This window comes from Anaerococcus sp. Marseille-P3915 (assembly GCF_900258475.1).
GTDB classification, from domain to species: Bacteria; Bacillota; Clostridia; order Tissierellales; family Peptoniphilaceae; genus Anaerococcus; species Anaerococcus kampingae.
In genome coordinates, this window is sequence record NZ_LT984887.1 from 728,117 (window position 1) to 1,189,489 (window position 461,373).

Consider the following 461,373-nt stretch of genomic DNA (forward strand, 5'->3'; position numbering starts at 1 on the left):
TCTTTTGGTACTAAATGCATATCCTTCCCCCTTTTTCAATTAAATAATCTATTATTTCTTTTTCACATTCTATTAGATCCTGGCCCATCTTGCCCAAAATCCTGATTTGAATATCATTTCTAAAACTTAAACTTGCCCCACCTTTTAGGCCTCTTTTTTGGCTATGCTTTTCAATTATTTTGCGGATTTCGCCAATGTTATCTTCATTGGAAAAATTTATAGCAACCATAGACAAAAAGTGGTCATAGCCTTCCATCAGGCCAAGTTCATTTATCTCTTGTTCTCTTGGCCTTATGAGGTTTTTTTCGGTGTAAATAAGTTTTTCATCAAGATTGATATCTAGATTAGTCTTGTAGCTTTTAAATTCAAAACTTTCACCCCTGCCAACTCTACCAGCTACAAAGCAGTTAGAAAAAATAAGCCTGGCATCTTTTTCTAAATCGACCTTGATAACCTCCCTAAAATCTGCATCCTTGTAGAGAATCATGGGTAAAAGTTTAAAAATAAAGTCAGACTTTTCTTCTCCACGAATTTCGACCCTACGACTTGCGAAAGAATCCTTATTCATCTTATAAACTTTTTCGTATGATTGAGAAGAAAGCAAGACCTTGCTATTCTTTTTTGCATAGAATTTTTCTTCTTGCACATCGCCTTCCAGGATACCTGGGCTTGAGCTCATAATCATAGCCTTGGTAAAGTCTCCATATTTAAATGTATGCATAAGTAGAAATGGTGGCGAATTGTAGATATCTTTTAGGATTGTTGTATCATCCTTATTTTCAAACTCTAAATATAATCTGCTGGCTCTTGCGTATGTTTTTTTCATTATTTTAAATCTTCTAATAAGACTTGCTTTCTTATCCAGTCATAGACCTCATTTAGGCCATCGCCATTTTTGATATTAGTAAAAATAAATGGACGATCTCCTCTTTGGGCTAGGGTATCCTTTCTCATAGCTTCAAGGTCAACGCCAACATAATGAGCTAAATCTTTTTTGTTTATGATAAGAAGATCTGATCTTAAAATTCCTGGGCCTCCTTTTCGTGGTATATCCCCACCTGCAGCTACATCTATTACAAAGATGGTGGCATCTGCAAGGTCAGGACTAAAGGTTGCTGATAGATTGTCTCCACCACTTTCGATAAAGATTATTTCTATATCCTTAAAATTTCTGACTAAATCCTCACAAGCTTCAAGGTTCATAGAAACATCATCTCTTATAGCTGTATGAGGACATCCTCCAGTTTCTACTCCTCTTATCCTATCTCTTTCAAGAATCCCCTGATCTTTTAGGTAGTTTGCATCTTCTTCTGTATATATATCATTAGTAACTACTGCTACCTTGTAATCTTTTTTGAATTCTTCTACTAGTTTTTCTATCAAATGTGTCTTTCCGCAGCCAACAGGGCCTGCGACACCGATTTTTACGTAATCCATAAGCCTCCCTAAGACATATAAAGTCTTGAATATAATACTTCATGTTGCATTGAAGCAACTTCTACACCTGGATATGAAGTAAAATAATACTCCTCATCCAATTTATCTATCTTTGTAACTAAATCTATTATCAAATCATATATTTCATATAAGATTTTCTGCCCATCAAACTGGCTGATAGGAACAGTCTTAACCGCTGTAATAACTAGATTCTGTGCCATATTAAAAGCAAAACTCAAAAGAGATGCGGTCAAATCAATATCAAGACTTGCTGTAATTAGAGCATAGGCGACTGAGTGATGGATGATAATGTCATTTTTCTTATGATAATCTAGGTAGTCATAGTATTGTTCTGGCATAGCTATGTCCATCTTATGAACTGTCGATATAAGTCTTGAGCCTAACTTCTCTGAAGCTTCCCTTAACTCTTTTTGGCTTTTTTGAGCCTGTAATCTCATATTTAAATCTAAAAGCTCATCTTTTTTTCCTTCTATAAAATAATTGTAAGCTAGATATACAGCTAAAAGGTCATTATAATAGAAGCTAGTTTTTAAATAGTTAATTAAATATTTTTTTATATCTTTCGAATCTTTAATCAAATTCTTTAGGATATAATTTTCGAGTCCATAAGAATGAGAATAAGAACCTATAGGAAATTGACTATCATTTAATTGGAGGAGGATGAGCTCTTCTTCATATTTTTTTCTATTCATGGTGATGGTGGTCATGATTGTGGTCGTGATCGTGATGGTGATGGTGATCATGATTGTGGTCGTGATCGTGGTCATGGTCGTGACTATGATGATCTACTACTTGACCTTGAGGTAGAATTGCCATCAAGTTGTTTTTTGGCAATAATTTAGCCATGACCTTATCCATCTTTATCCCTTCTACAGTCTTTAGCATATCTTCTAGGGTCTTCTCATATGGTGTTATTAAAGATTCGCCATCTTCTGACCAGTATAATTTTGCATGACGATTGCCAATAATATATGCCAAGTTAACAAAGAACTTGGTATCATCTATGGAGAGCTTTAAGCATTCTAGCTCTTCGATATTGATAGCATAAATTACATTAGCTTCTCGATAAATTATATCTCCATGCTTTAGACCTCTTTGTCTATCTTCTTCAGAAAGCTTTAGACCCAAATCCAGACCCTCATATTCAAATCTTTGAATTTTCTTGTGGGCATGGTCGTAAGGCATATTAAGCCAGTTGATTATTAAATTTTCTTCATTTATATCAAAAACATTTCCAATAATTTTTTCTATTATCAATTTATTCACCCCTTTTTTACAAACTTAATAGTACCCCTTAAAACAAAAAAAACAATGATTTTGCATTTTATAAAGTGTAATTTTCTTTATTCTACTTTTTGAAAACAATCTTAGCTAAATTTCCCAGACAAAAACCGCATATAGAATACATCCATATACGGTTAATTTTTCATAGGATAATTAACAATACCTCCCAAATTGTAATTATAACAAAGAGACCCCAGGTTTTCATGATGATTATATTAAAAAACTCAAATAGTAAGAAATATAAATCCAAGAACTAGTATCTAAATCAAGAATGTTCTCAATGAATATATCTCCTGTTCTTCCACAAATGATAAGGTCTGGTCTATATATTTCAGCTTGTTTTTTATATATTCTCTGTCTTCTTTTGAAAACTTATCTATTTCAGAATCCTTTGATGTTGTCTTCTCAGGAGTATTTTTTAAGTTTATAACCAAAATAGGGGCAAGATATTTTTACCATTCATATTTATCTAAATCTTCGACCGTATCAAAATCAATATCGTCCCATTGCAATCCTGTGAATTGCATATTATATTTCCTAAATTAAATTGTGTGCCTCAATCATCTGTAAATTCAAATAAATCTTCTACGCTAACATCAAACACTTTTGCAATATCCATAGCTAATTTTAATGACGGATTATATTTTCCATTTTCAAGATGTACAATAGTTTCTCTTCTGACATTTACCATTTCCGCAAGTTCAGATTGTTTATATTTTTCCTTTTCTCTATATTCCTTAACTTTAGTTATTAGTGCCACAATTATATCCCTTTAGAATCCATAATTATAAACATAATCGTACGAAGTATTGTAATTGTAATTACTGTTCCAATAATTAGCCATCCCATCAACGCTGTTGAAATTCCGTTTACATGACCTAAAATCCCTCCTAAATATGCTATAATAACCATTAACACGCAAAAAATTTTTAAGCATATTGAATCACATCTGTGTAGATTTTTTTCCGCAAATTCATCAAAGTATTCTTTCTTATACTTTTTTACTCTAAAATAATGCACTATCAGCATCAAAAATAGAATAAAACCCCAATAGCTTGAAAACTGTTGGTATTCAGGCTGATAGTCGCTTCTGCTCCACAACCAGTAATATCCCGCAATTAAAATTGCAATAATAATTTTTGTTGCAACAACTTCTCGTATAGATACTTTGTTTTTCATGTCAAATTCTCCTTACGTATAATTTCAAGTGATATATTTCTAACTTAATGTTATTAACATATCACACAAAAAACTTGATGTCAATGCTTAAGTTATAAATATTTCACTTTTGTTTTTTATTGGTCTAACTCGTTCTGTTTTACCTGTGATAGTCGTTTTTCTTGTTCCTGTAACGGCTCTATGCAAGTCTTAACTTTTTCTGCTTGTTCAACTTCTTCTCATATCCCTAATATTTGATTGTAAAGGTTATTTTCTCTTTCTTCATAGTGGCAAGTTACGATTTCCATTGGGATATATATAATATCTTGCTTTCTCCTAAGTATTCTTTCAGATATTTCTTAAAAATTTTAAATAAAATAAGTTATGCAGTATGCTAATTGTAAAAATCTTCCTGTTTATTTTTTTTAATTTTCGCTCATTATTTTTAGTGTTTCTTTAAATTCTTTTGTCTTTTTTGCTTTTTCTAGTAGGATTTTTATTTCTTCATATGTTAATTCTTCTGAATTTTCTATCCCTGATTAAGAATTTGGTTGATTTTTATTTACCAACACGATTTGACAAAGAGCCTTTTAATATTTTCTTTTCTTGATTTTTCAGTTGTCTTAATCTTTCTTCTGTATCGTCAATTTTATCTTTTATTTTTTTGACACTTGTCTTATTTGTTCTAATTTTTTCATATAAAACTCCTTTCTTGTATTAAAAAAGAGATAACATTTCTGCTATCTCTTCCTAAGTTTCACTATTAAATTTATATAATACTCTTTTCGATAATATCTGATACTTCCTTTTGTATAGATTCTATCTTTCTATCTATTCCTTTTTGTTGCATGATGTGATTTTGTATCTCTGAAATAATTTTCTTCTGTTCATTTTTACGACATTAGGATGAAATAATAAATATTTGCTAGTAAATTTTATTCAATATTATAGACTTGACTTGTTTTTTATTATTGTATATAATGATAATGATAATTAAAATTATTTGAAAGCGAGGAATAAAATGACAAAATTAAACACATATCTTGCAAATCTTGCAGTACTAAACATTAAAATCCATAATCTACATTGGAATATCGTAGGCTCTCAATTTGTATCTGTACATGAGTATCTTGAATCTGAATATGATAAGGCTGGTGAAAGACTTGATGAAGTTGCTGAGCTTATCAGAATGTCTGGAGAATTTCCAGTTGCTAATCTAAAAGAATATTTAGAAATTTCTACAATCAAAGAGATTAAAACTTCTAAAGAAGTATCTATTAAAGAAGCATTAGAAATAGTCCTATCTGACATAAAACTTCAAAAAGAACTCGCACTAGAGATTAGAAAAGAAGCAGATGAAGCTGATAATTTCCCTGTAGCTAATGTTATGGAAAATCATATAGAGGACTATAACAAACAAATTTGGTTTGTGGAATCAAGTCTTAAATAGGCAAAATAAGCTATTGCAGAACTTTGAATTACTGTCATCCTATAATTAGGGTCTGTAAATGATTTTGTGTATCAACCTAAATCCTGATAAAAGGGCAAAGGTTGATACATTTTTTTGTGTCAGTATTTAGCCATTCCTATAGTAATGGTTCTTGTTTTGTTTTTTAGATATTCTCGCATTCATTAAATTGAAGTTTCTTTCACTTATATTTCCCTCTAACCTATCTTCATATAACTGTTCATGGCTTATATCTATTTCTGATAATTGGTTCTTTTTAAGCTACAGCCCCTTAAAACAAATAGCCAATAAGTTGAATTGAACATTACAAGTTATGTATTTTTAGTTAAACCAAAGCGGTAAGTAAATATGCCAAAATTAGGCTCACGAAAAAGAAGATTATAATTTTTGCAACCTGACTTTTCACATTAAATCCAAAATTATCATACCCCTTAGCACCAACCGTCTCTGGGTAAACTTTAGTCGGCAATTTTAACTTGGTAAGCATGAGATAATCAAAAAAGATAATATCAAAAAGCTTATATCCTTCAAATAGTATTAAAAATCTAACAAAGGCTTGCTGAAAAGTTAAACTAAATTTTACTGTATCAACAATTGCCCAGACTAGGACGGCTGCAATGGTTAGCAATCCAAGTATCATGATAAGTCCGCCTAATATATTGACCCAAATCGGTTTATCTGGCAACTTACTCATCATAGCTTTGATATCATCGGGTGCACCGAAATGCTTCGAGCCAAATTTCGGTATAATAAGTATAAAATTCACCATCATAATTGATGCTGTTAAGCAGATGATTGTTAACATGCCAAGTGTTTTCATCAATTTAGTTTACCTCCTCTTTATCTTATTATTCTAGGTGTTTTTTTAAATTCTTTTGTCTTTGTTGCTTTTCTAGGATTTTTATTTCTTCATCTGTTAAATCTTCTACATTTTCTATAAGGCTTTCTAAGATTGCTCCTCTTGTTATTAGACTATGAGTTCTTTTCAGATTAATATCAAAAACTGATAATTCAGGAATCATCCTACTAAAATCCATATTCCCTCCTTGACAAATACTAATTTATCCAAACCGCTTTAATTTTATCATTTATCAATTCAATAAACGCTATCACATTTACTCCTACTATCGGAAGTCCGTAAGGACTAAATAGGAAACCAATAACCAAGCCAAAAATACCTATTCCGACTTCTCCTTGAATAAAAGAAAATAACGCCCAAAATAAGCAGAACACCATAATGATATACAACAACGCGGTTCCAATACCAAGTAGAAATGTAATAAATGCAGAAAGTCATATGCTGTCATTCTTTTCTATTAAATCATTTTGAAGTGTCTCAAAGCATCCATGATGGCTTCTTCTTTTTCAGGCGTACACTGTGGAATAATTTGTTTCTCCTTTTTAGACTTGTTGTAATGTTCTCGTAATTCTATTCCACATTTCTTTTTTATCTGTGCAATATATAATGTCGAAACTTTTAATTCAAATTTATTCCAAACATATTCTTTGATTTGGGCATATGTTGCCTTACTTTCAGCACTTGTCAAATCCATCTCATCCAGCTCAATTTCAACGTCTATATGTTTATCGACATCGAGTTTGGACAAAAGTGCTACCGTCTCCACATGGCTTGAGTGGTCAGTATGGATAAATTTTAATTTTTTAAGAAAGCCACGTATGTGGGAACATATTTATTCTGCACTATTTCTAAATTCTTCTAACATTTTATTGAGAACTATTGCATTTTCATATTCTTCAACAAATGCCCCCTCTTTGTATTGAGGGAAATTCGGAATATATGGAATATTTACATTATTTAAATATCCATCTCTTTTGTACCAATTTTTCTTAACATATTCTTTAAATATCATTCTCTCATTTTCCGATTCAAATAATAGAAGAACACCAAATAGTCTGGTTCTTGCATACTCACTACTGATTTCTTGCTGATAAAAAAACTCATTTAACTTATATAAAAAACTTCCTTTTGTAAAATAACAATAGGATACGTCTTCACTTTCATTATCATTTATTTGTATAAAATCAACTTTTGGACTAGGCGTAACATAACGTCCACCGTCTAAAGAGTTTCCTACAATACTAGTTAACAATGTTTGATGGTAATAAAAATTAATATCTATCCAGCTTGGTGTTTGATCATATTGTGAAAACAAATAGTACTCAATTCCATCCTTCATATCGTTAAAATCATAATTGATTGTAAACTCAGGAAAATATTTATAATATTTTTGCATCTCTCCATAAGGTCCATCAACCCAGTTTTCATAATCTTCTAAATATATCTCCAATCTACTTATAGCAGATTGTGTTAGTCCAAATCGTTTTTCCCACAAATATTCAACTTTATCTAAATCTGCTGATCTATCTATAGGCGTGTTAGTATCTTGAATTCTCGTGTAAATATGATTTGCTCTAATTCCCTGAAAGTTATCTGTCAAATAATATGGTGTATTATTGTCATTCAATATCACAATTACATCAATTGTTTTACCTGATATTTGATAGCTTTTTACATATACCGTTGGTCTTAAACCACCCGCAAATTTTTTGTCTTTTAGAAAATCAACTATGTTTTGAGTGTTTTTTCTTCCATCGTCTTCACTTATATCTCTAACAGTATAATTATCCTCTTCGTTGACACCTATTATTATAAAAGCGTCTCTACTATCTAAATTATTAGACATGCAAATAATATCATGAAGTAAGTCTTGCTTTCCTTTATTATCAGATTTATACCATTCTTTCTTAAAATCCCAGTACCCACCTTCTTGCCTAAGATTCATCAATTCCAATATTTCTTCTAGTTCAACCATATACCTTCTCCACCAATATTTATTATTTATATTATACCATTTGTAAGCAAATCAAAAACAGCCCAATAAAATGCGCTGTTTACCAATTAATCTATACCTCAAGTCCAGATTTAAATATTACTTTTAGTTTTTCATCATAAACCACTATCTTATCCACTAGTTTCCTTACCAATTCTTCATCATAACTTTCTATTTCTAATTCTAATTCTTGTTTTTCTAAAAACTCTTCTAATTCTATTAATCTACTTTGTATATTTTTCTCTTCCGCCACATTTAGAAGTATCTTTTCTTTTTCATTCCTTAATTCTTCTACCTTATTTGAAAGGTCTGTGTAGTATTTCTTGGCATTAGCTACTTTTAAAAGCTCTTCTTGAACTTTCAACATTTCTTTGTCTATTTCATCTATCTGGCTAATTCCATCACCTGTGATGGCTTTTTCAATATTCCCTTTAGTTGATTTTATATAGTTTAATTAATCTAAGACATAATAAAATGAATTCATAATTTAAATTTTAATATTGTTAGCTCCATAAATTATTATGAGCATAAAAATAGTCTCTTAGATTTTAAAATCAAAACCTAAAAGACTATAATTTCACTATATCTTCTTTCTATTTATATAAAAATCATCTATTCTCTATCCATACTACCCATGCTTTTAAACAACTTAGGTAAACCATCGAATCTAATTAATAAGGCCATCTTTTATTCTATTCTATAGAACAATAAAATTTTCACTTGCCTACATATGTGGGAGATTAATGAGATTTCTTCACATTATTTCTTCTTATAACGAAAAGACCCGACTTGGCTCGCATTATACTAAGAGACGTGTCGGGTACTATTGAGTATTATAATACATATTTATATCTATTTTCAAATCTTCTATTCCTCATATAAGTTTTCCAAACTAATTATATATAATTAGTTATCTATTTCGACCACCTCAAAAATTAATAGCTAGACAAAGAGGAGGCACTATTTAATGATAATTACCCAGATCCCAATTAAAATAAGGATAATGCCAATGATAAGTTCTATCAATCCTACCTTTTTAGCATAGGATTCTGTCTTTCTTCCAGATTTATAATCTACCTCAAAACCGTTAATCAAATTATATTTTTCTTTAAAATAAATCAAATATCCAAATGTAGTAAAAATTACTCCCACTATTATAAGTATTATCTTTAGTAAATTCATTAAGCACCTCTTAAAACTTCCTATGTTAACAAATCTTCTTATCATTTCTCAAAAATTAAATTGTAATTTACTTATATTTTGAATATCCTTATTTTTCCCTATATATATCCATAAAAATTTTACTGATGATTAGTTATATCCTAAAAACTAACTATTCTATCACTTTAATCAACACTTATACTATTTTCTTGACAACAATACTATACACTAACAATGGTTCGCATTGATAAGGGTCGTATCGGGTAATGTTAAATATATTGTATATTTACTTTTAATTCTTGTCAATTTTCTATCTCAACCTCAAGTCCAGATTTAAAAACTTCTTTTAAATTTTCTTCATAAATTACTATCTTTTCCACTAATTTCCTTACTAATTCTTCATCATAGCTTTCTATTTCTAATTTTTGATTGTCTAAAAACTCTTATAATTCCATTAGTCTGCTTTGTTCATTCTTTTCCTTCGCCACATTTAGAAGTATCTTTTCTTTTTCATTTCTTAAATCTTCCACCCTGTTTGTAAGGTCTGTGTAGTCTTTCTTGGCATTAGCTACTTTTAAAAAATCTTCTTGAACCTTCAGCATTCTTTGTCTATTTCTTCTATCTGACCACTTCTATAACCTGTGATGGCTTTTTCTATATTCTCTTTTATTATTTCTTTTAATTCGCCGTTATAGAATATCGGTTGATTGATTACTATTACAAATACTTATTACAAATGTCTTTCATTTATTTTATTATTACATTAGCATTACTTAAAATTAAGTTGTACATATGCTTGAAATCGAATGTTTAAATAAAATATACATAAATCTTAAAGAATTTAATTTCATAGTTTCCATGTCACAATTTAATATAATAGTATTGATGATAAAAAAATAATTGCTTCCATCCACAAACATTTCCTAAACCTTTATATTAATAAATGCTCATATATATTTTTAGTCTTCCTCAAAATCAATAATAAATTCAGATATCACTGGTTGCAATTTATATAATGATCTTATTACGTATGACATTTGATTATATAAGATCTCATAACTATTTTTTTCTGAAAAAAATTTATTTTTTAATTCATTTTCAATTTTTTCATTCATATATTTTATTCTGTCATCATCAGTAGTTAATGGATTTTTCTCTAGCTTGTTTGTTTCTAAAATTATATTTTGGCAAATTTTAGTATCACGCATTATATAATCTATTAATTCTTCAAATTTTGGAAGTTCAATTGATATCTTAACTTTGTTGAACTCAATAGTATTTTCTAACAATTTAAATCTATGTTTCTTTATATTTATTTTTTTAATAAGGTAGTTGTATTTATTTATAGTATTTAATCTATAATCAGCGATAAATTCACGAAATAAATCATACCTTTTAATCTTAGTTGAAATTTTTGAAATGTCTTCTAATAAATAAAAGAGTTTATTTGACAACTTTAACTTCTCAATTTCATTTAAATAATCAATTATTTCAAAAGAAATTTCTATCATGTTATCTATTTGTCTTATTACTAATGTGTTTTTATAATTTCTTACTTGTTGTAAAATTTCAGCATTTTTCAATTCAAGTTCTAATTTTCTATTTTCTTTCAATTCTTTTTTTAGTATATTTTTAGCAACAACTGCTGAAACAATTATAGCTAGCACTGATATACATGTAGAAATAACAAATTCAATATTATTTATGACATATTTAATAGGAATCACCTCAATAATGTTATACTCACTAACTACCTATGTAATTATTAATTAATAATCTATTTTTCAATATCTACTATTTTTAATAACTTAAATTATTCAGGCTACAAAAAACAGTATTGCCCTTCTTTTTAAGATATTTCCCTTCGATTCTTGACATCAACACTACAGTCTCAACCCCTATGGTTATGGGGAACATATCCACGCTCGTAGATGGAAACATATCAAAGATTGGCTCTCGTTTGTAGGAACATATCGACTGTAATTATTTCATTTTCAAGCCTTTATCGATAGCTTCCTGAATAATCTTATGACAACAAACTCCCAACGGATTGTTTTCTTTACAATTAGAATTTTTCATTGCCCCAGTGATGGCATTTACTTCTTTTACGGATTTCGCGCCATGCTTTACAACTGCTTCAATTACCTGATTTTCTGTGACTTCGCTACAATAACAAGCATACTTAGGATCTGCATCTTTCTTAAACCAGATAGGAACTCTAACTTGGTCTTTCAAGAATTTTATTTCATTATCTAAGTTATAGTAAACAACGTCGCAGTCCTCGTTCATGCAAATCTTATATTGATCTCCGTTAACAGCATTACGATAATCATCTACCACTAGATGTTCAACAGTTACTTTACTAACGGAAATCCCTTCATTATTACATACAGGACAATTGTCTTTAATTTGATCCGGCTTTTCTGTTTTGCATCCACAACAACATTCATTATTAATCTTCATATTCTTAGCCTCCATATTTTCATTATAATTTCTTTTTTAAACTAGGTAAAACCAATTTCATATACTTGTCATTTATTAATAGCGTCAAACATTTTAGCTGGTGTTAATTTACTTAGCTCCCTGTTGTCAGCCAACGCACGTGTAGCTTTTTTGTGTATAAACACATCAGCGTCATGTTACCCATTGTCGGCATTCTTCTAATGAACCCAAATACATGGAATGGCAACCCTTTTTTAGACAATTTATAACCGAACATTATCAAGCTTGAAAGTTTCTTTAGATTATAAAATATATTCTCAGACAATCAAGGGTAAAGGCTTCGCCCAAATTTCGTTGAAATTTGCCCTTGACAGTCTGTTCATATATTTTATTTAATTTATGAAACTTCCAGAGCTTTTTATTCTGCTTTTCTATATTCTACTGGTGTTTTATATCCTAAAGATCCATGAATTCTTAGGTTATTATACCAATATACGTATTCTGCTAATTTTAGATTAAGTTCTTGGAAATTAGTAAAGTTCTCCTGATATATGAATTCTGTCTTCATTACTTTATTGACTGCTTCGCTTACTGCGTTATCATATGGGCTTCCTTTTTTATTTAGCGATCTTTTTATCCCAAATACCTTTAATATTTCTTCTATTTTTATATTTTTAAATTCTCTTCCTCTGTCTGTGTGAAATATTTTTATACGATTTAGTGGCTGCCTTATTGAGTAAAATGCTTCTGCTTCTAGATTTGCATCTTTGTTTTTACCTGATGAGTATCCTATTATTTCACGACTGTTTAAGTCTATTATTAAACATATATAATTCCATGTTTTTCCTACTCTTACATATGTTAGATCGCTTACTATTGCTTCTAAATAGTCTCTATTGTCAAATTATCTATTTAAAAGGTTAGGGATGTCTTCTTCGTTGCATTTGGATCTTATTACTTTATATTGTGCTACTGTATAGTTTGAGACTAGGCCATTTTTTTTCATTGTTCGGCCTATTTTTCTTCTCGATATTTTATATCCAATTTTCCCTAGTTCTTTTTTTATTTTGCGTGTTCCATAGTTGTTTCTACTTCTTCTGAATATTTCTTTTATTTCTTCTATTAGTTTTTCATCTTCATCTAATTTCACATCTTTTTCTTTGTTCAAATGATAATAGACTAAACTTCTTGTGACCCCAAGTAGTCTACACATTGCACTAATGCTATATTTATCTCGGTTCGAGATAATGAGGTCTATTTTTTGCCTAACAGTAGTGCAGCTTGCTTTAAAATATCATTCTCCATTTCAACCTGTTTCAATTTTTTACGAAGTCTGATTATCTCTTTTTGTTTCGCATCCACATTATCAAAATGGTTACTCTAAGCAGAACACCAACTATTTATTTTTTGAGTTTTAAACTTTGGTAGAAGTCTTGAACTCTTTATATTTACATAACTATTTGCCTCTATCACTATTATGACACGAAACCCTGCACAATGATCTAAAATTTTCAATTCTAACAAGTCTTTTTCAGTGTTTTTAACTTCATAAAAACCTCTTTGGCAATAATGCCTAATTCTTCTTTAGTTGTTAAAATTTTTTATTTTACCATCATCGTTCCCCTGATTTTCAATTAATCTTCTTAGGTTATATAAGAAGTACATATCTTTTTAATCTTAAAGTTTTTAAGTCTTAATTTTAAAATTTTCAATCTTAGATATTATTTAAATCATTCCAAAATGCTCTAAAGCATCTTCGATTGCTTTTTCTTTTTCTTCTGGGCAATTTGACACTCTTTGATTTTCTTTCTTACTAAAATTATAATTTTCTCTCTCTATTAGACCATGTTTCCTTTTTATTTGTGCAATATATAGGCTTGAAACTTTTAGTCCGTATTTATCTAACACATACTTTTTAATTTTTCCATAAGTTGCGTCTTTTGAAAAGTCAATTTCAGATAATTCATCTTCCCCTATTTCTATATCTAAATGATGTTCTGTATTTAGTTTGGACAACAGAGCTACCGTCTCCACATGCGTTGTCTTTTGCTTGGGAACATAATTTATTCTCCTCGTCATTCTTGTAGGAGCACAATTTATTAATATCATTATCTTTAGCATTTTTTCTTTTATCTTTAAAGTTATTAGAATCTTGACTATCTTTAACTCCTGTTTTGAAATAGAATGTCAGGTCATATGGATGAACTGTTCCGTCTTTGTCAATTCTACCCACTACGACTTTATCAACAATGCTTTCAAATACTGTTCTGTTAAATTCCTCTATAATTTCTTTGTTTTCTAAGACCTTTTTAAATTGCTTTAGTCTTTCTTTAATAGAGTTTTCATCTTTGATAGTTAGCTCTAGGGTTTTCTTTTCATCAAGTAATTCTTCTTTTTGTTTTGTAAGTTTTTTATACTTTTTAGCATAAACTTCTTCGTCTATACTATCTTCCAAATGAAGATCAACTAACTTTCTTTCTTGACTAATGATTCTGTTTAATTGGTTTTCTAACTTTTTCAAATCTTTGACTAAAGTATTATCATTTATTTCTTCTTCTACAATTTTTAAAAAATCATCTATTACTGTTGAATCTGCATGGCATAATTGCCTATAGCTTTCAACAAATGCTTTTTCTATTGCTGCTTCTTGTATTCCTTTTGAATGAGGGCAATATTTTTTACCTTTTTTTGTTGACTTTACACATTGCCAGTTAATTTTTTTATAAATTGAACTTGTGTGCCAAGTTCTTCTTGAAAGTATTTCTCCACAAAATCCACATTCCAGCATACTAGAAAAAGCGTATTGTCTTGATAGTTTTTCTCTTTTTCTATCCTTGTTAGCAATAGTGTTTCTGTTTTGTGCTCTCCTGAGTCTAATCTCTTGTGCCTTTTCAAAATCTTCTTTTGATATAATTGGCTCATGATGATTTTCAATATGATATTTATCAGATTCTCCAAAATTCGCTAGTCTTCTTTTTGTTATGGGATCAACTGTAAAGGTCTTTCCCATTAGTATATCTCCAATATACTTTTCATTTTTAATTATTCCTAACACTGTAGTATCAGACCATTTTGTTTTACCTCTAGGGGTGAGATATCCTTGTTCTTCTAGTTCCCTACCAATGACCGAACCACCATTGCCTTCTAAATATCTTTTAAAGATATATCTGACAATTTTAGCTTCTTCTTCATTTATAGATATACTTTTTGTTGTAGGGTCATAATCATATCCAAGACAACCTTGAAAACCAATAAGTTCCCCTTTTTCCATTTTCATTTTCAGTCCTTTTTTTACATGGGCTGAGGTATTTTCTACTTCTTGTTGAGCTACTGAACTTAATATTGTTAATAGTAACTCTCCATCCATTGTCAAAGTATCTATATTTTCTTCTTCAAATACTACACCAACATTGTTTTCCTTTAATAGTCTTACATACTTTAAAGTATCTAATGTATTTCTGGCAAATCTTGATATAGATTTAGTAATTATCATGTCTATATCTCCATTTTGGCAATCACTTATTAGTCTCATGAAATCTGCTCTTTTAGTTGCAGTTGTTCCTGTTGTTGCTTCATCTGCATATATACCAGCCAAAGTCCAGTTCTTATTATTTTTTATTAGATTTGTGTAATAATCAACTTGCGATTTATATGATTCAAGTTGGTCTTTACTATCTGTACTTACTCGACAATATGCTGCAACACGTTTTAAATCTAAATCTAGTGCATTTCTATTTCTTGCTCCAGTATTTGAAGCTTTTATTACTTTTACTTTAGTATTCATTTTACCTCCTTCCCATTTTGTATCTTTCTACAGTGTTATTATATCACAAGATTAACTACTTTCTATTCATCTTCTTATAATCATTTTCTAACCTGTTCATAATTTTTGTATATTCCTTATCATTAATTAATTTAAGATCATAAAGTCTACATAACATAGCAACTCTCATGCTATAAACTTTTATTGCTTCATAATAACCTCCTCGTATATTATAGTTGTAGTAATAAATACTACATTTTGTTCTCTATCCCACTTTCTTATGGGATAATAATTGTATAGATAGAGGTCGTAGTTAACCTCCTTGAAGCTAGTCTTCCTAAATTAGGGTTACGCCTCTTCTTTACGTCTTTATCAGTATGAGCTGGATAGCGCATTTCGTTGCTGTATGTCTAACGAGGTTTGATTGTCGTAAAGTTCTTGAGGGTCCTTTCTCTATCTAAATTTATATTAAAGCTAGGTGATTTTATGTTTTACATTGGTGTTGATATTGCAAAGAAAAACCACGAAGCCTCAATAATTGATTCTGATGGGAAAATTGTTTCTGAGTCCTTTTCTTTTTCTAATTCTATTAGGGGTTTAGAGAAGTTTCAGAAATTTATTTCCTCTTTTTCGATTGATTCTAACAACTGTATTATTGGTATGGAAGCTACTGGCCATTATTGGCTTTCGCTTTATTCTTTCTTAATTGATTTAGGTTTTTCTTGTGTTGTTATTAACCCTATTCAATCTGATGCTTTTAGAAAGATGTATATTAGACAGACTAAGAATGATTCTGTTGATTCTTTTGTTATTGCTCAAATTCTTAGGTTCGGTGAGTTTTCTGTTTCTCATTTTTCTGATGAGGATACTTTTGCTTTAAGAAATCTTTCTAGGTTCAGGTTTGCTCTTGTTGATGAAGCTTCTGATTGGAAGAGAAAGCTTGTTTGTATTTTAGATCAGGTTTTCCCTGAGTATTCTTCGCTTTTTTCTAATATTTATGGTGTGGCTTCTAAGGAGCTTTTGAGTAAGTATCCTTTGCCTGAGGATATGATTTCTATTCCTGCTGATGAGCTTGCTAAGATGTTGTCTAAGTGTAGTAAGGGTCGCTTTGGTATTGATAAGGCTAAAGAAATTAAAGAGAAGGCTTCTAATTCTTTTGGTGTTAAGTTTGCTTTAAAGTCTTTTTCTTTTCAAATTAAACAGATTATTGCTCAAATTTCTTTTCTTGAAGATCAGATAGCTGATATTGAAGATGAAATTTCTTCTATGATTAATTCTTTATGCCCTGTTATTACTTCTATCACCGGTATTGGTGATGTCTTAGGTGCTGCTATTTTCTCAGAAATTGGTGATATTTCTCGTTTTGAGAGAGCTAATCAGTTGGTTGCTTATGCTGGTTTAGATGTTGCTGTTAAGCAATCTGGCAATTTTAATGCTACTGATACTAAGATTTCTAAACGTGGTTCTCCTTATCTTAGACGTGCTATTTGGCTTGCTGCTAGTGTTGCTGCTTTTAAAGATCCTGCTTTGTCTGTTTATTATCAAAAGCTTAGACAAAGGGGTAAGGCGCATGGTACAGCTATTGGTGCAGTTGCTAGAAAACTTACTAACATAATTTTTGCTGTTTTAAGAGATAACAAAACTTACATACCGAATATTTAGTTGTTATTTAGTTTTTCTAAGCCTAATTTTTAGGCTTATTTGATGTGCCATAAATTACAAGATTAATTATTTTTTATTTTCTCTTGACATTTGATAGCTGGTCTTGTTTNTAACAAAACTTACATACCGAATATTTAGTTGTTATTTAGTTTTTCTAAGCCTAATTTTTAGGCTTATTTGATGTGCCATAAATTACAAGATTAATTATTTTTTATTTTCTCTTGACATTTGATAGCTGGTCTTGTTTAATTGTGCATGTGACTATCACAATTATACTTTAAGGAGGTTTTCTTGGTGCTTGAAGCTAAAGCTTAATCCCTCCACCTGCATAGCAGGTGGTTTATTGTTTCGCTCTCTTTCGTTCGCTCAACTCACTTAAGTGGACAATAAAAATGCTCCCAAGACTTAAGCTCAGAAGCATTATTAATTTATCTGTATTTGTAGAAGCCTTCTCCTGTCTCAATTCCCTTAAGTCCCTTGGCTTCCCTTTCTTTAAGTTTCTTTAGAGCCTTGCCCATAGGAGATGATGGATCTTTAGCATCTTCCCTAGTGCTTGTAACATTAATTACGGTAGTAATTCCTATGATATCGATCATCTCGAAAGGCCCCTTTGGTGAACCTGATCCAATCTTCCAGTCCATATCTATATCTTTTGGCTCTGCAATATCATCTCCGTAAAGAGCAAGAGCTGCATCTAAAAGAGGAACGAGTATTGAGTTTAAGATATAGCCAGGATTCTCTTTTTTTATAATAGCAGGATACATTCCTATATCTCTTGCAAATTGAGCTACAGTATCTATCACTTCCTTACTTGTAGTGTCATGACCCATAACTTCTGCTAGATTTTGTCTATGAATACTGTTTGCGAAGTGTAAGTGAAGGAATCTTTCTTCTCTTCCAGTGAAGTCTTTAAGCATTGATGGCATAAAGGTTGAAGAGTTTGAAGCAAGTATTGCGTCATCCTTTAAGATATCCTTAATCTTCTCATAAAAGTCCCTTTTCTCGTCAACTTTCTCTGCTATAGCCTCTATAACTAAATCAGCATCAGCAAAGGCCTCTTCTAAGTCGACTGTATATTTTAAATCTTTGTAGGCTTTTTCGTTATTTTTCTTTAACTCTTCGATCTTTTCTAAATTTATATCCTTAACATCATCAAAAAATGACCTAGGATAGTTTGGGAATTCTGCTCCGATGTATCTTGGTGCAAGTTCCAATTCTTTCGTATAAGTCTCATATACCTTGTTAATCCTTGGCTTAGCTCTTTCAATCGAACCTTCGCTTCTTCCCCATATAGTAACGTCAAAACCATGAAAGGCAGCGGCATAGGCAATTTGAGCTCCCAAAACTCCACCGCCTGCAACAGTAACTTTTTTAATTTCCATAATATAATCTCCTTCTATGTTCTATATGATATTTACCCACTTAGGAAAATATAATTCACTAAAGTTTAAATGATTTCAATATAGAATTCATTGGAAAGACTCATTCCTTTTTTAGTAAAATAGAAATTATCATCAAGCTTATAAAAATCTTGGTCCTTGAATTTTTCTATCACATCTTGATATTTAACTAGGAAATCACAGGCAAATTTCTTCTTAAATTCTCTTAGATTTATTCCCTCGCTCTCCCTAAGTTTAAATATAATATATTCTTTCTCTCTTTCATCCTTATCTATAAATTCTTCAAAAACGATAGGATACCTAGCTTCTCTAATAGCCTTGTCATATTTTACAAAATTTCTAGTGTTGGTATATCTCTTATTAGATAAAAATCCCGAAGCTCCTAGGCCAAAGGCTATATAGTCATCTATATTCCAGTATTTCTTGTTATGGATAGACTCCTTACTAGCTTTCGCAAAATTGGATATCTCATATCTTTTAAGTCCCAATTTATCTAAGCTATCAACAAGATATGAAAATATAACTACCTCTAGGTCATCTTCCATCAGGTCTAGCTTGCCCTTTTTTATCTAAAGCATAAAATCTTGATCCTTCTTCTAGAATAAGAGAATACCATGATATGTGTTCAGGAGAAATCTTTTTTACCATAGCTAGTTCATTTTTAACAGACTTATAAGTTTGCCTTGGAAGATTGAGCATGAGGTCAAAGGATAAGTTGTCAAAGCCAGCATCCCTGATCATATCTATATCTTTTAGGGCAATATCCGCTGTATGATTTCTGCCAATTTCTTTTAAGACTTCATCATCAAAAGATTGGACACCAAGAGAAATCCTATTGATACCAATATCCTTATAGATTGCTAGTTTTTCCTTAGATATAGAGTTTGGATTACATTCTATGGTAAATTCTTTTATTTTCTCTATCTTAAATTTCTTTATTTCATTTACTATTTCTTCAATATATTTTGCATCTACATAAGAAGGAGTACCCCCACCTATGTGAATAGTATCTATTTCTATATTTAGTCTTTCTTGGTAGAGCTTAATTTCCTTTATTAAATTTTTTATATAGGGTTCAACCCTATTTTCTACATTCATATATGCACAAAAATCACAGTAATAGCACTTTTTTTGACAAAAAGGAATATGTATGTAGCATCCAACTTTTTCCATTTTTTCTCCTTTATATAAAAAAAGATGGCAATGCCATCAATTTTTAGTATATAATATTATAATTTTCTAAGCTTTGTAAAAAGATATCTCTTTTTTCCTTATCCTTATCGATAACAATGGCTTGTTCACTTATTCCTTCTTCTAATAAAACAAATAGAGTATCCAACAAGAAATTTTCGCTACCAACCACATAAAAATATGAGTCTGACCTATCATTAGCAAGCTCTTTTATTTTCTCAAGATAGTCGCTTCTACTATCTAGCCAATATTTGACTAAAAGTGATCCGTCAATATTTTCAAAATCACTTTCGTAAAGATGAGTATCCTTGGTATTTACATTTACACTTATGAATTCTGGAATATCTGTGTTATCTTCTTCAAATCTTTTTATAAGTGGCCTAATAGTTGACATTGCAAGACCTTGAGAAAGGGCAACAAGCGGTCTATTTTCTCTTTTTAAGGACATGTGAGATTTTAGCTTAAAAATTGTTACTGTATCTCCAATCTTAAGAATCGATAAAGTCTTCTTAAAAGGTGATTTTCTTATAGGAATTTTTGTAGTAAATCTAATATTCCCCTCACTTGTAAGTGTGTTTATACTTAAGTGATGAATTAGTTTTTTATTTACCTCTCCTGTCTCATCGTAACCTGGTAGAGCCAGATGAAAGCTAGAACCCTCATCCCAATTTAAATCATCGGGTTTTTCTAAGGTATATGTCCATACATACTTGTATTCTTCTTTTATATCCAAAATCTTAACTTGAAATTTATCCATAATATCTCCTTACTGATAATTGTTATCACTAAGAACAATATACTTAATTTTTAATTTTCTTCATCTGGAATATCCAGTTTTCTTTTTCCAATGTTTAATGTATCACTAATATATTTAAAAAATAGTTTATAATCATAAATCCAATTATCAATTATTCCAGACCTATAAATTCCTACAATAAATATAAATACAACTGGCAACAATATGGCTCCCATCACTCCAAAAAGTTTAAGTCCAGCATAAAGAGCTATAACTGATAGAATTGGGTGTATATCTGCAGAACTTCCTATTACCTTTGGAGCTATGACTTGTCTAAGCCCAGTCCAAGCTGTCAATACAATCAATAGTCCTAAGGATTTTATGGTATTATCAAAGATAAGTAGTTCTATTATTGACCATGGCAAGAGGACTATTATAGGACCAATCATAGGAAGTAGGTCTACAAATCCTAATATTAGGGCTATTGGCATGAAGTATTGTTGGCCTATGAAAAACAGGAAAATCGCCATTATTATTGTGCACAGAAAGGCTAGTTTTAGTTGGGATTTTATATAATTCCAGGTTGAATTCTTAAAGACAGCCCTTATCAAAGAAAGGTTATTCTTTGACTTTTCTGGTATCAATAGATGGTATTTATCATAAACATTTTGCATATCGCCAAGTATTATATAAAATGCAACTACAAAAGTAATCACAAAAAATATTATTTCATTGGAGGTATTTATAAAAGCTTGGGTAAAGCCAAAGGTAATATTGATTGCGTTTTTTTGTAAGCTACCCAACCATTCATACAAAGACTTAAGTCCAGACCTTATTGTGTTTGATACATAGTCTGGCATGAGGTTAATCTGTGAATTGGCATCATTGATCCAAGTATTTACAGAAGATACAATCTTATCCCAATTGCTAATGATATTACCTACCAAGCCAGAGACTTGATTTACTATAAACTGAACAAACCATACCAAGAAAAATAATAGAAGCAAGAGCAGGATTGTACCAAGCAGGTAGGATACCGCCTTGTGTTTGATTGGCAGGATATGGTCAATCTTTCTTATAGATGGTGCCAATAATCCCACGATTACTAGAGCTAGTATTATGGGCATGAGGGCATTTAATAGGGCTGGTGCAAGGAATAATAAAAATAATATGGTTAAAATAATAATTGTTGTTCGTAAAAATATCCTTTCATAAAGTTCTTTATTTCTCATGGCATCTCCTTTAATATTTGATAATATTATTATATCATAAAGAGTGAGGAGGGCAAAATGGATATCGAAAAAATATATAGAATATACTTTGAAGATGTTTATAGATTTTTGCTCTCTTTGAGTAAAAATAAGGACGTAGCCCAGGATATAACAAGCGAAACTTTTCTAAAAGTCATAAATAATAGTAAGAAAATAGAAAATACTAGAAATATTAAGGCCTATATTTTTACTATAGCAAAAAATACTTACATCAACTACTATAATCAAAACTACCAGCTTAGCTGGTAGTTTGCACAGCGCCTATAAGGCGCGAATACCGGCACGCCCCTATTGGGGCTGTCGAGTATTCTGTCACATGCACCACTATCCCAACTACTGCTTAAGCAGTTTTTTTATTTGTTCTTATTTACTGACTTTCCCGTAAACGGGTCATAATATTCCTTTATACTTATTTGGTCAGTGTAATAATCTTCTCTTAATTGATTTTGTATATATTCTTTTATTTTCTTTTCATTTCTTCCCACTGTATCTACATAATATCCTCTACACCAAAAATGTCTGTTTCCATATTTATATTTTAGGTTGGCATGTCTATCAAATATTATTAATGAACTTTTCCCTTTCAAATATCCCATTATTTGTGATACAGAATATTTTGGTGATATTTCTACCAGCATGTGTACATGATCTGGACATAGCTCTGCTTCTATTATGTTTATTCCTTTTCTTGAACATAATTCTCGAAGTATACTGCCTATATCTTTTCTTAGTTGTCTATATATTACTTGTCTTCTATATTTTGGTGCAAAAACTATATGGTATTTACATCTCCATTTGGTATGTGATAAACTATTCTTATCCAAGTTTTAACCTCCTCGTATATTATAGTTGTAGTAATAAATACTACATTTTGTTCTCAATCCCACTTTCTTATGGGATAATAATTGTATAGATAGAGGTCGTAGTTAACCTCCTTGAAGCTAGTCTTCCCAATTTAGGGTTACGCCTCTTCTTTACGTCTTTATCAGTATGAGCTGGATAGCACATTTCGTTGCTGTATGTCTAACGAGGTTTGATTGTCGTAAAGTTCTTGAGGGTCTTTTCTCTATCTAAATTTATATTAAAGCTAGGTGATTTTATGTTTTACATTGGTGTTGATATTGCAAAGAACAACCACGAAGCCTCAATAATTGATTCTGATGGGAAACTTGTTTCTGAGTCCTTTTCTTTTTCTAATTCTATTAGGGGTTTAGAGAAGTTTCAGAAATTTATTTCCTCTTTTTCGATTGATTCTAACAATTGTATTATTGGTATGGAAGCTACTGGCCATTATTGGCTTTCGCTTTATTCTTTCTTAATTGATTTAGGTTTTTCTTGTATTGTTATTAATCCTATTCAATCTGATGCTTTTAGAAAGATGTATATTAGACAGACTAAGAATGATTCTGTTGATTCTTTTGTTATTGCTCAAATTCTTAGGTTCGGTGAGTTTTCTGTTTCTCATTTTTCTGATGAGGATACTTTTGCTTTAAGAAATCTTTCTAGGTTCAGGTTTGCTCTTGTTGATGAAGCTTCTGATTGGAAGAGAAAGCTTGTTTGTATTTTAGATCAGGTTTTCCCTGAGTATTCTTCGCTTTTTTCTAATATTTATGGTGTGGCTTCTAAGGAGCTTTTGAGTAAGTATCCTTTGCCTGAGGATATGATTTCTATTCCTGCTGATGAGCTTGCTAAGATGTTGTCTAAGTGTAGTAAGGGTCGCTTTGGTATTGATAAGGCTAAAGAAATTCAAGAGAAGGCTTCTAATTCTTTTGGTGTTAAGTTTGCTTTAAAGTCTTTTCCTTTTCAAATTAAACAGATTATTGCTCAAATTTCTTTTCTTGAAGATCAGATAGCTGATATTGAAGATGAAATTTCTTCTATGATTAATTCTTTATGCCCTGTTATTACTTCTATCACCGGTATTGGTGATGTCTTAGGTGCTGCTATTTTCTCAGAAATTGGTGATATTTCTCGTTTTGAGAGAGCTAATCAGTTGGTTGCTTATGCTGGTTTAGATGTTGCTGTTAAGCAATCTGGCAATTTTAATGCTACTGATACTAAGATTTCTAAACGTGGTTCTCCTTATCTTAGACGTGCTATTTGGCTTGCTGCTAGTGTTGCTGCTTTTAAAGATCCTGCTTTGTCTGTTTATTATCAAAAGCTTAGACAAAGGGGTAAGGCGCATGGTACAGCTATTGGTGCAGTTGCTAGAAAACTTACTAACATAATTTTTGCTGTTTTAAGAGATAACAAAACTTACATACCGAATATTTAGTTGTTATTTAGTTTTTCTAAGCCTAATTTTTAGGCTTATTTGATGTGCCATAAATTACAAGATTAATTATTTTTTATTTTCTCTTGACATTTGATAGCTGGTCTAATTTTGAGTATAAAAAAGACGATAGAGTTTTTAATTTCTATCGCCTATTAACACCTTATTTCTAGTCTTCTAAAATAGATACTTCAAGGTCTATCGCTTTAAACGTAACAGTTATTCCTACTTCGTACCTTACTGTTTTTTCAAATAGCTCAGCTATATCATATGGGGACATATCGTATATATCTTCATACCATTCATTACTTTCATCGTACATTGTCTCACATATTGCTTCAATATAATTTTTCTTATCCATTGTGAGTTCTGTATCACTTTCCAAAATAAACTGCTCACCATTTATATTCAATATAATTAAAGATGATTTTCTATTTTCACACATTTTTCTTTCTCCATAGACTCAAATGTTTAACCTATTTATTTTATAACTAGATTTTAACTTTACCTTATCTCTATTTGTTAGATACTCTTCCACATCAAACAAATTTTTCTTATCATAGTCTTCCAATAACTTGTAATTCTTATGCTTTGTAATATCAAATTTATCAGATAGAAAAGGTCTTACTCCTCTTAGCTGGTATATACACTTACCACCATCCATTACAGTTATTTCATCTTGGCTCATAAGTTCTTTGCCAGTTTTTTGGTAATTTAGACCAAAGGATTTCTGGTTTGATCTTGTTTCTGATGTGTTATATAGGTCTATGGTTTCTTTTCCTAAGGTTTCTGATAATTCTTTTACTGTCGTTTTTTCTTTTCCTCCTAAAAAGAGTGTAGAGTCGCAGTTACCAACTATTGTATCTGCATGGTCTTTGTAGATTGCTTTTAATTGAGATTGTGCTTGTAATATTATGCTTGCAGATATTTCTCTTGAACGAATTGTTGCAATCAATTTTTCAAATTTAGGAATTAAGCCTATATTTGCAAACTCATCAAGTAGACACCTAACATGAACTGGAAGTCTTCCACCATACACATCATCTGCCTTATCACATAGTAGGTTAAATAATTGAGAATACATTATTGAGACTACAAAGTTAAAAGTATCGTCAGTATCTGATATTATTACGAACAAGGCAGTTTTTCTATCTCCAATTTTATCAAGCTCTAGTTCATCTTCACTCATTAGTTCTCTAAGCTCTCTTATATCAAAAGGTGCAAGTCTTGCTCCACAAGATATTAGAATTGACTTGGCAGTTTTTCCTGTAACAACTTGTCAAGGACTTTCTAATCATTTTTATCTCCTTTTTGATGTTTTTTCATCTCCATTTCTCTAAGCATTATCCTTTTCAATTTATCTTGCATAGTTTCAGTCGCATTTTCATTAAAATGGACAATAACCTCATAAGTTACTTTTCCAATTTTTTTTATAGTCTTTGTTCCTGTATTATGTTCATTTTTATTTTCGTGCATATTAGTTTCCCTCCTGTTAGTTGCAATCAAAAAAAGACGATAGAGTTTTATTTCTACCGCCTTTCACAAGTCTTATAGCTATTCATTTAATAACGCTTTACCATTTACATATTAAATTTTCAAATCCTTATTGTTCAGCATTCCGCCAAACATCGTATGATACATATCCTTGGAAGATTCCTCTATCTTTGTAATACTTGATATTTTATTTCCTGCATCTTTTGATGAAGCTCCGCAAAGATAAAAGGCTTCACTGTCTGTTCCATAGTCAATGGCAATATATCTATCGTGATACTTTTTACCTGCAATTTTCATCTTCAGATTAATATTAGGGTAATCTTTTCTAAAATCGTTAAGGATATTTTTTGTAAGCATATCCTTGTTCTTCACATTGTCGCTAAAGACTATAATTTCAACATTGTCTTTTGCAGCCCTTAATAATTCTAAGGTTTTCAAGCCTATATAGTTGTCTATCACATAAATGCTTTTCTTTGCAGACTTATATATTTTGGTATAGGCAACATCTGCTTCAATCTTATCTCCGTTCATTAAAAGGAAATGCTTGTATGTGTCCGGATCTATAAAATTATCCATAACCTTTTTCAAATCTTCTTTTGTAGCCATTTGCGACTTTATTTCAGCTATATCCTTTGTATTTTGATTTGTCTGTACTGCTATTTGAACTAATTCTTTTGAACCGATAAAATCTTGGTTTTCAATGATAAAATCTTTCATTTGCTTAAATGTTCTAACTAAAGCTCTGCTTTGCTTAACAGCAAGTTCACCTCTTAATACAGTCATCAGCATATAAATACCTTGTTCTGTAAAGGCATAAGGATTGTATTTAATATTACTTCCTCTACCAGTCCCTCTGTTCAAGGTGAAATTTTTGCACCTTGAAAGTTCTACCATTTCTTCGTCCGTTAATTGGAACATGAAGTCTTCACCTTCAAATTTTTCTGCGTTGTTTTTCACCTGTCTATTAAAGTTTTTTGTTTCATAACCATATATTTCAGCTAAATCTGCATCAAGCATTACTTTTTGCCCACGAATAAGATATATTTTTTCTTGTATAGTTTTATCATCTACAATAACTATCTCTTTATTTTCTTCTGCCATGAAATGCACCTCCAACATTATCTAAATTCTTTTCCAATTCGCCACGCACTGCGTAGCTTTTTGAATAAGTCTTATATTCTTTTATATTTTTCTACTCCGCCTTCAGCTTTTCCGATGTGTTCCACATTTTTTACAAGTCCCTTATTTACATTTTCATAAAACCATCTGCCAATCAATGCCGGAGGTGTTGCGATTAACTCTCTCAAAACAAATTCTTTGTCCTTTGGTAAAGAGCTAATTTTGTTTAATAAGGTAGTATATAGGTCAGCATAGCTTGTATTTTCTTGTAAACTACTACACTTACAATATTCAGTAACGCTTGGGAAACCTCCCTCTATTGCTTTTTTAGTTAAAATGTCAAGTTCTTCATCGGTTACAGTAAATTGAATTCGCATTTATATATCCTCTCCTTATAACTGAGTTTATTACCATATCATTATCATTTTATCATAAATACGATATTTTTTCCATACTGCAATTTTAAGCCCTATTTTACACTTAGCTATAGTCTCATATCTATTTTATGATTAACGCTCTAAAAACACCTTTCCACCGTCTTATGCGAAGTCTACAAGTGTTCACCCTTGTCATAATCTTCAAAGGTATATACTTTTGATTTACTGTTTTCCTTTAATTTCCCTTTGTCCTGTTCATACCAATGAACTAAGGTCGCATAATGGTCTTTGTAGTTTCTTCCTGTACTTTGCATATAGGTTGACAGCTTCTCTATCATTTTATCCCTATGACCTTGCATTTTATCCTTTAATTTTCCATATTCTTCATCAGTTAAGGAAACATTTTTATATTCTCCATAAAGGTTGGGGGATATTTTTTCTATCTCCCCCTCTTTTTCTAACTCTATATCTATCTCTTTATCTATCTCTATATCTCCGTTGCAGTTTTGTTGCAAAAGGTTGCAAGGTGTTGCACCAGTGTTGCATTGCAACGCTTTTTGTCCTCTCGATTTTCTTGAACGCCTTGTAGAAGCTGTTTCTGAACCTATAAGACTTGGGATTTCTGTTAAAAAATACTCGTCATTTTCTGTGATTATCTCCATCAAGCCTTGTGCTATAATATAATTTACTGTAACCATTACATCATCTTCCGTTTCATCAATCGTTAAGGCAATCTCTTTGATAAAGTCTGTTTCTACTCCATCATAATACAGCTTCCCACTATCTTTTAAGCTAAGTAAAAGCAATTTAAGATAGATGATTGTATAGGTATCTCCTCCTGATATTTTTCTTAGCCTTTTGATTCTCTTATCTGTAAAAAAATCTTCTTTCAATTTTAACCAATAGTATCTTCTGTTGTCTGCCATTTTTATCTTTCCTCCCCTTTATTTTTATAATTTTCTTTAGCCTTTTCCTTGGCTTTTTGTTTGTACTGCCCCTTTATTTCCTCTTGCTCTTGGAATTTTTTCAGTTGTGCAATCACACTTGGTTTATCTCCTCTCTTAATTGCCTTGTCTATCTCTATGCTTAGGTCTATTCCATACTCTTCATTGACAATCTTTACTGCATATTTGATATGGTCTATCTGCTTAAATTCGTCTTGAACTTTAGCTTTATCTTTGGTTAGCTCTTGTATCTGATTTTCAAGGCTTGATATTTCTTTCTGCCAATCACTCGACTTTATAGCTGATGTTCCAGTAAATTTTTCTATGATCTTTCTTGCTCTTTGGTATCTGTCTATTTCTTTTTTATGGGAATTGTAAAAACTGTCTTTGAATAGTGTCTTGCTTTTGTATTCCTGATAGACTTCTTTGTTTTCTCTGATAGCGTCTATGCAGCTTACACATTGATTTAGGTCTTTTATTCTTTGTGTTTTATCTTGAATATCACCACTTATCTTTTTACTTTGCTTTGCCAGTTCAAAGACTTTTCCTTGTAGGTCTGCTATGGTTTGAAGATGATTATCTTTCAAATAGTAGATTGCTTTTACAAATCTCTTTAGGTCTGCATTTCCCTTTTTTATCTGTCCGTAGTAGGATAAATTTTTTGTTTTTTCTCCCTGTATCTCGTTGTAGATAGAAATATACTCATAGAGGTTAAAGAGTTCCGCTTTGTTCTCCAGTTCATCTTTCTTGGTCTGTTTATACTCATCGTATTTTGCTTGCAGATTTCCAAGTAAAGAGTCTATCCAAGAGGTGATTTCTTTTATCTTGTTCTTGATGGCTTTTACTAAAGAGTTATGCTTTTTGATTTCTCTATTGATATTTCCTTTGTCGGTTTCGATTCCTTTTTTCTCTAAGGCACTGGCACTTGCTCCCATGTGAATGGTTGGGATTTCTTCTATCCCTTGTCTTTTGTAGGAACGATGATCTACTCTCTTTTCCTGATGATTTTTTTCTAAATACTGATTACAAAGGCTTGCAAAATTCTTTCTCCATTTCTCTGCGTTGCCTTTATCGTTCCAGTCTGTCAGCTCTACTTTTCTTGTTTTGTAATTACCACTTTTTAGTTTTATCTTTTCTCCCTTTTCATCAAGAACATATTCTTTTTTGCTTTTTGCCAGCCACTCTCCTTTTTTATTAATCGGTCTAAGAGTAGTCATAATATGTGCATGGATATTGTTATTTTCTTCATCACTTTCATCATGAATTGCAAGGTCTGCTATCATTCCTTTTGATACAAAATGTTCTTGTATGAAGTCGGTAATGAGTTTCTTGTTTTCTTCAAAGGATAATTCTTTTGGTAGAGCAATGATAAAATTTCTTGCAAGCTGTGCATTGCTTGCTTTCTCATTTAGTTCAACGCTGTTCCATAATGTAGTTCTATCTTTTAATGCTATGGGAACATTCTCCGGCAAGAAGATTTCTGAATGTAAAAGTCCCTTTTTATTATGGTAATCGTGAACTTCTCCGTCCCATTCATTTTTGATTTTCTCACAAGAGATATATGCTGCACTTGCAACTGCCGATTTACTTTTTCCTCTGCTTATCATAGAAATATTAAAGTGAAATGTTTCTGCCACTTTTAAGCTCCTTTCATTTTTTGTTTGTTTTCAGGTAAAGGAAAAAGCAGACAGGTTATTTTTTGTATCTTTTCCTATCTACTTTATCCGTATGTTTTTATTAAGTTTTGGATTTTTAAAGACTTGCTAAAATCCCTTAGTTTTTCTAAGGGCGCAATTATACACCCTAAAGGGTGCTTTGCGTTCTGCGAAGCTTTTTGCCCTTGCAGGGAGCTTCTGAAAAAACTAAGGTCTTTTATTTTATCTACTCTATGTCTGTTTCATCTTCCATATCTTTCCCATTTATCATTTCTTCATAGGCTTGTCTGTATTCTTCTGTGTGAGTAGAGATATTTAACAGTTTTTCTATCTCCTCATTGGTAAATATTAGAGGATTTTTAATGACCCTTTCTACTATCAATCCCCTTTGTATGAGCCTGTGATTTCTTCTTTTTCGTTCCTTTTCATTTGCCAGTTTTTCTAATTTTTTGCCTTGATTTTGTAATTGTTTCAGCTTTACATCGCACTTTTCTCTTTCTTCCTGAAGTTCAGAAATTTGTTCCTGTACTTCCTGTAATGTTTTTTCTTTCTTCATTTTTAATTCCTCCGTTTTGGTATCTGCTTGTTTCCATAAAGAAAGGTTAAGCACCTTTTTTGACACTTAACCTTTCCAAGTTTTTAGATTTTATCTTCTAAAATCTTTCTCAGTTTTTCTAAAATCCTATCCCTCCTCCCACTGATTGCTTGATGTGTAACTTTCTCTCTTCTGCTGATTGACCTTAGACTTTCTTCTTTGTAGAAGATGGCTTCCATTAGTTCTCGTTCTTCTTTTGTAAGAGTATTTAATGCTTTATGAAGTTCTTCAATTCGCATTTTTACTTCTACAATTTTTTCTAAGTCTATCTTTTCATCTATGATGTTATCTACAAAGTGTCCATCATGATCCAGTGCCGAAAATGGTATTACATTATGCTTCCAATCTTTTCTTTGGAGATACTTTTCATGCTCTGTTATCTTCCAATAGGCTTTGTAGACTTCTTCACTTACAGGTACGGCTTTGCCTTTTACATAAAGGTAATATTCTTTCTTTGCCACTTAGTCATCCTCCTTTTTAAGTTCTCTGTTTTGGTTTTGAGAATAAAAAAGGAGGACTTCTACACTTTGGCGTAAAAAGTCCTCTCGGCTTAAAAACTAATGTTTTATATAATTTTCTATTTGGTCGTTTCTGGTAAAGTATTATTGCTATGTGTAAGCAATTCCAAGAATAAAAAAGGATAATTATATCGTTCTGTGAAAACCGAAACTATAAGTTTTGACATAATTATCCCTCCATTATTTTCCCTCCTAAGTAAATTTATTATTAAATCACTCCTGCTTTTTCAAAATGCTTTTTGAGTATCTTTGTTGCAACGAATGCTCCTATGCAAGCAAGAACAAATGTTATCAAGGCAAAGCCTACTGCCCATGAAACTTTGAAATAAGATAATGCTTCATTTATTTGTGCTTCACTCATTTTCCATTTTGATGCTCTTTCCACAAAAGAAGCTGTTCCGAATAAAATCACAGGAATTACTGTCCCTAAAAAATCCGCTAATGCAAATATCCCATATCCAATAATCATTCGTCCCTTGCTCTCATAATTTCCTATAATCAAATCACATATAATTCCACCGATTACAGCAAAGACTGCATGAGGCAAATGTCCTCCTGACAATGCAATTAAACCAAGAAGCGTTCCTGATATTGTAAATACGCCCTTCTTTTTAACTTTCAAAGCCATAAGGATATAAACGGTAGCAGCTACCATAAAGCTAACTCCTGAAGCAATAAATCCTCCAATCACTGTTGTTGCCATAGCAAATGCAACCGCCATGTATATGACAATTCCAATTGCATTAAAGATTCCGATTGTAATAAAATCACGACCATTTAATTTGTTTTTCATAAAAGTCCTCCTAATAAATTTTCTGTATTACTATCACAAGAGCAATCATCAAAGCTCCTAATAGTCCAATCAACAAATCCGTTGTTCTAAACCTCAATTTTGTTAATGTAACCCTGTTCTCATCACTATCAAGTCCTCTAATGAGTGCTGAAGCTGACAGTTCATCTGAAATCTTAATCATTCTCATTAAAAGCGGAACAAGCGTATATTCAATATATTTAATTGGATGTAGCAAGGGGAAAAATCTACTTGTTACGATTCCTCGAATCTTCATATTCTCTTTTAATGCCTTGAGTTCTATTTTTATAGTTGGTACAAACCTAAGCAAAACACTAAAAGGTATACCAATGCTTCTTGGTACTTTCATTCTATTTAATGCTTCAAGCATTTCACTTACACTTGTAGTCTTTGTTATATATCCACCAAACATAGCAATTAAGGTCATCCTTGATGCAAAGTAAATAAACATATATATTGCAAATACGATACTTGCTTCACAAAACTTTCCAAGCCATAACTCTATGCAGTATAAAATCACAAAAAACAAAATAAAGCGTAATGCTCTTTTCCACATACTGCTGTATACATACAGAAAAAAGGCAAAGAGAATCAGTCCGAAAAGTAGAATTGTATCGCTTATAAAAAAGCTCGTAAATCCAACAATTGGAAGTAGAGTAAGTTTTATTCTCGGATCGACTGTTTTTCTATCCATCAAGTTATCTACCTCCTCTCATCTTGTCCAATATGAGAATTTTATTACTTTCACTCATATTCAAAACACTTTCTATTTTTCCATCTCCCATTACCCAGAGCTTACTCACTGTGTTCGCTAAAAACTCAAAATCATGACTTATTACCAAAACTGTTATCCCTTTTTTTAATTGTTCTTCAATCAGTTTTGCGACTGAAAGCATTGAGTCTTTATCACAACCTGATGTTGGTTCATCATAGATGAAAACTTTTGCCTGTTTCATCATTCCACAAGCTATTGTCAGTCTTTGTTTTTCTCCTCTTGATAAAGCAAACGGATGCTTATCTATATATTTATCTAAGCCAAGAACATTCAAAATAGACTTTGCCTTTTGGGTATTTTCTTTTTTATCTTTATTTGAAATACCAAGCAGCATTTCATCAAGTACACTTTCCGAAAATAACTGATAGTCTGAATCCTGAAATACAAAATATGACATATCCATTAAATCTTTACGATTCAACTCTTTATCTTTTTCCGCCCATATTTTCCCCTCTTTTATCTTCTCAAGTCCTGAAATTACCCTTGCAAAAGTAGTTTTCCCAGTACCATTTAACCCAATAAGACCAATGGCTTTTCCACACTCCATATTGAAATCAAGATGATTTAAGATGTATTGATTTTGCTTATTTCCAACCTTAGTTGCACTTGGGTAACAAAATTTCAAGCCTTTCCCACTGATACTTTCATCATTTAATTGATATAAATCTTTCTTCTCACTTATCCTGTATTCTTTTAATTCAAGAGTTCTTAGTCCATTATCATCCCAAAACTTCCCTTCAAGATGGATAACTTCTTCCCGACTCAAGTCCTGTGCAATCTCTCCATCTTTAACCAAAAGAAAACGGTCAAATAAAGATTTTACATAGTACAAACGATGTTCAATTAGAACAACAGTTGTTCCCTTTTTCTTTAATTTTTCCAAAATTAAAAATAGGTCAAATGTTGCTTTCATATCCAAATTTGCTGAAGGCTCATCTAAAATTAAAACTTTCGGATTCATTGCATAGATGCTTGCAATAGCTATCTTTTGTTTCTGCCCGCTTGATAATTCAAAAACAGATTTTCCTTTCAGTTCCTCAATATCCAGCTCTGCATATACTTCTTCTACTCTCTGTTTGATTTCATATCTTGATTTGCAGATAGTTTGAAGCCCAAAAGCTATTTCTTCATCTGTCGTTGTCGTGAAAAATTGACTTCTTGGATCTTGAAATACAGTACCTACAATACGCCCTATTTCATGAAGCGATAATTTGCTTATATCTTTTCCGGACGCAAAGGCTTCTCCTTGCATTTTGCCTTTGTAATAATGTGGAATAAGACCATTCATTACACTTCCAAGAGTACTTTTACCACTTCCACTTTTCCCTGAAATTAAAACAAATTCACCTTTTTTAATTTCAAGATTGATATTTTTTAAAGCAGTTCGCCCATCTTCCCATTCATAAGAAACATTTTTTAACAAAATCATGATTATACCTCGTACTGAGCTTTCCATAATTTTGTGTAGTAACCATTTTTCGCAAGAAGTTCACCATGCTTTCCTTTTTCAAGTAAATTTCCTTTTTGAAATACGAGAATTTGGTCAGCTTTTTGAATTGTTTTTAAATGATGAGCCACTACAAGTACAGTTCTATTCTTTGCAAGTTCTGTAATAGCATCCTGTATCAAAGATTCATTTACAGGATCAACATTACTTGTCATTTCATCAAGAATTAAAATCGGTGCATCTTTTAGAAAAGCTCTTGCAATAGATATTCTTTGTCTTTGTCCACCTGATAAAATTCCTCCATTTTCGCCAATATCAGTTTCATAACCTTTTGGTAAACTCATAATGAAATCATGTATTCTTGCTTTCTTTGCAGCTTCAATGATTTCCTCTTTTGTAGCTCCTTTTTTACCTACTCTGATATTTTCTTCAATCGTGTTATCAAACAATTGAACATTCTGCATGACAATGCTAATACGGTCTAAAAGCTCATCATAAGGAATATCCCTTATATCAATTCCTCCGAGTGTAATTTTTCCTTTATGCACATCATAAAATCTTAGAAGTAAGTTGGTTATAGTGGTCTTTCCACTACCTGATTCTCCAACTAAGGCTGTCATTGTTTTTTCAGCAATAGAAAAGCTCAATTTTTCCATTTTAAATTCATCTTTTTCATAGGAAAATCCAATGTTATCAAAAGCTATATCATTATCTTTCGGAACAATTCCATTCACTTTATCCGGGATTACATCTGCATATAAAATTCTTGAAAGTCTTTCGTAACTATCTACCGCCGAAACATAGTTCATATAGTGTTGTTCCATAGAAGCGAACGGCTTATAAAACTCTTTTGAAATTACTGCAAAGATAATAAAATTAAGTACATCAAGACTTCCCTTTATAACAAGTATTGCTCCTGCAATTAAAAGAACTAAATATCCAATATCCAGTAAAAACCCAAATATAGATAGCTGTTTTGCCTTGAATCTTGAAGCTACTTTGCTTGTTTCTCCAAACTTTTTTGTCTTGTTCATAAGCTCATTATCCAAGCTTTTATTGTTTGAAAAACTCTTTAGTACAGGTATTCCTCTAACATATTCAACAAATAAGCTAACCATATCAAGAAGTGCTGAATTATTCTGATTCTCTATTCTTTCAGATTGCTTAATTGTCAGATATAGAAAGACAAGTGCAATCGGAACAGATACAGCCATTAGAATAGCAAGTTTGAAATCAATACTTGCAAGACCGATAAATACGACTGCACCTATCAAAAAATCGCCAAACATTCTCGACCACATGTGTCCTACAACAAGAGACATATTATCAACATCTTTGTGTAAAATTGTATTGATCTCTCCCAGTCTTTCATTGGTATAAAATCCCAAACTGAATTTTTTCAATTTAATAATCATGCGTTCTCTGATTTGCTGAACAATATCAAAACCTGCACTATGCTTTTTCATATCTGCAACCATATTACAAATGCCTTTGAATACTACAAGTAACCCAATTGCAATAAAACCTTTATATAAACTTGCTAAACTCGTCCCATCAAATATCTGAAACAGTATAGAAAATACGATAACAATCATGGCTATGGAGCTTAGTCCATAAAGGGCAAAGAATACACTTGATATAATCAAATCTCTCTTGCCGGTTTTTGTAAGCAGCTTTAACATTTCTCTAAACATTTTCTGTTACCACCTCTTTCAAATTCCATCTATCTACCTTGTTCTGTGCTTCAACCATATCCTTATAGAACTCACATCTTTTCATCAACTCTTCATGGCTTCCTGCATCAAGAACAACACCCTTATCCATAACTATAATTTGGTCTGAATCTCTAATTGTGTTTAGATGATGAGCAATTGTAATAATGGTTTTATCCTTGCTTAAATCGTCAATTGCTTCGCCGATTAGTCTTTCATTTTCACTATCAACAGCTGCCATTGCTTCATCTAATATTAAAATCGGTGCATTTTTCAGTATCATTCTTGCTATGGAGATTCTTTGTTTTTCTCCACCAGATAACTTAACTCCCATTTCACCTACTCGTGTTTCATATCCATTTGGCAATGCTGAAATAAAATCATGGCATCTTGCTTTTTTAGCAGCTTCTATGACTTCTTCTTTTGTTGCATTTAGTTTTCCAATTGCTATATTTTCAAAAATACTTAAATCAAAAAGGATAACTTCTTGTTGCACACTACCAATCAGCATTGAGATATTTTCTTGACTATATTCTTTTATATCTTTTCCATTTATCAGTATTTGTCCTTCATCTGCATCCCAAAATCCCATAAGCAAATTAGATACAGTACTTTTCCCACAACCACTTGCTCCTACAAAGGCGTTCAAACTATTTTTCTTAAAATTCAAATTGATATTTTTAAGCTCAAAGCTATCTTTTCCGTATGCAAAATTCACATCTTTAAATTCTATATTTCCAAATTCTAAACCTTGTTCTGTCTTTTTCTTTGGAAGCGGAACTGTTAAAACTTTTCCAATCGCCTTTAGTGCTTCCTTAAACACAATAGAAAAATGTTGCAATGTAGCCGTCTTACTTATAGATGCAGTAAAAGCAGACGATAAAATAATGGCAAGTATAAAATTAGGGGTTGTAATATTTCCATAGTAAAGAAATATACTTCCCAAAATCATGACAATAACTACTCCAATTTCCATAAATATGTCAATGAGTCCCATTGGAATTGTAATTGCTCCCATGCTCTTTTTAACCCAGTAAATATATTCTCTTGCCGTTTTTAATGTTCTTTCACTAATCTCCTCTTCTTTAGCAAAAGCCTTAATCACAGAAATATTTTTTACATATTCCATTAGCTCTTCTCTCATCTTATTTTCATGGTTAAAGTAAATAGCAAAGTTTTTATCCATTGTTTTCTGTGAAAGAACTTTTACCAAATACATGAGTGGAACTCCAGCAATCATTCCAAGAGCAAGACGCCAATCAACAAAAATCATAGCTACAAAAATAATGGTAGGCAGAAGTGTAACTGCCATTATTTCAGGAAGACCATGGGCAAGGTATACTTCCACTTGCTCTACATCATGTTGAACAATGTTGGTAAGCTCTCCTGTATTATGTTCTTTAAAGAATCCCAAACTTAGTTTTTTCAGATGACCGATAATATCTAACCTAAGTTCTGTTAATTTTTCGTATGCTTTCTCATGGGCAACCTTTGTTGCAAAATAATAAAACACTCCTTTTAATACAAACGATATAAAGATTCCCAAGAATATATACTTTAAATTACCTTCGTTAATATTGTTTGTGATTAAAGAACTAATCAAATATACAAGTAAGATTTGTGGTATCAAATCAAATACTATTTTTAAAGCAAGAAGTGAATTGGATAAACTATTTTTCCCAATCACTTTTTTCCTTAATTCTTTTTCCGGCATGAACAACTCTCCTTTCAAAATTGAATAATATTGAATTTTAATTCAGTATTAAGGTTTAAAGTAAGACTTTGCTGATTACGCAAAGTCTATTTTATCCGATCACTATATTTTTTTAAATTACTGTATCAGCAAATCAAAAATTATAGCACAATCTTTTTCCATTTTCTAATCTTAGTTCTAAACGTTCCAAAAGGGGCAACAGTATTAACATGAATAAACTTATAAACTTCCCATGTCGCTGTTTTAGTAGCTTCATCAGCCCATTTTCTCATATGCGGTTGAAATAATTCTTCTTCACTTAGTGTATCAATCATTGTATAGATAGATATAATATTTTCTTTCAATCGTTTCTTTAATTCTTCTATCGATAAATGAGCATAAGTATCGGTAAACCACTGATATAATTCTCCAAGTTGATTCCATTTAAACATATCCGACGGTGTCTTTACTTCAAAACCGTTTTTCTCATCTTTTTCCCATTTCAAAACTAATGTTGTCCATCCGAGTTGATAAGCAAGATTTTCTGCTGGTGTTCTGTCAACTTCAGGGACTCTCTTATCTTTGAGAGATTCAGGAATAATATCAAATTCAGAAATATACTTTTCAAAACTTTTATTTATCTCAGATTTCAGTTCTTCTTTATCTTTATATATCTTCAAAATATCTCCTCCAAAAATTTAAATTTATCGCATTTAAATATCAAATCAACTTACAATGATTCCACTCCCTTGTAATAACACTTTGCAATAAGTTTTAGCATATCTTTTGCCCACTTTTCACTTTGATAATGCCTTGCTATTTCAAGAAGTCCCTCTGTAAAGTTACTGGCTAAAATATGGGCAAGCATTGGATCATATTCCTGTTTCGATTGTCTTTTTAAACTTACTTCAATATGAACCTGCATTTGCGATATGAGTTTTTGTTTTGCTTCTGTATGCTTTGTACCTGAGCTTTTATCCATTAAAATAATTAACTTCTTACGATCTTTTAAAAGTTCATGAATATAATTTTCTCCAACTTCATCAAACCTTTCAGAAGCAGAACCTTTTTCCAAAGATTCTTCCTCATTAAAAGCTGACTCGAAGTTTATATAAACAGAACTTACTACTGCATCAAACAAAACTGCCTTATTTTTGAAATAGGTATAAATTAGTGCCACAGGAATATCTGCTTCTTTTGCAATTTCTGTTAATTTGGCACCTCTATAATCCTTTTTATAAAATACTTTTTCTGCTGCTTCGAGTATTCTATTTCTAACTTCTTCTTTTAATACTTGTGCCATAGCACACCTCTTTCTATTCCAATACTGAATCTATATTTAATAATAAATTAAAATTCAATATTTGTCAAGATAGATTTAAATATTTGTTTTTATATACTCACTCACCGGTATCCCCACTCTTTTCAAAACCTTTATTTTCTCCTGTTTCTTCTGTTCTCTTCTTGCCTTATATTTATCTTCATACTCTTTCTGTTTTCCACTCGCTTTACGCTTTAGGTAATTTTGATGTAGCTTGTCTTTTCTTTCTTCGATTTTTCTTTCTTCTTCCTCAAGTTTTTGTTTTTTTTCTTCGCTTAACTCCGCCTGTGGTAGTTCGTAATTACCTATGAAATTAAAGTAAATTTCTATCTTTTGCTTTGATGTCTGACTTCCTTTTCTATCTCTTTCATGTACGATAATCTTTTCTACAAACTCATTTATCATTGTAGTTGTAAGTTCATCAAAGTTTTCATAACGACTGATAAGAGATATAAATTTTCTTGCTCTGTCTGTTTCTTTTTCATATCTTGATACCTGCTGCTCTAAATCTTTGATCTCTTTGCTTAAAGTTATCTGCTCTGTTTCATATTGATTGTTTAGTATCTCATATCTGCTATTTGGTATTTTGTTAAGGATCATATCTTCGTAAATTCTGCACATAAGTCGTTCGAGTTCCCTAAGTCTGTTTTGGCTTTCCGTTAATCTTACCTTTTTCTTTTCTATCTCTATTTTTTCTTTTTCTTCCATTTCATTTTGAATGGAACAGATAAAGGCTTCATTATCTTCATCAAGGTATTTTTTAATATCTTTTAGTGTGTCTTGTATTAAATTTAAGACTACTTCCGCTTTTATTCTGTGTGCTGATGGACAAAGCATGCCACAAGGTGTTTTAGTATAGGCACTGCAAGTGTAATAGGGTATATTTTTGTAATTGCTTGTTCTATGAACATACATTTTACTTCCACAATCTGCACAATACATCAGTCCTGTGAGTGGGTGATATTCTCCCCAACCGTCAGGATACCTTTTTACATTTCCTCTTATCCTTTGCACATTGTCAAAGGTTTCTTGATCTATAATTGGCTCGTGTGTATTTTCAAAAATAAGCCAGTTATCCTCGGATACATATTTGCTTTTCTTGTCCTTGAAGTGTTTTCTTGTTTTGAAATTGACTGTATGTCCCAAGTATTCCTGTTTCTTTAAAATGCTTGCTATGGTTGAGCTGCACCAACGATAGGGATGTTCAAAGTTTTTGCTTTGATATAGTCCATAGCCTAATTTCTGTTGATGATAGGCTGGTATATCTACTTTTTCACTCTCCAATATCTTTGCTATTCGATACGGACCATTTCCTTGCATGGTCAGGTTAAATATTCGCCTTACTATCTCTGCTGCTTTTTCATCTACTATCCACTTGTTTTTATCTTTTTCATCTTTGATATAGCCATAAGGCGGTGTACTTGCAGTATGTTTCCCACTTTCGCCTTTTGACCTGAAAGTCGATTGGATTTTTCTTGATGTATCTCTTGCATACCATTCGTTCATGATATTTCTAAAAGGGGTAAAATCATCTTCTCTGTAAAAGCTGTCTACATTGTCATTGATAGCGATTAGTCTTACGCCCTTTTGTCTTAATATCTCCATACATTGACCAACTTTGAGATAATCTCTGCCGAGTCTACTCATATCCTTTACGATGATACAACCGATATTTCCAGTATTTACTCCATTCATCATTTCCATAAAGCCTGGTCTATCAAACTGTGTCCCGCTTATTCCGTCATCTGTAAAATGGATGATGTTGGTTAAATTATTCTTACTTGCATATTCTTCAAGGATTTTCTTTTGATTAACGATTGAGTTACTTTCTCCTTCAAGTTCATCATCTCGACTTAATCTCTCATAGAGTGTTGTTATCTTTTCAAAATTCCTCACTTTTTCCTCCTTCCTCTTAATTTCTTAAATAAAAAAGAATTAAGAAGTACATGTTTCACTAAAACAGTGATTAAGTGTTCTCCTTAATTCTATTACTCCAGCTGCAAGCTTATATTTCTTATATTGCTTAACTGCAAAATGGCTTGGGTCTTTCTTTTCAAGAGCTTCAAATAGCCTATCAATTGGGTTCATATAGGTTTCGTCATCTTCTCTAACTTCACTTGCGTCAATCATATCCAAAAGTGTCTTAAAGTTCTTTTCTTCTTCTGGTGCTTCATAATAGATATAACCGATAAGGGCAGTGTAATATAGCTTCTCAGCCTTTACCCAGAAATCTTCTCCTGCCTTTTCTCCATCTCCCTTGGTGTTAGCGATAATTGTTTGGACAAGTTTTAAAATATCTTTTTCACTTCTCAAATAAGCAAAGGGATTGTACTTCATAGATTTTTTAAAGTTTATTGTGTTTAAAATCTTTTTGTCGTATCCATTTTCATAAAGCATTTTTCCACACTCTAACACAAGTGTGCCTTTTGGGAAGATTTGTCAAGGACATAAACAAAATTTCTTTGAAAAATTTATATCTTTTCTGTTTCTCTCTTGATTAGCTTTAATATTTTATCCTTGTATGTTTCGCCTGTACCTTGCTTAAAATGTAGGTTTACAGTATATTTTGTCTTCCCAATATCCATAACTAACTGTTTATGTGGTGGTACTTGTATTTTTCTTCTTTCTTCTTCCATAAGTTCTCCTTTCCATTTTTAGACAATAAAAAACAGCAAACCATTTTTGATTTACTGTTACTGTGTTAGTTTTTATTAAATTGCTTGATTTTCAAAATTGAAATTTACCTAATGCGTTTCCCAATTTTCATTTTCTTACGCCATTCTGGTGCCAATCCATCATAAGACCAATATTCATCCATATCAACAATCAAATTATCTTCAAGATAGATAAAACTTACTACATGAAAAGACTCACTATTATCTGTTGGAAAAACCCGACAAGCTAAAATAATAGTATCTTCATTTTCTTCAATTCTCTCTATTTCTCCGTTCCAATTTCCGGGATATTCACAATTTGCCCTTATATACTCATCTAAGGTAAAAAACTCATTTGTGCAATGCCATTTTATAACAGCATTCTTTTGAAAATATTTCCTAAGTTCTTCTGCATTTTGTGATAAAACCGTTTTGAAAAATCTATCTATATCCATAGTAATCACCTTAAAACCAATTCACTTTTTCATCTCTAAACAATGGTGTTTCACTCTCTTTGTAAGGATTGTAGTTATTACAATTACAGCCAAACTCTTTCAATACTTTTATCTTATTATCGGCTGTCCAAACAATCAAAGAAATACCGTCAAATTCTTCAACTTTCCCTGTAGAGATACAATTGATGTGAGACCAAAAACAGGAAATTCTCTCTCCTGTTTTTGGTCTCACATCATTTACAAATGTACACTTTCTCAACAAATTATAATTTTCTATTTATCTAATTTTATTATATCGTTTACATTATTGGAGCAAATAATCTTAAAATAGCTTGCCATAGTCCTTTAAATAAACCATTTTTTGCTTCTCTTTCATCTACTTTATGTGATTCTTTAAAGGAATCCTCAAAATCTTTTTTGATATCTTTTATTACATTTGTATCCTTCATATAAATACCACATTCAAAATGTAAATATAAACTTCTATAATCTAAGTTTATTGTTCCTACAGTTGCTATTTCATCATCGGATAAAAATACTTTGCTATGTACAAAACCATTCGTATAAGTATAAATTTTTACTCCACCTTTAATTAATGTATAAAAATAAGAAGAGGTTAAATCATATACAATTCTTTTATCGGGTATTCCAGGAACAACAATTCTGACATCTACTCCTCTTCTTGCAGCTAAGATTAAACTATTTATCATATCTGTATCAATAATTAAATAAGGTGTATAAATATAAACATACTTTTTCGCTTGATTGATAATATTTAGATAAATATCTTCGCCGGTTATAACATCATCTAATGGACTTTCCCCATAAGGTACAACGAAAGCATTTTCCTTATACTTTTCAGTAAAATTATATTTGTATTTATTATAATCATTATCTTCTTTTTTAAATGAATTCCACATTTCTAGAAACATAACAGTAAAATTCCAAACAGCTTCACCTTTTATCCTAATTCCATTATCTTTCCATACTCCTAATTTACTATTTATATTTATATATTCATCTGAAATATTAATTCCACCAGAAAAAACAGTATGTCCATCAATTATCATCATTTTTCTATGATCTCTATTATTCATAATAATACCTGCAAATGGCGATAATTTATTAAATTGCATACATTTTATTCCATATTTCCCCAGTAACTTTGGATAATTACTAGGTAGCATAGCAAAAGAACCCATATCATCATATAATACTCTTACATCTAGTCCTGAATTTGCTTTTTCTTTTAATATATCTAAAATTCCTTGCCACATAGTACCATTATTAATAATGAAATATTCTATAAAAATAAATTTTTTGGCTTTTTTTAGTTCTTCTAACATAACAGGATAAACGTCATCACCAAGAGAATAATAGTTTATCTCATTGTTTTTCGTTACAGGAAATCCTGCAAATTCACTTATATATTTTAATTGTCCTAAATTTTTAGTATCGATTTCTTTTTTTATAAATTCATCTTGTATTAAGTATTTTTGACCATTTTCTATATTTTCATTAATATTCTTTAAAACTTTACTTCTTTTCATATTATTACTAAGTATGATATATAGAAGTGTTCCAATTAATGGAAAAAGCATAATCAGTAATATCCATATTAAATCGCTACTTAATCTTTTACTATACTTGATAATCATTAAAACAATTATAATACTAAGTAAACCATAAACTACATGAATAATACTTATAAATTCTCCAAATTTTAAATATATAAATAATGTTAATAGAATTTGTATTAATAAACCTATTGCTACAACAATTCCTCTTTTTACTGCCATCCACATATTTTTTCTCCTCATACTAATTCATTTTTATATGTAATACTTTTATCTTCTTTATAGATAAACATTAATTTTGAGTTCTTATCTGTTCTTCCTTTATCAAAGGATAACGAATAAGTACATTACTATCTAGATTTTCTTTGTGCATATCAACTGCTGTTATTTGATGATTATCATATGTTGTATAATAATAAATTCCCTTATTTACATTACAGCAAGATGTATAAATTGTTATTTCAAATTTATCATCACCTAAATCACAGCATCCTCTTTGTTGATCAACGCTACCTAAAATGTGAAAAAATTGACTAACACTTGATTTTTCATCTTCTTTAGAAAAAGAATTTAATTTAGTATACGCTACTCTTATGAATCTTGATTGCGATGATAAATCACCTGGTAGACCTATTGCTCCCATTCCTCTACTATATAAACTTAGATCTAATTCTTTACTAAATTTATTCTCTGGAGATTTAGGTGATAAATACATATAATTATTTAAGGCAAACATTTGCTTATCAAAAGATGGATTATTAGTTAATACCCCTACTGGATTATCATATATTTTTATTCCATCAATAACAGACTCTACAGTTATTGATTGTGTGCTATCGGAAATAATCCAATGTAAGCTAGCTAATGGTAATTTATCACTAAATGGAGTATTTAACACATTCATTTTTTCAATCAAATTTCTAGCTTCATTTACATTTGAACATTGGCTTAAAATCCATGGTATCAGTTCAAATTGAGCAACATTATCTTTTCCTTCCTGTTTTTCTTTATAATGAGCATTTCCAACAAAATTTAAACCTGCTATTGCTAACCCTTTTTCGTTTATTGCATCGTAATATAATGGATAATCTTCAGTAACAAATGCCATTCCAATTATCGCATAATGACTCTTAATGTCATCTACTTCTCTAAATTTAAATTCAAAGTTTCTTGGTGTTATTGTTACTTCATCTCCATATGAAAATTCATAATCCAATGTTCTTCCAAAATAAAAATCTTTCGTTTTATAAGTTGCTGCTGTACACATATTCTTTCCCTTCTTTCTAATACTATTTCTTATCTTTTATATAACTCTCTTTAAAATTACTATTTAGTGATTATATTTAATTATACCATTTTTTCACTTAGTTTTATAGGTCTAACTCATTCCTCTTTACCTGTGATAGTTGTTTTTCTTGTTCCTGTAACTGCTCTATACAGGTCTTAACTTTTTCAGCCTGTTCTACTTCTTCTCGTATTTCTAATATTTTACTATATAGGCTCTTTTTATCTTTCTTCAAAGTGGTAAGTTCCGATTTCCATTTGGATATATTTAAGGTCTTACTTTCCCCTAAATGCTCTTTGAGATGTTTCCTTGCACTTTCAAATAGAATAAGCTTCGCCGTATGCTCATTATAAAAATCTTCCTGTTTTATTTTCTTTAACTTTGCATAGGCTTTGTAGATGTCCTTGTACTTCAAATATTTTTCTGACTGGTCGATGAGTTGTGTTTTTTCATCAATCTTTTTCTCGGTATCTTTTAAGGCTCTTGTGGTCTTGTAATTCTTATCTCTTAAAGTAACTATACTTTCTTTCAGTTCAGATAAGGAAATAATGTTTTTCTCTTTTAAGAATTGATAGCTTTCGATGTATTTTTCTAAATCTGTATTATGGTTATCTGCATTTTTACGGATAAGATTTTTAAAAACGGATAGCAAATTTTCTTTGGATGGGAGGGTAGATTTGAGATTATCAGTTTCTGCCTTTTCTTCTTTTCCTATTCCTCTTATCCAATTTAGTAAGGCTTTTATTCTTCTTGCAATCTCTTTTAATATCTTATTCTGATGTTTGATTTCTCGGTTGATATTTCCCCTGTCGGTATTTATGCCTTTCTTTTCCATTTGGGTGGCTGATACGCCTAAATGAATGGTCGGTATTTGTTCTATGCCCTGTCTTTCATAGGAACGGTGATCCACTTTTTCCTGTATGCTATTTTCTTCAAGATATTTATTTGTAATATCTGCCCATGCTTTTCGCCAATGCTCTGCTTTGTCTTGTTCGTTCCAATCTACTGCATTTATTTTCTTTGTTTTGTAGTTGCCATTTTTAAGTTTTACTTTCTCTCCGTTTTCATCAAGGATATATTCCTTTTTTGATTTTGCTCCCCATGTTGTATCTTCGTTTAGCGGTCGCATAGTTAATAGAATATGTGCGTGTGGGTTTCCGTCATTTTTATCATGTAGGGCAATATCGGCACACATACCAACTTTCACAAAATTTTCTTTTACATATTCCCTTACAAGTTCTATCTGTTTTTCCCTGTCTAATTCTTTGGGTAAAGCAATTTCGATTTCTCTTGCAAGCTGTGAGTTTTTACTTTTTTCTATTTTCTCAACACTGTTCCATAATACAGAACGGTTTGAAAATTCTTCAGGTGCATTTTGCGGTAATAGAATTTCGGTATAGGCTATTCCGCCTTTTCTTGTAAAGTCATGGACTATTCCGTCATATTCGTTTTTTATCTTTTCGCCACTACGATAGGCGGAAGCTGCTACTGCACTTTTGCCTTTTCCTCTTGAAATAATCTTTATACTAAGATGATATATCGCCATAAGAAAAAACCTCCTCTCTTTTTTAATGTGGGGACGATGGCGATGATAAAGACTTACTAAAAAAAATCGGATTGCTTTTTATCCGATTTCTTTTGGGAAGTACACAAGGGGTAGGAAATTTATTTCCGTAGGGGAGTGTAGCTCCCCTGTATCAGCGTTAGCTGATATGCTCTCTGCAAGAGCCTTCGGAGAACGCACACACCCTTTAGGGTGTATAAGTGCGCCCTTGTAAACAAGGGACTATTCCTCTATGTCCGTTTCTTCCTCTTGGTTTTCTGTGTTTTGATTTTGATTTTCTTTTCGCTTTTCTATGATTTTTAAGATTTTTTGATTGACTTCTTCTTTGATGTTTGGGAATGTGATTAGCTGATAAAATTCGTCTTTGGTAAAATCCTTGCTTTCAATAAAGATACTTTCAAAGACTGCTCCTTTTTCATAAATCCGTCTATCCCTTTTCTTTCGTTCTTCCTGTTTCTGTTGACTGATGAGCTTTTTTCTTTTGTTTTGTAACTGCTTGATTTCTTCTTCTGTCATTAAAATTTTTTCATCTATGTTTTTCATTTCTGTTTTCCTTTCTTCTGTTTTTGGACAAAGAAAAAACAGTAAACCATTTTTGATTTACTGTTAGTGTGTTATTTTTTATTAAATTGTTAGTTACTTCTTTTTCTTAAAAACCACGACTCCAAAAAATGGACAAATAGCTACCGTTTTTACTAACTCCATATTTGCTTTTTCTGACCAATGTTTCAACTCTTTCATAGAATAGAACCAATTATCCTTGGGACTATTTTCTCTCATATCTTCAACCGTATAAACTTCATTTTCTTTAAGGTATGGTTCTATATAATTTTTATATATTTCTTCAGGCGTGGTTTCTTTTAATAAAAATCTATATACCTTATTAAATAATTCGGTATCCTTTTCTGCGTCAAATAAAAGCATGGTATCGCACAAATAAAAATAACCATCCGTTGTAAGTATCTCTGAAATATTTTCTAACGACTTTTCTTTATAATCCCATGGCACTTGATGGAATGCTAACATACTAATAACTTTATTAACGCTTTGATTGCAATTTAATGCTTCAAAACTTCCTTGAATATATTTTACATTTCCATTACTACGATTTATAGCTTCCTGTAAATTATCTGCATTTGGCTCAATACCAATAACTTCATCTGAAAAATTACTACATACCTTTGAAAAATTTCCCCAACCACAACCTATATCCATTACCTTATCGCTTTTTTTCAATTCAGCTAATTTAAGCATAAGATTAACTAACTCATCTTTACTTTCGTAGGTTTGTCTCCCATCGGGACTAATAAGTTTGTTAATGTATTTATCTAATAATGCTGTCCAATTTTCAGCGATATTCTACCTCCTATTTATATTTTTATTGTCTAAATTACTAAATATTATAGCATTTTTAAGGTGCTTTTTCCATATCAGCTTTCTGTGGAATTTGACAGTTCCCTATAAAGTTAAAATACACATCGACCTGTTGTTTTCTCTCCTTGCCTTTTCTTCCTCCTGTTGCTTCATGGACTACAACTTTTTCTATATACTCATTTATCATTGGTACTGTCAGTTCTTCAATATCGGTATATTTTTCTATCATCTTTAAGAATTTATCAGTATCAACTTTTCTCTGATGATAACTTTCTATTTCATCTTCAAAATACTGTATTTGATTTTCTAAGTCTTGTTGCTCCGTATCATAGGTATTAAATAATCTATCAAAGTGTTTTACAGGAATTTTTCCAAGTGCGTGGTCTTCATATAGCTTTGTAATAAGGGTTGTTAATTCTGCATTTCTTGATGACAGTTTCTCTAACTTTTCTTTATCCCCTTGATACTTTTCTTCTCTTTTTTCATCGGACAATTTGTTCATCACTTTTAGAAATTCTTGTTTATCTTCTTTGGCAAAGTCTGTGATTTCTTTAATTGATTTCAAGAGAATTTCATTCACTGTCTTTACTTTGATGTAGTGCATACTGCAAGTGCCTTTTCTGTGTCTGTAATGTTGGCACACAAAACAATAATCACAATCGTATTTCTTTTCTTTATGTTCTGCCGGCTCTCTGTAACTTAACTTTCCTCCACAATCAGAACAGATTAAAAGTCCTGTAAATGGGTGGGAGGTTGTACCATACTTTGGGCTTCTTCTTACTGTTTTTCTTAACCTTTGAGCATTATTCCATGTTTCTTCGTCAATAATCGCTTCATGGGTGTTTTTGAAGATAATGAGTTCATCTGCTTTCGCCTTTCTGCGTTTCTTGGTTTTGTAGTCTACACTAATTGTCTTTCCCAATACAGTATGTCCCATATATTCTTGCTTTTCTAAGATATAGCTTACTGTGGTTGGTGTCCAAAAATATGGGTCTTCTATTCCTCTTTTCTTGGAGCTGTGGTTATTTTCAGGATAGTGTATTTCTGCATAGGCTGATGGAATAAGGACTTTATCTTTGGTTAGTATATCTGCTATCTGAGTTACTCCATATCCCTCTATTACAAGCCTATAAATGCGTTTTACGACCTTTGAACTCTCTTTATCGACAAGTAGCTCCTGTTTGTTCTTAGGGTTTCTATAATAGCCGTATGGAACGCTGGGTGATACTCTTTTACCCTCTTCCATTCTTGCTCTAAAGATGGATTGTATTTTTCTTGAGGTATCTCTTGCATACCATTCATTCATAATATTTAGAAATGGGGTAAAGTCGCTTTCTGCTTGTTTTTCGCTATCTATTCCGTTATTGATGGCAATAAATCTTACTCCCTTTTCTTTGAAAAGTATTTCGGTATAAAAACCTACTTTGAGGTAATCTCTGCCAAACCTGCTCATATCTTTTACTATCACAGTAGATACTTTGTTTTCTTCTACTGCTTTTATCATCTTTTGAAATCCCTCTCTATCAAAGGTTGTTCCGCTTACTCCATCATCGGTATAGTGATAGATATTTACAAAACCGTTTCTTTTCGCATAGCTTTCAAGCAGCTGTTTTTGATTGGTGATGGAATTGCTTTCTCCTTGCATTTCATCATCACGACTTAAACGCTCATAAAGTGCCGTTTGTCCTGTTCTTTTCGTATTTGACATGAGAATTACCTCCTTTCCAAGTTTTTATTATTTTCTCTGTCCCTAAGAGGTTAATCCTTTAGGGTCTGTTACTACATAAGAAGAGTGCATTTGCATTAGATTTGGCTTTACATAAAATCTCGTCTTACCTGATCCAGAACCACCTATTACTAATACATTTTTATTTCTAGCGTATTTAGGGTTTTTAGGTCTTGAGTTCATTGTTAGTCTTTCGGTATTAGTTATAAGAACATTGTTTTCAAACTTAGGGTCAATGTATGGAGCAATATCCTTGATTTCTCCCCATCTTGCAGATCCATATTCCTTGCCTTGCCTATATTTCTTTTTGTTTTTACCTTTGCTATATACTATTAGCTTAACAATGGCAGCAACTGAAATACCTACTAATAAGTCCCTTGGATTAATACTTGGTATATAGGATAAAGTTCCTATATCAGAAATTCCCACCATTATTCTATCAATAATATCTCCTCCTACATAAGAATTGATGTGCTTAGAAAAAATATTTCCAATGTAGAAGAATGATAGATAGGGAATGTTTGATAATATAAATTTCTTTGGGTTGTCTATTTTAATTAGGTTTTTAATATCAGAAAGAATGGCTTCTAATATCTTATTCATCGTAGAAACCTTCACTATCTAATAAAATTAGTAGGTAGTGTCTTCCCTTTGGTGTTATTAATGTTTGTATTCCTACAAGTGTACCTAGTGGATCAATCCATTCTTTTACTTCAAAATATCCCTTGTTCTTATCTGCATAAGGTAAGAGTTTCTTTTTCTTATCTCTGTAAATTAATCCCTTATCCATTAGAAAACTTATAAATTGATTTTGTGGTATTCCTAACTCTTTGGCAGTATTTCTAAAGTTTGTAAGTAGGTTATAATCTACTAATTTGTCATAATAATCTGCCTTTGGTCTTAATTCTTCAATCTCTTCTTCTCTTTCGGCAATAATTCTATTGGCTACAAGAATTGCATCTGCAAGTAGCTCTTCGTTAGTTTTCTTTTCTTGACCAGCTATATATCCTCCATTTTTTCTAATGCTCGGTAAAACTTCTCTAGTTACCCAAGCTTTGAATATTTTTGCTTGTGGTAGTTTTGATGAAAGGATAAGTGAATACAATCCTGATTCGTTAATTATTGAAATGTTCTGTATTCCTCCAGGGGTGTTCCATTTCGTTACACCCTTATCTTCTTCATCTACATGGTCATAAATAGCTTTTCTTGGATTAACATAACCTAACATAGTTGCTACTTCATTTGCTATAAAGAAAAACTCACCGTCTTTTTCTATAACAGTGAGTCTTCCAAAATTCTTATTTTCAAATGTTTTTAAATTACTTATCATAAGCTTTGCTCCTTATGTTTATTTTTAACTTTATCTTTACTAATGGTATCCTTAGCCATATCTTTAAACTTATTTATAGTCTTCGTTATTGAATCTTTTCTATCGGCCTTTCTTTCAGAAGCCTTAACTGCTTTTTTAAAGGCGTGTTCCATAACTTTTATATCCTTAGATTAAAAAAACACAGAGTGGTTGCCAGTTTCCTTATCTTTCATAATAGAAAACTTCACTCCATGTTTATTTAAAATTTTCTTTAGTTCTTTTAACTCAGGATCTTTTAGATTAATTTCTTCTAACTGTCCCTTTTTAACCATATCTTTTAGTTTTACTTCTTCTCCATTGTTTTTTATTACATTTTTCAAGCCTCCTTGTTCTTCTATTTGCTTGTGTACTTTCTTTAAGGCATCAAGAATTGCTTTACTTGTTGCTTTTGCAAGCCTGACTTCAAGATTAAGACTCGACCTAGATACTTCTTCATTAATCATCTATTCCACCTCCATATAAAAGTAACTCTTTGTATTTTCTTAACTTCTCTTGATGGATTTTTCTTCTAAAATCTTCTCCCGTAACTTTAACTGGTATTGTCATTTCAAGTATTCTTGAATATATCCTCTGATACTCAAGGTCAATGTTTGGATTTTGAATAATTTCCAATGATAAGTTTGTAGTAAAAATTGTCGGCCTACCCTTTAAGTATCTTGAGTTTATAATGTTATATACTTGTTCTCTTGCATAAGATGTATCCCTTTCAATTCCAAGGTCATCTAATATTAACAATGGAATATTTGATAGGTTATCTATAATTTCGTTTGAATCAACCTTAAATGCAGATTTTTGTATTTGATTTATTACCTGAGATAAATTCAAAATCTTAACTCTAACTTGTGTTCTTTCGATTAATTCATTTGCTATTGCACAAGCAAGGTAAGTTTTTCCACTGCCAACATCTCCATAAAATAAAAGTCCAACATTGTCTTCCTTCATTTGTTCAAAACTTTTAGCATAATTGTAAGCAACCTTGTAAGCTTGACCTTTTTCATTTAGGAATTTCTCAAAAGTATATTGGTGTTGGTTTGGCGATGAAAAACAATCTCTTTTTAGCGATGATATTCTCGTTAATATTTCTCTTTCTGCATTTTCCTTATCTCTTTTTATTTCACATTCACATTTAATTCTTGGAATAAACTTTGTAAATCCAAGGTCAAGTAATTCTCCATCAACTCTTTTACCGCATACCTTGCAATAGATATGTCCATTTCTTTCAATATCATTTTCTCTTAATACAAAATCTTTTAAGTTTTTCATAAACTCTCTCCTATATCGTAATTCATTTTTCTTGTTGATTTGTCATTCATGCTTTTCGCTTGATCATTAAGATACCAATTGATTATCGTTGCCTTGTGATCTTGATAAACTCTGTTGTTTGCTTTCATATACGATGATAATCTATCAATGTACTCACTAATTCTGCTTTCTAACTCATTTGTTAAGTCCTTGTATTCTTCATCAGTCAAAAATATATTTTTATATATTCCATAAGGCTTTTGCCCTTTATTAAAATCATTATTTCTTAACTCATTATTACTAATATTGTTATAGTTACCTTCCGATTTTCGAAAATCTTGACTTTCGATATTCGAATCTCTTGAATTTCGATTATCGAACTTCTGGAATTTTGTTTTTCGAACTTCTTGATTTTTTAATTCCATATTATTAAATATGCTCATAAAGTCTTTAACATAAATTCTATTAGGCTTTCCAAGTCCTTGTCTTTTCTTTTCAATCAGTCCTATTCCTGACTTAATATCAAGTTCAGCTATTAATTTGTTTGCTTTTTCACTGGCACAATTAAATTGATCTTTTATACTTTCTATTGTGTAGTAAATAAAAACTTTTCCGTCTTCATCTATCCAGCCATTTTTATATGAAAGACCCATTCGATTAAGCATATATGAATACAAAACTTTTGCTTCAATANTGGCACAATTAAATTGATCTTTTATACTTTCTATTGTGTAGTAAATAAAAACTTTTCCGTCTTCATCTATCCAGCCATTTTTATATGAAAGACCCATTCGATTAAGCATATATGAATACAAAACTTTTGCTTCAATAGAAATGCTCTTAAAAATTTCATCTTCCATTAATACCATAGGTAACCTAATAAAGTTATACATCTCAGATTGCCTATTATAAAAATAATCAAAATTCATTCCTGCCTCCTTTCTTTGAAATAAAAAAAGAGCAGCCTTATTTAAGCTACTCTTGTAGAAAGTGTAAAATGGGTTTTATCTTATTATATTTTTCTTTGTGTCTCCTCATACCAGTTGCAAAACTACTCTTACATCCATGTAGTTTTTTTGGGTCTTTTTGACGTATCCTTCTTCATCTTTATCGAAGACAAAATGCTTATAAAACTGCTTAAAATGCAGGATTTCTAAATTTATATCTTTTGTATCAACGCTATAGTCTCAACATGGCTTGAGAGGATAGAATGAATGTCATTTGAGTGTGTCCGTTCTCGGGAACATATCCACTGCGTTTTTGGGGCTATCGGTAGATGGGAACATATCAATACACCTCATGGATTATTATTTTAGAATGGATTTTAAGTAATCTAATAAATCTGATTTAGTTAGAGGCTCTGCATGACTTAAAATACAATACTTACAGTCGAAACTTTCTATCAAATTTGTTAATGACATTAATTTTTCTTTATCCATATACCCATCATTGTAGAAATCCTCGCTTGTTGAATCTCCCAAGAACAATATTTTTTCCTCAGGAATATAGATAAGCACCGTATCTTCCGAATGGGGTGAAACCGTATGAAAAATCATTGCGGTTATTCCACCGAGATTAAGGGTAAGCTCTTTTTCAAATTGGATATCCGATAGAACGGCAATAATTCTTTTATTATCTACATATTCTCTAGCTAGGCACTCATCATCATTTATCAAAAATTTTATATATGCACTGTCAGATAGTTTGGCTCTTTCCTGTTTCAAAAACTCGTTGGTTTTATGGTGTGCAATGGACAATCCGTGAATTTTATGCATTCCAAAGGTATGGTCCCAGTGCCAATGAGTGATGACAGTAAAATCTGGCTTCTTTAGGTCCTCGATTTCTAGGGATTTATAAAATTCATCAACATGGTCTGCTGAATTTCCTGCATCAATGGCAAGTGCAATTTTATCTCCATTTAAGTATGCCAACATAGGCCTATCAGTTTCTGGTTGATGTGGATAATAAAAGACCCTGCTAGTTATCTTTTTCAGTTCCATTTGCCATCCCACCTTTCTGGTAATAAATCTTTCAGCAACACTTCTTCCATTTCAGGTAATACAATTTGGGTCTCTATATTTTGATTATCTATCTGTGCAATAAACTCTCTGCACCTTCCACATGGTGGAAGTATACTCCCATCTTCAAATACAGCGATAATCCTTTTGATTGCAGTTTCATTGTTCTTTACCATTTCAGCAATAGCTGACTGTTCAGCGCATAAGCCAATAGAACAGGGCAAGTCAATGCATATTCCTGTAAAGATGTTACCGCTATTTGTCTCCAACGCGCACGCAACATGCCCTGAAGTTCCAAAGTTCCGTAACTTTTTATGATTAATTATACTGAAAGCAATTTGATGTAATTCTTGTTTATTCATTTTCTTCTCCAATATTATTTAGCTTAATAATACGTTATTCTTTTTTCAAAACACTAAGTTATTCAGTTCACCATCAAGAACTTTTATAGTTTCATTTCTTTCCTTATCCTCTTGATTGTCATATAAAAGTTGTTCAATAAACTCCCATATATCTTCTAGTTTACGTCTAATATGATAGAATAACAAAGCATCCGTATTGATTAAAAAATCTTTGTGTAATTTCAGGTATATGTTCATAAATACATCATAATATGGCTTATCAACAAAAAACATGAGATCAGCTTTTACTGGAGCCAATTTCAAGCCTTCCCAGTCAATTAGAACTAACTGCTCATCCCGTTGCATCAAGTTCCAATTATGAATATCTGTATGGCATAGAGCCATTTTAGGATTACTTCGTCTTAGAATCTCCGACAGTCCTTCAACTCTGTCAATAGATTGTTCAAGGGGTTTTATGTGTGCCCCAAGCAAGCATTTTAAGTCCATGGGAAGACTGGCGCATTCTTTACGCAATACTTGTTTTAGCTGTTTCAGAAATGGCAAGCTAAAATCTTCCCTAATTAGTTGCACATATACCTACTATATCAATAAATTTTGAGTTATCATTGACTATATTAGTTGCTATTATCAGAATAGTCGTCGATAACTATATTTTCGTGCAAATATGCAAATAAGTAAAATGATAGTTATGTTATATCATAATAATTGAAAATAATAGAATGCATTTTTCAATGTAATAAGATTAAGCGTTCTCTTAAAGTTAGAGAACGCTTAATTATTTTTAATTTATTGAAATAATTTGTAACTATTGAAAACAGACAAAAATTGTTCATTGGATAATTTATCAAGATCAGTAACATTCGCATGCTTCAGCGCCTGTCTTAATTGATTTTTAGTAAAAAGAACATGATATTCCCTGTTTACCCATTTATAAACGAAAAATCTATACTTTTTGTAGTCCTTCTTTAAAATAAATGGTTTATGCCTTTCAAGTACAATCAATACAGAATCTACATTAGGCTTAGGGTGAAAATATGCTCGTGGCACTTTTTTAAGAATTTTTATATCCATTTCCACCATTAACAGCAAACCTAAAGCTCGTTGGGTATTTTGCAACCTTTTAGCAAATCCCCTCTCTACAATAAGGTAGCTATATTTCGCTTGACTATCAAAAGCAATCTTTTTTACAATATCAGTACTAATATTGTAGGGAATATTACCAAATATTTTATAGTCTGTATTTTTAGGAAAGCTAAACTTCAAAATATCCTCATGAATAACTTTTATATTCTGAAAAGGTTCAACTGCTTTTTTCGTGGCATGACATAAACCTTCATCAATCTCTATAGCATTCACCCGTTGACTCATTTCCACAAGTTCCTTGGTAAAATGTCCTTTTCCTGACCCAATTTCTATTATTTTATCTTGTTTATTGATATTCGTATATTTTAATATTTCCTTTACATGCTTTTTAGATGTAATGAAATTTTGCGTATTTTTCGGGTTTTTCTGTTTCATTATAACCTTCTCCTTGCCGGTTATAATGAACTAATCTTAAGAGCTCATTATAACCAATTATTTTTGGTTTGGTTGATAATGAAATCTCTCAATAACAAATATAGAAAACATACCCATACCTTTACCTCCTTTAATTTTTTTCATTATAAATGAGATAAAGTAATATCTACTACTGCAATACATGTACACATATTTAACTCCTCCTTATGCAACTGATTATATCACTTTTAATTTCTCTATTCAATAAAGTTCTGTGCTAATCTACCTCACCCTATGGATTTTTAATCCCGAAACATCAAATGTCATCTGTCAAATGCCCTATTTAAAAGGGTCAAAAAACGGTATTTTTTAGCCTGTTTTTGACCCAATTTTCGTACTCAAACCACTACATGTTGTGGTTGACTCCTATTATTCCTTGTCCAAACCACAATACGTCATCAGAATTGCTGCTTCAACGTGCCTTGAGTGGGCAAAAAAGATGTCGCACCCCACTGGTATCCCCTTGGCGGAAGCCCATATTTCTGAAACAGTCGCCTGGATAGGCTATTTTTCATTGATTTGGTGCCTGCTTTTGCGTTACAATCCAAGTAATTGTAAGCAATAAAGCCTTCAAAAGCATGTTGTCCTCTTGAAGGCTTTATTCGGTACAACTTTAAAATTGGTTTACTTATCTTTATCTTCCTCTCTAAGATACTTAACTAGCCCCGGATAATTGCTTATCCTTACAGTTCGGATCAATTAGAATTAGCCGAAAACGGCGGCGAAGAAACGAACCACCGAGAAGCACCGCCGCATTGCCGAGCTTGATACCCTCATTGAACGACTGTATGCGGACCGGAAAAGGCGCGGTTGACCGCCTTGCCCTCAAAGGCTTAGGGGCATATCAACTATATATTGGGGCCGAGTGCCGTTACTTTAACACCGCCGCTAGCCATGAGCTTATGCTTCCTTTAGGACACTGTCCCAACAGACACTTTTTAAAGTATGCTGCACTAATCCTTATTTTTCACAGCATAGCGCAATGACAGACAGCCATGTTCTGCATTCTCTGTTCCCTGCAATTCCAAATTAACTTTTTCAGATAACAGAAGGTTATCAAATAGTTGTTTTTCTTTATTACCTACAAAACATGGTGATATCACAAGACTGATTTCATCAATAAGTCCGTTTTCTAATAATTTGTTGGTTAATCCACCGCCACTGTCTGTCCGCATGTATTTACACCCATATTGCTCATGCAGGATCTGAAAGGCTTTTTCATAGTCCACATGATCATTTCCTGACACAATATATGGGTAATGCCTTTCCTCCAAATAATTCAAATATTCCTTCGGAGTGGCAGTTGATACCAGAATGACAATTTCCTTCAGATATCCAAGATTTCTTAAGCAATGAAGACTTCTCAAGATACCTCTGCTGTCAGGTATGACTCCTATTGGTCTGGGGTCCTCCGGGCTTGTTATGATTTTCTCAAAATCAGCCTCTGTTTCAGCAGGATATTTTTCAAATGCAGTAAAAACAGTATTGGACCCAAACAGCACCGCATCCGAATGAATTCCCCCGGCAACCTGGTAGTAAACTTCCGGATTATCAAAGCCTTTAATGCGGCCATCAAGGCTAATTTGTGTGTGCATAATTATCTTTGGTTTCATATTTTTCAATCCTCCTTTTTGATAGTAGAATATCATAATACACTGACAGCTGTATGTCAGCAGGGGATATGAAACCTTACAAAAAATACATAACAGACCAATCGCTTTCTCTAAATCAAGTTTAGGCAGTGATTCGTAATTTGTGCCAGGTGTTTACGGGTTATGCATTTTAATTCATCAGGTTGGACTATTTCAATGCCTGATCCATATTCAATCAGCTGCTTGCTCAATATCTCAAAGGAATCTGTCTGGAATTCGATTTCCATTTTACTTCCCAAATCGGTTTCTTCAAGGAAGCCGAGAGAATACCTGTTCTTGATAGAATTGTATGTCTCCCCTTTTTCAGCTCTAAGAATTACATTATATAGTTTTTTATATGAAAGCATTTGTTTTAATATTTGTTCCAAAGAGCCATCATGGCTTTGACAGAGCTCTTCTTCTATGCAAATGCTTTTAATCCGATCCACACGAAAATTCCTATATTCATTTCTTAGCCTGCAAAACCGATTAAGTACCAGTTCTGTTCATAAAACCCCAGTGATATAGGCTCTATCATTCTGCTTTCCGGTTCTTGCCCTCCTGATGCAGGATATTGAATTGATATTACCCTTTTATTGCAGATTGCAGTCTGAATTGCTGCAATAACGTTATCCGCCAATGTATTTTTCTGTCCAGATGTGCTGTACACGTTAATACTGTTCTCCAACTCCTGTGCATAGTTTTTTTCACCATGCTTCAAAATAGATTTGATTTTATACATAGCTGAATCAAAATCCTTTATAAATGATTCATCTCCATGGCAATTTAAAAATTTCCCTGCTGTAATCAATGCACCCACTTCCGCCGCTGTAAACATTACCGGCGGAAGTAGGAAGCCCTCTACAAGAAAATATCCTTTTCCGGCCTCAGATCCAATTGGTATTCCGGCTTCTTCAAGTGTCCGGATATCTCTGTAAACTGTCCTTAAGCTTATATTAAATCGCTGTGCAATTTCTTTGGCAGGAATTATTTTTTTTGATTGCAGCTGAATAAGAATAGAGGTTACTCTGTTAATCCTGTTCAAATTTTATTCCTCCTCTGTGACTTCCATAAAAAGTATATCCTATGCGTTCTTAAGCTAGCTGCTGTTAGTGCTTCTCATTGCACCCTGGTTATAAAAGCCATACTCACAAACCTCTTCACCAAAACTCTTTACATCTCTAATATAGAACTCTATCTAGCGAACTTTTAGAAAAGATATAAAACATCAGAGTATGGACAGTTGCGGATGTACTTCAGAAAAGATTAGATGTCTAAAAAGCTTGTAGTTAAAGCTTTTTAGACATCTAAATCTAGGTACTAAAACAATTCATCCAGTAAAATATAATATTTTATTTTCTCCCAATCAGGCTTGATCCCCAGTAAGTCAAAAAATAGCTCGACATACTGTTCTTCCCCGATATCCTCCCTGATCGAGCGGACGCAGAAGGCAATGTCATACCACTTGTCCGCCCTGCCGCTTCTCCCAAGATCAATAAAGCCACTTACTTTGCCATCTTTCACAAAGATGTTGCTGTCTCCCAGGTCGCCGTGGGAAAAGACAAGTTCCTCTTCGGGCTTTTCCGTCTTTAAAAAATCATACAGCTCGCGCGGATCTTTAAATGGAGTGTCTTCTTCCCAGTTTTCGCAATCCACATCGGCCAGATCGTTATTCAGTAAGTAATCCAATTCGGCTAAGCGGCTGTCTAAGCTATTCGTATAGGGACAATCCGATATGTCGATGGAGTGAAAGAGCCTGATGCACTCCGCATACAGCTCGATAATCTTTTCAGGGCTTTGTTCATCTTCATACTCTTCCGAGCAAAGGACGCCATCGGCCTCACTCATGAGCAGATTGCTCCAGCCATCATGCCGTTCAAAGTGCAGGACCTTTGGAACAGGCAGCTTTCCTTCCAGCCATAGCATCATGTCCTTTTCTCGTTCCACATCATAGGTGGTCCCTTTATACCGGCTGTCCGTCATTTTTAAATATAGGTTTTCATTTTCTCCCACCAGCTTATATACCTTAGCAGGAGACATTCCTTCCGTATCTTTTACGCAGCGGTATTTTTCGATCAGTTTTTTCAATTCCGGTGATATTCTCATTTTAGCCATTTATTATTTCCTTCCTCTTTTCTACAGTATTTAAAGATACCCCAAGAAGCTAATTATAACAAGACGAACTCCAATTCACTGTTCCTTGCATTCTAAAACCTTAAATACCAGAAAACAGCTTTTTCAAAGTTGTTTTCAAAGTTGGCGTATAACATAGTATCGACGGAGCCGATTTTGAAACCACAATTATGATAGAATTTACAAGCTATAAGGTTATTGTCCTGGGTTTCAAGCATTAGTCCATGCAAGTTTTTATGCTTTGCCCATTCTATAGATATATTGATAAGCGCGCTGCCTATGCCTTGCCCCCTGAAATCCTTACATACGGCGATATCTTCTATATAAGCGTACCGGTTCCAATTTTTTCGCAGTTTAACTTTTCCGACGCATTTATCGTCTTGGTAGTAAAGATATATTATCTTATCAGTATTGTCAATATATTCAAGGCAATCTGCCTCCTCATCCTCTTCATCCTCTTCGTCTTGGTAGCTTTTTAAATATGGCGCTTCATAGAGTAATTCTGTAAAGGTCCAATTCTCGTTTTCATACCTCGGTATAATCTTACCTATCACCTCAAATGGTTCGCTGGGTTTATCGATATCTTTCAGGTGCCCTGCTTTCATTTCTGTAATCACTGTTCCCGCCTCTCTTCTATATCAGCGGCATATGTGCTATCCAGGCAGCCGGTTTTACCAGTGTATTTTTTATACATGTCCCTGGTATATTTTGTTATATTCCTATCATACTCCGGATAGGCATAATGAAGCCTTTCCGCCACCTCACCGGATACCGCCCTGAACAATTGATGGCATAGAAATAATGCTTCCCATATGTTTTCATAGGAATCCATCCGGTAGGTGGACAAAAGTTTCTCCCACAAATCCTCGGATATATACCTTTCAATAAACTTATAGTTCTTGCCTACACTTAATTTAAAGCCTGTTTCGATGCCGACCTTCCATGATATCATTCTCAGCAGCTCATGGCGAACAATCTGATTAAAATGATCAATAGCAAATAAAATTTCCTTACGGCACAGTCCCTTAACCACATAGGTAGTGGTGTTCCAGAATTCATTGCAGCAGTCATCGTATTCCCGGGCACTGGGTTTTCTTATATGATAATCCATGTCGGTCGGAACTACAGCTTGCTGAATCCTTCCATCCTTATCCAGAATAATCTTTATCAATTTATCGTCATTCAGGTAGTTTCCCAACTCTTCCAGGGGCAATAAGGTAAGGTCTATTTTATTATAATCATCAAAAAGTATTATATAGGAGTAGCCTTTCTCTTCAGCCGGGAATAGTTCCATATCCTCCGGTTTTTGCATCATTATAATATTCCCAAATTGATTAAGCCAGTCATCATTAGATATAAACGGTTCTATATCACTTACAAAATATGTAATATCATAATCCTGAAATTCATCTTTAGGTATATTAATATTTGCGCGTGACCCCTCAAGGGTCACAATTCGAATACGTTCATCCTGTTCTGCTAAAGAAAGTACTAAATCCATCATTTCTTTTTCTGATCTCATTTACATACTCCTCGTTTATTTTTTCTATATTATTACATCTTCTTTTTTGCCGATACAATCAGCATCATTGGGCGTCGCATTTCATCCGCCATCCCCGGAATATCCATCATGTTCTCTGGCGGCTGTGGCTCCACAATCTGATTTATTATAAAACTATTTGAAAGCAGTGTATTTAGATATGTGGTCAGTGTTCTATGATATTTTGTAACCTTTTCTTCCAAAAACATAGCTGTCCGTTTGCCCTCATAATAATAATTGTCCACCGGGAAATGCAGTATTTCTCCTTTTTCGTTATAATACCAGTCTTGTGTTCCATGAGCAGTAAAAACAGGATGTTCAACTGTAAAAACTAAATTGCCACCAGCCTTCAGCATCCTATATATCTTTTTTATTAAATTCTCATAGTCTGCTACATAATGAAACGCAAGCGAACTTAGTATTACATCAAAGCTCTCCTCTGGGAAATCCACATCTTCTATGGCACAGCATTCATATTCAATCTGTGGAAAATGGGTTTTTCCTTTTGCTACTTCGAGCATTTTATGAGAAATATCAACACCTACTACAGAGGAAGCACCGTTTTCCATCGCATATATACAGTGCCATCCATAGCCGCATCCTAAATCAAGCACACGCTTACCCTTAAAATCAGGTAGCATCTTTTTCAAAGTCTCCCATTCTCCCGCACCAGCCAGTCCTTTCTGCGAGCGACTCATTTGACTGTATTTTTGAAAAAATATATTATCATCATATTTGTTTTCTTTCATCTGAACTCTCCTCGTTTAAAAAGTTATTTATCTCCGATACAATTTCATTCACTTCATTATAAAGCTTCTCGGTCATGTCGTAGCATTCAAAAAGTGAGATACCGAGTACTTCAAAAATATGATTTACCTTCTCGGTATATTTTTCAGGTTTATGTTCAAAAGTTTCAAGCAGTTTTATAGCTTTCTTTTCGTTGATACAATAAGCATTATTACATGCAAATAACACTTGATTTAAACATGAAACTATACGAAAAACATGACCCGCAATATAATATTTATCGTCTGTTCCCGAATTTGCTTTTACAAACATTAAAGAGAACCCTGCTTCAAACATAAAAAAGTTAACTAAACTTTTCTGCAAAGCATTGGGATAAGTTTCTGCCTGTTTTTTTAATTCGCATAAGCTTTCATTCTTAGCATATAGTATTTTGCTAATCGCTAATTCTCCTCGATACATTGCACTAATATAACCATGGGGATGCCCAGTCTGATAATTGGCAGTAACAATTCCGTGCTCTGTATCTTTCATTATTTGTTCCACACGTTTAATATCACGTAAAATTAAATCCACATGATACCCGTTTATGACTAACCATCCGCCGCCATTAATCCAATCACCCCATGCTCCGGGAGGTACAACAAGGTTATTTCTATGCTCATCATCCAGCTTTGTAGCGAATTGATTAATAGTATTTATGTCAAATGATTCTGAATTGTAATAGATTCCGATATCTATATCAGAATCCTCTGTATGTGTGCCTCTTGCACGAGAACCCCCTAATACAATGCCTTCTATATAAGGCAAAGAGGATAATTTGTCTGTCACTAATTGAATAATATTATCTATCATACTGAATCTCTCCTTTCAATATCAAAAGCTATATCTCATGTTGAGAAACACTTTTTTTGCCATATGTTCCTTATGCTTTACGTATATTTATATGGAAAGGAAAGGGGGCCTTCGGAATTCATCTTGAAGGCCTTATTTTCCCTGATTAGTGATCTAAACTACTTAGTGCTTAGATAAAATCCATAATCTTTTTCACTGCCCTACTTACCATCTGTCAAATAAGAAAAGTAAAATAATTATCAGACCATGAATATACAACAAAACAATCATAATATTTCTTTTATAACGTAATGATACAGATTAATGTATTAATTTAAAAGAGCAGCCGTTAAATTGAAGTCAATATCTGTTCTATCCACTCCCTAATTGATTATTGCTACTGTTTACTCAATCTGGTTGTTTTTCTGACACTCTCGATCTGTTCTCACAAACAAAGAAACACACATTTCTCCGAGTTGATAAAATAGATGTTTCTTCTTAAAACATTGCTATATCATTATTTTCTTGACATCAAACATACCGTCTCAGCAGGCGATTTCTGCCAATCGAAGCTCCCTATTCGGTCGCTTCTCTTGGGAAATCTTTGCATGAGACCTGCCTCTACTTTTCAGCGTCGCTTCGCTCCTTGACAAGTAGGGCTAGGGCTTCAACATGGTTCGCATTGTTAAGAGGCGTGTCGGGTGCTGTTAGTTATATTGTATATTTACTTTTTATCCTTGTCAATTTCAACCTCAAGTCCAGATTTAAACACTACTTTTAAATTTTCTTCATAAATTACTATCTTATCTATAAGTTTCCTCACCAATTCTTCATCATAACTTTCTATTTCTAATTCTTGATTGTCTAAAAACTCTTCTAATTCCTTTAGCCTGCTTTGTTCATTCTTCTCTTCCGCCATTTCAAGGAGTATCTTTTCTTTTTCATTTCTTAACTCTTCCACCCTTTCTACAAGGTCTGTGTAATCTTTCTTGGCATTAGCTACTTTTAAAAGCTCTTCTTGCACTTTCAACATTTCTTTATCTATTTCTTCTATCTGGCTAGTTCCATCACCTGTGATGACTTTTTCTATATTCTCTTTTATTATTTCTTTTAATTCACTGCTTTCAGATATAAGTTGATTAATGGCTTCTACAACTGCCTCTTGTAGGTCGTCTTCTTTAATAGTTCTCGCATGGCAGGCATCTGGTCCATGGGTTACTCTTGTGCAGCACCTCCAAACGGTGTACTTTTTCCCTCTGTTATTCCATGCTATTCTCCTGTAAATATCGCCGCATTTTGAGCAGTAGACAATACTTGAAAGGGCATATTTGCTGGAATAAATTCTTCTTTTTCCTTTGCCACTTACCATATTAGCTCGTCTATCCATTTCTTCTTGGACTCGCATGAAGATTTCTTTTGGTATGATGGCTTCATGGCTATTTTCTACATAATATTGAGGTGCAATTCCATCATTTTTTACTCTCTTCTTATTCAGGAAATCCACTGTATAAGTCTTTTGTAAGAGGGCATCCCCCATGTATTTCTCATTAGTTAATATTTGATTGAGGTTCGATACATGCCACTTCTTATTTCCTGCTCCATTTACTATCTTGTCTTTCTCTAGTCCTTCCTTTATATCTCGTAGGCTTGCTCCTTCTAAATATTCTCTGTAGATCCTTTTTATAATTTTTGCTTCTTCAGGAACAATGACAAGTTTTCCTTCTTCGTCTTTTGTATAGCCTAAAAACCTATTATGGTTTACTTGGACTTGACCTTGTTGAAACCTATATTGAACGCCTAACTTTACATTTTGAGATAAGGACTGACTTTCCTGTTGAGCAAGAGATGCCATAATGGTAAGGAGGACTTCTCCCTTGGCGTCCATGGTGTTGATGTTTTCTTTTTCAAAATAGACTGGGATGTTGTTTTCTTTTAGTTTACGAATATACTTTAAACAGTCTAGTGTGTTTCTGGCAAATCTCGATATGGACTTTGTAATGATGTAGTCGATATTTCCTTCCATGGCTTCTTCAATCATTTTATTAAAGCCAGCTCTTTTCTTGGTATATGTTCCACTGATTCCTTCATCAGAAAAAACTCCCGCAAATTCCCAATCTGGATTTTTCTTTATATAATTTGTGTAGTGGTCTACTTGAGTGTCATAAGAAGTTGCTTGTTCATCGCTATCTGTTGATACCCTCGCATAAGCTGCCACTCTCAGTTTCTTCTTTTCTGATTCCTTGATGGAATTTCCTTTTTTCTTCTTCGCTGGTATTACTATGACCTTGCTATTCATCATCTATCACCTTGATTAACCTATACTTATAACTCGCTCGTTCAAAGGGATCTAGTGGTAGAACTTCTTCACTTTTGTATCTAAACTTGCATGGAACTCTAATGATCTCTTCTTCCTTTTCCCAAACTCGTCCCATGGCCACTGCCCTTTCTTTTAACATTTGACCTGCTTTTTCAAAGCTTTCTCTATCTATTATCTTGGGATAGATTTCATTTCCTAAATACTTTTTATTGGTAAGGATTCTTTTTACACTGGAGCTGTTTTTCTTCACGCCTGCAAGGTCTGCTGACTTTATAAGGGCATTGCCAGCAAGGTAGTTTTTAAAGATTTTTCTTATATTCTCCGCTTCTTTTTCTTGAATTTCTAATCTTCCGTCTCTTATGGTATAGCCATAACATAACCTAGACATTATTTTTCACTTCCTCTCTAAGTACAAGTCCACACTTTAAATGAAAATCAAGGGTCTCTCTATTAACAACTTGAATGTGGTCAATGATTTCTTCAAACAAGTCATCTTCAAAGTGATCTATCATTTCACTTTTTCCTAAGATTCCTATTAATTTTTCAAGTTCTCTTATTTCTTCATCATTTCCAAGGATGGCTTTTTTAATTCTTTCCTTTTCCCTGAGTAGATAACTTTCTTCACTAGAAATTTCACTGCTTTCTTTTGCGTAAACACTTGCATCTAAAACTCCCGAAGTTATTAGTTTGCTTAGAACCTCTTTTCTTTCCTTTAGTTTTTCTAGTCTTTCTTCAATTCCATTTATCTTCTCGACTTCTTCCTTGCTGTCCACTCTCTTTAAGGATTCTAAGAGTGGTGTAAGGATACTATCTTTTCCAAAGACTAGCTTGTTTACTAAAGTCGCAAATGCCAGTTTTATGTCCTTGTCTTTAATAAACTTCATATAACATTTATTAATATCTTTAAGGTGTTCACTGCAAGTCCAAGCTATATATTTTTCTTTGCCATTATAGTGATGTCTTCTTTTAAAGCTTGAACCACACTCGCCACACTTTATTTTCCCCGATAGGCTATATCTATTTTGGTATCTTTTAGTGTTTTCTCCATTTCCTTTTGCTATAGCCCTTATCCTTATTAGGTCTTGAACTTTCTCAAAGTCCTCTCTACTTACAATGGCTTCATGGTTGTCTATTATCTTATACTGGTCTTCTTCTCCCTTATTCTTGTGTCTATTATAATTTTCATCTGTATAGGTCTTTTGGTAGATGACATCGCCTATATATTTTTCATTTTTTAAGATTCCGTTTATAGTCGATCCATGCCATTTTGCTCCTTTTTGTCCTTTAATCTTTCTTTTATTTAAGTCTTCTGCAATTTTATGTGTTCCCTTACCTGAAAGATACTGTTCAAATATTTCTTTTATGATTTTTCCTTCTTCTTCATTCACTACCATCTTTCCGTCTATATTCTCATAGCCATAGGGTGGACTTGATATGATAAAGGTTCCATTTTGAAATCTTTTCTTTATGGACCATTTGTTATTTTCTGATATCGACCTGGACTCACTTTCTGCAAGGGATGAAAGTATGGATAACATCAACTCGCTTTCCATGGTTCTTGTATTAAAGTTTTCTTTTTCAAAATAGATACCAATGTTTAAATCGAGAAGTCTCCTTACGATTTCCAAACAATCTGTCGTGTTTCTTGCAAGCCTTGAGATTGATTTGGTTAGGATAAAATCTATTTTTCCGTCTTCACAGTCTTTTAGCATTTTTAGAAGACCGTCTCTACATTCTTTCTTTGTTCCAGTGATGCCTTCGTCAAAGTATAGGCCTGCAAAAGTATATGAATTGTTCTCTGCTATCATCTTTTCGTAGTGTGCCTTTTGTGTTTTAAGACTCACCAGTTGAGCTTCCTCATCTGTCGATACTCTTGCATAGGCAGCAACTCTAAATATAGATTCTTCTTTTTGATTTGCTTCTATTTTTGTTATCTTTTTCATCGTCTCACCTCTCTTTCTCTAAGTGCTATATTCCCGTACAAGTAAGTATTTATCAAGTCTTATATCATTAATTCTGAAAGAATAGGTTTGAACTTTTTTATGTTTTCTCTCCTAATTTTCCTATATTCTTCAAGGCTAATTTCATCTAAAAGAAATAGGTCTTGAATGAATTTATCCGATAGATAGAAATTAAGCTCTGCCTTTAAATCCCTTTCAGTGTATTCAGTTTTTATAATTTCTTGTCTACCTTCAAACTTTTCTACTCTCATACTCCACCTCCTATATCACAGGCAAAGAAATCAGGTCTATCTTTAACCCTAAATTTCTTTCCTCTATATTCCTTAGGACAAAGGGAGTAGTTTTGAGTAAAGTTTATAATTTCTAATATATGTAAAGAGAAATATGGCGTTAGAAATGTAGGCATAAAAAAAGGTTATAATTTTGAAAAATTACAACCTTTTGTCCAATGCTAGTTATTTAATTATAGAGAGTATATTTCTTTAACCCTATCAGCTAAGAACTTTACTCTTCCTTCAGAGATTATTTCTTTAAAACTCTCGTTATTTGCAATTGTTTCTAAATAAAAGTTAACAATCATATCGTCACTTCTGTTTGGATTTGTAGATAATAATAAATTTTCATCAAGCCATTCATCTATTTGATTAAAATACTCATCACCTCTTATCTTAAAAGATTTTTCCTTGCTCTCTATTAGTAGGTTGAGTAATTTTTCTACATATTGACTAGCGATTTTTGGGTTATTATCTTTAATATAATGAGTTGCCAAGGATAAATAAAAGTTTAAAACTATAGAAATATTTATTTCAATAAGATTAAAAGTTTCTATTAAATCCTCCACTCTTTCCAAGGTTTCGACCCAATCCTCATTATGCAAACTGCTTTTCATCATAAGAAGAGTGATTAAATCAATTACGTTCTTATAAATCATTACTTGAAGTTTTTGATCTACTTCATTTTCTTTCTTCATTTTTAGATAAGCTGAAGCCACCAAACAATCTTTAGATATAGATAGCATGTCAGAAGATGGTAAAATATTTAATGCTTCTTCTGATTTTCCTAAACTAATTAAACAGGCTGCCCTCAAGCTCAATGATTGTTCTTTTAATATAGGATTTTTAGAATGCTCGCATACCCTATTTAGTATATTATTTGCGTATTCTAGATATTCCTCTTTTTTTACATCATCAGTTGCTAAATCACAATGGTTCAAAATAAACAAAGCCATGTAATATAGTAGTTCAAAGCAAGAATAGTATTGTTTTATTTTGATTTTTATATCTTCTACGATACTATCCATATCTGTATCAGTGACACGATTCTCTAAGTCTATATAAAATTTTTGAATTTGAGTTGAAGATAAATCTGGGTCATATCCTATTAATTCATCCACACTTATATTGAAAAAAGTGGCAAGTTTTGGTAGAAGTAAAATATCTGGATGGCTTTGACCTGTCTCCCATTTTGATACGGACGCTTTTGTTACCATCATAAATTCTGCTAATTCTTCCTGAGTTATACCTCTTTCTTTTCGCTTCTGAAGAATATTTTCTCCAATTTTAACATTCTATTTTACCTCCTATATAAGTTAATTTTTTACCTTGATAAGTGAATTAAATTTGAAATATGCTAATCTCACATAATCAATTTCAAGAATATTCACACTTCAAAGTATTTTGATTTTTATAGAAAGATGACAAAATACCCCTCACTTTATATAGTGAAATTTGCCCTCTTTGGTAACCAGAATTTTTATTTTTTTATAGTATTTTTGAGTTTCAATGATTAATTTAAGCATAAAAAAATGAGGACTTATGCTACTAGGCATAAATCCTCTAATCTAAATTTTCCTGTTCAAAGACTTTAAATATTTCTTTCTATTAATTATTTAATTTCCATGATTCTGCCTTAGCCTTTGCATTGATAAGATCAGAATAAAGTCCATTATTTTCAATCAATTTTTCATGATTTCCACGTTCTACTATTTCTCCATCTTTTAAGACTAGAATCTGATCTGCATTTCTAATGGTTTTTAGTCTATGGGCAATCATAATTACTGTCTTATTTTTTGTTAATGTTTCTATTGCTTCTTTAAGTTTATCTTCATTTTCTGGGTCAATATTTGCAGTTGCTTCATCAAAGATAATTATATCTGCATCTTTTAGCATGGCTCTGGCTATGGAGATTCTTTGTTTTTCTCCACCAGATAGGCTTGCTCCACCTTCCCCAATAATAGTGTCATATCCTTCTGGTAAAGCTTCTATGAATTCATGACATCTTGCTTTTTTTGCAGCTTGAACTACTTCTTCATGGCTCGCATTTTGTTTTCCAAATTTTATATTATTTTCAATTGTATCTTCAAATAGGTATACATCCTGAAAGACCATTGAAATAGAATTCATTAAGTTTTCTATCTTATAGTCTTTTATATTTTTTCCACCAATTAAAATCTCGCCAGAATTTACATCCCAAAATCTCGCTATGAGATTACAAAATGTTGTTTTACCAGATCCAGATGGACCAACAATAGCAGTCATAGTATTGTCTTTTATCTCTGCTGATACATTTTTTAAAATTGGTCTGTCATCATAAGAAAAAGAAACATCTTTAAAGACTATATCGTGATTTCGTATAGACTCTGAAACTTCTCCTTCTTTCATATCAGGCATTGAGTCTATAAAGCCAACTGAATCTATAGCATTTTCGCAAGCTCTTAGGATTGCCATGTTTGATCCTGCACCGATTAGTCCTTCAAAGATTATAAAGGATGCCATAATCATAAGAATTGTTTCGGCAAGCGGAAGTTCACCAGATAAATTTAATTTTAGAGATACATAGACCATAGCTACTGTTGTTATTCCCATTACAATTCTTTGAATAACTGTGTATGGTGCAACAGATTTTTCTAGGTCTAAGAGTATTCTTGATGTATCTTTTATAGACTTTCTCAAAGCCCTGTTATTTTCTCCACCAAGATTATAGGATTTTATAACCTGCATACCTTGTAAAGTTGCCAATACTTCTTTTGTAAGTCTTGTTTGTGTTTCTGTCATTTTATCTGCATTAGCTGATGATTTTTTCTCCATCATTGATGTTACTATAAAGAATACTATTACACCCACCACTGCAACAAGCCCTACCTTTACATTAAATATTAAAGTTCCAAGGACAAAGACTAAAGTATTTAAAACTCCACCAAGTACAAGAACCAAAAGCATAGGCACCCACATTTCTGCTTGGGAAAGTGAAGATGTGGCAATTGTAGTTAATCTTCCAAGTGAAAAGCTTGAAAAGAAACCCATAGGAACTCTTTTAATTTTTTCTCCTATTTCTATTCTCTTATGGGCTGCCATAAAATATCCAGCGTGTGTTTGTGCCATCTGTGAAATTTTTAGTGTCATAATTTTGCCAACAAGAGATATTACTAATATGCCGAGACAAATAAAGATTGCCTTATAGTCTAAAGTTTTAGAGAATATATTTACTAGCATATAGTAAATTGCACCAAACTCAAGGGCATTAAATACTGCGTGCAAAAATCCAGCGAGAATGGATTTCTTAATATTTACCTGTTCTTCTTTTGAAAAATTCCATATCTTTTTAAACACATTAAGCATTTTCATCACCCCTTAAATTTGCAGCATACATTTCCTTATAAAGTTCTGATGAATTTAATAGTTCTTCATGAGTACCATAAGAATTTAATTTGCCATCTTTAATAACAAATATCCTATCTGCATCAACAATTGTCTTTAACCTATGAGCGATTATGATTAAAGTTTTACCCTTAACTAGATTTGCCAAGGCGTTTTGTATGAGAGCTTCATTTTCAGGATCTATATAAGAAGTTGCTTCATCTAAAATTACGATTGGTGCATTCTTTAGCATGGCACGAGCAATAGATATTCTTTGTCTTTCTCCTCCAGATAGATGACCTCCACCTTCGCCAACTCTTGTATCATAACCATTAGATAGATTCATAATAAAATCATGGCAGGCAGATTTTTTACATACATCTATAATTTCTTCGTCAGAGGCATTCTTATTTCCAAGCCTAATATTTTCCTTTATAGTCATATCAAATAGGAAATTGTCTTGGGATACAAAAGAAATAAGTGAAGACAAGTTTTCGAGCGACACATCTTTTGTTTCTACTCCGCCAATTTTAATAGATCCCTTATCTACATTCCAAAATCCAGCAATAAGTTTTGCTATTGTGGACTTACCTGACCCAGAAGGACCAACGAGTGCTGAAACATTAGATTCTTTTATTTCCATAGAAAGATTATCAATGACTTTCTTTTTTCCATCGTAAGAAAAGTCTACGTCTTGAAGTTCTATATTATAGGATTCTATTTTTTCTCCCTTGTCAATATTTTCTAACTCTTTTGAATCTAAAATTTTTCCTATTTCAGAAGTTATAGTTGATATTCTTGACATATCATCCATATAGTTCATGATTTTTAAAATGCTAGAAACCGTAGCAAAGGATAAGACGATTAAGGTAATTAAATTTCCTAAATCAATACTTCCCTTTATATAAAATAAAATCCCAAAAGGTATGATTGTAATAATTCCCATAGGAGATAAGAGTCTTCCTATGGCAACCCTATTCATAGATTCACCCATCCAGTTATAATAAAAGCTTGCATTGTCATAAACGCTATCCGCATATTTTTTATAAGATGATTCGCTTTGATTAAAGGTCTTTATTACTTCTATCCCATTTATATACTCAACAATGGAATTATTCATATGTTGACCAATGGCAACTGACTTTCCAAACATTTCCTTATAATGAGCATTCATTACAGACATCATGGTAGCCATTCCCACCACAAATGGAATTAGTGATAGCAAGGTCAATCGCCAATCTAAGGTAAACATATAAATAAATAATAGAATAGGTCCTACTAAATTTGCCGTAAATTCTGGCACTAGGTGGGCAAGTGAAGTTTCCATAGAATCAACTTGCTCAACTATAATATTTTTTAATTCTCCAGATGATCTTGAAAGAACATCTCCCAATGGCATCTTGAAAAGTTTCTTAGAAATATCATTTCTGATTTCTCCTAATGAGTTAAAAGTTGCGGTATGGGAAATACTTGTTGATATTCCTGCTGCCACTTCTTTAATAACAAATGTTATTAAAATATTTATNCCCAATGGCATCTTGAAAAGTTTCTTAGAAATATCATTTCTGATTTCTCCTAATGAGTTAAAAGTTGCGGTATGGGAAATACTTGTTGATATTCCTGCTGCCACTTCTTTAATAACAAATGTTATTAAAATATTTATGCATAGTGGAGTATATAAGCTAATATCCCTTATGCCATTAATCAAATTCACAATTATTTTTGCCATATAAATATAAGAAAAAAGCCCAGCCACTACTCCCACTATCGCAAGTAGGACGGATGCAAAATATGATCCTTTTCTTTTACTTACATATTGTTTTATTAAATCCATCAAATCCCCTCCTAAATATTAAATTTTTTTCCCATTAATATAGCTAATATTTTTTCTTTATCCTCATTTGTAGAAAATTCCTCAAAAGAGTATCCGTCTAAATAAAGAATTTTATTGCAGGAATTACACAAAAATTCATAATCATGAGAAATTATAAGTATAATTTTTTCTTTTTCTTGTAATTTCTTCATTCTTTCTGAAATAATTTGCATATTATGTCCATCTAAACCACTTGTTGGCTCATCAAATAAATAAACATCTCTTTCTAAAAGTTCTGCTGAAGCGATAGTTAATCTTTGTTTTTGTCCGCCTGACATGATTTGTGGATGGATGTCTTTTATATTTTCTAAGTTAAAATCAGCTAATATTTTATCTGTATATGCATCTTTATTATTTAGTTTTAACTCGTCTTCTGCTGAAACTTCAAAAAGATTACTATCAGGATTATTTGACAGGTAGTATATTCTTTTTTGCCTATTTCTTTTGTTTAATTTTTCTCCGTTTATAGATATAAAACCACTATCTTTTTTCATAAGTCCACTTAAAATTTTAAACAGAGTAGATTTGCCTATGCCATTATCCCCAATAATTCCATAAATATTTCCACTTTTAAATTCGTATGTCAAATCTTTTATAAGGACATTCTTATTATAGGAAAAAGAAATTTTTTCTAAGTTCATAGAATTTATCTCTTTTAACTTATTTATTTGAGGAGATATTTTATTTAAAGAAAAGAATCTTAATCCTAACTTATTGAAAAAATCTTCACTTTTTGATAATAGTTCTTCCTCTGTAAAAACATTGCTAATCTCCCCATTTTCAAGATAATAATATTTATCCACTACTCCTCTAAGATAGTAGAGCCTATGCTCTGAAATGATTATTGTCTTTTTATTTTTCTTTAATAAAAGCATAAGTTTTCTTAAAGCTTCTACACTTTTCATATCTAGGTTGGCAGACGGTTCATCAAAAACATAAATAGGTGGATTAAGTGCATTTATTGAAGCAATTGCTATTTTTTGTCTTTCTCCACTTGAAAGATGAAATAAGTTTTTATCTTTTAAATCTTCTCCATTAATAGATTTTAAGGAATTATTGATTATTTCATCTATTTTTTCTCTTTCTATCCCATAATTTTCAAGCCCGAAGGCAATTTCATCTTCTACATTTTCTGCAAAAAATTGACTCTTGGGATTTTGAAAAATAGATCCTACTTTCCTCCCTATTTCATATAATTCTTTTTCCAGGGGATTTATTCCATCTATGGAAATTTCCCCCTTTAATTTCCCTCCATAGAATTTATAAGCAAGACCATTTATAAGTCTTGTAAGGGTAGTTTTACCCTACAATGTCAAGCAATTGTTACATAAAATTAGACGATATTTCTATCGCCTAATTTATATACAAAACTTTTATTTTAACTTTTTTATACGTTCACTTTCTGTTAGAATCCTCATTTGTTCAATAGCAATTGCATTTAATTTTTCTATCCTTTCAGTTGCATCCATTCCCTCATTTATAAAAACAGCATTTAAGTTCTCAAGATTTGATAAACACACTAATTGTGATATATCAGCATAGTCTCTCATATTTCCTTTTAACTCCGGATTACTTTCACGCCATTCTTTTGCTGTCATTCCAAACAAAGCTACATTTAATATATCTGCTTCACTTGCATAGATATAGTTTATTCTTTCCTTTGATAATTTTTCAGGGACAAGATTATTCTTAATTGCATCTGTATGAATTTTGTAATTTATCTTAGCTAAATTCCTCTTGATATCCCAACCTAATTGTTTTTGTTCTTCTTCTTTTAAGCGCTCAAACTCTTTAATAAGATAGAGCTTAAAATAAGGTGATACCCACGACGCAAATTCAAAAGCTATGTCTTTATGTGCATATGTTCCACCATATCTTCCTGCTTTGGCAATAATTCCGATAGAATTCGTCTTATTGACCCATTGTTTAACCGATAAAATAAAACGATTAAAACCTGCTTCATTTTTAATTCCCTCGAATTCGGTGGAATTAAAATTCGCATTATACATTTCTTCCCATATTCCTAAAAATTCAATTGTATTTTTATTCCTTAGCCATTTTTCTATCAGTGCCACACCATTTTCAACATTTCTAACCATGTCGGTTAAAGAAATATAATCTCTATTATCTATGGCAATAATGCTAATTTCTGATCCTTCCACATTTATTTTAGACACAAAAATCACCTCACAATATCTCATTTTAACTATAATTATATCATTTTTTTGTTTGTTCCTAAATATTTACCCTATCAACTCATAGTAAACAGTACTATTTATTTCCGCAAATTTTCTCGTCATTATTTACATTTTGGCGTATTAAAATTAAAGTTGGCGAGATTATGAGTTACTTTTAATACTATCCATCTATATTTCTACAATTTCTATTTCTCCACTTCTTGATACAATTATCTTATCAATTTTATTGTCTAAATAAGCCTTCAATAAACTTTCTTCGTCTAAGACTGTAATATCCATTTCTTTCCTTGAATCAATCTTCTCTGACTTCAATTCTTCCAACTTACTCTCCAATAATATCTTTTTATCTTTGATAAAAGTTTTTTCCTTTAGATACTCCTCTTTCGAAATATTTTTCTTTTTATAGTTTTCATAGATGATTTGTAAATTGCTGTTTAATATGGATATTTCCTTTAAAATCTCTTCTTTTACATTCTTGTGTTCTATAACTTTCTCTTTATTTAATGTGTTTTGAATCTTAAAACCTTTTAATTTAGGTTTTATAAGTTCAATAATATCTTTCTCTTTGATATTGTTTGGTGTTTTCTCAGCTTTACATAAATTACAATAATAAATCTTATACTTGTATATTTTATCAGAATTCTTCTTTTGTCTACTGTCACATCGTAAACTCATATGTCTACCACATTCTTTACAAAAAATCTTATCAGAAAAAATAGAACGATTTTTGTTTCCTGTATATCCCCCAAAACTTCGTTTTTCTTTTATTTTCTTAACCTTATCAAACACTTCTCTGGAAATAATAGATTCATGGGTATTTGGAAGTATTTTCCACTCATCTTCAGGAAGTAAAATTCTTTTTCTTCCACCTATTTTTGTTTCTTTGAATTTATTATATACATAATCTCCTGTATATAGTTCGTTCCTTGTAATCTGTGAGATAGCTGCATTTGTCCAAACTCTTTTCTTTACTTCACTTCCGGTAATTAAATTTCCAGTATAATCAGAAAGTTTCAGTTCTTCTTTTCGTTCAGAGCGTGTAATATAACCTTTTTCATTAAATATATTAGCCACTTGAATACACGAATATCCTTTTAGCAATAAATCAAAAGCTTCTTTAACTATAAAAGCTGTTTTTTCATCAATGATGATACTATGTTTATCTTTTGGATCTTTAATATATCCAAAAGGTGCTGCCCAATTTATATTTTTCCCCTGCGATTTAATTTGCCTAATAGAACCTCTTACCTTTTCAGATAATTCCTTACTGAATAAATCATAATACAATGTCTTAAACTGTGTATCTGTATCTAAGCCATTACCTTGTTCTTTTAAAGAATCATAGTTGTCATTAATAGCAATAAATCGTATTTTTAGAAATGGTAATATATTGCTTAAGTAATCCCCAAGCAAAATATAATCTCTTGAAAACCTAGACATATCTTTTACAATTATAGTTCCCACTTTACCACTCTTTATATCCTCAATAAGCCTTAAAAAGGAAGGTCTATTTGTATTAGTAGCAGAATATCCATCATCTACATATTCTTCTATTTCACAACTTTTTAAAGATGTTTCATTTTCAATGTAGCTTTTTATATAATCTCTTTGATTTGCTATACTTTCACTTTCATCCACTTTGTGATAATCTTCTTCAGAAAGTCTTAAATATATAGCTATCTTATTCATGCTCTACCTCCAACTGCTTTCCCACATCTTTATCAAGTTTAAACTTAAAATATATGGTAACCTGCTTATACTCTGATATTTCTATATGACTAATTAATGTATCGACCAATTCTTTATCAACTTCTATGCTTTTAGCATCCAAGCAGCAAAATAGTACATCTATAAATTCTATAATTTCTCTTTTTTTCTTTTTTATATTTCTTATTCTTTCAGCAAAAACTTTTAATTCATTTTTTAAGGTTTTTATTTGATTATTTATTTTTTTACTTTCTATTTTAAAATCACTTAAAAGAACCTCTCCTTTAACATAGTTTTCATATTGTTCTTGTAGATTGATCCTAAGAGAAGCAATCTTTTTATTATTTACATCTGTTTTTAGAGAAACTTGATTTATCTTTTCAGTACTTATATTTTCTAAATATATTTTTAGTCGTAATCTTTTATCCTTTTTATAAAAGCTTGAAACCAGTCTTTTTAAGGTATCTACTAAAATTTTATCTAGGTCTGTTTCGTATATTCTTACATGAGATTTTTCTAAGTTTAATCTATCTCCACCTTTACAATAATAACAATAGCAAATCTCATCATGATATTTCAGTCCTCGTGGTCCATATTGTTTTTTCAAATATCTGCCACAAACACTGCACTGTATGAGGTCGTCATACTTTCCTTCTTTTTTATGATCTCTTTGAATTTTTACTCCAACATTTTCTTTTCCGTCTTTTATTATGTTTTTCAGTGAATGGTAAGGTAGATAGTTTTGTTTTTTCTCCTTTATCTCTCTGATATTTTCAAATGTAGTTTTGTCTATTAAACCTTCGTGGGTGTTCTCTGTTATAATCCACTCTTCTTTATCACGAAACTTACTTTTCCTACTTGGATCATGTCTATTTGAGTATACTCTTTGAATCAAATTCCCAATATATACTTCATCAGAAAGCATTTTTGATATATAAGAAATATCCCATTGTTTTGTATCTTCTTTATCCTTAAAAATTTTACCTGTTCTTTTATATTCATCAGGTGTCGTATATGTTTTAGTCAATTCTCTTGCTATTTGCATATTGGATTTACCTTGACTTGCCATATAAAAGATAAGTCTTACTACATCTGCTGCCTTTTCGTCCATCACCAGAACTCTTTTTCCATCAATTTTATCAACCTTATAGCCATACGGAGCCATCGCTCCTATAAAAGACCCTTGTTTCATTTTTATTTCTTTAGAGGCTTTTATTTTCTTTGAAATATCTTTTGCGTATAAATCATTGAAGATATTTTTTATTGCTATTTCATAACTCTGATTTGATTTTATACCGTCTTTAGTATCCAGATTATCATTTACGGAAATAAATCGAACTCCCAAAAATGGAAATACTTTTTCGATATAGTTTGAGATTTCTAAATACTCTCTACCAAACCTTGACATATCTTTTACGATTATACAATTTATCCTACCTGTTCGGATATCTTCCATCATTTCAATAAATGCAGGTCTTTTAAAATTTGTTCCAGAATACTCATAGTCCTTGTACACTCTTAAAATCTTTATATCTTTTTCGTTTGCAGCATTTATACAAAGTTCTTCCTGCATTTCAAGTGAATTACTTTTATCCCTATAAGCTTCCTTTCTTTCCTGTGATAATCTAGCATAAATACCGGCAATGTATATTTTTTCAATCACTTTTACAACTTCTGTTTCTGATTGTGATATATGCCTATTTTTTGTTCTAGCCACAGCATACCTCACTTTCAGCCCTTACAAGACTTTTATTCATAACAGTGGGTATAGTATTTGACTTCCTGCTTATATCGATACTTTTCTTTTTTATAGTGTTAGCTTTAATGTCAGACTTATCCATTTTTGTCATTTCTTCAAGTAAAGACAATTCTTCGGTATGATTAAACCTAACATCTATCGTCTTATCTTCAGAAATAAAAATTTTATCAATAAGCATCACAACAGACAATCTATCTATTTCAGATAAATTTTTATACTTGTTAATGTCGATGATCCAACTCTTATTTTTATCAATCTTCTCCTTAGTATCTTCCTGTTTTTTCAATCTATACTCGATACTTTCATCTAATTTAGTCAATTTCTCTGTATAGTTTTTTCTAAAAAGTTGATATTCTTCTTTACTAATAACATCTTCTTTTAGGTCAAGGTATAGAGAAGATAAGAGTTCTTCTGTCATCGCTTTTTCTCGTTTTAGTATAGGAATTTGATTGTCTTTCAAATTTTTATTTATATCTATACGCTGAACTTTAGAATATAGATTTTCATTAAATTCAATGTAGGACTTCATTATTTTAGATACTGCTTTTATCAAGGTTTCTTCTTTTATGCTGTGTCTTGTGCAAGATTTTTCCTTGTTGTACTTTGAACAGATATAGAATATCTCTTCTCTTTTTTTATACTTTACAGTCCTTCTAATCAAAGAACTTCCACATTCTTTACAAAAAAGCATTCCTGTAAAAATATCAATTTTGTCCTTTCCACGAGAATTATTCAAATCTCTTTTTAACATAGTATTTGCAATAGTAAAAACTTCTTTACTTATAATTGCTTCATGGGTATTTTCTACTCTTATCCATTCTTCTTTCTCTTTTTCTATCTGCTTTTTATTTTTGTAACTTAAAGTAACACTCTTTCCTTGTAAGGTATTTCCAATATATACTTCATTTTCTATAATTCTATTTACTGTCTTTGCTGACCAGGTTCCACCTTTTGTGTTTTGAAATCCATTACACTTAAATCCTTGACTTTCTTTATATTTTCTTGGAGTTAAAACTCCTAAATGATTTAGTTCATCTGCAATTGCCTTTGAGGAATATCCCAAGAGTTTCATATCAAATATATTTTTGATAATATCTGATATCTCTTTATCAATCACTAACTTGTTTTTATTCTCCTCAGACTTTTTATATCCATAAGGTGCAAAAGCACTGATAAAGTCTCCTTTTTCTCTTTTTATCTTTTGAGAGCTTTTTACCTTATTGGAAATATCTCGGCAATAACTGTCATTGATGAAGTTTTTTATAGGAAGTATAAGGTGTGTATCGTTTATATCTGCACTTTTACTATCGTAATTGTCATTTACTGATATAAATCTTATACCGTTTTCCGGAAATATTCTTTGAATATATTTTCCAGCTTCTATATAATCTCTTCCGAATCTTGATAAGTCCTTTACAATAATTGTATTGAACTTTCTATCATAGGCAGCCTTTATCATTTCTTTAAAATTGGGACGATCAAAATTTGCACCTGAATACCCATCATCCACATACTCTTTGACAATTGTAATTTGATTTTTTCTTGCATAAGAGTTTATAATTTCTCTTTGATTAGATATAGAGTTACTTTCTGTTTTTTCGCCATCTTCTTTTGATAATCTTAAATACATAACTGCCAAATTTTCTTTTGCTAAATTGTTTTTAAACATAAAAAAGCCTCCTTTAATTCAATTTACATACAATAAATCGAACCAAGGCTAGGCTTCCACAAAAATATTATAACGCTCCTTATATTTTCTGTCAGCCCCTAATAGACAGAAAATTTTTCTTTGATGTATTCCTCTACTAAATTTTCTAAGCTAAATCCATTTTCATTAAATTTAACTTCTATATTCCAACCATCAATTTGATTTATCATCTGTTTATCTTTTTTATCTGTTTTCATTTCTGTATTTATATTATGTTCATCACACATAATATCTTCTCCTTATCTTCAATATTTTTAAGTTTTTTGACATTAACAGGCGTGTAGGCCACGACATTGGAATTTCACCACCGCCCCTTTTCAAGATGAGCCGGCAACAACTGTAGAAGTATCATTATCCCCATTTGCTTCAATGCATCAGTTTCCTAGGCTGAATATATAATTTCTTTTTGTCGCTCGTTTTCTTTTATCCTTCTTTTAACTAGAGTATTTATTTAAGCCGAAATCCTTATCAGCAGAAAAGTCTTGGCGAAGAAATTATAAAGCTCCACAAATGGTTAATGTCCTGTCTTGGTCTATTCAGTTGTCAAGGTTCAAATCTATATATAACGAGGTATAAAAGTCCCTCTATATATAAACCTTACTTTCAGGACAATTTTTAACACTTTTTTGAATATTTTTTTGAAAAATTTTTAAAAAATAGAGGACAGAGATATTTTTCTCTGTCCCCTACTTGATTTACCTATCCAAAAGTTTTCTCAGTTTCTCTAAAATCTTATTTCTTAATCTACTAATTTTCATTGGATTTGTGTTTCTTTGTTTTGCAACTTCTATGAGAGTTTTATCATCAAAATATAGTAATTTGATTAGGTTTCTTTCTTCCTCATTTAAATTGTTTAATGCACAATGCAGATCTTCTATTAGCATTTTAGTTTCAATAATCTTTTCAACATCAATACTCTTATCCGCAATATCTACAACACTTGTATTAAAATCTCCAAAATGAAATACACCGTGCTTTATATCCAGTCGCTTCAAATGAGCTTCATGATTAATCTCTTTTTTATATGCTCTATACACTTCATCAGGTACATATATTTTTTTACCCTTAACATAAATGTATTTTTCTTTATAATTATCTGACATCCTTTGGTCCTCCTTTTTTTACTCGTTTTTCGATTTTTGAGCATAAAAAAGGAGGACTACGGCATTTAGGCATGTCGAGTCCTCTGAAAAATAGGAGTTTTAAAACTAAAAACTGTTTTCTGTTAAACCTAAAAAGTTAACATAAACATGATATTAAAATAGATAGGTATTCTTATCGTGGTTTTATTTATAGTTTTATTCATTGATATATCTACCTCCATCACATTTATATATATCACTAAAAGTAGATATATTTGCATTAATTCTGCTTCATATCTAAAAATTCTGTAGAAAGTGTTAATAGCTCTAGATTCTCATAAAATTTATTTCCTTCCAAGCATATGAACTTATCCAAGTTTTTCTTGTTAAAATAATCTATAAACCTTAGTTTTATTTGTTTATTCAATTTTGATTAGCTTTGGATTCAACTAAAAATATGGCATATATAAACCTAAATTCATGACATTTGAACATCTTATCTATAATTTTTTTCTAATGTTTGTATTAAAAACTCTATCTACCTCATTCAATGTCAATTCTAGAAAATTTATAAGACTAAATCTTTCAAAAATCAATTCAGATAAAATATAATTCTTATTTTTCAATAGTTATACAAACATCCTGCGCTTATTCCTGCTTGTTTATATGTCTGTCTTTGTTGTCTATGCAAAACCTTTAGAAATAAATACTTCTACACTAGTTTCTTGTATTTGTAATTTTCTTTTATTAGCAGGTAATCTTTCAATTTTCTTTACTGATATATTATTTTTCCCATAAAAATATTATAAAAATCAAATCTTTAATTATTTACATTCATATTTGAAAGAGCCTTGGCTTGCATTACTAAACCTACCATTATCATAGTAAAATCTACAACTGGTTCTGCCCACCAAACAGCACCTGCTCCAAATACTCTTGGTAATATAAGTAAGGCTGGAACAAGTAGTATTAGCTGTCTTAACATTACAATCATTCCAGCTTTTTTTCCATCTCCTATCGCTTGGAAAAAAGTTATCGTCATAATCATAATTCCATAGAGGATGAATACAGAATAGAATATCCTAAAATTATTAACTCCACTTGAAATTATATCCTGACTTACTTTAAATAAACCAAGTAACTGTTTTGAAAATACTTGTGCTGGTAACCAAAAAATTGCTGCAAGTACTGTTCCTCCTATAGAAAATATCTTCATAGTTTCCTTTACTCTATCGTATTGTTTTGCTCCGTAGTTTGTACCAATAATCGGCTGTAGACCTTGACTCATTCCCCAAATTGGTATAAATGAAAATCCATAAAATCTCAAAGTTGCTGACATTAATATTGCATTTGGATCTCCTCCATATCTAAAAGCTTGTCTATAAAGCAATGTTTGCTGAACCATGAAAAATACTTGCATGATCATAGCTGATACTCCTACTCCAAACATTTCCTTTGATATATCTTTTTCTTTTTTTATTTTCCCTATTTTTACATTTTCACTTTTATTCTTAAAATAATAAAGAGTAATAACTGCTTGAATTATTTGTGCTGTTACAGTTGCTATAGCTGCTCCCTCAATAGCATAATCACCCATTGCTTTCATTAGTATTGGATCAAGAACTATATTGATAAAGGCACCGAGTCCCATGATACTCATTGCTCTTTTCATAAGCCCTTCACCACGCATAACCATATTGGCTGACTGGGTAAAGTTTACAAAAATTGAGCCTAGAAATATTATTCTTAAATACCTTATGCCTAATACCTTTATTTCTCCTGTTGCTCCAATTAAATCTAAAAAATATGGTCCTAGAAGTATTCCTCCTATTGTTATAATCGTTGAAAAAAAGATAACCCAATAGATAAGATTTCCCATAAGTTTGTCTATAGTATTATTATCACCCTTTCCCATGGCTCTTGATAAAATTGATGCCGAACCTATCCCTATAAGCGTTGCAATCCCATTATTAAAAAAGGTAAGTGGCATAGCTATTGAGCAAGCCGCCATAGCATTCTCACCAATTATTTGTCCAGCAAATATTCCATCCATAAGTGGGTATAGACCTATAACCACCATGCCAATTACTGCTGGTATAGATAATTGAAACATTAAAGACAATGGCTTCTTGGTCAATAACTGTTCTTTCATGTTTTGCTTCATTTTTAATCCTCTCAATATATAAATTCTTCTGCTAATTTCGTTTTTTCTAATAAATTGTTATACAATTTTGATTCTTCTATCAGTTCTTTGTGATTGCCTTGACTTTCCACATATCCATTTTCTATGACTATGATTTTGTCTACATTTTCAATAGATTTTAATCTGTGAGAAATAATAATAACTGTTTTATCCTTTATTAATTTATTCAAACTTTCTTGAATTTTCTTTTCATTGTCCACATCAAGGCTTGCTGATATTTCATCTAATATAAGAATTGGTGCATCCTTTAAAAAAGCTCTTGCAATAGAAAGCCTTTGTCTTTCACCACCAGAAAGCTCTGACCCATTTTCCCCTATAACTGTATCTAATCCATTAGGAAGTTTATTAATAAAATCCATACAATTTGCAAGGGTAGCTGCCTTGATAACTTCTTCATCGCTGGCATCTTTTTTACCTATACGAATATTTTCTAATATAGATGAGTTAAATAAAGTAACATCTTGAAAAACAATAGATATTTTCTTAAATAAAGAATCTGTGGAAATGTTTTTTATATCCTTTCCATCTATTAAAATTTGACCTTTATCATAATCATATAATCTTGATATTAATCTTAATATACTTGTCTTTCCAGAGCCAGAAGCTCCAACTAGAGCCGTTACATCTCCCTGTTTCGCAGTAAAGCTAATGTCCTTTAAAACCTGATTATCATCATAAGAAAAAGCTACATTTTTAAAGACTATATCAAACATATTCAGTTCTACATCTTTACCCTCTTGAATTTTTGTTTCCTTAATCTCCCTAATCCTTTCAACACTTGGATCTATAGAGAACACTTCTAATAATCCTTCTTTTGATAAATCGAAAATATCTTTTATCTTTATGGCAGACATTAAATACCCTAAGAGATATAAAATGTCAATCTCCCCAGATAGAATAAGGCTAATACCAACATAACTAACTACTGCTATACTTACGAAAGAAAACATAGTAGATAAACCTAATGTTATAATAGAACTCTCTTCCACTTTTAAATGTATTTTTTCACTTTCATCCATCTGTTTATAAAGTGATGTCTTCACTTCATCAGATAAGTTGAAACTATTTATTTCTTGTTGAAGTTCAATAGTTTCTTGGAATTTTTCTGAGTTTTCTCTAAGTACCTTGTGATATTTCTTGTTTCCTTTTACCTGCGACTTTTTAGCAATAGGTATTAGTATAAAACTTAAAATAGTTGGGATCATTACTGCTAGCCCCATCTTAAAATTGCCTATCATTAACATAATTCCAATTAGTGGAAAAAATAAAACCATTCCTCCTACTTTAGGTATTGAATGACTCATAGCGTGTTCTACTTTTTCCACATCTGCCATAATCGTTTGAGATATATCTGATAAATTATGTTTTGAAAAGTAGGATAGGGGAAGTTTTGATAGAGTTTCAGCAATATCTATTCTTAAATTAGCACTCTCTTCATAAGTTGTAGTATAAAGATCATCATATTCTTTGGATAACAAAACATACATTATTACTAATGTAACAACAGAAACTCCAAAATATAAATAAGGGCTTTTAACATTTTTCAAAAGAAGCTCATCTGTTAACATCATTAAAATAAAGGCAGGAACCATATTAATACAGTAAACCAAGAAACTCGATATAGTAGATTTAGTAAGATCTTTAGCCCCTTTATCAGTCAGACAAAAGCGTTTTTTATAAAATTTCCTCATCTTTAACCCTCCATTGATTTGCACTGTCATAAAGTTCTAATAATTCCTTATATTTTCCACCTTTTGAAATAAGTTCTTGATCACTGCCTCTTTCAATTATTTCTCCATTCTCTAAAACTAAAATTTCATCAACAGAACGAATACTACTCATCCTATGGGCAATCATAATAACTGTTTTATCTTTCATAAGGTTTTTAAAGGCCTTTTGAAGCTCATACTCATTGTCTGGATCAATAGAAGCACTAGCTTCATCCATAATTACAATTTTAGATTTCTTGAGCATGGCTCTTGCAATAGCAATTCTCTGTTTTTCTCCTCCTGATAAATAGACTCCTTTTGAGCCAATCATGGTATTCTCCCTTTCAGGAAACTTATTTAAAATAACATTACAACCTGCAAGTTCCATAGCCTTCATAACTTCTTCCCTACTTGCCTTTCTATTAGCAAGAGCAACATTTTCGTAAATAGATGTCTTAAAAAGTTTGCTATCCTGAAAAACAAAAGAAATTGTGTTTATTAGAGCATCCTTACTATAAGATTCTAGGGGTCTCTCTCCAATCTTTATACTACCACTATCTACTTTGTAAAATCCAGATAATAGCTTTACAATAGTCGATTTACCTGAACCTGAATGTCCAACTAATGCATATTTTTTTCCCTCTTGTAATTTAAATGATAAGTTTTCTAATACCTTATTTCCATTGTAGCCGAATGTTACATTATCAAACTCTATATTATAGTTTTTGAAATCACTAATCTCTCCATAATTTAATTTATCTTCATTCATTTTTTTATATAAGTCTTCTAAAGTATCTACAGCATACCTAGCGTTAAAGATGTTCATACTAGCCCACATAATTTTCATAAATGAAACCATCATTACTCCACTTAAAAACAAAATCATGAATAGTTCAACAATAAGCAAATTAGCATTATTAACTTTATTTATGGTAAAAACTAAAGGGATAGACAAAATTGCAATAATTCCAAAAAATATCCATTGATATAGTACATAAGGTTTTTTAGAACTAATTGAGTAATCAAGAGCATACTTAGAATAATCCTTAATCGCCTTATAAAGAGTTTTAAAAGACTCTACAGTAGCTCCGAATATTTTAACAACTTGCATGCCTCTGACATATTCAACTGTTTCACCACTTAAAATTTCTAAGGATTTTTGGTAGTATTCCATGAACTCTCCTCCACCCATCATGTTCTTTAAAATAAGAGCCCCTACTATTGTTAGTATAAGAATAACTATTCCCACTCTACTACTAATAGAAAAGGCAAGTATTAAAGATAAGACTGGAATTAAAAAAGCTTGTGAATTATCTGGTATCATATGTGCTACTGCCGTATGAGTTTTAGCTGCATTATCATCAATAGTTTTTCTTATAATTCCAGATGGATTTAAGTCATAAAAACGAAAACTTGCTCCTGTAAGTCCATCTATCCCTTTCTTTCTCAAATTAGTTTCTAAACGAAATCCGAGCTTATGGGAAAATAAACCTGATAGTAAATATACCAAAGCTCCCAACGTCAAACTCAAAACAGTTTGAATAGACATTGCTCTAGCAACTAATAAATCCTCCTCAACAATTGAACTTCTTAAAAAATTATACAACAATGAATATCCGTACACCATCAGAAACGCAGATAGTGCTGATAAGAAAACTGCTATATATCCATTATGTTTTCCCTCAGGCACATAGGAAAAAAGCCTTTTGTAAATTTTCATATTTACCCCCTTAATAATATTTTGATAAATTTCAAATAAAAAATACGACTTACTTGATAACTTTTATCATAAGTATATTGTAAAATATTTTCGTTTGTTTTACAATATATATAGGTTTATATGTCTAAACGTGTTATTGGAGGTTTGTATGGAAAATTTTGAAAGTTTAATAAATGCTTATGTTTCATCGGAATTAAAAGACGAGAATTATTTTCATCCTCTAGGGAGGTATTATATAGCTAATACGAAATTATATAATGGTTATTACTGGTATTACGAAAGTAGCGACTTTATAATAGACATTCATAATCTTTTCATAAAAGAAGATTTTGTAGAAGATGGCGTTGAATCAATGCAAAATTATGTTACATTAATTTCCAATTTTGTAATGTCTGGAAACGGAGAATGGTTTAATCCCTATCAGTCAATTGAACCTTTTTCTATGTTTGTTATGGATCCAAGCGACAAAAAGAATAGATATCTTATACATAAAAATTCTAGATTGTGTCTTGTAGGTGTAAAATTTAAAAAAAGTTTTTTAGAAAAATACTATCCACCATATTCTTACTCAAATAATGTAGATGATTTAAAAGATATGTTTTTTCAATCTAAAAATTCAATTATTAATCCAATAAGTAAGATTGCTAAAGATATTTTGACTTGTAAACTTGAAAATGCTGAAGCTAAACTTTTCTTTGAGGAAAAGGTAAAAGAGTGGTTTTATATAACTGTTGAGGCTAGTGAAGATTCGAAAAATTTTAAGACTCTTTCAACCGAAGATGAAAAACTTATTGAGAATGTAGAAAGATATATTAGCGATCATTATTCTAACAACATACCTCAATCACTTCTAGAAAAAATCGCTTGTATGAGTGGAACAAAGTTAAAGGAAAGTTTTAAGAAAAAAAACAATTTGAGTATTACAGAATTTACCCAAAGAAAAAGAATGAATATAGCAGAACAATTATTAGTAACCACTGATCTTGAAATAAGACATATAGCTAAAACTGTTGGATATACTTCAGCTAGCCGATTTAGCAAACTTTACAAAAGATATAAGGGAGTTTATCCTAATGAGGTTAAAATTATGATTAATTTAAATAAATAAATCTAAACCATATTCCTAAAAAGAGGACTAAGACGCCTCAATATGTCTAGTCCTCTTTTTAGAATTTTTAATACTATTAATTAACAATATAAATTTATATCTCATTGAAAATCATAGTGTAAAATATCTTGTGTAAACGTAAAGTTGTTCCTTGGATAGAAAAAGAGGATCCAATCTTGTAAGATTAAGTTAACACAACTAAATCACATGAATATTGGAGAACCTCATAACAAATTTTAACAAAGAATTGATTGAAGTGCTAGCCCAAGGAGTAGATGTTACAGAAATATTTCGCTGTCAACCGGAAGATGCGATGAATCTTCTTCTAGAAACAGAAAAAAACGTTTTTTAGGATTTGAGCCCTGTGATACCAGTGAATACAACTCTGGGAATTCTAGAAATAGCTACTACACTAGAACCCTTAAAGGCAAATATGGTATATTACATCTTAAGATGCCTATGGATAGGAAGGGGCTCTTTTCTCAAAAACCCCTATCTTTTTTTAACGAGTCAAATTCTACTCTTGAAGATAACATTAAATTGTTCCACCAAAATGGTCTAACAACCAGAGACCTATTAGAAATGATTGAGAAAATATACGGTCAGCAAACCGTATCAAATAGTTCGAAGTCCACCCTAGAGGAACTATAGCTTTTTAAAAAGAACTCCAGACAGGCCGTTGTCTACTGCTATGTTACCTTTCTCTCCATAAGACGAGATTCGGTTAGCAAAGAAGCTGTTCATGATATTATAGGAATCACAAAAGAAGGCCACAAAGAGGGTCTAAGCTTTGCTATTTATCCCATAGAATCTGCTTCTAACTACAGAGAAATATTCCAAGATCTTAAATCCAGAGGACTAGAAGATATCGTTCTCTTTGTTAGCGATGAATTAACAAAACTAAAGCATACTCTTAACGATGAATGTCCCTTATCAAAACATCGATCCTACTGGATACATATCATAAGAAATATAGCCAATAAAGTAAGAGTCAATAATAAGTCACCCCTACTGGAAGACTTAAACTTCCCTTAGAAAATTTGTTTGATAAATGGGCAGACAAATATCCTAAAGTAAAAGAACAATTTCCCCATGAAACATCTCTGGAAAAGTATGTGTATACCGATGTTTCAAAATACAACACGGCGTTTTCTTCTATGATCCATAAGGAATTTGGGATGGCACTATATGAACTAAGTAAACTGCTAAATAAAACATAAGGAAAGCGCCAAAGCAAAAATTTTTCATCCAATATATGGGATTAAGGTACAAAGCATGTAGCATTATCTAGTTAGGTACAATTTACTTAGTTTCACAAGAGGTTACACAATTTATTTAACACTACCTTGAAAACTCTATGCCTTAATAATTTTAAAGTGTAATACTGAACAATTATTAGTTAACTATAATAAAACAATTAAATTATCTTCTTATTAATGTGAATATTTTTTATAATTTCATTAAGATATCAAGTTAGACATATCTTATTTTTTCTAAATCCAATACACGATTGCAAATTAAACTTGCAAATTCAAAATCATGGGTAGCTATAAAAATAATTTTATCTTTTGAATGTGACTTTAATAATTCTACAGTTTTAATCATATTTTTATAATCAAGCCCACTTGTAGGCTCGTCTAAAATAAAAATTTCTTTGTTACACAATAGTCCACAAACTATGGCAAGTCTTTGCTTTTGTCCCCCAGACAAAGTGTTAGGGTGGCTATTTTTATAATTATATAAGTCAAAATCATTTAGCAGTTCATTAATTAAATCATCTTTTACGTTCTTTATTCCTAATTTACATTCAGCAAAGACACTATCGGCAAATAATTGATAATTTACGTCTTGCATAACCATATAAGATATTTGCTTTCTTGCTTTTTCATCAATTTCTTTAGATTTTAAAATAAACTCACCCTTATAATCAGTATAAAGTCCACAAAGAGTTCTTAAAAAAGTAGTTTTCCCTATGCCGTTAGATCCTAAAACAGCAATAATATCACCCTTGTTTGCAGAAAAACTAAATCTATCTGTAAGGCATTTATCTTTCCTATAAATTGAAACATTATTTACCTGTAAATAAGACTTACCTATAATTGGTGATTTTTCTTTTATATTTAAACTAGGTTTGTTTCTTGTTCTTAAACCCATAGTCTTAATTTCATCTTCAGATAAACTTAAAAAATCTTTATTGGAAAAAATTTTATCAATTTTCCCATTCTTCATATAAATAATTCTATCAACTAAATCCATTATATAATAGATTCTGTGTTCAGATATAATAACTGTTTTACCACTCTCTTTCAACATGGATAAGTGTTTTTTTAATATATCTATTGTCGGTATGTCCAAATTAGAAGAAGGCTCATCAAGTAAATAAATATCTGGATTTGTTGCATAAACTGATGCAAAAGCAATTTTTTGTTTCTCTCCTCCAGATAAATGAAAAATATTTCTATTTTTTAGTTTATTTATTTCTAATTTCTTGCAGGTTTCATCTAATTTCTCTTCTAAAATTTTTGTTTCTACTCCTTGGTTTTCTAGTCCGAATACAATTTCACTATTTGTATCCACATTAAAGAATTGGGTTCTAGGATTTTGAAAAACACTGCCGACATTTTTTGAAAGTTCAAACATTTGATAGTCAGATAATGATTTATCATTTATTTTTACATCACCATTTAAATCTCCTTCATAATAATATGGTATCAACTTATTTATAAGCCTTGTAATAGAGGTTTTTCCAGAGCCAGAAGAACCACATATTAAAATAAACTCTCCTTTTTTTATTTCTATATTTATATTATCTAGGCTAATATCCTTAGAGTTTCTATATTTGAAACAAACTTCATTTAACTTAATCATAAAAATACCTCAAATATATTGTAAATGCAGTAATTACTACTCCAATTATTAGAGATAAATAATCTAAAATTCCAAAATTAATCCTTATAATTGAAGTTCGTTTATTTGGTGATTCAATTCCCCTCGTGATAGAAGCTATAGTTAATTCATCTGCGGCTTTTGACGCCATAATTATCATAGGAGAATAAATGCATTCTACGGTTAAAGAAGGGTTTTTTATAAACCCCAAAAAAGATGGAGAAATTCCTCTAAACCTCATTGAATCTTTTATATATAGCCAATCTTCTTTTATAGTTGGTATATACCTAAGCATTACTGCTAGGGGGATAGAAATTTTTTTAGAAACACCAACATAATCCATAGCAGATAAAAACTCCCCTACTTTCGTTGTGCTAAGTATTATCATAGAGAGCATACATACCGGATAAATTTTATTAACTAAACCCAAAAATGGCATAAATATGCTTCTAAAAGTATTACTTCCATATCTTACAATTAAAATACTAAGAAAATATACTAATAGATATATTAATATCCCAGTAAAAGCAATTTTGATTTTTCTATTTATAAGACTAAAAATAGCAATTAATGCTACAAAAGCTAATTCATATTCTATTGAGGGCAATATACTAGATATAATTATGCACAAAAATAGTAAAACTATTTTTGTGCATGGATTAATATGTGTATTCAATTCTCCTGAAATCATATAATACCCGCCTTTTCAAATTGCTTTTTCAAAAGTTTAGAACCTATAAAAGCACTAAATAAAGCAACTAAAAAAGTTCCAATCACAATAACATAAATCATCCAATCAGCAGCTGCTGCATTCATAGACTCTATATATGTTATATCTGTCCCCTTCTCTATCATTGCATTTGACCAAGACTTAGGATCCATAAAATATACGACAAAAGTCCCTATATCTCCAAGTGCAAATACTCCAAAAGAAAGGATGTTTGTTTTTTTACTTTTATATGACTTGCTTCCTGCTATAAACTCAGCAATTATCCCCATAACTAAAGTTCCAAGACCCATAGCCCAATGCATGCCAGTTGCAAATCTCAAAATACAAATTATTATTGCCAAAATAGCAATAGTTCCTCTTTTAGCCACTTTCGAGATCAGAAACATAAATATTATTCCTGATAAAAGAGCACTACCCATTGGCTGATAAAAGGTTAATACAGGATTCATTCCAAAAGGCATTCCCCCAATCATATTAAATATAAAATAGAGAGCTGTAAAAACCCCTATAGTAATCAAATCCTTTGTTTTTAGACCATTCATATTATTTTTATTCATTTTTTCCTCCTTTTAAATCATTAATTTTAATTGCATTTTTTTTATACGGTTGAATTATTTTACTTTGTCCAAGCTCTCTAGATAATTCACCCCATGTCTCTATCGCTGAAATCAAGTATTGTTGCTCCACTATATTAGCCTTTTTACTATCTATACAATTTATAAATTCTATAATGGACTTTGAAATAGAATTAACCCAACTTAATTTCATCATACTACTATAAGTTTCTTCGTTATCTTCAGCTATTTCAAATGTTTTTAATTTCGAAAACTCATTGCTTTCTTCTAAATTAAATTTTCCATTTTTATCATGTGGCTTATCCAAACAACTCTCCCATATTATAGGTCCATTTGTACCTGATAATGTCAAATTCCCTGAGTTCGTTATAAACATTATTTTATGCATTAATAACATGTAATTATCTGGATTTTTCGCAGTCATTTGATTTTGCACACTTATACATATAGGAATATCGTTTATATACCCTTCTATAATCTCAAAAGGTGATTCTATATTCTGCGTAGATATATTTCTAAATTCATAAGGTTTTAGTCCTCCCAAAGCTCTTCCCAAAATATCTATAAGAGGAAACAATACATGTACACTGCATTGTGCAGAAATAAATCTAATTTTCGACAACTTATTTAGCTTTTTAGATAAACTCAAAAATGTATCTACACTTTTTAAATTTGGATAAAATGTGTTAAGTTTATAAAAACAAGAATTTTCTCTTGATAATTTCAAAAACTCTATATATTCTTTTAAATGAACTGGTTGTTCCTGAATTACATTTACTCCATTCTTTAACAGTTGCTTAACCAAATCACTGCCTGCCCCACCTATCAATGTTGACCCTATAACAACACAAGCCAAATCTATTTCATTAAGATTCACATCATTTAAGGTTGTATATATTGGTATTTTATACTTTTTAGCATAACTTTGAGACAATTCACTACCTTTTGACAAAATGCCTACTATCTGAAATTTTTCATTCATATTTTCGATAGCTTTTATATAAAACTGTCCAAATCCTACACCACAAACCAATACTCTATATTTGTTTTGCATAACTTATATTTCCCCCCTTTCTTGGCTAACACAAATTTCATCTCTTATTGATTTGCCATTTAATTTAATATCTAAAATAGCTTTTCTGTATAGCAACTCTTCTAAAACATCTTTACTATCCAAAATCTCAAACGCCCACATTGTTTTATTTATGTCATCTCTATCCAACAACTCTTTTACACACATTGCTGTTAAATAACCGTTTATAAGATAAGTATCTCCACATATAACTTCTAAAAACTCCTCATATTCCCCAAACCCATAGTCTAGAATTATAGAACATTGATACTTGTATTGAAGTAAATTATCCTTAGCTTTTCTTTTACTTGATATTTGCTCATTAATGTAATCGGCAACTTGATATACTTTCTCCAAGGAATATTCTTTCTGGATTTCTGAAACACCCTGTCTTAGAATCTTATCATGCTCTGGGTTGAGATACACATTATTCCAATAAACTTCATTATTAGGAAATTTTTCAGAAACATTTAATAACTCTTTAGAAATATATTTTATACATACAGAATTCAAAGGTAAAAAATCAACATTATTTTGTTCTTTTAAATCAACTTCTCTGCTTATTTTTTTCTTTTCTCCTTTATAGATAAAACAATTGGTCTCAATATATCCATCTAATGAACTCATTAAAACATCAATTAATGCATTTAATGTCACTTTCTCATTTCCTCCAGCATACATGTAAATACGTTTTAAGTTTTTTGAATATTTTTCATTGAGCCACTTCAAAACAATTCCAGATAATCCTGGGAAATTTCCAGTACCTATTACAGATTTTGTATTTAAAATTATTTCATCATCCAATAAATTAACGCCAAATAAATCAACATATTTTAAATCAAGTTTTTTTATTGCATAAGCAATTTTAGGGCTTGTAACATATGAAGGTCCTGTCGCATTAACTATCAAGTCGCAATCCTTACAAAAAAGGTACAACTCTTTATCATTCAAAACATCAACGGATACGTGCTCAATATATTTATCTACGAGATCTTTTTTTATATATCTATGTCCACATCTTAACCTATACCCACTTTGCTTCAACTCCTCAAATACTATATTCCCGCAAAAGCCACTAGATCCCAATATACCTATCTTTTTTTTCATTGTTTTTTATCTCCAAAAATATTTTTAAATACTTCACTTGCCATTTTCCCATTTAAACATGTTAAGTGATTCCCTTTTATTTTTTGTAGCTTTATATCCCCTAAAGTTGCATTCTTCCAAAATTTTTCATTATCAATATTATCGAGCGGTAAAAAAGTAAATTTTTCATTATCACAATATAAAACTTTTACATCTCCTACATAATTTTCAGGCTCATATAGCATAGCAGCCTCAAAACTTTGAGAGAATATGTTAAATCTTTGCTTAATATTACTTAAAGTATTTATTTCATTAAGCTTTTCGTTTTCAATGCTATTTAACATCCTATTAAAACGCTCATTTTCATCTAATGTACTAAATTCTACATAACATTCTTTCACATTCTTAAATTTATCAATAGACTCTAAAAATAAATCATCCCTTTGCATTAATTTAAGATTATAATTCTTCGATAAGTATAGTAAGCTCTTTCTCACTTCTTCGTCTGAAACTGAATGACCAGCTTTATTAATATTCGCTCCTATGAGTTGTGCAAATGCCCTTTCTAATAGAAAATTATTTAGTATCATCTTTTTGCATATCATAGTATCTATTGTGGTCACCATATTTACCTTCAAACCTTTTTCTAATAGAACTTTACCAGTTTCAATAGCTATCAACCCACCCGTACAAAATCCTATTAATTCGAATTCTTTTTCTCCCGTCTGCTCTAATAGATTTGCATACTCGTATCCTAATGTTGATATCAAGTTATCTGGAGATATTGATAAAAAACTTTTTTCATCAATATTTCCTAATCCGTATAAATTATACTTATCACAATTTTCATTTATTAATGGTATCAAGCTCGAATATGGTCCCAAGCTTCCTAAACCATCATGAAATAAAACACATGCTGAATTCGTAGTCTTTTTCTCACTCAGTAAAATTATTTTTCCTATACTCTCATTATCTTCTTTTAGTTCTTCTTGCGAGTTAAATATAAAATTACTACACATTTCTCTTAAGGAATCTGATTGAATTAAGCCCAACATTATCTGATCCCAAGGAACTTCTTTAAACTCTGCTAAGTTTTGTTTCATTTTAGAGGCAATCTGTGCAGCTATTAAAGAATCACCTCCTAATTCGAAAAAGTTGTCATTAATGCTCAAACTTTCAACTTTCAATGTTTCTTTCCATATTTGAACTAAATTTTTTTCTAAATTAGTTGCAGGTCCAACTTCCTTCTTATTTATTTCTTTTATTTTTACTCTTTTATTAATTCTTTCCTTTAAATCATCTCTTAGTTTTCTTCTATTAATACAAGCTTCCCTTGTAAGAGGGATTGAATTAATAACATTAAATGTATTAACTCTAATAGGATAAGGCAAGAGTCTTAATATATTATTTAAAATTCTTTTTTTATCTAAATCAATAATACTTTCTCTAAATTTTACAATATATAAACATTGTCCCAAAATATCTCGTTCTCTGCTATTGTCTGGAAAACACTTCACCAAATCACCATTGCAATAATTTATGATTTTATTCATGTCATTCATTGATAAAAACACTTGATCCGTATCTTCTCTAAATCCTTTTATATGGTCTAAGCCTGCATGAAACTCCATTGAAGTTAATAACGCATAACTTCCGGGTAAACCTTCAAGAATTACTAGATGTCCATTTCTAGTAAGCATTCCCTTAAATTGTTCTAATACTTCAGATTCATCATTTGCATTATGAAATACATTATTGCAAATGATTAAATCAAACTCTGAATTATTCATTCCCTGTTCAAAATAATCTTTATTTATATCGTAAATTCCAAAATCTATATTATTATACTTTATAAAATTTTTTTCTGCTTCATTAATAAATGACTGAGAAATATCAGTAAATAAATACTTTATATTATAATTTTTAATTTGCTTCATTAAATCAATAGTGGTTCCTCCAACTCCTCCCCCTACTTCTAAAATCCTGAAATCCTTGTTAGGAAAGCGTTGATTGAAATCATCTATAATATCATTAATATATTTTATCGTTGCTTTATTCATTATGTTACTTATAGGATTGTTTTTATATGCTGCTAAAGCTACATCAAAAGAACCATTTGGGAAAAATAACTCAACTGGATTTATCTTTCCTTGTAGCAATTTAATTAGATTCACTCGTGATTCATAAAAATAATTCATCATTATATCGCTGTATTTAACGTGCAAATCTATCTCTTTCCATTTTTCCCATGCCTTTCCTATATTATCTACTCTACAACTATTTAATTTGTATCCTCTGTTTGCGTTGTATTTAATAATTCCCTCGGAAATAAGTGCATTAAGCCATCTTTTCAATAATCTTTTGTATATATCAACAACCTTTGTTTCATAATATATTTCTTTAATAGAATACCACTTGTTTTTATTAACAAATACTCCTAATTTTAAAAATGTTTGAAAAATATCCTCTATAGCCGTTTCGTTTGATGCCTGCATCCACCTTAAAAAATTATCCAAGTTAAAGTCATCCACATCTTTTATGTTGAACTCCGAAAATTTAATATTTCTGGTATCTTTGGTTGCTTCAGAAAAATTTGGTTGGACAAACACATCTACGCTACAATCATTTTTATTGAGGACAATTGCAGACTTATGAATATCTTTTAAAGAATTAATTTTACTTTCAATTTCATAAACATTAATATCGTTACCCTCTAATTTTACATCACCAGTACTATCATGGGTTACTATTATACTATCTGATGTATACATTCCTCTAAATTTTGTTTTCGCAAGAACATTTTTTTGATCAGTACTGTTATATATGTCACTACTTGACTCATCGTTCGATTTTTTGTTGACGAATATATCACCTACAACCCATTCTGGGCACATAGACAAATGCTGATCCAAAATAGAAACTTCACCGCTCGATAGATTCTTGTTAAATGAAAGCAAATTATCTTCATGATCCATCTTTACATACTCTTTACATAAAATCATATACTGCTCATTATCTTGAATTGTAAAATCATCAATCATAAATATAATTCTAAAACTTTCTAATAACTCTGGAAATTGATTTATTAAGCTCATAGAGTCAATAGCAGTTATAACAATTAAAGTTTTAGAAATTATTGATTTTATTTTTGATTTACGAATATGATTTTTACATAACACTTCAAGTTGATGCATATTGACCTGTATGAATTCTGAGTCCATTATCATTTTATTATATTTTTGTTGTGAAATATTTTTGCACAGGTTTAATGTTGATTGAGATAATAAGCATATTAATAAATTCGTAATTAAAACACGGCTATTGTTATTTTCACAAACTAGTAATTCATCAGCTTTTCTTACTTTCAATAAATCAATTTGTTTTCTGACAAAAGAAAATATGTTTTTAACCTTGATAGGATAAAATCTCATTTCACCTAATTGATCCATCTCCTTTGAAATGAGTGTAGCCTTTGCTATATCAGTTATTTCAAATTTATCTGGTTTTCCATCATCAAAATCTTCTATCTGTTCCAAAGAAATAATTTTTAAATTTTTATAAATCTCTCCATCTAAGCAAAAATCGTTAATATCATTAATTAGAGCAAATTTAATATCATACTTCTTGTTTAGCGACTCTATTTCTTCTAAATCTTCCGTTTCATCAATAGGTAATGCTCCCCCTCCTATTGATAATATTGCTAAGATAGCTCCGACTTTTAAAAAAGCATCCGGTAAATTAATTAAAACAGTATCTCCAGCTTTGCATTTATTTATAATTAATAAATCTCTAATATTTCTTACTAGCAAACCTAATTTTTTATACGTATATTTTTGATCATAATTATTCAATATTATTTTAGAAGCCATTTCTTCTAGATATAGATTTCCAATAAAAGATTCAAAATTCATATTGTCATTAAACTCCGATGACAATATATGACTCTGGCCAAATGTTCTTAACACTTCTTTATCTTTGCTAGAGTTTTCTTTACGTCTATTTAGTATAATATCAGAGAATCTTGTAAAAGCTGATTCAATCATACCTTTAGGGAATATATTATCTCTTACATCCCATGTAATCAATATTCCACCCTTGTCTCTCATTACCTGACAATCAAGTATTACTTGTGGGGTCTGTGTTATTTTATAAACCAATTCCCCAAAATTACTTATACTGTTACTTTTAATGTTCTCTTGAATGCCTAAAGCACTTGTAAAAACATATGGATATATTATATTCTGTTTTCTTGATTTTGATACTTCTCTAAGAACTTCAATACCTGAAAAACTTCTATTATCAATATCCTTCCAAAGTTGAAGCTGGATATTTTGTGCATTTTCCACAAATTCATTTTCGTTTAAATTGCTTATTTCTAGTAAATTGATATCAGTAAAATCCCCTACAATAGAACTAATATTAGGATGAATATCATCTCTCTCCGAAATTGTGACATTTATACAAAATCTTTTTTCGCTAGACCAACGGCTTAATACTTCTGCATATGCTGTTAATATAAACGCTGTTAGGGTTATTTTGTTTCTGCTACAAATATCTTGTATTTCTAATTCTCTCTTTTCAGTTATACGAAGATTAAATTGTTTTATTGATACATTTCCTTCACTTGATTTGGTTGTTAATGTTGGTCCTTCAGGTAAATCTTCAATTTTTTTCAACCAATAATCTTTCGCTTTATTATAGTTGATTCGATATTCACTTGTTTTTTTGAAGTTTTCATCGAATACTATAATATCTCTAAATGTTATTCCTTTGTTTTCTAACTTAATATCTTCAAAATATGAGTCCTCAAGATCTCTAATTATAACTCCAATGCTTGTAAAGTCTGCAATCAACATATCCAAAGACAAATGAATTATACTGTAATCATCAAATGATGTTATTTCTATGTCATATAGTGGCCATTTCCCTAACTCATAAGTCTTTGAAGATAATCTCTTTCTAACATTTTCCAAATGTTCGTCATTAAAATGGTATTTTGAACACCTTTTAGTATATCTTATATCTGGAATATTATAATCCTTTAAGATTTTTTGTTTTCCATCATTGTAAATTACAGCATGTAACATTTCATTTGCTATTATTACATCAGTCCAGGATTTCTTAAATTTAGCTATATCAATTACAGGATATTTTATTTCACAATAAATTTTACAGTTTGTTTGTCCATATTTATATAGCTCCCCTTTACCTACTGTATAAGCTAATTGCATATTTGTTAAATCAAATTCTTCATTTAAATTTTCCTTGTCAATTATTACAGGAGAGCAACTTTTTGCAAGAAAATCTATTAACTCATCTCTTATCTTAGAAAGTTCCTCTTGAATTGCTTTATTCATAACACCTTTTGGGGAATTATAGCATAGTTTTCCATTTTCTAAAAATAACCTTATGCCTTGCTTCTGATATTTTAGAATAGTTTTTTCTATCGACATATGCCCTCCTATATAAAACCTATTTCATTATCATTGTTATTGTTTTTATTCCTGTTATTTATTTCCTTAAAGACAGCATTAGAAAAATCTTGGAGCATAGGATTTTCTAATATTACAACCATAGATAAATTAATATTAAATGTTTCGTTTACTAAGTTTGTTAATTGCACAGCATTAAGCGAGTTGCCACCAGATTTGAAAAAATCATCTACCAACTCTAGTTTCTCTACTTTTAATACATTTTCTACAATCCTGACTATCTCATTTTCAAATGTTTGTATACTCTCTTCTGACTCACTATTGAGGTTTTTATCATTCCTGTTGTTTGAAATTGATTTTTTAATAAGGTCTTTTTTCTCAATATGGTTTATTGTCAAATCCATTTCTGTGTCATCATTTGAAATTCTTATTAATTCATCCACTTTTTTGTTGCTTGATTCTAAAAAATCATTTATTAATTCTACATATGCGTTGAAACATATATCTATCTCCTCATTTATGAATAAATTAGTTACATAATCCCATGTCAATATAAGGTCTTCATCTAATTCTATTACTTGATGATCTAACCATACTTGAGGCGTTTGGCTTATAGAGTAATTTAACTCACCGAGAAAATCTACATTTCTATTTCCTTTCATTCCTAAGCCACTTGTAAATATAATTGGAGCAATCATATCTGTATGTTTCTTCTCTCTTAAATCTCTTAAAAACTCTATTGAACTATATGATGAATGCATCATATCAGAAAGGAGTTGTTCCTGAATTTCCTTTGCATTTTCCAAAATAGTTTTGCTTTTATCAAGTTTTATTTCCAATAAACATAACTGAGTAAAGTCTCCCATAACTTTATGAATTTCAGGATGAATATCTTCCTTTATAAATTGTGTCACATTAACTACAAAATTATTGCTGTTACTATATTTGCATAACATTGTAGAAAATAATGATAAAAGTATAGTTGTTGGTGTTACCTCTACTTCAGTCGCTAATCTTTTAATTTCTATCCAATCGTCTCTCTTTATTCTAGCTTCTTTTCTTTTAAATCTTTGTTCAGAGTTATTTCCATCATTTTTCATAATGGATAATCTTGGCATGATAGGAAATGAGTCCAACCTGTTTATCCAATAATCTTTATCTCGTTCATAATGAAATCTGTCTTCTTGTTTTTTATATAAAACATAGTCTCGAAATGTTGGTTCAATAGTTTCCGAACTAAAATCTCCATCATATTTAAGCTTTATTTCTTTTAAAAACTCAAACATGCTCCAACCATCAAGTATTGCATTATCAATTCCTATAAATATTCGAAATAGAGTTTTAGTAATTTTAGTTACTTTAAAATCAAATGTAGGAAAATTACTCAAATCTATAATTCTATGCGAAAGTGATTCTCTCATTTGCAATAAAATATTTTCTTTAGCATCATCATCCAAAGTGCTTAAATCATTTATATTTAATAAATAGTATGGAACTTCTTTCAGAATTACTTGTTCTCCTGAATTTAATATTATTGTTCTTAAAGCAGGATTATATTCAATGATATCATTTAACGCTTTCTGTAGTTTATTGACATTTATATCCATACTATCGAATTCAAAATAACAATGTGTTGATACATTCCCTAAGTTATACGCCCCCTGTCTACCTATCCAATAAGCCATTTGTACATCAGTAAGTGGAAATGGCTCATATATGTTTTCTTTATCTGGCACTAAAGTTCGTATTTTGCTTCTATTGATAAACATTTTGTTTTTATCTATAAAATCCGACAAAGAAGCTACAGAGGCACTCTGAAAAATGTCTTTTATCGAAATTTCTATCCCCATTTTATTTTTGACTTTCCCGATAATGGATGCTGCTGTTAATGAGTCCCCTCCAACGATAAAATAATTATCATTAACTCCAATATTTTCATTGCATAAACATTCTTTCCAGATATTCAATAATATTTTTTCTGTATCTGATATGTCATTTGTTATTTCTTCTGAAATAACTCTAGAATGCTTGACATCCTTCAGTAAATCTTTTTTAAGCTTCTTTCTATCTGCTTTTCCATTCTTATTAAGTGGGATTTCATCCACATGATAAAAATAAGTTGGAATCATATAATTTGGAACTATTCCCAACAAATAGTCTTTTAGATCTTCAAATGAGATTTTATTACTTTTTAGTTTTTCGATAAAAAAAGTATTGAAATTAGCCTTGGATGACTCATTGACATTGCTTTCATAAAGAATTCTACTAATATCTGTTTTTAAATTAATGTCGTTATTAATACCTATGTTTTCTGGATTCAATATATCAGCTGTAATCAGAGAAAGTAAATTTAATTTATTAATTTCATTTCCTACAAGTAACCCATTTGGTTTCAATTTCTTTATTAGCTTCTTTAATGTCTCTCTTGAATCTCCACTCCTGTGAATTGAATTTAATGCTATTACCACATCAAAATAATCCTCTTCCAATCCATCATTTATTTCTTGATTAATAATAGAATATCTAAATTTACTATTTTCATTAATATCAGATAAGTCTTCTTTTAAAAACACAGAATTGTCTGCATAAACATATTCCTCAACATAATCTTTGTATTTATTAAATAATCTATTTGTCATTTGACTGTTTCTAGTTGAATATTCTATGATTCTTAATTTTCTGTCTGTATTCTTATCTATATAATTATTTAGAGAGTTTACTATACTATCTATAGATTCTTTATAATCTTCTATGGCTTCAGCAAGTCTTACTAAATTAAATTTTTTATCTTCTCTGTAGAAAACTTCTAAAGGATCTCTCCCTGTTTTTAAAATATCTATAAGCTCTGGTGTAATTTCTTTTGTGAATCTTTCAATTTCCTGTACTGATTCCACGTCTATTTTTATTTTAGAAATAGAGCTATCTTCTTTAAATCTTCCATCAACCTTTTTTAAAAGCTTAAAGTTTACTAGTGTATCAATCCATTTGTCCACTATTATTCTATTTGAACTTGACAAGTTTATATCTTTATATATTTCATTTAAAGAGTAACTTTTACTAGTAAAGTCAATCTTTAACCCATTAAATACATTTAAAATGGTTTTCAAAACTAGTTTGTCAATTTCTTTGTTTTGGTATATAGTTTCATCATTTGATGAAGGTATTTTAGGTTTTACCAAAAAAGAAGTATTAAAACCTTGATTTTTTGGCATGTTGTTAACTTCATATGAATTAACATCACTTTTAATAAAGGCTACTAACTTCTTGCTTCCTCCTCTTTCCATTAAATCAACAATTACATTTTCTACCCCAGCATACTTTGCTATAGCTTTCTCAATTTCACCAATTTCAATTCGATGTCCCTTAACTTTAACTTGAGTATCTTTTCTACCAAGAAATTCTATGGTACCATCGTTCCATATTCTTCCGTTATCCCCTGTTCTGTACCACCTTATATCATCTTCTACAATGAATTTATTATCGGTTAATTCAGTATCTCCTCTGTACCCTTCAGCAACACCTACTCCTCCGATTAATAACTCGCCTTTAACATAATTAGGACAAGTTCTGCCAAAGTCATCTACCACCTTATATACTTGATTCTCTAGAGGCTTTCCATACGGTATCGAAACCCAATTGTTCGGAATTTCTTTAGGTACATTTAGATAGTTTGACCATATAGATGCTTCCGTAGCCCCACCCATGGCTACAACAACAGAGTCATTGCTCATATTATAAAATCTTCCGGGTAGATTTAAAGCAATCCAATCTCCTGATAACATAACAACTCTAAAAGGTAATTTTCTCTTTTTTCCTTCAGCCATTGTAACTAACATGTCAAATAATATTGGAACTGAATCCCAAATAGTAACATTATATCTATCAATTAATTCAAGCCATTCATCTGGATTCCTATAATTGTCTTCACTTGTGGTAATAAATGTACCACCAGCATGTAAAAGTCCAAATATATCAAACACAGAAAGGTCAAAATCTATAGAAGACACCATTAAGACAGTATCATTAGTGTTAATGTTATATTTCTTATTCAGGTCTATACAGGTGTTGATAGCACTAGTGTGCATTATTTCAACGCCCTTTGGCACTCCTGTTGTCCCTGATGTCATAATAATGTACGCACTGTCATATGGACTAACTTGAACAGGACTTTCTAATTTCTTATCGCTATTCATACCTTTATCTAAATCAATAATCTTAACTTCTTCGTTATTCAAAGAACAACTAATTATTGTTTCTTCATCACTTATTATGTGATTTATACCAATTTGATCATATATTTTACTTCTTCTTTCATTAGGCTGTGTAATTCCTATAGGTACATATGCTGCGCCGCTAAATAAAATTCCAAAAATAGCAAAAATTTGTCTGCATCCTCTTGGAAGTGTTATTCCTATATAATCACCCTTTTTTATGCCTTCTGATTGTAAATAAAAAGCAATTTTTAAAGCATTATCATAAAGTTCTCCATAACTTATCTCTTCACCTGTAGAAGAGTCTATAATTGCCACTTTACTTGGATTTAATATAACATTTTTAATAAATCCATCATAAATTCTTTCATCTGGATATTTTAGTGGAATAATAGCTTCAATTTCTTGCCTTCTAATTTCCTTTTGCCTTTGAGATAAAACATCTGTTTTCTTTTCCCAATTTTCTTTTTTAGTTAAGGAAATAAGGAGTTCATAAAAAGCATCAAACATATCATTTAATAATTCTTCTGGGTAAAGTTCTTCCACAGCATCCCAACATAAAATTAACTTTTCATCTGTTACATAAGTCTGAAAATCCAACCAAACACCTGGTGTTTGAGAAATCATATATGAAATTCCCCCAAGCGCTTCTCTTGACTTTTCCGTTTCTAAAGGATAATCAATATTACAAGCAAACACAATAGGAGCCACGTTATTATTGTTACCTATTTCTTTATACATGTCTCTTTGAACTTGGACACCAGAATATGAGCTATGCGAAACATTTTCTAAAAATACTTCACTAACCCTCTCTATAGTTTGTATCAATGTTTCCCCTAGTCTTCTCTCATAATCTACCAATAATAAGTTAGTAAAATCTGCAATCATATTACTTAAATTACTGTTTTCAGTATCCCTATTAAATAAAGGCATATTTATTAAAAACTTTTCTTGATTAGTCCATCGTTCTATTACAAGACCATAGCAGGCCAATAAAACCATTGATGGTGTTACTTTATGCAAAGAGGCTAGTCTTTTTATTTCACTCCAACTTTCTTCATCTACCACTTTCTTTCTTCTAATAAACTTAGTTTCTTTAACCATTTCAGGCCTAATTTTTAGTGGTAAATTAGGTGCTTCCATAGGAAAGTCATTTTCAATTTTTGTCTTCCAAAAGTCCTTATCCTCTTCTAATTGTAATTGATTGTCTTTATTATCTCCAATATAATCTTTGAAGGTATAGTCTATAGAATGTTTTTCACCTTCTCCTACATAATTTCTTGTTAATTCTTTAATCATAATGCTTAGACTCATAACATCCGCAACCAACAAATCAATATCTAAAAAGATTTTTGTCTTTCCCTCAGGTAATAAAGCAATTCCAAGACCTGCTACTTCACCTTTTTCGACCTTTAATTTCCTATGAGATATTTTTTCTCTAATTTCATTTAAAGAATCCTTAATTTCTTTATTATCTAGATTCTCTAAGTTGTATACACTGATTTCGTCTGTGTAAGGAGACTCCATGATTTCCTGAGTGCCATCACTGTTAAATTTTGCTCTCAACATTGGATGATCTTTTTGTAATTTTATCCACGCTTCATTTAATTTTTTAACATTTATATCTTTACCATCAATTTCTAGATAGGCATGACACCCTACGCCTCCCAAAACCTGATCATCTTCTCTACCAACCCAGTAAGCATATTGCACATCTGTTAACGGAAATTTAATACCAACATATTCTTTGTTCTTAACTATTTCTGCTTCTTTTGATATAAATTTATCGTTAATTTTTGCACTCTTAATTAACATTTCCCATTCATTAAAAGTTGGTTTTTCCATTAATTTAGAGAATGATATCCTAATACCTGATTTTCTTAACTTATTAGATATTTTCATTATCATAATAGAACTTAATCCTCTTTCTATAAGATTATCGCCCTTCTCAAAATCATCGTTAATTTCCATGCGAATATGTTCTTTAATGGACTGTATCACTTTGTTTTTTATATCATTTATCTCCATTGCTAATTCCTCCTATAAGGCAGATTTTCTAAGTGTTTCTTTACTTATCTTACCAACGCTTGTCAATGGCCAAGCATCAACCTTTTTAACTAAATCTGGTAATTTGAAATGGGCTACTCCATGCTCTTTTAGAAATGTTCTGATTTCATTTAGAGTAATCTCGTTATCTCCTGAAAGGACAAAAACTCCTATTTTTTCTCCTAAAATTTGATCTGGAATTCCTACAACTTGTACTTCTACAATTTTATCGTGAGTTAATAGAATTTCTTCTAGCTCTGTAGGGGTTATTTTTTCTCCAGCTCTATTGATCATTTCTTTTAGCCTTCCTACAATTTGAAAATTACCATCTTTAAGCTTTCTAGCTTTATCACCTGTTTTGAAGTAACAATCTTCAGTTATACAGTTCTTATTAATTTCATCCAAATTATAATAACCATAAATTGTATATGGGCCTCTAACTATAAGTTCTCCATACTCCTCTACAGGTAATTCTTTCCCTTCTTCATCAACAATCAATACCTCATCATATTCACTTATTGGTTTACCTTGTGTATTGTATATAGTTTCACTATTATCATCTAAACTTGTAGTTGATATTAAACCTTCAGCAATTCCAAAAATTTGCTGAAGCTTACAAGAAAAACCTCTCTCGATTTTCTTGGCTGTAATTTGGTCTAAAACAGAACCACCAATCTGAATCAATTTTAAAGAGGATATATCATATTCATCCATTTCTAAAAACTCTATACACATATTAGCCATGGCAGGAACTAATCCAGTAATTGTAACTCTCTCTTCTTCAATTAACGGTATTATCTCATCAGGGCTTGTAGTAGGGCAAATCACTATTTTCCCTCCATAAAACAATGTTCCCATTATTCCAGGGCATCCTAAAGGAAAGTTATGAGACATCGGTAAAGCAGCTAAATATACACTTTCTTCAGTTAACCCACACCTTCGTCCCGAATACTCTGCTACATATAAGTAATCACAGTGTCTCCTTGGGATTAATTTCGGTATTCCTGTTGTTCCTCCAGATAACAATAGTAAACCTATGTCTTTATAATCAACATTCACATTTTCTTCAATAGGCGTATTTGCTTTGATTTCTGTTAGAGATCTGAACTCTTCATTATCTCCCTGAATAAAAACTTTTATATCTGTTCTATTTTCTTTAATAACTTCTCTAATCATTTCCGTATAAGAAAATCCTAAATACCTATCTTGTGCGATATATGCCTTTGCTTCTGATAATTGAATTATTCCACTAATCTCCGTCTTTCTATGAGCTGGTAAAGACATAATTGGAATTACTCCTATTTTAAAAAGAGCAAAAGCCACAAAAATCAATTCAGCACTGTTTGGTAGTTGTAATACAACTTTATCACCCTTTTTAAAGCCTTCTTTTAAAAATCCCTTTGCATATCTATTAGAGATACTTTCAATCTCTTTATAAGAATACTCGTTTCCATTTTCATTGATGGCTATTTTTTCACTATATTTATTGGAAACTTTAGTTAAAAAATCACCTAGAGATAAATGATTCCAAACCTCTTTGTCATAGAAGTCTTCTAATTTTTCTTTAATTTTTATATTCATTTTTCCTCCGTTGTGCAAATTGCCCCTATATACCCTGAATTATCTCTAATCATTCTAAGTTGTTTATTGTAGCCTTTACTATCTCTTAACTCAGCCCAATTCTTGCTAATATTTATAACTTCTATCTCCTTAGTATCTCTGATTAGACCAATACCATCACATTTTAAGTAAGCTTCCTTAATCGTCCATAATTCATAAAATTTGCAGAAATCCTTATCTATATATTCAATTTCTGAATCTGTAAAACAATTATTTACTATATCTTTGTACTCAAATCTCTTATTTATCCATTCTATATCTACGCCTATTTCTTCTTGAGAGAATCCAACTATTACAAGACCATCTGTATGGGAAATGTTGAACTTTATTCCTTTATTGTTTTTAACAAATGGTTTTTTGTACTTTCCATTTAATACCTCTATTTTTTCAACATCTTTTCTTAATATAAAGGAAAAAACTTTATTTACTACGCTTCGAGATACAATATAATTTATCCTTGCTACCTCTGATTTAAATCCTTGAGCATGTTTAATTTCTTCCTTTTTTAAAAATTTTTCTGTATAATATTTATCCTTAAATTCAGATGTGTTAATTGTTAATAAAGCTACTTCATTATCAAAAAACCTATCAACAATACAGTCGATTTCATCAAATTTAAACACTTGTAAAATTTTTGTATCCATTCTAATCGTTGATATATTTTCTCAATTCTTTAATTACATCTTCTTCAGAAGTGTTTATAAACATATGTTCTCCTTCGATGTACTCATATGTGAAATTCTTTGTCGTATATTCACTCCACTTAGTCATTTCTTCTAAACTCATTTCCTTATCAATTTTTCCCATCAAGCCTAGTATATCACTATCAACTTTTTTATATTCTTCATCTTGATAGTCCTCATCTATGATAAAATCTGCTCTTAAAGTAGGTAAAAAGATACTAATTAAATCCTTGTTATCTAATATTTCATCAGGAGTTCCACCGTATCTTCTCAATCCTTCTATAAATCCATCATCATCTAAATGGTAGATAGGATTTGGCTCTTTATAGCATGGCGCCCTCCCCGCTGAAATAATTAAGCCTTCAGGGTTTGGAAGCCCACTCTCTTTTATTTTCAATGCTAATTCATAAACTATCTTAGTCCCCATGCTGTGTCCAAATAAATAATATGGTGATGTAAAGTCAAAAACTGTTTTCATAGCTTTAAATAGTTCTTCAACTAATTCTCTGATATCCTTAATAGCTTTTTCAGAAAACCTATTTTCTCTACCTGGATATTGAGCAAAATACACACCGCTATTTTTAAAATGTCTTCCCCAATTTTTAAAAGAAGAAGCTCCTCCTCCAGCATAGGGAAATATAAAAATGGTATTCCTACTCTCTTGTATTCCTATTTCATTGCCATGTACAAACCACTTACTCAAATTATTACCTCCTGAAAAATATTAAATATTAGCATTTGTTAGTTTAAGCTAACTTAATAATAGCATATATTGATAGCTTTTTTCAATATCTATTGATATTTTTTATAAAAATATATTTTACTATTTACAAAATCTAATTATAGTTTTCAAACTAGATATATCTATTGTTTGTTTTCCATCGCTCCAAGCATTTTCTGGATTTAAGTGAGATTCTATTATGATTCCGTCAGCACCTGCTGAAATTGAAGCTTTAGATAAGGGGCCTATTAGTTCCCTCTTTCCTGTTGCATGACTTGGATCTGCGATTATTGGTAAATGTGTAATATTTTTCAAGAAAGATATGGCAGCTATATCCATTGTGTTTCTTGTATAATTTTCGTAAGTCCTAATTCCTCTCTCACATAAAATAACTTTTCCATTGCCACCAAGCATAATATACTCAGCACTTAATAAAAATTCTTTTATCGTTGCACTTAATCCTCTTTTAAGTAAAATAGGCTTATCTAGCTTCCCTAATTCTTTTAATAGAGAGTAATTGTACATATTCCTAGCACCTACTTGTAAAATATCAACCTTATCTATCATATAGTCCAGTTCTCTGATATCCATTATTTCCGTTACTACAGGTATCTCAAGCTCTTTACCAATCTTATTAAGAATGTCTATTCCCTTTCTACCTAAGCCCTGAAATTCATAAGGAGATGTTCTTGGTTTAAACGCTCCTCCTCTTAATATATCTGCTCCTGCTTTTTTTATACCTATTGCTATATTTCTTACAATTTCTTCTGACTCAACAGAACAAGGTCCTGAAATAACAACAGGTTCTTCTCCTCCAATTTCGATCCCTTTTACATCAATTATGGTTTTCTCTTTATATCTTTTTGTTACTAAATATCCATTCTCAATAGAAATATCTTTTGTATTTAGAAAAGCTTCTTCCTCATTTTCTATCTTTGAACATAAAGTATTATCAAAAACATTGATGATATAATAATCTTTAATATCATAATCTTGAAATAGAATATCTTCTTTTTTTAAGTATTCCACACATGCTTTAAAGTCTTTTTTTCCCTTCAGAATGTATTGCATTTTATCACCCCTTTTCTACTTTTTAATTAGGGATTCAATGGCTTGTAAATAACCTTCAAACCCCTTACCGTAGATTGTCATCTCAGCATGTTCTGAAATAAATGACTTTTTCCTATAATCCTCTCTATCCATTATGTCTGTTAAATGAACTTCTACCGTTCTTATTCCTACAGCTTTTAAGGCATCTAAAATAGCTATGCTGGTATGAGTATAGGCGCCTGGATTAATCACTATCCCATAATATCTACCATAAGATTTTTGAATTATGTCTATTATCTCTCCTTCATGATTAGATTGGAAAGTATCCACTTCAATATTTATCTTATTTGCATATTCTTTGATCTCCCTACACAAATCCTCATATGTTTTTACTCCATAGATTTCCGGCTCTCTAATTCCCAACATATTAAGGTTTGGACCATTAATAACTAAAATTTTTTTCATAAACTTTTACTATCTCCTCTACTGTTTCTAGAAGACTTTTATTATTTTTAACCCTATAATCTGAAAGTTTTTTATAAATAGGATTTCTTTTCTCATAGATATTATTCAATCTATCTATTCCTCCTTGCGAAAGAGGACGTCCCTTGGTGTCAAGTTGATCTAAATCTCTCTCTATATAAATAACTTGTGAATTGTATTTTAGATATCTCCAGTTTTCTCTATCCTCAATGACCCCTCCACCAGTAGAAAACACTTTTGAAAAAGATAATAGCTCTTCCCTTACTACTTCCTTTTCAAGTTCTCGAAAAAAACGTATCCCATTTTTTTCAATTATTTTTTGAATAGTCATTTTATGAAGATTTTCAATACAATTGTCAATATCAACGAATTCCCTGTTGATTCTATGTGCTAACTCTCTTCCTATTACAGTTTTTCCACTACCTGGCATGCCAATCAATACGATATTTAATAATCTTTTTCTTATCTTTCTTTCTACCTCATCTATTAAGCTATCATCTATTTTCTTACTCAAGAATATTTCCGCAGCTTTTTTCCCTTGAGCAACTAGCATTGAAAGACCTGAGTTTGCCTTACACCCTAGTTCATTTGCTTCTATCATCAGCCTCGTGTTTAAAGGATTATAATTTAAATCAATGACATGCTTTAATTTAATCAGTTTTTTTATTTCTACAGGAAAGCTTTCATCAACAAGTGGATAAACTCCTATTGGTGTACAATTTATAAGTATCTCTGTGTCTTTAATAAGTTCTTCAATATTATGGTTTTTTATATCTTCTCTAGAAATTATTTTTATTGATTGACATTCTAAATCTTCTAGGACTACCTTACTCATCCTTGCTGTAGCTCCTGATCCAATGATAGAAAACGGACTTTCTTTCTTTATGGATTTTATCTTCTTAATCATGTGTAAAAAACCATAATAATCTGTATTATATCCATACAAACTGCCATTTTTATTTACTATCGTATTTACACAACCTGTCTTTCTTGCACTTTCATCTAGCTTATCACAATATTCTTTTGCCATTATCTTATATGGATTTGTAATGTTTAAGCCTTTAAATTTCTTTCCACTTAAAATTAATCTTATATCTTCTTCACTACATTCTACTAATTCATATTCACAGTCCCCAAAATACTTGTGTATCATTGGAGAAAAACTATAAATTAGTTTTTTCCCTAGTAATCCATATTCCATACTTGCTCCTCTAACTTGCTATCTATAATAAATAGTCTAATACTACTAAAGACACTATCGCCTCAACTACTACAACACCTCTTATTGCTATACAAGGATCATGCCTTCCTTTTATTTTTATCCTAGTATTGCTCATTGTTTGTATATTCACTGTTTCTTGTTCCTTCCCAATAGATGGAGTTGGTTTAAAGGCTACCTTTAAATTTATAGGCATTCCACTGCTTATTCCACCAATTATTCCACCAGCATGGTTAGTCTTGGTCTTTATTTCTTTTCTTTCATCAATATAGAAGTTATCATTGTTCTCTGAACCTAATTTCAAAGCACCCTCAAATCCAGATCCGAATTCTATTCCTTTAACTCCCGGTATGGCAAAAGACATCTTAGCAATATTATTTTCTAAACCATCAAATACAGGGTTTCCTACCCCAGGTGGCAAGCCAAATACAGAACACTCTACTATACCTCCTGTAGAATCCTTTTCTTTTACTAACTCCTGTAGGACCTTATCAATTTTTTCCATATTTTCCTCATTAATTATGGAATATCTATTATTCTCAGACTTCTCTACAGCCTTCTGTATGTTTTCTATATCATTATGTCTTGTGTCTTGAATTTCTCTAATTCTATCTAGGTGAGCAGATACGAGAATATTCTTGCTTTCAAGGATTTGCTTAGCGATACCTCCAAAAGCAGTTAAAATTGCTGTTAGCCTTGCCGAGAAATGCCCACCACCAATTAAATCTATATGCTCTCCAAATTTTTTCTTAGCTGAAAAATCAATATGTGAAGGTCTTGGAGTATAGGCTAAGGTTTTATAATCCTCCGGTCTAATATTATTATTCTCAATAATAACTGCCAGTGGATCTCCCATAATAATAAAATCCTTTATCCCTGATAAAAATTTTATTTCATCTCTTTCTTTTCTTTGAGTTACATATTTCCCAGAACCTGGTTTTCTTCTTGCCATAAATTTGTCTAGTTTTTCCATATCAACTTTTTGTCCATGGGGTAATCCATCTATTACTCCCCCAATAGCCAAACCGTGAGATTCTCCAAAAAGGCTTATTTTTATGTTTTCTCCTATACTAACTGATGACATCAAAGATCCCTCCTACTTTTTTAAAGTCCTCAAAAAAATTAGGATATGATTTATTTACCGCTCCTGCATTTACTATCGAAACAGGTTCTTTACATCTAATAGATGCCATGGTTACTGACATAACAATTCTATGGTCATTAAAAGAATTCACAATTCCACCATCTAAAATTTCCTTCCCTTGAATAATCAGTCCATCCTCTCTTTTTTTTACGTCTGCCCCTAAACTTTTTAACATCTGAAATGTACTTTCTATTCGATTGCTTTCTTTAAGTTTTAGTCTTTCTCCACCTTTTAAAATACTTTGTCCTTTTGATAATGCAGCCACTACTGATAAAATTGGAAATAAATCAGGTGTTTCGGAAAAATCTACTTCAAAGGAGTTTAAATGGCTTCTATTAGAACTTATAAAATCATCAGAACAGGTGAGAATTGCTCCAGCCTTTTTAAGAATTTGAACTATCTTTTTATCCCCTTGACTAGATTCTAAATTTAAACCAGACATCTTTATTGAGTCTCCTAAACAACCTCCTACAAGAAAGAATGCTGCATTAGACCAATCCCCTTCGATTTGATATTCTTTAGGTGGGAGTATCTTGTCTCTCCCCCCATATATTTCAAATACACCCTCTTCTAACTCATTAACTATTATTCCAAAATCTCTTAATACTTTTATTGTTATATTTACATAAGCCCTAGATTCTAATTTAGTAGTAAGATATATTGAACTTCTTTGATCTAGTAGTGAAGAAAGCAAAAGCAAGCCACTGACATATTGAGAACTAATATCACCACTAATTTTAAAAAAATCAGTGGTCACATTTCCTGAGATGTTAATTGGAAATCCCTTTTCCTTGAAATATAACCCTGATTCTTCTAACGTTTCGATTAATTCTCTAATCGGTCTTTTTCTAAGACCCTCAGAACAATCTACTGTTGCCTCTTTTGAAAATGTACTTACAAGTGGTAAAAGTAATCTAAGTGTTGTTCCACTCTCTTTACAGTGTAATTCAACTTTAGATTTCTTTATGTTTCCAAGGCTTGTAATTCTAATTGAATCTCCTTCCACCTTAGTTTTAGCTCCTAATTTTTCAATACAAGTAAGTGTAGCTTCTATATCTTCTGATATTGTATTTACCTGTTTTAATATAATTTCTCTGTCTTTTGCTATTCCACTTAATATAATTGCTCGATGTAACAGCGACTTTGATGGTATCGACTTCATCTTTCCCTTAATTTCATTCGGCTTAATTTTTACATTCATTCGACAACCACCTTTCATAAGCAATGTTTTAACACTTCTAATAGGTTAGACTTATCTACAATATCAATTCTGCAATCACCTATTAATTTTGGATATATAATATTTATCTTGTCTCCATTGCTTTTCTTGTCTTTTAAAATTTCGCTGTAAAGTTCCTCTGCACTATAACTACAATGTGTTGGTAGATGATATTTTCTAAGTATTTCTTCTACTCTTTTATAGGTTCTCTCATCTGTTTTTCCCATATTGTAATATCCTCTAGTTATCATTGCCATTCCAATTGCAACACCATAGCCATGTGGTAAGGTATAGTCGCTTAGTTTTTCTAAGGCATGACCTATTGTATGACCAAAATTTAAAAGTTGTCTTTCTTTTGTTTCTTTTAAATCCCTCTCGACAATTTCCTTTTTAATTTCAACGCTTCTTTTTACAATCTTCTTTATTATTTCTTCATTGTTTAAATCGCTTTCTATAATTAATTCGAATAGTTTTCTATCTTTTATAATCGAAGCTTTAATTGTTTCAGACAGTCCATTTAGAAATTCTTTTTGAGGAAGGTTTTTTAAGTAAGTAAAATCTATAAACACAGCTCTAGGATTATAAAAACTTCCGATTAAATTTTTCCCGTCTTCTGTATTGATTGCCGTTTTTGATCCAATGGATGAATCAACCATAGCTAAAAGACTAGTAGGTATTTGAATATAATCTATGCCCCTCATATAAGTAGAGGCCACAAATCCAGCTAAATCACCAACTACCCCACCACCTAATGCAATAATTAAATCATGCCTATCCGCTTTTATTGAGGTCAAATATCTTATTATTTTATAGTATGTTTCTATATTTTTGGACTTTTCTCCTGCTTCTATAACATACTTATAAAGCTTATAATTTTTTAAATTAAAACTGTTGCCTATAAAATGGTCCACATTGCTATCTGTTATTACTATAATGTTCTTGTACTGTTTTTTGCTTGAAATAAATTCATTTAAGTTTTTTAAAGCTACGCAATCTAAATATATTTTGTATTTAGATTGCGTAGTGTTAATAAATATATCCATCTCTTAATCTTCTATATAAACTAACTTGTCTAAAATGCTTCCTGCTTTTTCTTTAGTTTCTTCTAATTCTCTTTCTGCTTTTGATAATTTTACAATTCCAGCACCTACTCGAATCCATGTTTCTTTGTCTGTTTGAAATGCAGTTCTTAAAGCTAATGCCACATCCATTGTTCCATTTTGATCATAAGTTAGTACGCCTCCGCTATATAATCCTCTTTCGTCTTTTTCTAACCTATCTATAGCATCTATACACTCTGCTTTGGGTATTCCAGATGCGGTAACTGCCGGGAAAAGAGCAGTAAATGCATGCCATTCATTGAATTCTTCTTTAAGCGTCCCTTTCAACCTTGATGCTAGATGCTGAACTGAACCCCTCTCCAAAACCTCCATGAATTTAACTACCGATATACTATCCTTTATACAAACTTTTTCTAATTCTTCAAAAGCTAACTTAACAGAAACAGCATGTTCAGCAATCTCTTTAGGATCTTTTAATAATTCACACTTTAATTCCTTATTCTTTATAGGATCATCTGTTAATGCTCTGGTTCCAGCTAGAGGAAATGTGTATACTTTTTTTTCTTCATCCACCTCGACAACTGTTTCTGGACTAAAACCTATAACTTCAACATCACCAATTTTCAGACAATATGAACGTGCAGGGGTATTGTATTTTCTCCCTAATAAAAAACTATCTTTTAGTAAGATTTTTTTCTCTAACTTAATTTTTCTGGACAAAATAACCTTATCATACTTATCATTATTAATTTCTTCTATTCCTTTAGAAACAATCTCTTTGTAGTATTCACTATCTATTGATTTTAGCTTTTCTAAATCAACTTGCGAAGTATTTTTTTTCAACTCTTCTTTAGTAGAATTTATTGTACATTTCTCCACTGCTGAAATTATTTCGTCAATATTATCAACAGATTTTACTTCTATCGAACCTTCTAAAATTCTAATGTCGGTTCTTGGAATAAACATCTTTAACAAAACTTCCTTATCACTCACATTTTTCAAAAATGTATGCTTTGCATAATTAAAATCAGCGATTCCATACATTCTCCAGTCAGTAAAGTTTATATTTTCGAAAACCTTCTTCATGTCTTCACTTAGATCGCTTACCTTATGTTCTACAGTATCACCATTTTCAGTTATTAGGATTTTTTCTGTATACACTTCAATTCCAATATATTCTCCTATAGCAACTGATATTTCATTGAAATTTTCATACACCATATAAGGTTGAATTTCATTAGCTACATCTTCTATTATTTTTATCGCTAATACAAATGAATTCAGATTGTCATTATCTGAAATATCTATAGTGGCCTTATCATAAGTTTCTCTGTTTATTTTAGGCATATTATCCTCCTTTATTAAGTTAGTCTTGACTAACTTAATTTTAACATATATATTTATGAAAATCAATATGTCACTTCAAATAATTTTAAAATTTGTAAAAAAGTATAAATTTCTACATAAAAAAAAACAATTCTAATTAAATCAACTTAGGTTTACCTAATAATTTAATTAAAACTGCCTACCTGAAAATATTTGCTTATTTTTTACTGCTTTCTTCTATAAATGCTCTAATCTTTTTAAATGTTTCATTTGATATTACATGTTCAACACTACACGCTTCTTCATTTGCTTGTTTAGGTTCAACGCCTAATTCTAAAAATAGATTATAAAAATAAATATGTTTATTATATAATTCTTTACCTATTTTTTCTCCTTTTTCCGTTAGCTTTATTGACATAGATTCCCTGTACACATACCCCTCATCTATTAAATTATTTATAGCCACACTAACTGATGGTTTGCTTAACTTCGTATAGTTAACAATATCTTTATTATAAACATTCTCTTTTTCTCTCAATAAAACATAAATTACTTCAATATAGTGTTCCTTAGAAAAAACTTTTCTGTGAAGCTTACCTCCCAAAATCATACCCCTTTTCTTTTTTATATTTTAATGTATACCCCATTAAGATAATTATAAAATATATTCTCTAACATTACAAATATATTAAAACCACTTAACACTTGTTCAGCAAGCACAGTAAGTGCATATGCACTTACTAAAAATGGAATAAAAATACTACGAATATATCGCTTATTTTTTCCATTTTACTTGTTGGGGAATATCCCCAAACCCCTAAATTTATAATAATTAAATTCAGCAACAAACGCTTATAATAGCTTCAACGTAAACTTGAATATTATCTCAAAAAGTGATAAAATATCAATAATAAAAATTTAAATCAGGAGATTCCCAAACGAAATATATAGAATAAATTAAACCTGTAAGTCAAGTTATCCTACTTGAATTTACAGGTTTTTCTTTTTTATTTCGATTAATAAATTTATTAGGAATAGGAACTTCAAGGAAGTTTACTACGAGCTCTATCTATATAATTATTATCACATAAGAAAGAGGTATTGAGAACAAAATGTAGTATTTATTATTACAACTACAATATACGAGGAGGTTAAATTATGACAAGTAGATTTAGAAATAACGGAATCTATTTAATGTTATCTGATGAGGAGTTAGAATTGCTAAATGAAAAATATAAAGCATCTAAGTGTAAAACTCTTAGGCAATTTATTATGAAATGTATTTTAGAAAAAGATATTTATGTATTAGATATGGATGTCTTTCGTGAAATGTCAACAAATATAAGTCGTACTTCAAATAATATAAATCAAATTGCTAAAAGGGTAAATACTACATCAATTATATATAAAGATGATGTAGAAGATTTAAAAAGCTTATTAGAAAATCAGGCAAAAGATATTTTCTCTATACGTAAAAAAATATACTCTCTTACTAATTCTAATAGCATAAATACTGAGAAAGAATAATGGCAATTACTAAAATTCATCCTATAAAATCCACTTTAAAAGCAGCACTTGATTATATTATGAATAGTGATAAAACAGATGGAAAAATTCTAATTTCCTCCCTAAACTGTAACCCTATAACTGCTCATTTAGAATTCGAACAAACAAAAATAGAATGTAATTCTAAAGCAAAAGTTTTGGCAAGACATTTAATTCAATCTTTTTTCCCCGGAGAAACTACTGCTGAAGAGGCTCATCAAATAGGTATAGAACTATGCGATAAAATCTTAAAAGGAAAGTATGAATATGTTCTTACTACCCATATAGATAAGGGTCATATTCACAACCATATACTATTTAATAATGTTTCTTTTGAAACTGGTAAAGCATATCAAAGTAACAAAAAAACTTACCACCAAATTAGAAATCATAGTGATGATTTATGTAGAAAGTATCAGCTATCAGTTATAGATGAAGATTATGTAAAATTTAAAGAAAAGTATAAAACCAATGGTAAATCCTACAAAGAATATATTGAATTTAATAAAGGAAAATCTTGGAAACATAAACTTCAAATTTCTATTGATCATGCTATTAATAAAGCAAATAGCTATGAGAATTTCTTAAAGCTTATGGAAGAATATGGCTATGAAATTAAACTTGGAAAATATCTTTCTTTCAGACATAAAAAACAAGGAAAAAAAGGGAGGTTCATTCGTGCGAGAGAAACTACTCTTGGAAAAGATTATACAAAAGAGAAAATAAAAGAAAGAATTGAAAATAAGGTAAATGAAAATTACAAAAATAGTGAAGTACATTATGCTAAAAAATCTTACAAGAAATTTGATAATATAATAGACATAGAAAGCAATGAAAAGGTTAAATCTTCTAAAGGTTATGAAATATGGGCTAGAAAACATAATATGAATACTATGGCGAATACCTTAAATCAGCTTAGAAAATATGGTCTATCATCTAGTATGGATTTGGAAAATAAACTCCAAGAAGAGGCTGTTAATAGGCAAGAAATCCTAAATAAAATTAAGGATATAGAAAAAGTTATGAGCGAAATTTACGCAGCTATTGAAGACATTAACACTATAAAAATAAATAAGGTTATCTATAAAACCTATAAAGAAAATCCAAATGATAAAAATTTTTATAGTGAATATAAGCCTCAAATTATCGCATATGAAAAAGCAATAAATACTTTAGAAAAGTGTCAATATAAAAATCCAAGTATAAAAGAGTTGTCAAAATTATATGATGAATACAAAAATAAAAAAGATATTCTTATGGATGACTACGCCAAAGAGAATATATTGATAAATGAATTGACTCAATTAAGAAAGAATACTGATAAGTATATTTATAATGAATTATATAAGTAAGGATCTGGTGTATCAACTTCTCCGGTAGTGTGGAAAGTTTTGTGTATCAGCCCTCCTGATAGGATGTGGCTGATATTTTTCAATATGACCCATCATTTTCCCTTAAAGACAACCAATAAAAAAATATAGGAGGCAGACTAAAACCTGCCCCCTATAATCTTTTACCTTTCTATGCTATTATCCTTTTTCTTCTTTTCATCCACTTTCATATTCCCTTTAGTCTTAAATTCCTTTAATTTCCCTATTGTTGATGCTTTTGCTTTAGTATGCTCTTTAGCTTTTAATAACTTTGCAGAGTATACTTTTAGACTTGTGTATTCCTTATTATCCTTTCCCATACTTTTCTTTAATTTTCCAAATAGGTGTACAAAATCTCCTTTTTTCAAATTTTTTACTTGATTGATTTTGTCATTATAGGCGTAGCAGCTGATGAATTTTGCATTTCCTTCCTTGTCATTTTCAGCAATAGAAAAGGAGGCTACTTTAAAGTCCCTCCCATCTTTTGATTTTAAATCTTTAATTTCTATATCAGTTGCTATATTTCCATCTATATTTAATGTATCCTTTTCTTTATTATCTATATCTTTCATTTCTTTATCTCCTTGTTCTTGATTAACTTCTAAATTTTCTTTTAACTCTTCTTCGTCTATATATTCAATAAACTTTTCATCAATAAGCCCCATAACTGAATCGTTCATATAATTATCATAGGCATTATTAAGAACATTTTCATTTTCTACTCCTGTTTCAAGAGATATAATACCTTTTACAAATTCTTTATGATTATATTCTGCTAAAAAATCTATTGTATTTTTCATGCTTTCAAAATTTGTATTTTCCATATTTGCTATTGTTTTTATATCACTTGCGTATCTAACAGAATCCCATTCATACTTTCCACTTTCTTTGTTAAACTCTACTCCTGTGGCTAAAATAAATTGCTTCCCGTCAAATAAGGTAGCTTGATTATCTTTCACATCCAATACCATAGTGTCTCCAAATTCAGTTTCAATTACATTTCCCTTTTTTATATTCATTTTTATTCCTCCATTTCTATTTTTATCTTTCTTATCTGTTAAATCTTTTATTTCTTCTTCCTTTCCATCACTAATAATAAATTGTTTTATTTCTTCAACTGTTGGATCATCAATTGTAGTCTGAATAAATTCAACTAATTTATCTTCTGAATCGGCAAAATTTTTAATTCCATATTCAACTATATTGTTGATTATTCTTTGAGTATTACCATCAAAAGAAAAATTTTCTCGAATAAATTCATTAAATCTATCTCTATCAAATTCCATATTCTTTGTCCTCTAATAATCTCATTTAAAGTTTTATCTGCCACATGGTTCACTATTATTTATTTCTTTTATATTATTATTTACTACTAAATTTCCCTTATATTCCTTTAATTTATCCATAATAGATGTTTTTTCTTTCCTTTCAAAATCTCCTATTTCCTGCACTTTACTATCTCTAAAGTCAGCATCATTTCTATCTATTATTCCATCTAAATCCATATCTTTAGATAATGGATCATAGAAGTTGCCATCATCATCTATTTCAAGTCCCATTACTTCTCTCAGTTTTTCTTCATTTACTGATACAAGCTCACTAAAATTCCAAAAGCCAATAGATGTCTTTATCTTTACTAGCTCTTTTAAATCACTTGCATCTAAGGGATCATAGGTGTATTGAAAGCTGTCAATTAGGTTCTTATCTACATAGGTGTTCATCTTGTAATTTATTAAATCTAAACTTACTTGTATTTCATGTTTTTCATCTGGTGTAGTTGTATAAGCTACTCCTATATCTGTTAAGTCAGGAAATATAGTATCAAAGTCCTCTAGCCTGTTTTCTTCATCATATTCTCTGTTAAGGAAGTCTATCAATTCTTCCTTTACTTCTTCTAGTAATGGATTATCTTGGCTTATATCTTCACTTTTTCCCATATCTAGTAAATTATTTACTTCTGCAAGTCTTAGTGTCTTATCCTTTAAAAGTTCAGCTTGTGGAAATGTCTTTTGTATTTCAATTTTAGCTGTTTGAAATTGCTCTTCTGTATCTTTTAGTTTTGAAATTGTATTTTCTAATCTTTCTGGTAATTTATCCAATACATTATCCATTCTTGTTATATTACCTATTTCATCTGTTCCAAACTCTCCTCTATATTCTCCCTTACCTTTTAATATAAAGTTATATTTATTGAAAAAAGAATCGTATTTTATGGATAAGCCAAAATTTCTATATTCACCTATTTTTTCTCCATCTTTATCCATTTCCCTATATATTTTAACTCCCTTAATTTTGTTCAACAAAAACTCTCCAGCTATTTTCTTATCTATATACTTCTTTCCGTCAATAATTAGAGAGGTAAATTTATTATCTTCTTTTAAATTTTTATCCAATTCTCTATAAGGCTCAACATTTTTAATATCTTCCTTTAAGTTCTCTATCCTTTCTTTTAATCTTTCTATTTCCTTTGGATAAAATTTAACTACTTTATCTTCCAGCTTGTAAAGATTTGATTTAAAATTGGACTCTAGCATTTTAAGTTTAGAAACTTCAACATCAAGGTCCATCTTCTCCTTTATTAATGGATTTCCTGTTGCAAGAGCTTTGATTTCGGCATAGTTTAATGTGGCTTCGTCTACATCTTCTGCAACTCTTACAGGAGTCTTTGACGTCATAATTTGGGAAATATATTTTTGTTTATTCTCTAAGGTTTGGAATAGGTAGGCATCAAAAGTATTTTCTGTTACATATCTAAATATATGGACTTCCTTATTCTCATTTCCCTGCCTAACAATCCTGCCTGCCCTTTGAGAAAGATCAGCAGGTCTCCATGGTATATCAAGATCGTGAATTGCAATTAGTTTGTCTTGGGCATTAGTACCTGCTCCCATTTTCTGTGTTGAACCAAGTAAGACTCTTATTTCTCCTTTTCTTACCTTATCAAAGATAGCGTCTTTTTCCATATTGTTTTTTGCCTTATGAATAAATTCTATTTCATTTTCAGGTACTCCCATATCTATAAGTTTTGTTTTAATATCATCATAGATATTAAAATCACTACTTGGTGTAGACATATCACAAAATATTAATTGAGCAGATTTTTTATCTTTATATTTATCCCAAATGCTAAATACATTGCTTACACAGGCATTCACTTTACTATTCGGATCATCAGAAAGTAAAGGATTGATTAACCTTTGGTCAAGTGCCATTTTCTTTCCGTCATTTGTAATCAAAAGCATATTATCAACGCTTGCGTCCACTTCCTTATTTCTAACCTTATCTGCTCTCTCGGAAAAAGTTTCAAGAATTTCTTTTTGTTCTTCGGTAGGCTTTGTTTTTATAGTTTCATAATGGGCAATTGGTGTAGGAAGATTTAAAACATCAGCTGTTTTAATATCCATAAATCCTTTTACAGTATTCATAAGTTCAGGAAGATTATAAAATTTTGCAAATCTGGTTTTGCTCCTATAACCATTACCCTCAGGATTTAATTCTATTGCCGTTATTGTTTCTCCAAAAGTAGACGCCCAAGAATCGAAATGTTGCAATTTCATCTTTTTTAATTCATCATACTGTAAATATCTCTGCATGGTATAAAGTTCAGCCATACTGTTGCTTACTGGTGTACCTGTGGCAAATACTAATCCTTTATTATTAGTAATTTCATCCATATAGCGGCATTTCATAAGCATATCTGATGATTTTTGTGAATCTGTAGAAGTAATTCCTGCTACATTCCTCATTTTAGAAAATAGATAGAGGTTTTTGTATGCGTGGGCTTCATCTACAAATAACTTATCTACTCCCAGTTCCTCAAAGGTTACAACGTCATCTTTCTTATAATCAGCATTTAATTTTTCTAACTTTGTCTCTAATTTTTTCTTTGTTTTTTCTAATTGCTTTACAGTAAATCTTTGATCTCTTTCTCTTTTATATTCATCTATATAGTCAATGATTTCATCAATTTGACCTTGCAATTCATATTCTTGTCTTTCTTTTGATATAGGAATTTTTTCAAATTGACTGTGCCCTATAATAACAGCATCAAAACTTCCTGTAGCAATACGACTACAAAATCTTTTTCGTCTATCTGGTGTGAAGTCTTTTTCTGTAGCACATAATACATTAGCTCCTGGATAAAGTTCATTAAATTCTCTTCCAAATTGCTCTACAATGTGGTTAGGAACAACAAACATTGACTTATTACTCATCCCAAGTCTTTTTGACTCCATGGCTATACCTATCATTTCAAAGGTTTTTCCTGCTCCTACTTCATGGGCAAGTAAAGTATTTCCACCAAACAAACCTCTTGCTATGGCATCTTTTTGATGTGCTCTTAATTCTATTTCAGGATTCATTCCTTCAAAAGTAAGATTAGATCCATCATATTCCCTTTGTCTTATGGAATTGAATCTTTCGTTATAATCTTCTACTAATCTATTTCTTCTTTCCACATCATCAAATATCCAGCTTTTAAATTCTTCTTTTATCATCTCTTGCTTACTTCTTGCAAGCATTGTTTCTTTTTGATTAAGCATAGATTTTTTCTTTCCATCACTGTCTTCTACTTGGTCAAATACCTTAGTATCTCTTAAATTTAAAGTATCTTCTATCAATTTGTAGGCATTTACCCTATTTGTACCATAGGTAAAAGAAGCAAGGTCATTGTCCTTATCAGAGCTTTTTCCTTCAACTCTATATTCTCCTGTAAAGTCAGAATACTTAATATCTATATTCCACCTTGATGAAACTGGTGTTTTCAACAAATCAAACATAAATTTTTTGTAATCTTGTTCCGGTATCCATGTTGCACCCATTCTAACTGTAATCTCACTTGCATCTAGTGCTTTAGGCATTACTTCCACTAGCTTTGCTTTTTGAAAATGTAACTCTTCTAATTCTTTTTTTAAGAGTTTACTATCCTCTAGATTTTCTTCCTTTCCTAACTCTTTTTCGATGTTTTTAATATAAGAGTCTACAACTTCAATTTTATCTCTTATATTTCCTGACAAGTATTCATCAGCACTTACGTAAGGTCTTGAAAAATCTCCTAGATCCTTAGCAGACTTAAATGGATTTATATCATTAGGTTCAAAGGAATCTAAATTTAAAAATATTTCTCCCTTTAATTCTTCTATTAATTTATCTCTTGTTTTTCCTGTCAATTCTTCCATATAATCAAAATTTATTTTACCTTTTTGACTAATAGAGAGTACCAGAGCATCTATTGCCCTATCTGTATGATCTATTATTACAGCTTTTTTTATAGTTCTCTTGTTAAAGATATCAGATTTTCCTATAAAGTTACCTTCTTTATCTAATTTCTCCAAAGTTGAAATTAAAGAAAAATTGGCATCTTCTCTAAATAATTTTTTATTGGTTTTTGAATTTAGTCTTCCGTGTTTGCTATTGAAATCATCGTAGAATTTATTTAGATTTTCTTGTTCTTTTTTTATCTCTTCATCTGAATAGTCTTCTTTTTGATAGGTTATAACTTTCCTAAGACTTTCATTTAATCTTAAATATTCTTTTACCTTATCTTTATCCTTTTGGTTTAAGGATATTCTTTGCATAATTGAATTTTCTCTAAAATATATTTCATCATCCACTAAAGCAAAAGAATAGTTTTTAACACTATCATCAGCTGGTATTGTTTCTTCTCCTAAATCATCATTTATTTGAGCTTCTTCATACATACCTTGGATATTTTTAATGGCTTTTTTTAGTCCTTCTTCTAAAGAAATATCTTTATTTTCAATACATGCAAGGCTTGTCCCAAATCTTGACGGTATTTCTTCCATAGTCCCTATTACCATCTGAGGATTATCTACAAAGTATTTATTATATATTAGTCCTTTTTGGTCTTTATCTAGCTTTATCCAGTCTTCATCTATCTTTAATAGTCTATCTCTCTTTTTTAAAAAGATTATATCTGAAGTTACTTCTGTTCCAGCTACCCCTTTAAATGTAGTATTAGGTAGTCTTATTGCTCCCAAGAACTCTGCCCTTTCCGATATATATCTTCTAACATCTTCACTTTTTTTATCCATTGTTCCTGAAGATGTTATAAAAGCAATTATGCCGCCATCTCTAACCTTATCTAAAGTTTTAGCAAAAAAATAATCGTGAATTAGAAAGTTATTTCTTTCATACTCACGATCTGCTACTTTAAATTCTCCAAAAGGAATATTTCCTATGGCCACATCAAATAGGTTATTAGAAAAATTGGTTTCTTCAAATCCTTTTATTTGTATATTGGCATTAGGGTAAAGTTCTTTGGCAATTTGTCCACTAATCCTATCTAATTCAACTCCATAAAAGTTTGACTCTTTCATTTCTTCAGGTAGATTTCCTATAAATCTTCCTGTCCCAGCACTTGGTTCTAATATATTTCCTTTTTCAAATCCAAGATTAGAAAGACTTTCATAGATAGAGTCTATAACTACTTTCGGCGTATAAAAAGCCGTTAAGGTTGATTCTCTTGCCCTATTATATTCTTCCCCAGTTAGATTTTCTTTTAAAAAGTTTCTTGCATCAAGCCATTGACCTTCCTTTTCTTCATCAAATACATCAGAAAGTCCTCCCCAGCCTATATACTTTGCTAAAATTTCCTGTTCATCTTTTCTTGCACTTCTATTTTCTTTTTCTAAAGCTTTTAAGACATTTATAGCTTCAATGTTGTTTTTTAATCTCTGTGAAGGTGGTAGGTTTTCTTCTTCATTAATAATTTTATAGTTTTCTAAAGAAACTTCAGAAACCCCTTCTATATTTTCTCTATCAGTCCTTATTAAATCATTATTTTCTTTCCATTCCTTATATTCTTCTAACTTCTTATCAATAGTTTCTTTTCTATGAGTGGTTAATTTTAATGCATTACCATCTCCGTCAATTTTGTCAATTCCTTTGAGGTAAGAAAAAGGTAGAGTAAATTCCCTATGATTTTTTGGATTAGATGAACTATATACTAAAAATTCTTCCTTTTCATTATCAACACTTACTATAAACTGATTAGCAACAAGAGAAGATTTATTATTTATTACATCAAGACTTTTATATAAGAGCCCTGAATTGTCTTTTTTAACTTTTTCTTCGTTATTATTGTCAATATCTTCAAAGCTGATTTGTTCTACCAGTTCCTCTTTATCAATAGATTGTTTTTCACTAGATTTATATACTTCTAAATCAAGATCTTTGTAGTCATTAAAAAGAATTGTTTCACTTCCGGTAATAAAGCCATTCATTAGTCCTGTGCTATCTTCTAGTTCTATAGTTTTAGGACTTGTAGTATCGTTAATGGCGGTTATAGTGTATTCTTTCCCTTTGTATTTAACACTCATACCTTCTTTAAATGGATTTTCTTCTTGCCTTGTTCTATCATTTTCTATTTGCTGATTTAAATATCCATTTAAAAGCACTTCTCTATGTTTGTCATCAAGTAAATAAGGTAAGTTGCTTAATATGTCCTTATAACTTTTATATTTTATAGCTTGATTAAAATTTAAAATATATCCATTGTATCGTAAATTTTGTCTTAGAGTTTTTTCTTTTATATCTAAGATTAGCTCTACATCAAAGCCTTCTTTTCCATCGATTGTCTCCTTAATACTATCTGGGATTTTTAATAGTCCTTCTTCTATTTTCTTTGATAGTAGTAAGTATTCTTCATTTTGAGGATCAAAATAGTATTCTCTTTTTTCTTTGATATCCTTATCTATTAACTTGGAAAGAACTTCTTTTTTATCTCTTATTTCTTCAATTTTTGATTTTTCTTCTTGCGATAAATTTATATTAAAAGTAATTTTATTTTCTTCATTTATATGTGCTAAATTTTGATATGCACCACTGATTTCAAGATTTTTATTAAAAACATATATATCATTATAATAATCCGGAAATTGCTGATTAAAACTTTGAACATCTATATCATAGCCTTTCTCAAATTTTGTAACTTTATCATCAGCAATTTCAAATAATCCTTCTCTTTCCAATTCTAATACATCATTTAAATTTGTAAGGTTTACTTCTTTCATTTTGACAGTAATTTCATCAAACAAACTGTCTATTTTTCTGCTATCCTCAAAAGATTTCCCTTTATATAAATTGTAGATCTTTCCTTGTGAGTTTTCCTTTCTTGGATAAACTCTAATTCCTGTTTCTTCTAGTTCTATATCCTTTGTTTTCTCTTTATCTACTAAAGCATAATAATATCCTACTTTTACTGCTAATTTATCTTCTACAATCTCTTTTGTTAATTTTTCTTCTACTTCATTTCTTAATACTTCTAAAGCTTTTAAATTGCTTCCTTTAAAGGAATGTGAAAATAGTTTTAAGTCCTTATCAAAATAGGCATCATATGAATAATATGTTATTGGATTATGGTTATTATCATATCCACTGGAAATATTTTTTATTTTTAAATATTTATTATCCTCTGTTTTAACTATATCTCCCACTTTTATAGAGAGTATCTCCTTATCATCTTCTATATTATTTTCAAGTGAATTATTTAAATATTCTCTATATCTATGTTCTATCCTAATGCCTAATTCTTTAACCTTATCTATTGACTTCATATCATCTGGAAGATTTTCCTGCTTATCGGCAACTTCTCTCATGATTTTTGCATATTCTCTTTGGAATACAGAGTTAAAACTTGCTAAGGTATTATTTCCTAAGTTTTCTCTTGCCTTTATAATTTCATTTTCTAAAACTTTATCCTTAACTAATACATCAAAAATTCTATCTTCAATTTGATTTATTGAAATTATTTTTTCATCTATCTTATTTCCTTCTATAGTTTGATTAAGTTCTATCTGACTTTTTCCTATTTGTTCATAAAGAAATTCAAAGTCTCTTTGGTTGATCTCATTTCCATCACCTATGTCTATCTTATAGTGATCAACTATTTTCCCATCTACTATATGGTTAAAATAGAATTTGGAATACCCCTCCCACTTATCAGTCATCTGCCCATATTCATCTTCTCCTAAGGTCTTATTATGAAGTCTTATCTTTTCATCTATTTCCCTTATTTCATCTAATAGTTCTTTAGTCAGCCTTTGTCCTGCATAATCTTTTTCTATTAGACTTGAACCCTCATTAAACTCAATTATCCAATAATCATCTTTTCTATGGCTATCTAAATCAAAACCTATATTCTCTTTATTTTTATTAGGATAAAATTCCTTAAATTCTTCAAAACCATTTACTATATCATAATCTATAACTTCTTTGTTAGAATTAACTACAATATTTGGAATATCATCATATCGACTTTGACTTTCTAAAAGGTAATATTCTCTTCCTTCTATTTCTTCCTTTTCTTTAATATAAAAAGTGTCATGTATTCCCTCAAGAATAATTCCATCGTCTAACTGGTCTAATGGTATATCTAATTGTTTTTCAAAGGCTATGGAATATATTTCTTCTTTTAAAAAGTTTGGCATAAATTCATCATAAATGATAAGTTTTCCATCATCACCTATACTTGCTACAGACTGTCCTTGATAATAATATATAGAACTATTATTTGTTCTTTCTATATATACATCATTATCAGTTGGAGGCAAATCATCTTGATAATTTATATACTCCTGGCTTTCTTTTTCTGTTTTATTTATTTCCTGATCTGTTTTTTTCTTCCTATTTTCTTCAAAACTTTCTTCATCTATATATCTATTCTTTTTAATAAGGTCATTAATTCTTCTTGCAACATTAGACCAAGATAGTAGTATTTCTTTTGCATTACCTTTATTATATTTTATTCCCTTCGCATCGTGCCACTCACCACTTTCTCTTGCAGCAGATAGTGCATGAGAACTTCCACCTACGCCATATTCATTTTTCAAGAAATCTGCTTGTTCTTTTAAATCATGCTTTTCAGTAAAAAATTCATATATTCTTTTCTTTCCATCAGAAAACCCGCTTCCTCTTTTTAGGCTTTCATCTATTTCATCTTGTGTTATAAAACTCTGAATAGGTGCAATATCCTTTAAATTTGACCTATATAATTTTCTTTCTATTTCTAAATCATTGATATCATTATAGATTTTAGATAATTTATAATGATGAAATCTTAAAATATCAGGATTAATCTTATATTCTTCTAAAAATACCTCGTATTCTTTTCTGAGTTTATTTATAAAATTTTTATCTTCAAGTTTTTTCCCGAGATTTTCTTTTTCATCTGGGAAGCCTCTTCCTTTTATATCATTAAGAATCGCTAAATATCTATCCTTAGTTTCATCAGTAAGATCTCTCTTTAAATACAATAATTTTTCTGCTATTTTTTCTCTTTCATATGTCGCACTTTCTACAATCTCAACATTGCTAGCAAATTCTCCTCTATCTAATAAATTATTAATATTATTAGCTAAATCTTTCCAAGAAACTATTTGCCCTTCTCTATATCTTGCCTCATCTCCATCTTTAAAAATTGCTCCTTCCTTTCCAAACCATGCAGATATCTTTCTTCCTTCAATTTCAAGACCATTGGCTCCCCTATATATTTCTTTCAAAAAGTTTGCCTGTTCTTCTAAAGATTTACCCTTAGAAAATTCTGCTATTACTGCTAATCTTCCATCTTCATGATTTCCTCCATGTATTAAAAATGTATCTATTTCTCTTTGACTTATTGGATTTGAGAAGGATATTTGCTCTCCATGATTTTTAGCAGAAAAAAAGGAAGTAGACTCTACTTCCTCATTTTTTAGATTAGGATTATCTCCCTTTCCCCTATTTCTTGTAGGGTCATATCCATGTTCTTCTTCAATCTCAGATATTTCAGATAGTCCTCTTCTTTCAGTTCTTCTGTCAGACCCCAAGTTTCCATCATTTTGACTTCTTCCCTCGTGATAAAGTCCTCTATCTCTTTTTCCTTTGATAGAAGATGATCCATCAATGTCCCTTGCAAATACATTATCTGATAATCCTCTTCTTTGTTCTCCTTGAGAAAGTTCAATCTCATCCTTCCCCATCTGTTGAGTTTCTTTAAATCTATTTCCTTGGGAATTGCCATATTGGGTATTAGGACTTCCATGCCTTCCTCCAATTCTTCCATCTTGTATGTCCCTCCCTGTCTCTCGAAGGAATTCTCCTTGACGATTGGTGTGTAAATCCCCTCCTCCATGAGGTATTCCTTGCCTGCCAATGTTAATTTCTCTTTCATCTTCCAAGCCTCCTTTAAAATTTATTTCACCGTTTATATCAGAACTTAATTTATTATAACGCTCCTTAAGCTCTTTTGTCTGCTCCAAATCTTTTCTTTCTTGAATTTTCTCTAAAATTTCTAATCTTTTTATTTCACTTCCCAAATCAAGTAAGATATTTTTACTTATATTAGCACTTATACTTAATACTTTGTCTATGTCCGAACTTGATATTTTAGACAGTAAAGATAAGTTTTCTTCTTTTAGCTGATATGAGACCTCCATTCTCTCGCTTATAGAAATTTTTACGGATTCTTTTAACAAATTAAAAAGGTCTACCTTTTGAATGCTTTTTAAACTTTCATCAGATAGACTTTCTAAAATTTTATTGAATTTTCCTCTAACATTACTTTCTACTAAGGCAGCAATTTTATCTTCTTGGCTTAATAGAAGCTTACTATCTTTTTCTTTAAACTTATCTATCATTTCATCTAGTAAGTTTAAATGCTTTTTGCTATCATATTTCCATAACTTTACCTCAGAAATATTATGATTAATACTTACTGTTTGCCTTATGTCGAAGATATATTTTATCCTTCCACTATCTATATCTAAAAGTGGTATTCCTTTTTCGCCTCTTTTAACGCTTCTACCTATACTTTTCCAATAATCAAATTCTGCACAGGCTGTTGCTTTTGGATCCATATTGTATATAGATATTTGATGTATATATGGATACTTATAGTTATTGCCTGATACCTTTAAATATTCCTCATATTTTTTTATATCTTTCTTAAATTCTTCTTTTGCAAGATAGATTGTTCTACTTAAATCTACTATATCATATCTTGGCATTTTATCCCTCCTCATTATAGTGATAAAAATGAACTAAATTTTTATATATTTATTTATTAAACTTTATTTCTTTCTATTTTTTAAATTTCTGTAAGCAAAAGATAACTTTAAAATGTCATTTACGCTATCTTTTTATTGCAATAAAAAAACGATTGGAATTTTTTACTTTTCTAATCGCTTTAATTGCCTTTATTCTATTGCTTCCAATCCAACATTGCTTTTTCTAACTTTGAAAAATTGCAATTTGCTCTTCTTATAATTCCTGTTTTCTTTTGCTTTTTGTATATTTTTTCCACCTTTATCAAGACCTTTGTTTTTATTTTTAAACAAAAAGCGTATTCTTTTTGAAATAAGTCTTTATATCTAATATCCTCAAGTTCGTTAAAATCAATTCTTTCATAACAATCAGTCGGTACAGGAATCATTTTCTTAATATCCAATATAGATAATATGTGCATTTTTTCTCTATCAGAATAATATTTGTAGATATCTCCATCTATAGTAATACTATTATCGATCACTTCATAAATCAAAAAATGCTCATCAGAAACATTCTTCCATTTTTTATGTTTTTCCTTTGCAGAAGAAATTGGAATAAAATAATTATAATTTTCTATACCAACAATAATTCCAACAAATGGTTTTATACTGTTTCTATACGATGGGTTGTAATAAACTTCTGAATCTACTTTATTTAGATGTTCAAGGTAATCAGAGTTTACAGTATAAAATCCATATTTTATAACTTCTACCATTATTTTCTCCTAAAAAAACAGAGAGGTTTAATCCTCTCTGCTTGCTTTAATGCTTCACCTTTGGGATATAGGTAGTGAGACACCTTCTTTAATGCTCCACCTTTAACGGTAGTGGGACACCATCTTTATCTGATAAGAGTATAACATATATTCATAGTAATATCAAATAAGTAAATTTCCTAATGCCTACTCATTTATCACTTATATTATACCCTATTTCTTTCATAAATCACTCCTTTCTTCATTCCTATAACCGTATTCAATTTTTTATAATCAATTTACTTATAATATTTACCTATGGTATTTTTTATTTCTTCTTCAATTTCTTTTAAAAAAATCACTTTATTTTCCTTACCCTTTGCTATATCACTTAATCTCATTTCCCATTTTGCTGTTGTCTTTGGAGATTTAAACTCATCTATAACTATAGTAACTAGGTTTAATCCCTTCCTAGTTGATATTAGGTTTTTCTTTTCTCTTTTTATATAACCTTTGTATATCAAATTTTCTATTATTCCCGCTCTTGTAGCAGGAGTACCAAGTCCTTTTCTTTCAACTTCGACATCCTTAACTAATTCATCATTTCCAGCTATTTCCATAGCTTTTAAGAGTGTGTTTTCAGTGAAGTGTTTAGGTGGTTTTGTATATTTCTCTTTTATATCTTTATTTTCAATATATAAAAGATCTCCTATTTTTACATCGGGAAGTTGTATATCTTCTTTCTTCTTTGATTTATATTCTTCTAAATATTTTGTAAACCCTTCTTCTGCAATTATTTTATAAGTGTTTATAAATTCAAACCCGTCAAATTCAGCCACTATCTTTGTTGTATTTTCTACAAGTGGATATCCAAAACTTGCATAGAGTTTATTTGTTATAAGTCTATATACTTTGGCTTCACTTTCCGGAAGATTTGAAATATCCTTATTTAATGAACTTATCGTTGGAATTATTGCATGATGATCTGTAACTTTTTCAGAATTAAAAACTACCTTAATTCTTTCTGTGTCAAAATCATTTTTTCCTATAATATTATTTACAGTGCTTTCTATCATGTCTACTGTCAGATATCTTGAATCTGTTCGTGGATAGGTAATATACTTCTTTTCATACAGGCTTTGGGCATAATCTAGTGTTTGTTTTGCACTGTATCCAAAATACTTATTACATTCTCTTTGAAGTGTTGTTAGGTCAAAGGGCAGATTAGGCTTTGTAATCTTTTCTTTTTTAATTACATCGGTTATTTCAATTTTTTCTCCGATTAAATTTTTAAGCTGCTCTGCCACTATCTTGTCATCAATTCTATCTGTCGACAGTGTAAATCCATTCATGGAAATCTCCACTGTATAATATTTTTCTTTTTTAAAACTATTTATCTCATCATCTCTATTCACAATCATTGATAAAGTTGGTGTTTGTACTCTGCCTACACTATAATTTTCATTATATAGACAGGAGTAAAGTCTACTTATGTTCATTCCAACAAGCCAATCAGCTATGGCACGAGCCTTAGCTGAATCAAAAAGATTATCATAATTACTTCCATCTTTTAAGTTGCTAAATCCTTCTTTTATGGAAGAGTCTTCCATTGAGGAAATCCAAAGACGTTTCATTTTCTTCTTACAATTTGCCATCATATATACAAGTCTAAAGATAGCTTCTCCTTCTCTACCAGCATCACAAGCATTAATAATGGTGTCAACTTCATTACTATTCATTAGTCTTTTAAGAATATTAAACTGTTTTTTAGTTGTCTTCGTTACCTCATACTTATATTCTTTTGGGATAATAGGTAAATCTTCAATTCTCCACTTCTTATATCTTTCATCATACACATCAGGATTTGCCATTTGTACTAAATGCCCAACACACCATGAAACAATGTATCCATTCCCCTCATAATATCCATTATTTCTATTTTTTGCTCCTATAACTTTTGCTATTGATGCTGCAACACTTGGTTTTTCTGCGATTACTAATTTCATTTTTCCTCCTTTAATTTTTTAATAAAAAAATGAGAGATTAAATTTTCAATCCCTCATCTTTTTATAGCTCTACTGATTTTTTATTTTTTCTATAATATTTATTCCATTATCTATTACATCTTCAAACTTTATGTCTCTAGCATAAAGATTTTTCTTCGAATAAGAATTCCATCTGTATAAAAAAGCTTGATCCGTTTTTAGCATTCTCATTAAACTTATGATTTTATCTATATCAAATTCTTAATTATACAATCAATCATTTCAACTTAGCTTTACTTATATATTAAGTTTGTGCTGTCGTTTTGTTCATCGTTTTTTATTAAAGTTCCAGAATTCTAATTGTACTTTTTTTATAAATTTACACGATAATTGAGTTTATTGTTGTCCTTAATCTACTGCTTAAATCATTGAGAAGATTAAAATTCATCTTCATCTGGAATAATTTCTGTATCTTCCTTATCTTCAAGATCATAATCCTCCCCTTCAGATTCATAATCATCTTCTAATTCATTATAATCTTGCTCCTCTTCAAAACTTTCCTCTTCATTTTTTTTATAGATTTTGAAGTAATATCCTGCACCCATTACACCAACAATAATTAAACCCATAAATAAATAAAGTCCTACCCCTGATTTCTTTTCTTCTTTCTCCTCTTTCTTCGGTTTTTCCTCCACCGGTTCTTCTTTTTTCACTACTTCTTCTTTTGGCTTTACTTCACTTTCTCCTTCAATCATATTTAGTAGATCTTGTTCTCCAACTTCTGTTAGTAATTGTACATTTTCTTGATTTTCCGAATGATCTACAATGAGGTGCATAGTTTTTCCACTCTTTGTTTGAAAGGTTAAAAATTGTCTAACATCTATTGGATTTTCCTTTTTTTCATCTCTTGATGTTTGATCTTCTACTTTCGGTGTAATATCCTGTCCATTTTTATCTACATTTTCTATAACTGTTCCTCTTGCCTTATTTTCTTTTGTAGCTAATGGATTAATTGCTTTAGTATTGCCACCTTTAACAAGTTTAGATGGCTTTTCTTTTTTATCTACTTGCTCATTTTTTATGTTATTTTCTTGTATTTTCGGCACTTCCTGATAAGGAATTTTTTGACTCTCATTAGATGGTTCATATATATCTTCATCAAATAAGCTTTCTAATTCTTTACTTTTTTCTGGCAAATAAATATCATTTGACTGATTTTTTATTTCATTTTCATTGCTCTTAGCTATGGATATGCTTGGCATACTGAATAGTAAAAGGAGTAGCACTAAGGCTACCCCTAATCTTTTTTTCTTCATAATTCTCTCCTTTTCTTACTTTATATTCTTGAAGACATAAACTGCCTTTCTGCTATTATCCCATTCTATACTTTGATCTTTTTCATCTCTTATATCCCCACAGCTTGCATTAAAAGCTTTAGCTATATTGGAAATAGATGCGTGAATTCTTCCATTTATAATTACAGGTTTAGTGTCAGAATGATAAATGTTTCCTTGACTATCTTTCATAACACCAGTATCTATATTTAATCTTAGAGTTTTTTTAGGTAAGGCTGTATTTTCTTTATTTGAAAAGATAGCCTCTCTCTTACTATCATCATATTCTACATTAAACCCAAGAGTATAGGCTGCATATCTAACAGGTAGCATAATGCGATTATCCTTAATATATGCTTTTACATCCATATACACAGTAGTTTTCTTTCCATCTTTTATAATGTTATAAAAGTTTTTGTCTACTTGAAAAACTGCAAATTCTTTTTCATCTTTAACTTGTTTTTTGTCTTGTTGTTGAGCCTTATTTTTCATCTTGTTAAGATCAAATTGATTTAAGATATTCTTGTCATCAGCTTTCAAAAGTTCATCCCACTTCTTATCTTGAGATTTCTTATCTTCTTTCTTTTCTTTGTTTTCTTTTTGGAGTTTTAGAAGTTCATCTAATTTCTTAGATAAGTCTTGGTTTAAATTTTTGTCTTTTTCATCTTTAGCTTGTTTTTCAAGTTCTTCTTTCGCTTTTTTATTTGCTTCCTCGATTAACTTCTTGGCTTCTTCAATTTTCTTATCTAATTCTTCTTTTAGCTTTTTTATTTCTTCTTCAGAAGCTTTTTGTTTTTCTTCTAGTCCTTTAATCTTATCTTCTAATTCTTTTTTTGTATTTTCAGAAGATTCTTTTAAACTATCAATAGCCTTTTGAAGCTCTTCAATTTTCTTGCAACATTCTGACTTAGAATTTTCTATTTCTTTCTTCTTAGACTCTAGTTCTTTTATCTTAGTATCTTTTTCATCAAGCGCTTTTTCTAAGTCCTTAATCCTATTGTCTTTATCCTCAATTTCTTTATTTTTCTTTGCAAGTTCTCCTTCTAAAGACTCAAGCTTTTCTTGCATTTTTTTGATTTTATTTTCGTTTTTACCAGTCTTTTCTTTCTCAGCTTCTAACTCCCATTTTGTAGATGAATAATCTTCTTTTAGTTTTGCATTTTCATATTGTAATCTTTTTAGTTCATCTTTAAGCTGAGTAATTTCTGCTTTTAACTCATCATTATTAGAATTTTTAAGATTTTCAATCTCTTTATTCAATTGATCAATCTTATTATCTTTATCTCTAATCTCTTCTTCTAGCTTAGCTTTTTCTTGTTTTAGTTTTTCTCCATTATCTTTGCAAGATTCTAAATTTTCCTTTAATTCATCTATCTTTGATTGGTCTTCTTGTTTCTTATCATTTAAGTCTTTGATCTGATTTTCTAAGTCCTTAATGTTTTTAGTTAAATCATCAATCTTATTGTCCTTTTCATCAATATCTTGTCCTGTTAAATCTGTTTGAGTATCAATGGAATATTTATTTGGATTGTATATAGTCATCTTTCCTTGATACATATCATTGTTATAATCAAATTCAAGTTCTATACTATCTACATTCTTATCAAAGACAAACTCTCCATTTTCATACCTCAATCCATTAGGAATAGATTTGAATCCTTGATTTCCGTTGAAACCAAAATGATTTTCGTAAAATGGATTTTGTTTTGGTCTATATTCAACTTCTTGATTATGGAATACTCCCTTACTGTTAATATTTGGATTGCCTAAAACTTTTATAGTGTGCAATTTATTCCTTGAAAAAGCGTACTGTTCAATTGTCTTCACAGACTTCGGTATAGTTATTTCTTGAAGGTTATTTCTTTCAAAAGCATTATGTTCAATATTTACCAAAGTATCAGGTAAAGTTACTTCTTTAAGTCCACAGTTGAAGAATGCTAAGCCTCCAAGATAAGTTAGGCTATTTGATAGTTTTACCTCATCTATACTTGCTTCATAAAAGGCAGCATAACCTAAATGCTTAACAGAATCAGGAATAATTACTTTATCCCAATGTTTGCCACGTCCAAATTCTCTTTTATACCTAAATTCATCGTTTGAATGATTTAAAGAATAATTTCCATTTATAGACTTCGTCCCTTCAGGAAATACTAGAATATTTGTCTTCTCTTTCTTTTCTAAGCCCTTATCACTAAAGGAAATTATATTTCCCTCAGAGGAATACATAAAATCATCTTCCGTCCACTCTACCTTATAATCTGTACTTGCATATACAGGACTTACAGCCACTATATTCACTAGACTTACAAGTAGCATTATCACAGCTAAAATTCCACTTGTTATTTTTTTCATAAATTTTCCTCACTTTCATTTGTATCTTTTCTTTTAAGTTCTTGTCTTTCTCTATTTTCTTCTTCCTTATTTTTTCTAACAATAAATAAAAATTCATCAAGAGATATTTTTTGACTTCGAAATTCCTTGATGACCTCTAAATTTTCTATTTCTTCTTGTTCCTCTACTAATAACTGAAGTTCTATTTCAATTTCTTCTTTTTTCTTTCTTAAATTCTTCTGTTTTTCTATGTTTCTGATTAATTTTTTATTCATAGATTTTTACTCCTTCTCCTTATTTTGGTCTACCAAAGGAATAAAAGTGATTTTTCCAATACCTTGAGTTTATACTGGCATATTGGATAGGATCTCCTGCATGGAGCATCATTCCATTTCCGGCATATATCCCTACGTGAGAAATTGGCGTGCCGGAATTATATGTGCCTTTAAAGAAAATAATATCCCCAGGTTTTGCCTCGCTTGGAGATATTGGATTACAATAGTTTTTATAAATAAGCCAAGCTGTAGTTCTTGGCATTCTCTTTACACCAGACTTTGTAAATGACCAACATACAAAACCTGAACAGTCAAAGTTAGATGGTCCACTTGCTCCAAACACATATCTTTTACCTATATGTTTTTCTGCTTCATTAAATAAGGCTTTGGCAGTTTCAGAATCAAAAGCAAGACCGGGATTTCCAAAGTTTGGATTGTCTATAATCTCTCCCAAGTTCCCATAGCTTGATCCAAAATATCCACTCATATTTCCCTGACTATCAAGTAATGCTAAATAATGAGCCATATTTGTTTCATAGTTTGCAAATTCTTCTCTTGCTATTTCATCAATACTTTTCTTTTTTATAGTTAATGTTAGAATTCTATAGGTATATGGATTTCCTTCACTGTCATATTTTGTAATAGACTTTGAAGTATATTTTTTCTCATACATTTGATTAAATAGTTTTTTTAATTCCTTTTGTATCTCTTCAGCTGACTTAATCTCTCCATATCTTGCTGTTAAATAGCTAAAAAGCTCGTGTAGATCATGACCAACAGAATCTCCTTTTATATGATATTCATCATAATTTGGATAATTTTCTTTAATACTATCTATTTCATCTTGTAATGCATATTCATAACTTGTAAATTCATTATTAATATCCATTAAAACTTCTTCTTTTGATAGATAGCTTGTAGCTATAACATTACTTGTTAATCCTGAAGTAAGACTGCCAACATTGCTAATTCCTTGAAATAGCATAAAAAAAAGTCCTAAAATACAAAGGGCAATTAAAATTTGCTTATATCCTTTGTTTTTTAAAACTTCCAATGTTTTCTTTCCAATATTAGCGAAAGATTTCTTTATTCTATTTACTAAACCTTCCCCGTGTTTCTTCCTAAAATCTCTCTGAAACTTCTTTTTCATAAAAAATCGATTCAATTTATTAGAGTTTTGATAAGCTTTAGTCTTCTTCAATTCTTCAAAATTTCTTTGAAAGAGGAGTTTACTTTCTTTCTTATAAATTTTTCCTTCTAAAGATTTTATTTTTCTTTGAGTTTTTAAAGGTTTTTTTCTTCTAAAATGGCTAATTTCTCTACCTACAACTTCGGTAGTTCTACTAAGCTTATAAGCAGCGTTAACGCCTGCATTATCATCTTTCCCACTATATAGATAGTTTGCCGTCATAGCACTCGCAAAAGTAATAGGTTTTTCTAAACCCGCTTTTTTTGACTTTTTCTTATCCTTAATTAACTCTTTTTCCTTTTTATTCTTTTTCTCATATAGTTTTGATATTTTATCTTCCTTTTTATAAAACTTATCTTTTTCACTTTTGTTATCTTTTTTAGAATGGAATTTAATTTTATTTTTTGTATCTACCTTATTTTTTTCAGATACATTTTTAGAATCCTGTACTTCTTTTTTTGTCCTGGTGTATTCTTTCTTTGGATCAAAGTTGCTTTTCTTTATAGTATTATCAAAAGCGTCTTTTATTTGTCTTTTCTTTCCCTTGTTTTTATTAGAAATTCCACTATGATTTAAATCAAGTTCATCTACTTCAAGATTCTCATTTTTTATTACGTTTTTTTCCTGTTTGAAGATTTCTTTTTTCGTGCCTATTTTTTCTTGATTCTTTTTATTTATATTATATTTATCTTTATTTTTTTCAGATTCACTTTTAAATCCTTCAGATAGGCTATCCTGTCTAAATTTTCCACTAGAAACCCTACCCATTAGCATATTTTTTTCTTCTAAATTTCTAACTTTGCCTTTGAAATATTTGCTATTTTGTTTTTTATTAGTATTCAGATCTTGAATTATTTTTTTATATTCTTCATTTGCCTTATATGATAAGTCTTTTCTTCTAAACTTCCCATTTAAAGATTTTAATTCTGCTTTTTCCCCTTTGTCCTTAAACTGACTTTGAGATTGATAAAGTTTTTTTAAGGTGTTTTTTTGAAAGCTTTCTTTCCCTTTATTACCAAGAATAGAATAACCATCCCAATTTTTTCTTTGCACATCAGAAGATGGTAAATACTTATAGTCATCTCTTGTGTCCCTATATGATACATTGCTATCACTAAAGTTCATGTCATAGCGATCTATGACACCATCATTATCTGAGTCCTGCGATAAGGGATCATATGTTGAACTTACCTCTATATTAAAATCCTTATCTTCTTCTTTTCTAAATCTCCTTATTTTTTTCTCTTGCACTCCATTAAAACTTTCACTCTCAACGTTTTTCTTCCATTTTAAATTACTATTCCCCTTGTAATTTTTTTGGGGAGAAGTGCTACTTTTTAAATTAGAGCTAGTTGAATTTGGTCTATCATTAAAATCTTCTTTAAAGTTACTTAGCCTGTATTCTGTTTCTTGCCCGTAATATTCACCATATCTACTTTCCTCATTTTCTTCCATTTTTCTATGCTGCTGTTGCGAATATTCTGGCTGATATTCATTATGATAGGAGGCTTCTGCAAATTTTTCCTCATGGTTTTTTCTTTGTCTTCTTCCTCTATTTGACTTATCTTTTTCGTTGAGTAAATCCTGACTATTTTCTTGCAAATGAGATGAATAATACTTAGAGTTTTCATCATTATTGTCTATGTTATTCCTGCTTTTTACTTTATTAATTTCTTTTTTTGAAAAATCTGATTTTCTCTCTGTACTACTGAATTTTTCATTGCTTTCTTCTTTCTTTTCTGATATAAGTTTGGTCTTTGGTACATCTCTTGGGTTTACTTTCCCTTTCTTTTTCATATATACCTCCTATTTCATATTTTTCTCTATCCTTTCTTTAGCTATTTGACAGTAGTCTTTGTTTATGTCAATTCCAATATATTCTCTGTCCATCCTAATAGCTACCATTCCAACAGTTCCTGAACCCATAAAGGGATCAAGAATTAAGCCTTTTTTAGGACATCCTGCTTTTATACAAAGTTCTACCAGTTTTGGTGGAAATACCGCATAGTGTTTTCCTTTAAACGCACTGGTGTTAATAGTCCAAATATCTCTATTGTTTCTAAACTTAGGGACATTATCTCCTATATATTCTCCATACTCTCTTGCTTCATTTATGCTCTGTCTTTTAGCTCCTGTGCCTTCTTGTAAATACTTATTATCTTTTCCTCTTGCCCTCATATATCTTTTCTTGCTTATTTCTTTTATTGGTTCTTTCATAGCGTCAAAGTTATAGAAATACTTTCTTGCTTTTGATAGTAGGAAGATATGTTCATAAGACCTTGATGGTCTATCCCTACAAGACTCAGGCATGGCATTTTCCTTATGCCAAATAATATCGCTTCTTAAATACCAACCATCCTCTCTTAATTTTAAAGCTAGTTGCCAAGGTATCCCCATTAAGTCTTTTGCCTTGTAGCCACTGAGTTTTTCTGTAATAGACTCTTTTTGACCACTTCTTCCTTCTATGTTTTTAGGATCTTTATATTTTTTTTTGCTTCTTGTACCTGCATAAGAATCTCCAATAACTACCCAAAGTGTTCCTTCTTTTTTTAATACTCTTTTTACTTCTCTAAAGACTTTAATTAATTTATTTAAATATTCCTCCGGACTTTCTTCTCTTCCAATTTGTCCTTCTGCTTTATAATCTCTAAGTCCATAATATGGAGGAGATGTAATACAGCAATCAAATATTTTATCTGGAAATTCCTTTAGAGCAGAAATTGCATCTAAATTAATAATATAGTTAGTTTTTAACTTCTCTCTGTCTATCAATTTCTATCCCTTCCTTTAATTCTTCTGGTTTAGTTGTCATTAACTTATACAATTTTGTATCTTTAGGAAATCTATCTACAAAAGGTACTATTGTGTTTCCATAGAATAGTAATCCCTCTCCCTCATTGGAATTTGTTACGTAGGATAACTGATAAAGAGATATATTTAACTTGTTAGCTAAAATTTCCCTATCACCACTAGCTTGATTAAGCATTAAGATAAAATCTGTATTATCAAATATATTTTCTATTTCGGGACTGGCTAAAAGGTCCTTTACATTTTGTGTTAATCCTGTTGGAATCCCGCCCCATTTTCTAAATCTCTTCCAAATTTCTATGGAATATGAGGCTGTTTGTTCTTCTCTTAAAAGCAAATGGAATTCGTCACAGTAATATCTGGTTTCCTTCTTATTTCTATTAATAGTTACTCTATTCCACACTTGATCTTGAACAATTAACATACCTATTTTTCTAAGTTGCTTTCCTAATTCCTTAATGTCATAACAAAGAATTCTATTTCCTGTATCTACATTAGTCCTATGGTTAAATACATTGAGGCTGCCTTTGACATAAATTTCCATTTCTACCGCTAATTTTTTCCCTACATTTTCTTCTTGTTTTAAAAGTAAATTATATAAATCTTCTAAAATTGGCATATTTTCAGAAATTGGATTGTCGAAGTAATCCTTATATAATATTGGAAGACATCTATCAATTACTGAAGTTTCTTCTGCACTTAACCCTTCCTTTCCTACTACAAGTTCAAACAGTGAAAGAATAAAGTCAGACTTTAAAGATAAGGGATTGTCTTCATCGGCATAGTCTACATTTATATCCAACGGGTTTATATAATCCTTACTTGTTGGCGATATTTTTATAACTTCTCCACCTAGTGCCTTAGTTAAATTTCCATACTCCCCTTCCGGATCACAGATAATGATGTCATCTTGTGTGATTAAAAAAGCATTGGTAATTTCTCTTTTAGCTGAAAAAGATTTACCGCTACCCGGTGTTCCAAGTATTAAACCGTTTGGATTCTTTAAAAGCTTTCTATCTGTCATAATGATATTACGACTTAAAGCATTTAATCCGTAATATAAGCTCTCTCCTTCTAAGCACAACTCTTCTGTTGTAAAAGGAATAAAGACTGCTGTAGAGCTAGTTGTAAGTCCTCTTTTTATTTCGATTTCATTTTTTCCAAGTGGCAGGGAGGAAATTAGTCCTTGTTCCTGTCTATAGTTAAGATTTTTCAATACACAATTATGCCTACCTGCTATTGAATTTAGTTGAAAGATTATATTACTCAATTTCTTTCTACTTTTTTCCATATTTGTAAACAAAATAGTTATGACAAACATTCTCTCATTATGATTTTGAAGTTCTACCAATAGTTTCTTAGCATCATTACCATAGGTAATTAAATCGCTTGGAAGAATATCAATATCATATCCTGATCTTATAGCCTTCTTATTTTCTTCAATTTTCATTTTATCCAAGTCAGTTATTTTTCTTTTAATCATCTTTATAGCTTCTGTTTGATCAATGGAATTTATATGAAATGTTACAATCATATTTTCTTCAACTCCTAAAAATTCTGATAATAATCTATCTGATAATTCAGGTGCTAGAATTTGCAGAAAGTTCACTTCTCCAAAGTATTCTCCAATTTTAAATTGATTGTGAGATGAAAAGTTAAATGATGCTGGTACTATATAATCCTTAGTAGATAGTCCACTATATTTTAGGTCTTCAAAGGAAAAAACAAAATTCTTATTCGGATTTAATATATCGTGAATAACCTTTAACCTTTCATATCCACTTAATACATAAGCTTTTACTCCCATCTGCTTAAAGTTATTTAATATATCCATTTCCATTCTTTCAAGTCTTGTAGTTGCCTCTTTTAAATCTTGTGCTTGTAAGCTAAAGGTGATATACATATATTTAGTAAGTCCATTATTTCCTTTTTGACTCTGATTTTTTAGCATTTCCCTGTACTCTTTTCGTATTTCATTATATGAATCGTTTCTATCCGGAACATTGATGTTTTTTTCTACTTCTTCATTTTTTCCTATGCGATTAATATATGAAAGTTCTATATCAACACTTGGATCAAAATAGTTTAAAAAACTTGAAAATTCATTAAATATACTTTCCTTATCTTCTTCTGTTGAAAGCTGGTAGTTAATATCTAAAAAACGTATCATTTTATTAAATTTGTTCTTCTCAACTTGGCAAATCCCATTTCTCAACATTCTTAAATAAGGGATTGTTTCCTGAACACTCTTTTTCTTCTTCCCACCAAAAAAGGAAAGCTTCTTTTTGGGCTTTCCTTTTTCTTTAGAAATATTTGCTTTTTTCATCTTTTTTTGACTTATACTAATGCTTTTTAAATCTTCTTTTTGTTTTTTTAAATTTCTTTTTTCTTGATTTAATTTTTTCTGTTGTTTTTTCTGTATTTGATTCATTTACTCCTTTCCTTTCTTTGTTTCTTTATATCATAAATACATTCTGTCTTGTATATCCTTATACTTGTCTGTCTTTTCTTACCTATAATATACTTTAAATATTTTTCAAAATAGATCCCGTCCTTTTCATAAAGAGTTGCAAATATTATAGGAAAAGACACACCTATCATGATTAACATAGATAGGTCATTAGGCAGCACTTTTTTTACCATTAAATATACTGGAAAGCCTATTAGACCTGCAATTGTAAAGCCAATTAATTGTCTTTTTGTTAGATTTAGAGCTACCTTTGTTTTTACTTTTGTTAAGTCCTTTGGGACATTTACATAAGCCATTATTCTAAACCCTCTAAGTAAAAGCCATATATATCTTCTCTGTTCAGATCTTCTAATGATTTTCCCATATTCACTGCTATTTCTAATACTTTTTCATTCGTTTCTTCTCTATTATCTAAAACTTCCGATGTTTTTCTTATAATCATTCTATTTTGTATTTCTCTTGTAATATATCCCCCTATTAAAAGTATTGGGAGTCCTATTGTTCCAAGTGTTTTTAAATTAATTTTTTTGTCCTTTTTTCTTCTAATTTTCATCATCTTCTCCTTTTTTATTAATGAGCATTTAAAATTGATTTTGCAATACTTCCTGATTTCATCATAGTTATCCCAAGTATTAATGTGTATCCTAGTAATTCAAAAATACTTTTGTGTATGTCTGATATATTTAAAGTCTTAACAAGTACGGCATAAATTCCTACGCATATAAGTAAGAATAAACCTTGCAAGCCAAGTGCGAAGAGCCCTCTTATATAGTTTGTTCCAATACTTCCCCATTCTTTATTACCCATTGTGGCAAAAGGTATGGCGCAAACTGAAGTATAAATATATATTTCTATCATCCTGCCGTATAGAATAACTGTAATGAGTATTGATATCCCTTGAATTATCATCTTTACAATTGATGTCTCTAGTACTATAGTCATTAATTTTCCTATTGACTCTCCTTTTAGGCTATCTACCATATTAGCTATATCACCCGGAGAAACTTTTGCACTAGCATTTGCCACACCTGCTGCCTTTCCTATTAAATTCTGTGCCACATCAAATACTGCCATAGAAAAGTCAAAAGCATGAGATACAAGCCATACTGCTATCCACATTTTTATCATATATTTAAAAAAACCAAAGGTATCTGTGTCATGCATATTATTTTTGTTCATTACCATTTGAATTAATTCAATACATAGTACAGCCGTTATGATAAGACCTGCTATGGGAAGTATAACATTTTCTGAAATAGACTTTATGAAGTGGAAAACCTCCGAGTTCCATCCACTCGGAGTCTTTCCTACCTCATTTGCTATCGTTGATACTTTGTCATTTATATCAAGGAGCATTCCGCTTAAATTTTCCTTGATCATATCAATAAGTATCTCCGAAAAAAACTCTTTGATCTTATCTACTATATTAAACATTTTATTTTAACACGTTTGCTAATAGCGGTATTAGTTTTAAACCTATGAGTACAATTCCCCCTCCAGCCATAAGCTGCTTAATGCCTTGAGATTTAGCACCAGGGTTGTCATTCCCATAACCTTCCATCAGGTTGATAACACCCCATGCTCCAAGCCCTGCACCAATTGCTGTAACTAATATTTTTAATACATTTACTGCTTGTGTAAAAAATTCCATTTATATTTCCTCCTCTTTTTCTTCTTTTTTAATTTTATTTATGTGCTTTACGATAAAATTTTTAAATGTCTTGTCTTCTTTTTTTGTTTCCTTAAAATATCCAAAAATATGGATGTATTCTCCACTTTTAAATTCCTTCACACTTTTTGCCTTTTCTCCGTAGAGATTACAGTAGATATATTCTTTCTTAACCTTTCCTTCTTCTTTGTTCTTTCTAACTATTGTGAAGTTAGCTACTTCTTTTTCTCCTTCCTTTGTATCTATTGCAGTTGTTTTTATTTCTCCTACTAGATTTCCATTAATATTTAGCATTTCTCTTTCCATTTGTTCTATCTCCTTTATTCCATAAAAAAAGCGATAGTTTTCTCTATCGCTTCTACTTCTAATTAATTAATATTTCATTTTTCTCTGTATCTTATTTTTTCGGCTCATCTCGTATATATTTCATTCTTCCTCCTTTGGGCATAAAAAAACACCGAAATGTTTTTTTCGGTGTAAATTTCTCTATTTAATTTTATGGTTTTAGTAATTCTTTCCAGTTTTCTATAAAGCCAACATGTCTTAATTCAATATTTTCATATCTTGCTATTAGTGCTATTAGATCATGATAAAAATTTTTGTAATTTTCTTCTTCAGAAACTATTTTAAGATTAACTAATGTAGCAAATATTGTATTGTTTGAAATATTATTTTTTAAATATTCTTTATATAGCTTTGGTGATTTTGTAAGCTTTGCTCCATATAGCCTGCCATAATGGGCACATATATTTCTTATATAGGCAAAATTTTCTATCCAAGATTCAAAGTAATGGTAGTCTGTATGAAAGACTTTTGCAATTTTACTTTTATCTTCATTTTTCATATTCTTATACATTTTAGATAAAGTTCCAAAACTTGCTACTTCTATCACTGCATAGAGTGGAATTTCTCCACCTTCATAATTGTCTTTAAAGTTTTTTATAAATGGTGAGCGTCTATTTCTTTTAACTTCCCTTGCTAATTCTTCTAGTACCCTTTCTTGTTCCTTTTGTTTCTCAAAATTATTCATATCTTTATATGAAAAGTTCCCATATCTTAAAGAAAAATAGTTTGTGATAACTGCTCTTAAAGAAACTTCAATATGCTCTATTGTTTCAAATATAAGCTGTCTAAGTTCTCTATCAAATTTATATAAACTTACAATATCTTCAAAACTTATTCCTGATATATATCTTCCATCTTTTTTTAATGTGATACTATAAGCTTTAATCAGCCTGTAATAGGATATTCTTCCAAGAATTTTCTTAGCATAAGTTTTATCTTCTACTAAAAGTCCTAAGTCTATTAAGTTTTTTACTTGATTTTCTATACTAATCGGTTCTTGATGAATTTTTTTCATTTTTTCTCCTAAAATCAAATGACCCGACTTGGTCCGCATTGTTAAGAGGCGTGTCGGGTACTGTTGACATTATTATATGCTATAAAATATTTTTTGTCAAGTAATTTCTTTTAATCTTTCCTAAATATCTATCTTACTTCTAATTTTAAATTTATTCATCTAATATTTCAACTACCATACTCTCTTTTAACTTAACCTCATCTTTTCTCTGCAGGTATTTCTCTATGTCAAATATATTTCTCTTATCATAATCTTCAAGGAACTTATAATTCTTATGTTTGGTTATGTCAAATTTATCTGAAAGAAATGGTCTAACTCCTCTTAATTGGTAGATACATTTCCCACCATCCATTACAGTTATTTCATCTTGACTCATTAATTCTTTTCCAGTTTTTTGATAGTTTAAACCAAAACTCTTTTGATTTGATCTTGTTTCTGATGTGTTATATAGGTCTATGGTTTCTTTGCCTAGGCTTTCAGATAATTCTTTTAATGTTGTTCTTTCTTTGCCTCCTAAAAATAACGTCGAATCACAATTGCCAACTATGGTATCTGCATTATCTTTATAGATACTTTTTAGTTGTGATTGTGCTTGTAATATTATACAAGCTGATATTTCTCTACTTCTAATAGTTGCTATCAGCTTTTCAAATTTAGGAATTAAGCCGATATTTGCGAATTCATCAAGTAGGCATCTCACATGAACAGGAAGTCTTCCGCCATATTCATCATCTGCTTTATCACATAATAGATTAAATAATTGTGAGTACATTATTGATACTACAAAGTTAAATGTATCATCTGTATCCGATATTATTACGAATAAAGCTGTTTTCTTTTCTCCAAGTGTATCAAGCTCCAGTTCATCTTCTTTCATTAAGTCCCTAAGTTCCTGAATATCAAATGGAGCAAGCCTTGCTCCACAGGATATAAGGATTGATTTGGCAGTTTTTCCTGCTGCTAGTTTGTATTTCTTATATTGTTTTACTGCAAAATGATTTGGCTTTTCTTTTTCTAATGCTTCAAACATATAGTCTACTGCATTTTTAAAATTTTCATCTTCTTCTCTTACCTCACTTGCATCTATCATAGCAAGTAAAGTTGTAAAGTTCTGTTCTTCTTTAGGAGCTTCATACCAGATATATCCTATAAGTGCTGTGTAATAGAGTTTTTCAGCTTTCACCCAAAAATCCTCAGTTGATTTTTCTCCTTCTCCCTTAGTATTTGCAATTATTGTTTGTACTAATTTCAAAATATCTTTTTCACTTTTCAAGTATGCAAAGGGATTATATCTCATGGATTTTTTAAAGTTTATTGTGTTTAGTATTTTTATCTCATATCCATTTCTTTCCAACATTTTCCCACATTCCAAGACTAATGTTCCTTTTGGATCGGTTACTACATATGAAGAGTGCATTTGCATGAGATTTGGCTTTACAAAAAACCTTGTTTTACCACTACCAGAACCTCCAATTACCAATACATTTTTATTTCTCGCATATTTTGGATTTTTAGGTCTATTGTTCATGGTAAGTCTTTCAGTTTGAGTTAATAGCACATTGTTTTCAAACTTCTTGTCAATGTATGGCTCAATATCTTTTTCATTTCCCCATCTTGCCGATCCATATTCTCTGCCCTCTCTAAACTTTTTTGCTTTTTTCTTTTTCTGTATAAGGATTAACTTAATAACTACTGATAGAATTAGACCGGGTATCAGATTTTTTATTTTTAATGATGGAATATATTTTAAAGTATCTATTTGACTAAAAGCTACTAGAATTCTATCTATTATATCTCCTCCTACATAAGAGTTGACATGGCTTGCAAAGATATTTCCTATATAAAAAAATAAGAGGTAAGGAAGATTTTCTAATACAAATTTCTTCTTATCTCTTATCTTAAAAACATTTTTTATATCTTTTATTATTTCATTTAGTATTTTCGAATTAATCACTTCCTCTCCATAAAAAAGAGTAGATTTCTCTACCCATTAGTATCTTATTTATCTTTTTTATATATTATTACTGGAACTTGTTTTATTTTTTTACCTATCTTTTTTCTTTCCAAGACAAAAATCATATTCTCATTTCTTTTAAAATATCCTAAATCTCTATGATAGCTTATACCACACTTGCAATGTAATAGACCTATAAACTGTTGCTTCATCTTTGAGTTACATATGGGACATATTCTTTTATTTGTCATTTTAAACCACCATTATACTTATATTTTACTTTCAAAGGTATTTTTTAGTTTTTTCCCTAATGCTTCTGTTCTCATTTTTTATCTATAGATAAGAGAAATTCTTCTACTGGATGATTCCATCTTCTTTTTCATAGTATTCAACAATAAAGCTATTCATGCCTTCTCATCATATATATTATATATCTAAGTGCTTTTATTATAAACTTTGTTCCTGATGCTTATGTTTAACCTTATCTCTGTCAATAGTATCTTTGACTTTATCCTTGAAGTTATTAAGCCTTTCTATTACAGATTTTCTTTTTCTTGACTTATCTTTAGTAAATTTCTGGACTGTCTTTTTAAAAGCTTGTTCCATCACTTTTATATCTTTTGCTTGAAAAAAGATAATGTTGTTTCCATTTTCTAAATCTTTCTTTATGGAAAATTTCACCCCATATCTTTTTAATTCTTTTTTCAATGCTTTTAAGTCTATGTCATTTAATTCTAAGGTTTCTACTTTACCTTTTTTTACAAGATCTTTTACTTTTACTTTTTTAAATTTTTCTAAGGGTCTTGACTGTTCTGTCTGCGCTTTATGTTTATTTATTTCTAATATTTTCTTCATCAAATTTATAACTTGCTTGGCTGTAACTATCCCCGCTTTTTTTACTATGGCTATTGTTCTGCTATTTATATCATCATTTTGCATTCACTCACCTACTTTCATTCTTTTTTTAATATTTCATAGGCTAATTTTGATTTCTCCTTCATTTTTTCTATTCTTCTATTTTCTCCTGTAAATATAATGGGACTGCATATTTCAAGTATCCTTGAGTAAATTCTTTTATCTTTTATAGTTTCAGGATTAGTTAAAGCTGATATATTTAAGTTTGTTGTTATAATTAGAGGTTTCCCACTTCTATATCTACTATCTATTATGTTAAAGATATGCTCAGCTGCAAAATCTGTATCTCTTTCCATTCCAAAATCATCAATAATTAATAGTTTCTTATGATTTAGGTTATCTATATACTTACTCTTATCAATCTCAAAGTTAGTCATATCATTTAAAATTACTGAAAAATTTGTCATTTTGACTGATATTTCTTTTTCTAGTAAAGCATTTGCTATAGCACTTGCAAGATATGTTTTTCCACATCCCACATTCCCTATGAGAATTAATCCTATATTATTTTCATATATTTCATCAAATTTTTCCACATAATTTTTTGCTACTTTTTCATGCTCACTATCTTTGTCCATATTTTTAAAATTCCAATTTAATAAGATAGGATCAGAAAAACACTCTTTTTTTAAGTGTTCAATTTTTAAAAGCCTTTTATTTTCTTTTCTTTTTTCTTCCTCTAATTTTTGTCTTTCTTTTTTACATTGACATAAAATACCAACTTTTTTTATTTCTCCAAAGAAGTCTATTTCTTTTTCAATTGGTGTTTTACATTTTGCACAATATTTTAATCCTGTTTCTTGATCTATATAACTCCTATTTTCTTCATCTTTTGATGGACTATTTGTTTCTGCATTTTTTATTTTCTGTTCTAGGATTTCTTTTATTAATTCCATATGCTCCTCTCCTATCAAGTATTTAAAATTTCTCTCCATATATCCTCATCGTTACTATAGTCATAGTTTTCTCTTTTCTGATCTTCTCTCTTTATGACTTCTATGTTTCTAATATTTTCATCTGCATTGTATAAGAGAGTCAGTAGATAAGCATTAATGTTTCTAATATCCTTTGGAGCATTTTCTCTTAGGTATTTCAAAACATAGTCTATGTGTTTATAGTTAAGACTTAGAAATTTTTCTTTAAAATTTTCATTGGATATATGCCTCCCTCCTATTTTAATGTTTGTAAAGCTAGTTAAGGCTTTTACAAGTACATTTATCATTACATCTACTTGCTTCTTTTCTTCTATTCTTACTTTTTCAAAGATTTCATAAGATATATTCTTTTTTATAGTTTCTTTTAATTCTTCCTCCTCCAAAGTTTTTTTTGATTTTTCTCCTAGCTTTTCTAAGGGGGATATGGGGGTGGTATTATTAAAATCAGTATTATTAGTTTCAGTATTATTAATATTAGTATTATTAGAGTCCTCTTTTGAAACTTCTTGAGGTTTGTTTTCTAAACTTCCTGAAGTTTGTTTTTTAAACTTCTTGAGGTTTGCTTTTGAAACTTCTGTAGTTTTATTATTTTCTGTGTAAATAAAGTTCTTTACATAGAGTAAATTTGGCTTTCCAAGTCCTAACCTCTTTTTTTCTAATAATCCTATCTCTTCAATTTCTTTCATTACTTTGACCGATTTATTTCTCCCCCAATTTAATACTTCCATAATTTCTTCTATGGTATAGATAATGTATACCTTGTTTTCTTCATCTAACCATTTATTCTTAATTGACAAGCTCATTCTATCGAGTAGAATTCCATAAAGAATTTTTGCTTCTACGGATAGTTTTTTAAAATTTAAGTCGGTGAATAAAGTTTTGGGAATCCTAAAAAATGAATATTGTTCTGATTCATTGCCATAATAGTATTCAAATTTAACTATTTCTTTCATCATAACCCCCTTTCTTTTCATATAAAAAGAGATAGCTTTGATTTTGCTATCTCTTTTTCATCGTTTTAATCTATTTATTTTTATATTTAAATTACTTTTATTCTTTCATTCACCCCTTCTATCACTTCTATAATAAAATATCCTAGCACTGGTAAACCATAAGGACTAAAAAGATATGCTAGTATAAACGCATCTATAGCAAGTGCTTTTTCTCCATGATAAACAGATCCTAAAAATCCCATAATAGCGATAAATGAAATCAGTTTGAAAAATATTGTGCTGAGTCCTAATACAAACGTTAAAAATAGAATTATGATACTTAACGCTATCCTAATAGGAAACAATATGATTTTGAAAAAAACTCTAAATATTATCATATTCTCTTCAATCCTTATTACTTATGTTTTCTTTTCTTTTTTGTTAATTTAATAAAAAAGATGACAGACTTAATCCTAAATCGTCTTGTTTAAAAGTTTTGTGGAAGCCTTTAAACTTTGATTTTAATGGATTTATTGTATCTGTCATCATTATATCACTGTCCCCACAACCACTCGCCCCTATAAAGGCGACACATTCCCCATCATTAATTTCCAAATTAATATTTTTTAAGATGTTTGCTGAATCTTTACTGTAGGCAAAGCTTACATTTTTTAACTTGATCATCTTAATAACTCCTCTCCAGGAAAATCATGCTCATTGTGATAAAGATGGTGATTAAACAAACAATAACATCAAGATTTCTAAATTTTATTTCTCTTCTTGAGCTATGTTTTCCAGATGCAGAAATTCCTCTTACTTCCGATGCGGCGGCAAGTTCTTCAGCTATTTTTGAAGATGAAAACATCATAGGAACAAATAAATATTCCATCGTTAAAAATGGTTTTTTAATAGAAATTAATCCTCTTAATCTCAACGAGTCGATAATTTCTTTAAACTCACTTTTAACTACTGGGAAAAATCTCATCATGAAAATAAGTGGCAAAGCAACATTTCTATGAATTTTCATTTTTTTCATTATTGCCATTATCTCTCCTGGAGGTGTTTTTAAAATTGGTATTACTGATAGAACTATAACTAATGTTCTTATAACCATAAACAGAAACATATCTGGAATCAAAATGCCAAAACCTTCACCATTTGAGACAAATCTCAAAAAACTTAAAACACCCATTGCAATAATTAGTTTTATAGTAGATTTGCTATATCCTTGCAGTGATACATAAATAACTAGAATGGCGGCTAATAAAAAAAGTACAGTATCTTTGGACAATACTGAAACCAAAAATACTGTACTTAAAAATACTACCAATTTGGAACGTAAGTCCAAATGCATCATTTTATTATGCCTGTCTTTTTAAAATGCTTTTCTGTCATCTTATTTCCTAAATAGCAACCAATAATTGCCGCCACAATAGTACATGCTAAAGAAATAAGAATCCATTTAGGATTTGTATAATACTGAGTTTGTATTTGAACTTGTTCTGGAGATACGCCAGACTTAATGAAAGCATCTTTAAAAAACCATATTTCGCTCATACCATGAGCCGCTCTAGTTAATGATGTAATTATCCAAGCAATAGTAATTCTTTTTATATTCCTATAGCTATCTGTACCAATCATAGATAACTCTGCAATTATCCCGCCACCTACAAACCATGGAATCATAAAAGGACCCATAAAGACAGTTGCTAATATAGCTTGTATAATATTATAAATTAGTGCAACTCCCGGTTTGCCTACTTTCATAGCCATATAAACAAAAAATGGTCCTAAAATTAGTGCAGTAAACACAGCATTAAAAATCATATTGAAAAATAATGATGCCCCTGTGATCATTGAAAAAGCAATGAATACAACAATCATGATTGCAGAAAAGATTCCTATGGTTGCCAAATCTTTTATAGTTAATTTTTTACTTTCCATAATTCAACCTCCTTAGTTGATAGCTGTTATCATTCTATAATAGACTAAGCTTATTTTCTTGACTATTTAGACTAAATGTGCTGTTTTAGATATTTTTCTATATTCTGAAGGAGTGAGATTAAACTTATTTTTAAAAGTATTTGAAAATTTAGCATGATCTGTGAAACCTACCCTAATAGCAATTTCCGTAATTGAAATTGATGTATTATTCAAAAAATCAGCTGCTACCTCCAATCTTTTACTTGTTATAGCTTCCTTAATTGTTTGCCCAAAAACACTCTTATAGCAAGATTTCATTGTGGTAGAATTTATCTTAAAGATTTCTGATAGTTTATCATAAGTTATATTTTTTTCGTAATTATTCTTTATAAATTCATCTATTTTCTTTACAATATCAACATTTGTCTTAATAAAATATTTCCTATCGCTTACCTTGTTACTTGTATCAAGGCTTGAAATATATAGGAAAAATTCTTGAAATTTTATCCTTAGATATTCAATTAGAATTTCATCTGGAACTTTATAAACTTCATAAAAAATATGTTCAATATGCTGAGTAGCTCTTTGTACAAAAACTTTGTCCTTATTGCATAATTTTCTTAAAACAACTTCAAATTTAATCCCTAACATTTCCTCTAAAAAATATATTTCGCTATCAAATTCTTTTGGATTAATATAAAAAGTCACACCATGATAATGAGATATAGGAAAAAATGATTCCTCAGAGCTGTTACTACTTTCATTGATTGCAAAATCTCCCGATTCCATATAAGTAATAGTTCCATCGCTTAACACGCATTCAAATCTTCCTTCTCTACAATGATTAATCTCATAGCTTTGATTTAAATTTTTTGATAATTTTTTCTTTATGACAGAAGTGTTTATATCATTATAAAAAACTGTTACCCCTTTGAAAATTTCGTACTTCGAAACTATATACTTTCCATTTTCCAAATTATGAAATTCGCAAATTCTCCCTTTAGAATTTTCTATTATTTTTTCTAAATTTCTTCCATAAAGATGGCACATTAACTCCTTACCCATAAAAATCTCCTAATTAATGAGTTTTTTTCTCAAATAACCTTCCAACATCTTTTTGATTGTTTTTTTATTTTCAATAAAAATTTCTTTTTGATTTAAACTTTCATATCCTAAAATCAAAGTATTTACAAAGGTCACTAAAAACTCATCTTCAAAAATAGATGATAGCTTATCGTTTGGAGGAAATGTAGACGATAAAATTTCTGCGTTTGTTTCTTTTAAATTTTCAAACATTTCACACAATCTTTTATCTTCATTTTGTAGTTTCAAAAAAATTGCATAGATGCTTTTAAATTCATTTTCATCATAAATTCTTTCCATCATCATCTCAGTAATTGCGTCTAAAGTCGTTAACTTAGATGTGTCGATATTTTTGTTTTTTTCTCCTCTATATTTGATACCTAATTTCATAAAATCATAAATCATTTCATAGGTTGATCCATAATGATAGTAAACACCACCTTTACTTAAACTTACTTTTTCTATAACATCTTCCATAGTTGTATTTTGGAAACCCTTTTCTAAGAAACATTTCTTTGCCGCTTCCAGAATTTCTAACTTCCTTTTTTCTCCAACTTTCAATTTTTTATCATTCAAAACTTTATCTCCTGTCAATAAATAATTCCGACGATACCGTCAGTTTTATTGTAACTCATTTGATAATTAATTTCAATACATGGATTATTTTAAATTTTAGTAATCTTATTTAAGATATTTGCTTGAACGCCATTTATACTTCTTTATTAATTTCTTTTAATGCGGTATAATTAATAAAACTTAATACACGCTTAACGCTAATAACTTTAATAGCAAGCACAGTAAGTGAGTACCCACTTACGAAAAATTGATGAAGCAGAACCTCTATGGACTGCTTCTTTTTTTATCAATTTTACCTTGTTAGGGAGAACCCTAAGACCCCAATAATTTACGATAAGGAGATATACTATGGATAATAGAAAAAGAAATAATCAATTAAAAATATATTTAACAGATGAAGAAAAAGAAATCTTTGAAAAGAAAATGAAACTTGCTAATTGCAAAACTATGTCTCACTTTCTTAGAAAGTGCGTATTAGAAAAAGAAATTTATGTAGTAGATTTAGAACCATTTAGAAACCTACAATGGCTACTTTCAAATGCAACAAATAATATAAACCAGATTGCAAAGGCTACTAATACAACTGGCATTATTTACAAAAATGAAATCGACTCAATGAATAAACAGATAGAAAAATTATCAAAAGAAATATGGCAGATCCACTCTCTACTTCTAAATAAATCAAAAGAAAGTTCTGGTGATTAGTATGGCAATTACAAAAATACATCCTATAAAATCAACTCTAAATTTGGCAATAGATTACATTACTAAGAGCGAAAAAACTGATGAAAAAGTCTTGGTATCTTCATTCAAATGTCATCCATCTACTGCCCATATTCAATTTATGAAAACACGAAAGATCATATTCTATAGCATATTTTGAAACAAAAACCTGCTAACAAAAGTCAAGCTTAAGCTGAAATTAATTTCAGCTTATTTTTTTGTGCAAATACTATATGATCTTTGCATATCCAGCTTCCATGCTATTATCAAAATTATACTTTAAGGATGTTTTCTTGGTGCTTGAAGCTAAAGCTAATTTCCTCCACATGAATTCTTTCGTTCGCTCAATTCACTAAAGTAAGCAATAAAAAAAGAATACCCTTTTGCAAGAGTATTCTTAATAAAAATACAATATCGTTAAACTTTATAAAATAAGAAAAAAATCATTTATTCATGTAGACTAGGATGTAGATATATAGGTGATTTTATCTTACTATTTAATCAATTGGGCACTTAAAGCATTTTCTAAAACATATTTATATTTTGAGAAAGTTTCAGAATCAAGCAACTGATATTTGTCATTCTTTAGCTCTATAATATTTATTTCGCTTTCAAATTCAAAATTCCTTCTTTCAAACCCAATTGATGAAAAAATCAATTGGGTATAATTTGATGAATTATCTAATATATATTCAATTAAGGATTGTGCCTTATCATAATCCATCTCCGCATTCTTAGGGCTATCTAATACCATAGGTAAATTCAAGCATTTATTATTAAAAATTTTTTTAATATCATTAAGTATAAAATACCATATAACTGTTGAAATTGGTTTATTACTTCCACTTGCACAAAAAACTCGATTAATTGCTTTATATTGTGCTTCCTCTAACTCATTCAATCCAAACTTTAAGACTTCCCTATCAATCATATCATAATATTTTTTATTGATATCCGATTTAATTTTAGATACTTCCTTCAAGTCTTCCTCAATATTTTCTAGCTTCTCTTTAAGTTCTCCTTGCAAATTAAACTCATTAAATAACTCTAAATTTAAACTATTATATAATTCATTTAGCCCCATATAGCTGCTATAATTTTTTATTTCTGTCTTAGCTATACCAATGTTTTTCTTGTATGATTCCAACTTATCTAAAAACTCTTTATAACTACCCTCTATTTGTAAAATTGATTTTGAAATCTTTTCTATATCCTCATATATGCTGTCCTTTATATATAACGAATCCTCAATTGAATTGTATCTTTTACTTCTAAGATCAGTTGTATCTTTCAAAACTGAATGGCATTCAGGACATATATCTGTATTTAAAATATACTTTATTTCTTTTTCCTTTTTATTCTTAAACCTTTCAATTTGGTTCAATGCAATTTCAAGCTCATACTTTTCATTTCGTAAATTTGTAAGCTCATACCTAAATTTATTAATAGAATTCAGAATATAATCATATTCCTTTGTTCTAATAGAAAGCTCCCTTTCAAGCTCTTTTAAATTTTCAGGCACAACAATATTACCTAATAGTTTAGATACTTTTTCTTTCATTCTACTAGTTTCTCTGTATGCGTCTTCTGAATCATTTATACGTTCCAATAAATTTTGTTTACTTTCAACATGTTCAAAATAATTCTTATCATATATTCCAAATTGTGCATATATTACATCAGGTTTAAAATTTTGATATTGTCCTAATCTCTTAAAGGAACTAAAGTATGTTCCATCATAATAATCTTGGTCAATAAAATTCATTACATATGTATATGCTGGTGGAGCAATCTCCAGCTTCTCAGTCCTTCTATTCGGTAAAAATATTTCAAAATCCCAAATATTGCTTAAAAAATATGATAACTCAATTATAGTTGATGTTTGAAATAATATCTTAAAAACATCATTAAATACTTTGAATAACTTTTTATGGCGATATATAAAATATATATTATCGTTAACCGAAAACTCTAAAATATATACTTTATCTTCATTTTTCCATTTTTTATCGAAGTGGGCATCAGCACCCAAAGTATGATATAAACTACGTAACAAGACTGACTTCCCTCTATCTGTTCCATCAATGTTACTAGAAGTAACAATATTTAAACCTTTTTCAAAACATGTAACAAAAGCTTCTTTAGTTAAAATATCAAAAATATATATTTTATTGAAAATAACATCCATTAAATATCACCTCCCTCTGTGTATAAATAAAATACCATTAAATAAAATACTTTTTTCATGTATTTTGTGTATTCTATAGGGAATTCACTATCAAATACATTATTTAAAATATTAAAAAGGTCATTTTCGTTTCTTATCTTATCTATATTCCCTTCAATATACTCAAAAATTGATATCTTTAATACATTCAACTCATGGCTTTGATCAATTTCCAGTAAATTAGTTAAAGCTTGATTATATAATCTTCTTTCTGATGGGAATAAAGTTTTAATATAATCTTTAACCTGCTCAATGCCTGTTATAGATTTTTTCCTATGAGATTCAAGCATTTTATTAAACTCATTTTTAGAAATTCCTTTTAATTCTAGTACATCATTATAATTAGTGATTGCCATCTCATAAGAAGCTTTTTTCTGAGCTGTATCAGATACTAATCGAAATAAAGCATTAGGATTATTAGGTTCTTCATTTTTTATTTCTTGGAAAGCTTCAATTAACTTTCCAAGCAAAGCATAATGAGGATTTGTTAAGTCCATACTTTCACATACATAAAAAACATTATCAAGAATGACTTCTGATAACTTTAGTTCTTCTTGCAATTTATCTTCAATAAAATCTATTACTGTTTTGTCCAACTCACCTAAACAAACTTCTTGCCTTAAATCTTCTTTACTATCAATTTTCAAATGCTTATTACAAACTACAGCCAGCTTTATATTATGATTTGGGTTGTAAAGAGCATACAATGTTCCCAAAATAGATCTACTATTTCCTTTTCTCTTAGTTAGTGTTTTAGAACTATGATTACCTCTATTTATTGTTTTCACCTGGTAAAAATCAAGACCATTATCACGATGCAATTCAATATCACATTTGAAATCAAACACAATTGTATAGTCATCGTACAGCTTATATGCATCAATTAATTTACCAACTCCCCACAACAATTCAACTCTAAATCTATTTTTCGTTCTACTACCTGCTAAATCTAATGGTAAATTCATATAATAGTTCGAATATTCCAATATAATCACCTCACTTTTATGTCGTCATGCATTTATCATGTAACCTTTATAATATTTAATTAGTTTTTTCAAAAATCACTCTATAATCTTCTGTATGCCTTCTAATTCAAAAATATCAAAAACAGAACATCTGTAATTAAATTTTGTCTGTCTTAATTTATAAAATGTAATTTTCCTAATTTTGCTTTTCCATAAATTCACTATTTATCATACCTAATTCTTTTATTTTTGTAATAACATTTTATAATTAAATGATATCACTACATCCTACTTAAATATTTTATTTATTCTATTATATCATTAAATATACGTCAAAAATAAAACGTTCTCCTTGATATAAAATTTATGCTTAAAAAAATAAAATCATTTCACTTCTCTAATACTTAATATTTTTTATCTATGATATGCCAGACAGTGTCTGTTAAATTACATCTCATTGATTCTATTTGAAATAATTCTCACTACACCAACAACCTTATCAAAGGTCAAATCTCCAATATACTTATTTTCACTGAAATATACTTCCCACAAGGATCTCAGGTATGAATCTTCTTTTATATTCTCGATTATTTCCTCAGAGTCTTGCATTATCTCCTGACTTCCTCTTTTGTTTGAGGTTCTCTCTATTGCTTCTTTTAAAATTTTATAATTTATACCATCTTTTTTTAGTTTGTAGAGAGTGTATAGATCGAAAAGTCTCTCATTCGTGTTGTTGTTATATTTCTTCTGATTATGGTTTCGTATTTTTCAGCTAAAATTGTTTCTAATGGATATGCCATTATTTTTATATTTTCTTTGCTAAAGATACAGGGATAGGTGTATTCTATTTCTCTTGGTGTTATTGCATCTCCTGTTGTTAGGTCAAGTTTCATTGGGTTTTTAGTTTTCCCAATATTTGCTATTAGTGAAATTCTAAAGTTTTCGTACTCGTCTTCTTCTCTAATATAAGAGATGTCTTTTATTTCAAATTTTATTCCATCGTCTACATTGATATTTATGATTTCTTCTACGATTTCTTTTATTTTTTCTTCTTTTAGGGGTATGCCTTTTATGGTTGTGTCCATGTCCATAGTTGTTCTATTTTCAATACCAATTAGAGATGATATTAGTAATCCTCCCTTTATTACAAAATTGTTTTTGTAATTTGATTTGGATAGCCTTTCTAAAAATCTTTCAAAGAAATATATTTGCAGAACTTCTTGAGACTTTAGATTTTTCTTCTCTGCCATACTTCTTATCTTGCCCTTTATACTCTCGATATTAATCACGATAATACCTCCATATATTTTCTAATTTCNTTCTAAAAATCTTTCAAAGAAATATATTTGCAGAACTTCTTGAGACTTTAGATTTTTCTTCTCTGCCATACTTCTTATCTTGCCCTTTATACTCTCGATATTAATCACGATAATACCTCCATATATTTTCTAATTTCGTCTTCTATTTTAAATAGCCTACTGTATTTTATTATTCGTCTTCGATTTTTATTTGTTGATTTAAAGTATCTTTTTAGGGCTTCTGTAAAAATCTGTTTATCTATTTTTTCTCTTTCGATTATGATATCGCAAATTGTTCGATCTATATCGTAAGCTGGAATAAGGTAGCCTTGTGGTGATTTTATTTCTGTCTTTCCTAGTTCGTATAAATCTTTTTTTACATAGTGAACTTGTAGATCCTCATATCTTTTTTTGATATGGCTTGCATTGTAGCCTTGGGGTACAGATATATGAAATACATTTGGAGTCCTATCTGATAGGTCATGGAGGTATAGGGCTGTTTGATGGGAAAATATAATTCGATTACTATTTGATGATATTAAAACAAAATCGTCTATTACTTTTCCTTTTAATTGATATAAGCCTGGTCTTAATCTTTCTAATTGTCCGATTTTTGTTAATTCTGATAAATTATGCCTAGTATATCCAAGTTCTTCTGCTTCTTTGTTGGTGATTACTAAATTTTCGTGGATATATTCTTTAAGTGTATTCATAGTCCGCCTCCTCTCGTTTACGCTTTTATTATATATTATAAAAGCGAATATGTAAAGTTGTTTATGAGTTTTCCATTTTTTGAAAAAGGATGTAACTAAACCTTACATCCTTTAATAAAAAAAGAGCAGCCTTTTAAGCTACTCTTGTAGAAAGTATAAAATGGGTTTTATCTTATTATATTTTTCTTTGTGTCTCCTCATACCAGTTACAAAACTACTCTTACGTTCATGTAGTTTTTTTGAGTCTTTTTGACATATCCTTCTTCATCTTTATCAAATACAAAATGCTTATAAAACTGCTTAAAATGCAGGATTTCTATATTTACATCTTTTGTATCAACGCTATAGTCTCCACGTGTCTTGAATTTGGAAATTGGTCGAAGATTTCATAATCTTTTATCTCATAGCCCTTATCTAAAAATACCTTTAGGTTATCCATTTGACTTTTTGGATTGCAAGAAATGTATACAAATTTCTTGCAGTCGATATCTAGGATTTTATCTAGAGATGCTGGACTAATGCCGGCCCTTGGTGGGTCAAGGATTACAACATCGTATTTATCTCCTACTTTTTCAATCTCTTCTAGGACATCTCCGCAAAGGAAATTTACATTATTGAGTTCATTTAATTTTGCATTTTCCCTTGCCTTGTCAACTGCTTCTTCGACTATTTCTATACCTGTTGCTGTATTTGCTACAGTTGCCATTAACTGGGTAATGGTTCCAGTTCCTGAGTATAAGTCTAAGACATTCATAGATGAGTCAATTTCCGCAAGGTCGAAAGCTTTTTGGTAAAGTTTTTCCGCTGTAAAGACATTTGGTTGAAAAAATGAAAATGGTGATATCTTAAAGGATAGGCCTAGCATTTCTTCTGTAATATATTCCTTACCATAGATTAGCTTAATCTTTTCAGGAATTACCGCATCTGCTAGAGAATCATTTAAGACATGATAGATTGAAAATATCCTCCCATCCAAATCTAGATCAAGGAGCATATGCATAAAAAGCCTTAACCTCATATCATCAAAGCTGTCATCTGAGCTTGTGACAAGTAGTATCATGATTTGGCCTGTGTGGTGGGCCTTTCTTACAACAAGATGTCTTAAAAGACCTTCTTTAGTAGTTTTGTGGTAAAAGTCAGTGTTTTTCTCCCTAAAATATTTTTGAACTCCAGCCCTAATTTTATTAAAATCATCATCTACTATGTTGCAATCATAGCAATCCACGATTTCATAAAACCTCCTTTGCCTGTGAAGACCGAGTATAAGCGGACCACCCTTTACAGCATCTCCAAAGGTGTATTCCATCTTATTCCTGTAGCCCTTTGTCACTGCAGACCTATTTATTTTTATATTTCCGTCATAGGAGATTCCGCTGTCTTTAAAGAGGGTCTTGATCATGTCATGCTTTAGCATTAGCTCTGTTTCATAAGGAATTTTTTGGTAGGCACATCCCCCGCACACTCCTGCATGTGGACAATACTCCCTTGCATTTTCTAGCTTTGATTCTTCTATAAGATTTATGTACTTGGCCCTTATTCTTTCCTTGTTTTTCTTTCCGGTCTTTACATTTATAGTTTGACCTAAGATTCCTCCCTTAAACTCAACCCTTCTCCCATTTTCATCATATCCTATGGAAAGATTTGGGTATTTCATTTCGCTTATTTTTATTTCTTTAGTTGGTCTTTTTTTCATTATCACTCCAAAAATTATTTATTGCTCTTTGTAAGCTTTGGCTATCATTGACCAAGGCTTGGTTTCTCCAGTGTTTTGGAAAAAGTCTCATATATTTTTGCCAGAAATACCTGTCATCAACTAGATAAATTATCCCCTTATCTTCTTCACTCCTAATAACCCTGCCTGCGGCTTGAAATACTTTATTTAAGCCTGGATAGGTGTAGGAATAATCAAAACCATCGTATTGATTTTTGTCAAAATGATATTTGATTAGATTTCTCTCGTTTGATAAGCCTGGCATGCCTACAGATATTATCATAGACCCTATAAGCCTATCCCCTCTTAAGTCAACTCCTTCAGAAAAAATTCCACCTAGGACTAAAAATCCTACCCTAGCAGAATCTTCTGTAAATTCCTCAAGAAATTCGATACGCTTAGCTTCATCCATAATTCTTTCTTGAACTATTATACTATCATCAAAGCTCTCCCTATAATATTCTGCCACATCTTCCATATAAGAATAAGATGGGAAGAAAATAAAATAATTGCCTTTTTTTGATTTTACAAATTCATTTATATCCTCAGCAAGGATTGCCAAGTTATTGTTCCTATCCCTATACCTAGTTGATATAGGACTTTTAAGAATCATTAGGTGATTAGGATTAAAGGGCATATCTAATCTTAACTTTAAGGCTTCCTCACCTGCTAGCATCTTTATAAAGTAAGGCATCGGTGAGAGGGTGGCTGAGAAAAATATAGAGCTTCTTGCTAGCTTATATTTATTCTTTAGAACTTCTCTTGGGTCAACACACTTTATCTCAAAAGATCTCTCCATTGATTCTGGATCATAAGATATTATATTATAAAATCCATCTGTAAAATAATCTGACACCTTAAGATACTTATTTATATCAAAATATAAGTCTAAGACCTGATCGTAAGATTCGTGGTCCTTTTCTTCTACCAAAAATTTCTCCATGGTTTTTGATAAGGAAATCAAATCCTTATCTAAGATGTCTATATAATCACTTGTAAAATAATAGGTCTTGCCTTTTGCTATTTGGCCAAGCTTATAAAAATCTTCTGTAATATTAGAAAGTTTAGAAACTAGCTTTTTTTCCTTTTTCTCATCCAAATTTTTAACTAGGGATGTAAAGTCTGACTCTAAAAACGTAAAAGAATACATATCCCTAGACCTTTCTAAGAGATTATGAGCTTCATCAATTAAAAATACATAAGAATCTATAACTTCATCAAAAAATCTTCTTAAAAATACATTTGGATCAAAAACATAATTATAATCACAAATAATAACATCTGCATATAAACTTATATCAAGCTCAAATTCCAACGGGCAAACAGAATATTTTTTTGAATATTCAATAATAGTGTCATAATCCATTATCTCTTCTTCAGAAAGGATGTCCTTTAAGGCTTCATTTACCCTATCGAAATGGCCAAGGGCATATGGACAATCAATAGGATTGCAGGAAACTTCATCATTTATACAGACCTTCTCCTTGCTTGTAAGCTGAAGAGCTTTTATAAACATTCCCTTAGACTTCAATAAGTTTAAACTCTTTAAGGCTTCCTTAGCTATGGTATTTTTACTGGTAAGGTAAAAAATTTTATCTGCCAGATTATTTGGCATAGCTTTTAAAGAAGGATAGAGAGTTGAAATTGTTTTACCAATTCCAGTGGGTGCATCTACAAAGAGATTTTTCTTATCTAGAATCGCGGTATAAACCCCAACCGCCATCTTTCTTTGACCTTTCCTGTAAGAGCCAAATGGAAAATCCAAATCTTTTAGGCTTTCATCTCTAGCCTCTCTATTTTTAGCCAATATTTTAGAAAATACAAGATAATCATCTAATAGGGCAAAATAAAAATCTTTTAGGTTATCAAAGGAGAATTCTTTTTCAAAGGTTTTTGACTTATAATCTTCTGTGGAAACATAAGTTAGGGTGATAAGCATCTTATCTAAATTATTATCAAGTGAATAAAAATATGCATAGCACTTGGCTTGTGCCCAATGGAGTTTATTTTTATCTGTCATTTCTCCAAGGTCCCTAGATGTTGATTTAATTTCATCAATTAAAAATAAGTCATCCTTTTTTCCAACACCATCAGCCCTACCTTCAACTACAAATTCTACATCCTTGTAACTAGTGGTATTTGTGAGTTTGTATTCTTTTTTATAATTTTTACCATATTGGGCTTGGATTTTTTGGTGGGCTCTTATGCCTTCTATCATCCTAGTATTATCACGGAATCTATTGTCTATATCGCCAGATCTCATGACAAATTCAATAAGGTTTCTAACAGATGTTTTAATTTTCATAGTCTCTCCTAAGTATATTATAACATATTGGGTATAGGTATGGTAAGGAGGCCTATATGAACGAAACCATAAAAAACCTATTAAATCACAGGACAATTAGAGAATTTACTGATAAAAAAATTGATCAAGATACAATAAAAACCTTGCTAGATGTAGTAAATATGTCTGCATCAAGCAATGGTATGCAAAATATGTCTGTAATCAGGGTTACAGACCAAAAAATAAAAGATGAGCTTGCAGATAATGGCAACCAAGCCTACATGGCAAGGGCTACTGAGCTATGGATTTTCATAGTTGACCTAAAGAGAAATTATGAAATTGCCAAGGAAATGGGTCTTGAAAATGATAATATCATAAGCTTCGATAAATTTATCCAAGGTTTTACTGATGGAGTAATAGCTGCCCAAAACCTTACAGTTGCAGTCGAGTCTTTAGGTCTAGGTGCAAATTATTTTGGAAATATCCACAATGACACAGCCAGGGTTATAGAACTTTTGAAAATGCCAAAATTGACCTATCCGGTAGTGGGTGTTGGCTTTGGAGTTCCTAACCAAAATCCACAAATCAAACCAAGAATGAACATAAGTTTAAAAACTTTTGAAAATTCTTATAAGACCTATGACTCATATCTAGATATAATTTCAGACTATGATAAGGAAATGACTACCTATTACGACCTTAGGGAAAATGGCAGAAAGAGCGCATCATTTTCTTCACAGATTCCTAAAAAACAAGGTACTATAATAAAAAATAGAAATAAGATGTTTGAAACCCTCAAAAACCAAAGCTTTGTCCTAGACCCAAAAGAATAATTGCAAATTTAAGATAAAAGTTTATAATATTTCTATCAGAGTAGGTAAAGAGCATTAAGTGCTGGAAAATGGGTTGTTGTTTCCAGACGAAGAAGATTCATGATTCTTTATCGCAACCGCTGCCCTCTGATAGAAAGGGGAAAAAAATGAATAAAAAATTAAGTATTGATTCACTCGTGAAAGCTGCTATGCTAACAGCATTATCAATCATCTTTTCAAGATTTTTTGGTATTTTTATCACACCTTCAATTAAGTTTTCTTTTGGCCACTTGCCATTGATGGCCGCAGGCATGCTATTAGGTCCGATACCTGGAGCTCTTGCTGGACTTGCAGCCGACTTAATAGGTGTTGCTATAAATGCTGGAGGCACTCCACACTTTGGATTTACCCTAGTATCTGTTTTGACTGGTCTAATTCCAGGAATAATATCAGAATACTCAAAGGATAAAAACATTTCTATGAAGGTTCAAGTAGGGCTTATGGTTTTTTTTGTGTTTTATATCTGCCATATGTTCTTAAATACCTTATGGTTAAGCCAATTGATGAATACACCTTACAAAGCAATGTTAGTTTCACGTTTTATTAAAGTATTAGTAGATGGAATAATAAACTATTTCCTTTTATATTTCATAGCTACAAAATTACTAGATAAATTAAAATAATAAGAGGCTGTTGCAGAATGAATAAATCGTCCCAAATCATTAGAGGAACCTCCACGAAAATTTTGCCTCCATGAGCCGGCAGGCTAGGCCAAAAATTTTCTAAGATAACCCTCTAATGATGGGACGATAGTTATTCATAGTTTTGCAACAGCCCTTTATTTATTTGCTTCTATAAATTTATTTATATGAGTTATTACTTCTTTTTTGAAAGAATCATCCCCAGCATAGCCTACTACCAAGTGACCATGCTCCTTTACCTTTCCAACAACCATGAGATTTCTATATAGTTTATTTTCACCTGTGCCTAGGTATCTCATATCCGTGATTATACCTATAATCATCCTTGGAAAATCTATTCCATGATCTATTTCAAATTCTCTCATTACTCCATGGGCCATAATCTCTGCTGCCACTCCATCATCTATAGTCAATCCATCAAGGTTGGCTATCAATATATTTGCTTCTTTTAATTTGGCAGTATCAGCTTGAGATATTTTTATATCTGTGATAATTGCATCATTTGTCTTTTTATCATTTATATCTGCATTTCTTTGTGGAACATAGAGTTCTAGATTAGTATTTTTTTCTATATACTGGGCTAAATCTTCTGTCCACCTAAACATAGCATCATTAAAAAAATGACTTGCTAAATATCCTTTCATTTATTCTCCTTAAAAACTTCTGCCAGCTCCACCGCCACCAGATGATCCTCCTCCTCCGGAAAATCCTCCGCCAGAGCCGCCGCCAAAGCTTGATCCTCCCCAAGATGAGCCTCCAAAGCCTCCACCTCTTGGATAAAATCCTCCAAAGCCACCCGGGCCTCTTCTTCTAAAGCCGCCTCCGCCTCTTCTGTTATTATTATTTAAAAGATTTGAGACTATTATAAATATTACCAAAAGCATTATTAGTGTTGAAATAGGAAATCCATCGTCACTATCAACAGGCTCAAGTCTTTCCTGGTAGGAAGAGTAGTCCTTTTCAAGCTCAATGTCATATTCCGCAGCTATTTCTCCAACAACTGCATTAAATCCTTCATTTAGAGCTTGTGAATAATCGCCTTCTTTAAGCTTTTCGAGCATGAAGTTATCAATTATTCTACCTACCTTACCATCATTAAGCCTACCTTCTATTCCATAACCAGTAATTATATTTATTTGCCTTTTGCCATTTGGTCCTGGTCCTAAAAATAAAATTAGTACTCCATTTTCCTTATCCTTATCACCAATTTTCCAAGCATTAAAGATATCAGTTCCATAAGAATAACCATCGAGTCCATCTGGATTCTCTAAGCTTATAACGACCACTTGAGAGCCAGTTTTATCTTCTAGCTGTCTATTGGTCTTATTTATATTTTCTTTTGTAGCTTCATCTAGTATTCCAAGCTCATCCAGGTAATAATCGGTGCTTGGGCTTGGTATGCTAGCATAAGATTTAATTTGAAAAAGGCAGAAAAGAACCGCTATTAGTATTCCTAGCCTTTTAAATCTTGCCTTTCTCATAATATTTCTCCTAGTTACCAAAGTCTACTTTTGGTGCATCTTGTGCACCAGCATCAGCCTTGAAATATTCTGCTGGGTCATATCCTGTAAATTTAGCTATGATATTTGTTGGAAATCTTCTAATATCTTTATTATATTCACCAACTGCTTCGTTATAGTTCTTTCTTTCTGTTGAAATCCTATTTTCTGTTCCTGCAAGCTCATCCATAAGCTGAACAAATTGTGTATCTGCCTTAAGCTCCGGATAGGCTTCTACTACTACATTAATATCCCCTATAGCTCTTGTTAATTGGTCATTTGCTTCTGCTAATTCTTCTGGGCCCTTAGCATTTTGTATACCTGCTCTAGCATTTGTTACTGCTGTTAGGGTTTCATTTTCATGATCTGTATAACCTTTTACAGTGTTTACCAAATTTGGTATAAGGTCAGCCCTTCTTTGAACAACGTTTTGTACTTGTGCATAGGCTTGATTTACATTTTCCCTGCTTCCTGCAAGTCTGTTATAGGTTGGAACGATCATAAATAATCCTAGGGCAATAATTACAATTATGCCTATAATTAATCCTTTACTTCCTGAACCTCTTCTTCTTTCTGTCATATTTCCTCCTAAATTACTCTTTTTCTATTTATACCCATCTAGGATAATAATCTCATTATTTTCTAAAGTTTTCCTAACATCTATTATTCTTTGATTTGAAGAACCTCTAAATTTAAGCTTTAGATCCTTGAGATCTTCTATAAATTCACCATCTACCAAGACATCAATCTCCTCTAAAATCTCTCTAGCTAATTTCATATTCATCAGATCTTCTATCTTAAAACCTGTATAAACCCATATGGACTTATCTACTTCTTTTCTAATGTTAATTAAAGCTTTTTTAAGGCCTAAGGGATTTTCAAATGGCTCGCCTCCTAGGACTGTAAGCCCTTCTACTTCCCTAAGTTTAAGATAAGAAATAACCTCTTCTTCGGCTGCCCTATCCCATTTTTTCCCAAAAGAAAAATCCATATAGTCCCTATTAAAACAATTTGGACAATTTCTATCACAACCTGTTAGGAAAAAAGTGGTCCTGATACCAGGACCATTTGCTACATCGTATTTTCTTATTTGACCGTAATTCATATGTGGAGCACTCTCGCTTTTATTTCCTTGGTTCTGCCTTCATTCCAGAAATTTTCACCAAGATATCCGCAAGTTCTCCTTACTACTGTAAGTTTTGCCCTATCGTGGTTGCCACAATTTGGACAATACCATTGGTTATCATCATCAAGAAGAATTTCTCCATCATAGCCACAGTTGCCACAATAATCACTCTTTGTGTTAAATTCGGCATATTGGATGTGGTCATAAATATATTCTATCATTGTAAGAACTGCTTCAATGTTATTGGTCATATTTGGTATTTCTGCATAAGAAATACATCCTCCAGTTGATAATTTTTGGAAATTACTTTCAAAATCAAACTTATCAAATACTGTTATATTCTCTCTAACATCCACATGGAAGGAGTTGGTATAATAGCCCTTATCTGTTACATCAGCTATATCTCCAAATCTCTCTTTATCAATTGATGCAAACCTGTGGGTTAAGCTTTCTGCTGGTGTTCCATAAACTGCAAAGGCTATATGGTATTTATCTGTCCATTCTTCCTTCTTGGAATTTAGAAGTTCCATGATTTTCATGGCAAATTCATAGCCTTCTTTTGTGGTATGGGATACTCCCTTTGTAAGCTTGGTTGCTTCATAGACTCCTATATAGCCAATAGTTACAGTTGCATAACCATTTTCTAGAAGTGGTTTTATTGACTCGTGTTTTTTAAGTCTTGCTATCGCTCCATGTTGGAAGTGTATTGGTGATGAGTCACTTGTGACCTTTGATAAGTGTTCATATCTTAAGAGTCCTACTCTTTTTACTAAATCTAGTCTTTTTTCTAATATTTCAAAAAAGAGTTTCTCATCACCATCTGCAAGGATTGCAATTTGAGGGAGGTTTATTGTACAAACTCCCATGTTAAACCTACCATCAAATTTATAATCCCCATACTTATCCTTGTAAGGAGGTAGGAAGGCCCTACATCCCATTGGAGAAAATACATTGCCTTCGTAATTTTCACGCATTTTCTTAGCTGAAATATAGTCTGGATACATTCTTTTTGCCGTACATTTGGCTGCAAGCCTTGTTAGGTCAAAATATTTTGAATCTATATGGATATTATTTTCATCTAAGACATATATTAACTTAGGGAAGGCTGGAGTTACATAAACTCCTTGCTCGTTTTTGATTCCTTCTATTCTTTGCTTTAGGATTTCTCTTATTATTTGGACTGTCTCATCTAAATATGGATCATTTTCATCTGTATGCATAAATAAGGTTACAAATGGAGATTGACCATTGCTTGTCATGAGGGTATTTATCTGGTATTGGATTGTTTGTATGCCGCTTTCCAGATCTCTTTGGGTAAGAGCCTTGGCCATTTTTTGGATATCTTCTTCATTTGCCAGAATTTCTTTTGATAATTTAAGGTTCTTAGCATATGATTTTTTAAGATATGGGCTTAGGCATGATATATTTATTGATTGGCCCCCATATTGGTTTGATGCAATTTGGGCTATGATTTGAGTCATAACATTGCAAGCTACCTGGAATGATTTTGGACTTTCTATCATCTTTTCGTTGACAACTGTCCCATTATCTAACATATCTTTCATATCTACTAGGCAGCAATTAAAAATTGGCTGGATTAGATAATCAAGATCATGGATATGTATGGCTCCTGATTCGTGAGCTTCTACAAGATCAGCTGGGATTAGTTTTCTCTTTGCTATATCTTTTGCAACTTCTCCTGCTATTAGGTCCCTTTGGGTTGAGGCAATTATTGGATTTTTGTTTGAGTTTTCATCCATTACATCTATATTTGTCTGATTTAATAGACCGATTATTTCATCGTCAGATGTATTTTGCTCACGCTTGTAGGCTTGAACTGCCTTGTAGGACTCGTAGGCCTTAGCTGTTGCAGGATTTTTCCTATCTATTAATTTGTAGTAGACTAGGTCTTCAATTTCATAAATGGAGATTTCTCTTTTATTTTTAGATCTCTCCTCAATTTCACTAGCTATCTCAGCCGCTTGGCCTTCCACATAAATACCACTTGGGGAATGCATGGCTTTTTCTATGGCTAGAGTAATTTTATCTTTATAAAAATCGACTTTAGTCCCGTCTCTTTTTATTACTTGTAACATTTTTACCTCCGAAATCTTATGTATATATGATACCACAAATAAGATTTTCTGTAAAATATTTAGCACTATATATAGTGCTCGAATAGCAATTAAATACTATATATAGTATTTTTGGCTCAAAATAGCCAAAGAAAAAACAGAGCAATCTATTAAATCACTCTGTCTATTTTTCTACTTGTCTTAACTAAGCTATTTAACTTTAAAGGTCAAATTATTATTCTCATCTAGAACTAAGACTGCTGTATCTTTTTCTGCTACCTTTCCTTCTATAATCAATTTACCTAAAATAGTTTCAACGTTTCTTTGTAGGAATCTCTTGACTGGCCTTGCACCATATTCAACATCATAAGAATTTTCTAGGATATATTCTTTTGCTGATGGGCTGATTTCAAGTTTGATATCCCTATCAGCTAATCTCTTTCTTATATTGTCGATTTGTAGATCTATTATTTCATAAACTTGATCGCTAGTTAGTGGTGTAAACATAACTATATCATCAATCCTGTTTAAAAATTCTGGCTTAAAGGAATGTCTTAGGGATTCTTCTACTTGATATTTGTTTTCTTCCTTGATTGTGCCATCTTCTTTTAGACCATCAATTAGGTACTGGCTGCCGATATTTGATGTCATTATTATGATGGTATTTTTAAAGTCTACAGTCCTACCTTGACTATCTGTAAGCCTTCCATCATCTAAGACTTGTAAAAGTATATTAAAGACATCTGGATGGGCTTTTTCTATCTCATCAAATAAGATTACTGAGTAAGGTTTACGTCTTACAGCCTCTGTTAGTTGGCCTCCTTCTTCATAGCCAACATAGCCAGGAGCTGCACCTATAAGTCTTGATACAGAATATTTTTCCATATATTCTGACATATCTATCCTTATCATATTGTGCTCATCATCAAACATGGCCTCTGTTAGGCTCTTTGCAAGCTCTGTTTTACCAACACCTGTAGGACCTAGGAAAATGAAGGATCCTATTGGCCTATTTTCATCCTTAAGACCTGATCTAGCTCTTATTATTGCATCTGCTACTGCTTTGATAGCTTCATCTTGTCCAATTACTCTTTGATGAAGGGTCTCATCTAGGTGGAGGATTTTACTTCTTTCACTTTCTACAAGTTTTGATACTGGTATATTTGTCCAAGAACTCACTACATCAGCTACATCTTCATCAGTAACTTCCTCTTTTATGCTTTCTTTATTTTCATTTTCTGACTTGCCACTTAATTCTTTTAGTTTATTTTCAAGAGCAACTAGCTCACCATATTTAAGTTCAGATAATTTTTCAAAATCATAAGATCTCTCAGCTTGGTCAATTTCTATCTTGACCCTATCGATTTCTTCTTTTATATCCTTAACTTCATCGATAGCAGATTTTTGTTCTTTCCATTTAAGGAAATCTTCATTATATTTTTCAGATAAATCTGCCAATTCTTTTTCTAACTCTTCAAGTCTTTTCTTAGAATACTCATCTTCTTCTTTTTTAAGAGCTGTTATTTCAATTTGTAATTGTAAAAGCTTTCTCTTTTGCTCATCTAAATAGCTAGGCATGGTATCTATCTCTGTCCTAACTGTAGCACAAGCTTCATCCATAAGGTCTATTGCCTTATCTGGTAAAAACCTATCAGATATATACCTGTCTGATAATTCAGCTGCTGCTATTACAGCACTATCTTGAATTCTAATTCCGTGGTAGACTTCATATTTTTCTTTGATTCCCCTTAAAATTGAAATTGTATCTTCTACAGATGGTTCATCTACCATTACCTTTTGGAATCTTCTTTCAAGGGCCCCATCTTTTTCGATGTATTCCCTATATTCATTTAGGGTTGTAGCACCTATTACCTTGATTTCTCCGCGGGCAAGCATTGGCTTCATGATGTTTGATGCATCCATTGCACCCTCGCTCTTACCAGCTCCAACTATGGTGTGGATCTCATCTATGAACATTATAATCTGACCTTCAGATTTTTTGACTTCTTCAATTACTGCCTTGAGTCTCTCCTCAAATTGGCCCCTGTATTTAGCACCTGCTACTAGGGCACCCATGTCAAGTGAGAAAATCCTCCTGCCTTGAAGTGGCTCTGGAACATCGTTATTTACAATTCTTTGGGCAAGACCTTCAACTATAGCAGTCTTACCAACACCTGGTTGACCTATTAGGACAGGGTTGTTTTTCTTACGTCTACTTAGGATTCTAAGAGCATTTCTAATCTCACTATCCCTACCAATAACTGGGTCAATCTTACCTTCCCTAGCTTCTGCTGTTAGGTCTCTACCGAATTTTTCTAGAGGATTTGAAGTTTCTTCTGGGTTATCGCTTGTAACTTTTTGACCATTCCTGACTTTTAGGACAGTATCTTTGAAGGCCTTGTAGGTAATATTATATCTCTTGTTAAGATCAGTGACCTCACTTTTTTCCTTAAGTAGTGATAGGTAGATGTGCTCTACTGATATAAAGGAATCCCCCATTGCTTCTGCTTCATCTTCTGCTTTTAGGAATATTCTTTGAAATACTTGTGATGGATAGGTCTTAGCATTTCCTGATTGTTTTGGCAAAGACTCTATCTTTTTCTCTAGATCGTTTTTATAAGAATTTACATCTACTCCCATGTCCTTTAAAACCATTGATACATAGGAATCTGAACTTTCTACTAGGGCTAGGCCAAGATGAAACTCAGTCACTTCTGGGTTTGCATCTTTTATAGCCATTGAATTTGCATTATTAATTGCTTCAATTGATTTTTGTGTTAATTTATTGTTATCCATATTATCCCTCGATTTCTTTTAACTTTTTATATAATTCGATTTGTTCTTCATTAAGATCTGGGTTATCTATTTGAATTTCAAGGATTAAATCGCCCTTGTTATTTTTCCTATCTACATAACCCCTATCTTTTAGTCTAATTTTTTTGCCTGTATTTATCTTTTCTGGAATATTTACTAGCAAGGCCCCTGATTTAGTATCTACCTTTACCTTTTTTCCAAAGTAGGCATCCCATGGGCTAAGCTTAATTTTTTTGATTAAATCTATTCCATCAAGAGCAAGGTATTCATCATCTTTTATATTAACTTTTACATATATATCTGCTGCAAGACCGTATTTTGAACCATCAATTCTAATCTTATTTTTGTTTTTAAGACCCTTTGGTATCTTAACATCTATATCGGTAAGCCTTCCTTGTGAGTTAACAGATATCTTTCTAGATGTACCTTCCATGGCTTCATCTATTGATATAGTAACTTCGGTATTTAGCTTCGATTTTTCTTTTTTTGAAAATCCGTTTCCAAAACCCCCAAACCTTGAACTGTGGCTTGTGCTATGACTTTTAGATCCAAAACCACCGAATAAGGTATCAAAAAAGTCTGAAAAACCTGAATCATTCGAACTTGTATATGTGTATGAGCCATTTCCGAAGTTTCCAAAATCAAATCCAAAATCTCTCGGATCAAAATTTTGACCACCTGTAAAATTGGCTCCTGAACCAAAGGTATCATACTTTTGTCTCTTATCAGGATCTGATAAAACCTCGTAGGCTTCATTTATTTCTGTAAATTTTTTGTGTGCACTTTCATCATCTGGATGAAGGTCTGGGTGGTATTTTTTAGCTAATTTTCTATAAGCTTTTTTGATCTCATCGGCGCTAGCTTTCTTATCCACCCCTAGCACTTCATAGTAATCTTTATATTGCATATTTACCTCCATCTTTTTCGTTTGACCATCTCTGACCTTAATTTAATTATACTGACTTAAATATGCATTTCAAGTATATTTATGACTTTTTGACCAATAATTTTTATATAAATTTAACCAATAAAAAAGAGCTTTACTAATAAAGCTCCAAATTTTAGTGGTCGTATTCTACTATTGATATTACATCGTAATCTTTTAGATATTCTCTACCCTTTAGGCCTGTAAGTTCGATTAAAAATTCAAAGCATACAACTTCTGCTCCAAGGCTTTCAACTAGTTTTGCGCTTGCCTTAGCAGATCCACCTGTGGCTATAAGATCATCTACTATTACAATTTTGTCCCCTGGTTTTAGGGCATCCTTGTGGATTTCAAGCTCGTTTGAACCATATTCAAGCTCATAGGATACTCTTTCAATTTCTCCAGGCAATTTCCCTGGTTTTCTAATAGGAATGAAGCCCTTGTTTAATCTATCAGCAAGGGGTGCACCAAAAATAAGTCCTCTTGATTCTACTCCTGCTATATAGTCAAACTCGTAATCTTTTAATGCTTCTTCTAACCTATCTAGGGTTTCTTTAAAGCCTTCCCTATTTTTAAGTAAGGTTGTTATATCCTTAAAAGATATACCTTTTTCTGGATAGTCTTCTATAACCCTGATTAATGATTTTATGTCCATATCTCCTCCATCTTTGTACATTTGTATTATACCCTAATATTAATTTCTTAAATAAGATTTTAGATAATTTTGCCTAATTTCTTCTATAGAATTAGGATAAACCTTAAAATAAGATATACCACCCGCATTAAATGGCTCACCTTCAAGACGAATGGAATTAATATTTGAAGGATCTACGCTCTTAAAATCTAAAGCTAAGGACGAAAGGTTTTTAAGACCTATATTTGTCTTAATGTATGGTTTCATAGCCTTGTATACTGATGGAAGCTTGCTTATATTTTCTGCCTTTGTTGCTTCCTTTATAAACTGTTTCATAAAATCTTGTTGGGTATTTATCCTACCAAGGTCTGCATTTTGATAGCCCTTTCTAAAGCGAACATAGGCTAAGACCTCATCACCTGCCATTTTCCTTATTCCTGGGCTAATGCCCATGGCACTTGCTACTTCATTACTTACTTCTACATCCATACCGCCAAGGGCATTGATCCCTGCAATAACTGCATCAAATGAAATAACAAAGTACTTATCCAGATTTATTCCTAGAAAATCCCTCACAACTTCCATTGTCAAATCAATTCCGCCATAAGAGTGGGCTGCATTAATCTTATCCATTGACCCCCTAATTGAAACATAGGAATCTCTTGGGATTGAAATCATGTCTATGGTGTTTTTATCCTTATTTACATTGACAAGCATAAGCGTGTCTGTTCTTGTGCCAGTATCTTCTCCAGTCGAATCTACTCCTGCAAGCAAGAACATAAACCCTCTGTCATTTGAAATATCAAAAATTTCACCACCAGCTCCATCATTTTTAAAAAAGTTTAGTAAGAGAAAACCTGCAGCAAAAACCACTACAAACATCAAAAATACAAGTACCGATTTAATTATTTTTATCATATTATTTTTCATTTTATCACCTATGACTATTTTACACCCTTTTTAAAAGATTTTCTTAAAATATTTGTAAGTTAGGCTATAATAAAGACAGGAGGAATCATGTTAATTAAAAAAATTGATGAATATCTAAATGAAAATACCTATCCCTTCCATATGCCAGGCCACAAAAGATCGAAGCTTTTAAGAAATGACCTGGGATATTTAAGAGATTTTACAGAAATAGAAGGACTTGATAACCTCAATGACCCCAAAGAAATCTTTGTAAAAATGCAGATAGCTATTGCCGAAAATTATCGAGTAAAAGATGCTATAATTTCTACAAATGGATCAACAAATGGCATCCTTGCAGCAATAAGAAGCCTCAGCAAAAACAATAAAAATCTTCTAATAGAGAGGTCATCCCATAAGGCTGTTTATAATGCCGCTCTCATAAATAAATGCAAACTTGACTACATCGATATAATAACAGATGAGGTAAGCGCTGTAGCAGGTATCGATTATAATGTTTTAGAGAATAAATTAAAAAACAAATCCTATGGGGCTGTGGTGGTGACAAGTCCTTCCTATGAAGGTTATATACTAGATTTAGAAAAAATTTATGGCATATGCCAAAAATATGAGACCAAACTTTTTGTAGACCTAGCCCACGGGAGCCACTTATACCTAAATGAACTTTATAAAAATATCTTTGACCTAGCTGTTACATCCTTTCACAAAAATCTCTCAGCCCTTACCCCATCAGCCGCTCTTTTGGTAAATGATGAATCTTTGATAGGAAGTCTTAAGGAAAGTATGGCGATTTTTCAAACATCATCCCCATCTTATCTAATTTTACAATCCATAGATGAAATGATAGAAAATTTCCCAAAATTTTATAGGCTTATGGATGATTTAAATAAAAATTTAGATAAGCTATATGACCTTGACCTTAAAAACTTAAAGCTAATTGACCATAAGGATAAGGATAGGTCAAAAATACTTATATCCTGTAAAGACGCCAATGTAAGTGGCTTAGAGCTTCAAGAAATCCTTAGGAAAAATAAGATTGAAATAGAGATGGCCTATCCATCCTACGCTCTCTTAATAGCAAGTATTTTTGATAGTGAAGAAGCTTTTAAATATTTAGAAGAAGTTTTATTAAAAATTGATAAGGAGCTTTTCAAATATAAAAATTCTTATACCTTTACTTATCCAAGGCCTACAAAAAAATATGAACTGTATCAGGCTTATGAAAAAGAAAAATCTATGGTAAAGCTAGAAAATTCTATAGGCCACATTGGAGGAGAATTTGTCTATGCATATCCGCCTGGCATTCCTATCCTTACGCCAGGAGAAATCATTGATGAAAATACCTTGGCTTGCCTAGATTTTATGAAATCAAAGGGCCTTTCTTTAAATATCGAAGATGAAATTTCTTGCCTTATTGACAAAAGTGAATAAAAATGCTAAAATTATATACAAAGATGAATTATAAGGAGTGTATTATGAAAAGAATTCTTACATTAAATACAAGAAACTTACACAAGAGCAAAAAAGATGGTGGTTGTGGTGAATGCCAAACTTCTTGCCAATCTGCTTGCAAAACATCTTGCGGAGTTGCAAACCAAGAATGTGTTAGCAAAAAAAATAAATAAGAGCTTACATATTAGAAGGCCTTTGCAAATCTTATCTGATTTTTTGGGTAATTGCGAGGGTCTTTTTGTATTCTTAACTTTTATATTCCTAGTAATTAAGTATAATATATTAGGTTAAAAAACCATAGGAGGAATAATGATACATCAATATAAAGCTAAGGGTTTTAATATTGTTTTAGATATATACAGTGGTTCTGTTCATCTAGTAGATGACCTTACATACGATATAATAGAATCTTACAAGAATTCTGACATAGATAAGCTAAAAACAGATTTAAGCCTTAAGTACAATGTGACAGATGAAGAATTAGAAGCTGCCTTCAATGAAGTAAGCGACCTTATTGAAAGCGGCCAATTGTTTACAGAAGATAATTTCAAGGACCTTGCCATAGATGTAACAAAAAAACCTACAACTATCAAGGCCCTTTGCCTAAATGTAGCCCATACCTGTAATTTTACCTGCGATTATTGCTTTGCTAAGGGTGGAACTTATCATGGACCTGATGCGATTATGTCAAAGGAAGTGGCCAAAGCTGCTATTGACTTTTTACTAGAAAATTCTGGAAGCCACTATAATTTAGATATTGACTTTTTTGGTGGTGAACCTTTGATGAACCTAAGCGTTGTAAAATACACAGTAGACTATGCTAGAAGTAAGGAAGAAGAATTTAACAAGCACTTTAACTTCACCCTTACAACCAATGGCCTACTTCTAAATGACGAAAATATTGACTACTTAAATGAGAACATGAAAAATGTTGTCTTATCCCTGGATGGAAGACGCGAAAAACACGACCACTTCAGAAAAACTATGAAGGGAACAGGTTCCTTCGACCTTATAGTTCCAAAATTTCAAAAACTTGTCGAAAGACGTGGTGATAAGGAATACTATATGAGAGGAACCTATACAGCCAATAACCTTGATTTTACAGAAGATATCAAGACTTATCTTGACCTAGGTTTTAAGAGGACATCCCTTGAACCTGTAGTTGGTTCACCTGATAATGAATATGCTCTAAAAGATGAGCACCTTGATATCCTATATGATCAATATGAGAAACTTGCTGACATGATGATGGAAGCAATTGATAAGGATGATAAATTTATATTCTACCACTATATGATTGATCTTGAAAATGGTCCTTGTATCCACAAGAGACTTTCTGGATGCGGTTCTGGTACAGAGTATATGGCAGTAACCCCTACAGGCGACCTCTATCCTTGCCATCAATTTGTAGGCAATGAAGACTTTATAATCGGAAATATCTATGATGGAGTAAAAAATAAAAGTCTTGTAAATCGCTTTAAAACATGCAACTGCTATTCTAAAGAAGAGTGTAGATCATGCTGGGCCAATATGTATTGTTCAGGAGGCTGTGCGGCAAATAACTACAATGCCACAGGCGATCTAAACCACACCCACGAATATTCTTGCAAATTATTTAGAAAAAGAATTGAAATGGCCCTAGCCGTAAAAATTTATGAATTCCTTAAGGAAGCTGAAAAAGAAGAAAGTCTTGCCTAAGGGCACAAATAAAGCCAAGCTTGTGCTTGGCTTTTAGATTACCCTTTTTTCTGAAGCAAGGGCCAATACTTTTATTTCTTTGGCATGAGATGCTTTTAATACTTTAATGATTTCCTTAGCTGTATTACCTGTTGTTAAGATATCATCGATAATAAGAACAGACTTGCCTGTCATATCTTTTTGGCAAACAAAAGCATCAACTAGGTTGAGACTCCTTTCCTCCCTGCCTAAATCATGCTGGGCCTTGGTGTCTTTAACTTTTCTAAATTCATCCAGATAGCTTGGCCTTATCTTTTCTATAAAGTCATCTGTAATCATCCTTATCTGATCAAATCCCCTATCTATTAGGGTAGATTTTGAAGATGGAGATGTCAATATATAATCAGCATCAAATAAGCCTTTCCTAGTCCCATATTCATACAGAAATTCAGAAAAAACTCTGGAAAGGGATGTATTTCTTTCAAACTTATAATCCCCTATTAGTTTTTTAAAAAAATCATCATAAAAAAACATGGCATAGGCCTTGGTATCTCCTACTAGAAATTCATTGTCTACATAGTCTAGTTTGTCAAAGCAATCTCTACAGATATGGTATTTGTAGATATATTCTTCCTTACAAATATAACACTTGTTAGGGTCTAAAAATAAAAAATCAATCAGCAAGTATAGACTCCATTTCCCCTATCCAATATGCTAGGTTAGTATTTCTCTTATTTGACCTATTATTGTCAACCATTGTCTTTATAAATCTCTTCTCACCCAATAAAATTACCAGACTCTTAGCTCTTGTGATACCAGTATAAAGTAGGTTTCTTGTTAAAAGCATAGGAGCCACCTGCATCATAGGAATTATCACACACTTAAATTCTGAACCTTGTGACTTGTGGACTGTAATAGCATATGATAGGTCTAGATCTTTTATGTCTTCTTTTTTATATTTTATGACCTTACCATCTTCAAACTCAACCTTAAGACTTTCTTCATTGGTGTCTATTTCTTTGATAATGCCAATATCTCCATTATAAACCCCATCGTCATTTTCCACTATATTTATTGCCTTTAGGTCATAATTATTCCTAACCTGCATGACCTTATCATAGAGTTTAAAAGTCTTATTATTGATCTTCAAAAAAATATTTTGCTTATTTATAGTTTCTTGGATAGCTTCATTGATAGAATCGACTCCCCAAGCTGTCTTTCTTGATAGGGATAGGACTTGGATATCATTTATTGGATCAAGTTTATAGAAATTTGGTAGCCTATCTTTTATTAATTCTAAGAGAATTTCTTTAAAATTTCTAGAATTTGCATTTATAAAGAAAAAATCCTTGCCTGGTTGGTTTAAAAATGGATATTCACCCTTATTTATCCTGTGGGCATTTAAAACTATATTAGATTCTCCTGCCTGCCTAAATATTTTTTCTAGCCTCACTGAATTAATATTGGTTTCTAAAATATCTGATAAGACATTACCAGGGCCTACTGATGGAAGCTGGTCGCTATCTCCCACTAGAATTAGGGCTGTATTTTCCCCTATGGCATCGAGAAGACTTTTCATCAGATAAATATCAACCATACTCATCTCATCGACGATTATATAATCTTTTTCGATTGGATTTTCTTCGTTATATTCAGCTATCGGCATATCTGGCCTGATTCCCACAAGTCTATGGATGGTATAGGCTTCCTTGCCTGTTGATTCTTGCATTCTTTTGGCCGCCCTACCAGTTGGAGCTGCCAAGGCATAGGATAGGTCATTATCATCAAGTATCTTTGTTATAGCGTTGATTATGGTTGTTTTACCAGTGCCTGGTCCACCAGTTATTACAAGTAGCATATTCTCAAAAGCCTTATTAATTGCTTCTTTTTGTTCTTTGGAATATGGATCTAAGTCCTCATTTATACTTACATCAAAAATGTAAGAAGCAGCAATTTTTTTGGCTAAGTTCATTGCTACAGATTTTTCTGCCTTATAAAGACTTTTGGCATATACATAGGAGACATCATCTATTACTACCAGCTCAAGTTTGCCAGAAAGCAAATCTTCTTCAACTTGTCTAGATATTAGGTCTTTATCTACTTTTAGTAAATTTTGGGTCTTAATTATCAGATCTTCTAATTTTAAGCTTGTATGCCCACTAAAATCAGCCTCATAATCAATCACATAGGAAAGTCCTGCTGATATACGGAATGATGAATTGACTTTCATTTCCATACTACGAGCAAGGCTATCTGCCATATTAAAGCCAATTCCCTTTATATCTTCTATAAGCCTATAAGGATTTGCCCTTATTATATCTCTGGTATTTTCACCATATTTATTATAGATTTTCATAGAAAGATTGTAAGAAATCCTTAGCTTATTTAGAAATTCCATAGTTTGTCTAGAATCTCTAGTGTCTTCTACCGATAAGCTTATATCTCTTAGTTTTTTCTTGCCAATTCCTTCTACTTCTATAAGCCTTTCTGTATTGTCATATAGGATGTCCAGAGACTCATTTCCGAATTTTTGATAGATGGCCTTAGCAGTTTTAGGTCCAATTCCTCTTATATTTGAGTTTGATAGAAATTTAATTATTGATTCTTTATCTGATGGTTTTTTAAGACTTACATTTCTGACATTTATCTGCTCACCATATTTATCATGATAAGTTAAATCTCCCTCTACTTCTATCCTATCTCCCTCATTAAAAATAGGCATAGTACCAACAATGGTAATATCTGAATCAGTAGTGTCAAGGGTCATTACACTATAACCACTTTCATCATTTCTATACCTAATGTTTGTTACTATGCCTTCTATTTTCATTTATTCTACTCTAACTCTCTTAATATCTGCTCCAAGCTTGGTAAGTTTTTCTACTAGATTTGAATAGCCCCTATCTATGTGGTAAATGTCAAATACTCTAGTAGTGCCTTCAGCTACAAGTCCTGCCATTACAAGGGCAGCGCCTGCTCTTAAATCTGTTGCCTTTACATCTGCTCCATGAAGTTTTTCAACACCTGCAATTGTCGCTCTATTACCAGATGTTGCGATAACAGCCCCCATTTTTGATAGTTCATTTACGTGCATGAACCTATTTTCAAAAACAGTTTCTTGGATCCTGCTCTCACCTTCACAAACTGTCATTAGCGCCATAAATTGAGCTTGAGCATCTGTTGGAAAACCTGGATAAGGAAGTGTTTGGATGTTGGTAGCCTTAAGCTTGCCCTTATTTGCCCTTACAATAATCTTATCCTCATCTTCAATCTCTTCTACTTCAACACCCATCTCAACAAGCTTCGCTATAACAGGTCTGATGTGGCTGCCGATAACATTATTAATCAATACCTCTCCCCTAGTCATAGCTGCAGCTGTCATATAGCTTGCTGCTTCTATCCTATCAGGAATTATGGTATGTCTTGTTCCCTTTAGCTTTTCTACGCCATTAATTACAATTGTTGATGTACCAGCTCCCTTTATATTTGCTCCCATTTTTGATAAGAAAGAAGCAAGGTCTACTATTTCTGGTTCCTTGGCTGCGTTTTCTAGAGTGGTCTTACCATTTGCAAGAGTCGCTGCCATGATAATATTTTGTGTAGCCCCTACTGATGGGAAGTCTAGGTATATCTCTGTACCTACTAGACCATCTTTTGCTTCTATAGATATTTCATCATCATTTATTATATTAGATGCTCCTAAAGCCTCAAAACCCTTTAAGTGTAAATCTATTGGACGGCTTCCTATATTACATCCACCTGGAGCCTTTGTATAAGCTGCATTAAATCTTGATAAGAGTGGACCCATAACAACAAATGAAGCTCTCATCTTATCCATTAGATCAAAAGGTGTCTCGCAGGTATTAATTGAAGCTGAATTTATGCTTAAGGTATTAGTGTCTAAATACTTTACTTCACTTCCTAAATGCTTAAGGACTTCGACCATTATCTCTACATCCTTAAGCTCAGGAACACCATCCAATATTATTTCTTCTGTACCTAACACACAGGCAGCTAGTATTGGAAGAGCCGAATTCTTCGCTCCAGAAATATTCACTTCTCCCTGTAGAGGTCCATTAGAATTTATTACTAAAATTTCTTTTCCCGCCATATCAAGTCCTTATTTAGTGCCAAATAGCCTATCGCCGGCATCACCAAGTCCTGGTACTATATAGCCATTTTCATTTAATTTCTCATCTAATTGAGCTATATATATTTTTACATCTGGATGTTTTTCTTCAAGTAATTTGAAAGCTTCAGGTGCTGCTATTACACTTAATAATTTGATAGATTTGCAGCCATATTCTTTTAGTCTATCTATAGCATCACAAGCTGAACCACCTGTAGCAAGCATTGGATCTACTACGAGTATGTCTCTATTTTCCACATCGCTAGGGAGTTTGCAATAATACTCTACAGGTTGTAGGGTTTCTTCATTTCTATACATACCAATATGACCAATTTTAGCTGCTGGTAGGACTTCTAATACCCCATCAACCATTCCAAGGCCTGCTCTAAGGATTGGAACAATACCGATTTTTTTCCCTGTTAGTCTATAGCCTGTTGTCTTTGCAACTGGTGTTTCTACTTCGTATTCTTCAAGCTCTAAATCTGATGTTGCTTCATAAGCTAACATCATAGCTATTTCTGTAACTAGAGATCTAAACTCATTTGATCCTGTATTTATATCTCTTAAAATGGAAATTTTGTGTTTGATTACTGGATGGTCTAATACTTTTACATTTTTCATTGTTATTTATCTCCTATATAATTCACATCGCCTGCTGCCGATTTTTTCATCCTATTCATTATACTCTTACCCAAATGATTTTCCTTAACACCTTCTGCTAGAATAATATCTACATCCATCCTATCCATCTGCCTTAAGGCAGAAAATAAAACATGGCTCATTGTAGATAAGTCATTCCTATCACCAAAGCTTATAAAATTAAAATCTTTAAATATTTCTTTAGAATCCTCAAATCCTAATATTCCTACCCTATAAGATTTTTCTTTATAAGAATTTGCAAGATTATAAATATAATCTTTTGCTCCTTGGCCTACAAATACTTTCATCTTAGCCTTTGGGGCGTAGTGCTTATATTTTTGTCCTGGTGATTTTGGTCTGACACTTGCATCTACAAGGCTATCATCTAGTCTCACATCAGGGATAATCTCTTTTAGAAACTCAAAAGTATAAAAGCCGGGTCTAAGTATCACTGGCACATCTTCTGATAAGTCAAGAACAGTAGATTCTATACCAATATTAGACTCTCCACCATCTAATATCATAGGTATGGTAGAATCCATATCAAAAAAAACATCAGCTGCATTAGTTGGCGATGGCCTACCTGAAATATTTGCAGATGGGGCTGCAATTGGTGTATTTGCAGTAGCTATTAGCCTATTTGCAATCTTATCTGATGGATATCTTATAGCTACAGTATCCCCTCCTGCTGTGACAGAATCAGGTATTAGCTTGGATTTCTTAAAAATCAGTGTTAGTGGCCCTGGCCAAAGCTTAAATAGGGCCTTATCCGTTTCTTTTATATCATCTACTAATTTTTCTAGCATTTCTAGATCTGAAATGTGTAAAATCAAAGGATTGTCGGCCGGCCTATGTTTAGCCTTAAAAATTTTCTGGCAAGCCTTATCATTTAGGCCATCTGCCCCAAGTCCATAGACCGTTTCAGTCGGAAAGGCTACAAGTTCTCCCTCATTTATCAAGCTTGCTGCCTTTTTTATTATTTTTTCATCAATGTTATTTCTATCTAACTCTAAAACTTCTGTTTTCATTTAGCCTTCTTTAATCTAAAATACAATAAGTCGGATCAGCGTGAAGTGTAAGTATCACTCCTGTTTCCTTTCTAATAATTTTTTCGATCCTGTCTATTTCATTATGAAGTTCACTGACAGTCAAATTTCCTGGAACCTCAACATGGCAAGACCCTATTATCTGTCCCCTACCATATTGGTGAATATCCAAATGATGCATGCCCTTTATATATTGGCCAGATAATAATATTTCAGAAATCTTTTCTTCTATATGCTCATCAATTCTTTCACCTAATAAATATTTTACTGTTTCATTAAATAAGTCTATACCAGGCTTTATAACAAAAAACGCTACTACAATACCCATTGCAGCATCTAGGTTAAAACTTACAAATCTTTGCAAAAATACACCTAAAATGATTGCGCTGGTTGAAATTATATCATTTCTAGCATCAAGCATTACACCTAGGTTCAGGTCTGATTCTAAATCTTTATATAATTTTGCATTTAACCTATAGATGTATACTTTTATCAAGATACCGGCAAATAATATTATAAAGCTTAGTAAACTAAGACCGTTGGGGTTATTATCATTAAAAGATTTTGCAGAATTTATAAAAAGCATAAGTCCCACATAGATAATCACTATCGAAACAAGTAAGGATACCACATATTCTATCCTACCATGCCCGAATGGATGGTCCTTATCGGCTGGTTTTTTAGAAAAACTAGAACCAACTAAGGCCATTATTGAGACTACCGAATCAGAAAGGTTGTTAAAGGCATCATTTAAGATAGCTGTAGACTTACTTACGAAACCTAAAATAATCTTACTTATAAAAAGTATGATATTCATTATTATGCCAATAAGAGACGATACACTTATTAAATCTAGCCTTACATCAGGATTATCTGTATTTTTATAATCCTTTACCAATCTTTTAGCGAGGAAATCAAACAACTATTCTTCCTCGCCTATTTTTTCTAACTTTCTAGTTTGATCTTCTGCTATTAGGGAGTTAATCATATCTTCTATATTTCCATTTAGAAAATCATCTAGTTGGTAAACGGTCTTATTGATCCTGTGGTCGGTTATTCTTCCTTGAGGGAAGTTATAGGTTCTTATTCTTTCAGACCTATCACCAGTACCTACCTGGCTTTTTCTGTTATCTGCTATTTCTTTATTTCTTTTTTCTTCTTCTAACTCATAAAGTCTAGCCCTAAGTACTCTCATGGCCTTGTCTTTATTCTTTATCTGACTTTTTTCATCTTGTATGGCTACAACTAGGCCTGTTGGAATATGGGTAAGTCTTACAGCAGAGTCAGTTGTATTTACAGATTGGCCACCATTACCACTTGACCTATAAACATCCACCCTAATATCGTTAGGATCTATGTGAAGCTCTACTTCATCAACTTCTGGAAGAACTGCAACAGTTGCTGTAGATGTATGTATCCTACCACCAGATTCTGTCTCAGGTACTCTTTGAACCCTATGAACTCCTGATTCGTATTTTAACTTAGAATAAGCTCCCTCACCTCTTACAACAAAGGTAGCATCCTTAATTCCACCTACCCCTTGGGTGTTAACCTCAATATCTTCAGTCTTAAAGCCTGCCTTATCAGCATACATGTTATACATTCTGTAAAGGTCTCCAGCAAAAAGTCCTGCCTCATCACCTCCAGCCCCAGGTCTAATTTCAACAATTACGTCTCTTTCATCGTTAGGGTCCTTTGGTATTAGAAGAATTTGCATTTCATCTTTGAAGACTTCAAGGTTTTTCTTGTTTTCATCAATTTCTTCTTTGAGCATAGCAATCATATCTTGATCATCTGTCTCGTTTAGAAGCTCTTGATTTTCTTCTATTGTATCTTCTGCGTTTTTAATTTCTTCGTATTTTTCAACTACTGGTTTTAGTGAATTGTACTCTTTAGAAACTTTTCTAAATTGATCCATATCTGCTAAAACTGCGGGATCTGCAAGTTTTAATTCAAGTTGTTTGTAATTTTCTCTAACATGTTCTAGATTTTCAAACATAATTTATCCTTTCTGTGCAATAATAAATCTATCAAAATCGTTAAAATCTTTTATGTTTTTTATCTTAATAAAATTTTCATTCTTCAATAATTCATTAATCTCATCTTTTTGATCATAACCTATTTCAAAAATTAGGTGTCCTCCATCATTTAGATAGTTTGGTGCATCTTTTATAATCTGCCTATAGAAATCTAAGCCATCTACGCCGCCATAAAGGGCTGATTTAGGTTCATAAAAAAGCTCTTTATCGAGATTTTCATAATCTACCTCATTGATATAAGGTGGGTTTGATACTATTAAATCAAATTTGCCTTCAATATTTTCAAATAAGTCAGATTTGATAAAGCCGACATTATTTATATCTAGATGCTCTTTATTTTCACTTGCTAAGCTTAGGGCCTTATCTTCTATATCTGAGCCAATGACAAGAGAGTCCTTTAGATTATAGGCAAGACTTAAGGCTATAGCACCACTACCTGTTCCTATATCTAGGATTTTTTCCTTATTAAAGTTAGATTTTATAATATAATCAACAATTATCTCTGTTTCAAATCTTGGTATAAGAGCTCTCGAATCAACCTTAAGCCTTAAATTATAAAATTCCCACCAGCCTATGGCGTATTGGAGGGGAATAGATTCTTTCCTCATATTTATTATATCGTTTAATTTTCTAGATTCTTCTTCTTTTAGGTCTAAATTTTGATTTAAGAGTATAAAAGATTTGGGTTTATCTAAAATATAGGAAAGAGCTATGAGTGTTGTGTTGTAATCTTTTTTTAAAAATTCTGATATTTTCATTATTTTACACAAAAATAAGGTAAGTTGCCTTACCTTATATTTCTTTCTATTATTTTCTACCGTATTTCTTGTTAAATCTTTCTACCTTACCACCACGTTCAGCAGTTCTTTGTTTACCAGAGTAGAATGGGTGACAATTGCTGCAAACTTCTACTTTGATTTCTTCTTCTGTTGAACCTACTGTAAACTCGTTGCCACAAGACACACAAGTTACCTTAGCTTGGTGATATTCTGGATGTAATTCTTTTTTCATAATTCACCTCTATCTTCCATTTCAATAAGCAATTAAAATTATACCTGCTTTGTATACTTAAATCAAGTTATTTGAGGGATGAATTTATCAGTTTAACAAAATCTTCGTTAGATTTTGTCCTTTTCATCCAATCGATTAACTCCAGAATAGATTCTGTTGTATTTAGGTCTGAATTTCTTAGCTTATAAATAGCTTCCATTTCTTCTTTTGATAAAAGAAGATCATCACGTCTTGTTGATGATTTCTCGATATTTATAGCTGGGAATATCCTTCTATTTGATAAACGTCTATCTAGGTGGATTTCCATATTACCTGTTCCCTTAAACTCTTCAAAAATCATATCATCCATCCTAGAACCAGTATCTACTAAGGCTGTGGCTAGTATTGTAAGTGAGCCACCATTTTCAATATTTCTTGCAGCACCAAAAAATTGCTTTGGACCAACAAGGGCTAGTGGATCAAGACCACCTGATAGGGTCCTGCCTGATTGAGGTGTCATGATATTATAGGCCCTTGCAAGCCTTGTGATGGAGTCAAGAAGAATCACTACATCCTTCTTCTCCTCAACAAACCTCTTAGCTCGCTCTAGGACCATTTCTGCTATGTCTATGTGGTTTTGTGGTGGCATGTCAAAGGTCGATGCAGCTACCTCAGTTCTCATCAAGACATTTTCTGGATCCCTATATTCATTTACAAATCTTATGAAATCTGTTACTTCTTCTGGTCTTTCGTCGATTAGGAGGACCAATATTTTAAGGTCATCGTAGTTTTTTTCTAGGGCTCGTTCTATTTCTTTGATTAGTGTTGTCTTTCCTGCCTTTGGCTGAGAAACTATAAGGCCTCTTTGGCCCCTTCCTATCGGGCTTATTATATCAATTATTCTGCCAGATAAGTGTTTAGAATCTGTCTCCACACTTATTCTCTCATTCGGATAAATTGGTGTTAGGTCTTCAAAAGGTGGCCTATTAAAGGCATCCCCTGGCTTTATCCCATTTACACTTGATACAAATATTAAAGGAGAAAACTTATCCTTGTCGTGTTTTTCTCTAGCTATTCCCTCTATGTAGTCTCCTGTTTTTAGCCTAAACATCTTTATTTGTTTAGGTGGGACATAGATATCATCATCACCTGACTCGTAAAGTTGGGTTCTTAAGAATCCAAATCCATCTGGTAATATTTCAAGTATTCCGTCACAATCAAATTTAGAACCTAGGTCATTTTCTCTTGCTTCTTGACTTTCTTCTTCCTTATTTTTATTTTCTTCTTCAATAAGTTTTATTAGTTCATCTTTTCTATATTTACTAATTGATTCTATGCCTAAGTCTTTTGCTATTTCTCTTAAATCAACTAATTTTTTATCTTTTAAATTATCCATAAGTCTTATAAAAAATCAAGGGGCACAAGGCCCCTATTCTTTTTCTTTTAATATCACTATTTAGTTTTGTGCACTATTTGTGCTACCGAACATTTCAATTTTTTCTTCTACTAGGGCTTGTACTGCATCTGTACCGTCTTTTAGAAGTTTTCTTGGATCAAAGCCCTTGCCTTGTTGGTCTTTGCCAGCTTCTATATAAGCTCTTGTTGCCTTAGCAAATTCGATTTGGCATTCTGTATTTACGTTGATTTTTGATACTCCAAGGCTGATTGCTTTTTTGATTTGATCGCTTGGAATACCTGTACCACCGTGAAGAACTATTGGCATTTTAACTGCATCAGAAATTTCTTGTAGTCTTTCAAAGTTAAGTCCTTGCCAATTAGCAGGATATACACCGTGGATATTACCGATACCTGCCGCTAGGAAGTCTATACCACATGCTGCAAGATTTTTACATTCTTCAACATCTGCAAGTTCACCAGCTGATGTAACACCATCTTCTTCTCCACCAATGCCACCTACTTCTCCTTCTACTGAGATGCCTTTTTCGTGAGCAAGTTTAACAATTTCTCTTGTTTTTTCAAGGTTTTCATCTATTGGGAAGTGTGAGCCATCAAACATTACTGATGTAAAGCCAGCTTCTATACATGCTTTTGCACCTTCGTATGAACCATGGTCTAGGTGAATTGCTACAGGAACAGTTATATTTAGAGCATCGTGAAGATTTCTAACTAGGTCAGCTACAACTTTGAAGCCTCCCATATATTTTGCAGCACCTTCACTTGATGCTATAATAACTGCAGTCTTCTTTGCTTCTGCAGCAAGTAGGATTGCCTTTGTCCATTCAAGGTTATTTGTATTGAAGTGGCCAATTGCATAACCATTTTCATAAGCTAAGTCTAACATTTCTTTTGCATTTACTAACATTATTTTCTCCTCCGGGCTTATGCCCTAAAATTTATATCCTTTACTACTATGATACCCATTATTGCCTTAGTCTTGCAAATCTTTATGGATATTTTCTATAATTGTCTCTACAGCTTCTTCTTTATTTAGGTTAATATTTTCAAGATCAGATCTTTTTGAATATTCTACTATTCCTTCACTTGCATCCTTACCTACTGTTATCCTATATGGAATTCCTATTAGGTCCCTGTCGTTAAATTTAACACCTGGGCGTTCTTTTCTATCATCAAGAAGAACATCTATCCTAGCATCTTTTAGATTTTTATAAATCTCTTCACCTAGTTCTTTTTGCTCTTCCTTGTTTGGATTTACAATTGTAACTATGGCTTCAAATGGTGCTACAGATGTAGGCCAGATTATTCCCTTATCATCGTGGTTTTGCTCTACAATTGCTGATACAGATCTTGATACACCTATACCGTAAGAGCCCATAACGAATGGTTTTGAAACGCCATTTTGGTCTAGGAAATTTGCCCCAATTGCTTCTGAGTATTTAGTTCCTAATTGGAAGATGTTTCCTACTTCTATACCACGAGCTGATAGATATTTTCCGCTGCCATCATAAGCATCATCGCCTTCTTTGGCTAGGGTTAAATCTTCTGCAATCTCCCCATCAAAATCCCTCTTATAGTTTGCATTTATATAGTGGTAGCCAGCCTTGTTAGCTCCCACTACAAGGTTATTAATTTCTGTAAGTGACTTATCAATTATTACCCTTACATCCTTTAGGCCGATTGGTCCTGTATAGCCAGGTTCAGTATATTTTTCTATACTTTCATCATCTGCCATGAAAATTTCATGCTCTGGAACACCTAGGTAGGCAATAAGTTTAGCTATATTTAAGTCCCTATCACCAGGGATAAAGACAAATACAAGTTCTCCTTCTACCAAAAGGTCTACTGCCTTTGCACATTTGATTTTTTCTTCATTTAAGAATTCGCTTACATCTTCTATGGTTTTCTTGTCAGTAGTTTTTACTAATTCCAATTCTTTTTCTTCTTCTTTTATAACCGGAACTATGCTTCTTGCCTTTTCGTCTGTATAAGCCTTATCAGAATTTTCTGTATAAAGGATGACTCCTTCACCACTTTCAGCAAGGGCCATAAATTCGTGACTCTTTCTACCACCCATAGCTCCTGTATCACCTTCAACTATTCTGTAGTCAAGCTTCATTTTGTCAAAGGCATATTCATAAGCCTTCCACATATTGTCATATGCTTTTTCTAGTCCTTCAAAGTCTTGGTCAAAGGTGTAGGCGTCTTTCATTAGGAAATCACGTGACCTATTTATACCAAATCTAGGTCTTTTCTCATCCCTAAACTTATCTACTATTTGGTAGATATTAAGTGGAAGTTGCTTATAAGAATTAAGCTCGTCTTTTACTAAATCTACGAAAGATTCTTCGGCTGTTGGACCTAGGGCGTATTCCCTATCGTGTCTGTCTTTAATTTTAAACATCTCAGGACCAAATGTTTCCCATCTGCCTGATGCATCCCAAATTTCTCTAGGTTGTAAGATTGATGTTGATACCTCAATTGCTCCATGGCTATCCATGGCATCTCTAACTATTGCTTCGATTTTATTTATAACCTTTTTACCAAGTGGTAGGAAGGAATAAATTCCTGAAGCTTGACGTCTGATAAAAGCACCTCTAGTTAGAAGCTTGTGGCTTGCTGTTTCAGCATCCACAGGATCTTCTCTTAGGGTTGGCATATAATAATTTGATAATCTCATTTAATTAACACTCCTCATTGAAAGACCAATTCTTTCTTTTTTCTTATCTATTTCTATAATTTTTACAGTAACTACCTCAGAGTTTGTCAAAACATCGTGAGGATTTTTTATAAACTTATCGGAAATTTCTGATATATGGACTAGACCATCTGTTCCTACTCCAATATCTACAAAAGCTCCAAAATCAGTTATGTTTCTAACTTTCCCTTTAAGTATCATACCCTCTTTTAGGTCATCAAGACTCATAACTTCTTTTTTTGTCAAAACCTCGGGATTATCATCTCTCGGGTCCCTTCCGGGCTTCTTTAGCTCTTTTATGATGTCTATTAGAGTCGGTTCTCCTACTTCTAGTTTTTGAGCCGTTTCTTCTATATTTATATCATCTAAGTTTAAGCCTTCTAGTTTTTTTGCTATCTTGTAGCTTTCAGGGTGGACTCCTGTATTATCCAAAATCTCGGGTGATGATGGAAATCTCAAAAAGCCTGCAGCAAGCTCGTATGTTTTCTTGCCAAGGCCCTTTACATCTAAAAGGTCCTTCCTATATTTAATCTTTCCATCCTTGAAATCTTCTTCGATTCTTTTTGCAAGATTTTGATTTAGACCTGATACATATGATAAAAGCTTATAGGAAGCATTATTTATACTAACTCCCACCTCATTTACCGCATCTTCTACAACCTTAGCAAGCTCTAAATCAAGCTTTTTAGCATCAAGATCGTGTTGGTATTGGCCAACTCCTATGTGTTTTGGCTCAATTTTTACAAGCTCTGCCATAGGGTCTTGGAGTCTTCTTGCCATTGAAATTGCTCCTCTTATAGTTACATCTAGGTCTGGAAATTCTTCTTCTCCAAGGGCTGAAGCTGAGTAAACACTAGCCCCTGCCTCATTTACTATAGCATAGCTTACCCCTTCTACTTCCTTAAGGAGTTTATTTACAACTAGCTCAGTTTCCCTAGATGCTGTTGCATTACCAAGAGCTATAAGGCTTACTCCGTATTTTTCTATAAGTTTTTTTAAAGTTGCAATAGCCTCTTTTTCTTTCTTATGGGGTTCTACCGGATAAATTACTGCCTTATCCAAATATTTTCCATTCTTATCTACAACTGCTACCTTACAACCTGTCCTAAAACCTGGGTCAAGCCCCATTACAACCTGACCTTTGATTGGTCTTTGCAATAAATAAGGCTTTAGATTGTCTCCAAATACTCTGATAGATTCATCGCTTGCTTCTTCTGTTAGCTTATTTCTTAGCTCTGTTGTAATCGAAGGAAGCATTAATCTCTTGTAAGCATCATCGATTGTAGCTTTTACCAAGCCTTCTTGGTAAGAATTATAGACCTTATCCTGACTTATTAGCTTATAGATTAAGTTTTTGTTATAGTCATCAGTAAAATCAATCTTTACAGTCAATATATCTTCTTTTTCAGCCCTATTTATAGCTAAAATTTGGAAAGATTTCAAATCCTTAAGCTTTTTAGAAAAATCATGGTAATTTTCGTAAAGATTATCTTCTTCTGCCTTAAGCTTGCTCACTAGACTTGCCCTCACAAGGCCATCTCTTCTTATAATATTTCTAGCTTCTATTGAATTTGCAATGTCTTCTGCAAGTATATCTAGAGCTCTTATTATAATTTCCTTTTCATCTTCTAAATTTTCTTGCTTATAATTAATAGCTTCCTTTATGGCTGCTTCTTCATCGCTAATCCCTGTAAGAAGCTTATCTAAAAACTTATCAAGTCCAAATTCTCTAGATATATCAGCCCTGGTCTTTCTTCTAGATTTGAAAGGTGCGTAAATATCTTCTAAGATTGTAAGGGTGTTAGTTGCTAAGATTTTTTCTTTTAATTCATCTGTAAGCTCTCCCTTATTATCAATGGCATTTATTATTTCTTCCTGCCTTTTTTCGATATTTCTTAGCTTGTTGAGATTTTTTTCAATATCTCTTATCTCAACATCTGTAAGATTACCTGTAACTTCCTTCCTATACCTAGCTATAAAGGCTACTGTTGAGCCTTCATCCAAGAGTGTGATAACATTGTCTATTGAGTCTTCTTTAATATTTAATTCTTTTGATAAAATTTCTGTAATATTCATAAATTCCTTATAATAAAATAATTTTCAATATATATATAATTAATAAATGTGCTGGATAAAATATATAAAATCCCCACTTGCTAGATTTACCTTTTTGTCCGTTATATAAAAATATGAGTGGTATAGATAAATAAACCATGTAAGGAATATAAACCGCATAGCCTCTAGTGAATCGCGAAAAGGCAAATGACAATAAAATCGCAAGGCCTGTCATTATTTTACTATTTCTTGCAAAATATAATAGACCAATAGCTGTGATTACCTTATAAGTATAGTCAGCTTTTATGCCAATAGCTATTAAGGATACACTTATAAATGACAAACAAATAAGCAATATTTTCTTGAAAGTATCCATTTCTTCAGCTATTTGCCATATATAAAGCATGGTTCCAGCCAAAAATAAGGTGAAAAATACATTTTGCCTTGAAAAGTCAAAAACCGTTCCTGTAAAGGCTAGGTCATAAAATATTTCTGAAACGAAGGCAAAAATTAATAACCTAGCCAGGTATTTTTTAATATCACTTGTTAGTATAATCCCTTGGACTAATAGAAAGGAAAATATTGGCATGGCGATTCTCCCTATTAGCATGAAAGTATCTGCAAGTTTAATATATCCTAAACCATATAATAAAAATGATTGTGCTAGGTGACTTAGAAGCATGGCTGTAGATGCTATTACCTTTAAAGCACTTGTACTTAGAAATCTCCTATCAGATTTCCATGATTTTAATAGTTCTTCCCTGTTTATCATTGGTAGTTTCCTTTAATGAAGTTTATCTTATATTTCGGAAAAATTAAAGATATAGTTTTACCAGCTAAGCTATGATCTTTCTCATTTACTTTATCAATATGACTTGGATCAAAGAAAACCATCTTTAGCTCTCTTGATTTGTTATCATCTATACTTAACTCGAATTTATACCTTTCCCTATCTTCATCATAGGCTAAAAGAATATCCATAAATCTTCCATAGTCATAATCATTTATAACTTCAAATTCTAAATCTACCCTGTAGGAGTCATCTTCTAATAAATTAAATTTTGCTTTCTCACTCTTGTAAGAGATTGTTTTTTTTGTATTCAAATCTGTTAGAGTCATTGTAGTTACTAAGTTGTTTGAACTAGCCATCAAATTAATTATATCTGTATTAGAGAGATCTTTTTCAATTTTTTCTATTGGTTCATCAGCTTTTAATTTCTTTTTGAAATTTGACATAGGAATAGGCCCTTTTGAATCTATTTTCTCTTTTGCCTCTTCTATACTACTTTTATTTTTAAGCACTCTTCTATGGCGCTTCTTAGAATTTTTATTATCTGATGATAAATAAGCATCTATATCCGAAAAATCCATCTGATCGTCTATAACTATATTTTCTTTTTGGCTCAGATATTGATAAGTCGAATATAAGGTCTTAAAAACCATATACAAAAAAGAAAGACTTGTTAAAAGATTTATAATGTTTTTAGGTAAGACATTATTAAAATTAACAAGATTTACGATAAGCATAAGTAAAAAAGGTCTTATCCCAGTAAATTTCACAAAATTCTTTAGGGATGAATCTTCACGCTTTTCTTTCTTTTTAAGCTTAATTAAAATTAACAAAACTCTTATCAAAAAATCTATGAAAGCTGCTATGTAAAGGCCTATAACAATATTGAAAACATAAGGGTAGTTGTTATATATATCAAATGGCAAACTCCTTATACTCAAATCGATTAAAAAGCTTGTTGTCAGTAAAAATAAGCCGCTTTTTCTAAAGGTCTTTGATGCAATATATAGAATGATTAGGACAAGAAAAGCTCCTATTGCAAATCCTATAAATTGATTATTTATTATAAAATTGTAAATTTGCTCTAAAATTATTGAATAGTCCATTTTTGCTCCATTCTAATTATTTAATTCTAACACTATATATTATATAGACGAAATAAAAAAATACTAGTAAAATGTATTTATGCTAGAATAACTCAATGGTAGAGTAACGGTATCGTAAACCGGAAGTTGCAGGTTCAAGTCCTGTTTCTAGCTCCATCTACAAAGGCTAGCTATTTAAAGCTAGCCTTTTTTATAAATTTTCTATATATGCCCCTTCTGGGTCAATTTTAAGTTTTTTTACCTGCCAAGTTGAAAAATCACTTGCCATATTTTTTTTGATATCATCAAAAATATCATCTCTCTTATCTGCTATTAGCATCATTGTAGGACCTGCTCCACTTAAGTAAACACCTAGTGCTCCAAGCTCTAATGATTTATTATATATTTTATCATAGCCTTTTATTAAGGATTTCCTATATGGCTGGTGGATTTTATCATATAGACAAATTTTTATTAAATCCTTGTCTAAATCTTTTAGGGCAAAGCCAAGAACAGCCGCTCTTTGTATATTATTTATAGCATCTTTTAGTAGAAGTTTATCAGATATCACATTTCTGGAATCTTCTGTCCTTAGCTTAAAGTCAGGAATTAGACCGATTAATTCAAGATTTTTATTTGGTATTATTTTTTTATGATAAACTCTCTCCCCATCCCTTACACAAAGCAAAAGTCCTCCAAATATTGCAGGTCCTACATTGTCTGGATGGCCTTCTATCTCTACTGCAATATCAAGGGCTAAATCCTTATCAATTTTTCCTTCTAAGATGTAAAGGGCAGCATAAATTCCTGCAACGATACAAGTTGATGAAGACCCAAGACCCCTTGTCATTGGCACTAGCCCATCTATTTCTACCTCTATAGGAATAGCTTCCTTTCCTAGGTAAGAAAAAGTATATTTATAGGCTTCTATAACTAGGTTATCCTCTCTAAATTCATCACCTTCCCTAAAGTTAAAACTATTATAAAGATTAAGTGATAAACCATAACTATCAAAGCCACAACCTACATTTGCACTTGTTGCAGGTACCTTGATCATAAATCCCTTCATTTTAATTTCCTCAAAACTTCTTCTTTTAGCTTAGATGGATCGATTATATCCTTATGGATTACTTCCATATCCTTCAAGGCTGATAGATTTTCAGGAACTTCATTAGCCATAAGCTCTCCTATTTTTTCAAGCTTCTCAAAATCATCATCTCCTCCATCAATTCCTAGGGAATTTAAAACCTTGTCAGGAAACTTAAGGGGATTGGCTGTTGATGCTATTATTGTTTGTGTATCATCGCCTGTTTCTTTTTTATATTTTTCATAAACACTTACAGCAACAGCTGTGTGGGGGTCTATTAAATATTTGTAGGAATCATAAGTACTTTTTATTGCATCTTTTACATCTTCTTCGCCTGCAAAGTTTGCATAGATTAAATCATCATAGTTCTTATCCCAAAGATAAATTTTATCTTTGTTTAAAGATTCCATGGCTTCGGCCACTTTTTTATAGTTTCCATCAGATAGGTGATATAATAGTCTTTCAAGATTTGAAGAAATCAATATATCCATAGATGGAGATGATGTTAAAATCAACTTTCTATTTGAATCATAAGACCCAGTTTTAAAAAAATCTGTTAAGATTTTATTATCATTTGAAGCTATGATCAATTTATTAATAGGAAGCCCCATGTTTTTTGCATAAAAAGCAGCTAGAACATTTCCGAAATTGCCTGTAGGCACAGCAATATTTACCTTTTCACCAAGTTTTATTTTTTTATTTTGTACTAGTCTTAGATAGGTGTAAACATAGTAAACAACCTGTGGGATGAGCCTACCTATATTTATAGAATTTGCCGATGATAATTCATAGCCTTTTTCTAGGATTTTTTTATTAAATTCCTTGTCATTAAAAGCATCTTTTACTGCTGTTTGGGCATTGTCGAAATTTCCTTTTATAGCAAAAACATTTAGGTTTTCCCCTTCTTGACTTATCATTTGTAGCTTTTGAATGGCTGATACCCCATCTTTTGGATAAAAGACCATTGCCCTTACCCCATCTACATCCTTAAATCCTTCTAGGGCTGCCTTTCCTGTATCTCCAGATGTGGCAACGAGGATTAAAACTTTCTTATCATCTCCATTTACTTCTAATGAAGCCTTAAGTAAAAAAGGAAGTATTGATAGGGCCATATCCTTAAAAGCATGAGTTATACCATGGTATAGCTCCATTATAAAGGCATTTGTTTCTTTAATCTTTACAACTTCCTCTGGGAATTTTTGATCATAAGCCTTTTTTACAATGATATCTAGCTTATCTCCTAAATCATCAAAATACATCTTTAAAATGTAGCTAGCAAGTTCTCTATAATCTAGATCAATAAGCTTAGATAAGTCTCCTAAGGAAGGAAAATTCATTGGCACAAACAGGCCACCATCATCTGCTATAGACCTAATTATAGCTTGGCTTGGATTTATTTGGCTTCTGTCTGTTCTTGTGGATACGTATTTCATTAGTAATTCCTACCTTCAAGTCTAACTATAAGAGAATTAGGATCAGCATCTAGTCTTTCCTTTAAATCAACATATTTTGCATCCCTTATTAGACTTGCCTTTAATTTATCATCGATAACTTCTTCATCAAAATCATCTAAATTTACAAGATTTCTGTCATATCTTAGATAAAAATCAGCCCTTATATCACTGCTATCTATCTTTCTATTTAGACCTTCGCCAAGTCTTACCTTGGATTGTCTATCAAAAATAATATCTATTATGTCATTTATGATAGCATTGGCTGTAGGAAGCATGCCTGCACCTTGGCCATAAAATTTAAGTTCTCCTACCATATCACCAAAGACAGTAACAGAGTTAAAGGCACCTCTTACAGATGCAAAATATGAGTCTGAATATACTCCTACCGGGGCAACACAGGCCTTAATCTTGTTATCTTCAATATAGGAATCACCTATTAGTTTTATAGTCCTGCCATTATCTTTAAGAATTCTAATATCATCTGCTGTAATTTTAGAAATACCATCTACGAGTATATCATCCTCACTGACTTCTTGCCTAAAAGCCATTGTAGATAGAATTCTTAACTTTCTATGGGTATCAAAACCTTCAACATCTGCACTTGGGTCAGCTTCAGCATATCCTAAATCTTGAGCTTCTTTTAAGACATCGCTATAATCAAGTCCTTCTTCAGTCATCTTAGATAGAATATAATTGCATGTACCATTTAAAATCCCCCTAACCCTAGTGATTTCATTTTCCATTACAAGGTCCCCAAGGGGTTTTAAAACTGGAATCCCTCCAGCAACTGCCGCTTCGTGAAGGAAGTGAAGATTCATATCCCTAGCAAGGTCATTTAATTCAGGAAAATATTTACTAATAGCAGCCTTGTTTGCCGATACTACATGCTTGCCATTTTTCATAGATTTAAGCATCATATCCTTAGCTTGATCAACTGATGATGTAACTTCGACAACTATATCTATAGATGAATCATTTATTATTTCATCAAAGTCTGTTGTAAGTAAATCTTTATCAATATCAACTCCATAAGAATCTCTAACTTTTCTAACTAAAACTTTTTTTATTTCAATTTCTGCATTAGTATAGAATTTAATTGAATCTTGTTTTTCTCTAATTAGCTTTACTATCCCCTGGCCAACTGTACCATATCCTAGTATAGCAAGTCCTACTACTCTTTTCACTTCTTACTCCTTGAATATAATTATTTGAGTTTTAAATTTACAAATAAAGTATCTTAATATTAATCATCAAAAATATTTTTTCGACTAAGATATTTTGTATAGATAATACCTTAATTTTTGCTTTACTCAAGTATTATCTTAACCTACTACAAATAAGGATTATTTAAGAATTATATTTTGCATATAAAAAGACCCCCAAAGGGGTCTCTTATTCTTTATGTACTATGAAATTATTCTTGGTCGATTGCTTCTACTGGGCAAACTGCTGAGCATGAACCACAATCTATACAAGCATCTGCATCAATTTCAAAAGCAGCATCGCCTTGAGAGATTGCTCCTACTGGGCATTCACCTTCGCATGAACCACAAGAAATACAAGTATTTTCATCTATTCTGTATGCCATAATTTCCTCCTATGTTTATTATATGATTAGTATACAATAATATTCATAATATGTCAAGTAAAACATGAAATTTTATTAAAATATTCTAGAAATCTGATTAATTATTCATAATGATAATTATTATCATCTGTCTTTGCTTATATCTTCTATCCTATAAAATTCTTCTATTTCCTCATCGCTTTCATCAAGGTTTAACCTAACCTTACACAAACCTCTAATGTAATCATTATCTACCACCGTACCTACTCCATCTACAGTAGAAACTTTATGGCCCTTTTTAGGATGCTCTTTTTTAGCTTTTAGATAATTATCTTCCTCAAAATCTAAGCAGCACATAAGTCTACCACATACTCCAGATATCTTATTTGGATCTAAGGTTATTCCTTGGTCTTTGGCCATCTTTATTGATAAAGGATTAAACTCTGTCATAAAACGAGAGCAGCAAGTTTTTTGTCCACATGAGCCATGAAAATCTTTAAGCTTAGCATGGTCTCTAACACCGATTTGTCTTAACTCAATTCTATTCTTAAATATTGACGCTAAATCTTTTACAAGAGCTCTAAAGTCTACCCTATTTTCCGATGTGAAATAAAAAGTAATTTTGCTTTTATCAAAGCTGTATTCACCTTCTACAATTTTCATATCTAGCTGATGGTCTCTTACTTTTTCTTTTGCAAGCTCCATTGCTTCTTGGGCTTCTTCTTTATTTGATTCATCTATCTCTAAATCTCTTGAGCTTGCCTTTCTTATTACACTTGATAAGTCTTTGTCAAACTTATCCTTGTCAATATCTATATTTGCAAGCGCTACTTCTGCTAGTTCTAGACCATTTGAGCTTTCGACTATCACCTTATCTTTAAAACAAAGGTTTAAATCATTGGCCTTAAAATAATATATTTTGCCAGCATTTTTAAATCTTATTCCAACTACATTCATTTATCTTTCCTGCCTTCTCTATATATATTAAAAAATATATTTTCTATACTTAATTCAAAATTAATATTATTCCTATAAGCAATTTGTATTTCTTCAAGCTTACTGATTAATCTTTCTATAACATTTAAATCCATTTGGCTAAGTTTTTCTAGATTATATGCATAGCTTGATCTGTATGGCTTTTTACTTTTATATTTTAAATCAATTAATCCTTTATAAATTTCAAGGATTGATGATATTAATTCATCTTTTTTATCCTTATAGGCTAATAAATAATCTCTCTCTTTATAATAAAAGGAGAGATTTCCCTCATAAATCTCTCTAATTATATCGGAAAGTCTCTCAAAATCAATATCGTTTTTATAATTTCCATTAGATATACTAATTATTTGACATCTTGACCTTATAGTTTGAAGTAATTTCCCGCTATTATCTGTTGTGAAAATTATAAGTATATAATCCTTAAGCTCTTCAAGACTTTTTAGCATGGCGTTTGCTGCCTCAATCCTCAAATTTTGAGCATTATGGATTATATAAATTTTGATTTTCCCATTTGTAGGTCTAATTACCATATCTTTTATTAGCGTCCTAATTGTAGATATGTCTATTATTTCCTTATCTATTACTGATAAGTCAGAATTTATACTTGACTTTACATCGTAAGAATCAAATACTTCCTTTGCAAAATCTAGGGAGTACTTTAAATTATATCCTACATCCTCTCCTTCTATTATGTAGGCATTAGATAAATTATTATTTGCTAATTGCCTTTCTAATATGGTCATATTTGTACATATTTTTCAACATCAATTATAAATACCGTTGCCCCACCTACACTTATTTCTATAGGTACTGTTGTGCTTATTAGTGAGCTTTCACCTGTAGGATTTATTATTGTTGTAGTGGTATTTCTTTTCTTACAATTCTTTTCTATTATTCCAAGTGCTTCGTCTAATTTAACTTCTTCCACACCTATTAAGAGGGTAGTGTTGCCTTTTTTTAAAAATCCACCTGTTGTTGAAAGCTTTGTTATCCTATAACCTTCATCTGTTAGGGCATCGATTAAAAAATTAACGTCTGCATCTTGTACTATAGCTACTAATAATTTCATTTTATTCCTCCAATAAGCCATAAATAATTTTGATTACATCTTCTGTTAAATCTTCTATAGACTTTCTAGCATCTACCTTTACTATTTCGTCTTTATAGAGATCAGCCATTTGCATATAGCCATCAAAGATCTTTTTGTGAAATGAAAAATCTTCGTTTTCTAGTCTATCTGCAGAAAAATTGGCTCTTTTTCTTTCTAAAGCTGTCTTATAGTCAATATTGAAAAATATGTTTAAGTCAGCCTTAAGACCTTCTGTTGCAAAATTATTTATATTCTTTATCTTATCTATACCCAAATTTCTTCCTAATCCCTGATATAATAAAGAACTTAATACAAATCTATCACAAATTACAATTTTTCCTGCTTTTAAATCAGGTTTAATTCTTTCTTCCACAAGCTGAGCTCTACTTGCTGCAAATAGGAGAGCTTCAGTCTTTGCTGACATCTCGGAATTTTCATTGTCAATTATTATTGATCTGATTTTTTCAGAAATGGGTGTTCCACCTGGCTCCCTATAGAAGCTTACAGGATGAGAGTCATTTTCTAATATCGTCTTAACTTTTTCTAATATGGTTGTTTTTCCAGACCCGTCTGGTCCTTCAAATACTATAAATTTTCCGCTCATATATCCATTATACTATATTTTCCTAAAATAAGTCTAGGAGTATTTTTTCTTTAAAATTTCCAAATAAAAAAACCATTGTCTATAATAAAGAGCAATGGCTTTAAATATTATTCGTTATCTTCAGATTCTTCAGTTTCATCAACTGTTGGTACATCAGCTGCATCTGCTGCTTCTTCTTCATCGTCAATGATTTCTTCTTCAGATACTTCTTGTAGTGAGCAGATAACTTCTTCTGCATCAGCAAGTACATTGATATTTTCATCTTTGAAGATGTCAAGATCAGCAACTGTTTTGTTTTCACCAATTTGTAGGTCTTTGATTTCAACATCTGCTGTTTGTGGGATGTATTTTGGTAGACATTCTACTTCTACTACATCTATATTTTGTACTAGTACTCCCGCATCAGCATTTAGGTCATCTCTACCGATTAGGTTAACTGGAACAGTAACTCTGATTGCTTGATTTTGGTCTATAGCCTGAAAATCTACATGTAAAAATTGGTTTTTGTATGGATGAGTTTGGAAATCCTTGATAAGTACTTCTTTACCTTCTCCATTGACATCTAGTGTTATAATTGTAGATGTTCCAGCTTGTCTAAGAACTTTATCAAATTCTCTAGCTTCGAATTGAACATTTACATTTTCTTGATTTTTGGCATAAACTACTCCTGGTATAAGTTCATTACTTCTAAGTTTGTTAACTTTATTTTTACCAGTAGCTTCTCTTTTTTCTGCTTGTAAAACTAAATTAGCCATTTTGCCTCCTTATTAATTCATACTAGCTAATTATACTCCATCTTTGCCTTATTTACAATAACTTAAAGATTAATATTTTAAAATCATTGATAATTTATGCTCTTGTAATACAATATTGCTAATAGGATGAATAAATGAAGGAGAATTTTATGACAAGAAGAGGAAAATTCGGTACTGTAGATATAACTGTATTAGGTGAAGAACTAAAAGTTGGAGATAAGGCACCTGATTTTGTTGCCAATAAGATGGACCTAAGCCCTTATAATTTTTATGATGAAGAAGATGGAAAAATCAAAATAATTTCTGTTGTCCCTTCTCTTGATACGGATGTATGTGAACTTCAAACAAAGATGTTTCAAAAAGCAACTGAGTTTTTACCAGATAATGTTATAGTCCTAACAGTATCAAATGACTTACCTTTTGCCCAAATAAGATTTAAGAAAAATAAGAAAGCTGACCAAATTAAGTTTGTTTCAGACTATAATACAAGAGATTTTTCAAGTAAATATGGAACCTTAATTGAAGAATTAAAACTTTTAAATAGGTCCGTATTTGTAGTTGATAAGGATAATACAATAAAATATGTCCAATACTTAGAGCAAAATACCGATCTTCCTGAATATGAGGAAGCTGTTAGGGTTGCTAAACAATTAAGTAAATAATAACCATAAAAAACTCCTCTCATTGAGGAGTTTTTCTATTTTGTAATTAAAAATTCTTCGTATTTTTCTCTATCATAGACAACATCTAATTCACCTATAAAGTTAGAATACTTATCCGGATAGCAGAAGGATTGCTTAAACCTATATAGACCATCTTTTGAATCTAAACTAAAGGTACCACCTAGATCTAGATAATCATAACCTTTTTCTAGACACCATTTTATTTCTTCCCAAATCATATTATAGTTTGGCATCTTGTTGCGGAGCTCGTTTGAGCTTGCTGCATATAGGTAATAAACCTTATTTCCATAAGGAATTAATAAGGATGCTGAAAGAGACTTATCTTCAAAATATGATATAAATATTTCTGCATCTAGATATTCTATTAGCCTTTGGTAATAATCTTTTGGTCTATGGCCAATTTCTTGTCTTTCCGCCATTATTTTTGTAAGTTCATAGAATATATCTAAGCCTTCTTCGTCAGTTTTTATAACTGTCTTTATCCCTGCTCTTATTGATTTTCTAACGTTGTACCTTCCCTTTGATGAAAAGCTTTCAAATATTTCATCTTCATTATGACAAGTTAAATCTATTATCATATTGTATCTTGGTTGGGTGAATGAATGAGTATCAAGACCCACACTTCTAAAATCATAACCTAATTTCCTATAATCATAGACTAATTTCTCATCAAAGACTAACTCTGGGTCCATTCTTAAAAGAAAGGCATCGTATTTGTCCTTTAAAGGCTCTGCTTCCTTTATTAATTGTTCAACTAGCTTTGTATCCCTAAAATCACATACTGGCCCTCTAGGAGCATATAAGAAGTGTTTACCGTTTGTATTTTTGATTCCTATCACAGACATTGCAGCAATTATCTGCTTATTTTCTTCTATGTATACATAATCATTTGTCCAGTTGTTTTTAATTTTTGACCAAGCTGTATCTTGCATTGGTCTAGCGTAAGGACTATTTCTTACAAACTCATTATATCTTTTTAAATCATTTTCATTATTTACTATTGGCATTATCTATCATTCCCTCCAACAAGGTAAGCGTGGTAATCGCGCCTATACCACTTTTGCTTCCTAGGTAATCGACATTCATTTCACTTATAGACTCTACGTCTACATCTCCTACTATCTTACCATTTATATACGAAGTTCCAACATCTATTATTAAGCTATCATCTTTAAAATAAGTTTGATCATAATAAGATGCACTCCCTATTGCTGATATAAAAATATCAGAGTTTTTGATAAAAGTTTTAGGATTTTGACAAGAGCTATTTATTACACTTACATTTGCACTCCTACTTGCTAAATACATAGATAGGGGCTTTCCTATTACACTTGTCCTATTGGCAATCGTTATGTTTTTGCCCCTAAAATCTATTTCTTGGTTTTCTAAAAATTTTACAATAGCTCTTGATGTAGCAGGAAGAAAATCTATCCACCCTTCCATAGACTTGCCTAAAGATTTGAAAGTAAAACCATCTAAGTCTCTAATTTTGATTGATTCTTTTAAATATGTCAAATCTTCACCTGAGCCAAAAGGTGCTAAGATGATAAAGCCATCCGCTTTGTCAAAAGAATTTATAAAGGAAATTATTTCATCATTATTTTCTCTATCAAATTCTTTTTCTACGTAAGATATTCCAAACTCTTCACATCTTTTGATTATTACGTTTTTATAAAATACAGCTTCCTTATTTGGATTTTTACTTAATAGTAGGATTTTATTTTTAAAATTATTATTTTTTAGTTTATTAAGAAGTTCATCTCTTAAATTTTTAGTATTTAATAAATTCATTTTTCTCCATGAAAAAACATCCAAAAGCTTTTGCTTCTGGATGCTTATATTTTTTCTAGAATATTCTTCTAGCTCCTCTGTATGCTCTTTGGTATGATCCGTTGAATAAATTATCAACTCTAACGCCTGTTTCTGGAGTAGATGCGTGTACGAAAGTACCATCTGATCCTGTTACAATTCCAACGTGATCAATAGATCCTCCACCAAATGAGAAGAATACTAAGTCTCCTGCCTTTAGGTTGCCTAATTCTACTGCATATCCATTGTTAAATTGGGCTTGTGAGCTGTGAGGTAAGCTTACCCCTATTTGTCTATAAGCATAAGATGTTAGCCCTGAGCAATCAAAACCTACACTTGGATCTGATGAACCCCAAACATAAGCAGACCCAACGTATTGACTAGCTATTCCTGCTGCTGATTGAGCGTTCTGGTTAACTTGTGGAGTATTTTGTGTTGATTCTACTGCTACAGCTTCTTCAGCATTTGAGATTGCTTCTCTAACTACTGGTGCTTGTGCTTTTTGAGCAGATTCTTGAGCTTTGGCCTCTTCTGCTTTCTTAGCTTCTTCAGCCTTTCTTGCTTCTTCAGCTTTTCTTGCCTCTTCTGCAACTTTTGCTTCTTCTGCTTTTATTTGTTCAACTAGAGCACTTGGATATGCGTTTGATAGGTAAGCTAGGTTTACATAACCTTCATTTGTTACAAACCATTCACCATCTACATAACCTACTAGCTTATCCCCAGCCTTGATTGATCTAAGGATATTTGAGTTGTTACTAGCATCTTTGCTTGTTCTTATATTTAAACTATTTGTATTTACAAATTTATCTTCTAAGGCTGGAGCCTTAACTTCTTGTTTTGTTGACTGTGTTTCTACCGCTTCTTCTTTAGTTTCCACATCGTTATCATCTTGATATGTAACTACTTCTTTAGCTGGGCTTTCTGCGACATCTTCTTCTATAGCAGAATCATCATATTCTACTACTTTTTCGCTAGCTTTAGAATTATCTACTATTACTTGGTCAAGGTCTGAGTCATCATATTTAACTACACCATTTTCATCTTTATCGTCATAGCTTACAATTTCTTTAGCTGCTTCTTGATTCGCTTTTTCTTCAGCTATTTTTTCAGCTTTAATAATTTGTGGCTTAACTAAATTTTGAGCAGTTTTCTCAATTAGTATGTTTTCTTTTATTTCTTTGCTAGCCTTAGCTGTATTTCTCTTTTGGCCGGCAATTTTTGTATTTTTTACTTCTTTAGTATAATCGCTTTTTACGAAAGAAGATGAGCTTTCAACTTCTTTGTTTTCCTCAGATATTAAAGAATTTGTATGTTTATCATTTTGTAAATCTGTAACTGTTGTAGCGTATGCTGTTGCTACAGCAGCTGATGCAGCTATAACTGAAAGCGCCGCACCTATGTTTTTCTTATTCATTATTAATAACTCCTCCATAATTGTTATGAATTGTTAAATCTATTGTTTTATTTTGAAATCTGACTATATCTTATATCTTTTTTACAAAAGTGTCAATAATTAGTTACAAAAAAATTACACTTTATAAGGATTTTTTTATACTTATTGAGAATTATTCCAAAATTACCCAATATTTATAAAATGTAACCGGTTAAAGTGTAATTTTTTCCTACAGCTCTTTTGTTTTTTGTAACCAATTCTGTAGTAATTATGTAAAGAGTAAATCTGTAAGCCGTGTTCTGTCGTGGATAATCATCTATCTAGGCTTACTATTGCTAGTAAGCTCAAGCGAACTACCATTTTGCGGACAGGACCGAGCAAGCCCTTTTGCGTCCTTTTGTTCTTGCACCGGATGGGGTTTACATAGCCTGCCTATCACTAGGACAGCTGGTGAGCTCTTACCTCGCCATTCCAACCTTACCAAATTTTGGCGGTATACTTTCTGTTGCACTTGCCTGAAGATCACTCCTACTTGACGTTATCAAGCATCCTTGCTCTATGGTGCACGGACTTTCCTCGTGGCCTAAGCCCCGCGATTATCTAATTTACTCCGTATTGTATTTTATCTTTATTTTTAAAAATTTCAAATAAAGGTTCTAAATGAGTCTGTTTTTGAAAAGGTAAAAACTTCATCTCCTATTATTTTCTTTATTTCTTTTTCTAATTTGTATATTACATGGTTCTCGCTTGCAAAATGTCCTAAATCGGCAATAATTAGGCCCTTATTTGCATAATCCATACCTTCATGATACTTTATGTCTCCGCTTATAAATAAGTCGCAATTTAGGCTTATAGCATCATCTAATAAGGAGGCACCTGCACCACCACATATTCCTACCTTTTCTATTTCTTTGTTAACATCTCCATAGCAAATAATTTCATTGGCTTGCAACTTTTCTTTTACTTGACTAAGAAAATCTTTAGCATTTATTTTTTCAATATTACCGTACCTTCCAAGGCCAAGTTCTTTACCTTGCTCTAAGCTTTTCATATCTTTTAAGCCAATTATCTCTCCAAGATTATCATTTACTCCACCCTCTGCTATATCAAGATTAGTATGGAAGGCGAAAATTGTGATGTCATTTTTAATCGCTTTTTCTAATCTATTATAGAAACTATTCCTAAAATCAATGGATTTAGTTGGTGAAAATAAGTAAGGATGATGAGTAATTATTAAATTCGCTCTCTTTTCAATAGCTAAGTCTATACTTTCCTCTTCTAAATCTAAGGATAAGACGACTCCTCTTAATTCATCTTCAGGATTTCCTATTTGTAAGCCAGAATTGTCCCATTCTTCTTGTAAATAAAAAGGATACTTTTCTTCTAATTTGCTAATTAAATATTTTATTTGCACCTTTCTTCCACCTTTCTTATCGCTTCTAACCTGTCTTCAATTTTTTTAATAGCTTTTTTATCATCAGAATTTTCTTTTATATGATTAAGGAAATTATTATTTTTATCCTTGTCTATTTTTAGCTTTTCTAAAAGAAGTTTGCTCTTATTTTCAATATCTGTAAAACCGTAATAGTACTCTTCAAATGACAAATATCTTGTTTTCTTATCTTTAACCTTTAAAATATCGTAAAATTTTCTTTTTTCATAGGTTAAAAAGTCTAATTCAATATCAAAATCATTTTCCATTAGATATTCTCTAAGTAAACTTGTATTAATATTTGATTCTATAATGAGATAATCTAAATTTCTTACAAAATCTAAACTATCATTTATTATATCAATAATTGTGTTTGCACCCATACCTGCAATAATTGCTACCTGATTAGGTTCGCTTTTTAGGCCCTTAAAACCATCTGTATGGATAGTTTTTATTATCTTTGATGTATTATCATCTAACCTATCTATAAGCTTCTGCAGGGATGGTTTTGAGATGTCTGTTGCTATTATATCTTTTGATATATTATTTTTTGCCAAATATAAAGGAACCAATCCATGATCGGTTCCTACATCTATGACTTTTTTATTTTTATCTAGTATTTTAACTATATCTAATAATCTTTTCTTATCTTCCATTTTATAAAAAGTCTTTCAATAGTTCGCTCTTATTAGGAGATTTTAATTTCCTAAGAGCCTTTGCTTCTATCTGTCTAATTCTTTCACGAGTTACATCAAATTCTTTGCCAACTTCTTCTAAGGTACGTGGAGTACCATCAATCAAGCCAAATCTTAATTGTAGGACTCTTTTCTCACGAGCACCCAGGCATGAGAGAACTTCATTTAGTTGTTCTCTTAACATTGAATAATTTGCTGCCTCGCCTGGATCTATCGCACTATCATCTTCTATAAAATCTCCCAAGTGGCTGTCATCTTCTTCACCGATTGGTGTTTCAAGACTTACCGGTTCTTGGGCAATCTTTCTAATCTCTGATACCTTATCTACTTCTATGCCCATAGCTTCAGCTATTTCTTCATTTGATGGATCACGTCCCAAATCCTGCACCAATTGCCTTTGAATTCTTACAAGCTTATTTATAGTTTCTACCATGTGAACCGGTATCCTTATTGTTCTAGCTTGGTCTGCTATAGCACGGGTAATAGCCTGTCTAATCCACCAAGTGGCATAGGTTGAAAACTTAAAACCCCTGTTGTAGTCATATTTATCGACTGCCTTCATAAGACCCATATTTCCTTCTTGAATTAAATCTAAGAAGTTCATGCCACGGCCTACGTATTTTTTAGCTATGGATACGACTAGCCTTAAGTTTGTTTCAGCTAGTTTTTCCTTAGCCCTTTGTGACTTTATTATCTGATTTTTTAATTCTCTTATCTCTTGGCTTGTAAATTCTTCATTGTTTAACATTTTAAGAGCAAAATCTCTTTTATTTATCATGTAGACTAAAAATGATGATTCATCATCATTTAACTTATCTTTATTTTCAAGGCGACCAGCAAGTTCAGATATTTTTATTAGATTATCTATTACCATCTGATCATTTGTCTTAATGAAGTCCTTGTTGGCTGCTTTTTTAAGTAAATCATTAAATGATTGGTACACCAAATTTACAACTTCAGAATTTTCGATGATTTTTAACATATGGTCAAAGGAATCAAAAAGGTCACATAAGATATTTGCTTCCCTCTTGCTTAAGTCATCATCATTAACTGATTGTTGGGCTATATTGCATATCAAAATTTTCGCATTAAGCTGCTCAAGCTGGTCCTTATCAAGGTCATCTGTCATAACTTGGTTAAACAAGCGACCCATATTGACCAAACCATCTAAGTCTTCGATTGTTTCCGCATCTATTTCTTGGCCTATAGATAGCTTATCACTGGCATTGGTTAATATCTTAGCTAAATCACCAAAAAATACATCATTGGCAAGTTTAGTCTTATTTTGCTTGTTAAATTTATTACCATTTAAAGCTTTTCTGGCTATTTCTCCAGCTTCCATCCTTCTTGATAAAATAATTTCTTCGGTTGCTGTTAAGAGATTTACTTTACCAATTTCCTTTAGATACATTTTTACGGGATCATCAAGCTTAAGGCCAGCCAAATCATCTACAGACTTATCTATTTCCTTTTCAATCTCTTCTTCATCGATATCTTCATCTTCATCATCGTCAATTTCTTCTTCAACTTCTTCCTCTTTGTCTAACTCAGTCTCAGACTTTTCCACGATTTCTATTCCTGAAGATGTAATTTTTTCTATTATAAACTTTTGATTTTCAATTTCTAAATCATTAAAATCATCGAATTCATTTATCTGACTAAATGTTATTACCCCATCTTGGGATTCGCTTATCGAGATAAATTCTTCAACAATTTCTTTTAGAACTTCATCTTCGAGCAATTTATTATCATCGCTGGTCATCATTTCTCCCCTTACTAATTGTAGGCCCAGTTTCTCTTAATTTCTTTATCTTTTGGAGCCTTTCATACAGGCTAATCTTATCTTTTAACTCATTTACTAAGATAGGATTCTTATCATTCATAACATAAGCTAGAATAAATTTAAAATCCTTATCATTCTTGTCAAATTTACTAGGTTCTTTATTAATCAAAAAATCTTTAAAATCAATTAATTTTTGATTTTTTAAAAATTTATCAAAATATTCAGACTCTTCTTTATAATCATCAGGCTGCATAAAAATAAGCCTTAAAATTTCTAATTCATATTGATTAAAATCTAACTTCTCTTCCTTAACTATTACCTTTTTATCAATCGGTTTATTATTAAAGAAGTTTGTTCTATTTTGTTTATTATTATACTTTGTAATAGCCTCTTTTAAAGTTGATTTTTCAATGTCAAATAGCTTTGATACGTTATTAATAAAAATTTCACGTGTAAGATCCTGCTTGATGCTTGCAAGAAATTCTATAAATAAATTTAGCTTATCAAACTTTTCATTGTCACTTGCTTGTGAGTAAGAATCTAATATCTGATTATACCTATAATTATATTGGTCTAAGGCCTTATCCATTTTATCGATAAAGGCTTCTTTGCCATATTTTCTTACAAAATCATCAGGATCTAGTCCCTCTCCAAGCTCAATTATATTTACGCTTATATCTGCTTGGTTAAAAATATCTATAGCTCTTTGAGTAGCTTTTATTCCTGCTCCATCAGAATCATAGCAAACATAGATATTATCAGCATATCTTTTCGCAAGTTTTGCCTGATCTAGTGTAAAAGCTGTACCAAGGCTTGCTACAGCTATATCTATACCCCAATTGTTGAGAGCTATAACATCCATATAGCCTTCAACTAAGATTAAATCTCTTTTATTTTGCTTTTTGAAATTATTTAAAGCATATAAATTATATCTTTTTTTAAATATCTCAGATTCTGGAGAATTTAGATATTTTGGCATGGCATCATCTATTGCCCTACCACCAAAACCTATCACTCTACCATAAATATCAATTATAGGATAAATCACTCTATTCCTATACTTATCATAATAATTGCCATTTTTAGACTTTGCTATTAAGCCTAAAGATAGGAGGTCCTCTTCCTTATAGCCCTTTGACTTTGCATAATTTAGCAAATCATTCCAAGAATCTTTAGCATAGCCAAGCATAAAGGTATTAACTATATTGCTTCTTAATCCCCTCTTTATTAAATAATCTTGAGGAGCTTTATTGGTTAATAAATTTTTATAAAAAAACATCATTATATCTTTATTGATATCATATAGGTGATTTTTATATTTATTTTCCCCAGGGTTATTTTGATAAATTAAATTTATTCCTGCTCTATTGGCTAAAAATTCCAAGCTTTCTGGATATGATAGGCCTTCTTTTTGCATTATAAAAGAAACAACATCCCCTCCTGCTCCACATCCGAAACAGTGAAATAATTGTTTCTTCTTGTCAACTGTAAATGATGGGGTTTTCTCGTTATGAAATGGACATAATCCCTTATAGGAGGAGCCCGCTCTTTTTAAGTCGACATATTCGCCAATTATATCTATAATATCTGAACTTTCCTTTATTTGATTTGCCATATCATCTGATATTAATCTCATCTTATCACCTATTCAAACTATACTTTTATTAGCTTTTATATCAATTTATCTTTTTCAGCATTTTAAAGAAATTGGCTTTTATAAAATTTTATGATTTATATTTTAATTTTTTCTAAAATCGTGATGGTTTTTGAAATGAAAATTGTTAAATATCCCTAAAAAATATAGTATAATATTAATACTTTAGAAGTGTTTTACGCAATTTCTATAAAATTTGCATCAAAGATTAGAGGTTTAAGATGGATAACAATCAACCATTATTACAAAATGATAATTCAACAAATAATATTGATATAAGAATATTAGATGCCCAAGAGAATTCTCTTGCCAAAAATGCAGCTAGTAGGATTCAGTTTCATCCTTTTACATATTTTTATTATCTAGCTGAAGGATATGGCAAACTTTCTATAGAAAGTGAAGTAATAGATTTTAATGCTGGTGATCTTGTAATAATAAATCCTAATATCGGACATACCTTATATGTGGATAAAAGTATTAGCTCATGCAAGCTTATTGGCTTCGGAATTGAAAGCATTTCAATTGCTGGACTTAAAAATGATGAAAGTATGGATATCAATTATTTCCACGTTGATAATAAAAATAAATCCTTGCAATTTGAAGGACTATTTAGCGATATAATTAGAGAGTATAAGGGAAGCGATTTATTTGCAAGGTCTATGGCTTCTTCATTAGCTTGTGCTTTAGTAATTAATTTACTCAGAAAATATAGAAAAAAAATAGTTGTTAAGCACGATAAGAGAGTCAATAGACAAATTGACTATATTAAATCTTATATGGATGCTAATTACCACGAAGATATCAAATTAGAAGACCTATCTGCTATGGCTTATATGAATAAGTTCCACCTTATTTCTGAATTTAAGCAATCATATAGAATCACTCCAATTGAGTATTTAATTTTAAAGAGAATTGAAGTTTCAAAAAATATTCTTATATCAACCAACCACACCATGGAAGAAGTATCTGCCATAGTGGGTTTTAATTCTCAGTCCTATTTCAACCAAGTTTTTAAGAAAAAAGTTGGAGAAACTCCTTCACAATTTAGAAAGAAACACAGACTATAAGACTAGTTTACTAGTCTTATTTTTATATTAAAAAAGAGGCCTAAGCCTCTTTTTAATAATCAACCCCCTTGGAATATTTATTTGTTGCATTCCATATCAAATATTCATTTTGACCTGATTCATAAATCGCATCTATCTGAGCCTGTACAGCATCAGCATCATATTCCATCCAATTTCCCTCTCCTATCCAAGAAGCGGTAAAATCTTGTATCCATGGACGGGATTGAGGTTTGTGCTCAAGTTTGGAAAATATTTTTTGTTCTTCCTTTAGATATCTTTTAACTAGTTCATAAGGCTCCAAGTCAGGTTTTTCAATTTCAAATGAATATGGACCCCAGTGGGATGGATATATCATTGATGACATTATATCAGCCTGATTTGATATTTCAGAGAAATCTTGACCAATACCACTTGCTCTTCCAGCTTGTAGAGCATATCCAAATACGTCTACAGATATTGGTATGCCGTAAGCTTGTATACTTTCTCTGGCTCTTCTTACAAAGTTTGTAATAGCCGCAACCCTCTTATCTCCTTCATCCATATTTTCTTTCTCATATTCACCTCTAGAGTAATCTAAGCTATCTCCAAATGTTTCAAAACCTTCTGCAAACCTTACATAGTCAAATTGTATTTCATCAAATCCAGCTTCTGCTGCAAGCTCTGCGATATGAATGTTGTAATCCTGCACTTCTCTTAAAAATGGATTCATAAAGGCTTCTTGGTGGCCATTTGCCCAAAGGCTACCATCTGCTTTCGTAAAGCCCCATTCCGGGTGAATTTTGGTTATAATTGAGTCTTTGAAGCTTGTAATTCTACCAATTACATATATGCCTCTTGAATGAAGATCATCTATTAAGGTTTTAGCATTTATAAGCTTTGTATTTGCATACTGTATATCTTCATTATCGGTATCAAAATCTACAGTTATATTTCCCCAGTCATCTTTGACATCTATTACTACAGCATTTAGGTTACTTTCTTCTATCATTCCCATTATGCCTTCATATACTTCAGGAATATTTATTGATCCTGTGTTGAAATATAAGCCCCTTACCCCATCTTTTGGATAATACTTACTTTTTTTATCTTCTAGAGATAAAAGTCTAGAGGTGTCATAATCCATATTATAATCATCAGGGGTAACACCTATTTCGTATGGTTCACCTATTGGCTTTTTTTCAGGCTTAGTTTTTTTGCTTATTTTTTTACTTTCTTCAATTTTTACTTCTTCTGTAGGATTTTCATCTTTAACTTTTGAAGAAGATCCGCAAGAAGTAAGTATTAATATTAAAGTAAGTAAGAATGGAAGAAAAATTTTTTTCTTAATCATAGATTCTCCTAAATAAAAAAGCGAGCACAGGCCCGCTTATTTAAATTATTTTTTAGTTATTCAAGGTGTCATATTAAAGAAGTTTTACTTCTTCTTATAAAATTTCTGGACTCGGCCATTCCTTATCTCAGAAATTACGAATATATCCGTAACCTTTATATATGGTGGGACTATTTAACTATCTTAGAAACAACTCCTGATGCTACTGTTCTACCACCTTCACGAACAGCGAATCTTAGACCTTCTTCTAGAGCGATTAGCTTTTGAAGTGTGATCTTGAATGTTGCGTTGTCTCCTGGCATTACCATTTCTACTCCGTCTTCTAGTTGGATGTCACCTGTAACATCTGTTGTTCTGAAGAAGAATTGTGGTCTGTAGCCTGAGAAGAATGGTGTGTGACGTCCACCTTCTTCTTTGGTTAGTACGTATACTTGACCTTCGAATTCTGTGTGTGGGTGTACTGAACCTGGTTTTGCTAGTACTTGGCCTCTTGAGATTTCGTCTCTTTGAACACCTCTTAGAAGTACTCCTACGTTGTCTCCTGATTCTGCTTGGTCTAGTGATTTATGGAACATTTCTACACCTGTTACTACTGCTTGAGATGTTTTTTCTGTTAGACCTACGATTTCTACTGTATCGCCTACTTTTAGTGTTCCTTTTTCTACTCTACCTGTTGCTACTGTTCCACGTCCTGAGATTGTCATTACGTCTTCTACTGGCATTAGGAATGGTTGGTCGTTGTCTCTTTCTGGGATGTCGAAGTATTCATCTACATCATCCATTAGTTCAAGAATCTTATCTGACCATGGACCTTCTCCACCTTCTTCTAGTGATTTTAGTGCTGATCCTACTACTACTGGGCAGTTGTCGCCGTCGAAGTCGTATTCGTTTAGTAGGTCTCTTACTTCCATTTCTACTAGTTCGATTAGTTCTGGGTCATCTACTTGGTCTTCTTTGTTTAAGAATACTGCGATTTTTGGTATACCTACCTGTCTTGCTAGTAGGATGTGTTCTCTTGTTTGTGGCATTGGACCATCTGCTGCAGATACTACGATGATTGCACCGTCCATTTGTGCTGCACCTGTGATCATGTTTTTAACGTAGTCAGCGTGGCCTGGAGCGTCGATGTGTGCGTAGTGTCTTTTTTCTGTTTCGTATTCTACTACTGATGTGTTGATTGTGATTCCACGTTCTCTTTCTTCTGGAGCTTTATCGATGTGTTCATAATCGATGTATTCACCTGTACCGTATTTTTTGTTTAGGGCTTGGGTGATTGCTGCTGTTGTTGTTGTTTTACCGTGGTCTACGTGGCCGATTGTACCAATATTAATATGTGGTTTGCTTCTTTCAAATGTTTGTTTACTCATTNTGTATTCACCTGTACCGTATTTTTTGTTTAGGGCTTGGGTGATTGCTGCTGTTGTTGTTGTTTTACCGTGGTCTACGTGGCCGATTGTACCAATATTAATATGTGGTTTGCTTCTTTCAAATGTTTGTTTACTCATTAATTCCTCCTAATGTACTCTTATTCTTTATTTTACCATATTTATAATAAAAATTCTATTATTTTATAGATAATTATTTTATTAAGTTTTACTTGCATTTTTTTATGTAGCTTGTATAATAAAATATATGCCACTTTAGCTCAGTAGGTAGAGCGCTTCCATGGTAAGGAAGAGGTCCTCGGTTCAATTCCGGGAAGTGGCTCCATTTTTTTGCAATAAAACAGACTTATTTTTTTAATCCCCACATAAATGGAGATTTTTAAATAAATCTGTTTTTTTATTTATACTAGACCCATGGCATAAATTACTGCTATAGCAACTATTACTACTAATAAGGAAATAACAAACCCGTGAATCATTGGATTAATGCCTGCCTTTTTCATATCCCTATACTTAGTATTTAATCCTATTGCAGCAAGAGCTGCCACCATCAAAAATTTTGATATGGTTTTTAGATTATTTGATAAATTTTGAGATATAAGCCCCATTGAGTTTAGGCCAACCATTATTAAAAATCCTAAAATAAAATAAGGAATTATTGAACTAACAGAAAATTTCTTTTCTATATAATCATGTCCTAGTTTTTTAACTTCCAACCTATGATGTATAAGTCTAAATATCAGTACAACTGGTATTATTGATAAGGTTCTGGTAAGTTTTACCATTGTAGCAAAATCTCCTGCAGCATCTGAATAAGCAAAACCCGCTGCTACTACAGAACTTGTATCATTAACGGCTGTTCCTGTCCAAAGCCCGTAGGCCATATCCGAAAGTCCTAGAGCCTTACCCATTATAGGAAAGACTACTATCATTAGCATATCAAATAAAAATGTTGCGCTCATTGCATAGGCAATATCCGTATCTTCAGCCTCTATAACAGGTGCTATGGCTGCTATTGCAGATCCTCCACAAATACCTGTGCCTGCTGATATGAGATTACTCATCTTCCAATTAAGACCTAAGGCTTTTCCTATAAAATATCCTGCTCCAAAACATGTTAATAAGGTAAATACCATTACATATATTGATAGCTTACCTACAGATAAAACCATATTTATGTTAAGGCTTGCTCCAAATAAAATGATTGCAAATTTTAAAAGCCTTTTTGATGTAAATCTTATACCATCTTTTAGGACTTTTTCGGTATCGATTATTGTATTTAAAAACATTCCTATAAATAATGCTATAACCGATCCACCAATTACGTGTATTGGCAATAAATTTTCTAAAAATTGCGAAACAAAAGCAATTAGTAAAGCCAAGCCTATGCCTGGTAAATATAATAATATTTTTTTCATTTTCCCTCCATTCTTACTAATAAAAAAAAGCGTTTGAAAAAACGCTAAATTTTCACTTACATTCTGGGCATACACCCCTATAGATTACTTCTGTGGTATCTATTATATAATCTTTTAGCATATCTGGTTTTTTCATGTCTGATATTTCCAAATCCTGAATTTTGCCGCAAGATTCACAAATAAAGTGGCCATGGTTAGGCCTTTTAAATTCATACCTCTTTGAAGACATATTAAAGTCGAGCTCTTTTACAAGTTTATTTTTTACGAAAAGATTTAAGCTATTGTAAACTGTAGCTTGACTAATTACAGGATCCTTAGTTACTAAGTCACTAAAAATCATCTCTGCTGTTGGGTGAATAGGATGGGTTATCAAATAATCCAAAATTAATAATCTCTGGTGAGATATCCTTATATTTTTGTCTTGAAGAATTTTTTTGAGTTTATTAAGTCGTTTATCAGGATCTTCATCTCTTAAACTCTCTACATACTTGTGCATATTTTCCCACACCTTTCTATTTTAGAATATACGTGAAAATGTCTATTTGTCAACCATTGGGAATGATTATCTAAATCAATCCTCTACGTTTAAAAAGGGTTATTTTTAAATTTTTTGAATAAAAGCCTATAAGTATATGAATAAGTATTCTTACTATTAAGTGATTATATAAAAATTTAAAAGCTCCCAGTTGAATACTAGGAGCCTTTACTAAATTTAAATTATTATTTAATTAAGCTAATTCTACTTCAGCGCCTGCTTCTTCTAGAGCTGCTTTAACTTCTTCAGCCTTATCTTTAGCTACGCCTTCAAGTACGTTTCCTGGAGCACCGTCTACAAGTGCTTTAGCTTCTTTTAGTCCAAGACCAGCTACATCTTTAACAACTTTGATTACGTTGATTTTTGATTGTCCAGCTGATTTAAGAACTACGTCAAATTCTGATTTTTCTGCTGCTGCTTCACCAGCTGCTCCGCCTGCTGCTGGAGCTGCTACTGCTACTGCTGCTTGTGCAGATACGTCAAATTCTTCTTCGATTGCTTTAACTAGTTCTGAAAGTTCAAGAACTGTAAGATTTTTGATTTCTTCTAATAGGTTTGTTACTTTTTCTGATGCCATTTTTATATTCTCCTTAAATTATATTGTTATTATGCTGCTTCGTTTTCTTTTTTGCTTGCCACTTCATTAAGGGCGATAGCAAGTTTAGATATAGTGTTATTAAGATCTCCAGCAAGAGTTCTAATAGGTGCTTGTAATACATTTGCAAGCATTGAGTGAAGTACTTCTGTTCCTGGTAATGTAGCTATTGCCATCATTTGTTCACTATTTTGGTAGTTTCCTTCAACTATACCTGATTTAAGTGTTAACTTGTCTGCGTTTTCGTCGTTTTCTTTTCTGTAGTCAACTGCTATCTTTGGTCCGTCAACTAATTCTGTGTTTGAGAAGATTAGTGCGTTTGATCCCTTTAGGTCTTCGATTAATTCTGTATATCCAAGTTCTTCAAAAGCAAATCTCATCATTGTATTCTTGTAAACTTTGTATTCAGTGTCTTTTTCTCTGAATTTGTTACGAAGATCTGTGATTTCCTTAACGTCCATGCGGTCAAAACCTACTAATGTTACTGATTTCGCATTTTCGATTTTTCCTTTGATTTCATCAACTACTAGCTGTTTAGCTGCTATAGCTTTTTCGCTCACTTTTTCACCTCCTAAGGCTAATGGTAGGTATATAAAAACCCCACTTATAAAGACACCTTAAAGATGCCCATACCGGTGGGGATGTGTGTAATTTTCCCACCTATACGCAATTATTAAACATTTATGTCTGCGTAGTCTTTGGTAGCCTGTTTATTTGACTTTTATATTATATCACCAATTTCTAAAAATGCAAATTATTTTTCAGCTAATTCTGCAGCTTTAGCTGGGTTTAGTTTAACACCAGGACCCATTGTTGATGATACGGTGATTGATCTGATATATTTACCCTTTGCTGCTGCTGGTCTAGCTTTTACTACTTCTGTAATTAAAGCTCTGATATTTTCAGTAAGTTTTTCAGCACCAAATGATACTTTTCCTGTTGGTACGTGGATAAGGTTAGCTTTGTCTGTTCTGTATTCTACCTTACCTGCTTTGATGTCAGCGATAGCTTGTGCTACATCATTTGTTACTGTACCTGTTTTTGGGTTTGGCATTAGGCCTTGAGGTCCTAGTACTCTACCTAGTCTACCTACTGTTGCCATCATATCTGGTGTAGCTATTACTACATCAAAATCTAACCAACCATCTTTTTGGATTTTTTCAGCATATTCTTCATTACCTGCAAAATCTGCTCCAGCTGATAGAGCTTCATCTATTCTATCATCTTTTACAAATGCAAGTACTCTTTGAACCTTACCTGTACCGTGTGGTAGGATTACAGTTCCTCTTACTTGTTGGTCAGCGTGACGGCTGTCAACACCGAGCTTGAAGTGTAATTCTACTGTTTCGTCAAAGTTTGCCTTTGCTGTTTTTTCTACTATTTCTATCGCTTCATTTAGTTCGTATTCTTTTGTAGAATCATAAGATGCCTTTGATTCTAAGTATTTTTTTCCTCTTTTAGCCATTTAATTCCTCCTGTGGTAAACGAGTTAATCTCTCCCACTAATCTTCTACAGTGACTCCCATACTTCTTGCTGTTCCTGCTATCATACTTACTGCAGCTTCTAAGCTTGCAGCGTTAAGATCTTCCATCTTTGTTTTAGCAATTTCTTCAAGTTGGCTTCTCTTGATTGATCCAACTTTCTTTTTGTTTGGTTCTCCAGAACCCTTAGCAAGATTTATTGCTTTCTTGATTAATACTGGTGCTGGTGGTGTTTTTGTTATAAATTTAAATGTTCTATCTGTATAAATAGTCATTTCTACCGGTATTATCATTCCTGCTTGGTCAGCTGTCTTAGCATTAAATGCTTGTACGAACTCCATGATGTTAATTCCGTGAGGTCCTAGTGCGGTACCTACTGGTGGTGCAGGAGAAGCTGCTCCTGCTGGTACTTGTAATTTTACTATCGCTTGTATATCTTTTTCTGCCATTTTTACCTCCTTGTGGTGATTCGGGTTCCCCCTCCCACTTATTTAGACAGTACTAAATTTCCTCTATATCGCTATATTCTAAGTCTATTAATGTATCACGGCCAAACATATCTACGTATGCCTTGATAGTACCCTTTTGCTTGTCGATTTCATCGATTTTTGCTACGAAATCCTTAAATGGTCCGGCAATAATATTTACACTATCACCTACATTTACATTAATATTAAGAACTGGTTCTTTCTCTTTTACACCAAACTTTCTTACTTCAGCTGGTGTAAGAGCTACTGGATCACCATCTGGTCCAACAAAACCTGTTACCCCTTGGGTATTTCTTATTATATACCAAGACTTATTGGTTATGTTCATCTTGACCATTACATAGCCTGGAAATAGCTTTCTAGTTTTGACTTTTTTGTCGTTATTTTTTACTTCGACATATTCTTCAGTTGGTACAGTTACATCTATAATATCTGGATTTTGTTCATTATCTATCATCATCTGAATCTTATCAGAGACTCTATTTTCATATCCAGTATAGGTGTGAACTACATACCATTTAGCATTTTTCTCTGCTTCTGTAAGTTCTGTCTTGTTTTCTTCTTCCTTTATATTCTCGTCAAAATTTAAAGAATCAGTCATCATTCACCTACATTATAATTGAAAGTAGGAAATGGAAGACCTTATCAAGGACCCAAATAGATACTGCTGTTACAGCACTAATAGCTATTACTATTAAAGAATACTCAATTGTAGTCTTTAAAGTAGGCCATTGAATCTTTTTATATTCTTTAATGACTCCACTAAAGAAAGAATCTTTTTTCTTAGCCATTGTTACTCCTACTTTGTTTCTTTATGAACTGTGTGCTTTTTGCAGAATGGACAATATTTTTTAAGCTCAATTCTTTCACTATGAGTAGTTTTGTTTTTAGTTGTATCATAGTTTCTGTTTTTGCATTCTGTGCATTCTAATTTAACTTTAGTTCTCATAAAACACCTCCTATTTACTTATACGGATACTTCCATACAATGAATTATATTACCATCTAAGTCTACCTTTGTCAATATTTTTAGTCGATTTTTAGAAGATTTTTTAAAAAAGTTTCTCTCTTTTTGATAAGAACTTTTCTTAAATCATCTAAATCATGATTTGAAAAGCAATAATCCGAATAAGAAATGAGTATATCTTCTATATCATCAAGCTCATAAAGACCATCTTCATAAACCCTTCCTAGGTACTCATCCTCCCTGTCATAGTACATTACTGGTGGATAGCCCTTAAGATTTGATGTATCAAAGGCTATATAGGATTCTTTGGCATAAACCCTATCTTTTATTATTAACATCTTCTCTCTAATATCTATTTCTCGTCCAGACTTAAAATCTTTAATCAAGGCTTAATCCATTATCTTTGATAGCTTTTACAATTTCTTCTGCAGCTTCGTGGGCGCCTTCTTCTGTTTCTGCCTCAACCATTACCCTAACAAGTGGCTCTGTTCCAGATTTACGAACTAAAACTCTACCTGAGTCAGCAAGGTTAGATGTTATTTTTTCAATCACAGAAGCCACTCCTGCATTATCTAAAACTGTATCCTTATCCTTAACCCTTACATTTATTAAGACTTGTGGGTAGATTTTTAAATCTCTTAATAAAGTTTTAAGATCAGATTTTGATTCTATAACAGCTTCCATAATTTTAAGAGATGTTAGGATTCCGTCACCTGTATTGGCAAATTTCTTTAATATTATATGTCCTGATTGCTCTCCACCTAGTTCTATGTCCTCTTCATACATTCTTTGGTGGACGAATTTATCACCTACATCAGTTTTTTCATAGCCAATTCCTAAATTATCAAAGGCTTTATATAGGCCAATATTTGACATTACAGTTGTAACTACCTTATTAGATTCTAGACCGCCTTCTTTTTTCATGTAGTTTGCAAGTATATAAAGTATAGCATCCCCATCGACTATATTTCCTTCAGAATCTACTGCTATACATCTATCAGCATCTCCATCATAAGCAAAGCCAATATCAAGTTTATTTTTAACTACAAAATCCCTTAAGACGTCTATATGAGTTGATCCAGCATTGTTATTTATATTAAAACCATTAGGTTCATCATTTATTACAAAGGTATCAGCTCCAAGCGCATCATATACCGGTTTTGCAATTGTAAAGGCTGCTCCATTTGCTGGATCAAGACCCACTCTCATTCCCTCAAAAGATTTAGTTACAGTTTGAATTAAATATGCTATATATCTATTCCTACCGCCTATATAATCAACAGTCCTTCCTATATCTTCACCCTTAGCAAGATCAATAGATTTTATGTCTGCATCTATATATTCTTCAAGGCTTTCTAGGAAGTCATCCTCCATTTTCTCACCATTTTTGTTTATAAGCTTGATACCATTGTCATGGTAAGGATTATGACTTGCTGTAATCATAATTCCACAGTCAAAATCTTCTACTCTAGTTATATATGAAACTGAAGGAGTTGTAGTAACATGGAGAAGATAAGCATTTGAACCTGATGAAGTAATACCAGCTGATAGGGCATCTTCAAACATATATGAAGACCTTCTGGTATCCTTGCCTATAAGAATTTTTCCATTTCCATTTTTCTTTTTAGAAAAATAATCGCCTATAAATCTTCCGATTTTAAAGGCATGATAAACATTTAGCCCTTCATTAGCCTCTCCTCTAAAACCATCTGTACCAAAATATTTCATTTATATCTCCTTAAAATTTAACTTCTTTACTTTTTTATATTATACCCTATTGATAAATTTACAAAAAATTGGGTAGAAAAATTAGGAAGGAGTAAAGTATGAATTTTGAAAAACTTAACAATGAAAAATTATATATAAATGGAAAATATGTTAATAGCAAATTAGATGAGTGGATAGATGTTGAAAATCCTGCAACTGGAGAAATAATCGCCAAGGTCCCAAAGGCAAGTAGTGATGAAATTAATCTTGCAGTTGAGTCTGCTTATGAGGCTTTTAAAACTTTTTCTAAAACTAGTCTTGAGGAAAGAATTGCTTATATAGAGAAATTTAAAAATTGGATGATAGATCACCAAGATGGAATAATGGAAACAATTAAAGATGAGCTAGGTGTACCTATAAGAATTGCAAAGCCTGGTCAATTTGATAAGCAAATGAGAAGAATAGATGTCTTTATCGATCAAGCTAGGAAAATTGACTATAGGATTGATATGGATGGTGGCTATGTAAGGATGGAGCCAATTGGAGTTGTAGCTAGCCTTACACCTTGGAATTATCCTCTAGGACAAATCATAATGAAAGTTATACCAGCCCTACTTATGGGTTGTACAGTAGTCCAAAAACCAGCTTCAGACACACCACTTACAGCTTATTTTGTAGCTAAGGCTTTTGATGAGATTGGCCTTCCTAAGGGCGTATTTAACCTAATAACCGGCTCAGGGGCAGAAGTTGGCGATGTTTTAAACTCACATCCAAAAGTAGCCATGGTTTCTTACACAGGAAGCCTGGCCGGCGGTTCTTCATCAGCCAAACACGCTATGAATACTTCCAAAAAAGTAGTCCTAGAGCTTGGTGGCAAGTCTCCAGCTGTCTTTATAAAAGGAGCTGATATTAAAATGGGTGTAAAACAAGTCTTAAACAGAGTCTACCTAAATGTAGGTCAAACTTGCTCCTGCCTATCAAGAGCAATTATAACTGAAGATATATACGATGATGTAATAAAAGAATTCATAACCCAATATGATAATTATCCAGTAGGAGATCCTGATGATAAAAAAACTGTCGTAGGAAGTCTAGCTGGCAAAAAACAATTTAACAGAGTTAAAGGCTTTATAGAAGAAGGGATCAAAGAAGGCGCTACCCTTCTTAAGGGAGAAGTCCCTACAGAAAGCCATGTTGGCTATTATGTAAAACCTGTTATATTTACAGATGTTAAGCCAGGAATGGCCATCCACGATAAGGAAATTTTTGGACCAGTTGTTTCAATAATCAAGGTAAAAGATAAAAAAGAGGCTATAGAAGTAGCTAACTCAGTAGACTTCGGACTATCTTCCGCTGTCTTTGGTAATAAAGAAGAAGCTCTTGAAATAGCCTATGAAATAAAAGCAGGTGATGTCTATCTAAATTCTAACGGTGGAAGTCCAGAATTACCTTTTGGTGGTCGCAAGCAATCAGGAATAGGCAGAGAAGGCGGAAAATTCGGCCTCATGGAATACCTAGAACCTAAGTCAATCCATACTGCCTAATACCAAATTAAATTATAAAAAAGCTAGCCTTGTTGAATGTACTTACCATTCTTTAAGGCTAGCTTTTTAATTTAATACTTTATAAAATATCCCTTAATTCTAATATTGAAGAGATTTTTATATCCGCTCCACAAGCCTCGACAGTCTTTCCATAGCCGTAAGTTGCAAAAATTGTTTTTTGCTTGTTCTTAAGGCCTGCTTCCATATCTTCCCTGCGGTCTCCTATCATTATATAAGAATCGTTCAGTTCTTTTCTAAGAATCTTATACTTATCCAAATAATCGTAGTCTTCCCCTATAAAATATTTTGAAAAATACCTATCTAAACCAAATTTTTTTCTGGCAACATCCATATAGACCCTCCTACATTTTGATAAAATATATAGGTCATATTTTTCTTTTAAATAGGAAAGAGTCTCATGAGCCCCTTCAAAAAGCTGGCCTTCCTCTGTCATATATTTAATAATCCTATCACCATTTTTCTTTATATAGGGCATTTTGTCGGAATCATCTTTTAAAATTATATCCCAAACTTCCTTTGGGCCCATCCCTATAAAGGATTTGAAGTCAAAATCATCTATTGAGAATTTTAAATCGCTGAGGCTTTCTTCGATGGCTTTTTTGTAGGCTATTTCTGTCTTATGGATTGTCCCGTCAAAGTCAAATACTAAGATCATATAAGATCGACCAAATTTGCCATTTCTATAGCAGAAATAGCAGCTTCAGCCCCTTTATTGCCTGACTTAACTCCTGCCCTTTGGACTGCTTGGTCTACATTATCTGTTGTTACAACTCCAAATATCACTGGTTTTTCACTATCAAGGCCAACAGCTGCCACTCCCTTAGATACTTCTGCACAAACATAATCAAAGTGTGGTGTATCTCCTCTAATTACAGCTCCCAAGCAAATTACAGCATCTATATCATCTTTTTTTGCAAGTTTCTTAGCAGCAAGAGGTATTTCAAAGGCACCAGGCACTCTTACTATAGATATTTCATCATCTTTCACCTCATGTCTTTTCAAAGCATCAAGGCAACCTTCAAGCAACCTATCTGTTATAAAATTATTAAATCTTGCAACTACTATGGCATATTTTTTATTATTTGAAACTAAATTAGCACTAAATTCACGCATTTTTTATCTCCTTAAATTCTTTTAATTCATGTCCCATTCTTATAGCTTTTATTTTTAGGTAATTTCTATCAATATTGTTTGACCTTATTTCTAAAGGCTCTCTTTTTTCCACCCTAATCCCATATTTTTCTATTTGATTTATCTTGTCAGGATTATTTGTCATAAGGCTTATTGACTCTACTCCAAGCTTCCTTAGCATCTCTGCTGCTATTTTGTAATCCCTCATATCCTCTGGAAATCCTAGCTTTAAGTTGGCATCGACAGTGTCATAGCCTTGTTCCTGGAGTTCGTAGGCCTTAAGCTTATTAAATAAGCCTATGCCCCTGCCTTCTTGACGGAGGTAGAGAAGGACGCCCTGGCCGTTCTCTTCGATTTTCTTGAGAGCCTTGTGGAGTTGACTGCCGCAATCGCACCTTTTTGACCCAAGCACATCACCAGTTAGACATTCTGAGTGGATTCTGGTTAGGACATTTTTAGCCTTTATATCTCCCTTGGTTATGGCTATGTGCTCTTTTCCTGTTTTTTCATCGAGGAAACCATAGGCAACAAAGTTTCCATAATCACTTGGTAGTTTCACTGGATTTGTTTTTTTAAGTCCTAGCTCCTCAAGAGATCTCCTATATTCTTGGATTTTTTCTACAGTTGTCATCTTCATACCAAGTTCTTTAGCTAATTTCTTAAGGTCATCACCCCTCATCATATGGCCATCATCTGCCATGATTTCACAGCAAAGGCCTACTTCTTTAAGGCCTGCTAGCCTCATAAGATCAACTGTCGCCTCTGTGTGGCCATCCCTTACCAAGACTCCCCCTTCTTTGGCTATTAAAGGAAAAACGTGGCCTGGTCTTCTAAAGTCCTCCGCTTTTGACTTTGGATTTACTAGCTCTCTAATTGTTTTAGCCCTCTCAAAGGCTGATATTCCAGTAGTTGTGTCGACATGATCGATGGAAACAGTGAAGGCTGTCTCGTGATTATCTGTATTATTTTCAACCATTGGATGGAGGTTTAAGCTTTCTGCCACTGCCTTTGATATTGGCGTGCAAATCAGGCCCTTGCCGTAGCTTGCCATGATATTTACCATCTGTCCTGTCACATTTTCGCCAGGGCAGATGAAGTCTCCCTCATTTTCTCTTGATTCATCATCAGTTACTATTACGATTTCATTTCTCTTTAATGCTTCTATTACTTCTTTTACACTATCCATATCAATTTAGCCCAAAAAGTGAGCTTAAGTCCTCCTTATTTTCATTTTTGTATAATTTTTCTACAAATCTTCCGATTATATCTGTTTCTATATTTACCAAATCGCCTATTTTTTTATATTTAAAATTCGTATTTGCAATAGTTTCAGGAATGAGTGAAACTTCAAAAGTATCTGCTGATTCTTTGGATACAGTTAAGGATATGCCATCTATGGCTACCGACCCCTTATTAACTATATACTTACAAATTTCTCTTTTTGTTTTAAACCTATAGACATTTTTATTAATTGAAATAAGTTTTCCAACTCCATCTATGTGACCTTGGACAATGTGACCATCAAGCCTATCTGCAAAGCGAAGGGCCCTTTCTAGGTTGACATATTTTCCAAGCATTGAAGGAGTGAATTTTGTCTTATCTAGGCTTTCCTGCATTAGATCTGCCTTGTAATAATCAGGACCAAATTCCTTAACAGTCAAGCAAACTCCATCAGTCATAATAGAGTCTCCAAGTTTTAAATCTTCTAAGACCTGCTTGCAAGTGACTTTAATCTCTACGTGGTCAGACTTATTTGAAAACTGGCTTACCTTTCCTAATTCAACTGAAATCCCTGTAAACATTTCTCACCTCTAGCATAATGTCTTCATCAAATCTTTCTATATGGTCAATTCTAAATTTCTTTGCGTCTTTTATAGTCTTGGCTCCTTCGGCCATGAAGGCTGACCTAGAATATTCTCCACCAAGTACGATCGGGGCTATAAATTCATATATTTTATCAACCAGGTCTTCTTCCAAAAAGGAAGAATTAAGCAGAGATCCTCCTTCAACTAAGATTGATGAAACATTCATTTCATATAATTTTCCAACCAAGTCCTTTAAATCAACCTGACCGTTCTTTTCCTTGCAGTAAATAAGATTAGCATTTAAGTTAGTTTCCTTATCTCCTATGGTTCCTATATAAGTTTTCTTATCTGATTCTAGGTTAAAAATATCAAGGTCAGGATCGAAAGCTAAGTCAGAAGCAACTATTACCCTAATAGGATCCACCCCATCTTTAAGCCTACAATTAAGCCTTGCCTTATCCTTTAGTAGGGTGTTTTTCCCTATAATAATAGCATCATAATCATTCCTAAGTTTATGGACATAGGCCCTTGATTTCTCGCCGCTTATCCGTTTAGAATCATAAGTTTCTGTAGCTATCTTCCCATCAAGGCTCATGGCATATTTTAGACTTACAAGAGGTCTTTTATATTTCATATTAAAGAAGAACTTCTCATTTAGCCTCTTACCCTCATCTTCTAAAACTCCTGTAACAACCTCAATACCAGCTTCTTTTAGCTTTTTAATCCCATCGACTTTTGGATTAGTATCAAGGTTTGCTATAACAACCTTAGCTATGCCTCTTCTTATGACTTCATCAACACAAGGTGGATGTTTGCCAAAATGTGAGCATGGCTCTAAGTTTACAAAAAGTGTAGCACCCTTCGGATCCTCCTTTAGATTCTTAAAGCAATCAATTTCAGCATGGCCATCATAAAAAGACTTGTGATAGCCCTTGCCTATAACTTCTCCATCCTTATATACAAGTGCCCCCACCATGGGATTGGTAAGAACCCTTCCCGCTCCCTTTTTAGCTAGTTTGAAGCACTCTTTCATCAAATCTTCGTAATTCAAATTTCCTCCTTTTGGGGAATGAAAAAAGTCCCCTTTCAGGGACTAAAATTAAAAGAAAAATTTTTCACAAATATAGGAAAAAAATATAAACTTCTCTCATCCAGACTCTAACTGTCGGTATCGGAATTTCACCGATTCGGCTTTCGCTCGCAGACTATAACTGCCGGTGGGGAATTACGCCCCGCCCTGAAGATTATTTCTAATTACATATATATTATAATATAAGGTTTTCCTAATGTCAAATATTATTTTAAATTTATATTTTACCATAATCTGATATAATAGACTTATGAGAAAACTAGATTATATACCACGAACAAAAATAAAAATGATTCATGTAGATGGGTCCTATTCCTTCGGGATTGATTCAATTCTCTTAGGGGACTTTGCAAAGATGAAAAAAGGAGCGAAGCTTTTAGATATAGGATCAGGAAATGGCATCCTTGCTATGATGGCAAATGATCTTTACAAACTTAATAAGGTCTACGCTGTAGAAATCCAAAAGCAAAAGGTAGAAATTTTAAGGGAAAACTTAGCCCTTAATGGCATAAATAATGTAGAAATCATCGCCAATGACCTAAATAAAATAGATTTTAAGGAAAACTCTTTAGATTATATCATTACAAACCCACCCTATTATAAGAAAGGTCACAATATAGGCAATAAGGAGGAGGAATTTCTTATCTCAAGACAAGAAATCTATCTTAATCTAGATGATATATTTACATTTTCCAACAAGACCTTAAAGGATAAGGGCAAACTTTTTATGGTCCATAAGCCTGAAAGAATGGTAGAGATTTTTCAAAAATCAGGCAATCTTAAGGCAAAAAGAATCCGTTTTGTATCATCTACCTTTGATACTAAGCCCCAATTTATCCTCATAGAATTTGTAAAAAATGCTAAAGATGGCCTTAAAATCGAAGACCCAATCATAATTTATAAGGACGGAAAATATACAGAACAAGTTAGAAAAATAAACGGAACCTACAAGGAGGACTAATGGATTATCAAATATACTTTGTGCCAACACCAATCGGCAACCTCGAAGATATGACCCTAAGGGCAATAAAAACTCTAAAAGAAGTGGACCTAATAGCCTGCGAAGATACCAGAGAGTCTAAAAAACTCTTAAATTTCTACGAAATAGATAAGCCCTTAACTTCTTACCACAAATTTAACGAACAAGCCAAGGGCGAAGAATTAATAAAAAAAGCAAGTGAGGGTATGACAATAGGAGTAATAAGCGACCAGGGCATGCCTGGCATGTCAGATCCAGGTGAAATCTTAATTAAAAAGTGCATAGAAAATAATATTTCTTACACGATCCTACCTGGCCCAAGCTCAATCCTAACAGCTCTCATAGGGTCTGGTCAAGATATGTCAGCCTTTTCCTTTTATGGTTTTATAGGCAAGAAAACTAAGGAGAAGAAAGACTTTTACGAAAAATTAAAGAACGAAGAAAAGACATCAATAATATTTGATTCAGTCCACAATCTTCCAAAAACCATCGAAGACTTCAAAGAAATCTTCCCTGAGAGAAGGCTTACAATAGCAAGAGAACTTACCAAAAAATTTGAAGAATACAAGACCTATACTATTAAGGATATAAATCCAGAAGAGATAACCTTTAAAGGAGAATTTGTCCTTATACTTGAAGGCAAAAAGGAAGATGAGTCTGTAGATATTTCTAGTTTTGACGAAAAAATTAAACAAATGATTGATGAAGGTAGGTCTACCAAAGAAATCGTAAAAATAATAAAGAAAGAATCTTCTTTTTCAAAAAATGAAATCTATGAATATATAATAAATTTTAGCAAGGATAATATATGAAAAACCCTAGAAAATATTTATTTATAGGCATCTTCATGCTTGTTATTGCAGCTGTCTTTATATCCTATGCCCTAAGACATCCAGAAGGGTCCTTTCCATGGCCCTTAGGACTTACTTATTTCCTTTGTACAGCTTATCTTGCCCTTGCCATATATTTTATAATTAAAGGCTTTAGAAAAAACTAAATAATATTAAAACATACTAAAATACCAGGTCAAGTAAACCTGGTATTTTTAAGATAAAAACCACCCGAATAAGGGGTGGTTAAATTATTATCTGTTTTTTCTATTTTTTCTTTTAGCAGCGTCATTTTTCTTTTTTCTTATAACGCTTGGTTTTTCGTAGTGTTCTCTTCTTCTATATTCAGAAAGTACACCGGATCTTGCGCATTGTCTTTTGAATCTTTTAATCGCACTATCGATTGATTCGTTTTCTCCAACTCTGATTTCTGTCATCTCTATCCCCCCTCTCGTATCCGCACTTAAGATTTCAAATCAGCCTGGTGGCCATTGTAGGCTTCTTCCGCCTAGGACATGAAAATGCATGTGAGCTACACTTTGTCCTCCATCTTCACCGATGTTATGGACTACTCTGTAGCCATTTTCAGCTATGCCTTTTTCACGAGCTATCATTTTGATAGTTAAAAATATTTTTCCTATCAAGGAAGAGTCTGACTCGCTAAGCTCATCTAAAGATTTAATGTGCTTTTTTGGTATAACAAGAAAATGGATAGGTGCTTGTGGATCTACGTCATCAAATGCAATTACATCTTCATCTTCATAGATTATCTTTGATGGAATCTCTCCATCTATAATCTTACAAAATACACAATCCATACTTCACCCCCATTAGTATATATAATACCATAATTGAATTTAAGAGTAAAGTTTTTTATTTAATAATTTGACCAATAAGTTCATTATTTTCTATGCCGGTGATCTTTACATCAAAAATTTCATTATCTTTTATAGATGGGTCTTTGACATTTACCCTTAAGTAATTGGTTGAATATCCTGATTTGAAGCCTTTTATATCTGACTTGGACTCAAATAGGACTGAAAGACTTTGTCCAATTTGCTTTTCTAAAAATTCTTTTCTATTTGTCTCTTCAATTTTTTCTAAATCTTTTAGCCTATCTTTTTTGATATTTCCATTCACCTGGCCGCTCATTGTGGCTGCCTTTGTCCCATCTCTTTGAGAATATTTAAATAGGTGGGTTTTGGCAAATTTAATCCTATCTACAAATGCCATGGTATCCTTGTGATTTTGATCTGTTTCTGTTGGAAATCCTACTATGATATCTGTTGTAAGACCTGCATTTGGGAAAACTTCTCTGATTAGGTCTACCTTCTCTTTAAAAGTTTTTGTGTCATATTTTCTATTCATAGCCTTTAGGATATCATCTGATCCAGATTGTAGGGATAGGTGGAAGTGATCGCAAGCCTTTCCCGTAGCCTTCATCCTTTCTAGGAAATCTTTTGTTATGTGTCTTGGCTCCATGGATGAAAGTCTGATTCTTTTAATCCCATCAACCTTGGCTACATTTTCTATTACATCTATTAGGGATGTTCCGTCTTTAAAATCTTTTCCGTAGCTTGCCACATGAATGCCTGTTAGGACTATTTCCTTAAAGCCATTTGATCCAAGGCGTTCGGCTTCTTTTATTATTGAATCCATAGGACGGCTTACCACATTACCCCTTGCATAAGGAATCAAGCAGTAAGAGCAATACATATTACAACCATCTTGAATTTTCATATAGGCCCTGGTCATACCTATTTGGTTAGAAATTGCCAAATCTTCATAAGATTTTTCTTCAGAGACTGATATCAACTTATCTGTCGTCTCTTTATTTTGTAAGAAATCTTCACAAAGATCCACTACTTCTTCCTTATTTCTAGATCCTAGAATTATATCTACACCTTCTATTTTGGCTACTTCTTCAGGTTTTACTTGGGAATAACAACCCATTACAGCTATTATAGCATCAGGATTGTCGCCCCTTGCTCTTGATATCATTTGACGACTTTTCCTGTCAGACATGTTTGTAACTGTACAGGTATTTATGACATAGATATCTGCATTTTCTTCTTTTCTTTCAAATCCTCTTGCTTCAAAGATTTCTTCGATAGCTTCAGATTCATACTGGTTTACCTTACATCCTAAGGTTATTATATTAAATGTTTTTGTCATTCAAAAAAATCCTTAACTTTATCAAAAAATGATTTTTCTTCTTTTACCTTATTTCCACTTGCATCAGCAAAGGCTTTTAAGGCTTCTTTTTGAGCTTTATTTAGCTTCTTAGGTGTTATAATCTTGACATAGAAGTAGAGATTGCCTTGTCTACCTGTTCTTGAGTCTTTGATTCCTTCATTTCTTAGGGTAAATCTTTGACCTGTTTGAGTTCCTTCTGGTATTTCAAACTCGACACTCTTCTTTAAGGTTGCCACATCTATCTTGCCACCTAGGGCTGCCGTTGGAAAGCTTATTGGCATTTCGTAATAGATATCTAAGCCATCTCTTTTAAATATTTCATGGTCACTTACCCTTACTATTACATATAAGTCACCGTAAGGACCGCCATTTTCGCCCATATGACCCTTGCCGCTTAGTCTTATAACATTTTGATCTTCTATGCCTGATGGTATGTCGATTTTAATTTTTTCTGATTTAAATTCCTTACCAGAGCCCTTGCAATTTTTGCATGGTTTATCAATTATTTCACCAGTCCCATGGCACTTATCACAAGTTACTGTTCTTGACATGGTTCCAAAGGCTGTCCTTGAAACTTGATTTACCACTCCTTGGCCATGGCAATCTGGACAAGTGTGCTTTTCAGAGCCCTCTTCCGCCTTAGAACCGTGGCATACATGGCATTCTACTTCTCTTCTTACTTGAATTTCCTTGCTAACACCAAAGGCAGCTTCTTGGAAGGATAGGTTTATTACTTGCTGTATATCAGCTCCCTTTACAGGCCTTTTGGCCCTACTTGCCCCATAACCTTGGCTAAATATATCTCCAAATAAATCGCCAAATATATCACCGAAGCCACCAAAACCTGATGAAAATCCACCAGCTCCAGCCCCACCATTTTCAAAGGCAGCTGCCCCATACATATCGTATTGTTGTTTCTTTTCAGGATCTGATAGGATTTCATAAGAAAGGGTTGCTTCCTTAAATTTGCTTTCAGCCTCTTCATCTCCAGGATTTAGGTCTGGATGATATTTTTTGGCTAGTTTTCTATATTCTCTTTTTATATCAGCAGTGCTGGTGTCTTTGCTTACTCCAAGCACTTCATACGGATCTCTCATTTTACCTCCAAATCATAAAAAAAGCTATTTCTCTAGGAAATAGCCCCTTTTATCAATTGTTTTTATTATACTAGCTATAATAAATCTTTCAAAAGATTATTCTTCATCTTCATCGATTACTTCGTAGTCAGCATCTACTACATCTTCATCGCTTTGGCTAGCACCTTCTGCTCCAGCTTGGCTTTGTTTATACATCTTTTCACTTACCTTATAGATTTCATTTGTTAACTCTTCTGTAAGTGCTTTAATTTTATCTAAGTCATCAGCTGCTATTGCATCTTCTAGTTCTTTAGCCTTAGCTTCTATAGCTTCTTTTTCGCTGCCTTCTAGTTTTGCATCTTCTACTGTCTTTCTAGCTTGGTAAACTAGGTTTTCAGCGTTATTTTTAGCATCTATTGTTTCTTTTTTCTTCTTATCTTCTTCAGCAAATTGTTCTGCTTCTTTTACCTTTTTATCGATTTCTTCTTCTGTTAGGTTTGAAGATGATGTGATTGTTATCTTTTGTTCCTTACCTGAGCCTTGATCTTTAGCTGTTACATTTACTATACCGTTGGCATCTATATCAAAGGTTACTTCGATTTGTGGAACACCACGTCTAGCTGCAGGAATTCCTGTAAGTTGGAACCTACCAAGAGTTATGTTGTCTGCTGCCATTTCACGTTCACCTTGTACTACGTGGATGTCTACTTCTGTTTGTCCATCTGCTGCAGTTGTGAATATTTGGCTCTTCTTTGTAGGTATTGTTGTATTTCTTTCGATTAATTTTGTAGCTACACCACCAAGTGTTTCAATACCTAATGATAATGGTGTTACATCTAGTAGTAATAGGTCTTTTACTTCACCTGTTAGAACACCACCTTGGATAGCTGCACCTAATGCAACTGATTCATCTGGGTTGATATCTTTTTGTGGTTCTTTACCGATTATATTTTTAACTAGCTCTTGAACTGCTGGCACCCTTGTAGAACCACCTACTAGTAGGACCTTGTCTATATCAGAAGCTGATAGGCCTGCATCCTTTAAAGCATCTTCTACTGGTTTTCTTGTTTTTTCTACAAGATCATGAGTTAATTCGTTGAATTTAGCCCTTGTTAGGTTGATGTCTAAGTGGACAGGTTGGCCATCTACTGCTGTTATAAATGGTAGGTTAACATTTGTAGTAAGTGTTGATGATAGCTCTTTTTTAGCCTTTTCAGCTGCATCTTTTAGTCTTTGCATTGCTGTTAGGTCTTTTGTTAAATCAACACCTGATTCTTTCTTGAATTCAGCTGCAAGATATTCTACTACTGCATGGTCAAAGTCATCTCCACCAAGTTTGTTGTTTCCTCTTGTTGAAAGTACTTCAAATACTCCATCACCTACTTCAAGTATTGAAACATCGAATGTACCACCACCAAGGTCGTAAACCATAATCTTAGATTGGTCTGTTTCCTTATCCATACCGTATGCAAGAGCAGCAGCTGTTGGCTCGTTGATGATTCTGTCTACTTTTAGACCTGCAATTTGTCCAGCGTCTTTTGTAGCTTGTCTTTGAGCATCTGTAAAGTAGGCAGGTACTGTGATTACTGCATTTGTTACTGTATCATTTAGATAAGCCTCTGCGTCTGCTTTTAATTTTTGAAGAATCATTGCTGAAATTTCTTCTGGTGTGTATCTCTTGCCATCTATTTCTGGAGACTTCCAATCATGTCCCATTTCTCTTTTTACTGATGCTATTGTTCTATCTGGGTTAGTAATTGCTTGTCTTTTTGCTGTTTCACCAACTAATCTTTCGCCATCTTTTGAGAAAGCTACTACTGATGGAGTTGTTCTATTACCTTCACTGTTTGGTATAATTGTTGCTTGTCCACCTTCCATTACTGCTACTGCAGAATTGGTTGTACCTAAGTCAATTCCTATAATTTTTGCCATATGTTTTTCCTCCTATTTGCTTACCTTAACCATTGCTGGTCTAAGGACTTTGCCGTGTAATGTATATCCTTTTTGGAATGTTTCTATTATATAATCTTCTTTAACTGTATCGCTTGCTTCCGTCATTACTGCGTGATGCATATTATGATCAAAAACGCATCCGTCTGATTCAATTTCTTCTAAACCTTCGCTTTTGAGGGTCTTTAGAAATTCATCTCTTATCATTATGACTCCCTTTACAAAAGGATCTTCCATATCCTTATCTTTAAGAGCCCTATCAAAGTTATCTAAGACAGGTAGAAGCTTTTCTATAAGAGAGCTTGAGGCAAATTTCTTAAAGTCTGCTTTAGACTTTTCTTCTCTTTGCTTATAATTTGCAAAATCTGCCATAAGTCTCTGATATTTTTCTAAATATTCATTATCATCTGATGAAGTTTCCTCCGTATCTTCAACTATTTCAGCATCGATTACTTCTTCATCTTCTGGATTTTCTTTTATATTTTCTTCTTCTAATTTTTCTTCATCTTTTATTTTATCATCTGCCAAATCATTCACCTTACCTTTTTATTCATTTAGTAAATCTGAAACTAGCTTAATACTTTCAATAACTTCTTTATATCTAATTCTAGTTAGACCTACTATACCAATCTTACCGATGGTATTTTCGTCTACCTTAAAATAGGATGTTATGATTGTATTTTCCTTTAACTGGTCGATTTTATTTTCTTCTCCGATAGTGATGACTAGGCTTTGGTCATTTTTATCAGTTAGAAAATCTGTAATAATATCTGGATTTTCAAAGAGATTGATAAATTCCTTAGCTTTAACTATATCATCAAATTCTTTAAAATTGAATATATTACCCAAACCCTCTATCTTGATTTCCTTATCAGAATCCTTGCTAGATTCATTTTCCATCTTTGTTTGGATTATATCGAGCAAATACTTATAATTTAGATTTAACTTCTCTTCTATACTTATGATTTTCTTGCCTATATCATAAATACTTGAACCAACTAGCTCGCTCCTTAATATATGATTAACTTGCGATAAGCTTTGATCATCTATCTCATATTTTAGATAAATCAAATCATTAACAACTAGGCCATTGTCATAGACTACTATAAGTATGAGTGCATAATCATTTACCCTTAATAGCTCTATGTTGGCTATTGATTTTATTTGATTTTTGTAAGTGATAGACACTGCTGTTAGATTTGTGATTGTCGCTAAAATCTTTGTAGCTGAATCTACAATATCTGTAGCATTATGGTATCTCTTATCCAAGATTTGCCTCAAGTTTTTAGGATCGTTTTTCTGATCAAGCAGGCCATTTTCAAGTAAATGGTCTACAAAAAACCTGTAGCCCTTATCTGAAGGTAGCCTACCACTTGAGGAGTGGGCCTTTTTTAGAAGGCCTTTCTTTTCTAGAGATGACATATCATTTCTAATAGTAGCCGGTGATACATCAAAGGAATAATCATCAGCCAAACTCTTAGAGCCTACTGGTTCTCCCTCTAGGATATAGGAGTTTATGATAGAGAAAAGTATCTGCATTCTTCTATCTTTCAAGTCTTTCACTCCTTTTAGCACTCTTTAGTATCGACTGCTAATTATAGTATACTAGCTAGGATTCCTTTGTCAAGAAATATTATATTATTTCAAGAAAAAACTCATTAGAAAGGGAAAATCCCTTCTTAGTAAAGCTTATCCTATCAGAGATTTCAAAAAATCCATCCCTATAAAATTTATCAACTGACTCTTTATATTTTTCTAAGAAGTCAGCCTTAAATTTTTCCTTAAAGGTCTTAAGATTTATTCCTTGAGCCTCTCTTAACTTAAAAATTATATATTCTTTTTCCTTCTCATCCCTATCAATGAATTCTTTATTTATAATAGGAAGCTTATTTTCTCTTATAAACTTATCATAAATTGCTAGATTTCTTGTATTGGTATATCTGGTATTTAAAAGATAGCCGCTAGCACCAAGGCCAAAGCCAAAGTAACCCTCGCCATTCCAATATTTTTTGTTATGAAGTGATTCAAAACCTTGCTTGGCAAAATTTGATACTTCATACCTTTTTAGATTAAGTCTTGAAAGCTCATCTATTATCATATCAAAAATATCTACCTCTAAGTCACTATCCATCAAATCAAGCTTGCCTTCTTTGTCAAGAGCATAAAACCTTGAACCCTTATCTAATATCAAAGAATACCAAGAAATATGGTCTGGATTAATTTTCTTTACAAAATCCAAGTCCTTTTTTACAGAATCCATATCTTGACCTGGGAGGTTTAACATCAAATCAAAGGATAAATTTTTAAATCCCGCTTCCCTAATCAAATCTATATCCCTAAGGGCTCTCTCTCTTGTATGATTTCTACCAATATTTTTAAGGACCCTATCATCAAAGGATTGGACTCCTAGAGAGATCCTGTTTATGCCAAGCTTTTTATAGGTCTTAAGCTTTTCCTTATTAAGCGAATTTGGATTTGCCTCGATGGTAAATTCTTTTATGTCTGTCTTAAATTTATAGATTTCCTCAACTATTTCTTCAATGAGTCGAGCGTCTATATAAGAAGGTGTCCCTCCTCCAATGTAGATCGTATCAATGATTACATCCATCCTTTGCCTATAAAAATTCATTTCCTTAATCAAATTAGAAACATAGGGCCTAATCCAATTTTCTAAATTTGGAAAGGCTGCAAAGTCGCAATAATAACACTTTTTCTCACAAAATGGAATGTGGATATAGGCTCCTATCTTATTCATTTTTACCTATCAATTCTATAAGCACTAACTTAGCGACAGATCTGCTTATTATCTTAAAATCAGATCCCTTTTTTATCCTAAGGGCATCTGCTGGAAAATATGTGTATTCCTTGCCATCTGCTATAACCCTCACCCTGCCATCTATTACAACTATATAATAGGCATGGTCTGGATTTTGTGGTATAAATTCATTTTCCTTTTCAAAATGTAATCTTCTAATTATTTCTTCATCAGATTTTAATACTAGCTCCTCGCTTGCCTTAGCTGGCTTTTTTTCTTCTACCTGGCCAATCTTATGATTTTTATAATCATCTTTAGTGAAAATTGTTTGGTGAACCGGGGCTAAAATTCCCATAGGAACTTTCACAATATGGCTACCATAATAAGTAAATCCAAGCTTCTTTTGAAAATCCCTAGACTTAAAATTATTTCTAAAATATCCAGCAGAAATATAATCAAGACCCAAATCTTCAAAGGCATATTTCATCATAGCCCTAACAGCTTCTGTCATAATTTTTTGCCTATGGTAAGCAGGACTTAATACAAAACCTATCTCCTTGGCCTTTTTACCTTCAAATTCTTTATAAAAATCCTCATCCACTGGGCGAAGTACTATAGATCCGATTACCTTGCCATCCATTTCTATAGCAAGGACGTTTTTATTTTTTTTAAATCTTTCTAAAACTTCCCTAGTGTAATCTAGATTTTCATGATGAGGCCAACCAGCCATTTCACCAAGTCCAGGTATTTTTGCGTATTCAAAAAAATCTTCTAAATCAGAATCTCTAAAGGCTCTAAGTACAAGCCTATCAGTTTTTATAACTAAATCAGTAAAATCAACTTTAATATCCATAAATACTCCTTATCCATGATAAATATACTATACAATAATGGAATTTATTTTAAAATTTTGTAAGATATGACTAAGTAACTTGTCTACTATATGAAGGAGGGGCTATGGATATAGAAAAAATTTATAGAATATATTTTGATGACTTGTATAGATTTTTGCTATATCTATGCAAGAATAAAGAAGTGGCCCAGGATATTTGCTCAGAAAGCTTTATAAGAGCCATGAAAAACATAGAAAATATCGAAGATTCTAAGGTAAAAGCTTATCTTTTTCAAATTGGTAAAAACACCTATTACAACTATTATAAAAAGAACAAAAGGCTTTTGGTCACTGATAAAATCGAAGACTTTGACCAGGAATTGGAATCTTTTGAGAAAGATTTATTGTACAAAGAAAATCTATCTAATTTGGATATGGCAATAGAAAGTCTTGAAAACCCTTACAAAGATGTTGTGAAACTAAGACTTAACGACCTATCTTTTAAGGAAATTGGAGAGATTTATAAGAAAAATCAAAACTGGGCCTGTGTTGTATACCACAGGGCCAAGGAAAAATTAAAAATATTAATGGAGGAAAATGATGAATAATTGTGATATTGTAAAAGACTTACTTCCCTTATATAAGGAAAATCTTTTAAGCGAAGAATCAGTTAAATTTGTAGAAGACCATTTAAAGTCTTGCCCTAAGTGCAAGAAGCAATTGACAGATGAAATCGAATTTGAAAATAAAAATACAAAGCCCTTAGTTTTTGTAGAAAAAAGGATAAAAAAAGAGACTAGGTTTTTTACCCTAGCAGTGGTCTCGTTTATCGGATCAATACTCATTTTTATCATATCCTATCTAAGCATTCCAAGGCATATTGAGTATGAAAAGGACTTGTACAAAGTTTACAAGAGCGATGACATCTACACAGTAGAATTTTCTGACAAGGTTAGCGGGATTGATTACACTGACACAGAAGATGCCATCTACCTTGATGCCTATACCACAAAATATGACCAGATTTTTAATAAAGATAGGCCAAGAAAATCCCTTACTTTTCATAAGGATAAGATAAAAACTGTCCTCTATCAAAACCACGATTCTATGCCAGAAATGGTAATCGGATCTGGAGAAGTTCGCCAAACTCTTCTCCCAAGACTTGTCTTTGGATTTTATGCAAGAGCTTCTATTATTGGATTTATAGGCCTTGGGCTAATAATATTTGCGCTAGAAAAATTTAGAAAAAAATCTCTAAGTTTACCTACAAAGACATTTTTACTGGGAGGTCCCCTATCACTTTTCTCAGCAATTATTGCAGTTAAAGGATTAAATACAGCAACCTATTATCCAACAACAGATTTCAAATACATCGCCTTCTTAACCCTTGGAATTTACCTGTTTTTTATATTTATCAGTATATTTATAGACCAAAAAAGGATGTGAGAAATCACACCCTTTTTTATTTTATTCATCATCAAGCTTAAGTACTGATAGGAAGGCCTCTTGTGGGACTTCAACATTACCAAGTTGGCGCATCTTTTTCTTACCTTCTTTTTGTTTTTCAAGAAGCTTTTTCTTTCTAGAAATATCACCACCATAGCATTTGGCGATAACATCTTTTCTTAGAGCCCTTACAGTCTCCCTAGCGATAATTTTTGCACCAATTGCCGCTTGGATTGGCACGGCAAATTGTTGTCTTGGAATCTCATCCTTTAGCTTTTCAACAATTCCTCTGCCCCTTGCATATGCACTATCCCTATGGACAATTAAGGATAAGGCATCGACATTTTTCTCGTTAATTAGGATATTAAGCTTAACTAGGTCTGAAATCTTATAGCCTGTCACCTCATAATCAAGGGAAGCATAGCCCTTTGTCCTTGACTTAAGATTGTCAAAGAAATTGTAAATCACCTCATTTAATGGAATCTTATATTTAATAGAAACCCTATTTTCATCTATATAGGTCATATTTATAAGCTCCCCACGCCTAGATTGGGCCAAATCCATCACTTGACCAATATATTCCTTTGGAGTAATTATTTCAGAAATTGTTTCTGGTTCCTTTATATATTGGATTTCTGTAGGATCTGGGAAATCATTAGGATTTTGTAATTCTTTCTCTTCATCCGCAGATTTTAATTTAATCTTATAAATAACTGATGGAGCTGTAGCGATTATATCTAGGTCATATTCTCTTTCAAGCCTTTGGGTTATGATATCCATGTGTAAAAGTCCAAGGAAACCTGCCCTAAGACCTACACCAAGAGCTTGAGAATTTTCCTGCTCAAATACAAGGGCAGCATCATTAACCTGAAGCTTTTCTAAAGAATCTCTTAGCTTATCAAAAGATTCGCCTTCAGCTGGATAGATACCAGAATAAACCATTGGTAGGACTTCCTTATAGCCAGAAAGTGGCTTATCTGTTGGATTTGCTACACTTGTTATAGTATCACCGACCCTAGCATCCTTAACTTCCTTAATAGATGCCTCTATAAAGCCAACATCACCACTTCTTAGTTCCTTTGTAGCAATCCTACCCCTTGTTGTATAACCAACTTGGTTGACCTCATATTTCTTGCCAGTATTCATCATGACAATCTCATCCCCTGGTCTTACGACCCCTTCAAAGATTCTTACATAACAAACAACTCCCACATAAGAGTCATAATAAGAATCAAAAATAAGGGCCTTAAGAGGCTTATCATCATGATCTTCAGGAGCAGGTACGTTTTTAACAATATCTTCTAAAACATCTTCAATATTTAAGCCAGTCTTGGCAGAAATCATTGGAATTCCATCAGTATCAAGGCCAATCTGATTTTCTATCTCAAGTTTAATCTCATCAGGTCTAGCACTTGGAAGGTCAATCTTATTTAAAACCGGAAGAATTTCCAAATCTTGCTCTAAAGCTAGGTAAGTATTGGCCAAAGTCTGAGCCTCAACCCCCTGACTAGCATCAACAACAAGAATAGCTCCTTCACAAGCCTTAAGAGACCTAGACACCTCATAATTAAAGTCCACATGGCCTGGAGTATCAATAAGGTTAAGGTCATAAGTATTGCCATCATTAGCCTTGTAATGAATCTTAATAGACTTAAGCTTAATTGTAATACCACGTTCCTTTTCAAGCTCCATATCATCAAGCATCTGCTCTTTGATATCCCTTTGGCTTATATTTTCACTTTTTTCAATGAGCCTATCTGCAAGGGTAGACTTTCCGTGGTCAATATGGGCAATTATTGAAAAATTTCTAATATTTTCTTTTCTCTTTGTCATATATCTCCTACTAATCTTATTTATATGGATTATTATCAATAAGTCCTGCATCAGCAAAAGGATAGAACCTCAAAAATGCATGACCTACAATATCTTCTTTATATATCTTACCAAAATTTCTGGAGTCATTAGAATTATCCCTATTGTCTCCAAAAACTAAGTATTCATTGCTACCTAAGATAAATTCATTACCAGCAAGACCTTCTAGAGTATGGTCGCTAGCTATATATTTCTCCTCAAGTACATCTCCATTAATGAGGACCTTGCCATCTTGTAGTTTGACAGTATCTCCAGGAGTGCCTATAACTCTTTTAACATACAATCTATTTGGATAATCTGGGGCATTAATAATAACAATCTGTCCCCTTTTATAGTCGCCAAAATATTTTCCAATCTTATTAACCATAAGCATATCATCACTATGTAGGGTATTTAACATCGAATCCCCAGATACTCTAGTGGCATCAACAATAAAAAACTTAACAAAAAAAGTTATGATCAAGGCAACGGCAATAGTTTTAACCCAATCCCAAATCACACTTAAGATGGAATCCTTCTTTTTATTTTTATCTTCCATAACAACCTCTCATTCCTTGAATTATTATATACTATATGGGGTCAATTCTCAAAAAATTCTTAAAAATATAATAAAAACTTGAGCTTTTTGAAAGTTTATGGTAGAATACATAAGTCAAGTAAAAAAAGAGAAGAGGTGAAAATAGATGGCAAATATTAAATCAAGTCAAAAAAGAATTGAAGTCGCTAAAAGAAATACTCTTAGAAATAAGTCAAGAAAATCAGCAATCAAAACTTACATCAAAAAGTTTGAAGCAGCTATAGAAGCAAATGAACTAGACCAAGCTAGAGAATTACTAAAATTAGTTGACAAAAAGCTAAAACAAGCAGAAAGCAAAAATGTAATCCATAAAAACAGAGTTGCATCTGTAACATCAAGATTAGCTAAAAAATTAAACGCAGCAAACGCATAAGAAAATGAGTGATAATCAGTAATGGATCCCGACATATGACTACTGATAATCACTCATTTTAAATGTAGTAAAAATTTTGCGAGCAAAATTTTTACGGTTTTCACAATTTATCGAACAACAAAGTTGTGAAGATAAATTGATGAAAAACATTATGCAGGGAGGAAAGAACGACGAGACGAATAGGAGCGTTGAGCTTTCCGATTCGCAAATAGTAGAGCACAAATATTGCTAGCAATATTTTGCGGTTTTCACAATTTTGCAAGCACAAAGTGCGCAGGAAAATTGATGAAAAACCTTATGCAGCGAAGAAAAAAGGACGCGACGAAAAGGAGCGTTCTTTTTTTGTAGTCGCATAGGATAAAGACATGACCTGCGAGCAAAATTTTTACGGTTTTCACGATTTTACAAGCACGAAGTGCGCAGGAAAATTGATGAAAAACCTTATGCAGCGAAGAAAAAAGGACGCGACGAATAGGAGCGTTCTTTTTTTGTAGTCGCATAGGATAAAGATACCCCATTGCTAGAAAAACTTTATGCAGGGAGAGAAATTCAACGCGACGAACAGGAGCGTTTAATTTCTCGAGTCGCATAGGATAAAGACACACCTTTGCAAGCAATTTTTTTGCAATTTCACAATTTATCGAATGAGAATCAGAAATAGAAATCGATAAAAATCTTATAATAAACTAAAAAGAACGTCTTAATAGCAACGTTCTTTTTTAATCCAATCAAATTCAATTAATTACCTAAATCCCCACAAAAGCAATCAACTTCAAGAGCTCATCTTTCATATCAAAATTTTCTGACTTGCTTCTTTTTTCCATATCAAATAACCTTTCATTTATATCGATTAATTCATCAAGGCTGAAATTTCTTATAAAATCCTTGGCTTTTTTTAGTTCAAAGCTTCCTATCTTTGCTGTTTTCATCATAAAGGAGTCGTTGTAGGATGCTTGACTTAGGCTTTTTATGGTTGTTAAAATCCTTATTTGCCTTATTATCATATGGTAGACCATAAAAAGGTCTTCTCCTGATTTTGCCATGGATAAGAAGGTCTTCATGGCTGTTTTTGTGTCTTTTTTGGAAAGGGCATCTGTTAGGTTAAATATGGATAGGTTAAGGACTTGATCTAGTTGGTCTTCTATATCCTCTCTTGTGATGACTTCATTATTTGAATTTGATATAATTTTATCTACTGAGTTTACTATTTCATATAAGTCTACTTCGCTATTGTAGGAAAGATAGGAAAACCTGTCTACTATTTCTCCAATAAATTGGTTTGAAATTTTCTTATTTTTGCTTAAGAATCTCTTGCCAATAAAGGACCTCAGCTCCCTATTATTTAGCCTTTCGATTTCTACGATATTTCCCTGCTTTTTAACTTCCTTGTAAAACTTGCCCTTAAACGGCTTATTATCTGAAAATATCATAAGAGTAGCATAGGCTGGGAAATCTGCCAAATCTTTGCTTAGCTCATCTAAGACTTCTTTGTAAGAAGCGACCTTATCTTTACTTAGGTCTATATTCTGCCAGATTATTATCTTCTTATCTTCCATGACAGGATAGGTTTCGTAGGAATTTTTGAGACTTTCGTAGTCTGTTTCGCCCTTTATCCTGATTAGGTTAAAGTCTTTTATATTTATTTTTCTCTCTGCCTCTTCTATCAGGGTGGTATTGAGGTATTCTTCCTCAGAATCAAATAAATAAACTCCGCTAGTTTGATTACCACTTAGACTTTTAAAAAAATCTACATATTTCATCTAAAAAACCCTCCTTTCAAATATTTTTCTACTTTAATTTCCTTATTTTTAACCCTAATTTTAACTAGGCCATCGCTTTGGGTGTTGTAAGTTTTTATTCCCCTAATATTATGTAAAACTTCCCTATTTGGGTGGCCGTAGGTGTTATTTCTTCCTGCTGATATTAGGGCAATATCTGGATCTACCCTATCGATAAATTCCTTACTTGAAGATGACCTTGACCCGTGGTGGGATAGCTTTAATATATCAGCCCTCTGGTCTAATTTATTTTCAAATTCAGCTGATAGGTCTCCTAGGCTTAGGATTGTCTTACCCTTTATATTTATCAATAGTCCCATTGACTTATCATTTTCATTTTCATTATTTTCCCCATCATAAATACATCTGATAAAACCATCAGAAAGCTTAACTTCATCGCCTATATTTATTATCTTCGCCTGGTATTTATCCTTAAATTCTTTTGATAGAGACTTATCAACTATTATATTTTTAACCCTAAGATTTTCTAGCAAGTAATTGAGGTTACCAGCATGGTCCTTATCTTCATGGCTTATAAAGACTCCCTCAATTTCCTTAACCCCAATGCTTTTGAGATATGGCACAAGGATTCTCTCTCCAGAATCATAGTCCTTATACTTAGGTCCTCCTACATCAATCATATAATATTTGCCCCTATCATCTATCAAAAAGGCATCGCCCTGGCCTATGTCGATCATCTGATAAGTTATGTCTTTATTTATAAAATCCATGACTAGCGACATGGAAGTTATAGCAAGGGAAAGTCCTAGGAATTTACCAAAGTTCTTCTTTACCTTTACATTGGCAAATATATAAATTAGTATAAATAAAAATATGGATACCAAAATATTTTCTGCCACAAAATCTAGGCTTAAAAATGAAATAGAACCTAAAAAGCTTGTCATATCAAGCATGGAATTTACCAGTAAATCCAGGCCAAGGAAGGCTAATTTAAGAAGTCTTCCTAAAATCGGATAGGTAAAGATAATAAAAAACATCAAATATATGGCTATTTCAAATATTGGTACAATTAAAAAGTTTGCTGGTATGGATAAGAGATTATAATACCTAAAATAATAGGCAACAAAGGGCAAGGTGGAAAGCTGGATAGCACTTGTAAAGGCAAAGGAATCTCTTATAAATCCTTCTTTAAAGAGCTTTTTAAAGCGTGGGTAAATCCTATAAATTGCAAGACATGCTACAAAGGATAGGATAAAGCCCGATGATAAAATAGCAAAAGGATTTATCAGCAAAATAATTAAGGCTGCAATTATTAATGATTTGACCCTATCTATTGGTTTTCTAGACAAAAATCCCACAAAGCCTATCAAATTTATTATAAGGACCCTTTGGACAGAATAGGGAAAACCGATTATATAGGCATAAAGTCCAACTAGGATAAGACCTGCTATCCTGGTGTACTTATAAGGAATTTTTAGCTTAAGGCCAACAAAGGATAAAAATGTCATTAGCATATCCATGTGAAGACCTGAAACTGCCAAAATATGGGCAAGGCCCATCTTGCCAAGGCTTTCCCTGTCAATCAGATTATCTGTTAACAAAAGTGAAATTACAAAATCTGATGATTTCTTGGATAAGTTATTAGAAAAAATCCTGTTTATGTAAGAAAAAAATCCCTTTCTTATCTTTAGAAATATATTTTTAGACTGACTTCTAAGAATCTCTTGATGGAGATTTTTAGGCTTAAATTCAAGGCTTACATTTTTTGAAATAGCATAAGACCTAAAATTAAATAAATTCGGGTTGGTATTCCTATTGATAAGCCTAAGTTCGCCCTCAAGATCCATTACATCTCCTATATCAAAATCTCCCTCATCAAAGATAAAGGCCTTTTGGTCATAGTCCTTATTTTTTATGTGGACTGTATACCTGTAGGAGTCATTTGACTTTCTTTTTTCCAAAATCTTAACCTGGACATTTTCCATATCACTTTCATGCAAATTAAAGGAAGAAAGCCTAATAACGCTTAAAGTAAAGCCCAAGAAAATTGCAAGAACTACTAGAGAAAAATCCCTATTTTTCCTATAAAGGACAAAGGCAAGGCTTAGGCTTACAAGTCCTAGGTTAAATATATTTAGATTTTCAAAATTTATAAAACCCACTATGCCCATAATTAGGCCTAGGAGGATTAAAGATAAATTTTTTTTCATAAAAACCTCTATTTAATTATATCATATGTTATAATAGATTTAGAGGTGACCTATGAAAATATATGAAAATTATCCTGAAATATTAAATATCAAGGCAAAAGTCCTCGATAAGAGATTTAAAAATAACATAAGCCAAGTTATAGTCGATAAAAATATCTTTATGGCTGATGATAACGAATTAATAAATGATTATAAGAGCCTAGATGATAAGGAAATTATAGAGGTAAAGGAAAATAGAGGCAAGCTCTTAATTTCTGTAGATGGAAAGATAAGTGAAGAAGAAGTGGTCCTTGAAGTAGATAAGAATCTAAGATACAGAAACCTATCCTACAACACAGCCTATATCCTCTTTCAAATTTTCCTTGAAGGATTTTATGGCAAGATTAAGACAAATTTATTTCTAAATGAAGATGAGGCCTACATAAGCCTTATTAATTATAGAGATGATATTGACCCAGAGCTTTTTGATGAGATGATAAACTATGCTATTGACTCAAGCCTACCTATCAATTCTCAGGCTGGAATAACTGAAGTTACAGGACTTGGAACTGTAATTAATTCTAATATTTGCTTTAACAACACCTATAAGATTATAAAATTTAAGGTCTTAGATGTACACAAGGATGGAAAAAATACTATCATAAGCTTTTTGGCTGGTAGATAAGATATTGACAAAAATACTACAGCATGGTAAACTATTATAAATTTACAGAAAGGAGAGAAGAAAAATGACAAAATTAAGAAAAGGAAAAGAAGCAAGTAACTAGTAAGTAAGGATAGCTCCTTGACTTACATAAGAAAAAACAAGGAGGATGCCGAAATTTCGGCACTATGAAAGAATTTAAATTTTTAATTAAAAAGATGGCTCGTTTGGAGCCAATCATGTTTTTACTAATCACACTTTATGGTCTATTTGTAGGGATCAAACCCTTCTTATGGATTATTTCCCCTGCCTATATCCTAAAAAACTACCAGGAAAATCCTAAAGTTTTTCCAGTATTTTTTATAGGCTTATTTTTTATTTCTTCATTAATTAGCTTTTTTGATGCCTTTGTTATGGGCAATTACAGGATGAGGATGAACCACGTCCGCTATAAGCTAATGAATATGATTACAGAGTATTCGCTCTACCTACCCTACGCTCTTAAAAAAGAAAAATCAGAATCCGAAAAAATAAGTGATGCCATGAAGGCAGTAGAATCACCTTGGGGCGGTGTTGGTGGCATTATGATGGATTTGCCAGAAATCTTTGCCCTTCTTATTTCGATTGGAGGATTTTTGTGGATTTTTGCTTCTATGGACCTTTGGGTTCTAGCCACAACAATAATCCTAACCATAATTTCATGGTTGCTTTTAAACCAAGTCCCTAAGTCATATGACAAGTACTGGGAAGAAATGAGTCCAAACTGGGATAAGTTTTCTAAGCTTAATAACGAAATGAAATCTCCCCTATCCAAGCAGGATATTTTAATCTTTGACACAGTCAGGATTTTTAAATCCTATTATGGCAAAACCAATAGGGACAGGATAATCCGCCTAGGAGATGTCAACACAAAGACTCTAAGAATTTTCACCCTGGCAAATGTATTTAACCTAATCAGGGACGGACTTATAATCTATTGGCTAATGACAGGTCTTATTGGAGGAAAGATTTCTATAGCGAATTTCTATGTATATTTTACAGCGATATTTGCCTTTATTGCCTTTAACCATCAAACTATGTGGGTTTTTTCTGATATTCGAAGAAACTTTACCATGTTTAAGCCATTTTTTAAGATTACAGATGTCTATAAGGATGAAAAACAAGAACTTTATCCAGACCAAATGGAAATAGTCCTTGACAATGTTTCTTTTAAATATCCAGGTACTGATTCTTATGTATTAGAAAATATTAATCTAAGGATAAAAGACTCTGAAACTATTGCTCTTGTAGGAGAAAATGGTGCTGGTAAGTCAACCCTTGCCTTACTTCTTGCAGGTCTGTACGAACCAACAGAAGGCACTATTTTAATAAATGGAGAAGATGTAAAAAATTCTCATATAGACTATAAAAAGCTAATTTCAGCTGTTTTCCAAGATTCAAATCTTTTGCCATTTTCCTTTAAGGAAAATATCCTTATGTCAACTAAGGATAAAAATATAGATGATATTTACAAAATGACCCACCTAGATGAAATCATTAATAAGTATGAGAAAAAAGACGACCAGACCCTACTTAGAATTTTAGACAATGATGGGGTTGATTTATCTGGTGGACAAAAGCAAAGGCTATTTTTAGCTAGAGCTATAGCAAAATCTAAGGCTAAACTATTAATTCTAGATGAGCCAACAGCCCAGCTTGATGCCCTTAATGAAAGAGAACTCTATATGCTCTATGATGATCTGACAAAAGATAAGTCTTCGATTTTTATCTCCCACAGGCTGGCATCGACTAAGTTTTGTGACAGGATAATTTATCTTAAAGATGGCGAAATACTTGCAAACGGAACTCATGATGAGCTGATGAAGACATGTGAAGATTATAAAGACCTCTATAGTCTCCAAGCAAAAAATTACAAGGAGGTCCTATGAAAAATATTAGAAAACTCTTTAGATTAATAGATACCTACCAGCCAGGATTTACTCTTAGGGTAATTATTACAAACCTTGTTCTGGGATTTTTGCCGCTTATAAATATTTTTGCTCCAAAACTAATTATTGATGAGCTTATGGGACAAAAAAGAATTTCCTACTGCCTAGGTCTTGGACTCTTGGTTATAGGCCTAGGTTTTATCAAAGAAGTAACCCATAGATGGCTAAACAATTATCTAACTCTCACCTTTGAAGATATGTCAGATAAACTTACCTTTAAGATTGCACAAAAGTCCCTAAGGCTACCCATAGAAAAGTCTGACAGTAAGGAAATCCAGGATATGATGGAACAAGCCCACTATGCGGTTTGGGAAATGTACACCCTCTATGACATAATAATCTTGGTAATATCAGCTGCTATAACTGGAATCTTAGCTTTAGGAATACTTGTAAAGCTAAATCCTGCAATAATCATCTTGCTAATTTTATTAGTTTTGATAAACAAAAAAATAGTAAGTCTAATTAAGGAAAATGAACTAAAATACCAGGAAAATAATATTTCAGATTTAAGGACATATAGATTTTTTGCAAATTTTGCGGCAGATCTTAGGTATTTTAAGGATATAGAAATCTATGAAAGCCAAGATTTAGTCCTAGAAAAAGCAGACTTCTACCAGCAAGAGATGATTGATTCTTCAACAGAATACTTCAACAAAAATGGCATCTACACTGGTATCATGAATGTAAGTGCCAATGGGTCAATTATCTTAACTTTAATTTATCTTACCTATAAATTAATCGATAAGACAATTAGCCTTGCCAACTTCACCATGTATTTCAACTCCCTAATACAGGTGATAAACGCAACCAACCTTATCCAGCAAAACTACGCCAAGGTTATTTCTGTAAATGCTCAATTAGAAGTATTTTTTAACTTCCTTGAAATGGAAGAAGGGCTTCTTGATAAGGGAGAAATCACCGATTTTGATACAAATGAGATTAGGATTAGATTTGACAATGTATCCTTTAAGTATCCAGCAAGTGAAGATTATGTCCTAAAAGACTGTTCTTTTGAAATAAAAAATGGCGAAACTCTTGCCCTTGTGGGCAAAAATGGAGCTGGTAAATCTACTATAGTAAAACTATTGTGTAAGTTTTACGAACCAACGGGAGGCACTATCTACCTAAATGATATTGATATAAGTAAGATATCGACCAAAAAATACTATGAGATCCTATCCCCTACCTTCCAAGACTTTAGGCTATTTCCATTTAGGATTAGCGAAAATATCACAAGTAAATTGAAGGAAGATATTACAGATCTTGAGTATGAAAATATGGATAAGGCCTTTGACCTTCTAAATTTATCTGATTGGATATCTAAACAAGTAGAAAAAGAAGATACCTTCCTCACCTATTTATTCTCAGACAAGTCAGTAGAGCCATCTGGAGGAATCGGTCAAAAGCTTGCCCTCGCCCGTTCAATCTTCCACCAAGGGAAATTTTTCATAATGGATGAGCCAACCAGTGCTCTAGATCCAAGGAGCGAACAGGAAATTTTTGAAAATATGCTAAAAATTTCCAAGGGTCAAACATCCCTTTTCATCTCCCACAGACTATCATCCACCAAATATGCAGACAGAATTATAGTATGTGATCAGGGCAAAATCACAGAAAATGGGACCCACGAAGAATTGATAAAAGAAGATGGTCTCTACAAAGAGATGTTTACAACGCAAGCAGAATTATATCTATAAGGAAAAAAGCTTAGGCGTAAAATCGCTTAAGCTTTTTAGATCTTTAAAATGTCATACCCTTATAGTATATAAAGGCTATAACAAAAACCAAGGATGCTATAAGATTCATTGATAAGGCAAGGAAGGATTTTTTCTTATATAATTCAAGGTCTGCCAAATCTTTCCTAGAAATATTTTGTATTGGGTATTTTTTCCTGCCTATTAAATATGCTAGCAAAAAGGCATTGCCGTTGTTTCCAGAAATATTTAAGACACCCAATAATCTAGGATGTTTAAGTCCTCTCGCTTTTGCATCAATTTGAGTCATTTTGTAGATATTGTATTGGAGGATAAAACCACCAACCACAAATACTGCCCCACTTATAACCATTATTATTAATTTTATATCCATTTCCTTCTCCTAAAATCTCTTAATAATCTCACTATAAACTAAGCCTGTTACTATTACTGCCAGAATAAATATAGCAATTAAAACTACTTTTTCCGGTAAAAATTCTGTAAAGATTGCCATAACAACCATTGCGACCAGGCCCATAATTATATAAAAAATGAGTTTTTTGTTTGATCTTACTATATCTGTTGATTCTTCCAAATGTTTCATAAAATTATCGCTTCCTTTCAAAAGTTCATCCAAGCTAATCTCATATAAATCGGATAAGGCAAGAACATTTCCTATATCAGGATAAGTTTTGTTATTCTCCCAATTTGATATGGATTGCCTAGAAACGTAAAGTTTGTCTGCTACTTCCTCTTGGGTCATTTTTTTATTTAATCTTGCTTGTTTTAATTTTTCTCCAATCTTCATCCCTACCTCCTAAAGATATCTTAGTTTATTTTTTTGTTTTCGTCTATCAATTATACTTTACATTGGCTTATTTTTATGTAAAAACTCTTTTACATAGGTCAATTTCAATATTATTTGACTGATAAGCCTATATATTAGATAATTATAGAAGGAGGATTTATGGAAGGAATTTTAGTTGGTCTAGTGACATTTTTTCTTATAGGGATTTTTCATCCCCTAGTGATAAAGGGAGAATATTATTTTGGTAAAAAGGTTAATAAATATTTTTTTCTAGCAGGACTTATCTTTACTCTTGTTTCTATTTTAATTAAGAGTCTAATACCTAGTATCTTTGCTGGAGTGATTGCTTGCTGCTGTTTTTGGTCAATAAAGGAAGTGGTAGAACAAGAGGAAAGAGTTCTTAAGGGCTGGTTTCCAGAAAATCCTAATAGAAAAAAATATTATGATGATTTGAGAAATAATTTGACAAAAGATAAATAGACCTTATAATGAAAATGAACAATGTTCATGAGGAGTTTTAATGAGTATTTCTAAAGAAAAAATCCTTATATTTTCGAGAGAAATTGTAGCAGAAGAAGGGCTAAATGCCCTTAGTATAAGAAAACTTGCAAGCAGATGCGATCTTGCTGTAGGATCAATCTACAACTATTTCCCATCGAAGGATGATTTGTTGATAGAGACTATAGAAAGTGTTTGGGAAGATATATTTAGAATCGATGATAAGAGCCTGGCTTTTGATGATTTTATAAAATATCTAGATCATGTTTTAGACCATCTTATCTCAGGTATTAAAAAGTATCCCAATTTTTTTAATATCCACTCCCTATCTTTCAAGTCAAAAAACAAGGATAAGGCTAAAAGCTCGATGGATGTCTATCTTGAAAAGCTCAAAAAAGAAATGATTTGTGCTCTTAATGAGGATAAAAAAATTAAGCAAGCTACTTTTAACGATACTTTTTCAAAGGATGACCTTATAAAATATATCCTTACCACAAGCATATGCTTTATTGTCGACAAAAATTACGATAAGGACCTATTTTTAAAGGTCATTGAAAAAATTATTTATTAAAAGACCCGCAAAAGGTGCGGGTTTTCTAAAACTCAAAAATGAACAGTGTTCAGAAAGAAGGATAATATGCAAGCTATATTTGAAAGTCTCTTTGATATTTTTTACCTAACAACTGTTACATTCCTTGGTATAAGGATGGTTAGAGAGGGAAAAGATAGGCAATATTTCTTATTTGGCCTAATGGCCCTTGTTTTAGGCCTAGGAGATGCTTTCCACCTAGTTCCCAGAGCCCTAGCCCTAAATACTACAGGCCTAGAAAACTGGACCTTTGCTCTTGGTCTTGGTAAGTTAATTACTTCTATCACGATGACCATATTTTACCTAATTTTATACTATATTTGGCGTTTGCGCTACAAGATTAAGGATAGGAAAAGCTTAACTATACTAATATGGATCTTAGCCTTATTAAGGATTAGCCTGGTCCTATGCCCAGAAAATATGTTTTTGAGTACAAATTCACCATTTGCTTGGGCTATATATAGAAATATCCCCTTTGCTATCTTAGGACTCCTTATAATAATCATTTTCTATAAGAAATCTAGAGAAGAAGGAGACCTAGCCTTTAAAAATCTCTGGTTAACCATAGTTCTAAGCTTTGGATTCTATTTGCCGGTGGTCTTATTTGAAAAAACTATACCACTTATCGGTATCTTGATGATACCAAAAACCTGCACCTATATCTGGACAATTCTTATTGGTTATTTGGCAATGAGAGGAGAAAATAATGACTAAAAAATATATTAAAACAGCCTTTGCTTACGGGATTTTTGCCTTATTTATAGGAGCCTTTTATAGGGAGTTTACAAAATTTATAGGCTTTACAGGCAGGACAAACCTAGCCCTTGCTCACGGCCACAGCCTTGTGCTTGGCTTTATAATTTTTCTTATCTTGACCCTATTTGCTAAAAACTTTGATTCTTCAGATATTAAGAAAGAAAAAAGATTTTATATCACCTATAATATAGGCCTTAGCTTAAGTCTTTTAAGTCTAGTTGCCAGGGGATTTTATCAAATTTATGACCTAAATCAAATGGCTCTTGATGCAAGTATTTCAGGTTTTGCAGGCCTAGGCCATATAATTCTTGCCCTTGCTTTTTATTTTCTTTATTCTTTTCTTAATAGTTTGGTAAAAGAATAAGTTCATTTTCTTATAATAGAGTTAATTGATATTTTGTATGGCAATCTAAATGTTTCTCAAAATAAGTGATTAATAATTAAGTCAGGGTATAATAGATATAGTATTTGGCAGTTGTCTTATGGCGGCTGCCTTTTTTAATTAGCAAAGAGAAAAGGAATAAAACACAATTAATGGAATTTAAAGAATTAAAAATATCAGAAGAAACACTAAAAGCATTAGCAGACATGGGATTTGAAAGTCCATCACCAATACAAGAACAAACCATCCCTGTCCTCCTTGAAGGTAGAGATTTGATTGGCCAAGCTCAAACAGGTACAGGCAAAACTGCAGCATTTGCTATCCCTATTGTTGAAAAAGTAGAGACAAACGGAATAACACAAGCCCTTATCCTATGCCCAACTAGGGAATTATGTATGCAAGTAACAAAAGAAATTGAAAAATTAGCTAAATATAAGAAGGATATCAAAATCTTATCTGTCTATGGCGGCACCCAAATCGTAAGACAAATAAAAGCTCTTAAGAAGGGTGTAGAAATCGTGGTCGGTACACCTGGTAGGCTAATAGACCTGATGAAAAGAAAGGTTCTTAAACTAGATAAGCTAGATATAGTAGTCCTAGATGAAGCAGATGAGATGTTTGATATGGGCTTTAGGGATGATATGAAATTTATACTTGATGCGACAAGTGAAGAAAGACAAACTTGCTTTTTTTCTGCCACCATGGGTAAGGAAATAACAGAATTTTCTAAAATCTATCAAAATAATCCTGTTTCTATCAAGATAAAAGCTGAAGAACTAACTGTTGATAGAATTGACCAATTTTATATCCCTATGAAGGAAGCTGATAAGGAAGAGACCCTAACCAGGCTACTTGAGATAAATAAGCCCCAACTTGCCATAGTATTTTGTAATACAAAAAGAAAAGTCGATAGACTTGTAGAAAATCTAAGCAAAAAATCTTATCTTGTAGATGGCCTCCATGGGGATCTAAAACAAGGCCAAAGAGACCAGGTGATGAAAAAGTTTAGGAACAATACTATCCATATCCTGGTTGCAACTGATGTAGCTGCCCGTGGCCTAGATGTAGATAATGTAGATATAGTATTTAACTATGACCTACCCCAACTAGATGAATACTACGTTCACAGGATAGGAAGGACTGCCAGGGCTGGTAAAAGTGGTGTTAGCTACTCCTTTATAGCAGGTAAGGACAGGCAAAGACTAAAGGCTATAGAAAAATATACCAAGGCCCATATAGAGGAAATGGAAATCCCAAGCCTAGCTGAGATGGGTAAAAGTCAAGAAGAAAATATTATTGAGGAAATTAGCTCTAAGCTAGAAAATTATTCTAAGTCAGACAAGGAACAAGCTATCTTAATAGCTCTTATGGAAAAAGGTTACGATCCCTTCATCATTGCCCAGGTCCTTCTAAGCGAAAAGCTTGGAAAATCAACCAGAAATCATCACGAAAAAATTGATGGTATTGACAATGATAAGGCAAAAAAATCTAATAAGCAAGCTAAGAGTAAGAAGGCCCATCCAAAATATAATGATGAAAATATGGCAACCTTATTTATAAATAGGGGAAAACTTGATAATTTTAATGCAAATAAAATAGTTAAAGCCCTAAACCGACTTGGACATATTCCAAATGATCAAATTGGCCAAATTAGAATTCAAAAATCTTACAGCTTTGTAGATATAGATAAAAACTTCATAGATAAGGCTATTAAAGGATTAAATAACAAAAAAATATCAGGTAAAAAAGTAAAAGTTGAAGGAGCTAAAAAATAAGAAAAGCCCTATCTTTATTGACCTTGAGTCCAAAATCCATAATATGGGTGGGCTCAGGTCAAAAAGATTTGGGCTTTTAAAATACTTATTTATTTTCTTCTCTTTTAGCCTTATTTTCTTTGGCTTTTTCTAGGAAATTTTCCTTGGCATAGGCTATGATATCATCAGATTCATACATAGCTTTGCCATCTATGACCATGCAAGGAACCTGGACTTTTCCACCTACTTCGATTAGCTTATCTTGGTTTTCATAACCGCAGTTTACATCTTCTGTATTATATGATGGAAACTTGATTATATCATTGTCTCTAAAATAATTTAAAACTTTTAAGCAATATGGGCAATCAGGTTTAAAATAAAGTTCAAAATCCCATTCTCTTACTATTTCTTTTCTCATAAAAATCCTTTCTATATACATTAACGTCTTACTTAATATATATTTACCCAAAGCTTATAAGAAAAAACTTAATAAAACTACTTCTTGTGAACCCTTTTAAGCCTGGACTCTAAAATAATTCCAAGAATTACATAGGCCATAAATTCTATAATTACTAGGATGATCTTTCTATAGGTATACATTATAACAAATTTATTTAAGATTAGGCCAAGGATGATAAAAACTATAGCTAAGCTAAAGGCACCTTTGGCCATAAAATCATTGGCAAAATACCAATTCTGCTTATTTTTCATTGATAAATCGCTCCTATAACCATATTTTTTATCTATTTCTTTGTTCTTTATCATATTTGAAATATAACCTACAAATACCAAATAAGCTGGTACTAAAAATATAGGCAAGGATTCAAAATTCATATTATCTCCTATCTTATACTTTTCATCACAAAGTCTAAACCAAGAGCCCATCCCATGGAATAGGCCAAGATGCTAGCTGGCTTACACAATAAGATTATGGCTATATATTTTTTTACACTTATATCAGTTAGGCCAGTTAGGTAACACAAAAAATCATCAGGAGCTACAGGTAAAAATATAGCAAGGGCGAAAAATCTGTCATAGGTCTTCTCTTTTAGCTTATCCTTGTGTTTATTATATGTATCTTCTCCAAAAATCCTTATTACTATGGATCTACCAAAGGTTCTGGAAATAAAAAACACAAGTATTGAACCAGCACAAATTGAGATATAATTATAAACAAAGCCCCAAAAGGCCCCAAATATAACTACTCCTGCTACACAGGTAAGGCCTCCTGGTATTATCGGGATTACTATCTGTATTATCTGAATAATCATAAATACAGCTGGACCCCAGGCTCCCTTAGATAAAATCAGTTCTCTGAAGCTTTCTAGAGAGTTAAAATAGCCCTTCTTATAAACTATAAAAGCAAGTATTAAGGCTATTATTAATAGGATTATTGATATTATATTGAATAAATTTTTTTTGATAAAAGATTTCATTTTCGCCTCTACTGTATGATGTATGTAGTGATATCATACATTAATGCTTTTTAACTGTCAAGTTCTTTTTATATAATAACACAATTATGACTTTAAAAAAAATTATAATTTTTAAGAATTCCTTAATAATAAAATTTCAGCGTATCATCAAAAAAGAGAAAACCCGAAGATTTTCTCTTTTTAAATATTTTTTAAACTACTAGATTTAGAATTTTGCCTGGAACATAGATTACTTTTCTAAATTCCTTGCCTTCTATATAAGAATTTACATTATTTTCTTTAGATGCTAAGTCTAGAGCTTCTTCCTTACTTGCTGTTTTACTTATTGTTATCTTTCCTCTTACCTTGCCATTTACTTGGACTGGTAGGTCGATTGTATCAAAGCCTAGCTTAGATTCGTCATATTTTGGCCAGCTTGTTTGGTTAAGTTCTCCATCAAAGCCTGCCATTTGCCATAATTCCTCTGTAAGGTGAGGAGCTACTGGATTTAGTAGGGTTATATAGGTTTTAAAGTCAGCCTTGGTGATTTTTCCAAGAGCTCTCATTTCATTTAATAGACTCATTAGGGCGGCTATGGCTGTATTGAACTTAAGATTTTCAAAATCATCACTTACTTTTTTGATAGTTTGGTTAATTGATACTTCAAGCTCTTTGCTATAGTCATCCCCATCTTCTACAAGGTCGATTAAGTTAAAGACTCTTTCTAAGTATTTTCTACATCCCTTAACTCCCTCATCTGACCACTTGGCTACTGATGAGAAATCTCCCATGAACATTTCGTAGGTTCTTAGGGTATCTGCACCAAAATCTCTTATTATATCATCAGGATTTACAACATTTCCTCTTGATTTACTCATTTTTTGGCCATCATATCCTAAGATCATGCCATGGCTTGTTCTCTTTTTGTATGGTTCTTTTGTTGGCACTACACCTATATCATAAAGGAATTTGTGCCAGAATCTTGAGTAAAGAAGGTGAAGGGTAGTATGTTCCATTCCTCCGTTGTACCAATCAACTGGTGTGTAATAATCAAGTGCTTCTTTGCTTGCTATTTCTTCGTGGTTGTGTGGGTCTGCATATCTTAGATAATACCAGCTTGATCCTGCCCATTGAGGCATAGTATCTGTTTCACGTCTTGCTGGCTTTCCACAATGCGGACAGGTTGTATTTACAAAATCATCTATCTTAGCTAGTGGTGATTCACCTGTGGCTGTTGGTGTATAAGACTCTATCTCAGGGAGTCTTACTGGTAGGTCTTTTTCATCTACTGGCACCCAACCGCACTCATCACAATATACCATTGGAATTGGTTCACCCCAATATCTTTGTCTAGAAAATACCCAGTCACGAAGCTTGAAGTTTGTCTTAGCTTCTCCCAGTTTATTTTCTTCTACATATTCAATGGCTTTTTTCTTGGCTTCTGTTGCAGATAGGCCATTTAAGAAATCAGAATTTATAGCTGTTCCCTTTTCAATATCTGTTACAGGAAGCTCATCTTTTGAATCATAAACAGGAATTATTGGCATATCAAATTTCTTTGCAAATTCAAAGTCACGCTCATCGTGAGCAGGTACTGCCATTATAGCTCCTGTACCGTAAGACATTAGGACATAATCTGATACCCAAATAGGGATTTCCTTGTTATTTAGTGGATTAATTGCTGATAGTCCATCAATCATTACCCCGGTTTTATCCTTATTTAGCTCACTTCTTTCAAAGTCAGATTTTAGGCTTGCCTGGTGTTTATAATCAAGGATTTGGTCATAGTTTTTAATGTCATCCTTGTATTTTTCAAGTATTGGATGTTCTGGTGAAACTACCATATAGGTTACACCAAAGATTGTGTCTGGTCTTGTGGTATAGACTGTAAGCTTTTCATCCCTATCTTTTAGGCTAAAATTAACATCTGCCCCGTGGCTTCTTCCTATCCAATTTATTTGGCTAGCTTTTATTCTTGATTCATAGTCAACTTCAGCAAGGTCATCTATGAGCCTGTCTGCGTAAGCTGTTATCTTTAGCATCCATTGATTTTTTAGCTTATGCTCTACCTCAGCTCCACATCTTTCACACTTTCCATCTACTACCTCTTCATTGGCAAGGCCAACTAGGCATGATGGGCACCAGTTTACAGATGTTTCTGACTTGTAAGCTAGGCCTTTTTTAAACATTTGGATAAAAATCCACTGGCTCCATTTATAATAATCAGGATCTGTTGTATTTATTTCCCTGTCCCAATCAAATGAGAAGCCAATTGATCTCATTTGGTCCCTAAAGTGGTTTATGTTCTTTTCTGTAATAATTGCTGGATGGATTTTATTTTCTATAGCATAGTTTTCAGCTGGTAGGCCAAAAGCATCCCAACCCATTGGATACATTACATTTTCTCCATCTAATCTTCTCTTACGAGCTACCACATCAAGGGCAGTATAAGGACGTGGATGGCCTACGTGTAGGCCTTGGCCAGATGGATATGGAAATTCTACTAAAGGATAAAATTTCTTCTTTGATGAATCTATTTCTGATTTAAATGTTTTTTCTTCTTCCCATTTTTTTTGCCACTTTTTTTCTATGGCATTTGGATTATATTCTACCATTGTTCCCCCTAGTTGTTGTTAGCAAACGCGTTTACATATCTTGGATAAGCTATCACGTCTCTGATATTTTTCATGCCTGTTACATACATCATTGCTCTTTCAAAACCTAGTCCAAAACCTGAGTGAACTACTGTACCAAATCTTCTTAGGTCTAGGTAGTTTTGATATTCTTCTGGATTTAGGCCATTATCTTCCATAGATTTTACAAGCTCATCGTATCTTTCTTCTCTTTGAGAACCACCGATTAGCTCCCCTACTCCAGGAACAAGCATATCAAATGCTGCTACTGTCTTACCATCATCATTTCTCTTCATATAGAAGGCCTTAATGTCTTTTGGATAATCAGTTACAAATACTGGACCATTTACGATTTTTTCTGATAGGTATCTTTCGTGTTCTGTTTGAAGATCCATGCCCCATTCAACTGGGAATTCAAATTTTTCACCAGATTCTTTTAATAATTCTATAGCTTTTGTATAGGTAATTCTTGCAAATTCTGAATTTCTAAGCTTTTCTAGTCTTTCAATTAGGCCCTTGTCAATCCATTTGTTGAAAAATTCCATTTCATCCTTGGCATTTTCAAGTAAGTAGTCGATTGCATATTTTATCATATCTTCAGCAGTATCCATGCATACATTATAATCAGCAAAGGCCATTTCAGGCTCAAGCATCCAGAATTCTGCAGCATGTCTAGGTGTATTTGATACCTCAGCCCTAAAGGTAGGTCCAAAGGTATAAACATTTCCGAAAGCTAGGGCATAGTCTTCAGCCTCAAGCTGGCCTGATACTGTCATGTAAGATTTTTTGCTGAAGAAGTCTTTGTTGTAATCGACTTTTCCATCTTCTCTTCTTGGTGGATCATTAGGATCGATTGTTGTTACATTAAACATCTCACCCGCACCTTCAGCATCACTTGATGTGATAATTGGTGGGTTTACATATACAAAGTTTCTTTCTTGGAAAAATTTATGAAGTCCAAAGGCTAAAATCGATCTTGTTCTAAATACAGCTCTATATGTATTTGTTCTAGGTCTTAGGTGAGGGATTGTTCTCATAAATTCAAAGGTTTGTCTTTGCTTTTGAATTGGGAATTTCTCTGAAGATTCACCAAGAACAGTTACCCTAGCTGCTTGAATTTCATATGGATTGTTATCTTTTCCAGTTGAAACAAGCTTACCTTCTATCTTAAGACTTGCAGATAGGTGTTGTTTATCAAGTTCATCGTAATTTTCAATTTCTTTGCCCACTACTACTTGGAGGTTTTTAAAGGTTGATCCATCATTTAAATCGATAAAACCCACGTTTTTACTAAATCTAGAGTTTCTAATCCAACCTTCTATAACTACTTCACTATCAACTAAACTTTCCGCTTTCTCTAATAATTCTCTAATCTTCATTATTGCCTTCCTTAACTTTATTTAATCTTTCGATCATTTCTTTCTCATAGCCTTTTAAAATAGGCTCATAAAATTTTTCTTCAACAAAATCATCCGGCAGATAATCTTGTTTTACATAGCCACCAAAAGCATGTGGGTATAAATACTCATCCTTTATGAGATTCTTACTTCCAGCATAGTGACTATCTTTTAACTTATTTGGTACTGTACTATCTTTATTATTTCTTACAAAATCTATTGCCTTATCGATAGCAAGATAGGTCGAATTACTCTTTAGGCTTGCTGCTAGATAAACCACAGTCTGAGCCAGGATAATCCTTGCTTCTGGCATGCCAATCTTATCAATCGCTTCAAAGCAAGCGTTAGCTAGGACTAGGGCATTGGGATTTGCATTTGAAATATCTTCTGCTGCAAAAATTATCATCCTCCTTGCGATGAATTTGATATCTTCGCCAGATTCTAGCATCTTTGCCAGATAGTAAAGAGCTGCATCAATATCAGAGCCTCTCATAGACTTAATAAAGGCAGAAATCGTATCATAATGCCTGTCGCCATTTTTATCATAGACGGCAATTTTCTTGTTTATGGAATTTTCGATAGTAGCAGAGTCTATATCTATTCTACCATCTTTTTCATCTTCTGAAAATATGGCGATTTCTAAAGCATTTAATAGGGCCCTGCTATCGCCATTAGAATATCTTACAAGGGTGGAAATAGCATTATCGCTTAACCTAATATCCTTATTTTTTAATATCTCATCTTCCTTTAGGGCGAGATCTATAAGTTTTTTAAGGTCATCATCGCTTAATTCTTTAAGCTCAAATACATACATCCTTGAAATAAGAGCCTTATTTACTTCAAAATATGGATTTTCTGTAGTTGCCCCAATCAGGGTTATAGTCGAATCTTCTACAAAAGGCAAAAGGTAATCTTGCTGGCTTTTGTTAAATCTATGAATCTCATCTACAAATAGTATGGTCCTTTTATTTTCATAAGACAAATTATCCTTTGCAATTTGAACCTTTTCCTTTAAATCTCCTATGCCACTAGCTACAGCAGATACTTCCTCAAAGGCCATGTTTGTTGTATATGATATGATTTTTGCAAGAGTAGTCTTGCCTACTCCAGGTGGTCCATAAAATATACAAGAATAAATCCTATCAGCCTTGATCATTCTTCTAATAATCTTACCTTGACCAACTAAATGTTCTTGACCTATGTATTTATCAAGAGAATTTGGCCTTAACCTATCTGCAAGAGGTGCATTTTTTGAAAGTTCTCTTTGTCTGTTTAATTCAAATAAATCCATTTGCCCTCCTTAATAGAAAAAAAGGCGCTAATTACTAGCACCTTTATCATCTTTTAAATTTATAATCTCCTCATAAAATGAATCGACATCCTTAAATTCTCTATAAACAGATGCAAATCTCACATATGCTACTGGATCTAAGTCTTTTAATTCATCCATGACAAGCTGTCCTATATATGTTGAAGTTACTTCTTTTTTGCCAGTATGATTAACTTTGGTTTCAATATTTTTAGCTACTTCTTCTATTTGATCCATGCTGACAGGTCTTTTTTGGCAAGACTTGACAATGCCTGAGATTAGCTTTCTTGGGTCAAAAGCCTCTCTTGTGTTGTCTTTTTTGATAATCATGATTGTGGAATCTTCATACCTTTCGTAGGTCGAAAATCTCTTGTCACAATCTTCGCACAATCTTCTTCGTCTAATAGCCCTGTCATCATCAGTTGATCTAGAATCTAATACCCTTGTATTTTTAGAATCACAATAGGGACATCTCATATTATTTTAAGAAGTCAGGAAGCTCTAAATCATCAAATAAGTTTGATGATCTCCTTTGGCTATTTTTATTGACGTTGTTTGCGTTGTTTCTTTGAGGAGCTCTTAATTCGTCAGACGAATTTGATCTATCTGCTCTTCTAGGTCTGCCCGCATTATCAAATCCTGTAGCTATTACTGTAATCTTGATTTCTTCACCCATTGTTTCGTCAGAACCAACACCAAATATTATGTTTGCATCAGAATCTATGTGGTCTCTGATTAGCTCAGCTGCTTCATTTGCTTCCATTAAGCCTACTTCTGCAGCTGTAACGTTTAATAGTACTGCATTAGCTCCTTCTATGCTTGTTTCAAGAAGTGGTGAGTTAACAGCAGCTTTCGCAGCATCAACTGCTCTATTTTCTCCGCTTGCTCTACCAATACCCATGTGTGCCATTCCTTGATCTGCCATGATTGATTTAACATCAGCAAAATCTAGGTTAATTACGTTTGGTACTGCTATCAGTTCAGATATACCACTTACAGCGTCCATAAGTACTTGGTCTGCCATTTGGAAGGCTTCTACCATTGATGTTCTTTTTTCAACAATTTGGAGTAGTTTATCGTTTGGTATTGTTATTAGGGTATCTACATTTTCTTTTAATTTTTCAATACCTGATTCTGCTTGATTAGCTCTTTTTCTACCTTCAAATGAGAATGGTTTTGTAACTACACCTACTGTTAGGATTCCCATTTCTTTTGCTACTTGTGCTACAACTGGAGCTGCACCTGTACCTGTACCACCGCCCATTCCAGCTGTGATAAATACCATATCTGCGCCTTTTATAGCTTCTTCTATTTCACTTTTAGATTCTTCTGCTGCCTTTTCACCTACTTGTGGGTTAGCTCCTGCTCCAAGACCTCTTGTAAGCTTTTCACCTATTTGAAGTCTAATATCAGCGTTTGAACCTTGTAGAGCTTGAAGGTCAGTATTAAGTGCCATAAACTCTACACCAGATAGGCCGTTATCTCTCATCCTGCTGATGGCGTTATTTCCACCACCACCAACACCAATAACTTTTATCTTAGCTAAAGAATTGTTTTCCATATCATAATTAATGTTTGCCATAAATTCCCCCGTCGTTTTCTATTTTTAGATTTAGCTAAAAGATTAATCTACCACAACTTCTGGCTTATCGCCGTTGTTTAAGTTAATACTTTCTACTTTTTTGCCCTTGTTTTTTATATCGGCTAAAACTTTATTTAGTAATTTAATCTTGTAATCAACATTATTTAAATCACCAAACTTAACTTCAATATCTTCTACCATTATACCAATATCAAGCTTATTTTCCAAATTTAACTTACTTACCCTACCTATAATAGGAGATGTGCTTATAGCCTTAATAAAATTCATTGTAGTTTCAGAAGAGGTAAAATTTTCACCCAATTCTTTATTATAAGAGTTTATATCTATTTCGATAAGCCTTTCGGTATTTATCTTATCCACATCAGCTGTTATAAGTCCATTATTTGATACATAAAAATCCTTATTTTTTATCTTATAAAGTGGGAAGTCTTCCCCAATTTCTACTGATAAAATCTTAGGAAAAACCTTCCTAACTCTTGCTGTCTTTACAAAGTTTAATTTTTTAAGTTCCTTTTCGCTTCTTTTATAATCATATAATAGTATATTTTTACCAACTGGTGACCTAAGCTTCTTTATTACCTCTGTATCATCAGTTATAACATTACCTTTTATGTATATATCCTGTATTTTCATAAAGGGATGCGTGTAAAGATTTACAAATATGCCAAGCAAAAATGCCAATAAAATAAGGAAGAAGAAAATCTTACTTTTAGGCTTTTCAATTTCTTCCTTACCTGGTCTTCTAGCTATATATTTTTTACTAAAAATTTTTGATCCCTTTTTTATAATTCTATCATCGTTTTTATTAGTCATTAATCAATTAACTTAGTAATCTCGCTATAAATTTTGTCAGTTGCGGACATATCAGCAAGTTTATAAGCTTCTTCCCCCATTTTTTGCATAGTATCTTTATCTTTTATTATACTCAATATAGATTCATTTAATAGGTCAGCTTTTAAATCTTTTTCTAAAATCATAAGGCTTGCTCCATGGTCCATATAAGTTCTTGCATTATACTCTTGATGATTTTCTGTAGTGTATGCCTTAGGTATTAATATCGAAGCCTTGCCAACTGATGAAATTTCTGCAAGACTCATCGCTCCTGATGAAGCTATTATTAAATCTGCTAGGCCATAAAAAAGATCAATATTATCTATATATTCAAAAACTTTTAGGTATTTGCTTGGTGATGCTTTCTTTACAAAATCATCATAATACCTATTTCCTGTTTGATGGAGGAGGTAATATTTTCCATCAAGCTTTTTGCTTAGTTCTAAAACCGCTTGATTTAATGCATAAGATCCATTTGATCCCCCAAAGGAAAATACAATAGGCTTATCTTCATCTATTCCAAGACTTTTTAAATCCTCTTCAGTATAAGTAAGATTGAAATTATTTCTAACAGGATTGCCTGTTACTACAATATTTTTTTGATATTTAAAATGCTTTTTTGCTTCCTCGTAGGAAATTAATACCTTATCAACCCTTTGAGATAGGAATTTACTTGCCATACCTGGATAAGAATTTGATTCATGGACAATTGATGGAATATGAGCTCTTGCAGCCTGGTAAAGAATAGGTGCACATACATAGCCACCAGTTCCTACAACTAATTCTGGTTTGAAATCCTTTATAATTTTTTTAGCTTGGCCAAATCCTTTAATATTTGCTAAAAGTGATTTAAATAATCTTTTATTAATCTTTCTAGGTATGCCCATTGCTTCTATAGAATGAAATTTATATCCGTTTTTCTTGGCTATCCTTTCTTCTGGGCCGCCTTTTATTCCAACATAAAGTATTTCTACTCCTGGATTTTCTTCTTTTATCTTATCACCTATTGCTATGGCAGGATAGATGTGACCACCTGTCCCACCACCAGTTATTATTGCTCTTTTCATATTTATCCTAACTTTTTTACAAGGTCTTTAAAGTCATCTCCCCTTTGTTCATAGGACTTGTACATATCCCACGAAGCAGAGGCTGGAGATAGTAAAACTACATCACCGCTTTTGGCTTCTTTATAAGCTTCATCTAAGGCTTCTTTCATATTTTCTACCATTATATAAGAAACTCCTAGGTCCTTGCAGATATTTTCTAACTTTTGCTTTGTCTGGCCCATTATTATCATAAGTTTGCCATTTTTCTTGAAAGCTTTGACATAATCAGTGTAGTCGATGTGCTTATCATAGCCGCCTGCAATTATAATAATAGGTATATCGAAAGACTCAATAGCCTTTACAGAGCTATCGACATTTGTCCCCTTGGAGTCATTATAATAATCTACTCCGTCAATTGTTTTTACAAACTCAAGTCTGTGAGCAATTGATTTGAAGGTCTTAATTGACTTTATAATATCATCAAGTTTTATCCCATATAGATAAGTTAAAAGGATAGCTGCCATGGCATTTTCATAGTTATGCCTACCTATTACAGATAGACCTCTAACATCTAAAATGCCTTCATCATCATGATTTTCATCTATGAGGTAGATTGTATTTTCTTTTAGGTAAAGACCTCTTTCCACCCTTTGCCTGCTTGAAAATTCATAAACTTTTGCCTTAAAGCTTAACTTATGTGCTTTCAAAATCTTATCGTCTTTGTTTATCACTAAAAAATCTGACTGATCTTGATTTGATGATATTTTTAGCTTTGAATTTATATAATCATCAAAACTACCATGCCAATCTATATGGTCTTCGTTAATATTTAGGATTGCAGCAAATTTTGGATGATATAACTTGCTATCATGTAGTTGAAATGATGATAATTCTTCAACAAAGACTCCCTCATTATTATACATTTGCCACAAGATTCCCTCGCCTATATTTCCAACCGCATAGGCCTTATGACCTGACTGATTTAAAATATGGTTTACCATCGATGTGGTGGAAGTTTTACCATTTGTACCAGTGATTGCAATCTTTTCTTTTTCAGGAAATAACCTTTGTGACGCTTCTATATCTGAGATGATTTCGTTTCTCTTTTCTAAAAGCTCTACATATTCATCATTTGGCTTGATTCCAGGTGATTTAAGTACAAAGTCAAACTTATGATCTTCTAAATTAGCGCAAGAAATAGGGCTATAGTTATAGCCCTTGAGTTCTTCTATTTTTTCTTTATTTTTATCGAAGGTGTAGACCTCATATCCTTTTTTATCCAAACATTTTACAGATGATATTCCTGTTACACCTAGTCCATATACTAATACCTTACTCATACTAATGCCACCAAACTTATTAATGATAATACGATAGATACAACAGCGAAGGCTGCTACTATCTTTGATTCTTTGTAACCTTTTAATTCAAAATGATGATGAATAGGAGTCATAAGAAAGACTCTTTTTTTATTCCTGTGTCTATATGATAAAACCTGAATTATTACTGATAGGGTTTCCATCATATAAACTCCACCAAATATTACTAAATAAATTGGAATTTTAAGATTTATTGCAAGGGCTACTATTGCACCGCCTATTGCCATAGATCCAGTATCTCCCATAAATACACTTGCAGGATTAAAGTTGAATACCAAAAATCCTAGGAGACTTCCAAGCATAATTAGTGCAAAAGTTTCATTATTGGTTGTCTTTCCAATTATGCTTAGAGCAATAAATACTGGGATTGATACACTTACCAAGAGGCCATCAAGACCATCTGTTAGGTTTGTAGCATTTGTAGTACCTACTATTATAAATACCATAATAGGAATTCCTATTATTGATACTGGTAGGTAAAAATTAGTAAATGGTATGAGTAATCTTGTTATAGATTCCTTGTCATTTATGAAGGCTAAAATACTTACCAAGATTGCTAGCCCAAATTGGAGGACTAATTTTTCTTTTGGTTTAAGACCTTCAGATTGTTTTAATACTAGTTTTTTGAAATCATCGATAAAGCCTACTGCTCCAAAACCCACCATGGATACTAAAAGTATTAGAGTTTCCATGCTTTTATCTAAGAAAAATAGACTTAAGATGAAGGCAGAAATTATAAAGATTATTCCACCCATGGTTGGTGTGCCTGCCTTAGCTAGATGACTTTTTGGACCAACTGCCCTAATATTTTGACCGATTTTTTTGCTTTTAAGAATTGGAATTATAAAAAATGACAAGCCCAAACTTAAAAATATTCCCAATAAAATTAATAAATACTTATTCATATTACTTCCTATCAGCAGCTAATTATTATCCTGATATACCATATCTAAATCTTCTATGGCATATCTTTGAATTCTATTTAAGTCAACGGCTTCATCAAGGCTAGTCTTAAGCCTATCTCTTTGAAGCTCATAACTTACTATATCTGCCTGTAGTCTATTATACTCAAATCTCTCATTTGACAAATTTATTCTTTTATTTATCAAAAAAGTAGTCATAGCCATTAGCATAGAAAAAACAAAGAGACTTATCCAGAATTTCATAATCCTATCTCTCTTTCTTAGCAAATCGATATTGTAAGACTTAGATCTTTTTGGTTTTTCTTTTACCTTCAGTCTAACTCTTCCTTTATTATTATTTTTTATTATCTTATATTCTATACGCTCAGCCATATCATATCCTTTGACATACTCTAAGTTTAGCAGGTTTACTCCTAGAATTAGCTTCTAACTCTTCCTTGCTTGCTGTGATTGGCTTTTTGGTTATCAATTTTACCTTAGCCCTATGATCACATACGCAAACTGGAATCTCTGGCGGACAGATACAATCTGTCGCCAAGTCTTTAAATTTATTTTTAACTATCCTGTCTTCTAAAGAATGGAAAGTAATTATAGCTAGTCTGCCATCTTTATTTATAAAATCTATAATATCATCAATGGTATTTTCTAATACGTCTAACTCTCTATTGACTGCAATCCTTAAGGCTTGAAATACCCTCTTTTCAGGATGAACTTCATTCTTGAAGTTCGCAGATTTCATAACAATATTTCGGAGTTTGAAAGTGGTATTAATTCTTTCATTTGCGCGATACTTTACTATATTTCTGGCTATGGATTTAGAGAATCTTTCCTCACCATAATCAAAAAATATCTTTGTAAGTTCATCCTGAGAGTATTCATTGACAATCTTTTCTGCTGTTAACTCATTTTGTCTATCCATTCTCATATCAAGTGGTCCATCTTTCATATAAGAAAAACCACGCTCTGGATTGTCGATTTGATACGAGCTGACGCCAATGTCCATCAGAGCACCATCGATTTTATTAAAACCCGCCTCAGTCAAGACTTCTTTAATATTTTCAAAGTTAGTATTAAAAAATACAGTATTTTTGTAGTCTTTTAAATTTTCTTTGGCAGCTTTAATGGCAGTTTCATCTTGGTCTATGCCTATAAGAAGTCCCTTATCAGATAGTCTTTCAAGGATCATCTTAGAATGACCTCCCTTTCCTAGAGTTAGGTCAGCATAAATTCCGTCTGGTTTAATATTTAAATTTTCTATAGTTTCTTTTGCAAGAACTGGTATATGTTCAAATTTCATATCATTCATCCATAATGTCGGATAAATTCACCTCGACTTCGTTTATATATTCATCCCAAACTTTTCTATCCCATATTTCTATGGTATTGTTATTGCCAATTATTATGGCCTCATCTGAGATTTTAGCATAGTCCTTAAGATTCTTATTTATCAAGATTCTCCCTTGTTTATCAAGGTTCATCTTGACAGTGGAAGAGAAAAATAGCCTTTTTATTGCACGATTTTTCTTATTTTCATAGATTAACTGGTCAAGGTTTTGAGACCTTTTTTGAAATTCTTCTTCTGTATAAATTACTAAGGAGTTCTCAGGTCCCTTGGTAAGATAGAATTCTTCCCCGAGAGAAGGTCTAAATTCACTAGGCATCATTATTCTATTTTTTGAATCCATCTTATGGATATATTCACCTAGGAACATTTCTTACCACCTTTTACCACTATCTTCCACTTCACTATCATTTTATCCTATATCAGGGAAAAAAGCAAGAAAAAAGACCGGTGTTAAAACCGGTCAATATTTACTAACTTATTTAAATTTGATTATTCTATCAGCTTTTTCTTTAGATTTAGCTTTTTGAAAATAAGGTGGGAGATTATTTTTATGTGCATATATAAATAAAATAACTCCTATTATTACAAAACCAATTGAGACTAGCTGAGCAGTCCTAAGACCAAGTACATATAAGGAATCTGTTCTAAGACCTTCTACAAAAAATCTCAAAACTCCATAACCTATAAAATATATGGCTGTTTGCTTGCCCTTGCTTGGATTTTTCTTTCTATAAAATATTAAAAATAGAAATATTAGAAAATCTCCAATTGATTCATAGAGGAAGGTAGGATGAACCTTGACCCCATCTATTATAATTCCCCAAGGCAAGTTTGTTGGACCACCGTGAGCTTCAGAATTTGCAAAATTGCCCCACCTGCCTATAGCTTGGGCAAGAATAAGGGATGGAACCATAACATCTGTAAGATCTAATATTGGAATATTTTTATGCTTAGCATATATCCATAAGGCTATAAGTCCTGCAAATATTCCGCCGTGGATGGCAAGGCCTCCTGCCCTGAAGTTTAGTATCTGGCTTGGGTTTGCTCCATAAAAATCCCATTCAAAAGCTACATACCAAAGCCTTGCTCCAATAATTCCTATTGGGAGGATTACAAAAAGTATATCGTAAATAAAGTCTTCTTCAAAACCTCTTCTTACAAATTCTTTCTTGGCAAATTGGGAGGAAATTAATATTCCTCCAATTATTATTATGGCATACCAATATATGTCTAGGCCAAAAATAGAAAAGGCTACCCTATCTATATTAAATTCCATCTTATTCCTCGCTTGGCATATCCCAATTGTGATATACTTCTTGGATGTCGTCATGATCTTCTAAAGCATCTATTAATTTGTTTAGCTTTTCATGATGAGAAGCATCTACTTCGATATTGTTAGCTATATATGAAATATTTGCTCTTTCTATCTCATAGCCCATTTTCTTTAGGCCTTCTACTGAATCATTGAAGTCGCTTACTTCTGTGAGCGCTTCATAAAAACCATCTAAATCATCAACATCACTAGCACCTACTTCTAGGGCATCCATCATAAATTGGTCAAAGTCTTTACCCTCTCCATCTACGATTATCTCTCCCTTTCTTTCAAATAAGAACATTACAGATCCATCTGTTCCAAGATTTCCGCCAAATTTATCAAAGATATGACGAACATCTGGTGCTGTCCTATTTTTATTGTCTGTTAGGCAATCTACTATAAAGGCAACTCCGCCTGGACCATATCCTTCATAAACTAATCTTTCATAGTTTTCTCCGCCTGCTTCACCACTAGCTTTTTTTATGGCCCTGTCTATATTATCATTTGGCATGTTATCTGCCTTTGCCATTTCGATAGCTGTCTTAAGACTTGCGTTATATTCTGGATCTAGTCCGCCTTCTCTAGCTGCTACTGTTATATTTCTAGCGTGTTTGGTAAAAATCTTACCTCTTTTTGCATCTTCACTACCTTTTTTATTTTTTATCTTACTCCACTTATTATGTCCTGACATTAAATCCTTCCTTTCTCATAGAGCATTAGCTCTTTTATTTTATTAATTTCTATATTGGCGCTTGTCAAATTTATTAGATCTTTTTCAAACTTCTCGTACTTATCATGTCTTACATAGATTTCAAACTTTACTATATCTGTGTAAGACTTGTCAATTACTTGATATTTTTCTTCGTTTATATAATTTTCTATCTGACCTAATAGATTATATGACAAAATTAATTCTACTACAAAATAATCTCTTTTGTAAATAAGATTTGGACCAATTGTATCAGCTACCCCTTTTGTATAAGCTCTTACAAGTCCTCCCTTGCCTAGAAGCTTGCCCCCAAAATACCTAGTTACAACTACGCAAACATTTGTGGCTTCTTCCTTTTCAAGAACAGATAGCATGGGAAGGCCGGCTGAGCCTTGGGGCTCGCCGTCATCGTTATATCTTTTAATTTCTGGAGTCGTATTTATTATATAAGCTGTACAATTGTGGGTTGCATCCTTATGGTCTCCTCTTACTTCCTCTATAAAGGCTAAGGCTTCTTCTTCACTTTCCACATGCTTTGCCCTTGTAATAAATACTGACTTTTCAACTTCAAATTCTGAAGTCTTGACTCCTTCTATTGTTTTATAATCACCTGATGATATATTTGTTGAATTTGGCATAATCTTCCTTATTTATTTCAAAAGTAATATTAGTTCCATCGCTGTCATATTCAGTTTCTAATATATCGTAATTTGTCATCATATAATCAAGAACTGCTCCATCACTAAAAGATATGTGCATCTTTACCCTTGTATAATCTTCTTTTATGACCTTGACAATCTCTTCCTTTAGTCTTATCAAATCTTTATCTTCATGGGCTGATATGAATATTCTCTCATATTCACGTTTATAAAGACTTACAGCTGTCAGATTATCGACAAGGTCGATCTTATTAAAGACATAGATAATATACTTGCCCTCAAGATTTATTTCATCAAGCGACTTTTCTATGGTCTTAATTTGACCTTCAATATTAGATGATGAATTGATAACAATTAATAGCATATCAGCAAATTTAATTTCTTCAAGAGTTGTTAAGAATGAATCATTTAATTCCTTAGATAGGTTATCTATAAAACCAACTGTATCTGTTAGAGTCACCTTAGTGTTTGAAAAATCAAGTCTCCTGGTAGATGTATCAAGGGTAGCAAATAACAAATCGTCAGAATAGACGTATTTTTCAGAACCAAACAAATTCATCATCCCATTTAATATCGTAGATTTACCAGCATTTGTATAGCCTACTAGAGAAATATTAAATGAAGACTCCCTAGATTTTCTATTTGTGACTTTTGTCTTTTCGATATCTTTTAAGGATTTTTCAAGGGATTTTATATCTCTTACTATGGCTCTCCTATCGGTTTCAAGCATGGTTTCACCCGGTCCTCTGGTACCAATTCCTCCGGCCTGTCTGGATAGGTATGAAAACCACTTATTAATCCTTGGTAATTGATACTTAAGCTGGGCAAGCTTTATCTTAAGCCTGGCTTCACGGGTGTGGGCTCTTTGGGCAAAGATATCAAGAATAAGGCTTGTCCAATCTACAACTTTTAGCTTTAACTCTTCCTCAAGGTTATATAATTGGCTTGGAGATAATTCTACATCAAAAATTACTGTCTTTACTTCTAAATTCTCCGCAAGCTCCCTTATTTCTTCAAGCTTGCCCTTACCAATGTAAAATCTTGGATTAACCTTACTAACAACTTGGCTAACAAAAGCAACAGGCTTTCCACCTGCTGTATTTATCAAAGATTCTAATTCATATATTTTAATTTCTTCATCATCATCCCTGTCAAGGACATTGACTTGTATTACTTCTTGCATAAAATTCCTTTCCCTAAAGATTATACTTTTATCTAAAATTTAATAAAGTATGGAACTTACCCGCAAAAAATGATAAAATAGATATAGGTATAATTTACGAAATATAAAAAAATACAAATGGAGGCCATATGCATAAAAAAGCAGCCGCTATTATCATAAAAATCTTACTAATAGTAGTACTATTTTTAGGGTCGATTATGGTAATATTTGCAGGAATAACAGGCGGTGCAATACTTGAAGTCATGAAAAATGCACCAGAAATCGATGCTAACGCTATAAAAAATGAAATGAGTCAAAACTCAGTCATTGTAGATGAAGATGGCAATGAAGTAGATGCTATTGCTACAAGTCAATATAGGGAGATAGTTGATTATAACAAAATCCCTGATGACCTTAAAAATGCCTTTGTAGCAGTAGAGGATGAGAGATTTTATGAACACAAGGGAATTGACCCAATATCAATCCTAGGTTCTATGGTAGAAAACCTAAGGGCAGGAAGCATTGTAAGGGGTGGTTCTACCATCACCCAACAACTTGCTAGAAATACTTATCTTAGCAACGATCAAACCTATCAAAGAAAGATAAAAGAAATTTATCTAGCTCTAGAAATAGAAGAACACCTAAGCAAGGAAGAAATCCTAGGAACCTACTTAAATAGAGTCTTCATGGGCCAAAATACCTATGGAGTTCAGGCAGCAGCCAAAACATACTTTAATAAGGATGTATCAGAGCTAAACCTAGCCCAATGCGCAGCCCTTGCAGGAATTGTCCAATCTCCATCAGAAAATTCCCTCTATAAGTCATTAAAGACAAGCGAAGTGACAAATGAAAAAGTCCTCGGTGAATTTACCATAGACGGGACAAAATATTCTGCAGTTTATAACGAAGCGCCAATAAAGCGAGAAGTATATATACTAGATAAGATGTTAGAATTAGGCTATATCGATAAGAAAGCTTACGATGAAGCTATAGAATTTGATGTATCAAAATCTATAGAACCTGCCGAAAGAGCTAATACCGAAATCGCCTCATATTTCAATTCCCTACTTGAAAAACAAGTTGTAGCTAAACTTATGGAAAAATTAAATATGAGTGAAAACCAAGCTTGGGATAGGCTTTACTACGGCGGCCTTAAAATAACAACAACCATAGATACAGAGATGCAAAAAACTCTCGAAGATATCTATAGCAACTTCTCATCCTACCTCATGGGAGATACTTCAGGTTGGGATGTCGCTCCCCTACTTAAGATGAAATATGATAATTGGGGAAATATTATAAATACTGATGGCAAGCTCTTATATTATGCAAAAAGCAACTTCTTAAATGAAAATAATGATATAAGACTTTCCCCTGATGATTGCCATATGGATGATGACGGGAATATAGTTCTTACAACAAACAAGGCCTATCTAGATCAGGCAAAACTAGTCTTTAGAAACTATTATTCCCTAGATGATGAAAACAAAAACTTAAGAACCCACAGAACAGGAGATATAGACCTAGGTTCAAATAAAAATATCTATCTAGATGATGAAGATAATATCGTAATATCAAAATCTTACCTAAAAGATAACGAAAACTTATTTACAGCCTACGATGATGGAAGTTTTTCAATAAATAAGGACTATTATGATATAGACCTAGAAGGTACAATTCAGCCTCAATCATCAACAGTAATAATCGACCAGGCAAATGGACAAATCAAGGCTATAATGGGTGGACGTGACCAAAAAGGTATGAGAATCCTTAATAGGGCTTCATCTGTTCCTAGACAACCAGGTTCATCAATTAAACCAATAGCTACCTATACTCCAGCGCTAGACAATGGCTTTAACCTTGCAACAGGTGTAGATGATGTACCTCAAATGTTAAATGAAGATGGCAAGCCTTGGCCAAACAACGTCTATGAGTACTACATGGGAGTAAAGCCAATCAGAGAAGCTATAAAAATGTCAATAAATACAATAGCAGTCTCTACCTTAGATAAGGTTGGAATTGATACATCAATCTCCTACCTCAAAAACTTTGGCATAATCAAAGATAGCGGAGCCGACAACTTCGTAAGCTCTGATGAGGATAAGGAAATAAATGACGAAAACCTCGCAGCCCTAGGTCTTGGAGCAATGACTCGTGGTCTAACAGCTCTAGATATGACAGGAGCCTATGCAGCCCTTGCAAACTACGGAAAGTATAACGAACCACTCACCTTCTCAAAAATCGTGGACTCTACAGGTAAGGTTCTATTTGAAGAAAAAGAAAAAACTAGTCATGAAGTAACAAGTCCAGAAACAGCCTACCAAATAACATCAGCCCTACAAGATGCTGGTAAATTCTATGGCAATATCTACCTAAATGGAACAGATTTTGCCACAAAGACAGGTACAACAGATGATTACAACGACTTCTGGTGCCTAGGCTATACCCCATACTACACAGTAGGAATCTGGATGGGATGTGATGATCAAAACATCTCCCTAACTGGTACATCTGCAGAAAGAGCAGCCCTCATGTGGAATGTAATAAATAACAAAATCCTAGATGGCTATGAAGCTGCTAGCTTTGAAGTTCCTAAAGGCATAGTTTCAATGAAGGTAGATACTATGAGTGGAATGCTTCCAACCGATGCATCTTATGCAGACCCAAGAGGAACTGTCATCACAGAAATCTTCGGACCAAATAACCAGCCAACAGCAGAAGACGATGTACACGAGTGGGTAAACGTAGATTCAAGAAATAATCTCTTAGTAAGTAATGTAACTCCAAGCGAGTTTATAGTCTCAAGGTCATTTATAAATCCAAAGAGCAACTACGATCCAAGTAAATTTAATAACATTTATCCAAAAGATTGGAAGCAAAGAATTCCAAAAGCTTATTCTAACCTCGGAGAACCAGAACCTGAGGATGAAGAAGATGATGATGATAAAAAAGATAAAGACAAGGACAAAAAATCTGACAAGGATAAGGAAAAACCAAAAGACCAAGAGCCAAAAGAAGAAAATCCAGAAAACCCACAACCATAGGAAAAGCCGCTTGAATGCTTAAACATTTCAAGCGGCTTTATTTTTTATTACTTATTACGTCCTTGGATAAGACCGAGTACAAATAATAAAATCACTGCACCGACAATGGCTGTAATGATTTGACCAAAAGTACCTGCGGCATAGTTTTTAAAGATGAAGTTACCTAAGTAACCACCAAGTATACCTACAAATATATTAGCAATACCTCCCATTTCGGCATCTCTTTTCATAATTCTACTAGCAATCCATCCTGCTAGGGCTCCTATAATTAGAGTCATAATAAATCCGTAATTTCCCATAATTACTCCTTTCATATTTAAAATTTCAAAGAAATTATTTTTATATTTACTACATTATTATATATATCCATTTTTAGACTTTTTAAACAATTATATTATAGATAAAAAACAAATTTCCTTATCTTTATGGTATAATAAACCTGGAAGGTGAAGTATGGAAAAGATTAATATTTTAATTATAGAAGATGAAGAAAGCATAAATAATATAGTGAAATCTTACCTAGCAAAGGAAGGCTATGGAGTATTTCAAGCTTATGATGGCGAGGAAGGATTAAAAATATTTTTAAATGAAGATATTGACCTAGTTATCCTAGATTTGATGTTGCCAAAACTTGCTGGTGAGGAAGTTATAAAAGAAATCAGAAATAGATCAAAAGTACCTGTAATCATGCTATCAGCAAAAGTCGAAGAAGATGATAAAGTCAAGGGCCTAAGACTTGGAGCAGATGATTATATAACAAAACCTTTTTCTGCAAGAGAATTAATAGAAAGAATAAAGGCAATCCTTAGAAGGATTGAAAAATACAATATACCAAGAGCTGATATTATAAAAACCCTAGATGGTAGGCTTGAGATGGACCTTAAGTACAACAGATTTTTCAAAGATGGTGAGGAAATCTACTTAACCAAAAATGAATTTTCAATACTTAAGACCCTATTTTCAAACCCTAACAAAATCTATACCAGAGATGAGATAATCCAAATAACTTTTGGTTATGACTACGATGCCTATGATAGGGCCATAGATACCCACATCAAAAATATCAGACAAAAAATAGAAGATAATCCCAAAAAACCACAATATATCAAGACAATTTATGGGATGGGCTACAAGTCCGGTGGCATAGATGACAACTCTCAAGAATAAGATAATTAAAAACTTTATAGCAGGGATCCTCTCTTGTATCTTAGTTTTTTCAATTCTTATCACCTTGATGGTCACAATCAACTATAACGACTTATTTAGGCAGTTAGATGATAAGAGGCCAAATGAAATCTCAGATCAATTTATAAGACTAAATAACGATAAGGATATATCAAGCAAATTCATGTGGTCATATCTTGATAACATGGCCCATGATTCAAAAGTAGATATTGAATATTACGATGAAGCTGGCAAGCTTATAAAACATTTAGAAGGCCGTGATAAAAGCGATGATTCTAAGATTCTATCTAAGGAATATAATATCATAGATGATACAACAAACCTAAATGCTGGTAAAATTATAATCCGCTACAACAGGGACCTAACCGGTGTAAACGAAGTTAAAAACAACTTTACCCAGGCTGTAATTTATGCAATTACAATATCTCTTGCAATCGGAACAGTTATAGCTATAATCTTATCTACCAATATATCTAATCCAATTACTTCAATTGGAGAATCTACCCTCGCTATCAAGGAAGGCGTCTATGATCAGATTGAAGAGGAAACAGATATAAGAGAGATTGAAAATCTTAAAGATAATATAAATTTCCTCTCAAACAACCTCAAAAAGCAAGAATCAATTAGGAAACAATATGCCCAAGATATATCTCATGAGCTTAGGACTCCCCTAACCAATCTTAAGCTTACAATCGAGGCTATGAAAGATGGAATAATAGATGCAGATCCTGCCACTTTTGACACACTTACAGCAGAAATAGTAAGGCTTGAAGGCCTTATTGTTGGACTTAAAAATACCTTTGAAGAAAATGTTGCACACGCTGTTTTATCAAAATCCATGGTGGATGTAAGTGAGCTTGTCTCATACATCGCAAAAAGTTTTAACGCAAAGGCAAAGCTTAATAATATCAGAATTAACACTTATATCGATGAAGATGTAAGGCTCTATACCGACAGAGATAAGCTAAGCCAAATCATTCAAAACCTAGTTTCAAATGCCATAAAAGCTATAGGCAAAAATGGTACTATAGAGATAAATCTGACTGAGGATGAAAAAGAAATACAAGTAAGTGTTAAAGATAGCGGTATAGGTATAAAAGAAGAAGATATACCAAGAATATTTGATAGGTTCTACAGGGTAGAAGATTCTAGAAATACCAAAGATAACGGAGTTGGCCTGGGACTTGCCATAACCAAAAACTTTGTCCTAGCCTTAGAAGGAAAAATAAGAGTTAAATCTAATCTTGGCTTTGGAAGCGAGTTTAATGTAGTCTTTGAGAAAAATAATAGGATGAACAATGACAAGAAGAAAGACAAACACCTCTAGGAGGTCTAGAAAAGTAAATAAAAATAGCAAAGATAGGAATTCTTCACCAAAAAACCAAATCAGAGTTGTTAAAGATAGAAGGTCCATGGATAGGAGCGCCAAAGCCCGCCTAAGAAAGAGAAGAGAAAGGCAAAGAATATATTGGCTAAGGAGAATAGCTCTTCTTGCTTGCCTATTAATTGTTATCTTTATTCCAAGCTATCTTATCTACAAAAAAGTTAATTCCTACAAATTTTTAGATTATCCAAGCTTTAGGGATGAAGTTCTAGATGACATATCAAAAGAAGCTTTCGTGACTTCAACTGAAGGCAGGAGCCTAACAAGTGCCGAAAAATCCAGCGACTTCGATAAGCTTCTTAAATACATGGTTAAAAACTATGCTGTAGATAAAAACAATAGGCAGTCTTATGAAGATTTTATCAAGCAAGGTGAAACATATAAGAAAAAAATTGCCAATTCAAAGACTGACCAAGAGTTTTTCACAATTTTGGGTAATTACCTATCACTATTAAATGACCCAGCAAGCAAAATCCTAGATAAAGATACTTACGACGATTTGTTTGATTATTACAAAAATAAGGGTCAATCTCATATAAAAACTAGCCTTGAAAATCCTCAGGTAGTAAATAGATATAAGAGAATAATAAACGATAAGACCACAAGCAAGGCAAATATAGCAATTGAATCAGCAAGCACCCTAAGGATCAGCCTATCAGTGTTTAAACTTTCAGAGCTTAACACTATAATAGATGAGATGACCAAGGCTGTGACCTCTACCCCATCAATCACTAGAATTATTCTTGATTTAGAGGAAAACTCATCTATAAATTATCTCTTTGTAAATGAATTTGCGAAATACCTAATTCATCAAGACTATAACTTTGAAGATATCTTTTATTATAGAGGGTCTCTTTTAGGCAAAAACCTAGAAGATATCAAAAATTCAAATGAATCTGATTACCAAACCCCTTATATTAAAAATCAAGCAAGTAAAACAAACGAAAAACCAAGCTCTTTTAATCTTAGTGACTATTCCTACTATGATAAGGTGACACTTAAGATAAAAAAGGATAGCACCTTTGCTAATAGGGGAATCTATATTTTGGTAAACTCAAATACCGCTAATGAAGCTATTAGACTTGCTTCAATACTAAAGGATTCAGGGGCCTATGTAGTTAAAAACGCCCTAGATCCAAATCCAAATATGAATGATAGGATTTACAATATGATGCCAAGCCTCTTAGTGCTAGACCACTCAGGCCTTATTGTGAGCATAAGCACAGCTAGAGAAAAGGGCGAAAATAAGTATATAGAATATAATCAAAGAATCAATTCTAAAAATCCAATAGGAAGCATCCTATCTATCGCGGGCTAACCTTTAATTTTAAAATAAGTACCAAAAAACTAGGCTTTTGACCTGAACCCCAAAATCCGGAATACGGATGGAGGGGTTTTAGTATGCCAAAATACACAAAAGAATTTAAAATCAAACTAGTAACGGAATATTTATCAGGGGAATCTGGAGGCAGTCCGATGGTTGCTAAAAAATATGATATACCCGAAGGTACATTACAAAACTGGATAATCAAATATCAATCAGGTGGATTTGATAACTTATCAAAAAAGCAAAATAAAGATAAATTCACTAGTGAATTTAAGCTATCTGTAATACAATATAAGCAAATCAATAATATCTCATTCAGACAAACCGCAGAGCACTTTAATATAAGCAATAAATCAATAATATGTAATCGGGAGAGAGCATATAGACAGCGTGGTTTATCTGGACTAGAGGATAACAGAGGAAGGCCTAGAAAAAATATGACCAAATCAAATAAAAAGTCTAAACTTAATACTCCAATAAATGAAAGTGAAAGAGAAGAATTAATAAGATTAAGAGAAGAAAATAGACTTCTAAAAATGAAGATAATCTACGAAAAAAAGTTACAAGCCTTGCTTCTGGAAGAGGAAGCAGAAGCAAGAAAAAGACAAAGATAATCCTCAAACTTCTAAAAGAACACCCTAAAAGTAAAATAAATGAATGGCTAAAAATAGCTAAGTTACCAAAATCATCATACTATGAATGGAAGATAAAATTAGAAAGTCCAGTAGATAAAGACAAAGAAATTAGAAAAGAAATAACAACCATAGTAGAAGCATCAAAAGGTAGATATGGCTATAGAAGAGTAACTATGGTATTAAAAAATAAAGGCTTTAATATTAATCATAAAAAAGTCTTAAGAATAATGAGAGAAGAATCCTTGCTATGCTCTAAATTTAAAACTAGATCAAGAAAATACTCATCATACAAGGGACAAATAGGTAAAGTAGCAGATAATGTTGTAAAAAGACAGTTTAAAGCTACTAAACCAAATCAATTATGGCTAACAGATGTAACAGAATTTAGAATTAAAGGACAAGAAAAGAAACTATACTTATCACCAATATTAGACCTATACAACAGTGAAATAATCAGCTATACACTAAGTAATCACCCAACAATAGAATTAACTAATACAATGCTAGAAAAAGCATTAGAAGAAAATAAAGACATTAAAGATTTAACTATACACTCAGACCAAGGATTTCATTACCAACATAGTACTTGGACTAAAAAACTAGAAAAGATGAATATAAGGCAAAGTATGTCAAGAAAAGGGAATTGTCTAGACAATTCTCCAATGGAGAACTTCTTTGGAATATTGAAACAGGAAATGTATTATGGAGAAGATTTTAAAAGTTATGATCATTTAAGAAATGAGACTGAAAAATATATAAAATGGTACAATGAGGATAGGATTAAAACAAAATTAAACGGAATGTCCCCTGTTATGTACAGATTACATTCCGCTTAAAATATTATTAAATTATTCCGTGTTTACGGGTTCAGGTCATTTAGGGCCTAGTTTTTTTTGGTTTTATCTGTAATTTTTAATTGCGAATTCCTCACCTTTTCTACCAGCTATTGCTGATACAGCAAGGGCTATAATTAATCCTAAGAAGGTTAGAACTGAACCAAGAGAAACAGCATTTGTTGCCTTATCAGCAGTATCTTTTGCTTCTTCTACTGTTTGGTCAAGTTTTATCTTTGATTCTTCTGCAAGCTTTGTTATTTCTACGCTTGCTTCATCAATTGCCTTACTTGTCTCTTCTGAAGCCTTGTTTAGCTCTTCATAGATATTGTTAGCAATTTCATCAGCTTCTGCCTTGCTTAGGTCAGAATTTTCAGCTACGGCATTTGTAATAGCATCTTTATCAGCAGAATCTGCGATTTTTTTAGCCTTAGCACTTAGTGAATCAGTAAGAGCTTTGATTTCTGCTCCAGCGTTGTTAGGATTTAAAGCTATGTTTTTAACAGTTTGAGCAATTTCATCCTTACTTTCTTCAACTTGGCTATTTAAATATTCTGGTTGAAGCTCTTTAACATCAGTATCTGCTAGATATTTTTCAAGATTAGCCTTAAGTTCTTCTGTATCAACATCATTAAGATTTTGACTTACTCCATCAACAGCAGAACCAATTGCTGAACTTGCTGCATCCCCAGCTGTACTTGCTACATTACCAACTACATTCGCTGCTCCACCTGCTACTGCACTAACTGCTTGGCCAGCTAAACCTAATGTTGAAGCCACAGCATTGAATACAAGGGTAAATAGCAATAAGATTGTTACTGCCCAAGTAATAGCACCGTGTAATAGTCCTGTTGATCTTGCTGCATAACCTGATACAAAACCACCTACACAGAAGGAAACAATTATTGTAATAGCTGTCCATAGTCCTGTTGCAAGACCAACTCCTGCAAGTGGGTTAGCTGAGTTTGCTGAAAAGATTCCAAAGCCTAGAGCTGCTGTTAAAAGGCTAAGTACAGTAAATACTGCCGCACCTGATACAGCTCCCGCTATTATTGAACCCCAAGAAAGGTTTCTACCTGCTTGTAAACTTTCTTCTCTTTCTAAACTTATTTCTCTTCTTTTATCTGGACGATTCGATCTTCTTCTATCGCCAGGATTTTGATTATTAATCTCTGTCATTAATTCCTCCTATTTATTTTCGTTTTAATAATATAGTTTTATTATACTAGAAAATATTATATTTTAAAGTTTATATGCAAAAAATTAATTAAATTTATTTAAAAAGGCATTGTCTCTAAGGATTTCTGAAACCATATCCCTTCCCTTGTACATCTTCTTAATATTTTTAATATCAAGTATTATAAAATCAGCCCTAAGTAGGTCTTCCTTACTTTCTTCTGTTAGATAAGATGAGTTTATAATAAGAATTGGAATAATACCCTTTCCAGACCCTTCAAAGGCTTTTATAATTTTACTAACCTCATCATTATATATCTTCCTGCCGTAGTCATAATTTCTAATTTCTAGAGCAAATCTCTTATCATTCTTTTTGGCAAAAAGGTCAAAGCGATGGCTCTTCTGGTATTTTTCCTGGTATTCTTCGACAAAATACCCGCAGTTTTTAAAGGCAAGTCCAATAAATTCCTGGCTAGTAAAATCAAAATTAATCTTTCTTAAGGCTTTTAAAAGCCCGTCAGGCCTAATTTTAAAAATAGCCCTGTATTCAATCTTATCCCCACCAAGCCTTTTAAAATCAAAACCTATTACAAGCTTATCAATCACATTGAAATTGCCATGGGCTATGGCATTTCTTATATGCCTTAAAAGACTCATAGTCTTAGTTTCCCCATCTGCTAGGCTCATAACTATTTTTTGATCATCTGTGCATACTTCTCCTCTAAAGTCATCAAGTATGTATGTTGCTATATCATCAGTAAATAAGACATCCCTGTCACTTAGGTTCATAAAGCTCATTATCTCTTCAAAAATATAGTCATCATATTCCTTATTTTTAAGGAGGTCATTTTCCTTGGCCTGTTCACTATTTATATTTGGCACATACCAAAGAAGATATTTAATAGCCTCATCGAGGTCAGGGCTAAGTTTGATTGGGATTTCTTTGTGATTTATATCAAATTTTTTCCTATTTTTACAAGCTGATAGCTCAAATCTGTCAGTTATTTCCATCTCTACCTACTTTATTTAAAGTTTTTTTCCAAAAACAATTAAAACTTAAGGCAAATCTCAAAATCTCTATCCTCATTACTTACTACTTCTATATCTATAGATAAGTCCTTGCCATAAAGCCTAGCTAAATATAGGCCCATGCCTGTTGACTTGTGAATCTTATCGACTTCACCTGTAAAGGCCTTTTCAAAAATAAAAGCAAGGTCTTGATCGGCAACCTTAGGTCCATTGTTTCCTATATATAGGTTCTTACCCTTATTTCTAATATTAATAACGCCATCACAGTATTTTATGGCATTTGAAATAATCTGGGAAATTATAAAGACCAAAGTATTTTTGTCAGTAAAAACTTCTACCTCTCCTACATCTTCTTTTATGATAATCCCCTCTTCTGCAATTAGGGGATAATATGCCTTGATTGCTTCATCTACAGCTTCTTTTAGATAGATATCTTCCATCTTGTAGTCTTTTTTGCTAGCATCTAGTCTTGCATAGTAGAGAATCTGGTTGATATAATTTTCTATATTGGCATTGGCTAGACTTAGTTTATCAAGACTTTCCCTATCAAAATCATTTTTATGGTTTTCTAGGAATAAATTTGCAAAGGCAAGGGGAGTTTTAATCTCATGAGCCCACATCTCTATAAAGTTCCTATAGGAGATGAGTTTGGACCTGGATTCTTCTAGCCTCTTATCTTTTATTTTAAAAGCTTTCTGATAATCATTAAAAATTTTCTTATAGTCACTCCCAAATTCATTTACTAAGGCATCTTTTGCTAAGAAGGAATTGTTTATCAAAAATTCTTCAAGTAGGTCCTTTTTTCTTTTATTTTTATTTCTTATAGTTCTTAAAATAAATAATAGAGCCAAGATTGTAAATAAAAGTATGAAAATTATGAAATTATCAATTAATTCTGGACTTATGAGAATTATTAGAAAGATAAAGAATAAATCTAGGCCTAAAAATGCCAATATCCAAATAAGGCCATCCTTTAATGTGCTATTCATCCGCTTCTCCTAGGCCATAGCCCTGGCCTCTCTTATTGTAAATATTGTAAGGCCCAAGGTTTTTAAGTTTTTTCCTAAGCCTTGTAATATTTACCTGAAGTATATTTTCATCTATATAAATCGTTGACCAAACAGCCTCTAGAAGGTCATCCTTTGACACGATTTCTGGATAGGATTCCATTAATTTGTTGATAATATCAGCTTCTGTTTGGGGTAAGATTAGGTAGGTATCTTTATAAGATAATTTTGAAGTAGAAAGCTCAAGACTTAAATCTCCCACACTAATTATATCTTGGAAGTGGTTAAATAAATTTAAAAGCTTTTCCATCCTCAAAATTAGCATCCTAGTATCAACTGGCTTCGCTAAGTATTCATCAGCTCCAATCTCAAGTCCTTTAATCTCATCTTCTATCCCTATCCTAGATGTGAGCATTAAGACTGGAATGTTTGATTTTTCTTTTATATCTCTGCAAATATCAAAACCGGATATCCCTGGTAAATTAATATCTAAAATTACAAGGTCAGGTCTTTTTTTAAGAGCATCCTCACTTGCCCTTAAGAAATTATCCACACTTGATACTTCATATCCCCTATTTTCTAAAAATTCTCTTAGTTCATTTAGGAGATTTCTATCATCTTCAATTATTAAAATTTTCTTCATAATAAAGTATCCTTTCATAACTTACCTTTATGATAAATTTTAAAAATAGGCTTATCACTAACAAAAGACCAAGACTAATTAAGGCTAGGGTTCCAATTATTTTGCTAATTTTTATTCTAAAAAATAAATCTATACTAAAAGATAGGTTGGTAAATAAAAATATTGTCACAAAAATCGAAGCAAAACCCACAATGAAGAAAAGTATCGTATAAACTTTTCTAATTATTGACCTGATTTCCTCCATATCTTGGCCCATTAAGCTTAGAATCCTTAATTTTTCTTTAGATTTTTCAAAGTAAATGAAAATTCTAATTGTGAAAAAGCTTAGGCCAGCCAAAATAAAAATCAAACTCAAATAAAAATAGGTATATAAATTTTCTGTAATCTGAGAGATTGCATTTTTTGCTTGCCAAATATAAGATTCATACTTATAATCACCATCAATAAAGGCCTGTCTTAACATATCAGACCCCTTGGAAAAACCAAAAGAATTTACAAAATCTTTGTTTAGGTTTATATTGTAGGCAAAAGGTTCTTTTTTATCGATCAAAGACCCATAAACCTCATCATTTACAACAACCATACTAGATAAGCCTATTACATCATTAGAAAAAATCTTATTTGACTTTACAAGTTTTCTTACTTTGTAATCTTTTCCAGCTATTTTTATCAACCCATCTTTTTTGGCAAGACTTGCTTCAAGACCATATTTTTCATTTTCACTTTCTGCTAGGAGAATAGCTTCATCATCCTTTAGATCAGTTTCTATTTTATAAATATTATCAAATGATGATTCTGTAAGCAAAAAACTTGGTCTAAAATAAAACTCATTTCTTGTGGACCTATCAAGGCTCATATTTTGCTTAACCAAGTTAATTATTTCCACTGGGTAGATATCAAAATACTCATAACCATAAACTGGATAAATTTCTCCGATCATTTGAGTCATGTCTAAGTCTTCCTTTAAAAGCTCGATTTTTTCTTTAGAATCATAAAGGGTAAAGTCAGCAGGTCTTTCTAGGGAATTTCTTGATGCTAAACTTGTTAAAATAGTATAGGCAAGGATAAAAGTGCCTGCAATAAGCATAAAGCTTGTAAATAGCAAGGAAAGCCTATCTTTTTTGAAAATTAAGCTTAAGCTTTTCCTTACAATTATATCTTTTCCACTGCTTTTTTGGAAAATTTTAGAAAATATAAAGAAAACCATTAGTAAGAATATGCTAATTAAGCCTATTACAATGATCAATTCTTCCATTAAATAAATTCTATTTAAAATAAGGCCGATAACAAATAAAATCAAGGCCAAAAACAAAAAGAAATCTGACCTAGATTTTAGCTCTCCCCTCATTATTTCATCCGGTTTTATCTTATAAAAATCCCTAACAAGAGTATAAATTGAAAGGCTATTTAAAAATAAGCTTATTGCTATTGTTAAAACTATCGCTTTAAAAGAAATACTAAAATTATGGTAATTTAAACCCAAACTTAAGATCTTAACTGTAAGAAGATTTATAAATTCATTTATAAAAATAGCAAGACCTATGCCGTAAAGATTTGCCTTTAAAATATCTACAAATGAATCTTTTAAAAAATTTTTAAAAAGTCCTTTCTGGCCTAAGCCTTCTGCCATCAAAAGACCTACATCATTTTTCCTCTCACTTATAATATAAAAGCTTGCATAGTAGATTAAAATAAATATGAAAATTAGAGAAACTAAGTAGATTAGCCTAACAGTATCTAAAAGATAGAGCCTATTTTCTTCGTAGATATAGGAAAAAACTTCAGACTTATCAAATGATAAAATTATGTAAGATGTAATTGATGATATTATTAAAATTAAAAAATAAAGTTTTTTGCTAGACCTTTCTTTATTCATCTTAAAAGCATCCTATCTGCATTTTCTATCCTTATTAAGAAATCTTCCCTGCTCTCTTCTTCCTTGCGTCTTAGCTCGTTATAAATAAGACCATCCCTTAAAAATATAACCCTATCTGTGAAGGATATTGCTCTTAAGTCATGGCTTGCCATTATAATAGATTTCTTGTAGACCTTGTTACATGTTTTTAAGAGTCTTAGAACCTTTTCCCCAAGCTTACTATCAAGAGCACTTGTAGGCTCATCAGCAAGGATTATTTTTGAATCCTTAAGAAGGGCTCTTGCTATGGCGATTCTTTGCTTCTCTCCTCCAGATAGGTTTTCTGAATATGAATTAAATAGTTCAACAATTTCCAAAATCTCAGCCAATTTCATTACTTTATCCATATCAACTTGCTTTTTTGAAATATTAAATGGCAGAATTATATTTTCATAGCCAGTAAGGCTATCTATAAGTTTAAAATCTTGATATATATAAGAAATAACATTCTTCCTAAAAGATGTTATCATTCTCCTATTAAAAAGGGAAATATCCTTATCATAATAGGAAATAGAGCCCTTGTTAAAGGACCCTATTGTCGCTATAGCATTTAAGATAGTTGTCTTTCCTGAGCCAGATTTGCCCATTATTCCTAAAAATTCACCTTCTATTAGGTCAAAGTTAAGGTTAGATAAGACTCTTTTATCTTCCTTGCCATAATATTTTTCAAGATTTTCTACTTTTAAAATTCTATCAAATTTCATTTTTTCCCTTATCTTTAATTTCTCCTAAATCATCAACCTCAGTATAGGTATCTTTTAGGCTTAGAAGTTTTTCATAAGTTTCATCAACATCTGTGGTTTTTGAAACAAGGACATCCTTCCACCTTCCTTGGCTGTTGTCAGTAAAAGACTCAAGCCAATTTCCCTCTAAATCATAAATACTATAAGAGCCCTTATTTAAGTCATCAAGGCTAGTTACTTTATAAGTATCGCCTATTTTTTCTATCCCTTTATCATAGCCGCTTAGGAATTTTTCGTAAATCATACTTTCATTTCTAGAAATAATAGAAGGCTCTTTTGGATTTTTGCTATAGTCAAAAGTATCTGTGTAATAAATCTTTCTTCTTGTATCTATCCAAAATCTTTCATTGCCTTTCCTAAAAAATATTGTACCATCAAGTCTGCCATCAATATCAATATTTTTTGAAGAATCGATAGCTTGTATCATCTTGTAGGATTCACCAGTATCTACATTTGTAATTTCTCTTACAGTAACACTAGGATCAGCATCCTTGCGATTTAAAATTGTTTCTACAAATTCTTTTTCTACTCCGCTTACTTTACCTACATATTCATCAACTTTTGCCTTATTACTTCTTAATTCATCAAGGTACTCTTTTTGGCCTAGTGAGGAATTAGCTCTTAAAAATATTCCTCCAAAAACTACAAGTCCAATCACTAACAAACTTTTAATATATTTCATAATTTCCTCCTTTTCTTTCTTGATTATATAATATCATAGAAATAAGGAATATTTAATTACAAGTTTTGTAAGTATTGGCTAGCTCCATCAATATCGAGGATATTTTTTATAATGTATGTGATTTTTAAATCATCTGGTACCAAGACCATGAATTTATTAGCCGATAAGTAAGTTTCTATAAGCGACGGATTTTCTTTTAAATATTTTTCTATTTTCTCAATATCCACTTGATTCTCTCTAATTTTTTTCAAATCTCTTCTTATATTATTGCCTACAATAGTCGATGACCTATCGTCATCATAATAAGAGGATGACTTAGACTTAATATTTAGTAATAAAGCCAGAGTTCTATTTATTTTTGTAGATTTAAAGGTCCTAAGACCAATTTTCCCTTCAAATTCTACAAAGTGATAGTCTTCTTCCTTTATTTCTTCTCTTAAGGCTTCTAAAATCTCTCTAATATTTGGATTTAATTTAATCTTGTCAAAGTTAAATAGAATTTCTTCCATCTTAGCCCTTACTTCTCCACTTATTTCAAAGGATCCAGATCCTGCAAAACTTTTAGCATTGGCCTTATCTGAAAGAATCACCATAATTTTGCGAGAACTGTGGTTAATAGATTGGATTTGCCAAACCTGACCTGCTAGATATATCCTATCCTTGGCCTTTAGATTGTCGCCAAGCTCAATTTCTCCTATTACATTTTTATCACTTGCAACCTTATAGGACTTTTTGCTAACAAATTGGTTGTAGAAATAGCCCATGGTCATGAGTTTTTCAGCTTCCATTCCTACTATATATTCACCATCTATTTCTTCTATATAATTTTTCCCTAGCATAAAATCTTTTAGCTTTGCAAATTCATCATCGTTTATATCAGTAAAACTTTTTAAATCCTTATTTAATCTAGTAAATTCAGCAAAAGAAAGTCCATTTTTCTCAAGGAGGGTCGATAGGACTTGGTGGGCAAAGATATCATAAGCCTTCTTTGCTTGGTCGATTTTATCGAGCCTTCCTTCCTCAAATAAAATAAGAGATGCTAAGGCCTGAAGGAGGTCATACTTGTCCGTTGCTATTTGATGAATTATGGACTTTTTATTTCTCCTCCCAGACCTACCCAGTCTTTGAGCAAGAGAAAGAACTGAAGCAGCAGATCCCACTTGAATAACCTGATCAACTGTCCCTATATCAATTCCAAGCTCTAGGGTCGATGTGGCTACAATTATAAAATCTTCTCTTGTATTTTTGGCAAAATCTTCTATTTCCTTTCGCTTGATCTTAGATATTGAGGAATGATGGGAAAAGACCCTTATCTCATAGCCTTTTTCTTTTATTTCTCTTTGCAAAAGATAGGTAAGTTTTTCTACCTTCTCCCTCGAATTTGGGAAAATCAAGGTTGATTTTCCCAAAGAATATTCTAAAATCTTTTTTACAAGCTCATCATTGATATCATCAGCTTCTATATAATCAAGGCTTGCTAGCAAATCATTCCTTGACCTATCAAGCAAAATATTTGTCTCTCTTCCATTTATAAAAAAATCCTTGGCTAGAGAATAATTTTCATCTCCTAGGGTTGCTGAAAGGCCTAACATTCTTGGAGTATTTAGGCAGTAGGCCTCCATTCTCACAAGTAGAGATTTTAGTTGAAGGCCCCTATTTGTATCTAAAAACCCATGAATTTCATCTACTATTACAAAATCTAAATCTTTAAATAAGACCTTGGCTCTTGCCTTATCGTTTACAAGCATGGCTTCTAAGGATTCTGGAGTTATTAGCATGATTCCTGATGGATTTGCCACAAGTTTATCCTTTTGGCTTACTGATGCCTCTGAATGCCAGCTAGTCACCCTTATATCAAGGCCCTTGCATATAGCAAGGACTCTTTTAAATTGGTCATTGATAAGAGCGATTAGGGGTGAGATATATAAAATTTTTAACCCTTTATCTAAGTCAACAGCCTTTGAAATTGCAGGTAAGAAGGCTGCTTCAGTTTTGCCTGATGCTGTTGGTGCAGCAAGGATTAAGTTGTTATTAGTCTGATAAATTTGTTTGATGGCAGCTTTTTGTATCTTTGTTAGACTTTGCCAGCCATTTTCATAAACAAATTTTTTCATGTCCCTATTTAATAGGTCAAAGGCTTCTGTCATATTATTTCAATCTCATCATCTAAATTATCTGGGTCTTTGAAAACTGCTACTTGACTTCCAAATTTATTAGCAAGAATTTGATCAATATCCACACCCTCATTTTGTCTTTTTATATCAAGTATTTCTATAAAATCTTTTATAACAGACCTTGGAGTTAGAAATTCATCAGCACCTGGCCTATTTAATTGGCCCTCCATGTAGGATACAATCTGGTCGTGGCTTAAATTAATCTCACTTTTATAGTGGGTATTGTAGATATCTACTAAGTTTTCTAAAAGGGTATAAATTTCTTCTTCTGTCAAGACCTTTAGGCCAAGGACGGTCTTATTTGTATTTAAAAGCTTATCATCCATCGATGCTTCGCTTCCAAGCCTTCCCTTAAGAGCCCCGTAAGAAGCAAGACCCCTGCTTTCATCAAAAACTGTCTTTCTAGTTGCCCCAAAATTTATAAATAAGTGTTTGGCCAGATTTGATTTTGTTTCGTTAAAAATATTTAGGATTTTTTCGTAATTTCTTTCACGGGTTGTGGCATGTGGAAGTTTGTAGAGGTTTACAGCCTCATCAAAATTTATTACAAAGCCCTTATAGCCAATTTCTGCAAAAAGCTCTGCCAAGTTTTTAGTAGCTTCAAAATAATTATCATCATTTATAATTTCGTTTATACCAAGCTCTTTTTTTGCCTCGGTCTTTGTAGAAATATCTCCCCTAATCCATCTGATAGCCTCAAGTTTTAAAAGCCTATTATCAGATATAAAACCCTCATAATATTTGCAAAGGGCTTGACCAAGTTCGTAAGATAGGCCTACAGATTTGAAATTTGAAAGTACATCTAAAATTTCTCCTTTGACCTTGTCTTGATACTCACCTGCCATCAAATCTTTTATGTCATAGGAATAATCCTTAGAAAGTTTCATAAAAATATTTGAAATCCATTCTTCAATTATTGCCTCAATTACATTTCCTTCTCTTTTAGTCTTTGTCTTTATATTTTCAATTATGGCTTTATAAAGGCCAACAGCCTTCCTATCGGTCGCATAAAATCTTCTAGATGGGTTAAGATCAATGGTTGACACAATAAAGTTTTTAGACAAAGCTAGGTTTTCTATTGTCTTGAGCATAAAAGACTTACCTGAACCAAAATCTCCCACCCAAAATCTAAGGTCTGAGTCGCCATTTTCAATATTTTCTAGGATTTTAATTATTTCTTCTACTTCAGCCTTTCTTCCTACAAGTAAATGGCCGATGCCAATATCAGGCACAACCCCTGCTTCCAGGCTTTTTATAATTGAATTTGCTTCTTTAGGATTGATTTTTCTCATCTTATATACTCCTTCACCATGTCTATATAAAATTCATCTATTAACACATTTCCATCTTCGATTATTATAGTTTGGTCGTTTATATAATTATAAAGCTCGTCATTTACTTCTTTTATAAAGATATTTAAAAATAAATCTTGGTCTTGGGCTATTTTTCTTGCCTCATCTTCTGATATAGATCCCTTTTCTATTAGGAGTTTTAGAAAATCTCTGCTTGATTTTGAAAGATTATTATCATCAATTTCTTCCTCTTTTTCAGGCAATTTATCATTTTCCTCAATATTTTCTTCTTCTCCGACAAATTGACTTATAGTTTCTACGGTTGATCTTAGGGCTTTTCTTGATTTTGCTATTTTCTTATCATTAAGACTTATCCTTTTTGGTCGAATCTTATCAAGTTTTAAAATTTCTGCGATAAGGTCTATATCAATTTCATTTTCATCTACCAAATTTAGAAAAAGATTGTAGTTTTCTTCCCTTATAATTCTAAACAAAATTTTATCGTGAGCTTTTTTATTTAATTTATTTTTGTAAATATGGTATAAGGCTATTATTCTTAGGGTTGGGGTCTTTGATTTTATAATACTATTTAAGATTTGGTAAAAATTTTTCTCTTTTTTAAAATTTTCTATTATTTCTATTTCTTTATCAATATCCAAAGTTTCTATAAATCTTGTAAGTTCAGTGAGTTTGTTTGGATTTTCCTTAAAATACTTAAGATAAATCTGGCTTACTTCCTTATCTTTTAAATCAAAAAGTATAGTTCTTTGATAATCTATAATCCTATCTAGAATTTCTGAAGCCTTATTTTCTATAAGAAGTTCTATGGCAGATTCTGTTTGAATACCAGATAAAAATACAAAAATATTTCTGACATTTGCTTCACTTATTATCAAAAGTGCATCCAAAAGCTTTCTTGATAAGGTATAAGGCTTTTGATAGGAAACTAAGATGTCTGTATTAATTTTGTCATCATCAAATACTAGTTTTAGACTCTTAAGATATAAATTTATAGTAAGATTTTTTAAATCATCATTTTCCCAAAGAATATTATTTCTCTTGCTTATGGAAGCTAAAGCCCTTTCCTGGTCTAGGTCAAACTTATATTTTTCTCTTAAAGACCCGTCCTCATCCCAGAATACCTTCTGTTTACCATTAGCTGTTAGGTCATAATAGGCTATTGTTTCTTCATTTGCCCTTGGGATTTTCTTTATAAAATCATTGGCAGATTTTCTCAAATTGCTTATTGTTTCCTTATCTAAGAATTTTCCTAGATTTTCATAAATCCTTTCGGTTTTCCTATCGAAATTTGGATCATAAAAAGAATTGACATAGTCCCTTGCCAGCATATATATTTGATTGTACAAGTCATTTGATATTATTTTTTTACCAGCAAAACCTAGTTTTATTAAGTCTAAATACAAGTTTAGGGATTCTCTTTTGACTTGATCTGGCAAATTAATATTTGCATTTCTTATCCTTAATCTGGAAATATAGTAATCATCAGACTTTTTATCTAGGTCGATATTAATATTTGCCTTAAGATTTTTAGTGTTTACTTTTCTATTTATCTTTTTCTTATCCCTGGTGGCAAGATCTTCTAGCAAGCCTTCTATCAAAGCCTTAATATCATCCATAGCTTCCCCCATTTCTAGCTTACTAATCATTATACTCTTAGAGGATATAAAGTTAAGCAATAAAAAAAGTGCCGAAGCACTTAATTTAATATATTTTTCATTACATCATTTACTGATGAATCATAAACTGGCCCAAATTTTAAGAGGTGAACCATTAATAGATAGAGTCTATAAAAGTTTATTCTTCTTTCCCAACCTACATATAGAGGAAGCTCATCCCTATAGGCCTTGTAGAAAATTTTACCAAAACCTCCAAATACTGTTGAGATTCCAATATCAAACTCACGATCACCATATAGTGGATTTGGATCAAATACTAAAGGCTTTTCCTTTTCATCAAACATAAAATTCCCTGCCCAAAGATCTCCATGAAGAAGGACTGGCCTTGATTTGTGACTATCAAGTTCCTTTTCAATAACTTTTCTTACCTGGTCATATCTTTCAAGGTCTTTCTTATCCCACAAAAGGCTTGAAGCTAACTCATCTCTAAGTTTATCCATCCTTTGTTCAAGAAATATTTCTTTCCAAGTATCCTTGTACTCATTTGTGAAAATTGTTCCTGCTCCCCTATAAGGATAATCAAAACCAAATTTCCCATTTGGACTTTCTATGGTATGAATTTTAGCAACAAGCCTTGCTAAATCTTCCTGGCTTCCCATAGTGTCTTCCTTATGATAGGTTAAAAGCATAAAGCCACTACCATCATTTGACCCACTAGCTAAGACTCTTGGGGCATTTATCCCCTCTCTTTCAAAAATCTCTAATCCTGCTCTTTCCCCAGCAAAGAAAGATTCATCTGTATTTTTTTGTACTTTTAGAAAATAATCTTTTCCATCAGATCTAAGCCTATAAGTTTCATTAACATCGCCACCGTTTATCGATGTGATAGATTCCACATCATCTAAAGGTAGGACTTTAATCAATTTTTCCATATTACCCCTATTCTTTCTCTTTTTAATAATTTACCACTTATATCAATTCTTTAAATAGCAAATCTTATATGTGTTTAATTTCAGTATTTTAAATCCTTATTATCAAAAATATCGATAATATCCTTATAAACAATCTCTTTATCAGTTTCGTTTAATACTTCGTGTTTCATATTCTTGTATACTTTAGATTTTATATTTTTATATCCTAGTTTTTTGAGAAAATCTAAACTAGATTTTACTCCCTTAGGCCCTTTTGTAATTGGATCGCTTTCTCCTACCAAGTTATATATCTCAAGGTCGGGATTTTTAACTTCATAAGACCTAGCTTTAGTTAACTTTTGATTAAGCTCGATTAAAGCCCTTGAATAAGCTAAAGAAAAATTAGAGATTCTTAAAGGGTCATTTGCTTTAATTCTAATATTTTCCTGGTCAAAAGATATAAAGTCTATCCCCTTGCCTGTTCCGACTATATAATCAATTATTCCACTCTCGTGTTTTTCTCCGAAGTAAAAACATAGAATATTTAAGAAAAATACTCCCAAACCTGCTATAGGATTGCCTGGTACAGTTCCTGTAACTATTAGTTTATCAATTAGTTTGTCATTTTTTCTTAAAAATAACCTAACTACCATTGAACCCATAGAATGACCCAACATATAAAGTTTCTTTTCAGGATATGTTTCTTTTAAATATTTGCTTAGCATAACTTGATCATCTACAAGTTCTTCTGCTCTTTGCATATAACCATTTGGATAAGTATTTGACAAAGATTTTCCATGACCCCTATGATCAGAAACTGCAACTAGATATCCGTTTTTAGCTAGATATTTTGCAAAATGATCATAATTTCCACCATGCTCTCCCATACCGTGAACTAATTGCACAAGAGCCTTAGGATTTTCTGCCTTATAAATTCTTACAAATATATCATTACCGTCGGTATTAGTGAGTAGTAAGTCCTCATTACTTTCATCTTCTTTTATTGTCAGCCTCTTAAAATACTTACTCGCCATCAAAAGTGACTTATAAAATCTTTCTTTTCTAAAATAATAAAGTTGAGGAATCATCAATAATATCAATACTGCTATTAAAATCTTCATATCAATGTGTCCTTCCTAATCCTATTTTTATATCTTCTTTCCCATCAAAATCTATGCTTGTTTCTATAGCAAGCTTTATAGCCGCTACCATAGTTTGTAAATCCATTGATGCCATGCCATTTTTATCCACTACTTGGTCTGGTAAGAAGGGTAGGTGAATAAAGCCCGCCCTTATATTTTTATACTTATTTGCTAAATACAAGTCTTGGTACATTACATGGTTACATACATAGGTTCCTGCAGTATTTGATATAGATGCTGGAATATTTGATTCTTGTAATTTATTAATAATAGCCTTAATTGGTATTGTCGCAAAATATGCAGGTTCCCCATCTTCTCTTATTATCCTATCAATTGGTCTATTTCCTTCATTATCATCTATCGATGCATCATCAATATTAATAGCAACTCTTTCAACAGTAATATGGCTTCTGCCACCAGCCTGGCCTAGGGAAATAATTATATCTGGTCTAATTTCCTCTATCTTCTCCTCAATAAGACTTGCTGATTTCCCAAAAACTGTTGGAATTATAAGTTTATGTATTTTAGCATCTCCTATTATTTTTGGTATCTTTTCTAAAACTAAACTAGCAGGGTTTATTTTTTCATCCCCAAAGGCATCAAAGCCTGTTAATAATATATCCATAACTCACCTCTATATACTTTTACCAAAAAGAGTCATTTTTTAAACAATAATAGCAATAATATTTTTGAAGTATAATACATAAAAAAGGAGATTTAATGCATATAAAAGAAATTACTGGTGATGACTTATTAAAACTTGATGATTCATATAAAATTATTGATGTAAGAAGTGAAGAAGAATATAAAAATGGCCATATCAAAAATTCTATAAATATTCCCTTAGATAAAATTATGGAAAATGATATTGACCTTGATAAGAGTGATAAGCTCGTTGTTCATTGTAGAACAAACGGCCGAGCAGGAAAGGCCCTAGCAATCTTAGATTATTTAGGTTATAAAGATTTAACTCTTGCTCCTGGCGTAGACTTATATGATTATAATTTAGTAAAGTAAAAGGCCTTGCCAAAGCAAGACCTTTATTTATTTATATTTTTTTCTAAAACCACTCCCGCCAAATAACCGCTTAGGGCTGATAGGGCAATTAGTGCAAGCCAACAAACTATAAAATGACTTACGTTACTATAGTCTATAAACTTTCCTACACCTGGAAATGAACCCGGCCTTTCAGTAAAGCCTGTCAATCTTAAGATCGCATCATAACCATTTTTACTTATCATAAGACATGATATAGCTTGTAGGTATAATTTTTCAAGCTTAATATTTCCTGCTAAAACCAATTGAATTAACAAAACAAATGGCATTACTGTCATTGCAATTTCTGTATTTTTGACTGCGGCAGAAATTAAAATACCAAGCGCATTTGCTGCATAAATTATAAGGAAAAAACTTATAAATAAACCTACCAGTACAAAATAGTTTTCAATATTTTGGTGGTAGAAAACTGTAAGCAATGCAGTAATTATCAAGGATTCTATAAAACATATTAAAAGACCAAATATCATATGACTCGCTATATAAGATTTTATGTCAAGGCCTTCCCTATATTCATGCTTTATTATATCTCTTTCCTTACAAATTGAAGTAATGGAGTTAAATATTCCAAGCCATAAGCAAGCACAAGCCAGGATAAAAACAGCAGTTCCTGCATCAGATGATGTTGTAAGGAAGCTATCATCTCCTGTAACTATCCTAACTATAGCTGGAGTTGTTACTGCTCCTAGTAGGATTATTAGCTTTGACTTATTCTTAAAATCTCTAATTAATTTTCCTAAATATACTTTTATCTGTTCTTTCTTAGATAGGTAATTCACTTTCTCCCCCTCTTCTAAATTTATCTATATAATAATCTGTGTCTTCTAAGAGCCTATCAACGATTGTCTCGATGTTTTTTGTAGCAAAAAATTCCATCGCATCTTTAGGACTTCCATAAAAGGCAAGCTTGCCGCAATTTTCACTTTGGCTCTTACCTAGGACCAATATCTTATCAAATAATTCAATGACCCTATCAGGACTATGAGATATTAGCATTATTATCTTATCATTATCTGCTATGGTCCTTAAATTAGCCATGATAGACCTAGCATTATAGCCATCTAGACCAGAATCTGGTTCATCAAGCAAAAATACAACAGGTGATGAAATATATTCACTAGCTATAGATAGCCTCTTTCTCTCACCTCCTGATAAATCTCTTACAAGAGAATCTTTGATTCTATCAAGATTCATCATTTTAAGTATCTCTAGTACATAATCATCTAATAAGTTCTCATCCTTAGTAAAATCTCTTGGTAATTTCAACTGACCAGAATTTTTAAGAGTCATAAAAACAGTATCATTATCCCTTGAAAGATCAAACTGAGGTACAGTAGAAACCATTCTCTTAACCAAATTGAAATTTCTAGCAAAATCTATATTTCCAATACTTATAGATGAATTAGCATTATCTTCATTCAAAAATTCTTTAAAAAGAGTAGATTTACCAGCACCTGATGATCCTAAAACTAGGATAAGCTCTCCTGGTTGGGCCTTGAATTTTATATCCTTAAGGAGAGTTTTGGGCCCATTTTCTGTCATAACTACTTTTTCTCTTATATCTACATCTAGGAAATCATCCTTGCTTATATTTACAGCAAATATAGCCTTGGATTTTTTCTGATAATCTTCTAATTTATCTTGATAGAATAAATTATTATCCTTAAGTATAAACATCCTCGAATCGTTTAGTACAAAATCCTTATTATTAAATAAAATTTCATCATAAATCTTTTTATTATTTAGGTAAAGTCCATTTGATGAAGGTTTTATATATAATCTGTCATTTTGATATTCTATAAAATCTACATCTAGTGTAAAATCTTCACCAAGTTTTGTTTTACACCACTTGACATCTTCCTGGTCTAAGATAGTGTATACAAGTGATAAGCTATTTACTTCAATTAGATCATTATTTAATAGATAATATTTCTTATTAGGATCTATTAATTTCTTATTTACAAATGAATTTGAATTAGGATTTCCTTTAAAATAATAGCCCTTGTAATCATTTGCCAAAATCGAACCATCTTCTAGAATAATTTCCTTATTAAATTTTAAAAGCTCAACTTCTTCTCCAATTTTAACTATAAGAGGATATATATCTGCATTTAGAATTTTATCTGAAGCATTGATGCTCTTACTTAGGCTATCATACATATTTAGCAAAGGCTTTGCTAAGGGAATATCTTCTCTGGTCAAATCTTTTTTGCCTAAAAATGAAGTCCTCTTCACCCTAGGTCCATCGTTAGAAACTAAAATCCCACAATTTGGACAATACTTATATCCTATTTTTAGATTATGAGAACAATGAGGACATTTTTCTTTTAAAAAATACTTATCCATTTAGTTCTCTCTTCTGTCCACATATTGGGCAAAAATTTGAATTTGCTTCATAAATTGCCCCACAATTACGGCACTTCCTAGTGGCATTGGTCATGATATTTATTTGGTTATTTAAATTTGTAAGTTTTTCATATAAAGATTTTATATTTTCTCTTTCTTCCTTAAAATCAGGCAGACTTTCACCTTTTTCAAGCCTATCATAGACCTCACACCCTAGTAATCTTAGAGCTTGGTTCATCTCTTCTTCCAAATTTTTATATTCTTTTTTAAGTTTATTTTCTTCTAATTTTGTTTTTGCAGACTCGCTAACCTTGTTAGAAGCCTTGCTTACTTTAGAAAAAACACCATCTAAAAAATCCATAAGTCTTCCTTATATAATGTATTTAGGTTGTTAAAGGTAACCTATAAGCCTTTTTCGACTAAGTATTATTCAGATTTACTGTATAATATTGTTATTAGATAGAGTGTACTCGTCACTTCCTTGAGATTTAATCTCGTACTTGAAAGAGTGAGTCCTCTAATCTTTTAACTGTTTACGAATAAGTTAGATGTTGACCCTTTCAGGGTACTTCGTATATACCATAAGGCAGTAACGTTATTAGATTTTGAGGTGTCTATCTAAAATACTTTTTTATGAGGTTTCAAATGTTCTATTTAGGTATCGATATTGGTAAAAATACTCATGTTGCTTCATTAGTTGATGACAAGAAAAAGGTTATTTTTAAGGCTTTTTCTTTTTCAAATTCCATTAATGGCGCTGAGAGTTTAGTCCTTAAACTAGAAGCTTTCAAAAATGAACTTGAAGTTGGTATGGAAGCTACAGGTCATTATTGGTTATCTCTATACTCATATCTTGCCCAAAAAAACTTTACTGTTCGTGTTATCAATCCAATCCAAACTGACGGTTGGCGACAAGGTGTAGAAATCAGAAAGAGAAAAACTGATATTATTGATTCTCTTTTAATAGCTGATCTTCTTAGATATGGAGATTTCGTTGAGACTTCACTTTCTAATGAAGATTATTTGTCTTTGAGGAATCTTTCCAGATTTAGGTCCTACCTCATTTCTTCAATTGGCGATCTTAAAAGAAAAACTATTGCACTTTTAGATCAAGTTTTTCCTGAATACGCCTCTTCTTTTAGTAATATTTTTGGGAAGACTTCTAAGGAAATTCTTTCAAATTTCTCTACTCCTTCTGATTTTGAGGATATTAATTCTGATGATTTGAATACTTTTCTTGAATCTGTTTCTAAGAAAAACTATGCTTCTAAGAAGATTGATGAGCTTTCTAAAAAGGCTTCTTCTTCTTTTGGTATTAATTTCTGCCTGGATTCTTTTAGTCTTCAAATCAAAATGCTTATTGAGCAAATTTCTTTTATTCAAACTCAGGTTTCTAATGTTGAGAATGAAATTGAGGTTTTACTTGAAAAACTTAATTCTCCAATTACTACTATTCCAGGTATCGGTTCTGTTAATGCAGCTACTATATTAGGTGAAATTGGTGATATTAAAAGATTTTCTAATCCTTCTAAACTTGTCGCTTATGCTGGTTTGGATGCTAGCATTTCTCAGTCTGGAGAATATGAATCTACTTACAATCATATGAGTAAAAGAGGTTCTCCATACCTTAGACGTGCTTTGTTTCAATCTGCTCTTAGAGCTGAATTTTGTGATCCTGTTTTCTCAGATTATTATCAAAAAAAGATTAGTGAAGGAAAACATCATTTAGTTGCTACTAATGCTGTTGCTAGAAAGCTTTGTCATACTATTTTTGCTGTTCTTACTAAGAATGAACCTTATCAAGTGCAGAGTTAGTTTTTGCTTAACTGTTTACAAATTTTTGATAAAGCTTCTGTAAATGGCGAGCGAAGCTAGGGTGTAGCCTTTACCTTTTACAGGTTTTTTTGAAAAAAATTACAATTTCATGAGCAAAAAACTTATGAACCCAATATTTAAAATCTATTAAATATTAGGTCTTTTTGTTGTGCCTATTTTTATTCATTTTTTATCTATATCAATCCCTATATTTTTTTATTTCACCTCTTGACTTTTAATAGTTAGTCTTTCTTATGCTTCTATAATAACACAATTTAGCTTGTTAATCAATTATAAGTTTTCTTGAGTTTTTTACATTCCATAAAAAAAGTCCCTCAATATGAGGGAATCCTTAAATTTTCTTAACTTTTATCGCTTGAGGCCCCCTTGGAGCATCAATTTTTTCAAATTCTACATTATCGCCTTGATCGAGTCTTTTAAATTCATCTTCGGTTATAATATCTGAATAATGGACAAAAATATCATCTCCAGCCCATTTTATAAAGCCGAAACCTTTTTTATTGTCAAAAAATTTAACTACACCTATACTCATTTTCACGCCTTTCTTGCTGCAAATAATACTCTTAAAGTATCTTCATCCACCTTTCCTAATGTATCCTCATCAAATATTTTCAAATCAATAAATCCAGAATCTTTAGCTAAATTCTCCATATAATCTATGCTGTAGACTCTTTCACATTGGTATTCTCTAATTCTCTTGTAGGTCCCATCAGGATTTTCTACAAAGAAATTAAGCTCCATATCTACTAGGTCATTTTCCATATAATTATCCCAAGTATAGAAGATATCTTCATACTCATAAACAAAGCAATTTGACCCAAAGATTTCTCTCATTTTCATTTCTGAATTTATATCAAAAATTAAGAGACCTCCATCTTTTAGATTGTTATAGCAATTTTTAAAAAGCTTTTCTAAATCTTTAGGATCTGTCACATAATTTATAGAATCTAGAAGTATTACTATTAGGTCATAAGCCCTGGGATTTTCAAAGTCTACCATATCATAATAGATTAGATTTACCTTGTCATTGTCATATTTTGATGCAAAACAATCTAGCATTTCACTTGACAAATCTAGGGCATCAATTTCTTTAAAATCATCAAAAAAATGATTGGTAAGCATGCCAGAGCCACAAGCTAGCTCTAGCATCCTTTCTCTTTCAATCCCATATTCTTTTATTAATTTTTTGATATTATTAGCATATTTTTCATATTCTATATCAAATGATAATTTGTCATAAATATAGGCAAATTCACCGTACATTACTTATCCTTAATTTCTTCTAGGCTTTCTTTTGTTTTTTGAAGGAGATCCTTGTAGCCTTCAAGTTTTTCTCTTTCCTTATTTACTACTGCCTCTGGTGCTTTATCTACAAAGCCCTTGTTTGAAAGCTTGCCTTCTGCTCTTTTTATTTCACTTTCTAGCTTTTTAATTTCATCTTTTAGACGAGCTCTTTCCTTATCATAATCCATAAGCTCATCTAAAGACATATATACAGAAAATTCGTTAAATACTAGCTTAACCATGCCATCATCTTCAATTTTATAGTCAGCCTTATTTTCTACCTCTACTTCACTTGCGCTTGCTAGATTTATAAATTGGGCTTTGATCTTTTCGATTAGGGCCTTATTTGCTTCATTTTCTGCTAGGATTGTAAGTTTTTGTTTGGTTTTTGCAGGTACATTTAGGCTTGATCTTTGGTTTCTTATGGCTGTGATTGCCTTTATTACTGAGTTTACATTCTTTTCTTCTTCTACGAAATTATATGCTTCTCTTATTTCTGGCCATTTTTCTACAATTAGCATGTCATCTTTGTTTGGAAGTGCTGAGTAGATTTCTTCTGTTATAAATGGCATGAATGGATGAAGAAGGATGAGCATGTTTTTAAGAACGTAAAGCAATACCTTCTTAACTTGTAATTTTTCTTCAGGATTGTCGCCATATAATCTGATTTTTGCGAATTCTATATACCAGTCACAGTATTCATTCCAGATAAAATCTTCTATCCTATCTGCTGCAAGACCTATTTCATACTTGTCTAAGTTTTTGGATACATCTTCTATTACTTGGTTTAGTCTCTTTAGAATCCATTCATCCTCTAGGGATAGGTCTCCAAAGTTTTCGTCAAGCTTATCATTTTCATCTATATTCATTAGGACAAATCTAGATGCATTCCACAATTTATTGGCAAAGTTTCTTGATGCAAGGAGCTTATCCTCATCATATCTCATATCGTTTCCTGGAGAGTTGCCTGTGATTAGGGTAAATCTTAGGGCATCTGCACCAAATTTTTCAACTACATCTATTGGGTCTACACCATTTCCTAAGGACTTACTCATCTTTCTGCCTTGACTATCTCTAATTAGACCGGTGAATAAAACGTGAGAAAATGGAACTTTTCCAGTTGTATAAAGGGAAGCAAAGACCATTCTTATTACCCAGAAGAATATTATATCATAACCTGTGATTAAGATATCTGTTGGGAAGAAATAGTCAAATTCTTCGTTTTCTTCAGGCCAACCAAGGGTTGCAAATGGCCAAAGGGCTGATGAAAACCAGGTATCAAGTGTATCTTCATCTTGTGTTACTTTTTTACCCTCTAGCATGCCGTTTTCATCTGGCATTTCTTCTGATACGATGACTTCTCCATCTTCTGTATAAAATACTGGAAGTCTGTGGCCCCACCACAATTGACGTGATATGGTCCAATCTCTGATATTTTCTAGCCAGTTCATATAGGTTTTGGATAGGTTATCAGGAATTAGTTTTAATTCGCCATCATTATAGGCATCTATACACATTTTTGCAAAGCCATCCATCTTTACAAACCATTGCTTTGAAATAAGTGGCTCTATTACAACATCTGTTCTTTCAGAATATCCAACAGCGTGGTCGATTTCTTCTATTTTTACAAGTAGGCCTTCTTTTTCAAGATCAGCAAGCATTGCTTTTCTCGCCTCGTATCTTTCCATGCCAGAATATCTACCATAGCCATCTACTATGTGGGCCTTGGAATCAAGGACTACACATTGGCCAAGGTCGTGACGAGCACCTACTTCAAAGTCGTTAGGGTCATGGGATGGGGTAATTTTTACACAACCTGTACCATATTCCATATCTACGTAGGAATCTGCAATTATAGGAATCTTACGACCTACTAGTGGTAAGATTAAATTTTTTCCAATTTTATCCTTAAAACGTTCATCTTCTGGGTTTACTGCAACAGCCAGGTCACCTAGCATAGTTTCTGGACGGGTTGTAGCTATTGTTATAAAGTCATCGGAATCTTCATAGTGGTATTTGATATACCAAAGCTTGCCCTTTTGATCCTTATGGTAAACTTCTGCATCAGAGATTGCAGTTTCTGCCATTGGGTCCCAGTTTACAATCCTATTACCCCTATAAATTAGACCATCATCATACATTTTCTTGAAAACTCTTTTAACAGCTCTTGTTAGATTTTCATCCATTGTAAAGGAATCATGGTCCCAATCGCAAGAAACACCTATAGTTCTAAGTTGCTTTTTGATTGTGCCACCATACTTATGGGTCCAGTCCCAAGCTTCTTCCAAAAATCCAGCTCTTCCAAGATCTGCCTTTGTTTTGCCTTCAGCAGCAATTTTACCAACTACTTTTGCTTCTGTAGATATAGATGCATGGTCTGTTCCAGGTATCCATAAAGCTTCAAATCCTGCAAGCCTCTTATATCTAATTATGATATCTTGTAGGGTATTATTTAGGGCATGACCAAGATGGAGTTGACCTGTAACATTTGGTGGTGGCATAACAATTGTAAATGGCTTTTTGTCCGGATTTACCTTTGCCTTAAAATATCCATTATTTTCCCATTTTTGGTAAATTTTCTTTTCAAAATCCTGTGGATTATATTTAGTATCCATCATTTCTCCTTTCAATATAAAAAGGCGGTAGCGCTTAATAGGACGAATTATCGCGTTACCACCTAAATTTCTTTATAAAAAGACTCTCTTTTGCATTTATGCATGCTACACTAACATATACGAAAACAACCTTCACCTAGTCGTAAGTAAGATTTTCACCAACCATCTTCTCTCTAAGCTTCTTTCTAGACTACTCCTTTTTCATTGTTAATATTTGATTTAATAGTCTTATTATATTTATCTTTGCCAAAATGTCAATATCTAGACCTTCTAGGAAAATCTATTTTATGAAAACGATGGCTTTCTTACGGTAAATTAATTTTTATCTAAAATTAAACTAGACAAATCTATTAAAATGAATATAATTTAATATATATCAATAAAAATTTTCAGAATTGATGAAAATATTTTCATTATTTGATTTTTTTTGTTATAATATATTTAGAGTCTTGGTGTAGGAGTAGTTATGGATTTAAAAATTTACCTTATATCAGATGGCGGTGCTTATCTACTAAAGGACATAGTTCATAACACCATGAGTCATTTTGATGCCAAATATAAAATAGAAGTATTTGACAATCTCAATAACTTAACAAAGCTAAATGGTATACTAGGTGTAATTAAGAGATCAAAAAATTCAATAATTTATCACTCTTTTAGGGACTCTAAGATGAATGCCTATGTCAAAAATTTCTGCAAGGCTAATGAAATCAACAGCATTGAGCTTATGGATTATTCGATTAATTCTATGGCTAAGATTCTTGGTGAAAACCCTCACGAAGAAACAAATTTCATTGACCCTACAGAATTTCTCCATACTAGGAGGATGGATGCCCTAGATTTTGCCATAAAATATGATGATGGCCAAGATTTTAGGGGACTTGAACATTGCGACATAGCAATCATAGGAGTTTCAAGATCTTCAAAAACTCCCCTATCCATGTATATGGCTAGTAAGGGATACAAAGTTAGTAACATCCCCTTGCTAATAGATTCAAAAGTACCGCAGGCACTTTTTGAAATTGACCCAAGCAAAATTTTCGGTCTTACTATTGACAAGGATGTACTTAAAAAAATCAGAGAAGAAAGGCTAAAATCACTCAATCTTTCAGTAGACTCTCTCTACTCTTCTAAGGAGCGTATCAAAAATGAGATCGATTACGCACTTGAATTAATGAATGATTTGGGATGTACGATAATCGATGTCACTTACAGATCTATAGAAGAAACTTCGGAACTTATAATTGATTATTTAAATCAAAATAAAGAAAGGGAAAAATTATGAGCACAAAATACGTTTATAACTTCGATGAAGGCGACAAATCAATGAGAAGCCTTCTAGGCGGTAAGGGAGCAAACCTTGCAGAAATGACCAACATGGGAATCAATGTTCCTTATGGTTTCTCAGTAACAACTGAAGCATGTATCAGATATTACAAAGAAGATAAAAAGCTTTGGGATGAATTAAATGCTGAAATTACTGAACATATTAAAGACCTAGAAAAACACAATGGCAAAACTTTTGGTAATAACGAAGATCCTCTTCTAGTATCAGTTAGATCTGGTGCACCTATATCAATGCCAGGTATGATGGATACTATCCTAAACTTAGGTCTTAATGATGTTGCTGTTAAGGGTCTTGAAAATAAAACTCAAAACAGAAGATTTGCTTACGACTCTTATAGAAGATTTATTCAAATGTTTGCTGATGTTGCAATGGGACTTGATAAAAATAAATTTGAAGAAGTTCTAACAGCCAAGAAAAATGAAAAAGGCGTTGCAACTGACCATGACCTTACAGCTGAAGATTTTGTAGATGTAGTTGATAAATATAAAGTAGTTTATAAAGAACTTGCTGGCGAAGAATTCCCACAAGAACCTAGAAAACAATTAGACCTTGCTATTGCTGCAGTATTTTCATCATGGAATAACGACAGGGCAATCCTTTACAGAAAATTAAACGAAATTGATGATAAAATGGGTACAGCTGTTAACGTTCAATCAATGGTATTTGGTAACATGGGCGAAACAAGCGGTACTGGTGTAGCCTTCTCTAGAAACCCAGCTACAGGAGAAAACGTTCTATATGGTGAATACCTAATGAACGCTCAAGGTGAAGACGTTGTTGCAGGTGTTCGTACTCCAGAACCAATCAGCCATCTAAAAGACTTAATGCCTGAAGTATATGATGAATTTGCAAACACAGCTCAAACTCTTGAGAAACATTACAAAGACATGCAAGATATGGAATTTACTATCCAAGATGGTAAACTCTATTTATTACAAACTAGAAATGGTAAAAGAACTGCCCAAGCAGCTGTCCAAGTAGCTGTAGATATGGTAGAAGAAGGCTTAGTTGACGAAAAAGAAGCTCTATTAAGAGTTAACCCACAAGACTTAGACGGACTTCTCCACCCTACCTTCACTCAAGCAGCTATAGATAAGTCTGAAGCCCTAACAGTAGGTCTTGCAGCATCTCCAGGAGCAGCAGTAGGTAAGATAGCTTTCTCTGCCCCAGAAGCAGCAAAAAGAGCAAAAGATGGTGAAACAGTAATCCTTGTTCGTGAAGAAACAAGCCCAGAAGACCTAGAAGGTATGGTATCAGCAGTTGGTATCCTTACAGCAAGAGGCGGTATGACATCACACGCTGCAGTAGTAGCAAGAGGTATGGGTAAATGCTGTGTATCTGGTGCTTCAGATATCCACGTAAACGAACTTGAACATACCCTAAGAGTAGGCGATGTAGTTTTAACAGATCAAGATACAATTTCAATAGATGGTTCAACAGGTGCAATCTATGCAGGAACTCTTGAGACCCAACCACCACAAATGCACGGTGCCTTCGGCAAATTTATGGAATGGGTAGATAAATATAGAGATATGAAAGTTAGAACAAATGCAGATACACCAAGAGATGCAAAACAAGCTCTAGAATTTGGCGCTGAAGGTATAGGTCTATGTAGAACAGAACACATGTTCTTTGCTGATGATAGAATCTTCCAAGTTAGAAAGATGATCCTAGCTTCTGATCTTGAAACAAGACAAGCAGCCCTAGATAAAATCCTTCCAATGCAAGAAGATGACTTCTATCAAATCTACAAACTAATGGAAGAAAGACCTGTAACTGTAAGACTTCTTGACCCACCACTTCACGAATTCCTACCAAAGGGAGAAAAAGAAATCGCTGACCTTGCCCTAGAATTAAAGATGCAACCAGCAAGAATTCACGAAAGAATTTCTGAACTTCAAGAAGTAAACCCAATGCTAGGTTTCAGAGGCCTAAGACTTGGTGTAATCTATCCAGAAATCTCAAGAATGCAAGCAAGAGCAATCATGCAAGCAGCTATTAGACTAAATAAAGAAGGCATAAAAGTAGTTCCAGAAATCATGATCCCACTTTCATCAGATGTACACGAACTAGCTTACGTAAAAGATATAGTTGTAAAAGAAATTGAAAAAGTATTTGAAGAACAAGGTATGGAAATCAAATACCTACTAGGTACCATGATTGAAATCCCAAGAGCAGCTATAACAGCAGATGAAATCGCTCAAATCACAGACTTCTTCAGCTTCGGTACAAACGACCTTACACAAATGACCTTTGGTCTATCAAGAGATGACGCAGGTAAATTCCTACCAGCTTACATCGAAAAAGACATCCTAGAAAAGGATCCATTCCAAGTACTAGATCAAAAAGGCGTTGGCTTCTTAGTAGAAACAGCTGTAGAAAAAGGTAGAAAATCAAACTCTGCCCTACACCTTGGTATCTGTGGTGAACACGGTGGAGAACCAAATACAGTTAAATACCTATACAATGTAGGTCTTGACTATGTATCATGCTCACCATTTAGAATTCCAATAGCTAAACTTGCAGCAGCTCAAGCAGCAATAGAAAAAAATAAATAAGCTATAAAAATAATTTTCTCCGGTTAGTCTTTCTAACCGGAGATTTTTTTCACAAAAAATTTGCAATTTTTATATTCTTAGGATAAAATCTTCAAATAATCTAAAAGGAGAATTTATGGAAAAATTAGAAAAATTTAAAGCAATAGATGGAGCCCAGCTTAAATATATAGCCTTCGCTTCAATGTTTATAGACCATTTTAATAAAGCAATTATAACACCATTTTTGACTGGGTCTGGTCCCCTAGTTATTCTTACAACTATCTTTGACATCCTAGGTAGGATTGCCTTTCCAATCTTTGCCTTCATGATAGTGGAAGGATTTTTCAAGACTAAATCACGCTGGAAATATTTAAGGAATCTCTTAATTTTTGCGGTGATTTCAGAAATCCCTTACGATATGTTCCAATCAGCTGAGTTTGTAAATACCTGGTCACAAAATATTCTCTGGGGTCTTGCCCTAGGACTTTTTACCATAATGGTAATTGATAGGCTAAAAGAAAGCATAAAAAATAGACCACTTTGGGTCATCGTATCGCTAATTCTTGTAGCTCTGTCATGTCTAGGATCTATGCTAATCTCATCAGACTATGAGTATTATGCCATTATAACCATCTACCTATATTATGTTTTCTATGATAAAAGAATCCTAGCATCAGTTCTTTCCTACCTAGTAATCATCAAGGAAATCTACGCCATCCTCGGTTTTGCAACCGTACTTTTATATAATGGAGAAAAAGGCAAACAAAATAAAATATTTAACTACCTATTTTACCCAGTCCATCTTTTAATTTTTGGAATAATAAGGATGGCCTTTAAAATCTAAGGTGATGTTGCAGAATAGGTAAATCTATTCTGCGCATTGCTTTTTTTATTATATATCTGTATCAAGCCATTAATTTTTATAGAAGTTTTTAAGTTGAGAATGAATTTTTCCACATTTTTATTAAAAATAGGCTCACTTAATAGAGCTTATGAAATTAATATTTTTTTCTTAAGCAGCTTTGTATTTTATGATGTTTAAATCTTTATTTTCTATTTTTGATGACAGTTTATTTAAGTTTAGTGCTATTGATAAGAGGCATATTTCACTTATTATATTTTCTTTTCCTCTATGGTGGAATCTGTTGTAGTTTAAGCCTGACTTTATTTTGGAAAATGCTCCTTCGGCTTGGATTGATCTATTTAATCTTTCTTCTATTCCTTGGTCAGATATTATGTTTTCTAATGATTCTTTCCTATATTTTTGGAAGGTTTCTGCTATGTAGATTCCTTTAGTTTTTTGACCATCTTTGTTCCAATCAAAACACCTATAGACCTTTGTAGTTGTTATATATCCACTTTTTCTTTTATTGTATCTGTCCTTGCATCTTATGAATTCTTTGCCTTCTTGTGATATATATTTGTCTTGACTTTCATCATAGATTAGACTTCCCTTAAATTCTTGCTCTTTTTTATATTTTCGTGTTTTTGATTGCTCATAGTTTGATGGTTTTATGTACGATGTTAGCTTATTTTCTTCTAGATATACATAGTTTTCTTCACTTTCATATCCTGCATCTGCTACTATTTTGTCTAGTTTGTTTGGATAGTTTTCTTGTAGTTTTTTTAAGAATGGTTTTAGGGTGTACATATCGTTTGTATGGTGGGATATATTTTCACCTATGATGAAACCTGATGCGCTTGCAAGCTGAATGTTGTAGGCTGGCTTTAGTTGACCATTTCTCATGTGGTCTTCTTTCATTCTCATGAAGGTTGCGTCATGGTCTGTTTTTGAGTAGGAGTTTCTGTAATCTCCCATTATTTCTAGGTGTTCTTGATAAGTTTCTAACTTATTTTTCCAATCTTTTAGTTGTTCATAGTCTCGTTGGAGTTGATGTTTTCTTTTTCCTTGACCATGTACGAAGTTTATTTTCTTTTCTATACATTCTTTACTTACTTGATTAAATGATATCTTTACTACTTCTAATACTTGGGATGGTGTTAAGTCTTTATTTAAATTGAAGTGCTTTATTATTCTGATTCTTAGTTTTTCTTGCCATTTTTCTGTGCTTCCTCTCCGGACAAAGCTGTATCTGTTGGCATAAGCTTCTATTTTTGTTCCATCTATGTATATACTTGATAGATCTATTTGCTTTTCTTCTACTAGTATTTCTACTATTTGACTTAGTAGATTAGGTGTTAGATTTACTATTTTCTGTCTAAATCTATTTATTGTGCTATGATCTGGTGGGGTTTGTCCGTCAAGAAGATATTTTATTCTTAGATCATATTTACATGATTTTTCTATTTCTCTTGATGAGAATATTCCTTCAGAGTAGCAGAATATTATTATTTGAAGCATTGTTACTGGATTTACAGTAGGTTTTCTCCCAAATGATGAGTAGACTTTTCTTAGTTCTGTTAGGTCTATCCTTTCAATTATATTTTTTACAAGCCTTAGTTTTATGTCATCTTGGATGTATACTTCTGTGTTAAAGTTTAATTTTAATTGAATTGTATCACCAACTAGTGTAAGATTAGTTAATGATGATGTATTACTATTTTGTTTCATAAATACATTGTATCAGAAAAAGACGAGGATTTCACTTTCCTCGTCTTTTTCTATGTTAGGACTTTTGCAACAGCCCCTTTATTTTGTGTTTTTTATTTTATAAGACTTTATTAGAGAAATAGAATTTATAACAATTGAAAGGGCCACACATATCCAAAGAGCCTTAGAAATAGTTGGCATGGTATCCATAAGTCCTGCCCAGTCTTCTTTTATAATCCTTCCTGCCCCATCGGCATAAAAAGCACATACAGTTAGACTTGTAAAAGATAAAGACAAAAACCTAAAAAAATCCGAAGAGTTTTTGAAATTCATTATATTTAAAAGGGCAGTAATTATTGCAGCTGCACTAAAAATTAACCACATTAGTAAGCTTCCTTTTTTATATATTTCTTAACAATTATACCAAAATATATTGACATAAAAATAGCAATAAGACCTGATATAATTCTCTTAGTTACACCCATTTCTGTCGCAAAAATCGCATAGGCAAAGAGTGTTAAAATCGCAATTGTATATAAAAATAAGACAATCCCCCTAGTTGCTATTTTAACTGTGGTTGAATTTTTATTTTCAAATGATTTTTTCAAAACAAAATAGAAAAATCTCACAAAAACAATTGGTATGGATACAATAAATAGTACAATTTAAAATCGAATATATGATACAATAAATAATAAGAAATCATAGGAGGATTTTAAATTGGCTAGACACTACGAAGACGACTTCAAAAGGCAAATAGTAGAAATCTTTAACCAAGGAAACTACACATATAAAAAACTAGGTGAAGAATACGACATAGCACCATCAACAATAAGAGGATGGGTAAATAGGTACAACAACTCAAACTCCTTCGACATAGATGATAATAGAACAGAAGAAGAAAAGGAACTAATCAGACTAAGAAAAAAACTAAAACAGCTTGAAATGGAAAATGATATTTTAAAGCAAGCTGCACTACTACTAGGCAAAAAGTAAAGCTCATAATCTCAAATAGAGATAAATACAGTATTAGTGCAATGTGTAAGTTTTTAGGAATAACAAGAAGCTTAATATACTATCATATAAACAAAGAAGAATCTAAAAACAACCTAAAAACAGAAGAGCTTTTAGAAGAGAAAATCAAAGAAATATTCAGAAAAAGTAAAAACGCGTATGGATCTAGAAAAATCAAAGTAGAACTAGAAAATCAAGGCATAATAGCATCAAGAAGAAAAATATGTAAAGTAATGAAAAAACACGCCTTAATCTCAAGCTATACAGTAAAACAATACAAGGTAGAAAAAACTACATGTAACAATAAACAAATAAAAAATAAAGTAGACAGACACTTTGATAATAGAGAATCTTTAGAAGCATGTGTAAGTGACTTAACCTATGTAAGAGTAGGAAATAGCTGGAACTATATATGTGCAATAATAGATTTACACAACAGGGAAATAATAGGCTATGCAGCAGGTAAAAATAAAAGTGCTGAATTAGTAAAAGAAGCAATTTACTCAATAAGATATCCATTAAATAAAATAAAAATATTCCATACAGATAGAGGACGAGAATTTGATAATAAGAGCATAGATAAAATCCTAGATGTATTTGGAATAGAAAGATCCTTAAGCAAAAAAGGAAGTCCTTATGATAATGCTGTAGCTGAAGCATTTAATAAGGTAATGAAAACAGAATTTGTTTATCAGAAAGAATTTAGAAGTTTAAATCAACTAAAATTAGAACTATCAGAGTATGTTTACTGGTACAACAACCTAAGGATCCATGGATCCTTAGGTTACTTGCCACCAGTTAAATATAGACATTTAAGATTAAATAGATATTATTAGTTAATCTTAAATTAGTACGTTCGATTTTAGATTGTACAAATAGGTGTTGACAATCCACAATCAACATTATTAAATAAAGTACTTTTCCTAAAATTTTCATAATAAGTCCTTTCTTGTAAAAATAATACATTTTTGAACTCTCAAAATCCAATACGAGTCAAGCGCTAAATATTTTTCTGCTATATTTATCTACCGCTATTTTTCATCACTTTCTAGTTCAACTTCTAAAACCAAACCTGATAAGTCTTTTTTAAGTCCAGATTTTATTTCTTCCTTCCACTGACTTGAAACAGTTAGATCTTTTGAATAGGTTGAATAAGATTCAAATATGCTCAAAGGCTCATCCGCCTTAAGAACTCCTCCATCAGTCCAAGTGTAAGCATTTGTTCTTTTATCTATGAAAATCCTATCTCCAAAGTATGCTCCTGATATTAAAGAGATTTTTTTATCTGATATTGCATAAAGATTTAGCTTATTAGAAGTGATATCGACCCCTAGCTTTTCACCCTCATCTATCTTTGGAAGTTCAATATCAAAAATATCATCTTCATTTCCCTTATCATAATTTATTAGCTTTAGACGAAGCTTTGCATCCTTATCTCCCTTAAATGAATAAACATTGGCTCCAAAATCAACCACATCGCCGCCATCAAAACCATCCCTTAGGTCAAGTTCAAAATCTTCCTTTACGATCTCTACCTGGTCTTTTTTGGTATTCGCAATTTTGCAGGAAGCTAATATTAGCATTAAGAAAATACATAAAATTAGGCTTTTCTTTTTCATAACGCACTCCTTTACTTTGTTAATTTTATAATATCACAAAATATTAAACTTTGCAATCGAATAGGGGCTAAGATCTAGCCCCTTTCACACCACCCGTACGTGCCGTTCGGCATACGGCGGTTCAATATTCTCTTGTGTTATATTATTTATTTCTGATGAAACTATTTAACTTTATTCTTTTTTTATCCGAACCTTGAAGAATAAATACGTCATTCCTTGTATTCCATCAAGTCATAGTTTATCCTTTTCAAATATTACAATGAATATTGTTCCTCCCTTCGCTCCATTTCCATTACAGAAACTTCCTCACTACTATGGATTCTGCTGACTTCTCACTATTCGTTATTACTACTAGCTCGATATTGAGACCTCACGGGATAAGCCCTAATACTTTCATCGTTTACTTGCAGAATTTACGCTTTGGGTTTACGGTTACCCTTTTGGGTCTTTGCTATCTCTTGCTAGCTTTCCCACCTGTTACGCCTCATATTCTGTTCCTGTTCGTCAAGCCACGATTTCGCTACCCGTTCTTCTCTCCTAGATGTCGCCATCTAAAACTTGCAAGTCGCTATTAGATTCGTCGGTAACTACGCTCTGTAGGGAATTTCACCCCAGCATTAGAACATGCCCGTCATACAAGAAAAAAACGGCCGAGGCCGCTTAAATTATGACATTAGATTCTAAAATGCTATTTCTCACTATCTTCAAGACTAATTTCTAAAATCATTCCTGAATATTTTTTATTTACACTTTTTTATTTTCGCATTATTTTATTAAATATTGTCAATATAGATATTTGTATCTGAAACTATAAGTCATACTCATCAATTATCTTTCCAGCCTTCATTAGTATTTTAACATCTGCAAGTTGATCTATAAAAGCCTCCTCATGGCTTGCTAAAAGAATTATTTTATTACTCTTTTTATTTTCCATTATTATTTCCTTCAAGGCTATTATTCCCTGCTCATCTATAGCATTTGTAGGTTCATCGAATATTAGTATCTGAGGTTTTTCCAGTATAACATTTGCAATTGCAAGTCTCTGCTTCATACCTAATGAGAATTTTTCAAAATTTTTGTCTTTTTGATCGTATAAACTTACCTTTTTCAAAACATTATTAATATCTCCTTCATCAGCCACTTTATTTATCGAGGCAATTAATTTTAAATTATCAATAGCAGATAAATCACCTATAAAAGATGGATTTTCTAGCAAAAGACCTACCTTATCTAGCAAATTATTTGAGTTTACGACCTTACCATAAGCTTCTATTATTCCTTCATCTACACCTATCAGGCCACAAATTGCTCTAAAAAGCATGGTTTTACCAGAACCATTATGTCCAACAAATCCATATATTTTTCCATCTAATATAGTTAGATTTATCTTATCAAGAACTATTTGACCATCAATTTTCTTTGTTACATTTTTGATTTTGATCATTTTTCAACTCCATAAAAATCATATCTAGCGAAAAATATATAAGCCACTATTATGAATATTATTGTATATAAAAATAACAATAAAAAATTTTCTTTAAAAGTAAAAATCCCACCAAATTCATTTTGCTTATATACTAGGCTTTGTTGACCTATAAATAAGTGTATGTTTGTAAGGATTGATAAGATTAAATTAACTAAAATACATAAAATAGCTATATATGTATTTGAATATAAAATTATAATTATCCCCATCCACGTTAATAATATATTTTCAATAAGCATAGTAAAACCTATGATTAAGAAATATTTAGTACTATGATCAAATTCATAAAAGATTAATTGGGCAATAAATATAGAAAAAAGAAAAATACCTATAAAGATTATTATATTAATACTACTTGCTATACATTTTGAAAAAAAATATTTTCGCTTAGTTTTTGCTTTAATCATAACTTGCTCTCCGTTTACAAAGTGATCTTTATTAAATATTATTATTAAGATAAAAGGGCTTAGAATATGCATGAAAATCCAAAAAATCGGAATAAAAAAATCTTCAAAATCACTTATGATACCAGCATCTATTAAGACAAAGTTAAAAATATAATTTATAATGCTTTGATTTTTATAACTTAATGATAATACAATTATTATCAAAGATATTATAAAAATGATAAAATTACAATACTTAAATTTATTAAGTTGATATTTAAAATCTCTCATTAGTAGGTTCACTCTAATATCTCCTTTTTGCTAACTTATACAAGTAGTAGATAGGAATTAATAATATTGTGAGTAAATATATTAAGCTTATCAGAGGGTTAGAAAAAGACATCTCGACTAATAAAGATCTTAAACTTACTAATACAATATCTTTGTTTAATACTATGGATACAAAATAAAATATTAAAGATGCCAACAAGTCAATTACTAACACTAACAAAAATCCTATGTACTTATTGTTAAACTTAGTATTTAAATACAATGAAAATGACGCAATTAATCCGCCACCTATAAAGACTATAAATAAGTGTATGAGATGAAATAGTAAGGGTGATTTTACAAACAAATCAGATAAGAATATAAAATTAGCAAGCCCAGCACTAATATAGTTCATTGCAAACATTGGTCTAACAAGCATCCATAATACTATATTTATAACTAATGGCATTATAACAAACAAGCCTCCAGCTAAAAAATTATAGATGTAAGTTTTCACAATATAGGTCTTTATCGGCATTCTTATTGCAATCTGATCTAGTATACCACAGTTCCTATCTTCTACTAAAGAATTACTTAACGGCAAACTCGCCATTATAAATGCTAAAAATGAATATATAAGGCCAGCCATGGTAAACGTTCCTGTCATCAATAAATTCATATTCCAGCATGACTGGAGTGGATTTACGTTCAAGTAGGTTACCTGGTTATTTGAAAAATAAAAATTTAAGAAATTTATAAAAATTATTACAAACAACATAAACATAATATTCTTTTTTCTAAAAATTTTAATTTTAAAAAAGTCACTCATGAAAAGACCCCACATCCAAAACCTTATAATACAGCACTCCCTCATCAAGGTAGCTTTTAAATTCGTTCTCATATAAACTATTGTCAATATATAGAAATTTATTAGTGTTTGAAATTTCTTTACTCAAATAATAATAAAAGATAAAATCTTTAGTAGCATTAGGATTAATTAAGAAGTCTTTGTCTTTATAAATTGGATTATATATGCTTTCTCCATTATTAAAATCCATATTTTGCATATAAGAGTTATCAAATTTGTCATAAAGAACCAACTTATAATATAAATCTGACAAGTCTAATATCTCTTTAGAGTTGTTTTTTATAATAAAATTTACCCCTACTACAGGATAACCATCTATACCTTTCTTGTATAAAAACGAGTCTTCAAGCTTAATAGAAAAATCCCCTAATTCAACCAATTTATCACGAGAATATGTGTCTATTATATCTTTACTAGGATATTTTCTATTTTTATTTATTATAAATAATGCACAGATAAATAATGCTACTATACATAGTATCTTTTGACTTTTTTTAAACATCTCAATTATCCCTTAACTCATCTAAGTTGCTTACCTCTTCCATATTATTTAGAGAATTTATGTATTTATCATATACTTCATCTACATTATTTGAATGATGTTCAAGTTTTGTAACCACTTCATTTCCTTTACTTAGATACTTAGATTCAATTAAATATAAATTATTCTTATCATAAATCTTGTAAGTACCATCACTAAAATTTATAAATATATGGTCATCTTTAGTAAATAAATCAAAACTACCTTTGTGATATAGATTTTGATAAAAATAATTTACATTATCTTCATTTTCTATATTATTTCCAGCAACTGCACCTATCATGCTACAATACTTATTATTCTCTGGGTTGATATAGGTTAGCCTATCCTTTTTCTTTAAGCTTATTATGCCAGAATTATCAATTGTAATATCGATATCATCAGTATGCCCATAAATATATTTAAAAAGTAGCTTACCATCACTAAGTCTATAAGTAGCATATTCGTAAAATCCATAGTCGATATTATTAGCTAATTTATCTAAAATTTCTTTTTCTCCTGATCCTCTATCCGCTAATACTTCTTCCCTAAATTGACTTAGGTCATCATTCTTGACACAAGATGTGAGAGATACTGAAATAAAAAATAACATTACTATATAAGTGATTTTTTTCATATTTTCCTCGAATCTAATTACTATAAAAATATATAAGGAAATAAATAGGAAAGGTTTTTTATATAAATTCTCTAATAAGAGTCTGGCGACCAAAAACCACTAGCATCAGCTGTACCAAAAGTATGATATTTTTGTCCTCTGATCCTTGCAGATGAAGGTGTTTTCCATTTTTCGTAGTCTTCTCTAATATTGCTACGTAGGTAATATATGCCTGGTTTTGTAACATAAGTAATAGGAGTGTACGTTGACTCGCTTGTATCCCCTCTTACTGCTGCTAATTTTAGTGCCTTACTTACATTTATCCTCTTTATTTCACAGTAGATTGGAGTTTTTTCTAATTTTGGGCGACTGGATGTATACTGAGTAAAATCAGCCCTACCTAACTGGAATGAAAAAGACCAATCTTCATGATTTTCATCTGTAGCATAAACATTTCCTAGTGCTGGAATTCCTATTAAAGTAATGTGAGTGCTAAAACTTTATATTTTGATTTTTTCATATCTTTCCCTCCATCCTTTCCTATTTAATTTCCTTAATTACAAATATTATACTTTTTTTAAAATTTAACGCAAACATTTTCCTGTTTTACATAGTATATTTAGTCAACGTAACTCTTTATCTTTTATCTAGAATTAGCTCAAAGGCTAAAATTTTTAGTTCCTTATCTTCTTCAGTCATTTTTTTAAGGTCTTCTTTTGTTATATTTTTTATATCAATATCCTTATCATCCTTGGACATACCGACAAAGACAATATTTGATTCCTTATCTTTTATATCAGCTTGGTCTAGCCAATAAGTCTTGTTAAAATAGTCCTTGTCCATAGCGGAATCTGACTTATAACTTGTATTATAAGTAACTTTATCTCCTTCTATCCAAAGGTCGATATAGGAATTTTCATTAAAACCAATACCAAGCAAAGAATTTTCTTTAGCATCACTTAATGGTCCATCTACAAAGTTAGAAACTTCCCCGTCTTTTATAGCAAATAAGTTCATTTCTAGTTTTTCTGTATCAAGTCCTTTTAGGGAATATGTGTTATAGGCAAAGTCTAATTTCTTTTCTTCGCCAACATATTCTAGCGCATCCACATCAGTCTTAGTCTGGCTTATTTTTGCACCTTCTTCTAGATTAGCTTCCTTATTGCAGCCTGTAATAGCAAGGGCTAAGGCCCATATCAGTAAAAACTTTTTCATCACATCCTCCTTTATCTTGTTACTTATATAATACCCAAAATTTTTTTTAAAAAAGGATTTCCTAAATAATTCAAAAAAAGCGGCCGGAGCCGCTTGTAAATTTTTATAAAATCATTAATAAGAAGATGATTAAAAGGACCATTAAAACCTTGGCACCCAAGGGCAAGATTTTAACTTCTTTTTCCCAATCTGTGCTCTTATACATTTTTTGCTCGTCTATATATGAACTTGTAAAGGACAAAGATTTTATATAATAGGTTAAATTTTCCTTAAATTTAATGATTTTATCTTTCAACTTCAATCCTTTTTGTATTTTCTAGAATAAGTTGATTATATTTTCATTTTCATCAAGGTCTATGTCCAAAGCATTTGGATGTTTTGGTAGGCCTGGCATGGTTAGGACCTTATTGAGGTAGGCAACTATAAATCTTGCTCCCGTTTTGATCTTGATATCAGAAACAGTTATTTCAAAACCTTCTGGTCTGCCCTTGATTTTGCCATCATCTGTTAGGGATGCTGGAGTTTTTGCCATACATATTGGGTCATTTCTGTAGCCAAGTTCGTCGATTTTATCAAGGACCGCCCTTGCCTCGTCTGTAAAATTAACCTTGGCAGCGCCGTAGATTTCCTTGGCGATTGTATTGATTTTCTCTTCTGTTGATAGGTCGTCCTCATAAAGAAGTTTTACTTCTTCGCTATTTTCTTCAACTAATTTTACAAGTTTATTAGCAAGGTCAATCGCACCTTCACCGCCCTTGGCCCATACTTGGGTTAGGGAAAATTCTACGCCAAAGTCTTTTGCCCATTCTTCCATAAATTTAATTTCAGCTTCCGTATCTGTAACAAATTCATTAAGGGCAACTATTACTGGTAAGTTGTACTTTCTCATGTTTTCTACGTGCTTTTCAAGGTTTTTAACCCCTTCTTTTAGGGCATCAAGATTTTCTTCTGTTAAGTTTGCTTCATCAACTCCACCGTGAAGTTTTAAAGCCTTGATTGTTGCAACTACTACAGCTGCCTTTGGTCTTAGGCCTGATGCCCTACATTTGATGTCTAAAAATTTCTCCGCACCTAAATCTGCACCGAAACCTGCTTCTGTTATTACATAATCAGAGTATTTAAGGGCTGTTTTTGTAGCTATAACTGAGTTACAACCGTGGGCAATATTTGCAAAAGGACCGCCGTGGATGATAGCTGGGTTATTTTCTAAAGTTTGGACAAGGTTTGGATTTATAGCATCTTTAAGTATGGCTGTAATTACACCTTGGATTTTTAAATCTCTTACAAAAATCGGCTCATCATCTTCGTTATAACCAATCATTATATCAGCAATTCTATTTCTTAGATCTTCTAAATCTTCTGCTAGGCATAAAATAGCCATAATCTCACTTGCAACTGTGATATCAAACGAAGAATCTCTTTCGTCCTTGCCATTGGCATTGATTTTAATTCTTCTAAGGGCCCTTTCGTTCATGTCCATGACATAGTTGAATAAAACTTCCTTAAATTTAAGTTCATTGCCCTGGAAGATGTGATTATTAATCAGTGCCATAATTGCATTATGGGCAGATGTTATAGCGTGGAAGTCTCCATTAAAGTGTAGGTTAATCTCTTCCATTGGTACAACTTGAGCAAAACCACCGCCTGTAGCCCCGCCCTTTCTGCCAAGAACTGGGCCAAATGATGGCTCTCTTAATGCAACTGTTGATTTCTTTCCGATTTTGTTTAGGCCATCAGAAAGCCCAACTGTTACAGTTGACTTACCCTCACCGCTTGATGTAGGGTTGATAGATGTGACTAAAACTAAATTTTCTGATAGCTTATCAAAATCTGGCTTTCTAATTTTTGCCTTGTACTGGCCATATTTGATTAAATTTTCTTCAGAAATATTTATTTTCCCTGCAACATCTTCGATTTTTTCTTTCTTTGCCGCGAGCGATATCTCATAATCTGTCTTCATTTATACCTCCTCTAGGGACATATGACCTATGTCCTTTCTGAAAAATAGGTTGTCACACTCTATTTTTTCTATATCTTCATAGGCTTTCTTGTAAGCCTGGCTCAAATTGTCTGCCTTAGAACATACTATTAGGACCCTTCCACCATTTGTGAGAATTTTTCCATCTTCGGCCTTCGTTCCCATATGAAATACATGAGAATCTACCTTTTCTAGGCCCTTAATTTCAAATCCCTTTGCATAGCTTTCTGGATAGCCCTTTGATGCCATGACTACTCCAATATAGGCAGCATCATCAAATTCCACTTCAAAATCCTTGCCATCAATCACCTTCTCTGCTATATCATAAAGGTTTGATTTCATAGCCAAAAGCAGGATTTCTGTTTCTGGATCGCCAAATCTAACATTATATTCTATAGTCTTAATTCCGTCTTTGGTTTTCATAAGACCTGCAAATAATATACCCTTAAATTCCCTTTTTTCCTTGATCATAGCCTTGGCAGTTGGCCTTAGGATTTTTTCCATGGCCTCGTCTATGTCAGCCTGATTTATGTGTTTAATAGGCATATAGACGCCCATGCCGCCAGTATTTGGCCCCTTATCGCCATCAAAGGCCCTCTTGTGGTCTTGGACAATCTTCATTGGCACGACCTTTTCGCCAGATACAAAGGCTAGGAGGGAAAATTCCTCACCTTCAAGGAATTCTTCAATTACAACTTCATTTCCAGCCTCGGCAAATTTTTGATTGACCATGATTTCTTTAAGGGCATCTTTGGCCATATCATAGTTTTCAGCTATTATTACACCCTTGCCGGCAGCTAGGCCATCAGCTTTAATTACAAGTGGAAAGCTAGAATTTTTGATATAAGCTAGAGCCTTTTCATAAGATGTAAAAATTTCATAGGCTGCAGTTGGGATTCCATATCTTTTCATAAGATCCTTGGCAAAGGACTTGGATCCTTCCAAGATAGCCGCTTTCTTGTTTGGCCCAAAGACTCTGATATTTTCTTTTTCTAAAATATCTACAATCCCATCTACAAGATAGGCTTCTGGGCCTACAAATACTAAGTCGATATTTTCTCTTTTACAAAAGCTTGCTATTTGATCATTTTTTAAATCAACACACTTCCCAAATTCAGCAACACCTGGGTTTTCACCGACCATAAAAATTTCATGGCCTTCCTTATATAATTTGTAAGAAATGGCAGCTTCCCTACCGCCATTTCCCAATACTAGTACTCTTGCCATATTAATGTTTAAAGTGACGCATGCCAGTAAATACCATGGATATGCCGTTTTCATTACAAGCGTCGATTGATTCCTGGTCACGAATTGAACCACCTGGTTGGATGATGGCTTTTATATCGTGTTTAGCAGCCTCATCAACACTGTCCCTGAATGGGAAGAAAGCATCTGAAGCAAGGACACATCCCTTAGCCTTGTCACCTGCTTGTTTGAAGGCAATTTCAGCTGCACCGACCCTGTTCATTTGACCTGCGCCAACACCTACTGTCTGACCGTCTTTGGCAAGTAGGATAGCATTTGATTTTACGTGTTTTACAATCTTATAGGCAAATTCTAAGTCTTTTAGGTCCTCTTGGCTGACCTTTGTTTCTGTAACTGTTTCAAGCTTGTCATAAACAGAATCATCATAGTCTTGAACAAGAATTCCACCCCTTACAGATTTTATTAATTTAGGATTTTTATTAGTTTTCTTTGGAATCTTATAGATTCTTACGTTTTTCTTCTTTTCTAGAATCTCTAGAGCCTCATCTTCATAATCGTAGGCAAGGATTATTTCTAGGAAGATTTCGTGCATTTTTTCTGCAGTTTGCTTGTCAACTGTACCATTTATAGCTACTATTCCACCAAAGATTGAAACTGGGTCTGCCTCAAAAGCCCTAGTCCATGCATCAAATACGGTTTTGCCTGTTGCAACTCCACATGGATTCATGTGTTTTAAGCCAACACATACAGTTTCATCAAATTCTTGTAAAATATCAAGGGCTGCTGAGGCATCTTGGATATTGTTATAAGACATCTTTTTGCCATGTAATTGGACGCAATCCTTTAGGGAATAAGAAACTTCCTCATCTGATACATAAAAGGCAGCCTTTTGGTGTGGGTTTTCCCCATATCTTAGCTCATCTTCTAGAGTGTAAGTTAGGGTTAATTTTTCATTCTCGCCATTAATAGAATTAAAATAAGAAGCTATTAGGCCATCGTATTGGGCTGTTTTGTTAAAAACTTTTCCTGCTAGTCTTTGTCTTGTTTCAAGGCTTGTCTCGCCATTTTCTTCTAATTCTTTAATGATTTTTGGATAATCTTCTTTCTCAGTTACAACTGTCACAAATTTATAATTTTTGGCAGCAGACCTAAGCATAGAAGGACCACCGATATCTATATTTTCGATAATTTCCTCATGGGTCACACCATCTTTGGCTAGGGTTTCTGCAAAAGGATAGAGGTTGACACAAACTAGGTCAATGTATGAGATGTCATTAGCCTTAAGCTCTGATACATGGCCCTCATTATCTCTTTTTGAAAGAAGTCCTCCGTGAACTTTTGGGTGGAGGGTCTTAACCCTGCCTTCTAAAATTTCTGGAAAACCAGTGTAGTCTTCTATAGAAATGCAATCTACTCCTGCCTCTCTTAGGTGGTTTAAAGTTCCACCAGTAGAGATTATTTCAAAACCATTTGCTACAAGGCCCTTAGCAAAATCTGCCACTCCTGTCTTATCACTTACGCTTATTAAAGCTCTTTTCATTTTTCCCCCTTTAGGATTTCTGCTGCTGTCTTTATATAAAGCCTATGCTCTATATCATGCACCTGGCTTTCTATTTCATCTAGACTCTTACTATAGTCAACCTTAAACTTATCTTGGGCTAGGATTTCTCCACCGTCTATTTCTTCATTTACATAATGGATGGTAACTCCAATGTATTCTTCCTTTGCTTCATAGGCTCTCTTAATTGATTCTATTCCCTTGTATTTAGGAAGAAGTGAAGGGTGGATATTTATGACCTTACCCTTATAAGCTTCAAGAAAATCTTTAGAAAGAATCCTCATATAACCAGCTAGAAAGATGTAATCCAGCTCTTTTATTTTTTCTAAAATTTCTTTTTCATAGGCCGCTTTGTTTTCATATTCTTTTGGATTAAAAACGAAGCATTCTATATTTTTATCTTCTGCTCTTTTTATAACTCTAGCACCTGGATTATCACAAACCATAATTTTTATATCAGCAAGACTTTTTATTTCATCTGAACTTGCTAAGGCTTCAAAATTTGTACCAGTGCCTGAAGCAAAGATTCCTATTTTTTTCATAGAAGGACTATCCCTTCCTCATCTGTGACCACACCTAGGATAAAGGCATCATCAATTAGGTCAAGGACCTTGTCTTTATCAGCATCATCTACAATTACTGCAAGGCCTACACCCATGTTAAAAACTTGATACATCTCATCGTGGTCGATTTGACCCTTTTCTTCAATAAATTTGAAAATTTCTGGAATCTCATAGGAATCCCTATAAATTTTCATACCTAGGCCTTTTTTAAGGGCTCTTGGAAGATTTTCTATAAAACCTCCACCTGTGATATGGGAAATGCCAGAAACTTTCACATTTTCTAATAAGCTTCTTACTTCCTTGGCATAGATCCTTGTTGGTCTTAGGAGAGCCTCTCCAAGAGTTTCTCCATTAAATTCATCATCTAGGCTTATATTTTCATCACTTAAAACTTTTCTTATTAAAGAAAAACCATTAGAATGGAAACCTGATGAAGGAATGCCAATTACTGCCTGGCCAGCCTTGGTATTTTGAGCATTGATTAAATCTTCCTTTTCAGCTGCACCCACTGCAAAACCTGCTATATCATATTCACCTTCCTTATAAAAGCCTGGCATTTCTGCAGTTTCTCCACCTACAAGGGCCGCTCCCGCTTGTCTACAACCATCTGCCACACCCTTAACTATTGCTTCGATTTGAGCTGGGTCATTTTTGCCACAGGCAATGTAGTCTAAGAAGAAAAGTGGAATTGCACCTTGGGCAAGGATGTCATTTACACACATAGCTACTGCATCTATACCGATTGTATCGTGTTTATCCATATCAAAGGCAAGTTTTAGCTTAGTTCCTACACCATCTGTACCACTGACAAGGACTGGATTTTTGAAACCGTAAGCACCTAGGTCAAAGGCGCCACCAAAACTACCAATCATATCCATCATGCCCTTGTTTTTGGTTGATTCTACGTGTTTTTTTATTCTTTCAACTGATTCATAGCCGGCATTTAGGCTAACCCCTGCCGCCTTATATTTCTCGCTCATTTGCTCCCCTTTTTAAGTATTCTTTTTGTATGTCTGTAAGTTCAGCTTCAAATTCTTCCTTATAATTTCCAAGACCCTCTACATAAGCACCTGTAAAAATATCAAGGGAGATTCCCTTATTAGGAGTATCAAAGTCAAAACCAACAGCTTCCTTTAATCCTTCTACAGATATAAATTCCAAACTATCTGCCCCTATCAAATCCCTTACTTGCTCTTTTGTAAGGTTGGCTGCGATTAGTTCCTCGGAGGTTTTCATATCAATTCCTGAATAAGAAGGAAAGACAATTTCTGGTGAACCTATCCTTAAGTGAACCTCACTTGCCCCAGCTTTTTTGAGCATGGAAATGATTCTCTTTGAGGTAGTGCCCCTTACTATTGAATCATCTAGAAGGATTACCCTCTTATTTCTAACAACGTCAGAAAGGGCTGATAATTTCATCTTCACAGCTATGTCCCTGAGATTTTGACTAGGTTCGATGAAGGTCCTTCCTATGTACTGGTTCTTAATAAGTCCCATCTCATAAGGTAGGCCGATTTCTTCTGCATAACCTGTCGCAAGGGATAGGGAAGAATTTGGTACACCGACTACTATGTCAGCATCAACAGGAAATTCTCTTGCCAAAACCCTGCCAGTATTTTTCCTAACTATGTGGACGTTTTTGCCAAGTATAGTTGAGTCTGGTCTTGCAAAATAAATAAATTCCATAGATTCGATGGCAATATTTGAAGCCTCACAAAAGCTTCCAATCTCATATCCATTATCATCTATTTTTATAAACTCTCCTGCAGAAATATCCTTTAGAAATTCTGCCCCAATTACATTTAGAGCACAAGACTCAGAGGCGATTGTATAAGAATCATTGAGTCTACCAAGAACTAAGGGCCTGGTTGCATGCCTATCTACCGCACCATAAAGGGCATCTTGGGTTAGAAGCATGACTGAAAATGATCCCCTAAGCTTATTTAAAGCTTCCTTGAATCTTTCTTCAATACTATCTTTTCTAGATCGTCTAATTAAATGCATGATTATTTCAGCATGGCTTGCTGAGTGGAAAACTGCTCCCTCATCTTCTAGCTTAGCCCTTAACATCCTCGCGTTATTTAGGTTACCATTCATGGCTATGCCTAGGTGGCCATCGTTAAATTTATACAAAAGTGGTTCTATATTTTGAACGTTTGTGGAATTACCGCTTGAGTACCAAAGAGCACCCAAGGCGGAAGTACCATCTATTTTTTCTAATTTTCCATTATCCTTAAATACAGCTGCCAAGAGGCCAACATTCCTGTAGCCCCTAAGCCTAGTTCTTTCTGTTGAGACAATTCCTGCTCCCTGTTGTCCCCTGTGTTGGAGGGCATGGAGGGCATAAAAGGCAACGCTAGGGGCCTTTTCTATATTCCAAATTCCAAACATCCTTACTCCTTAATAAATTTTATCTGGTGAAATATTTTACACCGTTTTTAAATATATCTTGTCTTTCTCTTATAGTTTGGGTCTTGTAAAGAGTCTTGTATGATCTTTCAGAATGGCCCATCTTTCCTAAAATCAAGCCATCCTTGCTGACCATCCCCTCTATAGCGTAGGCTGATCCGTTTGGATTGTACTTGCCATTCATGCTAGCATCTCCATCAGGGTCTACGTATTGGAAGGCTGCAAGGTCCTTAAATTCTTCTATCCTGTCGCCTACTAATCTTCCTTCGCCATGGCTTAGGACAAGTTCGTGTAGGTCATCTAAATTAAAATCTTGGGTCCAAGGTGAATTTGTATTGGCGCACCTTGTTATAGCTGTATCTGATATGTGCCTAAAGCCTGTATTTCTAAATAAACTTAAATCTTTTGAATCTAGGTCTCTAATTTCTCCATAAGGTATAAGTCCTGATTTTATAAGGGCTTGGAAGCCATTGCATATACCAAGTATTAGCCTCTTATCAGCCAAGTGGTCATGAATTGCCTTTTTTACCTTATCATTTTTAAGGATATTTACTATAAATTTGGCTGAACCATCTGGCTCATCTCCTGCTGAAAATCCACCAGGGAAGGCTATAATATGGGATTTTTCAATTTCTTTTACAAATTCATCTATAGAATCATTTATATCATTTTCCCTTGTATTTCTAAAAACAACTTGTTTTACTCTTGCACCAGCTTCTTCGAAGGCCTTTTGGGTATCATATTCTGAGTTTGTACCTGGAAATACAGGAATTACTACCCTAACATCATCGATCTTTTCCTTGTAGTATCTCTTCTCACTTCCCTGTGTCGAAATATTTTCTGTCTTTTCGCCATCCTTATTGTAATAGGTTGGATAAATCTCTTCAAGAGTTGACATATAGGCTTTTTCTGCTTCATCAAATCCTATTTCAATGCCATTTATAGAAATTTCTTCGCTTACCACTCCTATTTCTTTAAAATCAAGATCTGAATTTGCTTCGACAACTATTGAACATGGATTAAAGTCAAGAGCTGCATCATAGTCTATTGTAAAGCCTAATTTATTTCCAAGACCCATCTTAATTAAAGATGAAGAAACAGAACCAAAATCTTGGACATAGGCTGATACTACTTTTTTATCCTTGATATAAGCATTTAATTTTTCAAAATCTACCATGACTGTTTCTAGATTTGGATAAGCCTTGGCATCTTTTTCTATTTCTATGATGTATAGTTTATTGCCAATTTTTTTAAGGTCAGGAGTAATTACATCAGAAATTTTAATCGGTGTACAAGCAAAGGATATTAATGTTTCAACTACATTTATATCATTAAAGGATCCTGACATGGAGTCCTTGCCGCCTATAGAAGGTCTTCCAATTTCTTTTTGGGCAATGATTGATCCGAGCATGGCCTGGCTTACCTTTCCCCATTTTTTAGGGTCATCTAGGAGCTTTTCAAAATATTCTTGGAAGGAGAAATAAAGAGATTCCCTATTTCCACCAACTGCATAGACTTTTGCTACAGATTCTAAAACAGCATATATACTTGATAAGAATGGTGAATATTTTGATATCTTTGGTATAAAGCCGTAGGCCAGGATAGTTGCTGTATCTGGTGTTGAATAAAGGGTAGGAATAGCTGCAACTGAAGCTTGGACAGGTGTTATCCTTTCCTTGCCAGCAAATGGCATCATTACAGATTGAGCACCAACAGAAGCATCAAACATAGAAGCCATGCCTTTTTGGTTGGTGACATTTAAATCTTTTAGCTCATCAAGGATTGCTTCTTTTGTCACTTCTCTTTTAACAAAAGGATTTTCCCTTACATTGTCAACCAGTTCTGCCTTGGCGTGTTTTCTGACTCCTGCTGTTGCCAAAAATTCTGCGCTAAAATCTACAATTTTTGCGTCTCCGTAATACATTTCTAGGCGGTTTTTGTCAGTTATATTTGCCACATGAACGTATTCAATGTTTTCTTTTTGACATTCTTTTATAAAGGCTTCATAGTCTTTTTTATCAAGACCCACTGCCATTCTCTCTTGAGATTCGGATATGGCAATTTCTGTTGGATTTAGGCCCTGGTATTTGGTTTTGACCCTATCAAGGAAGATTTCTATACCTTCTGAAAGCTCGCCTATGGCTACAGATACACCACCTGCACCAAAGTCGTTTGATTTTTTAATTAGTCTTGTTACTTCTGGCTTTCTAAAGAGTCTCTGAATCTTGCGTTCTTCTACTGGATTGCCCTTTTGAACTTGGCTAGAAGCTGTTGTTAAAGATGAATCATCGTGGATTACAGATGAGCCTGAGGCTCCTTGTATACCATCACGACCAGTTCTTCCACCAATCATTACGACAATATCACCAGGAACTAATTCTTCTCTCTTGTAGTCCCCATCTTTTACAGCTCCGACAACAGCTCCTACTTCCATGGTTTTAGCTACATAGGATGGGTCGTAGATTTCTCTTACAAAAGTTGTTGCAAGACCTATTTGGTTGCCGTAAGAGGAATTTCCTAGGGCCTTACCCTTAGATATTTCTACTTGAGCAAGCTTATTTGCAAGGGTATCTTCTCTTTTTTCTAGGATATTTCCCGCACCTGACACTCTCATAGCCTGGTAAACATAGGACCTACCGGAAAGCGGATCTCTTATAGCCCCACCTATACAGGTAGATGCCCCACCAAATGGCTCGATTTCTGATGGGTGGTTGTGGGTTTCATTTTTAAATTGGATGAGCCATTTTTCTTTCTTGCCCTTATTTTCAATATCTGTAAAGAAGGAACAAGCGTTAATTTCCTCACTCACTTCTATATTTTTATCACCAAGGACCTTTGTATGATATTTGCCAATAATTGATGCCATATCCATAAGTCTAACAGGCTTAGTAATTCCAAGTTCTTCTCTTAAGGATAAGTAATAATCAAAGGCTGCTTGCATTTCATCTTGAAATAGTTTTGAATTAATTTTAACTTCATCAAGACTTGTCTCAAAGGTTGTATGCCTGCAGTGGTCTGACCAAAATACGTCTAGGACATAGATTTCAGTTTCACTTGGGTCCCTGCCTTCTTTTTTGTAATGGTCTTGAATGAATTCTAAATCTTCTAGATCAAGGGCAAGGGATAGGTCTTTGATAAGTCCTTCTAGTTCATTCTTGCCATAGTCCCTAAAACCAGTCAAATCTCTTAATGACTTCATTTGTGAATCTATTGAAAAATCCATCTTAGAAAGGTCTTTTTCAGAAGACTCGATTGGATTTATTAGATATTTTTTTATTTCTCCTAATTTTTCCTCAGAAACTTCCCCATCAATTAGGACAAGCTTGCCTGCCCTAACTAAGACATCTGCCTTATCATCAATTAATTTTAAAGCCTGCATAGCAGAGTCTGATCTTTGGTCGTATTGGGCTGGGAGAGTTTCGTAGGCTATGTAAGTTTTGCCATTAAGGTCAATGTCTTCAAAAACCTGATCTATCATTACTTCTGAAAACACTCTTTCCTTTGCCTTTTCATACAAGTCTTCTGTTATATTGTAAAGGTCATAGATTACGTAAGTTTTAAGATTTTTTATAGCAAGTTTAAAATCTCTATTCAAAAGATTTTTAAGATCTTCACTTTCCCTGTCATAGGCTGGTTTTTTTTGTACAAATATTCTCTTATTCAAAGTCATCCTCCAAATATACATTTCCTAAAAAGTTCATGTGACCGATTTTCCTATTGTGGCGAGCTTCCTTTTCGTATAAGTGAAGATAGCCTTGTTTTTTTGTGATTAAATTTATAAAATATTCTTCATTTTGGCCTAAGATGTTATAAAGAGTCGCCTCTCTATTTTCGATTTTTCCCACTTTTAGGCCGCAAATGCCTTCGATATGGGCCCTAAACTGGGATTTTGTAGCAGATTCCTGGGTAATGTGACCTGAATTATGGACCCTAGGGGCTATTTCATTAAAAATTACTTCCCCATTTGAAATAAAATACTCCACAGTAAGGACTCCATAATAGTCATTGTCCTCTAGGATTCTTTTTGTATAGTCAATTGCCTTAGCCTCTTGGTCTTTGCTAATCCTTGCAGGAATATTTGACCTATAGAGGATATTGTTTCTATGTTCATTTTCGACCACAGCTACAATCTGAATTCCTTCGATATCTTTGACAGCCACTACAGAAATTTCCTTATCAAGGTCAATTAGCTCTTCAAGGATAGTATCTTTTTCTACTTCTTCATTTGAAGAAATAATTTTTTGTCCCTTGCCATCATAGCCAAACCTAGTGGTTTTCATCACATATTTGCCATCAATATTGTAATCATCCTTATTGGCATCAAAATATTTTACAGTAGGAATTCCCAAGGACTTGGCATATTCCTTTTCTGTAAGCCTATGCTGGCTTATTTCTAAGAGTCTTGATGATTGGACGAAATTATATTTATTTTCAAGCTTCTTATAAGAAGCTATGTCGATATTTTCAAACTCAAAAGTCACAACATCGCTCATCTGGCATAGTTTTTCAATATTTTCGTATACATTAAAAGCACTATGGATAAAATAATCTGCAAATTTTCTTGCGCAGGCGTCTTCACCTGGATCTAGAATTGCAACCTTGTAGCCCATTTCTTTTGCGCTCATAGCTAGCATTCTTCCAAGTTGGCCGCCACCGATTATACCGATAGTGCTTTTTGGTAATATAGTCTGAATCATAATTTCATATCTTCCTTTACTATATTTTCTAATTCAATTTTAAAATCCCTGTATTTTTCAGCTAATTTTTCATCATTTATAGCCAGAATTGCAAGGGCTGTAATAGCAGCGTTTTTTGCACCTGCCTCTCCTATAGCCATGGTTGCAACTGGCACACCATATGGCATTTGTACAATAGAAAGAAGCGAGTCAACGCCGTTTAGGGTAGATGATTTTATTGGGACACCAATCACAGGTAAAGTAGTTGACGCAGCAACCATACCTGGTAAATGTGCAGCACCACCAGCTGCAGCAATTATTAGGCTGTATCCATTTTTTCTAGCGTTTTTAGCAAAGTCAACCATCAACTCTGGCGTCCTATGCGCGCTAATAACCCTCTTGTCGTAATCAATGCCGAACTTATCAAACACAGCACAACACTCTTTCATAGTCTTATAGTCAGATTTTGAACCCATAATAACAGCTACTTTTGACATTTTAACTCCTTAACTTTTCTTCTACAAAATTAGTATATCTATTTTATTATTTTTTTCAATAGCTAAAGCAAAAATAAATTTTTAATCACAAACTTGACAAATTATTCTTAATAAATAAAATTTACTTGTAAGAAAGTTCTAAATATTATATCGTAATTGTAAAAATTCTAAAGGAGACTATGATGGATTTAATTTACAAGGGCAAAACAAAGGATATTTATAGCCTAGAAAATGGCAATATCTTGATGAAATTTAAGGATGATGTAACAGGCAAGGACGGGGTATTTGATCCAGGCGAAAATCAAGTTGGTCTTTCAATTGATGGCGCTGGCAAGGCTGGACTAAGGATGACAGAATTTTTCTTTAACAAACTAAATGAAAAAAATATCCCAACCCACTATGTTGCTGCAAATATTGATGAAAATACTATGGAAGTTAAAAAAGCTAAGGTTTTCGGCAAGGGTCTTGAATTTATCTGTAGGTACAGGGCAGTAGGTTCTTTTTACAAAAGATATGGCAAATACATAGAAGAAGGTGCACCACTAGATGCTTTTTTTGAAATAACAATCAAAGATGATGCTGCAGGCGATCCTACAATTTCTAAAGACTGCCTAGAAGCCCTAAATATTGCGACAGCCGATCAATACGAAGAACTAAAAAGACTAACAAAAGAAATTTGTGGTCTAATCCGTGATATTCTAAAAGAAAAAGGCCTTGATCTATACGATATAAAATTAGAATTTGGTCTTGATGAAAATAATAATATCTTATTGATTGATGAAATCTCAGGCGGAAACATGAGAGTTTATAAGGGCGAAGAATACATCGAACCCCTTAAACTTTCAGAATTGGTCCTTAAATAAAACTTTATCCCTCTGGCACTTTGCCAAGAGGGATTTTTTGTAATTTACTAATCGAATAGGGGCTAAGATCTAGCCCCTTTCACACCACCGTACGTGCCGTTCGGCATACGGCGGTTCAATTTAATTTACACATGACCTGCTTATGTAGTAATCATAAGGGTCAATTAAGCCTGTTTTACTTAATCTTTCTTTTGTGATTGCTCTTACTAAGCAGGTTTTTGTTGCTACAAAGTAGTATCTGTTTCCACAATAGGATGTTAATCTTGCTAGGTCTTTTACTATTCCCATTTTTCTTAACGCCCATTGTCTTTTCTTTGGTACTTTCCACATTTTCCAGCATATTATTCTGAGTCTGGTTCTTAGGTGCTCGCTAAAACTTTTTAGTTTGCTTTTCATGCTTGCTATTTTAAAGTAGTTTATCCAGCCTCTTATTACTTCATTTATCTTTTTGATTCTGTATTCTAGGGATACTGGCCATTTTCTTGTGGTTAGTTTCTTTATTTTATCCTTGAATCTTTTAAATGATGTTTCATGGACTCGTGCTTTCCATTGATTTGTTTTGTTGTCTTTCCAGTAGCCAAATCCAAGATATTTTATTTTGTTTGGTCTTGTTATTTTGCTTTTTTCTGCATTTACTTTTAAGCCAAGTTTGTTTTCTATGAATCTTGTTACTGAATGCATTACTCTTGTTGCTGCTGCTTTACTTCCTACAAATATTAGACAATCATCTGCATATCTTGTGTATCTAAGCTTTCTTGCTTCTAGCTCTTTGTCTAGTTTGTCTAGCATGATGTTGCTTAGGAGTGGTGATAGGTTTCCTCCCTGAGGCGTTCCTATTTCACTTTTTTCGTATATACCTTTGTTCATTATTCCCACTTTTAAGTATTTTCTGATTAGTGACTCTGTGTCTGGTGCTTTGATATGCTCATGGACTATGCTCATTAGTTTATCTTGTGGCACTTTGTCGAAGAATTTTTCTAGGTCTATGTCTACTACCCATCCAAATCCATCATTTAAGTATTCTAGGCTTTTGGTTATTGCCATTTGACAGTTTCTTCCTGGTCTGAAGCCATAGCTTGTTTCAGAAAATCTTTTATCTATTATTGGGGTTAGTACTTGTACGATTGCTTGTTGGATTATTCTGTCCATTACTGTTGGTATTCCGAGTTTTCTTTTTCCTCCGTTTGGTTTTGGGATTTCTACTCGGAGTACTGGTTGTGGTTTGTAGCGTCTTTCGATTATTTCTTGTCTTATCCTTGCCCAATTTTCTTTGATGTATTCATCTATTTCTTCTACACTTATTCCGTCTGTTCCAGCTGCTCCTTTATTGGAGATAACTTTTACTTTGGCTTGGTGCATATTTTCTGGGTTTAGGATTTGATTTATTAAATTATCTTCCATGTGTGCACTTGCTCCTTTCCGCTTACATAACTTTTTCTTAGGTGTGAGATTTTGAGTTCATTTACGTTTCTTCTACTTTCTCTGTCAGATTTGTTATGCTACATACATTTTGCTTATGCTGTTAAATTGTTCGGTCCTTCGGTGTTTCCACCTACTATGACTTCTGCTGACTTCTCATAGTTCGTTGTTACTACTGCGTCGTCTATGAGACCTCACGGGATAAGTCCTAATACTTTCATCGTTTACTTGCAGAATTTACGCTTTGGGTTTACGGTTACCTTTTGGGTCTTTGCTATCTCTTGCTAGCTTGCCCACCTGTTACGCCTTATATTCTGTTTCTGTTCGTCAAGCCACGATTTCGCTACCCGTTCTTCTCTCCTAGATGTCGCCACCTAAAACTTCGGGGTCGCTATTAGATTCGTTGGTAACTACGCTCTGTAGGGAATTTCACCCCAGCCTTAGGACATGCCCGTCATACAAGAAAANAGCCACGATTTCGCTACCCGTTCTTCTCTCCTAGATGTCGCCACCTAAAACTTCGGGGTCGCTATTAGATTCGTTGGTAACTACGCTCTGTAGGGAATTTCACCCCAGCCTTAGGACATGCCCGTCATACAAGAAAAAGCAGGCAAAGGCCTGCTCTTTTTTTAAAATGATATTCTAAAAATAATTGCGATCAAACATAAGATAACTGCTAATGGAACATATAGGAATTTACCTATATTGTACCAAGTATTTCCGTATTGTTTTTTAGCACCTAGGTTAATTGCTCCAAGAAGCTGATCTTTTTTCAAGATCCAGAACCAAGTTATAGCACCAATCATCGCCCCTATTGGTATAACGTAGATTGAGATAAAGTCCATAAATGGTCCCCAGCTGCTAATCATTTCCATATTTACACCTATAGCAAAAACGACAAGGCCTATTAAAAATAAAACTAGATTACGTTTTAATTTTGGATGCCTTTGCATGAGAGATTCTGCTACTACCTCAAACATATTTTGAAGGGATGATATACCACCAAAGACAACTGCAACATATAAGATAATAGCAAATACTCTACCAAAGCCCATATCTTGTAAGATTGTAGGTAGGACTTGGAATAAGAGTCCTGGTCCACCTGCCTGGTCCATGTTGTAGACAATTATTGCTGGAATCATTACAAAAGAAGCAAGCATGGCTGCTACAGTATCTAGAAATCCTGTCATTTTTGAAGATGAAATTATGTCTTCATCATCAGATAGATAAGCACCTACAACTAGCATACCAGATCCAGTTACTGATAGGGAGAAAAAGGCTTGGCCCATGGCCATAAGAATTGTTCCCCAATTTAGCATGTCTTTATCAAATCTAAACATGTACTTGTATCCCTCAAAGGCATTAGGAAGAGTTAGGATCCTAATAGCAAGGATTACAAAAAGCACAAAGAAGGTCGGCATCATGATTTTATTAGATTTTTCAATAGTAGATGCACCACCAATACAAGAAAGTAGGGTAATAGCTATGATAAAAAAGTGGTAAGGAACCACTGAGAAAGGCTTCATAGAAAAACTATCAAAGTAGCTTGTCGTATCTACAGTTAAAAGTGAACCGGTTAGAGAATCTACCAAGGCTTTTAAAACGTAGGCAACAATTACTGCATAACCAATAGCAATCATTAGAGATCCAATAAGTGGAATGTAACCAATAAATTTGCCTAAGATTGTATCTTCCTTGCGACTTTTAAATGCCTTTTGGTAGGCACCAAGAGTACCTGTGTGAGCATACCTACCTACTGCAAACTCACTTGCAAGGCCACAGTAAGCAAAAATACTTATAAAAAATATGTAGGCAATTAAAAAAACTATTCCTCCCTTTTGAAACTTGTATGGAAAGCCCCACACATTTGCCATTCCCACGGCAGAACCAACCGCCGTTAGGATAAAACCTAATTTCGATGAAAATTTGTTCATAATAGCTCCTTATATAAAATTATTTATTTAACTTTATTTATACAAACTTTGTATATATACTCCTATACTGGGATAAAGTATATTAAGTATTATATAGCTTAAAAAACAAAATTCAAATAAAATTTTTTATATAAAAAAAGCTAGGCAAGCTAGCTTTAATGACTTATTATCGACAAGATACAAATAATAATTACAAGAGGTGTATAAATGTACCTGCCAATCTTAATAAATTTTTCACTTTGTTTTTTCTTTGCTCCCTTATTTATTTCATTTAAAAGAACATTCTTATCCATAACATAGAACCAAATTATAGAACCAGATACTGCTCCTAGTGGGATTATATAGTAGAGGGTGATGTCCATAAAAGGCTCCCATACTCCAATTGGGTGGAGAAATACTCCTAGCATAAATACAAAGCTACCCACAAGGCCTAGGGCAAACTTATCTGATATTTTCAATTTCTTAACCAAAGTATCTCCGACAGATTCAAAGATATTTTGTAAAGATGTAAGTCCTGCCATAATTATGGCTAGATAAAACAAACAAGCAAAGCCCCTACCTATTGGAATATTTGCAAATATAGTCGGTAGGATATGAAAGATTAGTTCAGGCCCCTTGGCATGGCCCATTTCAAAAACAACTATGGCTGGAACAATTATAAAGGCTGAAAGTAAAGCTACTAATGTATCAAATATAGCTGTAAGCTTTGAATCTACTATTACATCTTGATTATCAGCTAGCATCCTTCCCATAAAGATCATACCAAAACCAGTTATAGAAAGGGCAAAAAGCGCATCCCCCATGGCAGAAATCGCCGTACCTATAGAAAGGTTTTCAAGGTCAATCCTAAATAGCAAGCTATAACCTTCTTCAATTCTTTCAAGCCCACTCATCCTTATCATCACTATAATATATATGACTATCATAGTAGGCATGAGGATGGAGTTTATTCTTTGCATTGATTTAAAGCCACCAAGACTCATTACTATCGCTACAATTACTATTACTAGGTGAGTTTCTATTACTGCGAAAGACCTGGATGAGAAATTTTCAAACCAGATGCTTGAGCTTGTTGTGGCAAGTGTTCCATTTAAGGTATCTATGAAAGCCTTTGCCACGTAGGAAACTATAATAGTATAACCAATTGCTATGATAAGAGAAATTACCATAGGTATGTAACCATAAAAACTTGCTATTTTTGAGCTTTTGTAATTGGTCTTTATAGCTTTTTCATAAGAACCTACAACTGATCCCTTGCCCATTCTGCCTATGGCAAATTCACTAGATAGGCCTACATAGGCGAAAAGACTTATAAAAAACAAATAAAATATCAAAAAGAAGAGTCCGCCCTTATGGAATTTATAAGGAAAGCCCCAAACATTGGCCATACCGACTGCAGAACCTGCAGCCGATAAGACGAATATGGTCTTGGATTTAGTTTTTGGAAGCTTCATAACTTATCCTTGGTATTTTTTCTCTATTTCTGCTATAAGCTTTCTATCGTTGAAATAATCAATTCCCATGGCCGCTTTAACTTGGTTAAGCTTCTCGCTTCCCTTGCTTCTGGCTTCCTCACTGCCCCTCTTAAGTATGTCAAAGACCTCATCTATGTGTTGTTCATAGTAGGCTCTTTTTTCCCTAATTGGGGCAAGTTCTTCTTCTAGGACCTTGATTAAAAATTTCTTGCACTTAACATCACCTAGGCCTCCCCTTTGGTAGTGGGCCTTTAGCTCGTCAAGATTTTTGTATTCTGGCAAATATTTTTCAAAATGACTATCATTTGAAAAAACATCTAGGTAGGTAAAGACAATATTTCCCTCAACCTTACCTGGGTCGTCGATATTGATATGGTCTGGGTCTGTATACATACTCATGACCTTTTTCTTTACATCTGCCTTAGTGTCTGCTAGGTAGATGGCATTGCCTAAGGACTTGCTCATTTTAGCTGCCCCATCTATGCCTGGCATGCGGCGGGCGATTTTTTGATCAGGGAGGACTGCCTTTGGTTCTATAAAGACCTGGCCATAGATATTATTAAAACTTCTTGCTATCTCTCTTGCCTGCTCTAGCATTGGCTCTTGGTCCTCACCAACAGGCACTATATTGGCATCAAATAATAGAATGTCTGCTGCCTGGCTTACTGGATAGATTAAAAATCCTGCTGGAAGGCTGGTTTCAAAATTTCTTAGCTTTATCTCACTTTTTACAGTTGGATTTCTTTCAAGCCTTGATAGGGTTACAAGGTTTAGGTAGTAAAAAGTAAGTTCTGTTAGTTGTTCTATCTGTGACTGGACAAAAATCGTCACCTTTTCTGGGTCAAGACCAACACTTAAGTAATCAAGGGCAACCTCGATAAGGTTTTCACGAATCTTTGCTGGATTGTCAAAATTATCTGTTAGGGCCTGGCTATCTGCAATCATGACATACATCTTGTCAAAGTTTCCTTCATTTTGCATTTTCACCCTGTTTTTAAGACTACCTACATAATGGCCTAGGTGAAGTCTACCTGTTGGCCTATCGCCTGTTAAAATTATATCTCCCATTTCTTCTCCCTTCATGTAAAAAAGAGGGACCGTCGCAGAATGAATAAATCGTCCCAAATCATTAGAGGAACCTCCACGAAAATTTTGCCTCAACGAGCCGGCAGGCTAGGCCAAAAATTTTCTATGAGAACCCTCTAATGATGGGACGATAGTTATTCATAGTTTTGCAACAGCCCCTATTAATTTTCATTTTTTGCTAGATAAGCATCTATAAAGCCCTGGATATCGCCATCCATTACAGCTTCTACATTTCCCATCTCATAATTTGTCCTGTGGTCTTTGACCATGGTGTAGGGTTGGAAAACATATGATCTTATCTGGCTACCCCAGGCAATTTGTGAATATTTGCCTTGGATATCTTCTATTTTTTCTCTTTTTTCTTCTTCCTTAATCTGGATAAGCTTTGATAAAAGAAGCTTCATTGCAGTTTCTTTATTTTGCATTTGGCTTCTTTCAGCCTGACTTGATGCGACTACTCCTGTTGGAATGTGGGTTATCCTTACGGCTGAGTCAGTCTTATTGACGTGCTGGCCGCCTGCCCCACTTGCCCTATAGGTGTCAATTCTTAGGTCTGATGGATCGATTTCTATTTCATTATCATCATCAAGCTCTGGAAAGACATCCACTGATGAGAAGGATGTGTGACGTCTTGACTGGCTATCAAATGGTGATATCCTTACTAGCCTGTGAACGCCTTTTTCTGCCTTAAGATATCCGTAGGCATAAGGGCCTTGGATATAGAGGGTCGCAGACTTTATTCCGCCTGCTTCCTCATTGTTTATATCCTGGACTTCTACCTTGTAGCCTCTTTTTTCGGCATATCTAGTATACATCCTATAAAGCATGTCTGCCCAATCTGTTGCTTCAAGACCACCAGCACCTGCATTTATTGATAGATAGCAGGAGTTTTTGTCATACTCACCATCTAGTTGGGTCTTTAGCTTCATAGATTTGATATCTTTTTCAAGCTTTTTGAGGTTATTGTCTACTTCCTCTAAAGTTTGAATCTCATCTTCATCGCTTAATTCAACTAGACCAATCAAATCTTCATTATCTCTTAGGCTTGCTTCTAGCTTTTCATAATCTTCTAGGTCGCTTTTCTTATCAGATAAGTCTGCCATTATCTTTGATGCCCTATCTGAATCATTCCAAAAATCTTCTTTGATTGATTCTTTTTCTAGGTCTGCAATTTCTTTTTTAAGACCAGCTGGGTCAAAGACTATCTCCGATTAAGTTTAAGATTTCGCTTAAGTTTTTGATTTCTTCTTTTAGTTCAAATATTTCTCTCATCTTATCTCTTTACATTTGATTTTGAAGCTTCACGTTCTAATCTACGACGTTCTGCCCTGTTAAGATTTGCCTCATCATCTGAATTATCTAATTCTTCTAGACTTTCATCTTCTGGAACTAGGACTTGTTTTCTTTGGATGTTTTGTCTCATTTCAACATTCATCATAAACTTAACTGTGTCTTCTTGGATAGATCTAGTCATCTCTTCATACATGTCGAAACCTTCGTTTGTGTAGGCTCTTACTGGATCTTCTTGACCCATAGCTCTTACTCCGATTTCTTTTCTCATTTGATCCATAGCATCTATGTGATCCATCCATTTTTGATCTATTACCCTTAGAAGGATTACTCTTTCTACTTCTCTCATAGCTTCAGGGCCAAATGTTGCCTCTTTGTCAGCATATTTTGCAAGAGTTGCTTGGGTTATATATTCAATCAGATTTTCTTGAGTGTATGAATTAATATTTTCAAAGTGTAGTTGGGTTACTGGTACTCCTAGTCCGTTTAGGTAGTTTAGAAGGGCAGTCATTTCCCAATTTTCTGGTTTTACTTGTGGGTTGGTAAAGCTAAATACCGCTTCTCTTATGATATTTTTGATCATATCGATAATAGTTTCTTTCATGTCTTCGCCCATAAGAACTTCACGTCTTTCGTTGTAGATTATAGTTCTTTGTTTGTTCATGACATCATCGTATTGTAAGACTCTCTTTCTTGTTGCGAAGTTGTTTGCTTCTACTCTTGTTTGAGCCTTTTCGATTGATCTAGAAACTAATTTTGAAACTATTGGTTCATTTTCATCAAATTTGTATGAATCAACAAATTTAGCTACTGCTTCACCACCATTTAGTCTGATTAGGTCATCCTCTAGTGATATGAAGAATCTTGACTTACCAGGGTCACCTTGTCTACCTGAACGTCCTCTTAACTGGTTATCTATACGTCTTGATTCATGCCTTTCTGAACCAATTATATATAGGCCACCAACATCTATTACTTCTTTTTCCTCAGCTTTTATTTCAGGTCTAAAGATATCTTTGTAGTGTCTATATTTCTTTCTGATATCAAGAATTTCTTGGTCATCTGTAGCTGAGAATGAATCAACTTCTTCTAGTAATTCTTCAGAAGTTCCTTCTCTTCTTAGCCTTTGTTTGGCCATGAAGTCTACGTTACCACCAAGGGTTATATCTGTACCACGACCAGCCATGTTGGTTGCAATTGTAACTGCACCTAGACGACCTGCTTGAGCAACAATTTCTGCTTCTCTTTCGTGGTTTTTAGCATTTAGTACTGTGTGCTTGATGCCAGCTTTCTTTAGGGCATCTGATAATCTCTCACTTGCTTCAATTGAGATTGTACCAACAAGGATTGGTTGACCTGTTGCGTGAACCTTGTTTATTTCGTTGATAATGGCATTAAATTTACCACGTTCATTTATATAAACATAGTCTACATCATCAACCCTTTGTACTGGTCTATTTGTAGGAATTTCTACTACGTCAAGCTTGTAAATTTCATCAAACTCGTCTTCTTCTGTCTTTGCAGTACCAGTCATACCTGAAAGTTTATCATACATTCTAAAGTAGTTTTGGAAGGTAATTGTAGCTAGGGTCTTGCTTTCTGCCTTAACTTCTACACCTTCTTTTGCTTCTATAGCTTGGTGAAGACCATCTGAGAATCTTCTACCTTGCATGATACGTCCTGTAAATTCATCTACGATTTCTACTTCGCCATGGTTTACAACATAGTCAATATCTCTTGTCATTGTTGTGTTTGCCTTAAGGGCGTTGTTGATATAGTGAGATAGCTCTAGGTTTTCAGAGTCTGATAAGTTTTCGATACCAAAGAATTGTTCAGCCTTCTTTGTACCTTTTTCTGTAAGGTTTGAAGTTTTTCTCTTCTCATCTACTAAGAAGTCTACATCTTCTACCTTAAACTCCCTATCAAATGGGTCTATATCAGCATCCTCATTAGGATCGATTATCCTACCTTCAAGGGTTTGAATAAATTCATTTGCCTTTTGATAGGTATCTGTTGATTCATCGCCTTGGCCTGAGATAATAAGTGGTGTTCTAGCCTCATCTATAAGGATTGAGTCAACCTCATCGACTATAGCGTAGTTTAAGCCACGTTGTACCATGTCATCTTTGTAGATAACCATGTTATCTCTTAGGTAGTCAAAACCAAATTGGTTGTTTGTACCATAGGTAATATCAGCGTTGTAGTTTTCTTTTCTTTCGCTATTTGTAAGTCCGTAAATAATACAACCAACACTTAGACCAAGCCATGTATGAACTTTACCCATCCACTCTTGGTCACGCTTAGCTAGGTAGTCGTTTACTGTTACTACGTGGACACCCTTTCCTGAAAGAGCGTTAAGATAAGATGGAAGTGTTGCTACAAGAGTCTTACCTTCACCTGTTTTCATCTCTGCTATCTGTCCATTATGTAGTACAATACCACCTAAAAGCTGTACAGGATAATGTTTCATACCTAATACCCTGTCACTTGCTTCTCTAACTACAGCAAATGCTTCTACTAAAATATCATCTAATGTTTCGCCGTTTTTTAATCTTTCTTTAAATTCTACTGTTTTATGTTTTAACTGATCATCAGTTAACTTTTGCATATCTTCATCTAGTGCTAGAATCTTATCGACAATCTTTTTATTTTGTTCGATTTCTTTTTGACTAAATGACTTAAATAAATTAAATAATGCCAAATTTTTCACCTTCCAATTCTTTACTTATCCTACCCTTATTATACAAAATTTCAATCATTGCTAAGCTTTAAGTCTGTAAATATATCCCATCTTTATTTGATGAAAATACCTTGTAAATTTTCCGTAAAATAAATAATAATTATTATAGTCCACCATTTATTATATAGGCTTAATTTACATTATTCAATAGGAGTTTATAATAATATGGGGCTGTTGCAAAACTATGAATAACTATCGTCCCATCGCTAGAGGAAAGCCCGTCGGCTCTTTGAGACTCTTGTGAGAAATTTTTGGCCTAGCCTGCCGGCTCGTGGAGGCAAAATTTTTCACAAGGTTCCTCTGGCGATTTGGGACGATTTATTCATTCTGCAACAGCCCCATTTTTTATATATGTTATAAATAAATCTCAAAGATTTATAAAAATCATTTAGTTGGTACTATCATACCATAGTCGCCCTTTCTTCTCTTGTAGACGACTCTAATTTCCATATCACTAGCATCTTGGTAAACAAAGAAATTATGATTCAATAGTTCCATTTGAAGGATAGCTTCCTCAGCACTCATTGGTTTGACAGGAATAGATTTTTCTCTAGCAATTTTGATTTCTTCTTCATCTTGTTTTTCTTCGTCAGATTCATATAAATCTAATGCCTCAAATTTGATTGATTCTCCTGTCTTCCTATCTCTTTGTAGTCTTGTCTTATGCTTTCTGATTTGTCTAACTAAGGCATCTATAACCCTATCGATAGCATTTTGGTAAGACTGATCTGCTGCTTCTGCACGAAGGATTGTGCCATTGTCTAAAAATACAGTAGCCTCCACCTCAAAATCTACACCTTCCTTAGCAAATTTCAAATCAAGCTCTTCTTCTTCGTGGAAGTATTTATCTAACCTATCAAATTTTTTCTCAGATTCTCTTGTGATGTCATCTGTTAGATTAAAATTCTTAGCTTTGATATTTAGTTTCATAATAACCTCCTATTGTCTTTTTATTTATATACCCACAAACCTTTTCCTCTAATCTTTTTTTTATTTTATCGTATAATATAAATATAATTTACAAAGGAGAATTTATGACTGAAATAAAAGATATTTTAAGCTACGACTTTCTTTCAGAATTAGTAGTTTCTAATGATGGCAAAAAAATCGCCTATAAAAAAACTAAAGCAAATGAAAAAGACAATAAATACGACACAGATCTTTTCGTCTATGATAAGAAATTAGAAAAATCATACAGGCTAACAGATTCTGGAGCTAATCCTATTTGTAGCTTTAATAAAGAAAATAATTTAATCTATAAAAGATATACAGATGATAAAACTGATAGCTTCTACATCTCAGATGGGGCTGGTCTTGGAGAAGAACTCTTTAAGCTAGATCTTGATGTCAAATCTATCAAATGGCTAAGAGATGACATTTTCCTAATTTCTGCAAGCAAGAAAAAATCAAAAGAAGAAAAGGAGACAGATAAGGAAAATTCATACTTCAAAGAACTAACCACCCTTCCTTTCTGGTTTAATGGAGTAGGTTTCTTAAAAGATTCCACCACCTATTATTATCTTTACAAGCTTTCTGATAAGTCTCTTACAGAAATTTTAAAATCTGATAAAGATAATAGCGTAGGCATCCTTGATATAGATGACAATATTGAAAAAATCGTCTATACAAGAAATCATGAAGATTCAAATAGGGTCATGGAGTTTCTTGATTCTATAATTCTAAAAGATTTAAAAACCGGCGAGGAAAAAATTCTAAGCGAGAAATCTCACTCAATTTATACAATCAAATTTTTAGAAAATGAAATAGTTTTTGTAGGAAGCGATTTAAAATCAGGTGGAATAAATGAGGACTGCTTCATTTACAAAATAGATGGTGAAGGAAAAATCTCAAAAATAAATGACGATGATTTTGACAAGTCCTTTGGCAATTCCATAGGAACTGACGCCAGATTTGGGGCAGCTAAGACCTTCCAAGTCAAAAATAATAGGCTATACTTTGTATTAACAGAAAAGGAAGAATCCAAGCTTTATTCTATAAACTTAAAAGGAGACCTCCGTTTAGAACTTGATGGTTGTGTAGAAGATTTCTCTGTTACAGATGATGATATATATTATCTAGAAATGGCAAAAGATAGCCTAGCTGAACTTAAAGAAAAATCTACTGGCAAAAGCTTGGTTGAAAATAAAATCAAAAGCCCTGTCTACCCTATAGAAGAATTTAAATTTGAATCTAATGGTGACAACCTAAAAGGCTATGTCCTCTTGCCAAAGGACTTTGATAAAAATAAAAAATACCCATGCCTACTTTCTGTTCACGGCGGACCAAAGACAGAATTTTCTGACATCTTCCACCACGAACACCAGACCTTTGCCTCAAATGGCTATATAGTAATCTATACCAACCCACACGGCTCAAGCGGAAATGGGGTCAAATATTCAGACATAAGAGGTAAATATGGAGATATCGATTTTTCTGATCTTATGAATTTTACAGACCTTGCCATAGAAAAATATCCACAAATAGATCCTGACAGAATGGCTATTTACGGCGGATCCTATGGTGGTTTTATGACCAACTGGGCAATAGGACACACAGATAGGTTTAAGGCAGCTTGTGCCCAAAGGTCAATTTCAAACTGGACCAGCTTTTATGGGGTAAGTGATATCGGCTATTATTTTGCAACAGACCAAACTGCATCAAACCCATACGATAGCCTTGATAAAATGTGGGACCAATCCCCAATCAAATACGCTGATAAGGTAAAAACCCCAACCCTCTTTATCCATTCAGACGAAGACTACCGCTGCCCACTAGAGCAGGGCCTACAGATGTATAATAGGATAAAACTAAATGGAGTAGATACAAAGATGTTCCTATTCCATGGAGAAAACCACGAACTATCCAGATCTGGCAAGCCAAAGGCAAGGATTAAAAGGCTTACAGAAATTAAAAACTGGTTCGATAGGTATTTAAAAGATGAAGATATCAAAGAGTAAAAGTAAAGATTTTATAAAAAATCTAATAAATAGGCTCAAAGAACACGATATAATGACCTACTCGGCAGCCCTTTCCTTTTATTTCCTGCAAGCCTCCATCCCATTGATGATGGTAGTAGTGCAGGCAATATCAACCTTTCTAAAGGGCAATGAGACAGTCATTTATCAATTTTTGGACCTATTTCCAAAGACAAGTGCAGATTTAATCCTAAGAGCCCTAAATATAATAATTGAATCTAGCCAATCTGCAGCAGTCACTACCCTAACAGTGATTTTCGCCCTATGGTCAGCCACAAGTGGTGTAAATAAACTAATCATGGCCATAAACCACGCTTACGGCCTAAGTCATCAGTCAAAGGCCATCAAGCAAAGACTAATGAGTATTGTCTTTACAGTAGTATTTATTGTATTTATAATGTTTCTCTTAATCTTTCAAATTTATGGACCGCAAATTTTAAATATTTTAGACCACAAAATAATTGGTACAATAAGTAATTTCTTTGGCAGTGATGTGGAGGCAATCATTGAGTTTCTATCATCGCCAATCTTTACCATCCTAACCCTAGCTGTCCCATTATTTTTGATGTCAGCAGCCCTTGGCATATTTTATAAGTATGCCCCAGGTAATTCAGAAAATAGGATACCATTTAAGCAAGCCCTTGCAGGTGGTGCCTTTACAACCATAGCAGTCTATGTAACAAGCTTTGCCTATGCATTTTTTACAAATAATTATTCAAATAAATCCCTAATCTATGGGGCCCTTTCTGGAATCCTCGCCCTCTTTATCTGGCTACTAATTGTATCAGCCCTGCTCATTGTGGGAGCCGAAGTCATAGCAGCCTTTAGGGAAGGCTATAGAGACGAATATTTTGCCAAAGATTTAAATGAAGAGGATGATAAGGAAAGTGTTATAGACAAGGCCTTTGAAGCAATAAAGGAAAAAATACATGAAAAGTGAGTTCAGAAGATTTTTCCTAAATCTCAGACGAGAAATGGATGAAGAATATATAAAAAATATATCAGATAAGATTTGTGAAAATCTCCTTAAATCTGACATTTATAAGGATAGCCAGACAATCTTTGTCTATGTATCCATGGCAAAAGAAGTGGAAACAAGAAATCTAATAAAAAAAGCTCTGGCAGATGGCAAAGATATCTATGTGCCAAAAATCATAGATAGACAAATAAAGGCTTGTAAATTAAATGACCTAGATGATCTAGAGCTTGGTCTTTTTGGTATACCTACAAGTAGGGATAATGAATTTATAGAAAATCCAGACCTAACCATCACCCCTGGCCTATCTTTTGATGAGGAAAAAAATAGGCTCGGCTATGGTGGCGGATATTATGACAAGTTTTTCGCCAAAAATAAAACAATAAAAGCTGGACTTATGATTTCAGATTTTCTATCCATAAAGCTTCCGATAGAAAATACTGATGTCAAAGTAGATTTTATAATCACAGAAGAAAAAATTTACTAGATCAATTCCCTAATTATCAAGCTTTATTTCATACTTGCTAAGATTTTGTTAAAAATATATTTGACAGAATAAAAAAAACTATGTATAATCGAAACATAGAAAATAGACTATGAGAAGAAAAGTAGATTTAGTCAAGCACACCTAGAGAGACTACGTGTGGTGAAAGTAGTTTGGCAAGATTAGATTGAAAATGGCCTTTGAGTTTCTTATCCGATATTTAAGATAAGACGGATTCGCCCGTTATAGCGATAGGGTATGCTAGTACCCGATGAGTTATTAATTGTGAAATTAATTTGAAATTAAGGTGGTAACACGTGGCAAAGCCTCGTCCTTTACAGGACGGGGCTTTTTTTATTACGCATTACCTACATGGAATATTTTCTAAGGCGCCTAAAGTTAGAATGTAACAAAAATTAGAAAATTATTAAAAGAGGTATAAAAAATGTCAGAAAGATTTTTAATTGTAGGATCATTACTTAGAAACGAAGAATTACTAAAATATAAAAGAGAAATAGAAAAAAGAGATGATATATCATATCCTTTCTACGATGACTTTGAAGGATATAAGGAATGTGAAGATAAGGCTGTAGAAGAAGTAGTAGAAAAACAAATCGCAGCAGGCCTTACAGAAGTAACAGATGGTGAATATTCTAAATCCCTATGGCATCTAGACTTTGTTTGGGGACTTAAAGGCGTAGAAAGATATATCAGAGAAAGCGGATATTTCTTTGAAGAAAAAGATTGTTGCAGCAAATTTGAAACCAGACGTGATATAGGCCTTAGATTTGTAGGCAAACTATCAGGCAAAAACCACCCATTCATAGACCATTTCAAAAGACTAAAGAAAATTGTAAATGGCAGGGCAGCCATCAAACAATGCATCCCTTCCCCATCTCACATCTTTGGTGAAGCTATTGGATTTGGATTTTTAGAAGACTCTTATTATAAATCAGAAGCAGACTTTGAAGCTGACCTCATCCAATCCTACAAAGAATTTTTGGATGATTTTAAAGCCGCAGGTGGTGAAATTGTCCAATTTGACGATTGCCTATGGGAACAATTTGCAGATGAGGCTGAAAATGCTCAATTTGATGGCAAGGCAAGAAATGAGAAAAACCTAGCCCTAGCAGAAAAGTATATAGCCATAAACAACGAAGTCATCGACTATGGTCACAAGCTGGGACTTAAGGTCTACACCCACAACTGCAGAGGCAACTACGCATCTCGCCACTTCACAGATGGTTCTTATGATTCAATAGCAAATCTCTTCTTAAAGAAACAAAACTACGATAGGTTCTACCTAGAATGGGATGATGAAAGAGCAGGCAGCCTAGAAAGCCTCAATGCCCTAAAAGATAAGGACTGCGAGATCGTCCTAGGCTTCTTATCATCAAAGACAAACATCCTAGATGATGAAGAAAGATGTCTAAAACTCCTAGAAGAAGCCAGCCAGATAATAGACAAAGACAGACTCTACCTCTCCCACCAATGCGGTTTTGCATCATGCGATAATGGTAACGAACTAAGCGAACAAGAACAATGGGATAAAATTGCCCAAGGCCAAGAAATCGCCGCAAAATTCTGGAGCAAGTAAAATCACTCCTTACTTATTAAATCTCTCCTTGTTATATAAAGAAGGTGATGTTGCAGAATAGGTAAATCTATTCTGCGCATTGCTTTTTTTATTATATATCTGTATCAAGCCATTAATTTTTATAGAAGTTTTTAAGTTGAGAATGAATTTTTCCACATTTTTATTAAAAATAGGCTCACTTAATAGAGCTTATGAAATTAATATTTTTTTCTTAAGCAGCTTTGTATTTTATGATGTTTAAATCTTTATTTTCTATTTTTGATGACAGTTTATTTAAGTTTAGTGCTATTGATAAGAGGCATATTTCACTTATTATATTTTCTTTTCCTCTATGGTGGAATCTGTTGTAGTTTAAGCCTGACTTTATTTTGGAAAATGCTCCTTCGGCTTGGATTGATCTATTTAATCTTTCTTCTATTCCTTGGTCAGATATTATGTTTTCTAATGATTCTTTCCTATATTTTTGGAAGGTTTCTGCTATGTAGATTCCTTTAGTTTTTTGACCATCTTTGTTCCAATCAAAACACCTATAGACCTTTGTAGTTGTTATATATCCACTTTTTCTTTTATTGTATCTGTCCTTGCATCTTATGAATTCTTTGCCTTCTTGTGATATATATTTGTCTTGACTTTCATCATAGATTAGACTTCCCTTAAATTCTTGCTCTTTTTTATATTTTCGTGTTTTTGATTGCTCATAGTTTGATGGTTTTATGTACGATGTTAGCTTATTTTCTTCTAGATATACATAGTTTTCTTCACTTTCATATCCTGCATCTGCTACTATTTTGTCTAGTTTGTTTGGATAGTTTTCTTGTAGTTTTTTTAAGAATGGTTTTAGGGTGTACATATCGTTTGTATGGTGGGATATATTTTCACCTATGATGAAACCTGATGCGCTTGCAAGCTGAATGTTGTAGGCTGGCTTTAGTTGACCATTTCTCATGTGGTCTTCTTTCATTCTCATGAAGGTTGCGTCATGGTCTGTTTTTGAGTAGGAGTTTCTGTAATCTCCCATTATTTCTAGGTGTTCTTGATAAGTTTCTAACTTATTTTTCCAATCTTTTAGTTGTTCATAGTCTCGTTGGAGTTGATGTTTTCTTTTTCCTTGACCATGTACGAAGTTTATTTTCTTTTCTTTACATTTTTTACTTACTTGATTAAATACTATCTTTACTACTTCTAATACTAACGATGAGCTTAGGTCTTTATTTAAATTTAAGTGTTTTATTATTCTAATTCTTAGTTTTTCTTGCCATTTTTCTATGCTTCCTCTCCAGACAAAGCTGTATCTGTTAGCATAGGCTTCTATTTTCGTTCCATCTATGTAAATGCTTGATAGGTCTATTTGCTTTTCTTTTATTAATATTTGGACTATTTGCTTTAATAGGTTGGGTGCTAGTTTTACTATTTTTTGTCTGAACCTATTTATGGTAGAGTGATCTGGCGGATTTTGTCCGTCTAGTAAATATTTTATTCTTAGATCATATTTGCATGATTTTTCTATTTCCCTTGATGAGAATATTCCTTCTGAATAGCAGAATATTACTATCTCTAGCATGGTTACTGGATTTACAGTAGGTTTCCTTCCAAATGATGAGTAGACTTTTTTTAGTTCTGTTAGGTCTATCCTTTCAATTATATTTTTTACTATCCTTAGTTTTATATCATCTTGGATGTATATTTCTGTGTTAAAGTTTAATTTTAATTGAATTGTATCACCAACTAGTGTAAGATTAGTTAATGATGATGTATTTGTAACGGTTTTCATAAATACATTGTATCAGAAAAAGACGAGGATTTCACTTTCCTCGTCTTTTTCTATGTTAGGACTTTTGCAACAGCCCCTTTCTTTACCTAATTTTCTTCTTTTTTTCTACTAATATATAAGGCACCTGTTGATCCTACTAGAGTACATACAATACCAGCTACTGATTCTACACCTGTTTTGACGTTAGGTCTGTTAGTTTTTGGTATTTTTATAGAATTATTAGCCTTATTTTTCTTTCCATCTAGCTTAGAGCTTTCCTCTTTAAGCTTAGGATCTTCTGCTTTAGTCTCAGATGGATCATTTGCTTTTGTCTTATCTGGATCTTTTGTACCTGGATTATCAGGATTTTTCTCCTCTGGAAGCTTAGATTCATCAGAAGATGGAGTCTTTGGACTAATTTCTTCAGGACTTTCAGGAATATTAGGTTTATCCTCAGGTGTACCTGGGGTTGGTGTTATTTCTCCTGGTGTTGTGCCACCTGGGGTTCCTGGTTGATCTGGAGTTGTTCCTCCTGGAGTAGTGCCGCCTGGGGTTGTGCCTGGTTTATCGTCTGGTTTATCTCCTGGTTTATCGCCTGGTTTATCGCCTGGTTTGTCGCCTGGTTTATCGCCTGGTTTGTCACCTGGTTTATCGCCTGGTTTGTCACCTGGTTTATCGCCTATTTTGTCACCTGGTTTGTCACCTGGTTTGTCACCTGGTTTGTCACCTGGTTTATCGCCTGGTTTGTCACCTGGTTTATCGCCTGGTTTGTCGCCTGGTTTGTCACCTGGTTTATCGCCTGGTTTATCGCCTGGTTTGTCGCCTGGTTTATCGCCTGGTTTGTCGCCTGCTTCATTGCCTTTCCAAACAGCTGTTAATGTGACATTTCCTGTGATGTCTATTTCACTTCCTGCAGCCTTAAGGTCTGTACCATCTCCTACTTTCCAGCCTGCAAACTCTTTGCCTTTTTCTGCTTCAAATGTTGGATTTGGTAGTTTATATTTTCCTTTTGGAACTGTTTGATCTGGCATTGTACCTGTTGCACCAGCTTCTGTTTTGAAACTTACAGTGTAATTTCCTACTGGTGGGGTTTCAGGTGTTTTATCTTTCCAGATGGCTGTGATTACTGTGTCTTTGTCCACAGTTATTTCTGAGTTTGGAGATAATTTTTCTCCATTTACTTCCCATGTATCAAATTGTTTATTTTTTGGAGCAGTGAATCCATTGGATAGGAGTTTATAGGTTGAACCTTTTTTAAGTTCATCACCTGTCATTGTTCCAGATCCACCATTAGCGTCATAGCTTACTTTAACTGTTTCTGTAGCTTCACCTTTCCAAACTGCAGTTAGGGTGACATCTCCTGTGATATCTATTTCACTTCCTGCAGCCTTAAGGTCTGTACCATCTCCTACTTTCCAGCCTGCAAATTCTTTGCCTTTTTCTGCTGTGAATGTTGGCTTAGGAAGAGTGTATTTTCCTTTTGGTACTGTTTGATCTGGCATTTCACCTGTTGCACCAGCTTCTGTTTTGAAACTTACTGTGTAATTTTCTACTGGTGGGGTTTCAGGTGTTTTATTTTTCCAGATGGCTGTGATTACGGTATCTCCGTTTAATTTTATTGTGTCGCCTGCTTTTTTAGTTTCTCCATTTACTTCCCAGTGACTAAATTCTTGGGTATCATCTGGAGATTTAAAAGCATTTGGTAATACTGTGTAGTCTGAGCCTTTGTCTTGGGTGGAGCCTGTCATTTCACCAGAACCACCGTTTTTATCGTAGCTTACGTTGACTTGGATCTTTTTCCAGATGGCTTTGATTACAGTATCTTTATCTAATTTGATTTTTGTTCCAGCAGGAACTTCTTTTCCATTTACTTCCCATGCTTTAAATTCTTGGGTGTCATCTGGGGCCTTAAATGTATTTTCTAAGATTACATAGTCTGAACCTTTGTCTTGGGTGGAGCCTGTCATTTCTCCAGAACCACCGTTTTTATCGTAGCTTACGTTGACTTGGATCTTTTTCCAAATGGCTTTGATTACGGTATCTTTATCTAATTTGATTTTTGTTCCAGCAGGCACTTCTTTTCCATTTACTTCCCATGCTTTAAATTCTTGGGTGTCATCTGGGGCCTTAAATGTATTTTCTAAGATTACATAGTCTGAACCTTTGTCTTGGGTGGAGCCTGTCATTTCTCCAGAACCACCGTTTTTATCGTAGCTTACGTTGACTTGGATCTTTTTCCAAATGGCTTTGATTACGGTATCTTTATCTAATTTGATTTTTGTTCCAGCAGGCACTTCTTTGCCATTTACTTCCCATGCTTTAAATTCTTGGGTGTCATCTGGAGCTTTGAAAGCATTTGGTAATACTGTGTAGCCTGATCCTTTGTCTACTTCAGCTCCTGTCATATCACCACTTCCACCGTTAGCGTTGTAGCTTACTTTTACTTTGATTTTTTTCCAAATGGCTTTGATTTCGGTGTCTTTGTCAATTTTAATTGCTTTGTTTGCTTCAACTTTTTTATCGTCTATTTCCCAATGACTGAATTCTTGGGTGTCATCTGGTGCGGTGAATTTATTTTCTAGTACTGTATAGTCTGAACCCTTATCTACTTTTTTGCCATCCATAGTTCCTGAACCACCGTTAGAATCGTAAGTTACGTTGACTTGGATCTTTTTCCAAATGGCTTTGATTACGGTGTCTTTGTCTATTTTTATCGCTTTATTTGCTTCAACTTTTTTATCGTCTATTTCCCAATGACTGAATTCTTGGGTGTCATCTGGTGCGGTGAATTTATTTTCTAGTACTGTATAGTCTGAACCCTTATCTACTTTTTTGCCATCCATAGTTCCTGAACCACCGTTAGAATCGTAAGTTACGTTGACTTGGATCTTTTTCCAAATGGCTTTGATTACGGTGTCTTTGTCTATTTTTATCGCTTTATTTGCTTCAACTTTTTTATCGTCTATTTCCCAATGACTGAATTCTTGGGTGTCATCTGGTGCGGTGAATTTATTTTCTAGTACTGTATAATCTGAACCCTTGTCTACTTTTTTACTCTCCATGCTACCGCTTCCCTTGTTGGCGTCGTAGCTTACGTTAACTTGGATATTTTTCCATGTAGCGATTAGGATTACATCACCTGAGATTTTATCTATTTTATCTTTAGCTTTTTTAAGTCCTTCTTGACCTTCAATTTTCCAGCCTGCGAATTCTTTATTCTTATCTGGTGTAAATGTAGGTTTTGGAATTACATATTCATCACCTTTTTTGACAGTTACTGGGTCCATTGATCCGGTGGCGCCTTCTTCTGTTTGGAATGTTACCTTGAATTCTATTGGTTTCCAGATGGCTTTGATTACTTTGTCGCCGTCTACTGGTATTTCTTTATCTGGATTTAAAACATCTGGTCCATCACCTATCATCCATCCAGAAAATTTTTGGTTTTCGTTTGGCGGATTGAAGGTATCACCTTTTGGTAATTTATATTTTTCACCAATCTTTTTGATTACTACCTTATCATCACCCTTACCACCATTTGGTATAACAGTTACCTTATAGGTTTTTGTGGCTGTTGCTGTGAAGATATTATTATCAGCAGTGGCTATGAAGTTGTCTCCATTATTTTTGTCTTTCCATACTGGTTCAATATAGGTGTCTTGTGTAGTAACATTTATAGATTCAACAACTGATGAATTGATGTTTGGCAGTTTATATTCTTTTAGATTTGTTCCTGGTTTTACCTTGTATTTTGAGTAAGATATTGGGTTTTCTTTATTTCCTTCAATTGCTCCACCACCAGTATTATCTACCTTTGTGCCTTCGCCTAGCTTAAATTCTACCTCTAACGCATAAGTAGGAGTCTTATCTCTAGTTATACTAGTAACATGGTTACTTACGTATAGATATTGATTGTCTACTATTAATTCTGATCCATCATCAAATTTCACAGAAATTTTACCAACAAAATCTCCTTCTTTTTCAGTATTTCTTTTTTTATCGGTTGCATCAGTTATTGTTGCACCTTCTAAAAGTTTATTTATTCTTTCTTTATTTTCATCTTTTTTAACTTCTATACCTTTTGACCATTCAATATCTTCTCCAACCCATTTTCTGATTTCTACTGGGTCAAGGCCGCCTAGTTCTGTGACTTGGTCGGCTTTGGTTTTTGTTATTCTCTGTGTAGCTTTCTCTGATTCTTTTTTTTCAGAATTATCAACATATTCTCCATTATCTTTAACAAAAGCTATTACATCAGTATCATTTTTGATCTTTAATTTATCTATTGTTATAAGACCTGTATTTGAATCAATATTAGCAAATTCGCTACCTGATTCAATAGACCATTTTTTTGTATCTAAATCTTGTTTAGCTACGATTGTCTTTTCTTGGCCATCTGTGCCTGTGTAGGTTACGGTATGCTCGATTATATCTGTGTCAGCTGGATTAGTGATTGGATTGACCGTGATGGATTTTTTGTCATCAGATTCTTTTATAGTTGGTGAATCTGGTCCAAGGTTTTTTACAAGGTCTTTGGCTAGGATTGTTACTGTTGGTACAGCTCCATCATTTAACTTATATGAACCATCTTCATTTTTTTCCGGAACAAATTTATAATCATTATTCGGGTCCCAAGTACCTGCTACATCATTACCACTAAATATCTTGGCATTGCCGTTCTCATCTATTTGTATAACTGCTGGTACTCCATCCCAGTCTCCAGTTCCGTTTGGTAATTTAGATACGCCATTTACTGTATATGCTTTTCTTATGGCATCATCAATTGCTTTTTTGTCATCACCAGTTAATTTTCTAGGGTCTTTAACTTCTGTCTTTTCAGGTATAACTGGTTTAACAGTAGTACTAGAACAAGATTTAAATTTATTTTTTTCTTTTACTGTAACACCGACTACTTGATCAAGTTTTAAGTCAGGGTTTGGAATTGTATACGTGAATTCTCCTGTTGTACCATCTACAGTTGCATCTACTGGATTGGATGTGTCTTTATCAACTAAACACTTACCTTCATCACAATAGCTACCTTTGACCGCATCGCTAAGTTTAAGAAGTAATTGAACTTTTATGCCGTCAAATGGTCCCTCGCCTGCTAGTTGTCCCTTAATTACATTGTCTACAATTGTAATACTGCCAAGAGTAGCTCCTCTTGAATAATCTGTAACTTGTTTTATTTTTAAGTTTGGAGCTTCAACTTGACCTGATGTTGATCCGTCTCTATAAGTTACTTCATAGTAGGCATGATCAGTACCGTCAATAGAAAACTTAACTGATTTAATATCGCCGGCTATTGCAGTGTTTGCATCTTTAAACTTTTGAACAGCTTCTGCTTGTTCATCAGCGTTAACTTGGTTGGATGAGGTTTGTTCTATCCAAATTTCGCCTGTCGGCATTTTTAGCTTGTCTTCATTTTGTTTTGCAAGTGATTTCATCGCATTGGCAGTTGTCTCTGGTGAGTTTTGTCCATCAAACTCTTGATAAACAGTAACCGTATCTCCTTCTGCAATTGTAACTCCATCAGGTAAGTTTACACTCCAAGTTGTTCCACTTGTAGGTGTAACGGATACAGTGGCTTTCTTATTCCCACTACTATCCTTTAATGTTACATGAACTGTTCCTCTTGCATTCTTGCCATTAATTTTACCTCTGTGTACATTTCCTCCAGAGATAGTTTTTGTTCCGATAAATGCTTTTGTAACTGTCGGTGCTTCTATACCTGCTGTTACTGGATCGCCTACTAGTTCAGGACCTATTTCAAGTTCGTTTACATCTTGGGTTTCTAGGCCATCAAGGTCTGTTTTCTTGGCCTCATCATCAACTAATGGTAGTGGTTTATCAGAGGTCTCATCGCTATCTAGAACCTCATCACTAGCCTCATCTTCCATAGCTGATAAGTTTGAGTCTATTTGGCTAATGTCAAGATCTTCTGCATGAGCCACAGGCATCGCCATTACTAGTCCTAGCATACAAGATACTAGGCCTATGGATAGTTTCCTGGTGGCGTATATTGGTTTTTTGTTTATGTTTTGGGCCTTTCTTTCTAGGAGGATTTTGGCCTTTTGATACTTTTTCATAATACTTTTTGCCTTTCTTTTTTAATACATATTATGCACACATTCTTATTCTCATCTTACCCTTTTATGTTTTTTTAGCAAGCTGTAACCCTTGACTTTTACAAATTTATAAAGGTTTTTTTCTTATCATGTTTAAGAGTTTTTTGATATATTTTGCTCATATTTTTCTAAAGTTAAAAGCACCCAGGCGAAGGGTGCTTTTATATTGCAAAAGTTTATTTAACTGTTGGTTCGATTTTGTCTTTGCCGCCCATGTACATTTGTAGTGGGGCTGGGATTTTTACGCTTCCGTCTGCTTGAAGTAGGTTTTCTAAGAAAGCTATTAGCATTCTAGGTGGGGCTACTACTGTGTTGTTTAGGGTGTGGGCAAAGTAGTTGCCATCTTCTCCCCTTAGTCTGATGCCTAGTCTTCTGGCTTGGGCATCGCCTAGGTTTGAGCATGATCCTACTTCAAAGTATTTTTCTTGGCGTGGGCTCCATGCCTCAACGTCGCATGATTTTACTTTTAGGTCTGCTAGGTCACCTGAACAGCATTCGAGTGTCCTTACTGGGATTTCTAGGCTTCTGAAGAAGTCTACTGTGTTTTTCCATAGTTCATCATAGAAGGTTTTTGAGTCTTCTGGCTTACAGATTATTACCATTTCTTGTTTTTCGAATTGGTGGATACGGTATACACCACGTTCTTCGATGCCGTGGGCTCCTACTTCTTTTCTAAAGCATGGAGAGTAAGAGGTCATCTTTAGTGGCATTTTTTCTTCTTCTGTTATTGTGTTTATAAATTTACCTATCATTGAGTGTTCGCTTGTTCCGATTAGGTAGAGGTCTTCGCCTTCTATCTTATACATCATATCTTCCATTTCAGAAAAGCTCATTACTCCTGTTACTACATCTGATCTTATCATAAATGGTGGGATGTAGTAGGTATAGCCCCTATCTATCATGAAGTCTCTTGCATAAGATAGGATTGCTGAGTGAAGTCTAGCTATGTCTCCTCTTAGGTAATAGAAGCCTGCACCTGATGTATTTCTAGATGCATCTAGGTCTATTCCTTCAAAGGATTCCATGATATCGATGTGGTATGGCACTTCAAAGTCAGGTACTAGAGGTTCTCCAAATCTTTCTATTTCGACATTTTCTGTATCATCCTTGCCTAGTGGTACTGTTTCGTCGATTATTTGTGGGATGATTTGCATTCTTTTTTTGACTTCTTCATTGAGTTTTGCTGTTTCTTCCTCAATATGTACTAGCTGGTCGTTTATTTCTACTACATGGGCCTTGGTTCTTTCGGCTTCTTCCTTTTTGCCTTGGCCCATAAGTGCGCCTATTTCCTTAGATGTTTTGTTTCTTTCGCTTCTTAGTCTATCACCTTCGGTCTTATAGGAACGTAGTTTTTCGTCAAGCTCTAGGACTTCGTCTACTAGGACTAGTTTTTCATCTTGGAATTTCTTTTTGATGTTTTCTTTTACAAGTTCTGGATTTTCTCTTAATAATTTAATATCTATCATTTCTACTCCTTAAAATAAAGCATAAAAAAAGCCTCCCCCCAATTGGGACGAAGGTCTCGTGGTGCCACCCAAATTACACAAGCATAGCTTGCCTTAATTTCTATTTGCTCAAAGACGGATTCAATAATTCATGCAAGAGATTTCCACCAACCATCTCCTCTCTATGTGCACTCCATACCTACTACTTCTTTTCATCGCAATATTTAATTACTAATAATATACATTATAATTTAAAAAATGCAAGATGATAAGGATTTTAAAAATCATCTTTATATAAAATTAATAAAGAATTCACAATTTTATAAATATATAAGGGTATAATAATTTTACTATGGAGAATGAATGTGAAAGAATTAACTAAACGAAGAAGAAAATATTATTATTTAAGTATCTTAAGAGCTTTTGCTCTTATAGCAGTGTCTACCTATCACCTTTTTGCCCACGCCTTCCCTGGAGGATTTCTGGCTGTGATTGGATTTTTGTCCATGTCGGGTTTTCTGATGGAGATGACTAATGATAGGTTCCTAAGCCTTGAGGATATCTTGGCAAGTATTAAAAATAGAATAAAAAATATTTTGCCGCCAATCATTTTTGTGATGGCTATAAGTTTGCTTATTAGTTTGATTTTTGCCAGGGAAATCTTTGATGATTCTGCAAAATCGAGCCTTGCTACGACCTTTTGCTTTGAAAATATCAGGCAAATCATTGCTGGAGCTTCATATTTTGATAGAAATGGTAATTTCAACCTTTTCATCCATCTTTGGTACATATCGATTTATGTCCAATTTATCCTTATATTTTACCTACTAAAATTTATTGGCAGAAAGATAAATTCTGATTCGATTAAGCTTATCTTGCTTAGTATACTAACTATCGGATCTATTGGACTTTCTTATTATTTGGCTAATAAGAATGTACCGATTATTAGAATTTATTATGGAACTGATACCAGGATCTATGCATTTTTCTTGGGGATGATTTTCTATCTACTTTATAAAAATTATGGAAGATATATGGAAATTTCAAAGCTAAGCCTAAAAATAATTGTGGGCGTGCTTGGGATTTTGTTATTTGTACCGATGTTTTTTATAAATGGTGAAGATATAAATATCTACAAGACATTTTTCCTAATCTATACCCTAGCTTTTAACCTTTTGATATTTTTTATCTTTAAGCTAGAAAATAGCCTAGATAAGAGGGAGAGAAAGCTTGGCTGGGGCGGATCTATTTTGGTCTTTATAGGATCTAGGAGCCTACATTATTATATTTTGCAATATATAATCCAGGTTTTCTTCTCCTACTTCCTTATAAATATTTTTGATAATAAGATTATTTATTACGGCCTACAAATTGCCTGGATAATTTTCTTAGGAGAAATATCTCATGCAATCTTTTCTAGGAAAAAACTTAACAAATACCTAGTTATCATCCCTTTTGTAAGCCTTATTATCTTTAATATAATTTCACTTGCTATAGGCAATAAGAAAGAACAAGAAATGGCTGAGCTTAAGGCTAGATTTGAGCAAAGTCAGGAGGAGATTAAAAAGCATAACGAGCTTCAAAAGAAGAAAAATACCGAAAAAGACCCTAAAGCTCTTCCTAAAGAAGATGAAAAAGATAAGGAAGTAAGCAAAGATAAAAAAGAAAGCAAGAAGGCTGATTCTAACGAAGATTTCAAGGAAAAGGCCTATGATGATTTTGATTTTACTGAAAATGAGCTAGCCTATGTGAAGGATGTCAGTGTGAGTGCTGTTGGCGATTCGGTTTTGATCAATATTGATAAGTACCTAAGAAACTACATGCCTAACCTCTACCTAGACGGCAAGGTTGGACGTGACATGCCTGAAGGACCTGGTATCTTGCAGGCCATAAAGAATAATGTCGGTCTTGGCGATATTGTCCTTATTTCTCTAGGATCCAATGGGTCTGCCAACCACAATGATATGCAGGCTATAATGGATATAGCTGATGGCAGGGATGTTTATTTTGTAAACACCAGCCACCTACAATCCTATATGGACAAGGTAAATAGCGACTTGGAAGCTTTTGTTAATGACAATCCAAAGGCCCACCTAATCGACTGGAGGTCTTATGTAAAAGATAGGCCAGAATTACTCGCTGTTGATAGGACTCACCCAAATGTAGAAGGTAGCCAGGCCTACGCTGACCTAGTTATTAGAAAAATCTTAAATGAAAATAAAGTAAGACCATAATAAAAGGCCTAGTGCAGTATGAAAAAAGCCATCATTTAATGACGGCGTTTTTCATTCATATTTTGCACTAGGCCTATTTTTTATTATTCATTTCATATACTTTTTTAACTAAAATTGGTGTAACAATAGATGTAATAACAACACCAAAAGCAATTGCTGCAGTTGAATTTGCTTTATATATTTCAAGGCTTGGATTAGTTGCTGCAATTATAGATGGTATAGATACACTCATACCAGCAATTGAGTTCATAGCAATAGAGTTTTTGCCGCTTAATTTTAGCACTTTTCGCTCGAAAATAAAGGATATAGGTAATAAAACTATATAAAAAACCATAGCAAGCAAAATACCTGTAAAACCAGACTTGGCTGCTTCTATAATATTAATACCATAACCAAATGACCATCCCATAAGTGGAAGACTTAAGGCCAAGCCAGGTTTCATAAATTCTCCAAACTTCTTATCAATATTACCTAAAATAAGTCCCAAAACTAGGGGGATGAGTGTTGAAATGATATTCATCCAGTTAATAGGTGAGGATTGAATTAAGCCAAAGAGCAATAGCGGATAAGCTGGTGTACACATTATTGCAAGGATGCCAAAGCCAGCCTGATCAATGGCTGAGCCATATTCTCCCTCGAGTGCCAAATATAGGGAAGGATTGGTTGAGGCAAGGCCTACAATTATAGCAAGGGTAGATAGACCCAAGATTCCATCTAATCCAAAAAATTTAAAATATAAAAATCCAAATCCAATAACTATAGCTGTTTTAACTAGGGCTAGAAGGCCTGTTCTTTTAAAAACTTGGCCAAGTGTTTTTAAATCAATTACAGCTCCTGAGCAAAAGCAGGTGAAGGCAATAATATAAGTAAGCCCATCTTTTGTAAGCAAGGCCTGGGTCATACCTCCAATCATAAATAGATTAGGTGCTAGGGTATAAATAATAGCTGAAATCAGCATTGGAACAAGCAACAAACCACCAGGAATTTTTTTCATAAAATCCATCATAAGCTACTCCTTAAGTTTTATTTAAGAGATAGTAAATAAAAAAATACCCTTGGCCAAGCCAAGGTGGTCAATATCTCTTATGGTGGGAAGTACTGGGCTTGAACCAGCGACCTCCACGATGTCAACGTGGCGCTCTTCCAGCTGAGCTAACTCCCCATGTATATATTATAATAACATTTAAATATAGATTTGTCAAAATAATTGGTCTGGCACAATTATTATACCAGACCTTCCTACCTATCTTCCTAAGTTTTCTACTTCCTTAAAGATATTATCATCTACTTCAATTCCTGATTCTAGGTTTTTATTCTTTCTTAAAATTAGACCCTGACCAGGATATCTTGGGATTTTGCCCTCTTCTATTGGATGGGCATATGCAATTCTTTCTTTTATCTTCCTTATGGTCGCTTCATTTTCTTCCTTGGTTGAAAATATTTCTGGATCCATAGCTATAAATATTTGTGAGCAGCCTGTACAGTTAAAGGCATCATCATCGTCCATATGGTAGGTTGACTTACCATTTGACAAAAGGGCTGCCATGGTATCTAGGGCAATTCCAAGTCCTGATCCCTTCCAATATCCTATTGGCAAAAGCCTTCCTGTTTCTTCTATCTTTGCTGGGTCATCTGTTATATTCCCATTAGAATCATAGCCACCTGGATAAGGTAATTTCTCTCCCTTTAGCCTTGTAGTTTCAAGCTTACCGTAAGAATACAATGACACAGCCATGTCCAGGCAAATATTGCCTGTGTCAGATGGAATGGCAATTCCTACCGGGTTATTGCCTAAGCTTAGCTCATCAGAACCCCAAAGAGGCAAGACTGATTCTGTATTAGTCCAGCACATTCCAATTAGACCCTTATCAGCTATCATTTCCCCATAGGCTCCGCCACGCATCCAATGGGTGGTGTTTCTAAGGCTAACCATACCTATTCCATGATTTTGGGCAAGGTCTGTCACCCTTTCTACGCAGGCCATGGCATTAATAACACCAAAACCAAGATTTCCATCATAGACTTCACAGGCTCCCTTGGCTTTTTTAAGCTCAATCTCACCATCAAGATTAATAAGACCATCATTTATAAATTTAACAAGTCTAGGAATCCTATTAAGTCCATGTGAATTAACTCCCTTTAGGGTTGAATCGGCGTGAACTTCGGCCATGATTTCCGCTCTTTTTTCATCTACCTTATTATTTATTAGGGCAGCTTTTATGGTTTCCTTTAACATTTCATAAGATACTTTCATCTTTTTCTCCTATAAGTTTATTAAATATGATTTCTTCTCCATTATAAGCTCTGGCTAAAAAATAATCTAAAAGTGCAGGATTAAAGTCCAAATCTAGAAATTCTTTAGCAAAAACCATAGCCCCTATTTCACTAGGGGACTTTAGTTTTACTTTCTTTTTAATAAACCCAAAAAGCTTGTAACTTACATAGATATTATCTGTGATAAGCCTATCTTCTTCAAGCTTGTGATATATTTCATGGCAAGTTATAATCTCCTTAGGACTTACTTTGGAAAAAATTTGCTTATCTTCCTTTGCCATTTCATCTTCAAGGATTTTTATATTATCCTTATGAAATATTATCTTATTTGGACTTTCAAACAGAGCTAGGTCATATAGATTGAAGATATTTTGGCTAATGCCTTCTTCAAATACTAGGCCGTATTTATTTTTAAGGTCAGAAAGGCCAATCTTTTGCTCTTTCAACTCTTTGGCACAAAGACTAGCACAATGCATACTTTGCCTTATTATTTCATCCGAATTTTCTATCCTGTCCTTAAAAACATCAGCTTTTAAAAGATAGAAATAATAGAAATAATCATCTAACTTTAACAAACTTTTTAATTTTTTATCTTCCATTAAAGATCGTTTTTGGCTCCGACTAAGATTATATCTTCGTTTCCTTCTCTTAGTGATAGTTCTGAATCAAGGAGCATATTTAGCTGGTCTAGGCTTGTTAGGCCTTCAAAGTCTACGATTTTCGCACCTACACATAAGTAGAGGTCTGGGTTTAGCTTGATATCAGACTTAAAGACTGCAAGATCATTCCACATATTGCCAGCAAGAGTTCTTGCTCCACCAGCTGTAGCTTTTGCTGCTACTGCATCTGCTCTTTGAAGCTTTATGAAGCCCTTCTTATCAATAGCTCTAAGCTCTTTCTTGTTACCTTTTTGACTTGTATAAACTCTGAAGAATTCATTTTCTGTTTCTTTGTTGATTTGACTCTTTTCAACTCCAAAGCTTTCAGCAACTAGGTCTAGGGCCTCTTCTTCGGTGATTTCCTTAGAGAGGTCTTGACTTGCTATTTCTGTTGATCCTGTTGCTATGGCACGGACCTTGGATGTTTGCTGGTCAATTTCTATTTGAATTTCTACAGATTCTGGTGTTGCTCCTGATTTGATTACTTGATCGGTTGCTTCATTTCTTAAATCTATTATATCTTCTCTAGTTGGTTGAGGGATTACTCTTTCTACTACATCCCTTACCATAGCTAGAGCTACACCGATTGATGATATAATCTCTGCCTTATCTGCTAGGGTGTATGGAACTCCAAGTTTGTCAGCTGCAAATGGTAGGAGGACTTTTGCTCCACCGCCACCACCGACTATGGTTGTTTGAGATTCTTCTACCCTATACTTATCCATAAGGTCTAATATTACTTCATTTGTGGTTTTGGCTGCATCATCAAGCACTGCCCTTGCAGCGTCATCTCCACTCATACCCAAGAATTTACCAAGGACTTCGAAGCATCTTTTTGCTGATTCTGGATTTCCATAAGAATAGTCGCCTTCTTCGATAATTCCTAGGGCATTTGCTGCACAGGTTGTAGTAAGGGCGTAATCTTTGCCATTGGCCCTGATTGCTATATAATCTGCTGGGTCTCCCTTTGTTGGTGATAATTGAATTACTTCTGGATTTTCAAATTCCTTAGGATCAGTGAAGACTACATAAGGAAGGTTGGCTATGTGGCAAGATCTTGGGCCTACTTTTACAATTTTCCCATTGTTAGCTCTTATCATTGATCCACCAGCAACACCTACTGTCCTAACGTCCATGGAGTTTACCATAGTTCTTTGACCACCAACTACCGCATAATCTATCATTGGTCTACCATTTTTGATAACTCCTATGTCTGTAGTTGTTCCGCCTACCTCAAAGAAAATACCATTTGATACCCTCAGGTACATAAGAGCTCCGACTGTCGATGCAGCTGGTCCTGAAAGCATGGTTAGTACTGGCCTATTTCTCATCTCTTCGATATCCATTACGCCGCCATCTCCACGCATTATCATAAGGGGTGCTCCTATTCCTGCCTTCTTTACCGCATCTTCTGTTGAATCTGCAGTAGAAATCATCCTTGGAAGGATTGAGCCGTTGATTACGGCTGTTCTTGTTCTTCTAGTTAGGCCGTATAGTTTTGAAATCTCACTTGCTGCACAGACTTCTATGCCCTTTTCCTTGCCAAGTTCTTTGATAAGAAGCTCTTCATCCATTCCATCAACACCAAAGGTTTTTGATGCTGCTATTACTCCACATCCTTCAGCGATTAAATCATCCATTAGCTTTGATACTAATTCTCTTGAAAAATCTTTCCTATTGACAAACCTATAGGCAGTTGTGATTTTTCTTTTGCCTGATTCATCTAGGACTATGTCCTTAATTTTACCTTGAATTTTAGATAAAAATCCTACAAGGCCTCCATCAGCAATTCCGATCACTCCTACCTTGGCTACATCTCCTTCAACTAGGGCATTTGTAGCTTGGGTTGTGGAATGAGCAATGAAAACCACTTCATCACTTGATATATTATTTTCGGTCAGACATTTTTTAAATGATTCTATTACACCAGCACTTACTCCCAGCTCATGGTCGTGGGTTGTTGGAATAATACCAACTCCTACTATTTCATAAGTCTTATTATCTATAGCAACTGCCTTTGTATTAGTACCACCAACATCTATACCTACACGTATTTGTTTACTCATATTTTCTCCTATCTACCAAAGAATACAAAAACTAAAAATAAATTTATAGCTGTGATCAACCATGCCCAAGGTAGACCAGTTTTCATAAAATCTTTGACACTTACCTTACTGTAGTTTAATGCCCACAAGTTCCAAGACTGAGTTGGACAAGCAGAAAGGTTCATAGCTATGGTTGGTACATACATGAGAGTAAATAAGAAGGCTGTTGGGAAATCTCCTAAAGCATTTAAAACTCCTACTGTTGCAGCACCTGCACCAAATATTGTAAGTGGTCCCCTAAATAGGCCAAGTGGCGCCATAATCATAAAGGCTATGGCAAGGCCAAGGGTTGTTGTTGGCAAGATATCTCCTAGGATTGGGTCAAAGAAAGGAGCTGCTATACCAGAAATCTTATTAAACATTGGAAGAATAAATAAGAAACCTAATAGGGAAGCAACATCTATTACACCTTCATAGAAGGTAGAAGATATTATTCTTGACATCTCTGACCAAGACCTACCAATCATCTTACAAGTAGCAAGTCCAAATACAGCTCCTACTATAAAGGCAGGAATTGTTGGCACCTTGAAGGCTATTGATAAAAATGTTGGGATAATAGGAGTAAATAAAGCATACCATGGTACCCTATCCATATCATTAGCCTCATTTATGTCCACTCCCCAGGCCTTTCTCTTTCTTCTTCTTGATGAAGCAAAGACCTTCATATAAGTAAATAGCATTATTCCTATAACAACAAGTTGGACTGCCATTGCAGCAAAGGCCCAGCTTATGTATTGATCTGAATAGGTCATATCTTCAAAGATAGCCTGCATTTGACTAAATAAAACCGGGTTAAGGTACATACCACTACCAACACTCATAAGATAAGCTGAAACCGCCAAGAACTTTGGCACACCAAGGCTAAGTAGGATAGGTAAAACAATAACACCTATAGCTACAACAGCACCAGCACCAAAGGTTGCTGTAAAAATGATACCGGTTACAAGAGATAAAAGAAGGGTAACAATAAGGGGATCATCTCCACCCAACTCTGTTACAGACTTTATAAGCTTGCTTGCTATGCCTGTATCTACCAATATCTTACCAAACCAAGAACCAAAGATAACATTAACCGCCGTAGCGCCCCATGATTCTGGTCCCTTTTGCAAAATTTCTGTCATTCCGTCTGTAAGACTTATTTGACCACCCACTATACAAAGACCAAGCCATAAAACAGCCATGACAAAGAAACCAGTCATAAGGTTTCCGCCCTTGGCTGCATATACTGCAAGCCCTATATAGGTGATAATCAAAAGAATACCAATGATTAAATCCATATAATCCTCCTATATATTTTATAATTCATTTTAATTATAACTAATTAGTTAAGATTAGTCAATCTTTTTAAATTAGAAATAAGAATTACTATGTTTAATAGAATATACTTTTATTCTACTAATATTTTAAAATAATAAGAGGCTTTATCCTTTTGTATTAAAGAAAATAAGCCTCTTATCTTAAGTGTCAAAATTTTAAAATTACTTTTTTGACTTAAATTTTTTTCTTAGCTTATAAAGTCCAAATCCTAAGGCCAAGATAATTATTATAAATGGCCAATACAAGAAAAATCCTACTATGACCTGAGAGAAAAATTCCTTGACAAGGCCAATAGAATCTCCCATTGCTTCCTTTATCCTAGATCCTAGGTCAGGATTGTTGGAATTTCTATTATAAGAATATACTTCATTTATGCCTACATTATAGGTATCGTAGGTCACCCTATCTTTTAGGTCAGCCTTTGCTTTTTTGAGATTATCTATTTCCCCTTGGGTTTCTATAATCTTGGCATTAATAACAAGGGTATCCTCTATATTATTAGAATTTTCCAAAAGCTCATTAAATTTTTCCAGCTGTTTTTCCTTTATTTCTAAATCCTTATCTGCATCCCTAAATGACTTTTCTAAGTTGTTAGAGTTTTTGGAAACATTTATAGTTTTACCCAGGCCTTCTAGGGTCTGGTCAAATTTTTCAGCACTTTCTTTTGGAATTTTTATGGTAAGTTCAGTGTTTCTTAAGTCCCTATCTTCATTGGTCCTATTAAAATATGTTGACTCAATTTCTACAAAACCTTCTAGCTTTGCTACTGATTTTTTTATAGTATCTAGGTCCTTATCATAGGATGTAGTTTCAAGATCAATATATACAAATCTTTCTATATAATCATTTGAATCATCTGATAGGTCTGACCCTTCTCCATAATCCACGGCCTCATCTTTTGCCATATCAGCATATCTAGGATCATCAATTTCTGGTCTTGCCTCGTCTGCATATTCATTTGCAAGGTCTGCTTCACTATTATCTGGCTTCTGGCTAGCACAAGATATGAGGGAAAAAAGACATATCAATATTAGTAAGAAATTCTTTTTCATAGGATCCTCCTCTTTTCTTTTACTATACTAGCGTGGCAAACGATTGCAAAGGAAGATGAAAATAAATAATTTAATCAACTAGACCATACAAAACTGAATCTATGGCCTTTTGTGGGATGCCTATGTCTTCAATTACGCATTTTTTCTTATAGATTTCTCTTTCATAGATGCCCTTTTTCATCAGCTGCATAGTTACTATTAGGTCGCTATCGACCACTTCGCCTAGGTCCTGGCCAGTACTTGCATCAAGGCCTGATGGTATATCTATTGAAATTTTATATTTCATTACATTGTTGATGATAGATATTACTGTGGCGTATATTCCTGTGACTGGCCTATTTAAGCCCGTACCAAAGATGGCATCTACAATTAGATTGACATTATTTAGGCGTCTTTCCATCTCTTCTAAATCTTTTATGCTTTGAACATAAAATATCTCTTCGCAAAGCATCTGGCAAGATTCTAGATTTAGGCGGAATTCTTCACTTGCCTTTTCTAGATCGCCAAGTATATATATTTCTACATCCTTGTACCTAGCTAGGAGATTTCTCGCTAGGGCTAGGCCATCTGCCCCGTTATTTCCTACTCCGACAACTATTGCAAAGTATCCAAATTTGTTTAGATTAATGTGCTTAAGTACAGCTAGACTTGCCCTTTCTACAAGGCTTAGGGCTGGTACTTTTAGCACATTTATAGCATAAGAGTCGATTGCTCGCATTTTTTCTTTATCAACTAAAATCATAATCTGTCCCCTTTAGTCTAAGATCTTCCCCAAATATTTCATAGGTCTTTGAATTATTACCCAATATTCTAGAAAATATTCTAGGTCCATAAATCTCTTCTATTAAGGCTTCATCGAGATTGGATGATAGAATTATTGGTAGATTCTTATTCATCCTCTCATTTACAACATCAAATAGGTTTGATTGGTCGGTTGACCTGTGGGTTTCTGCGCCTAGGTCATCTATTATTAGAAGGTCACATTCAAAGATTAGGTCGTATTGGTTTTCCAAATTTCCCCTTCTATCTTCAAAGGCCCAATAGTAATCATTTAAAAATTTAAAAAGTTTGGTTGATGTCATGTAGACTACTGAATAATTCCTATCCAATAGCTCTTTGGCTATGGAATTTATCAGGAAAGTCTTGCCTCTGCCTACTTTCCCTTGGATATAAATATTTCCGCTTTGTCTATCAAAATTGTCTATATATTTCCTTAAATCAGCTAGGATCATCTGCATATTTTCATAGGGGCTTATGTTTGCATATTCTGGATAAGGATTTTTGGAAAATAAATTGATATTAAAGGTCTTAAAATTTTCCCTATTTATGACTTGTCTTATGCCAGATCTTTTATAATTCTCATCTATTATGATTTGAGACCTGCATGAGCAAATTTCATTGCCCACAAAGCCTGTATCCTTACAGAGTGGATGGAAATATTTTTCCTCCATGTAATCTACAGGGAAGCCTGCCTTAAGGAGCTCTTTGTGTTTTTCTCCTATTAAATTTTTAAGCTTATCTTCATTTGCCTTTGTGTCTAGGCCTTCTGCTGCTAGTCTTATACTATCAAAACCTACTTGCTTGATTAGCTTATCTAGAGCTCTTATCTTTGGGATTTTGTCATAGACTTCGTTTATAGCCTCTTCTTGGCGTCTTTTATTTTCTCTACGTCTTTCTTGTAAGATTAGACTTGCTTTTTCACTAGCCTTCATATTAGTCCCTCTGATTTCTCAATCTCTCTAGTCTTCTAGCCCTTGCTGTTTGGGCAAGATTGTCGTTATCATTTCCTACATTTGAATCAGATTTTTTCCTATAGGTTCTTACTGTTCTGGATTTTTTAAGCTTGTTACGTTCTTCCCTCATCCTGAGCTCATTTAGGCTATTTATGCCTTGATCTCTCCAGGTTTTTAGATAGCCCATTACATATTTTACATCTACGTTATTTGCTTCTCTTGCCTGTCTAAAGGCTTCTGTTACAAGCTCTGGATCTTGGTCATATTCTCCCAATGTCTCGTGGATCCTTGTTATGTCTGCTGGAGTGAGCTGCCTATCTATTATTCTTTCGATATTTTCAAACATGATTGACTTTCTTTGAGCCTTGTCAAAGTTTAGTTCATTGTCATTTGTAGGCTCGCTTTCTCCAAAATACATCTGCCTTAGGGAGATTATTTCTATAAAATTTGTCCCATCTGAGGCCTTTTTTTCTCTAAAGATGCCCATATTTATCCAAAAATTAACGGCTTTTTCAAATCTTTCATCATCAAAGCTTAACTGTCTTTTAATCTTTGCTACATCGACTGTGCCATCATTATATATATCCTTATAAATTAGGAGATAAACCTTGATAGCATCGCCATCTGCCATCTGAAGATAAGTATTTAAAAACATATTCTCAAAGGGGGTGGTGCCCATATCCAGTTTCAGTTCTTGCATTTCAAAGTTCATTATATTCATCCTTACTTATTTTCATATTCATTATCTTTGAATAGATTAGGCCCTTGGACATCTCAAAATATCTCTCATCTAAGTCTATGGCTTGGTTTTCAAAGACTTCTCTCGTGTAGGAGGTCTTTTTAAAACCAGCCTTCTCGTAGGCCTTTATCGCCCTTTCATTAAAGAGGTTTACATCTAAATAGAGGGTCCTATATCTCATTTCTTCAAAAAATACTACAAAGATTTCTCTTATGGATTCGTATCCATAGCCGCAGGATACGTAATTTGCATCAAAGACTATGCCTAGTTTGGCTCTTTTTAGGATTGGATTTATATTTTTAAGGCCGATAAAGCCTATAAATCTGTCATCTTCTTTTCTTCTGACTGCAAAATATCTCTTGTTTGGCATGTTTATATTGCCATACCAAAGCCTTAGCTCAAAGTCTGTGAGGTTGCCATAATTGTAGCCTATAAGTCTTGGGTCGGAAAAATTGCCCCAATTTTTTAGTTCTAAGGCACTTTCTCTATCTATTTTATCTAAATATATTCTAGGCATTTTCATCCCTGTGGCTTAAATTGATGAAGGTGGTGCATGGCTTGTTGAAATACAAATCAACTGTACCAGTTGCTCCGTTTCTGTGTTTTGCAAAGATTAGCTTGGCTATGTTTGGCTCTACCTCTTCATCATAATAATCTTCTCTATATAGGAGCATTACAACATCGGCATCCTGCTCGATGGCGCCTGATTCTCTCAGGTCTGATAGGATTGGCTTATGATCTGCTCTCTTATCTGCCTCTCTTGATAATTGGGCAAGGGAAAGTATAGGACAATTTAGTTCCTTGGATAAGGATTTTAGGCCCCTTGATATGGATGCTATTTCATTTTGCCTATTTTCTTGTCTACCATCAGCTTGCATTAGCTGGAGATAGTCTATTACTACTAAATCAAGTCCCTTTTCTGCCTTTAGCCTTTTTAGTTTTGATTTCATTTCTGATAATCTTATGCCTGGGGTTTCATCTACATAGAGGTCTGTTTCTACTATTTTTTTGGTAGCATCTATTAGAAGTGTCCAATCATCATCTCTTATAGATCCATTGATTATTGATTCTAGGCCTACTAGGCTTACCATTGATAAGAGTCTTTGGTTTAGCTGATAGATTGACATCTCTAGAGAGAAGAAGGCTACAGATTTGCCTGCCTTAGCAGCATTCCACGCCATGGTTAGTCCAAGGGCAGTCTTACCCATAGCTGGTCTTGCAGCTAGTAATATTAGTTGGGAACTTTGGAGTCCCGAAAGTTTGTTATCTACAGCTTCAAGTCCTGTAGCAACTCCCGTTATTCTCCCATCTGCCAGGGTTAGTTCGTTGATTTGTCGTAGGGTATCATCCATGGTGTCTGCTACCCTTACTAGACCTTGGGAGTGGTTATCTTGTGATATCTCAAATATCCTATTTTCGGCACTAGCTAGGATGTCTGAAACATCATCGCTTTGCCTGTAGGATTTTTCTATTATATCTTCACTGGCCCCGATTAGACTTCTTAATAAGGATTTGGCCTTGACTGTTTTACAATAGGTGTCAATATTTGGAGTATAAAATGAGGAGAGGGTAATCTCAGTGATAAACTCCTCCCCTCCAACTTCTTGTAATATATTTTCGTTCGACAATTGAGATATAAGGGATACTACGTCTACCTTGATGTCTTTTTCAAACATGGTGACTATAGTCTTATATATCCTCTGTGTCCTTGAATCGTAAAAGTCTACAGGTTTTATTATTTGATTTGCACTATCAAAGCTTTCATTTTTCTTTAAAATACAGCCTATGATAGCCTGTTCTGATAAGAAGTCATAAGGTAGTGGCCTTAAGCCATCTGTCATTATTCTGCCTCAGCTACCACGTTTACCTTAAGGTCTGCATTTACTCCTTCATAAAGTCTAGCGTTTAGTACGAATTCACCTACTCCATCGATTTTTTCGATTTCTTCGATTCTCTTTCTATCTATTTCGATTCCTTCTTTTGCTAGAGCTTCAGCAAGGTCTTTGTTTGTTACAGAACCAAATAGCTTTCCATCTTCTCCTACTCTTACCTTTTGTTCGATTGTTAGAGCTTCGATTTTTTCCTTAAGTGCTTCAGCTTCTTTTCTATTTTCAGCTTCTTCTGCCTTAAGTTGTTCTCTCATTTTTTCAAGTTCAGCCATATTATCTTTTGTTGCCTTTACAGCTAGGCCTTGTGGATCAAGATAGTTTCTAAAATATCCTGGCTTTACATCTACTAGGTCTCCCTTTACTCCAACTCTTACAATATTATCTGTTAGTATTACTTTCATTTTCTTCTTCCTCTCTTAAATATTCTTTTATTGCTTTTCTTAACATTTTTTCAGCATTTTCCATGCTCATCTCTAATTGGGTGGCTGCGGCTGTTAAGTGTCCGCCACCCCCAATGCGCTCTAGTATTAATTGTACCGATATATCGCCTAAGCTTCTACCTGATATGTGAATTTTATTGTTAGCCCTTGTAAGTACAAAGCTTGCGAGTACTCCCTTTATATTAAGAAGATCATCTGCAGCCTGGCTTGCAATAAGGGTAGAACCATCTATTTCCCTATTAAAGTGGGCAATAGCTATAAAATCCTCGACTATGACAGAATCTGCTATTACCTCTGACTTATATTTTACAATTTCAAAGTCATCTTTAAACATTCTTTTTATATATACTGAGTCAGCACCCCATCTTTTTAGGATTGAGGCTGCCTCAAAGGTTCTTACACCTGTTTGGTAGACAAAGTTTTTAGTATCGACTGTTATACCTGCAAGTAGGGATTCTGCTACAGCAGTTCTTGCCTTAAAGTTTTCATCTAGATAAGATAAAATCTCTGTAACAAGCTCTGATGCCGATGATGCGTAAGGCTCTATATAAGAAACTGTGGCATTTTTGATATAATCCTTACCCCTTCTGTGGTGGTCTATTATAAATATATTATCAGTCATATCCAGAAGTTTTGGGCCTTCTGTAGAATTTTTTCTATGGTTATCTGTAACTATTATAAGGGACTGGGAAGATATTCTTCTTAAAGCTTCATCTTCAGTTAGAATATTATCCTTTAGCTCGCTAAGCTCATCTATAACCCTCGCATACATATTTTCTATAGGCTTTGTGACTTCATTTAGGATAATATAAACCCTCTTATTTATCGACCTTGCACCTTCATAAACACCAAGTGCTGACCCAAATGAATCCATATCAGGATTATTGTGGCCCATAACATAAATATCAGGGCTTGATTCCATCATTCTCTTTAGTGATTGGGAAATGACCCTTGATCTAACTTTAGAGTTTTTTTCAATTGCCTTAGTTTTTCCACCATAGTACTCATAATTATCTTCAAGTTTGACTACAGTTTGGTCTCCTCCACGAGATAGGGCAATATTTATAGCATCTCTTGAATCAGAATATATGTCAGATGGCTTTTCTCCAGCAAGGCCAACACCTATTGAAAGGGTTGGCGGAATGGAATTGCCCTTGCTTATATCCCTGACCTTATCTAAAATCGAAAATTTATCATCACGAATTTCTTTATAATCCTGATACTCACTTATAATCATGAACCTGTCATTTTCATATTTCCTAATTAGGCAATCATAAGCTTTGAAATATTCATTAATCACCCTATCTATTTCACCTAATACCTGAGCTCTTTGGTCAGATTGGGCAGAATTTCTTAGGTCATCATAATTATCTATAAAAACAGAATAAAAAACTAATCTTTTTGCCTTAAAAAGTTTTTTGATTGACTCATCATAAGTATTATCTATTCCATATAAGAAGGTTTGATTACTATCATCACCCTCATTAAAAATTGTAGAATAATAAAATTGAATAATCTTATCAGCTATATTAACATTTTGTGATTGTTTAATTTCCTCATTATCAAATTCTATTTCCGCAAAGTCAGGTATAATTGAATCGATGCTCTCGCCAATTAGCTTATGGTTTGGGAATAAGTCCCTAAAAAATGAATTATGCCATTTTATTTTTCTATTTTCTTCTAAAATAGCAATTGGAAATGGCATTTCAAATACTACATTTTTGGTAATGGAATCAAATGAAAAGCTGATATTATCAACATACTTCTGCAATTCCTTATCCCTTGTAGAATTTATGTTTTTCAAAAAGAAAAACAAAATAATACAAACAAGTATTCCTACAGCACCTAGGGTCTTATTATAGTAAAAAACTATTAGGGATGCAATTAGAGGAAAGGCCAAAATCAAGATTAAATTAGATCTACTAATAAATTTTTCATTATTTCGCATTTTTCCTCCTTGATCTAAAATCTATAAATATATCTGCAAAACCAAAAAATAATAGTGGAATGAAGATAACTTGAAATAAAATTATCATAAAAAACCATTGAAAGGCTCTTGTCAAAGGCAGACTAGATTTTTTAAGCATGTAGTCAAAAAGACTTAGGCCGTTTGCTACAAGTATTATCATGCTAATAAATATGAGGTTTGAAAGTATATAAGTTCTCTCTATATTCATAAAGCTAGCAAGAAAATATATGATTACAAAGATAAGAGTAAGTCCTAATAAATCCTTAAACTCTACCCTAATTTGGTCAAGTTCTTTTATATCTTCTACCCCCTTATCCATAAAGGATAAGTAATTTCTAATAAGTTTGATAGAAAGGACTGAATAAACCATGACTATCATAGAAATTAGAGAAGGATATAAGGCTACTGCCTTCTTGTAAATATCAAGGTCAAACCTATATGAATAAGAACTTTCGACCACTTGTTTAAAATCTAGTGCCATTTTATCAATAGTAAGCTTATTTTCTATCATTTCTATCTTAAATAGAAAAATAAAAACCAAGCTTATAAGGACAAAGGCCAAAAATATTTGATATTTGTCTGGTATCTTTAAGCTAATTAAGATTACAAATATTAGCCCTACCAAAACTAAGGGGATATAGCTAGTATTTATTTGCTCTATATTTAAAAATACCAAGGCACTTATATAAGTAAACCCCACCTTTACTAAGGCGGATAAGAAGCCATCCCTGAAGGATGTAAGGGCAAGTACCACTGGAATTAAAGCCATAAATATCAGGCTATATCTAGATAAGTACAGACTGATAAGGCTCAGGCAAGCAATAAATATAGCTCCTGTAATCTTATTTACGCTTTCTGTTAATGTCATAAAATCTCCATATAAAAATTTAGCAATTTTTACTATTATACTGTACTTTAAATTCCTATTTTAACAATATTTATAAAGGCTAGACTTGCCAATATATATTAAAAATATTGACAAAGTCTAGCCGATTTTTAAAGTTATTTATTTTTTTCTAAGCGTAGGAATGTAGGGATGGAATAAAGGTATTTACGCCAATATAAGTGAAAACTACACATATAAAGCCAACTATAGCAAAGATAGCTGCTCTTTTTCCTTGCCAGCCTCTTGACCTTCTTAGATGTAGATAGATGGCATAGATTATCCATGTGATGAAGGACCAAGTTTCCTTAGGATCCCAAGCCCAATACCTACCCCAGGCTGATTCTGCCCAGATGGCACCAGTAATCATAACCATACTCAAAAAGATAAAACCAAAGGCAATAATCCTATAGGCAATCTCATCTAGCTTTTCCTTTTCAGCTATGCCTTTATTAAAGGCATTATCTGAGAATTTATCTCTTAAAAGATACATAGCAGAAATACCAGCTGCAACAGCAAAGGCACCGTAGGAAAGAATTGCAAGAGTAACATGGATTGCAAGCCACTTGCTATCAAGGGCTGGCATTAGAGGTCTGATTGTCTTATCTCTCATAGCTGCATAGCCGATTATTAAAAATAGAATCGGACTAACAAAGGTACCCATAGCTAGAAGTTTATACTTCTTTTCAAAAATTAAATAGCAAAGGGCTATTCCCCAGGCAAAGGCGCTTGCAAATTCGTATTGGTTGGAAAGTGGGAGCCTTCCAGCATTTATAGTTCTTACAATTATAGCGAGGGTGTGGGATATAAAGGCGACCATCATGATATTTTTGCCTATTATCCCCCATTTTTCTGTCTTATTTACAAATAATATTATAAATAGAAACATGGCAATCAAATAGCCAAACAAGGCTAGGTAGAAAAGTAAATTTTCTATATTTAATAAATTAATCATATTTTTCTTCTCCAATAATTTTTTCTAATTTTTCCTTAGATATCTTATCTTTTTTGGCATATTTTACGAATAGATAAGAAAAGTCGTCATCTTCTACCAGGATAAAATCCCTTGGATTGATGTAGAAGGATAGGAAGAGTCCAACCATTAGTAAGCCTGCTCCTATGAGGGCAATATTTTTACCTGGGTCATGGGCCACTTGCAAGAGGGTAAACATCTGAGGGTTATCAATCACAAAGCTATACTCTTCCCATTTGATAGGCTCTCCTGGGTGGTTAAGGCCCATATCTACCCTTTCTCCATCATAAAATATAGCATACAAAGCTACAGGATGATGTAAAAATGGTGACTTAGTTCTAGGTTTCATCATACTAGTTTCATCAAAGTCTGGATAAAAATCTACAAATTGTAGGGCGATTTTTTTATTATCAGCTATAAAGAAGTCACCCTTATAAATGAGTTTTTCTTCAAAAAACTTTTTATCCTTAAATAATTTAGCCTCATAGGCCCAGCCTGTTGAATTTTGGTAGATATTGAATCCATCAAACCTAAAAGGCTTATTTACCATGGTGAGGCCCTCATCAAGTTTTTTATTATCCTTATCAAGGACTTCTAAACTTGTTATATATTGGTCAACTGTATAGTCTTCTCTAAATAAAACATCGTATTGGTTAATTTTAATCTTTTTATCAGAATTTTGAAGATCTAGGATACTTCCAGGTACTCCATGTACAAATTCATCAAAGCCCTTGTAGCGACCAAAGGCGAAGGCTAGAATAATTATGATTATCGATAGATGGGTAAGCCATGAGCCCAAATGTCCTATCTTGCCATCAAACTTATAATAAACTTTTTTCCCATCGATTTCAGTTTCTTTTGGGCTTTTGACCTTTAAGATTTCAAAAATATCAGAATCTTTTTTTATCTTTTCAAACTTCTGATAATTCTTTAGCCTTACTTTTATATCTGGATCTTTAAAGGATTTTTCAAAAATTATCTTGAAGCGGTTTATGCTACAAAATAATAAATTTACCAGCAAAAGAAGGGTTAATAAAATATACCACCAAGACGAGTAAACCTTGTCAAAATCACATAAAATTATGATTTTCCCAAAAGATGGATAGGCTTCAAGGTAGAATCTTGGATCATTTCCTTGAGGAATTAGGGTCCCAATAATAGATGTCAGGGCTATTATTATTAGTAAAATAATCCCAGTCCTCATGGAATAGAAACTTTTTATAATTTTTTTTATAATTTTTTTCATTTTTTATCCTCAAAGTAAAAGGACTCTGTGGGAGTCCATTACTTTTATTCATATTTACTTAAAATTTCCATGCCTTGGTCTACTAGAGCTTCGGCTTCATCTAAGTTTTTATGAGCTTTATTTGAGTTATGGAAGCCTTCACCATTTTCTACCCAAACAAAATCCCATTTAAACTGAGCGTGTCTGTGAATCTCGTGTAGTTTATCCTTATCTTCTTTTGATAAGTCGCCTTTTTCGACATGGCTTGCAAATAGGTCAATGAATTTTTTAAGCTTATCGCTTACTTCATTTGTCCTATCATATACACCTTGCTGAACTTCTTCAACCCAAGCAATCATATCATCTTCACTCTTACCAGCGTGGCAAGATAGGCAAGAATTCTTGATTGTCTCTTTGGATTTAAGTGGACTTGTCCAGTGGTGAGATTTAAATTTATTGCCCTTTTCATCTTCTACTATTGGCATGTGACAATCTATACAAGAAAGTCCTGCAGCATCGTGGACTGATCCCATAAAGGTTTCAAACTCAGGGTGTTGGGCCTTAAGTAGTCCTGTGCCTGTAGCTGGGTGTTCCCAATCATTAAAGTCAATTTCATCGTAATATTTTAGCATATCATCAGTTTCAAAACCGTACTTATAAGGTAAAATTACCTCTTTAGTTTCTGGATCTAGATAATACTCTACGTGACATTGGGCACAAGATAGGCTATCAACCTTGGCATTGTTAGAATTGACCCTACCTTCATCAATTTGTTTTCTAAAGTGTTCTCTTGTTACCTGGACTGTACCGATATCATCCATATGGCAATCATAGCAAGAAATAGTCTGCATTCCAGGATGGTCTTTAACAAACTGATCAAAATCCATGCTATTTACATCTATGCCATCTTTTTCAAGGGCAGCTACAAAGTCAGCACTCTTACAAGCAAGACAAGATGCACCTGGCTTAGGTCTTTCGGTATTTATGGCATCTTCTAGAGCATATGTATGGCCCCTTGCCCTGTCGTATTGTTTGGCAAAGACATAACCATCATAAAATTCTCTAAGATTAGGATGAGCTTCTAGATAGTCAACTTGGACAGAACCACCAAATTTTGTTTCGCTCATATCTGCATTGGCCTTATATGTGGCAAAAACGCCTGGATATGTATCTTTGTAATCTTCTGCTGTTTTTATTTCTTTATCTTGTGAACATGCACTAAGGGCAAGCAGAAGGCCTGAGGCTATAAAAACCTTTGCAATTTTCTTAAACATATGGGCTCCTTTCATAATTTCAAATAATACTTCTTAATATTATTATAAACTATTTTGTTACAATATACAAGAAAGTTTTTTATAAAGCTAAAATACATTTTATTCTAGGCCTAAACAGGTATAATAAAGGAACAATAAGAGGAGTAAAGGATGACAAATTTACAAACAAAAAACTATGATCTATCAATCATTTCTGATCCTCACGTTATAGATCAAAGTTTAATTGCAGATACTGAAAATTTAAGAAAAGAATTAAAAATAGAAAGAAAACTTGTAGTTGAGAGCGAGTACTTATTTAAAAAATCCTTGGAAATGGTGGATAAGGTTGCCAGTAAATTTTTAATCCTTTCTGGAGATTTGACCAAGGAAGGAGAATACCTAAGCCACAAGAAGGCTGCTAGTCTTATTGATGAATGGAAAAACAAAGACAAAGATCGCAAGGCCTTTATAATACCAGGTAACCACGACATAAATTCCAAAAAGGCCTACGATTATAAAAATGATGGCCCTGCCCAAATGACTAGTCCAAGAGACTTTGAAGAAATTTATAAATCTATCTATGAAGATGATTCTATATTAGAATTCTATAAGGATAGCCCAATTTTTAAAGCCTATCTAGCAGATGTAAACGAAAAATACAAGAGGGATGATAAATATTCCTACTATGCAAATGGCTATCTATCATACGTTGCAAGGGTTAAAAAAGATTTTAAATACGAAAATGGCCTAACTATCATCATGATTGATAGCTCAATTTACGCTGCAGATAAGGAACAAAAACACAGGGATGGGATCTGCAATGTAGTAGGATCTATCTCAAAAGAACAACTAAGGTGGATTGCCGATAAGATTGATGAAGCCAAGGCCCGCAAGGATATGGTTATAGCTGTAAGTCACCACGCCTTTATCCCTAATTTTAGAAACCAAGAGCTAGTATTTTCTCCATTTATAATCAAAGAATACAAGACTAAGATAGAAGATAGAGACCCTAGATTAAATAATAAAACTCCTATAGAAGTCTTAGCTGATAATGGTATAAAATTCATCTTCACCGGCCACTTACACGAAAATGGTACAGCTAAGTTTACCACAGAAGAAGGAAAGCTTATCTACAATATACAAACAGGATCAACCATAACCTATCCCCTACCAATCAGACACCTAAAGATAGTAAACAAAACTGGTGAAAGCCATGGTTTTGAAATTTCTGTAAAGACCGAACTAATTAGGGACTTTTCCTTTGTAGATGAAAAGAATGAGAAAAAATTTGTAGATGATGCCACAATCTACACTCTCGAAAATCAATTGTCCCTAAAGGAAGTAATATCAAATTATATAAGAATCCAGGCCAACAATCCAAAGCTTGAGGACCTAGATATAAAAAAGGAAATAATCAAGCAAATAAATTCCAATATGGATACCAAGCTTCCTTATAATAATTATATGGATGCCTATGTTTTTCCAAAAATAAGCCGCTTTTTCCCAATGAGAAAGCCTTTTGTGGGCAAAATCGAACTAATAGAAAAAAATGGCAAGCACAAAATTTTAATAAAGGCCATTGGCAATAGGATTCACATAAAATCTGATAATATAGAACTAGCCCTAGATGAGATTTTTAAACAGATAGATAAGAAAATCCTCTATCCACCCCTTCTTATTTATTTTATAGAAAAAATCTTAACAAAAGAATTTAAAATGCCTATAGATAGCAAGGGCCACACCTTCTATGATTTTGCCAACTACATCTACCAATATCGTTCTACAAATAATGATAGGCCTGACTATGTGGATGCCATGATAGCTAGGCTTAATGATAAGTTTTACAATATTATCAATGAACTAATTGATTATGCGGCAGATGAGATAAACGAAGCCTTTGACTATGTTACAAGCCATATAGTTTTTGAGATTGATGGATCTAAGGATAAATTCTACGATACTCTAATCCAAACTGAAGGAATCACATCCAATATTTTTTATAAACACATGAGGTCAAAGGTTAATAATCTAAGAGATTTCCTAGATTTCTTCTCAAGATTTATCACAAAAAAAGCACACATAAATGGTGTAGACCTTGCCAAAAAAATTGCCCACTCCCATTCTATAAGGAAGGTCAAGATGGATGTAAGTGATATGATGTTTGGCCAAAGATCTCTCCGTAAATTTATCACTGATATGATTGGTGAAATGAGTGAGGATATGGCAAAGATATACCAAAATGATCAAGATAATGATGTAGATTATTATTTCAACTATATAGAATACGATGATTTTGAGACAAAAAAAGACTCCTAAGCTTAGCTTAGGAGCTATTTTTATCTGTAATCTTCTTCTGAAAAATCAGGATCTTGGGTGAAATTTAGGCCTAGTTTTCTAAGCATAGATTTTTGTGAATCATTTAGAATGACTGTTGAATGGGCATCTAGTCCCTTAAGTTTACCAATTTGCTTAATTGCCATGTGAGTTAAAGGATTAGTTGTCGCTGAGATTGAAAGAGCTATTAGCATTTCATTTACAGAAAGACTTGTCTCATCACTACCTAGCTCTTTTGTCTTTAGACTTGATACTGGCTCTATTATATGAGGAGAGATAAGTAAAATTTCATCATCAAGGCCTCCAAGCTTCTTAAGGGCATTTAAGATGCATGCTGCTGGAGCTGAAAGAAGGTTTGATTTCTTGCCTGTGATTATATTGCCATCTTCTAGTTCAATAGCAAAAGCATCACTTCCTGCTCTTTTAGCTCTGTCTCTTGCGGCTAGGGCTACTTCCCTATCATCTGGACCTATCTCCATCTGGCTCATTAACATTTGAATCTTTTCTAAAGTATGGACAGGGACCTTGGCTAGTCTGTAATCAACCAGGGTATTGTAGTATCTTCTGATAATTTCTGCCTTAGAAGCCTCACTTGCCTCATTTTCATCTACTATGCAAAAGCCTACCCTATTTACTCCCATATCTGTTGGAGATTTGTATGGTGATGATCCCATTATCTTTTCAAACATCTTTTTTAAGATTGGGAAAGCCTCTACATCCCTATTGTAGGATACGGCTGATATGCCATAGGCCTCAAGATGGTAAGGATCTATCATATTTATATCATCAAGGTCTGCTGTTGCTGCTTCGTAGGCCATATTAACTGGATGTTTTAAAGGTAAATTCCAGATTGGGAAGGTCTCAAATTTGGCATAGGCAGCATTTACTCCCTTTTCATGGTCAAGATACATTTGTGATAAGCAGGTTGCCATCTTTCCTGAACCAGGACCAGGACCAGTAACTACTACTAGGGGTCTTTTGGTTTCGACATGGTCATTTTTACCAAAACCATCTTCTGATATAATTGTGGCCAAATCATTTGGATAGCCTTTTATATCATAAGTTTTATAATTTTTAATACCTAAGTTATCAAGGTATTTAATGTATTTCTTGGCCTTTTCTTGTTCTTCATATTGGGTAATCACAATGGCAGATACCAAAAATCCAAAATCTTCGAGGGCACTTTTAAGCCTTATTGCCTCTGTATCATAAGAGATACCGTTATCTCCCCTAATCTTTGAGCTTTCTATGTCTTTGGCATTTATTGTTATGATTATTTCTGTCTTATCTTTAATATTTAGAAGCATTCGTAGTTTACTATCAGGCAAAAATCCTGGCAATACCCTAGAAGCATGAGCATCATCAAAGAGCTTGCCTCCAAATTCTAGGTAGAGCTTGTCAAAGTGGCTGATTCTTTCAAGAATTTTTTCTGATTGTTCTTTTATATATTTATCGTTATCAAAAGCTAATTTCATCCTTACCTCCATTTATTACTTAATGATTATACCAAGTTTTTCTCAAAAAAAAATAAGACGTAAAAATTTTACGCCCTATTCTGTTATTATTGTTTTTGCAGTGTTTAGCAAGATTAAGATATCATTTTTGATTGAAAGATTTTCTATATATTTTAATTTTAGGTCAATTTTTATAGGCAAAATCTTTTCTAAATAAATTTTCTCACTAGCTTCTATTGAATTATAATAGTCACTTTCGTTTCTAAATTCTATAGAGGCGTAGTCTGTAATTCCAGGTCTTACGGCAAAGATTACATCATAATAATTATCGTAGAGACCTACCATCTTTGGTGTCTCAGGTCTTGGTCCAACTAAGGACATATCTCCTGCTAGTACATTAAAAAACTGTGGCAATTCATCTATCTTCCATTTTCTTAAAAAGCCACCCACCCTTGTGATACGCGGGTCATTTTTGACTGTGAGGTTGTCAAGATTTTTGTCTGCACCAACCATCATGGTCCTAAATTTGATAATGTAAAATGGCTTTTTGTCCTTGCCAAGTCTTTCCTGCCTATAAAATACAGGGCCTTTAGAGTCTAACTTGATAGCTAGGGCAATTATTCCCACCGGTATCAAGATTAGAATTATCACTAGTAGTGAAATCAAAATATCAAAGAGCCTTTTGAAAAATAGGCTGATTTTTTTATTATTCAGTTTTTGATATATTAAATCTTCATTAATTTTTTTCACTTTTATCCTCAAATTTTGAAATCTCTCAATATTAAACTTCAAAATCTAAAATTGTCTAGGTCTAGCTTAGCTTTCAGGCCATCCTTCTGTCTTAAATTGATTTCCTTCATGGTCAATCCACATTACCTCACAATTATTCTCTTTTGCAAATTTTAAACCATTTTCATAATCAAGTATGAAAAGATATGTGGATATGGTATCTGCAAGAGCTATATCATCTAAAATTACTGATACTGAGGTCCAATTTGTAGATGGATACAAGGTAGCTGGATCTATGATATGGTGGTATCTTTTACCATCTACTACGAAATATCTTTGATAATCACCACTTGTTACTACAGATGTATTTTTAAGGCTAACTACTGCAGAGTAAGGATTATCCTTATCTTCTAGGTCCGGGTTTTGGATAGCTATCTTATAATAAGAATTTTCAGCTCCTGGATTATCTCCAATTAGCATATCATCCCCACCTACTGATAAGATACCATGTTTTAGGCCGGATTCCTTTAGTTTTTCACCAATGATTTTTGTGGCATAACCCTTACCAATGGCTCCGATATCTATTTTAACATCCTTATCATTTATATATACTGTAGAGTTTTCCTCATCAATTTCTATAGCATCTATATCCTTATGCTTGCTTGCCTTTACCAGGTCATCTTCTGCTGGGATTGCTGCCTTGTCAGGATTATTGATTGACATTTCTCTAAAATCATGCCATAAACCTAAAAGTGATCCCATGGCTATATCTATCTTGCCATCTGTAAGCTTATACATTTCTTTAGAATATTTTGTTAAGTCTATAATTGCTTTATCGACCTTAACTGGCTTTATACCAGCATTTTGATTTATTGTATAGAAGTTGTTTACTCCTTCAAACTCATCGTAAGAGTTATAAAGCTTGTGATATATACTTAATTCTTCTTCTAGAATTCCTACTAATCTATCAAATTCTTCATCATTTTCTGTATAGGCTATGAAGCTTGTAATTGTGTCAAAATAATCATATATATTTATCTGATTTTTTACAAGTTTTCCATCAATAGATGTTTCCTTAGTTTCTTCTTTACTTTCTTCCTTATTCTCTTCTTGGCCTACTTCTTCCTGGTTTGTAGAATTTTCATCATTTGTAGAATCATCTTCTACAGCTGTAAGTTTTGGCTTTGTTTCTTCTGTATTTTCTTTATTGTTAGCACAAGCTGTTAGTGTCAGCGCTAGTGCCAATAGTCCTATATATTTTCTCATAGTATTTTATTTATGTTAATTGTCTCCATGTCTTTATTTATTGATAGGCCTTCTTCTTCAGCCCAATTTAAGAGAACGTCAGCTGCTACCTTATCCCTAAATTCATTCCATTCAGATTCTAGACCTAATTCATATACTGTGTCCAAAAACTCAGCTGCTGGTGCAATAAATTCTGCATTATCTATAAAGGCATCCCTATCTCTTTTACCTAGGCTTGAAATAAAGGCATCTCTTATGTCTGATCCATCTATTTCATCCTTGCCTGGCATTAATATATAATGCTCTACATCATCGTCTATGTCAATATAGGATTTTACTATATCCTCTCTTGTTTGAATTTCTTGATTTATCCTAATAAAATCAAGAGATTCTGTGTTTAACCACATATTTTTTAGATATGAGTCTTCATCTATCAAGGTCCATTTTTCTACTAACCAAGATAGGTTGATTGGTTTTCTATCTTTCATACTTCTCTTATCTTAAAAATAGCTACTTCATATTCCCAAAGCTCTATTTTAAGATTGTTTCCTTTCTTAACTTCTATCTTTCTTTGTTCGTATCTGTAGTCGCCATATTTACTTGATCTAGAATTTAAAACTTCCTCAAATTCCAAGTCTTCATCATAAGGTATTTCATATCCTCCTTGATAGACACCTGTCATATTTAGGACAACTAAGAACCTATCCTCATCTGCCCTTCTCTCATAGGCAAATACAGAGTTTGTATTATCATCTACTACCTTCCACATAAAGCCTTCTTCTTCATAATCATATTTATAAAAGGCCTTCTCATCTAGGTAAAGTTTGTTTAAATCTTTTATAAAATTGTGATAATCTCTGTGGATTGGATAGTCTAAATATTCCCATCTAATCCCTACATTTTCATTCCACTCTTCAAAAGTTGCAATTTCATTGCCCATGAAGTTTAAAAATTTGCCAGGATGGGTCATTTGATAGGCCATGAGGACTTTTAATTGCTTAAACTTATCTTCATAAGAGCCTGCCATCTTATCAACCATAGATTTTTTTAGGTGAACTACCTCATCATGGCTAAGTGGCAAGAGAAATCTCTCGTTTGGGAAATAATACATAGAAAATGTGATATTTCCTTGATAGTCCCTACGATTATATGAGTCGACCTTAAAATATCTAAGGGTGTCATTCATCCAGCCCATATCCCACTTATAATCAAATCCAAGACCGCCTTCGCTTACAGGATGGGTTACCTTTGGATAATTTGAGGAATCTTCTGCAATTCTCATTACATCTAGATGTGTTTTTTCTAGGGTTTCGTTTAGATTCTTAATAAAGAATATATTATCCTCGTGGACTCCTCTGTCAGAATTGCCATTATAAAATACCATATAAGATACAGCATCTATCCTTATCCCATCTAGGTGAAATTCTTCTATAAGATAGGTCATGGATGATTTCATAAAACTTCTGACATGTCCCTTTGAGTAGTCAAAGTTATTTGATCCCCATTCAGAATATTTTAAATCCATATATTCTGATTCATACATGGCTGTACCATCAAAATGATCTAGACCATAATAATCTGATGCATAATGAACAGCTACAACATCTAATATTACCCCAATATTATTTTGATGTAAAAGGTCTACGAATTTTTTAAAGTCTCTTACGCTTCCATACCTGTGACTAATTGCAAAAAATCCTGTTGATTGATAGCCCCAAGATGGATAAAATGGATATTCCGTAACTGGCATTATCTCTACATGGGTATAATTCATCTCTTTGATATAGGCAATAAGCCTATCAACTATGTCTAAGAAATTTACTTGGTTTGTAAATCTTAAAAATGAAGATACGTGTAGCTCGTAGATATTTAGTGGCTTATCGTATCTCTTATCCCTAGTTTTTAGGTATTCTGCATCATTAAAAACATAGTCATCTTCTACGATTTTTGAGGCAAAATCTCCCTCACCATCCATAGCATGGGCAAAGGGATCTGTCTTTTCCACCCAATTGCCATCTTTTACTACAACATATTTGTAATAGTCATTTACTTTTGCATCAAAATATCCAAAGAAATATCCGTATTGGGCATTTTTGCTAAGCTCTCTTATATCCCAAGCTGTGAAGTCCCCCTTGATATATACCTTATCGGCATTTGGTGCATAGACCCTAAATTCGTAACCATCACCTTTTTTGATTGGTCCCCAAATCTTGTGGCCAATACTTGAGTTACCATCAATATAATCTTTTATTTTGTCATAGTCTGTCGATAATATATTAACTTTCATGAGTACTTCCTATTAAATTTTCTATATGCTTGGATAATATCTCGATTCCCTTGGTGTTTTTTGCTCCTCTTGGAATAATTATGTCTGCATATTTTTTGCTCGGCTCAACATATTTTTCATGCATCGGTTTTACTTGCTCTATATATTGGGTTAGGCAAGATTCTATAGATCTGCCCCTCTCCTTGGTATCTCTTAATATTCTTCTTTTTAGCCTAACATCACTATCAGCATCCACAAAGACCTTGGTATCTGTGATTTCCCTAATTTTTTTATCATAGAGAACCAGAATACCTTCAATTAATATAATCTTTTTAGGGCTAATCTTTTTTGTTTCCTTGCTTCTAGTGTGGATAGTGTAGTCATAAATAGGCATTTCGATGTCATTTCCTTCTAATAATTTATTTAAATCATCATAAAATAAATCATTGTCAAAGGCTTTAGGGTGGTCGTAATTTAGGCCAACCCTATCTTCAAAAGCCAAGTCATCATGGGCCTTGTAATAATTATCATGACCAATTACTACAAGATCGCTTTCAAATTCTTTGGCTAAAAGCTTTACTATCGAAGATTTACCACTAGCAGAGCCTCCTGCAACAGCTAAGATTTTAGGTTTAATCATAGTTTAATCTCGTTTTTGATTGTCCCTTCTAGGTATGAATATAAGTTGTCAAAGACAATATCCGCCCTTATTTGCATGGCTTCTTGGGTATAGAAGGCAACATGATTTGTCAAAAGAACATTTTTGGCATTTCTAAGTGGATAATCCTTTGGAAGTGGTGGTTCCATATCAAAAACATCTATACCTGCACGGAGCTTATCTTCATTTAATAACTTGGCTAGGTAGTCATTGTCTACAACAGCCCCCCTTGCACAATTTATTAGTACAGCCTTATCTTTCATTAGGTCAAGCTCTTCTTTACCAAGGAAATGTTTGGTTTCTTTATTATTTGGTATATGAAGAGAAACTATATCAGCTTCCTTTAATAGGGTCTTTAGGTCAACGTATTCTACGCCAAGTGCCTTGATTTCTTCTTTTTCTGTCCTTGAATAAGCTATTATCTTGCAACCAAATACTTGTAAGATTTCGATAAGTTTTTTGCCTATATTTCCTGTACCGATTACACCAAAGGTCTTGCCCTTTATTAGGGAGCCTAAAAGGTAATTGTTTGTGTCCTCAAAGATATTTGCCTTGTTTTCGTTGAATTTTCTTAAGACACCAATTGTAAGTCCTATAACTAGCTCTGCTACAGAATCATCAGAATAACCTGAAGCATTTAGGACCTTTATGCCTCTTTCCTTGCAAGCATCAAGGTCTACATGGTCTACACCAGTAAAGGCTACATCTATAAGCTTAAGATTAGTCGCCTCAATTACCTTTCCACTTACTGGCTTGTTTGTAATTATGGCTATATCAGTATCTTTGAGTCTATCTATTTTTTCATCCTCATCCTTAGCACTCTCATTAAAATATTCAAATTCATGACCAAGGGCCTCTATTTTTTCTTTTTGCTCTAAGATGTATGATTCTTTAACTTCTAATGGATCTATAAGACTAATTTTCATTAATATGCTCCTTATCGTTTCTTTAAAAAATCTCTTGCATTTATTATACTCTATTTGCAAATAAAGAAGTAATTATATTATGAAAAGCTATTTACTGACTTGAAAAAATGATCCTCTTGCGATAAATTGTTAATAACAATAGAAAGGAATAAGTATGGCGGTAGGAATAGCATTTGACAAAGGGCTTTGCGTAGATGCCCTAAAATATTATTGTGAAGTTTTTGACTTAGATTTTCCTGCAAATATAATCAGATATAGTGATTTTCAAAAATATAATTTACCAGCTGATTTAAAAGATAGGATTTATAGCTCATATCTAGATATTTATGATAATAGGATATATTTTTATGATGTAACCAATGATGACGTATTACAGAAGGGTAATAACGTAAGAATCGTAATAGAAACAAGTTCTGATAATCTTTTCAGGGCCTATATGAATTTTAGAAAGGACTCTAATGTTACCTTTGAGCCCCAGAAATTTAACAACAAATTATTTACAACCCTTATCGACAAATACCAAATAAGCTGGCAGTTTATTGCTGATATTAAGGACTAAAAAAGACCCAAAGCCTATGATTTAGACTTTGCGGTCTTATTTTTTTCTCTTAATTTTTTAAAAAAACTTTGCAAGATTTCAAGCGATTCTTCTGCCATAAGTCCATAAGAAATTTCTGGCACATTTAGATGGGGGCTGTCTTGGTTAATGAAATTGGTTGAAAAGCATCCTCTTTTGGGATCTGTTTGACCAACTACAAGTCTTTTTATCCTTGAATGCATTATAGCTCCCGCACACATTATGCAAGGTTCTAAAGTCGTATAGATTGTGCATTCTTCAAGTCTAAAATCTCCGATTTTTTCTCCCGCTTGTCTTAGGGCATAGATTTCTGCGTGATTTAAGGCAGATTTGCCCTTGTAGGTGAAATTGTGGCCCCTACCTACAATTTTATCCTCAAAAACAACAACGGCCCCTATTGGGACCTCGTCTATTGCTTTTGCAAGTTTGGCCTCATAGAGGGCCTCATTCATAAAAAATTTATCTTTTTCATTAAATATATCTTGCATATAAAATTTCCTTTTGGTGTACCGAAGAGGATTCGAACCTCCGACACCTGCCTTAGGAGGGCAGTGCTCTATCCAGCTGAGCTACCGGTACATAAAAAGCAAAATAAATTTGCTTTTATCTTGCTATTAATGTTTTTAGTAGAAAATCTGAGCTATCTTTGATAGTTCTGATTATTCTTGAGAAAAGTGTCGCCCTATCTAAAGCTTTTTTAGAATAAAGGCCAACTTTTTCATGTTCATCTTTGTATGATACCTCGACTTCACCTAGGTCTTCACCTTCTTTAATAGGTGCCTTGATGCCGTCTTTTATATTATACACCACTTTTGGATTTTCGCCTTCTTTTACTATCATTTTTATATCTTCTTTAGGAAAAAGCTCTATATATCCTTGTTTTACGGTTGGATCTTTTTTTGTAGCGGCTGCTACATTTGTATCAAGAACTGTCCTTTGTGAATAATATTTGCTTACATAATAGATTAAATCACTCATTACAAGGTTACGGGTATCTTTTTGATCTGCTCCCATAACTACACCGATAGTCCTGAAGGTATCTTTGCTATCAAGCTTGCTCATATCACAAGTTGTAACTAAGCAAAAGCCTGCCGCATCTGTTGTTCCTGTCTTTAAACCATCGACCCCTTCGATTTCATCCATTAAAGGTATGGTTGATTTTTTATCTATGTCCTTAGCAGGATTTTTTATCTCTCTGATAGCTGTATAATCAAGGATTTGTGGGTAAGTTTTGATTATATGAGCACTTAACTTAAATAAATCCCTTGCAGATGATGAATTTTGAAGACCATCTTCTGTTTCTATACCGCTAGCATTGTAGTATACTTGGCTTTCAAGACCTAGCTCTTTGGCCTTTTCATTCATTTTCCTAGCAAAGGCTGCCTCTGATACTTCTAGGGTATTGGCAAGAAGATAGGCACAGTCATTTCCACTTACGGCTATAAGACCTTCTATTAATTCTTTGACAGTATAGGTCATACCATCTTTTACGCCAAGAGCTGAATATTCCCAACTAGTTAGCTTTTCGCTTTCGCTATCTGCTACAACCTTTGTATCTAGGCTAATTTTTCCTTCATCTATGGCTTCTTCTACTAATAAAAAAGTCATGAGTTTGCTAAGAGATGCCATTGGCATTGACTCATCAGCATTTTTTTCATAATAGACTTCGCCTGTTTCCTCATTGGCAATTAGATAGGCTTTTACATTATCATCTAGCCCTACTATCTTATTTTGGCTAGCAGCCATGCTTGTTGGCATTAGACCTATAAGTATTGCCGCAATTAGGCTTAGTATTTTAAATTTACTCTTCACTACTCCTCCTAGTTTAGAAAAGATTCTAACTTTTTATAATTATCCCTCAAAAGTTTAAGAGTTTTTACATCTATTGCCCTATCATAGCTAAATCCTAAGACATCTGCCTCTTGCATACCGATTTTTCTAAACAATATACAGGCCTTAAAGAGGGAATTGTAGATATTTAATGGATTGATGTCGTGGAAGGTATCTTCCAAGTCATCCTTATATTCTTTAACTAAGGTATGGGTAAATTCTCTGCCATCTTTTCCTATATCACGTTTGCCATTAAATTTATTAATAACATGGATCCTTAGCATATTTATTAGCTCATTTCTTAGCTCATTCATCTTTATTGATGCAGCTAGATAATTGTTTTCTTTAAGATAAAGGGATACTTCTATTGCGTAGGCAAAAAAGTTTTTGACTGTCTTTTCAAATTCATATTCTTTTATCGAGCTTAAACTATAGTCATCATTAGCAGCAAGCCTTTCGCTTCCTGGTTTGTTATATAAAAATTCTATATCATTTGGAAGAGTTTTTATAAAGGATTCTGCTATATCACTTGCTATAATTGATTCTGATATCTTGATATCATCTTCTTTGTATAAGTCTATAGTTGTATAGGTAAACTTATTTTTGTCGATTTCTGCTATATCTTTGCTTCTTTTGCTAAAGATCACATCTTCAAATAGACTTTCAAATTCCTCTTCAAGTTTGCCTATTATTACATTGTTAACTATAGTATAAATGTGATAAAATTCATCATTGTTATATCTTTTGATATAAAAAATAGATTCTATCGACTCATTTTTATTGGCATAATCTTTTATTCTTTGTGAAATATCATTTCTCATTTTCACACCAACTTTCTATAAAGCGTTTTAATAACCTTGCAGTGAGTCCCCATATGACAGGCTCTGTGTCATAAAAGGAAAGCTCACTTACACCTGCCACAAATTTATAGTCTATACCATTTGGTATTTTCTCAAAGGGAAAGCCTTGTGGAAAATTTAATCTATATGGACAAACATAGGTTACAGGCGGGTTGGATTTTAGAAAATCAATATCAACTGTAAATATCGTTTCTACTTCTTTATTATACTTTATTTCATCGAAATTTTTATTAATTCTTCCATAAAAACTCTTGATATAACTATTGGAAGATGTTAGAATTGTCGATGAATATCCTAAATACTCAATATCATCCTCATCTAAGAGGAGTTCTTCCATAGTCTCTCTTATGGCTGCATCCTTAAAATTTTCACCTTCTTCAAGACCACCACCCGGAAATGATACCTCACCAGGCTGTCTAACTAGTTTGCTTCTTTTTTCAAATAGTATATGGTCTTTGCCATTTACTTCTATTATAGGAATGAAGACTGCATAAAAAGATAATTTTTCATAAAAGTCATCATCTACTTTTAAATATTTCATATAAACCTCTAATAAAATCATATATAAATTGAGTGATAAAGTCAAGTTTAATAGTATAATAAATTGTCATGAAAGGAGATTTTATGTTTAAAGAATTTAAAGAGTTTATATCACGTGGAAATGTGATTGATATGGCTATAGGTATCATCATGGGTTCTGCCTTTACTGCTATTGTAAAAAGCATGGTTGATGATCTACTAATGCCAATTATAGCCGGCCTTACTGCTGGTGTTAATTATGAAGACCTTGTAATAAATATTGGTGGGGCTAGCCTTAAAATCGGCAACTTTATAAATGCTATTATTTCATTTTTAATCATTGCCTTTGTAATGTTCTTGATAGTTAAAGCCATAAATTCTCTACACAAAAAAGAAGAGAAAGAAGTGACTACAAAAGATTGTCCTTACTGCCAAAGTGAAATTGATATCAAGGCTAGTAGATGTCCACACTGTACATCTAAGCTTGAAAACTATTCAAACGAATTAGAATAATTTAAAAGTCCCGATCTTAGTTTTCTAAGTCGGGACTTTTTCTATCTTTTCTTCTCTTTTACATAGTCACAGGCTGAGCATTTTATCTCGTCTGTCTTTCTATTTTTCTTATGGATTAGGAGATTGCCGCATTCTGGGCATTTTTCACCTGTTGGTGGATCCCATAGGGCGTAGTCACAATCTGGGAAATTATTGCAACCATAAAATCTCTTACCCCTCTTTGATACCTTCTCTATTATCTCTCCATCCTTACATTTTGGACATTTGACTCCAGTTGTTTTTATTATTGACTTGGTAAAGTCACAATCTGGAAAACCAGTGCATCCAATAAATTTACCATTGCGTCCGTGCTTTATGGCCAAAGGCTTGCCGCATTTTGGACATTTTTCATCAAGGACCTTATCTTTTACCTTATAATCTGTAGTGTCTTTCTTGACATTTTCCATATCCTTGCTGAAATCCTTATAAAAAGCTCCTAGGACATCCTTCCAGAAAACTTCATTTTCTGCTATCTTATCCAATTGACTTTCCATTTCAGCTGTAAATTCTACATTTATTACATCGTCAAAATTTTCTTGGAGGAAGTCATTTACAGTTTTTCCTAACTTTGTAGGATATATTGACCTACCATCTAGCTCGACGTAATTTCTTGACATAATTTGGTTGATTGTTGCTGAATAGGTTGATGGCCTACCGATTCCAAATTCTTCTAGGGTCTTTACTAACGATGCTTCTGTATATCTTGCAGGTGGATTTGTAAAGTGCTGGTCTTTTTCAATCTTTGTAGCACTTATGACATCCCTTTCATTTAAGTCTGGCAAAATATTTTCATTATCAAGATTTCCTGATAACTTATTAAAACCATCAAAGATTGTAATTTTACCATTTGACCTAAAGATTAAACCATTATTATCAAAGCTAATTTGTGTTGAAAGATATTCGTAATCTGCCATCTGGCTTGCTACTACCCTAGACCAGATTAGCTTATAGAGCTTATATTGTTGGTCTGATAAATAGGCCTTTAGGCTTATTGGGTCCCTGTAGATGGATGTTGGTCTTATAGCTTCGTGGGCATCTTGGCTGCCCTTTTTCTTTGCTCCATAGGTCTTACCCTTAGAGGCATACTTTTCTCCATACTTTTCCTTGATATATTTGAGGGATTCGCCTACTATCTCGCTTGAAATCCTTGTGGCATCTGTTCTCATGTAGGATATTAGACCTACAGTTCCCTCATGGCCAATGTCTATACCCTCGTAGAGCTGTTGGGCTAATTGCATGGTAAATTTGGTTGAAAAACCAAGCTTATTAGATGCATCTTGTTGGAGAGTTGAAGTTGTGTATGGGGCCTGAGCCTTACGTCTTTTCTTTGTTTTTGTAACATTGACTACTTCAAATTTATCCTTGTCAATCTTATTTAAGACCTTATCAGCTCCGGATTCGTTTGAAACTTTCATTTTTTTACTCTTTGATCCATAAAACTCAGATTCAAAGTCTATATTTTCATATTTATGTTTGGCCTTGATGGTCCAATATTCTTCTGGGATAAATTTATCGATCTCATCTTGCCTATCTACTACTAGCTTGAGGGCAATGGATTGAACACGACCTGCTGATAGGCCTGCCTTGACTCTCTTCCAAAGGATTGGACTTATTTCATAACCTACTATCCTATCCATGACCCTTCTTGCCTGTTGGGCATCTACAAGGTTCTTGTCGATTTTCCTTGGGTTTTTGATAGCATTTAGGACGTTATTTTTAGTTATTTCATGAAATTCCACCCTATTTTTCGCCTCTGGATCTAGACCTAAAAGAAATTGCAAGTGCCAGCTTATGGCCTCACCTTCCCTATCAGGGTCTGTCGCAAGATAAATATTATCAGCATTATCAGCTTCTTTTTTTAATTCATTAATAGTTTTCGCCCTGCCCCTTACTTTTATGTATTCAGGTTCAAAGTTATTTTCTATATCAACTCCAAATTTAGACTTAGGCAAATCTCTTAGGTGGCCTACTGTGGCCTTTACCTTATAATTTCTGCCTAGCATTTTTGAAATTGACCTAGCCTTGGTTGGCGACTCAACTATTACTAGATTTTTTGCCAAATTCTCACTCCTTTATGGTAAATTCGTTATTTCCAATATTTTCGATTATATCTTTAAGCTCCAAACTCGTAAGCAAAAAGTTTATTACATCTATTTCTAAATCCAAATTTAATGATAGGTCATCTGGATTTGAGTTTGGGTTATTCTCAATATATCTTACTACAGCCTCTTCATCCTTATCAAGGGCAGAATAATCTATTTGTCTTTTTGTGGCCTTCCTATCTAAAAGATAATCAAGCTCTTCAAGGATATCATCGGCATTTGTTATAAGTTTTGATCCTTCCTGTATTAGCATATTTGTGCCCTTTGAATAAATGGAATTGATATTGCCAGGAACGGCAAAAACTTCCTTGCCTTGTTCTAGGGCACACCTAGTTGTAATCATTGTTCCTGACTTCTCCTTAGCTTCTATAACAACAGTTGCCAGAGAAATCCCTGATATTATCCTATTTCTCCTCGGAAAATTGTAGGCTAAAGGCTGAGTTCCTAGGGGAAATTCTGAAAGAATTAAGCCTTCTTCAGCAATTTTTTCGTACAAAAACTTATTGGCCTTGGGGTAAATCTCATCAATCCCACAGCCAATCACCCCGATTGTCCTGCCTCCCACATCAAGTGTTGCCTTATGGCACATGGCATCTATCCCATAAGCAAGGCCTGATACTGTGGTTAATCCTGCTGCTGACACCTGACTGGCTAGGTTTTTGCAGGCCCACTTACCATAGTCCGTACACTTTCTAGCACCAACAAAGGCAATAGACTTACTATCATTTTCCTGATCAAGCCTTCCCTTATAATAAAGGATGGCTGGTCTATCGTCTATATATCTGAGGTTTTCTGGATAGTCATCATCAAGGATTGTAACATAATTTATTCCAAGCCTCTGGATTTTTTCATAATATTTTTCAAAGGCCTCGAGGTTTTTGTAGTCAAATATCTTTTCATAAAGCTTATCGAATAAATTGGAAAAATATGGCCTATCCTTTTCGAAAAAATCCTCAAGTAGATTTTCTTCATACAAGTCAAGGATGGTCATATTATTTATGTATATAAAGTTTAAATATAATAAAATTTCTCTCTTATCAAAACGCATTTTCTATGTAATTTATCTTTCTTGTATCAAGGTAAACTTCGCACACATCATAGCGGCTGATGAAGTCAAACATCTTATTTTCCGCTAAAAAGGCCTGGCTTGCCTTGATAATTCTCTGTTGCTTATAAAAATCCACAGCCTCTGCTGCATAGGCGAAGTTATCACTCTTTCTAGTCTTAACCTCAACAAAGGCAAGGGTTTGGTCCTTGAAGGCAATTATATCAATTTCCCCAAAGGTCTTGGAAAAATTCCTAGCAAGTATCCTATAGCCATTTTCTAGCAAATATTTTTCAGTGAGATTTTCTCCAAAATCTCCAATATTTCTCTTAAGTGTCATATGAAAGATAGCTGCCTTTCGTGAAATTTCCTAAGGAAGGTCTGCCTATGGATGGGTGTTTCTCCAAGCCTTTCAAGGCCTTCATAGTGGGCCTTTGTCCCGTAGCCAAAATTTGTCTCAAAATGGTAGCCCGGATAAATTTTTGCAAAATTAATCATGATATCATCCCTTCTTATCTTGGCTAAAATTGAGGCACAGGAGATGGCATATTCGTTAAGATCTCCCTTTACAATGTTTAATTGGGGAATAGGGGTATTAATCCTTTCAGCATCGATTAAGACTATATCTGGGACAATTTCAAGGCCATTTAGAGCATCTTCCATGGCCCTATGGGTTGCTTCCTTTATATTAAGCTGGTCAATCTTATGATTATTGGCATAGCCATAGGAATATGCTAGACAGTCTTTGAGGATTTTCTCCTTTAAATCTAGCATTTTCTTGCGGCTTAGCTTTTTAGAATCGGTGACCCCCTCTATGTGAGAATCCTTTTTCATAATCACAGCACAGGTCACAACTGGCCCTGCCAAAGGCCCCCTGCCCACCTCATCTATACCTGCTAGGTAGTCATATTTTTCATATATTTCTTTTTTTATGTCATCATTGTATTCTGAATATTTCATATCTTCTCAAGGGTAATTCTTCCAAGCTTGCCAGTTCTAAAGTCATTTAGGATAATTGTCGCAGTCCTTGTATAGTCGAAATCTCCACCAGCTATGAGGGCCCCACGCTTTTTAGCTATTGCTTCATATATTTCAATGGCCTTGGCATTTGGATCTATCCCATACCTTTCTACAAGATTTTCTGGATATAAGTTCTTCATCTCATCTAGGAAATATAGGGTCAAGTCTTCTATATTTAGGATTTCATCCTTAATAGCATTAGTAAAAGATAAGTGAAGACCTGTCCTATCGTCAAATTTTGGCCACAAAACCCCAGGAGTATCTAAAAGCTGGATATTAGCATCAGTCCTTATCCATTGCTTAGTTTGAGTAACACCTGGACGGTTGCCAACCCTTGCCCCCTTTTTCTTTGATACATTATTAATAAAGGTAGACTTGCCAGAGTTTGGAATCCCAACAATCATCATCCTAATTAGGGGATTGTCAATGTTTTTTTCCTTATGTTTGTCAAACTTATCCTTCAAGACCACTCTTGCATGGTCATAAATTCTCTTAGTATTGATTTTCTCCTTAGAATTAAGCAAGATAGCCTCAATCCCCTCATCATGAAAATGCCTAATCCACTTTTGATTTTCAACAGGGTCTGCCAAATCAGCCTTATTCATAATCATAAGTCTAGGCTTGGTCCCAAGTATATCATCAAACATAGGATTTCTAGAAGATTCAGGAATCCTCGCATCAATTATTTCAAGAACTATATCGACAAGCTTCAGATTTTTCTCTATTTCTTCCTTGGTCTTTTTCATATGACCAGGAAACCAATTTATATTAAGTGCCATATCTATCTCCTAACTACTACCTTCTATTATACATAAGTATTGTAAAATTGCATTTTATCTATTTATAAGTCTATAAATATTATATCAAAAATGTATAAATAAAAAAATACCACAGTTTTAAAGTAAAATTCTTACTTAACTGTGGTAATTTCTTATATTTTATTTACAGACTTTTCTATAGTTTTTTTATCCTTAATTTCAATAATCTTATCGTAATACTTGCTATAGTCAATATCCCTCCTATGGGAAATTGATATTAGGGTCTTATCTAGCCTTGCAAAAATTTCTTCAATCTCACTTGCCATTTTTAGGTCAAGGGCAGATGTTGCTTCATCTATCAAGATGATTGGGCTATCCTTATAGAGGGCCCTGGCTATTTCAATTCTTTGCATTTCCCCACCAGAAAGGTTTGACCCTGCATCTTTTATAATTGTCATGTAGCCTTTTTCAAGATTATTTATAAGAGGCTCAAGTCCTGACTTCTTGATGGCTTGATTAAGCTTGTCACGGTCAATCTCATCTTCATTTTCAAAAAGGACAATATTGGCTAGGATAGTATCCCTAAATATCATTGGTTTTTGAGCTACAATAGAGATTTTCTCGTATATTTCCTCACGACTTAGGTTCATTATATTATTATCCATAATGAAAATATCTCCAGAATTTTGGCTGAGTTCCTTGGTAATAAGTTTAAAAATTGTAGACTTACCAGTCCCGCTTGCTCCGCTTATGATTAGGTGGTCATTCTTATTTATCCTAAAGGAAGCCCCTGATAAAATCTCTTTGGCCCCATAGGAAAAGTCAACTTTTGAAAATAATATGTCTGACTTTTCTTCAAAAATTTCTTTATTCTGACCTTGCTCACCTTCAAATTTATCTTCCCTATAAGAATAATCTTCCAAAATCCTTTCCCTAATTTTCTTAGTTGAAATTATATTGCCATAGCTATCTGCAATCTCTTGCATAGGCCAGATTATAATATTCATAAGGCTTAAGAGAACCGGAAAATAAAAGGCTTCTATCTTGCCCCAATAGACAAAAAGGGCTGATAAGAGCATTAAAAATGTCTGCAATATCATGGAAGAGATATTTATTAATGATATCCTAGAAGAATTTAAAAATAAGGATTTCTCGTGGATTTTCTCATTTTCTTTAGTCCTTTGGTCAAATTTCCTAAGAAAATGGCCCGTCTTGTTGAATCTAAAAAGAGTTCCATAGCCATAAAATGAATCATTTAATATCTCATTATAGGAATTAAGGGACTTCATATACTTCTCATTCTCATTTGATGATATAGAGGAAATATACTTAGATATAAGCATGATTAAGATACCAAAGGCAAAGATAATCAGGGTTATTTCAATATTAATAGTAAAACCATAGGCCAGGCACAAAAATAGAAGGACTATATTTGAAATAATCCAATCAACAGAAAAGAGATAATTATCCTCTATAAATTTCAAGTCGTTGTTAAATAAAGATATGTAAGATGCCTTATCCTTGCTTTCAAAATAAAGGGGATCTCTTCTTAGGATATTTTCCATCAAGTCCCTCTTTACCCTCACATTCCACAAATAAGAAATCCTAGCCTTCATCCTAGACCTTGATAGTCTCAAGGTAAAGAAAACAAGGGCCCAAAGAATAAAAAATATCAGAGTAGATTTAATCAAGGTTCCATCCTTATAGGAAACAATCCTAGAAAATCTCTCAATCAACCTAGTCATGAAATATTGCTCAAGATTGCTAGCTAGAGAAAGAATTATAAAACCAAGGAAATGACCTGAACCCCAAAATCCGGAATACGGATGGAGGGGTTTTTGTATGCCAAAATATACAAAAGAATTTAAAATCAAACTAGTAACGGAATATTTATCAGGGGAATCTGGAGGCAGTCCGATGGTTGCTAAAAAATATGATATACCCGAAGGTACATTACAAAACTGGATAATCAAATATCAATCAGGTGGATTTGATAACTTATCAAAAAAGCAAAATAAAGATAAATTCACTAGTGAATTTAAGCTATCTGTAATACAATATAGGCAAATCAATAATATCTCATTCAGACAAACCGCAGAGCACTTTAATATAAGCAATAAATCAATAATATGTAATCGGGAGAGAGCATATAGACAGCGTGGTTTATCTGGACTAGAGGATAACAGAGGAAGGCCTAGAAAAAATATGACCAAATTAAATAAAAAGTCTAAACTTAATACTCCAATAAATGAAACTGAAAGAGAAGAATTAATAAGATTAAGAGAAGAAAATAGACTTCTCAAAATGAAGATAATATACGAAAAAAAGCTACAAGCCTTGCTCCTGGAAGAGGAAGCAGAAGCAAGGAAAAAACAAAAATAATCCTCAAGTTACAAAAAGAATATCCTAAAAGCAAGATAAGTGAATGGTTAGAAATAGCTGAATTGCCAAAATCATCATACTATGAATGGAAGATGAAATTAGCTAAACCAATAGATAAAGATAAAGAAATTAGAAAAGAAATAACAACCATAGTAGAAGCATCAAAAGGTAGATATGGCTATAGAAGAGTAACTATGGTATTAAAAAATAAAGGCTTTAATATTAATCATAAAAAAGTCTTAAGAATAATGAGAGAAGAATCCTTGCTATGCTCTAAATTTAAAACTAGATCAAGAAAATACTCATCATACAAGGGACAAATAGGTAAAGTAGCAGATAATGTTGTAAAAAGACAGTTTAAAGCTACTAAACCAAATCAATTATGGCTAACAGATGTAACAGAATTTAGAATTAAAGGACAAGAAAAGAAACTATACTTATCACCAATATTAGACCTATACAACAGTGAAATAATCAGCTATACACTAAGTAATCACCCAACAATAGAATTAACTAATACAATGCTAGAAAAAGCATTAGAAGAAAATAAGGACATTAAAGATTTAACTATACACTCAGACCAAGGATTTCATTACCAACATAGTACTTGGACTAAAAAACTAGAAAAGATGGATATAAGGCAAAGTATGTCAAGAAAAGGGAATTGTCTAGACAATTCTCCAATGGAGAACTTCTTTGGAATATTGAAACAGGAAATGTATTATGGAGAAGATTTTAAAAGTTATGATCATTTAAGAAATGAGATTGAAAAATATATAAAATGGTACAATGAGGATAGGATTAAAACAAAATTAAACGGAATGTCCCCTGTTATGTACAGATTACATTCCGCTTAAAATATTATTAAATTATTCCGTGTTTACGGGTTCAGGTCAAAAACCCAGTTCAGCCTAATAAATTTAAAATTCTCTTTTTGATAATTCTCCTTCATATAAACCTACTTTCTAAATTCTAATCTTATATTATTTCTATAATACATCATAACATATAATATTGTCAAAAAAATATTTTATTGTAAGTTTATTTATTATTATTTAAAATTTGCACTAAAGTTATTATCTAAGTTAAAAAACTATTTAAAAGAAATACGGCACCACTAAATATTTAAATATTTAGCAGTGCCTTCATATTAGCTTAATTATTTATTTTTCTGCCTTACAAGACTTTATGGTCCACACAGTATTTAAGATAAGAAGTACAAACATTGCAAGTAGACAAATATATATAAATGCAAGACTATTCATATGATAATCTGTATTTATATACTCTGCTAATCTTGAAGTATTTTCGATTGCTAACATCTTGAAAAAACTAAATATAGAAACAATTGTCAACAAAGAATTAATTATATATTTTTTTCTAATTAGTCAAATCTTTTCTTTAATTCATAATTAAGCTGCTTTCAATTATATTCTATCAAAAATAAAATCACATACCAAAATTTTCACTAAAAAAGGACCTTCACATAATCTGCAAAAGTCCCCTTTTTATTAGTAGTTTGTTTTTTCTTTAACTTTAGCAGCCTTACCTTGACGATCTCTTAGGTAGTTTAGTTTTGCTCTTCTTACCTTACCACGTCTGGTTACTACTAGTTTTTCTATTCTTGGGTTGTGATATAGGAAGGTTCTTTCTACTCCTACACCATATGATATTCTTCTTACTGTGAAGGTCTTGCCTACTGTTCCTTCGTTGATGTAGATTACTGTTCCTTCGAAGTCTTGTAATCTTGTCTTGTCGCCTTCTTTGATTCTGTAGCTTATTCTTACAGTATCACCTACATTAAAGTCAAAGTTTTCTTCACGTAGGTTTTCACTTTCTATTTTTTTGATTAAATCCATCTTTGCTCTCCTCTCGTAAGTACTTTTCGTATAGGTCGTATCTTACTCTTTTTGTTTTTTCTATTGCATTTTTCTTATTCCAAGCTGCGATTTTCTTGTGGTCTCCACTTACTAGTTCGTTTGGTACGTGGTAGCCATTGAATACTCTTGGCTTGGTATATTCGTCTTGTTGCAACAATATATTGTAGTGAGAATCTGTTGTTAATGACTCTTCCTTGCCTACTACTCCATCTATAAATCTTGCCATTGAGTCTATTAGGACCATAGCAGGGATTTCTCCACCTGTAAGTACATAGTCTCCTATAGATATCTCATAGTCTACATAATGATTTGTTATCCTTGCATCTATGCCCTCGTAATGTCCGCATATGATTATCAAGTGTTCAATACTTGCAAAGTCGATTGCTAACTTCTGATTTAAAACTTTTCCTGCAGCCGACATAAAGGCTACTTTTGAATTTGCTTTCTTGACTGATAATAGCGCATCATATATTACTTGAGGTCTTATTAGCATTCCGGCTGCCCCGCCGTATACTGTGTCATCTACGTGATTATGCTTGTTGTTTGCAAAATCTCTCATGTCTACTATTTCTAGGTCTAATTTTTGATTTTGTATGGCCTTTCCTATTACTCCATAGGTCTTTAAAAATTCGAAAGATTCTGGAAATAAGGTTAGGAGTGTTACTTTATTCATAGTCACTAAAATTTTCTACTTCTATAAATCCTTTTTCAGTATTTATTTCTTTGATAATAGCTCTTAAGGCTGGTAAGAGTACTTCGCCTTTATCTGTTTGAACTAGGTATACATCATTTGGGTATACTCCGCTTATTACGTCTTTTATTTCTCCTTTTATTTGCCCATCGGAGATTACTTTTAGTCCGTAAAGTTCGTGGATGTATATTTCGCCTTCTGCAAGTTTGCCTAGATCTTTTTCATCAATTGTGATATCTTTGCCTACAAATTTTAGGACATCGTTGATATTATCGTATTCTTCAAAGCCTATTATTACTTGGTTTTTTTTCTTAAAAGATTCTCTTATGGTTAAAAGTTCATCTTCTATGAAGACTTTGGATCCCTTCTCAAATCTTTTTTCATTGTCTGTTAGGCTATTTACCTTGAGATTGCCGCGGATGCCGTGGCTGGCTACTATCTCTCCTACTGAGATTCTCATATTTTTATATTTACCTTAACATTTTCCTTTATAGCTGCGCTTCTTGCGATAGTTCTTATGGAGTTTATGATATTGCCTCTTACTCCTATTACCCTACCCTTGTCTTCTTCAGCTACTTTTATTAGTATGTTTACTTCGCTGCCTTCTCTATCTTCGATGATTTCTACAGCATCTTTGTCGCTTACTAATTCTTTTACTATTAATTCAACTAGTTCTTTCATAATTATGCTAATACATCATTGTCTTTGAATAGCTTTTCTACAATAGATGTTGGTTGTGCACCGTTTTTGATCCATTGTTTAGCTTTTTCATTGTCAATTCTAAATACTTTTGGTTCAGCAACTGGATTGTAGTAGCCTATCTCTTCGATAAATCTACCATCTCTTGCTCTTCTAGAATCTGCTACAACTACTCTGTAGAATGGTTTTTTCTTTTGTCCCATTCTCTTTAATCTAATTTTTACTGCCATTTTTTCCTCCTTATTTTTTAAAAGAAAGGCATTTTTGGAAATCTTCTGCCTCTTTTTTGATTTGCTTTAAATCCGCTCATCTTTTTCATCATTTTTTTAAGCTCTTTAAATTGTTTAAGTAGCTTATTAAGTTCACGGATATCTACTCCAGAACCATTTGAAATCCTTACTTTTCTACTTTTTCCAATTATTTCTGGGTTATCTTTCTCTTCTTTTGTCATAGAATTGATTAGGGCTTCTATCTTGTCAAATCCGGCATCATCCACATTGACACCCTTTAACATTTTAGAATTCACTCCCGGTATCATTGCAAGTAGATCTTCTAGAGGTCCCATATTCTTGATTTGTTGGATTTGCTCCATGAAATCATCTAGGGAATATGTCTGCTCTCTCATCTTTGCTTCTAATTCTTTGGCATTTTCTAGAGAAAATTGTGCTTCGGCCTTTTCTATTAGCGAAAGTACATCTCCCATTCCAAGGATTCTGCTTGCCATCCTGTCTGGATGGAAAGGCTCTAAGTCGTCAAGTTTTTCACCAACACCTATAAATTTGATTGGCTTGCCTACAACCTGTCTTATGGAAAGTGCTGCCCCGCCTCTTGCATCACCATCTAGCTTTGTTAGGATTACTCCTGTTATATCTAGGTAGTCATCAAAGGTTTTGGCTACATTTACCGCTTCTTGACCTGTCATGGCATCTACTACCAAGAGGATTTCGTCAGGTTTGACGCTTTCTTTGATGTTTTTAAGCTCTTCCATAAGCTCATCATCTATCTGAAGCCTACCTGCTGTATCTAGGATTACTGTGTCGTAATTATTATGTCTAGCGTATTTTTTGGCCTCGGTAGCTATAGTGACAGGATCAGTTTTGCCCATTTCAAATACGTGGGTATTTGCTTGTTTACCTACTACCTTTAGCTGCTCTATGGCTGCTGGTCTGTAGATATCTAGGGCTGCTAGCATTGGATTTCTGTTTTCTTTTTGTAAGAGTTTTACAAGTTTACCAGAATGGGTGGTCTTACCAGAACCTTGTAGACCTACCATCATTACCATATGAGGGGTAGAGCCTCTTAGATCTAGCCTTGAATTTTCCTTACCCATTAGCTCAGTTAATTCTTCATTTACTATCTTGACTACCATTTGGCCAGGAGATAGGGATTTCATCACATCTTCTCCAAGGGACCTTTCCTTGATAGTCTTTACAAAGTCTTTTACAACCTTGTAGTTAACATCTGCTTCTAATAGAGAAAGTCTTATCTCCCTCATAGCAGTGTCTATGTCTTTTTCATTTAATTTTCCTTTTCCTGTTAGTTTTCCAAGGGCTTCTTGGAGTCTATCAGCAAGGTTTTCAAATGCCATATAAGCTCCTAAATCTTTTCAATTACTATATTTAACATCTCAATTGCTTCTTTATTATTTGAACTTTCAATCAGCTCTCTTATATCATAAAGAGCTCCTACAAGTTCCGTTTTGCTTTTAAGTAAAGAAAGCTCATCTTCAAACTCAAATAATTTATCAACACTCCTATTGATCATATCTGATATAGCCTGCTTGGTTCTGCCGGTATTATCAGCTATTTCCTGAAGGGATAAATCTTCGTTATAATAGCAATTTATAACATCTCTTTGCTTTTCATTTAGAAGTGCGCCATACATGTCATATAACTGGGCTACTTTTACAATTTTTTCCATATTATCACCTGTCAATATTTTTACTTGACTCGATTATTATACACGCTATTTAAAGCCATGTCAAATAATTTTCTTGACCGCATTTGTAAAGGTATTTCAATAAAAAAAGCCATAGTTTTGGGCTTAATTATCCTAACTATGGCTTATATATTTTATGGAAGATTGAAGAATGGATTTATTCCCCTATCTTCTTCACTATTTTTCTCATTTGGTCTTGCTTGTTTATATTCATCTACATTTGATGAATCAAGAGTAAATTTAAAGTCGACTTTCATTTCCTTGCCATCCCTTACAAGGCTAATTTCTGCACTATCTCCTACGGCATAGCTTAAAAGAATTTTTCTTAGGCCTGACATATCCTTTACTTCCTTACCATCAATTGCTGTAATGATATCCCCTTTTTTGATTGAATCATCATCTGAAAAGACACTTACTACATAGATACCGTGGTCAGTTCCCAGGTCCTTATCTCTGAGGTAGGACATTTGTTTTAGGTAGTCGATTGATTGGCCAGTAATGCCTAGGTAGACAGAATCAAATTTGCCCTTTTTCCTAATTGTATCGATGACTGGTTTTACAGTATTAATTGGAATAGCAAAGCCAATGCCATCAGAATTACCGGCCTTTGCAGTATTTATACCAATGAGCTCTCCCTTAGAGTTTAGAAGGGCTCCACCAGAGTTACCAGCATTAATTGCCGCATCTGTCTGCATTAGTCCATCCATTTGGACTCCTGTATTAAAGGCGACACTTCTATTAAGTCCTGAAATTATACCGGATGTAACTGTTGATTGAAGCTGGAATCCCAAAGGATTACCAATAGCAACAACCCTATCTCCGACACCAATCTCATCGCTATCACCAATATCAATAGCCTTGAGATTTTTATTGTTTGAATCTACCTTAATTACGGCAAGGTCTAAAGATGAATCATTCCACACAAGCTCTGCTGGAGCAGTTTCGCCATTATTAAACAAAACATTTATTTCCTTAGCATCTCCATCGCTTACAACGTGAGAATTTGTTACAATATAGCCATCCTTGCTCACAATAGAGCCTGAACCAATTCCCTCAACATAACCTGACTGAGGTCCAAAAAATGACTGCCTAGTCACCTTAGACACCGTATTAATACCAACCACAGAATCAATTGATTTTTTAACCACAACCGACTCCATAGACGCATTATCCTTAATCTCAATTGGTTTAGAATTCTCCTGTCTTGTTTCTATTTGATTTGTATTATTATTAACTTCCATTTTATTAGTCTTAGCACCTGCTAGTAGGAAATATACGATAAATCCACCAACAATAGCGCCGAGAAGTCCAGCAGCAAAAGTAGCAAAACCGCCACCAGATCTCTTATATTTTCTATTATTCATACTTTCCTCCTATTTAATAATATATACCCAATTTATGCTAAAAAAATGAATTCTTAATTAAATTTATATAAAATTCTTAATTTTTATGTAAAAACCTTAAAATTCAAACAAATTTTCAAATAAAAAGGAGAGAAATTAATCTCCCCAATTAGATTATTTGACCTTATCGATATAGGCTTTATAGCCCTCTTCCTCCATCTTGCTAAGAGGAATAAAGCGCAAAGCTGCTCCATTAATACAATATCTAGCGCCGCCCTTATCCTTTGGACCATCATTAAAGACATGACCTAAGTGAGAATCTCCTCTTCTAGATCTTACCTCAACCCTATCCATATTGTGGGACTTGTCACCCCTATAATTAATATTGCCACCAATTGACTTTGTAAAAGAAGGCCAACCGCAGCCAGCATCATACTTATCCTTTGAAGAAAAAAGTGGCTCGCCGCTGACTTTATCAACATAAATTCCTGGCTCATCAAAATCATCATATTTAGATGAAAAAGGCCTCTCAGTTTGATTTTCTTGGGTAACCTTGTATTCTTCCTCGCTAAGCTTTTCTTTCAAAGCTTTTTTATCCTTAAAAAGAACATCCTTCTTAGAATCCAAAGGTTTATCTGCAAGGCCAATATTTATATGGCAATAGCCGCCAGGATTTTTATCTAGATAGTCTTGATGATAGTCTTCAGCCAAGATAAAATTTTTCAAAGGTTCAACTTCAACAACAATTTTCTTATCATAGCCTTCCTGCTTTTGCCTAATAATTTCATCGATAATTAGCATATCATTCTCATCAGTGTAGTAAATTCCAGTCCTATATTGCCTACCCTCATCATTGCCCTGCTTATTAACAGAAGTCGGGTCAATAATCCTAAAATAATATTCCAAAATATCCTGCAAAGCCACCACATCTGGATCATAAGAAATCTTAACAGTCTCGCTATGGTCAGTAGCACCTATTTTCTCATAAGAAGTAGCATCTGTTTTTCCATTAGCATAACCTACATCAGTATCAAGGACTCCAGGAATTTTCTTAAAATACCCCTCAACACCCCAAAAACATCCACCAGCTAGGTAAATTTCTGATGCGTTTGTAGACTTAGGAAGTACTTCATCATGACCAGAATCATTGGAAGACCTAGCAAAAAACTTAAAACCAATAAAAATCACAAACAGAGCCATTAAGGCATATAAAATTCTATATTTTTTCATAAAATCCTCGTAATTTTTTTATAATTTTACCATAGATATTATTAAAATCTAATAAATGTTAATAATAACATCCATTATAATAATATCCAATGATTATAAGCATAATTATCGGGTAATTACTTTAATAAGACAGGTGTTAGATAATAATAGATAAAGGAGAAGTTATGATAGACTTAATTCTTATTTTATTGACAATATTTTTCCTCGTAATCGCTATGTATCAAGCTGATAAAAATAAAAATAAAAGCAAAAAGAGTATTCCTTATAAATTATCTAAGATGATTGCAAACATACTAAATTTTGTTACTTTTTTAGATACTCAGGAAGTTAATAATATAATTGACGATATAGAAAATGAAAATAATAATAAAAAAGATTATATTAAAAAGTGATTATGAGATGAACCCCAAAATCCAGTATATAGAGGGTGGGGTTTTTCTATGCCGAAATAAACATAAAAGAATAAAAAATTATATAAGTAGTTAAATATTTGCCAGTGCAATCATGAAAATATATAGGTTTCAATCCTCATATACTAATAGTCAACACACATTCTGTAAATAAATTATAGTGAATCCCCCCGCGTGTGCGGGTATTACTATCTTTCCAAAGTAAAAGACCCTTCATATCTAGGATCACCCCCGCGTGTGCGGGTATTACTGTCAAGGTCTCTCTCATACCTTAAATCAGGCGGGATCACCCCCGCGTGTGCGGGTATTACTTAACAACTTTCAAAAATTTTCTTCTCGGTTGAGGATCACCCCCGCGTGTGCGGGTATTACTGTCAAGGTCTCTCTCATACCTTAAATCAGGCGGGATCACCCCCGCGTGTGCGGGTATTACCCGAAGCTTATATCAAATTCAATATCTAAGCCAGGATCACCCCCGCGTGTGCGGGTATTACGAATTTTAGGCTTATGAGTCAGGCTATCCACGAGGATCACCCCCGCGTGTGCGGGTATTACTCCTCAATAAACTTCATAAACTGCTTATCAGCAGGATCACCCCCGCGTGTGCGGGTATTACACTAAAATTATCCCTATTTTTAGCCATTCCTACTTTTAAAATCAAGGGATTTTATCCACTTTATCTTACTACTATTATTGTAGCACATAAATCTTGTATTTTGAAATTAATTTTATAGTCTATCTTTAGATATAAGAAAAAGAGGAATGTCGATAGTCGACATTCCTCTTTTATTGCTGGCGCGTCATTGAGGATTCGAACCCCAGGCCTTCTGGTCCGTAGCCAGACGCTCTATCCAGCTGAGCTAATGACGCATAATAAAAACCAAGCAAGCCACAAGATAGGCTAGGCTTGGTTTTTTTCTTTATTTAATTTGGAGCGGATGACGAGATTCGAACTCGCGACCCTCGCCTTGGCAAGGCGATGCTCTACCACTGAGCCACATCCGCATATTAATCCATAAGATTAAATTTGGAGCTGATGATAGGACTTGAACCTACAACCTATTGATTACAAATCAATTGCTCTGCCAATTGAGCTACATCAGCATCTATTTTTATTAAAGGGTTGGGCAGGATTGGTAAAACCAATCCTAAATGATTGCCAATATCCACAATTGATGCAATCAATTTTTAAATATAAGTTCTGTGGCGACCTAGATGGGATTCGAACCCAGTCCCTTACAGGGTTTCAAATCGCAAGATTTGAAATCTTCGAGACGAACGTTAGTGAGTCCGAAGAACTCTTCCGCCGTTACGGCGGACCTTGTACGAAGTCACTTCTAGGTTGCATTATTATATTGGCGACCTGGATGGGATTCGAACCCACGACCTCCGCCGTGACAGGGCGGCATTCTAACCAGCTGAACTACCAGGCCTCATCAACATTTTATTATAGGATAACAAAATGTAATGAGCAATATTTAATTGCTTTTGGTGGAAGTAACAGGGCTCGAACCTGTGACCCCCTGCTTGTAAGGCAGATGCTCTCCCAACTGAGCTATACTTCCATATGGTGACCCCACCGGGATTCGAACCCGGGATACCACCGTGAAAGGGTGGTGTCTTAACCGCTTGACCATGGGGCCTTAATTTAAACATTAATTCAAGTATTTAATTCTATTTTGTTCACACTATACGAGCGGTAACCAGACCTACCATCCAATTGTTTCACAATTGGGGTTAGGGGCTTCGAACCGCTTGACCATGGGGCCTTAATTTAATTGAACCATAAAAATTAATACCATAGGCTATACTAGTCTATGGTCAATTTGGTGACTCCACCGGGATTCGAACCCGGGAAACCAGCGTGAGAGGCTGGTGTCTTAACCGCTTGACCATGGAGCCATATAGCTCCTAGGTCAAATAAGCTAAGAGCTTATAAAAAAATGGTAGCGAAGAAGAGACTTGAACTCTTGACACTCCGGGTATGAACCGAATGCTCTAGCCAACTGAGCTACTTCGCCATAATTACTTCCATTTGATATGGAATTTTGGTTGCGGGAGCAGGATTTGAACCTACGACCTCCGGGTTATGAGCCCGACGAGCTACCAGACTGCTCTATCCCGCGATATTTACTTGGCGCTCAGGGTGGGACTCGAACCCACAACCTACCGGTTAACAGCCGGGTGCTCCACCATTGAGCTACCTAAGCATGACATGATAATATAATAGCATGTTTTTTTGATTTTGTCAATACTTATTATGAAATTTACAGTTAGTACAAACTAGCCAAATAGGCTAGTTGTATTAAACTGTTTGGCGACTTCCTACTCTACCACCCAGTTGCCCAGGCAGTACCATCGGCGTTATGAGGCTTAACTTCTGTGTTCGGTATGGGAACAGGTGTATCTCTCATGCAATCATCACCATATTTTTTGAACCATCTTTCTCGCTTCGCTCGACCATTTCATGGAGAGTCCTCCATAAGCCGGACGGGCTTGCCTTAAATAGCATCCACTTTTTTGTGGACCCCACCTTAGTGGGAAACAATATTTCCAGTCAAGATATAAAGTATTAGTATCCATTAGCTTAATACATTACTGCACTTACACCTTGGACCTATCAAACGTATTTTCTTTACGTACTCTGAGAAATCTTATCTTGAGGTCTGTTTCGTACTTAGATGCTTTCAGTACTTATCGATTCCATACGTAGCTACCCAGCTATGCTCCTGGCGGAACAACTGGTAGACCATTGGTATGTCCATCCCGGTCCTCTCGTACTAGGGACAGATCCTCTCAAATTTCTTACGCCCACGCTGGATAGGGACCGAACTGTCTCACGACGTTCTGAACCCAGCTCGCGTGCCTCTTTAATGGGCGAACAGCCCAACCCTTGGGACCTACTTCAGCCCCAGGATGAGACGAGCCGACATCGAGGTGCCAAACCTCCCCGTCGATGTGGACTCTTGGGGGAGATAAGCCTGTTATCCCCGGGGTAGCTTTTATCCGTTGAGCGATGGCCCTTCCATGCGGTACCACCGGATCACTAAGTCCGTATTTCTACTCTGCGCAACTTGTAGGTTTTGCAGTTAAGCTCGCTTATGCCTTTGTACTCTTCGAATGGTTTCCGTCCATTCTGAGCGAACCTTTGAACGCCTCCGTTACTTTTTAGGAGGCGACCGCCCCAGTCAAACTGCCCAACTGACAATGTCCGATACCCTGATTCAAGGGTTATCGTTAGAACTTTAATATTAGAAGGTTGGTATCCCAAGGGTGACTCCTCACACACTGGCGTGCATGTATCACAGTCTCCCAACTATCCTGTACATCTAATCTCAAAGTCCAATATCAGCCTACAGTAAAGCTCCACGGGGTCTTTCCGTCCTAGCGTGGGTAAGTCGCATCTTCACGACTACTACAATTTCACCGGATCCTTTGTTGAGACAGTGCCCAAATCGTTACACCTTTCGTGCGGGTCGGAACTTACCCGACAAGGAATTTCGCTACCTTAGGACCGTTATAGTTACGGCCGCCGTTTACTGGGGCTTAAGTTCGAGCCTTCGCTTGCGCTAAGCCTTCGCCTTAACCTTCCAGCACCGGGCAGGTGTCAGCTCCTATACTTCATCTTACGATTTTGCAGAAACTTGTGTTTTTGGTAAACAGTCGCTTGGGCCTGGTTTCTGTGGCCATATCGCTATGGCTCCCCTTCTCCCGAAGTTACGGGGACATTTTGCCGAGTTCCTTAACAAAGGTTCTTCCGCGCGTCTTGGTATTCTCTACCTCCCTACCTGTGTCGGTTTCGGGTACGGGCGCTTTGGTCTGGATAGTGACTTTTCTTGGCAATTTGAAATCGGCTACTTCTCTACTCATGTTTTCGATACCCATCACAGCCTGATTTTAACAATGTGCGGATTTGCCTACACATTAATCTCACTGCTTGGACTGACTTCCATCTGTCAGCTTAGCTTATCCTCTTGCGTCATCACTTCTCTCTTAACGACTTTAAGCGGTACAGGAATCTAAACCTGTTGTCCATCGCCTACGCCTTTCGGCCTTGGCTTAGGTCCCGACTTACCCTGAGGGGACGAGCCTTGCTCAGGAATCCTTAGGGTTTCGACGGGAGAGATTCTCACTCTCCTTCTCGCTACTCATGCCAGCATTCTCACTTGTATTAAGTCCACCTTTGCTTTCGCTTCTGCTTCTTCCCTAATACAACGCTCCTCTACCACTGATAGAGGTATTAAGTATGCTTGTAAGATAGATTTTACTTGACGTTTAATATTTACAGTTACCAGTTAATTTATTGTAGTTTGACTTACGCTTAGGTTTTTAGACCTACCGTTTATTCTTTTTAGGATTTTGGGTGATTTTTGAATCTTTTCTGATTTTTCTTAGTGAGCGTATGTTAGTTTTGATTTTCTACTCTTTTGTTAACTCTGTTATCTTTAATATTTCCATTCAAGTTTAATTATATACCTTACTTGTATACTTAATTCCTCTATCAATCCGAAGCTTCGGTACTGGATTTGAGCCCCGTTCATTTTCGGCGCAACCCCACTTGACCAGTGAGCTATTACGCATTCTTTAAATGCATGGCTGCTTCTAAGCCAACGTCCTGGTTGTCTTAGTAGGATCACATCCTTTTCCACTTAATCCAGATTTTGGGACCTTAGCTGTCGGTCTGGGCTGTTTCCCTTTCGACTTAGAAGCTTATCCCTCTAAGTCTGACTCCTTGACTTGATTTTTTGGCATTCGGAGTTTGATAGGTTTTGGTACGGTAAACCGCCCTAGACCATTCAGTGCTCTACCTCCTTAAATCTTTCGTCAAAGGCTAGCCCTAAAGCTATTTCGAGGAGAACCAGCTATATCCGAGTTCGTTTGGCTTTTCACCCCTAACCACAACTCATCCGATACGTTTTAAACCGTACCCGGTTCGAGCCTCCAGTGAATTTTACTTCACCTTCACTCTGGTCATGGATAGATCACCCGGTTTCGGGTCTATTCTATTCTACTTTTCGCCCTATTCAGACTCGCTTTCGCTTCGACTTCTGATCTTAAATCATTAATCTTGCAGCTTAGAATAACTCGCTGGCCCATTCTACAAAAGGTACGACATCACACTTTGCCCAGTATGTCGGGCTTAATTGCTCTGTCTGCTTGTAGGCACTAGGTTTCAGGTTCTATTTCACTCCCCTTTCGGGGTTCTTTTCACCTTTCCCTCACGGTACTTGTTCACTATCGGTCACATGTTAGTATTTAGCCTTAGGGGATGGGCCCCCTATCTTCACAACGGATTCCTCGTGTCCGGTGCTACTTTCCCTCTGTCCATATTTAACTGTCGCGTACAAGACTGTCACTTTCTTTGGTTCATCTTCCCAAATGATTCTGCTAATTAAATATGATCCTTAATGAGTTGGGCTCTTTTCTTTTCGCTCGCCGCTACTAGGAAAATCGAGTTTTCTTTCTTTTCCTCCTGTTACTTAGATGTTTCAGTTCACAGGGTCTTGCTTCATTAAGCTATGTATTCACTTAATGATGACTGTGTCTTCCACAGCCGGGTTTCCCCATTCGGAGACCTAGGGGTCAATGCTTTTTGTGAGCTTACCCTAGTTTTCGTTCACTTACGTCCTTCGTCGCCTTCATGTGCCAAGGCATCCACCTTGCGCCCTTTCTTTCTTGACTGGAAATATTGTTTGCTATTTAGTTTTTATGGTTCTTTTTTGCAAATTCGCTTGCGAATTTGCATGGTGGAGATAAAGAGATTCGAACTCTTGACCCCCTGCGTGCAAGGCAGGTGCTCTCCCAGCTGAGCTATATCCCCATATTTTTATTTGGCTTTGAACCAAATTGTATATCAATGGTTTTTGTTTTTGTTTCCGTGTGAGGAGAGAGCGTACCCTCTCCTCATCCTTAGAAAGGAGGTGATCCAGCCGCACCTTCCGATACGGCTACCTTGTTACGACTTCACCCCAGTTACTGACCCTACCTTCGACTGCTGCGTCCAAAAGGTTCGCTCACAGGCTTCGGGTATTGCCAACTTCCATGGTGTGACGGGCGGTGTGTACAAGACCCGGGAACGCATTCACCGCGGCATTCTGATCCACGATTACTAGCAACTCCAACTTCATGCACTCGAGTTGCAGAGTGCAATCCGAACTGGGACAGGCTTTTTGAGATTTGCTTGACATCGCTGTCTTGCTGCTCTGTGTACCTGCCATTGTAGCACGTGTGTAGCCCAAGTCATAAAGGGCATGATGATTTGACGTCATCCCCACCTTCCTCCGGTTTGTCACCGGCAGTATCGTTAGAGTCCCCAACTTAATGATGGTAACTAACAATAGGGGTTGCGCTCGTTATGGGACTTAACCCAACATCTCACGACACGAGCTGACGACAACCATGCACCACCTGTATTACAGTCTTCCGAAGAAGTAAGGAACTATCTCTAGCTCCCGCCGTAATATGTCAAGACTTGGTAAGGTTCTTCGCGTTGCGTCGAATTAAACCACATGCTCCGCTGCTTGTGCGGGTCCCCGTCAATTCCTTTGAGTTTCACACTTGCGTGCGTACTCCCCAGGCGGAGTGTTTAATGCGTTAGCTGCGGCACCCAGATTTACTCCAGACACCTAACACTCATCGTTTACGGCGTGGACTACCAGGGTATCTAATCCTGTTTGCTACCCACGCTTTCGTACCTCAGCGTCAGGTTATGGCCAGAAAGTCGCCTTCGCCACCGGTATTCCTCCTAATATCTGCGCATTTCACCGCTACACTAGGAATTCCACTTTCCCTTCCATACCTCAAGATGAGCAGTTTTAAAAGCTTACTATAGTTGAGCTATAGGATTTCACTTCTAACTTGCTTACCCGCCTACGTACCCTTTACGCCCAATGATTCCGGACAACGCTCGGACCTTACGTATTACCGCGGCTGCTGGCACGTAATTAGCCGGTCCTTATTCGTATAGTACTGTCATTTTCTTCCTATACAAAAGATTTTTACAACCCGAAGGCCTTCTAAATCACGCGGCGTCGCTGCATCAGGGTTTCCCCCATTGTGCAAAATTCCCCACTGCTGCCTCCCGTAGGAGTCTGGGCCGTGTCTCAGTCCCAATGTGGCCGTACACTCTCTCAAGCCGGCTACTGATCGTTGCCTTGGTGAGCCATTATCTCACCAACTAGCTGATCAGACGCAAGTCCATCTTAGAGCGATAAATCTTTGACCAGGCTACCATGCGATAGCTTGGTATCATTGGGTATTATTCTCCGTTTCCAGAGGCTATCCCCATCTCTAAGGCAGGTTACTCACGCGTTACTCACCCGTCCGCCACTAATCCACTTAATTTCACTCCGAAGAAATCAGTTAAGTTTCATCGTTCGACTTGCATGTGTTATGCACGCCGCCAGCGTTAATCCTGAGCCAGGATCAAACTCTCATAAAAAATTTGTATGAAAGTCTTAGATCAAGACTCTATTCATTTACACTTGACTTAATCAAATGCGTGATTTATATTCTTGTATATCAAGAATCATTACTGTAAAGAAATTTAACTAGGTTATAGTTGTTATTCTTTAAAGTTTTTGTTTTGCTATTTTAAATAGCAACAAAAACCATTGATATTTAATTTGTATGAAATGCCTTAGCATTTCTGGTTCATGTCTCAGCATTTATCGTGCTGACTATTATATAGTACCACAGGTTTTTTATCTTGTCAAGACTTTTTTTCATTTTTTTATGATTTTTTTATCTTGGCGACTAGTTCCTGTCGCACCGACATTTAATACTATAACATCTATTTTTCTATTTGTCAAATTTTTTTTGTTTTTTTTTATATTTTCTTTGCAAATTGACTTTATAGCTTGCTTATGGTAATATATTTTTAAATATATTAATAAGTTTATATTGCTTATATAAAGAAGAGTAGCTTATATAGGATGATTAAAGAGAGCTTAGTTGTGGTGAAATAAGTAGATTCCTTTTAAGTGAAGATGGTCTTTTTTGTTAGTTGGTGAATTTTTAGCCAGCTAGGGGTATGCCCCTTACAGCAGATGGTATTGTTTGATACCTACTAAGTCTGTTATCGTGAGATAATAGTAAAATAAGGTGGTAACACGAGTCTTCGTCCTTTGGTCGAAGGCTCTTTTTTTATTATAGGAGGATTTATGCCAGTTATTTTATCTGAAGATTTTATTAAAGAAGAGGTTTTGCAAGAAGAAAATATTTTTGCTATCAATCCAATGAGGGCTAGTAGCCAGGATATAAGACCTCTTAAGATTGCTATTGTCAATCTTATGCCTAATAAGGAGGAAACTGAGATTGATTTGCTTAAGCTTATTTCCGCTCATGCCCTTCAAATTGAGGTTGATTTTATTAGGACTACTACATATGAAAACAAACACACAGACCTTAATAGGCTCAATAAGCTTTATAAGTCTTATGATGATATTAAAGATACCAAGTATGATGGCATGATTATTACTGGTGCCCCTATTGAAAATATTGACTATAAGGATATTAAATATTGGGATGAGCTTACTAAAATTTTTGATTATGCCAGAGAAAATGTCTATTCTACTATTTTTATCTGCTGGGCTTCTCTTGCTGCCCTTAATTACTTTTATGATGTCGATAGCTTTTCTTTTAATGAAAAACTATGTGGAGTTTATCCTTTTATTAAAAACAGCAATTCAAGGCTTCTTGATGGCTTTGATGACTTATACAATGTTCCCCATTCTCGATACAAAGGAGTTGACCCTAAAGATTTGGACGACATTGATGACTTAGATGTCCTTGCTTCATCTGATGAGGTTGGGCTCTGTCTTGCTACAAGTTCTGATAATAGGTTTATTTTTTCACTTGGCCACCTTGAATATAATAAAGAAACACTTAATAATGAATACCTAAGGGATCAAAAAAGAAGTCTTAATCCTAATAGACCGGTCAATTATTATTTCGAAGGTACTAATAAGATTAATATGAGTTGGAAATCAGCTGCTTCCTTATTTTTCTCAAATTGGATTAACTATGCCGTTTATCAAAATACACCTTATAGACTTGAGAGTATTGAAGAAAAATCTGTTTCGAAATTTGGTGGCTCTTCCCTATCTGATGCCGGTCAGTTTGAAAGAGTTAAGGATATTATCAATAGCAAGGATGATAGGAATGTAATCGTTGTGTCTGCGCCAGGAAAGCGAGACCCTTATGATATTAAGGTTACTGATCTTTTGGTAAAAATTTCTGATTCTAATGAACAAATTAGGGCTCTTGAGGAAAAAATTAAAGAACTCAATAAGGAAATATATGAAAAAAGAGAAGAAAAGTACAAAATTAATGATAAGATTAAGGATCGTTTCTATGAAATAATTGATGATTTGAATTTAGACGATTTCCTTAAAAATGAAATTGACCAAAGCCTTGCAGAAGTTGCCTTCTCCTTAAATCGTGATTTCAATCTATCTAGGGGTGAATACTTAAATGCCAAAATCCTCGCAAATTTTTTAGGCTATGACTTTTTCGATGCGAAGGATTTAATTTTCTTTGATGATGAGGATATTGATATCGAAAGGACCTTTAAGACTATAAGATCCAGAATCAAAGATGGGATGAAGGTCGTTGTTCCTGGTTTTTATGGAAGTAAAGATGGTCAGATTAAAACTTTTAAGAGGGGTGGATCAGATTATACCGGGTCAATTCTTGCCGCTGCCCTTGATTCTTCTGTTTATGAAAACTGGACTGACGTATCTGGTATAATGACAGCTGACCCTAAAAGGGATAAGAATGCCCAAAAAATCGAAAAACTAGATTATAAGGGCTTGCAAAAAATTATTAAGTCCGGTGCTGGAGTCTATCAAGAAGACGCCATTAGGCCTGTTATGAATAAAAATATTACTATTAAAATCCTAAATACCAATAATCCTGACGACTCAGGCACTACTATTAAAGATTGAAAATAAGCTGGAGCTTGCAAATTTTCTCAAGCTCCAGCTTTTATTTTATAATTTATAGTGGTTTTTTAAAATAGATAGATTTTCTTTTATCTCATCCGTTAGGTCATCGTAGGTTAAAAGCTCTTCGATATCTTCCTTAGCCTTGGATAAATTTCCCAAGACAAGGTTGATTTGAATCTTATTATAGGTCATCCTTGGATCTTGCGGATATTTTTCAAGTCCCTGATTTATGATCTTTATCGCTTCCATTTCTTCTTTATTTAAATATAGGCTTATGGCATAATCATTGTAAAGTTCCCTAAAATCTGCATTTAATTCTAGAGAATTTTCAAAGGCCATTATTGAGTTTTCATATAGGCCCATATTTTGGTAGGCCACGCCTAGATAATAATAGGCGTCGGCTCTTTTTACCTTATTTAAGAGCTTGGATAAAGTATCAACAGCCTTACTATAATCTGACTTACCAATAAAATAGAGGCTTTCCTCTATTTCTGCATTGTCGTCAACTGCTTCTATCTTATTTCTAATTTCTTCCTTGGCTAATTCATCCTCGGTTTTCCTGAGGGCATTTTTGTAATATGACCTTGCCTTGATATATTCGCCAAGATTTGCGTAGATGTTGCCTAGCTCATAAAAACCTATGGCAAAGTCTTCGTCTTTTCCAATTGCCTCTTGCAAAATCCTTAGAGCCTCTCTTACAAAATCATCCTTATATTCGCTATCCTCTTCGTAGGCCTTTGGCCACAAGAGTTTAGCATAAAGATAGGCTGCAAAATTATTTTCTCTTTTCAATAGATAAAAACCTCTTGCTAGAAGTAGGGCCTTGTTAGGATTTGCTTCTTTTACGATCTTATCAGTGGAATAGGCTCCTAAGTCTTCTATATAATTATTTAAGGCCTTTACATAGGCATCTTTATAGACAAAATCAAAGTCAATTGCTAGATTTATAATCATAGCTTCAAAGACTAGGTCTAAATTTATATTATTGGCAAAGTCCCCGCTTTTGATCCCCTCTTTCATATCTTCTATATAAATCGGGAGGGATAAGCCAGATAAATCCTCATGCTTAGCGACTTCTTTTAGTTCTATATAGGCTAAATTGTCGTGAAATTTATAAAAATATGCATCTAACTTAGTCATCAAAACCTCTCATGAATTTCCTTTGTCGATATGGATGTTCGTTTAAATACTTAAACAAATGGCCCCTAAATAGCATAAAGAAGCTGTGAACTAGGGAAATAATTAAGCAGGCAAAGATTTTATTTGTGCTCATAGCTTGACCAAGACCTAAATATATTGACAATATAAATTCCAAAGCTATGAATAGCAAGCTAAAGATGCCGTAGTTTAGGATATTGTTTTTAACAAAAACAATAGATTCACGAATTGCATCTATGCCATACCTATTATTTAGATAAATCTCCTCATAAAGAGCTGATGTTAGGATTTGAATTATAATCCTGACTATAATATTTACCCTCACAGGGAAATTCACTAATAAAAGGCTTGCTACAACATCTAAGATATACATCCAAAACATGGTTTCTATAAGAGGCATGAAGTAATTACCCATGGAGTTTTCTAGAGACTTTTTGCCTGTATTGCCGTATTTTACAACAGATATCAAGCTTTGTAGGATAAAGGATGTAATGATTACCCCTATGAAATAGTGGATTATTCCGCCGATTGTACTTCCAACAGGCCCAAAGCCAAATTCATTATTGTCAAAAATTGTTGATACCATTACAAATATTAAGACAAAATATGATTTGCCAAGCTTTTTGATGGTCTCCCTAAAGGCTATTTTTGTGGTGTGGAAGAAGTCTTTAATTCTTTCCATCTTACATCTTCTCCACAGTCTTGATACCTAAGATTGCTAGACCTGATTTAATTACTATTGATGTAGCGTAGGTTAGAGCTAGTCTTTCTTCTTTTAATTTTTCATCATCGACCATTATCTTAGATGAATTGTAGAACTTGTTAAAGCTACTTGCTATGTCTGTTAGGTGTCTGGTGATTAGGGATGGTTCGTATTTTTCCTTAGCTTTTATCACAACATCTTCAAATCCAGCAAGTTTTTTAGCAAGGCTAAATTCATCATCGCTGGTGATTTTTTCTATATCAAGCTTTCCTACTTCACTTAGGCCTGCCTTTCTAAGGACAGATTTGGCCCTAGCATAGGTGTATTGTACATAAGGTCCTGTTTCGCCATCAAAGTTTAAGACCTCATCCCAATCAAAGACATAGTCCTTTATCCTGTTATTATATAGCTCTTGGAATTTAACAGCTCCGATGCCTACTACCCTTGCAGTTTCTTCTACATCATCTACTGTATCTTCCCTATCTTTAATGATTTCTTTGGTCTTATCTATTGCCTTATTTAAAACATCTTCTAAGAATACCACCTGGCCCTTTCTGGTTGAAAGAGTTTGGTCTTTTAGGCTTACCATACCAAATGGGATGTGCTTGCAGTCTTTGGCAAAATCATAGCCCATTAGTTCTAAAATCTTGAATAATTGTTGGAAGTGTAGATTTTGCTGGGTAGCTACTACATATAAGTTCTCGTCAAAGTTATACTCTTTTTTCCTATTTATAGCTGTGGCTATATCACGAGTAACATAGGCAGATGAGCCATTTGACTTGATTATTATTGATGGTGGGAGGTCAAATTGAGATAGGTCTATAATTTGTGCCCCATCTGATTCTACAAGGAGATTTTTCTCCTTTAATTCCTCAATTACATCTGGGATAAATTCTGAATGGTAGGACTCACCGTTGTAATTATCAAAGTCAATGTCTAGAAGCTTATAAACCCTATCAAATTCTTTGAAGGAAATTTCCTTAAACCATGACCAAAGTCTGGTCGCTTCCTCGTCGCCTTCTTCAAGTTTTTTAAATTCCTTGCGGGCTACATTCATCATCTCTTCATTTTCGCTTGCTTCTGTATTATAGCGAACATATAGGTTTAAAAGCTCTTGGATTGGGTGGGCATTTAATTTATCATCATCACCCCAAAGCTTGTAGGCTGCAATCATGGTTCCAAATTGGGTACCATAGTCGCCAATATAGTTTGTAGCAATTGTATTATAGCCTAAAAATTCGTGGATATTTCTAAGAGCATCGCCTATTACAGTTGATCTGATGTGGCCAATGTGGAAGGGTTTAGCTATATTTACTGAAGAAAAATCTATAACTACAGTCTTGCCTTTACCCATGTCAGATTTACCGAAGTCCTCCTTTTTATCTAGGATTGTATTTACGACTTCATTTTGGAATTTTTCCCTATTTAGGAAAAAATTTATATAAGGTCCTATGTTTTTTATCTCAGAAAATTCTTCTATTTCAAGCGAATCTACTAGTTCACCTGCTATTTGGGCTGGATTTTTCCTTAAGGTCTTTGCTAGTTGGAAGCACGGAAAGGAATAATCTCCCATATTTTCTTGGGGTGGAATTTCGATAAGGTTCTTAATCTCTTCAGAGTTTAAACCAATATCTCCTCCCTCTAATTTTTTTGCAATAATTTCTTTAAAATCTTTCATTTATCCTCCTAGGAAAACTTGACTATGGTTACTCCATAACCGCCTTCTTTGTCATCTCCGAACCTGTAAGAAGCAACTCTCTTGTCAGTTTTTAAAATCTCGCTCACTCCCTTGATAAGGGCACCTGTTCCCTTGCCGTGGATTATCTTAGCTTGGGATAGGCCTGCAAGCATAGCATCGTCAAGGTACTTATCTACATTTCTCATGGCCTCGTCATATCTTTGACCCCTTAGGTCAAGGGTAGCTGATATGTGCATGGCTTTTTTAACACTATACACTTTTTCGATGTTTTTCTCAGTTTGCTTATCCTTCTTGATTTTTCTAACGTTTTTTATGTTAGAGTCCATCTTTAGGATTCCCATCTGAAGCTTGATATTTCCCTTGCTATCTGGCGCCTCGATTACCTGGGCTTCTTGGCCAAGACCTTCGACTATTACCATATCACCCACCTTAAGCTCATCTGGTATATCCTTAGATTTCTTAAGTCTTAAGCCCTCTTCCTCATTTGCTATATAAGAATCCTTGTATTTATTTCTAATCTTATTTAGGGACCTGTCTATATCGGATGTGTTGGCATTTTTACTTCTTTTGGCTTCTTTTAGCATGGCCTGGCTTTCTTTATTGGCCTTATCCAAAATTTTGTTGGCCGCATCTTCAGCCTTTTTGATGATTTCTTCTTTTTGCTTATCAATCTCTTTGGACTTATTTCTAAGCTTATCTTTTATAGATTGGATTTCTCTCCTATAATTTTCTATCTGCCTATTTTTAGCCTCTATCTCTGCCTTGTCATCTTCGATTTCTTCTAGGATTTTATTTATATTTTGAGTATCTTCCCCAATTAAAGATTTGGCCTTAGTTAGGATTTTTTCTGAAAGACCAAGGCGTTTTGAAATCTCAAAGGCATTTGATTTTCCAGGTGTACCTATATCTAGTTTGTAGGTTGGAGATAGGGTTTCTACATCAAATTCTACAGAAGCATTCATTACCCTATCATTTTCCATGGCATAGTATTTAAGCTCGCTATAGTGGGTTGTAGCAAAGGTCATTACTTCGTTTTCTGTTAGGCTGGAAAGGATTGAAATGGCAAGGGCAGCCCCTTCTATAGGATCTGTTCCTGAACCAATCTCATCTAATAAAACCAAGGAATTGGAAGTCACCTTATTTAATATATCTACAATATTGGTAAGGGATGCTGAAAATGTTGATAGACTCATCTCTATTGACTGTTTATCTCCTATATCTAGAAAAATATCGTCAAAGACATTTAGCATGGACCCTTCCTCGGCAGGTATAAAAAGGCCAGTTTGAGCCATAAGGCTTATAAGGCCTACGGTTTTTAAACTTACTGTTTTTCCACCTGTGTTTGGTCCTGTTATTATAAGAGTTGTGTAGTCCCCTCCAATTGCCACATCTATTGGAACAACACGCCCTGGAAGAAGTGGATGACGAGCCTGTTTGATATTTATAATCTTCTGGTCATTTAATCTTGGTATAGAATAATCATTTTCTAGACCAAACTTGGCCTTGGCTTGAAGAAAGTCAATCCTTCCTATGAGCTTTTGATTTTCTAGGATTTCTTGATCAAATTTTTCTGTAAATCTTGATAGCCTGTCAAGGATTCTTCTGATTTCAGCATCTTCCTTAAGCTCGAGATCCTTGTATTGGTTGTTAAGCTCGACAATTGCAGAAGGCTCTATAAAAAGAGTGTTGCCTGAAGCTGACTTATCGTGGACAATGCCATTTATTACAGCTCTCTTATTAGTCTTAATCGGAACTACATACCTACCATCCCTTACAGACACCACCTTATCTTGAAGGGCATCTTCATATCGAGGAGATGTCACATAGGAATTGAGTTTATTCTTGATTTCAGATTCTTTCCTAGCCTTGGACCTTCTGATATTTAATAGTTCTCTTGAGGCATTGTCTGCAATTTCTTCTTCATTAATAATAGACCTATCTATCTCATCCTTTAGAAATTCATTAGTTGATATCCTATCAAAGATATCTAAAAGATAAGTATCTTCGATGTTTTTTCCATAATCTTTTAGGTATTCACTAACTCTTAAAAGACTTAATACCTTAAGCAAATCAGCCGGCTCAAGGATACCATTTCGTCTTACATAGCCAATTATTTCTGTAAAATCATAAAGGCCGAATATATCTATATTTCCATTTCTTGAAATAATCTTGGCCATGGCAGCAGTTTTTTCAAGCTCATCTTTCAAATAATCTATATCTGTAGATGGCATTAGTTTTAATATTTTATCTTTTGTAATAGAAGAACGAGCCATTTTTGCAAGTCTTTCTAAAATTTTTGGGTATTCTAATACTTCTAAACTTTTTTTCTGCACTAAATAACCCCTCTTTCGTAATTTAACTTATCTGTCTTAATTTTATTCTGGTAGGATAAAAGGTCCTCATCTGAAAAAACTGACACAAGCCTTGATAAGGTCGGTTCTAATAAAGATTCATCAAAGCTAGCTAGCCTGTAAGGATAGATTTTTGTAAGGCCATCACGCCTTAGGGTAAGCAGCCTATCATTATTAGCAGATTTCATCTCTCCTTTACTAAACTTACAGCTTTCACAGCCTCTTAGGCCGCATTTTTTGATTGTAGAAAATGGACAATGGACCATGTTCATCAGCTCAATCCTGCCAAAGACCAAGGCCTCAATGTCATAAGCTTTGGCATTTTTATTTATAATTTCTAGTTGATTTTCAACAGATGATTCGATTTTTTCTGCAAAGCCTAAGTAAAAGTCAAAAGCGTAAGAATTAAGAACATTTAAATATCTACCTATCCTTATCTTAATATCTTCTTTCTTAAATCTTTCTATAAAATCAAAATCCCTATAAGAATTAAAAATCACCCCTCTTATGGAATTTGTCTTTATATAGGAAACAAGGTCATTTATTTCATAATCCCAGTGGGAATCTAAATTTAAATAGAGAGAAAAATCCTTATATTTTGGGTCATATTCTTTTATATAAAGATTGTCAAAGCCCTTTATAAGGTCTGGGCTGATGTCATTTGTCATCAATTCTAGATTTCTTTCTGCTTTTTGATTTGAAAGATTTTTAAGAGTTGGCTTTTTAATTTCTATCTTTTCTCTCTTATAGACTCCCGCAATCTTATGACTTAAGGCACTTATGGCATCTCTTCTAAGCTTATTGATTGTCTTTTTCCTGATAAAGATATTATCGTCTATTTCAATATTTATGGTATTTGCCTTAAAGATTTCATCCTTAAACCTATCTAGATTTTCTCTTATTGAAGATTCATCTATAGCTATTTTTTGGCTAGGCTCGTTAAACTCTTCTGAAAAGACCTCTACCTGGTAATCTTTATAGACTAATTTTAGACTAGCTTTTTCATTTAAGCTTGCCTTAAAATATAGGTCAAGGCCCAGATTTTTATATCTTTCAAGGCCCTTTGCCAAGTCATCCTTGATGGACTCAGCATTTAACATGAGGATATCTGATCCTACTTTGGCATCCCTATACTTATCAAGGATGAATCTTCCGCCCTTTTTTATCTCTTCTGTGATTGTAAGAGGAAGCTTCTTTCCTCTTTCAGTTTGTACTTCTAGATTATCGCCCTTATGAAGGTCAGATTTTGCTAGGAAGGATTTTTTATTTTGGTAAATCTCAACCCTTCCCACAGACCTGTGTTTATTATCAGCTTCTCTTAAGATATAATCAGATTTTTGCCCAAAGATAAAGCCCTTGGTATAGCCCCTATTGGAAATATCCCTTAGCTTTTCTCTATTATAGGATGCTTTTTCAATTTTTTCCTTATAGGCCCTCACACTTGTGTAGACATATTCAGGCGACTTCATCCTGCCTTCAATTTTTAGGCAGTCTATGGATAAGTCCAAAAGTTCGTCAATATTATCAAGGACATTTAAGTCTTTCATATTTAGAAAATAATCATTTGCCAAGACCTTACCATCAGATATTAGGTCATATTTTAACCTACATGGTCCTGCACACCTGCCCCTGTTGGCTGATCTCTCTCCAAAATATGAGCTCATCAGACATTCGCCAGAGTAAGATACACAAAGGGACCCATGGACAAAAACTTCCTTTTCACAAGGAAGTTTGGCTATTTTTCTAATTTCTTCTATGGGAGTCTCACGGGCTATAACAATTCTCTTAAAGCCCATATCCATAAGGGCCTTGGCCCCGTGATAATCCCTAACCGCCATCTGAGTTGAGGCGTGTAGGTCAAGTCCTGGGACTTGGTCTTTGATAATTGAATAGAAGCCAATATCTTGGATTAAAAGCCCATCTACACCGTATTCGTATAATTTTTGGGCATAGTAAAGGGCCTTATCCATCTCGGAATCCTTGATAAGGGTATTCATGGTCACAAAGACCTTCCTGTCAAATAAATGTATATAATCGATTATCTCTTCTATATTATCTAGGCTAAAATTTTTGGCATAGGCTCTTGCTCCAAAGTCATCAAGGGCCAGATAGAAACTATCTGCCCCTGCTGCAAGGCCTGCATAAAGCATATCTATATTACCTACTGGTGCTAAGATTTCTGCTTTTTTCATCAAAGTTTTCCCTTCAATAGTTCATTTTCCTTTGTCAAATCCATGACTTGTTTTTGCAAGGCCTTCATCTTATCCCTAAGCTTTTTAGAATCTGTCTCTTCTTTGCTAAGCTCTAAGATTTCCTTATCCTTATCTTGTAAAAGAGCCTTAAGTTCGGTATTTTCAGCCTCAGCCTGGTCATACTTTTCTTTATAAGAACCATATTCATTTTTAAAATTGTCATGATCTTCTTTTAAGGCTGGGTATTCATTTATTGCTTCTTTGTTTTCTTCGTAGAATTTCTTGAAAGAATCCTTATCTTTCATATACTCATCCGCAATATTTAGGCAGGCTAGGACCAGCTGCCTATCAAAAGTGAGCCTATCAGACTTGACATCCTGAATTTTTTTGTCCACATAAGCTGCTATATTTTCAATATTTTCTTTTGATTCTTTAGTAACAAGCGGATATTTTACTCCATCTATTTTGACTTCAAGTCTTATTTCGCTCACACTTATCTCCTATGCTCTTAATACTATATCTTTGTCAGCAAGGTCTTTTAAGATATTTTCTTCTACATCTTTGATATCTTTTTCTTGTAGAGTTCTCTCATTTGACCTGTACCAAACCCTATAGGATACTGATTTTTTATCATCATCCACACCCTTGCCTGTGTAGATATCAAATAGTTCGATTTTTGCAATCAAGCCCTTGCCGTGATCATTCATTGTATCTTCAATTAGCTTGCTTTCAAGGTTTTTATCTGTTACAAATGAATAGTCTCTTTCAATGGCTGGGAATTTTGCAATTGGCTTGTATTTTTTATTTACAACTCTAGAGTCTTTTATAAGTTCTAGGTTTATCTCTAAAACAATAGCTCCCTTGCTTATATTATACTCATCTCTTACTTCATAAGAAATCTCACCCATGATTCCTATTTTTTTACCAGCAAATAATATATCTGCACATCTTCCTTGGTGGAAGGCGTAGTTATCTTCATTTGCCACATATTCAAAGCCTGTAAAACCTGTATTTCTCATGGCTTCTGTGAAGAAATCTTTCATATCATAGAAAGAATAATCGCCATATAGGCCCATAGTTAGGGTTAAGTTTTCTTTTGGAAGTTTATCGCTTGTTTTCTCAAAAGTCCTATCAAGTTCAAAAAATCTCATGTTTTTTTGGCCATACTTGATATTTTTAGCTATTACATCAAGCATATTGGCAATTTGAGTTGTCCTCATTACAGAGAAGTCTTCGCCAAGTGGATTTATTAGGCTAATATAGTCCCTAAGCTTTGAATCTTCGGCGATTCCTAGTCTATCGTATTCTCTTGGTGAGATGAAAGAATAGGTTGCTAGTTCTGAGAATTTTTGGCCGACAAGCTTGTGTTTTAAATCATCCCTTAGAAGTCTTAGAGGAGATCTTTCACCCTTTTTAAGGGATGAAACTAGTGGCTTAGATTCAATCTTACCCATGCCGTAAAGTCTAACAACTTCTTCGATTAGGTCAGCTTCTATTGTTATATCATTTCTAAAGTATGGAGCCTTGGCTTCAAGAGTATCTTCGTCAATATCTTTAACTTCAAATTCCAATAGCTCTAGGTTTCTAACTGCTTCTTCCTTAGTAAAGTCGACCCCTGTTAGCATATTAAGTCTTGATATTCTAAGCTTAACGACAGGATTATTTGTTTCTTTCTCGCCCTCATCATAAGAAGACCCAACAATTTCGCCTATATTTAAGTCTTCTATGAGTTTCATAACCCTTTTTGAAGCTATATCTGCCATTTCAATGGCAACTCCCTTTTCAAATCTAGAGCTTGCCTCACTCCTTAGGTTGAGTTTCTTAGAAGTATCCCTGATATTGTAAGCATCAAAGCTTGCAGCTTCTAGGAGGATATTTGTGGTTTCATCTGTTATTTCAGAATCAAAACCTCCCATTATACCTGCTATGCCAATCGCTTCTTTGCCATCAGCTATAACTAGCATTGAAGGATCAAGTTTTCTTTCTGTATCATCAAGAGTCTTGATTATTTCTCCTTCTTTTGCATCTCTTACTATAATTTTCTTATCAGCTAGCTTGTCTAGGTCATAGGCATGGAGTGGTTGACCTGTTTCTAGCATTACAAAGTTTGTTATGTCTACTATGTTATTTATAGGTCTGATTCCTGCAAGCATTAGACAATTTTGTAGCCATTGAGGAGATTTTCCTATCTTTACATTTTTTACAACCCTAGCTGTATATCTTAGGCAAGAATCACTTTCTATACTAATTCCATTTGCATAAGCTTTTATGTCCTCGCCATTATCTTTATAATCTAGGCTAGGATAGGTGATTTTTTCACCAAAACTTGCTGCTGTCTCTCTTGCCATACCCATGATAGATAGGCAATCAGACCTGTTTGGTGTGATTTCATATTCTATTACTGGAGTATTAGAATATAAAGCTTCTGCAGCTGGTGTGCCTGGTTTATATTCACCAGCTAAAACTATCACCCCTTCTCTTAATTCTTTAGGAATTACAGAATCCTCATATCCAAGCTCTGAGTAGGCTGTAAGCATACCTTGGGATACGATACCGAAAAAGTCGTGGTCTTCGATAAGAGTTCCATTATCCATCTCTGTGCCAGATGTAATTACTGGAAGATAGTCTCCTACTTTTGTGTTTTTTGCATTGGTTATAATTGTAATTGGGGAATCTTTCCCAACATCTATGGTCAAAACCCTAAGCCTATCAGCATCTGGGTGGTCTTTTTGTTCTAGAACATGGCCTACCACAATGCCTTCAAGGTCAGATGTGTGGATGGTGACTTCTTCTACGTGAGATCCGGTTTCAGAAAGCCTGTCTGTAATTATTTTTAAATCTTTATCTATATCTATATATTCTTTTTGCCAAATTAAAGGTACTAACATTCTTCCTCCTAAAACTGTTCTATAAATCTCTTGTCGTTGTCATATAAAAGTCTGATGTCATCTAGGCCGTATTTAACCATGGCAATTCTGTCTACTCCTAGACCGAAGGCGAATCCTGTGTATTTTTCGCTATCAATGCCGCATGCCTCTAGAACATTTGGGTGAACCATGCCGCCGCCTAATAATTCCATTGACCAACCGGTATTACCACAAGCAGGACATCCCTTACCCATGCAAGCTGGACAAGTTACATCTACCTCAAGTGATGGCTCTGTGAATGGGAAGTGGTGAGGCCTATATCTTAGCTTCATTTCATCACCAAACATTTCCTTGATAAAGGTCTCAAGAGTTGCCTTTAAATTTGCCATTGACACATTTTCATCCACAACTAGGCACTCTAATTGGTGGAACATTGGTGAGTGGGTTGCATCAACTTCGTCATTTCTGAAAACCCTACCTGCTGATACCATCTTGATTGGCAATTTTCCTTCATTCATAACCCTAATTTGCATAGATGAAGTGTGAGGACGAAGTAAAACTTCATCATCAATATAAAATGTATCAGATGTAGACCTTGCCGGGTGGTTTTTAGGGCTATTTAGATCATCAAATACAAATTTGACTGTATCAACCTCAGGTCCCCCTACCACATCAAAGCCCATGTTTTGGAATATTGTTTCAAGCTCTTCCATAGTTTGGTTTATGACTGCTAAATGTCCTGACTCATACTTATCAAAATGAGCTGTTACATCTATTTTTTCTTCTTTAATTTTTTCTTTTAATAGTTCATTTTTAATCTTTTCATTAGCCTCTGCCAAAAGATTTTCTATTTCCTTGCTGGCTTGGTTGATTAATTTACCAGCTTGAGGTTTTTCCTCATTTGGTAATTTCGATATAGATTTTTTAAGATCTGTTATTGTTCCTTTTTTGCCAAGGTATTTTACTCTTAGACTTTCAAGAGTTTCTAAGTCTATTGCCTTTTCCACTTCGACTTTGGCATTTTCTAGAACTTGTTTTAAATTTGCTTCCATTTTTCCTCCAAATAAAAAAATCCGCCCTACAAAGGACAGATATATACTGCGGTACCACCTTAATTGATTTTTATAAAAAAAATCCACTCTTAACTTTAACGATAAGTCTACGTCTCAACTACTATTATTTCATCTTGATGTTCATCGGTGAATACCCTAATCGTGACTTAAAAGGCTCTCAACATCCCTTTTTTGCTGTATAAGAATAATTAAAGTCTTTCCGAATCATTACATTAGTCTATTCATTATTATACTAGCAGCAATAGCTGCATTCAAAGATTCTATATCTCCTTCCATTGGGATTTTTACAAAAGTGTCTGTTAGACTTCTTACTTCCTTCCCTAAGCCATTTGCTTCATTGCCTATGGCAAGGATTATATTAGAATCACTTTTATATTCTCTTATATCTAGGCCTGACATATCTGCTGCCAAGAATTTATAGGAATCCTTAAAGCTTGCTATTTCATCATAAGTAAGTTTCACTATATTTAGCCTAAAGACTGATCCCATGGATGCCCTGAGGGCTTTTTCATTGTAAATATCAACACAATCAGGACTTAAGATTATATCGTTAAATCCAAAGGCTTCTGCACTTCTTATCATGGTGCCGATATTACCTGGATCGTTGATATAGTCTAATAGTAGAACCTTTTTACTTGATATCTTTTTTGGCACAGGCTTTCTTATGACTGCCCCTATGCCATCAGAAGATTTAAGCATGGTTAATTTATTAAAAAGTGCCTTATCAAAAACAAGACTTTTTAGATTTGTCTCATAAGATACATCACTTCTTAAAAAAATAAAATCTATATTAGCAGATGAGCTTATTGCCTCATCTACTAATTTCCTAGATTCTATTATAAATAAATTTTCTTTTTCTCGATATTTTTTATTCTTAAGCTTGTTTATAAGCTTGTAGTTTTGATTTGATACCGACTTTATTATCATTAAGCTTCTTTGTTAGCTAACTCTACTAATTTTGTAAATTCTTCTGGAGCATTTACTGCCATTTCAGCAAGCATCTTTCTGTTGATGTTGATGTTTGCTTTTTTAAGATTGCCCATAAGTTTTGAATAGCTTGTGCCATTGATTCTTGCTGCTGCGTTGATTCTTGCGATCCATAGTTTTCTGAAATCTCTTTTTCTGCGTTTTCTACCAATGTATGCATATGATAGAGATTTCATTACAGCTTGGTTAGCTGTCTTAAATAGAAGGCTTTTGGAACCGTAATAACCCTTTGCTTGTTTTAATACTTTTTTATGTCTTTTCTTTGCATTTACTGCTCTTTTAACTCTTGCCATCTATATCCTCCTATGCACCGATTAATCTTTTTACATTCTTAGCTTCTGAAGCTGAAACTAGTGTACCTTTTCTTAGTCTTCTTTTTCTATTTGGTGATTTCTTAGCTGTTAAGTGGCCTTTGTAAGCCTTTCTTCTCATAACTTTACCAGAGCCTGTTACTTTAAATCTTTTAGCAGCTGCTCTTTTTGTTTTCATTTTATTTGCCATTATTTTCTCCTTTTTCATCATTTGGTTCTAGAAACATAACAAGTGATCTGCCTTCCATTTTAGGCTTTTTGTCAATCTTGCCGCAACCATCTAGCATACCATTGAACTTCTCCATTAAGTCATAGCCAGGTTCTTTCCTGCCTAATTCCCTACCACGGAATCTAATAGAAACTTTTACTTTATCCCCGTTGTTTAAGAATTTTTTTGTCTGATTTGCCTTAGTTTGCAAGTCATTATCCTCGATATTTAAAGAGAATCTTGTCTCTTTAAGCTGAGCATTTTTTTGTTTTTTTCTATTCTCTTTATCTTTTTTCTCTTGATCATATTTAAACTTACCATAGTCCATTATCCTTGTTACAGGTGGTTTTGCATTTGGACTCATTAGTACTAGGTCAAGTCTCTTTTCATCTGCCATATCCTGAGCATCTCTAAGAGAAACTATTCCTATTTGGTTTCCTTGATCATCGATTAGTCTTACTTGACTAGCTCTAATTTCATCATTGATTCTTAAATCTTTTATAGTTATACCTCCAATGTATTGTATAAAAAAAGCGGGCACAAAGTACCCGCATAAATTCTAATAATAAATCTATTAACCTACAAACAAAGTCGGTAGGTGAGTTTGGGTACTTCTTTCTTGTTTACGTATATGATAATACTACTTATTTCTTATCTTGTCAAATTTATTTGATTCTTATATAAAATAAACCAAAGGCCTTTTCTCCTGAGTAGACTCTTAATACTGAACCGAAAGTATTATGATGGTAAGCCTTAGCCTTTTTAATTAAATCACTTGCCTTATCTTCAATCTTTTCAAAAAGACTCTTATCTCCACCAAAGCCTAGGCCCAGATAATATTCTTTGGCTCCTTCTAGGTCCGCTCTTACTTTTTTGATGGCTTGATCAATTGCCTTATCTTCCTTTACCTTTAGTTTAACTAGGTCTACCTTTCCCTCACTTGCTACCTTTAACATGGGTTTGATATTTAAAAATTTAACTGCCTTACCAAGTGGGGCTGATATTCTTCCGCCCTTTACTAAATTTTCTAGGCTATCAACCCATACATAGGCTGCCTTTTCATCTCTTACATGATCTAGCCTTATACAAATTTCCTTAAAGGATAGACTTTCATTTATTAGATCATCTGCATAATTTACAAGAAGAGATTCCATTAGGGAAGCATTTCTTGAATCCATCAGATACATATCTTCATCAAGTTCATTTTTAAAAACATTGTAAGTTGCTGATAAGCCTGATGAAAGTGATATTATTATTATCTTTTCATAGCCCTTAGACCTTATCTCTTCTATAATCTCTGCACAATCTCCTGGTGATGGGGCACTTGATTTAGCAAGCTTATCAGGATTATTCTTGTTGTGTTCAACTACTTCATCGCTTGTTATTTCTATCTCATCTTTTAGATATGAACCATCTATATTTACATAAAGAGGCAAAACAAAAATATGGTCTTTATTTTTATACTCATCTATTAAGTCAGAGGTTGAATCTGTTAGTATTGCAATTTTTTCCACTTTTGCCCCCCCTATTTAGTCATTTATATTTTTCATCTCAGCTTTGATTAGGCCAAGTGACTTATAGATGTTTTCCATATCTTCTTTGCTTAACTTTTCTTCAAGCCTGTCCATTACTTCACTTATACTTGAGAAGGCTATTTTCTTGTATGTTTTAAACCTATCAGTTAGCCTTAGGATAAATTCTCTTCCATCTTCTTTTGATTGAACCTTTTCTACATATCCCTTTGATACCAGAGTATTTATTTTATAAGAGATATTTGGTTGGGAAATTCCTAAAATTTTTACCAGCTCATTTACAGTTGGTTTTTCGAGTGAATCGATAATATTGACTACCATCGACTCTGTATAGCTAAGTGTGGCTTCTCTTTTTTCAAAACCCGAATAGATTTTGGTATAGAAATTAATGTTTGCCATTGTGATTATGTCTTCTAGAATGGTTTTTTTCATATGGAGCCTCTTTTGTATTTTTAATAATTTAGAATATATCTTTAATAACTATTATCTTATAAAATTCGACAAAAGGCAAATATTCTATCCATTATCTCAAGCTATTTTTGCTAATCTATAGGTATTTCAAGTTTTATCTAGTTTTAACAACTAGATGAAATAAAATAATTCGCCCTAACTTAGGTAAATCATAAGCAAGTTTTAAACATGCATATATGAAATCTCTAATTGTAGGACGATTTTTTATTCTTTTCTAATCAAGGATGAAAAAACCAAAACCAAATAAGCCTGGTCCTGTATTTGCACCAAGAGTAGGAGAGATTTGTTCTTCTATATATAAGCTTGCCCTTCCTATATAATCTTTAAGCAAGTCTCTAAGCTTTACTAGACCTTCTTCATAACCTCCATGACAAATAAACATGTAATAATCTTTGGCATTTGCAAGGTACTGGTCTGCAATTTTTTCTAATTGTCTGAAGACCTTTTTTTCTCCTCTGACAATTTTTACTATTTCAAATCCGCCTTCTGGTTGGCTTGTTTTTACTATTGGCTTTACTGATAAGGCATCGCCAATTTTTGCAAATGATTTTGGAACTCTGCCGCCTTCTACTATATATTTAAAGGAATCTATAGTGAAAAATACCTTAGAATCATAAATTTTTTCTGATAGTATATCTCTTATTTCCGCAAATGTTTTGCCATCTTCTATTAATTTTTTGGCATAAACAGCAAACAGCCCTTCTGCTAAAGTTAGGTTGCCAGTGTTTAGAGCAAAGACATCAAGACCTTCTATTTCCGCAAGATTTAGAGCATTAAAGGTACCTGAATACTTACTTCCTATGCTTATAGCTATAAGTTTATCATAACCATCATCTCTTATTTTCTCCAAAAGCGCCTGAATATCTCCAGGTGATGGCATGGATGTTTTAGGTAAGCTTTCCTTTGATCTTACCCAATCATAAAATTCATCCGGACTTATATCTAGCCTGTCCCTCAAAAACTTACCATCTAAATTTACATATAAGGGCAAAAGATAAAACCCTTCTTTTTCTATTAATTCTAAAGGCAAATCTCCTGCTGAGTCTACCAATATTGCAATTTTTTCCATTATTTCTCCTCGCTCTCATCTATGCTTATTTTTGTATAAAGTTTTGTAAATAAAGAGCTTGCAAGGTAATACCAAACCTTGTCACGGTGTTCTTTGAAATTTACCTTTATATTTAAGTTATTATTTGTATTTAGAAAATCTTTTTTAGCACAGGTAAATATGCCTACAAAGTCTTGATAGGACTCTTTAAAGGCGAAATTATCAATTTCTATCTCAATTCCCTTTACTATATCCTCAATACTGATTACCTGCTTAAAAATTGTTATAACTATGAGCTGTGCAATAGTCGATCTCATGTATTTTTTATTTTCAGGTTTTTCTATATAGTCTAATTTAACATAATTATTTATCATAGATGATGTAATTATATTTCTATCTATTACGTATAAGGGGCTTAGAACTTCTTTCAGATAATCAAGAAGCTCTCCTTTGTATATGCCGTAGCTTGGAATTTCATCCCAATTAGGAAGCTCTATACTTGCTAATCTTCTTATTTTTTCCATCTCACTGTTCCTTATTATACTTCACCAAGCTTTTAGAACTAAATCAGTCAACTTCTATTTCGATTTCTTCGTTTAGCTTGCTTATCTTCCTTATATCTAAATCATTATTATTATATTTTTCTTTAAACTCTTTGCTTATAGCTTCTCTCCCACCAATCTTAGTAGGAAAAAATATCTGGCTTTCAGAAACTTTCACTAAGGTGTCCAAATAAGCAAAAGATTTTTCATCCAAAGGATATATCGGCAAGAAAATTATATCAATTTTTTCTTCTTCTAAAATATCTAATAAGTCAAGATAAGAGGATTCATCTATCTCAGCTAAATTAATATTTCCCCCATAAAAGATAACCAAAGAGTCTATTCTTATTAAATAAGCAAGGCTAGACTTATCTATACTAAAGCATCTGATCCTAATGTTTTTATCTGCCAGCTTGAAATTTAAAAAATCATGATCTTTTACCAGTTTGACATCTTCCTTATTATATAAATCTTTAAGGTCTTTCATGCCAAGCTCATACTTATTTAAATAGATTATATTATCCTGATATTTAAGGTCCCTTACAGATTCGCTAAGGACATAGTTTATAGATTTAAGCTTGGCTAGGTTGAAAATCTCTGTTGTATAAGAATTTTCATCATTCTTCGTCACAAAAAACAAGCTATGTTTTGTTTCTGGTATATCTAAGATACCCCTTGCATAATCAAATACAAGGAATAAATCTCCATATTCCAAGCTATAGCAGGAATCATATATATAATTTGCATAAACTTTTTCGCTCATCTTAACTCCTTCATATAGAAATTTATACCCATTTTTTATATATTTAAAGTATAATTCTTCTGAGGTGATTATTATCAAAAAAGAAATTAAAACAAATGCAATGAGATTTTTAGATAAGAAAAAAATACCATATGAACATATAGACTATGAATTAGACCACGAATTTGTTTCTGCAACTGATTTAGCAGCAGAAAATGGAACTGACATAGCAACAGTCTTTAAGACCCTAGCTTGCGAGTCTAAAAATGGTGATATATACATCCTTGTCATAAATGGGGCAGATGAAATAGACTTTAAGAAGGCTGCTAAAGAAATTGGGGTCAAGTCCCTTTCCATGCTTCATCTTAAGGATTTAAAAAATACCGTGGGCTATGAAAGAGGAGCCACTACTCCCCTTGCTCTTAAGAAAAATTTTCCAGTTTTTATTGACAAGAAGGCCAAAGATCTTGAATTTATAAAAGTATCTGCAGGCAAGGTTGGTCACAGCCTTAAGCTAAAGCCAGATGATTTAATAAAGGCAAGCTCTGGCAAGTATGCCGATTTAATCCAATGTTCTTAGAAAAATTTACAGGAGAAAGGATTGAAAGATTTGAATTTGGCTCTGATTATTCCCTTAATCCCATAGAGATAAGCGTAAATAAAAGCCAAAAGTCATCTGCCTTTAGGATTTCTTTTTCAAATGATGAAAATAATGAAAAATTAAGGCTCCTTGCCATTCTTTCTCCAATTTTCATCGCTTCTTTTGATAATGGGGCTTATGAACTTGAGTATCTAAAGGATTCTATAGCAAATTCTTCCTATGAATTTGGACTTTATCCACATTTTTTTAAAAATTTCCAAAAGTCCCAATATTTTAAAGATGATAGGTCGGAAGATGATATTTACTTATCTGAGAGTGGCCTTATTTATTTTTCCTTTAATGACCTTGATGAAAAATATCTACCAAGCCTTGCCTGCCTTATTAATGAACTTATTATAAATGATGATAATAGGAAGGAGCTTTTGGCTTATTTTAAAGAAATAAGGGATGATATCGTCATAAATGGCAGAAGGTCAATCCTTGCTAATGGTATCCAGGCCTTTTACCTAAGCAAATATGTGGTGGTTTGGATGCTTGATCTCATCTCATTTATTAAAGAAAAAAATCCAGGAGCCTTTAAATATCTCTTGCCTATTTATAAGCTAGCAAGTAATTTAAAGACTCCAAGAAATCTTAAATAGAATCTATCAAATCTTCATAAGACTTAAAAGATAAATATTTTGGTGCTACATCTAAGACAGTGATAGCACCTTTTTTGCCTTCTTTTTTTAGAGCATAAGCCGCCCTAGCGTAGGCTATATCACAAGCTGCTGTAAAGTCTGGGTTGTTTTTTAAATCTAGGCTAAATTCTATTACAGACCTAGTAGATCCTGAAGCCATTCCATTTCTAAATACATAACCACCATGGACCATTTCTTTGTGGTCTTTATTTAATTCTTCTTGGCTTATAAAGTGAACTATAGTTTCATATCCTACAAAATAATCTGGCATGGTCTTTATGGCCTCTTCGATTTTGCCCTTATCAGCATTTTCTTCAGCAACTACAAAAACCTCTCTAAGATGGGCCTTATGAGGGTCAAATTCGATTTCCTCCCCCGCCCTAACTCTTTCTAGGACTTCATCCCTTGGTATGGTGTATTGGGTGGAATCTATCACCCCATCAATTGCCCTGCAAGCAGCTGAATGGCCCTGGCTTACGCCCTTACCCCAAAATGTATAAGTTGCACCTTGTGGGAGGATCGCCTGGCCTATTAGCCTTTGGAGGGAAAATAGTCCTGGGTCCCAACCTGTAGAAATTAAGGCAAGCTTATTAGCTTTCTTGCCTATTTCATCCATCATATGATAATATTCTTTAATCTTTGCGTGATTATCAAAAGAATCTAGGGTATTGAAATTTTCTAAAAGCTTCGGACCTTGGGCCATAATGTCCTTATCTGATGACCCGCAAAGGATTAAAAGATCAACATCTTCCTTATAAGCTAAAATATTATCTAAAGACTCATAAGATTCGTGGTCTAATTTTCTCCTCGAAAATATCTTCACAAGATCCATGTCAAGGCTTTCTTTTATTGCTTTTTCTACTGATTTTCCTAAATTCCCGTAACCAACTATTCCTATCTTAATCATCAATACCTCTTATTACATCTTTAAAATCATATCTTCCCGGATTCTTTCCAGCTATGAAGCTTGCGGCCTTAAGAGCCCCTATGGCAAAGATTTTTTTAGACCCTGCCTGGTGTTTTACTTCTAAGACCTCATCGACTCCAGCAAATATTAGCCTATGCTCACCTACAATTGTTCCAGCCCTTACTGATAAAATACCAACATCTGTAGGCTTTCTTTCATCATCATGGGTCATAGCTCTCATGACCTTGTTAAGCTTATTATCTTTTGCAGAATTTACAGCATCGAAGATCATATTGGCTGTGCCTGATGGGTTGTCTTTTTTCTTGTTGTGGTGACTTTCTACTATTTCTATGTCAAAGTCACTTAGGCCCTTGGCTAAAAGCCTTGCAGCTTCTAGCATAATATTTATGCCAAGGGAATAATTCCCCTCTTGCATAAAGGCTATTTTAGCTGAAAGACCATTAATTTTTGCCAAGTCTTCGTCTGTATAGCCTGTTGTAGCAAAGATTACAGGAATTTCCCTAGAACTTGCATAAGAAATAATATCATCTAGGAGAGCCCTATTTGAAAAATCTATTATGACATCCGCCTTTGCTTCTACTTTTGAAAAATCATCATAGATTGGAAAGTCGCTGCCCCCATCACAATCCTTATCTATTCCGGCAATAATCTTATAATTATCATTTTCCCTTACCACTTCTGCTAAGGTCCTTCCCATGGCTCCCTTGGCACCTACTAATAAAATATTTAACATAGGCCAAACTCCTTTAATTTTTCTTTTAAAATCACTTCTGTGTTGGTATTTGCAGGTGTTAAAGGTAGTCTAAGAGTATTTTGGCAAAGGCCCATCATTGCTGCTGCAGCCTTAACTGGAACTGGATTTACTTCTATAAATAAATCTTTTATTAGATCTATGTATTTTAGATGAAGCTTAGTTGCATGGTCAGTTTGTCCAGCCTTAAAAAGTTCGTAAATTTCGTGGTTTTCTTTTGGTAAAATATTTGCAAGTACCGATATTGATCCATCTATACCTAGGGCAAGCATTGGCAAGGTCAAGTCATCATTTCCTGAATAGACCGCAAAGTCTTTTGGCTTATGGGCTAAAAGCTTCGCTGTATAAGCTAAATCTCCTGTAGCATCCTTTATTCCAACTATATTTTCAATTTGCGCAAGCCTTAATGTAGTATCAAGGTCGATATTTACATTTGTCCTTGACGGAACATTATAAAGAATAATTGGCTTAGACGAATTCTTTGCTATATAGGCAAAGTGCTCGTAAAGGCCTTCTTTTGTGGCCTTATTATAGTAAGGAGTCACTACTAGCAAGCCATCCACTCCTTCTATTTTGCCGACCTTTTTGCTAAAGGCTGCCGTAGAGTAGGTGTCATTTGAACCTGTGCCCGCAATTATCGGCATCCTTCCATCAATTTTTTCTACCGTATATTTAATTAGTCTTATCTTCTCATCTTCTGTCATAGTTGTGGCTTCACCAGTGGTTCCGCACACAACTAGGGCATCGGTAGAATTTTCTAGATGAAAGTCTAAGATTTTGTCATAGGCCTTATAATCCACATCAAAATTTTCATCAAATGGCGTTATTACCGCTACTGCAGAGCCTGTAAATATCATCACATATCCTCCACTAAAAGTTCAGCTATCTCTATTGCATTTAGAGCAGCTCCCTTTCTAATATTATCGGCAACTGTCCATAGGTTTAGAGATCTTTCACAAGAATAATCTTCTCTAATCCTACCCACAAAAACTTCGTCCTTGCCTGAAACAAAGGCTGGCATTGGGTAGATTTCTTCTTTGATATCATCTTCTAAAATTACTCCTGGTGTAGCTTTGATTGTCTGTCTAATCTCATCAAGAGTGAAGTCTTTTTTAAGTTTAAGGTTAATTGATACACCGTGAGAATTGCTTACAGGTACCCTTATGGCTGTAGCTGTGATTTTTAAATCCTGATCATCTAGGATTTTCCTAGTTTCATCGATCATTTTCATCTCTTCTTTAGTGTAGCCATTATCTAAAAATACGTCGATTTGAGGAAGAACATTGTCATAAATCTTGTATTTCCAGTGGTCATTTTTCTTTTCATAGAGGTCTTCAAGGGCCCTTTCGCCACCACCGGATACGGCTTGGTAGGTGTTATAGATTATTCTTTCAATTCCAAAATCTTTGTGAATTTTTGAAATAGCAAGGACTGATTGGATTGTAGAACAATTTGGGTTTGCTATTAGCATATCATCTTCCTTGATATCATCAGGATTTACCTCAGGAATTACCAATGGTACATTTTTGTCCATCCTGAAAAATGAAGAGTTATCTACGACTTTTATATTGTTTTTGATTGCAAGTGGTATGTATTTTTCAGAAACTGATCCACCTGCTGCAAATAGGGCTATATCGATTCCCCTACCATCAAAGGAGTCTTCTTTGAGCTCTTCAATTATTACTTCCCTACCTGCGTATTCAATTTTTGTTCCTGCTGATTTTTTGGAAGCGAAGGCAAAGAGTTTTTCTACAGGGAAATTCCTTTCTTCAAGGATTTCCCTTATCTTTCTACCAACTAAGCCACTTGCACCAACTACCGCTACATTTACTTTTCTCATTATTTTCTCCTTAATCTTCAATATATTCTAAATCATTTACAATTAAATCTTCTAAAGCTTCTCTTTTTACAGCAAGACTTGCCTTGCCATCTTCCACAAATACCACAGCAGGCTTTAGCTGCTTGTTGTAGGATGAAGACATCGCAAGCGAGTAGGCTCCGGTATTTTCTATAGCAAGGATATCGCCCTTTTGTGGGTTATTTAGCCTTGCTTCATCTATCAAGATATCACCTGACTCACAAAGCTTACCTGCCACCCTATAAGTCTCATAAGCTTCCCCCTTAGCCCTATTTGCAAGAAGAGCGTCGTATTTGGCCCCATAAAGACTAGGCCTGATATTATCACTCATGCCCCCATCTACAAAAACTAGAGGCAAGCCTTCTAGTGTATGTTTGATAGAACCTACCCTATAGAGGGTTGTACCTGCTTGATTTACCATAGACCTACCTGGCTCTATGCCTACAGTCTCTATTGATAAGTCATAATCTTTTATAGATTTTTCTATGTAGCCTATAAATTCTTTGAGGAAGGCTCCCAAATCATAAGAAGGATCCGATGTATTTTGCCTAACTCCAAAGCCTCCACCGAAATTTATTGCCTTAAATTTATAGGCTAGAGCCTCTTCCATTTCCTTAGTAAATCTAAGTAAGATATCAGCTTCTTCCTTGAAAAAGCCAAGCTCATTGACCTGGCTACCTATATGAGCGTGAAAACCAAGAAGCTTGATGACCTTTGAATTTGTCATCTCTTTTATTATATCCTTTAATTTTTCATCTCTTATGTTTATTCCAAATTTTGAATCGGCATTTGATGTTTGGATATATTTATGAGTTGATGTCTTCACATCAGGATTAATCCTAAGTAGGCAGTCGATTTTTTTATCAGAATTTAAAAGCAAATCTTCTATTAGTTTAAATTCGTCGTAATTATCTATTATTATCAGGCCGATATTATTATCTATAGCATAGGCAAGTTCTTCTTTTGTTTTGTTATTACCATGAAAATGAATTTTTTCAGGCTTAAAACCTGCTTTCAAAGCTAGAAATATTTCCCCCATTGAAACAGCATCTACAAAAGTTCCTTTTTTTGCTAGTAGGCCAAGGATATAGAGATTGGAAAGTGCCTTTGATGCATAAATCACCTCGGTTCTTAGGGTATCTGACTTAAAATTTTCTATAAAACAAGAAGCCGTATCCTTTATTAATTTTTGATCATATACATAGAGGGGTGTTCCATATTCCTCTACTAATTTTAAAGTCGAAACCCCACCAATATGGAGAATATTGTCTATATATTCATAGTTTTTATCTAACATTTTTCCTCCTAAATCATGACTTAATACTTGGCCCAAAAAGAAAAAGACCACAAGCAAAAGGCTCATGATCTTCCTTTCGCCTGACTTAGCAAGTACTCCAAAAAGATTTGGCACATCTTTTTGACAGTCATATACCTATTTGACATATGACCAATACCATGTATTTCGGCGGTTACACCTTTCGGTTCTCCTAATCTTTGCAACCGCGACCCCTTAACTAAATCTGTATTTATTAAATAGTCTATCAGTTATTATGTATTTTGTCAAGTTTTAAATTATTTTTATGCAAGTTATTTCATTTTAATGCAAATAGTGGTATACTTTAATACAATAGGAGAATATGATATGAAAAAAACAGCTAAATTTGGGGGAAGCTCAGTAGCTAACGCCAATCAAATAAAAAAATTAACAAATATTGTAAAAAATGATAAGGACATAAGGGCCATCATTGTCTCTGCACCAGGCAAGAGATTTAAGGCAGATATAAAGGTCACAGATCTTTTGATAAATCTTTATAAGGACTATAAGCAAGATAGCCCTAGCTACATCAATAGTTTAGATCAAATTATTTTAAGATATAAGGATATAGCAAAAGAGCTTGACCTTGACTTAAGAATCATAGATTCTTTTAAAGATACTCTTATCGGCTTTTTAAAAAATATAGATGATGATTTTTATCTAGAAAATGCTATCAAGTCGGCTGGAGAAGATTTTAACGCAAGGCTTATAGCAGTCTACCTTGAAAAAGTAGGTCTTGAAGCAAAATACATATCCCCAAAAGACCTTGGAATAAGACTTGAATACTCTTTAAATGATGCCAAAATCTTAGATATTTCCTATGATTTGATTAAAAAATATGAAAATTGTAAGGAAATTTTGGTCATTCCTGGATTTTTCGGCTACAATGATGAAGGTTATAGGCTCACTTTTTCAAGGGGAGGTTCAGATATAACTGGCTCTATGGTTGCTAGGGGACTTTCTTGCGATATTTATGAAAATTATACAGATATGACCTATATATATTCAGCTAATCCAAATATGTTTTATAACCCAGCCCCTATCAAAAACATTTCCTATGCAGAAATGAGGGAATTATCCTACAATGGTTTTGAGATTTTTCAAGAGGATGCCGTCCAGCCTCTCCTTGAAACAAACATTGAAATTCACGTAAAAAACACCAATAACCCTGATGAAGGTGGTACTATTATTTCTAAAGATAGGAAAGATATAAGTGAAAATCCAATCATAGGAATATCAGATGTTGGAGCTTTTACTTCCTTTACCTTGACTGAATATATGATGAATAGAAAAATCGGTTATATCAAAAATGTCCTCGATATTTTCCAATATATGCATATTGCCGTTGAGCACATCCCGACATCTATCGACTCTGTTTCTATCCTGGTAAGAAGCTCATATATAAAAGATAAATCTAGAAAGCTTTCTATTATAAACGCCATCAATTCATCTTTTGACCTTGATGAATTAGACCTTAATGACAGGTTAAAGGCCATTGCTATAGTAGGAGAAGGTCTTAAGGATAAGATGAGTAAGGCCCTTTACATTTTTTCTAAAGTTCTTGATGATATAAATGTAAATATAGAATATATTATCCAGGGGGCTAGCAATAATTCCCTTTTTATCTTTATAGACAAGGATGATGAGAACAAGGCTCTTAAGGCCCTTTATAAGTCAATTTATGAAGAAGAAAGCTTATAATTTTCAAAAAAATTGCCCTGCATTGAATAACCAATGCTAGGGCATTTTTAAATCTTAGATTCTCTTGTTGGTATTTCTCCAGATTCCTAATTCTTCTGCTTGTTTTATTAATTCATCTCTATTATCTGGGTGAGCTAGGCTTACTAAAGCTTCGGCTGCTTGCCAGGTTGTTAGACCCTTAAAGTTTACTATACCTTGTTCTGTAGCTATATAGTGGGTATTAGATCTTACTGCTGTTGCTTGGGTTCCTGGTGCAAAGGTTGGAACGATATTTGAAATTCTCTTACCATCTTTATTTACTCTTGAAGAGATTAGTGAGATGATTGATCTACCACCTTTTGATCTATAAGCACCAAGTACGAAGTCTAGGGCTCCACCTGCTCCTGAGATATGTTTTGTTCCTACAGACTCAGCTGAGATTTGTCCCCAAAGGTCTACTTGAAGAACAGTGTTAATTGATACGAAGTTATCAAGTGATGCTACTACTCCTACGTCATTTACATAATCAACTGGTGCTGCCATTAATTCTTCATTGTCATCTATATAATCATATAGTTCTTGGCTACCTGCTGCGAAAGCGTAGGTTTGACGGCCTATGTCTATGTTTTTCTTAAGACCTGTTATTCTACCTGCTAGAGCCATTTCTCTAAAGGCATCTACATACATTTCTGAGTGAACACCTAAGTCTTTTAGGTCAGATTTTGCTATTTGAGATCCTATCGCATTTGGAAGGCCACCTATACCTAATTGGATTGTATCACCATCACGTAAAATATCTACTACATATTTTGCAGCCTTTAATTCTTCTTCACCAAATTTTGCACTTGGAAGGGTTAGCATTGGATAATTGCTTGATTCGTATACGTAATCTACATCTTTGATGTTTATAAAGTTTTCAAAACCACCAAGGGCTCTTGGTACGTTTTCATTGATTTCTAGGATAATCTTATCAGAATTTTGGAATGATGCAATTGTGTGTGATGCAGAAATACCAAAGTTGAAGTTGCCGTGCTTATCCATTGGTGATACTTGGATTACACTTATAGCTGCTTTATCAGCATTTTCTGCTAAATATCTTGGAAGCTCACTATATTTAATTGGCATAAAGTAAGCGCCGTATTTGTTGTTATTTATTAGTTTTCTTTCTGTTCCTGATGCATGCCAAGAATGATATGTGATGTGTTCGCCTGTTGGATCAGCTGCTCCTACATAAGGCATATAAGGAACAACACCGCCTCTTACCTTAACATCTTTAACTTCATCAACTCTTGCTGCTAGAGCCTTGTCAAAATCAACTGGTGTAAGGGCAGCCCAACCCATTTCAATCCAATCACCATCTTTTACCATTGCCGCTGCTTCTTTGGCTGTGATTAGTTTTTCTTCGTATAGTTTTTTATAGTCCATTAATAAAACTCCTTTGTAATATCGTTTTCTTAGTTATAGTATACCCATAATTGAAAAAAATTATCAATCTTTTCTATTAAATTCTTTATTGATAGCAAAAAAAGTATGCAGACAAGAATATCCGCATACTTTATAAACTATCTTATCTTTCTACTATTACTGCAGTACCCATACCGCCACCTATACAAAGTGTTGCGATACCTTTTTTAGAGTCTCTCTTTTGCATTTCATATAGTAAAGTTGTAAGGATTCTTGCTCCGCTTGCTCCAACTGGGTGACCGATTGCAATTGCTCCACCGTTAACGTTTACTATATCTGTGTTTAGACCTAGTTCTTTAATTACTGATAGAGCTTGAGCTGCGAATGCTTCGTTAGCCTCGATTAGGTCGATATCTTCAAGTGTTAGGTTAGCTTTTTCAAGAGCTTTTCTTACTGTTGGGATTGGGCCTGTACCCATGATTTTTGGATCAACACCTTCTGTAGCGTAAGAAACTATTGTAGCAAGTGGTTTAACGCCAAGTTCTTTAGCTTTTTCTTCACTCATTACTACTAGACAAGCAGCACCATCGTTGATGCCTGATGCGTTTGCAGCTGTAACTGTACCATCTTTAATGAAAGCTGGTCTTAGACCTGAAATACTTTCTTTTGTTACGCCTTCTTTGATGTATTCATCTGTATCTACTACTGTTACTTTGCCTTTTCTTCCCTTTACTTCTACTGGTACGATTTCATCTTTAAATCTACCTTCAGCTCTAGCTTTTGCAGCTTTTTGTTGGCTGTCTGCAGCAAGGGCATCTTGTTCTTCTCTTGTTAGGCCGAATTTTTCAGCTATATTTTCAGCTGTAACTCCCATGTGGTAGTCATTGAATGCATCCCAAAGTCCGTCTTTGATCATTTCATCGACAACTTTTTTATCACCCATTCTAGCTCCCCATCTTTCATCTGTTAATAGGTATGGAGCGTTAGACATTGATTCTGTACCACCTGCTAGTACTACATCGCAATCACCTGCAAGGATCATTTGAGCTGCTAATGATACTGATCTTAGACCTGAACCACAAACGATGTTAAGAGTCATTGCTGGTTTTTCTTTTGGAATACCTGCATCTAGCGCGATTTGACGAGCGATATTTTGGCCATTACCTGCTTGAAGTACGCAACCTAGGATTGATTCGTCTATATCTTCTGGTTTAATTCCTGCTCTTTCGATTGCTGCTTTAGCTGCTACTGCACCTAATTCTCTAGCTGTTACTGTTTTGAATGCTCCGCCGTATGCGCCTACTGGTGTTCTTGCTGCACTTGCTATTACTACTTTTTTAGTCATATTATCTCCTTAAATTCTTTCTCTATTCAATCTTATTTGCTATAATCGTAGAAGCCTTTGCCTGTTTTTCTACCAAGGTCTCCTGCTCTTACCATTTGTCTTAGAAGTGGGCATGGTCTATATTTGCTATCACCAAATTCATTGTAAAGAACTTCCATGATTGCAAGGCATGTATCTAGACCGATTAAATCTCCTAAAGCAAGAGGTCCCATTGGATGGTTAGCACCAAGTTGCATACCTTTATCGATATCTTCAACACTTGCAAGTCCATCAGCTAATACGCCAACAGCTTCGTTAATCATTGGGATTAGAAGTCTATTTACTACAAAACCTGGGCCTTCTTTAACTTCGATTGGTTGTTTGCCAAGTTTTTCAGCTAGTTCAAAGATTGCCTTGTTTGTTTCATCAGATGTATGAAGACCTCTGATAACTTCAACAAGTTTCATAACTGGAACTGGATTGAAGAAGTGCATACCAATTACATTTTCTGGTCTTTTTGTAACTGCAGCTATGTCTGTGATTGAAAGTGAAGATGTGTTTGAAGCAAGGATTGCACCTTCTTTTACTACTTCGTCTAATTCTTTAAAGATTTCTTTTTTAAGTTTAGGATTTTCTGTTGCAGCTTCGATTACTACATCACAATCAGCTAAATCTTTAACTTCTGTTGTATAAGAAATGTTTTTAAGTGCAGCTTCTTTAGCTTCTTCTGTCATTCTTTCTTTAGCAACTTGTTTAGCATAAGATTTTTCTATTCTAGCTTTTGCTTTTTCTAAGAATTCATCTTTAATATCTCTTACAACAACTTCATAACTTTTAGCAGCAGTTTCTACAATTCCGCCACCCATTATTCCTGAACCAATTACACCAATTTTCATTTAAAATCTCCTTATTTATTTTTAAATTCTGCCTTACCCTTGTTTAGGAAAGCTTCCATGCCTGCTTTTTGATCTTCACTTGAGAATGTTAGAGCAAATAGGTTTTCTTCAACCTTTATTGCACTATCAATATCAACTTGTCCACCAACATTGATTGCTTCTTTTGATGCTCTAACAGCTATTGGAGCATTGCCAGCAATCTTGTTTGCAAGTTCGTTTACTCTTTCTTCAAGCTTATCAGCTTCTACTACTTCTTGTACAAGTCCAATTTCATAAGCCTTGTCAGCTTTGATATTGTTTGCAGTATAGATTAAATATTTAGCGAAGCCAGGACCAACTAATCTTTGTAGTCTTTGTGTTCCAGCAAAACCTGGTGTTATGCCAAGACCAACTTCAGGTTGACCAAATAAAGCCTTTTCACTAGCTATTCTAAAGTCACAACTCATAGCAAGTTCGCATCCACCGCCTAGGGCAAATCCATTAATTTGTGCTATTACTGGAATTGGAAGTGACTCAATTTTTCTAAATACTGATAGTCCTTTTGCACCAAATTCTTTGCCTTCTATAGGTGTAAGAGTTGACATTTCTTTAATATCAGCTCCTGCAACAAAGCTTCTGCCTTCGCCTGTGATAATAAGGCATCTAAGGTCTTTATCTTTTTTGATTTCCTCTACTAAAATATCTAGTTCATCAAGTACTTCTGAATTAAGTGCGTTTAAAGCTTCTGGTCTATTGATACTTAATTTACCAACATAACCGTTAACTTCATACTTTAGAGTTTTGTATTCCATTAATCCCCCTTTTTATAAATCGTTTGCAACATCTAATCTAAGTTTATCTGGGCTATTACTTATATACCCAAAAGTATATCCTTATATATTTATTATAACAGTTGATATTTTTTTGTCAATCAAATATGTATATTTTTTAACAAAAATAGTTAAATATTTAATGATTATTTTCTATATTTTATCTCGATATATAAGATTGACTATATTTTGTCTATACCATGTAATAAAAAAGGCAGTTTTGCAAGTGAAAATAAATTTTAATTATCTAGACTTTTAAATTAGCCTTCTAGCAGGCTTATAGGATTCCTATAAGCCTACCATTAGCCTATGTCTTAATTATATTCTTTCATTTTGCAAGAGTGCCTTATATTTTATTATCAAGCTTTTCTAGCGTTTATCTTTTCGATAAGTGCAGGTACTACCTCAAATAAATCTCCTACGATACCATAATCTGCGACATCAAAGATTGGAGCATCTGGATCTTTATTTATAGCAATTATTGTATCTGACGCATTTATACCAGCCAAGTGTTGGATAGCTCCAGATATACCTACTGCTATATATACCTTAGGTGCTACTGTTTTACCTGATTGACCTACTTGGTGTGAATGAGAAATCCATCCTGAGTCTACTAATGGACGAGATGATCCTACTGTTGCACCTAGGGCTTCTGCTAGGTCTTCAATAAGCTTTAAGTTGCTTGGATCGCCTAGACCACGTCCACCTGATACGATAAATTCAGCTCCAACTAAATCTACATCATCTCCTTCATCTCTTGGGATAAAGTCAAGGATTTTTGTTCTGATTTCACCTGTAAATTCTATATTTTCTTCGATTTCTTCGATATTATCTTTTCTACCGAATGCTTCTTTAGGGAATACACCTGGACGTACTGTACCCATTTGTGGTCTTGAGTCTGGGCATAGGATTTGTGCCATTAAGTTACCACCAAATGCTGGTCTTGTCCATTGTACGTTTCCTGTTTCAGCATCAACATCAAGTTCTGTACAGTCTGCTGTAAGTCCTGTGTGAAGTCTTGCTGAAACTCTTGGGCCTAAATCTCTACCTTGGTTTGTTGCACCAATTAAGATTGTGTCTGGGTTGTATTTTTCAACAAGTTTTTCTATTGCATTTGCATAAACATCTGTGCTGTAATCTTTGTATACTTCACCTTCGCAAGTGATTATTCTATCAACACCATGATCTTTTACTTCTTCTTTAGCTTTTGCTACATCTTGACCGATTATAACAGCTACTAGGTCTCCACCAAGTGTGTCAGCCATTTTTCTTCCTGGATTTAATAATTCAAGACCTACATTTACAGCTGAACCATCTTCTTTAGTTTCGACTATTACCCAAAGGTTTTTATTTTCTGACATAGTTCCTCCTTAAATAAGCTTCTTATCAGCTAAAGCTGCTATTAGCTTATCACAAGCTTCTCCAGCTTCCATATCTACAAACATTTCACCAGTTTTTTCAACTGTTGGTGTGTAAGATTTGTTTACTCTTGTTGGTGAGCCTTTTAGACCTATAGCTGTTTCATCTATAGTATCTTTAAGTTCTTCAAGTGTAATTTGTTCGATAGTTGCTTTTTTAGCTTTTAATTTATTTTTGATTTTTGGATATCTTAAATCTTCATCACCGTATTTTGTAAATGTTACAAGACCAGGAAGTGTCATTTGGATATTTCTAGCTCCACCTTCTACTTCTTGAAGTACTTTTATTCCTTCATCATTTAATTCTACTGTATAAGCATAAGTTACTTGTGGAAGTCCTAAGTGTTCAGCTATTTCTGGACCTACTTGAGCTGTATCACCATCGATTGCTTGAAGTCCACAAAATACCATGTCTGGTTGTCCTTCAGTTTCGGCTACTTTTTTGATAGCTTCAGAAATTATATATGATGTAGCTAGAGTATCTGAACCACCAAATTTTCTATCTGTAACTAGGTAAGCATTGTCAGCACCTACTGCTAGACAATCTCTAAGCATTTGATCTGCTTGTGGAGGTCCCATTGATATAACTGTAATTTTAATTTCTGGATCTTTATCTTTTAGTCTTAAAGCTTGCTCAAGAGCAAAAGCATCATAAGTATTTAAAATGCTTGGAACGCCTTTTCTTATTAATGTATTAGTAACCGGATCAATTTTAATCTCATTTGTATCCGGAACTTGTTTAGCACATACGAATATGTTCATATTTATCTCCCTTCGATTTATCTTATCTTAAAAGTGAACCACCAACAACCATTAACATAACTTCTGAAGTACCTTCATAGATTTCTGTTATCTTGGCGTCTCTCATCATTCTTTCTACTTCGTATTCTTTAGAATAGCCGTAACCACCAAATAGTTGAACAGCTTTTGTTGTAACATCCATTGCTACTCTTGCAGCTTTTAATTTAGCTTCAGCAGCTGCTACTGTATAGCTTTCGCCAGAATCTTTAAGTGTTGCTGCTTTATAAACTAGGTGACGAGCTGATTCAATATCTATAGCCATTTCAGCTAATTTGAATTGTGTGTTTTGGAATTTAGCTATTGGTCTACCAAATTGTTGTCTTTCTTTAACATATTTGATAGCTTTGTTTAAAGCTCCTTCTGCTATACCTAAAGCTTGAGCTGCTATACCAATTCTACCACCATCTAGTGTTTGCATAGCATATTTAAAGCCCTTGCCTTCTTCGCCAAGTAGGTTTGCAGCTGGGATTCTACAATCTCTAAATACTAATTCCATTGTAGATGAAGCTTTGATACCCATCTTATCTTCTTTAGCACCAAAATCAAAACCTTGTGTTCCTTTTTCAACTATAAATGCTGAAATACCTTTTGTGCCTTGTGATTTATCTGTCATTGCAAATACAACATATGTGTCAGCATAACCAGCGTTTGTTATAAAGATTTTTGATCCGTTAAGAACGTATTCATCACCATCTTTAACAGCTGTAGTTTTTTGACCTGAAGCATCTGTACCAGCGTCTGGTTCTGTAAGAGCAAAAGCACCTAATTTTTCGCCTGAAGCAAGTGGTGTAAGGTATTTTTCCTTTTGTTCTTCGTTACCAAATTTATTAATCGCATCAGCACAAAGTGATGTATGAGCTGAAACTATAACTCCTGTTGAAGCACATGCTTTTGATAATTCTTCAACACAAAGTACATATGTAAGTGTATCTAGTCCGATTCCACCGTATTCTTCATCAAAAGGAATACCAAAGAATCCTAATTCTTGCATTTTAGCAACATTTTCTTCAGGGAATCTGTGCTCTTCATCAATTTCAATTGCTATTGGAGCAACTTCTTTTTCTGCAAAATCTCTAAACATTTGTTGCATTTCTAATTGTTCTTCATTTAACTTATACATATTAACTCCTTATTACTAATATTACCTATAAGATTGTATAACTCTTACAGGCTTATCCTACTGTTATTATCTTAACAATCAAATGGGACTTTGTCAAATAAAAATCAAAATTTTTACAAAATAAGCATAGAAGCATAGGTATTTTAACTAAATCTCGATGAAAAAGTATAAATACCCTAGTAAAAAATATTTTTTATTAAATCCTATTTATGTAAATTATACTTGCAATCAAGGCTTTTTCAAACGTTTTCTTGCTCTTGTCAAAATAATCATGTATTTTTTTTAACATTTTAATTTGATTTGATTAAATATTTTTGTTATACTATTAAAGACAAACAATATAGTTTGTGTCAGTTTCATAAGGAGGATAAATATGACTGATTATAACAAAGTTGATGAAAATATAATTCAACAATTTAGAGATTATGTTTCTGGCAAAGTTTATGCAGGAAACGATATCAACGAAGACTTTTTCCACGATGAAATGCCTATCTATGGTTCTTACCAACCAGATGTATTGATCGAAGCTAAATCCACAGATGATGTATCTACAATCCTTACAATTTGTAACGAACATAAGATACCTGTACTAGCTCGTGGTGCTGGTTCTGGTCTAGTAGGATCAGGTGTTGCTATCAACGGCGGAGTTATGATTGATATGCAAGGAATGAACAAAATCCTTGAATACGATCTTGATAACTTAGTTGTAAAGGTACAACCTGGTGTTTACTTACACGACCTTGCTGAAGATTGTCTAACAAAAGGCTATATGTACCCACCTGATCCAGGCGAAAAATTTGCAACTCTTGGCGGAAACGTATCAACAAATGCCGGCGGTATGAGAGCTGTAAAATATGGTACAACAAGAGATTATGTAAGAGCAATGGAAGTAGTTTTACCAACTGGTGAAGTAACAAGATTTGGTGCTGTAGTTTCTAAAACATCTACAGGTTATTCTCTAAAAGACCTTATGGTAGGTTCTGAAGGTACACTTGGAATTATAACAGAATTAACACTAAGAATAGTTCCACAAGCTAAACATACAATTTCTTTAATAGTTCCATTTGAAACACTAGAAGATTGTATAGCTACAGTTCCAGTACTATTTAGAGCTCACTTAAAACCACAAGCTATAGAATTTATGGAAAGAAAAATTATTATAGCATCCGAAAAATACATAGGTAAGGAAACATTCCCTAAAAACATAGAAGGTACAGATGTTAATGCTTACCTACTTATCACCTTCGATGGTGACAACGAAGATGAAATCGACCTACAAATGGAACAAGCTGCAGAACTATTAGTAGAAAATGGAGCAATCGATGTACTAGTAGCAGATACACCAAATGCAATAAAAGACGCATGGGCAGCAAGAAGCTCCTTCCTAGAAGCAATCGACAGCCAATACAAACTAGTAGATGAGTGCGACGTAGTAGTTCCAATCAACAAGATAGCAGAATTCATCAACTTCGTAAATGAAGCAGGCGAAAAATATGACTTCGACGTTCAATCATTTGGTCACGCTGGTGATGGTAACCTCCACATTTACGCAGTATCAAATGACGAAGACAAAAAAGAAGAATTCAACAAACAAGTTCATGATTTCATGGAAGAAATCTATACAAAAGCCTATGAATTTGGTGGACAACTATCAGGTGAACACGGTATAGGCCACGGTAAACTACAATACATGAGAGAATTTGAAGGAGAAATAAATACAAATCTAATCAGGGGAATCAAAAAAGTATTCGACCCTAACATGATTCTAAATCCAGGAAAAGTTGTATCTGTAGACTAAGGACAGATCAATGAAATACCTAAAAGAATTTGTAATCCTGTGCGCATGCCTATTTCTAGGCGTGCTCACAAGGAAAATAATTAACTTTCCTGTTCCAGAAGCAGTTTATGGAATGTTTTATCTTTTCCTAGCGCTTCGCTTCAATATCTTAAAGGTAGAAGATGTAAAAACAACATCAGATGGTATTTTAATTAACCTAGCATTTTTATTTGTACCTGTAGGTGTAGGAATAATGGCCAATTACGATGTAATAAAAGGCAAAATCCCTGCCCTAGTAATTTCAGTATTAATTGGAACAGCAGTAACAATGATTGTAACAGGTTTAGTAGTGCAAACCTTGCAAAAAAGGAGAAAATAGATATGGAAGCAATATTTAATAACCAATATTTTGGAATAATCCTCTCCTTTGCAGCCTATGAAATCGCCAAATGGATAAACTCAAAATTAAAAACCGCCCTAGCAAATCCTTTGCTAATAGCAATCTTACTTATAGTAGGATTCTTATATGTAACAGGAATCCCTTATGAATACTATAAGCTTGGCGGAGACTTCATAGCATTTTTCATAGGACCAGCAACAGTTGCAATGATCATAGACCTTTACATAAACCTCGATGTCCTAAAGAAAAACATCATACCAATCCTGGTAGGGGTTTTGATAGGATCAATAGTATCAATGCTACTAGCCATAGGACTAACAAAAGTATTAGGTCTTGGAAAAGATTTAACAGTATCCTTAATACCACAATCAATAACAACAGCAATAGCAATATCCCTATCTGGAGAATACCAAGGAATCGTTGCTCTAACAGCTATAACAGTAGTAATAAGAGGAGTGACAGGAGCAGTAATAGCTCCACTTGTAATGAAAATCTTCAAGATAACAGACCCAGTAGCTCAAGGAGTTGCAATAGGCACATCATCACACGCCGTTGGAACATCAGAAGCTAGGATGATGGGAGAAGTCCAAGGAGCAATGAGTGGTTTATCAATTGCTATAGCAGGAATAATGACAGTTATATTAATGCCAGTGGCAATAATGATAGTAGGAATAGTATTTTAACTTTAAAGGGGCTTACAAAAGCCCCTTTTAAAAATCCCCTCTTTTATTCTTAGAGATTTATTATTATTATTTTGTTTTTTATTTTTGTAACTTTATCAATTAATAAGTTACTATATAATAATTGTCAACGTAACTTAACCATTTAATTTTCGATTTCTATTTAATATTGAATCTTCGTCTCAAGGGGAGGCCCAAGGACCCTTTCGCATGGGTCCTCATCGGCCTCCCCTTAAACCCCTCCCCGTTACACCCCACAAGCGACTCCTTAGCGGAGGGCATGATTAGAAGCTTGCCTTCAGCAAGCCTCACTTGGTAGACGGAACCCCTTGTATTAGCTATTCTTATCCTTAGTGATTTTGACATTCCGATGCCTAAAAATCTCAATCTAACCCAAATGTTTCTTTTATATGCACTCTATATCTCAGTAGTCACAGAAATTTAATTTTCACTCGTGCGTCAGGAGATTTTCTTAACGGCATATCCATTTACAAAATCTTCCGACCTTGGGATATGGGTCTTTGTTTTTAGAGAATTATAGAAACGAACAGATTCTAAGACTCGTTTTACTCTGCATAAGTCCTTCCATAGCTCAGCTTTGCTTCGCTAGGATAGGGCTTTAGCTTCGCAAACATTGCGATTGATGGGTCTAGAGAAGAGAGCTTTAAGATATACTTAATTAAAATCGTCAATTATTTTAAATCGAGGAAGCGTTAAAAAATTTTGTTGAGCGAAGCGAATCTAAATTTTTAGCTGACGAGATTTGAAATAATAGATTTTGTTCCAGGATGAGTAGCAGTCATGTATTGGTATGGATACAATAAATAGTACAATTTAAAATCGAATATATGATACAATAAATAATAAGAAATCATAGGAGGATTTTAAATTGGCTAGACACTACGAAGACGACTTCAAAAGGCAAATAGTAGAAATCTTTAACCAAGGAAACTACACATATAAAAAACTAGGTGAAGAATACGACATAGCACCATCAACAATAAGAGGATGGGTAAATAGGTACAACAACTCAAACTCCTTCGACATAGATGATAATAGAACAGAAGAAGAAAAGGAACTAATCAGACTAAGAAAAAAACTAAAACAGCTTGAAATGGAAAATGATATTTTAAAGCAAGCTGCACTACTACTAGGCAAAAAGTAAAGCTCATAATCTCAAATAGAGATAAATACAGTATTAGTGCAATGTGTAAGTTTTTAGGAATAACAAGAAGCTTAATATACTATCATATAAACAAAGAAGAATCTAAAAACAACCTAAAAACAGAAGAGCTTTTAGAAGAGAAAATCAAAGAAATATTCAGAAAAAGTAAAAACGCGTATGGATCTAGAAAAATCAAAGTAGAACTAGAAAATCAAGGCATAATAGCATCAAGAAGAAAAATATGTAAAGTAATGAAAAAACACGCCTTAATCTCAAGCTATACAGTAAAACAATACAAGGTAGAAAAAACTACATGTAACAATAAACAAATAAAAAATAAAGTAGACAGACACTTTGATAATAGAGAATCTTTAGAAGCATGTGTAAGTGACTTAACCTATGTAAGAGTAGGAAATAGCTGGAACTATATATGTGCAATAATAGATTTACACAACAGGGAAATAATAGGCTATGCAGCAGGTAAAAATAAAAGTGCTGAATTAGTAAAAGAAGCAATTTACTCAATAAGATATCCATTAAATAAAATAAAAATATTCCATACAGATAGAGGACGAGAATTTGATAATAAGAGCATAGATAAAATCCTAGATGTATTTGGAATAGAAAGATCCTTAAGCAAAAAAGGAAGTCCTTATGATAATGCTGTAGCTGAAGCATTTAATAAGGTAATGAAAACAGAATTTGTTTATCAGAAAGAATTTAGAAGTTTAAATCAACTAAAATTAGAACTATCAGAGTATGTTTACTGGTACAACAACCTAAGGATCCATGGATCCTTAGGTTACTTGCCACCAGTTAAATATAGACATTTAAGATTAAATAGATATTATTAGTTAATCTTAAATTAGTACGTTCGATTTTAGATTGTACAAATAGGTGTTGACAATCCANACAACCTAAGGATCCATGGATCCTTAGGTTACTTGCCACCAGTTAAATATAGACATTTAAGATTAAATAGATATTATTAGTTAATCTTAAATTAGTACGTTCGATTTTAGATTGTACAAATAGGTGTTGACAATCCATATATAAAGTTTGCGTAGCAAACATCCTTTTTCCCCGCGAGGGGTCGCACGGAGGGTGTAACGGAAAGTGGGTGTAATGGGGACATAAACGCCCCTTGATTTGGGGCGTTTATGCCGGAAACATAGTGCGGGAGCACGAAGGAGTTTGCGTAGCAAACGGGTTTCCGTCCGATGAGGGAACGTGCGAAACGTTCCCTAGGGATTCCCCCTTGAACGAAGGTATATATTTATAATTATTATTAATTATGGGATTAAGTTACGAAGAGAACAACTTCATAATAATATTATCTTGAATAATAGAGAAAATATTTTTATCTTGGATAAAAAAAAGAGGATTTTTAGGGGGAAGCCCCCTAAAATCCCTTATCTAAGACTATCAAAATCAATACTTTCCTGCTCACCAGTCTTCATATTTCTAACTGTGATGGTTTTGTTTTCTCTTTCTTCTCCACCTATTATATAGGCATATTTTACTCCAATTTTATCAGCATAGGAGAATTTCTTTTTTAGTTTGCCACCTTCTAGGTAGATATCTGCGTTTTTTCCCTTATCGTGAAGGATATTTAGGATATCTATAGCGTAGAAGTTTTCTTCTTCAGACATTGGTATGATTAAAATTTCCGTTAGGTTTTCTTCTTTCTTATCTACTAGACCTATTTCTTTTAGTTGATAAAATAGCCTGGTTAAGCCTATGGACATGCCTACTCCTGGTAGGGCTTGTTTGGTGAAGTTGTCTGCTAATTTTTCATAGCGGCCACCGGATGATACTGATCCGATTTTTTCATAACCATTTATAAAGGTCTCATAGACTGTACCTGTGTAATAATCTAGGCCCCTTGTGATTGACGGATCAAGTTTGATATTTTTATCTGGTATGCCTAGTTTTATCATGTATTTATAGACAGTTCCTAGCTCTTTTAGTCCTTCTTCATAAAGGTCATTTTCTACAAGACCAGCAAACTTGTCTAGGGTTTCTTGGTTAGAATTTGCAGCTTCTATAAAAGAAACTATTTTTTTTGCCCTTTTTTCATCAAGTAGTTTAACTAG

General features: G+C 33.1%; 407 protein-coding genes, 15 tRNA genes, 3 rRNA genes, 1 other RNA gene, 16 pseudogenes, 1 CRISPR repeat array, 3 riboswitches and 2 other annotated features (2 of these 448 only partly in view). Of the genes and pseudogenes, 66 read left to right on the forward strand and 376 right to left on the reverse strand.

The window, feature by feature from the left end; all coding sequences use genetic code 11:
- The 8 genes and pseudogenes from ureA to C8269_RS03660 all read right to left on the reverse strand — a co-directional run.
- On the reverse strand, nt 1-20 hold the 5' end (the start) of the coding sequence (gene ureA, locus C8269_RS03615) for an urease subunit gamma (RefSeq protein WP_004816472.1). 283 nt of this gene lie to the left of the window's left edge; the window shows 20 of its 303 coding nt (coding positions 1-20); it begins with the start codon at nt 18-20; its stop codon lies beyond the left edge, outside the window.
- A complete protein-coding gene (locus C8269_RS03620; RefSeq protein ID WP_106460483.1) occupies nt 11-826 on the reverse strand; it encodes an urease accessory protein UreD in 816 nt (271 codons plus the stop codon). The genes ureA and C8269_RS03620 overlap by 10 nt, the downstream gene beginning before the upstream one ends.
- A complete protein-coding gene (ureG, locus tag C8269_RS03625) occupies nt 826-1,437 on the reverse strand; it encodes an urease accessory protein UreG (RefSeq protein ID WP_106460484.1) in 612 nt (203 codons plus the stop codon). Before ureG ends, C8269_RS03620 begins: the two co-directional genes overlap by 1 nt.
- 8 nt (nt 1,438-1,445) lie before the next feature.
- Nucleotides 1,446-2,150, reverse strand: a complete 705-nt coding sequence (locus tag C8269_RS03630) for an urease accessory protein UreF (RefSeq protein WP_106460485.1) — start codon at nt 2,148-2,150, stop codon at nt 1,446-1,448.
- Nucleotides 2,143-2,724 carry an urease accessory protein UreE gene (locus C8269_RS03635; protein WP_234025826.1) on the reverse strand — a complete coding sequence of 194 codons (582 nt, stop codon included), beginning with the start codon at nt 2,722-2,724 and terminating at the stop codon, nt 2,143-2,145. The genes C8269_RS03630 and C8269_RS03635 overlap by 8 nt, the downstream gene beginning before the upstream one ends.
- 574 nt (nt 2,725-3,298) lie before the next feature.
- A complete protein-coding gene (locus tag C8269_RS03645) occupies nt 3,299-3,502 on the reverse strand; it encodes a helix-turn-helix transcriptional regulator (protein WP_106460487.1) in 204 nt (67 codons plus the stop codon).
- A gap of 2 nt (nt 3,503-3,504) precedes the next feature.
- The gene (locus C8269_RS03650; RefSeq protein ID WP_106460488.1) at nt 3,505-3,921 is read right to left on the reverse strand and encodes a hypothetical protein; all 417 of its coding nucleotides are present in this window, start codon (nt 3,919-3,921) and stop codon (nt 3,505-3,507) included.
- Between the two features lie 404 nt (nt 3,922-4,325).
- Nucleotides 4,326-4,598 (reverse strand): annotated as a pseudogene (locus tag C8269_RS03660) (DUF3847 domain-containing protein).
- A gap of 323 nt (nt 4,599-4,921) precedes the next feature.
- Between C8269_RS03660 and C8269_RS03665 the strand changes: the two are divergent.
- Entirely contained in the window at nt 4,922-5,350 is a 429-nt protein-coding gene (locus C8269_RS03665) for a Dps family protein (protein WP_106460489.1), read from the forward strand.
- Nucleotides 5,351-5,693: 343 nt separating this feature from the next.
- On the opposite strand, the gene C8269_RS03670 is transcribed toward C8269_RS03665, so the two are convergent.
- The 13 genes and pseudogenes from C8269_RS03670 to C8269_RS03740 form a co-directional block, all read right to left on the reverse strand.
- The gene (locus tag C8269_RS03670) at nt 5,694-6,188 is read right to left on the reverse strand and encodes a hypothetical protein (protein ID WP_106460490.1); all 495 of its coding nucleotides are present in this window, start codon (nt 6,186-6,188) and stop codon (nt 5,694-5,696) included.
- Nucleotides 6,189-6,208: 20 nt separating this feature from the next.
- Nucleotides 6,209-6,354, reverse strand: a pseudogene (locus C8269_RS03675) (DUF3847 domain-containing protein); the annotation flags it as partial.
- 70 nt (nt 6,355-6,424) lie between these two features.
- Complete coding sequence (locus tag C8269_RS10975) at nt 6,425-6,619, reverse strand: CD1845 family protein (RefSeq protein ID WP_442778134.1); 195 nt, start codon at nt 6,617-6,619, stop codon at nt 6,425-6,427.
- 65 nt (nt 6,620-6,684) lie between these two features.
- A pseudogene (locus C8269_RS03685) lies at nt 6,685-6,996 on the reverse strand (23S rRNA (uracil-5-)-methyltransferase RumA); the annotation flags it as partial.
- 63 nt (nt 6,997-7,059) lie between these two features.
- Complete coding sequence (locus C8269_RS03690; protein ID WP_106460491.1) at nt 7,060-8,202, reverse strand: AlbA family DNA-binding domain-containing protein; 1,143 nt, start codon at nt 8,200-8,202, stop codon at nt 7,060-7,062.
- Nucleotides 8,203-8,293: 91 nt separating this feature from the next.
- Complete coding sequence (locus tag C8269_RS03695; protein WP_234025827.1) at nt 8,294-8,587, reverse strand: hypothetical protein; 294 nt, start codon at nt 8,585-8,587, stop codon at nt 8,294-8,296.
- A gap of 593 nt (nt 8,588-9,180) precedes the next feature.
- On the reverse strand, nt 9,181-9,402 hold the full coding sequence (locus C8269_RS03700; protein ID WP_106460492.1) for a DUF3784 domain-containing protein: 222 nt from the start codon (nt 9,400-9,402) through the stop codon (nt 9,181-9,183).
- Between the two features lie 422 nt (nt 9,403-9,824).
- Nucleotides 9,825-9,983, reverse strand: coding sequence for a hypothetical protein (locus C8269_RS10980; RefSeq protein WP_234025828.1), 159 nt, complete (start codon nt 9,981-9,983; stop codon nt 9,825-9,827).
- Between the two features lie 357 nt (nt 9,984-10,340).
- Entirely contained in the window at nt 10,341-11,048 is a 708-nt protein-coding gene (locus C8269_RS03710; RefSeq protein WP_106461124.1) for a hypothetical protein, read from the reverse strand.
- A gap of 316 nt (nt 11,049-11,364) precedes the next feature.
- Complete coding sequence (locus C8269_RS03720) at nt 11,365-11,844, reverse strand: Csac_0668 family 2Fe-2S cluster-binding (seleno)protein (protein ID WP_000700631.1); 480 nt, start codon at nt 11,842-11,844, stop codon at nt 11,365-11,367.
- Between the two features lie 397 nt (nt 11,845-12,241).
- A pseudogene (locus tag C8269_RS10985) lies at nt 12,242-13,191 on the reverse strand (IS3 family transposase); the annotation flags it as partial.
- A gap of 357 nt (nt 13,192-13,548) precedes the next feature.
- On the reverse strand, nt 13,549-13,839 hold the full coding sequence (locus C8269_RS03735) for an RNA methyltransferase (RefSeq protein WP_106460494.1): 291 nt from the start codon (nt 13,837-13,839) through the stop codon (nt 13,549-13,551).
- On the reverse strand, nt 13,787-15,607 hold the full coding sequence (locus tag C8269_RS03740; protein ID WP_106460495.1) for a recombinase family protein: 1,821 nt from the start codon (nt 15,605-15,607) through the stop codon (nt 13,787-13,789). The genes C8269_RS03735 and C8269_RS03740 overlap by 53 nt, the downstream gene beginning before the upstream one ends.
- A 465-nt stretch (nt 15,608-16,072) precedes the next feature.
- Here C8269_RS03740 and C8269_RS03745 point away from each other — a divergent pair, with 465 nt between their 5' ends.
- Nucleotides 16,073-17,248, forward strand: a complete 1,176-nt coding sequence (locus tag C8269_RS03745; protein ID WP_106460496.1) for an IS110 family transposase — start codon at nt 16,073-16,075, stop codon at nt 17,246-17,248.
- 428 nt (nt 17,249-17,676) lie between these two features.
- On the opposite strand, the gene C8269_RS03750 is transcribed toward C8269_RS03745, so the two are convergent.
- The 5 genes from C8269_RS03750 to C8269_RS03765 form a co-directional block, all read right to left on the reverse strand.
- Nucleotides 17,677-18,630, reverse strand: a complete 954-nt coding sequence (locus C8269_RS03750; protein WP_106460497.1) for a 3-hydroxyacyl-CoA dehydrogenase — start codon at nt 18,628-18,630, stop codon at nt 17,677-17,679.
- A 65-nt stretch (nt 18,631-18,695) separates the two neighbouring features.
- Nucleotides 18,696-19,193, reverse strand: coding sequence for a HemN (locus tag C8269_RS10875; RefSeq protein ID WP_180960102.1), 498 nt, complete (start codon nt 19,191-19,193; stop codon nt 18,696-18,698).
- Nucleotides 19,183-19,821: a radical SAM family heme chaperone HemW gene (hemW, locus tag C8269_RS10880; protein ID WP_180960101.1), complete on the reverse strand. Its 639-nt coding sequence runs from the start codon at nt 19,819-19,821 to the stop codon at nt 19,183-19,185. The genes C8269_RS10875 and hemW (C8269_RS10880) overlap by 11 nt, the downstream gene beginning before the upstream one ends.
- 43 nt (nt 19,822-19,864) lie before the next feature.
- Entirely contained in the window at nt 19,865-20,596 is a 732-nt protein-coding gene (locus tag C8269_RS03760) for a hypothetical protein (protein ID WP_004815882.1), read from the reverse strand.
- Nucleotides 20,597-20,646: 50 nt separating this feature from the next.
- On the reverse strand, nt 20,647-21,807 hold the full coding sequence (locus C8269_RS03765; protein WP_004815883.1) for an AI-2E family transporter: 1,161 nt from the start codon (nt 21,805-21,807) through the stop codon (nt 20,647-20,649).
- Between the two features lie 57 nt (nt 21,808-21,864).
- Here C8269_RS03765 and C8269_RS03770 point away from each other — a divergent pair, with 57 nt between their 5' ends.
- Nucleotides 21,865-22,095: an RNA polymerase sigma factor gene (locus tag C8269_RS03770; protein ID WP_004815884.1), complete on the forward strand. Its 231-nt coding sequence runs from the start codon at nt 21,865-21,867 to the stop codon at nt 22,093-22,095.
- A gap of 104 nt (nt 22,096-22,199) precedes the next feature.
- Here the strand turns inward: C8269_RS03770 and tnpA are convergent, their stop codons facing one another.
- The gene (gene tnpA, locus C8269_RS03775; RefSeq protein ID WP_060802660.1) at nt 22,200-22,670 is read right to left on the reverse strand and encodes an IS200/IS605 family transposase; all 471 of its coding nucleotides are present in this window, start codon (nt 22,668-22,670) and stop codon (nt 22,200-22,202) included.
- Between the two features lie 275 nt (nt 22,671-22,945).
- Between tnpA and C8269_RS03780 the strand changes: the two genes are divergently transcribed.
- The gene (locus C8269_RS03780) at nt 22,946-24,121 is read left to right on the forward strand and encodes an IS110 family transposase (protein WP_106460498.1); all 1,176 of its coding nucleotides are present in this window, start codon (nt 22,946-22,948) and stop codon (nt 24,119-24,121) included.
- A gap of 166 nt (nt 24,122-24,287) precedes the next feature.
- Here the strand turns inward: C8269_RS03780 and C8269_RS03785 are convergent, their stop codons facing one another.
- From C8269_RS03785 to C8269_RS04115, 64 genes and pseudogenes are all read right to left on the reverse strand, one after another.
- Nucleotides 24,288-24,563, reverse strand: coding sequence for a hypothetical protein (locus tag C8269_RS03785; RefSeq protein ID WP_106460499.1), 276 nt, complete (start codon nt 24,561-24,563; stop codon nt 24,288-24,290).
- Nucleotides 24,564-24,581: 18 nt separating this feature from the next.
- Nucleotides 24,582-25,397: pseudogene (locus tag C8269_RS03790) on the reverse strand (VirD4-like conjugal transfer protein, CD1115 family); the annotation flags it as partial.
- 11 nt (nt 25,398-25,408) lie between these two features.
- Entirely contained in the window at nt 25,409-25,594 is a 186-nt protein-coding gene (locus C8269_RS03795; protein ID WP_062570877.1) for a transposon-encoded TnpW family protein, read from the reverse strand.
- A 111-nt stretch (nt 25,595-25,705) separates the two neighbouring features.
- Complete coding sequence (locus C8269_RS03800) at nt 25,706-26,713, reverse strand: ORF6N domain-containing protein (RefSeq protein ID WP_000797005.1); 1,008 nt, start codon at nt 26,711-26,713, stop codon at nt 25,706-25,708.
- Nucleotides 26,714-26,784: 71 nt separating this feature from the next.
- Nucleotides 26,785-27,108 (reverse strand): hypothetical protein, encoded by a 324-nt coding sequence (locus tag C8269_RS03805; RefSeq protein ID WP_001222543.1) that lies wholly within the window; start codon nt 27,106-27,108, stop codon nt 26,785-26,787.
- A gap of 173 nt (nt 27,109-27,281) precedes the next feature.
- On the reverse strand, nt 27,282-28,034 hold the full coding sequence (locus tag C8269_RS03810; protein ID WP_000774837.1) for a phage replisome organizer N-terminal domain-containing protein: 753 nt from the start codon (nt 28,032-28,034) through the stop codon (nt 27,282-27,284).
- A gap of 2 nt (nt 28,035-28,036) precedes the next feature.
- The gene (mobQ, locus tag C8269_RS03815) at nt 28,037-29,689 is read right to left on the reverse strand and encodes a MobQ family relaxase (protein WP_000852173.1); all 1,653 of its coding nucleotides are present in this window, start codon (nt 29,687-29,689) and stop codon (nt 28,037-28,039) included.
- Between the two features lie 244 nt (nt 29,690-29,933).
- The gene (locus C8269_RS03820) at nt 29,934-30,263 is read right to left on the reverse strand and encodes a DUF3847 domain-containing protein (protein ID WP_009346081.1); all 330 of its coding nucleotides are present in this window, start codon (nt 30,261-30,263) and stop codon (nt 29,934-29,936) included.
- Between the two features lie 83 nt (nt 30,264-30,346).
- Nucleotides 30,347-30,763 (reverse strand): sigma factor-like helix-turn-helix DNA-binding protein, encoded by a 417-nt coding sequence (locus C8269_RS03825; protein ID WP_001074477.1) that lies wholly within the window; start codon nt 30,761-30,763, stop codon nt 30,347-30,349.
- 265 nt (nt 30,764-31,028) lie between these two features.
- Nucleotides 31,029-31,613 carry an MptD family putative ECF transporter S component gene (locus C8269_RS03830; RefSeq protein WP_000791747.1) on the reverse strand — a complete coding sequence of 195 codons (585 nt, stop codon included), beginning with the start codon at nt 31,611-31,613 and terminating at the stop codon, nt 31,029-31,031.
- A 10-nt stretch (nt 31,614-31,623) separates the two neighbouring features.
- Entirely contained in the window at nt 31,624-32,328 is a 705-nt protein-coding gene (locus C8269_RS03835) for an energy-coupling factor transporter transmembrane component T (protein ID WP_025194627.1), read from the reverse strand.
- Nucleotide 32,329: 1 nt separating this feature from the next.
- Nucleotides 32,330-33,835, reverse strand: coding sequence for an ABC transporter ATP-binding protein (locus tag C8269_RS03840; RefSeq protein ID WP_028078446.1), 1,506 nt, complete (start codon nt 33,833-33,835; stop codon nt 32,330-32,332).
- Nucleotides 33,836-33,837: 2 nt separating this feature from the next.
- Nucleotides 33,838-35,547 (reverse strand): ABC transporter ATP-binding protein, encoded by a 1,710-nt coding sequence (locus C8269_RS03845; protein WP_004837644.1) that lies wholly within the window; start codon nt 35,545-35,547, stop codon nt 33,838-33,840.
- Nucleotides 35,540-37,279, reverse strand: coding sequence for an ABC transporter ATP-binding protein (locus C8269_RS03850; RefSeq protein ID WP_001114256.1), 1,740 nt, complete (start codon nt 37,277-37,279; stop codon nt 35,540-35,542). Before C8269_RS03850 ends, C8269_RS03845 begins: the two co-directional genes overlap by 8 nt.
- 140 nt (nt 37,280-37,419) lie before the next feature.
- Complete coding sequence (locus tag C8269_RS03855) at nt 37,420-37,938, reverse strand: ClbS/DfsB family four-helix bundle protein (protein WP_000708365.1); 519 nt, start codon at nt 37,936-37,938, stop codon at nt 37,420-37,422.
- 50 nt (nt 37,939-37,988) lie between these two features.
- The gene (locus C8269_RS03860; RefSeq protein ID WP_000079884.1) at nt 37,989-38,561 is read right to left on the reverse strand and encodes a TetR/AcrR family transcriptional regulator; all 573 of its coding nucleotides are present in this window, start codon (nt 38,559-38,561) and stop codon (nt 37,989-37,991) included.
- Nucleotides 38,562-38,636: 75 nt separating this feature from the next.
- Nucleotides 38,637-40,475, reverse strand: coding sequence for a recombinase family protein (locus C8269_RS03865; RefSeq protein ID WP_106460500.1), 1,839 nt, complete (start codon nt 40,473-40,475; stop codon nt 38,637-38,639).
- A 96-nt stretch (nt 40,476-40,571) separates the two neighbouring features.
- A pseudogene (locus tag C8269_RS03870) lies at nt 40,572-41,009 on the reverse strand (type IV secretory system conjugative DNA transfer family protein); the annotation flags it as partial.
- 41 nt (nt 41,010-41,050) lie between these two features.
- Entirely contained in the window at nt 41,051-41,215 is a 165-nt protein-coding gene (locus C8269_RS03875) for a transposon-encoded TnpW family protein (RefSeq protein ID WP_070606374.1), read from the reverse strand.
- Between the two features lie 104 nt (nt 41,216-41,319).
- Nucleotides 41,320-41,688 (reverse strand): nuclear transport factor 2 family protein, encoded by a 369-nt coding sequence (locus C8269_RS03880; protein WP_070606376.1) that lies wholly within the window; start codon nt 41,686-41,688, stop codon nt 41,320-41,322.
- 10 nt (nt 41,689-41,698) lie between these two features.
- A pseudogene (locus C8269_RS03885) lies at nt 41,699-41,863 on the reverse strand (nuclear transport factor 2 family protein); the annotation flags it as partial.
- 124 nt (nt 41,864-41,987) lie between these two features.
- Nucleotides 41,988-43,487 carry a cardiolipin synthase gene (gene cls / locus C8269_RS03890; protein ID WP_199792156.1) on the reverse strand — a complete coding sequence of 500 codons (1,500 nt, stop codon included), beginning with the start codon at nt 43,485-43,487 and terminating at the stop codon, nt 41,988-41,990.
- A 70-nt stretch (nt 43,488-43,557) separates the two neighbouring features.
- On the reverse strand, nt 43,558-44,532 hold the full coding sequence (bsh, locus tag C8269_RS03895) for a choloylglycine hydrolase (RefSeq protein ID WP_070606383.1): 975 nt from the start codon (nt 44,530-44,532) through the stop codon (nt 43,558-43,560).
- A gap of 103 nt (nt 44,533-44,635) precedes the next feature.
- Nucleotides 44,636-46,096: a MobQ family relaxase gene (mobQ, locus tag C8269_RS03900; RefSeq protein ID WP_072470438.1), complete on the reverse strand. Its 1,461-nt coding sequence runs from the start codon at nt 46,094-46,096 to the stop codon at nt 44,636-44,638.
- A gap of 240 nt (nt 46,097-46,336) precedes the next feature.
- On the reverse strand, nt 46,337-46,657 hold the full coding sequence (locus C8269_RS03905; protein ID WP_070606385.1) for a DUF3847 domain-containing protein: 321 nt from the start codon (nt 46,655-46,657) through the stop codon (nt 46,337-46,339).
- Between the two features lie 93 nt (nt 46,658-46,750).
- Complete coding sequence (locus C8269_RS03915) at nt 46,751-47,470, reverse strand: class I SAM-dependent methyltransferase (RefSeq protein ID WP_270598258.1); 720 nt, start codon at nt 47,468-47,470, stop codon at nt 46,751-46,753.
- 55 nt (nt 47,471-47,525) lie between these two features.
- A complete protein-coding gene (locus C8269_RS03920) occupies nt 47,526-49,196 on the reverse strand; it encodes a recombinase family protein (protein ID WP_101562070.1) in 1,671 nt (556 codons plus the stop codon).
- Nucleotides 49,197-49,250: 54 nt separating this feature from the next.
- A pseudogene (locus C8269_RS03925) lies at nt 49,251-49,817 on the reverse strand (type IV secretory system conjugative DNA transfer family protein); the annotation flags it as partial.
- Nucleotides 49,810-50,544 (reverse strand): BRO family protein, encoded by a 735-nt coding sequence (locus tag C8269_RS03930; protein WP_106459973.1) that lies wholly within the window; start codon nt 50,542-50,544, stop codon nt 49,810-49,812. The pseudogene C8269_RS03925 and the gene C8269_RS03930, both read right to left, overlap by 8 nt.
- Nucleotides 50,541-51,026: pseudogene (locus C8269_RS03935) on the reverse strand (PcfB family protein). The gene C8269_RS03930 and the pseudogene C8269_RS03935 overlap by 4 nt, the downstream one beginning before the upstream one ends.
- On the reverse strand, nt 51,019-51,846 hold the full coding sequence (locus C8269_RS03940; RefSeq protein ID WP_106459972.1) for an ATP-binding protein: 828 nt from the start codon (nt 51,844-51,846) through the stop codon (nt 51,019-51,021). Before C8269_RS03940 ends, C8269_RS03935 begins: the two are co-directional and overlap by 8 nt.
- Nucleotides 51,843-52,490 (reverse strand): replication initiator protein A, encoded by a 648-nt coding sequence (locus C8269_RS03945; protein WP_442778139.1) that lies wholly within the window; start codon nt 52,488-52,490, stop codon nt 51,843-51,845. Before C8269_RS03945 ends, C8269_RS03940 begins: the two co-directional genes overlap by 4 nt.
- 42 nt (nt 52,491-52,532) lie before the next feature.
- Nucleotides 52,533-52,754, reverse strand: a pseudogene (locus C8269_RS11140) (replication initiator protein A); the annotation flags it as partial.
- A 378-nt stretch (nt 52,755-53,132) separates the two neighbouring features.
- Nucleotides 53,133-53,825, reverse strand: a complete 693-nt coding sequence (locus C8269_RS03950) for an MBL fold metallo-hydrolase (protein WP_019108018.1) — start codon at nt 53,823-53,825, stop codon at nt 53,133-53,135.
- Complete coding sequence (locus C8269_RS03955; RefSeq protein WP_106460502.1) at nt 53,816-54,205, reverse strand: cytidine deaminase family protein; 390 nt, start codon at nt 54,203-54,205, stop codon at nt 53,816-53,818. The genes C8269_RS03950 and C8269_RS03955 overlap by 10 nt, the downstream gene beginning before the upstream one ends.
- Nucleotides 54,206-54,250: 45 nt before the next feature.
- Nucleotides 54,251-54,775, reverse strand: coding sequence for a phosphotransferase (locus C8269_RS03960; RefSeq protein ID WP_001176020.1), 525 nt, complete (start codon nt 54,773-54,775; stop codon nt 54,251-54,253).
- Nucleotides 54,776-54,991: 216 nt separating this feature from the next.
- Nucleotides 54,992-55,723, reverse strand: coding sequence for a 23S rRNA (adenine(2058)-N(6))-methyltransferase Erm(A) (gene erm(A), locus C8269_RS03965; protein WP_094398249.1), 732 nt, complete (start codon nt 55,721-55,723; stop codon nt 54,992-54,994).
- Nucleotides 55,724-55,780: 57 nt separating this feature from the next.
- Nucleotides 55,781-55,906: an erythromycin resistance leader peptide gene (locus tag C8269_RS11145; protein WP_017771940.1), complete on the reverse strand. Its 126-nt coding sequence runs from the start codon at nt 55,904-55,906 to the stop codon at nt 55,781-55,783.
- 809 nt (nt 55,907-56,715) lie between these two features.
- Nucleotides 56,716-57,375, reverse strand: coding sequence for a dihydrofolate reductase family protein (locus C8269_RS03985; protein WP_000802831.1), 660 nt, complete (start codon nt 57,373-57,375; stop codon nt 56,716-56,718).
- A 110-nt stretch (nt 57,376-57,485) separates the two neighbouring features.
- Nucleotides 57,486-57,842: a WYL domain-containing protein gene (locus C8269_RS03990; protein ID WP_000374054.1), complete on the reverse strand. Its 357-nt coding sequence runs from the start codon at nt 57,840-57,842 to the stop codon at nt 57,486-57,488.
- Nucleotides 57,843-57,865: 23 nt separating this feature from the next.
- Entirely contained in the window at nt 57,866-58,438 is a 573-nt protein-coding gene (locus C8269_RS04000) for a helix-turn-helix transcriptional regulator (protein WP_001079938.1), read from the reverse strand.
- A gap of 275 nt (nt 58,439-58,713) precedes the next feature.
- Complete coding sequence (gene aph(3')-IIIa / locus C8269_RS04010) at nt 58,714-59,508, reverse strand: aminoglycoside O-phosphotransferase APH(3')-IIIa (RefSeq protein WP_001096887.1); 795 nt, start codon at nt 59,506-59,508, stop codon at nt 58,714-58,716.
- Between the two features lie 92 nt (nt 59,509-59,600).
- Nucleotides 59,601-60,143, reverse strand: coding sequence for a streptothricin N-acetyltransferase Sat4 (sat4, locus tag C8269_RS04015; RefSeq protein ID WP_000627290.1), 543 nt, complete (start codon nt 60,141-60,143; stop codon nt 59,601-59,603).
- Nucleotides 60,140-61,048: an aminoglycoside nucleotidyltransferase ANT(6)-Ia gene (locus C8269_RS04020; RefSeq protein ID WP_001255864.1), complete on the reverse strand. Its 909-nt coding sequence runs from the start codon at nt 61,046-61,048 to the stop codon at nt 60,140-60,142. Before C8269_RS04020 ends, sat4 begins: the two co-directional genes overlap by 4 nt.
- Nucleotides 61,049-61,080: 32 nt before the next feature.
- Complete coding sequence (locus C8269_RS04025; RefSeq protein ID WP_000662263.1) at nt 61,081-61,815, reverse strand: class I SAM-dependent methyltransferase; 735 nt, start codon at nt 61,813-61,815, stop codon at nt 61,081-61,083.
- Complete coding sequence (locus C8269_RS04030) at nt 61,796-62,665, reverse strand: nucleotidyltransferase domain-containing protein (RefSeq protein ID WP_106460503.1); 870 nt, start codon at nt 62,663-62,665, stop codon at nt 61,796-61,798. Before C8269_RS04030 ends, C8269_RS04025 begins: the two co-directional genes overlap by 20 nt.
- Nucleotides 62,666-63,368: 703 nt before the next feature.
- Nucleotides 63,369-64,940, reverse strand: coding sequence for a recombinase family protein (locus C8269_RS04035; RefSeq protein WP_065735315.1), 1,572 nt, complete (start codon nt 64,938-64,940; stop codon nt 63,369-63,371).
- On the reverse strand, nt 64,933-65,349 hold the full coding sequence (locus C8269_RS04040) for a recombinase family protein (protein WP_019131795.1): 417 nt from the start codon (nt 65,347-65,349) through the stop codon (nt 64,933-64,935). Before C8269_RS04040 ends, C8269_RS04035 begins: the two co-directional genes overlap by 8 nt.
- Nucleotides 65,342-66,904, reverse strand: coding sequence for a recombinase family protein (locus tag C8269_RS04045; RefSeq protein ID WP_106460504.1), 1,563 nt, complete (start codon nt 66,902-66,904; stop codon nt 65,342-65,344). Before C8269_RS04045 ends, C8269_RS04040 begins: the two co-directional genes overlap by 8 nt.
- Nucleotides 66,905-66,963: 59 nt before the next feature.
- On the reverse strand, nt 66,964-67,173 hold the full coding sequence (locus C8269_RS04050) for an SHOCT domain-containing protein (RefSeq protein ID WP_065735313.1): 210 nt from the start codon (nt 67,171-67,173) through the stop codon (nt 66,964-66,966).
- Nucleotides 67,174-67,385: 212 nt separating this feature from the next.
- Complete coding sequence (locus tag C8269_RS04055; RefSeq protein WP_106460505.1) at nt 67,386-68,480, reverse strand: helix-turn-helix domain-containing protein; 1,095 nt, start codon at nt 68,478-68,480, stop codon at nt 67,386-67,388.
- A 322-nt stretch (nt 68,481-68,802) separates the two neighbouring features.
- Entirely contained in the window at nt 68,803-70,539 is a 1,737-nt protein-coding gene (locus C8269_RS04060; protein WP_106460506.1) for an ABC transporter ATP-binding protein, read from the reverse strand.
- Nucleotides 70,532-72,391 (reverse strand): ABC transporter ATP-binding protein, encoded by a 1,860-nt coding sequence (locus C8269_RS04065; RefSeq protein WP_442778135.1) that lies wholly within the window; start codon nt 72,389-72,391, stop codon nt 70,532-70,534. Before C8269_RS04065 ends, C8269_RS04060 begins: the two co-directional genes overlap by 8 nt.
- 11 nt (nt 72,392-72,402) lie before the next feature.
- Complete coding sequence (locus C8269_RS04070; protein ID WP_234025830.1) at nt 72,403-73,305, reverse strand: ATP-binding cassette domain-containing protein; 903 nt, start codon at nt 73,303-73,305, stop codon at nt 72,403-72,405.
- Nucleotides 73,306-73,359: 54 nt separating this feature from the next.
- Nucleotides 73,360-73,722, reverse strand: a pseudogene (locus C8269_RS10995) (ABC transporter ATP-binding protein); the annotation flags it as partial.
- An 81-nt stretch (nt 73,723-73,803) separates the two neighbouring features.
- Complete coding sequence (locus tag C8269_RS04075; RefSeq protein ID WP_022620611.1) at nt 73,804-74,607, reverse strand: KilA-N domain-containing protein; 804 nt, start codon at nt 74,605-74,607, stop codon at nt 73,804-73,806.
- Nucleotides 74,608-74,796: 189 nt separating this feature from the next.
- A complete protein-coding gene (locus tag C8269_RS04080; protein WP_022620610.1) occupies nt 74,797-76,317 on the reverse strand; it encodes a recombinase family protein in 1,521 nt (506 codons plus the stop codon).
- Nucleotides 76,310-78,052, reverse strand: coding sequence for a recombinase family protein (locus C8269_RS04085; protein ID WP_106460507.1), 1,743 nt, complete (start codon nt 78,050-78,052; stop codon nt 76,310-76,312). The genes C8269_RS04080 and C8269_RS04085 overlap by 8 nt, the downstream gene beginning before the upstream one ends.
- Entirely contained in the window at nt 78,045-79,763 is a 1,719-nt protein-coding gene (locus tag C8269_RS04090) for a recombinase family protein (RefSeq protein ID WP_106460508.1), read from the reverse strand. Before C8269_RS04090 ends, C8269_RS04085 begins: the two co-directional genes overlap by 8 nt.
- A gap of 98 nt (nt 79,764-79,861) precedes the next feature.
- Nucleotides 79,862-80,029: a hypothetical protein gene (locus C8269_RS04095; protein WP_000332792.1), complete on the reverse strand. Its 168-nt coding sequence runs from the start codon at nt 80,027-80,029 to the stop codon at nt 79,862-79,864.
- Between the two features lie 468 nt (nt 80,030-80,497).
- Nucleotides 80,498-80,905: a sigma-70 family RNA polymerase sigma factor gene (locus tag C8269_RS04100; RefSeq protein WP_106460509.1), complete on the reverse strand. Its 408-nt coding sequence runs from the start codon at nt 80,903-80,905 to the stop codon at nt 80,498-80,500.
- A gap of 799 nt (nt 80,906-81,704) precedes the next feature.
- A complete protein-coding gene (locus C8269_RS04105; RefSeq protein ID WP_106460510.1) occupies nt 81,705-83,048 on the reverse strand; it encodes an MATE family efflux transporter in 1,344 nt (447 codons plus the stop codon).
- A gap of 11 nt (nt 83,049-83,059) precedes the next feature.
- A complete protein-coding gene (locus C8269_RS04110) occupies nt 83,060-84,778 on the reverse strand; it encodes an ABC transporter ATP-binding protein (protein ID WP_199792181.1) in 1,719 nt (572 codons plus the stop codon).
- Nucleotides 84,762-86,516 carry an ABC transporter ATP-binding protein gene (locus C8269_RS04115; RefSeq protein ID WP_106460512.1) on the reverse strand — a complete coding sequence of 585 codons (1,755 nt, stop codon included), beginning with the start codon at nt 86,514-86,516 and terminating at the stop codon, nt 84,762-84,764. The genes C8269_RS04110 and C8269_RS04115 overlap by 17 nt, the downstream gene beginning before the upstream one ends.
- A 148-nt stretch (nt 86,517-86,664) precedes the next feature.
- On the opposite strand from C8269_RS04115, the gene C8269_RS04120 reads away from it, so the two are divergent.
- Nucleotides 86,665-87,624 (forward strand): helix-turn-helix domain-containing protein, encoded by a 960-nt coding sequence (locus C8269_RS04120; RefSeq protein WP_106460513.1) that lies wholly within the window; start codon nt 86,665-86,667, stop codon nt 87,622-87,624.
- Between the two features lie 294 nt (nt 87,625-87,918).
- A pseudogene (locus C8269_RS11000) lies at nt 87,919-88,659 on the forward strand (transposase).
- Nucleotides 88,660-89,097: 438 nt separating this feature from the next.
- On the opposite strand, the gene C8269_RS04140 reads toward C8269_RS11000, so the two are convergent.
- The 18 genes from C8269_RS04140 to C8269_RS04225 form a co-directional block, all read right to left on the reverse strand.
- Nucleotides 89,098-90,492: an ABC transporter ATP-binding protein gene (locus C8269_RS04140; protein WP_004837819.1), complete on the reverse strand. Its 1,395-nt coding sequence runs from the start codon at nt 90,490-90,492 to the stop codon at nt 89,098-89,100.
- Entirely contained in the window at nt 90,485-91,201 is a 717-nt protein-coding gene (locus C8269_RS04145) for an energy-coupling factor transporter transmembrane component T (RefSeq protein ID WP_004837820.1), read from the reverse strand. The genes C8269_RS04140 and C8269_RS04145 overlap by 8 nt, the downstream gene beginning before the upstream one ends.
- Nucleotides 91,198-91,797, reverse strand: coding sequence for an MptD family putative ECF transporter S component (locus C8269_RS04150; RefSeq protein WP_002842343.1), 600 nt, complete (start codon nt 91,795-91,797; stop codon nt 91,198-91,200). The genes C8269_RS04145 and C8269_RS04150 overlap by 4 nt, the downstream gene beginning before the upstream one ends.
- Nucleotides 91,790-92,869: a Gfo/Idh/MocA family oxidoreductase gene (locus tag C8269_RS04155; protein WP_002842344.1), complete on the reverse strand. Its 1,080-nt coding sequence runs from the start codon at nt 92,867-92,869 to the stop codon at nt 91,790-91,792. Before C8269_RS04155 ends, C8269_RS04150 begins: the two co-directional genes overlap by 8 nt.
- Before the next feature lie 3 nt (nt 92,870-92,872).
- The gene (locus C8269_RS04160; protein WP_002842334.1) at nt 92,873-93,994 is read right to left on the reverse strand and encodes a saccharopine dehydrogenase; all 1,122 of its coding nucleotides are present in this window, start codon (nt 93,992-93,994) and stop codon (nt 92,873-92,875) included.
- On the reverse strand, nt 93,991-99,426 hold the full coding sequence (locus C8269_RS04165; RefSeq protein ID WP_106460514.1) for a condensation domain-containing protein: 5,436 nt from the start codon (nt 99,424-99,426) through the stop codon (nt 93,991-93,993). Before C8269_RS04165 ends, C8269_RS04160 begins: the two co-directional genes overlap by 4 nt.
- Before the next feature lie 8 nt (nt 99,427-99,434).
- Nucleotides 99,435-105,644, reverse strand: coding sequence for a non-ribosomal peptide synthetase (locus C8269_RS04170; RefSeq protein ID WP_106460515.1), 6,210 nt, complete (start codon nt 105,642-105,644; stop codon nt 99,435-99,437).
- Nucleotides 105,645-105,656: 12 nt separating this feature from the next.
- The gene (locus tag C8269_RS04175) at nt 105,657-107,243 is read right to left on the reverse strand and encodes a (2,3-dihydroxybenzoyl)adenylate synthase (protein WP_004837824.1); all 1,587 of its coding nucleotides are present in this window, start codon (nt 107,241-107,243) and stop codon (nt 105,657-105,659) included.
- Nucleotides 107,240-107,926 (reverse strand): 4'-phosphopantetheinyl transferase family protein, encoded by a 687-nt coding sequence (locus C8269_RS04180; RefSeq protein WP_002842315.1) that lies wholly within the window; start codon nt 107,924-107,926, stop codon nt 107,240-107,242. Before C8269_RS04180 ends, C8269_RS04175 begins: the two co-directional genes overlap by 4 nt.
- 1 nt (nt 107,927) lies before the next feature.
- On the reverse strand, nt 107,928-108,668 hold the full coding sequence (locus C8269_RS04185; protein ID WP_106460516.1) for a thioesterase II family protein: 741 nt from the start codon (nt 108,666-108,668) through the stop codon (nt 107,928-107,930).
- 120 nt (nt 108,669-108,788) lie between these two features.
- On the reverse strand, nt 108,789-109,757 hold the full coding sequence (gene aroF, locus C8269_RS04190) for a 3-deoxy-7-phosphoheptulonate synthase (protein ID WP_004837825.1): 969 nt from the start codon (nt 109,755-109,757) through the stop codon (nt 108,789-108,791).
- A 15-nt stretch (nt 109,758-109,772) separates the two neighbouring features.
- On the reverse strand, nt 109,773-110,201 hold the full coding sequence (gene aroQ / locus C8269_RS04195) for a type II 3-dehydroquinate dehydratase (RefSeq protein ID WP_004837826.1): 429 nt from the start codon (nt 110,199-110,201) through the stop codon (nt 109,773-109,775).
- Nucleotides 110,179-111,420, reverse strand: a complete 1,242-nt coding sequence (locus C8269_RS04200; protein ID WP_004837827.1) for a shikimate kinase — start codon at nt 111,418-111,420, stop codon at nt 110,179-110,181. The genes aroQ and C8269_RS04200 overlap by 23 nt, the downstream gene beginning before the upstream one ends.
- A 22-nt stretch (nt 111,421-111,442) precedes the next feature.
- On the reverse strand, nt 111,443-112,522 hold the full coding sequence (aroC, locus tag C8269_RS04205) for a chorismate synthase (protein WP_106460517.1): 1,080 nt from the start codon (nt 112,520-112,522) through the stop codon (nt 111,443-111,445).
- Nucleotides 112,509-113,783: a 3-phosphoshikimate 1-carboxyvinyltransferase gene (aroA, locus tag C8269_RS04210; RefSeq protein WP_234025831.1), complete on the reverse strand. Its 1,275-nt coding sequence runs from the start codon at nt 113,781-113,783 to the stop codon at nt 112,509-112,511. Before aroA ends, aroC begins: the two co-directional genes overlap by 14 nt.
- Before the next feature lie 14 nt (nt 113,784-113,797).
- Nucleotides 113,798-114,844, reverse strand: coding sequence for a 3-dehydroquinate synthase (aroB, locus tag C8269_RS04215; protein ID WP_060800190.1), 1,047 nt, complete (start codon nt 114,842-114,844; stop codon nt 113,798-113,800).
- Nucleotides 114,845-114,847: 3 nt separating this feature from the next.
- Nucleotides 114,848-116,209, reverse strand: coding sequence for a salicylate synthase (locus C8269_RS11005; RefSeq protein WP_106460519.1), 1,362 nt, complete (start codon nt 116,207-116,209; stop codon nt 114,848-114,850).
- A 196-nt stretch (nt 116,210-116,405) separates the two neighbouring features.
- Nucleotides 116,406-116,798, reverse strand: coding sequence for a metal-dependent transcriptional regulator (locus C8269_RS04225; protein WP_004837832.1), 393 nt, complete (start codon nt 116,796-116,798; stop codon nt 116,406-116,408).
- A gap of 548 nt (nt 116,799-117,346) precedes the next feature.
- Here C8269_RS04225 and C8269_RS04235 point away from each other — a divergent pair.
- Together C8269_RS04235 and C8269_RS04240 are read left to right on the forward strand one after the other, a co-directional pair.
- Nucleotides 117,347-117,715 carry a plasmid mobilization protein gene (locus C8269_RS04235; RefSeq protein ID WP_035111045.1) on the forward strand — a complete coding sequence of 123 codons (369 nt, stop codon included), beginning with the start codon at nt 117,347-117,349 and terminating at the stop codon, nt 117,713-117,715.
- Entirely contained in the window at nt 117,715-119,085 is a 1,371-nt protein-coding gene (locus C8269_RS04240) for a relaxase/mobilization nuclease domain-containing protein (protein ID WP_106460520.1), read from the forward strand. Before C8269_RS04235 ends, C8269_RS04240 begins: the two co-directional genes overlap by 1 nt.
- 161 nt (nt 119,086-119,246) lie before the next feature.
- Here C8269_RS04240 and C8269_RS04245 read toward each other — a convergent pair whose 3' ends face one another.
- The 28 genes from C8269_RS04245 to C8269_RS04375 all read right to left on the reverse strand — a co-directional run bounded on the left by C8269_RS04245 (nt 119,247) and on the right by C8269_RS04375 (nt 155,581).
- The gene (locus C8269_RS04245) at nt 119,247-120,389 is read right to left on the reverse strand and encodes a single-stranded DNA-binding protein (protein ID WP_106460521.1); all 1,143 of its coding nucleotides are present in this window, start codon (nt 120,387-120,389) and stop codon (nt 119,247-119,249) included.
- A 33-nt stretch (nt 120,390-120,422) separates the two neighbouring features.
- Nucleotides 120,423-128,552 (reverse strand): SNF2-related protein, encoded by an 8,130-nt coding sequence (locus C8269_RS04250; protein WP_442778140.1) that lies wholly within the window; start codon nt 128,550-128,552, stop codon nt 120,423-120,425.
- A 1,262-nt stretch (nt 128,553-129,814) separates the two neighbouring features.
- Nucleotides 129,815-130,273 carry a TnpV protein gene (locus C8269_RS11150; RefSeq protein ID WP_079392108.1) on the reverse strand — a complete coding sequence of 153 codons (459 nt, stop codon included), beginning with the start codon at nt 130,271-130,273 and terminating at the stop codon, nt 129,815-129,817.
- 1,029 nt (nt 130,274-131,302) lie between these two features.
- Nucleotides 131,303-131,863 (reverse strand): type III toxin-antitoxin system ToxN/AbiQ family toxin, encoded by a 561-nt coding sequence (locus C8269_RS04255; protein ID WP_106460523.1) that lies wholly within the window; start codon nt 131,861-131,863, stop codon nt 131,303-131,305.
- Nucleotides 131,864-132,141: 278 nt separating this feature from the next.
- Nucleotides 132,142-133,848: a DNA topoisomerase 3 gene (locus tag C8269_RS04260; protein WP_106460524.1), complete on the reverse strand. Its 1,707-nt coding sequence runs from the start codon at nt 133,846-133,848 to the stop codon at nt 132,142-132,144.
- Nucleotides 133,849-134,264: 416 nt separating this feature from the next.
- A complete protein-coding gene (locus C8269_RS04265) occupies nt 134,265-135,143 on the reverse strand; it encodes a CD1107 family mobile element protein (RefSeq protein WP_106460525.1) in 879 nt (292 codons plus the stop codon).
- 15 nt (nt 135,144-135,158) lie between these two features.
- Nucleotides 135,159-137,513, reverse strand: a complete 2,355-nt coding sequence (locus tag C8269_RS04270; RefSeq protein ID WP_106460526.1) for a leucine-rich repeat protein — start codon at nt 137,511-137,513, stop codon at nt 135,159-135,161.
- A complete protein-coding gene (locus C8269_RS04275; protein ID WP_004837916.1) occupies nt 137,510-137,767 on the reverse strand; it encodes a hypothetical protein in 258 nt (85 codons plus the stop codon). Before C8269_RS04275 ends, C8269_RS04270 begins: the two co-directional genes overlap by 4 nt.
- Before the next feature lie 19 nt (nt 137,768-137,786).
- Nucleotides 137,787-140,753 carry a C40 family peptidase gene (locus C8269_RS04280; protein ID WP_106460527.1) on the reverse strand — a complete coding sequence of 989 codons (2,967 nt, stop codon included), beginning with the start codon at nt 140,751-140,753 and terminating at the stop codon, nt 137,787-137,789.
- 9 nt (nt 140,754-140,762) lie between these two features.
- Nucleotides 140,763-141,728 carry a DNA-methyltransferase gene (locus C8269_RS04285; RefSeq protein WP_019107261.1) on the reverse strand — a complete coding sequence of 322 codons (966 nt, stop codon included), beginning with the start codon at nt 141,726-141,728 and terminating at the stop codon, nt 140,763-140,765.
- Nucleotides 141,700-144,195, reverse strand: coding sequence for a VirB4-like conjugal transfer ATPase, CD1110 family (locus C8269_RS04290; RefSeq protein WP_048951841.1), 2,496 nt, complete (start codon nt 144,193-144,195; stop codon nt 141,700-141,702). Before C8269_RS04290 ends, C8269_RS04285 begins: the two co-directional genes overlap by 29 nt.
- Complete coding sequence (locus C8269_RS04295) at nt 144,192-144,530, reverse strand: PrgI family protein (protein ID WP_106460528.1); 339 nt, start codon at nt 144,528-144,530, stop codon at nt 144,192-144,194. The genes C8269_RS04290 and C8269_RS04295 overlap by 4 nt, the downstream gene beginning before the upstream one ends.
- Nucleotides 144,530-144,787 carry a hypothetical protein gene (locus tag C8269_RS04300; RefSeq protein ID WP_019107263.1) on the reverse strand — a complete coding sequence of 86 codons (258 nt, stop codon included), beginning with the start codon at nt 144,785-144,787 and terminating at the stop codon, nt 144,530-144,532. The genes C8269_RS04295 and C8269_RS04300 overlap by 1 nt, the downstream gene beginning before the upstream one ends.
- Before the next feature lie 17 nt (nt 144,788-144,804).
- Nucleotides 144,805-145,668: a VirB6/TrbL-like conjugal transfer protein, CD1112 family gene (locus C8269_RS04305; RefSeq protein WP_019107264.1), complete on the reverse strand. Its 864-nt coding sequence runs from the start codon at nt 145,666-145,668 to the stop codon at nt 144,805-144,807.
- 1 nt (nt 145,669) lies between these two features.
- The gene (locus C8269_RS04310) at nt 145,670-145,885 is read right to left on the reverse strand and encodes a Maff2 family mobile element protein (protein ID WP_002838961.1); all 216 of its coding nucleotides are present in this window, start codon (nt 145,883-145,885) and stop codon (nt 145,670-145,672) included.
- Nucleotides 145,886-146,209, reverse strand: coding sequence for a single-stranded DNA-binding protein (locus C8269_RS04315; protein ID WP_002842079.1), 324 nt, complete (start codon nt 146,207-146,209; stop codon nt 145,886-145,888).
- 190 nt (nt 146,210-146,399) lie between these two features.
- Nucleotides 146,400-147,263: an Abi family protein gene (locus tag C8269_RS04320; RefSeq protein WP_019107265.1), complete on the reverse strand. Its 864-nt coding sequence runs from the start codon at nt 147,261-147,263 to the stop codon at nt 146,400-146,402.
- 151 nt (nt 147,264-147,414) lie between these two features.
- The gene (locus C8269_RS04325) at nt 147,415-149,217 is read right to left on the reverse strand and encodes a VirD4-like conjugal transfer protein, CD1115 family (protein WP_070736945.1); all 1,803 of its coding nucleotides are present in this window, start codon (nt 149,215-149,217) and stop codon (nt 147,415-147,417) included.
- A 44-nt stretch (nt 149,218-149,261) separates the two neighbouring features.
- The gene (locus tag C8269_RS04330; RefSeq protein WP_022620867.1) at nt 149,262-149,468 is read right to left on the reverse strand and encodes a hypothetical protein; all 207 of its coding nucleotides are present in this window, start codon (nt 149,466-149,468) and stop codon (nt 149,262-149,264) included.
- 196 nt (nt 149,469-149,664) lie between these two features.
- Nucleotides 149,665-150,156, reverse strand: a complete 492-nt coding sequence (locus tag C8269_RS04335) for a PcfB family protein (protein ID WP_002838927.1) — start codon at nt 150,154-150,156, stop codon at nt 149,665-149,667.
- Nucleotides 150,157-150,170: 14 nt separating this feature from the next.
- Nucleotides 150,171-151,028 carry an ATP-binding protein gene (locus tag C8269_RS04340; RefSeq protein WP_002838954.1) on the reverse strand — a complete coding sequence of 286 codons (858 nt, stop codon included), beginning with the start codon at nt 151,026-151,028 and terminating at the stop codon, nt 150,171-150,173.
- 14 nt (nt 151,029-151,042) lie between these two features.
- Nucleotides 151,043-152,020 carry a replication initiator protein A gene (locus C8269_RS04345; protein ID WP_002838936.1) on the reverse strand — a complete coding sequence of 326 codons (978 nt, stop codon included), beginning with the start codon at nt 152,018-152,020 and terminating at the stop codon, nt 151,043-151,045.
- A gap of 86 nt (nt 152,021-152,106) precedes the next feature.
- Complete coding sequence (locus C8269_RS04350) at nt 152,107-152,397, reverse strand: CD1845 family protein (RefSeq protein ID WP_000583243.1); 291 nt, start codon at nt 152,395-152,397, stop codon at nt 152,107-152,109.
- Between the two features lie 43 nt (nt 152,398-152,440).
- Nucleotides 152,441-152,683 carry a hypothetical protein gene (locus C8269_RS04355; protein ID WP_106460529.1) on the reverse strand — a complete coding sequence of 81 codons (243 nt, stop codon included), beginning with the start codon at nt 152,681-152,683 and terminating at the stop codon, nt 152,441-152,443.
- Between the two features lies 1 nt (nt 152,684).
- Complete coding sequence (locus tag C8269_RS04360) at nt 152,685-153,356, reverse strand: energy-coupling factor transporter transmembrane component T family protein (protein WP_002834816.1); 672 nt, start codon at nt 153,354-153,356, stop codon at nt 152,685-152,687.
- Nucleotides 153,353-153,943, reverse strand: a complete 591-nt coding sequence (locus tag C8269_RS04365; RefSeq protein ID WP_019115691.1) for an MptD family putative ECF transporter S component — start codon at nt 153,941-153,943, stop codon at nt 153,353-153,355. The genes C8269_RS04360 and C8269_RS04365 overlap by 4 nt, the downstream gene beginning before the upstream one ends.
- Before the next feature lie 66 nt (nt 153,944-154,009).
- The gene (locus C8269_RS04370; RefSeq protein ID WP_106460530.1) at nt 154,010-154,987 is read right to left on the reverse strand and encodes a helix-turn-helix domain-containing protein; all 978 of its coding nucleotides are present in this window, start codon (nt 154,985-154,987) and stop codon (nt 154,010-154,012) included.
- A 9-nt stretch (nt 154,988-154,996) separates the two neighbouring features.
- Nucleotides 154,997-155,581 carry a TetR/AcrR family transcriptional regulator gene (locus C8269_RS04375; protein ID WP_106460531.1) on the reverse strand — a complete coding sequence of 195 codons (585 nt, stop codon included), beginning with the start codon at nt 155,579-155,581 and terminating at the stop codon, nt 154,997-154,999.
- 348 nt (nt 155,582-155,929) lie between these two features.
- Here C8269_RS04375 and C8269_RS04380 point away from each other — a divergent pair, with 348 nt between their 5' ends.
- Both C8269_RS04380 and C8269_RS04385 read left to right on the forward strand, forming a co-directional pair.
- Nucleotides 155,930-156,286 (forward strand): plasmid mobilization protein, encoded by a 357-nt coding sequence (locus tag C8269_RS04380; protein ID WP_106460532.1) that lies wholly within the window; start codon nt 155,930-155,932, stop codon nt 156,284-156,286.
- Between the two features lies 1 nt (nt 156,287).
- Nucleotides 156,288-156,440: pseudogene (locus C8269_RS04385) on the forward strand (relaxase); the annotation flags it as partial.
- A gap of 357 nt (nt 156,441-156,797) precedes the next feature.
- Here the strand turns inward: C8269_RS04385 and C8269_RS04390 are convergent.
- The 7 genes and pseudogenes from C8269_RS04390 to C8269_RS04420 form a co-directional block, all read right to left on the reverse strand.
- On the reverse strand, nt 156,798-158,492 hold the full coding sequence (locus tag C8269_RS04390; RefSeq protein ID WP_004838629.1) for a hypothetical protein: 1,695 nt from the start codon (nt 158,490-158,492) through the stop codon (nt 156,798-156,800).
- Nucleotides 158,492-159,517 (reverse strand): DUF4297 domain-containing protein, encoded by a 1,026-nt coding sequence (locus C8269_RS04395; protein ID WP_234025834.1) that lies wholly within the window; start codon nt 159,515-159,517, stop codon nt 158,492-158,494. The genes C8269_RS04390 and C8269_RS04395 overlap by 1 nt, the downstream gene beginning before the upstream one ends.
- A gap of 426 nt (nt 159,518-159,943) precedes the next feature.
- Nucleotides 159,944-160,785, reverse strand: a pseudogene (locus C8269_RS04400) (nucleotidyl transferase AbiEii/AbiGii toxin family protein).
- Between the two features lie 30 nt (nt 160,786-160,815).
- Nucleotides 160,816-160,923, reverse strand: a pseudogene (locus tag C8269_RS11120) (nucleotidyl transferase AbiEii/AbiGii toxin family protein); the annotation flags it as partial.
- Nucleotides 160,920-161,507, reverse strand: coding sequence for a type IV toxin-antitoxin system AbiEi family antitoxin domain-containing protein (locus C8269_RS04410; RefSeq protein ID WP_106460533.1), 588 nt, complete (start codon nt 161,505-161,507; stop codon nt 160,920-160,922). The pseudogene C8269_RS11120 and the gene C8269_RS04410, both read right to left, overlap by 4 nt.
- Nucleotides 161,508-161,829: 322 nt before the next feature.
- Nucleotides 161,830-163,200, reverse strand: a complete 1,371-nt coding sequence (rlmD, locus tag C8269_RS04415; RefSeq protein ID WP_106460534.1) for a 23S rRNA (uracil(1939)-C(5))-methyltransferase RlmD — start codon at nt 163,198-163,200, stop codon at nt 161,830-161,832.
- Nucleotides 163,181-165,523 (reverse strand): ATP-dependent DNA helicase, encoded by a 2,343-nt coding sequence (locus tag C8269_RS04420; RefSeq protein WP_106460535.1) that lies wholly within the window; start codon nt 165,521-165,523, stop codon nt 163,181-163,183. The genes rlmD and C8269_RS04420 overlap by 20 nt, the downstream gene beginning before the upstream one ends.
- 56 nt (nt 165,524-165,579) lie before the next feature.
- Between C8269_RS04420 and C8269_RS04425 the strand changes: the two genes are divergently transcribed.
- Together C8269_RS04425 and C8269_RS04430 are read left to right on the forward strand one after the other, a co-directional pair.
- Nucleotides 165,580-166,335, forward strand: a complete 756-nt coding sequence (locus tag C8269_RS04425) for a nitroreductase family protein (RefSeq protein WP_106460536.1) — start codon at nt 165,580-165,582, stop codon at nt 166,333-166,335.
- 34 nt (nt 166,336-166,369) lie between these two features.
- Nucleotides 166,370-166,459: riboswitch (THF riboswitch) on the forward strand.
- 22 nt (nt 166,460-166,481) lie between these two features.
- Nucleotides 166,482-166,997: a folate family ECF transporter S component gene (locus C8269_RS04430; protein ID WP_106460537.1), complete on the forward strand. Its 516-nt coding sequence runs from the start codon at nt 166,482-166,484 to the stop codon at nt 166,995-166,997.
- Nucleotides 166,998-167,152: 155 nt separating this feature from the next.
- Here the strand turns inward: C8269_RS04430 and C8269_RS04435 are convergent, their stop codons facing one another.
- From C8269_RS04435 to C8269_RS04475, 9 genes are all read right to left on the reverse strand, one after another.
- On the reverse strand, nt 167,153-167,659 hold the full coding sequence (locus C8269_RS04435; protein WP_106460538.1) for a nucleoside 2-deoxyribosyltransferase: 507 nt from the start codon (nt 167,657-167,659) through the stop codon (nt 167,153-167,155).
- A 9-nt stretch (nt 167,660-167,668) separates the two neighbouring features.
- Complete coding sequence (locus C8269_RS04440) at nt 167,669-168,496, reverse strand: TPM domain-containing protein (protein ID WP_106460539.1); 828 nt, start codon at nt 168,494-168,496, stop codon at nt 167,669-167,671.
- 10 nt (nt 168,497-168,506) lie between these two features.
- Entirely contained in the window at nt 168,507-169,094 is a 588-nt protein-coding gene (locus tag C8269_RS04445; protein ID WP_106460540.1) for a LemA family protein, read from the reverse strand.
- A 24-nt stretch (nt 169,095-169,118) separates the two neighbouring features.
- On the reverse strand, nt 169,119-169,619 hold the full coding sequence (nrdG, locus tag C8269_RS04450) for an anaerobic ribonucleoside-triphosphate reductase activating protein (RefSeq protein ID WP_106460541.1): 501 nt from the start codon (nt 169,617-169,619) through the stop codon (nt 169,119-169,121).
- Nucleotides 169,616-171,736, reverse strand: coding sequence for an anaerobic ribonucleoside-triphosphate reductase (nrdD, locus tag C8269_RS04455; RefSeq protein WP_106460542.1), 2,121 nt, complete (start codon nt 171,734-171,736; stop codon nt 169,616-169,618). Before nrdD ends, nrdG begins: the two co-directional genes overlap by 4 nt.
- A 189-nt stretch (nt 171,737-171,925) precedes the next feature.
- On the reverse strand, nt 171,926-174,511 hold the full coding sequence (gene clpB / locus C8269_RS04460) for an ATP-dependent chaperone ClpB (protein WP_106460543.1): 2,586 nt from the start codon (nt 174,509-174,511) through the stop codon (nt 171,926-171,928).
- Between the two features lies 1 nt (nt 174,512).
- Nucleotides 174,513-175,436 carry a J domain-containing protein gene (locus C8269_RS04465; protein WP_106460544.1) on the reverse strand — a complete coding sequence of 308 codons (924 nt, stop codon included), beginning with the start codon at nt 175,434-175,436 and terminating at the stop codon, nt 174,513-174,515.
- A 154-nt stretch (nt 175,437-175,590) separates the two neighbouring features.
- The gene (locus C8269_RS04470) at nt 175,591-176,109 is read right to left on the reverse strand and encodes an adenine phosphoribosyltransferase (protein ID WP_106460545.1); all 519 of its coding nucleotides are present in this window, start codon (nt 176,107-176,109) and stop codon (nt 175,591-175,593) included.
- 39 nt (nt 176,110-176,148) lie between these two features.
- Nucleotides 176,149-177,018 carry an LCP family protein gene (locus C8269_RS04475; protein WP_106460546.1) on the reverse strand — a complete coding sequence of 290 codons (870 nt, stop codon included), beginning with the start codon at nt 177,016-177,018 and terminating at the stop codon, nt 176,149-176,151.
- An 87-nt stretch (nt 177,019-177,105) separates the two neighbouring features.
- Here C8269_RS04475 and C8269_RS04480 point away from each other — a divergent pair, with 87 nt between their 5' ends.
- From C8269_RS04480 to scfB, 3 genes are all read left to right on the forward strand, one after another.
- Nucleotides 177,106-178,446 carry an aminotransferase class I/II-fold pyridoxal phosphate-dependent enzyme gene (locus C8269_RS04480; RefSeq protein ID WP_106460547.1) on the forward strand — a complete coding sequence of 447 codons (1,341 nt, stop codon included), beginning with the start codon at nt 177,106-177,108 and terminating at the stop codon, nt 178,444-178,446.
- 44 nt (nt 178,447-178,490) lie between these two features.
- Nucleotides 178,491-178,640, forward strand: coding sequence for a six-cysteine ranthipeptide SCIFF (gene scfA, locus C8269_RS04485; protein WP_106460548.1), 150 nt, complete (start codon nt 178,491-178,493; stop codon nt 178,638-178,640).
- Between the two features lie 136 nt (nt 178,641-178,776).
- Nucleotides 178,777-180,165, forward strand: coding sequence for a thioether cross-link-forming SCIFF peptide maturase (gene scfB, locus C8269_RS04490; protein WP_106460549.1), 1,389 nt, complete (start codon nt 178,777-178,779; stop codon nt 180,163-180,165).
- 33 nt (nt 180,166-180,198) lie between these two features.
- On the opposite strand, the gene C8269_RS04495 is transcribed toward scfB, so the two are convergent.
- From C8269_RS04495 to C8269_RS04565, 15 genes are all read right to left on the reverse strand, one after another.
- Nucleotides 180,199-180,828, reverse strand: coding sequence for a ComF family protein (locus C8269_RS04495; RefSeq protein ID WP_199792158.1), 630 nt, complete (start codon nt 180,826-180,828; stop codon nt 180,199-180,201).
- On the reverse strand, nt 180,818-182,974 hold the full coding sequence (recD2, locus tag C8269_RS04500) for an SF1B family DNA helicase RecD2 (protein WP_106460550.1): 2,157 nt from the start codon (nt 182,972-182,974) through the stop codon (nt 180,818-180,820). Before recD2 ends, C8269_RS04495 begins: the two co-directional genes overlap by 11 nt.
- A complete protein-coding gene (murA, locus tag C8269_RS04505) occupies nt 182,975-184,255 on the reverse strand; it encodes a UDP-N-acetylglucosamine 1-carboxyvinyltransferase (RefSeq protein WP_106460551.1) in 1,281 nt (426 codons plus the stop codon).
- 9 nt (nt 184,256-184,264) lie between these two features.
- The gene (upp, locus tag C8269_RS04510) at nt 184,265-184,894 is read right to left on the reverse strand and encodes a uracil phosphoribosyltransferase (protein WP_106460552.1); all 630 of its coding nucleotides are present in this window, start codon (nt 184,892-184,894) and stop codon (nt 184,265-184,267) included.
- A 2-nt stretch (nt 184,895-184,896) separates the two neighbouring features.
- A complete protein-coding gene (locus C8269_RS04515; protein WP_106460553.1) occupies nt 184,897-185,940 on the reverse strand; it encodes an L-threonylcarbamoyladenylate synthase in 1,044 nt (347 codons plus the stop codon).
- Between the two features lie 10 nt (nt 185,941-185,950).
- Complete coding sequence (locus tag C8269_RS04520; RefSeq protein WP_106460554.1) at nt 185,951-186,880, reverse strand: cation diffusion facilitator family transporter; 930 nt, start codon at nt 186,878-186,880, stop codon at nt 185,951-185,953.
- Nucleotides 186,881-187,957 (reverse strand): peptide chain release factor 1, encoded by a 1,077-nt coding sequence (gene prfA, locus C8269_RS04525; protein ID WP_106460555.1) that lies wholly within the window; start codon nt 187,955-187,957, stop codon nt 186,881-186,883. It abuts the gene before it with no gap.
- Nucleotides 187,958-187,960: 3 nt separating this feature from the next.
- On the reverse strand, nt 187,961-188,755 hold the full coding sequence (gene prmC / locus C8269_RS04530; RefSeq protein ID WP_106460556.1) for a peptide chain release factor N(5)-glutamine methyltransferase: 795 nt from the start codon (nt 188,753-188,755) through the stop codon (nt 187,961-187,963).
- Between the two features lie 49 nt (nt 188,756-188,804).
- Complete coding sequence (gene rpmE, locus C8269_RS04535; protein WP_106460557.1) at nt 188,805-189,008, reverse strand: 50S ribosomal protein L31; 204 nt, start codon at nt 189,006-189,008, stop codon at nt 188,805-188,807.
- A gap of 67 nt (nt 189,009-189,075) precedes the next feature.
- Nucleotides 189,076-190,383, reverse strand: coding sequence for a transcription termination factor Rho (gene rho / locus C8269_RS04540; protein WP_106460558.1), 1,308 nt, complete (start codon nt 190,381-190,383; stop codon nt 189,076-189,078).
- Nucleotides 190,384-190,443: 60 nt separating this feature from the next.
- Nucleotides 190,444-191,310 (reverse strand): class II fructose-1,6-bisphosphate aldolase, encoded by an 867-nt coding sequence (gene fba, locus C8269_RS04545; protein ID WP_106460559.1) that lies wholly within the window; start codon nt 191,308-191,310, stop codon nt 190,444-190,446.
- Between the two features lie 66 nt (nt 191,311-191,376).
- The gene (locus C8269_RS04550; protein WP_106460560.1) at nt 191,377-193,083 is read right to left on the reverse strand and encodes a proline--tRNA ligase; all 1,707 of its coding nucleotides are present in this window, start codon (nt 193,081-193,083) and stop codon (nt 191,377-191,379) included.
- Nucleotides 193,084-195,177 (reverse strand): Tex-like N-terminal domain-containing protein, encoded by a 2,094-nt coding sequence (locus C8269_RS04555; protein WP_106460561.1) that lies wholly within the window; start codon nt 195,175-195,177, stop codon nt 193,084-193,086.
- Nucleotides 195,178-195,184: 7 nt separating this feature from the next.
- Entirely contained in the window at nt 195,185-195,928 is a 744-nt protein-coding gene (locus tag C8269_RS04560) for a TraX family protein (protein ID WP_106460562.1), read from the reverse strand.
- Nucleotides 195,925-197,052, reverse strand: coding sequence for a hypothetical protein (locus C8269_RS04565; RefSeq protein WP_106460563.1), 1,128 nt, complete (start codon nt 197,050-197,052; stop codon nt 195,925-195,927). The genes C8269_RS04560 and C8269_RS04565 overlap by 4 nt, the downstream gene beginning before the upstream one ends.
- Nucleotides 197,053-197,133: 81 nt before the next feature.
- On the opposite strand from C8269_RS04565, the gene C8269_RS04570 reads away from it, so the two are divergent.
- Nucleotides 197,134-197,208 (forward strand) — tRNA-Thr (locus C8269_RS04570).
- Between the two features lie 34 nt (nt 197,209-197,242).
- On the opposite strand, the gene thrB is transcribed toward C8269_RS04570, so the two are convergent.
- From thrB to C8269_RS04615, 9 genes are all read right to left on the reverse strand, one after another.
- A complete protein-coding gene (gene thrB / locus C8269_RS04575; protein WP_106460564.1) occupies nt 197,243-198,100 on the reverse strand; it encodes a homoserine kinase in 858 nt (285 codons plus the stop codon).
- Nucleotides 198,097-199,551 carry a threonine synthase gene (thrC, locus tag C8269_RS04580; protein WP_106460565.1) on the reverse strand — a complete coding sequence of 485 codons (1,455 nt, stop codon included), beginning with the start codon at nt 199,549-199,551 and terminating at the stop codon, nt 198,097-198,099. The genes thrB and thrC overlap by 4 nt, the downstream gene beginning before the upstream one ends.
- The gene (locus tag C8269_RS04585) at nt 199,551-200,756 is read right to left on the reverse strand and encodes a homoserine dehydrogenase (RefSeq protein ID WP_106460566.1); all 1,206 of its coding nucleotides are present in this window, start codon (nt 200,754-200,756) and stop codon (nt 199,551-199,553) included. The genes thrC and C8269_RS04585 overlap by 1 nt, the downstream gene beginning before the upstream one ends.
- 230 nt (nt 200,757-200,986) lie before the next feature.
- A complete protein-coding gene (locus C8269_RS04590) occupies nt 200,987-201,160 on the reverse strand; it encodes an indolepyruvate ferredoxin oxidoreductase subunit alpha (protein WP_106460567.1) in 174 nt (57 codons plus the stop codon).
- Nucleotides 201,161-201,283: 123 nt separating this feature from the next.
- Entirely contained in the window at nt 201,284-202,096 is an 813-nt protein-coding gene (locus tag C8269_RS04595) for a PSP1 domain-containing protein (protein WP_106460568.1), read from the reverse strand.
- On the reverse strand, nt 202,093-202,881 hold the full coding sequence (locus C8269_RS04600; protein ID WP_106460569.1) for a DNA polymerase III subunit delta: 789 nt from the start codon (nt 202,879-202,881) through the stop codon (nt 202,093-202,095). The genes C8269_RS04595 and C8269_RS04600 overlap by 4 nt, the downstream gene beginning before the upstream one ends.
- Nucleotides 202,878-203,207 (reverse strand): cyclic-di-AMP receptor, encoded by a 330-nt coding sequence (locus tag C8269_RS04605; RefSeq protein ID WP_106460570.1) that lies wholly within the window; start codon nt 203,205-203,207, stop codon nt 202,878-202,880. The genes C8269_RS04600 and C8269_RS04605 overlap by 4 nt, the downstream gene beginning before the upstream one ends.
- 1 nt (nt 203,208) lies before the next feature.
- Entirely contained in the window at nt 203,209-203,832 is a 624-nt protein-coding gene (gene tmk / locus C8269_RS04610; RefSeq protein ID WP_106460571.1) for a dTMP kinase, read from the reverse strand.
- Nucleotides 203,833-203,939: 107 nt separating this feature from the next.
- On the reverse strand, nt 203,940-204,587 hold the full coding sequence (locus C8269_RS04615; protein ID WP_106460572.1) for a 50S ribosomal protein L25: 648 nt from the start codon (nt 204,585-204,587) through the stop codon (nt 203,940-203,942).
- Between the two features lie 149 nt (nt 204,588-204,736).
- Between C8269_RS04615 and tpx the strand changes: the two genes are divergently transcribed.
- Complete coding sequence (tpx, locus tag C8269_RS04620) at nt 204,737-205,249, forward strand: thiol peroxidase (RefSeq protein WP_106460573.1); 513 nt, start codon at nt 204,737-204,739, stop codon at nt 205,247-205,249.
- 35 nt (nt 205,250-205,284) lie between these two features.
- On the opposite strand, the gene C8269_RS04625 is transcribed toward tpx, so the two are convergent.
- The 8 genes from C8269_RS04625 to dnaG all read right to left on the reverse strand — a co-directional run bounded on the left by C8269_RS04625 (nt 205,285) and on the right by dnaG (nt 214,018).
- Nucleotides 205,285-206,277, reverse strand: a complete 993-nt coding sequence (locus C8269_RS04625) for a lipid II:glycine glycyltransferase FemX (RefSeq protein ID WP_106460574.1) — start codon at nt 206,275-206,277, stop codon at nt 205,285-205,287.
- The gene (locus tag C8269_RS04630; protein WP_106460575.1) at nt 206,261-207,061 is read right to left on the reverse strand and encodes a bifunctional 5,10-methylenetetrahydrofolate dehydrogenase/5,10-methenyltetrahydrofolate cyclohydrolase; all 801 of its coding nucleotides are present in this window, start codon (nt 207,059-207,061) and stop codon (nt 206,261-206,263) included. Before C8269_RS04630 ends, C8269_RS04625 begins: the two co-directional genes overlap by 17 nt.
- Nucleotides 207,062-207,116: 55 nt before the next feature.
- Complete coding sequence (locus C8269_RS04635) at nt 207,117-208,493, reverse strand: NlpC/P60 family protein (RefSeq protein WP_234025835.1); 1,377 nt, start codon at nt 208,491-208,493, stop codon at nt 207,117-207,119.
- A gap of 251 nt (nt 208,494-208,744) precedes the next feature.
- An RNA gene (gene rnpB / locus C8269_RS04640) (RNase P RNA component class A) lies at nt 208,745-209,084 on the reverse strand.
- 31 nt (nt 209,085-209,115) lie between these two features.
- Complete coding sequence (locus tag C8269_RS04645) at nt 209,116-209,886, reverse strand: Nif3-like dinuclear metal center hexameric protein (RefSeq protein ID WP_106460577.1); 771 nt, start codon at nt 209,884-209,886, stop codon at nt 209,116-209,118.
- Complete coding sequence (locus C8269_RS04650; RefSeq protein WP_106460578.1) at nt 209,877-210,560, reverse strand: tRNA (adenine(22)-N(1))-methyltransferase; 684 nt, start codon at nt 210,558-210,560, stop codon at nt 209,877-209,879. The genes C8269_RS04645 and C8269_RS04650 overlap by 10 nt, the downstream gene beginning before the upstream one ends.
- Nucleotide 210,561: 1 nt before the next feature.
- Nucleotides 210,562-212,361 carry an RNA polymerase sigma factor RpoD gene (rpoD, locus tag C8269_RS04655; RefSeq protein WP_106460579.1) on the reverse strand — a complete coding sequence of 600 codons (1,800 nt, stop codon included), beginning with the start codon at nt 212,359-212,361 and terminating at the stop codon, nt 210,562-210,564.
- Nucleotides 212,348-214,018: a DNA primase gene (gene dnaG / locus C8269_RS04660; protein WP_106460580.1), complete on the reverse strand. Its 1,671-nt coding sequence runs from the start codon at nt 214,016-214,018 to the stop codon at nt 212,348-212,350. Before dnaG ends, rpoD begins: the two co-directional genes overlap by 14 nt.
- A 239-nt stretch (nt 214,019-214,257) precedes the next feature.
- On the opposite strand from dnaG, the gene C8269_RS04665 reads away from it, so the two are divergent.
- Nucleotides 214,258-215,103, forward strand: coding sequence for an AraC family transcriptional regulator (locus C8269_RS04665; protein ID WP_106460581.1), 846 nt, complete (start codon nt 214,258-214,260; stop codon nt 215,101-215,103).
- A 52-nt stretch (nt 215,104-215,155) separates the two neighbouring features.
- Here the strand turns inward: C8269_RS04665 and C8269_RS04670 are convergent, their stop codons facing one another.
- Together C8269_RS04670 and tuf are read right to left on the reverse strand one after the other, a co-directional pair.
- Nucleotides 215,156-216,433 (reverse strand): putative glycoside hydrolase, encoded by a 1,278-nt coding sequence (locus C8269_RS04670; RefSeq protein ID WP_106460582.1) that lies wholly within the window; start codon nt 216,431-216,433, stop codon nt 215,156-215,158.
- A gap of 170 nt (nt 216,434-216,603) precedes the next feature.
- Nucleotides 216,604-217,938, reverse strand: a complete 1,335-nt coding sequence (gene tuf / locus C8269_RS04675; protein WP_106460583.1) for an elongation factor Tu — start codon at nt 217,936-217,938, stop codon at nt 216,604-216,606.
- 129 nt (nt 217,939-218,067) lie between these two features.
- Between tuf and C8269_RS04680 the strand changes: the two genes are divergently transcribed.
- Nucleotides 218,068-218,143, forward strand: a tRNA-Thr gene (locus C8269_RS04680).
- Between the two features lie 76 nt (nt 218,144-218,219).
- On the opposite strand, the gene C8269_RS04685 is transcribed toward C8269_RS04680, so the two are convergent.
- The 11 genes from C8269_RS04685 to glmM all read right to left on the reverse strand — a co-directional run bounded on the left by C8269_RS04685 (nt 218,220) and on the right by glmM (nt 225,031).
- Nucleotides 218,220-219,236, reverse strand: coding sequence for a YeiH family protein (locus C8269_RS04685; RefSeq protein WP_106460584.1), 1,017 nt, complete (start codon nt 219,234-219,236; stop codon nt 218,220-218,222).
- A gap of 52 nt (nt 219,237-219,288) precedes the next feature.
- Entirely contained in the window at nt 219,289-219,732 is a 444-nt protein-coding gene (locus tag C8269_RS04690; RefSeq protein ID WP_106460585.1) for a Fur family transcriptional regulator, read from the reverse strand.
- 232 nt (nt 219,733-219,964) lie between these two features.
- Nucleotides 219,965-220,348 (reverse strand): 50S ribosomal protein L7/L12, encoded by a 384-nt coding sequence (gene rplL / locus C8269_RS04695; RefSeq protein ID WP_106460586.1) that lies wholly within the window; start codon nt 220,346-220,348, stop codon nt 219,965-219,967.
- A gap of 29 nt (nt 220,349-220,377) precedes the next feature.
- Nucleotides 220,378-220,926 (reverse strand): 50S ribosomal protein L10, encoded by a 549-nt coding sequence (gene rplJ, locus C8269_RS04700; protein WP_106460587.1) that lies wholly within the window; start codon nt 220,924-220,926, stop codon nt 220,378-220,380.
- Between the two features lie 194 nt (nt 220,927-221,120).
- Nucleotides 221,121-221,831 (reverse strand): 50S ribosomal protein L1, encoded by a 711-nt coding sequence (rplA, locus tag C8269_RS04705; RefSeq protein ID WP_106460588.1) that lies wholly within the window; start codon nt 221,829-221,831, stop codon nt 221,121-221,123.
- A 37-nt stretch (nt 221,832-221,868) separates the two neighbouring features.
- A complete protein-coding gene (gene rplK, locus C8269_RS04710; protein WP_106460589.1) occupies nt 221,869-222,297 on the reverse strand; it encodes a 50S ribosomal protein L11 in 429 nt (142 codons plus the stop codon).
- 52 nt (nt 222,298-222,349) lie between these two features.
- The gene (gene nusG, locus C8269_RS04715; RefSeq protein ID WP_106460590.1) at nt 222,350-222,937 is read right to left on the reverse strand and encodes a transcription termination/antitermination protein NusG; all 588 of its coding nucleotides are present in this window, start codon (nt 222,935-222,937) and stop codon (nt 222,350-222,352) included.
- A gap of 7 nt (nt 222,938-222,944) precedes the next feature.
- Entirely contained in the window at nt 222,945-223,127 is a 183-nt protein-coding gene (gene secE, locus C8269_RS04720; protein ID WP_106460591.1) for a preprotein translocase subunit SecE, read from the reverse strand.
- Between the two features lie 8 nt (nt 223,128-223,135).
- Entirely contained in the window at nt 223,136-223,285 is a 150-nt protein-coding gene (gene rpmG / locus C8269_RS04725; RefSeq protein WP_106460592.1) for a 50S ribosomal protein L33, read from the reverse strand.
- Nucleotides 223,286-223,365: 80 nt separating this feature from the next.
- A complete protein-coding gene (locus tag C8269_RS04730; RefSeq protein ID WP_325034685.1) occupies nt 223,366-223,689 on the reverse strand; it encodes an aspartate 1-decarboxylase (aspartate alpha-decarboxylase) in 324 nt (107 codons plus the stop codon).
- Complete coding sequence (gene glmM, locus C8269_RS04735) at nt 223,682-225,031, reverse strand: phosphoglucosamine mutase (protein ID WP_106460593.1); 1,350 nt, start codon at nt 225,029-225,031, stop codon at nt 223,682-223,684. Before glmM ends, C8269_RS04730 begins: the two co-directional genes overlap by 8 nt.
- Before the next feature lie 98 nt (nt 225,032-225,129).
- Between glmM and C8269_RS04740 the strand changes: the two genes are divergently transcribed.
- A complete protein-coding gene (locus tag C8269_RS04740) occupies nt 225,130-226,554 on the forward strand; it encodes an aldehyde dehydrogenase family protein (protein ID WP_106460594.1) in 1,425 nt (474 codons plus the stop codon).
- Nucleotides 226,555-226,633: 79 nt separating this feature from the next.
- Here C8269_RS04740 and C8269_RS04745 read toward each other — a convergent pair whose 3' ends face one another.
- The 5 genes from C8269_RS04745 to ribD are packed head-to-tail and all read right to left on the reverse strand — an operon-like array spanning nt 226,634 to nt 230,562.
- On the reverse strand, nt 226,634-227,230 hold the full coding sequence (locus tag C8269_RS04745) for an HAD family hydrolase (protein ID WP_106460595.1): 597 nt from the start codon (nt 227,228-227,230) through the stop codon (nt 226,634-226,636).
- Nucleotides 227,227-227,688, reverse strand: coding sequence for a 6,7-dimethyl-8-ribityllumazine synthase (gene ribH, locus C8269_RS04750; protein ID WP_106460596.1), 462 nt, complete (start codon nt 227,686-227,688; stop codon nt 227,227-227,229). Before ribH ends, C8269_RS04745 begins: the two co-directional genes overlap by 4 nt.
- Nucleotides 227,681-228,892 carry a GTP cyclohydrolase II gene (gene ribA / locus C8269_RS04755; protein ID WP_106460597.1) on the reverse strand — a complete coding sequence of 404 codons (1,212 nt, stop codon included), beginning with the start codon at nt 228,890-228,892 and terminating at the stop codon, nt 227,681-227,683. Before ribA ends, ribH begins: the two co-directional genes overlap by 8 nt.
- A gap of 1 nt (nt 228,893) precedes the next feature.
- Nucleotides 228,894-229,508: a riboflavin synthase gene (locus C8269_RS04760; RefSeq protein WP_106460598.1), complete on the reverse strand. Its 615-nt coding sequence runs from the start codon at nt 229,506-229,508 to the stop codon at nt 228,894-228,896.
- The gene (gene ribD, locus C8269_RS04765) at nt 229,486-230,562 is read right to left on the reverse strand and encodes a bifunctional diaminohydroxyphosphoribosylaminopyrimidine deaminase/5-amino-6-(5-phosphoribosylamino)uracil reductase RibD (protein ID WP_106460599.1); all 1,077 of its coding nucleotides are present in this window, start codon (nt 230,560-230,562) and stop codon (nt 229,486-229,488) included. Before ribD ends, C8269_RS04760 begins: the two co-directional genes overlap by 23 nt.
- Before the next feature lie 84 nt (nt 230,563-230,646).
- Nucleotides 230,647-230,760, reverse strand: a riboswitch (FMN riboswitch).
- A 91-nt stretch (nt 230,761-230,851) separates the two neighbouring features.
- On the opposite strand from ribD, the gene C8269_RS04770 reads away from it, so the two are divergent.
- Genes C8269_RS04770 through C8269_RS04780 form a run of 3 tightly spaced genes read left to right on the forward strand, consistent with a single transcriptional unit; the run spans nt 230,852 to nt 232,577 of the window.
- Complete coding sequence (locus tag C8269_RS04770; protein ID WP_106460600.1) at nt 230,852-231,562, forward strand: tRNA1(Val) (adenine(37)-N6)-methyltransferase; 711 nt, start codon at nt 230,852-230,854, stop codon at nt 231,560-231,562.
- Nucleotides 231,562-232,392 carry a 16S rRNA (cytidine(1402)-2'-O)-methyltransferase gene (gene rsmI / locus C8269_RS04775; RefSeq protein WP_106460601.1) on the forward strand — a complete coding sequence of 277 codons (831 nt, stop codon included), beginning with the start codon at nt 231,562-231,564 and terminating at the stop codon, nt 232,390-232,392. Before C8269_RS04770 ends, rsmI begins: the two co-directional genes overlap by 1 nt.
- The gene (locus C8269_RS04780) at nt 232,389-232,577 is read left to right on the forward strand and encodes a hypothetical protein (RefSeq protein ID WP_106460602.1); all 189 of its coding nucleotides are present in this window, start codon (nt 232,389-232,391) and stop codon (nt 232,575-232,577) included. Before rsmI ends, C8269_RS04780 begins: the two co-directional genes overlap by 4 nt.
- Before the next feature lie 87 nt (nt 232,578-232,664).
- Here C8269_RS04780 and rpsU read toward each other — a convergent pair whose 3' ends face one another.
- The 9 genes from rpsU to C8269_RS04825 form a co-directional block, all read right to left on the reverse strand.
- Nucleotides 232,665-232,847, reverse strand: coding sequence for a 30S ribosomal protein S21 (gene rpsU, locus C8269_RS04785; RefSeq protein WP_015778089.1), 183 nt, complete (start codon nt 232,845-232,847; stop codon nt 232,665-232,667).
- 39 nt (nt 232,848-232,886) lie between these two features.
- Nucleotides 232,887-233,228, reverse strand: coding sequence for a histidine triad nucleotide-binding protein (locus C8269_RS04790; RefSeq protein WP_106460603.1), 342 nt, complete (start codon nt 233,226-233,228; stop codon nt 232,887-232,889).
- Between the two features lie 55 nt (nt 233,229-233,283).
- Nucleotides 233,284-234,585, reverse strand: coding sequence for a tRNA (N(6)-L-threonylcarbamoyladenosine(37)-C(2))-methylthiotransferase MtaB (mtaB, locus tag C8269_RS04795; protein WP_106460604.1), 1,302 nt, complete (start codon nt 234,583-234,585; stop codon nt 233,284-233,286).
- Complete coding sequence (dnaJ, locus tag C8269_RS04800) at nt 234,582-235,703, reverse strand: molecular chaperone DnaJ (RefSeq protein ID WP_106460605.1); 1,122 nt, start codon at nt 235,701-235,703, stop codon at nt 234,582-234,584. Before dnaJ ends, mtaB begins: the two co-directional genes overlap by 4 nt.
- 96 nt (nt 235,704-235,799) lie before the next feature.
- Nucleotides 235,800-237,614 (reverse strand): molecular chaperone DnaK, encoded by a 1,815-nt coding sequence (gene dnaK / locus C8269_RS04805; RefSeq protein ID WP_106460606.1) that lies wholly within the window; start codon nt 237,612-237,614, stop codon nt 235,800-235,802.
- Between the two features lie 12 nt (nt 237,615-237,626).
- Entirely contained in the window at nt 237,627-238,160 is a 534-nt protein-coding gene (gene grpE, locus C8269_RS04810; protein WP_199792159.1) for a nucleotide exchange factor GrpE, read from the reverse strand.
- Between the two features lie 18 nt (nt 238,161-238,178).
- A complete protein-coding gene (hrcA, locus tag C8269_RS04815) occupies nt 238,179-239,195 on the reverse strand; it encodes a heat-inducible transcriptional repressor HrcA (RefSeq protein WP_321160849.1) in 1,017 nt (338 codons plus the stop codon).
- Nucleotides 239,196-239,265: 70 nt separating this feature from the next.
- Nucleotides 239,266-240,387 carry a radical SAM family heme chaperone HemW gene (gene hemW, locus C8269_RS04820; RefSeq protein ID WP_106460609.1) on the reverse strand — a complete coding sequence of 374 codons (1,122 nt, stop codon included), beginning with the start codon at nt 240,385-240,387 and terminating at the stop codon, nt 239,266-239,268.
- On the reverse strand, nt 240,380-241,240 hold the full coding sequence (locus C8269_RS04825; RefSeq protein WP_106460610.1) for a GNAT family N-acetyltransferase: 861 nt from the start codon (nt 241,238-241,240) through the stop codon (nt 240,380-240,382). The genes hemW (C8269_RS04820) and C8269_RS04825 overlap by 8 nt, the downstream gene beginning before the upstream one ends.
- 104 nt (nt 241,241-241,344) lie before the next feature.
- Between C8269_RS04825 and C8269_RS04830 the strand changes: the two genes are divergently transcribed.
- Nucleotides 241,345-241,827 carry an RNA polymerase sigma factor gene (locus C8269_RS04830; RefSeq protein ID WP_106460611.1) on the forward strand — a complete coding sequence of 161 codons (483 nt, stop codon included), beginning with the start codon at nt 241,345-241,347 and terminating at the stop codon, nt 241,825-241,827.
- On the forward strand, nt 241,820-242,665 hold the full coding sequence (locus C8269_RS04835; RefSeq protein WP_158698380.1) for a zf-HC2 domain-containing protein: 846 nt from the start codon (nt 241,820-241,822) through the stop codon (nt 242,663-242,665). Before C8269_RS04830 ends, C8269_RS04835 begins: the two co-directional genes overlap by 8 nt.
- A 21-nt stretch (nt 242,666-242,686) precedes the next feature.
- Here C8269_RS04835 and lepA read toward each other — a convergent pair whose 3' ends face one another.
- Both lepA and lepB read right to left on the reverse strand, forming a co-directional pair.
- The gene (lepA, locus tag C8269_RS04840) at nt 242,687-244,498 is read right to left on the reverse strand and encodes a translation elongation factor 4 (protein WP_106460613.1); all 1,812 of its coding nucleotides are present in this window, start codon (nt 244,496-244,498) and stop codon (nt 242,687-242,689) included.
- 16 nt (nt 244,499-244,514) lie between these two features.
- The gene (gene lepB / locus C8269_RS04845; protein ID WP_106460614.1) at nt 244,515-245,075 is read right to left on the reverse strand and encodes a signal peptidase I; all 561 of its coding nucleotides are present in this window, start codon (nt 245,073-245,075) and stop codon (nt 244,515-244,517) included.
- Between the two features lie 145 nt (nt 245,076-245,220).
- Here lepB and rpsT point away from each other — a divergent pair, with 145 nt between their 5' ends.
- Entirely contained in the window at nt 245,221-245,487 is a 267-nt protein-coding gene (rpsT, locus tag C8269_RS04850; protein WP_106460615.1) for a 30S ribosomal protein S20, read from the forward strand.
- 746 nt (nt 245,488-246,233) lie between these two features.
- Here rpsT and holA read toward each other — a convergent pair.
- Both holA and C8269_RS04860 read right to left on the reverse strand, forming a co-directional pair.
- Nucleotides 246,234-247,247, reverse strand: a complete 1,014-nt coding sequence (gene holA / locus C8269_RS04855) for a DNA polymerase III subunit delta (protein ID WP_106460616.1) — start codon at nt 247,245-247,247, stop codon at nt 246,234-246,236.
- Entirely contained in the window at nt 247,244-249,436 is a 2,193-nt protein-coding gene (locus tag C8269_RS04860) for a DNA internalization-related competence protein ComEC/Rec2 (RefSeq protein ID WP_106460617.1), read from the reverse strand. The genes holA and C8269_RS04860 overlap by 4 nt, the downstream gene beginning before the upstream one ends.
- A 52-nt stretch (nt 249,437-249,488) precedes the next feature.
- Between C8269_RS04860 and C8269_RS04865 the strand changes: the two genes are divergently transcribed.
- From C8269_RS04865 to C8269_RS04875, 3 genes are all read left to right on the forward strand, one after another.
- The gene (locus tag C8269_RS04865) at nt 249,489-250,100 is read left to right on the forward strand and encodes a hypothetical protein (RefSeq protein ID WP_106460618.1); all 612 of its coding nucleotides are present in this window, start codon (nt 249,489-249,491) and stop codon (nt 250,098-250,100) included.
- Nucleotides 250,101-250,267: 167 nt separating this feature from the next.
- The gene (locus C8269_RS04870) at nt 250,268-252,007 is read left to right on the forward strand and encodes an ABC transporter ATP-binding protein (protein WP_106460619.1); all 1,740 of its coding nucleotides are present in this window, start codon (nt 250,268-250,270) and stop codon (nt 252,005-252,007) included.
- Complete coding sequence (locus tag C8269_RS04875; protein WP_106460620.1) at nt 252,004-253,764, forward strand: ABC transporter ATP-binding protein; 1,761 nt, start codon at nt 252,004-252,006, stop codon at nt 253,762-253,764. Before C8269_RS04870 ends, C8269_RS04875 begins: the two co-directional genes overlap by 4 nt.
- Before the next feature lie 43 nt (nt 253,765-253,807).
- Here the strand turns inward: C8269_RS04875 and C8269_RS04880 are convergent, their stop codons facing one another.
- Both C8269_RS04880 and C8269_RS04885 read right to left on the reverse strand, forming a co-directional pair.
- Nucleotides 253,808-254,155, reverse strand: a complete 348-nt coding sequence (locus C8269_RS04880; protein WP_106460621.1) for a hypothetical protein — start codon at nt 254,153-254,155, stop codon at nt 253,808-253,810.
- Between the two features lie 9 nt (nt 254,156-254,164).
- Nucleotides 254,165-254,569 (reverse strand): helix-turn-helix domain-containing protein, encoded by a 405-nt coding sequence (locus C8269_RS04885; RefSeq protein ID WP_106460622.1) that lies wholly within the window; start codon nt 254,567-254,569, stop codon nt 254,165-254,167.
- A 159-nt stretch (nt 254,570-254,728) separates the two neighbouring features.
- On the opposite strand from C8269_RS04885, the gene C8269_RS04890 reads away from it, so the two are divergent.
- The 5 genes from C8269_RS04890 (at nt 254,729) to C8269_RS04910 (ending at nt 258,569) form a co-directional block, all read left to right on the forward strand.
- On the forward strand, nt 254,729-255,049 hold the full coding sequence (locus tag C8269_RS04890; RefSeq protein WP_106460623.1) for a DUF4491 family protein: 321 nt from the start codon (nt 254,729-254,731) through the stop codon (nt 255,047-255,049).
- Between the two features lie 40 nt (nt 255,050-255,089).
- A complete protein-coding gene (locus C8269_RS04895) occupies nt 255,090-255,638 on the forward strand; it encodes a TetR/AcrR family transcriptional regulator (RefSeq protein ID WP_106460624.1) in 549 nt (182 codons plus the stop codon).
- 66 nt (nt 255,639-255,704) lie between these two features.
- Nucleotides 255,705-256,370, forward strand: a complete 666-nt coding sequence (locus tag C8269_RS04900) for a hypothetical protein (RefSeq protein WP_106460625.1) — start codon at nt 255,705-255,707, stop codon at nt 256,368-256,370.
- Complete coding sequence (locus C8269_RS04905) at nt 256,363-256,776, forward strand: DUF2871 domain-containing protein (protein WP_106460626.1); 414 nt, start codon at nt 256,363-256,365, stop codon at nt 256,774-256,776. Before C8269_RS04900 ends, C8269_RS04905 begins: the two co-directional genes overlap by 8 nt.
- A gap of 170 nt (nt 256,777-256,946) precedes the next feature.
- Complete coding sequence (locus C8269_RS04910) at nt 256,947-258,569, forward strand: DEAD/DEAH box helicase (protein ID WP_106460627.1); 1,623 nt, start codon at nt 256,947-256,949, stop codon at nt 258,567-258,569.
- A gap of 85 nt (nt 258,570-258,654) precedes the next feature.
- On the opposite strand, the gene C8269_RS04915 is transcribed toward C8269_RS04910, so the two are convergent.
- The 19 genes from C8269_RS04915 to hflX all read right to left on the reverse strand — a co-directional run bounded on the left by C8269_RS04915 (nt 258,655) and on the right by hflX (nt 276,295).
- The gene (locus C8269_RS04915; protein ID WP_106461130.1) at nt 258,655-258,966 is read right to left on the reverse strand and encodes a glutaredoxin family protein; all 312 of its coding nucleotides are present in this window, start codon (nt 258,964-258,966) and stop codon (nt 258,655-258,657) included.
- Between the two features lie 77 nt (nt 258,967-259,043).
- A complete protein-coding gene (locus C8269_RS04920; RefSeq protein ID WP_106460628.1) occupies nt 259,044-259,382 on the reverse strand; it encodes an SdpI family protein in 339 nt (112 codons plus the stop codon).
- Between the two features lie 8 nt (nt 259,383-259,390).
- Nucleotides 259,391-259,984 (reverse strand): TVP38/TMEM64 family protein, encoded by a 594-nt coding sequence (locus C8269_RS04925; protein WP_106460629.1) that lies wholly within the window; start codon nt 259,982-259,984, stop codon nt 259,391-259,393.
- Nucleotides 259,985-260,175: 191 nt separating this feature from the next.
- A complete protein-coding gene (gene leuS, locus C8269_RS04930; RefSeq protein WP_106460630.1) occupies nt 260,176-262,578 on the reverse strand; it encodes a leucine--tRNA ligase in 2,403 nt (800 codons plus the stop codon).
- An 8-nt stretch (nt 262,579-262,586) separates the two neighbouring features.
- The gene (asnS, locus tag C8269_RS04935; protein ID WP_106460631.1) at nt 262,587-263,975 is read right to left on the reverse strand and encodes an asparagine--tRNA ligase; all 1,389 of its coding nucleotides are present in this window, start codon (nt 263,973-263,975) and stop codon (nt 262,587-262,589) included.
- The gene (locus C8269_RS04940; RefSeq protein WP_106460632.1) at nt 263,965-265,284 is read right to left on the reverse strand and encodes a replication-associated recombination protein A; all 1,320 of its coding nucleotides are present in this window, start codon (nt 265,282-265,284) and stop codon (nt 263,965-263,967) included. The genes asnS and C8269_RS04940 overlap by 11 nt, the downstream gene beginning before the upstream one ends.
- 27 nt (nt 265,285-265,311) lie before the next feature.
- Nucleotides 265,312-265,779: a transcriptional regulator NrdR gene (nrdR, locus tag C8269_RS04945; RefSeq protein WP_106460633.1), complete on the reverse strand. Its 468-nt coding sequence runs from the start codon at nt 265,777-265,779 to the stop codon at nt 265,312-265,314.
- Nucleotide 265,780: 1 nt separating this feature from the next.
- Nucleotides 265,781-266,884 carry a cell division protein FtsZ gene (ftsZ, locus tag C8269_RS04950; protein WP_106460634.1) on the reverse strand — a complete coding sequence of 368 codons (1,104 nt, stop codon included), beginning with the start codon at nt 266,882-266,884 and terminating at the stop codon, nt 265,781-265,783.
- Nucleotides 266,885-266,926: 42 nt separating this feature from the next.
- The gene (locus tag C8269_RS04955) at nt 266,927-267,718 is read right to left on the reverse strand and encodes a cell division protein FtsQ/DivIB (protein WP_106460635.1); all 792 of its coding nucleotides are present in this window, start codon (nt 267,716-267,718) and stop codon (nt 266,927-266,929) included.
- Nucleotides 267,718-268,803, reverse strand: a complete 1,086-nt coding sequence (gene murG / locus C8269_RS04960) for an undecaprenyldiphospho-muramoylpentapeptide beta-N-acetylglucosaminyltransferase (protein ID WP_106460636.1) — start codon at nt 268,801-268,803, stop codon at nt 267,718-267,720. The genes C8269_RS04955 and murG overlap by 1 nt, the downstream gene beginning before the upstream one ends.
- Nucleotides 268,804-268,805: 2 nt before the next feature.
- Nucleotides 268,806-270,122, reverse strand: coding sequence for a UDP-N-acetylmuramoyl-L-alanine--D-glutamate ligase (murD, locus tag C8269_RS04965; RefSeq protein WP_106460637.1), 1,317 nt, complete (start codon nt 270,120-270,122; stop codon nt 268,806-268,808).
- Nucleotides 270,119-271,066, reverse strand: coding sequence for a phospho-N-acetylmuramoyl-pentapeptide-transferase (gene mraY, locus C8269_RS04970; RefSeq protein WP_106460638.1), 948 nt, complete (start codon nt 271,064-271,066; stop codon nt 270,119-270,121). The genes murD and mraY overlap by 4 nt, the downstream gene beginning before the upstream one ends.
- A gap of 18 nt (nt 271,067-271,084) precedes the next feature.
- On the reverse strand, nt 271,085-271,456 hold the full coding sequence (locus C8269_RS04975) for a hypothetical protein (RefSeq protein ID WP_106460639.1): 372 nt from the start codon (nt 271,454-271,456) through the stop codon (nt 271,085-271,087).
- Nucleotide 271,457: 1 nt separating this feature from the next.
- Nucleotides 271,458-272,381, reverse strand: a complete 924-nt coding sequence (gene rsmH, locus C8269_RS04980) for a 16S rRNA (cytosine(1402)-N(4))-methyltransferase RsmH (protein WP_106461131.1) — start codon at nt 272,379-272,381, stop codon at nt 271,458-271,460.
- 1 nt (nt 272,382) lies between these two features.
- Nucleotides 272,383-272,796, reverse strand: a complete 414-nt coding sequence (gene mraZ / locus C8269_RS04985; protein ID WP_106460640.1) for a division/cell wall cluster transcriptional repressor MraZ — start codon at nt 272,794-272,796, stop codon at nt 272,383-272,385.
- 108 nt (nt 272,797-272,904) lie between these two features.
- Entirely contained in the window at nt 272,905-273,705 is an 801-nt protein-coding gene (gene lgt, locus C8269_RS04990; RefSeq protein WP_106460641.1) for a prolipoprotein diacylglyceryl transferase, read from the reverse strand.
- A gap of 1 nt (nt 273,706) precedes the next feature.
- Nucleotides 273,707-274,435: a YebC/PmpR family DNA-binding transcriptional regulator gene (locus tag C8269_RS04995; protein ID WP_106460642.1), complete on the reverse strand. Its 729-nt coding sequence runs from the start codon at nt 274,433-274,435 to the stop codon at nt 273,707-273,709.
- Nucleotides 274,435-275,091 (reverse strand): YigZ family protein, encoded by a 657-nt coding sequence (locus tag C8269_RS05000; RefSeq protein ID WP_106460643.1) that lies wholly within the window; start codon nt 275,089-275,091, stop codon nt 274,435-274,437. Before C8269_RS05000 ends, C8269_RS04995 begins: the two co-directional genes overlap by 1 nt.
- Complete coding sequence (hflX, locus tag C8269_RS05005; protein ID WP_106460644.1) at nt 275,060-276,295, reverse strand: GTPase HflX; 1,236 nt, start codon at nt 276,293-276,295, stop codon at nt 275,060-275,062. The genes C8269_RS05000 and hflX overlap by 32 nt, the downstream gene beginning before the upstream one ends.
- Before the next feature lie 128 nt (nt 276,296-276,423).
- Here hflX and C8269_RS05010 point away from each other — a divergent pair, with 128 nt between their 5' ends.
- Nucleotides 276,424-279,318, forward strand: a complete 2,895-nt coding sequence (locus tag C8269_RS05010) for a transglycosylase domain-containing protein (protein ID WP_106460645.1) — start codon at nt 276,424-276,426, stop codon at nt 279,316-279,318.
- A gap of 47 nt (nt 279,319-279,365) precedes the next feature.
- Here the strand turns inward: C8269_RS05010 and C8269_RS05015 are convergent, their stop codons facing one another.
- Complete coding sequence (locus C8269_RS05015) at nt 279,366-279,617, reverse strand: GlsB/YeaQ/YmgE family stress response membrane protein (RefSeq protein ID WP_106460646.1); 252 nt, start codon at nt 279,615-279,617, stop codon at nt 279,366-279,368.
- A 154-nt stretch (nt 279,618-279,771) separates the two neighbouring features.
- Between C8269_RS05015 and C8269_RS05020 the strand changes: the two genes are divergently transcribed.
- The 5 genes and pseudogenes from C8269_RS05020 to C8269_RS05040 form a co-directional block, all read left to right on the forward strand.
- Nucleotides 279,772-280,485 (forward strand): response regulator transcription factor, encoded by a 714-nt coding sequence (locus C8269_RS05020; RefSeq protein WP_106460647.1) that lies wholly within the window; start codon nt 279,772-279,774, stop codon nt 280,483-280,485.
- Entirely contained in the window at nt 280,466-281,830 is a 1,365-nt protein-coding gene (locus C8269_RS05025; protein ID WP_106460648.1) for a sensor histidine kinase, read from the forward strand. The genes C8269_RS05020 and C8269_RS05025 overlap by 20 nt, the downstream gene beginning before the upstream one ends.
- A complete protein-coding gene (locus C8269_RS05030; RefSeq protein WP_106460649.1) occupies nt 281,802-283,205 on the forward strand; it encodes a peptidase S41 in 1,404 nt (467 codons plus the stop codon). The genes C8269_RS05025 and C8269_RS05030 overlap by 29 nt, the downstream gene beginning before the upstream one ends.
- Before the next feature lie 83 nt (nt 283,206-283,288).
- Nucleotides 283,289-283,828, forward strand: a complete 540-nt coding sequence (locus tag C8269_RS05035) for a helix-turn-helix domain-containing protein (RefSeq protein ID WP_106460650.1) — start codon at nt 283,289-283,291, stop codon at nt 283,826-283,828.
- A pseudogene (locus C8269_RS05040) lies at nt 283,822-284,685 on the forward strand (IS3 family transposase); the annotation flags it as partial. The gene C8269_RS05035 and the pseudogene C8269_RS05040, both read left to right, overlap by 7 nt.
- A gap of 63 nt (nt 284,686-284,748) precedes the next feature.
- Here C8269_RS05040 and C8269_RS05045 read toward each other — a convergent pair.
- From C8269_RS05045 to pcp, 13 genes are all read right to left on the reverse strand, one after another.
- A complete protein-coding gene (locus C8269_RS05045; protein WP_106460652.1) occupies nt 284,749-285,861 on the reverse strand; it encodes a YrzE family protein in 1,113 nt (370 codons plus the stop codon).
- 84 nt (nt 285,862-285,945) lie between these two features.
- Nucleotides 285,946-286,869 (reverse strand): hypothetical protein, encoded by a 924-nt coding sequence (locus tag C8269_RS05050; RefSeq protein ID WP_106460653.1) that lies wholly within the window; start codon nt 286,867-286,869, stop codon nt 285,946-285,948.
- A gap of 38 nt (nt 286,870-286,907) precedes the next feature.
- Nucleotides 286,908-287,876, reverse strand: coding sequence for a sensor histidine kinase (locus tag C8269_RS05055; RefSeq protein ID WP_106460654.1), 969 nt, complete (start codon nt 287,874-287,876; stop codon nt 286,908-286,910).
- Complete coding sequence (locus tag C8269_RS05060; protein ID WP_158698381.1) at nt 287,869-288,537, reverse strand: response regulator transcription factor; 669 nt, start codon at nt 288,535-288,537, stop codon at nt 287,869-287,871. Before C8269_RS05060 ends, C8269_RS05055 begins: the two co-directional genes overlap by 8 nt.
- Nucleotides 288,515-290,413 (reverse strand): FtsX-like permease family protein, encoded by a 1,899-nt coding sequence (locus C8269_RS05065; protein ID WP_106460656.1) that lies wholly within the window; start codon nt 290,411-290,413, stop codon nt 288,515-288,517. Before C8269_RS05065 ends, C8269_RS05060 begins: the two co-directional genes overlap by 23 nt.
- Nucleotides 290,410-291,156, reverse strand: coding sequence for an ABC transporter ATP-binding protein (locus C8269_RS05070; protein WP_106460657.1), 747 nt, complete (start codon nt 291,154-291,156; stop codon nt 290,410-290,412). Before C8269_RS05070 ends, C8269_RS05065 begins: the two co-directional genes overlap by 4 nt.
- The gene (locus C8269_RS05075) at nt 291,146-291,877 is read right to left on the reverse strand and encodes a hypothetical protein (RefSeq protein WP_106460658.1); all 732 of its coding nucleotides are present in this window, start codon (nt 291,875-291,877) and stop codon (nt 291,146-291,148) included. Before C8269_RS05075 ends, C8269_RS05070 begins: the two co-directional genes overlap by 11 nt.
- Before the next feature lie 56 nt (nt 291,878-291,933).
- Complete coding sequence (locus C8269_RS05080; protein WP_106460659.1) at nt 291,934-294,024, reverse strand: DEAD/DEAH box helicase; 2,091 nt, start codon at nt 294,022-294,024, stop codon at nt 291,934-291,936.
- A complete protein-coding gene (locus tag C8269_RS05085) occupies nt 294,021-295,343 on the reverse strand; it encodes an ATP-binding protein (protein WP_106460660.1) in 1,323 nt (440 codons plus the stop codon). Before C8269_RS05085 ends, C8269_RS05080 begins: the two co-directional genes overlap by 4 nt.
- Nucleotides 295,340-297,010, reverse strand: a complete 1,671-nt coding sequence (locus C8269_RS05090; RefSeq protein WP_106460661.1) for a tellurite resistance TerB C-terminal domain-containing protein — start codon at nt 297,008-297,010, stop codon at nt 295,340-295,342. The genes C8269_RS05085 and C8269_RS05090 overlap by 4 nt, the downstream gene beginning before the upstream one ends.
- 50 nt (nt 297,011-297,060) lie before the next feature.
- Nucleotides 297,061-297,912: a fructosamine kinase family protein gene (locus C8269_RS05095; RefSeq protein ID WP_106460662.1), complete on the reverse strand. Its 852-nt coding sequence runs from the start codon at nt 297,910-297,912 to the stop codon at nt 297,061-297,063.
- A gap of 80 nt (nt 297,913-297,992) precedes the next feature.
- On the reverse strand, nt 297,993-299,012 hold the full coding sequence (locus C8269_RS05100; RefSeq protein ID WP_106460663.1) for an alpha/beta fold hydrolase: 1,020 nt from the start codon (nt 299,010-299,012) through the stop codon (nt 297,993-297,995).
- Between the two features lies 1 nt (nt 299,013).
- The gene (gene pcp / locus C8269_RS05105; protein ID WP_106460664.1) at nt 299,014-299,658 is read right to left on the reverse strand and encodes a pyroglutamyl-peptidase I; all 645 of its coding nucleotides are present in this window, start codon (nt 299,656-299,658) and stop codon (nt 299,014-299,016) included.
- A gap of 95 nt (nt 299,659-299,753) precedes the next feature.
- Between pcp and C8269_RS05110 the strand changes: the two genes are divergently transcribed.
- On the forward strand, nt 299,754-300,050 hold the full coding sequence (locus tag C8269_RS05110) for a rhodanese-like domain-containing protein (protein ID WP_106460665.1): 297 nt from the start codon (nt 299,754-299,756) through the stop codon (nt 300,048-300,050).
- Nucleotides 300,051-300,073: 23 nt separating this feature from the next.
- On the opposite strand, the gene C8269_RS05115 is transcribed toward C8269_RS05110, so the two are convergent.
- From C8269_RS05115 to C8269_RS05125, 3 genes are read right to left on the reverse strand one after another with little or no spacing between them, the layout of a single operon-like run.
- Nucleotides 300,074-300,868, reverse strand: coding sequence for an ABC transporter permease (locus C8269_RS05115; protein WP_158698382.1), 795 nt, complete (start codon nt 300,866-300,868; stop codon nt 300,074-300,076).
- The gene (locus C8269_RS05120; RefSeq protein WP_106460667.1) at nt 300,852-302,435 is read right to left on the reverse strand and encodes an ATP-binding cassette domain-containing protein; all 1,584 of its coding nucleotides are present in this window, start codon (nt 302,433-302,435) and stop codon (nt 300,852-300,854) included. Before C8269_RS05120 ends, C8269_RS05115 begins: the two co-directional genes overlap by 17 nt.
- Complete coding sequence (locus C8269_RS05125) at nt 302,428-302,796, reverse strand: hypothetical protein (RefSeq protein WP_106460668.1); 369 nt, start codon at nt 302,794-302,796, stop codon at nt 302,428-302,430. Before C8269_RS05125 ends, C8269_RS05120 begins: the two co-directional genes overlap by 8 nt.
- A 284-nt stretch (nt 302,797-303,080) precedes the next feature.
- Between C8269_RS05125 and C8269_RS05130 the strand changes: the two genes are divergently transcribed.
- Nucleotides 303,081-304,250, forward strand: a complete 1,170-nt coding sequence (locus tag C8269_RS05130) for an IS110 family transposase (protein WP_106460365.1) — start codon at nt 303,081-303,083, stop codon at nt 304,248-304,250.
- A 352-nt stretch (nt 304,251-304,602) separates the two neighbouring features.
- On the opposite strand, the gene C8269_RS05135 is transcribed toward C8269_RS05130, so the two are convergent.
- Genes C8269_RS05135 through C8269_RS05145 form a run of 3 tightly spaced genes read right to left on the reverse strand, consistent with a single transcriptional unit; the run spans nt 304,603 to nt 308,170 of the window.
- Nucleotides 304,603-304,803, reverse strand: a complete 201-nt coding sequence (locus tag C8269_RS05135; protein WP_106460669.1) for a cold-shock protein — start codon at nt 304,801-304,803, stop codon at nt 304,603-304,605.
- A gap of 2 nt (nt 304,804-304,805) precedes the next feature.
- Nucleotides 304,806-305,534 (reverse strand): class I SAM-dependent DNA methyltransferase, encoded by a 729-nt coding sequence (locus C8269_RS05140; protein ID WP_106460670.1) that lies wholly within the window; start codon nt 305,532-305,534, stop codon nt 304,806-304,808.
- On the reverse strand, nt 305,534-308,170 hold the full coding sequence (locus C8269_RS05145; RefSeq protein WP_106460671.1) for a valine--tRNA ligase: 2,637 nt from the start codon (nt 308,168-308,170) through the stop codon (nt 305,534-305,536). The genes C8269_RS05140 and C8269_RS05145 overlap by 1 nt, the downstream gene beginning before the upstream one ends.
- A gap of 466 nt (nt 308,171-308,636) precedes the next feature.
- Here C8269_RS05145 and C8269_RS05150 point away from each other — a divergent pair, with 466 nt between their 5' ends.
- The 3 genes from C8269_RS05150 to C8269_RS05160 all read left to right on the forward strand — a co-directional run bounded on the left by C8269_RS05150 (nt 308,637) and on the right by C8269_RS05160 (nt 312,899).
- Entirely contained in the window at nt 308,637-309,455 is an 819-nt protein-coding gene (locus C8269_RS05150; RefSeq protein WP_106460672.1) for a pyruvate, water dikinase regulatory protein, read from the forward strand.
- On the forward strand, nt 309,452-312,076 hold the full coding sequence (gene ppdK, locus C8269_RS05155; RefSeq protein ID WP_106460673.1) for a pyruvate, phosphate dikinase: 2,625 nt from the start codon (nt 309,452-309,454) through the stop codon (nt 312,074-312,076). The genes C8269_RS05150 and ppdK overlap by 4 nt, the downstream gene beginning before the upstream one ends.
- A gap of 115 nt (nt 312,077-312,191) precedes the next feature.
- Nucleotides 312,192-312,899: a TraX family protein gene (locus C8269_RS05160; protein ID WP_106460674.1), complete on the forward strand. Its 708-nt coding sequence runs from the start codon at nt 312,192-312,194 to the stop codon at nt 312,897-312,899.
- A 168-nt stretch (nt 312,900-313,067) separates the two neighbouring features.
- Here C8269_RS05160 and C8269_RS05165 read toward each other — a convergent pair whose 3' ends face one another.
- From C8269_RS05165 to C8269_RS05175, 3 genes are all read right to left on the reverse strand, one after another.
- Entirely contained in the window at nt 313,068-314,627 is a 1,560-nt protein-coding gene (locus C8269_RS05165; RefSeq protein WP_106459992.1) for an IS1182 family transposase, read from the reverse strand.
- 78 nt (nt 314,628-314,705) lie between these two features.
- Nucleotides 314,706-314,990: a hypothetical protein gene (locus C8269_RS05170; protein WP_106460675.1), complete on the reverse strand. Its 285-nt coding sequence runs from the start codon at nt 314,988-314,990 to the stop codon at nt 314,706-314,708.
- The gene (locus C8269_RS05175) at nt 314,990-315,214 is read right to left on the reverse strand and encodes a hypothetical protein (protein WP_106460676.1); all 225 of its coding nucleotides are present in this window, start codon (nt 315,212-315,214) and stop codon (nt 314,990-314,992) included. Before C8269_RS05175 ends, C8269_RS05170 begins: the two co-directional genes overlap by 1 nt.
- Nucleotides 315,215-315,326: 112 nt before the next feature.
- Between C8269_RS05175 and C8269_RS05180 the strand changes: the two genes are divergently transcribed.
- A protein-coding gene (locus tag C8269_RS05180) for an IS3 family transposase (protein WP_199792160.1) occupies nt 315,327-316,456 on the forward strand; the annotation gives its coding sequence in 2 pieces (ribosomal slippage) (nt 315,327-315,594 and nt 315,594-316,456; 1,131 coding nt in all).
- Between the two features lie 195 nt (nt 316,457-316,651).
- Here C8269_RS05180 and C8269_RS05185 read toward each other — a convergent pair.
- The 17 genes from C8269_RS05185 to purE form a co-directional block, all read right to left on the reverse strand.
- The gene (locus tag C8269_RS05185) at nt 316,652-317,239 is read right to left on the reverse strand and encodes a hypothetical protein (protein ID WP_106460677.1); all 588 of its coding nucleotides are present in this window, start codon (nt 317,237-317,239) and stop codon (nt 316,652-316,654) included.
- Nucleotides 317,240-318,047: 808 nt separating this feature from the next.
- On the reverse strand, nt 318,048-318,683 hold the full coding sequence (locus C8269_RS05190; RefSeq protein WP_106460678.1) for an ABC transporter ATP-binding protein: 636 nt from the start codon (nt 318,681-318,683) through the stop codon (nt 318,048-318,050).
- On the reverse strand, nt 318,680-319,414 hold the full coding sequence (locus tag C8269_RS05195; RefSeq protein ID WP_106460679.1) for a hypothetical protein: 735 nt from the start codon (nt 319,412-319,414) through the stop codon (nt 318,680-318,682). The genes C8269_RS05190 and C8269_RS05195 overlap by 4 nt, the downstream gene beginning before the upstream one ends.
- Before the next feature lies 1 nt (nt 319,415).
- Complete coding sequence (locus C8269_RS05200) at nt 319,416-320,048, reverse strand: hypothetical protein (protein ID WP_158698383.1); 633 nt, start codon at nt 320,046-320,048, stop codon at nt 319,416-319,418.
- Nucleotides 320,049-320,202: 154 nt separating this feature from the next.
- Nucleotides 320,203-320,751, reverse strand: a complete 549-nt coding sequence (locus tag C8269_RS05205; protein WP_106460681.1) for a DUF5067 domain-containing protein — start codon at nt 320,749-320,751, stop codon at nt 320,203-320,205.
- A gap of 1 nt (nt 320,752) precedes the next feature.
- Complete coding sequence (locus C8269_RS05210; RefSeq protein ID WP_106460682.1) at nt 320,753-321,406, reverse strand: hypothetical protein; 654 nt, start codon at nt 321,404-321,406, stop codon at nt 320,753-320,755.
- A 615-nt stretch (nt 321,407-322,021) separates the two neighbouring features.
- Nucleotides 322,022-322,600: a hypothetical protein gene (locus C8269_RS05215; RefSeq protein WP_106460683.1), complete on the reverse strand. Its 579-nt coding sequence runs from the start codon at nt 322,598-322,600 to the stop codon at nt 322,022-322,024.
- A gap of 103 nt (nt 322,601-322,703) precedes the next feature.
- A complete protein-coding gene (locus C8269_RS05220; protein WP_106460684.1) occupies nt 322,704-322,895 on the reverse strand; it encodes a hypothetical protein in 192 nt (63 codons plus the stop codon).
- Nucleotides 322,896-322,916: 21 nt separating this feature from the next.
- On the reverse strand, nt 322,917-324,560 hold the full coding sequence (locus C8269_RS05225) for a formate--tetrahydrofolate ligase (RefSeq protein ID WP_106460685.1): 1,644 nt from the start codon (nt 324,558-324,560) through the stop codon (nt 322,917-322,919).
- Nucleotides 324,561-325,805, reverse strand: a complete 1,245-nt coding sequence (gene purD, locus C8269_RS05230) for a phosphoribosylamine--glycine ligase (RefSeq protein ID WP_106460686.1) — start codon at nt 325,803-325,805, stop codon at nt 324,561-324,563.
- Nucleotide 325,806: 1 nt separating this feature from the next.
- A complete protein-coding gene (gene purH / locus C8269_RS05235; RefSeq protein WP_106460687.1) occupies nt 325,807-327,324 on the reverse strand; it encodes a bifunctional phosphoribosylaminoimidazolecarboxamide formyltransferase/IMP cyclohydrolase in 1,518 nt (505 codons plus the stop codon).
- Nucleotides 327,321-327,884: a phosphoribosylglycinamide formyltransferase gene (gene purN, locus C8269_RS05240; RefSeq protein WP_106460688.1), complete on the reverse strand. Its 564-nt coding sequence runs from the start codon at nt 327,882-327,884 to the stop codon at nt 327,321-327,323. Before purN ends, purH begins: the two co-directional genes overlap by 4 nt.
- Entirely contained in the window at nt 327,881-328,885 is a 1,005-nt protein-coding gene (purM, locus tag C8269_RS05245) for a phosphoribosylformylglycinamidine cyclo-ligase (protein WP_106460689.1), read from the reverse strand. Before purM ends, purN begins: the two co-directional genes overlap by 4 nt.
- The gene (purF, locus tag C8269_RS05250; RefSeq protein WP_106460690.1) at nt 328,869-330,296 is read right to left on the reverse strand and encodes an amidophosphoribosyltransferase; all 1,428 of its coding nucleotides are present in this window, start codon (nt 330,294-330,296) and stop codon (nt 328,869-328,871) included. The genes purM and purF overlap by 17 nt, the downstream gene beginning before the upstream one ends.
- 19 nt (nt 330,297-330,315) lie before the next feature.
- Nucleotides 330,316-333,984, reverse strand: coding sequence for a phosphoribosylformylglycinamidine synthase (locus C8269_RS05255; RefSeq protein ID WP_106460691.1), 3,669 nt, complete (start codon nt 333,982-333,984; stop codon nt 330,316-330,318).
- Nucleotides 333,971-335,011, reverse strand: coding sequence for a 5-(carboxyamino)imidazole ribonucleotide synthase (locus C8269_RS05260; RefSeq protein WP_106460692.1), 1,041 nt, complete (start codon nt 335,009-335,011; stop codon nt 333,971-333,973). The genes C8269_RS05255 and C8269_RS05260 overlap by 14 nt, the downstream gene beginning before the upstream one ends.
- A complete protein-coding gene (gene purE / locus C8269_RS05265) occupies nt 335,008-335,487 on the reverse strand; it encodes a 5-(carboxyamino)imidazole ribonucleotide mutase (RefSeq protein WP_106460693.1) in 480 nt (159 codons plus the stop codon). The genes C8269_RS05260 and purE overlap by 4 nt, the downstream gene beginning before the upstream one ends.
- A 182-nt stretch (nt 335,488-335,669) precedes the next feature.
- Between purE and C8269_RS05270 the strand changes: the two genes are divergently transcribed.
- Nucleotides 335,670-336,350, forward strand: a complete 681-nt coding sequence (locus tag C8269_RS05270) for a phosphoribosylaminoimidazolesuccinocarboxamide synthase (RefSeq protein WP_106460694.1) — start codon at nt 335,670-335,672, stop codon at nt 336,348-336,350.
- Between the two features lie 120 nt (nt 336,351-336,470).
- Here the strand turns inward: C8269_RS05270 and ltrA are convergent, their stop codons facing one another.
- From ltrA to hpf, 7 genes are all read right to left on the reverse strand, one after another.
- Nucleotides 336,471-337,751 (reverse strand): group II intron reverse transcriptase/maturase, encoded by a 1,281-nt coding sequence (gene ltrA, locus C8269_RS05275; RefSeq protein ID WP_106459861.1) that lies wholly within the window; start codon nt 337,749-337,751, stop codon nt 336,471-336,473.
- Nucleotides 337,752-338,398: 647 nt separating this feature from the next.
- Nucleotides 338,399-339,703 (reverse strand): sodium-dependent transporter, encoded by a 1,305-nt coding sequence (locus C8269_RS05280; RefSeq protein WP_106460695.1) that lies wholly within the window; start codon nt 339,701-339,703, stop codon nt 338,399-338,401.
- A 155-nt stretch (nt 339,704-339,858) separates the two neighbouring features.
- On the reverse strand, nt 339,859-341,157 hold the full coding sequence (locus C8269_RS05285) for a sodium-dependent transporter (RefSeq protein ID WP_106460696.1): 1,299 nt from the start codon (nt 341,155-341,157) through the stop codon (nt 339,859-339,861).
- Between the two features lie 3 nt (nt 341,158-341,160).
- The gene (gene trpS, locus C8269_RS05290; protein WP_106460697.1) at nt 341,161-342,246 is read right to left on the reverse strand and encodes a tryptophan--tRNA ligase; all 1,086 of its coding nucleotides are present in this window, start codon (nt 342,244-342,246) and stop codon (nt 341,161-341,163) included.
- A gap of 179 nt (nt 342,247-342,425) precedes the next feature.
- Nucleotides 342,426-343,536, reverse strand: a protein-coding gene (gene prfB / locus C8269_RS05295; RefSeq protein WP_106460698.1) for a peptide chain release factor 2 whose coding sequence is annotated in 2 segments (ribosomal slippage) — nt 342,426-343,460 and nt 343,462-343,536 — 1,110 coding nt in all. Because the reading frame shifts where the segments join, the coding sequence is not laid out codon by codon here.
- Between the two features lies 1 nt (nt 343,537).
- Nucleotides 343,538-346,255 carry a preprotein translocase subunit SecA gene (gene secA / locus C8269_RS05300; protein WP_106460699.1) on the reverse strand — a complete coding sequence of 906 codons (2,718 nt, stop codon included), beginning with the start codon at nt 346,253-346,255 and terminating at the stop codon, nt 343,538-343,540.
- Nucleotides 346,256-346,678: 423 nt separating this feature from the next.
- The gene (hpf, locus tag C8269_RS05305; protein WP_106460700.1) at nt 346,679-347,224 is read right to left on the reverse strand and encodes a ribosome hibernation-promoting factor, HPF/YfiA family; all 546 of its coding nucleotides are present in this window, start codon (nt 347,222-347,224) and stop codon (nt 346,679-346,681) included.
- Between the two features lie 104 nt (nt 347,225-347,328).
- Here hpf and C8269_RS05310 point away from each other — a divergent pair, with 104 nt between their 5' ends.
- The 4 genes from C8269_RS05310 to C8269_RS05325 all read left to right on the forward strand — a co-directional run bounded on the left by C8269_RS05310 (nt 347,329) and on the right by C8269_RS05325 (nt 352,326).
- Nucleotides 347,329-349,251, forward strand: coding sequence for an alpha/beta hydrolase family protein (locus tag C8269_RS05310; RefSeq protein WP_106460701.1), 1,923 nt, complete (start codon nt 347,329-347,331; stop codon nt 349,249-349,251).
- Complete coding sequence (locus C8269_RS05315; protein WP_106460702.1) at nt 349,232-350,209, forward strand: YihY/virulence factor BrkB family protein; 978 nt, start codon at nt 349,232-349,234, stop codon at nt 350,207-350,209. The genes C8269_RS05310 and C8269_RS05315 overlap by 20 nt, the downstream gene beginning before the upstream one ends.
- Nucleotides 350,199-350,732, forward strand: a complete 534-nt coding sequence (locus tag C8269_RS05320; RefSeq protein ID WP_106460703.1) for a 5-formyltetrahydrofolate cyclo-ligase — start codon at nt 350,199-350,201, stop codon at nt 350,730-350,732. The genes C8269_RS05315 and C8269_RS05320 overlap by 11 nt, the downstream gene beginning before the upstream one ends.
- Nucleotides 350,733-350,832: 100 nt before the next feature.
- Nucleotides 350,833-351,068, forward strand: a binding site (T-box leader).
- Nucleotides 351,069-351,174: 106 nt separating this feature from the next.
- Nucleotides 351,175-352,326: a 5-methyltetrahydropteroyltriglutamate--homocysteine methyltransferase gene (locus C8269_RS05325; protein ID WP_106460704.1), complete on the forward strand. Its 1,152-nt coding sequence runs from the start codon at nt 351,175-351,177 to the stop codon at nt 352,324-352,326.
- Between the two features lie 211 nt (nt 352,327-352,537).
- Here C8269_RS05325 and C8269_RS05330 read toward each other — a convergent pair whose 3' ends face one another.
- From C8269_RS05330 to serS, 3 genes are all read right to left on the reverse strand, one after another.
- Complete coding sequence (locus C8269_RS05330) at nt 352,538-354,097, reverse strand: IS1182 family transposase (protein WP_106460705.1); 1,560 nt, start codon at nt 354,095-354,097, stop codon at nt 352,538-352,540.
- A gap of 86 nt (nt 354,098-354,183) precedes the next feature.
- Nucleotides 354,184-360,162, reverse strand: coding sequence for an InlB B-repeat-containing protein (locus C8269_RS05335; RefSeq protein WP_106460706.1), 5,979 nt, complete (start codon nt 360,160-360,162; stop codon nt 354,184-354,186).
- 215 nt (nt 360,163-360,377) lie between these two features.
- On the reverse strand, nt 360,378-361,667 hold the full coding sequence (gene serS / locus C8269_RS05340) for a serine--tRNA ligase (protein ID WP_106460707.1): 1,290 nt from the start codon (nt 361,665-361,667) through the stop codon (nt 360,378-360,380).
- 338 nt (nt 361,668-362,005) lie between these two features.
- On the opposite strand from serS, the gene C8269_RS05345 reads away from it, so the two are divergent.
- Nucleotides 362,006-363,880 (forward strand): acyltransferase family protein, encoded by a 1,875-nt coding sequence (locus C8269_RS05345; RefSeq protein ID WP_106460708.1) that lies wholly within the window; start codon nt 362,006-362,008, stop codon nt 363,878-363,880.
- A 73-nt stretch (nt 363,881-363,953) separates the two neighbouring features.
- Here C8269_RS05345 and C8269_RS05350 read toward each other — a convergent pair whose 3' ends face one another.
- The 18 genes from C8269_RS05350 to C8269_RS05435 all read right to left on the reverse strand — a co-directional run bounded on the left by C8269_RS05350 (nt 363,954) and on the right by C8269_RS05435 (nt 382,412).
- The gene (locus tag C8269_RS05350) at nt 363,954-364,886 is read right to left on the reverse strand and encodes a 2-keto-3-deoxygluconate permease (protein WP_106460709.1); all 933 of its coding nucleotides are present in this window, start codon (nt 364,884-364,886) and stop codon (nt 363,954-363,956) included.
- 80 nt (nt 364,887-364,966) lie between these two features.
- A tRNA-Val gene (locus C8269_RS05355) sits at nt 364,967-365,042 on the reverse strand.
- Nucleotides 365,043-365,123: 81 nt separating this feature from the next.
- Nucleotides 365,124-366,134, reverse strand: coding sequence for a 3-dehydro-L-gulonate 2-dehydrogenase (yiaK, locus tag C8269_RS05360; protein WP_106460710.1), 1,011 nt, complete (start codon nt 366,132-366,134; stop codon nt 365,124-365,126).
- A complete protein-coding gene (locus tag C8269_RS05365; protein WP_106460711.1) occupies nt 366,118-366,753 on the reverse strand; it encodes a hypothetical protein in 636 nt (211 codons plus the stop codon). The genes yiaK and C8269_RS05365 overlap by 17 nt, the downstream gene beginning before the upstream one ends.
- On the reverse strand, nt 366,753-368,879 hold the full coding sequence (locus tag C8269_RS05370; RefSeq protein WP_106460712.1) for a hydantoinase/oxoprolinase family protein: 2,127 nt from the start codon (nt 368,877-368,879) through the stop codon (nt 366,753-366,755). The genes C8269_RS05365 and C8269_RS05370 overlap by 1 nt, the downstream gene beginning before the upstream one ends.
- 8 nt (nt 368,880-368,887) lie before the next feature.
- Nucleotides 368,888-370,195 (reverse strand): citrate transporter, encoded by a 1,308-nt coding sequence (locus C8269_RS05375; protein ID WP_106460713.1) that lies wholly within the window; start codon nt 370,193-370,195, stop codon nt 368,888-368,890.
- Between the two features lie 201 nt (nt 370,196-370,396).
- A complete protein-coding gene (locus C8269_RS05380; protein ID WP_106460714.1) occupies nt 370,397-371,287 on the reverse strand; it encodes a DUF4349 domain-containing protein in 891 nt (296 codons plus the stop codon).
- A 70-nt stretch (nt 371,288-371,357) separates the two neighbouring features.
- A complete protein-coding gene (locus C8269_RS05385) occupies nt 371,358-372,029 on the reverse strand; it encodes an NAD(P)H-hydrate epimerase (RefSeq protein WP_106460715.1) in 672 nt (223 codons plus the stop codon).
- Complete coding sequence (locus tag C8269_RS05390; RefSeq protein ID WP_106460716.1) at nt 372,016-372,999, reverse strand: ATP-binding protein; 984 nt, start codon at nt 372,997-372,999, stop codon at nt 372,016-372,018. Before C8269_RS05390 ends, C8269_RS05385 begins: the two co-directional genes overlap by 14 nt.
- A 1-nt stretch (nt 373,000) precedes the next feature.
- Complete coding sequence (locus C8269_RS05395) at nt 373,001-373,741, reverse strand: DnaD domain-containing protein (protein WP_106460717.1); 741 nt, start codon at nt 373,739-373,741, stop codon at nt 373,001-373,003.
- The gene (locus C8269_RS05400) at nt 373,722-374,276 is read right to left on the reverse strand and encodes a GNAT family N-acetyltransferase (protein ID WP_106460718.1); all 555 of its coding nucleotides are present in this window, start codon (nt 374,274-374,276) and stop codon (nt 373,722-373,724) included. The genes C8269_RS05395 and C8269_RS05400 overlap by 20 nt, the downstream gene beginning before the upstream one ends.
- Nucleotides 374,269-375,600, reverse strand: a complete 1,332-nt coding sequence (dnaB, locus tag C8269_RS05405) for a replicative DNA helicase (RefSeq protein ID WP_106460719.1) — start codon at nt 375,598-375,600, stop codon at nt 374,269-374,271. Before dnaB ends, C8269_RS05400 begins: the two co-directional genes overlap by 8 nt.
- Complete coding sequence (gene rplI / locus C8269_RS05410) at nt 375,600-376,049, reverse strand: 50S ribosomal protein L9 (protein WP_106460720.1); 450 nt, start codon at nt 376,047-376,049, stop codon at nt 375,600-375,602. The genes dnaB and rplI overlap by 1 nt, the downstream gene beginning before the upstream one ends.
- Nucleotides 376,027-378,036, reverse strand: a complete 2,010-nt coding sequence (locus C8269_RS05415) for a DHH family phosphoesterase (protein ID WP_106460721.1) — start codon at nt 378,034-378,036, stop codon at nt 376,027-376,029. The genes rplI and C8269_RS05415 overlap by 23 nt, the downstream gene beginning before the upstream one ends.
- The gene (locus C8269_RS05420) at nt 378,026-378,925 is read right to left on the reverse strand and encodes a DUF2232 domain-containing protein (protein WP_106460722.1); all 900 of its coding nucleotides are present in this window, start codon (nt 378,923-378,925) and stop codon (nt 378,026-378,028) included. Before C8269_RS05420 ends, C8269_RS05415 begins: the two co-directional genes overlap by 11 nt.
- A 148-nt stretch (nt 378,926-379,073) precedes the next feature.
- Nucleotides 379,074-379,895: a c-type cytochrome biogenesis protein CcsB gene (gene ccsB / locus C8269_RS05425; RefSeq protein WP_234025836.1), complete on the reverse strand. Its 822-nt coding sequence runs from the start codon at nt 379,893-379,895 to the stop codon at nt 379,074-379,076.
- Entirely contained in the window at nt 379,888-381,159 is a 1,272-nt protein-coding gene (locus C8269_RS05430) for a cytochrome c biogenesis protein ResB (RefSeq protein ID WP_106460723.1), read from the reverse strand. The genes ccsB and C8269_RS05430 overlap by 8 nt, the downstream gene beginning before the upstream one ends.
- 44 nt (nt 381,160-381,203) lie before the next feature.
- On the reverse strand, nt 381,204-382,412 hold the full coding sequence (locus C8269_RS05435) for an ammonia-forming cytochrome c nitrite reductase subunit c552 (protein ID WP_106460724.1): 1,209 nt from the start codon (nt 382,410-382,412) through the stop codon (nt 381,204-381,206).
- A 150-nt stretch (nt 382,413-382,562) separates the two neighbouring features.
- Here C8269_RS05435 and C8269_RS05440 point away from each other — a divergent pair, with 150 nt between their 5' ends.
- Entirely contained in the window at nt 382,563-384,707 is a 2,145-nt protein-coding gene (locus C8269_RS05440; protein ID WP_106460725.1) for a metallophosphoesterase family protein, read from the forward strand.
- Nucleotides 384,708-384,727: 20 nt separating this feature from the next.
- Here the strand turns inward: C8269_RS05440 and C8269_RS05445 are convergent, their stop codons facing one another.
- The 7 genes from C8269_RS05445 to C8269_RS05475 all read right to left on the reverse strand — a co-directional run bounded on the left by C8269_RS05445 (nt 384,728) and on the right by C8269_RS05475 (nt 392,003).
- Complete coding sequence (locus tag C8269_RS05445) at nt 384,728-386,200, reverse strand: DUF1846 domain-containing protein (protein ID WP_106460726.1); 1,473 nt, start codon at nt 386,198-386,200, stop codon at nt 384,728-384,730.
- A gap of 75 nt (nt 386,201-386,275) precedes the next feature.
- A complete protein-coding gene (locus C8269_RS05450; protein WP_106460727.1) occupies nt 386,276-386,929 on the reverse strand; it encodes a sugar transferase in 654 nt (217 codons plus the stop codon).
- 66 nt (nt 386,930-386,995) lie between these two features.
- Nucleotides 386,996-388,174: an FAD:protein FMN transferase gene (locus C8269_RS05455; RefSeq protein WP_106460728.1), complete on the reverse strand. Its 1,179-nt coding sequence runs from the start codon at nt 388,172-388,174 to the stop codon at nt 386,996-386,998.
- On the reverse strand, nt 388,171-388,641 hold the full coding sequence (locus C8269_RS05460; protein ID WP_106460729.1) for an acyl carrier protein: 471 nt from the start codon (nt 388,639-388,641) through the stop codon (nt 388,171-388,173). The genes C8269_RS05455 and C8269_RS05460 overlap by 4 nt, the downstream gene beginning before the upstream one ends.
- Complete coding sequence (glgB, locus tag C8269_RS05465; protein ID WP_106460730.1) at nt 388,638-390,440, reverse strand: 1,4-alpha-glucan branching protein GlgB; 1,803 nt, start codon at nt 390,438-390,440, stop codon at nt 388,638-388,640. The genes C8269_RS05460 and glgB overlap by 4 nt, the downstream gene beginning before the upstream one ends.
- A complete protein-coding gene (udk, locus tag C8269_RS05470; RefSeq protein ID WP_199792161.1) occupies nt 390,430-391,059 on the reverse strand; it encodes a uridine kinase in 630 nt (209 codons plus the stop codon). Before udk ends, glgB begins: the two co-directional genes overlap by 11 nt.
- Nucleotides 391,056-392,003 (reverse strand): NAD(P)-dependent oxidoreductase, encoded by a 948-nt coding sequence (locus tag C8269_RS05475; protein WP_106460731.1) that lies wholly within the window; start codon nt 392,001-392,003, stop codon nt 391,056-391,058. Before C8269_RS05475 ends, udk begins: the two co-directional genes overlap by 4 nt.
- A gap of 154 nt (nt 392,004-392,157) precedes the next feature.
- Here C8269_RS05475 and C8269_RS05480 point away from each other — a divergent pair, with 154 nt between their 5' ends.
- Nucleotides 392,158-392,562 (forward strand): hypothetical protein, encoded by a 405-nt coding sequence (locus C8269_RS05480; protein WP_106460732.1) that lies wholly within the window; start codon nt 392,158-392,160, stop codon nt 392,560-392,562.
- Nucleotides 392,563-392,576: 14 nt separating this feature from the next.
- Here the strand turns inward: C8269_RS05480 and C8269_RS05485 are convergent, their stop codons facing one another.
- The 5 genes from C8269_RS05485 to C8269_RS05505 form a co-directional block, all read right to left on the reverse strand.
- A complete protein-coding gene (locus C8269_RS05485) occupies nt 392,577-393,068 on the reverse strand; it encodes a nucleoside deaminase (RefSeq protein ID WP_106460733.1) in 492 nt (163 codons plus the stop codon).
- Nucleotides 393,069-393,082: 14 nt separating this feature from the next.
- Nucleotides 393,083-393,159, reverse strand: a tRNA-Arg gene (locus tag C8269_RS05490).
- A 24-nt stretch (nt 393,160-393,183) separates the two neighbouring features.
- Nucleotides 393,184-394,392 carry a D-alanyl-D-alanine carboxypeptidase family protein gene (locus tag C8269_RS05495; protein WP_106460734.1) on the reverse strand — a complete coding sequence of 403 codons (1,209 nt, stop codon included), beginning with the start codon at nt 394,390-394,392 and terminating at the stop codon, nt 393,184-393,186.
- Between the two features lie 8 nt (nt 394,393-394,400).
- A complete protein-coding gene (locus C8269_RS05500; protein WP_106460735.1) occupies nt 394,401-395,231 on the reverse strand; it encodes an aminoglycoside 6-adenylyltransferase in 831 nt (276 codons plus the stop codon).
- The gene (locus tag C8269_RS05505; protein ID WP_106460736.1) at nt 395,221-395,811 is read right to left on the reverse strand and encodes an NUDIX hydrolase; all 591 of its coding nucleotides are present in this window, start codon (nt 395,809-395,811) and stop codon (nt 395,221-395,223) included. Before C8269_RS05505 ends, C8269_RS05500 begins: the two co-directional genes overlap by 11 nt.
- Before the next feature lie 83 nt (nt 395,812-395,894).
- On the opposite strand from C8269_RS05505, the gene mscL reads away from it, so the two are divergent.
- Nucleotides 395,895-396,302 (forward strand): large conductance mechanosensitive channel protein MscL, encoded by a 408-nt coding sequence (gene mscL, locus C8269_RS05510; protein ID WP_106460737.1) that lies wholly within the window; start codon nt 395,895-395,897, stop codon nt 396,300-396,302.
- Nucleotides 396,303-396,343: 41 nt separating this feature from the next.
- On the opposite strand, the gene topA is transcribed toward mscL, so the two are convergent.
- From topA to C8269_RS05540, 6 genes are all read right to left on the reverse strand, one after another.
- Nucleotides 396,344-398,401: a type I DNA topoisomerase gene (topA, locus tag C8269_RS05515; protein WP_106460738.1), complete on the reverse strand. Its 2,058-nt coding sequence runs from the start codon at nt 398,399-398,401 to the stop codon at nt 396,344-396,346.
- A gap of 4 nt (nt 398,402-398,405) precedes the next feature.
- Entirely contained in the window at nt 398,406-399,491 is a 1,086-nt protein-coding gene (gene dprA, locus C8269_RS05520) for a DNA-processing protein DprA (RefSeq protein ID WP_106460739.1), read from the reverse strand.
- Nucleotides 399,481-399,828, reverse strand: a complete 348-nt coding sequence (locus C8269_RS05525) for a YraN family protein (protein ID WP_106460740.1) — start codon at nt 399,826-399,828, stop codon at nt 399,481-399,483. The genes dprA and C8269_RS05525 overlap by 11 nt, the downstream gene beginning before the upstream one ends.
- Complete coding sequence (locus C8269_RS05530) at nt 399,825-400,448, reverse strand: ribonuclease HII (RefSeq protein WP_106460741.1); 624 nt, start codon at nt 400,446-400,448, stop codon at nt 399,825-399,827. The genes C8269_RS05525 and C8269_RS05530 overlap by 4 nt, the downstream gene beginning before the upstream one ends.
- Entirely contained in the window at nt 400,445-401,287 is an 843-nt protein-coding gene (ylqF, locus tag C8269_RS05535; RefSeq protein WP_106460742.1) for a ribosome biogenesis GTPase YlqF, read from the reverse strand. Before ylqF ends, C8269_RS05530 begins: the two co-directional genes overlap by 4 nt.
- 152 nt (nt 401,288-401,439) lie before the next feature.
- Nucleotides 401,440-403,140 (reverse strand): ATP-binding cassette domain-containing protein, encoded by a 1,701-nt coding sequence (locus C8269_RS05540; RefSeq protein ID WP_158698384.1) that lies wholly within the window; start codon nt 403,138-403,140, stop codon nt 401,440-401,442.
- On the opposite strand from C8269_RS05540, the gene C8269_RS05545 reads away from it, so the two are divergent.
- Together C8269_RS05545 and C8269_RS05550 are read left to right on the forward strand one after the other, a co-directional pair.
- Nucleotides 403,109-403,648 carry a helix-turn-helix domain-containing protein gene (locus C8269_RS05545; RefSeq protein ID WP_106460744.1) on the forward strand — a complete coding sequence of 180 codons (540 nt, stop codon included), beginning with the start codon at nt 403,109-403,111 and terminating at the stop codon, nt 403,646-403,648. The two genes, C8269_RS05540 and C8269_RS05545, sit on opposite strands and share 32 nt — an antisense overlap.
- Nucleotides 403,582-404,505 (forward strand): IS3 family transposase, encoded by a 924-nt coding sequence (locus C8269_RS05550; RefSeq protein ID WP_106460745.1) that lies wholly within the window; start codon nt 403,582-403,584, stop codon nt 404,503-404,505. The genes C8269_RS05545 and C8269_RS05550 overlap by 67 nt, the downstream gene beginning before the upstream one ends.
- Before the next feature lie 654 nt (nt 404,506-405,159).
- Here the strand turns inward: C8269_RS05550 and rplS are convergent.
- The 9 genes from rplS to msrB form a co-directional block, all read right to left on the reverse strand.
- Nucleotides 405,160-405,507, reverse strand: a complete 348-nt coding sequence (gene rplS, locus C8269_RS05555) for a 50S ribosomal protein L19 (protein ID WP_106460746.1) — start codon at nt 405,505-405,507, stop codon at nt 405,160-405,162.
- On the reverse strand, nt 405,479-406,201 hold the full coding sequence (gene trmD / locus C8269_RS05560; RefSeq protein ID WP_106460747.1) for a tRNA (guanosine(37)-N1)-methyltransferase TrmD: 723 nt from the start codon (nt 406,199-406,201) through the stop codon (nt 405,479-405,481). The genes rplS and trmD overlap by 29 nt, the downstream gene beginning before the upstream one ends.
- Nucleotides 406,194-406,679 (reverse strand): ribosome maturation factor RimM, encoded by a 486-nt coding sequence (rimM, locus tag C8269_RS05565; RefSeq protein WP_106460748.1) that lies wholly within the window; start codon nt 406,677-406,679, stop codon nt 406,194-406,196. The genes trmD and rimM overlap by 8 nt, the downstream gene beginning before the upstream one ends.
- Nucleotides 406,676-406,900: a KH domain-containing protein gene (locus C8269_RS05570; RefSeq protein WP_106460749.1), complete on the reverse strand. Its 225-nt coding sequence runs from the start codon at nt 406,898-406,900 to the stop codon at nt 406,676-406,678. Before C8269_RS05570 ends, rimM begins: the two co-directional genes overlap by 4 nt.
- Before the next feature lie 2 nt (nt 406,901-406,902).
- Entirely contained in the window at nt 406,903-407,148 is a 246-nt protein-coding gene (gene rpsP, locus C8269_RS05575) for a 30S ribosomal protein S16 (RefSeq protein WP_106460750.1), read from the reverse strand.
- 17 nt (nt 407,149-407,165) lie between these two features.
- Nucleotides 407,166-408,506, reverse strand: coding sequence for a signal recognition particle protein (gene ffh / locus C8269_RS05580; protein ID WP_106460751.1), 1,341 nt, complete (start codon nt 408,504-408,506; stop codon nt 407,166-407,168).
- 8 nt (nt 408,507-408,514) lie between these two features.
- Nucleotides 408,515-408,838, reverse strand: coding sequence for a YlxM family DNA-binding protein (gene ylxM / locus C8269_RS05585; protein WP_106460752.1), 324 nt, complete (start codon nt 408,836-408,838; stop codon nt 408,515-408,517).
- A 152-nt stretch (nt 408,839-408,990) separates the two neighbouring features.
- Complete coding sequence (locus C8269_RS05590) at nt 408,991-410,220, reverse strand: S1C family serine protease (protein WP_106460753.1); 1,230 nt, start codon at nt 410,218-410,220, stop codon at nt 408,991-408,993.
- A 153-nt stretch (nt 410,221-410,373) separates the two neighbouring features.
- Nucleotides 410,374-411,429, reverse strand: coding sequence for a peptide-methionine (R)-S-oxide reductase MsrB (msrB, locus tag C8269_RS05595; RefSeq protein WP_106460754.1), 1,056 nt, complete (start codon nt 411,427-411,429; stop codon nt 410,374-410,376).
- A gap of 164 nt (nt 411,430-411,593) precedes the next feature.
- Here msrB and C8269_RS05600 point away from each other — a divergent pair, with 164 nt between their 5' ends.
- A complete protein-coding gene (locus C8269_RS05600) occupies nt 411,594-411,821 on the forward strand; it encodes a hypothetical protein (protein WP_106460755.1) in 228 nt (75 codons plus the stop codon).
- A gap of 179 nt (nt 411,822-412,000) precedes the next feature.
- Nucleotides 412,001-412,455: a CRISPR direct-repeat array (repeat unit 28 nt; unit sequence GGATCACCCCCGCGTGTGCGGGTATTAC).
- 177 nt (nt 412,456-412,632) lie between these two features.
- On the opposite strand, the gene C8269_RS05605 is transcribed toward C8269_RS05600, so the two are convergent.
- From C8269_RS05605 to C8269_RS05670, 14 genes are all read right to left on the reverse strand, one after another.
- Nucleotides 412,633-412,709: transfer RNA gene (locus C8269_RS05605), tRNA-Arg, on the reverse strand.
- A 60-nt stretch (nt 412,710-412,769) separates the two neighbouring features.
- Nucleotides 412,770-412,844, reverse strand: a tRNA-Gly gene (locus C8269_RS05610).
- Nucleotides 412,845-412,867: 23 nt separating this feature from the next.
- Nucleotides 412,868-412,943, reverse strand: a tRNA-Thr gene (locus C8269_RS05615).
- Between the two features lie 252 nt (nt 412,944-413,195).
- Nucleotides 413,196-413,272: transfer RNA gene (locus tag C8269_RS05620), tRNA-Asp, on the reverse strand.
- A gap of 56 nt (nt 413,273-413,328) precedes the next feature.
- Nucleotides 413,329-413,404, reverse strand: a tRNA-Val gene (locus C8269_RS05625).
- Nucleotides 413,405-413,407: 3 nt separating this feature from the next.
- Nucleotides 413,408-413,482, reverse strand: a tRNA-Glu gene (locus C8269_RS05630).
- A gap of 184 nt (nt 413,483-413,666) precedes the next feature.
- Nucleotides 413,667-413,741: transfer RNA gene (locus tag C8269_RS05635), tRNA-Glu, on the reverse strand.
- A gap of 42 nt (nt 413,742-413,783) precedes the next feature.
- A tRNA-Met gene (locus C8269_RS05640) sits at nt 413,784-413,860 on the reverse strand.
- Between the two features lie 28 nt (nt 413,861-413,888).
- Nucleotides 413,889-413,965, reverse strand: a tRNA-Met gene (locus C8269_RS05645).
- Between the two features lie 9 nt (nt 413,966-413,974).
- Nucleotides 413,975-414,049: transfer RNA gene (locus C8269_RS05650), tRNA-Asn, on the reverse strand.
- Nucleotides 414,050-414,151: 102 nt separating this feature from the next.
- Nucleotides 414,152-414,268: ribosomal RNA gene (rrf, locus tag C8269_RS05655) — 5S ribosomal RNA — on the reverse strand.
- 124 nt (nt 414,269-414,392) lie between these two features.
- Nucleotides 414,393-417,521: ribosomal RNA gene (locus tag C8269_RS05660) — 23S ribosomal RNA — on the reverse strand.
- A gap of 63 nt (nt 417,522-417,584) precedes the next feature.
- A tRNA-Ala gene (locus C8269_RS05665) sits at nt 417,585-417,660 on the reverse strand.
- Nucleotides 417,661-417,753: 93 nt separating this feature from the next.
- A 16S ribosomal RNA gene (locus C8269_RS05670) occupies nt 417,754-419,280 on the reverse strand.
- Together the 16S, 23S and 5S rRNA genes with 11 tRNA genes alongside form the textbook arrangement of a ribosomal RNA operon.
- Before the next feature lie 721 nt (nt 419,281-420,001).
- On the opposite strand from C8269_RS05670, the gene C8269_RS05675 reads away from it, so the two are divergent.
- Nucleotides 420,002-421,786: a homoserine O-acetyltransferase/O-succinyltransferase family protein gene (locus C8269_RS05675; protein WP_106460756.1), complete on the forward strand. Its 1,785-nt coding sequence runs from the start codon at nt 420,002-420,004 to the stop codon at nt 421,784-421,786.
- 45 nt (nt 421,787-421,831) lie between these two features.
- On the opposite strand, the gene C8269_RS05680 is transcribed toward C8269_RS05675, so the two are convergent.
- From C8269_RS05680 to C8269_RS05760, 17 genes are all read right to left on the reverse strand, one after another.
- Entirely contained in the window at nt 421,832-422,926 is a 1,095-nt protein-coding gene (locus C8269_RS05680) for a tetratricopeptide repeat protein (RefSeq protein WP_106460757.1), read from the reverse strand.
- Nucleotides 422,919-423,626, reverse strand: a complete 708-nt coding sequence (locus C8269_RS05685; protein ID WP_106460758.1) for a hypothetical protein — start codon at nt 423,624-423,626, stop codon at nt 422,919-422,921. The genes C8269_RS05680 and C8269_RS05685 overlap by 8 nt, the downstream gene beginning before the upstream one ends.
- Before the next feature lies 1 nt (nt 423,627).
- Entirely contained in the window at nt 423,628-425,325 is a 1,698-nt protein-coding gene (argS, locus tag C8269_RS05690; protein ID WP_106460759.1) for an arginine--tRNA ligase, read from the reverse strand.
- 8 nt (nt 425,326-425,333) lie between these two features.
- Nucleotides 425,334-427,679, reverse strand: a complete 2,346-nt coding sequence (locus C8269_RS05695; protein ID WP_106460760.1) for an endonuclease MutS2 — start codon at nt 427,677-427,679, stop codon at nt 425,334-425,336.
- On the reverse strand, nt 427,679-429,889 hold the full coding sequence (locus C8269_RS05700) for a peptidase U32 family protein (protein WP_106460761.1): 2,211 nt from the start codon (nt 429,887-429,889) through the stop codon (nt 427,679-427,681). Before C8269_RS05700 ends, C8269_RS05695 begins: the two co-directional genes overlap by 1 nt.
- Nucleotides 429,889-430,380 (reverse strand): cell division protein ZapA, encoded by a 492-nt coding sequence (zapA, locus tag C8269_RS05705; RefSeq protein WP_106460762.1) that lies wholly within the window; start codon nt 430,378-430,380, stop codon nt 429,889-429,891. Before zapA ends, C8269_RS05700 begins: the two co-directional genes overlap by 1 nt.
- Before the next feature lie 9 nt (nt 430,381-430,389).
- Entirely contained in the window at nt 430,390-432,777 is a 2,388-nt protein-coding gene (gene pheT, locus C8269_RS05710) for a phenylalanine--tRNA ligase subunit beta (protein WP_106460763.1), read from the reverse strand.
- Between the two features lie 8 nt (nt 432,778-432,785).
- Nucleotides 432,786-433,808: a phenylalanine--tRNA ligase subunit alpha gene (pheS, locus tag C8269_RS05715; RefSeq protein ID WP_106460764.1), complete on the reverse strand. Its 1,023-nt coding sequence runs from the start codon at nt 433,806-433,808 to the stop codon at nt 432,786-432,788.
- A gap of 28 nt (nt 433,809-433,836) precedes the next feature.
- Nucleotides 433,837-434,046: a binding site (T-box leader), on the reverse strand.
- Complete coding sequence (locus C8269_RS05720; RefSeq protein ID WP_106460765.1) at nt 434,037-434,756, reverse strand: TrmH family RNA methyltransferase; 720 nt, start codon at nt 434,754-434,756, stop codon at nt 434,037-434,039. It overlaps the preceding feature by 10 nt.
- Nucleotides 434,756-435,109 carry a 50S ribosomal protein L20 gene (gene rplT / locus C8269_RS05725; RefSeq protein ID WP_106460766.1) on the reverse strand — a complete coding sequence of 118 codons (354 nt, stop codon included), beginning with the start codon at nt 435,107-435,109 and terminating at the stop codon, nt 434,756-434,758. Before rplT ends, C8269_RS05720 begins: the two co-directional genes overlap by 1 nt.
- A 10-nt stretch (nt 435,110-435,119) precedes the next feature.
- Nucleotides 435,120-435,317: a 50S ribosomal protein L35 gene (rpmI, locus tag C8269_RS05730; protein WP_106460767.1), complete on the reverse strand. Its 198-nt coding sequence runs from the start codon at nt 435,315-435,317 to the stop codon at nt 435,120-435,122.
- Nucleotides 435,307-435,876: a translation initiation factor IF-3 gene (gene infC / locus C8269_RS05735; protein WP_106460768.1), complete on the reverse strand. Its 570-nt coding sequence runs from the start codon at nt 435,874-435,876 to the stop codon at nt 435,307-435,309. Before infC ends, rpmI begins: the two co-directional genes overlap by 11 nt.
- Nucleotides 435,877-436,000: 124 nt before the next feature.
- On the reverse strand, nt 436,001-436,849 hold the full coding sequence (locus tag C8269_RS05740; protein WP_158698385.1) for a DegV family protein: 849 nt from the start codon (nt 436,847-436,849) through the stop codon (nt 436,001-436,003).
- Nucleotides 436,850-436,864: 15 nt separating this feature from the next.
- Complete coding sequence (locus tag C8269_RS05745) at nt 436,865-437,299, reverse strand: MarR family winged helix-turn-helix transcriptional regulator (RefSeq protein WP_106460770.1); 435 nt, start codon at nt 437,297-437,299, stop codon at nt 436,865-436,867.
- 253 nt (nt 437,300-437,552) lie between these two features.
- Nucleotides 437,553-438,407, reverse strand: a complete 855-nt coding sequence (locus tag C8269_RS05750; protein ID WP_106460771.1) for a DegV family protein — start codon at nt 438,405-438,407, stop codon at nt 437,553-437,555.
- On the reverse strand, nt 438,407-438,910 hold the full coding sequence (locus tag C8269_RS05755) for a DUF1836 domain-containing protein (protein WP_106460772.1): 504 nt from the start codon (nt 438,908-438,910) through the stop codon (nt 438,407-438,409). Before C8269_RS05755 ends, C8269_RS05750 begins: the two co-directional genes overlap by 1 nt.
- 43 nt (nt 438,911-438,953) lie before the next feature.
- Nucleotides 438,954-439,691 (reverse strand): hypothetical protein, encoded by a 738-nt coding sequence (locus C8269_RS05760; RefSeq protein WP_106460773.1) that lies wholly within the window; start codon nt 439,689-439,691, stop codon nt 438,954-438,956.
- A 64-nt stretch (nt 439,692-439,755) separates the two neighbouring features.
- On the opposite strand from C8269_RS05760, the gene C8269_RS05765 reads away from it, so the two are divergent.
- Nucleotides 439,756-440,250 carry an aminoacyl-tRNA deacylase gene (locus tag C8269_RS05765; protein ID WP_234025837.1) on the forward strand — a complete coding sequence of 165 codons (495 nt, stop codon included), beginning with the start codon at nt 439,756-439,758 and terminating at the stop codon, nt 440,248-440,250.
- A complete protein-coding gene (locus tag C8269_RS05770; protein ID WP_234025838.1) occupies nt 440,241-440,912 on the forward strand; it encodes a hypothetical protein in 672 nt (223 codons plus the stop codon). Before C8269_RS05765 ends, C8269_RS05770 begins: the two co-directional genes overlap by 10 nt.
- Here the strand turns inward: C8269_RS05770 and C8269_RS05775 are convergent.
- From C8269_RS05775 to lysA, 5 genes are read right to left on the reverse strand one after another with little or no spacing between them, the layout of a single operon-like run.
- On the reverse strand, nt 440,905-441,858 hold the full coding sequence (locus tag C8269_RS05775; protein WP_106460775.1) for a diaminopimelate dehydrogenase: 954 nt from the start codon (nt 441,856-441,858) through the stop codon (nt 440,905-440,907). The two genes, C8269_RS05770 and C8269_RS05775, sit on opposite strands and share 8 nt — an antisense overlap.
- Complete coding sequence (dapB, locus tag C8269_RS05780; RefSeq protein ID WP_106460776.1) at nt 441,851-442,612, reverse strand: 4-hydroxy-tetrahydrodipicolinate reductase; 762 nt, start codon at nt 442,610-442,612, stop codon at nt 441,851-441,853. Before dapB ends, C8269_RS05775 begins: the two co-directional genes overlap by 8 nt.
- Nucleotides 442,606-443,487, reverse strand: a complete 882-nt coding sequence (gene dapA, locus C8269_RS05785) for a 4-hydroxy-tetrahydrodipicolinate synthase (protein WP_106460777.1) — start codon at nt 443,485-443,487, stop codon at nt 442,606-442,608. Before dapA ends, dapB begins: the two co-directional genes overlap by 7 nt.
- A complete protein-coding gene (locus C8269_RS05790) occupies nt 443,487-444,470 on the reverse strand; it encodes an aspartate-semialdehyde dehydrogenase (protein WP_106460778.1) in 984 nt (327 codons plus the stop codon). The genes dapA and C8269_RS05790 overlap by 1 nt, the downstream gene beginning before the upstream one ends.
- A 10-nt stretch (nt 444,471-444,480) precedes the next feature.
- Nucleotides 444,481-445,785: a diaminopimelate decarboxylase gene (gene lysA / locus C8269_RS05795; RefSeq protein ID WP_106461135.1), complete on the reverse strand. Its 1,305-nt coding sequence runs from the start codon at nt 445,783-445,785 to the stop codon at nt 444,481-444,483.
- Nucleotides 445,786-445,867: 82 nt separating this feature from the next.
- Nucleotides 445,868-446,008: riboswitch (Lysine riboswitch) on the reverse strand.
- A 122-nt stretch (nt 446,009-446,130) separates the two neighbouring features.
- On the opposite strand from lysA, the gene C8269_RS05800 reads away from it, so the two are divergent.
- Complete coding sequence (locus tag C8269_RS05800) at nt 446,131-447,504, forward strand: aspartate kinase (protein ID WP_106460779.1); 1,374 nt, start codon at nt 446,131-446,133, stop codon at nt 447,502-447,504.
- A 54-nt stretch (nt 447,505-447,558) separates the two neighbouring features.
- On the opposite strand, the gene C8269_RS05805 is transcribed toward C8269_RS05800, so the two are convergent.
- The 7 genes from C8269_RS05805 to C8269_RS05835 form a co-directional block, all read right to left on the reverse strand.
- Nucleotides 447,559-448,908: an acetyl-CoA hydrolase/transferase C-terminal domain-containing protein gene (locus C8269_RS05805; RefSeq protein ID WP_106460780.1), complete on the reverse strand. Its 1,350-nt coding sequence runs from the start codon at nt 448,906-448,908 to the stop codon at nt 447,559-447,561.
- Between the two features lie 142 nt (nt 448,909-449,050).
- Nucleotides 449,051-450,232, reverse strand: a complete 1,182-nt coding sequence (locus tag C8269_RS05810) for an acetyl-CoA C-acetyltransferase (protein WP_106460781.1) — start codon at nt 450,230-450,232, stop codon at nt 449,051-449,053.
- 32 nt (nt 450,233-450,264) lie between these two features.
- Nucleotides 450,265-451,107, reverse strand: coding sequence for a 3-hydroxybutyryl-CoA dehydrogenase (locus tag C8269_RS05815; RefSeq protein WP_106460782.1), 843 nt, complete (start codon nt 451,105-451,107; stop codon nt 450,265-450,267).
- Between the two features lie 11 nt (nt 451,108-451,118).
- Nucleotides 451,119-451,898 carry an enoyl-CoA hydratase-related protein gene (locus tag C8269_RS05820; RefSeq protein WP_106460783.1) on the reverse strand — a complete coding sequence of 260 codons (780 nt, stop codon included), beginning with the start codon at nt 451,896-451,898 and terminating at the stop codon, nt 451,119-451,121.
- A gap of 377 nt (nt 451,899-452,275) precedes the next feature.
- Nucleotides 452,276-453,277: an electron transfer flavoprotein subunit alpha/FixB family protein gene (locus C8269_RS05825; protein ID WP_106460784.1), complete on the reverse strand. Its 1,002-nt coding sequence runs from the start codon at nt 453,275-453,277 to the stop codon at nt 452,276-452,278.
- A gap of 9 nt (nt 453,278-453,286) precedes the next feature.
- Nucleotides 453,287-454,096: an electron transfer flavoprotein subunit beta/FixA family protein gene (locus tag C8269_RS05830; protein WP_106460785.1), complete on the reverse strand. Its 810-nt coding sequence runs from the start codon at nt 454,094-454,096 to the stop codon at nt 453,287-453,289.
- Nucleotides 454,097-454,118: 22 nt separating this feature from the next.
- On the reverse strand, nt 454,119-455,255 hold the full coding sequence (locus tag C8269_RS05835) for an acyl-CoA dehydrogenase (protein WP_106460786.1): 1,137 nt from the start codon (nt 455,253-455,255) through the stop codon (nt 454,119-454,121).
- Nucleotides 455,256-455,628: 373 nt separating this feature from the next.
- Between C8269_RS05835 and C8269_RS05840 the strand changes: the two genes are divergently transcribed.
- The 4 genes from C8269_RS05840 to C8269_RS05860 all read left to right on the forward strand — a co-directional run bounded on the left by C8269_RS05840 (nt 455,629) and on the right by C8269_RS05860 (nt 460,131).
- Nucleotides 455,629-457,053: an FAD-binding oxidoreductase gene (locus tag C8269_RS05840; protein WP_106460787.1), complete on the forward strand. Its 1,425-nt coding sequence runs from the start codon at nt 455,629-455,631 to the stop codon at nt 457,051-457,053.
- A 10-nt stretch (nt 457,054-457,063) separates the two neighbouring features.
- Nucleotides 457,064-457,411, forward strand: a complete 348-nt coding sequence (locus tag C8269_RS05845; RefSeq protein ID WP_106460788.1) for a CidA/LrgA family protein — start codon at nt 457,064-457,066, stop codon at nt 457,409-457,411.
- Nucleotides 457,412-457,422: 11 nt separating this feature from the next.
- The gene (locus C8269_RS05850; protein ID WP_106461136.1) at nt 457,423-458,115 is read left to right on the forward strand and encodes an LrgB family protein; all 693 of its coding nucleotides are present in this window, start codon (nt 457,423-457,425) and stop codon (nt 458,113-458,115) included.
- A gap of 886 nt (nt 458,116-459,001) precedes the next feature.
- Nucleotides 459,002-460,131, forward strand: a protein-coding gene (locus C8269_RS05860; protein ID WP_199792160.1) for an IS3 family transposase whose coding sequence is annotated in 2 segments (ribosomal slippage) — nt 459,002-459,269 and nt 459,269-460,131 — 1,131 coding nt in all. Because the reading frame shifts where the segments join, the coding sequence is not laid out codon by codon here.
- A gap of 558 nt (nt 460,132-460,689) precedes the next feature.
- On the opposite strand, the gene hisS is transcribed toward C8269_RS05860, so the two are convergent.
- Nucleotides 460,690-461,373, reverse strand: the 3' portion of a protein-coding gene (hisS, locus tag C8269_RS05865) for a histidine--tRNA ligase (protein ID WP_106460790.1). It continues 606 nt past the right edge of the window; only the last 684 of its 1,290 coding nucleotides appear in the window; the start codon falls outside the window, past its right edge; it ends in the stop codon at nt 460,690-460,692.

What these genes read in the sequence shown, in the direction of transcription:
- C8269_RS03700 (WP_106460492.1), bottom strand. Translation starts at nt 9,402, where the DNA reads ATGAATTTACTAAAGATAATACTTATAATAGTGGGAGTAATTTTTACT.
- C8269_RS04030 (WP_106460503.1), bottom strand. Translation starts at nt 62,665, where the DNA reads ATGATAGATAATATTATTCAATTAGTGACAGACAAATTATCCTCTTTG.
- purH (WP_106460687.1), bottom strand. Translation starts at nt 327,324, where the DNA reads ATGAAAAGAGCTTTAATAAGCGTAAGTGATAAGACAGGAGTGGCAGAT.
- C8269_RS04095 (WP_000332792.1), bottom strand. Translation starts at nt 80,029, where the DNA reads ATGTGTGATGAACATAATATAAATACAGAAATGAAAACAGATAAAAAA.
- C8269_RS04200 (WP_004837827.1), bottom strand. Translation starts at nt 111,420, where the DNA reads ATGGAATATGGATTACTAGGGAAAAAACTAATTTATAGTTTTTCTCCA.
- C8269_RS04465 (WP_106460544.1), bottom strand. Translation starts at nt 175,436, where the DNA reads ATGCAATATAAAGATTACTATGAAGTGCTAGGGGTGGATAAGAAAGCT.
- C8269_RS03665 (WP_106460489.1), top strand. Translation starts at nt 4,922, where the DNA reads ATGACAAAATTAAACACATATCTTGCAAATCTTGCAGTACTAAACATT.
- C8269_RS04635 (WP_234025835.1), bottom strand. Translation starts at nt 208,493, where the DNA reads ATGAATAAGAAAAACATAGGTGCGGCGCTTTCAGTTATAGCTGCATCA.
- rpmG (WP_106460592.1), bottom strand. Translation starts at nt 223,285, where the DNA reads ATGAGAACTAAAGTTAAATTAGAATGCACAGAATGCAAAAACAGAAAC.
- C8269_RS05185 (WP_106460677.1), bottom strand. Translation starts at nt 317,239, where the DNA reads ATGAAAAAGAAAAGCCTAATTTTATGTATTTTCTTAATGCTAATATTA.
- C8269_RS05330 (WP_106460705.1), bottom strand. Translation starts at nt 354,097, where the DNA reads ATGAAAACCGTTACAAATACATCATCATTAACTAATCTTACACTAGTT.
- C8269_RS05025 (WP_106460648.1), top strand. Translation starts at nt 280,466, where the DNA reads ATGACAACTCTCAAGAATAAGATAATTAAAAACTTTATAGCAGGGATC.
- C8269_RS04040 (WP_019131795.1), bottom strand. Translation starts at nt 65,349, where the DNA reads ATGTCTAGGTTATGTTATGGCTATACCATAAGAGACGGAAGATTAGAA.
- C8269_RS05215 (WP_106460683.1), bottom strand. Translation starts at nt 322,600, where the DNA reads ATGAAAAAGTTTTTACTGATATGGGCCTTAGCCCTTGCTATTACAGGC.
- C8269_RS04685 (WP_106460584.1), bottom strand. Translation starts at nt 219,236, where the DNA reads ATGAAAAAAATATTATTATATTTACCAGGCATAGGCTTGGCTTTACTA.
- C8269_RS04895 (WP_106460624.1), top strand. Translation starts at nt 255,090, where the DNA reads ATGAGTATTTCTAAAGAAAAAATCCTTATATTTTCGAGAGAAATTGTA.
- nusG (WP_106460590.1), bottom strand. Translation starts at nt 222,937, where the DNA reads ATGACTGATTCTTTAAATTTTGACGAGAATATAAAGGAAGAAGAAAAC.
- C8269_RS05070 (WP_106460657.1), bottom strand. Translation starts at nt 291,156, where the DNA reads ATGAAATTTGATAGAATTTTAAAAGTAGAAAATCTTGAAAAATATTAT.
- C8269_RS03880 (WP_070606376.1), bottom strand. Translation starts at nt 41,688, where the DNA reads ATGGATATAGATAGATTTTTCAAAACGGTTTTATCACAAAATGCAGAA.
- C8269_RS03765 (WP_004815883.1), bottom strand. Translation starts at nt 21,807, where the DNA reads ATGAGAAATAAAGAACTTTATGAAAGGATATTTTTACGAACAACAATT.
- C8269_RS03920 (WP_101562070.1), bottom strand. Translation starts at nt 49,196, where the DNA reads ATGTCAAATACGAAAAGAACAGGACAAACGGCACTTTATGAGCGTTTA.
- C8269_RS04260 (WP_106460524.1), bottom strand. Translation starts at nt 133,848, where the DNA reads ATGAAATTAGTAATCGCAGAAAAACCAAGTGTTGCAGCATCAATAGCA.
- C8269_RS05120 (WP_106460667.1), bottom strand. Translation starts at nt 302,435, where the DNA reads ATGGATAAGTATTTTTTAAAAGAAAAATGTCCTCATTGTTCTCATAAT.
- murA (WP_106460551.1), bottom strand. Translation starts at nt 184,255, where the DNA reads ATGGCGGGAAAAGAAATTTTAGTAATAAATTCTAATGGACCTCTACAG.
- C8269_RS04255 (WP_106460523.1), bottom strand. Translation starts at nt 131,863, where the DNA reads ATGGTAGAAGTTATAAAATATGGATTTTATACTGTAAACTCTGATTAC.
- C8269_RS03840 (WP_028078446.1), bottom strand. Translation starts at nt 33,835, where the DNA reads ATGATTTTGTTAAAAAATGTTTCTTATGAATGGGAAGATGGGCGAACT.
- C8269_RS05280 (WP_106460695.1), bottom strand. Translation starts at nt 339,703, where the DNA reads ATGAACAAATTTTCATCGAAATTAGGTTTTATCCTAACGGCGGTTGGT.
- C8269_RS05430 (WP_106460723.1), bottom strand. Translation starts at nt 381,159, where the DNA reads ATGAAAAAAATTATAAAAAAAATTATAAAAAGTTTCTATTCCATGAGG.
- C8269_RS05205 (WP_106460681.1), bottom strand. Translation starts at nt 320,751, where the DNA reads ATGTTTAAAAAAAGTCAAAAGATACTATGTATAGTAGCATTATTTATC.
- C8269_RS05045 (WP_106460652.1), bottom strand. Translation starts at nt 285,861, where the DNA reads ATGACAGAGATTAATAATCAAAATCCTGGCGATAGAAGAAGATCGAAT.
- C8269_RS04875 (WP_106460620.1), top strand. Translation starts at nt 252,004, where the DNA reads ATGAAAAATATTAGAAAACTCTTTAGATTAATAGATACCTACCAGCCA.
- C8269_RS04020 (WP_001255864.1), bottom strand. Translation starts at nt 61,048, where the DNA reads ATGAGATCAGAAAAAGAAATGATGGATTTAGTACTTTCTTTAGCAGAA.
- hemW (WP_180960101.1), bottom strand. Translation starts at nt 19,821, where the DNA reads ATGGAAAAAGTTGGATGCTACATACATATTCCTTTTTGTCAAAAAAAG.
- C8269_RS05440 (WP_106460725.1), top strand. Translation starts at nt 382,563, where the DNA reads ATGACAAATTTACAAACAAAAAACTATGATCTATCAATCATTTCTGAT.
- rplI (WP_106460720.1), bottom strand. Translation starts at nt 376,049, where the DNA reads ATGAAAGTAATACTAACAGATAATATTGTAAGAGTTGGAGTAAAGGGA.
- glgB (WP_106460730.1), bottom strand. Translation starts at nt 390,440, where the DNA reads ATGAAAGTTAATATATTATCGACAGACTATGACAAAATAAAAGATTAT.
- mtaB (WP_106460604.1), bottom strand. Translation starts at nt 234,585, where the DNA reads ATGACAAAAACATTTAATATAATAACCTTAGGATGTAAGGTAAACCAG.
- C8269_RS04665 (WP_106460581.1), top strand. Translation starts at nt 214,258, where the DNA reads ATGGATAACAATCAACCATTATTACAAAATGATAATTCAACAAATAAT.
- C8269_RS04090 (WP_106460508.1), bottom strand. Translation starts at nt 79,763, where the DNA reads ATGTTTAAAAACAATTTAGCAAAAGAAAATTTGGCAGTTATGTATTTA.
- C8269_RS04825 (WP_106460610.1), bottom strand. Translation starts at nt 241,240, where the DNA reads ATGGATATTAAAGTTGATTTTACTGATTTAGTTATAAAAACTGATAGG.
- C8269_RS04270 (WP_106460526.1), bottom strand. Translation starts at nt 137,513, where the DNA reads ATGAAAAAAATAACAAGTGGAATTTTAGCTGTGATAATGCTACTTGTA.
- C8269_RS04120 (WP_106460513.1), top strand. Translation starts at nt 86,665, where the DNA reads ATGGAAAATTTTGAAAGTTTAATAAATGCTTATGTTTCATCGGAATTA.
- C8269_RS05375 (WP_106460713.1), bottom strand. Translation starts at nt 370,195, where the DNA reads ATGGATTTAATCATTGGTATTCTTTTGATTATCACCTATATAGGGCTT.
- C8269_RS05415 (WP_106460721.1), bottom strand. Translation starts at nt 378,036, where the DNA reads ATGCGAAATAATGAAAAATTTATTAGTAGATCTAATTTAATCTTGATT.
- C8269_RS05110 (WP_106460665.1), top strand. Translation starts at nt 299,754, where the DNA reads ATGCATATAAAAGAAATTACTGGTGATGACTTATTAAAACTTGATGAT.
- lepA (WP_106460613.1), bottom strand. Translation starts at nt 244,498, where the DNA reads ATGACAAAGAGAAAAGAAAATATTAGAAATTTTTCAATAATTGCCCAT.
- C8269_RS04650 (WP_106460578.1), bottom strand. Translation starts at nt 210,560, where the DNA reads ATGGAAGATAAGAAAAGATTATTAGATATAGTTAAAATACTAGATAAA.
- C8269_RS04160 (WP_002842334.1), bottom strand. Translation starts at nt 93,994, where the DNA reads ATGAAAAAAAAGATAGGTATATTGGGATCTAGTGGCTTTTGCGGGAAT.
- C8269_RS04170 (WP_106460515.1), bottom strand. Translation starts at nt 105,644, where the DNA reads ATGGAGATAAATGATATAAAAAACAAAGTGATACAGTCCATTAAAGAA.
- C8269_RS05370 (WP_106460712.1), bottom strand. Translation starts at nt 368,879, where the DNA reads ATGAGTAAACAAATACGTGTAGGTATAGATGTTGGTGGTACTAATACA.
- C8269_RS03630 (WP_106460485.1), bottom strand. Translation starts at nt 2,150, where the DNA reads ATGAATAGAAAAAAATATGAAGAAGAGCTCATCCTCCTCCAATTAAAT.
- C8269_RS04080 (WP_022620610.1), bottom strand. Translation starts at nt 76,317, where the DNA reads ATGAATAAGATAGCTATATATTTAAGACTTTCTGAAGAAGATTATCAC.
- C8269_RS05020 (WP_106460647.1), top strand. Translation starts at nt 279,772, where the DNA reads ATGGAAAAGATTAATATTTTAATTATAGAAGATGAAGAAAGCATAAAT.
- C8269_RS04900 (WP_106460625.1), top strand. Translation starts at nt 255,705, where the DNA reads ATGCAAGCTATATTTGAAAGTCTCTTTGATATTTTTTACCTAACAACT.
- C8269_RS03750 (WP_106460497.1), bottom strand. Translation starts at nt 18,630, where the DNA reads ATGGAAATTAAAAAAGTTACTGTTGCAGGCGGTGGAGTTTTGGGAGCT.
- C8269_RS03695 (WP_234025827.1), bottom strand. Translation starts at nt 8,587, where the DNA reads ATGTTGAAAGTTCAAGAAGAGCTTTTAAAAGTAGCTAATGCCAAGAAA.
- C8269_RS04305 (WP_019107264.1), bottom strand. Translation starts at nt 145,668, where the DNA reads ATGTTTAATATAGTAGATAAGATCAAAGAGTTTTTTTCGGAGATACTT.
- scfA (WP_106460548.1), top strand. Translation starts at nt 178,491, where the DNA reads ATGAAAAGAATTCTTACATTAAATACAAGAAACTTACACAAGAGCAAA.
- hemW (WP_106460609.1), bottom strand. Translation starts at nt 240,387, where the DNA reads ATGAATAAGATAGGAGCCTATATCCACATTCCATTTTGTGAGAAAAAG.
- rpsP (WP_106460750.1), bottom strand. Translation starts at nt 407,148, where the DNA reads ATGGCAGTAAAAATTAGATTAAAGAGAATGGGACAAAAGAAAAAACCA.
- fba (WP_106460559.1), bottom strand. Translation starts at nt 191,310, where the DNA reads ATGTTAGTAAATGCAAAAGAAATGTTAGACTTAGCTTATGAAAATGGT.
- dapB (WP_106460776.1), bottom strand. Translation starts at nt 442,612, where the DNA reads ATGTTAAATATTTTATTAGTAGGTGCCAAGGGAGCCATGGGAAGGACC.
- C8269_RS04910 (WP_106460627.1), top strand. Translation starts at nt 256,947, where the DNA reads ATGGAATTTAAAGAATTAAAAATATCAGAAGAAACACTAAAAGCATTA.
- rho (WP_106460558.1), bottom strand. Translation starts at nt 190,383, where the DNA reads ATGGATAATTTAAAAGATAAAAAATTAGTTGATTTAAGAGAAATAGCA.
- ccsB (WP_234025836.1), bottom strand. Translation starts at nt 379,895, where the DNA reads ATGATTAATTTATTAAATATAGAAAATTTACTTTTCTACCTAGCCTTG.
- C8269_RS05100 (WP_106460663.1), bottom strand. Translation starts at nt 299,012, where the DNA reads ATGAAGATTTTAATAGCAGTATTGATATTATTGATGATTCCTCAACTT.
- C8269_RS05475 (WP_106460731.1), bottom strand. Translation starts at nt 392,003, where the DNA reads ATGAAAATTAGTCTTATAGATCCATTAGAAGTTAAAGAATCATACATC.
- C8269_RS04560 (WP_106460562.1), bottom strand. Translation starts at nt 195,928, where the DNA reads ATGATAAACAGGGAAGAACTATTAAAATCATGGAAATCTGATAGGAGA.
- rpsT (WP_106460615.1), top strand. Translation starts at nt 245,221, where the DNA reads ATGGCAAATATTAAATCAAGTCAAAAAAGAATTGAAGTCGCTAAAAGA.
- murD (WP_106460637.1), bottom strand. Translation starts at nt 270,122, where the DNA reads ATGAGTAAGGTATTAGTATATGGACTAGGTGTAACAGGAATATCATCT.
- C8269_RS04050 (WP_065735313.1), bottom strand. Translation starts at nt 67,173, where the DNA reads ATGAGAGTAGAAAAGTTTGAAGGTAGACAAGAAATTATAAAAACTGAA.
- C8269_RS04905 (WP_106460626.1), top strand. Translation starts at nt 256,363, where the DNA reads ATGACTAAAAAATATATTAAAACAGCCTTTGCTTACGGGATTTTTGCC.
- C8269_RS03850 (WP_001114256.1), bottom strand. Translation starts at nt 37,279, where the DNA reads ATGCCGGAAAAAGAATTAAGGAAAAAAGTGATTGGGAAAAATAGTTTA.
- C8269_RS04150 (WP_002842343.1), bottom strand. Translation starts at nt 91,797, where the DNA reads ATGAATAAAAATAATATGAATGGTCTAAAAACAAAGGATTTGATTACT.
- leuS (WP_106460630.1), bottom strand. Translation starts at nt 262,578, where the DNA reads ATGGTAGAATATAATCCAAATGCCATAGAAAAAAAGTGGCAAAAAAAA.
- C8269_RS05165 (WP_106459992.1), bottom strand. Translation starts at nt 314,627, where the DNA reads ATGAAACAAAATAGTAATACATCATCATTAACTAATCTTACACTAGTT.
- prmC (WP_106460556.1), bottom strand. Translation starts at nt 188,755, where the DNA reads ATGAAAATATCAGAATTTTTAAAAAAAGATTACAACACAACACTCATA.
- ffh (WP_106460751.1), bottom strand. Translation starts at nt 408,506, where the DNA reads ATGGCATTTGAAAACCTTGCTGATAGACTCCAAGAAGCCCTTGGAAAA.
- C8269_RS05145 (WP_106460671.1), bottom strand. Translation starts at nt 308,170, where the DNA reads ATGGATACTAAATATAATCCACAGGATTTTGAAAAGAAAATTTACCAA.
- rplL (WP_106460586.1), bottom strand. Translation starts at nt 220,348, where the DNA reads ATGGCATCAGAAAAAGTAACAAACCTATTAGAAGAAATCAAAAATCTT.
- rplT (WP_106460766.1), bottom strand. Translation starts at nt 435,109, where the DNA reads ATGGCAAGAGTTAAAAGAGCAGTAAATGCAAAGAAAAGACATAAAAAA.
- C8269_RS04420 (WP_106460535.1), bottom strand. Translation starts at nt 165,523, where the DNA reads ATGAAAATTAAAACATCTGTTAGAAACCTTATTGAATTTGTCATGAGA.
- C8269_RS05190 (WP_106460678.1), bottom strand. Translation starts at nt 318,683, where the DNA reads ATGATCAAAATCAAAAATGTAACAAAGAAAATTGATGGTCAAATAGTT.
- C8269_RS03620 (WP_106460483.1), bottom strand. Translation starts at nt 826, where the DNA reads ATGAAAAAAACATACGCAAGAGCCAGCAGATTATATTTAGAGTTTGAA.
- C8269_RS05420 (WP_106460722.1), bottom strand. Translation starts at nt 378,925, where the DNA reads ATGACATTAACAGAAAGCGTAAATAAGATTACAGGAGCTATATTTATT.
- C8269_RS04275 (WP_004837916.1), bottom strand. Translation starts at nt 137,767, where the DNA reads ATGAATAAAAAATTAATCAGAAACATAGAAAAACAGAAGAATTTAAGA.
- purD (WP_106460686.1), bottom strand. Translation starts at nt 325,805, where the DNA reads ATGGCAAGAGTACTAGTATTGGGAAATGGCGGTAGGGAAGCTGCCATT.
- C8269_RS04430 (WP_106460537.1), top strand. Translation starts at nt 166,482, where the DNA reads ATGAATAAAAAATTAAGTATTGATTCACTCGTGAAAGCTGCTATGCTA.
- aroA (WP_234025831.1), bottom strand. Translation starts at nt 113,783, where the DNA reads ATGAATGTAAAAATTAAGCCGAATGAAATTAAGGGAAAGATGAAGTCG.
- C8269_RS03950 (WP_019108018.1), bottom strand. Translation starts at nt 53,825, where the DNA reads ATGGAACTGAAAAAGATAACTAGCAGGGTCTTTTATTATCCACATCAA.
- C8269_RS03875 (WP_070606374.1), bottom strand. Translation starts at nt 41,215, where the DNA reads ATGGAAGAAGAAAGAAGAAAAATACAAGTACCACCACATAAACAGTTA.
- C8269_RS04180 (WP_002842315.1), bottom strand. Translation starts at nt 107,926, where the DNA reads ATGGATACAAAAATTTTACAAGTGTTTAAATTTGATGAAATCGACTGT.
- rsmH (WP_106461131.1), bottom strand. Translation starts at nt 272,381, where the DNA reads ATGAAATTTGAACATATACCAGTTCTTGCAAAAGAAACTATAGAAAAT.
- C8269_RS04035 (WP_065735315.1), bottom strand. Translation starts at nt 64,940, where the DNA reads ATGAATAGCAAGGTCATAGTAATACCAGCGAAGAAGAAAAAAGGAAAT.
- C8269_RS05395 (WP_106460717.1), bottom strand. Translation starts at nt 373,741, where the DNA reads ATGAATATAATGAACTTTGAAATGCAAGAACTGAAACTGGATATGGGC.
- hflX (WP_106460644.1), bottom strand. Translation starts at nt 276,295, where the DNA reads ATGCAAGAAGTAATACAAGTCAATGTCCTTGACAGGGATGATGATGAA.
- C8269_RS03945 (WP_442778139.1), bottom strand. Translation starts at nt 52,490, where the DNA reads ATGCTTAATCGAATGGGTCTTTCATATAAAAATGGCTGGATAGATGAA.
- C8269_RS04315 (WP_002842079.1), bottom strand. Translation starts at nt 146,209, where the DNA reads ATGGAAAGAGAAATGCTAAATATTAATGGAAATCTAGTAGGAGAAATA.
- C8269_RS04925 (WP_106460629.1), bottom strand. Translation starts at nt 259,984, where the DNA reads ATGAAATCTTTTATCAAAAAAAATTTATTCAATATAATATCAATAATC.
- C8269_RS04600 (WP_106460569.1), bottom strand. Translation starts at nt 202,881, where the DNA reads ATGACCATATTAGAAAGGCAATTAGCAAATAATAATTTATCTAATGCC.
- lepB (WP_106460614.1), bottom strand. Translation starts at nt 245,075, where the DNA reads ATGGAAGATAAAAATAAAAAGAAGGATTCCATCTTAAGTGTGATTTGG.
- purF (WP_106460690.1), bottom strand. Translation starts at nt 330,296, where the DNA reads ATGTTTGGAATTTGGAATATAGAAAAGGCCCCTAGCGTTGCCTTTTAT.
- C8269_RS04350 (WP_000583243.1), bottom strand. Translation starts at nt 152,397, where the DNA reads ATGATAATATTTAGAGTTTTTTTCAAAATCATATTGTTTCCTATTAGG.
- dnaK (WP_106460606.1), bottom strand. Translation starts at nt 237,614, where the DNA reads ATGGCAAAAATTATAGGAATTGACTTAGGTACAACCAATTCTGCAGTA.
- C8269_RS03820 (WP_009346081.1), bottom strand. Translation starts at nt 30,263, where the DNA reads ATGAAGAAAGAAAAAACATTACAGGAAGTACAGGAACAAATTTCTGAA.
- C8269_RS05545 (WP_106460744.1), top strand. Translation starts at nt 403,109, where the DNA reads ATGCCAAAATATACAAAAGAATTTAAAATCAAACTAGTAACGGAATAT.
- mraY (WP_106460638.1), bottom strand. Translation starts at nt 271,066, where the DNA reads ATGAATAAGTATTTATTAATTTTATTGGGAATATTTTTAAGTTTGGGC.
- C8269_RS05385 (WP_106460715.1), bottom strand. Translation starts at nt 372,029, where the DNA reads ATGATTTTAGTTGATAAAGAAAAAATGCGAGCAATCGACTCTTATGCT.
- C8269_RS04345 (WP_002838936.1), bottom strand. Translation starts at nt 152,020, where the DNA reads ATGAAAGAAATAGTTAAATTTGAATACTATTATGGCAATGAATCAGAA.
- dnaJ (WP_106460605.1), bottom strand. Translation starts at nt 235,703, where the DNA reads ATGAGAGATCCGTATGAAGTGCTTGGAGTAAGCAAAGACACCAGCACT.
- C8269_RS05720 (WP_106460765.1), bottom strand. Translation starts at nt 434,756, where the DNA reads ATGATAATAAAGTCGGTATCAAATCAAAACTACAAGCTTATAAACAAG.
- nrdR (WP_106460633.1), bottom strand. Translation starts at nt 265,779, where the DNA reads ATGAGATGTCCCTATTGTGATTCTAAAAATACAAGGGTATTAGATTCT.
- C8269_RS11150 (WP_079392108.1), bottom strand. Translation starts at nt 130,273, where the DNA reads ATGAAAGAGAAATTAACATTGGCAGGCAAGGAATACCTCATGGAGGAG.
- C8269_RS04225 (WP_004837832.1), bottom strand. Translation starts at nt 116,798, where the DNA reads ATGATTTTGGGAGGTAAGCTTCACAGAAAAGTTTTTTCTAAGGAACAC.
- rsmI (WP_106460601.1), top strand. Translation starts at nt 231,562, where the DNA reads ATGGATTATCAAATATACTTTGTGCCAACACCAATCGGCAACCTCGAA.
- C8269_RS05435 (WP_106460724.1), bottom strand. Translation starts at nt 382,412, where the DNA reads ATGTTTAAGAAAATTGCAAAGGTTTTTATAGCCTCAGGCCTTCTGCTT.
- C8269_RS04470 (WP_106460545.1), bottom strand. Translation starts at nt 176,109, where the DNA reads ATGGACATAAAATCATTAATCAGGGTTATAGAAGACTATCCAGAAAAA.
- C8269_RS05455 (WP_106460728.1), bottom strand. Translation starts at nt 388,174, where the DNA reads ATGAGAAAATATATAGGACTATTGGCACTAGCGCTGACACTAACAGCT.
- C8269_RS05830 (WP_106460785.1), bottom strand. Translation starts at nt 454,096, where the DNA reads ATGAACATATTCGTATGTGCTAAACAAGTTCCGGATACAAATGAGATT.
- C8269_RS05570 (WP_106460749.1), bottom strand. Translation starts at nt 406,900, where the DNA reads ATGAAAGAACTAGTTGAATTAATAGTAAAAGAATTAGTAAGCGACAAA.
- C8269_RS03770 (WP_004815884.1), top strand. Translation starts at nt 21,865, where the DNA reads ATGGATATCGAAAAAATATATAGAATATACTTTGAAGATGTTTATAGA.
- C8269_RS04955 (WP_106460635.1), bottom strand. Translation starts at nt 267,718, where the DNA reads ATGACTAATAAAAACGATGATAGAATTATAAAAAAGGGATCAAAAATT.
- C8269_RS05125 (WP_106460668.1), bottom strand. Translation starts at nt 302,796, where the DNA reads ATGGATTTTTTAGATGGTGTTTTTTCTAAAGTAAGCAAGGCTTCTAAC.
- C8269_RS03785 (WP_106460499.1), bottom strand. Translation starts at nt 24,563, where the DNA reads ATGTGTGAAAATAGAAAATCATCTTTAATTATATTGAATATAAATGGT.
- dapA (WP_106460777.1), bottom strand. Translation starts at nt 443,487, where the DNA reads ATGATATTTACAGGCTCTGCAGTAGCGGTAATAACGCCATTTGATGAA.
- nrdD (WP_106460542.1), bottom strand. Translation starts at nt 171,736, where the DNA reads ATGTTACAAGTAATAAAAAGAGACGGGACTAAAGTCGATTTTTATAAA.
- C8269_RS03650 (WP_106460488.1), bottom strand. Translation starts at nt 3,921, where the DNA reads ATGAAAAACAAAGTATCTATACGAGAAGTTGTTGCAACAAAAATTATT.
- C8269_RS05700 (WP_106460761.1), bottom strand. Translation starts at nt 429,889, where the DNA reads ATGAAAAAAGCAGAAATCTTAGCACCAGTAGGTAATATAGATATGCTT.
- clpB (WP_106460543.1), bottom strand. Translation starts at nt 174,511, where the DNA reads ATGGATAACAATAAATTAACACAAAAATCAATTGAAGCAATTAATAAT.
- udk (WP_199792161.1), bottom strand. Translation starts at nt 391,059, where the DNA reads ATGATTAAACCTAAAATCTTAGCTGTTGCAGGAGGCTCTGCTAGTGGT.
- C8269_RS05685 (WP_106460758.1), bottom strand. Translation starts at nt 423,626, where the DNA reads ATGGAAAGAATTAAAGACTTCTTCCACACCACAAAAATAGCCTTTAGG.
- C8269_RS03985 (WP_000802831.1), bottom strand. Translation starts at nt 57,375, where the DNA reads ATGAAACCAAAGATAATTATGCACACACAAATTAGCCTTGATGGCCGC.
- C8269_RS03940 (WP_106459972.1), bottom strand. Translation starts at nt 51,846, where the DNA reads ATGAAAAACTTAAAAGATTTTGTATTAAGAGAAAATGATATTGAAAGA.
- C8269_RS03810 (WP_000774837.1), bottom strand. Translation starts at nt 28,034, where the DNA reads ATGGCAGACAACAGAAGATACTATTGGTTAAAATTGAAAGAAGATTTT.
- C8269_RS04320 (WP_019107265.1), bottom strand. Translation starts at nt 147,263, where the DNA reads ATGAAAAAAATTCATCAAGAACCGATTAGTATAGAAAATCAAGTAAAA.
- C8269_RS03905 (WP_070606385.1), bottom strand. Translation starts at nt 46,657, where the DNA reads ATGAAAAACATAGATGAAAAAATTTTAATGACAGAAGAAGAAATCAAG.
- bsh (WP_070606383.1), bottom strand. Translation starts at nt 44,532, where the DNA reads ATGTGTACAGCAGCAACTTATAAAACGAAAGATTTTTATTTTGGAAGA.
- C8269_RS04330 (WP_022620867.1), bottom strand. Translation starts at nt 149,468, where the DNA reads ATGACAAATAAAAGAATATGTCCCATATGTAACTCAAAGATGAAGCAA.
- C8269_RS03805 (WP_001222543.1), bottom strand. Translation starts at nt 27,108, where the DNA reads ATGCGAATTCAATTTACTGTAACCGATGAAGAACTTGACATTTTAACT.
- C8269_RS03795 (WP_062570877.1), bottom strand. Translation starts at nt 25,594, where the DNA reads ATGCACGAAAATAAAAATGAACATAATACAGGAACAAAGACTATAAAA.
- purN (WP_106460688.1), bottom strand. Translation starts at nt 327,884, where the DNA reads ATGAAAAAAATAGGAATCTTTGCTTCAGGCACTGGTACAAATTTTGAA.
- C8269_RS04410 (WP_106460533.1), bottom strand. Translation starts at nt 161,507, where the DNA reads ATGAATACACTTAAAGAATATATCCACGAAAATTTAGTAATCACCAAC.
- C8269_RS04290 (WP_048951841.1), bottom strand. Translation starts at nt 144,195, where the DNA reads ATGAATCAAATACAGAAAAAACAACAGAAAAAATTAAATCAAGAAAAA.
- yiaK (WP_106460710.1), bottom strand. Translation starts at nt 366,134, where the DNA reads ATGAAAGTATCTTATGAAATGTTAAAGGAAACCATAAAAGCTGCCCTA.
- lgt (WP_106460641.1), bottom strand. Translation starts at nt 273,705, where the DNA reads ATGGAATTTAATATAGATAGGGTAGCCTTTTCTATTTTTGGCCTAGAC.
- dnaG (WP_106460580.1), bottom strand. Translation starts at nt 214,018, where the DNA reads ATGAGATTAATATCAGATGATATGGCAAATCAAATAAAGGAAAGTTCA.
- C8269_RS03690 (WP_106460491.1), bottom strand. Translation starts at nt 8,202, where the DNA reads ATGGTTGAACTAGAAGAAATATTGGAATTGATGAATCTTAGGCAAGAA.
- C8269_RS11145 (WP_017771940.1), bottom strand. Translation starts at nt 55,906, where the DNA reads ATGTATTGCAGTAGTAGATATTACTTTATCTCATTTATAATGAAAAAA.
- C8269_RS05530 (WP_106460741.1), bottom strand. Translation starts at nt 400,448, where the DNA reads ATGAAATATTCAGAATACAATGATGACATAAAAAAAGAAATATATGAA.
- C8269_RS05310 (WP_106460701.1), top strand. Translation starts at nt 347,329, where the DNA reads ATGACTGAAATAAAAGATATTTTAAGCTACGACTTTCTTTCAGAATTA.
- C8269_RS03745 (WP_106460496.1), top strand. Translation starts at nt 16,073, where the DNA reads ATGTTTTACATTGGTGTTGATATTGCAAAGAAAAACCACGAAGCCTCA.
- C8269_RS05210 (WP_106460682.1), bottom strand. Translation starts at nt 321,406, where the DNA reads ATGAAAAAAATCACTTATATAGTAATGTTATTTTTTATTTCAGTATCT.
- C8269_RS05060 (WP_158698381.1), bottom strand. Translation starts at nt 288,537, where the DNA reads ATGAAGAAAATTTTAATAATTGAAGATGATAGAAATCTCCTAAATGAA.
- rplA (WP_106460588.1), bottom strand. Translation starts at nt 221,831, where the DNA reads ATGGCTAAAAGAGGAAAAAAATACTTAGAATCAAAGGCATCTTATGAT.
- C8269_RS04995 (WP_106460642.1), bottom strand. Translation starts at nt 274,435, where the DNA reads ATGTCAGGACATAATAAGTGGAGTAAGATAAAAAATAAAAAAGGTAGT.
- ylxM (WP_106460752.1), bottom strand. Translation starts at nt 408,838, where the DNA reads ATGGAAAAAATTGTAAAAGTAGCCCAGTTATATGACATGTATGGCGCA.
- C8269_RS05135 (WP_106460669.1), bottom strand. Translation starts at nt 304,803, where the DNA reads ATGAGTATAGGTGTAGTTAAATTTTTTGACAATAAAAAAGGTTTCGGC.
- C8269_RS05590 (WP_106460753.1), bottom strand. Translation starts at nt 410,220, where the DNA reads ATGAATAATAGAAAATATAAGAGATCTGGTGGCGGTTTTGCTACTTTT.
- recD2 (WP_106460550.1), bottom strand. Translation starts at nt 182,974, where the DNA reads ATGAAAATAGAAGGCATAGTAACAAACATTAGGTATAGAAATGATGAA.
- C8269_RS03760 (WP_004815882.1), bottom strand. Translation starts at nt 20,596, where the DNA reads ATGGATAAATTTCAAGTTAAGATTTTGGATATAAAAGAAGAATACAAG.
- C8269_RS05085 (WP_106460660.1), bottom strand. Translation starts at nt 295,343, where the DNA reads ATGAGAAAAATCAATCCTAAAGAAGCAAATTCAATTATAAAAAGCCTG.
- C8269_RS04355 (WP_106460529.1), bottom strand. Translation starts at nt 152,683, where the DNA reads ATGATCAAGTTAAAAAATGTAAGCTTTGCCTACAGTAAAGATTCAGCA.
- C8269_RS03860 (WP_000079884.1), bottom strand. Translation starts at nt 38,561, where the DNA reads ATGGCACAAGTATTAAAAGAAGAAGTTAGAAATAGAATACTCGAAGCA.
- C8269_RS04165 (WP_106460514.1), bottom strand. Translation starts at nt 99,426, where the DNA reads ATGTCGATAGAAAAAACTATTCTAAAATATCAGAAGCAAGGCATAAGG.
- ftsZ (WP_106460634.1), bottom strand. Translation starts at nt 266,884, where the DNA reads ATGGCAAACATTAATTATGATATGGAAAACAATTCTTTAGCTAAGATA.
- C8269_RS04870 (WP_106460619.1), top strand. Translation starts at nt 250,268, where the DNA reads ATGAAAGAATTTAAATTTTTAATTAAAAAGATGGCTCGTTTGGAGCCA.
- C8269_RS04565 (WP_106460563.1), bottom strand. Translation starts at nt 197,052, where the DNA reads ATGGACTATTCAATAATTTTAGAGCAAATTTACAATTTTATAATAAAT.
- C8269_RS05390 (WP_106460716.1), bottom strand. Translation starts at nt 372,999, where the DNA reads ATGAAGGCTAGTGAAAAAGCAAGTCTAATCTTACAAGAAAGACGTAGA.
- C8269_RS04915 (WP_106461130.1), bottom strand. Translation starts at nt 258,966, where the DNA reads ATGAGAAAAGAAATAGTAAGAGAATGGGATTTTGAACTTTATTTTAAA.
- C8269_RS04630 (WP_106460575.1), bottom strand. Translation starts at nt 207,061, where the DNA reads ATGAATTTATTAAATACTAAAAATTTAAGAGATGAACTTCTTAATAAA.
- C8269_RS04175 (WP_004837824.1), bottom strand. Translation starts at nt 107,243, where the DNA reads ATGAATATAAAAATTAAAGAAAAATTAGAAGACTTCTATGACAAAGAG.
- C8269_RS04445 (WP_106460540.1), bottom strand. Translation starts at nt 169,094, where the DNA reads ATGACAGAAAGAAGAAGAGGTTCAGGAAGTAAAGGATTAATTATAGGC.
- C8269_RS04860 (WP_106460617.1), bottom strand. Translation starts at nt 249,436, where the DNA reads ATGAAAAAAAATTTATCTTTAATCCTCCTAGGCCTAATTATGGGCATA.
- C8269_RS04835 (WP_158698380.1), top strand. Translation starts at nt 241,820, where the DNA reads ATGAATAATTGTGATATTGTAAAAGACTTACTTCCCTTATATAAGGAA.
- C8269_RS04115 (WP_106460512.1), bottom strand. Translation starts at nt 86,516, where the DNA reads ATGAAAATTTACAAAAGGCTTTTTTCCTATGTGCCTGAGGGAAAACAT.
- C8269_RS05075 (WP_106460658.1), bottom strand. Translation starts at nt 291,877, where the DNA reads ATGAAATATATTAAAAGTTTGTTAGTGATTGGACTTGTAGTTTTTGGA.
- purE (WP_106460693.1), bottom strand. Translation starts at nt 335,487, where the DNA reads ATGTCAAAAGTAGCTGTTATTATGGGTTCAAAATCTGACTATAAGACT.
- ltrA (WP_106459861.1), bottom strand. Translation starts at nt 337,751, where the DNA reads ATGGAAGATAATTTAATAAATCAAATCCTAAACCCAGAAAATATGCAC.
- C8269_RS04885 (WP_106460622.1), bottom strand. Translation starts at nt 254,569, where the DNA reads ATGAAGATTGGAGAAAAATTAAAACAAGCAAGATTAAATAAAAAAATG.
- C8269_RS05815 (WP_106460782.1), bottom strand. Translation starts at nt 451,107, where the DNA reads ATGAAAATTGGTGTAATTGGTTCAGGAATAATGGGTGGCGGAATTGTA.
- nrdG (WP_106460541.1), bottom strand. Translation starts at nt 169,619, where the DNA reads ATGAATTACGGTCAAATAAGAAAATACGATGTAGCAAATGGTCCTGGT.
- mobQ (WP_072470438.1), bottom strand. Translation starts at nt 46,096, where the DNA reads ATGGCGATATATCATCTTAGTATAAAGATTATTTCAAGAGGAAAAGGC.
- C8269_RS05345 (WP_106460708.1), top strand. Translation starts at nt 362,006, where the DNA reads ATGAATGTGAAAGAATTAACTAAACGAAGAAGAAAATATTATTATTTA.
- aroB (WP_060800190.1), bottom strand. Translation starts at nt 114,844, where the DNA reads ATGGATATATTTATTAACACTACGCAATCTAAATACAAAATATATTTA.
- C8269_RS04280 (WP_106460527.1), bottom strand. Translation starts at nt 140,753, where the DNA reads ATGAAAAAGAAAGGGAAAGTAAACCCAAGAGATGTACCAAAGACCAAA.
- C8269_RS05810 (WP_106460781.1), bottom strand. Translation starts at nt 450,232, where the DNA reads ATGACTAAAAAAGTAGTAATAGCAAGTGCAGCAAGAACACCAGTAGGC.
- aroF (WP_004837825.1), bottom strand. Translation starts at nt 109,757, where the DNA reads ATGCAATACATTCTGAAGGGAAAAAAAGACTTTAAAGCATGTGTGGAA.
- C8269_RS04365 (WP_019115691.1), bottom strand. Translation starts at nt 153,943, where the DNA reads ATGGAAAGTAAAAAATTAACTATAAAAGATTTGGCAACCATAGGAATC.
- rpmE (WP_106460557.1), bottom strand. Translation starts at nt 189,008, where the DNA reads ATGAAAAAAGAATTACATCCAGAATATCACCAAGCTAAGGTAACTTGT.
- rimM (WP_106460748.1), bottom strand. Translation starts at nt 406,679, where the DNA reads ATGAGAATCTCAGTAGGAGAGATAGTAGCCAGCCACGGCATCCGCGGC.
- ribH (WP_106460596.1), bottom strand. Translation starts at nt 227,688, where the DNA reads ATGCGTGAATTTAGTGCTAATTTAGTTTCAAATAATAAAAAATATGCC.
- C8269_RS03845 (WP_004837644.1), bottom strand. Translation starts at nt 35,547, where the DNA reads ATGTTTAGAGAAATGTTAAAGCTGCTTACAAAAACCGGCAAGAGAGAT.
- serS (WP_106460707.1), bottom strand. Translation starts at nt 361,667, where the DNA reads ATGATAGATATTAAATTATTAAGAGAAAATCCAGAACTTGTAAAAGAA.
- C8269_RS04110 (WP_199792181.1), bottom strand. Translation starts at nt 84,778, where the DNA reads ATGAGGAAATTTTATAAAAAACGCTTTTGTCTGACTGATAAAGGGGCT.
- C8269_RS05010 (WP_106460645.1), top strand. Translation starts at nt 276,424, where the DNA reads ATGCATAAAAAAGCAGCCGCTATTATCATAAAAATCTTACTAATAGTA.
- C8269_RS04025 (WP_000662263.1), bottom strand. Translation starts at nt 61,815, where the DNA reads ATGAAAGAAAACAAATATGATGATAATATATTTTTTCAAAAATACAGT.
- msrB (WP_106460754.1), bottom strand. Translation starts at nt 411,429, where the DNA reads ATGAAAAAATATAGAATTTTATATGCCTTAATGGCTCTGTTTGTGATT.
- C8269_RS04515 (WP_106460553.1), bottom strand. Translation starts at nt 185,940, where the DNA reads ATGAAAACAGAAGTTTTAGAGTTAGATAGAAATAACATTGATGAAAAA.
- C8269_RS04790 (WP_106460603.1), bottom strand. Translation starts at nt 233,228, where the DNA reads ATGGATTGTGTATTTTGTAAGATTATAGATGGAGAGATTCCATCAAAG.
- C8269_RS05160 (WP_106460674.1), top strand. Translation starts at nt 312,192, where the DNA reads ATGGAAAAATTAGAAAAATTTAAAGCAATAGATGGAGCCCAGCTTAAA.
- C8269_RS05745 (WP_106460770.1), bottom strand. Translation starts at nt 437,299, where the DNA reads ATGAAAAAAACCATTCTAGAAGACATAATCACAATGGCAAACATTAAT.
- C8269_RS05270 (WP_106460694.1), top strand. Translation starts at nt 335,670, where the DNA reads ATGGATTTAATTTACAAGGGCAAAACAAAGGATATTTATAGCCTAGAA.
- pcp (WP_106460664.1), bottom strand. Translation starts at nt 299,658, where the DNA reads ATGGATATATTATTAACAGGCTTTGATGCCTTTGGGGATGAAAAAATA.
- C8269_RS05600 (WP_106460755.1), top strand. Translation starts at nt 411,594, where the DNA reads ATGATAGACTTAATTCTTATTTTATTGACAATATTTTTCCTCGTAATC.
- C8269_RS05140 (WP_106460670.1), bottom strand. Translation starts at nt 305,534, where the DNA reads ATGTACGGTGAATTTGCCTATATTTATGACAAATTATCATTTGATATA.
- murG (WP_106460636.1), bottom strand. Translation starts at nt 268,803, where the DNA reads ATGAAAAGAGCAATAATAACTGGTGGTGGGACAGGTGGTCACATCTAT.
- C8269_RS05055 (WP_106460654.1), bottom strand. Translation starts at nt 287,876, where the DNA reads ATGAATAGCACATTAAAGGATGGCCTTATTTGGATATTGGCATTTTTA.
- rpsU (WP_015778089.1), bottom strand. Translation starts at nt 232,847, where the DNA reads ATGACAGAAATCAGAGTTGGAGAAAACGAATCAATCGATAGTGCGATT.
- C8269_RS04880 (WP_106460621.1), bottom strand. Translation starts at nt 254,155, where the DNA reads ATGGATATAAAATTAATAATAATGGTTATAAGTGGGGCAGTATTTGTG.
- ureG (WP_106460484.1), bottom strand. Translation starts at nt 1,437, where the DNA reads ATGGATTACGTAAAAATCGGTGTCGCAGGCCCTGTTGGCTGCGGAAAG.
- trmD (WP_106460747.1), bottom strand. Translation starts at nt 406,201, where the DNA reads ATGAATAAAGTAACACTCCTAACCTTATTTCCAGAATCTTTCGAATTT.
- C8269_RS05170 (WP_106460675.1), bottom strand. Translation starts at nt 314,990, where the DNA reads ATGTGGTTAATTTTTAGTGCAGCTGCAATAATTACTGCCCTTTTAAAT.
- C8269_RS05365 (WP_106460711.1), bottom strand. Translation starts at nt 366,753, where the DNA reads ATGGAAGATAAAAAATTAAAAAGTTTGTTAAAGTTAGATGATTATTTC.
- C8269_RS04440 (WP_106460539.1), bottom strand. Translation starts at nt 168,496, where the DNA reads ATGAGAAAGGCAAGATTTAAAAGGCTAGGAATACTAATAGCGGTTCTT.
- C8269_RS03830 (WP_000791747.1), bottom strand. Translation starts at nt 31,613, where the DNA reads ATGAAAAACAAATTAAATGGTCGTGATTTTATTACAATCGGAATCTTT.
- C8269_RS04940 (WP_106460632.1), bottom strand. Translation starts at nt 265,284, where the DNA reads ATGGATTTATTTGAATTAAACAGACAAAGAGAACTTTCAAAAAATGCA.
- C8269_RS05000 (WP_106460643.1), bottom strand. Translation starts at nt 275,091, where the DNA reads ATGCCAAATTCAACAAATATATCATCAGGTGATTATAAAACAATAGAA.
- C8269_RS04480 (WP_106460547.1), top strand. Translation starts at nt 177,106, where the DNA reads ATGTTAATTAAAAAAATTGATGAATATCTAAATGAAAATACCTATCCC.
- C8269_RS11005 (WP_106460519.1), bottom strand. Translation starts at nt 116,209, where the DNA reads ATGCCTAAAATAAACAGAGAAACTTATGATAAGGCCACTATAGATATT.
- C8269_RS04370 (WP_106460530.1), bottom strand. Translation starts at nt 154,987, where the DNA reads ATGGGTAAGGAGTTAATGTGCCATCTTTATGGAAGAAATTTAGAAAAA.
- C8269_RS05755 (WP_106460772.1), bottom strand. Translation starts at nt 438,910, where the DNA reads ATGGAAAAAATAAGAAGATTAGCAAGTATAGAGCTTCCTAATTGGGAT.
- C8269_RS05750 (WP_106460771.1), bottom strand. Translation starts at nt 438,407, where the DNA reads ATGGAAAAAATTGCAATATTGGTAGACTCAGCAGGAGATTTGCCTTTA.
- aroC (WP_106460517.1), bottom strand. Translation starts at nt 112,522, where the DNA reads ATGTCATCAGTTAGTATAGGAGAAAACATAAAAATAAGCCTTTTTGGA.
- C8269_RS05380 (WP_106460714.1), bottom strand. Translation starts at nt 371,287, where the DNA reads ATGAAAAAGAATTTCTTACTAATATTGATATGTCTTTTTTCCCTCATA.
- C8269_RS04550 (WP_106460560.1), bottom strand. Translation starts at nt 193,083, where the DNA reads ATGAGATTATCAAATTATTATATGCCAACCCTAAGAGAAGATCCTGTG.
- C8269_RS04760 (WP_106460598.1), bottom strand. Translation starts at nt 229,508, where the DNA reads ATGTTTACAGGGATTTCAGTTGAATTAGGAAAGGTAAGCCAGTTTTCA.
- C8269_RS05350 (WP_106460709.1), bottom strand. Translation starts at nt 364,886, where the DNA reads ATGATGGATTTTATGAAAAAAATTCCTGGTGGTTTGTTGCTTGTTCCA.
- C8269_RS04300 (WP_019107263.1), bottom strand. Translation starts at nt 144,787, where the DNA reads ATGAAAATTAGAAGAAAAAAGGACAAAAAAATTAATTTAAAAACACTT.
- C8269_RS05080 (WP_106460659.1), bottom strand. Translation starts at nt 294,024, where the DNA reads ATGACAGAAGCCTTTGACCTATTAAATAGGGACATGAAAAAATTTGTT.
- C8269_RS05335 (WP_106460706.1), bottom strand. Translation starts at nt 360,162, where the DNA reads ATGAAAAAGTATCAAAAGGCCAAAATCCTCCTAGAAAGAAAGGCCCAA.
- C8269_RS05150 (WP_106460672.1), top strand. Translation starts at nt 308,637, where the DNA reads ATGGATTTAAAAATTTACCTTATATCAGATGGCGGTGCTTATCTACTA.
- prfA (WP_106460555.1), bottom strand. Translation starts at nt 187,957, where the DNA reads ATGTTTGAAAATCTAGAACATGTTAGAGAAAATTACAAACAACTTGAA.
- C8269_RS05255 (WP_106460691.1), bottom strand. Translation starts at nt 333,984, where the DNA reads ATGACTTTGAATAAGAGAATATTTGTACAAAAAAAACCAGCCTATGAC.
- pheT (WP_106460763.1), bottom strand. Translation starts at nt 432,777, where the DNA reads ATGTTAGTACCTTTAATTTGGCAAAAAGAATATATAGATATAGATAAA.
- C8269_RS04690 (WP_106460585.1), bottom strand. Translation starts at nt 219,732, where the DNA reads ATGCACAAGTATGTAGAGAGTTTAAGAGATGAAGATCCTGATAAACGA.
- C8269_RS04060 (WP_106460506.1), bottom strand. Translation starts at nt 70,539, where the DNA reads ATGCTTAATGTGTTTAAAAAGATATGGAATTTTTCAAAAGAAGAACAG.
- C8269_RS04425 (WP_106460536.1), top strand. Translation starts at nt 165,580, where the DNA reads ATGAACGAAACCATAAAAAACCTATTAAATCACAGGACAATTAGAGAA.
- C8269_RS05030 (WP_106460649.1), top strand. Translation starts at nt 281,802, where the DNA reads ATGACAAGAAGAAAGACAAACACCTCTAGGAGGTCTAGAAAAGTAAAT.
- C8269_RS04615 (WP_106460572.1), bottom strand. Translation starts at nt 204,587, where the DNA reads ATGGCTAATTTAGTTTTACAAGCAGAAAAAAGAGAAGCTACTGGTAAA.
- C8269_RS05015 (WP_106460646.1), bottom strand. Translation starts at nt 279,617, where the DNA reads ATGGGAAATTACGGATTTATTATGACTCTAATTATAGGAGCCCTAGCA.
- C8269_RS04360 (WP_002834816.1), bottom strand. Translation starts at nt 153,356, where the DNA reads ATGATGCATTTGGACTTACGTTCCAAATTGGTAGTATTTTTAAGTACA.
- C8269_RS04295 (WP_106460528.1), bottom strand. Translation starts at nt 144,530, where the DNA reads ATGGCTTATGTAAATGTCCCAAAGGACTTAACAAAAGTAAAAACAAAG.
- C8269_RS04975 (WP_106460639.1), bottom strand. Translation starts at nt 271,456, where the DNA reads ATGGCTGAGCGTATAGAATATAAGATAATAAAAAATAATAATAAAGGA.
- rplK (WP_106460589.1), bottom strand. Translation starts at nt 222,297, where the DNA reads ATGGCAGAAAAAGATATACAAGCGATAGTAAAATTACAAGTACCAGCA.
- C8269_RS04830 (WP_106460611.1), top strand. Translation starts at nt 241,345, where the DNA reads ATGGATATAGAAAAAATTTATAGAATATATTTTGATGACTTGTATAGA.
- C8269_RS04265 (WP_106460525.1), bottom strand. Translation starts at nt 135,143, where the DNA reads ATGAAGAAAAAAAGATTAGGGGTAGCCTTAGTGCTACTCCTTTTACTA.
- C8269_RS05845 (WP_106460788.1), top strand. Translation starts at nt 457,064, where the DNA reads ATGAAATACCTAAAAGAATTTGTAATCCTGTGCGCATGCCTATTTCTA.
- mscL (WP_106460737.1), top strand. Translation starts at nt 395,895, where the DNA reads ATGTTTAAAGAATTTAAAGAGTTTATATCACGTGGAAATGTGATTGAT.
- C8269_RS04155 (WP_002842344.1), bottom strand. Translation starts at nt 92,869, where the DNA reads ATGCAAAACAAATATAGAGTATTGGTTTGTGGTGTAGGATTTGGACAG.
- C8269_RS04770 (WP_106460600.1), top strand. Translation starts at nt 230,852, where the DNA reads ATGAGAAAACTAGATTATATACCACGAACAAAAATAAAAATGATTCAT.
- C8269_RS04920 (WP_106460628.1), bottom strand. Translation starts at nt 259,382, where the DNA reads ATGAATTTTGAATCCTTGCCTATATTTTTAGTACCAGCTTATTTGGTA.
- C8269_RS05835 (WP_106460786.1), bottom strand. Translation starts at nt 455,255, where the DNA reads ATGTATAAGTTAAATGAAGAACAATTAGAAATGCAACAAATGTTTAGA.
- C8269_RS04590 (WP_106460567.1), bottom strand. Translation starts at nt 201,160, where the DNA reads ATGGCATACAGAATAGATGAAAATACTTGTATTTCTTGTGGTTCATGC.
- C8269_RS04145 (WP_004837820.1), bottom strand. Translation starts at nt 91,201, where the DNA reads ATGATTTCAGGAGAATTGAATACACATATTAATCCATGCACAAAAATA.
- C8269_RS05820 (WP_106460783.1), bottom strand. Translation starts at nt 451,898, where the DNA reads ATGGAATACAAAACTCTAAAGTATGAAGTTAACGGTTATGTTGGTAAA.
- C8269_RS05035 (WP_106460650.1), top strand. Translation starts at nt 283,289, where the DNA reads ATGCCAAAATACACAAAAGAATTTAAAATCAAACTAGTAACGGAATAT.
- C8269_RS05200 (WP_158698383.1), bottom strand. Translation starts at nt 320,048, where the DNA reads ATGACAGGAACGTTTACCATGGCTGGCCTTATATATTCATTTTTAGCA.
- C8269_RS05680 (WP_106460757.1), bottom strand. Translation starts at nt 422,926, where the DNA reads ATGACTAAGTTAGATGCATATTTTTATAAATTTCACGACAATTTAGCC.
- C8269_RS05840 (WP_106460787.1), top strand. Translation starts at nt 455,629, where the DNA reads ATGACTGATTATAACAAAGTTGATGAAAATATAATTCAACAATTTAGA.
- C8269_RS05130 (WP_106460365.1), top strand. Translation starts at nt 303,081, where the DNA reads ATGTTCTATTTAGGTATCGATATTGGTAAAAATACTCATGTTGCTTCA.
- C8269_RS04745 (WP_106460595.1), bottom strand. Translation starts at nt 227,230, where the DNA reads ATGATCTTAGTATTTGACTTTGACGGGACAATCCATAAGACAGAAATA.
- C8269_RS05325 (WP_106460704.1), top strand. Translation starts at nt 351,175, where the DNA reads ATGTCAGAAAGATTTTTAATTGTAGGATCATTACTTAGAAACGAAGAA.
- C8269_RS04100 (WP_106460509.1), bottom strand. Translation starts at nt 80,905, where the DNA reads ATGTCAGATAATTATAAAGAAAAATACATTTATGTTAAGGGTAAAAAA.
- C8269_RS04140 (WP_004837819.1), bottom strand. Translation starts at nt 90,492, where the DNA reads ATGATTAAGTTAAATGAAGTTTGTTTCAAATATAGAAACTCTAAGGAT.
- C8269_RS04475 (WP_106460546.1), bottom strand. Translation starts at nt 177,018, where the DNA reads ATGAAAAATAATATGATAAAAATAATTAAATCGGTACTTGTATTTTTG.
- C8269_RS10875 (WP_180960102.1), bottom strand. Translation starts at nt 19,193, where the DNA reads ATGGAAGATGACCTAGAGGTAGTTATATTTTCATATCTTGTTGATAGC.
- dnaB (WP_106460719.1), bottom strand. Translation starts at nt 375,600, where the DNA reads ATGACAGATGGCTTAAGGCCACTACCTTATGACTTCTTATCAGAACAG.
- thrB (WP_106460564.1), bottom strand. Translation starts at nt 198,100, where the DNA reads ATGAAGGGATTTATGATCAAGGTACCTGCAACAAGTGCAAATGTAGGT.
- C8269_RS05825 (WP_106460784.1), bottom strand. Translation starts at nt 453,277, where the DNA reads ATGTCAGAAAATAAAAACCTTTGGGTAATAGTCGAAACTAAAGAAGAT.
- pheS (WP_106460764.1), bottom strand. Translation starts at nt 433,808, where the DNA reads ATGGAAGCAAATTTAAAACAAGTTCTAGAAAATGCCAAAGTCGAAGTG.
- C8269_RS04335 (WP_002838927.1), bottom strand. Translation starts at nt 150,156, where the DNA reads ATGCAAAATGATGATATAAATAGCAGAACAATAGCCATAGTAAAAAAA.
- C8269_RS05775 (WP_106460775.1), bottom strand. Translation starts at nt 441,858, where the DNA reads ATGATTAAGATAGGAATAGTTGGTTACGGGAATTTAGGAAAATCAGTA.
- C8269_RS04390 (WP_004838629.1), bottom strand. Translation starts at nt 158,492, where the DNA reads ATGGATGTTATTTTCAATAAAATATATATTTTTGATATTTTAACTAAA.
- C8269_RS04105 (WP_106460510.1), bottom strand. Translation starts at nt 83,048, where the DNA reads ATGAAGCAAAACATGAAAGAACAGTTATTGACCAAGAAGCCATTGTCT.
- C8269_RS04865 (WP_106460618.1), top strand. Translation starts at nt 249,489, where the DNA reads ATGAAAATATATGAAAATTATCCTGAAATATTAAATATCAAGGCAAAA.
- secE (WP_106460591.1), bottom strand. Translation starts at nt 223,127, where the DNA reads ATGGCTAAGAAAAAAGATTCTTTCTTTAGTGGAGTCATTAAAGAATAT.
- C8269_RS04310 (WP_002838961.1), bottom strand. Translation starts at nt 145,885, where the DNA reads ATGGAATTTTTTACACAAGCAGTAAATGTATTAAAAATATTAGTTACA.
- rlmD (WP_106460534.1), bottom strand. Translation starts at nt 163,200, where the DNA reads ATGAAAAAAAGACCAACTAAAGAAATAAAAATAAGCGAAATGAAATAC.
- C8269_RS04625 (WP_106460574.1), bottom strand. Translation starts at nt 206,277, where the DNA reads ATGCCAATAGTAAATAATGAAAATGATTTAAAAAGATATAATGAGTTT.
- C8269_RS05065 (WP_106460656.1), bottom strand. Translation starts at nt 290,413, where the DNA reads ATGAATAAAGAAAGGTCTAGCAAAAAACTTTATTTTTTAATTTTAATA.
- C8269_RS05485 (WP_106460733.1), bottom strand. Translation starts at nt 393,068, where the DNA reads ATGCAAGATATATTTAATGAAAAAGATAAATTTTTTATGAATGAGGCC.
- C8269_RS04250 (WP_442778140.1), bottom strand. Translation starts at nt 128,552, where the DNA reads ATGCCAAACTTTTTAAAAGAAGAAATATATTCCATAGCCTTTGAAAAA.
- cls (WP_199792156.1), bottom strand. Translation starts at nt 43,487, where the DNA reads ATGGCAGTAAAAAGAGGAATTGTTGTAGCAATAGGTTTATTAATACAA.
- C8269_RS04605 (WP_106460570.1), bottom strand. Translation starts at nt 203,207, where the DNA reads ATGAAATTATTAGTAGCTATAGTACAAGATGCAGACGTTAATTTTTTA.
- C8269_RS04595 (WP_106460568.1), bottom strand. Translation starts at nt 202,096, where the DNA reads ATGAATGTAGTTGGAATAAGATTTAAAAATGCTGGCAAAATATATTAT.
- C8269_RS05090 (WP_106460661.1), bottom strand. Translation starts at nt 297,010, where the DNA reads ATGATTAGTAAGCTAGAAATGGGGGAAGCTATGGATGATATTAAGGCT.
- aroQ (WP_004837826.1), bottom strand. Translation starts at nt 110,201, where the DNA reads ATGAAAAAAATTTTAGTTATTAATGGTCCAAACCTTAATATGTTGGGA.
- C8269_RS05285 (WP_106460696.1), bottom strand. Translation starts at nt 341,157, where the DNA reads ATGAAGCTTCCAAAAACTAAATCCAAGACCATATTCGTCTTATCGGCT.
- tpx (WP_106460573.1), top strand. Translation starts at nt 204,737, where the DNA reads ATGACAAGAAGAGGAAAATTCGGTACTGTAGATATAACTGTATTAGGT.
- C8269_RS04435 (WP_106460538.1), bottom strand. Translation starts at nt 167,659, where the DNA reads ATGAAAGGATATTTAGCAAGTCATTTTTTTAATGATGCTATGTTTAGG.
- C8269_RS03670 (WP_106460490.1), bottom strand. Translation starts at nt 6,188, where the DNA reads ATGAAAACACTTGGCATGTTAACAATCATCTGCTTAACAGCATCAATT.
- lysA (WP_106461135.1), bottom strand. Translation starts at nt 445,785, where the DNA reads ATGTTAGATAAAAACTATGAATATATAGACAATATTCTCCATATTGGT.
- C8269_RS05260 (WP_106460692.1), bottom strand. Translation starts at nt 335,011, where the DNA reads ATGATTCAGACTATATTACCAAAAAGCACTATCGGTATAATCGGTGGC.
- C8269_RS04240 (WP_106460520.1), top strand. Translation starts at nt 117,715, where the DNA reads ATGGCAATTACTAAAATTCATCCTATAAAATCCACTTTAAAAGCAGCA.
- ribA (WP_106460597.1), bottom strand. Translation starts at nt 228,892, where the DNA reads ATGGATAGTGTAAAAGAAGTAATAGAAGCATTAAAGAGAAATGAAATC.
- hpf (WP_106460700.1), bottom strand. Translation starts at nt 347,224, where the DNA reads ATGAAACTAAATATCAAAGCTAAGAATTTTAATCTAACAGATGACATC.
- C8269_RS05320 (WP_106460703.1), top strand. Translation starts at nt 350,199, where the DNA reads ATGAAAAGTGAGTTCAGAAGATTTTTCCTAAATCTCAGACGAGAAATG.
- C8269_RS05480 (WP_106460732.1), top strand. Translation starts at nt 392,158, where the DNA reads ATGGCGGTAGGAATAGCATTTGACAAAGGGCTTTGCGTAGATGCCCTA.
- C8269_RS05505 (WP_106460736.1), bottom strand. Translation starts at nt 395,811, where the DNA reads ATGAAATATTTAAAAGTAGATGATGACTTTTATGAAAAATTATCTTTT.
- C8269_RS05225 (WP_106460685.1), bottom strand. Translation starts at nt 324,560, where the DNA reads ATGAAGACAGATTATGAGATATCGCTCGCGGCAAAGAAAGAAAAAATC.
- C8269_RS03800 (WP_000797005.1), bottom strand. Translation starts at nt 26,713, where the DNA reads ATGGCAGAAGAAAATAAAGAGATAGTTATTGTAGATGATAAAACTATA.
- C8269_RS05760 (WP_106460773.1), bottom strand. Translation starts at nt 439,691, where the DNA reads ATGAGCGAAAAAGTTTATGCAAATTATATATATGATTCCTGCTATAGC.
- rpoD (WP_106460579.1), bottom strand. Translation starts at nt 212,361, where the DNA reads ATGACCAGCGATGATAATAAATTGCTCGAAGATGAAGTTCTAAAAGAA.
- C8269_RS04045 (WP_106460504.1), bottom strand. Translation starts at nt 66,904, where the DNA reads ATGAAAAAGATAACAAAAATAGAAGCAAATCAAAAAGAAGAATCTATA.
- C8269_RS05400 (WP_106460718.1), bottom strand. Translation starts at nt 374,276, where the DNA reads ATGCCTAGAATATATTTAGATAAAATAGATAGAGAAAGTGCCTTAGAA.
- C8269_RS04890 (WP_106460623.1), top strand. Translation starts at nt 254,729, where the DNA reads ATGGAAGGAATTTTAGTTGGTCTAGTGACATTTTTTCTTATAGGGATT.
- C8269_RS04555 (WP_106460561.1), bottom strand. Translation starts at nt 195,177, where the DNA reads ATGAATATTACAGAAATTTTATCAAAAGAATTAAATATTAAAGAAGAC.
- C8269_RS04780 (WP_106460602.1), top strand. Translation starts at nt 232,389, where the DNA reads ATGAAAAACCCTAGAAAATATTTATTTATAGGCATCTTCATGCTTGTT.
- C8269_RS10980 (WP_234025828.1), bottom strand. Translation starts at nt 9,983, where the DNA reads ATGCTGAAGGTTCAAGAAGATTTTTTAAAAGTAGCTAATGCCAAGAAA.
- C8269_RS05675 (WP_106460756.1), top strand. Translation starts at nt 420,002, where the DNA reads ATGCCAGTTATTTTATCTGAAGATTTTATTAAAGAAGAGGTTTTGCAA.
- ylqF (WP_106460742.1), bottom strand. Translation starts at nt 401,287, where the DNA reads ATGGCACTTAATATAAATTGGTTTCCTGGTCATATGAAAAAGACCAAG.
- C8269_RS05315 (WP_106460702.1), top strand. Translation starts at nt 349,232, where the DNA reads ATGAAGATATCAAAGAGTAAAAGTAAAGATTTTATAAAAAATCTAATA.
- ppdK (WP_106460673.1), top strand. Translation starts at nt 309,452, where the DNA reads ATGAGCACAAAATACGTTTATAACTTCGATGAAGGCGACAAATCAATG.
- glmM (WP_106460593.1), bottom strand. Translation starts at nt 225,031, where the DNA reads ATGAAATATTTTGGTACAGATGGTTTTAGAGGAGAGGCTAATGAAGGG.
- C8269_RS03740 (WP_106460495.1), bottom strand. Translation starts at nt 15,607, where the DNA reads ATGAATACTAAAGTAAAAGTAATAAAAGCTTCAAATACTGGAGCAAGA.
- trpS (WP_106460697.1), bottom strand. Translation starts at nt 342,246, where the DNA reads ATGGGAGATATAATTTTAACAGGCGATAGGCCAACAGGTAGACTTCAC.
- mraZ (WP_106460640.1), bottom strand. Translation starts at nt 272,796, where the DNA reads ATGTTCCTAGGTGAATATATCCATAAGATGGATTCAAAAAATAGAATA.
- scfB (WP_106460549.1), top strand. Translation starts at nt 178,777, where the DNA reads ATGATACATCAATATAAAGCTAAGGGTTTTAATATTGTTTTAGATATA.
- rplS (WP_106460746.1), bottom strand. Translation starts at nt 405,507, where the DNA reads ATGGATTTAATCAAAAAAATAGAAAGTGAAAACCTACGTGAAGAAAAC.
- C8269_RS05445 (WP_106460726.1), bottom strand. Translation starts at nt 386,200, where the DNA reads ATGAAATTAGCTTTTGATAACGATAAATATATAAAAGAACAATCAGAA.
- C8269_RS04235 (WP_035111045.1), top strand. Translation starts at nt 117,347, where the DNA reads ATGACAAGTAGATTTAGAAATAACGGAATCTATTTAATGTTATCTGAT.
- upp (WP_106460552.1), bottom strand. Translation starts at nt 184,894, where the DNA reads ATGAAAAATGTAAAAGTATTAGACCATCCAGTAATCAAACACAAAATT.
- asnS (WP_106460631.1), bottom strand. Translation starts at nt 263,975, where the DNA reads ATGAAGATTAGAGAATTATTAGAGAAAGCGGAAAGTTTAGTTGATAGT.
- C8269_RS03780 (WP_106460498.1), top strand. Translation starts at nt 22,946, where the DNA reads ATGTTTTACATTGGTGTTGATATTGCAAAGAACAACCACGAAGCCTCA.
- holA (WP_106460616.1), bottom strand. Translation starts at nt 247,247, where the DNA reads ATGAAATATGTAGATTTTTTTAAAAGTCTAAGTGGTAATCAAACTAGC.
- argS (WP_106460759.1), bottom strand. Translation starts at nt 425,325, where the DNA reads ATGAAAGATTTTAAAGAAATTATTGCAAAAAAATTAGAGGGAGGAGAT.
- C8269_RS05095 (WP_106460662.1), bottom strand. Translation starts at nt 297,912, where the DNA reads ATGGAAAAATTGATTAAAGTCCTACCTTTAGATGATGTGGAATCTATC.
- C8269_RS03720 (WP_000700631.1), bottom strand. Translation starts at nt 11,844, where the DNA reads ATGAAGATTAATAATGAATGTTGTTGTGGATGCAAAACAGAAAAGCCG.
- C8269_RS04245 (WP_106460521.1), bottom strand. Translation starts at nt 120,389, where the DNA reads ATGGAATTTGATAGAGATAGATTTAATGAATTTATTCGAGAAAATTTT.
- C8269_RS04740 (WP_106460594.1), top strand. Translation starts at nt 225,130, where the DNA reads ATGAATTTTGAAAAACTTAACAATGAAAAATTATATATAAATGGAAAA.
- purM (WP_106460689.1), bottom strand. Translation starts at nt 328,885, where the DNA reads ATGAGCGAGAAATATAAGGCGGCAGGGGTTAGCCTAAATGCCGGCTAT.
- C8269_RS04670 (WP_106460582.1), bottom strand. Translation starts at nt 216,433, where the DNA reads ATGATTAAGAAAAAAATTTTTCTTCCATTCTTACTTACTTTAATATTA.
- C8269_RS05805 (WP_106460780.1), bottom strand. Translation starts at nt 448,908, where the DNA reads ATGGACTATAAAAAACTATACGAAGAAAAACTAATCACAGCCAAAGAA.
- thrC (WP_106460565.1), bottom strand. Translation starts at nt 199,551, where the DNA reads ATGAAATACGTATCCACAAGAACAGACAGAAGCCAAATAAATCCAAGC.
- C8269_RS05460 (WP_106460729.1), bottom strand. Translation starts at nt 388,641, where the DNA reads ATGAAAGATAGAAAACCAATCAACCTATCTTGGTTAGTAGAAAAATGG.
- C8269_RS04070 (WP_234025830.1), bottom strand. Translation starts at nt 73,305, where the DNA reads ATGCTTTTATTAAAGAAAAATAAAAAGACAATAATCATTTCAGAGCAT.
- C8269_RS05790 (WP_106460778.1), bottom strand. Translation starts at nt 444,470, where the DNA reads ATGAGAAAAGTAAATGTAGCGGTAGTTGGTGCAAGTGGCTTAGTTGGT.
- C8269_RS03955 (WP_106460502.1), bottom strand. Translation starts at nt 54,205, where the DNA reads ATGAATAAACAAGAATTACATCAAATTGCTTTCAGTATAATTAATCAT.
- tmk (WP_106460571.1), bottom strand. Translation starts at nt 203,832, where the DNA reads ATGAGCGGAAAATTTATAGTATTTGAAGGACCAGACGGGTCTGGAAAA.
- C8269_RS05800 (WP_106460779.1), top strand. Translation starts at nt 446,131, where the DNA reads ATGAAAAAAACAGCTAAATTTGGGGGAAGCTCAGTAGCTAACGCCAAT.
- C8269_RS03930 (WP_106459973.1), bottom strand. Translation starts at nt 50,544, where the DNA reads ATGATAAGTAATTTAAAAACATTTGAAAATAAGAATTTTGGAAGACTC.
- C8269_RS05050 (WP_106460653.1), bottom strand. Translation starts at nt 286,869, where the DNA reads ATGGAAATAACTGACAGATTTGAGCTATCAGCTTGTAAAAATAGGAAA.
- C8269_RS05500 (WP_106460735.1), bottom strand. Translation starts at nt 395,231, where the DNA reads ATGAGAAATGATATTTCACAAAGAATAAAAGATTATGCCAATAAAAAT.
- C8269_RS05525 (WP_106460740.1), bottom strand. Translation starts at nt 399,828, where the DNA reads ATGACACTTAAGAGAAATATTGGAGATTTTGGAGAAAATCTCACTGAA.
- C8269_RS05770 (WP_234025838.1), top strand. Translation starts at nt 440,241, where the DNA reads ATGTTCTTAGAAAAATTTACAGGAGAAAGGATTGAAAGATTTGAATTT.
- dprA (WP_106460739.1), bottom strand. Translation starts at nt 399,491, where the DNA reads ATGCGTTTTGATAAGAGAGAAATTTTATTATATTTAAACTTTATATAC.
- rpmI (WP_106460767.1), bottom strand. Translation starts at nt 435,317, where the DNA reads ATGGCAAATAAAATGAAAACAAAAAGAGCAGCTGCTAAAAGATTTAAA.
- C8269_RS04340 (WP_002838954.1), bottom strand. Translation starts at nt 151,028, where the DNA reads ATGGAATTAATAAAAGAAATCCTAGAACAGAAAATAAAAAATGCAGAA.
- C8269_RS04380 (WP_106460532.1), top strand. Translation starts at nt 155,930, where the DNA reads ATGGATAATAGAAAAAGAAATAATCAATTAAAAATATATTTAACAGAT.